At 70.7% G+C, this 451,646-nt stretch carries 422 protein-coding genes, 1 tRNA gene, 1 rRNA gene, 4 pseudogenes and 1 riboswitch (1 of these 429 running past the window's edge); of the genes and pseudogenes, 169 read left to right on the top strand and 259 right to left on the bottom strand.

All coding sequences use genetic code 11. The annotated features are described in order from the left end of the window. The 6 genes from glmS to coaA form a co-directional block, all read right to left on the bottom strand. Window positions 1–784, bottom strand: the start of a protein-coding gene (glmS, locus tag AERO9AM_RS03685) for a glutamine--fructose-6-phosphate transaminase (isomerizing) (RefSeq protein ID WP_159574944.1). 1,067 nt of this gene lie to the left of the window's left edge; the window shows 784 of its 1,851 coding nt (coding positions 1–784); the start codon lies at window positions 782–784; its stop codon lies off the left edge, out of view. Between the two features lie 89 nt (window positions 785–873). Then, complete coding sequence (locus AERO9AM_RS03680) at window positions 874–1,746, bottom strand: AraC family transcriptional regulator (protein ID WP_159574943.1); 873 nt, start codon at window positions 1,744–1,746, stop codon at window positions 874–876. A gap of 145 nt (window positions 1,747–1,891) precedes the next feature. Then, window positions 1,892–2,515, bottom strand: a complete 624-nt coding sequence (locus AERO9AM_RS03675; RefSeq protein WP_159574942.1) for a hypothetical protein — start codon at window positions 2,513–2,515, stop codon at window positions 1,892–1,894. A 180-nt stretch (window positions 2,516–2,695) separates the two neighbouring features. Further along, window positions 2,696–3,541 (bottom strand): AraC family transcriptional regulator, encoded by an 846-nt coding sequence (locus tag AERO9AM_RS03670; RefSeq protein WP_159574941.1) that lies wholly within the window; start codon window positions 3,539–3,541, stop codon window positions 2,696–2,698. A 107-nt stretch (window positions 3,542–3,648) separates the two neighbouring features. Next, a complete protein-coding gene (locus AERO9AM_RS03665; protein WP_159574940.1) occupies window positions 3,649–4,683 on the bottom strand; it encodes a MauE/DoxX family redox-associated membrane protein in 1,035 nt (344 codons plus the stop codon). Window positions 4,684–4,722: 39 nt separating this feature from the next. After that, window positions 4,723–5,688 (bottom strand): type I pantothenate kinase, encoded by a 966-nt coding sequence (gene coaA, locus AERO9AM_RS03660; RefSeq protein ID WP_159574939.1) that lies wholly within the window; start codon window positions 5,686–5,688, stop codon window positions 4,723–4,725. A gap of 269 nt (window positions 5,689–5,957) precedes the next feature. Here coaA and AERO9AM_RS03655 point away from each other — a divergent pair, with 269 nt between their 5' ends. The 4 genes from AERO9AM_RS03655 to AERO9AM_RS03640 all read left to right on the top strand — a co-directional run bounded on the left by AERO9AM_RS03655 (window position 5,958) and on the right by AERO9AM_RS03640 (window position 9,359). Beyond that, window positions 5,958–6,464, top strand: a complete 507-nt coding sequence (locus AERO9AM_RS03655) for a hypothetical protein (RefSeq protein ID WP_159574938.1) — start codon at window positions 5,958–5,960, stop codon at window positions 6,462–6,464. A gap of 146 nt (window positions 6,465–6,610) precedes the next feature. Next, window positions 6,611–7,552 carry a Ppx/GppA phosphatase family protein gene (locus AERO9AM_RS03650; RefSeq protein ID WP_159574937.1) on the top strand — a complete coding sequence of 314 codons (942 nt, stop codon included), beginning with the start codon at window positions 6,611–6,613 and terminating at the stop codon, window positions 7,550–7,552. A gap of 43 nt (window positions 7,553–7,595) precedes the next feature. Then, complete coding sequence (locus AERO9AM_RS03645; protein ID WP_328821147.1) at window positions 7,596–8,429, top strand: arsenate reductase/protein-tyrosine-phosphatase family protein; 834 nt, start codon at window positions 7,596–7,598, stop codon at window positions 8,427–8,429. Window positions 8,430–8,666: 237 nt separating this feature from the next. Continuing rightward, a complete protein-coding gene (locus AERO9AM_RS03640; protein ID WP_159574936.1) occupies window positions 8,667–9,359 on the top strand; it encodes a helix-turn-helix domain-containing protein in 693 nt (230 codons plus the stop codon). 72 nt (window positions 9,360–9,431) lie between these two features. Here the strand turns inward: AERO9AM_RS03640 and AERO9AM_RS03635 are convergent, their stop codons facing one another. The 3 genes from AERO9AM_RS03635 to AERO9AM_RS03625 form a co-directional block, all read right to left on the bottom strand. Further along, window positions 9,432–10,514 (bottom strand): PqqD family protein, encoded by a 1,083-nt coding sequence (locus tag AERO9AM_RS03635; protein WP_159574935.1) that lies wholly within the window; start codon window positions 10,512–10,514, stop codon window positions 9,432–9,434. After that, window positions 10,514–11,992: a polysaccharide biosynthesis tyrosine autokinase gene (locus tag AERO9AM_RS03630; RefSeq protein WP_159574934.1), complete on the bottom strand. Its 1,479-nt coding sequence runs from the start codon at window positions 11,990–11,992 to the stop codon at window positions 10,514–10,516. The genes AERO9AM_RS03635 and AERO9AM_RS03630 overlap by 1 nt, the downstream gene beginning before the upstream one ends. Before the next feature lie 136 nt (window positions 11,993–12,128). Then, on the bottom strand, window positions 12,129–12,791 hold the full coding sequence (locus tag AERO9AM_RS03625) for a hypothetical protein (protein WP_159574933.1): 663 nt from the start codon (window positions 12,789–12,791) through the stop codon (window positions 12,129–12,131). Between the two features lie 216 nt (window positions 12,792–13,007). On the opposite strand from AERO9AM_RS03625, the gene lepB reads away from it, so the two are divergent. Next, on the top strand, window positions 13,008–13,733 hold the full coding sequence (lepB, locus tag AERO9AM_RS03620; RefSeq protein ID WP_159574932.1) for a signal peptidase I: 726 nt from the start codon (window positions 13,008–13,010) through the stop codon (window positions 13,731–13,733). On the opposite strand, the gene AERO9AM_RS03615 is transcribed toward lepB, so the two are convergent. From AERO9AM_RS03615 to AERO9AM_RS03600, 4 genes are all read right to left on the bottom strand, one after another. Beyond that, window positions 13,711–14,766 carry a heparan-alpha-glucosaminide N-acetyltransferase domain-containing protein gene (locus tag AERO9AM_RS03615; RefSeq protein ID WP_159574931.1) on the bottom strand — a complete coding sequence of 352 codons (1,056 nt, stop codon included), beginning with the start codon at window positions 14,764–14,766 and terminating at the stop codon, window positions 13,711–13,713. The genes lepB and AERO9AM_RS03615 overlap by 23 nt on opposite strands. 157 nt (window positions 14,767–14,923) lie before the next feature. Then, complete coding sequence (locus tag AERO9AM_RS03610) at window positions 14,924–15,187, bottom strand: PqqD family protein (RefSeq protein ID WP_159574930.1); 264 nt, start codon at window positions 15,185–15,187, stop codon at window positions 14,924–14,926. Between the two features lie 59 nt (window positions 15,188–15,246). Then, on the bottom strand, window positions 15,247–16,002 hold the full coding sequence (locus AERO9AM_RS03605) for a hypothetical protein (RefSeq protein ID WP_159574929.1): 756 nt from the start codon (window positions 16,000–16,002) through the stop codon (window positions 15,247–15,249). 10 nt (window positions 16,003–16,012) lie between these two features. Next, on the bottom strand, window positions 16,013–16,486 hold the full coding sequence (locus AERO9AM_RS03600; RefSeq protein WP_201298571.1) for a hypothetical protein: 474 nt from the start codon (window positions 16,484–16,486) through the stop codon (window positions 16,013–16,015). A 375-nt stretch (window positions 16,487–16,861) separates the two neighbouring features. On the opposite strand from AERO9AM_RS03600, the gene AERO9AM_RS03595 reads away from it, so the two are divergent. Next, window positions 16,862–17,710, top strand: coding sequence for a helix-turn-helix domain-containing protein (locus AERO9AM_RS03595; protein WP_159574928.1), 849 nt, complete (start codon window positions 16,862–16,864; stop codon window positions 17,708–17,710). Between the two features lie 13 nt (window positions 17,711–17,723). On the opposite strand, the gene AERO9AM_RS03590 is transcribed toward AERO9AM_RS03595, so the two are convergent. Together AERO9AM_RS03590 and AERO9AM_RS03585 are read right to left on the bottom strand one after the other, a co-directional pair. After that, window positions 17,724–18,632 carry a hypothetical protein gene (locus AERO9AM_RS03590; RefSeq protein WP_159574927.1) on the bottom strand — a complete coding sequence of 303 codons (909 nt, stop codon included), beginning with the start codon at window positions 18,630–18,632 and terminating at the stop codon, window positions 17,724–17,726. Between the two features lie 83 nt (window positions 18,633–18,715). Then, on the bottom strand, window positions 18,716–19,501 hold the full coding sequence (locus tag AERO9AM_RS03585) for a hypothetical protein (protein ID WP_159574926.1): 786 nt from the start codon (window positions 19,499–19,501) through the stop codon (window positions 18,716–18,718). A gap of 645 nt (window positions 19,502–20,146) precedes the next feature. Between AERO9AM_RS03585 and AERO9AM_RS03580 the strand changes: the two genes are divergently transcribed. The 4 genes from AERO9AM_RS03580 (at window position 20,147) to AERO9AM_RS03565 (ending at window position 23,855) form a co-directional block, all read left to right on the top strand. Next, complete coding sequence (locus tag AERO9AM_RS03580) at window positions 20,147–22,387, top strand: pre-peptidase C-terminal domain-containing protein (protein WP_159574925.1); 2,241 nt, start codon at window positions 20,147–20,149, stop codon at window positions 22,385–22,387. A 33-nt stretch (window positions 22,388–22,420) separates the two neighbouring features. Further along, a complete protein-coding gene (locus AERO9AM_RS03575; protein WP_159574924.1) occupies window positions 22,421–22,897 on the top strand; it encodes a hypothetical protein in 477 nt (158 codons plus the stop codon). A 118-nt stretch (window positions 22,898–23,015) separates the two neighbouring features. Next, on the top strand, window positions 23,016–23,360 hold the full coding sequence (locus AERO9AM_RS03570; RefSeq protein ID WP_159574923.1) for a hypothetical protein: 345 nt from the start codon (window positions 23,016–23,018) through the stop codon (window positions 23,358–23,360). Window positions 23,361–23,447: 87 nt separating this feature from the next. Beyond that, complete coding sequence (locus AERO9AM_RS03565) at window positions 23,448–23,855, top strand: response regulator transcription factor (RefSeq protein WP_159574922.1); 408 nt, start codon at window positions 23,448–23,450, stop codon at window positions 23,853–23,855. A gap of 64 nt (window positions 23,856–23,919) precedes the next feature. On the opposite strand, the gene AERO9AM_RS03560 is transcribed toward AERO9AM_RS03565, so the two are convergent. The 5 genes from AERO9AM_RS03560 to AERO9AM_RS03540 all read right to left on the bottom strand — a co-directional run bounded on the left by AERO9AM_RS03560 (window position 23,920) and on the right by AERO9AM_RS03540 (window position 28,379). Beyond that, window positions 23,920–24,111, bottom strand: a complete 192-nt coding sequence (locus AERO9AM_RS03560; RefSeq protein WP_159574921.1) for a hypothetical protein — start codon at window positions 24,109–24,111, stop codon at window positions 23,920–23,922. Window positions 24,112–24,349: 238 nt separating this feature from the next. After that, window positions 24,350–25,849, bottom strand: a complete 1,500-nt coding sequence (locus tag AERO9AM_RS03555; protein ID WP_159574920.1) for a helix-turn-helix transcriptional regulator — start codon at window positions 25,847–25,849, stop codon at window positions 24,350–24,352. A 110-nt stretch (window positions 25,850–25,959) separates the two neighbouring features. Next, on the bottom strand, window positions 25,960–26,244 hold the full coding sequence (locus AERO9AM_RS03550) for a PqqD family protein (protein ID WP_159574919.1): 285 nt from the start codon (window positions 26,242–26,244) through the stop codon (window positions 25,960–25,962). Beyond that, window positions 26,241–27,206 (bottom strand): 2-nitropropane dioxygenase, encoded by a 966-nt coding sequence (locus tag AERO9AM_RS03545; RefSeq protein ID WP_159574918.1) that lies wholly within the window; start codon window positions 27,204–27,206, stop codon window positions 26,241–26,243. The genes AERO9AM_RS03550 and AERO9AM_RS03545 overlap by 4 nt, the downstream gene beginning before the upstream one ends. Window positions 27,207–27,269: 63 nt before the next feature. Next, complete coding sequence (locus AERO9AM_RS03540) at window positions 27,270–28,379, bottom strand: glycosyltransferase family 4 protein (RefSeq protein WP_159574917.1); 1,110 nt, start codon at window positions 28,377–28,379, stop codon at window positions 27,270–27,272. A 244-nt stretch (window positions 28,380–28,623) separates the two neighbouring features. On the opposite strand from AERO9AM_RS03540, the gene AERO9AM_RS03535 reads away from it, so the two are divergent. The 4 genes from AERO9AM_RS03535 (at window position 28,624) to AERO9AM_RS03520 (ending at window position 35,325) form a co-directional block, all read left to right on the top strand. After that, window positions 28,624–30,546: a glycosyltransferase gene (locus tag AERO9AM_RS03535; RefSeq protein ID WP_236602463.1), complete on the top strand. Its 1,923-nt coding sequence runs from the start codon at window positions 28,624–28,626 to the stop codon at window positions 30,544–30,546. Between the two features lie 74 nt (window positions 30,547–30,620). Beyond that, complete coding sequence (locus AERO9AM_RS03530; protein ID WP_236602462.1) at window positions 30,621–32,903, top strand: glycosyltransferase; 2,283 nt, start codon at window positions 30,621–30,623, stop codon at window positions 32,901–32,903. Then, window positions 32,900–34,084, top strand: coding sequence for a glycosyltransferase (locus AERO9AM_RS03525; RefSeq protein WP_159574914.1), 1,185 nt, complete (start codon window positions 32,900–32,902; stop codon window positions 34,082–34,084). The genes AERO9AM_RS03530 and AERO9AM_RS03525 overlap by 4 nt, the downstream gene beginning before the upstream one ends. Further along, window positions 34,081–35,325 (top strand): glycosyltransferase family 39 protein, encoded by a 1,245-nt coding sequence (locus tag AERO9AM_RS03520; RefSeq protein WP_159574913.1) that lies wholly within the window; start codon window positions 34,081–34,083, stop codon window positions 35,323–35,325. Before AERO9AM_RS03525 ends, AERO9AM_RS03520 begins: the two co-directional genes overlap by 4 nt. Before the next feature lie 90 nt (window positions 35,326–35,415). Here AERO9AM_RS03520 and AERO9AM_RS03515 read toward each other — a convergent pair whose 3' ends face one another. After that, on the bottom strand, window positions 35,416–36,468 hold the full coding sequence (locus AERO9AM_RS03515) for a MauE/DoxX family redox-associated membrane protein (protein WP_159574912.1): 1,053 nt from the start codon (window positions 36,466–36,468) through the stop codon (window positions 35,416–35,418). A gap of 83 nt (window positions 36,469–36,551) precedes the next feature. Then, on the bottom strand, window positions 36,552–37,109 hold the full coding sequence (locus AERO9AM_RS03510; protein WP_159574911.1) for a hypothetical protein: 558 nt from the start codon (window positions 37,107–37,109) through the stop codon (window positions 36,552–36,554). Between the two features lie 133 nt (window positions 37,110–37,242). On the opposite strand from AERO9AM_RS03510, the gene AERO9AM_RS03505 reads away from it, so the two are divergent. Beyond that, window positions 37,243–39,066, top strand: a complete 1,824-nt coding sequence (locus AERO9AM_RS03505; protein WP_159574910.1) for an ABC transporter ATP-binding protein — start codon at window positions 37,243–37,245, stop codon at window positions 39,064–39,066. 27 nt (window positions 39,067–39,093) lie between these two features. Here AERO9AM_RS03505 and AERO9AM_RS03500 read toward each other — a convergent pair whose 3' ends face one another. Next, on the bottom strand, window positions 39,094–40,434 hold the full coding sequence (locus tag AERO9AM_RS03500) for a polysaccharide pyruvyl transferase family protein (RefSeq protein ID WP_159574909.1): 1,341 nt from the start codon (window positions 40,432–40,434) through the stop codon (window positions 39,094–39,096). Between the two features lie 104 nt (window positions 40,435–40,538). Here AERO9AM_RS03500 and AERO9AM_RS03495 point away from each other — a divergent pair, with 104 nt between their 5' ends. Together AERO9AM_RS03495 and AERO9AM_RS03490 are read left to right on the top strand one after the other, a co-directional pair. After that, window positions 40,539–41,777, top strand: coding sequence for a glycosyltransferase (locus AERO9AM_RS03495; RefSeq protein WP_159574908.1), 1,239 nt, complete (start codon window positions 40,539–40,541; stop codon window positions 41,775–41,777). Window positions 41,778–41,867: 90 nt separating this feature from the next. After that, window positions 41,868–43,019 (top strand): glycosyltransferase family 4 protein, encoded by a 1,152-nt coding sequence (locus tag AERO9AM_RS03490; protein ID WP_159574907.1) that lies wholly within the window; start codon window positions 41,868–41,870, stop codon window positions 43,017–43,019. A 45-nt stretch (window positions 43,020–43,064) separates the two neighbouring features. On the opposite strand, the gene AERO9AM_RS03485 is transcribed toward AERO9AM_RS03490, so the two are convergent. Continuing rightward, window positions 43,065–44,027 (bottom strand): glycosyltransferase family 2 protein, encoded by a 963-nt coding sequence (locus tag AERO9AM_RS03485; protein ID WP_159574906.1) that lies wholly within the window; start codon window positions 44,025–44,027, stop codon window positions 43,065–43,067. Between the two features lie 131 nt (window positions 44,028–44,158). Between AERO9AM_RS03485 and AERO9AM_RS03480 the strand changes: the two genes are divergently transcribed. Both AERO9AM_RS03480 and AERO9AM_RS03475 read left to right on the top strand, forming a co-directional pair. Then, window positions 44,159–45,352, top strand: a complete 1,194-nt coding sequence (locus tag AERO9AM_RS03480) for a glycosyltransferase family 4 protein (protein WP_159574905.1) — start codon at window positions 44,159–44,161, stop codon at window positions 45,350–45,352. After that, window positions 45,349–46,410 (top strand): glycosyltransferase family 4 protein, encoded by a 1,062-nt coding sequence (locus tag AERO9AM_RS03475; protein ID WP_236602461.1) that lies wholly within the window; start codon window positions 45,349–45,351, stop codon window positions 46,408–46,410. Before AERO9AM_RS03480 ends, AERO9AM_RS03475 begins: the two co-directional genes overlap by 4 nt. 109 nt (window positions 46,411–46,519) lie before the next feature. Here the strand turns inward: AERO9AM_RS03475 and AERO9AM_RS03470 are convergent, their stop codons facing one another. Genes AERO9AM_RS03470 through AERO9AM_RS03455 form a run of 4 tightly spaced genes read right to left on the bottom strand, consistent with a single transcriptional unit; the run spans window position 46,520 to window position 51,768 of the window. Beyond that, on the bottom strand, window positions 46,520–47,407 hold the full coding sequence (locus AERO9AM_RS03470) for a polysaccharide pyruvyl transferase family protein (RefSeq protein WP_159574904.1): 888 nt from the start codon (window positions 47,405–47,407) through the stop codon (window positions 46,520–46,522). Continuing rightward, entirely contained in the window at window positions 47,404–48,555 is a 1,152-nt protein-coding gene (locus AERO9AM_RS03465) for a glycosyltransferase family 4 protein (protein WP_159574903.1), read from the bottom strand. The genes AERO9AM_RS03470 and AERO9AM_RS03465 overlap by 4 nt, the downstream gene beginning before the upstream one ends. Next, a complete protein-coding gene (locus AERO9AM_RS03460) occupies window positions 48,552–50,318 on the bottom strand; it encodes a polysaccharide biosynthesis tyrosine autokinase (RefSeq protein WP_159574902.1) in 1,767 nt (588 codons plus the stop codon). Before AERO9AM_RS03460 ends, AERO9AM_RS03465 begins: the two co-directional genes overlap by 4 nt. Window position 50,319: 1 nt before the next feature. After that, a complete protein-coding gene (locus AERO9AM_RS03455) occupies window positions 50,320–51,768 on the bottom strand; it encodes an O-antigen ligase family protein (RefSeq protein WP_159574901.1) in 1,449 nt (482 codons plus the stop codon). 547 nt (window positions 51,769–52,315) lie between these two features. Here AERO9AM_RS03455 and AERO9AM_RS17560 point away from each other — a divergent pair. Continuing rightward, window positions 52,316–54,100 carry a sigma-70 family RNA polymerase sigma factor gene (locus AERO9AM_RS17560; protein ID WP_159574900.1) on the top strand — a complete coding sequence of 595 codons (1,785 nt, stop codon included), beginning with the start codon at window positions 52,316–52,318 and terminating at the stop codon, window positions 54,098–54,100. A 161-nt stretch (window positions 54,101–54,261) separates the two neighbouring features. Here AERO9AM_RS17560 and AERO9AM_RS03445 read toward each other — a convergent pair whose 3' ends face one another. Beyond that, complete coding sequence (locus tag AERO9AM_RS03445; RefSeq protein WP_159574899.1) at window positions 54,262–54,609, bottom strand: nuclear transport factor 2 family protein; 348 nt, start codon at window positions 54,607–54,609, stop codon at window positions 54,262–54,264. Window positions 54,610–54,843: 234 nt separating this feature from the next. On the opposite strand from AERO9AM_RS03445, the gene AERO9AM_RS03440 reads away from it, so the two are divergent. After that, window positions 54,844–55,884, top strand: coding sequence for a thioester domain-containing protein (locus AERO9AM_RS03440; RefSeq protein ID WP_159574898.1), 1,041 nt, complete (start codon window positions 54,844–54,846; stop codon window positions 55,882–55,884). A 92-nt stretch (window positions 55,885–55,976) separates the two neighbouring features. Here the strand turns inward: AERO9AM_RS03440 and AERO9AM_RS03435 are convergent, their stop codons facing one another. Then, window positions 55,977–56,372 (bottom strand): hypothetical protein, encoded by a 396-nt coding sequence (locus AERO9AM_RS03435; protein ID WP_159574897.1) that lies wholly within the window; start codon window positions 56,370–56,372, stop codon window positions 55,977–55,979. A 278-nt stretch (window positions 56,373–56,650) separates the two neighbouring features. Here AERO9AM_RS03435 and AERO9AM_RS03430 point away from each other — a divergent pair, with 278 nt between their 5' ends. Further along, a complete protein-coding gene (locus AERO9AM_RS03430; RefSeq protein WP_159574896.1) occupies window positions 56,651–57,367 on the top strand; it encodes a hypothetical protein in 717 nt (238 codons plus the stop codon). Between the two features lie 126 nt (window positions 57,368–57,493). After that, entirely contained in the window at window positions 57,494–58,528 is a 1,035-nt protein-coding gene (locus AERO9AM_RS03425; protein ID WP_159574895.1) for an AraC family transcriptional regulator, read from the top strand. A gap of 359 nt (window positions 58,529–58,887) precedes the next feature. On the opposite strand, the gene AERO9AM_RS03420 is transcribed toward AERO9AM_RS03425, so the two are convergent. From AERO9AM_RS03420 to AERO9AM_RS03410, 3 genes are all read right to left on the bottom strand, one after another. Beyond that, on the bottom strand, window positions 58,888–59,484 hold the full coding sequence (locus tag AERO9AM_RS03420; protein WP_159574894.1) for a hypothetical protein: 597 nt from the start codon (window positions 59,482–59,484) through the stop codon (window positions 58,888–58,890). Between the two features lie 22 nt (window positions 59,485–59,506). Continuing rightward, window positions 59,507–60,460 carry a helix-turn-helix domain-containing protein gene (locus tag AERO9AM_RS03415; protein WP_159574893.1) on the bottom strand — a complete coding sequence of 318 codons (954 nt, stop codon included), beginning with the start codon at window positions 60,458–60,460 and terminating at the stop codon, window positions 59,507–59,509. Window positions 60,461–60,676: 216 nt separating this feature from the next. After that, window positions 60,677–61,882 carry a glycosyltransferase gene (locus tag AERO9AM_RS03410; RefSeq protein WP_159574892.1) on the bottom strand — a complete coding sequence of 402 codons (1,206 nt, stop codon included), beginning with the start codon at window positions 61,880–61,882 and terminating at the stop codon, window positions 60,677–60,679. A gap of 325 nt (window positions 61,883–62,207) precedes the next feature. Between AERO9AM_RS03410 and AERO9AM_RS03405 the strand changes: the two genes are divergently transcribed. From AERO9AM_RS03405 to AERO9AM_RS03395, 3 genes are all read left to right on the top strand, one after another. After that, window positions 62,208–63,689 carry a sugar transferase gene (locus AERO9AM_RS03405; RefSeq protein ID WP_236602460.1) on the top strand — a complete coding sequence of 494 codons (1,482 nt, stop codon included), beginning with the start codon at window positions 62,208–62,210 and terminating at the stop codon, window positions 63,687–63,689. A gap of 224 nt (window positions 63,690–63,913) precedes the next feature. Continuing rightward, a complete protein-coding gene (locus AERO9AM_RS03400; protein WP_159574890.1) occupies window positions 63,914–64,849 on the top strand; it encodes a glycosyltransferase family 2 protein in 936 nt (311 codons plus the stop codon). A 264-nt stretch (window positions 64,850–65,113) separates the two neighbouring features. After that, window positions 65,114–68,467, top strand: a complete 3,354-nt coding sequence (locus AERO9AM_RS03395) for a CBM96 family carbohydrate-binding protein (protein WP_159574889.1) — start codon at window positions 65,114–65,116, stop codon at window positions 68,465–68,467. Between the two features lie 35 nt (window positions 68,468–68,502). Here the strand turns inward: AERO9AM_RS03395 and AERO9AM_RS03390 are convergent, their stop codons facing one another. The 8 genes from AERO9AM_RS03390 to AERO9AM_RS03355 form a co-directional block, all read right to left on the bottom strand. After that, on the bottom strand, window positions 68,503–69,975 hold the full coding sequence (locus tag AERO9AM_RS03390; RefSeq protein WP_159574888.1) for an O-antigen ligase family protein: 1,473 nt from the start codon (window positions 69,973–69,975) through the stop codon (window positions 68,503–68,505). Continuing rightward, window positions 69,975–71,180, bottom strand: coding sequence for a lipopolysaccharide biosynthesis protein (locus AERO9AM_RS03385; RefSeq protein ID WP_159574887.1), 1,206 nt, complete (start codon window positions 71,178–71,180; stop codon window positions 69,975–69,977). The genes AERO9AM_RS03390 and AERO9AM_RS03385 overlap by 1 nt, the downstream gene beginning before the upstream one ends. A 14-nt stretch (window positions 71,181–71,194) precedes the next feature. After that, window positions 71,195–72,487: a rhamnosyltransferase WsaF family glycosyltransferase gene (locus AERO9AM_RS03380; RefSeq protein WP_159574886.1), complete on the bottom strand. Its 1,293-nt coding sequence runs from the start codon at window positions 72,485–72,487 to the stop codon at window positions 71,195–71,197. Further along, window positions 72,484–74,499, bottom strand: coding sequence for a glycosyltransferase (locus AERO9AM_RS03375; protein WP_159574885.1), 2,016 nt, complete (start codon window positions 74,497–74,499; stop codon window positions 72,484–72,486). The genes AERO9AM_RS03380 and AERO9AM_RS03375 overlap by 4 nt, the downstream gene beginning before the upstream one ends. Further along, window positions 74,496–75,503, bottom strand: a complete 1,008-nt coding sequence (locus AERO9AM_RS03370; protein ID WP_159574884.1) for a hypothetical protein — start codon at window positions 75,501–75,503, stop codon at window positions 74,496–74,498. The genes AERO9AM_RS03375 and AERO9AM_RS03370 overlap by 4 nt, the downstream gene beginning before the upstream one ends. Further along, window positions 75,500–76,606 (bottom strand): glycosyltransferase, encoded by a 1,107-nt coding sequence (locus AERO9AM_RS03365; protein ID WP_159574883.1) that lies wholly within the window; start codon window positions 76,604–76,606, stop codon window positions 75,500–75,502. Before AERO9AM_RS03365 ends, AERO9AM_RS03370 begins: the two co-directional genes overlap by 4 nt. Window positions 76,607–76,640: 34 nt before the next feature. Next, window positions 76,641–77,753, bottom strand: coding sequence for a nucleotidyltransferase family protein (locus tag AERO9AM_RS03360; RefSeq protein WP_159574882.1), 1,113 nt, complete (start codon window positions 77,751–77,753; stop codon window positions 76,641–76,643). Between the two features lie 96 nt (window positions 77,754–77,849). Then, the gene (locus AERO9AM_RS03355; protein WP_159574881.1) at window positions 77,850–79,160 is read right to left on the bottom strand and encodes a UDP-glucose dehydrogenase family protein; all 1,311 of its coding nucleotides are present in this window, start codon (window positions 79,158–79,160) and stop codon (window positions 77,850–77,852) included. A 360-nt stretch (window positions 79,161–79,520) separates the two neighbouring features. On the opposite strand from AERO9AM_RS03355, the gene rplM reads away from it, so the two are divergent. The 6 genes from rplM to AERO9AM_RS03325 all read left to right on the top strand — a co-directional run bounded on the left by rplM (window position 79,521) and on the right by AERO9AM_RS03325 (window position 85,797). Further along, window positions 79,521–79,967 (top strand): 50S ribosomal protein L13, encoded by a 447-nt coding sequence (rplM, locus tag AERO9AM_RS03350; RefSeq protein ID WP_159574880.1) that lies wholly within the window; start codon window positions 79,521–79,523, stop codon window positions 79,965–79,967. 26 nt (window positions 79,968–79,993) lie between these two features. Next, window positions 79,994–80,476 (top strand): 30S ribosomal protein S9, encoded by a 483-nt coding sequence (gene rpsI, locus AERO9AM_RS03345; RefSeq protein WP_159574879.1) that lies wholly within the window; start codon window positions 79,994–79,996, stop codon window positions 80,474–80,476. 16 nt (window positions 80,477–80,492) lie between these two features. Beyond that, complete coding sequence (glmM, locus tag AERO9AM_RS03340; RefSeq protein ID WP_159574878.1) at window positions 80,493–81,848, top strand: phosphoglucosamine mutase; 1,356 nt, start codon at window positions 80,493–80,495, stop codon at window positions 81,846–81,848. Then, the gene (locus AERO9AM_RS03335) at window positions 81,829–82,278 is read left to right on the top strand and encodes a VanZ family protein (protein ID WP_159574877.1); all 450 of its coding nucleotides are present in this window, start codon (window positions 81,829–81,831) and stop codon (window positions 82,276–82,278) included. The genes glmM and AERO9AM_RS03335 overlap by 20 nt, the downstream gene beginning before the upstream one ends. 356 nt (window positions 82,279–82,634) lie before the next feature. Next, a complete protein-coding gene (locus AERO9AM_RS03330) occupies window positions 82,635–83,798 on the top strand; it encodes a glycosyltransferase (RefSeq protein ID WP_159574876.1) in 1,164 nt (387 codons plus the stop codon). A 220-nt stretch (window positions 83,799–84,018) separates the two neighbouring features. Then, on the top strand, window positions 84,019–85,797 hold the full coding sequence (locus tag AERO9AM_RS03325) for a DUF4012 domain-containing protein (protein WP_159574875.1): 1,779 nt from the start codon (window positions 84,019–84,021) through the stop codon (window positions 85,795–85,797). A gap of 91 nt (window positions 85,798–85,888) precedes the next feature. On the opposite strand, the gene AERO9AM_RS03320 is transcribed toward AERO9AM_RS03325, so the two are convergent. Both AERO9AM_RS03320 and AERO9AM_RS03315 read right to left on the bottom strand, forming a co-directional pair. Then, on the bottom strand, window positions 85,889–87,256 hold the full coding sequence (locus AERO9AM_RS03320) for a hypothetical protein (protein WP_159574874.1): 1,368 nt from the start codon (window positions 87,254–87,256) through the stop codon (window positions 85,889–85,891). A gap of 158 nt (window positions 87,257–87,414) precedes the next feature. Further along, on the bottom strand, window positions 87,415–88,725 hold the full coding sequence (locus tag AERO9AM_RS03315; RefSeq protein WP_159574873.1) for a UDP-glucose dehydrogenase family protein: 1,311 nt from the start codon (window positions 88,723–88,725) through the stop codon (window positions 87,415–87,417). A 217-nt stretch (window positions 88,726–88,942) separates the two neighbouring features. On the opposite strand from AERO9AM_RS03315, the gene AERO9AM_RS03310 reads away from it, so the two are divergent. Further along, a complete protein-coding gene (locus AERO9AM_RS03310) occupies window positions 88,943–89,083 on the top strand; it encodes a hypothetical protein (protein WP_159574872.1) in 141 nt (46 codons plus the stop codon). On the opposite strand, the gene AERO9AM_RS03305 is transcribed toward AERO9AM_RS03310, so the two are convergent. Beyond that, complete coding sequence (locus AERO9AM_RS03305; protein WP_159574871.1) at window positions 89,047–89,715, bottom strand: endonuclease/exonuclease/phosphatase family protein; 669 nt, start codon at window positions 89,713–89,715, stop codon at window positions 89,047–89,049. The two genes, AERO9AM_RS03310 and AERO9AM_RS03305, sit on opposite strands and share 37 nt — an antisense overlap. A gap of 319 nt (window positions 89,716–90,034) precedes the next feature. Beyond that, on the bottom strand, window positions 90,035–90,916 hold the full coding sequence (truA, locus tag AERO9AM_RS03300; protein WP_159574870.1) for a tRNA pseudouridine(38-40) synthase TruA: 882 nt from the start codon (window positions 90,914–90,916) through the stop codon (window positions 90,035–90,037). Window positions 90,917–91,101: 185 nt separating this feature from the next. On the opposite strand from truA, the gene AERO9AM_RS03295 reads away from it, so the two are divergent. Further along, entirely contained in the window at window positions 91,102–92,679 is a 1,578-nt protein-coding gene (locus AERO9AM_RS03295) for an AMP-binding protein (RefSeq protein WP_159574869.1), read from the top strand. A 48-nt stretch (window positions 92,680–92,727) separates the two neighbouring features. On the opposite strand, the gene AERO9AM_RS03290 is transcribed toward AERO9AM_RS03295, so the two are convergent. Beyond that, the gene (locus tag AERO9AM_RS03290; protein ID WP_159574868.1) at window positions 92,728–93,192 is read right to left on the bottom strand and encodes a GtrA family protein; all 465 of its coding nucleotides are present in this window, start codon (window positions 93,190–93,192) and stop codon (window positions 92,728–92,730) included. A gap of 71 nt (window positions 93,193–93,263) precedes the next feature. Here AERO9AM_RS03290 and AERO9AM_RS03285 point away from each other — a divergent pair, with 71 nt between their 5' ends. Continuing rightward, complete coding sequence (locus AERO9AM_RS03285) at window positions 93,264–94,115, top strand: glycosyltransferase family 2 protein (protein ID WP_159574867.1); 852 nt, start codon at window positions 93,264–93,266, stop codon at window positions 94,113–94,115. Further along, a complete protein-coding gene (locus AERO9AM_RS03280) occupies window positions 94,112–95,785 on the top strand; it encodes a hypothetical protein (RefSeq protein ID WP_201298570.1) in 1,674 nt (557 codons plus the stop codon). The genes AERO9AM_RS03285 and AERO9AM_RS03280 overlap by 4 nt, the downstream gene beginning before the upstream one ends. A 238-nt stretch (window positions 95,786–96,023) precedes the next feature. Here AERO9AM_RS03280 and rplQ read toward each other — a convergent pair whose 3' ends face one another. From rplQ to AERO9AM_RS03245, 7 genes are all read right to left on the bottom strand, one after another. Continuing rightward, window positions 96,024–96,599: a 50S ribosomal protein L17 gene (gene rplQ / locus AERO9AM_RS03275; protein WP_159574866.1), complete on the bottom strand. Its 576-nt coding sequence runs from the start codon at window positions 96,597–96,599 to the stop codon at window positions 96,024–96,026. Between the two features lie 35 nt (window positions 96,600–96,634). Next, window positions 96,635–97,624, bottom strand: a complete 990-nt coding sequence (locus AERO9AM_RS03270) for a DNA-directed RNA polymerase subunit alpha (protein WP_159574865.1) — start codon at window positions 97,622–97,624, stop codon at window positions 96,635–96,637. 134 nt (window positions 97,625–97,758) lie between these two features. Then, window positions 97,759–98,157 carry a 30S ribosomal protein S11 gene (rpsK, locus tag AERO9AM_RS03265; protein WP_045249905.1) on the bottom strand — a complete coding sequence of 133 codons (399 nt, stop codon included), beginning with the start codon at window positions 98,155–98,157 and terminating at the stop codon, window positions 97,759–97,761. A gap of 27 nt (window positions 98,158–98,184) precedes the next feature. Further along, on the bottom strand, window positions 98,185–98,559 hold the full coding sequence (gene rpsM / locus AERO9AM_RS03260; protein ID WP_159574864.1) for a 30S ribosomal protein S13: 375 nt from the start codon (window positions 98,557–98,559) through the stop codon (window positions 98,185–98,187). A 183-nt stretch (window positions 98,560–98,742) separates the two neighbouring features. Then, window positions 98,743–98,859 carry a 50S ribosomal protein L36 gene (gene rpmJ / locus AERO9AM_RS03255; protein WP_005050492.1) on the bottom strand — a complete coding sequence of 39 codons (117 nt, stop codon included), beginning with the start codon at window positions 98,857–98,859 and terminating at the stop codon, window positions 98,743–98,745. A gap of 66 nt (window positions 98,860–98,925) precedes the next feature. Further along, window positions 98,926–99,147, bottom strand: a complete 222-nt coding sequence (infA, locus tag AERO9AM_RS03250) for a translation initiation factor IF-1 (RefSeq protein WP_005050493.1) — start codon at window positions 99,145–99,147, stop codon at window positions 98,926–98,928. Between the two features lie 142 nt (window positions 99,148–99,289). Continuing rightward, window positions 99,290–99,961, bottom strand: a complete 672-nt coding sequence (locus tag AERO9AM_RS03245; protein ID WP_159574863.1) for a DsbA family protein — start codon at window positions 99,959–99,961, stop codon at window positions 99,290–99,292. A 517-nt stretch (window positions 99,962–100,478) separates the two neighbouring features. Here AERO9AM_RS03245 and AERO9AM_RS03240 point away from each other — a divergent pair. Further along, entirely contained in the window at window positions 100,479–101,492 is a 1,014-nt protein-coding gene (locus tag AERO9AM_RS03240; RefSeq protein WP_159574862.1) for a hypothetical protein, read from the top strand. Between the two features lie 86 nt (window positions 101,493–101,578). Here AERO9AM_RS03240 and map read toward each other — a convergent pair whose 3' ends face one another. From map to AERO9AM_RS03055, 37 genes are all read right to left on the bottom strand, one after another. Then, entirely contained in the window at window positions 101,579–102,430 is an 852-nt protein-coding gene (gene map / locus AERO9AM_RS03235; protein ID WP_159574861.1) for a type I methionyl aminopeptidase, read from the bottom strand. A 1-nt stretch (window position 102,431) separates the two neighbouring features. After that, window positions 102,432–103,046 (bottom strand): adenylate kinase, encoded by a 615-nt coding sequence (locus AERO9AM_RS03230; RefSeq protein WP_159574860.1) that lies wholly within the window; start codon window positions 103,044–103,046, stop codon window positions 102,432–102,434. Further along, on the bottom strand, window positions 103,043–104,365 hold the full coding sequence (secY, locus tag AERO9AM_RS03225) for a preprotein translocase subunit SecY (RefSeq protein ID WP_159574859.1): 1,323 nt from the start codon (window positions 104,363–104,365) through the stop codon (window positions 103,043–103,045). The genes AERO9AM_RS03230 and secY overlap by 4 nt, the downstream gene beginning before the upstream one ends. 103 nt (window positions 104,366–104,468) lie before the next feature. Further along, on the bottom strand, window positions 104,469–104,990 hold the full coding sequence (rplO, locus tag AERO9AM_RS03220) for a 50S ribosomal protein L15 (protein ID WP_159574858.1): 522 nt from the start codon (window positions 104,988–104,990) through the stop codon (window positions 104,469–104,471). After that, on the bottom strand, window positions 104,990–105,175 hold the full coding sequence (gene rpmD, locus AERO9AM_RS03215; protein WP_045249910.1) for a 50S ribosomal protein L30: 186 nt from the start codon (window positions 105,173–105,175) through the stop codon (window positions 104,990–104,992). The genes rplO and rpmD overlap by 1 nt, the downstream gene beginning before the upstream one ends. Continuing rightward, window positions 105,175–105,864 (bottom strand): 30S ribosomal protein S5, encoded by a 690-nt coding sequence (rpsE, locus tag AERO9AM_RS03210; RefSeq protein ID WP_045249911.1) that lies wholly within the window; start codon window positions 105,862–105,864, stop codon window positions 105,175–105,177. Before rpsE ends, rpmD begins: the two co-directional genes overlap by 1 nt. Continuing rightward, window positions 105,861–106,220 (bottom strand): 50S ribosomal protein L18, encoded by a 360-nt coding sequence (gene rplR / locus AERO9AM_RS03205; RefSeq protein ID WP_159574857.1) that lies wholly within the window; start codon window positions 106,218–106,220, stop codon window positions 105,861–105,863. Before rplR ends, rpsE begins: the two co-directional genes overlap by 4 nt. A gap of 2 nt (window positions 106,221–106,222) precedes the next feature. Continuing rightward, window positions 106,223–106,759 carry a 50S ribosomal protein L6 gene (gene rplF / locus AERO9AM_RS03200; RefSeq protein ID WP_159574856.1) on the bottom strand — a complete coding sequence of 179 codons (537 nt, stop codon included), beginning with the start codon at window positions 106,757–106,759 and terminating at the stop codon, window positions 106,223–106,225. A 7-nt stretch (window positions 106,760–106,766) separates the two neighbouring features. Continuing rightward, window positions 106,767–107,165: a 30S ribosomal protein S8 gene (gene rpsH, locus AERO9AM_RS03195; protein WP_159574855.1), complete on the bottom strand. Its 399-nt coding sequence runs from the start codon at window positions 107,163–107,165 to the stop codon at window positions 106,767–106,769. A gap of 150 nt (window positions 107,166–107,315) precedes the next feature. Continuing rightward, window positions 107,316–107,906 carry a 50S ribosomal protein L5 gene (rplE, locus tag AERO9AM_RS03190; RefSeq protein WP_159574854.1) on the bottom strand — a complete coding sequence of 197 codons (591 nt, stop codon included), beginning with the start codon at window positions 107,904–107,906 and terminating at the stop codon, window positions 107,316–107,318. Then, complete coding sequence (gene rplX / locus AERO9AM_RS03185) at window positions 107,906–108,265, bottom strand: 50S ribosomal protein L24 (protein ID WP_159574853.1); 360 nt, start codon at window positions 108,263–108,265, stop codon at window positions 107,906–107,908. The genes rplE and rplX overlap by 1 nt, the downstream gene beginning before the upstream one ends. Before the next feature lie 3 nt (window positions 108,266–108,268). After that, entirely contained in the window at window positions 108,269–108,637 is a 369-nt protein-coding gene (gene rplN / locus AERO9AM_RS03180) for a 50S ribosomal protein L14 (protein ID WP_045249917.1), read from the bottom strand. Next, window positions 108,634–108,957, bottom strand: a complete 324-nt coding sequence (rpsQ, locus tag AERO9AM_RS03175; RefSeq protein ID WP_159574852.1) for a 30S ribosomal protein S17 — start codon at window positions 108,955–108,957, stop codon at window positions 108,634–108,636. Before rpsQ ends, rplN begins: the two co-directional genes overlap by 4 nt. Continuing rightward, window positions 108,957–109,271: a 50S ribosomal protein L29 gene (gene rpmC / locus AERO9AM_RS03170; RefSeq protein WP_045249918.1), complete on the bottom strand. Its 315-nt coding sequence runs from the start codon at window positions 109,269–109,271 to the stop codon at window positions 108,957–108,959. Before rpmC ends, rpsQ begins: the two co-directional genes overlap by 1 nt. Continuing rightward, window positions 109,271–109,690, bottom strand: a complete 420-nt coding sequence (gene rplP, locus AERO9AM_RS03165) for a 50S ribosomal protein L16 (RefSeq protein WP_159574851.1) — start codon at window positions 109,688–109,690, stop codon at window positions 109,271–109,273. The genes rpmC and rplP overlap by 1 nt, the downstream gene beginning before the upstream one ends. Then, the gene (gene rpsC / locus AERO9AM_RS03160; RefSeq protein WP_045249920.1) at window positions 109,690–110,442 is read right to left on the bottom strand and encodes a 30S ribosomal protein S3; all 753 of its coding nucleotides are present in this window, start codon (window positions 110,440–110,442) and stop codon (window positions 109,690–109,692) included. The genes rplP and rpsC overlap by 1 nt, the downstream gene beginning before the upstream one ends. Further along, the gene (gene rplV / locus AERO9AM_RS03155; protein WP_159574850.1) at window positions 110,442–110,822 is read right to left on the bottom strand and encodes a 50S ribosomal protein L22; all 381 of its coding nucleotides are present in this window, start codon (window positions 110,820–110,822) and stop codon (window positions 110,442–110,444) included. Before rplV ends, rpsC begins: the two co-directional genes overlap by 1 nt. Beyond that, window positions 110,822–111,103, bottom strand: a complete 282-nt coding sequence (gene rpsS / locus AERO9AM_RS03150) for a 30S ribosomal protein S19 (RefSeq protein WP_045249922.1) — start codon at window positions 111,101–111,103, stop codon at window positions 110,822–110,824. The genes rplV and rpsS overlap by 1 nt, the downstream gene beginning before the upstream one ends. 12 nt (window positions 111,104–111,115) lie before the next feature. Then, window positions 111,116–111,955: a 50S ribosomal protein L2 gene (rplB, locus tag AERO9AM_RS03145; RefSeq protein WP_159574849.1), complete on the bottom strand. Its 840-nt coding sequence runs from the start codon at window positions 111,953–111,955 to the stop codon at window positions 111,116–111,118. Between the two features lie 20 nt (window positions 111,956–111,975). Then, entirely contained in the window at window positions 111,976–112,293 is a 318-nt protein-coding gene (rplW, locus tag AERO9AM_RS03140) for a 50S ribosomal protein L23 (RefSeq protein ID WP_045249924.1), read from the bottom strand. Beyond that, complete coding sequence (rplD, locus tag AERO9AM_RS03135) at window positions 112,290–112,946, bottom strand: 50S ribosomal protein L4 (RefSeq protein ID WP_159574848.1); 657 nt, start codon at window positions 112,944–112,946, stop codon at window positions 112,290–112,292. Before rplD ends, rplW (AERO9AM_RS03140) begins: the two co-directional genes overlap by 4 nt. 5 nt (window positions 112,947–112,951) lie before the next feature. Continuing rightward, window positions 112,952–113,611, bottom strand: a complete 660-nt coding sequence (gene rplC, locus AERO9AM_RS03130) for a 50S ribosomal protein L3 (RefSeq protein ID WP_045249926.1) — start codon at window positions 113,609–113,611, stop codon at window positions 112,952–112,954. A gap of 10 nt (window positions 113,612–113,621) precedes the next feature. Next, window positions 113,622–113,930 (bottom strand): 30S ribosomal protein S10, encoded by a 309-nt coding sequence (rpsJ, locus tag AERO9AM_RS03125; protein WP_017201594.1) that lies wholly within the window; start codon window positions 113,928–113,930, stop codon window positions 113,622–113,624. A 644-nt stretch (window positions 113,931–114,574) separates the two neighbouring features. Beyond that, window positions 114,575–115,507, bottom strand: coding sequence for a helix-turn-helix domain-containing protein (locus tag AERO9AM_RS03120; RefSeq protein WP_159574847.1), 933 nt, complete (start codon window positions 115,505–115,507; stop codon window positions 114,575–114,577). A 241-nt stretch (window positions 115,508–115,748) separates the two neighbouring features. Next, on the bottom strand, window positions 115,749–115,973 hold the full coding sequence (locus tag AERO9AM_RS03115; RefSeq protein ID WP_159574846.1) for a hypothetical protein: 225 nt from the start codon (window positions 115,971–115,973) through the stop codon (window positions 115,749–115,751). Window positions 115,974–116,119: 146 nt separating this feature from the next. Beyond that, window positions 116,120–117,313, bottom strand: a complete 1,194-nt coding sequence (gene tuf, locus AERO9AM_RS03110; protein ID WP_159574845.1) for an elongation factor Tu — start codon at window positions 117,311–117,313, stop codon at window positions 116,120–116,122. 179 nt (window positions 117,314–117,492) lie between these two features. Then, window positions 117,493–119,607 carry an elongation factor G gene (gene fusA, locus AERO9AM_RS03105; protein ID WP_159574844.1) on the bottom strand — a complete coding sequence of 705 codons (2,115 nt, stop codon included), beginning with the start codon at window positions 119,605–119,607 and terminating at the stop codon, window positions 117,493–117,495. A gap of 101 nt (window positions 119,608–119,708) precedes the next feature. Continuing rightward, the gene (rpsG, locus tag AERO9AM_RS03100) at window positions 119,709–120,179 is read right to left on the bottom strand and encodes a 30S ribosomal protein S7 (protein ID WP_159574843.1); all 471 of its coding nucleotides are present in this window, start codon (window positions 120,177–120,179) and stop codon (window positions 119,709–119,711) included. Window positions 120,180–120,184: 5 nt separating this feature from the next. Beyond that, a complete protein-coding gene (rpsL, locus tag AERO9AM_RS03095; RefSeq protein WP_013584051.1) occupies window positions 120,185–120,553 on the bottom strand; it encodes a 30S ribosomal protein S12 in 369 nt (122 codons plus the stop codon). Between the two features lie 228 nt (window positions 120,554–120,781). Next, on the bottom strand, window positions 120,782–121,429 hold the full coding sequence (locus AERO9AM_RS03090; RefSeq protein WP_201298569.1) for a spermidine/putrescine ABC transporter substrate-binding protein: 648 nt from the start codon (window positions 121,427–121,429) through the stop codon (window positions 120,782–120,784). Window positions 121,430–121,627: 198 nt separating this feature from the next. Further along, on the bottom strand, window positions 121,628–122,053 hold the full coding sequence (locus tag AERO9AM_RS03085; RefSeq protein ID WP_236602459.1) for a hypothetical protein: 426 nt from the start codon (window positions 122,051–122,053) through the stop codon (window positions 121,628–121,630). A gap of 108 nt (window positions 122,054–122,161) precedes the next feature. Then, the gene (locus AERO9AM_RS03080) at window positions 122,162–123,253 is read right to left on the bottom strand and encodes an ABC transporter (RefSeq protein WP_159574842.1); all 1,092 of its coding nucleotides are present in this window, start codon (window positions 123,251–123,253) and stop codon (window positions 122,162–122,164) included. Between the two features lie 151 nt (window positions 123,254–123,404). Then, window positions 123,405–123,548 carry a hypothetical protein gene (locus tag AERO9AM_RS03075; protein WP_159574841.1) on the bottom strand — a complete coding sequence of 48 codons (144 nt, stop codon included), beginning with the start codon at window positions 123,546–123,548 and terminating at the stop codon, window positions 123,405–123,407. Window positions 123,549–123,745: 197 nt separating this feature from the next. Next, window positions 123,746–125,638: a glycoside hydrolase family 13 protein gene (locus tag AERO9AM_RS03070; RefSeq protein ID WP_159574840.1), complete on the bottom strand. Its 1,893-nt coding sequence runs from the start codon at window positions 125,636–125,638 to the stop codon at window positions 123,746–123,748. Between the two features lie 149 nt (window positions 125,639–125,787). Then, window positions 125,788–126,720 (bottom strand): sugar ABC transporter permease, encoded by a 933-nt coding sequence (locus AERO9AM_RS03065; RefSeq protein ID WP_159574839.1) that lies wholly within the window; start codon window positions 126,718–126,720, stop codon window positions 125,788–125,790. A gap of 1 nt (window position 126,721) precedes the next feature. Beyond that, window positions 126,722–128,338 carry an ABC transporter permease subunit gene (locus AERO9AM_RS03060; RefSeq protein ID WP_159574838.1) on the bottom strand — a complete coding sequence of 539 codons (1,617 nt, stop codon included), beginning with the start codon at window positions 128,336–128,338 and terminating at the stop codon, window positions 126,722–126,724. Between the two features lie 89 nt (window positions 128,339–128,427). Continuing rightward, window positions 128,428–129,666: a sugar ABC transporter substrate-binding protein gene (locus AERO9AM_RS03055; protein WP_159574837.1), complete on the bottom strand. Its 1,239-nt coding sequence runs from the start codon at window positions 129,664–129,666 to the stop codon at window positions 128,428–128,430. 325 nt (window positions 129,667–129,991) lie between these two features. Between AERO9AM_RS03055 and AERO9AM_RS03050 the strand changes: the two genes are divergently transcribed. From AERO9AM_RS03050 to AERO9AM_RS03030, 5 genes are all read left to right on the top strand, one after another. Continuing rightward, the gene (locus tag AERO9AM_RS03050; protein ID WP_159574836.1) at window positions 129,992–131,011 is read left to right on the top strand and encodes a LacI family DNA-binding transcriptional regulator; all 1,020 of its coding nucleotides are present in this window, start codon (window positions 129,992–129,994) and stop codon (window positions 131,009–131,011) included. A gap of 25 nt (window positions 131,012–131,036) precedes the next feature. Beyond that, entirely contained in the window at window positions 131,037–131,525 is a 489-nt protein-coding gene (locus AERO9AM_RS03045) for a YajQ family cyclic di-GMP-binding protein (RefSeq protein WP_159574835.1), read from the top strand. A 96-nt stretch (window positions 131,526–131,621) separates the two neighbouring features. Then, the gene (locus tag AERO9AM_RS03040) at window positions 131,622–132,017 is read left to right on the top strand and encodes a VOC family protein (protein WP_159574834.1); all 396 of its coding nucleotides are present in this window, start codon (window positions 131,622–131,624) and stop codon (window positions 132,015–132,017) included. Beyond that, the gene (locus tag AERO9AM_RS03035; RefSeq protein ID WP_159574833.1) at window positions 132,014–132,298 is read left to right on the top strand and encodes a DUF1905 domain-containing protein; all 285 of its coding nucleotides are present in this window, start codon (window positions 132,014–132,016) and stop codon (window positions 132,296–132,298) included. The genes AERO9AM_RS03040 and AERO9AM_RS03035 overlap by 4 nt, the downstream gene beginning before the upstream one ends. Before the next feature lie 170 nt (window positions 132,299–132,468). After that, window positions 132,469–133,122, top strand: coding sequence for a GntR family transcriptional regulator (locus tag AERO9AM_RS03030; protein ID WP_236602676.1), 654 nt, complete (start codon window positions 132,469–132,471; stop codon window positions 133,120–133,122). A 61-nt stretch (window positions 133,123–133,183) separates the two neighbouring features. On the opposite strand, the gene AERO9AM_RS03025 is transcribed toward AERO9AM_RS03030, so the two are convergent. Beyond that, the gene (locus AERO9AM_RS03025; RefSeq protein WP_159574831.1) at window positions 133,184–134,257 is read right to left on the bottom strand and encodes an alpha/beta hydrolase; all 1,074 of its coding nucleotides are present in this window, start codon (window positions 134,255–134,257) and stop codon (window positions 133,184–133,186) included. 124 nt (window positions 134,258–134,381) lie between these two features. Here AERO9AM_RS03025 and AERO9AM_RS03020 point away from each other — a divergent pair, with 124 nt between their 5' ends. Next, complete coding sequence (locus AERO9AM_RS03020; protein ID WP_159574830.1) at window positions 134,382–134,807, top strand: hypothetical protein; 426 nt, start codon at window positions 134,382–134,384, stop codon at window positions 134,805–134,807. 143 nt (window positions 134,808–134,950) lie between these two features. Then, window positions 134,951–136,021, top strand: coding sequence for a CobW family GTP-binding protein (locus tag AERO9AM_RS03015; protein ID WP_159574829.1), 1,071 nt, complete (start codon window positions 134,951–134,953; stop codon window positions 136,019–136,021). On the opposite strand, the gene AERO9AM_RS03010 is transcribed toward AERO9AM_RS03015, so the two are convergent. The 4 genes from AERO9AM_RS03010 to ykgO are packed head-to-tail and all read right to left on the bottom strand — an operon-like array spanning window position 135,992 to window position 139,188. Then, window positions 135,992–136,996, bottom strand: a complete 1,005-nt coding sequence (locus AERO9AM_RS03010; protein ID WP_159574828.1) for an arsenic resistance protein — start codon at window positions 136,994–136,996, stop codon at window positions 135,992–135,994. The two genes, AERO9AM_RS03015 and AERO9AM_RS03010, sit on opposite strands and share 30 nt — an antisense overlap. Then, entirely contained in the window at window positions 136,990–138,123 is a 1,134-nt protein-coding gene (locus tag AERO9AM_RS03005; protein ID WP_159574827.1) for an NAD(P)/FAD-dependent oxidoreductase, read from the bottom strand. The genes AERO9AM_RS03010 and AERO9AM_RS03005 overlap by 7 nt, the downstream gene beginning before the upstream one ends. Then, on the bottom strand, window positions 138,123–139,031 hold the full coding sequence (locus AERO9AM_RS03000) for a fructose bisphosphate aldolase (RefSeq protein WP_159574826.1): 909 nt from the start codon (window positions 139,029–139,031) through the stop codon (window positions 138,123–138,125). The genes AERO9AM_RS03005 and AERO9AM_RS03000 overlap by 1 nt, the downstream gene beginning before the upstream one ends. Window positions 139,032–139,065: 34 nt before the next feature. After that, window positions 139,066–139,188 carry a type B 50S ribosomal protein L36 gene (gene ykgO, locus AERO9AM_RS02995; RefSeq protein WP_056226526.1) on the bottom strand — a complete coding sequence of 41 codons (123 nt, stop codon included), beginning with the start codon at window positions 139,186–139,188 and terminating at the stop codon, window positions 139,066–139,068. Window positions 139,189–139,260: 72 nt separating this feature from the next. On the opposite strand from ykgO, the gene AERO9AM_RS02990 reads away from it, so the two are divergent. After that, window positions 139,261–140,292, top strand: coding sequence for a GTP-binding protein (locus tag AERO9AM_RS02990; protein WP_236602458.1), 1,032 nt, complete (start codon window positions 139,261–139,263; stop codon window positions 140,290–140,292). A 216-nt stretch (window positions 140,293–140,508) separates the two neighbouring features. Here AERO9AM_RS02990 and AERO9AM_RS02985 read toward each other — a convergent pair whose 3' ends face one another. Genes AERO9AM_RS02985 through AERO9AM_RS02970 form a run of 4 tightly spaced genes read right to left on the bottom strand, consistent with a single transcriptional unit; the run spans window position 140,509 to window position 144,363 of the window. Then, window positions 140,509–141,882, bottom strand: a complete 1,374-nt coding sequence (locus tag AERO9AM_RS02985; RefSeq protein WP_159574824.1) for an FAD-dependent oxidoreductase — start codon at window positions 141,880–141,882, stop codon at window positions 140,509–140,511. Window positions 141,883–141,902: 20 nt separating this feature from the next. Then, on the bottom strand, window positions 141,903–142,964 hold the full coding sequence (locus AERO9AM_RS02980; protein ID WP_159574823.1) for a polyprenyl synthetase family protein: 1,062 nt from the start codon (window positions 142,962–142,964) through the stop codon (window positions 141,903–141,905). A 44-nt stretch (window positions 142,965–143,008) separates the two neighbouring features. Next, window positions 143,009–143,731: a class I SAM-dependent methyltransferase gene (locus tag AERO9AM_RS02975; RefSeq protein ID WP_268892330.1), complete on the bottom strand. Its 723-nt coding sequence runs from the start codon at window positions 143,729–143,731 to the stop codon at window positions 143,009–143,011. Between the two features lie 41 nt (window positions 143,732–143,772). Further along, a complete protein-coding gene (locus AERO9AM_RS02970; protein ID WP_159574822.1) occupies window positions 143,773–144,363 on the bottom strand; it encodes a hypothetical protein in 591 nt (196 codons plus the stop codon). A gap of 74 nt (window positions 144,364–144,437) precedes the next feature. Between AERO9AM_RS02970 and AERO9AM_RS02965 the strand changes: the two genes are divergently transcribed. Continuing rightward, window positions 144,438–145,736, top strand: coding sequence for an isochorismate synthase (locus tag AERO9AM_RS02965; protein WP_159574821.1), 1,299 nt, complete (start codon window positions 144,438–144,440; stop codon window positions 145,734–145,736). Window positions 145,737–145,828: 92 nt separating this feature from the next. On the opposite strand, the gene AERO9AM_RS02960 is transcribed toward AERO9AM_RS02965, so the two are convergent. From AERO9AM_RS02960 to AERO9AM_RS02950, 3 genes are all read right to left on the bottom strand, one after another. Then, a complete protein-coding gene (locus AERO9AM_RS02960; protein ID WP_442923248.1) occupies window positions 145,829–146,686 on the bottom strand; it encodes a polyphosphate kinase 2 family protein in 858 nt (285 codons plus the stop codon). 142 nt (window positions 146,687–146,828) lie between these two features. Then, a complete protein-coding gene (menD, locus tag AERO9AM_RS02955; protein ID WP_159574819.1) occupies window positions 146,829–148,448 on the bottom strand; it encodes a 2-succinyl-5-enolpyruvyl-6-hydroxy-3-cyclohexene-1-carboxylic-acid synthase in 1,620 nt (539 codons plus the stop codon). Then, window positions 148,445–148,816, bottom strand: a complete 372-nt coding sequence (locus tag AERO9AM_RS02950) for a PLDc N-terminal domain-containing protein (RefSeq protein WP_159574818.1) — start codon at window positions 148,814–148,816, stop codon at window positions 148,445–148,447. The genes menD and AERO9AM_RS02950 overlap by 4 nt, the downstream gene beginning before the upstream one ends. A 132-nt stretch (window positions 148,817–148,948) precedes the next feature. Here AERO9AM_RS02950 and AERO9AM_RS02945 point away from each other — a divergent pair, with 132 nt between their 5' ends. Beyond that, window positions 148,949–149,254 (top strand): DUF4229 domain-containing protein, encoded by a 306-nt coding sequence (locus AERO9AM_RS02945; RefSeq protein WP_159574817.1) that lies wholly within the window; start codon window positions 148,949–148,951, stop codon window positions 149,252–149,254. A gap of 129 nt (window positions 149,255–149,383) precedes the next feature. Here AERO9AM_RS02945 and AERO9AM_RS02940 read toward each other — a convergent pair whose 3' ends face one another. From AERO9AM_RS02940 to AERO9AM_RS02930, 3 genes are all read right to left on the bottom strand, one after another. Continuing rightward, entirely contained in the window at window positions 149,384–150,031 is a 648-nt protein-coding gene (locus tag AERO9AM_RS02940; RefSeq protein WP_159574816.1) for a dihydrofolate reductase family protein, read from the bottom strand. A 64-nt stretch (window positions 150,032–150,095) separates the two neighbouring features. Further along, window positions 150,096–150,389: a DUF4287 domain-containing protein gene (locus AERO9AM_RS02935; RefSeq protein ID WP_159574815.1), complete on the bottom strand. Its 294-nt coding sequence runs from the start codon at window positions 150,387–150,389 to the stop codon at window positions 150,096–150,098. Window positions 150,390–150,411: 22 nt separating this feature from the next. Next, the gene (locus AERO9AM_RS02930; RefSeq protein ID WP_159574814.1) at window positions 150,412–150,768 is read right to left on the bottom strand and encodes a cupin domain-containing protein; all 357 of its coding nucleotides are present in this window, start codon (window positions 150,766–150,768) and stop codon (window positions 150,412–150,414) included. Window positions 150,769–150,835: 67 nt separating this feature from the next. On the opposite strand from AERO9AM_RS02930, the gene AERO9AM_RS02925 reads away from it, so the two are divergent. Continuing rightward, a complete protein-coding gene (locus AERO9AM_RS02925) occupies window positions 150,836–151,852 on the top strand; it encodes an ArsR/SmtB family transcription factor (protein WP_236602457.1) in 1,017 nt (338 codons plus the stop codon). A 177-nt stretch (window positions 151,853–152,029) separates the two neighbouring features. Here AERO9AM_RS02925 and helR read toward each other — a convergent pair whose 3' ends face one another. After that, a complete protein-coding gene (helR, locus tag AERO9AM_RS02920) occupies window positions 152,030–154,306 on the bottom strand; it encodes an RNA polymerase recycling motor ATPase HelR (protein WP_159574813.1) in 2,277 nt (758 codons plus the stop codon). A gap of 384 nt (window positions 154,307–154,690) precedes the next feature. Between helR and AERO9AM_RS02915 the strand changes: the two genes are divergently transcribed. Continuing rightward, window positions 154,691–155,998 (top strand): M18 family aminopeptidase, encoded by a 1,308-nt coding sequence (locus AERO9AM_RS02915; protein ID WP_159574812.1) that lies wholly within the window; start codon window positions 154,691–154,693, stop codon window positions 155,996–155,998. Window positions 155,999–156,018: 20 nt separating this feature from the next. Here AERO9AM_RS02915 and AERO9AM_RS02910 read toward each other — a convergent pair whose 3' ends face one another. Further along, window positions 156,019–157,392, bottom strand: a complete 1,374-nt coding sequence (locus tag AERO9AM_RS02910) for a pyridoxal phosphate-dependent decarboxylase family protein (protein ID WP_159574811.1) — start codon at window positions 157,390–157,392, stop codon at window positions 156,019–156,021. 170 nt (window positions 157,393–157,562) lie between these two features. Between AERO9AM_RS02910 and AERO9AM_RS02905 the strand changes: the two genes are divergently transcribed. Both AERO9AM_RS02905 and AERO9AM_RS02900 read left to right on the top strand, forming a co-directional pair. Continuing rightward, the gene (locus AERO9AM_RS02905) at window positions 157,563–159,023 is read left to right on the top strand and encodes a purine-cytosine permease family protein (protein WP_159574810.1); all 1,461 of its coding nucleotides are present in this window, start codon (window positions 157,563–157,565) and stop codon (window positions 159,021–159,023) included. Between the two features lie 98 nt (window positions 159,024–159,121). Continuing rightward, the gene (locus AERO9AM_RS02900) at window positions 159,122–159,655 is read left to right on the top strand and encodes a cysteine hydrolase family protein (protein WP_236602675.1); all 534 of its coding nucleotides are present in this window, start codon (window positions 159,122–159,124) and stop codon (window positions 159,653–159,655) included. 90 nt (window positions 159,656–159,745) lie between these two features. Here AERO9AM_RS02900 and AERO9AM_RS02895 read toward each other — a convergent pair whose 3' ends face one another. Further along, complete coding sequence (locus AERO9AM_RS02895; protein ID WP_159574808.1) at window positions 159,746–160,342, bottom strand: TetR/AcrR family transcriptional regulator; 597 nt, start codon at window positions 160,340–160,342, stop codon at window positions 159,746–159,748. Between the two features lie 69 nt (window positions 160,343–160,411). Here AERO9AM_RS02895 and AERO9AM_RS02890 point away from each other — a divergent pair, with 69 nt between their 5' ends. The 3 genes from AERO9AM_RS02890 (at window position 160,412) to AERO9AM_RS02880 (ending at window position 163,685) form a co-directional block, all read left to right on the top strand. Then, window positions 160,412–161,446 (top strand): agmatine deiminase family protein, encoded by a 1,035-nt coding sequence (locus tag AERO9AM_RS02890; protein ID WP_159574807.1) that lies wholly within the window; start codon window positions 160,412–160,414, stop codon window positions 161,444–161,446. 62 nt (window positions 161,447–161,508) lie between these two features. Beyond that, window positions 161,509–163,200: an amidase gene (locus AERO9AM_RS02885; RefSeq protein WP_159574806.1), complete on the top strand. Its 1,692-nt coding sequence runs from the start codon at window positions 161,509–161,511 to the stop codon at window positions 163,198–163,200. A 137-nt stretch (window positions 163,201–163,337) separates the two neighbouring features. Further along, on the top strand, window positions 163,338–163,685 hold the full coding sequence (locus AERO9AM_RS02880) for a hypothetical protein (RefSeq protein WP_159574805.1): 348 nt from the start codon (window positions 163,338–163,340) through the stop codon (window positions 163,683–163,685). 61 nt (window positions 163,686–163,746) lie between these two features. Here AERO9AM_RS02880 and AERO9AM_RS02875 read toward each other — a convergent pair whose 3' ends face one another. Next, entirely contained in the window at window positions 163,747–164,235 is a 489-nt protein-coding gene (locus AERO9AM_RS02875; protein WP_159574804.1) for an FBP domain-containing protein, read from the bottom strand. A 281-nt stretch (window positions 164,236–164,516) separates the two neighbouring features. Between AERO9AM_RS02875 and AERO9AM_RS02870 the strand changes: the two genes are divergently transcribed. After that, a complete protein-coding gene (locus AERO9AM_RS02870) occupies window positions 164,517–164,957 on the top strand; it encodes a hypothetical protein (protein ID WP_201298568.1) in 441 nt (146 codons plus the stop codon). Window positions 164,958–165,166: 209 nt separating this feature from the next. On the opposite strand, the gene rrf is transcribed toward AERO9AM_RS02870, so the two are convergent. From rrf to rplW (AERO9AM_RS02855), 3 genes and pseudogenes are all read right to left on the bottom strand, one after another. Beyond that, window positions 165,167–165,283 (bottom strand): 5S ribosomal RNA (rrf, locus tag AERO9AM_RS02865). Between the two features lie 67 nt (window positions 165,284–165,350). Beyond that, window positions 165,351–165,520 (bottom strand): annotated as a pseudogene (locus AERO9AM_RS02860) (50S ribosomal protein L2); the annotation flags it as partial. Between the two features lie 18 nt (window positions 165,521–165,538). Beyond that, window positions 165,539–165,822 (bottom strand): annotated as a pseudogene (gene rplW / locus AERO9AM_RS02855) (50S ribosomal protein L23); the annotation flags it as partial. A 1-nt stretch (window position 165,823) separates the two neighbouring features. Between rplW (AERO9AM_RS02855) and AERO9AM_RS17445 the strand changes: the two are divergent. Together AERO9AM_RS17445 and AERO9AM_RS02850 are read left to right on the top strand one after the other, a co-directional pair. Next, a partial coding sequence (locus tag AERO9AM_RS17445) for a hypothetical protein (protein WP_236602456.1) occupies window positions 165,824–166,027 on the top strand: 204 nt, incomplete at its 5' end. 466 nt (window positions 166,028–166,493) lie between these two features. Continuing rightward, complete coding sequence (locus tag AERO9AM_RS02850; RefSeq protein WP_159574802.1) at window positions 166,494–167,819, top strand: CoA transferase; 1,326 nt, start codon at window positions 166,494–166,496, stop codon at window positions 167,817–167,819. Here AERO9AM_RS02850 and AERO9AM_RS02845 read toward each other — a convergent pair. The 5 genes from AERO9AM_RS02845 to tyrS all read right to left on the bottom strand — a co-directional run bounded on the left by AERO9AM_RS02845 (window position 167,801) and on the right by tyrS (window position 172,414). Beyond that, window positions 167,801–168,580 (bottom strand): DUF4184 family protein, encoded by a 780-nt coding sequence (locus AERO9AM_RS02845; RefSeq protein WP_159574801.1) that lies wholly within the window; start codon window positions 168,578–168,580, stop codon window positions 167,801–167,803. The genes AERO9AM_RS02850 and AERO9AM_RS02845 overlap by 19 nt on opposite strands. A 26-nt stretch (window positions 168,581–168,606) precedes the next feature. Continuing rightward, window positions 168,607–169,410, bottom strand: a complete 804-nt coding sequence (locus tag AERO9AM_RS02840) for an amino acid ABC transporter ATP-binding protein (protein ID WP_159574800.1) — start codon at window positions 169,408–169,410, stop codon at window positions 168,607–168,609. Beyond that, entirely contained in the window at window positions 169,397–170,062 is a 666-nt protein-coding gene (locus AERO9AM_RS02835; protein ID WP_159574799.1) for an amino acid ABC transporter permease, read from the bottom strand. Before AERO9AM_RS02835 ends, AERO9AM_RS02840 begins: the two co-directional genes overlap by 14 nt. A gap of 6 nt (window positions 170,063–170,068) precedes the next feature. Continuing rightward, the gene (locus AERO9AM_RS02830) at window positions 170,069–170,893 is read right to left on the bottom strand and encodes an amino acid ABC transporter substrate-binding protein (RefSeq protein ID WP_159574798.1); all 825 of its coding nucleotides are present in this window, start codon (window positions 170,891–170,893) and stop codon (window positions 170,069–170,071) included. 219 nt (window positions 170,894–171,112) lie between these two features. Next, window positions 171,113–172,414 carry a tyrosine--tRNA ligase gene (tyrS, locus tag AERO9AM_RS02825; protein WP_159574797.1) on the bottom strand — a complete coding sequence of 434 codons (1,302 nt, stop codon included), beginning with the start codon at window positions 172,412–172,414 and terminating at the stop codon, window positions 171,113–171,115. Window positions 172,415–172,480: 66 nt separating this feature from the next. Here tyrS and AERO9AM_RS02820 point away from each other — a divergent pair, with 66 nt between their 5' ends. From AERO9AM_RS02820 to AERO9AM_RS02810, 3 genes are all read left to right on the top strand, one after another. Then, entirely contained in the window at window positions 172,481–173,086 is a 606-nt protein-coding gene (locus AERO9AM_RS02820) for a hypothetical protein (protein WP_159574796.1), read from the top strand. 82 nt (window positions 173,087–173,168) lie between these two features. Beyond that, window positions 173,169–173,888, top strand: a complete 720-nt coding sequence (locus tag AERO9AM_RS02815; RefSeq protein WP_159574795.1) for a YcnI family copper-binding membrane protein — start codon at window positions 173,169–173,171, stop codon at window positions 173,886–173,888. Next, a complete protein-coding gene (locus tag AERO9AM_RS02810) occupies window positions 173,885–174,463 on the top strand; it encodes a copper resistance CopC family protein (RefSeq protein WP_159574794.1) in 579 nt (192 codons plus the stop codon). The genes AERO9AM_RS02815 and AERO9AM_RS02810 overlap by 4 nt, the downstream gene beginning before the upstream one ends. Before the next feature lie 180 nt (window positions 174,464–174,643). On the opposite strand, the gene AERO9AM_RS02805 is transcribed toward AERO9AM_RS02810, so the two are convergent. The 3 genes from AERO9AM_RS02805 to AERO9AM_RS02795 form a co-directional block, all read right to left on the bottom strand. After that, window positions 174,644–174,865, bottom strand: coding sequence for a hypothetical protein (locus AERO9AM_RS02805; RefSeq protein WP_159574793.1), 222 nt, complete (start codon window positions 174,863–174,865; stop codon window positions 174,644–174,646). A gap of 123 nt (window positions 174,866–174,988) precedes the next feature. Then, the gene (locus AERO9AM_RS02800; protein ID WP_159574792.1) at window positions 174,989–175,804 is read right to left on the bottom strand and encodes a hypothetical protein; all 816 of its coding nucleotides are present in this window, start codon (window positions 175,802–175,804) and stop codon (window positions 174,989–174,991) included. A gap of 241 nt (window positions 175,805–176,045) precedes the next feature. Further along, the gene (locus AERO9AM_RS02795) at window positions 176,046–177,518 is read right to left on the bottom strand and encodes an APC family permease (RefSeq protein ID WP_236602455.1); all 1,473 of its coding nucleotides are present in this window, start codon (window positions 177,516–177,518) and stop codon (window positions 176,046–176,048) included. 255 nt (window positions 177,519–177,773) lie between these two features. Here AERO9AM_RS02795 and AERO9AM_RS02790 point away from each other — a divergent pair, with 255 nt between their 5' ends. Continuing rightward, window positions 177,774–178,325, top strand: a complete 552-nt coding sequence (locus AERO9AM_RS02790) for a hypothetical protein (protein ID WP_159574791.1) — start codon at window positions 177,774–177,776, stop codon at window positions 178,323–178,325. Between the two features lie 92 nt (window positions 178,326–178,417). Here the strand turns inward: AERO9AM_RS02790 and AERO9AM_RS02785 are convergent, their stop codons facing one another. The 17 genes from AERO9AM_RS02785 to AERO9AM_RS02705 form a co-directional block, all read right to left on the bottom strand. Next, complete coding sequence (locus AERO9AM_RS02785; RefSeq protein WP_159574790.1) at window positions 178,418–179,206, bottom strand: CPBP family intramembrane glutamic endopeptidase; 789 nt, start codon at window positions 179,204–179,206, stop codon at window positions 178,418–178,420. A 31-nt stretch (window positions 179,207–179,237) separates the two neighbouring features. Beyond that, complete coding sequence (locus AERO9AM_RS02780) at window positions 179,238–179,573, bottom strand: LysE family transporter (protein WP_159574789.1); 336 nt, start codon at window positions 179,571–179,573, stop codon at window positions 179,238–179,240. Between the two features lie 77 nt (window positions 179,574–179,650). Beyond that, window positions 179,651–180,856 carry a multiple monosaccharide ABC transporter permease gene (gene mmsB, locus AERO9AM_RS02775; protein ID WP_201298567.1) on the bottom strand — a complete coding sequence of 402 codons (1,206 nt, stop codon included), beginning with the start codon at window positions 180,854–180,856 and terminating at the stop codon, window positions 179,651–179,653. Next, on the bottom strand, window positions 180,853–182,394 hold the full coding sequence (gene mmsA / locus AERO9AM_RS02770; RefSeq protein ID WP_159574788.1) for a multiple monosaccharide ABC transporter ATP-binding protein: 1,542 nt from the start codon (window positions 182,392–182,394) through the stop codon (window positions 180,853–180,855). Before mmsA ends, mmsB (AERO9AM_RS02775) begins: the two co-directional genes overlap by 4 nt. Before the next feature lie 70 nt (window positions 182,395–182,464). Continuing rightward, window positions 182,465–183,586 (bottom strand): multiple monosaccharide ABC transporter substrate-binding protein, encoded by a 1,122-nt coding sequence (chvE, locus tag AERO9AM_RS02765; protein WP_201298566.1) that lies wholly within the window; start codon window positions 183,584–183,586, stop codon window positions 182,465–182,467. 362 nt (window positions 183,587–183,948) lie between these two features. Further along, window positions 183,949–184,995 (bottom strand): LacI family DNA-binding transcriptional regulator, encoded by a 1,047-nt coding sequence (locus AERO9AM_RS02760; RefSeq protein WP_236602454.1) that lies wholly within the window; start codon window positions 184,993–184,995, stop codon window positions 183,949–183,951. A gap of 120 nt (window positions 184,996–185,115) precedes the next feature. After that, a complete protein-coding gene (locus AERO9AM_RS02755) occupies window positions 185,116–187,053 on the bottom strand; it encodes a potassium transporter Kup (protein ID WP_159574787.1) in 1,938 nt (645 codons plus the stop codon). A gap of 222 nt (window positions 187,054–187,275) precedes the next feature. Next, window positions 187,276–190,116: an immune inhibitor A domain-containing protein gene (locus AERO9AM_RS02750; protein WP_159574786.1), complete on the bottom strand. Its 2,841-nt coding sequence runs from the start codon at window positions 190,114–190,116 to the stop codon at window positions 187,276–187,278. Between the two features lie 226 nt (window positions 190,117–190,342). Next, entirely contained in the window at window positions 190,343–190,645 is a 303-nt protein-coding gene (locus AERO9AM_RS02745; protein WP_159574785.1) for a DUF2188 domain-containing protein, read from the bottom strand. Then, window positions 190,645–190,980: a sugar ABC transporter ATPase gene (locus AERO9AM_RS02740; protein WP_159574784.1), complete on the bottom strand. Its 336-nt coding sequence runs from the start codon at window positions 190,978–190,980 to the stop codon at window positions 190,645–190,647. The genes AERO9AM_RS02745 and AERO9AM_RS02740 overlap by 1 nt, the downstream gene beginning before the upstream one ends. A gap of 221 nt (window positions 190,981–191,201) precedes the next feature. Continuing rightward, window positions 191,202–191,702, bottom strand: coding sequence for a hypothetical protein (locus AERO9AM_RS02735; protein ID WP_159574783.1), 501 nt, complete (start codon window positions 191,700–191,702; stop codon window positions 191,202–191,204). 150 nt (window positions 191,703–191,852) lie between these two features. After that, on the bottom strand, window positions 191,853–192,665 hold the full coding sequence (locus tag AERO9AM_RS02730) for a sugar nucleotide-binding protein (protein ID WP_159574782.1): 813 nt from the start codon (window positions 192,663–192,665) through the stop codon (window positions 191,853–191,855). A gap of 117 nt (window positions 192,666–192,782) precedes the next feature. Then, window positions 192,783–192,873: transfer RNA gene (locus tag AERO9AM_RS02725), tRNA-Ser, on the bottom strand. A 67-nt stretch (window positions 192,874–192,940) separates the two neighbouring features. Then, on the bottom strand, window positions 192,941–193,372 hold the full coding sequence (locus AERO9AM_RS02720) for a pyridoxamine 5'-phosphate oxidase family protein (RefSeq protein ID WP_159574781.1): 432 nt from the start codon (window positions 193,370–193,372) through the stop codon (window positions 192,941–192,943). A gap of 28 nt (window positions 193,373–193,400) precedes the next feature. Continuing rightward, a complete protein-coding gene (locus AERO9AM_RS02715) occupies window positions 193,401–194,453 on the bottom strand; it encodes a hypothetical protein (protein ID WP_159574780.1) in 1,053 nt (350 codons plus the stop codon). Window positions 194,454–194,524: 71 nt separating this feature from the next. After that, entirely contained in the window at window positions 194,525–195,022 is a 498-nt protein-coding gene (locus AERO9AM_RS02710) for a hypothetical protein (RefSeq protein WP_159574779.1), read from the bottom strand. An 85-nt stretch (window positions 195,023–195,107) separates the two neighbouring features. Further along, window positions 195,108–195,863, bottom strand: coding sequence for a DeoR/GlpR family DNA-binding transcription regulator (locus AERO9AM_RS02705; protein ID WP_159574778.1), 756 nt, complete (start codon window positions 195,861–195,863; stop codon window positions 195,108–195,110). 47 nt (window positions 195,864–195,910) lie between these two features. Here AERO9AM_RS02705 and AERO9AM_RS02700 point away from each other — a divergent pair, with 47 nt between their 5' ends. Continuing rightward, window positions 195,911–196,282 (top strand): DUF4406 domain-containing protein, encoded by a 372-nt coding sequence (locus AERO9AM_RS02700; RefSeq protein WP_201298565.1) that lies wholly within the window; start codon window positions 195,911–195,913, stop codon window positions 196,280–196,282. Between the two features lie 186 nt (window positions 196,283–196,468). Here AERO9AM_RS02700 and cydC read toward each other — a convergent pair whose 3' ends face one another. The 8 genes and pseudogenes from cydC to AERO9AM_RS02660 form a co-directional block, all read right to left on the bottom strand. Further along, complete coding sequence (gene cydC / locus AERO9AM_RS17670) at window positions 196,469–198,100, bottom strand: thiol reductant ABC exporter subunit CydC (protein ID WP_201298684.1); 1,632 nt, start codon at window positions 198,098–198,100, stop codon at window positions 196,469–196,471. Between the two features lie 201 nt (window positions 198,101–198,301). Further along, window positions 198,302–199,984: pseudogene (gene cydD / locus AERO9AM_RS17665) on the bottom strand (thiol reductant ABC exporter subunit CydD); the annotation flags it as partial. Between the two features lie 304 nt (window positions 199,985–200,288). After that, complete coding sequence (gene cydB / locus AERO9AM_RS02685; RefSeq protein ID WP_159574776.1) at window positions 200,289–201,314, bottom strand: cytochrome d ubiquinol oxidase subunit II; 1,026 nt, start codon at window positions 201,312–201,314, stop codon at window positions 200,289–200,291. 14 nt (window positions 201,315–201,328) lie between these two features. Further along, window positions 201,329–202,741 (bottom strand): cytochrome ubiquinol oxidase subunit I, encoded by a 1,413-nt coding sequence (locus AERO9AM_RS02680; protein WP_159574775.1) that lies wholly within the window; start codon window positions 202,739–202,741, stop codon window positions 201,329–201,331. Further along, the gene (locus AERO9AM_RS02675; RefSeq protein ID WP_159574774.1) at window positions 202,728–203,504 is read right to left on the bottom strand and encodes a helix-turn-helix transcriptional regulator; all 777 of its coding nucleotides are present in this window, start codon (window positions 203,502–203,504) and stop codon (window positions 202,728–202,730) included. The genes AERO9AM_RS02680 and AERO9AM_RS02675 overlap by 14 nt, the downstream gene beginning before the upstream one ends. Window positions 203,505–203,625: 121 nt before the next feature. Next, window positions 203,626–203,898: a DUF6457 domain-containing protein gene (locus tag AERO9AM_RS02670; protein ID WP_159574773.1), complete on the bottom strand. Its 273-nt coding sequence runs from the start codon at window positions 203,896–203,898 to the stop codon at window positions 203,626–203,628. After that, window positions 203,895–204,584 (bottom strand): molybdenum cofactor guanylyltransferase, encoded by a 690-nt coding sequence (gene mobA / locus AERO9AM_RS02665; RefSeq protein ID WP_159574772.1) that lies wholly within the window; start codon window positions 204,582–204,584, stop codon window positions 203,895–203,897. The genes AERO9AM_RS02670 and mobA overlap by 4 nt, the downstream gene beginning before the upstream one ends. 53 nt (window positions 204,585–204,637) lie before the next feature. After that, window positions 204,638–205,870 (bottom strand): molybdopterin molybdotransferase MoeA, encoded by a 1,233-nt coding sequence (locus AERO9AM_RS02660; RefSeq protein ID WP_159574771.1) that lies wholly within the window; start codon window positions 205,868–205,870, stop codon window positions 204,638–204,640. A 102-nt stretch (window positions 205,871–205,972) separates the two neighbouring features. Here AERO9AM_RS02660 and radA point away from each other — a divergent pair, with 102 nt between their 5' ends. Next, window positions 205,973–207,358 carry a DNA repair protein RadA gene (radA, locus tag AERO9AM_RS02655; RefSeq protein WP_159574770.1) on the top strand — a complete coding sequence of 462 codons (1,386 nt, stop codon included), beginning with the start codon at window positions 205,973–205,975 and terminating at the stop codon, window positions 207,356–207,358. 168 nt (window positions 207,359–207,526) lie between these two features. On the opposite strand, the gene AERO9AM_RS02650 is transcribed toward radA, so the two are convergent. From AERO9AM_RS02650 to AERO9AM_RS02640, 3 genes are all read right to left on the bottom strand, one after another. Beyond that, entirely contained in the window at window positions 207,527–207,937 is a 411-nt protein-coding gene (locus AERO9AM_RS02650) for a dehydrogenase (RefSeq protein WP_159574769.1), read from the bottom strand. A 293-nt stretch (window positions 207,938–208,230) separates the two neighbouring features. Next, the gene (locus AERO9AM_RS02645; protein WP_159574768.1) at window positions 208,231–208,899 is read right to left on the bottom strand and encodes a hypothetical protein; all 669 of its coding nucleotides are present in this window, start codon (window positions 208,897–208,899) and stop codon (window positions 208,231–208,233) included. Window positions 208,900–208,960: 61 nt separating this feature from the next. After that, a complete protein-coding gene (locus AERO9AM_RS02640; RefSeq protein ID WP_159574767.1) occupies window positions 208,961–209,461 on the bottom strand; it encodes an amino-acid N-acetyltransferase in 501 nt (166 codons plus the stop codon). 279 nt (window positions 209,462–209,740) lie between these two features. Here AERO9AM_RS02640 and AERO9AM_RS02635 point away from each other — a divergent pair, with 279 nt between their 5' ends. Beyond that, a complete protein-coding gene (locus AERO9AM_RS02635; protein ID WP_159574766.1) occupies window positions 209,741–210,034 on the top strand; it encodes a hypothetical protein in 294 nt (97 codons plus the stop codon). 539 nt (window positions 210,035–210,573) lie between these two features. On the opposite strand, the gene AERO9AM_RS02630 is transcribed toward AERO9AM_RS02635, so the two are convergent. Continuing rightward, entirely contained in the window at window positions 210,574–213,096 is a 2,523-nt protein-coding gene (locus AERO9AM_RS02630; RefSeq protein ID WP_159574765.1) for an ATP-dependent Clp protease ATP-binding subunit, read from the bottom strand. A gap of 315 nt (window positions 213,097–213,411) precedes the next feature. Here AERO9AM_RS02630 and AERO9AM_RS02625 point away from each other — a divergent pair, with 315 nt between their 5' ends. Both AERO9AM_RS02625 and AERO9AM_RS02620 read left to right on the top strand, forming a co-directional pair. Continuing rightward, window positions 213,412–214,053 carry a hypothetical protein gene (locus AERO9AM_RS02625; RefSeq protein ID WP_159574764.1) on the top strand — a complete coding sequence of 214 codons (642 nt, stop codon included), beginning with the start codon at window positions 213,412–213,414 and terminating at the stop codon, window positions 214,051–214,053. After that, window positions 214,050–214,289 carry a helix-turn-helix domain-containing protein gene (locus AERO9AM_RS02620; protein WP_159574763.1) on the top strand — a complete coding sequence of 80 codons (240 nt, stop codon included), beginning with the start codon at window positions 214,050–214,052 and terminating at the stop codon, window positions 214,287–214,289. Before AERO9AM_RS02625 ends, AERO9AM_RS02620 begins: the two co-directional genes overlap by 4 nt. Window positions 214,290–214,384: 95 nt before the next feature. Here AERO9AM_RS02620 and AERO9AM_RS02615 read toward each other — a convergent pair whose 3' ends face one another. Then, window positions 214,385–214,771, bottom strand: a complete 387-nt coding sequence (locus AERO9AM_RS02615; protein ID WP_159574762.1) for a YbjQ family protein — start codon at window positions 214,769–214,771, stop codon at window positions 214,385–214,387. A 106-nt stretch (window positions 214,772–214,877) separates the two neighbouring features. On the opposite strand from AERO9AM_RS02615, the gene AERO9AM_RS02610 reads away from it, so the two are divergent. Together AERO9AM_RS02610 and AERO9AM_RS02605 are read left to right on the top strand one after the other, a co-directional pair. Continuing rightward, window positions 214,878–216,137, top strand: coding sequence for an LCP family protein (locus tag AERO9AM_RS02610; RefSeq protein ID WP_236602453.1), 1,260 nt, complete (start codon window positions 214,878–214,880; stop codon window positions 216,135–216,137). A gap of 381 nt (window positions 216,138–216,518) precedes the next feature. Further along, on the top strand, window positions 216,519–217,955 hold the full coding sequence (locus tag AERO9AM_RS02605) for a dicarboxylate/amino acid:cation symporter (RefSeq protein WP_159574761.1): 1,437 nt from the start codon (window positions 216,519–216,521) through the stop codon (window positions 217,953–217,955). A gap of 177 nt (window positions 217,956–218,132) precedes the next feature. On the opposite strand, the gene AERO9AM_RS02600 is transcribed toward AERO9AM_RS02605, so the two are convergent. Beyond that, entirely contained in the window at window positions 218,133–218,456 is a 324-nt protein-coding gene (locus AERO9AM_RS02600) for a MerR family transcriptional regulator (RefSeq protein ID WP_159574760.1), read from the bottom strand. 144 nt (window positions 218,457–218,600) lie between these two features. Between AERO9AM_RS02600 and AERO9AM_RS02595 the strand changes: the two genes are divergently transcribed. Next, on the top strand, window positions 218,601–219,023 hold the full coding sequence (locus tag AERO9AM_RS02595; RefSeq protein ID WP_159574759.1) for an Hsp20/alpha crystallin family protein: 423 nt from the start codon (window positions 218,601–218,603) through the stop codon (window positions 219,021–219,023). Between the two features lie 33 nt (window positions 219,024–219,056). Next, entirely contained in the window at window positions 219,057–219,275 is a 219-nt protein-coding gene (locus AERO9AM_RS02590; RefSeq protein WP_159574758.1) for a DUF2795 domain-containing protein, read from the top strand. Between the two features lie 171 nt (window positions 219,276–219,446). Here AERO9AM_RS02590 and AERO9AM_RS02585 read toward each other — a convergent pair whose 3' ends face one another. Next, a complete protein-coding gene (locus AERO9AM_RS02585; RefSeq protein ID WP_159574757.1) occupies window positions 219,447–221,186 on the bottom strand; it encodes a cation:proton antiporter in 1,740 nt (579 codons plus the stop codon). A gap of 277 nt (window positions 221,187–221,463) precedes the next feature. After that, window positions 221,464–222,309 carry a phosphoribosyltransferase gene (locus AERO9AM_RS02580; protein WP_236602452.1) on the bottom strand — a complete coding sequence of 282 codons (846 nt, stop codon included), beginning with the start codon at window positions 222,307–222,309 and terminating at the stop codon, window positions 221,464–221,466. A gap of 212 nt (window positions 222,310–222,521) precedes the next feature. On the opposite strand from AERO9AM_RS02580, the gene AERO9AM_RS02575 reads away from it, so the two are divergent. Both AERO9AM_RS02575 and AERO9AM_RS02570 read left to right on the top strand, forming a co-directional pair. Beyond that, entirely contained in the window at window positions 222,522–223,565 is a 1,044-nt protein-coding gene (locus tag AERO9AM_RS02575) for an LLM class flavin-dependent oxidoreductase (RefSeq protein WP_159574756.1), read from the top strand. Window positions 223,566–223,939: 374 nt separating this feature from the next. Next, the gene (locus AERO9AM_RS02570; protein ID WP_159574755.1) at window positions 223,940–224,569 is read left to right on the top strand and encodes a nucleoside/nucleotide kinase family protein; all 630 of its coding nucleotides are present in this window, start codon (window positions 223,940–223,942) and stop codon (window positions 224,567–224,569) included. 150 nt (window positions 224,570–224,719) lie between these two features. Here AERO9AM_RS02570 and pheA read toward each other — a convergent pair whose 3' ends face one another. Beyond that, window positions 224,720–225,682 (bottom strand): prephenate dehydratase, encoded by a 963-nt coding sequence (gene pheA / locus AERO9AM_RS02565; protein WP_159577326.1) that lies wholly within the window; start codon window positions 225,680–225,682, stop codon window positions 224,720–224,722. Between the two features lie 164 nt (window positions 225,683–225,846). Here pheA and pgm point away from each other — a divergent pair, with 164 nt between their 5' ends. Further along, window positions 225,847–227,490, top strand: a complete 1,644-nt coding sequence (gene pgm / locus AERO9AM_RS02560; protein ID WP_159574754.1) for a phosphoglucomutase (alpha-D-glucose-1,6-bisphosphate-dependent) — start codon at window positions 225,847–225,849, stop codon at window positions 227,488–227,490. A 246-nt stretch (window positions 227,491–227,736) separates the two neighbouring features. Here the strand turns inward: pgm and AERO9AM_RS02555 are convergent, their stop codons facing one another. The 6 genes from AERO9AM_RS02555 to AERO9AM_RS02530 form a co-directional block, all read right to left on the bottom strand. Continuing rightward, on the bottom strand, window positions 227,737–228,801 hold the full coding sequence (locus AERO9AM_RS02555) for a LacI family DNA-binding transcriptional regulator (protein WP_159574753.1): 1,065 nt from the start codon (window positions 228,799–228,801) through the stop codon (window positions 227,737–227,739). Then, window positions 228,798–229,595, bottom strand: a complete 798-nt coding sequence (locus AERO9AM_RS02550; protein ID WP_159574752.1) for a sugar phosphate isomerase/epimerase family protein — start codon at window positions 229,593–229,595, stop codon at window positions 228,798–228,800. Before AERO9AM_RS02550 ends, AERO9AM_RS02555 begins: the two co-directional genes overlap by 4 nt. 123 nt (window positions 229,596–229,718) lie before the next feature. Beyond that, window positions 229,719–230,585 (bottom strand): sugar phosphate isomerase/epimerase family protein, encoded by an 867-nt coding sequence (locus tag AERO9AM_RS02545; RefSeq protein ID WP_159574751.1) that lies wholly within the window; start codon window positions 230,583–230,585, stop codon window positions 229,719–229,721. After that, window positions 230,582–231,775 (bottom strand): dihydrodipicolinate synthase family protein, encoded by a 1,194-nt coding sequence (locus tag AERO9AM_RS02540; RefSeq protein WP_159574750.1) that lies wholly within the window; start codon window positions 231,773–231,775, stop codon window positions 230,582–230,584. Before AERO9AM_RS02540 ends, AERO9AM_RS02545 begins: the two co-directional genes overlap by 4 nt. 7 nt (window positions 231,776–231,782) lie before the next feature. After that, window positions 231,783–232,925, bottom strand: coding sequence for a Gfo/Idh/MocA family protein (locus AERO9AM_RS02535; protein ID WP_159577325.1), 1,143 nt, complete (start codon window positions 232,923–232,925; stop codon window positions 231,783–231,785). A 347-nt stretch (window positions 232,926–233,272) separates the two neighbouring features. After that, complete coding sequence (locus AERO9AM_RS02530; protein WP_159577324.1) at window positions 233,273–234,229, bottom strand: LacI family DNA-binding transcriptional regulator; 957 nt, start codon at window positions 234,227–234,229, stop codon at window positions 233,273–233,275. 213 nt (window positions 234,230–234,442) lie between these two features. On the opposite strand from AERO9AM_RS02530, the gene galT reads away from it, so the two are divergent. From galT to galE, 3 genes are all read left to right on the top strand, one after another. Further along, window positions 234,443–235,705 carry a galactose-1-phosphate uridylyltransferase gene (gene galT / locus AERO9AM_RS02525; RefSeq protein ID WP_159577323.1) on the top strand — a complete coding sequence of 421 codons (1,263 nt, stop codon included), beginning with the start codon at window positions 234,443–234,445 and terminating at the stop codon, window positions 235,703–235,705. After that, window positions 235,702–236,940 carry a galactokinase gene (gene galK, locus AERO9AM_RS02520; protein WP_159574749.1) on the top strand — a complete coding sequence of 413 codons (1,239 nt, stop codon included), beginning with the start codon at window positions 235,702–235,704 and terminating at the stop codon, window positions 236,938–236,940. The genes galT and galK overlap by 4 nt, the downstream gene beginning before the upstream one ends. 226 nt (window positions 236,941–237,166) lie before the next feature. Continuing rightward, window positions 237,167–238,144 carry a UDP-glucose 4-epimerase GalE gene (gene galE / locus AERO9AM_RS02515; protein ID WP_159574748.1) on the top strand — a complete coding sequence of 326 codons (978 nt, stop codon included), beginning with the start codon at window positions 237,167–237,169 and terminating at the stop codon, window positions 238,142–238,144. Window positions 238,145–238,248: 104 nt separating this feature from the next. Here the strand turns inward: galE and AERO9AM_RS02510 are convergent, their stop codons facing one another. Both AERO9AM_RS02510 and AERO9AM_RS02505 read right to left on the bottom strand, forming a co-directional pair. Continuing rightward, on the bottom strand, window positions 238,249–239,883 hold the full coding sequence (locus AERO9AM_RS02510; RefSeq protein ID WP_159574747.1) for a carboxylesterase/lipase family protein: 1,635 nt from the start codon (window positions 239,881–239,883) through the stop codon (window positions 238,249–238,251). 52 nt (window positions 239,884–239,935) lie between these two features. Further along, window positions 239,936–241,243, bottom strand: coding sequence for an MFS transporter (locus AERO9AM_RS02505; RefSeq protein ID WP_159574746.1), 1,308 nt, complete (start codon window positions 241,241–241,243; stop codon window positions 239,936–239,938). 188 nt (window positions 241,244–241,431) lie between these two features. On the opposite strand from AERO9AM_RS02505, the gene AERO9AM_RS02500 reads away from it, so the two are divergent. Then, window positions 241,432–241,998, top strand: coding sequence for a TetR/AcrR family transcriptional regulator (locus AERO9AM_RS02500; RefSeq protein ID WP_159574745.1), 567 nt, complete (start codon window positions 241,432–241,434; stop codon window positions 241,996–241,998). Window positions 241,999–242,137: 139 nt separating this feature from the next. Continuing rightward, on the top strand, window positions 242,138–243,649 hold the full coding sequence (locus AERO9AM_RS02495) for a carboxylesterase/lipase family protein (RefSeq protein WP_236602449.1): 1,512 nt from the start codon (window positions 242,138–242,140) through the stop codon (window positions 243,647–243,649). Between the two features lie 151 nt (window positions 243,650–243,800). On the opposite strand, the gene AERO9AM_RS02490 is transcribed toward AERO9AM_RS02495, so the two are convergent. Then, on the bottom strand, window positions 243,801–247,292 hold the full coding sequence (locus AERO9AM_RS02490; RefSeq protein ID WP_159574743.1) for a bifunctional proline dehydrogenase/L-glutamate gamma-semialdehyde dehydrogenase: 3,492 nt from the start codon (window positions 247,290–247,292) through the stop codon (window positions 243,801–243,803). 269 nt (window positions 247,293–247,561) lie between these two features. Between AERO9AM_RS02490 and AERO9AM_RS02485 the strand changes: the two genes are divergently transcribed. Continuing rightward, the gene (locus AERO9AM_RS02485; RefSeq protein ID WP_159574742.1) at window positions 247,562–248,458 is read left to right on the top strand and encodes a LysR family transcriptional regulator; all 897 of its coding nucleotides are present in this window, start codon (window positions 247,562–247,564) and stop codon (window positions 248,456–248,458) included. 142 nt (window positions 248,459–248,600) lie between these two features. After that, window positions 248,601–250,343, top strand: coding sequence for a PHP domain-containing protein (locus tag AERO9AM_RS02480; RefSeq protein WP_159574741.1), 1,743 nt, complete (start codon window positions 248,601–248,603; stop codon window positions 250,341–250,343). Between the two features lie 194 nt (window positions 250,344–250,537). Here the strand turns inward: AERO9AM_RS02480 and AERO9AM_RS02475 are convergent, their stop codons facing one another. The 3 genes from AERO9AM_RS02475 to AERO9AM_RS02465 all read right to left on the bottom strand — a co-directional run bounded on the left by AERO9AM_RS02475 (window position 250,538) and on the right by AERO9AM_RS02465 (window position 253,675). Then, complete coding sequence (locus AERO9AM_RS02475) at window positions 250,538–251,467, bottom strand: DNA-methyltransferase (RefSeq protein ID WP_236602674.1); 930 nt, start codon at window positions 251,465–251,467, stop codon at window positions 250,538–250,540. A 191-nt stretch (window positions 251,468–251,658) separates the two neighbouring features. Next, window positions 251,659–252,708 (bottom strand): lipoate--protein ligase family protein, encoded by a 1,050-nt coding sequence (locus AERO9AM_RS02470; protein ID WP_159574739.1) that lies wholly within the window; start codon window positions 252,706–252,708, stop codon window positions 251,659–251,661. Between the two features lie 97 nt (window positions 252,709–252,805). Further along, window positions 252,806–253,675, bottom strand: a complete 870-nt coding sequence (locus AERO9AM_RS02465) for an alpha/beta fold hydrolase (protein WP_159574738.1) — start codon at window positions 253,673–253,675, stop codon at window positions 252,806–252,808. Between the two features lie 118 nt (window positions 253,676–253,793). Between AERO9AM_RS02465 and AERO9AM_RS02460 the strand changes: the two genes are divergently transcribed. From AERO9AM_RS02460 to AERO9AM_RS02435, 7 genes and pseudogenes are all read left to right on the top strand, one after another. Next, window positions 253,794–254,240: a MarR family winged helix-turn-helix transcriptional regulator gene (locus AERO9AM_RS02460; protein WP_159574737.1), complete on the top strand. Its 447-nt coding sequence runs from the start codon at window positions 253,794–253,796 to the stop codon at window positions 254,238–254,240. A 5-nt stretch (window positions 254,241–254,245) separates the two neighbouring features. Further along, window positions 254,246–255,619, top strand: coding sequence for an MFS transporter (locus tag AERO9AM_RS02455; protein WP_159577322.1), 1,374 nt, complete (start codon window positions 254,246–254,248; stop codon window positions 255,617–255,619). 80 nt (window positions 255,620–255,699) lie between these two features. Next, window positions 255,700–256,488, top strand: coding sequence for a hypothetical protein (locus AERO9AM_RS17660; RefSeq protein WP_442923247.1), 789 nt, complete (start codon window positions 255,700–255,702; stop codon window positions 256,486–256,488). Then, window positions 256,374–257,381, top strand: a pseudogene (locus tag AERO9AM_RS02450) (molybdopterin-dependent oxidoreductase); the annotation flags it as partial. The gene AERO9AM_RS17660 and the pseudogene AERO9AM_RS02450, both read left to right, overlap by 115 nt. A 77-nt stretch (window positions 257,382–257,458) precedes the next feature. Next, window positions 257,459–258,439 (top strand): ABC transporter ATP-binding protein, encoded by a 981-nt coding sequence (locus AERO9AM_RS02445; protein ID WP_201298564.1) that lies wholly within the window; start codon window positions 257,459–257,461, stop codon window positions 258,437–258,439. Next, window positions 258,436–260,052, top strand: a complete 1,617-nt coding sequence (locus tag AERO9AM_RS02440) for an ABC transporter permease (protein ID WP_159574736.1) — start codon at window positions 258,436–258,438, stop codon at window positions 260,050–260,052. The genes AERO9AM_RS02445 and AERO9AM_RS02440 overlap by 4 nt, the downstream gene beginning before the upstream one ends. A 7-nt stretch (window positions 260,053–260,059) precedes the next feature. Then, on the top strand, window positions 260,060–260,554 hold the full coding sequence (locus AERO9AM_RS02435; RefSeq protein ID WP_159574735.1) for a GbsR/MarR family transcriptional regulator: 495 nt from the start codon (window positions 260,060–260,062) through the stop codon (window positions 260,552–260,554). Between the two features lie 28 nt (window positions 260,555–260,582). Here the strand turns inward: AERO9AM_RS02435 and rocD are convergent, their stop codons facing one another. From rocD to AERO9AM_RS02410, 5 genes are all read right to left on the bottom strand, one after another. Continuing rightward, window positions 260,583–261,797, bottom strand: a complete 1,215-nt coding sequence (gene rocD / locus AERO9AM_RS02430; protein WP_159574734.1) for an ornithine--oxo-acid transaminase — start codon at window positions 261,795–261,797, stop codon at window positions 260,583–260,585. Next, on the bottom strand, window positions 261,794–262,672 hold the full coding sequence (ddaH, locus tag AERO9AM_RS02425) for a dimethylargininase (protein WP_159574733.1): 879 nt from the start codon (window positions 262,670–262,672) through the stop codon (window positions 261,794–261,796). The genes rocD and ddaH overlap by 4 nt, the downstream gene beginning before the upstream one ends. A gap of 151 nt (window positions 262,673–262,823) precedes the next feature. After that, window positions 262,824–266,690 carry a proline dehydrogenase family protein gene (locus AERO9AM_RS02420; RefSeq protein WP_159574732.1) on the bottom strand — a complete coding sequence of 1,289 codons (3,867 nt, stop codon included), beginning with the start codon at window positions 266,688–266,690 and terminating at the stop codon, window positions 262,824–262,826. Between the two features lie 258 nt (window positions 266,691–266,948). Further along, window positions 266,949–267,395: a hypothetical protein gene (locus tag AERO9AM_RS02415; RefSeq protein WP_159574731.1), complete on the bottom strand. Its 447-nt coding sequence runs from the start codon at window positions 267,393–267,395 to the stop codon at window positions 266,949–266,951. 130 nt (window positions 267,396–267,525) lie between these two features. Beyond that, the gene (locus AERO9AM_RS02410; protein WP_159574730.1) at window positions 267,526–268,089 is read right to left on the bottom strand and encodes an acyl-CoA thioesterase; all 564 of its coding nucleotides are present in this window, start codon (window positions 268,087–268,089) and stop codon (window positions 267,526–267,528) included. Window positions 268,090–268,230: 141 nt separating this feature from the next. On the opposite strand from AERO9AM_RS02410, the gene AERO9AM_RS02405 reads away from it, so the two are divergent. Next, complete coding sequence (locus AERO9AM_RS02405) at window positions 268,231–268,737, top strand: GNAT family N-acetyltransferase (RefSeq protein ID WP_159574729.1); 507 nt, start codon at window positions 268,231–268,233, stop codon at window positions 268,735–268,737. Window positions 268,738–268,881: 144 nt separating this feature from the next. Here the strand turns inward: AERO9AM_RS02405 and AERO9AM_RS02400 are convergent, their stop codons facing one another. From AERO9AM_RS02400 to AERO9AM_RS02390, 3 genes are all read right to left on the bottom strand, one after another. Further along, on the bottom strand, window positions 268,882–270,021 hold the full coding sequence (locus tag AERO9AM_RS02400; RefSeq protein WP_236602448.1) for a cytochrome b/b6 domain-containing protein: 1,140 nt from the start codon (window positions 270,019–270,021) through the stop codon (window positions 268,882–268,884). Between the two features lie 569 nt (window positions 270,022–270,590). Next, window positions 270,591–271,571 carry an electron transfer flavoprotein subunit alpha/FixB family protein gene (locus AERO9AM_RS02395; protein WP_159574727.1) on the bottom strand — a complete coding sequence of 327 codons (981 nt, stop codon included), beginning with the start codon at window positions 271,569–271,571 and terminating at the stop codon, window positions 270,591–270,593. A 2-nt stretch (window positions 271,572–271,573) separates the two neighbouring features. Next, window positions 271,574–272,350, bottom strand: coding sequence for an electron transfer flavoprotein subunit beta/FixA family protein (locus tag AERO9AM_RS02390; protein ID WP_159574726.1), 777 nt, complete (start codon window positions 272,348–272,350; stop codon window positions 271,574–271,576). A gap of 172 nt (window positions 272,351–272,522) precedes the next feature. On the opposite strand from AERO9AM_RS02390, the gene AERO9AM_RS02385 reads away from it, so the two are divergent. The 5 genes from AERO9AM_RS02385 to AERO9AM_RS02365 all read left to right on the top strand — a co-directional run bounded on the left by AERO9AM_RS02385 (window position 272,523) and on the right by AERO9AM_RS02365 (window position 274,955). Continuing rightward, window positions 272,523–273,059 (top strand): MarR family winged helix-turn-helix transcriptional regulator, encoded by a 537-nt coding sequence (locus AERO9AM_RS02385; RefSeq protein WP_159574725.1) that lies wholly within the window; start codon window positions 272,523–272,525, stop codon window positions 273,057–273,059. Next, window positions 273,059–273,511 carry an SRPBCC family protein gene (locus AERO9AM_RS02380; RefSeq protein ID WP_159574724.1) on the top strand — a complete coding sequence of 151 codons (453 nt, stop codon included), beginning with the start codon at window positions 273,059–273,061 and terminating at the stop codon, window positions 273,509–273,511. The genes AERO9AM_RS02385 and AERO9AM_RS02380 overlap by 1 nt, the downstream gene beginning before the upstream one ends. A 10-nt stretch (window positions 273,512–273,521) precedes the next feature. Beyond that, entirely contained in the window at window positions 273,522–273,962 is a 441-nt protein-coding gene (locus tag AERO9AM_RS02375) for a YdeI/OmpD-associated family protein (protein ID WP_159574723.1), read from the top strand. A gap of 85 nt (window positions 273,963–274,047) precedes the next feature. Next, on the top strand, window positions 274,048–274,494 hold the full coding sequence (locus AERO9AM_RS02370; protein WP_201298563.1) for a MarR family winged helix-turn-helix transcriptional regulator: 447 nt from the start codon (window positions 274,048–274,050) through the stop codon (window positions 274,492–274,494). Window positions 274,495–274,532: 38 nt separating this feature from the next. Further along, complete coding sequence (locus AERO9AM_RS02365) at window positions 274,533–274,955, top strand: organic hydroperoxide resistance protein (RefSeq protein WP_159577318.1); 423 nt, start codon at window positions 274,533–274,535, stop codon at window positions 274,953–274,955. 159 nt (window positions 274,956–275,114) lie between these two features. Here AERO9AM_RS02365 and AERO9AM_RS02360 read toward each other — a convergent pair whose 3' ends face one another. The 13 genes from AERO9AM_RS02360 to AERO9AM_RS02300 all read right to left on the bottom strand — a co-directional run bounded on the left by AERO9AM_RS02360 (window position 275,115) and on the right by AERO9AM_RS02300 (window position 291,339). Further along, window positions 275,115–275,651, bottom strand: a complete 537-nt coding sequence (locus AERO9AM_RS02360) for a putative immunity protein (RefSeq protein ID WP_159574722.1) — start codon at window positions 275,649–275,651, stop codon at window positions 275,115–275,117. Between the two features lie 5 nt (window positions 275,652–275,656). Continuing rightward, window positions 275,657–276,433: an enoyl-CoA hydratase-related protein gene (locus AERO9AM_RS02355; RefSeq protein ID WP_159574721.1), complete on the bottom strand. Its 777-nt coding sequence runs from the start codon at window positions 276,431–276,433 to the stop codon at window positions 275,657–275,659. 197 nt (window positions 276,434–276,630) lie between these two features. Continuing rightward, complete coding sequence (mmsB, locus tag AERO9AM_RS02350; protein WP_159574720.1) at window positions 276,631–277,515, bottom strand: 3-hydroxyisobutyrate dehydrogenase; 885 nt, start codon at window positions 277,513–277,515, stop codon at window positions 276,631–276,633. After that, a complete protein-coding gene (locus AERO9AM_RS02345; protein WP_159574719.1) occupies window positions 277,512–278,723 on the bottom strand; it encodes an acyl-CoA dehydrogenase family protein in 1,212 nt (403 codons plus the stop codon). Before AERO9AM_RS02345 ends, mmsB (AERO9AM_RS02350) begins: the two co-directional genes overlap by 4 nt. Before the next feature lie 79 nt (window positions 278,724–278,802). Beyond that, window positions 278,803–280,317 carry a CoA-acylating methylmalonate-semialdehyde dehydrogenase gene (locus AERO9AM_RS02340; protein ID WP_159574718.1) on the bottom strand — a complete coding sequence of 505 codons (1,515 nt, stop codon included), beginning with the start codon at window positions 280,315–280,317 and terminating at the stop codon, window positions 278,803–278,805. A 302-nt stretch (window positions 280,318–280,619) separates the two neighbouring features. After that, window positions 280,620–282,245, bottom strand: a complete 1,626-nt coding sequence (locus AERO9AM_RS02335) for a hypothetical protein (protein WP_201298562.1) — start codon at window positions 282,243–282,245, stop codon at window positions 280,620–280,622. Between the two features lie 81 nt (window positions 282,246–282,326). Continuing rightward, window positions 282,327–283,262 carry an aldose 1-epimerase family protein gene (locus AERO9AM_RS02330; protein ID WP_159574717.1) on the bottom strand — a complete coding sequence of 312 codons (936 nt, stop codon included), beginning with the start codon at window positions 283,260–283,262 and terminating at the stop codon, window positions 282,327–282,329. Between the two features lie 221 nt (window positions 283,263–283,483). Next, window positions 283,484–285,007: an L-arabinose isomerase gene (gene araA / locus AERO9AM_RS02325; RefSeq protein WP_159577317.1), complete on the bottom strand. Its 1,524-nt coding sequence runs from the start codon at window positions 285,005–285,007 to the stop codon at window positions 283,484–283,486. Between the two features lie 81 nt (window positions 285,008–285,088). After that, on the bottom strand, window positions 285,089–286,693 hold the full coding sequence (locus AERO9AM_RS02320; protein WP_159574716.1) for a xylulokinase: 1,605 nt from the start codon (window positions 286,691–286,693) through the stop codon (window positions 285,089–285,091). After that, complete coding sequence (locus AERO9AM_RS02315) at window positions 286,690–287,412, bottom strand: L-ribulose-5-phosphate 4-epimerase (protein ID WP_159574715.1); 723 nt, start codon at window positions 287,410–287,412, stop codon at window positions 286,690–286,692. Before AERO9AM_RS02315 ends, AERO9AM_RS02320 begins: the two co-directional genes overlap by 4 nt. A gap of 271 nt (window positions 287,413–287,683) precedes the next feature. After that, window positions 287,684–288,658: a hypothetical protein gene (locus tag AERO9AM_RS02310; RefSeq protein WP_159574714.1), complete on the bottom strand. Its 975-nt coding sequence runs from the start codon at window positions 288,656–288,658 to the stop codon at window positions 287,684–287,686. Window positions 288,659–288,796: 138 nt separating this feature from the next. Then, window positions 288,797–289,843 (bottom strand): LacI family DNA-binding transcriptional regulator, encoded by a 1,047-nt coding sequence (locus AERO9AM_RS02305; protein ID WP_159574713.1) that lies wholly within the window; start codon window positions 289,841–289,843, stop codon window positions 288,797–288,799. A gap of 248 nt (window positions 289,844–290,091) precedes the next feature. Beyond that, window positions 290,092–291,339: an FAD-binding protein gene (locus AERO9AM_RS02300; protein ID WP_159574712.1), complete on the bottom strand. Its 1,248-nt coding sequence runs from the start codon at window positions 291,337–291,339 to the stop codon at window positions 290,092–290,094. 101 nt (window positions 291,340–291,440) lie between these two features. Between AERO9AM_RS02300 and AERO9AM_RS02295 the strand changes: the two genes are divergently transcribed. From AERO9AM_RS02295 to AERO9AM_RS02245, 11 genes are all read left to right on the top strand, one after another. Continuing rightward, window positions 291,441–292,487: a LacI family DNA-binding transcriptional regulator gene (locus AERO9AM_RS02295; protein WP_159574711.1), complete on the top strand. Its 1,047-nt coding sequence runs from the start codon at window positions 291,441–291,443 to the stop codon at window positions 292,485–292,487. Between the two features lie 210 nt (window positions 292,488–292,697). Then, window positions 292,698–294,029 carry an extracellular solute-binding protein gene (locus tag AERO9AM_RS02290; protein WP_159574710.1) on the top strand — a complete coding sequence of 444 codons (1,332 nt, stop codon included), beginning with the start codon at window positions 292,698–292,700 and terminating at the stop codon, window positions 294,027–294,029. Continuing rightward, window positions 294,026–294,979, top strand: a complete 954-nt coding sequence (locus tag AERO9AM_RS02285) for a carbohydrate ABC transporter permease (RefSeq protein WP_159574709.1) — start codon at window positions 294,026–294,028, stop codon at window positions 294,977–294,979. Before AERO9AM_RS02290 ends, AERO9AM_RS02285 begins: the two co-directional genes overlap by 4 nt. Continuing rightward, entirely contained in the window at window positions 294,976–295,872 is an 897-nt protein-coding gene (locus tag AERO9AM_RS02280) for a carbohydrate ABC transporter permease (RefSeq protein ID WP_159574708.1), read from the top strand. Before AERO9AM_RS02285 ends, AERO9AM_RS02280 begins: the two co-directional genes overlap by 4 nt. Before the next feature lie 20 nt (window positions 295,873–295,892). Further along, complete coding sequence (arfA, locus tag AERO9AM_RS02275; RefSeq protein WP_159574707.1) at window positions 295,893–297,428, top strand: arabinosylfuranosidase ArfA; 1,536 nt, start codon at window positions 295,893–295,895, stop codon at window positions 297,426–297,428. Between the two features lie 252 nt (window positions 297,429–297,680). Further along, window positions 297,681–298,940 (top strand): ABC transporter substrate-binding protein, encoded by a 1,260-nt coding sequence (locus AERO9AM_RS02270; RefSeq protein ID WP_159574706.1) that lies wholly within the window; start codon window positions 297,681–297,683, stop codon window positions 298,938–298,940. Between the two features lie 52 nt (window positions 298,941–298,992). Further along, a complete protein-coding gene (locus AERO9AM_RS02265) occupies window positions 298,993–299,940 on the top strand; it encodes a carbohydrate ABC transporter permease (protein WP_201298561.1) in 948 nt (315 codons plus the stop codon). Next, window positions 299,940–300,836 carry a carbohydrate ABC transporter permease gene (locus AERO9AM_RS02260; RefSeq protein WP_159574705.1) on the top strand — a complete coding sequence of 299 codons (897 nt, stop codon included), beginning with the start codon at window positions 299,940–299,942 and terminating at the stop codon, window positions 300,834–300,836. Before AERO9AM_RS02265 ends, AERO9AM_RS02260 begins: the two co-directional genes overlap by 1 nt. Next, window positions 300,833–302,098 carry a family 1 glycosylhydrolase gene (locus tag AERO9AM_RS02255; RefSeq protein ID WP_159574704.1) on the top strand — a complete coding sequence of 422 codons (1,266 nt, stop codon included), beginning with the start codon at window positions 300,833–300,835 and terminating at the stop codon, window positions 302,096–302,098. The genes AERO9AM_RS02260 and AERO9AM_RS02255 overlap by 4 nt, the downstream gene beginning before the upstream one ends. 28 nt (window positions 302,099–302,126) lie before the next feature. Next, entirely contained in the window at window positions 302,127–303,638 is a 1,512-nt protein-coding gene (gene arfA, locus AERO9AM_RS02250; protein WP_159574703.1) for an arabinosylfuranosidase ArfA, read from the top strand. A 70-nt stretch (window positions 303,639–303,708) separates the two neighbouring features. Beyond that, entirely contained in the window at window positions 303,709–305,811 is a 2,103-nt protein-coding gene (locus AERO9AM_RS02245; RefSeq protein WP_159574702.1) for an RICIN domain-containing protein, read from the top strand. An 89-nt stretch (window positions 305,812–305,900) separates the two neighbouring features. Here the strand turns inward: AERO9AM_RS02245 and AERO9AM_RS02240 are convergent, their stop codons facing one another. From AERO9AM_RS02240 to AERO9AM_RS02205, 8 genes are all read right to left on the bottom strand, one after another. Further along, window positions 305,901–306,914 (bottom strand): LacI family DNA-binding transcriptional regulator, encoded by a 1,014-nt coding sequence (locus AERO9AM_RS02240; protein ID WP_159574701.1) that lies wholly within the window; start codon window positions 306,912–306,914, stop codon window positions 305,901–305,903. Window positions 306,915–307,045: 131 nt separating this feature from the next. Next, window positions 307,046–307,438: a nuclear transport factor 2 family protein gene (locus tag AERO9AM_RS02235; RefSeq protein ID WP_159574700.1), complete on the bottom strand. Its 393-nt coding sequence runs from the start codon at window positions 307,436–307,438 to the stop codon at window positions 307,046–307,048. A 35-nt stretch (window positions 307,439–307,473) separates the two neighbouring features. After that, window positions 307,474–308,634, bottom strand: coding sequence for an ROK family transcriptional regulator (locus tag AERO9AM_RS02230; protein ID WP_159574699.1), 1,161 nt, complete (start codon window positions 308,632–308,634; stop codon window positions 307,474–307,476). Between the two features lie 37 nt (window positions 308,635–308,671). After that, complete coding sequence (locus AERO9AM_RS02225) at window positions 308,672–310,240, bottom strand: glycoside hydrolase family 43 protein (RefSeq protein ID WP_159574698.1); 1,569 nt, start codon at window positions 310,238–310,240, stop codon at window positions 308,672–308,674. Then, the gene (locus AERO9AM_RS02220; protein WP_201298560.1) at window positions 310,237–312,678 is read right to left on the bottom strand and encodes a glycoside hydrolase family 3 N-terminal domain-containing protein; all 2,442 of its coding nucleotides are present in this window, start codon (window positions 312,676–312,678) and stop codon (window positions 310,237–310,239) included. Before AERO9AM_RS02220 ends, AERO9AM_RS02225 begins: the two co-directional genes overlap by 4 nt. A gap of 2 nt (window positions 312,679–312,680) precedes the next feature. Then, on the bottom strand, window positions 312,681–313,571 hold the full coding sequence (locus AERO9AM_RS02215; RefSeq protein ID WP_159574697.1) for a carbohydrate ABC transporter permease: 891 nt from the start codon (window positions 313,569–313,571) through the stop codon (window positions 312,681–312,683). Further along, on the bottom strand, window positions 313,568–314,557 hold the full coding sequence (locus tag AERO9AM_RS02210) for a carbohydrate ABC transporter permease (protein ID WP_236602673.1): 990 nt from the start codon (window positions 314,555–314,557) through the stop codon (window positions 313,568–313,570). Before AERO9AM_RS02210 ends, AERO9AM_RS02215 begins: the two co-directional genes overlap by 4 nt. Before the next feature lie 27 nt (window positions 314,558–314,584). Further along, window positions 314,585–315,877, bottom strand: a complete 1,293-nt coding sequence (locus AERO9AM_RS02205) for an extracellular solute-binding protein (RefSeq protein ID WP_159574695.1) — start codon at window positions 315,875–315,877, stop codon at window positions 314,585–314,587. A gap of 149 nt (window positions 315,878–316,026) precedes the next feature. Between AERO9AM_RS02205 and AERO9AM_RS02200 the strand changes: the two genes are divergently transcribed. The 5 genes from AERO9AM_RS02200 to AERO9AM_RS02180 all read left to right on the top strand — a co-directional run bounded on the left by AERO9AM_RS02200 (window position 316,027) and on the right by AERO9AM_RS02180 (window position 321,766). Beyond that, window positions 316,027–317,028: a LacI family DNA-binding transcriptional regulator gene (locus AERO9AM_RS02200; protein ID WP_159574694.1), complete on the top strand. Its 1,002-nt coding sequence runs from the start codon at window positions 316,027–316,029 to the stop codon at window positions 317,026–317,028. 258 nt (window positions 317,029–317,286) lie between these two features. Then, complete coding sequence (xylA, locus tag AERO9AM_RS02195; protein ID WP_159574693.1) at window positions 317,287–318,477, top strand: xylose isomerase; 1,191 nt, start codon at window positions 317,287–317,289, stop codon at window positions 318,475–318,477. A gap of 124 nt (window positions 318,478–318,601) precedes the next feature. Further along, a complete protein-coding gene (gene xylB / locus AERO9AM_RS02190) occupies window positions 318,602–319,936 on the top strand; it encodes a xylulokinase (RefSeq protein ID WP_201298559.1) in 1,335 nt (444 codons plus the stop codon). A 10-nt stretch (window positions 319,937–319,946) separates the two neighbouring features. Next, window positions 319,947–320,912, top strand: a complete 966-nt coding sequence (locus AERO9AM_RS02185) for an acetylxylan esterase (RefSeq protein WP_159574692.1) — start codon at window positions 319,947–319,949, stop codon at window positions 320,910–320,912. A 257-nt stretch (window positions 320,913–321,169) separates the two neighbouring features. Continuing rightward, window positions 321,170–321,766, top strand: coding sequence for an antibiotic biosynthesis monooxygenase (locus AERO9AM_RS02180; RefSeq protein WP_159574691.1), 597 nt, complete (start codon window positions 321,170–321,172; stop codon window positions 321,764–321,766). 176 nt (window positions 321,767–321,942) lie between these two features. On the opposite strand, the gene AERO9AM_RS02175 is transcribed toward AERO9AM_RS02180, so the two are convergent. The 5 genes from AERO9AM_RS02175 to AERO9AM_RS02155 all read right to left on the bottom strand — a co-directional run bounded on the left by AERO9AM_RS02175 (window position 321,943) and on the right by AERO9AM_RS02155 (window position 327,342). Beyond that, a complete protein-coding gene (locus AERO9AM_RS02175; protein ID WP_159574690.1) occupies window positions 321,943–323,076 on the bottom strand; it encodes a bifunctional 2-methylcitrate synthase/citrate synthase in 1,134 nt (377 codons plus the stop codon). A 43-nt stretch (window positions 323,077–323,119) separates the two neighbouring features. Then, window positions 323,120–324,019 (bottom strand): methylisocitrate lyase, encoded by a 900-nt coding sequence (prpB, locus tag AERO9AM_RS02170; protein ID WP_159574689.1) that lies wholly within the window; start codon window positions 324,017–324,019, stop codon window positions 323,120–323,122. Then, window positions 324,019–325,545 carry an MmgE/PrpD family protein gene (locus AERO9AM_RS02165; RefSeq protein ID WP_159574688.1) on the bottom strand — a complete coding sequence of 509 codons (1,527 nt, stop codon included), beginning with the start codon at window positions 325,543–325,545 and terminating at the stop codon, window positions 324,019–324,021. The genes prpB and AERO9AM_RS02165 overlap by 1 nt, the downstream gene beginning before the upstream one ends. Further along, window positions 325,542–326,264 (bottom strand): GntR family transcriptional regulator, encoded by a 723-nt coding sequence (locus tag AERO9AM_RS02160; RefSeq protein WP_159577313.1) that lies wholly within the window; start codon window positions 326,262–326,264, stop codon window positions 325,542–325,544. The genes AERO9AM_RS02165 and AERO9AM_RS02160 overlap by 4 nt, the downstream gene beginning before the upstream one ends. A gap of 97 nt (window positions 326,265–326,361) precedes the next feature. Beyond that, window positions 326,362–327,342 (bottom strand): EamA family transporter, encoded by a 981-nt coding sequence (locus tag AERO9AM_RS02155; protein WP_236602447.1) that lies wholly within the window; start codon window positions 327,340–327,342, stop codon window positions 326,362–326,364. 39 nt (window positions 327,343–327,381) lie between these two features. On the opposite strand from AERO9AM_RS02155, the gene AERO9AM_RS02150 reads away from it, so the two are divergent. From AERO9AM_RS02150 to AERO9AM_RS02115, 8 genes are all read left to right on the top strand, one after another. Further along, window positions 327,382–327,918 (top strand): CGNR zinc finger domain-containing protein, encoded by a 537-nt coding sequence (locus tag AERO9AM_RS02150; protein ID WP_159574687.1) that lies wholly within the window; start codon window positions 327,382–327,384, stop codon window positions 327,916–327,918. Between the two features lie 204 nt (window positions 327,919–328,122). Next, window positions 328,123–329,400 carry an ABC transporter substrate-binding protein gene (locus AERO9AM_RS02145; RefSeq protein WP_159574686.1) on the top strand — a complete coding sequence of 426 codons (1,278 nt, stop codon included), beginning with the start codon at window positions 328,123–328,125 and terminating at the stop codon, window positions 329,398–329,400. Window positions 329,401–329,498: 98 nt separating this feature from the next. After that, window positions 329,499–330,437, top strand: coding sequence for a carbohydrate ABC transporter permease (locus AERO9AM_RS02140; protein WP_159574685.1), 939 nt, complete (start codon window positions 329,499–329,501; stop codon window positions 330,435–330,437). Next, window positions 330,437–331,360 carry a carbohydrate ABC transporter permease gene (locus AERO9AM_RS02135; protein ID WP_159574684.1) on the top strand — a complete coding sequence of 308 codons (924 nt, stop codon included), beginning with the start codon at window positions 330,437–330,439 and terminating at the stop codon, window positions 331,358–331,360. The genes AERO9AM_RS02140 and AERO9AM_RS02135 overlap by 1 nt, the downstream gene beginning before the upstream one ends. A 2-nt stretch (window positions 331,361–331,362) precedes the next feature. Then, entirely contained in the window at window positions 331,363–333,306 is a 1,944-nt protein-coding gene (locus tag AERO9AM_RS02130; RefSeq protein ID WP_159574683.1) for a hypothetical protein, read from the top strand. Beyond that, on the top strand, window positions 333,303–334,085 hold the full coding sequence (locus AERO9AM_RS02125) for a ribonuclease activity regulator RraA (protein WP_159574682.1): 783 nt from the start codon (window positions 333,303–333,305) through the stop codon (window positions 334,083–334,085). Before AERO9AM_RS02130 ends, AERO9AM_RS02125 begins: the two co-directional genes overlap by 4 nt. Next, window positions 334,055–335,029, top strand: coding sequence for an aldo/keto reductase (locus AERO9AM_RS02120; RefSeq protein WP_159574681.1), 975 nt, complete (start codon window positions 334,055–334,057; stop codon window positions 335,027–335,029). The genes AERO9AM_RS02125 and AERO9AM_RS02120 overlap by 31 nt, the downstream gene beginning before the upstream one ends. After that, complete coding sequence (locus AERO9AM_RS02115) at window positions 335,029–335,856, top strand: amidohydrolase family protein (protein ID WP_159574680.1); 828 nt, start codon at window positions 335,029–335,031, stop codon at window positions 335,854–335,856. Before AERO9AM_RS02120 ends, AERO9AM_RS02115 begins: the two co-directional genes overlap by 1 nt. Window positions 335,857–335,928: 72 nt before the next feature. Here AERO9AM_RS02115 and AERO9AM_RS02110 read toward each other — a convergent pair whose 3' ends face one another. The 3 genes from AERO9AM_RS02110 to AERO9AM_RS02100 are packed head-to-tail and all read right to left on the bottom strand — an operon-like array spanning window position 335,929 to window position 341,265. Beyond that, on the bottom strand, window positions 335,929–336,582 hold the full coding sequence (locus tag AERO9AM_RS02110) for a GntR family transcriptional regulator (protein ID WP_159574679.1): 654 nt from the start codon (window positions 336,580–336,582) through the stop codon (window positions 335,929–335,931). 19 nt (window positions 336,583–336,601) lie between these two features. Then, on the bottom strand, window positions 336,602–337,207 hold the full coding sequence (locus AERO9AM_RS02105) for an SGNH/GDSL hydrolase family protein (protein WP_159574678.1): 606 nt from the start codon (window positions 337,205–337,207) through the stop codon (window positions 336,602–336,604). Continuing rightward, window positions 337,198–341,265 carry an Ig-like domain-containing protein gene (locus tag AERO9AM_RS02100; RefSeq protein ID WP_159574677.1) on the bottom strand — a complete coding sequence of 1,356 codons (4,068 nt, stop codon included), beginning with the start codon at window positions 341,263–341,265 and terminating at the stop codon, window positions 337,198–337,200. The genes AERO9AM_RS02105 and AERO9AM_RS02100 overlap by 10 nt, the downstream gene beginning before the upstream one ends. 421 nt (window positions 341,266–341,686) lie before the next feature. On the opposite strand from AERO9AM_RS02100, the gene AERO9AM_RS02095 reads away from it, so the two are divergent. The 7 genes from AERO9AM_RS02095 (at window position 341,687) to AERO9AM_RS02065 (ending at window position 350,030) form a co-directional block, all read left to right on the top strand. Beyond that, window positions 341,687–342,541 (top strand): carbohydrate ABC transporter permease, encoded by an 855-nt coding sequence (locus AERO9AM_RS02095; protein ID WP_159574676.1) that lies wholly within the window; start codon window positions 341,687–341,689, stop codon window positions 342,539–342,541. Further along, window positions 342,538–343,440, top strand: coding sequence for a carbohydrate ABC transporter permease (locus tag AERO9AM_RS02090; protein ID WP_159574675.1), 903 nt, complete (start codon window positions 342,538–342,540; stop codon window positions 343,438–343,440). The genes AERO9AM_RS02095 and AERO9AM_RS02090 overlap by 4 nt, the downstream gene beginning before the upstream one ends. Before the next feature lie 32 nt (window positions 343,441–343,472). Continuing rightward, window positions 343,473–344,786: an extracellular solute-binding protein gene (locus AERO9AM_RS02085; protein ID WP_159574674.1), complete on the top strand. Its 1,314-nt coding sequence runs from the start codon at window positions 343,473–343,475 to the stop codon at window positions 344,784–344,786. Window positions 344,787–344,794: 8 nt separating this feature from the next. Beyond that, entirely contained in the window at window positions 344,795–345,220 is a 426-nt protein-coding gene (locus tag AERO9AM_RS17555; protein WP_159574673.1) for a BNR-4 repeat-containing protein, read from the top strand. Continuing rightward, window positions 345,184–346,605: a BNR-4 repeat-containing protein gene (locus AERO9AM_RS02075; RefSeq protein ID WP_159574672.1), complete on the top strand. Its 1,422-nt coding sequence runs from the start codon at window positions 345,184–345,186 to the stop codon at window positions 346,603–346,605. Before AERO9AM_RS17555 ends, AERO9AM_RS02075 begins: the two co-directional genes overlap by 37 nt. 78 nt (window positions 346,606–346,683) lie before the next feature. Next, complete coding sequence (locus AERO9AM_RS02070) at window positions 346,684–348,948, top strand: FAD-dependent oxidoreductase (RefSeq protein ID WP_159574671.1); 2,265 nt, start codon at window positions 346,684–346,686, stop codon at window positions 348,946–348,948. A 71-nt stretch (window positions 348,949–349,019) separates the two neighbouring features. After that, on the top strand, window positions 349,020–350,030 hold the full coding sequence (locus AERO9AM_RS02065; RefSeq protein ID WP_201298558.1) for a LacI family DNA-binding transcriptional regulator: 1,011 nt from the start codon (window positions 349,020–349,022) through the stop codon (window positions 350,028–350,030). Between the two features lie 11 nt (window positions 350,031–350,041). Here AERO9AM_RS02065 and AERO9AM_RS02060 read toward each other — a convergent pair whose 3' ends face one another. Next, complete coding sequence (locus AERO9AM_RS02060; RefSeq protein WP_159574670.1) at window positions 350,042–350,824, bottom strand: DeoR/GlpR family DNA-binding transcription regulator; 783 nt, start codon at window positions 350,822–350,824, stop codon at window positions 350,042–350,044. A gap of 128 nt (window positions 350,825–350,952) precedes the next feature. Between AERO9AM_RS02060 and AERO9AM_RS02055 the strand changes: the two genes are divergently transcribed. The 8 genes from AERO9AM_RS02055 (at window position 350,953) to AERO9AM_RS02020 (ending at window position 358,341) form a co-directional block, all read left to right on the top strand. Continuing rightward, window positions 350,953–351,981 carry an acetylxylan esterase gene (locus AERO9AM_RS02055; RefSeq protein WP_201298557.1) on the top strand — a complete coding sequence of 343 codons (1,029 nt, stop codon included), beginning with the start codon at window positions 350,953–350,955 and terminating at the stop codon, window positions 351,979–351,981. 145 nt (window positions 351,982–352,126) lie between these two features. Next, window positions 352,127–352,705, top strand: coding sequence for a glucose-6-phosphate isomerase family protein (locus AERO9AM_RS02050; RefSeq protein ID WP_159574669.1), 579 nt, complete (start codon window positions 352,127–352,129; stop codon window positions 352,703–352,705). Between the two features lie 14 nt (window positions 352,706–352,719). After that, window positions 352,720–354,222 (top strand): xylulokinase, encoded by a 1,503-nt coding sequence (xylB, locus tag AERO9AM_RS02045; protein WP_159574668.1) that lies wholly within the window; start codon window positions 352,720–352,722, stop codon window positions 354,220–354,222. Beyond that, window positions 354,222–355,169 carry an NAD(P)-dependent oxidoreductase gene (locus tag AERO9AM_RS02040; protein WP_159574667.1) on the top strand — a complete coding sequence of 316 codons (948 nt, stop codon included), beginning with the start codon at window positions 354,222–354,224 and terminating at the stop codon, window positions 355,167–355,169. The genes xylB (AERO9AM_RS02045) and AERO9AM_RS02040 overlap by 1 nt, the downstream gene beginning before the upstream one ends. A 178-nt stretch (window positions 355,170–355,347) precedes the next feature. Next, complete coding sequence (locus AERO9AM_RS02035; protein WP_159574666.1) at window positions 355,348–356,289, top strand: shikimate dehydrogenase family protein; 942 nt, start codon at window positions 355,348–355,350, stop codon at window positions 356,287–356,289. After that, a complete protein-coding gene (locus AERO9AM_RS02030; RefSeq protein ID WP_159574665.1) occupies window positions 356,286–357,251 on the top strand; it encodes a phosphotriesterase family protein in 966 nt (321 codons plus the stop codon). Before AERO9AM_RS02035 ends, AERO9AM_RS02030 begins: the two co-directional genes overlap by 4 nt. Before the next feature lie 50 nt (window positions 357,252–357,301). After that, the gene (locus tag AERO9AM_RS02025; protein ID WP_159574664.1) at window positions 357,302–357,943 is read left to right on the top strand and encodes a bifunctional 4-hydroxy-2-oxoglutarate aldolase/2-dehydro-3-deoxy-phosphogluconate aldolase; all 642 of its coding nucleotides are present in this window, start codon (window positions 357,302–357,304) and stop codon (window positions 357,941–357,943) included. A gap of 101 nt (window positions 357,944–358,044) precedes the next feature. Beyond that, a complete protein-coding gene (locus AERO9AM_RS02020; RefSeq protein ID WP_159574663.1) occupies window positions 358,045–358,341 on the top strand; it encodes a putative quinol monooxygenase in 297 nt (98 codons plus the stop codon). A 79-nt stretch (window positions 358,342–358,420) separates the two neighbouring features. On the opposite strand, the gene AERO9AM_RS02015 is transcribed toward AERO9AM_RS02020, so the two are convergent. The 4 genes from AERO9AM_RS02015 to AERO9AM_RS02000 all read right to left on the bottom strand — a co-directional run bounded on the left by AERO9AM_RS02015 (window position 358,421) and on the right by AERO9AM_RS02000 (window position 363,137). After that, window positions 358,421–359,410 (bottom strand): ABC transporter substrate-binding protein, encoded by a 990-nt coding sequence (locus AERO9AM_RS02015; RefSeq protein WP_159574662.1) that lies wholly within the window; start codon window positions 359,408–359,410, stop codon window positions 358,421–358,423. A gap of 113 nt (window positions 359,411–359,523) precedes the next feature. Beyond that, window positions 359,524–360,552: an ABC transporter permease gene (locus tag AERO9AM_RS02010; protein ID WP_159574661.1), complete on the bottom strand. Its 1,029-nt coding sequence runs from the start codon at window positions 360,550–360,552 to the stop codon at window positions 359,524–359,526. After that, complete coding sequence (locus AERO9AM_RS02005; protein WP_159574660.1) at window positions 360,549–362,054, bottom strand: sugar ABC transporter ATP-binding protein; 1,506 nt, start codon at window positions 362,052–362,054, stop codon at window positions 360,549–360,551. The genes AERO9AM_RS02010 and AERO9AM_RS02005 overlap by 4 nt, the downstream gene beginning before the upstream one ends. Before the next feature lie 213 nt (window positions 362,055–362,267). Then, entirely contained in the window at window positions 362,268–363,137 is an 870-nt protein-coding gene (locus AERO9AM_RS02000; protein WP_159574659.1) for a sugar phosphate isomerase/epimerase family protein, read from the bottom strand. Between the two features lie 180 nt (window positions 363,138–363,317). Between AERO9AM_RS02000 and AERO9AM_RS01995 the strand changes: the two genes are divergently transcribed. Next, on the top strand, window positions 363,318–364,325 hold the full coding sequence (locus AERO9AM_RS01995) for a LacI family DNA-binding transcriptional regulator (RefSeq protein ID WP_159574658.1): 1,008 nt from the start codon (window positions 363,318–363,320) through the stop codon (window positions 364,323–364,325). Between the two features lie 69 nt (window positions 364,326–364,394). Here the strand turns inward: AERO9AM_RS01995 and AERO9AM_RS01990 are convergent, their stop codons facing one another. Beyond that, complete coding sequence (locus AERO9AM_RS01990; RefSeq protein WP_159574657.1) at window positions 364,395–365,066, bottom strand: transaldolase family protein; 672 nt, start codon at window positions 365,064–365,066, stop codon at window positions 364,395–364,397. Window positions 365,067–365,190: 124 nt separating this feature from the next. Here AERO9AM_RS01990 and AERO9AM_RS01985 point away from each other — a divergent pair, with 124 nt between their 5' ends. The 5 genes from AERO9AM_RS01985 (at window position 365,191) to AERO9AM_RS01965 (ending at window position 369,221) form a co-directional block, all read left to right on the top strand. Next, complete coding sequence (locus AERO9AM_RS01985; RefSeq protein WP_159574656.1) at window positions 365,191–366,159, top strand: ribokinase; 969 nt, start codon at window positions 365,191–365,193, stop codon at window positions 366,157–366,159. 21 nt (window positions 366,160–366,180) lie between these two features. Continuing rightward, the gene (gene rbsD, locus AERO9AM_RS01980) at window positions 366,181–366,585 is read left to right on the top strand and encodes a D-ribose pyranase (protein ID WP_159574655.1); all 405 of its coding nucleotides are present in this window, start codon (window positions 366,181–366,183) and stop codon (window positions 366,583–366,585) included. Beyond that, window positions 366,585–367,373 (top strand): GntR family transcriptional regulator, encoded by a 789-nt coding sequence (locus tag AERO9AM_RS01975; RefSeq protein ID WP_159574654.1) that lies wholly within the window; start codon window positions 366,585–366,587, stop codon window positions 367,371–367,373. Before rbsD ends, AERO9AM_RS01975 begins: the two co-directional genes overlap by 1 nt. Window positions 367,374–367,434: 61 nt before the next feature. Next, the gene (locus AERO9AM_RS01970) at window positions 367,435–368,502 is read left to right on the top strand and encodes a PLP-dependent cysteine synthase family protein (RefSeq protein WP_159574653.1); all 1,068 of its coding nucleotides are present in this window, start codon (window positions 367,435–367,437) and stop codon (window positions 368,500–368,502) included. Between the two features lie 209 nt (window positions 368,503–368,711). Further along, a complete protein-coding gene (locus AERO9AM_RS01965) occupies window positions 368,712–369,221 on the top strand; it encodes a glycine cleavage system protein R (protein ID WP_159574652.1) in 510 nt (169 codons plus the stop codon). Window positions 369,222–369,318: 97 nt separating this feature from the next. Here the strand turns inward: AERO9AM_RS01965 and AERO9AM_RS01960 are convergent, their stop codons facing one another. Continuing rightward, a complete protein-coding gene (locus AERO9AM_RS01960; protein WP_159574651.1) occupies window positions 369,319–370,332 on the bottom strand; it encodes an aldo/keto reductase family protein in 1,014 nt (337 codons plus the stop codon). Window positions 370,333–370,415: 83 nt separating this feature from the next. Continuing rightward, window positions 370,416–371,093, bottom strand: coding sequence for a FadR/GntR family transcriptional regulator (locus tag AERO9AM_RS01955; protein WP_159574650.1), 678 nt, complete (start codon window positions 371,091–371,093; stop codon window positions 370,416–370,418). A 167-nt stretch (window positions 371,094–371,260) separates the two neighbouring features. On the opposite strand from AERO9AM_RS01955, the gene AERO9AM_RS01950 reads away from it, so the two are divergent. Genes AERO9AM_RS01950 through AERO9AM_RS01935 form a run of 4 tightly spaced genes read left to right on the top strand, consistent with a single transcriptional unit; the run spans window position 371,261 to window position 375,712 of the window. Further along, window positions 371,261–372,478 carry an aminotransferase class V-fold PLP-dependent enzyme gene (locus AERO9AM_RS01950; protein ID WP_159574649.1) on the top strand — a complete coding sequence of 406 codons (1,218 nt, stop codon included), beginning with the start codon at window positions 371,261–371,263 and terminating at the stop codon, window positions 372,476–372,478. Between the two features lie 51 nt (window positions 372,479–372,529). After that, window positions 372,530–373,843 (top strand): ABC transporter substrate-binding protein, encoded by a 1,314-nt coding sequence (locus tag AERO9AM_RS01945; protein WP_236602446.1) that lies wholly within the window; start codon window positions 372,530–372,532, stop codon window positions 373,841–373,843. Between the two features lie 4 nt (window positions 373,844–373,847). Beyond that, the gene (locus AERO9AM_RS01940) at window positions 373,848–374,822 is read left to right on the top strand and encodes a carbohydrate ABC transporter permease (RefSeq protein ID WP_159574648.1); all 975 of its coding nucleotides are present in this window, start codon (window positions 373,848–373,850) and stop codon (window positions 374,820–374,822) included. Beyond that, window positions 374,819–375,712: a carbohydrate ABC transporter permease gene (locus tag AERO9AM_RS01935; RefSeq protein WP_159574647.1), complete on the top strand. Its 894-nt coding sequence runs from the start codon at window positions 374,819–374,821 to the stop codon at window positions 375,710–375,712. Before AERO9AM_RS01940 ends, AERO9AM_RS01935 begins: the two co-directional genes overlap by 4 nt. 57 nt (window positions 375,713–375,769) lie before the next feature. On the opposite strand, the gene AERO9AM_RS01930 is transcribed toward AERO9AM_RS01935, so the two are convergent. The 3 genes from AERO9AM_RS01930 to AERO9AM_RS01920 form a co-directional block, all read right to left on the bottom strand. Continuing rightward, window positions 375,770–377,629: a DUF4407 domain-containing protein gene (locus AERO9AM_RS01930; RefSeq protein WP_159574646.1), complete on the bottom strand. Its 1,860-nt coding sequence runs from the start codon at window positions 377,627–377,629 to the stop codon at window positions 375,770–375,772. A 172-nt stretch (window positions 377,630–377,801) separates the two neighbouring features. Next, window positions 377,802–381,440, bottom strand: coding sequence for an RICIN domain-containing protein (locus tag AERO9AM_RS01925; RefSeq protein ID WP_159574645.1), 3,639 nt, complete (start codon window positions 381,438–381,440; stop codon window positions 377,802–377,804). Between the two features lie 204 nt (window positions 381,441–381,644). Next, on the bottom strand, window positions 381,645–382,418 hold the full coding sequence (locus tag AERO9AM_RS01920; RefSeq protein ID WP_159574644.1) for a 3-hydroxybutyrate dehydrogenase: 774 nt from the start codon (window positions 382,416–382,418) through the stop codon (window positions 381,645–381,647). Window positions 382,419–382,482: 64 nt separating this feature from the next. Here AERO9AM_RS01920 and AERO9AM_RS01915 point away from each other — a divergent pair, with 64 nt between their 5' ends. After that, window positions 382,483–383,397 carry a LysR family transcriptional regulator gene (locus AERO9AM_RS01915; protein WP_159574643.1) on the top strand — a complete coding sequence of 305 codons (915 nt, stop codon included), beginning with the start codon at window positions 382,483–382,485 and terminating at the stop codon, window positions 383,395–383,397. 52 nt (window positions 383,398–383,449) lie between these two features. Beyond that, the gene (locus tag AERO9AM_RS01910) at window positions 383,450–383,926 is read left to right on the top strand and encodes a SixA phosphatase family protein (RefSeq protein ID WP_159574642.1); all 477 of its coding nucleotides are present in this window, start codon (window positions 383,450–383,452) and stop codon (window positions 383,924–383,926) included. A 340-nt stretch (window positions 383,927–384,266) separates the two neighbouring features. Here the strand turns inward: AERO9AM_RS01910 and rlmN are convergent, their stop codons facing one another. Next, window positions 384,267–385,517, bottom strand: a complete 1,251-nt coding sequence (gene rlmN / locus AERO9AM_RS01905; RefSeq protein WP_159574641.1) for a 23S rRNA (adenine(2503)-C(2))-methyltransferase RlmN — start codon at window positions 385,515–385,517, stop codon at window positions 384,267–384,269. 89 nt (window positions 385,518–385,606) lie between these two features. On the opposite strand from rlmN, the gene AERO9AM_RS17435 reads away from it, so the two are divergent. Further along, entirely contained in the window at window positions 385,607–386,176 is a 570-nt protein-coding gene (locus tag AERO9AM_RS17435; RefSeq protein ID WP_159574640.1) for a ribosomal protein L7/L12, read from the top strand. Window positions 386,177–386,291: 115 nt separating this feature from the next. Here the strand turns inward: AERO9AM_RS17435 and AERO9AM_RS01895 are convergent, their stop codons facing one another. Further along, complete coding sequence (locus AERO9AM_RS01895) at window positions 386,292–387,662, bottom strand: NAD(P)/FAD-dependent oxidoreductase (protein WP_159574639.1); 1,371 nt, start codon at window positions 387,660–387,662, stop codon at window positions 386,292–386,294. Window positions 387,663–387,769: 107 nt separating this feature from the next. On the opposite strand from AERO9AM_RS01895, the gene AERO9AM_RS01890 reads away from it, so the two are divergent. Further along, window positions 387,770–388,537: an ankyrin repeat domain-containing protein gene (locus AERO9AM_RS01890; RefSeq protein WP_159574638.1), complete on the top strand. Its 768-nt coding sequence runs from the start codon at window positions 387,770–387,772 to the stop codon at window positions 388,535–388,537. 52 nt (window positions 388,538–388,589) lie between these two features. On the opposite strand, the gene AERO9AM_RS01885 is transcribed toward AERO9AM_RS01890, so the two are convergent. Beyond that, window positions 388,590–389,432, bottom strand: a complete 843-nt coding sequence (locus AERO9AM_RS01885; protein WP_159574637.1) for an SDR family oxidoreductase — start codon at window positions 389,430–389,432, stop codon at window positions 388,590–388,592. A 125-nt stretch (window positions 389,433–389,557) separates the two neighbouring features. Further along, window positions 389,558–390,319, bottom strand: a complete 762-nt coding sequence (locus AERO9AM_RS01880; RefSeq protein WP_159574636.1) for an SDR family NAD(P)-dependent oxidoreductase — start codon at window positions 390,317–390,319, stop codon at window positions 389,558–389,560. A gap of 111 nt (window positions 390,320–390,430) precedes the next feature. Between AERO9AM_RS01880 and AERO9AM_RS01875 the strand changes: the two genes are divergently transcribed. Further along, complete coding sequence (locus AERO9AM_RS01875; protein WP_159574635.1) at window positions 390,431–390,796, top strand: DUF488 domain-containing protein; 366 nt, start codon at window positions 390,431–390,433, stop codon at window positions 390,794–390,796. Between the two features lie 29 nt (window positions 390,797–390,825). Further along, window positions 390,826–391,551, top strand: a complete 726-nt coding sequence (locus tag AERO9AM_RS01870; RefSeq protein ID WP_159574634.1) for an aminoglycoside 3'-phosphotransferase — start codon at window positions 390,826–390,828, stop codon at window positions 391,549–391,551. 46 nt (window positions 391,552–391,597) lie between these two features. Here the strand turns inward: AERO9AM_RS01870 and AERO9AM_RS01865 are convergent, their stop codons facing one another. Then, complete coding sequence (locus tag AERO9AM_RS01865) at window positions 391,598–392,011, bottom strand: CBS domain-containing protein (RefSeq protein ID WP_159574633.1); 414 nt, start codon at window positions 392,009–392,011, stop codon at window positions 391,598–391,600. Between the two features lie 62 nt (window positions 392,012–392,073). Then, on the bottom strand, window positions 392,074–392,334 hold the full coding sequence (locus tag AERO9AM_RS01860; RefSeq protein ID WP_159574632.1) for a DUF7218 family protein: 261 nt from the start codon (window positions 392,332–392,334) through the stop codon (window positions 392,074–392,076). Between the two features lie 150 nt (window positions 392,335–392,484). Here AERO9AM_RS01860 and AERO9AM_RS01855 point away from each other — a divergent pair, with 150 nt between their 5' ends. The 3 genes from AERO9AM_RS01855 (at window position 392,485) to AERO9AM_RS01845 (ending at window position 394,904) form a co-directional block, all read left to right on the top strand. After that, entirely contained in the window at window positions 392,485–393,873 is a 1,389-nt protein-coding gene (locus AERO9AM_RS01855) for an Nramp family divalent metal transporter (RefSeq protein ID WP_159574631.1), read from the top strand. Further along, window positions 393,870–394,400: a DUF6328 family protein gene (locus AERO9AM_RS01850; protein ID WP_159574630.1), complete on the top strand. Its 531-nt coding sequence runs from the start codon at window positions 393,870–393,872 to the stop codon at window positions 394,398–394,400. Before AERO9AM_RS01855 ends, AERO9AM_RS01850 begins: the two co-directional genes overlap by 4 nt. A gap of 63 nt (window positions 394,401–394,463) precedes the next feature. After that, the gene (locus AERO9AM_RS01845; RefSeq protein WP_159574629.1) at window positions 394,464–394,904 is read left to right on the top strand and encodes a hypothetical protein; all 441 of its coding nucleotides are present in this window, start codon (window positions 394,464–394,466) and stop codon (window positions 394,902–394,904) included. Window positions 394,905–394,923: 19 nt separating this feature from the next. Here the strand turns inward: AERO9AM_RS01845 and AERO9AM_RS01840 are convergent, their stop codons facing one another. Further along, window positions 394,924–395,262, bottom strand: a complete 339-nt coding sequence (locus AERO9AM_RS01840) for a DUF7882 family protein (RefSeq protein ID WP_159574628.1) — start codon at window positions 395,260–395,262, stop codon at window positions 394,924–394,926. Between the two features lie 197 nt (window positions 395,263–395,459). On the opposite strand from AERO9AM_RS01840, the gene AERO9AM_RS01835 reads away from it, so the two are divergent. Beyond that, complete coding sequence (locus AERO9AM_RS01835) at window positions 395,460–395,834, top strand: DUF7882 family protein (protein WP_159574627.1); 375 nt, start codon at window positions 395,460–395,462, stop codon at window positions 395,832–395,834. Here AERO9AM_RS01835 and AERO9AM_RS01830 read toward each other — a convergent pair. The 4 genes from AERO9AM_RS01830 to AERO9AM_RS01815 are packed head-to-tail and all read right to left on the bottom strand — an operon-like array spanning window position 395,777 to window position 399,248. Beyond that, window positions 395,777–395,947, bottom strand: coding sequence for a hypothetical protein (locus tag AERO9AM_RS01830; RefSeq protein ID WP_159574626.1), 171 nt, complete (start codon window positions 395,945–395,947; stop codon window positions 395,777–395,779). The two genes, AERO9AM_RS01835 and AERO9AM_RS01830, sit on opposite strands and share 58 nt — an antisense overlap. Before the next feature lie 15 nt (window positions 395,948–395,962). After that, window positions 395,963–396,886 (bottom strand): carbohydrate ABC transporter permease, encoded by a 924-nt coding sequence (locus tag AERO9AM_RS01825; RefSeq protein WP_159574625.1) that lies wholly within the window; start codon window positions 396,884–396,886, stop codon window positions 395,963–395,965. Continuing rightward, the gene (locus tag AERO9AM_RS01820) at window positions 396,880–397,866 is read right to left on the bottom strand and encodes a carbohydrate ABC transporter permease (protein ID WP_159574624.1); all 987 of its coding nucleotides are present in this window, start codon (window positions 397,864–397,866) and stop codon (window positions 396,880–396,882) included. Before AERO9AM_RS01820 ends, AERO9AM_RS01825 begins: the two co-directional genes overlap by 7 nt. Beyond that, a complete protein-coding gene (locus AERO9AM_RS01815; protein ID WP_159574623.1) occupies window positions 397,863–399,248 on the bottom strand; it encodes an ABC transporter substrate-binding protein in 1,386 nt (461 codons plus the stop codon). The genes AERO9AM_RS01820 and AERO9AM_RS01815 overlap by 4 nt, the downstream gene beginning before the upstream one ends. 174 nt (window positions 399,249–399,422) lie before the next feature. On the opposite strand from AERO9AM_RS01815, the gene AERO9AM_RS01810 reads away from it, so the two are divergent. Together AERO9AM_RS01810 and AERO9AM_RS01805 are read left to right on the top strand one after the other, a co-directional pair. Continuing rightward, complete coding sequence (locus AERO9AM_RS01810) at window positions 399,423–399,878, top strand: SRPBCC family protein (RefSeq protein WP_159574622.1); 456 nt, start codon at window positions 399,423–399,425, stop codon at window positions 399,876–399,878. Window positions 399,879–399,910: 32 nt separating this feature from the next. Further along, a complete protein-coding gene (locus AERO9AM_RS01805) occupies window positions 399,911–400,132 on the top strand; it encodes a hypothetical protein (protein ID WP_159574621.1) in 222 nt (73 codons plus the stop codon). Between the two features lie 33 nt (window positions 400,133–400,165). Here AERO9AM_RS01805 and AERO9AM_RS01800 read toward each other — a convergent pair whose 3' ends face one another. Beyond that, window positions 400,166–400,627 (bottom strand): Lrp/AsnC family transcriptional regulator, encoded by a 462-nt coding sequence (locus AERO9AM_RS01800; RefSeq protein WP_159574620.1) that lies wholly within the window; start codon window positions 400,625–400,627, stop codon window positions 400,166–400,168. A 93-nt stretch (window positions 400,628–400,720) separates the two neighbouring features. Here AERO9AM_RS01800 and AERO9AM_RS01795 point away from each other — a divergent pair, with 93 nt between their 5' ends. Beyond that, a complete protein-coding gene (locus tag AERO9AM_RS01795; protein ID WP_159574619.1) occupies window positions 400,721–401,164 on the top strand; it encodes a rhodanese-like domain-containing protein in 444 nt (147 codons plus the stop codon). A gap of 18 nt (window positions 401,165–401,182) precedes the next feature. Here AERO9AM_RS01795 and AERO9AM_RS01790 read toward each other — a convergent pair whose 3' ends face one another. Both AERO9AM_RS01790 and AERO9AM_RS01785 read right to left on the bottom strand, forming a co-directional pair. Next, window positions 401,183–401,719 carry an FHA domain-containing protein gene (locus AERO9AM_RS01790; protein WP_159574618.1) on the bottom strand — a complete coding sequence of 179 codons (537 nt, stop codon included), beginning with the start codon at window positions 401,717–401,719 and terminating at the stop codon, window positions 401,183–401,185. Window positions 401,720–401,780: 61 nt separating this feature from the next. After that, the gene (locus tag AERO9AM_RS01785; RefSeq protein WP_159574617.1) at window positions 401,781–402,653 is read right to left on the bottom strand and encodes an SDR family oxidoreductase; all 873 of its coding nucleotides are present in this window, start codon (window positions 402,651–402,653) and stop codon (window positions 401,781–401,783) included. Between the two features lie 189 nt (window positions 402,654–402,842). Between AERO9AM_RS01785 and AERO9AM_RS01780 the strand changes: the two genes are divergently transcribed. The 5 genes from AERO9AM_RS01780 to AERO9AM_RS01760 all read left to right on the top strand — a co-directional run bounded on the left by AERO9AM_RS01780 (window position 402,843) and on the right by AERO9AM_RS01760 (window position 405,299). Beyond that, window positions 402,843–403,049: a CsbD family protein gene (locus AERO9AM_RS01780; protein ID WP_159574616.1), complete on the top strand. Its 207-nt coding sequence runs from the start codon at window positions 402,843–402,845 to the stop codon at window positions 403,047–403,049. A gap of 120 nt (window positions 403,050–403,169) precedes the next feature. Continuing rightward, window positions 403,170–403,415 (top strand): hypothetical protein, encoded by a 246-nt coding sequence (locus AERO9AM_RS01775; protein WP_159574615.1) that lies wholly within the window; start codon window positions 403,170–403,172, stop codon window positions 403,413–403,415. A gap of 112 nt (window positions 403,416–403,527) precedes the next feature. After that, window positions 403,528–403,692 carry a hypothetical protein gene (locus tag AERO9AM_RS01770; protein WP_201298556.1) on the top strand — a complete coding sequence of 55 codons (165 nt, stop codon included), beginning with the start codon at window positions 403,528–403,530 and terminating at the stop codon, window positions 403,690–403,692. Between the two features lie 32 nt (window positions 403,693–403,724). Next, a complete protein-coding gene (locus tag AERO9AM_RS01765; RefSeq protein ID WP_159574614.1) occupies window positions 403,725–404,087 on the top strand; it encodes a hypothetical protein in 363 nt (120 codons plus the stop codon). 87 nt (window positions 404,088–404,174) lie between these two features. Next, a complete protein-coding gene (locus AERO9AM_RS01760) occupies window positions 404,175–405,299 on the top strand; it encodes a PQQ-dependent sugar dehydrogenase (RefSeq protein WP_159574613.1) in 1,125 nt (374 codons plus the stop codon). A 136-nt stretch (window positions 405,300–405,435) separates the two neighbouring features. Here the strand turns inward: AERO9AM_RS01760 and AERO9AM_RS01755 are convergent, their stop codons facing one another. Genes AERO9AM_RS01755 through AERO9AM_RS01745 form a run of 3 tightly spaced genes read right to left on the bottom strand, consistent with a single transcriptional unit; the run spans window position 405,436 to window position 408,156 of the window. After that, window positions 405,436–405,843 carry a (R)-mandelonitrile lyase gene (locus tag AERO9AM_RS01755; RefSeq protein WP_159574612.1) on the bottom strand — a complete coding sequence of 136 codons (408 nt, stop codon included), beginning with the start codon at window positions 405,841–405,843 and terminating at the stop codon, window positions 405,436–405,438. Between the two features lie 25 nt (window positions 405,844–405,868). After that, window positions 405,869–406,897 (bottom strand): zinc-dependent alcohol dehydrogenase family protein, encoded by a 1,029-nt coding sequence (locus AERO9AM_RS01750; RefSeq protein WP_159574611.1) that lies wholly within the window; start codon window positions 406,895–406,897, stop codon window positions 405,869–405,871. Between the two features lie 11 nt (window positions 406,898–406,908). After that, window positions 406,909–408,156 (bottom strand): multidrug effflux MFS transporter, encoded by a 1,248-nt coding sequence (locus AERO9AM_RS01745; RefSeq protein ID WP_159574610.1) that lies wholly within the window; start codon window positions 408,154–408,156, stop codon window positions 406,909–406,911. A 102-nt stretch (window positions 408,157–408,258) separates the two neighbouring features. Here AERO9AM_RS01745 and AERO9AM_RS01740 point away from each other — a divergent pair, with 102 nt between their 5' ends. After that, window positions 408,259–409,149, top strand: a complete 891-nt coding sequence (locus tag AERO9AM_RS01740) for a helix-turn-helix transcriptional regulator (RefSeq protein WP_159574609.1) — start codon at window positions 408,259–408,261, stop codon at window positions 409,147–409,149. 190 nt (window positions 409,150–409,339) lie between these two features. Here the strand turns inward: AERO9AM_RS01740 and AERO9AM_RS01735 are convergent, their stop codons facing one another. Then, window positions 409,340–410,134 (bottom strand): class I SAM-dependent methyltransferase, encoded by a 795-nt coding sequence (locus AERO9AM_RS01735; protein ID WP_159574608.1) that lies wholly within the window; start codon window positions 410,132–410,134, stop codon window positions 409,340–409,342. Window positions 410,135–410,271: 137 nt separating this feature from the next. Here AERO9AM_RS01735 and AERO9AM_RS01730 point away from each other — a divergent pair, with 137 nt between their 5' ends. After that, window positions 410,272–411,060, top strand: a complete 789-nt coding sequence (locus AERO9AM_RS01730; RefSeq protein WP_159574607.1) for a helix-turn-helix transcriptional regulator — start codon at window positions 410,272–410,274, stop codon at window positions 411,058–411,060. Between the two features lie 80 nt (window positions 411,061–411,140). On the opposite strand, the gene AERO9AM_RS01725 is transcribed toward AERO9AM_RS01730, so the two are convergent. Both AERO9AM_RS01725 and AERO9AM_RS01720 read right to left on the bottom strand, forming a co-directional pair. Beyond that, window positions 411,141–412,922 carry a glycoside hydrolase family 3 protein gene (locus AERO9AM_RS01725; RefSeq protein ID WP_159574606.1) on the bottom strand — a complete coding sequence of 594 codons (1,782 nt, stop codon included), beginning with the start codon at window positions 412,920–412,922 and terminating at the stop codon, window positions 411,141–411,143. A 17-nt stretch (window positions 412,923–412,939) separates the two neighbouring features. Then, window positions 412,940–414,250, bottom strand: a complete 1,311-nt coding sequence (locus tag AERO9AM_RS01720; protein ID WP_159574605.1) for an MFS transporter — start codon at window positions 414,248–414,250, stop codon at window positions 412,940–412,942. A 199-nt stretch (window positions 414,251–414,449) separates the two neighbouring features. Between AERO9AM_RS01720 and AERO9AM_RS01715 the strand changes: the two genes are divergently transcribed. Beyond that, window positions 414,450–415,064 (top strand): TetR/AcrR family transcriptional regulator, encoded by a 615-nt coding sequence (locus AERO9AM_RS01715; RefSeq protein WP_159574604.1) that lies wholly within the window; start codon window positions 414,450–414,452, stop codon window positions 415,062–415,064. A 164-nt stretch (window positions 415,065–415,228) separates the two neighbouring features. On the opposite strand, the gene AERO9AM_RS01710 is transcribed toward AERO9AM_RS01715, so the two are convergent. From AERO9AM_RS01710 to AERO9AM_RS01700, 3 genes are all read right to left on the bottom strand, one after another. After that, window positions 415,229–416,014: an energy-coupling factor transporter transmembrane component T family protein gene (locus tag AERO9AM_RS01710; RefSeq protein WP_442923246.1), complete on the bottom strand. Its 786-nt coding sequence runs from the start codon at window positions 416,012–416,014 to the stop codon at window positions 415,229–415,231. Between the two features lie 53 nt (window positions 416,015–416,067). Next, window positions 416,068–417,558 carry an ABC transporter ATP-binding protein gene (locus AERO9AM_RS01705; RefSeq protein ID WP_159574603.1) on the bottom strand — a complete coding sequence of 497 codons (1,491 nt, stop codon included), beginning with the start codon at window positions 417,556–417,558 and terminating at the stop codon, window positions 416,068–416,070. A 1-nt stretch (window position 417,559) separates the two neighbouring features. Continuing rightward, on the bottom strand, window positions 417,560–418,198 hold the full coding sequence (locus AERO9AM_RS01700; RefSeq protein ID WP_159577308.1) for an ECF transporter S component: 639 nt from the start codon (window positions 418,196–418,198) through the stop codon (window positions 417,560–417,562). Continuing rightward, window positions 418,194–418,303: riboswitch (TPP riboswitch) on the bottom strand. It overlaps the preceding gene by 5 nt. Window positions 418,304–418,447: 144 nt before the next feature. On the opposite strand from AERO9AM_RS01700, the gene AERO9AM_RS17620 reads away from it, so the two are divergent. Beyond that, window positions 418,448–418,981: a hypothetical protein gene (locus tag AERO9AM_RS17620; protein WP_159574602.1), complete on the top strand. Its 534-nt coding sequence runs from the start codon at window positions 418,448–418,450 to the stop codon at window positions 418,979–418,981. Window position 418,982: 1 nt separating this feature from the next. Then, complete coding sequence (locus AERO9AM_RS01690; protein WP_159574601.1) at window positions 418,983–420,347, top strand: D-alanyl-D-alanine carboxypeptidase family protein; 1,365 nt, start codon at window positions 418,983–418,985, stop codon at window positions 420,345–420,347. Between the two features lie 192 nt (window positions 420,348–420,539). On the opposite strand, the gene AERO9AM_RS01685 is transcribed toward AERO9AM_RS01690, so the two are convergent. The 4 genes from AERO9AM_RS01685 to AERO9AM_RS01670 all read right to left on the bottom strand — a co-directional run bounded on the left by AERO9AM_RS01685 (window position 420,540) and on the right by AERO9AM_RS01670 (window position 426,288). Continuing rightward, on the bottom strand, window positions 420,540–422,786 hold the full coding sequence (locus tag AERO9AM_RS01685) for an ABC transporter ATP-binding protein (RefSeq protein WP_159577307.1): 2,247 nt from the start codon (window positions 422,784–422,786) through the stop codon (window positions 420,540–420,542). A gap of 38 nt (window positions 422,787–422,824) precedes the next feature. Then, window positions 422,825–424,552, bottom strand: coding sequence for an ABC transporter ATP-binding protein (locus AERO9AM_RS01680; RefSeq protein WP_159574600.1), 1,728 nt, complete (start codon window positions 424,550–424,552; stop codon window positions 422,825–422,827). A gap of 201 nt (window positions 424,553–424,753) precedes the next feature. Continuing rightward, entirely contained in the window at window positions 424,754–425,017 is a 264-nt protein-coding gene (locus AERO9AM_RS01675; protein WP_159574599.1) for a hypothetical protein, read from the bottom strand. 128 nt (window positions 425,018–425,145) lie between these two features. Then, a complete protein-coding gene (locus tag AERO9AM_RS01670) occupies window positions 425,146–426,288 on the bottom strand; it encodes an enoyl-CoA hydratase/isomerase family protein (protein WP_159574598.1) in 1,143 nt (380 codons plus the stop codon). A gap of 110 nt (window positions 426,289–426,398) precedes the next feature. Here AERO9AM_RS01670 and AERO9AM_RS01665 point away from each other — a divergent pair, with 110 nt between their 5' ends. Continuing rightward, the gene (locus AERO9AM_RS01665; protein WP_201298553.1) at window positions 426,399–429,092 is read left to right on the top strand and encodes an ATP-binding cassette domain-containing protein; all 2,694 of its coding nucleotides are present in this window, start codon (window positions 426,399–426,401) and stop codon (window positions 429,090–429,092) included. Window positions 429,093–429,283: 191 nt separating this feature from the next. On the opposite strand, the gene AERO9AM_RS01660 is transcribed toward AERO9AM_RS01665, so the two are convergent. The 11 genes from AERO9AM_RS01660 to hemE all read right to left on the bottom strand — a co-directional run bounded on the left by AERO9AM_RS01660 (window position 429,284) and on the right by hemE (window position 439,169). Next, window positions 429,284–429,739 carry a hypothetical protein gene (locus tag AERO9AM_RS01660; RefSeq protein WP_159574597.1) on the bottom strand — a complete coding sequence of 152 codons (456 nt, stop codon included), beginning with the start codon at window positions 429,737–429,739 and terminating at the stop codon, window positions 429,284–429,286. A gap of 217 nt (window positions 429,740–429,956) precedes the next feature. Next, window positions 429,957–431,279 (bottom strand): glutamate-1-semialdehyde 2,1-aminomutase, encoded by a 1,323-nt coding sequence (hemL, locus tag AERO9AM_RS01655; protein ID WP_159574596.1) that lies wholly within the window; start codon window positions 431,277–431,279, stop codon window positions 429,957–429,959. Between the two features lie 115 nt (window positions 431,280–431,394). Continuing rightward, window positions 431,395–432,387, bottom strand: coding sequence for a porphobilinogen synthase (hemB, locus tag AERO9AM_RS01650; RefSeq protein WP_159577306.1), 993 nt, complete (start codon window positions 432,385–432,387; stop codon window positions 431,395–431,397). Between the two features lie 29 nt (window positions 432,388–432,416). Next, the gene (locus AERO9AM_RS01645) at window positions 432,417–433,211 is read right to left on the bottom strand and encodes a uroporphyrinogen-III synthase (protein WP_442923245.1); all 795 of its coding nucleotides are present in this window, start codon (window positions 433,209–433,211) and stop codon (window positions 432,417–432,419) included. Window positions 433,212–433,222: 11 nt separating this feature from the next. Further along, the gene (gene hemC / locus AERO9AM_RS01640) at window positions 433,223–434,269 is read right to left on the bottom strand and encodes a hydroxymethylbilane synthase (protein ID WP_201298552.1); all 1,047 of its coding nucleotides are present in this window, start codon (window positions 434,267–434,269) and stop codon (window positions 433,223–433,225) included. After that, window positions 434,266–434,970: a hydrogen peroxide-dependent heme synthase gene (hemQ, locus tag AERO9AM_RS01635; protein WP_201298551.1), complete on the bottom strand. Its 705-nt coding sequence runs from the start codon at window positions 434,968–434,970 to the stop codon at window positions 434,266–434,268. Before hemQ ends, hemC begins: the two co-directional genes overlap by 4 nt. Before the next feature lie 255 nt (window positions 434,971–435,225). Next, window positions 435,226–435,489, bottom strand: coding sequence for a hypothetical protein (locus AERO9AM_RS01630; protein ID WP_159574594.1), 264 nt, complete (start codon window positions 435,487–435,489; stop codon window positions 435,226–435,228). Further along, the gene (locus AERO9AM_RS01625) at window positions 435,479–435,883 is read right to left on the bottom strand and encodes a phage holin family protein (protein ID WP_159574593.1); all 405 of its coding nucleotides are present in this window, start codon (window positions 435,881–435,883) and stop codon (window positions 435,479–435,481) included. The genes AERO9AM_RS01630 and AERO9AM_RS01625 overlap by 11 nt, the downstream gene beginning before the upstream one ends. 1 nt (window position 435,884) lies before the next feature. Then, entirely contained in the window at window positions 435,885–436,298 is a 414-nt protein-coding gene (locus AERO9AM_RS01620; protein WP_159574592.1) for a hypothetical protein, read from the bottom strand. 205 nt (window positions 436,299–436,503) lie between these two features. After that, a complete protein-coding gene (locus AERO9AM_RS01615; RefSeq protein WP_236602445.1) occupies window positions 436,504–438,120 on the bottom strand; it encodes a protoporphyrinogen/coproporphyrinogen oxidase in 1,617 nt (538 codons plus the stop codon). After that, window positions 438,120–439,169, bottom strand: a complete 1,050-nt coding sequence (gene hemE, locus AERO9AM_RS01610) for a uroporphyrinogen decarboxylase (RefSeq protein WP_159574591.1) — start codon at window positions 439,167–439,169, stop codon at window positions 438,120–438,122. Before hemE ends, AERO9AM_RS01615 begins: the two co-directional genes overlap by 1 nt. A gap of 234 nt (window positions 439,170–439,403) precedes the next feature. Between hemE and AERO9AM_RS01605 the strand changes: the two genes are divergently transcribed. Together AERO9AM_RS01605 and arr are read left to right on the top strand one after the other, a co-directional pair. After that, on the top strand, window positions 439,404–440,744 hold the full coding sequence (locus tag AERO9AM_RS01605; protein WP_159574590.1) for a glutamyl-tRNA reductase: 1,341 nt from the start codon (window positions 439,404–439,406) through the stop codon (window positions 440,742–440,744). 257 nt (window positions 440,745–441,001) lie between these two features. After that, a complete protein-coding gene (gene arr / locus AERO9AM_RS01600) occupies window positions 441,002–441,412 on the top strand; it encodes an NAD(+)--rifampin ADP-ribosyltransferase (protein WP_159574589.1) in 411 nt (136 codons plus the stop codon). Between the two features lie 3 nt (window positions 441,413–441,415). On the opposite strand, the gene AERO9AM_RS01595 is transcribed toward arr, so the two are convergent. Next, window positions 441,416–442,387, bottom strand: coding sequence for a metalloregulator ArsR/SmtB family transcription factor (locus tag AERO9AM_RS01595; protein WP_236602444.1), 972 nt, complete (start codon window positions 442,385–442,387; stop codon window positions 441,416–441,418). A gap of 2 nt (window positions 442,388–442,389) precedes the next feature. Continuing rightward, window positions 442,390–442,860 (bottom strand): SRPBCC family protein, encoded by a 471-nt coding sequence (locus AERO9AM_RS01590; RefSeq protein WP_159574588.1) that lies wholly within the window; start codon window positions 442,858–442,860, stop codon window positions 442,390–442,392. 80 nt (window positions 442,861–442,940) lie between these two features. On the opposite strand from AERO9AM_RS01590, the gene AERO9AM_RS01585 reads away from it, so the two are divergent. Next, window positions 442,941–443,525, top strand: a complete 585-nt coding sequence (locus tag AERO9AM_RS01585; protein WP_159574587.1) for an HhH-GPD-type base excision DNA repair protein — start codon at window positions 442,941–442,943, stop codon at window positions 443,523–443,525. A 110-nt stretch (window positions 443,526–443,635) separates the two neighbouring features. Here AERO9AM_RS01585 and AERO9AM_RS01580 read toward each other — a convergent pair whose 3' ends face one another. The 5 genes from AERO9AM_RS01580 to AERO9AM_RS01560 are packed head-to-tail and all read right to left on the bottom strand — an operon-like array spanning window position 443,636 to window position 451,639. After that, window positions 443,636–445,189: a family 20 glycosylhydrolase gene (locus AERO9AM_RS01580; protein ID WP_159574586.1), complete on the bottom strand. Its 1,554-nt coding sequence runs from the start codon at window positions 445,187–445,189 to the stop codon at window positions 443,636–443,638. Beyond that, on the bottom strand, window positions 445,186–446,415 hold the full coding sequence (locus tag AERO9AM_RS01575; RefSeq protein ID WP_159574585.1) for an endo-beta-N-acetylglucosaminidase H: 1,230 nt from the start codon (window positions 446,413–446,415) through the stop codon (window positions 445,186–445,188). The genes AERO9AM_RS01580 and AERO9AM_RS01575 overlap by 4 nt, the downstream gene beginning before the upstream one ends. 57 nt (window positions 446,416–446,472) lie before the next feature. Further along, window positions 446,473–449,835 carry a glycoside hydrolase domain-containing protein gene (locus tag AERO9AM_RS01570; protein ID WP_159574584.1) on the bottom strand — a complete coding sequence of 1,121 codons (3,363 nt, stop codon included), beginning with the start codon at window positions 449,833–449,835 and terminating at the stop codon, window positions 446,473–446,475. Further along, window positions 449,832–450,752, bottom strand: a complete 921-nt coding sequence (locus AERO9AM_RS01565) for a carbohydrate ABC transporter permease (protein ID WP_159574583.1) — start codon at window positions 450,750–450,752, stop codon at window positions 449,832–449,834. The genes AERO9AM_RS01570 and AERO9AM_RS01565 overlap by 4 nt, the downstream gene beginning before the upstream one ends. Beyond that, window positions 450,749–451,639, bottom strand: coding sequence for a carbohydrate ABC transporter permease (locus AERO9AM_RS01560; protein WP_159574582.1), 891 nt, complete (start codon window positions 451,637–451,639; stop codon window positions 450,749–450,751). The genes AERO9AM_RS01565 and AERO9AM_RS01560 overlap by 4 nt, the downstream gene beginning before the upstream one ends. Window positions 451,640–451,646 lie beyond the last annotated feature (7 nt).

Raw genomic sequence — 451,646 nt, 5'->3', positions numbered from 1 at the left:
CGGCGACCTCCTTGGCCATGAAGCTCGGCCAGCCGCCCTTCTCGGCGCTGGCGGCGTCCCACGACACCTCGAACGGCTCGGGGGCCACCTCATTGCCGGCGAAATCGGTCACCTCGACCGACGACGGCGTGATCGCGACGATCTCGTCCTGGCCGATCGCCAGCGCGCGGCGGGTGTGCTCCACGAACGCAGCGACGTCGGATCCGAGGAAGTTCTCCCCCTCGCCGAGACCGATCACGAGCGGCGAGTTGCGGCGTGCCGCCACGACGAGCCCCGGCTCGTCCTGATGCACGGCCAGCAGCGTGAAAGCGCCCTCGAGGCGGTTGACGACCGTGCGGAACGCCTCGCGCAGGTCGCCCGTGCGGCGGTACTCACGACCGATCAGCGCTGCGGCGACCTCGGTGTCGGTCTCGCTCCGGAAGGTCACGCCGTCGGCCTCGAGCTCTGCCTTGAGCGGCGCGAAGTTCTCGATGATGCCGTTGTGGATCAGGGCGAGCCGATCGTCATCGGCGAGGTGCGGGTGCGCGTTCGCGTCGGTCGGCCCGCCGTGCGTGGCCCAGCGGGTGTGCCCGATGCCGGTCGTGCCGTCGGCGAGCGCGGCGTCGCTCAGCGAGTCGCGCAGCACCTGCAGCTTGCCGGCCTTCTTGCGCATGCCGAGGGATCCGGTCTCGTCGATCACGGCGATGCCGGCGGAGTCGTACCCGCGGTACTCCAGGCGGGCGAGCCCCGCGAGCAGGATGTCCTGACTGGGGCGCGGCCCCACGTATCCGACGATTCCACACATGTTTTCCAGGGTACGGGCCGAGTTTTGCGCGGGTTCCGAACGAACTCCAGCGGCGAGCTCCGAGGGCCGAGCCGAAGGGGCTGCCGCGCTCAGGCGCGCGCGCCATGGCGCACGGCGCGCGGCGACGGCAGCCCGGACAGGGCGAAGGCGCGGCGCATCCCTGCGGCGTCCGTGAACCCGGCGTGCTCCGCGATCTCGGCGATCCCGAGGGGCGCGTAGTCGGGGTCGCTCATGAGCTCGCGCGCGAGCTCGACGCGGATCCGGCGCAGCTCCTCGGCGGGCGCGCTGCCCTCGGCCGCGAACATCCGCTGCAGCTGCCGCACCGACAGGTGCATGTCCCGGGCGAGCTCGGCGACGCCGAAGTCCCGATCGCCGCGGCGGACGAGCATGAGCGACCGCGCCCGCTCGATCCCGGATCCCTTGCGCCCCTCGACGGCCACGCGCGGCGCGGCCTCGACGAGCACGCTGAACACCATCTCGGCGATGAGACGCTCCACGAGGTAGTCGGTGTAGACGGTCGGATCCGCGTGCTGCGTGAGCAGCGAAGTCAGGAAGGCCTGCAGACCCCGGCCGATGGTGCTCAAGGCGATCACCTCACCCGGTGCGCGCACCCCCGACTCGATCTCGGCGAGCGCATCCCACGGCACCCAGGCGCACATCGTCGTGCCGGCCGTCGCCGCGGCGACCGTGACCGTGCGATGAGGATGCAGGAAGCAGAGCGTCCCCACAGGCGCTTCGGCACGCGCACCGTCGCCGTCGACCACGCGGAGCGGGACGGCGGAGAGGAGCACCGCCGCGAACGCGTCGCCGCCGGCCGGCTGCGCGGACCAGCGCCACTCCGCAGCCGGATCCAGCGCGTGCTGCGTCGCCAGCACACTGCGGTAGCGCTGTGCGACGAGCGGGTTCTGGCGTCCCGCGCCGAGCAGCCGCATCACGGCCGCGACGTCCCTGCTGCTCCCCATGACGCGACCTCCCACAGGTCCCGCGGGTGCGGCTCCCCAGTCGCATGAGCCCGCGTGCGCCACACTCTACGCGTGAAATGCGCCACGCGGAACATCGCTTACACGACATGCCCGCGGGTGCGACCACGCGCCGCCGGACCGCAGCTCACAGCCCGGGGCCGGAGTGGGAATGGGCTGGCGTCGCCTTCGCATCGCCCGAGCACGGCGGCAGCGAGCCGAGCGGCGCCGTCACCGTTCCGTTCCTGGTGACGCCCGCGTCGACGTAGGCGAACGAGAGCGTGGCCGTGCCGTTGGCCGAGTCGTCGAACAACCCGGCATCCACGTAGAGCGCCACCTTCTTCTTCGCCGGCACGGTGTACGAGGACGTCAGGCGTCCGCCGACCGAGAACTTCGCGCCGCGCGCGAGGCGGTTGACGACCATGCTCCCCAGGACGACCGTGATCGGCGCAGACGTCGTGTTCTCGAAGGCGAAGGTGCCGTGGTAGTACTTCGGGTTCCCCGGGTGCTTGCAGAACGTGCCCGGCTGGTAGGTCGGGACGATGGCCGTGGGGGTTCCCGTGCCCGGAGTTCCCGTGCCGCCACCGGGGATCTGCTCACCCGGCGTGCCGGTCTCACCGCCGGGCGCGGTGGTCCCGGAGGCGTTCGCGAGCGGCGCCGCCGCGGCCATGGCGATCACGGGCAGGCTCCAGGCCGCACCGCGCACCACCGTGCGGCGCGTGATCGCGCGCGGCTCGTCTCCATGCGCCTCGTCGGTGTTCGTCTCGGACATGCGTGCCTCCCCGGGCATCGGCTGCGGTCGGCGCGCGGGCTCCCCGGCCCGGCGCACAAGACCCCGACTATGCCGATATTCCGGTTCTGGCGAGAGCGCCCGCGTCGCGAACATCACGAACGACGGCGCGTTTGTCACGTTCGCGCCGCGCCGGCGCGGTGGCGGTGGCGAACTCGTGCCTCAGACCGCCGCGTCGGCACGCAGGTGCCGCGGCGTCGGCAGGCCTATGGCGAGGAAGGCGCGCCGCATCCCGGCGACATCCCGGAAGCCCGCCCGTTCGGCGACCGCTTCCAGTCCCTCGACCCCGGTGTGGATGAGCCGGCGCGCGTGCTCCACACGGCGGGCGCGCAGCTCCGCCAGCGGCGTGGTGCCCTCCTTCGCGAACATGCGCTGCAGCTGCCGTCGTGACAGATGCAGCGCCTGAGCGAGCGCAGCCACGTCGAACTCGGGATCCGTCCATCGCATCCGCACGATCTCGCGGGCGCGGTCGATCGCGCGGGGCCGGCGGTCGGCCGGCTCGACGTTCACGAGCACGCCCTGGACCGCCCCCACGATGAGCCGCTCGGCGAGCACCCCCTCATCCACTCCCGCGGCATCGGCGAGCATGCCCAGGAGGAAGGCGTGCAGGCTGCGCGCGATGGCGCCGTCGGGGAGCAGCTGCCCCGACGTCGTGACGGCGGCTGCCGCGTCCGCGACGGTGTCGTGGCGCACCCAGGCGAGCGTCGCGGCGCCCGGTCGCTGCGCACTCACCTCGGCAGCGTGATGCGGATGCAGCAGGCACATCGCGCCGGCCGGGATCACGCGGGCGCGGCCGCCCTCGAGCCGGAGCCGCAGCGGCACATCGGCGAAGCACACCACGAGCAGCTCGTCGCCGCAGTGCTCCGGCGCCTGCCAGCGCCAGACATGCGCCGGTTGCACCCGATGCCGGCTGATCAGCGCGCCGCCGCATCGGAGAAGGGCGAGCGGAAGCTCGTGCCCGGACCCGAGCCGCCCCAGAGCAGCGCGCGAGTCGATGATGATCCCCATTGCAAGACATCCCCATGTCCTGCCCGGGAGCGCGATTTCCCCATCGCTTCGACTCGTCCGGGCTCAACCAGAATACCGGTTCGACCGGTTGCGGCCCGCGCCCGTCCTCACCGGGCCGGCGGGCGCTCTCCGTGGAGGCTCTCGTACACGTCGTCCACGAACTCGGCGATCGAGTTCGCCCCCATCACCGGTCCGCCGGCCAGCAGACCATCCGCGCCGAGCAGCAGGGCGGTCGGTGTGAACCACTGGTCGGCGAGCGACGCGCCGACATAGCGATGCGGATCGTGCAGGGTCTGCGGCTCCTGCGTGGACGCGAGCTTGCTGTTCTCCGGTGCACTCTGCAGCAGGAAGCGCACCGACACCTCGGGCAGCAGCGCGCGATAGGCGTCGATGCTCTCGATCACCGGCAGGCACGATCCGCAGGTCTCCGAGACCGCGAGAAGGAGCACCGGCTCCTCCCGGGAGAGGTCGCGCAGCGTCACCGTCGTGCCATCGGCCAGCTGCACCGGCACCGCGGGGGTTCGCGTGCGCAGGTAGTCCTCGAGATCGTCTTCGGATCCGGCGGCCGCCGTCGTGTCGAGCGCGGCCGTCGCCTGCCCCTCGTCGATGGGCGCGTGCTCCTGCACGAGCACGAATGTCACCGCGACGGCGGCGAGCGCCAGCACCCACGGCCAAGAGGTCGCGGCGAGCACCGCGACACCGCCGAACATCGGGAGTGCGCCGATCGTCAGGGCGGAGACCACCGCCAGCAGGGTCAGCCAGGCGTTGCGCAGCAGCGTGCGGCCGGTGATCGGGCGGCGCTCGCCGAAGCAGGCGCAGGACGCGTCGGGGGTCTGCTGCCGCGCGCGCCAGACCATCACCAGGTACGCGGCGAACAGCAGCACGGCGACGACCGCCGCGGCGATGCCGAGTGCGCCGCCGAGCAGCAGCAGGGCCGCAGCGAGCACGAGTTCGGCGACGGGGTGCAGGCGGATCAGCCACTCCCTGCGCAGGACCGCGGGGATCCCGAGCGCTTCCCAGCCCGCGGCGTCATCGGGCGTGCGCAGCTTCGCGACCCCGCTGACGACGAGCACGCCGACCAGGATGAGCGTGGACGACAGCGCCAGCGCGGGCAGAAGAAACACGTAGAGAGCGGTCCCCATCCGGCAAGTATCCCAGGCGCGCGAGCCGTCGGGATGCGATCAGAGCTTGCGCAGCAGCACCGACTCCACCGCGTGCGAGGCGCCCTTGTTCAGCACGAGGGTCGCGCGGTGCTTGGTCGGCATCACGTTCTCGATGAGGTTCGGCAGGTTGATCTCGTTCCAGTACCCCAGCGCCGTGGTGACGGCCTCCTCGTCGGTGAGGTGCGCGAACACGTTGAAGTACGAGGACGGGTTGGTGAACGCGCCCTGCCGCAGCGCCAGGAACCGGTCGACGTACCACTGCGCGATGTGGTCGAGCTCGGCGTCGACGTAGATGGAGAAATCGAAGAGGTCGCTCACGGCGACGTCGTTCGGTGCGGGCGGCGGCTGCAGCACGTTCAGCCCCTCCACGATCACGACGTCGGGCCGGCGCACGACGACGTGCGCATCGGGCACGATGTCGTAGCGGATGTGAGAGTAGAACGGCGCGCGCACCTCATCGGCGCCGCTCTTCACGCGCGTGAGGAACTCGATCAGAGCGCGTCGGTCGTACGACTCCGGAAAGCCCTTGCGATCCATGATCCCGCGGCGCTCGAGTTCGGCGTTCGGGTAGAGGAAGCCATCGGTGGTGACGAGCTCGACGCGCGGCGTGCCGGGCCAGCGGCTCATGAGCTCGCGCAGCAGACGTGCGATCGTCGACTTGCCGACGGCGACGGATCCGGCGACGCCGACGACGAACGGCGTGGTGTCGTCGTCCTCGCCCAGGAATTGGTTGGTCGCCTCGCCGAGGCGCTTGGTCGACGTGGCGTACAGGCTCAGCAGCCGGCTCAGCGGCAGGTAGACCTCCTGCACCTCGGCCAGATCGAGCCGGTCGCCGATGCCGCGGATCTCGACGATCTCGGTCTCGCTGAGCGGCTGATCGAGGCCCGCGGCCAGGCGCGCCCAATCAGCCCGGTCGATGCGTCGGTACGGCGACAGCGACGGCAGCGTCTGCGCCTCGAGGGGTTCGGAGCTCACGGGCTCCATCGTATCGGCGGTCCTTCCGCCGGCGGCGCCCGCGCTCCTGCGCCCGCGGCCGGGCCCCGAGCGTCGCCGCGTGGAGCACGCCGATCAGAAAGAGACCAAGTTCAATCACGCAGCGACCACGGAGCACTGCGCCTCACAGCAGACCGTCAGCCTGGCCAAGTAACCAGCGCGTCGCCGCGGATCCCTGGAGCCGCGACGTGCGCAACGTCACCGGTTTCGGCCGCCTCCCCAGGGCTGTCCGATTCCGTCCCCAACACCGGAGGTACGTCTTGGAAGACACCACACAGTCCACCCGCAGCGTCAGCCGCCGCACCCTCGTCAAGGGCGCCGCGTGGTCGGTCCCCGTGATCGCCGTCGCCGCTGCCAGCCCGCTCGCCGCCGCCTCGACCGCGACCAACGTCGGCGACTTCAGCCTGGCCGGCAGCTGTGGCGTCCTGGGCGTGCTCGGCCCTGGATTCACGCTCACCGCAGGCGCGGCTCCGCTGCCCGCGGGCACCGTCATCAACATCACGGGCTCGGGCATCGCGAACATCGGAGTGTTCTCCGTCACCGGCGGTACCGCATCCGTGAACGTCCTCTCGCCGACCTCGCGTCAGGTCACGCTGACGGCGCCGCTCGCCGCGGGCGCCACGCTCGACCTCCGCACGACGCTGTCGCTCAGCGTCGCCTTCACGCTGAACGCGTCGACCACGCTGCCCTCGGGCTACGTCGCCGGCAGCGGCGCGAAGCAGAGCGGCACGGTCACCTCGACCCTGGTGCTCTGCAGCGCCAGCTGATCGATTCGCCGTTGCCGACCTCGTCGGCCAAGGGGCCGGGTCTCGCACCCGGCCCCTTTCGGCACCCCCCGGGATTGCCCCTCCGCGCGCGCCTGACCGTCCCCGACGCGCGGAATCCGTTCGCACGCAGCGAGTATCCTTCCCCCGTGCGTCTCGGAGTGCTCGACATCGGATCCAACACCGTCCACCTGCTCGCCGCCGACGTGCATCCGGGCGGCAGACCGCTCGCGACCACGAGCGACCGCACGGTGCTGCGCCTGATGCGCTTCCTGACCCCGTCGGGGGCGATCAGCGAGGAGGGCGTGCAGGCCCTCCTCACCGCGGTCGTGCAGGCCCGCGCGATCGCCGAGCGGGAGCGGGTCGACGCCCTGCTCGCCACCGCGACGAGCGCGGTCCGCGAGGCCGCGAACGGCGCCGAGGTGATCGCGCGCGTGGAGGCGGCGCTCGGCCAGCCGCTGCAGGTTCTGGATGGCGAGACCGAGGCCCGGCTCACCTTCCTCGCCGTGCGGCGCTGGTTCGGCTGGGCGGCCGGGCAGATCCTGCTGTTCGACATCGGCGGCGGTTCGTTCGAGGTGGCCGCCGGCTCAGAGGAGCTTCCCGACATCGCGGTCTCGGTGCCGCTCGGCGCCGGCCGCTCGACGGTGATGTTCCTCCCCGACGATCCGCCGGGCGAGGAAGCGGTCGAGCGGCTGCGGGCGCACGCCGCCGATGTCTTCGCCCCGGTCGCGGCGCGCTTCTCGGCGCTTCCCCGCCCCGATCACGTGGTCGGCTCCTCCAAGGCGATCCGGTCGCTGGCGCGGCTCGTGGGCTACCCCGCGCCGGGCTGGTCCGGCTCGGAGCGGATGCTGCTGCCGCGCGCGGCGCTCGGATCCTGGATTCCGCGCCTTGCGCGCCTTCCTGCGTCGGCGAGGCAGGAGCTGCCCGGGATCACCCCCGACCGCACCTTCCAGATCGTCGCAGCAGCGGTCGTGCTGCACACCGCGATGACGGCGATGCGCGTGGAGGAGCTCGAGGTGTCGCCGTGGGCCCTCCGCGAGGGCGTGCTGCTGCGCTACATAGAGGATCGCGCGCACGACGCAGACCACTGAGACAGACCGCCGCGGGTGTTTCCCCATCCCCTACCCTGGTGTCATGAACGACGCGAGGGATCTGGGGTCACCGCGCGGCGAATCGCCGAGGCCGCTCACCCGACGGGAGCTGCGGCAGCGCCGCGAGGCAGCCGCCATCGCACAGGCGTCCGGAGCGCATCTCGACGCCGAGCCGGCACAAGGCGCTCCCGCGCAGACTCACGGTGCCCCGGAGCCGGTCGTCCCTCCGCCGGGCGGCGCCTCCTTCGGCTCGCTCGCCGGCATGTTCGCCGGCACGCCGGCGCAGGTCTCCGCGCAGCCCACGGTGCTGACCGTGTGCACAGGGAACATCTGCCGCTCGCCGCTCGCGGAATCGCTGCTGCGCGCCCGTCTCGCCGACCTCGACCTGCGTGTTCACAGCGCGGGCACGCACGCCCTGGTCGGGCACGCGATGACCGATCCCGCGCAACAGCTCGCGAGGGACCGCGGAGTGGATCCGGCCATCGCCGAGGCGCACCGTGCTCGCCTGCTGACGGAGGCGCTGCTCGACGACGCCGACCTCGTGCTCACGATGACATCGGAGCACCGCGACTACGCGTTGCAGCTGCTGCCGCGGCGGCTGCACCGTGTCTTCCCCGTGCGGGAGTTCGCGCGCCTCGCCGAGGGCCTCGACGACGCTCAGGTGCGAGCGGTCGCGGACCGCGCCGGTGATCGTCCGCGCGATCGCCTGGTGGCCGTCGTCGAGGCGGTCGCGAACCGTCGTGGCGGGTCCGCACCGAAGGACGAGGACGTGATCGATCCGTACCGCCGCTCGGCGGCGGTCTACGAGGAGTCGGCGGCGCAGCTCGCCCCGGCGCTCGTCGAAGTCGAGCGCGTGATCCGCGCAGCTCTGTTGTAGCGGGTTCGCGTCGTCCTCCCTCAGCCGTCATACTGGTCTGCAGGGGGCGGTAGTATGTCGGCCTGTCCACGTCCGAAAGGACCCCCTCATCCCGTGACCTCCCCTTCGACCAGCCGCTTGCTGGAGACCCACCTCGGGCTCAGATCGCACTCTGCAGGACTCGTCAGCGCACGTGCCTTCCGCTCGGTCCTGGTCACCGTGCATCGTCCTCAGGAGCAACGGTGGACATGGCGCGAGGTGGCCGAGGATCCCCACGTCGCCGTGCTGTTCGCGACCGGTGAGAACTCCGACGGATCCGCGCCTCCGGTCGCACGATTCGTCCCGCCTCACGCGGAGAGCATCGAGTGGAGTCGCTCGAGCGAGGTGATCGCGGTGTGGGTGCCGGTCGACACCCTCCGCGAGCTCATCCATGACACTCCGCTGCGACCGCTCATCCTCCAGCCGACGCCGATGGTGCTGGCGTTCCGCGCGTTCACACTGGCGATCGCCCGCAACGCGGAGGACACCACATCCATCTCGCGGTACGCGATCGAGCGTCTGCTCGCCGAGATGGTGTTCGGCGCCCTGCTGGAGGTGCTTGCGGGCGACCTCCCCGAGCGCGGTCAGGCTCCGCTGGCCGATCGCGCGCGTTCCACCATGCTGCTGCACCGGGAGGATCCGCAGTTCACGATCGCGGAGCTCGCCGGCGAGCTGCATGTGTCGTTGCGCCACCTGCAGAGGGCCTTCGCCAAGCTCGGCACCACCCCGGGGGACGCGCTGCGACGGCTGCGCGTCGAACTCGCAGAGTCCCTCCTGCGCAACCCCGACTACGAAGTGCTGACGATCGAGGAGATCGCCGCGCACTCCGGCTTCACGAGCGGCCTGCAGCTGCGCCGCGCGCTGCGGGCGGAAGGCCTGCCGTCGCCGACGAAGATCCGCCCCGTCCGCTGACGACCGAGGCCGGCGCTGTTCGCACGGGCTCACGACACGGTTCGCACGGGCTCACGGCGCTGTGCGCTGGGCTCAGCGCCGGCGCAGCACCCCGGCGTCGACGAGCTCCGACACCGCTGCCTCGACCAGGTCCCGCGGATCGCCGTGCTCGGGCACCCCGAACTCCGCGACGACGTCGGCGACGATTCCGTCGACGGAGCGGCCGGCACGCAGCGAGTCCCAGATCCTCGGCGCGATCCCGTCCAGCACATGCACCCACCGCTGCGCGAGCACGACGACGCGATCGCCGCACCGGATGGCATCGCGCACCTCGGAAAGGTCGAAGTCCGGGTTCTCCCCCGCGGCGATGGCGGGCTCCCAGGCTTCGTGCACGCGTGCGTGGTCCAGCAGCTGCGGCAGGATCGGCGGCACGGTGGACGCATCGGGATAGGTCAGCCGGACGACGCCTCCGAGGCGATCGCAGACCGCGGCCACGGTCTGCAACGGCGCCGGCAGCTCGGCGAGATAGCTCATCTGCGGGGCCAGCTCGGCGATCGCTTCGGGGAACGGCACCTGCTCGATGCTCGGCGCGGCGTGCTCCGCGTCGCGGGTGATCAGGACCAGGGCGGCCGCGGTCAGGGGCGCATCCGGCAGGGGCTGCAGGCTCGCCGCGGACGGAGAGACCTGTTCCTTCGGCCGGCCGTCGCGCACCACGGAGAGCGGCTTGCGATAGGGCTGCACGGTGAGCGCCGGATCGAAAGCGATCGTCTCGTCGGAGACGTAGCCGTAGGCGGATCCGAGCGCGCGGCTGAGCGTGGTCTTCCCGCGGCCGGACGGGCCGACGAAGGCCGCGACCCGGCCCTTCTCATCCGCGACACCGCAGGCGTGGAACATGAGCAGCTCGCCGCTGCGCGCGTTGAGTGCGGCGAGCGTGACCTGCATGGTGAGCGACTCTGCGAGGGCGTCCGGCTCGATGCCGGCCGAAACTGGGACCACCGCGGCCGGGTCGCTTGCGGCGTCGTACGGCAGGCGTGCGCCTTCCCAGGAGGCACGGATCGCGCTGACCGTGTCCGCGGCGATGCCGTCGGCGAAGGCCAGCCGGATCCGCACGCCGAGAGCGCTGACGTCGAGCGGAGCGTGCCGGGTCCCCTCCGGCGCGGTCGCGTCGGAGGTCATCACGCCGCCTCCGACTCTCCTCGCCGGCGGGGGCCGCCCTCGCGCACCGCACCCGATGGCAGCTCCTGCTCGTCGCTGCGGTAGTAGTCGCCGTGGTACTGGTAGCCGTAGTAGGCGGCGCCGCTGCCACGCCGCGGCACCTTGTTCAGCACGAGGCCGAGGGCACGGGCCCCGGCGCGCTCGAGGTTGCCGATGGCCTTGCCGAGCACCTCGTAGGTGGTCTTGCCGACCGTGCCGACGATGATCGCCCCATCGGCGCTGTGCGCGAGCACCGCGGCGTCCGTGACGGGGATCAGCGGCGGGGCGTCGACGATGACGATGGCTTCGCGCGCGATCGACTTCAGCAGTTCGCGCATGCGCGCGGATCCCAGCACCTCGCTGGGGTTCGGCGGCACCTTGCCCGCCGCGACCACCAGCAGCTGCCCGTTGCCGAAGCGCTGCGCGACCTCGGCGATCGTCGCACGCCCGGCGAGCACGTCGGAGATGCCGGCGCCCTTGGGCAGGCCGAACACGGTGTCGATCATGGGGCGGCGCAGGTCGCCGTCGATGAGCACGACGGGCTGACCGCTGGAAGCCAGCGTGACCGCGAGGTTCGAGGAGATCGTCGACTTGCCGTCGCCGGGCAGCGGACTGGTGACCACGATGATGCGCGGCGGGTTGTCGACATCCATGTACTGCAGGTTGGTGCGCAGCTCGCGCATGGCCTCGCCGATGCCGAACAGGTGCGCACTGTCGCTGCCGCGGCTGGTGCCGCCGTCGAACGGCAGCAGCCGGTTGTCCGCGGTGAACGTCTTCTCCTCCGGGATCGTGCCGACGACCGGCTTGCCGGTCTCGCGCTCCACCTGCTCGACCGAACGGATCCGGCGATCGAGGGTGTAGCGCAGCAGACCGTAGCCGACGGCGATCGCGAGGCCGATCAGCGCTCCGAGGGCGAGCGCGAGCTTGGTGTTCGGCGACGACGGCGCGTCCGGCAGACGCGCGGAGTCGATCGGGCTGAGGAAGACCGCACCCTTCTTGGCCGGGTCCGTGGTCTCGAGGCGGTTGACCTCTGCACCCATGGAGCGCACCCAGGCCTCGGCGATGTCGCGGGCCTTCTCGGGCGAGGACGCCTCGGCCGTGACCTTGAGCGTGGTGGTGTCGACGGTGTTGGCGACGCTCACCTGCTTCACGAGCTGATCCGCGCTGGTGTCGAGCCCCAGGTCCTTGATCACGCCGTCGGCCACCGCACGGGACTGGCCCAGTGCGACGTACGTCTTGACGCGCCCCGAGGTCAGCGAGTTTCCGAGCATCGCGGCGCTCAGGCTGCTGTCGCCGGTGTCGTTCGCGGTCGTCGCCTGGACGATCGCGGAGGCGTCGGCCGTGTAGACCTTCGGCTGCAGGAGCGTCCAGCCGAAAGCGACGGCGACGCCGAGGAGCGTGATGAGAACCATCCCGAGCCAGTGCGCCCGGAAGACCCGAAGATACTCACGCAGATCCATGTAGGCGGTTCCCCCTCGCTCGGCTCACCCTGCGAGGGCGACAGTCAACGGCCCTTCGATGCTACCGGAAGCGTCTTCCGGGACGCGACAGCACGGGCCGCCCGGGGCGGGAGCGACCCGTGCTGTCCAGGGGAGGTCAGGCCGGTGTGGCGGTGCCGGTGAAGTTGACCGTGCCGGCGCCGAGGGTGACGATGCCCGTGCCCACGCCGTGAAGATCCCAGTCGAAGCACAGGGAGCACGTGACCGAGCTTCCCGGCGCCCCGGCGCCGAGGTCGATCGTGAGGAAGACGTCCATGCAGATCTGGAGGTGCGTGGGGGCGGGCGTGTAGCCGAGCCCGCCTCCGTTGGGCATCGACACCCCGGTGAACGCGGGGATCGCGGTCAGGACGTCGACGAGACCCAGCGTTCCCGCGCCGACGAGATTCGTCAGGGTCTGCGTATAGGTCTTCACGGGAACGCCGTTTCCCGCACTCATCGTCAGGGCCGCGCTCGTGAAGGTGTAGGTGTACGCGGAGAGGAACCCGGTGTTGGAACACGCGGAGGTGTCGAGGCCGAACGCCGGCGCGAGCAGGATCGCCGCGGTGTTGCCGAGGACGACGGCCTGGGAGGTCCACGCCCCGATGATCGGAAGGCCCAAGACCTGGACGATGCCGGACGTGTAGCACGTCGGGCACGGCGGGTTCGTGCTCGCTGCGGCCAGCGGGGTCGCGACCGCGGCGGCGACGACGGGCACCGACCAGGCGGCGCCCTTCAGAACGGTGCGGCGGGCGACCCGCGCGGTGGTGTCGATCTCGGACATGCGTCCCCCCCAGCAGTGGCGTGTACGTTCGGAACGATCCGAGGCCCTTCGTTCACCGGCTCGTGACCGCACTCCGACACTGTCGACACGTCCCGGGTCCTCGCAGGTCCACGTCGTCAGAACGTGCAAACGCGTCGCCGAAACGATGAAAGCGCCGGATGAAGGATCCGGTCCCTCGTTCCGGTCTCTGCCCTCCGTCCAGGGCATGATGGACGCATGGCATCCGACACGGCGGCACCGGGCCCCGCGCCGAGGCGTCCGCTCTGGCGGCGGATCACCGGCAGCTTCCTCTTCCAGCTGTGCGCGGCGTTCGTCGTCTTCGGGCTCATCCTGTCGTTCGTCGCGAAGCCGTACTGGGTGCCGTCGGGATCCATGGAGCAGACCCTGGAGGTCGGCGACCGCGTGCTGGTGAACCGGCTGGCGTACACGGGAGGGGCCACCCCGCATACCGGCGACGTCGTCGTCTTCGATGCGGACGAGACGTGGGATGGCGGTGCCCGCGCACCGGAGAACCCGCTCAAGGCGGCACTGCGCTGGCTCGGCGAGGTGTCCGGCTTCGGCCCGTCGGGCCCGCACACACTGATCAAGCGGGTGATCGCGGGGCCCGGGCAGACCGTGAAGTGCTGTTCGGCGGACGGACGGCTGATCGTCGACGACAAGCCGCTGGACGAGCCCTACGTCTACCAGGACTTCGCGTTCCGGCCCGGCTCCCTGGACTGCACCACGACACCGGCGTCGACGCGCTGCCTCCCCGAAGTAACCGTGCCCAGCGGCTCCTACCTCGTGATGGGCGACCACCGCTCCAGCTCGTCCGACGGCGCGGTGCGATGCCGGGGGACGACGACACCGGACGCCGGCTGCTGGCGCTGGGCCCGCGCCGACGAGATCGTCGGCAGAGCTGTCGTGATCCTGTGGCCGATCAACCGGTGGTCGGGACTCTGACGGACGTGCCCCCGGGCCGCAGCAGCGGCTTCGGGCGGCCCGAGGCGGCGCCCATCAGCCATTCGACCGGGCCGGTGCCCACGAATCGCCACCACAGCACGGCGGCGACCAGCGGCAGCACGACGACGCTCGCCCAGCCCACGAGGTTGTTCTCGCTGGGATAGCCGGTCGCGCGCGCCCAGAGCGAGACGACGCCGACGTGCAGCAGGTAGAGGCTGAGAGCGAGCTGCCCCCAGATCCGCAGCGGCGCGAAGACCGCCCCGACGGCGCGTCGTTCCGTCCGCGTCGTCGCGATGAGCACGACGACGGCGTACATCGCGAACACGAGTCCGATGTCGTGCAGGGTGTCCGGGTAGCTGCCCGAAACGAAGGCGGGCAGGTGCAGCACCTTCTCCAGCAGCGGCTTCACGACGTACGCGACGGGCGCAGTGGCGAGCATCAGCCACATCGCGCGGTTGCGCTGCAGGCCGCCGCGCAACAGGAGCGCCCCAAGCAGGAAGAAGGGCAGCAGGTTCGACACGCGGTACGAGTGCCCGAGCACCGTCCAGTCCGCGAGGTGCCGCACGACGTCGTTCGACGTCAGGATCTCGGCGACATGGGCGCGGGCGAGCTCGTTGAGCGGGGCGCCGATCACGACGGCGGCGGCCAGGACGATCGCCAGCACCCGCGTCGGCAGCAGCAGCAACGGCGCTCCGATGAGAAGCAGCAGACCGAGCTGGCAGAGCACGATCACGACCCACGAGCCCCATGTCGCCATCCACAGCCCGAGCACGATGAGCAGCAGTCCGCGGATCGCCTGCTGCAACAGCGTGGTGCGGACGCGACGCGAGCCGTTCCACACGAGCTGCGCCGACATGCCCATCACCAGGGCGAACAGCGGTGAGGCCAGGTCGTTGATGTTGCCGAGGACGAATCGCGCGAGCCCGGGGATCTGCGGCAGGAACGGAGTGGCGTGAGCCAGCAGCATGGCCACGATCGCGATCCCGCGCAGGACGTCGGGCACCACCAGGCGCCCACCTCGGTTCACCGTCATGCAGCTCCCCCCGTCACGGTGTGCACGCTATCGCACTCCGGACGGCAGCGGTGGGGCAGACCGTCAAGTGCTGTGCCGCGGACGGAAGACAGGACGCCGGTCAGGATTGTGAAGATGCTGGCAACCGCGGTCGGCCGCGTCCACTCATGGACAGGGATCAGGAGCGCGAGGCGGCACCATCCTGCGCGATCAAGCCGAGCTCTTCCAGCGACGCCATCGCGGCGACGATGTCCGGAGCGCAGACGTCGCGAGGCACGCCGAACTCCTCGGTCGCCCGCCGGATCACGTCCCCGACTCGTGCCCTCGTGCCGATCGCATTCCAGATCCAGATCCCGGTTCCCGCCAGTGCGTGGGAGACTCCCGTCTCGATCGAGAACAGGATGAGCTCCTCATCCACCGTGCCTGAGCGGATCGACGCCACGCGTCGGACTGTGGTCGATTCTGTCCAGGCCATAGAGGGCTCCCGTGTGAGAGGACTTGTCAACGGAGACGCATGCAGTGGCGCTCAACGGCAGCCGCGCGCGCACGGAGCGACGTCTGTGGCATCCAGCGAAAGCGGAACACCGGCACACGCTGTGCGAGACGGACGATCTCGTCGAAATGCCAGGCACGGCCCGCGGGCGTATCGATGAGATCGCTGTTGTACGTGGCGCCGTGCATGAGCGCGTCGAAGCGCTCTTTTCCGCCGAGCGTCGAGAACTCGCTCGTCGTCGCGGGTCGAGGGTCGACGATGTAGATCGCGCGGAGCGGGCTGGGCTCCGCGACGAACAGGTGCGGGCGCTCGTAAGCGAACTTGTCTGCGCCGGGCAGGATCCGGTGCGCCTCGTCGGCGTCCCAGCCAAGCTCTCGTGCGCTGCCGCCCCACAGCGTGACCATCGCAGGCTCCGGCTCCAACTGAGGCGTTCCTGAGTCCGACCAGGTGAGAGCCGCGATGTCATCGGATACGTATCTCCATCCGCGCCCCGTCATGGCTGCGGCAATGCTCGACTTGCCTGCGCCAGGAGCGCCGACCAGACCGAGGGCGAATCCGGCGCGGACCACCGCGGAGACGTGAAGAGGCAGGACCTCCTGAAGCTGCAGGTGCAGCGCACGCCCGGAGCCGCGCAGCAGGCCGTCGACCTGCGCGGGGACCGCCCCGGGGGCGCGATCGACTCGCGCCCCCGAGGCCGGATCGACGATCAGCGTGCCGACGTCGGGAACGACGATCTCCCGCCGTCTGTCGATCGATACGTTCATCGCGGGTGACTCAGGCGCACGTTCCACAGTTCTGGGGGTTGTTCGCCCTGAACGGCCCCGAGTACTGTGCGGCGTAGATCGTCTCCGTCGTCCCGTCGCTCAGCGACACGGAGAAGATCGTGTTCTCCGCTTTGAGAGTGTCCAGTGCACAGGCGCCGCCGGGTGTCGAATAGTGCTGCTGGCTGCCGTTGGGCTTGAACTCGTAGTTGCCCTTGCTCCCCTTCAGCACGGCCTCCACCGTGCCCGTCGACCACTCCGTCGTCAGACTGACGCCGGTGACGTTCACTCCCGCGCTGGGAGTGAACGAGAACGTCCACGTGCCGTTATTGCAGCTGTAGAGCGCATTCGACATCTGCGCCTTCTGCGCCGTCGAGGCTGCGTGGGCCGGTACCGCTGCGGCAGCCGCGATGATCGGCACGCTCCAGGCAGCCCCCTTGACGATCGTGCGGCGGCTGATTCCCGCGGTATGGCGTTTCTCCGACATTTCCTTTCCCCTCTTCTTGCGTCAATGGGGTGGCGACGACGTGAGAGGTGGATCCACTCACGTCGAAGAACGCCACGACGGCGCTATCCCCAGTGCAGGAGCCTCGGGTCGGCTGATCGTCCTGCATCGGCAATCCTTCATTCGCCGATGCGGCGCGATCGAACCAGAATCGTGAATCGAGAGTCTGCGGAGCCTCGGCTTTACTTTTCGGTCAGACGTGCATCGGCGACGGTCTGGACTACCGGGTGCTGGCACGCATTCCATGGCATCCTTGTGGTCCCTCTCCCCTACCGCGATCAAGGAGCAGCGGCGCGAGCCCGACACGACATGCGCTCACACTTCGACCTCGACACCCACGATCCGGGCGCTCCCTCGGTGTTCGCCGAACTCGGCTGGGTGCTCGATGAGGCGTACGCGCCGTTTCGTGCGGGCGGCGATGTGCTCACGGGCAGCGGATTCGTGCTTGCCCGCATGTGGCACACCCCTTTGCGCGCTCACACCGAGGCGTCATGCATGACCGACGAGTGCTTCTCAGCCATGCTCGTCGTCGAGGGCAATGGTCAGCGCTCGATCGGTCAGGCTCAGGTTCCTTTCGAGCCCGGGGTTCTGATGATCCATGACGCTCGCCTGGAGACCGAGGTGGACGTGCCCGTGTCCGTCGCAGCGATACACCTCAGCCGCGCCTGGAACGCGATCCTTCCCAGCGGCGTACGCGCCGAGGACGTGCCGCTGTCCTTCCGTCCGCCCGCGCGCTTCCAAGCCGTCCTCGCCGCTATCGTGAACACGGCCTTCCAGGAGCGCATCGGAGAGTCGGACCTCGGCTACACCGCGTGGCTCGCGTCGATCGACGCCGCGATGTCAGCGTTGCTCAACAGCGCCTTGGACGATCTCCGTGTCGTCCGCAGCCCCGCGACGCTGTATGAACGGGCAGTGGCGCTCATTGAGCAGCAGTACTCGGATCCGGAGTTCACCGTCGCAGACCTCGCCGAGAGCCTGAGCGTCTCCAAGCCGTGGCTGCATCAAGCATTCGCCAATGAGGGGACGACGCCGAAACGCGTGCTGCAGCGTGTCCGCGTAGACCACGCGCTGCGTCTGCTGCCGCCTCTACCGACGCCGACGGAGATCGCCGACGCCGCAGCGGCATCGGGTTTCGCCACCGCGCGGGCACTGCGACGCTCGTTGCGCGCCGGCGAGCCGGACACCCCCGCGACGACCGCCGGCTGAGAGCACGCTCGCGTCACCACTCCCAGCGAATGCCGACCTCTCCGGGCCCGAAGTCACGCTGGCGCTGGTGCACGCCGGCGGTGTCGGTCAGATCCACCGGCCATTCGTGCTTGAGCCCGCGCTCCTCGAAGTACATCCAGCATTTGGCCGGCACCGATTCCGGGTCGAAGTTCACCCACACCAGCGCTTCCTCGAGCCGCTGCTCGGCGAGGATGGAGTAGTCATCCACCAGGCCGAGGTCGTACTCGTCGGAATGCGTGATCTCGACTTCCGTGAGCGCCGATTCACCGAGCCGCAGAGGGCGCGGAAACAGCAGCCGCACACGACGGACGTTCTTGGCGGGTTGCACCATCTCCTCAATGGTGCAACCCGCAATCGCCCGGAATTGGAACGCTTCCGCGCCTGATTCTTCATCGGTGCCGAGGAAGACGGTCACCCCGTCCGCACCGTCGCGATTGGCGACGAACAGCCGGCGGACGGTGTACTTGTCGACCTGGCGGTGGCGGCCCACATCGATGGTCACCTGGGTCGACACCCGGGAGACGTCGCTCTCTCCGAGGAATGTCGTCTCGTCCTTCGGTTCGATCACGGGAGGCGCCATGATCCGGTCGAATCGCTCGACATGACCGATCCGGCGGGCCGCAGAGCCCGGCACCAGACGGGCGAGCGCCCCCGGCGCCAGTCCGAGTATCGCTTCCACTGCCGGCAGCGCTTCGAGCGATGACGGGCGTTCGGGAAGGCGCTGACCCGACCTCCAGTACGACAACGTCGTCAACGAGATCGGGTGGCCCTTCGCCGTCAGACGGTCGCGGAGCTCAGTGAGTCCCACACCCGCGTGGGACAGGGCAGACGTGATCGCCGCCGCGAATGCGTTCACCTCTGCGCCGCCGCGCCGTGTTCCTGTGCCCATCGACTCATCCATCGGATCTCCCATTCCTGCGAACGATGGCCCCCCAGATTAGGGCCTCACGGCGAAGCTCGTGCTGCGGTTACGGCACGATCGGGTCAGGCACGTGCGGTCGCCGACGCAAGCCTTCGAGCAGCATGGGTGTTGCGATGTTCGATCCGGGCCGAACCACGCGATCCTGCCATGACGAACCGGTGCGAAGCGTCCATCCGGGAAGCACCCAGCGCGCTGAGCATCGAGGGCACCGAGGAAAAGCCGGTCATCCTCGCGAGCACTGCATCGTCGATGTCGGCCCCGCGCAGGTCGAGGAGTTCACCGACCGCGGCAAGACGGATGTGACGCAGGACGCCCAGCGGCGTGGTCCCCGCCGCACCGAATGCCCGAAACAGGCTCGACGCGGAGGCGAAGGCGCCCTCACCGATCTCAGCGATCGAGAGGTCCGCACGCTGGTAGTTGCGCTCCATGAAGACCAGCGCCCGCCGATAGAGTTCGGTGTTCGCAGCGGAAAGGCCTTCAGGGATCCAGCTGCCGCCGGACTGGCCGAGCAAACCGACCGCATGCTCGACGGCACGCCAGTAATCGGAGAACCCGTTCTGGCCCGGTTGCAACCCGCCCGCGATCCCCTGGTTGACGATCGCGGCAAAGCTGGCGATTGCGACTCTCGAGGGGCGCAGTATTCGATATCCGGCACCGCTGTCCGAAACCATGCCGAACGCCCTCGCGATGCGCCCGGTCCACAGGCCGGCCGCCGACATCACAGCCACCGGACTCGTGCTGAGGAGATCCAGGGTTCCCGCGCTCGCAAGAAGCAGGTCCCCTTCTCGCACCGGCGAGGATCGGAATCGGTCGCGGACCTCAGCTTCACCGTCGAGCACGAGGAGCATCCGCCAGCCTTCATTCCCGGGCGACGCAGGCCATCGCGCGCTCAACGCCGTGCTCCACGTGCGCGCGGCGAACGTCGTGCCATCGCCGACACGCTCCGTCAGCACCCGCGTCGCGCGGGTTCCCCTGAGATCCCATCCCACGGCCTCGGAAACGACGGCGTGCCGCTGAGTGTCATGCGCCTTCCCCAGCATCCCCAAGATTCCCCCTCTGCCCCACCGGGCGCCTCTGCGCACCTCCCCGGGCGCGCTCGTGTCACACACGCGTGAGCCCGCCTTTGCGCAGCGTTGGCCCCGGGTTGCCTGGCGTCTGGGACGCACCTGTGTGCGCGCCGGGCAACCCGGGAGCCGAAAAGCGGCTGGTTCAGCCGCCTTTGGACGGCACACTGGGACGTGCCGCACTTGGCCGGCACGCGGGGACGTGCCGCCGACGGTCGAGCTTCCCCAGCGTCGAACCGTCATTCTCAGTGTGCGGAGACCGATCACCATCCGCATCACCTCAACCGTGTGATCCTGCGGACGCAATGGGACGATTCACCCGATCAAGGTGATGTGGCCGCGGCACGCCCTCCATGACGATGAGTGAGGTCCAGGGGGATGGCCTTGCCCGCTCCTGGGCTCTCTGCCTCGGAACCACAGGAGACGCTCATGCTGTCACGCCCCCTGCTCGCTCGCGCCGCCACGATCTGCGCCGCGACCGTCGCCCTCCTGGGGTTCGCGTCGCCGGTTCATGCGGCATACGCACCAGACCCGAACGCCCCCGCGATCACGACGAAATCAGATCCGATCGGCGGAGGAATCGACACGCGTCCCGGGGCCAAGAAGACGGTCTGGCTCGTGTTCCAAGGCGGCGCTTTGACGGGCACCCCATGGAATGACGACCGCGACCCCGCGAGTCTGAAGGGCACCCCGATCGACTTCGACCAGGCCAAGGGCGATTCCGCAGCCTTGCGCAGCGAGGTCGCGGCACGGCTCGCCGAGCTGTTCTCACCGTTCGACGTGACGTTCACGACGACCCGGCCGAGCAAGGATGCGCTGAGCCGGGATTCCGCGACCGACGACACCTACGGAGATGTCGTCGTCATCACCTCTGAGTCGCTCGGCGCGACCGGACTCACGATGCACGACGCCGACGACGCCGACGGCATCGCCCATTCCGGCACCTTCGGCGATTCCTCGGACAACTACGTGTGGGTCACAAACGGCGGCATGGTGCCGAACAACGCCAAGCAGATCGCGGACGTCGCAGCACATGAGATCGGCCACACGCTCGGTCTCGCCCACCACGGCTACGACGACTCTGCGGCCGGGGGTCAGAAGGACGTCTACTTCACGCCCGACCGCGGCCTCTGGGCACCGGTGATGGGATCTGCCGACGACGTCGCGATGGTGCGGTGGTCGAACGGCGGCTATCCGAACGCCACCAACCCGACCCAGGACGATCTCGCCGTCATGACGGACGCCTCGGTCAACGACTCGCACACGAGCTATTTCTACCGTGACGACCACAGCCGCGCCGACCTCAGCGGCGGCTATTGCGGAACCGACGGCGTCGACGTCTACACGGTCTCCGGCGACTCCTGCGACGTCCCGGAGAGCCAGAGACGCTACGTCGACCAGCACACGTACTTCACCGGCCGTCTGCAGTACCAGCCCGACGCTGTCGGCGACACCGACGCCACCGCGACGACCCTCACCGCCGGCTCGCCGGTGGATGGGCTGATCGAGCGCAACGGCGACAAGGACGTCTACGCGGTCACGGCTCCAGCCACCGGGGTGCTCGACGTCAGCACTGCCGTGCGACAGCCTGAGTCGATGCTCGACGTGCTACTGACGGTGCGGGACGGCTCCGGCACCGTCATCAGCACATTCGACCCGGGCCTGAGCCAGACCGGAGGAGACCGCCGACAGGGCGTCACCGGGGAGAGCGCGTCGGGACGCGTCGCGCTGCCTGGCGCCGGCACCTACTACGTGCAGGTCGAAGGCACGGGGTTCGGCGACGTGAGCACGGTGACCCGCAAGGACACCTCGAACTACGCCGCCGCCTACGGTTCGATCGGCTCGTACACTCTGAGCGCGTCGTTCCTCGCACCGCAGCTCGGCGCGAAGACCGACGGACGCACGATCACCCTCAGCGCATCGCTGGGTGCCGACGCCCTGCCGGTCGACTACCGGCTGCCCGGCGGATCCTGGCAGGCGTATTCGACGCCATTCACGGTGGCCGGCGCGGGAGCCGCCGACGTGGACTGGCGGGCGACAGCGATGGGCGGCGCACTCGTCTCCACCTCCACCGTGCACCTGGCGGCCGTGGGCGGAGCCGCGCACGCGGATGCCCTCGGGTCGGCGAAGACCGTGCTGACGGGCGAGTCGGTGTCCGGGTTCGGCGTGAAAGTGACGAGTGTCGCGGGCGATGCCGTCCTCGGCGAGGACGTGGCCTTCGCGATCGTGGGCGGCCAGACGGCTGCCGGCGAGACGAGCGTGCATGTGCGCACCAATGCGGCGGGCATCGCTGTGGTACCGGCGGTGTCGTCGAGCACGCCAGGCAGCATCCGGATCACCGCAACGACTTCGCTCGGTACCGTGACGCTGCCGACGATCACCGTGAACGCCCCGGCAACCTCGATGGCGGGCGCCGTGCAGGCCACCTCGAGCGTCGTCAGCGGCAAGATCGTGCTCACGGTCATCGCCTGGAACCAATCGGGCGCGCCCGCATCCGTCCAGATCAAGACGAAGTATGGATCGAAGACGTTCACCGGTGTTCCCAGCGGTGACACCGTGACTGCGACGATCAAGACCTATGCGACGACCATTCCGGCTGGATCCGTGTCCGCGACGTTGACCGGTGCCGCGGGGACCGCGACCGTCACCGGAACGTACGACGCGCGCTGAACACCGATGACGCGAACGAAGGACTCTGAAGCCATGACATCGCCCCGCCTCGACGACACCATGCCGCGCCCCCGCGAGATCTCGCGCCGCAGAGTGATCCAAGCGACCGCCTGGTCGGTGCCGATCATCGCCGCAGCGGCCGCGCTCCCCCTCGCAGCCGCCTCCGGCACGATGGTCCTCTCCGTGACCAGCGGCGACGTGGCACCCGGAACCTTGAGCGTGCGTTTCGAGGGGGTCTCCCCGGGAGACGCTGTGCCGCTGGGCATCTCGGTGGCCGATGCGAGCGGCCCCGTCACCGACGGGCTGGTGTCTTCGCTGACGGGCGCCGGCGGGATCGCCGAGTGGAGCCCCGACAATGAAGGCACCGTCACTCCCTCTGGTCTCGGCACGAGCGTCGTGAACGGAGCCGCGACGCTGATTCTCAACGCGCTCGGCACGTACGGCACGTTCTCGGTCACAGTCGTGGTGGGGGCGCAGTCCTGGGTGCTCTCCATCACCATCGCCGCCTGAGATGCGCGGGCCCGCGCTCTTCGCCGTTCTCGCCATCCTGCTCGCGGCGGCCCTGACAACGACATCCTGCTCAGCAACGCCCTCCCGGGGCCACGCGGCAGGCGCGTCCTCCGCCACCGTGACCCCTGACAAGACCAGCACGGTGGTCGCCACACCCGCGCCGGGCGCGCCGACAGCTATCCGCGTCGACCTCCTCGGACCTGACACCCCGGTGACGCCTGGTCGCGACGGGATCCCGCTCGTGGTCCGGGTGACGGAGAACGACAAGCCGCTGACGAATGCGATGGTGACCTTCGAGGTGCAGGCGGGGCCTGCGGAGTTTGCCGACGGCTTCGAGGCCGCGCAGACGGATACGACCGGTGTCGCCACCGCCCTGTCTCTCACGGCGTCGCGTCCGGGGACGGTGCGGCTCCGGGTCGCCACGGGCGCGTACGTCGGAACGGTGACGGTGGAGGTGCGCTGACCGGTGAGCGCGACTCCGGGAGTGACGTGCACGGCCTTCACACCTCGCGACCCTTGTGTGAAGCGCGACGCCAATACTCTGCAAACCATGAACGTGGAGATCGCGAGAGGATCGCGTCAGGAGCCCCTGACTGAGCTCCTCCGTGATGCCCGAAAGCGGGTCGGCCGCGCGCGTGCCGCCATCGAGGAGGGACAGCTCACGGACGCACACGCTGCGCTCGCGGCACTCGAAGCGAACCTCGAGCGGACGGCTGTCGAGGTGAGCGACGACGACCAGCGCCTACGCGCCGCCGAACGCATAGGGCTGACGCCCGCTGAACTGCGGATCCTGAATCATCTGCACACGCATCTCACCCTCGCTCAGATCGCCGAGCGCCTCTTCGTGTCGCGTAACACGGTGAGCACGCAGACCGCGTCCGTCTACCGCAAGCTCGGCGTCAACACCCGTGCGGCAGCGGTTGATGAGGCGATCCATCGCGGCCTTCTGGCGGTGTGATGACGCGACGATGCCACGCCCACACCCCCGGAGTCCGATGCGCGACGCCGGTTGGGACGCGCCATCACGACGCGTCGGGGCGGTCCTCGTCATCCAGCTCGGCGGCGGCCAGGATCACCGGCAGGCGCCACGCGGCACCGAGCCGGAGCGCCGGCGGAGGGAAGCCCTCGTCGGACTGCTCGTCCTCGACCACCGGGTCGGACTCGTCGTCCCCCGCTCGCACCCGCTCATGGGCACGACGGTCGTCTCTGTTCATCTTCATAAGCAACGCAGGCTTCCCCTCAACAGATCCCCTCCCCAGGGGCTCACCCGTGCACGCCGACGGCGCGGCCGCACGTGATGACATCGGCGCCGGCGACTTTCGGGTCGTCGCCGACAAATCCCATTCAACGCTCGGAATCTGAGGAAACGGCTGGAGGCAGAAGAAATCACCCACGGCGTCACCCGCGCCGCTCGGCGCAGCAGCCACCGCGTCGCACCGTGCCGCGTCCGGATCAGAGGTAGCCGGCCTGCACCGCGCGACGCACGGCGTCGGCGGCAGCGGAGACCCCGAGCTTGCGATAGAGCGAGGCCTGATGGGTCTTCACCGTGTTCGGCGAGCGGAACAGGGCCTTCGCGATCTGCTCCCTCGTCTCGCCCTGTGCGAGGCGCACCAGCACCGCGAGTTCGCTCTCGGTCAGCGACGGGGAATCGAGAACGCCCCGGGGCGCTGTTCGCATCGCCTCCGGCAGCAGCTCGGGGATGTGCTCGGCGACCAGTTCCAGCACGCTCGGGGCGAGAATGCGCAGCACCGCGATCTCGTGCGGGCCCGACTGGCGGTTGAGCTCGCCGAGCTGGTCCAAGGCGCGCATCGCGGACACGCTGTCGCCGCTGAGGTAGTGGGCGAGCCCCAGCACGAGACGCCGCTGCCGTTCCGCCCGCTGCAGCCCCTTCGTCAACGGCCTCGCCGCGTTGAGGTCACGGATCGCCGTCTTCGGCGCGCCGGCGGCGATGCCGATCAGGCAGGCGACGATCAGCGCGGGCCAGCTGCGGTCCTGCACCTTCTTCATCTCCTGCTTGGCTCCGGGCACGTTGCCGCTGAGCAGGCACTCCAATGCGAGCAGCACGTGCGGCACGGACGAGTTGAGAGCAGTGCCCGTCGTGCCGACACCGGCGGCGATCAGCGATTCGAGGCGTTCCCGGACGTCGACTCGACGCCCGGCGAGCACGCCCTGCCGCTGCAGCCCCAGCAGATACAGCGGCCACAGCTCCCCCATCGGACCGTACGTGAGCTGCAGCAGCCGGGTGAAGGAGCCGGCAGGATCCTGGTCGTCCAGCAGGCATTCCGCGAGCGCCTGCTCCGGATCGAGTTCCGCTTCCATCCAGCTCGCGGTGCGGGGTGTGGACAGCGCCTCGGTGAGGTGCGCCCGACCGGCCACCGGATCGCCGTACAGAGCATGGATGATCGCTGAGCGCAGGTGCGCCTGGCGGAGGTAGAACCGCAGGGACGACGGCGTAGGGACGCGCAGCACCCGCCCGTACAGCCCCAGCGCCTCCTTGAAACGCCCGAGGAGCAGCGCGGTGACCGCCGCTTCGGTGAGGAACAGGCTCCGGACGCCGTTCGTGGGATCGAACACCGAGGGGATCGCGTCCGCGATCTCCGGCAGCTCGACCAGCACCTGGTACGCACGAGCGACATCGCCGTTCAGTCGTGCATGCCAGGCGTCCGTCACGACGAGCCAGCGGCGCAGACGGGAGGGCAGCTGCGGCGAACGCGAGAGCGCCCTGTCCTCGGTGAGCGACTCCGCCCCCTCGGGCGCGAGCATCCGCGCCACGAGCGCGACCTCGGCGCTCGCGCGGACGGCCTCGGCCGGCAGCCCGACGATGATCGCGGTCAGCTCGTCCACCGGCAGCGTGAACCAGGCCTCGACCGGACGGGTGGCGAGCAGCTGGACGACCGCGGCGTGGTCGCCTGCGGCCTCGGCATCGCGGATCCTTCGCGCGATATCCGTCATCTGACACCCATCCCCGTTACTGACCCCCGCGTCAAGAGCATACGATCACGACGATGGATCCTTGCTGCGAAAAGGCGGGGCCGGGGGATATCGCCGCGCGGGCTCTGCGCTCAGACGGGTGGGATGACCTCGCCCGGGGCCCGCTCGAGCAGCCCGCGCGCGACCAGTTCCGCGACGAAGCCGTCGACGGCGCCGACGATCGTCGCGCCGTCCTCGTCGACGCTGCTCGCGACCCGATCCGCCAGCGCGGCCTCCCCGTCCTCGCAGGCGGCGCGCCAGATCACCGCGGCCGTGCCGGCCAGCACCACGATGGGGCCCTCCGGCAGCCGGGCTGCGTACACGGCGGTGCCGTCGTCGATCACGCCGACGTCCGCGGCCGGCCGATAGCGGATCACGGTTCGCCCCGCTTCCGCCCCCGCGGCACCGCCTGTGCGGCGACGCCCGATTGGTCCTGCGCCCTCGTCGGCTCGGGCGCGCCGGTCACGGGCGCCCGTCGCTTCCGGCGCGTTCTCGCCGCATGGACGAGCTCGCCGATGCCCCGAGCGGACCGCGCCGCGAACTCGCGGACGATGTCGGCCGGCCGCGGACGCCGGCCGAGCTTGTGCGTGAGGCGCTCCGTGTTCACCAGGGGCGCTCTCAGCACCAACCGGATCCGGTCGCGCAGCGTCCGCGCGGCGCGCACCCGTGCGATCCAGTCCTGCGTACGGGTGCCGCCCTGCGACGCCACCTTCCACAGCAGGTACTCACGGCGGTGGGCGTAGCGTTCCAGCTCCCCGTGCGCGGCCGCGAACGCCACCCGCGCGTCCAGCCGGTCGACGAGGTCGAGACAGGCCTTGCGTCCGGCGGGATCGAGGGCGTCCCAGACCCGGGCGGCGGTGTCGCCCATTCCGGCGGCGCGTGCGGCGTTGAGCGTCAGAAGCACCGCCTGCGCGGTGAGCGCCGGCACGGCGCACGGCCGCCCGGCAGCAGCCGCCTCGGCGCGGTCCACCCAGAGCAGTTCGAACGCCCGCTCATCGGCGATCCCGATGCCCGGGAAGCGCCGATGCACGTCGAGGTGCCCCCAGTCGGGGTGGAAGTACGTCTGAGCGTGTTCGAACGAGGAGTTGTTGCGGAAGGTGCTGTAGATGCTCCAGCCGTGCCGGACCAGCGCGCGGTGCAGCGCGGGGACGGCCGCGGGATCCGCCATCACGTCGACGTCGGTGCCTTCGAAACGCGGGCCCAGCAGAGCCGGATCCGTCATGGTGCCCTTGATATGCAGCAGCCGCACGCCGATCCGGTCGGCGATCACCTGCACCCCGGCGCGCGACATCTCCAAGCGCACACCCGGCGGGATCTGATCGACGACCTCCGCTGACACGGCGCAAGCCTACGGCACCCTTCCGACGCGCCCAAGGTGCAGCTCGCCGCCCGGGCCGGAGGGTCAGCGCCGCTGCGCGATCACCCGGAGATACGCCGCCGCGTGCTGTTGGGCCACCACGTGGTCCGTGGCGAGCCCGGGGGTGCTCCGGGCGGCGTCGCCGAGCCGTGAGCGCAGGCCGGCGTCGGCGCCGAGCCGGCGGAGCGCTGCGGCGAGCGCGCCGACGTCGCGCGGCGCCACGACGAGCCCGTTCACGCCGTCCCGCACCCATTCGACCGGGCCGCCCTCGGCCGCGACCACGGTGGCCAGCCCCGCATCCAGGTACTCGAGCACGTTGAATCCGAGCGGTTCCGCGCGCAGGGAGGCCTGCACGCCCACATCCCAGCGCCGCAGCAGACGATCGACGTCCTCGACGTGCCCGAGCAGGTGCACCCGGTCGGCGATCCCGAGTGCGCGGGCCCGATCGCGCAGCTCCACGGCGAAGTCCGCGTGCCCGAACGGCGCTCCGCCCGCGAACTCCAGGATCTCGTCGCCCCCGGGGAACGCCTGCGCGAACGCCTCCAGGAGGAGCAGCTGGCCCTTCCACGGGTCGATGCGTGCCAGCATGCCGACTCGGAGCGGACCCGGTTCGCGGGCGCCGCGCGCGGCGCCGGTGAGGCCGGACGCCCCTGCGATCACCTCGCGCACCGCGTCCGGGCGCAGATAGGGTTCGGCGCTGGCCAGTGTGGCCTGCGAGTTCGCGATGACGCCGTCCGCGCGGGGCAGCACGATCCGCGTCATCATCCGCAGACCGAACCCGCCCAGAGTCTCCCGGTCGGTGATGTCGTGCAGGTGCACGAGGAAGCGCTTGCGCGAGCCGAACGCGGCGAGCGCGCCGTAGGCGGCCGCCCGCGTGCTGTTGGCGACGATCAGATCGGCTTGCCGGAACGAGGGGTGCCGTCGCGTCGCGACCGCCTGCGCGACCAGGCGCACCCCCAGGGAGAACGCGCTCATCGCTGACGCGCCGCTGGCGCCGTGGGGCTGGGCGACGCCGATCCGGTGGATCGGGATCGATGCGGGAAGCCCCGCGAAGGCGCCGTCCTCGGCCGGAACCGGCGGGAGCAACACACTCGCCCGCCACGGCGCATCCGCACGCAGCATGCGGGCGAGCCCGAGCTCGGCACCGCCCGCCACCGTCGTGTGCGCCAGGTGCGCGACCCTCGGTGCGGAGGCCGGCGGCAGCTCGGGATCGGACAGCAGATCTCTCCTATGATGAGTTCGGAGTTCGCTTCTCTGCGACACCGCCCGGGCTCTTCCACGGGCACGCGAGCCCGCGGGATCGCGTCAACTGACCCAACGATACAGGGGGGTGTCGATGCGGGTTCTCCGAATCTCCCACAGTGCGACGGTGCGGGCCTGGCGCGGGCGGGAGCAGGCTTTGCGGGATCGCGGGGTCGACGTCCGCCTGCTGACGGCGAACCGCAGCGACGCCGGCGGCGTGCCCGTCGAGCTCGAGACGGCACCGGGTGAGGACGTGCACGGCGTGCGCACCTGGGGAACGCACCCCGCGCTGTTCCTCTACGACCCGCGTCCGCTCTGGCGGGCGCTGGGCGAGCGCTGGGATGTGATCGACATCCATGAGGAGCCGTTCGCCCTCAGCACCGCCGAGACGCTCGTGCTGCGGGCGCTGCGCCGGCAGCGAGCCCCGTACACGCTCTACACCGCCCAGAACCTGCTCAAGCGATACCCCTTCCCCTTCGGCTGGATCGAGCGGCGATCGCTGCGCGGCGCGGCGGGCATCTCCGCCTGCAACGCGGAGGCTGCCGCGATCACCGAGCGCAAGGGCTTCCCGGGAAGAGCGCGGGTGATCCCCCTCGGCGTGGATCCGGTCGCTCCCGGATCCAGCCACCAGCAGGCGCGCCCCGCGCGGGAGCAGGACCGGATCCTCGTCGGGCTGCTCGGCCGGCTGGTGCCGGAGAAGGGCGTGCTGCTGCTCCTCGATGCGCTCGCCGCCGCGCCCTCGCTGCACGCCCGGATCGCCGGCACCGGCCCCCTCGCCGCCTCCCTCGTCGACGAAGCGGCGCGACGCGGCGTCGCCGACCGCGTGCAGTTCCTCGGCGGCATCGACCCCGACCGCGTGGCCGACTTCTACGCGTCGATCGACGTGCTCGCGGTGCCCTCGCTGCCCACCCGCCGGTGGACCGAGCAGTTCGGCCGCGTCGCCGTCGAGGCGATGGCCGCCGGCGTGCCGGTGGTGTCGAGCGACGCAGGCGCCCTCCCCGATGTGGTCGGCGGCGCGGGGATCGTCGTGCCGCGAGGCGACGCCCTGGCTCTCGTCGCCGCCGTGCAGGAGGCGGCCGGCCCGCGCCGCGCGGAGCTGGTCGCGCGGGGCCTGGCGCGCGCCGCGGAGTGCTCCTGGCCCGCGGTCGCCGCCGAGTACGAGCTCATGTACGCCGCGGCGCTCGCCCCGCGGCGCTCCGCGGGCCCATCCGCGGATGCGCGCACCCGCGACCTGGAGGTGGTGGTCGTGGCGTACGGCGCGCCCGACATGCTGCGTCGCGCCCTGGATCCGGTCCGGCACCTTCCCGTCACGGTCGTCGACAACTCCTCGCTGCCCGAGATCGCTGCCCTCTGCGCAGAACTCGGCGTGAGGTACCTGGATCCGGGGACGAACCTGGGCTTCGGCGCGGGAGTCAACCGCGCGCTCGCCGACCGGCTCCGCCCAGGGGCCGACGTGCTCCTGCTCAATCCGGACGCCGTGATCGGCGCGGACGGCATCGCCGCGCTGCACCGCGGGCTCGCGGGGGATCCCGCGCTCGCGAGCGTGGGCCCGGTGCAGCGCGACGAGCAGGGAGCGCCGGCACGGGCCGCCTGGGTGTTCCCCTCCCCCGGCCGGGCGTGGGTCGAGGCGGTCGGCCTGGGGCGGCTCGTCCGCGGGCCGCGCTTCGTGATCGGCTCGGTGCTGCTGCTGCGTGCGGAGGCGCTGGCGCAGGTGGGCGGCTTCGACGAGCGCTTCTTCCTGTACGCCGAGGAGACCGACTGGGCCTACCGCGCGCACCTGCTCGGATGGCGGCACGCGGTGGTGCCGGAGGCGGTGGCGACGCACGCCGGCGCGGGCACGAGCACGGATCCGGCCCGCCGCGAGCGGCATTTCCACGCGAGCCAGGAGCGGTACTACCGCAAGCACTTCGGGGCCGCGGGGTGGGCTCTCGCCCGCGCCGCGCAGCTGGTCGGTGCGACCGCGCGCGGGATCGTGCTTCCCGGCGACCGAGGTCGTGCGGCGGCGCGGCGGGCCGCGCTGTACCGCCGCGGTCCGGTGCGCGTCGAGCAGGAGGCGGATCCTCGCCCCCTGTCGGCCTGATGCGCACGCTACGCTGACGTCAGCGGCGCGGCGGGGCACACGCGCCGATGGGCCGGGCAGGGGATCACACCGTGATGAGGATCGTGCAGATCGCACCGAGCGTCGCACCCGGTGCCGGCATCTCGGGCGTGGCCTGGGAGCTCGAACGCGCGTTCCGGGCACAGGGGCACACCGTGGAGACGCTCACCTCACCGCAGCTCGTGCGCGTTCCGGCGCGCACCCAGCGGGCGGCGTGGCGGCGCCGGCTGTCGATGATCGGCACCCAGTTCCGGCTCGCCGTGCGTGGCAGCGCCCGGGCCCGGCGCTATCTCGCAGAGCGGCCCGACGCCGTCTCCCTGTGCCACGGCATGGTGCTGGCCGGCGACGTGTTCGTGAACCACGTGATCACGATCGCCGCGGTGCAGGCCCGAGGCCGCGCCCTCTGGCGGATCCTGCGCAACCCGATGGTCCCGTTCGCGTACGTCGTGGACCGGATCCGCTATCGCGGGCGCACGCATCGCGCGATCGTCGCGCTCACCTCCGCCGAGGTCGCAGCGCTGGAACACTGGTACGGCGCGGTGACCCCTCCGGTGCAGGTGATCCCGAACGGTGTCGACCTGGAGCGCTTCCGCCCGCCTACGGATGCGGAACGCACGGCGGCCCGCGCCGCGCTGCGGCTGGACGATGAGCACCGGGTCGCCCTCTTCGTCGGGCACGAGCTGCGCTGGAAGGGCGTTCCGCGGGCGATCGACGCGCTCGTGCACGCGCCGACGGTGATGTTGCTCGTGGTCGGCGGGGATACCCAGACCGTGCCGCTCATGCTGCGTCGCGCCGAGCGGGCGGGAGTCGCCGATCGCGTGCACTTCGCCGGGGTGAAGACCGACCTGTCGGAGATGTTCGCGGCAGCCGACATGTTCGTCTTCCCGACCCTGTACGAGCCCTACGGCATGGTGGTCTCCGAGGCGCTCGCCTCCGGGCTCCCGGTGATCGCTACCCGCCAGGGCTGCGCCGCAGACCTCATCGAGGACGGCGTGAACGGCTATCTCGTGGATCCGGATCCGAAGCGCATCGCCGAGCGACTGGAGCAGGTCGCCGCCACCGACGTCGCCGCCTGGCGGGACGCGTGCCGTCGCAGCGTCGAGCACCTGGGCTGGGACCGTGTCGCGCGCCGGTACCTCGAGCTGCTGGCGTCCGTGCGCCCGGATGCAGCCGAGGGCGATACGGCGGACGGGGATGCCCCGCTCCCGAAGGCTGCCCTCGCCGCGACGAACCCGGAGCCCGCCCACGGCGACGGCCCTCTCGACATCGTCCACGCCGTGTGCTCCGACGGGTTCGCCGGCGTGGAGCGGTTCATCGTGCGGCTCGCGGGCGCTCAGCACGCCGCAGGGGCGCGCGTGCGGGTGATCGGCGGGGATCCGCAGCGCATGTCCGCCGCCCTCGAAGGCAGCGGCGTGGGCTTCCTGCCCGCCCGCGGCAGCCTCGGCGTGCGCCGCGCGCTGCGCGCCGTGCGCGGTGACGCCGACGTGGTGAATGTGCACATGACCGCGGCGGAGGCCGCCGCGGCGCTCGCGTTCGGCCGCCGGCATCGCCCCGCGGTCGTGGCGACGCGCCATTTCGCGCAGCCACGGCGGCGCCGGGCGGCGGTGCACATGAACACCGTCGCGGCGCGCGTCGTGGACGCCGAGATCGCGATCAGCCGCGCGGTGGCCGCCGAGATCGGCGTGCCCTCGACCATCGTGCACTCCGGCTTGCCCGACACCGCTCCTCGCGGCCCGCGGCCGGAGCGGGAGCGGGTCGTCCTCGTCGCGCAGCGCCTCGAGGCGGAGAAGGCGACCGATGTCGCGATCGAGGCGTTCGCCGCTTCCGGGCTCGCCGCCGCCGGCTGGCAGCTGTGGATCGCCGGCGAGGGCGCACGGCGCACCGACCTCGAGGAGCTGGTCACCCGACGCGGGCTCGACGGCAGCACCCGGTTCCTCGGCTACCGGGCCGACGTGGCCGACCTGATGGCGCGGGCGGGGATCCTCGTCGCGCCGTGTCCGCGCGAGGGGCTGGGCCTGACCGTCTTGGAGGCGATGCAGGCGGGTCTGCCCGTGGTGGCCGCGGCGGCAGGCGGCCACCTCGACCTCCTCGGCGGCCTCGAGCCGGACGCGCTGTTCTCGCCGGGCGATGCCGAAGCCGCCGGCGCGAACCTGCGGCTGCTCGCTGCGGATCCGGATGCACGCGAGCGCCTCGCGACCGCCGCGCAGCACCGGCAGGGCGCCGAGTTCTCCCTCGATGCCCAGGTGGCGGGGACGGATGCGGTGTACCGCGCGGCGATCGCCCGGCACGCGGCATCGACCACTGGCGCAGACGACCGCGGCGGAGGCGAGCATCGATGAGCGACCTGATCGTTGTCTCCCTCGAGCGGTGGGACGAGGTGTGGCGGCGGAACCAGCATCTCGTCGCCGGACTGCTGCGCGAGGACCCGAACCTCCGAGTGCTGTTCGTGGAGCCGCCGGATGATCCGCTGTACGCCCTGCGGCGCGGGGCCCGCCCGGAGTTCGGCCACGGCGAGCGTCCGGTCGGCGAGCGGCTGCACACGCTTCGCCCGGTGAAGTGGCTGCCCCGCCGGCTCGATCCTGGAGCGGACGCGCGGATCGAACGGTCGATCGTCCGCGCCGCCGCCCGGCTCGGGATGACCGATCCGCTTCTGTGGATCAACGACCCGCGCGCGGCCGGCCTCGCCCGGCGCACCGGCTGGGCGGCGCTGTACGACCTCACCGACGACTGGCTCGCCGCCGAGCGGCCGGCCGCCGAGATGCGGCGCATCAGCGAGGGCGAGGAGTGGCTGCTGGCGCGCGCGGCGGCGGTGGTGGCCTGCTCCCCCGAGCTGGCCCGCCGCAAGGGCGGGCAGCGGCCGGATATCGCGGTGGTGCGCAACGGCGTCGACACCGCGGCCTACCGCTCCCCGCGCCCGCGCCCCGCGGACCTGCCTTCCGGCCCCGTCGCGTTGTACCTGGGCACGCTGCACCGCGACCGCCTCGACGTCGACCTGGTCGTGCGCACCGCGTCGTCGCTGAGGTCCTCCGCCGACGTCGCCGGCGCCGCGGGGGCCGGCGAGGGCGCGCGCACCGCCGCGTCGCTGGTGCTGGTCGGACCGAACGCGCTCGACGACGCCGACACCGCCCGGCTGCGCGACGCCGGCGCGCTCGTGCTCGGCGCCCGGCCGCGCGAGGCGGTGATCGGCTATCTGCAGCACGCCGACGTGCTGCTCGTCCCCCATGTGGTGAGCGCGTTCACGGAGAGCCTGGATCCGCTCAAGCTCTACGAGTACCAGGCCGTGCAGCGACCGGTGGTCTCGACCCCCGTCGCCGGCTTCCGGGAGGCCGCCGGAGGGCTCATCCGGATCGCCGCCGCCGAAGAGTTCACCGAGGCCGTGCACCGGGCGCTGACATCGGGCGCGACCGGATCCGACCCGCTGCCGGCTCCGCCGTCGGGTGCGCATCCGTCTGAGACGGCGGACTGGTCGCAGCGCGTCGCCGAGATGCGCGCGGTGCTCGACGGGGTGATGCGCGTGTGAGCCGGCACGACGGGTCCGAATGGTTCACGCGACAGCAGCCGGGCAGGCGCGGGCCGGACACCGTCGCCGTCGGCACCGTCGCGCTCTGCGTCGCCACCGCGATCCTCGGCGCGATCGCCGCCGTCGCGCTGCCCGCCGGCCTGCCCTACGACGAGCCCGCGCACTGGGCGAACACGGTGTACCTCGCCGAGCACCGCGCCCTTCCGGTCGTCGGCGATCCCGACGTCGGCTACGAGGCGCAGCAGGCCCCGGCGTACTACCTGGTGGCGGCGCTGCTCCTGACCCTGTTCGGATCCGGCGCCGCGGGGTTCTTCGCCGTGCGCCTGTTCGGCGTGCTGGGCGCGATCCTGATGACCTGGCTGGTCGCCCGGATCCTGCAGCGTGCGCTTCCCGACCGCCCCGCGGCGGTCGTCGCCGGCACCGCGTTCGTCGCCCTCAATCCGATGCTCGTCGTGATGTCGGCGTCGGTGCAGAACGACACCTGGTCGCTGGTCACGGGGTTCGCGGCACTGCGCGTCGCCCTTGACGTGCCGCGCGACCGGCCCTGGCTGCGCGGTGCGCTCATCGGCCTGCTCTCGGCCCTCGCGATCATGACGAAGATCACGACGGCGCCGCTCGTCGTCGCCCTGCTCGTGATGCTGCTCTTGCGGCGGCGCTGGCGGGAGGTGCTCCTCTCGGCGGTCGTCGTGGTGGCGGGGTGCGGATGGTGGGTGCTGCGCAACCTCGCCCTGTACGGCGACCTCACCGGTCAGGCGGGCGTCGATGCCGCCGGCTACCGTTTCGCTGCCGGGGCGACGACGCCGTTCGCGCTCGCCCGCGAGGCGCTCACGTACCTGACGCTGCCCGACGAGTACCTGCGGAACGTGTTCTCGGCGCCGTCCTGGGTCGACGCGCTCGCGGTGCTCGTCGGCGTGGTGCTGGTCGCCGGGGCGGTCGCCCTGGTCGCCGTCGGACGGCGATCGATCCGGGGCCTCCCGCTCGCACTGGTGGCCGTGGTCGGCGCGGTGAGCGTCGCGGCATGGCTGGCGCAGGTGTCGCTGGGCTGGCACGTCGCGTTCCGCACGGCCTACGGCGCACTGCCGCTGGCCGCGCTGGCGTTCGGATCGGCGACACTGTGGTTCCGTGGGCGGCGCACGCCGTGGGTGGCGTGCGCCGTGCTTGCGCTGCTCCTCGTGGTGCTGTGCGGGTGGACGGGTGTGCAGCTCGCCGGCGTCACCGACCGCACGATGCTGCAGCTCTGACGGCGCGGGCCACTGCCGGCTCGAGCGGCCGAGCCGCCCCTTTCGTCCATCCGAAGGCCGCAACCCGGTCGACGCTCACCGGAGGGTCGGTCACTCCGCCGCCGCGGCGGCGGGATCCGGCTCGGTCGGCGGGCGTTCCCCGTGCAGCGCCTCGAACACGTCGCCGATGAACTCCTCGATGGCCACGTCTCCGGTCACCGGGCCGCCGGCGAGCAGACCGTCGGCGCCGAGCAGCACGGCGGTCGGTGTGGACCACTCCTCGATCGAGCCGGCGACGTAGTCGCCGGGATCGTGCAAAGACTGCGGTTCCTCGCGCTCAGCCCAGCGACTCGTCGTCGGCTCCACCAGCAGCAGCCGCACGTCGACCTCGGGCAGGAGTGCGCGGTAGTGCATGCGGCGATCCCGGATCGTCTCGCAGTGCCCGCACATCGACGACAGCGCGAGCAGCAGGATCGGCTTCTTCGCCGCGAGCGCGCGGAGGTTCACCTCGGTGCCGTCGGCGAAGGTCACGGGAACCGCCGGCGTGCGGCGGCGCGCATAGTCGCCGTCGCCCTCCGGCACGGATCCGTCCGCGTCGGCCGAGCGCGCGCCGGCCGCACCCACCACGGGCACACCGGGCGCGGCGGAGGCAGTCCCCGGGTCGCGCCACAGCACGAGCGCCGTCGTGACGACGGCGACCGCCGCCGCGAGCAGCCAGGGCAGCTGCGCGACCCCGGCCGCGAGCGCACCACCCGCGAGCGGCGTGCCGGACGCACAGACCGCGGCGCCGATCGCGAGCAACGTCAGCCAGACGTTGCGCACCACGGTCGCGCGGGTGACGCGCGCCGGAGCCCCGAAGCACGTGCACGACGCTCCGCCGCGAGATGCGGCCCGGGCCACGAGCACCGTGTAGGCGAGCATCAGCGCCACGGCCGCGGCACCGGCGAGAACGCCGAGCCAGCCGCCGAGCGCTGCCACAGCGATGGCGAGGATTCCCTCCGCCCAGGGGTGCAACCGCAGCAGGGCCGTGCGGCGCAGGGCGCGAGGGACGCCCAGGTCCTCCCACTCCCGCAGGTCGCCGGGCGTGCGCAGCTTCGCCACCGCGCTGACCAGGAGCACTCCCGCGAGCAGCAGCGGCAGCATCACGGCGAACGGAATGGGCATGGTGCGATGCTATCCAGCGGTCGGGTGCCGAGGAATGACGAAGGCCCTGCCGAGGCAGGGCCTTCGTCGAGGTCCAAAGGGCGTCACTGCGCCGCGATGTAGCCCTTCTCCGTCGAGTTGAAGGTCGTGCAGGAACCGCCCTGGATGGGCGGCGCAGACGGAATGGTCGCGTTCGCGACCATCGGAGCTCCGCCGTTGACCGTGTAGGTGATGCTCAGCGAGCCGTTCGAGCTGTTCGTCGCGTTCTGCGTCAGCAGGGCTGCGGTGTAGGTGGTGTGCGCCGGCACGCTGAACGGGTTGGTCTGGCTGGAACCGTCGTTCAGGTTCACGACCAGGACAGACCCGAGGGACTGGCCGTTGAGCGTCGCGGAGATCACGTTGATCGTGATCGGCGAGCCGGTGGGGTTCGCGATCACGAGCCGGAAGGCGTAGCCCTTGTACAGGGACTGCGAGTTGCCCGGCAGCTTGCAGCCCGTGCCCGAGAGCGTGATCGGACACGGGTTCTCGGGATTGAAATCGTTGCAGGCGCTCGCGGCCACGTACGGCACGGTCGCGGCGACGGCCACAGCAGGCACGGCCCATGCCATGGCCTTGGTCACAGTGCGGCGGCTGACGCCCGCCGACAGGTCGTTCTCAGACATATGCAGTTCCCCAGTCGATGCAATGCGTTATGCGACCCCAGATGACGGCATAACGCGGATAGGAGCGATGTTAGCGTATGACCCGAGCATTCCGATACCGGTATTGCAATGATTTCGCGGGAGGACACGCGCGATGGCACGCGATGCAGCCCGCACGGCACCCCGGCTTTCGCTGCTGCGTCAGCTCGGGGTCCTGCTCCGCGTGACGGGCGCGCGTCCGCGCCAGTGGATCCTGACCACGGTGGCCGCCTCCGTCGTGCTCGCCCTGCTCGACATGGCCGGGGTCGCGGCGATGCTGCCTTTGATGGATCTGATCACGACGGGCAAGCCGCAGGGCGCCGTCCTGGAGTGGGTCGCGTCAACGGTCGGCAGCTCGTCGCTGTCCGTGCTGATCCCGGTCGTGGGCGGCTTCATCGCCCTCGTGTTCCTGATCAAGACAGCCGGGTCGCTGCTGTTCCGGTGGTGGCTGCTGGGGCGCACCACGCGGATCACGGCGCTCGCCGCGACCGAACTGATGAACCGCTACGTCCAGGCGCCGTACGCAGCGCACCGGGCGCGCACGTTGAGCCTCGTCTACCGCAACATCAACGATGCGACGACCCAGGCGGCCAGCGTCCTCATGGCCGTGGTCACGATGTGCTCCGACGCGCTCGTGCTGGTCGCGATCATGGCCGTTCTCGCGCTCGCTGCGCCGGGGGCGACCGTGTTCACGCTCATCCTGTTCGGCGGCATCGTCGGCGGGGTGCAGGTCGCCCTGCGCCGACGCCAGCTGCGCATCGGGGAGACGATCGCCCAGGCTGGCCTCGAGGCCTGGCAGGCGCTCATGCCGGGACTCGAGGGCTTCCGCGAGACCCGGCTGAGCTCGCGTGGCTCGGCGTTCGTCGACGACTTCCGCCAGTCCCGCCTGCGCAGCGCCCGCGCCGGACGCGAGCTGAGCTTCATGAGCGACGTCCCCCGCCACATCCTCGAGATCGCGTTCATCATCGCGATCGTGGGGATCTCGATCCTGATGTTCGCGTTCGGATCGGCCGCACAGGTCGTCCCGGTGCTCGGCCTGTTCGCGACAGCCGCCCTCCGGGCGCTGCCCACCCTCACCCGGGTCTCGGCGAACCTCGCCACGATGCGGGTCGGCAGCGTGGGCCTGAAGATCATGGTCGACGCCCTCGCCGAACTGGACCCGGCCGAGCTCTACGACGAGCGGCCCCGCAGCGACGAGCCGTACCGCGGCGACATCGTGCTCGACGACGTCACGTTCCGCTACCCGGACTCGGACGCGATGGTCCTGGACGGGCTGTCGCTCACTATCCAGGAGAACCGCACCGTCGCGTTCACCGGCGGCAGCGGAGCCGGCAAGACCACGGTCGTCGACCTGATCCTCGGCCTCTTCTCCCCCACATCGGGAGCGGTGCGCTGCGGCGGGCGGAGCATCTCGGAGGACCCGGCGACGTGGTACTCGGGCATCGGCGTCGTTCCTCAGGACGTGTATCTGCTGAGCGGCACGATCGCCCGCAACGTCGCCTTCGGGGTGGATCCGGCGGACATCGATCTGGCCCGCGTGCACAGCGCCCTGGCCCAGGCGCAGCTCGCCGACTTCGTCAGCAGCCTGCCCGACGGCGTCGACACCGTCGTCGGAGACCGCGGCACTCGCCTCTCGGGCGGACAGCGCCAGCGCATCGGCCTGGCCCGCGCGCTCTACCGGCGCCCGCGCGTGCTCGTGCTCGACGAGGCGACCAGCGCACTCGACAACGCCACCGAACACGAGATCGCTCAGACGCTGCAGTCGCTGCAGGGCACGATGACCATCATCATCGTCGCGCACCGGCTGTCGACCGTCCGGACCGTCGATCACCTCGTGCATCTGCGCGACGGCGGCATCGCGGCACAGGGCACGTTCGAGCAGGTGCGCGAACAGGATCCCGAGTTCGCGCGTCTCGTGCAGCTCGGCAGGCTGGAGTGACCCGGTCGCGGAGCTGAGCCGCCCGCCTCAGCCCGGCACGGCCTCAGACGCCTGCGATGACGCGAACGGGCGCCGCGCGAGCTCCCGCACCTGAGGCAGCGTCTCCCGGATCCGTTCGCGGAGAGCCGCATCCGCCAGCAGCACGGCGAGCGCACGATCGATCTCGTCGCCGATCCCGGGCGCTGGTTCGAGGGCGTACGCCTCCAGTCCGAACATGCGCGCCAGGCCCTCCACCTTGCCCCGCGTGCGCAGCACCACGGCCGGCGTGCCCTGGGACAGGGCGAGGATCGACAGATGCATGCGGCCCGTGATGACCGCACGTGCCCGCGCCGTGAGCCAGCGCACCTCGGCCGGGCGCAGCGCTCGCTCGATCAGCAGCACGCGGTGAGGGAACGCCGCCGCGGCCGCCGCGCGCCGGCACACGGCGAGGTCGTCGTCGCCGTCGCGCAGGCAGTGCGGCAGCAGCAGGACGCGCGTCGCGCCGCTCGTCAGGCGATCGATGAGCCCCACGAACTCGGGAACGATGTCGACGCGGCGTTCGACGAGCCCGCTGAGGTTGATGATGACCACCGGATCCCGATCGTGCTCGAGCCAGCTCGCGACATCCGCCGGCTCCTGCTCGCCGCCCGCCGAGAAGACCAGGTCGGCGGACGCGATCGTCGCAATGCCGGCGCGGGCGAGGCGATCGGCCGAGATCGGGTCGCGCGCGAACAGCCGCGCCTCTCGAGCCGCCCGCACCATGGCGCGCGTCGCGGCCGCGTCGACGTGCTCACCCCAGCTGAAGCCCAGCACCTGTGCGGGCGCCCCGAGCCGATGCGCGAGCCGGAGCATCTCCGCTCGGGTGACCGCCTCTGCACGGTTGTATCCGCCGTCCATGATGTCGGCGCCGATGACCGCGAACGACCGCGCCGCGCACAGCTCATCCGCAAGGGCGCGCACCTCGCTCCAGCGACCGCGCAGGGTTCCCGCGCTCAGCAGCGGCGCGCGCAGCACGCGCACCCGCGCCTCGTCGGGATCCGGTACGACGTAGGCGTCGGCGGAGCGCATCACCGCCACGACCTCTCCCCGCGTGTTCGCCAGGTACGCCTCGAACATGGCCTGATCGCCGATGTTGCCGCCGCCCGCGGGGAGCATCACGACGTGCCGCTCACGGGGAGCCGCGTGCGAGCGCGGCCTGCGGCCCGGGCCGGTACCGGCGCCGACGCCGAGGTACGCGCGCACGCGCAGACGCTCCCCCGCATGCGCGAGGCGCAGCCCGATATCGGAGTGCACCGCGCGGCGGGCATGCCCGTACAGGGCTCGCCGCAGGCGCATCATGCCGTCCGCCCGCGTCGCGGGCGGTGAACCACTGCGGTTCGAGATCGGCATGGGGTGCCTCCGTCGCGATGCTATTGCCTGGGATCCGGACGGTGGTATATCTGTGACGTGGTTCACCCGCCCTCGCCGGCGTTCGTCGGAACCGGACCGCGGCGATGAGGATCGTCAGCTTCTCCCTGGTCGTGCCCTACGTCGGGATCCCCCATGCAGGTGGCGAGTACTACCGTCGCCACCTGGCCGCGCTGCGCAGTCTCGGGCACGACGTCGTCACCGTCGCCCCCGAGACCGAGGTCAACCGCATCGGCCGCGCGCGGACGGAGGATCCGGGGCGCGTGCTCCTCGTGCCGTGTGAGGGCTGCCGCGGGCTGCGGATCGCCGACCGTGTCGCCGCGGTGCTCGTCCCGCACTGGCTCGCCCCGAGCAGCCGCAGGGCGCTGCGACGCAGCCCGGCCGTGCAGGACGCGCTGGGGACCGCCGAGTTCGTCGAGGCGCAGTGGGAGGAGATGGCGTTCCTGCTTCACGGGGTGAACCGCCCCACGGCCCTGATCGCCCACGACGTGCCGTTGCAGCGCGAACTGCGCTGGCTGCGTGCCGCACGGGCGCAGCGCGCACCTCGGAAGGTCGCATGGCGGGCGTGGCGCGTGTGCACCGTCGCGCTCACCCAACCCGCGTCCTTCCGCGGAGCCGACGTCGTCATCACGCTCAGCGACAAGGACGCCGCGCAGGTGCGCCGCGCATCGCGCCGACCGCGCGTCGTCGCGATCGATCCACCGTTGTGGGATCCGTCCGAGCACCCAGAGCCTCCGGTCGACGGATCCGCCTCGGCGCGCATCGGGCCGGTGGTGTTCGTCGCGGCGTTCGACCGACGCGAGAACGTGGAGGCGGCCGAGTGGCTGCTCGACGAGGTCTGGCCGACGGTTCTCAGGGCACTGCCCGAGACGGGTCTGGCACTGGTCGGCGCCCATCCGCCGGAGTCGCTGCAGCGCCGAGCGGCGCTGACCGCCGGGGTAGCCGTGAGAGGGTACGTCGACGACCTCGACGAGGTGTACCGCATGGCGTCGGCGGCCGTCGTGCCGCTGCACTCCGGGGCCGGCGTGAAGTTCAAGACGATCGACGCGCTGCTGCGCGGCCTTCCCGTCGTCTCGACCACGGTCGGCGCCGAGGGGATCACGGATGACGAAGGACGATTCCCCTACCCGGTCACCGACGATCCTCAGGCGTTCGCCGCCGCGGTGATCGCCGCGCTCCACGCCGTGCCCGCGGCGCATCCCGAGGTGACCCAGTGGGCGCGCACCCGGTATGGCACGCAGCGATACGCGCGCCGGCTCGTCGAGGCGATGCCCGCCCTCGGCGGGGATCCGCACACGGAGCCGTCTCGACACCCGACGCCGTGAAGCGCCTGCCGGTCGTCGACCGTCGCAGACCCCCACAGGGTGAGGCCTCCGCCCGGCGCCCTGCTGCACGCCCAGCCCTAAACTGACCGCATGGGCGAGCGCCGGGTCATCCACGCGATCACGCCCGGCGACCACTTCTCTCCACGCACCGGATCCGCGGTTCCGACGGTCGTGCACCTGCTCGCAGACGCCGCGGTCCGTGCCGGCGCCGCCCCGCACGGCGTGATCCTGGATCGCAGCACCATGACGCCGCGCTACGGCAACGTCGAGCTGATCGAGTACGACCGTGCCCCTGGCGTCACGCGCAGCGGTCGCTACCTCGACGCCATCGCGGGGCGGCTGGGCTTCGCCCGCCCCCGGCTGGCCCGGTGGTACTCCCCGGTCGCCGAGGCCGTGCGCGATCTGCCTCCCGCGGACGTTCTCGCCCACAACGCCCCGATCCTGCCGCAGCTGCTGCGCGGCACAGGACATCGCGTGTCGATCTACGCGCACAATCAGCTGTTCCGCACCTACGCACGTCGCGAGGCCGACCGCACCGTCGGCGGCGCCCATCTCGTGATCTGCGTGAGCGACGCGCTCGCCGAGGAGACCCGCGCCCTGCTGCCGCGCGCCCAGCGCGCGAAGGTCGTCGTGGCGGAGAACCCTGTCGACACCACGCGGTTCAGCCCGCCGGCCCGACGCGCCGAGGGGCCGCGTCCCCTGCGCGTGCTGTTCGTGGGACGGATGATCCCTTCGAAGGGGCCCGACGTCCTGGCCCGCGCGGCGCAGGCATTCGCGCCGGACGAGGCCGAGTTCGTGTTCGTCGGCAGTCACGGGTTCGATCGGCACGCGCACCCGAGCGCATACGAGCGCGAGGTGCGCGAGCTCGCCCGGACCAGCCGCGCGCGCGTGACGTTCCTGCCGTTCGCGGACCGCGACGCGCTGCCGGCGCTCTACCGCGACGCCGACGTGCTGGCGGTGCCGTCGGTGTGGGCCGAGCCCAGCGGCCTGATTCTGGGCGAGGGCATGGCCAGCGGCCTGCCGATCGTCGCCTCGCGCACGGGCGGCATTCCGAGTGTGGTGGGCGATGTGGCCGTGCTGGTGCCGCCGAACGATCCCGATGCGCTCGCAGCGGCGCTCCGCGAGCTCATCAGGGATCCGGCAGCCAGGGCCCGACGCGGCGAGGCCGGTGTCCGCCGCGCACGGCAGCGGGACCCGGACTGGGCATGGGCACGACTGCGCGCGCTGCTGGATGAGAGCTGACCCGGCACGCCGAGGGACTCGGCCTTGTGGTCGGAGCCGAGCGGTTCAGCGGCCCCAGCGTCGAAGAGGACGGACCAGCGCGAGGTGCGCCAGTGCGTCGAGCTGGCCGCGGCAGGCGTTCAGTGGGCGCCCTGCACGCAGTTCCCGCCCGGCGGCAGCCGACTTCGCCCGGAACTTGTGCCGCTGCATGCCCCGCCAGGCCGCCCGGAGAGCGCGCCGATCGGCCGCGGAGTTGTCGGAGGAGAAGTAGGTGCGCGACCACACGGCGCGGCTCTCGCGCACGTTCAGCGCCGTGTTCCCCGAGGCGTTCGCGCCATGACGCCGGTAGCCGACCAGGATCTCGTCCAGGGGCACGAGCGGACCGCGCCGCGAGAGACGCACCAGGGCGTCCCAGTCGTCGGCGACCCGGTACCTCGGGTCGAACCCGCCGATCGCGTCGACCGCCTCACGCCGCAGCAGGATCCCGCTGGGCGGATAGAGGTGATTCTCCAGGAACAGCTCGGGCAGCGTGGCGTCCTCGTCGGGGGCGAGAGGCACCACTCGACCGCCGCGCACGGCCTGGCGCTCCCGCATGAAGCGGGCGAACTCCCCCGCACCGATCGGGGCGGACGCGACGTCGATCCAGTCCGCGATCGCGTACGCGCCGACCGCGTCGGCACGCCTCTCCAGCAGGCCCAGCAGCCGTTCGTAGAGATCGGGCGCCACGAGGTCGTCGTGATCCATGAACACCACGAACTCGACGTCCGTGCCGAGCAGCGCGAGCCCGGTGTTGCGGGTGCGAGCGATCCCCTCGTTGGCCTTCTGCACCAGGGACAGCCTCGGATCCGGGAAGCCGGTGCGCACGATGTCGGCGCCCTTGTCGGACGATCCGTCGTCGAGCACGATCACCTGCAGCGCGGAGTGCGTCTGCCCGAGCACGGAACGGAGCGTCTCGGCGATGTGGCGGGCGCCGTTGTAGAGCGGGATGACGACCCCGATCGTCGCCTCGCCTGCTCGTCCCGCGGTCACGTGCGCTCCTGCCCGTCGCCGCGCCTGTGGGCGCGTCCCGACTCGATGATAGCCAGCAGCACGCGGCCGTCCTCTCGCCACCGCGCGCCGGTTCGGCGGGCATACTGGAACCGCACACGACGGGAGGCGATATGGCGCGAGCCCGGACCCCGCACGCCGCCCGTCAGGCGCCACCGTCCGCGGCATCGGGCGCGCAGCCGTCGCAGGGCGCGGTGCTCTGGCTGAGCGTCGAGGTGCCCGACCGGTTCGGGCAGGGCGGGCAGCGCCGCCAGTACCACCAGATCGCCGCGCTCCGGGAACGCGGGTGGCGGATCGTCGTCGTCAGCCCGGCGGGGCCGCAGGACGACGCCTCGATCGCGGAACTGACCGAGGTCGTCCGGCCTCGGCTGCACGTGAAGGGCAGGGCGGTCCCCGGCGCGGCACGACGGCTCGCGCGCAGGGTGCGCAGCGGGGGCTGGGATGCGATCGTGCTGTCGCATCAGGACTCGGTGTGGCTGCTGCCGGACGATCCCGGAGCACCGGTGCTGCTCGACGTGCACAACGCGATGAGCTCCTGGCTCCTCGCCCGTGGTCTTCCCGAGCAGGCCGATCAGCACCGGCGTCTGGAAGCGCGGGCGATCGCGCGCGCCGATGGCGTCATGACCTGCTCGGACGCCGAGCAGATCCGCCTGGTCGCCCAGCACCCGGATGTGGCGGCGCGCGCCTTCGCCGCGCCCTTGGGCATCGACCCTGCGGAATGGCCCGAGCGTGAGTACTCCCGCAGCGCTCCCCTGGTCGCGCTCTTCGGCGGCTGGGCGTGGGAGCCCAACCGGCGGGGGCTGGACTGGTTCCTCGGCGAGGTCTGGCCGCGGCTCGCGACCCTCGTCCCGGATGCGGAGTGCCGGATCGCCGGCACCGGCATGGACACGTCGTCGGTGCTTCCGGCCGGCGTCGCGTTCGTCGGGAAGGTGCCGAGCCTCGCCGACTTCACGGCGCAGGCCACCGTGATCGCGGTGCCCGTCATCGACGGGGTGGGGGCTGCCATGAAGTTCACCGAGGCGCTCGCGACCGGCGCCGCCGTGATCGCGACGCCGGACGCCGCGAGCGCCTTCCCCGACGCGCCGGCCCAGATCTCGGCGGACCCGGATGCCTGGGCCACCTGGATCGCCGCGCGCCTCACGCACCGGGCCACCGAGCCCGTGCCCGCGGCCGCCCGGGCGCGGGTGCTCGCCGAACGCACGTGGAGCGCGTGCGTCGCGCCGGTGGACGACTGGCTGCGGGCGCACACCGGTGCAGCGCGCGGCGCCGCCGACCGGGCGCGGGCGCACGGGCGGGAGAGCACGTGACCGCTCCGCGACTGTCCCTGGCGACCATCGCGACCGAGGTCCCGATGGGAGCGCAGGCGTACCAGCGCCAGATCGGCGAACGCGCGCAGGCCGCGCTCACGCACGAGGCGTCGGAGCCGTGGACCGTGCGGTCCCTCGTGTTCCGCTCGCTGCGGTCTCGGCTCGAAGGCAACCGCCGCCTTCCGCTGGGCCGGGTGGCGCGGGCGTCGGAGTCCGCGCGCGCCGCACTCGGACGCGCGCTCTTCGCGGGTGACGCCGTGTCCCACCGGATGGCGCTGGAGCTGCCGCCCTCCCCGCACGCCGACGTGATCACGTTGCACGATGTCGTTTCGTGGCGGTTCCCCGATGAATCGGCGCCGGTCGCCGCTGCGGCGGCCGAGGCGCGCCGAGCCGCGGCCGTGATCTGCGTGTCGGCGTTCACCGCGTCGGAGGCGGTGGATTTCCTCGGGGTCTCGGATCCCCATGTCGTGCCGAACGGAGTGGATCCGCGCTACTTCGACGCGGCGCCCCTCTCCACCGAGGCGCGCGCCGGCCTTGGGCTCGACCAGCCCTATCTGCTGCACGCGGGCGGAGCGGCACGACGCAAGAACCTCGAAGCCCTGGCGGCCGCATGGCCCCGGATCCACCGCGAGCGGCCCGGCATGGTCCTCGCTCTCGCCGGCCCGCCGCATCCCCGCCGCACCGAGCTGTTCGCCGGCCTGCCCGGGGTGCACCTGCTCGGACGACTGTCGGACGAGCTCATGCCGGGCCTCGTCGCGGCCGCCCGCGCGGTCGTCGTGCCCTCGCTGTACGAGGGGTTCGGACTGCCCGTGCTCGAGGCGATGGCGGCCCGTGTGCCCGTGATCGCCGCGAACACGAGCAGTCTCCCCGAGGTGGCGGGCGGTGCCGCCGTGATCGTCGAGCCCACGGCCGACGGCGTGACCGACGGCGTGCTGGCGGCCACCTCTGGCGACCCGGCCGTCGACCGGCTCGTCGCGGCCGGCCGGGCCCGCGCCGCGGAGTTCACCTGGGAGCGGTCCGCACAGGGACATGCCCGCGTGTGGAGCTCGCTGCGGTGAAGCAGGATCTCATCTGGTCGCCTTGCCGCGGCACCCGCGCGACAGCCGCGGCACCCGCGCGACAGCCGCGACAGCCGCGTGGGAGTGGCCGCGGCGTGGGTGCGACGCGTCAGAGCCGCAGCAGCCCGGCCGGGTAGCGGGGCAGCGCTCCGAGCACGCCGGGAAGACGCCGCAGCGCCGCCTCCAGCCCCTCGCACAGCTCCGCGATCCGTTCAGCGTCGGCCGGAGTCGCCCGGCGCACCACGGCGTCGGGCGTGCGCACATCCTCGAACGGCAAGAACCGGCTGCGGCCGGGAGTGACGGCCGCCTCGTAGTCGCGGAACTTGAAATCACCGCCGATGAGGGCGGGCTCACGCGTCGTCCAGACGGCAGGGATGCCGTATGCGTCCGCGGTGACCAGCCCGTGCAGCGACGTGGTCAGCACGGCGCCCGCCGCGGCGATCTCCCGGATGACGGTCGGCGCGGACCGATGCACGTTGACCGCTCGCGCACCGTCCCGTTCCGCGAACCCGGTGAGCTCCTGGTCGCCGCGGTGGTGCCCATGCGCGACCAGCACCACCCGGCCGTCGGAGCGGGGCCGGCTCAGGTGGCGCCCCACCAGCAGACCCGGGTCCCCATAGGCGACATCCCCCGCTCCGATCCGCTCGGCCGTGAGCGGTCCGCGCACGGCGAGGACGTGCGCGGCCGGCAGCGCGCGTTCGGCGTCGTCGATCGCGCCGGATCCCCAGATCGCGCCGTCGTAATGCTCGGGCAGGAACTGGATGATGCTGCCGACGCCTGTCAACCGCGCCCGGTCGGGCTCGCGGTGCACGGGAACGATGCCGTACCGCGGCAGCAGGAGCGGGGTCAGCGCGTCGCCGAAATTCGGATGCCCGTCCCACCAGAACGCGGGTACGACCAGGCCCCGCGAGCCCACCGACGGCGCCGCCTGCAGCAGTCGTCGCGCCTGGCGCAGCCGGCGCCGCAGCGGTCCCTCGTAGCTCCACGTCCGCGTCATCCGGCCGCCTCCGCCGTCGGGTAGAGCGGCAGGTACCGGTCCGCCACCCGCTCCCAGGTGAACTCGGCGACCCGATCCGCGCCCGCGCTCGCGAGCCGGGCGCGCAGCGGCGGATCGGTGAGCACGCGCCGGATCGCGGCCGCGAGCGCGTCAACGTCCTGAGGGTCGACGAGGATCCCGTCCTCGCCGTCTCGGACGAACTCAGCGGCACCGCCGCGGTTCGTCATCACCAGCGCGGTCTCCGCCCGCCATGCCTCGAGCGCGGCGATGCCGAACGCCTCGGAGCGGCTCGGCACCACGAGCGCCCAGGATCCGGCCAGCACCGCGGCCACTTCACCGGGTGAGCACCAGCCGAGGAAGTCCACGACGTGCCCGACCCCGAGCACGGCGGCCTGGTCCTGCAGCGCCGCCCGTTCCGGGCCGTCACCGGCGATCACGAGCCGCACGTCCGTGCCGGTGGAGCGCACGCGCGCGAAGGCCTCGAGCAGAAGGTCGAACCCCTTCATCCGGCCGAGCCGACCGACCGCGGCGAGATAGGCGCCCGCCGGGAGCCGCGCACGCACCCCCGGGTCCTGCGTCATGTCCCGGGTCACCCCGTTGGGCACGACCACGCCCCCGGTCAGTCCGAACCGCGCGCGCAGGTCGCTCAGAACGTGCTCCGAGGGCGCCGTGACTGCGACGGCCTCGGCGAGCGCGGAGCGGAGCCCGCGCCGCAGCAGCGCCGACTGGGCGAAGACGTTGTCGTCGTCTCCCGTGGTCTCGCCGTGCGAGGTGACGACGAGCGGTGTGCCGAATCGACGGTGCAGGGCGAGGGCGTACAGCCCGTTCGGTCCGAAGCAGTGCACGTGCAGCACGTCCGGGCGGAACCGCCGGAAAGCCCGCGCCCACTGCGCCCATGCTCCCGGTGCGCGCAGGCCGAACCGCACCAGCGACGCCACGCGCCGAGCCGGAAGAGGCGTCGGCAGATACCGCACGGGGAAGCCCTCGGGGGACTCGGCGTCCATCCGCTCCCCGCGGTCGACCGCCCACACCTCCACGGAGCTCCCGCGGGCCGTCAGGGCACGCGCCACCTCGGCGACGTGCGTCTCGACGCCCCCGACGTGCGGCGCGTACGACGACGTGATCAGCGCGACCCGCGGCGCAGTCACGACCGGCCGCGCTGACGGCGCGGAGCCGCCGGAGCGCCGTCCTCGACGAAGTCGCCCAGGAGGCTCTCGAAGTCGGTGCCCTGCTGTTCCGCGATGGCGGCCGGATCCGCCGCGTCCTCCGCCGGAGCCGCGGTTGCGCGAGCGGCGCGCGCGGCTCGCGCGGACGCCCGGCGCGGTTTCGTGGCGGCGCCGGCCGCCGTGGCCACCGGCACGTTCTGAGACGCCTCCTCCTGCGGCTGCACAGGCACCGGGACGACGGGTGCGACCAGCACCGGATCCGGGATCGGCGCCGAAGCCGCGCCCGTCCGCTGCGGCCCGACGGCCTTCGACTCGCCGGGGACGGAGGCTGTCTGGTCTGCACCGCCCTTCGGCTTCGTCTCGGCCCGTTCGCGGTAGTCGTAGGCGTAGCCCGCCTGACGCCCGGTCATCGAGACGCGGTTCAGCACCAGGCCGAGCACCCGACCTCGCGCCTTCTCGAGCGTGTTCAGCGCCTTGTCCACCACGTCGTAGGTGGTCTTGCCGACCGCGACGACGAGGAGCGCGCCGTCGGCCTGGTTGGTGAGCACCGCCCCGTCGGTGACCGCCAGAACGGGCGGCGCATCGATGATGACGGTCGCGTGCTTCGTGAGGTCCTTCACGAGCTGGTGCATGCGGGCGGACCCCAGCACTTCGCTCGGGTTCGGCGGAATCGTACCGGCGGTCAGCACGGCCAGATTCGGGATGTCCGGTGCGGTCTGCGCCACCTCGTGGAGCTTCGCCCTGCCGGCGAGCACGTCCGTCAGGCCGGCGCCGGCGACGAGGCCGAGCGTCGAGGCGACCGTGGGACGGCGCAGATCGCCGTCGACGAGCACCACGTTCGTGCCCGCCGCGGCGAGGGTCATCGCGAGGTTCGCCGCCACCGTCGACTTGCCTTCGCCGGGCAGGGCGCTGGTGACGACGATGGTGCGCGGCGGATGATCGACGTCCATGAACTGCAGGTTGGTGCGCAGCGCACGCAGCGACTCGCGCACCGCGAATTCCGTGCGGGAGGTGGCGTGAGGCTCGTCCTCACTGACGATCCGCCGTTCGCCGGCGACAGCGTCGACCTTCGGGATGCTCCCGACGAGGGGCACGCCCAGGCGCTGCTCGACATCGTCCGTGCCCCGCACCCGACGATCCGAGATGGCGCGGATCATGGCGAACGCGATGCCGCCGCCGAGGCCGAGCAGCCCGCCGATCAGCAGCGCCGTGGGCACGCTCGGGAAGATGGGCGCCTCCGGCAGCGCCGCGGTCTGGGCGATGTAGATCATGACCGGCGAGGTCCCCGGTTCGCGGTCGATGCCGTCCGTGTCGTCGATCACGGCGACGAGCCCCTTCATCCAGGCGTCCGCGAGTTGCTGCGCCGCTTTGGGCGAGGATGCGGTGGCAGCGATGTTGATGATGTTGGTGCCCTCGGGGTTGGTCACCGTGATCCGTTTCACGAGGGCCTCCGGGCTGTCGGAGAGCCCCAGCGTCTTCGCGGCATCCACGCCGACGCTGCGCCAGCCGGCCATCACCAGGTAGGTGGGCACCTTGGCGCGTGCGAACGTGTCCGTCGACTGCGCGAGCTGCTCCTGCGGGTCCGTCGGCTGCACCCGGCTCTTCACCAGGCCGCTCACCGACGCCTCGTAGACCGGCGTCTGGATCTTCGCCCACCCGTAGGCCGCACCGAGGCCGACCGCGGTCATGAGGATGATCGCGATCCAGTTGCGCCGCAGCGCCCGGAGGTAGTCCCGGATGTCCATGTCAGCCCTTCGGGGTCGATGAATGAGCAAGATCATACAAACGGCGTTCCCGCCGCTCTTCGGCTGTCGAGCGCCGGGCCGCGGCCCGGCGTTCGGACGGGCTCTGCCGCGCATCCTTCGGCGGCGCCCAGTACCGGCCTTCTCCCCGCGAGACCGCGAGTGCCTGCGCGCCCAGGCAGATGCCCGCGATGAGGAAGGGCACCGAGACCTGCGCGGCGACCCAGAACAGGTCGAACTGCGCCGCCGTGATGCGCAACACGACCGCCCCCAGCGCAACGGCGCCGTATCGGGGCGCGACCCGCCACAGTACGACGACGAACCCGCCCCACATGATCGCGAATCCGAGGAGTCCGACCACGCCGGCCGAGGCCGCCACCTCGAGCTCGGCCTGGGGAGGCTGGAAGTGGGCCCACGGGTGCACGTACCAGTACCGCAGGCCGTGTCCGAAGATGGGCGACAGCTTCCACAGCGCATAGACCTCGCGCATCCAGTCCAGACGCGCGTACGCGGAGTTGAACTCGTTGCCCGACGCGAACTGCTCGATCACGCTCTGCACGATGAGGACGACGGCGGGAACGGCGAGGATGGTGATGAACACGGCGTGACCGGCCGCTCCGCGGCGGACGATCAGGACGAACAGTGCGGCGAGCAGCCCCGCGATCGCCTGACGGGACTGGGTGAGCAGCAGCGCCGCGCCGAACGCGACCACGAGCGTCACGGTCCAGCGGCGGGCGAGCCCCAGCCAGTCGGGCCGCGCGTACGCCAGGAAGACACCGAGTGCCAGCGCACCCCCCGCGGCGTTCTTGTGCATCGGCCATGGCCACACGGGATACACGGCGTCGAGGCCGTGCCCCTGCAGAGCGTTGAGCGCGGCCGTCGCGAAGGTTCCTGCCGCGATGAGCGCCAGCATCGCCAGGAGCAGGATCGCGCTCAGCCGTGCGTAGCCCGCCCGGCCGAGCCCCCAGCCGACCACGAGCGCGCCCGAGATCAGCAGCCAGGCGTGGAACCACTCGACGGTGTTCTGCGGGTACGGGTTCGCGATCACCGTGAAGAGGGTGCTGAATTGATAGATGGCATTGAGCCAGAGCATCGCGCGCAGGGGCGGGCTGAATCGACGGCTTCCCAGCAGCACCACGGTCCCGAAGCCGGCGGCCAGCGCCGCATCGGAGACGGTCAGGTCTGCGCCGCCGAGCGCGAGCCGCTCGGTGACGAACGCGATCGGCGCCGCCATCAGGGCGATCGCCAGCGGCACCGACCAGGTGAGCACGACGCCCACGATGAGCGCGGCGAGCGCCGCAGCCGTCACCACGGATGCGGTGTTCGCGTGCTCCAGCAGGAGGTAGACCGCGCACGCCACGCCGGCGGCGATGAGCACCCACTGCCAGGTGACGGCCCACGCCGTGGGCAGGGCGCCACGAACGCGCGATACGACCCCCGCGACTCTGCCCATGTCCCCGGTCCTTTTTCCCCAGGGCGTCATTATCCCACGCCAGTATTCCGCGTGGGGTTCGGAATATCGGACCAGGACACCGGCAAGCGTGCGGTGGGAAAATCTCGATTCGTCACTTTTCGACGCTTCCGCACTCCTTCGGTATGAGCCGTTGTGTACCCCCCCCGCCCGGGCTGACGGACTCCGCGCATCCGCACCCGTCCGGCACCCAGTCCGTCACACCAGGAGCAGGGGCCGGATCCGCCGACGTCGGACCGTTCGCTTGGTTGCAGCCGTCGTGCAGAGCCTCGCCCTGCCCTATGCGCACCGGCTCCCGCCGTCGTGCGCGGAGGATCCGGTCTCCGAGGCGTTCCTCGCCTTTTCCAGCAGGTCACGACGATCGAGGTGCGCCCGCAGTTCGCGTTCCCGCCGACAGGCAGGTCCGAGCCCGCCCGGTGGTTTCCGATAGATTCAGCACTAGTCGCGCGCGTTCCCGCGCAGCATCGCCTTCGACTGGATCTCGCCAAGCCCGAGCAAGCCGGTCGCTCCTCGCTTCCGGGAGGGATCGTTGGATACTCGTTCCGACGCCGAACTGCTTGCCGCTCTGCGCGACGGCGACCGGTCCGCCTATGCCGCGCTCTGGGAACGGCATTCGGGTGCGGCGCACCGCTACGCCCACCGCCTCTCACCGGCCAGAGCGGAGGATCTGGTCTCCGAGTCGTTCCTCGCGATCTACCAGCAGGTGACGACGACCGACGCCGGACCCCAGTTCGCGTTCCGGTCGTACCTGAAGACAGTGATGCGCAACACGGCGATCCGCTGGTCCAAGGATGCCGACCAGCTCGCCTTCACGGATGAGATCGATGCGATCGACGAGCGCGATGCGCTGAGTCTCGCCGAGACCGACAGCGATGCGGCCGACGTTCTCGAGGCATTGCAGGCATTGCCCGAGCGCTGGCAACGGGTCCTCTGGCTCGCAGAGGTCGTCGAGGCAGGGCGTCCGGAGATCGCGCGTGAGCTGAGGATCAAGCCCAATGCGGTATCCGCTCTGCAGCGCCGGGCTCGGACGGGGCTGAAGTTCCAGTGGCTGAGCCGACAGATTCCTGATGTGCTGCGCGACGACACCACCCATGTCGCCCGCCTCTTCCCGCAGTACCTCACCGAGCCGCGTAACGCGGGCTTGATCGCGGAGGTCGATCTGCACCTCGCGGAGTGCGCAGACTGCCGCGTGCTTCTGGGCAGCCTCCGCGGTGGCGCAGCACGGCTTCAGGGCACCACGCTGGGTGTCCTTCTGGGCTCTGCGGGTATCGGTGCGGCGACGGCGTCGCTGTCGTCCGCGACCACGGCGACCGCCCTTGCCGTCGTCGCCGGCACCGGCGCTCTCACCTGGTTGATCGGCGGCGGGATAGCCGCGGTCACCGCCGGTGGTCTCATCATCGCGCCCCTCTTCACCGTCGGTCCGGCGGCGGCGGCACCGGAACCGACCCTGGTGCAGACGGCACCGGTGGCACCGGGGCCCGCAGCCCCTCCCGTGACCCGTGATCCGCTGGACCCCTCGTCGCCGATCGTGCCTGTGGGGACTCCTGGGCAGATCGATCCAGCCGACCAGGGCATCGCCGCCCGGTACACGCTCGAGTACCAGCCACGCCCCGACCCGGCCAAGGGCGTGCCGGATCCCGGCCCCGCTCCTGGGCAGTCGACCCCTGATCCGACGGGAACGTCCACACCGGCGCCGGGCACCCCCGGATCCTCACCCGGCATCGACAGCCCTGCGAGCACCGGATACCTCGCCCCGGTGATCACAGGGAAGACGACGCCGGGCAACAAGGTCGCCGTGCAGCTCGACTCGTCGCGGTACACGCCGACGGTCGGAGCGGACGGATCCTGGTCCTTCGACCCGCGCGGCCTCGAACTCCCGGCCGGCGACTACACGTACCAGGCATGGACCTACACCGACTCGGCCTCGTCTCCGGCGACCGAGGGCACGTTCACCATCCTCCCCATCGAGGTGCTCGGGTTCGAGAACGTCACGGGCTCCGAAGACCTCACCGTGACTCAGGCCAAGACCACGGGCCTCATCGTCGAGTTCCGTGGGCCTGCCAACGGGACGATCTACGTCACGACGATGGAGGGCAACACCGCATTCGTGGCACTCGATGACAACGGGTATGCCAAGCGTCGCCTGCTCGTCGACTCGTACGGCTGGTACTGGTTCACGATGCGCTATATCGACAAGGACGGCTACTGGGGGCCACTCTGGGAGCACAACCTCGACGTCTACGACCCCGCGGCACCGTACGACCCGATGGGGCCGGACCCGGCGGACATGACCTACCGGTTCGTGGTCCCGTAGTCGACAGCCACCGCCCGCCGCGAGACACGCTCAGAAAGCTCCGCAGCCTCTGCGCCAGTGCGCGCTGAGACGACGAGGGATCATGATGTGAGGGGTGTCTGACTGCTCCGCTGACGGTCACGCCGTTGTTGCCCGAGCTCCGCGGTCGGCGGACAGCCCGCTCATGCGGCGCGGATCGTCATCGACGAGATGAGCCCGTCCACGACGAGGAACTCGAACCGGCTCGGGCCGTTCGCGAAGGACGAGCGCCAGTCGCCGATGACGACGACGCGCTCCTGGCCCGACTCTGGTGCCATCGCACCCTCGTCGACGCCCGTGACCGTGAGCACTCCGCGCGCGCCGATGAGCTCCCGGCTGCTCCATGCGTCGATCTCCGCCCGACCGCGGTAGATCGACCCCCAGTCGTCCACGAAGCCGTTCGGCGCGAACGCGTCGAGGAAACCCTCCTCGTCCAGCGCGGCCAAGCGGCCCAGCGCGTTCTTCACCGTCGTGTTCTGCACCTCGGTCATCAGATTCCCTCCCCAGGATCCGGCGCGCGCGGGCATGCGGCGCCGTATGAAAAGGAGTCCACGGTGATCATTTGGTGACGGTCGGTTCTTCCAAGGGCCAGTGGATTCGTGTCCCGTCAGGACTCGGTCAAGGCTCCTGCTCCCTCGCGTCGCGTCACCTTCACGCGCGTGTTCACTCCTTCTCTCATGTGGACGGTGGCACTCCGGCCAGCGCCTGTAAAGGGGAGTATCAGCATGGGACAGCTCGACAACGAGCACGGGCCGAAGAAGGCCTTCACGCGACGCACGATCGTCAAGGGCGCAGCCTGGTCGCTGCCGGTCATCGCAGCGGCGACCGCGGTGCCGGCGTACGCCGCGTCGAACGGCGTCGTGATCACGCCCGGCACCCAGCCGGTGCCCACGGGCGTCTGCACGCCGATCGGCAGCATCGCCTTCACGATCACGAACAACGGGACGCCGGTCGCGAACCAGGCGATCATCGTGACGCTTCCGCCTGCGGCCCCCGCCGGGCAGTCGTCGTTCCACTGGGACGACAACACCACCGCGCCGAAGACGTTCGTCTCGGACGCGAACGGCGTCGTCGACCTCACGAACCACATCATCACCAGCTCGACCCCCGGCACCTACACGGTGCTCGGCCAGATCTCGCCGAACGGCGCGACCGCGAGCATCCCGGTCATGGTCTCGGGGCTGTGGATGGGCGCCAAGCAGCAGGGCTACGCCGGCACCGGGATCCACGGCGTCTACACCACCACGCCGGCGGACCCGGCCAGCCCGGGAACGCCGGACTACTACTCGTACTGCGTCGAGCACAACGTCTCGGCGAAGTCGAACATGGCGGCGACCGCCGGAGGCCTCGGCACTTATCTCGGCAGCAACTACTTGACCGGCAGCGCCGACATCTACAGCAAGGTGCTCTGGATCATCCAGAACAGCTACCCCGCGGTGACCCTCGCCGCATTGACCACCGCCGTCGCCGCGAACGCAGCAGCGGCGGGGCGTCCCTTCACGGCGCCGCTCAGCGCGAACGACGCGATCGAGGGCACACAGTACGCGATCTGGCGCTACACCGACCTGACCTTCGATGCGAACTGGAACTTCCAGACGCCCAACAGTGCGGCGGTGTATTGGTACCTCATCGACCAGATCAACGCGGGCATGCGCGGCACGCAGAGCGGCATCACCGGCCTGATCACCTCGGAGTCCACGACGGTCTGCGGTACTCCGACGGGCGGCAGCCACGCGCAGAGCCAGATACTGGTCGTCCCGGCCTGATCCGGCAGAAGTAGGAGAACGGCGCCGCTCTGGTGGGCAGAGCGGCGCCGTTCTGGTGCCTCTCGTCGTGCGAACTTCATGAGTGCTTCGGGTCAGGCCTTTCGGAAGTATGCATTGGACGCCGGCACCCACATGAGCACGACTGCCACGACGCCGAGCACGAGCGCGATGATCCCCATCCCGCTGGTACCGGTGAACAGCGACCCGAGCGAGAGCACCTCGAGCACGGTCAGCACGACGCGTGCCCAGTTGCGTCCGGCCTTCATCTTCCACAGGATCAGCAGCTGCACCAGTGCGAGGATCAGGGCGACGACGCCCGCGGTGATGAACACTGCACCGCCGGCCGTGGTGCCTTCAGCCGTCGCCGAGGAGTCGCTGGCCAGGAGCGCGATGCCGCTGAGGATCACGAGCACTCCGGCGACGAGATCCAGGATGAGACCGATCAAGAAGATCCAGAACGAGATCTTGACGGTGGTCGGGGTTTGCATGGTTCCTCCTCAGTCGTGGTCGTGCTGATCGCTGCCGCGTTTGTCCGCACCTTGGCAGGACAGAGAACCCCAAAGGCGGCACCACGCCGTCGGAGTGTCGGAGTGCGGCGTCGCACGGTGCAGATTGCGGCGGGGATGTTCCGGTATCCGCCAAATGGCGGGTGGACGCAGGTGCGGGGCGGTTCGTCGCCATCGGACCGGAATATCGTGACGGCCAGCCGGGAGCGTCCGACTCCGACGCTCCCGGCTCACCCCCGACTGGAGAAGAGGACACGTTCATGACGCAGGGTCACGGCATTGATATTCCGGAGTTCGTGGTTGACAACGCGAGCGAGCCGCGCGGCGTGAGCCGACGCACGCTCGTACGGGGCGCCGCATGGTCGGTGCCCGTGATCGCGGTAGCGGCCGCCACACCGCTGGCCGCGGCGAGTGTCGTCACGCCGTGCGCCGAGATCCCGGCGGAGTCGACCTGGATCACTCAGAGCCCGGTGAGCGGTGGCCTGACCGGTGCCGCCAACCTCAACGGGTGGGGCGGCACAGGCCTTCAGCCACAGCAGTCCAACGTGTTCGTCTCGCTGCGGGACAACGCGTCCACCACGTCGCCGGTGACCGTCCGGACGTCGACGACGATCACGATCGGCAAGCCGAACACCACCGTCACGTTCGTGCTCAACGGTCTCGCACAGCACGGCGGTCTGCAACAGCAGCCCGTTCCGACTCGCGCGAGCACGGTGCAGTTCGTCGACATCGCGATCGATGGGAACCTCGTGGCGAAGTTCAGCACGTACGCCGATCAGACTCCGGGTGCGACCCAGCTGCCGATCCGGACGGCGACGAACAGCTATCCGTGGGGCACGTACAACTTCAGCTACTTCTTCCCCACCGCCGGGACGCACACGCTCACCTATGACTTCCACCTGCCTGCGGCGACGCCGACCTCGCAGGACGACATCTTCCTCACGTCGCCCCGCGTTGCAAGCTGCTCGGCGACCTGAGCGTCGGCAAGGAAGGCCGGTGCCGTCACTTCAAGGAGACGGCACCGGCCTTCTCGCGTTCACACGTCACTTCTCGCTCTGTGCGCGCTCCTTCTGAATGACGCAGGGGTGAGATCGGAGACCGGAGTGACCAGTCGCGCTGTGCTGGAGGATCACCTCCTGCGCGACGTTCGGGATGACCACTTCTTGACGGTCGGGTCTGAGCTGGGCGAGCTGCGTGTGGTCTCGGGGCACCTGCGGCATTCGCATGTGTCCTCCGTCACGCTCGATACCCTGACGGTGAGCCGCATCGATGGCGGCCCCGTGAGCCTGACGTGGAAGCGGATCGACGCCCAAAGGCAGCAGCGCTACCTTTTCTGCTTCATCGCAGGCGGATCCACCGAGATCACCGACGACGCGCGCAGAAGTTCGATCCATGGTGCCGGACTGCATGTTGTCGTCCCCGGTCAGACAACGGTCGCCATCGAGATCGGCCGCAGGTCCCGTGCGGTCTTCTTCTCGTTCCACCGCTCCGACGTCGCCCCGCTGATGCTCGACGAAACGCTGTTGAGCGGAAGATCGGGCACCTCATCCCCCATCTACCAGGTAGCGTTCGGCTACCTGTGGGCTCTGGCTTCGTTGACGGATGCAGCCTCTAGCGCGCCAAAGGAAGCCCTCTCCGACCTCACCCGCCACACGGCTCGTTCCCTGATGCAGGCGTTCCACACCTCGAGCACCGGCGATCTCGACCTTCATGGGCGGGCGCGGCGACTTATCGACCGAGACCACGCTTATGCCGGCATCGGCATCCAACACATCGCCTCGGAACTGTGTGTCTCGCGTCGGACGCTGGAGCGAGTCTTCTCGGCAAGAGGAGAGAGCGTTGCTGAGGTGCTCCGCGTTGCGCGGATCAACCATGCGGTGGCCTTGATGCGATCCCGGCCGGATCTCCTGTTCGACGTGGTCGCCCGGGAAAGCGGCTTCGGGTCCGTTGCCAGCCTCCGCAGATCGGTCATGCTCGAGCACGGGCTGCAGCTGTCCCAGTTGAGGAAGCAACTCCAGCGCGAGCGAGAAAACGCCGGCGAACACATGCACGTTCGCCTGCGATCTCACCGACGGGCCGACCTCCAGTCACGCCACGGTGATGTTCGCGATGGGGCCCACACGCGCGCGTCACCATGACGCCGATCGCAGAAGCGGCGCGATTGATCGAGAACTCGCACCCGCCCCACGACGACGCCAGCAGCTGACGCGGCGCATCCACGCGAATAGTCCCCTGGATCTGGCGCAACACGCCGCCGCGCCTTCCCGAGGGAGGGACATCGTGAGCCAGTGGATGGCGCCGGCATAGGCGCAAGGACGAGGCCGTACCGGGCGTCGACCCGGTACGGCCGTCGCGTTCTCCCACCTTGGGAGGGAGGACGCAGGGGTTACGCAAGGGCCGGGGAGGAACCCTGCATCGCCCTGTAGAGAAGGAGTGCGGCAGACCGAGGATGTGACGCCGGCCGTGCGGTCTCACGGTTTCGCCACGCCTCGGGCCGTCAGGGGTGGCTGACTGCTCCGCTGACGGTCACGCCGTTGTTGATGTTGGCGGCGGCGACCGAGACGGTGCCCGCGACAGGATTCCTGGTCGTCGGAGTGCCCGTCCAAGCGCCGGAGAAGACCGCCGGGGGCAGGGAGAAGACGGTGTCGGCGCTGACCGACTGCGAGGGGCCCGCGAAGTCGATCTCCCACGTGCCGTCCGCGTCGGTCACGACCTGCGTGACGGTCCACGTCACGCCGCCGGCGACGATCGTCTCACCGGTCGCGAAGGGCTGACCGTCGGGCTTGGTGATCGCGAAGCTCGTCCACTGGCCGGAGCCGATGTACTTCCCGGTCAGCGCTCCGGTCTCCCACGGCCCGTTCTTGACGTTCGAGATCACCACGCCGCCGTTGAGCGTGCCCGTCGCCGTCTTGGCGTTGTCGTCCGCCGTGATCGAGCCGCCGACCTGGGCTGACAGCTGCGCCTGCGAGGCAGGACTGGTGGACGCTGCGTGTGCGGGTACCGCGATCGCGGCGGCGACCACCGGCAACGACCACGCCGCCCCCTTGACGATCGTGCGCCGTGGTACATCTCGGGTGAAACTGCTCTGCGTCATTGTCTTCGCTCTTCCTGATGCCTTAGATTCGGGACACCGCGGATGTGTCTGCCCGGGATTCGGGAGGCGTCGCGGCCTCAGCCATGTAAAGCGACTCCGGCGATGACAACCGGCGAAGCGGCCGATTGTGGCGATTGCGGTGTGAAATCGAGTCGCGCGGGGTATTTGTCTCGAGTCGCCCGCGGCTTCCCGTGGCACGATGCTGCCGGGGCGAGGCGAGGCCTTCCGCAGCCATCGCCCGCGCCAGGCTCGACCCGTTGCTGAGACCGACCTGCTCGGCGATCGACGACACGCTCAGACGCGCCGCAGCAGGATCCCGCAACAACGCCACCGCCTTGAGCACCCGCATGCGCCGTATCTCCTGCCGGATCGTTCGCCCCAACGCGGCGAAATCGCGCTCGAGCTGACGCAGGGAGACGTTGACGTCGTCTGCGATCGCCTGGGCCGACAGGGCGGGGTCTGAGTACCGCTTCTCGATGAGGGACAACGCCCTATCGAGCGAGGATGAGGCCTGGACCTTCTCGGCCGCGCTCGACGTTATCGCCGCATCGACCAGGGCGACCAGGGCCGACTCGAGGTGCGCACGGGCACGCTGAGGAACGGCATGACGGCCGGCGAGCAGCGCGCGCACGAAGTCGTTCGCCGGACGAACCACCGTCGAGCTCTCGATGAGCAGCAAGGCGCGGTGCGGTATCGGCGTTGCCGAGAGCGCGACGCTCGGAGCATCGATCACCGTGCTCTGTGCACCGTCTGCCGCCGAGATCCTCGCCAACGACGGGCCGGTCACCACAACGCCCTGCCCGCCGACGGCGGTGATCCGACGCCCTTCGAGGGACACATCGACGACGCCGTCATGGCTCACGAAGAACACCACACGGCCCCGCCCGACCGCGATCGAGCGGACCGACCGGCGCCCGTGCCGATGCACGGCAACGGTCACAGCCCCGAGATCGCACGCCTCCAGCGAACCGGTCAAGGACGATCCCCATGCACTTCTCGTACCGAGGTCACATGCCGGTGCTGCGCTCCCAGATTCATCCCCACGTAGGAGAACGGGTCAGTCCGGACGGAAAAGTGACGTCAGCGGGTTGAGCCCCGCTCCTGACAGGGGAACGCTGAGCTCCTCCCCGCCATCCGTGCTCCCCACGGCGGTCCGGCCGCGCGGGGCGTCAGGATTGGGGACCTGACCTCGTCACTGGGGCGGCGGGACGGACCGCATCGGGTCTCTGGTGCGCACGCCCAGCGCGTCGACCAGAGCGCGCATCCGCGCCGTACCCGCCGCCGGCGAGTACTCGGCGAACCAGCGCTCGAAGAGCGCCCCGCGATGCGTGCTGTCGGACCCGGCCGTCAGGTCGGCGATACGCTCGGCGAGCGCGATGGGATCCCCGGCGGGAACGATCTCACCCCGTGGACCCACGACCTCGGGCAGCGCTCCGGCATCGCTCACGATCACCGGCATGCGCGCGGCCATCGCCTCGGCCGCGGCGAGCCCGAACGACTCCTCGACGACCGAGGGCACCACGAGCAGATCGATGGCGGTGAACAGGTCATCGGCGTCGATCCAGCCGGTGCGGTGCGTCAGGTGCGCAACGGGGCCGAGGGCGTCCTCCATCGCCGCCAGATCCTCCTCCGGCACCGACATGGGTTCGCCGCCGAGCACCAGCCGGTATCGGCCGGGCATGCACTCTTCAAGGTGTTCGACGGCTTCCGCGAGGACGTGCACACCGCTGTCGAGACCGAGCGATCCGAGGAATCCGATGCGGATCCGGCCGTCCTTGTCGGGCACCGGGTCCGCTCGGCGGACCCGATCGGTCCAGTCCGGCAGCACCAGAGCGTCGGGCACGGCGTCGAGCATGGCGCATGAGGGCACGAGTGTGGTCACCGCGCCGCGTCGAACGAGCCGCACCAGAAGGCTGCGCCAGCCGTGGGGGCGCCGATGCAGATGCACCAGCCGATCGGTGCGCGCCAGCGTGGCGGCCGACGACACGAGTCCGTTGCACCACAGCAGGCCCGCAGGGCGCGTGCGGTCCCACCGCCGAAGCGCGTACATCCACTCGAGCCGATTGCGAGCGGGCAGAGCGATCACCGGGAGCCCCGCGCGCACGGCCTCGACCAGCACCGGCGACGGCGCCGGCACGACAGCGGTGACGTCGACGCCGATGTCGTGCAGAACGGCCGTGATCCGCAGCAGCATCAGTTCGCTGCCGCCGAGGACCGTGCGGTCTGCCGCGACGTAGATGCGACGGACGCCATCCGAACGGCCCGCCTGCCATCCGCCGGCGGGCACCGTATGCTCCGCGCGGGCGAGGAGCCCTGCTTTCCAGGCGTCAGGCTCCGCACGATCATCGATCGCGTCCCATGATTCGACCGCGCGCAGCGGTCGAGCGGCGTCGCTCACCCCGTGCCTCCCCTGGCACCCCAGGCGCCTCCCACAGGCGCCGCGACCTCCCACAGGCCGCTACGGGCAGACTACGTCAGGAGGCACGGACCCGGTAGGGACCGGTCGCGAAATGCTCGCCGCACGCCACCGCGCACGATGGAAGACCACGCGGCGTCAGCGAGCGTTGCGCGACCCGACCCCGGCCAAAAGACGACAGAATCCCTCGCCGCATTTTCCTGGGAATTTGCCTGCCGTATGCTGTCAACACCACTCCGTGACCTGCTCGCACGGGCCACCGGCGGCTTGGGGGCCGAGGGGTCTTTTGCTGATGCTGGGGGAAACAATGGTGGCTGCGACGGCGGATATTGCGAACGCTGCAACTGCGGGCAACGCCGTCCGTTCTGTTTCAACTCGGAGCTGGCGTCAGAGCATCTCCACGAACCTGCTGATCAGCGACCTCCTCGTGGTCGCGGCGACGGTCTTCGTCACGCAGTACTTCTGGCTCGGCCTCGGAGCGCGACTCAGTGAGGATCTTCCGTACTGGCTGGTCTCCGGTGCCATCACCGCTTTGTGGACGTGGACGCTCGGACTCAACGACTCCCGCAGTCATCGCATCCTCGGCACCGGCTGGACCGAGTACTTGCGGGTCATCGGCGGCAGCTTCCGGTTGTTCGGCTTCATCGCCATCGTGGCGTACCTGGCGAAGGTGGACCTCGCCCGCGGGTACTTCCTCCTCACTCTCCCGATCGGTCTGGCCGCTCTGCTGCTGTCCCGGGCAGTGTGGCGTCGTTGGCTGCTGCACCGCCGGGCTGTCGGCGCGTACTCCGCGCACGCGCTGCTCGTCGGGTCCCGGGCCTCTGTCGCGAATCTCGCGCACGAGTTGAAGAGCGCGCCCGGCGCCGGCTTCACGCCGGTCGGCGCCTGTGTGCCGTCCACCGACGGCGAGGCCTTCCTCCTCGGCACCGAGGTGCCGATCGTCGGCACCTTCAGCACGGTCATCGACGCGATGCACAAGCACGGCGCCGACACCGTCGTCATCGCTTCGGCCGACGACCTCTCCGCGACCGAGGTCAAGCGCATCTCGTGGGGGCTCGAAGCCGGACGGCAGCACCTCGTGCTGGCACCGGGAATCATGGACATCGCCGGCCCCCGCATGCATGTGCGGCCCGTCGCCGGACTGCCTCTCATCCACGTCGAGACGCCGACGTTCAGCCAGGGTCAGCGCTTCACGAAGCGTGCTGTCGATCTCGTCGCCAGCGGCATCGGCATCGTCGTGTTGAGCCCGCTGCTGCTCGTGCTGGCGCTGATCGTGCGCCTCACCTCCCCCGGGCCCGCTCTGTTCTATCAGGAGCGCGTGGGGCGCAACGGCAAGCATTTCCGCATGCTCAAGTTCCGCTCGATGGTTCAGGGCGCCGAGGATCAGCTCGAAATGCTTCGGGCCCGTCAGGCAGAGCTGGGCAACGAGGTGCTGTTCAAGATGCGCGACGATCCCAGGATCACGAAGGTCGGCCGCGTCATGCGGAAGTTCAGCCTCGACGAGCTGCCGCAGCTGTTCAACGTCTTCGCCGGAAACATGTCTCTCATCGGTCCGCGCCCGCCGCTCCCCGCGGAAGTGGAGAAGTACGCGGAGCACGTGCACCGTCGCTTCCTGATGAAGCCCGGCATCACGGGCCCGTGGCAGGTCGGCGGGCGCTCCACGCTGTCATGGGAGGAGTCGGTCCGTCTCGATCTCTCCTATGTGGAAAACTGGTCGTTGGCCAATGACATGCTGATCCTGTTCAAGACGGTGAAGGTGGTGCTCGCGCCGGGAGAGACCGCAGCTTGACCGGCTGACATCTCGGCGTCGAATATGCGCCTGAGCCTCGGTCCGCCATGCACCTCTGCCCATCTCGTCACCTGAGGAAAGGCTTCTGTGGAGGCACTACTGTCACTCGCGTTTTTCAATCGCATCGCCGAAGCCCTCCACATCACCGAAGGACAGTGATGCCGCCTCGCTCGAACTCACAGACCGACAGCCGTGGCCGTCACGACGTCCAGAGGCGCCGTTCCATGACAAGCCCGACCATCGCCATTCTCCTCGCGACATATCGACGTGAAAGGCTGCTGTTCCAGACCCTGCGGTCGCTGAACGAACTCCGTTCAGGGCACGCATTCGAGGTCATCGTGGTCGACAACGATGCCGCCGGGCATTCGGCACGGGCGGTCAACGAGCACCGGGGTGAATTCGACTTTCCCGTTCGCGGGGTCTGCGAGCCTCGACCCGGCATTGCGGCGGCACGAAATCGTGGTCTGGACGAGTCCAAGGACTACGACATCGTCTGCTTCATCGACGACGACGAAGTCGTCGATTCGGAGTGGCTCGACGAGATCATTCGTCCGATTCTGAATGCGCAGGCCGACGCCGTCTCCGGCCCGGTGCGCTCGGACTACGAGGTTCGGATTCCCCGCTGGGCAGAACTCGGCGACTTCTTCTCGTCGCCGCGGATAGCAGACGGTACGCGCGTGAAGGAAGCAGCGACGAACAACCTGGCGATCCGCCGAAGCGCCCTCGACGCTAGCACTGCCCCTCGTTTCGATGATCGTTTCAGCGAGTCCGGGGGCTCCGACATCTTTCTTTCCAGTCAATTCACAAGCGCCGGCAACGTCATCGTCTGGGCGAGCGAGGCCTGGGTATCGGAGACAGTACCCTCTTCCCGGTGCACGGCGCAGTGGATCCGCACACGTGCGATCCGCGGCGGAAACACCCACGGTCGCGTAGCCCTCCTCCGGCCCGATCGTGGCGCAGGCCGCCCGGGCTCTTCCATTCGCCGACTATCGATCGTCTTCGCTGGCGCGCTACGTATTGCCGGCGGAACGCTTGGGATGGTGACCGGGCTCAACCCCAATCGGTCGCGTCGAGCCGCGCGCGGGTATCGCACCATGCTCCGAGGAATCGGCTATCTTCGTGCCGTCGTCGGCAACGATGTCCTCGAGTACAAGCGTTAGCGATCGGATGCCTGAGCCCAGGTTTCGTCCGGGCGGTCTCTCGCTCTGGAGGGCGCAGCCATGCTGGTCGGGTTCGATCGAGACGGCCCATCTGCGCGTCCGCTGAAGACATGCGACCCTTTGGGCAGATCGCTCGATAAGGCTCTGCATCACCGATATACTGGCGATCATCGAGGCCGATTTACTTCCCGCCCCGTGACGCGCCGCTGTCCGTCGACATCCCGACGCGACGGCCGTGGCTTCCGCTGAAGCAAGGGAAAGCTGATGAAGTTCTTGGTGATCTTCCTGGCCAGTTCCTTCGTCCTCGGCGCTCTCGCCTGGCAAGGCGCACCCCGCCCAGCTGAAGCGGTCCCTGTCAGCACACGCGCAATGGCGCTGCCGACGTTCGATGCCACCGTGCATCCACGACTCCTCGGGAGCCGCACGTCGTTCGATGATCTGGCTGCGAGGGCTTCCAAAGATGCGCGCTCCGCCGATCTCTGGAAGCGCACGCAGGCCAAGGCATCGGCACTGCTGAACACGGCCCCCATCGGACTTCCCGCTTCGGGAGACGTGTATTCCGCCGCCCAGACGATCAACGACAGGACGACGACCCTGTCGATCGCGCTGCAAGTCACGGGCGACAAGACATACGCTTCGCGCCTCTGGCAGGAGTGGTCACCGGTCGTCCAGCGTACAGGCTGGAGCAGCGGGAATGACCTGGCGAATGCGACATTGGCGGAGGCTGCTGCAATCGCGTACGACAGCGCGCTGACGTACTGGGATCCTGCCAGCACGAGCGCACTCTCCGACGCGATCATCCGCGAATCCTTGACCCCGGCGATGAACGCCTATCAAGCGAAGAGCGCCTGGACGCTCCAAGCAGGCAACTACAACATCGTCACGAACTCCGGATACGCCCTCGCTTCCCTCGCCGTCTCCGACCGAGCCTCACAACTCGCGGGAGACGTCTACACATCGGCGATGAGCAGCCTGAAGCAAGGCATGTCGGCCCTGTCAGGGGACGGCGGATTCTCCGAGGGATACCAGTACTGGACTTATGCGATGCAGCACCTGGTGATGCTGGGGCGAGCGCTGCGCTATTCAACCGGCTCGGATCAGGGGGTCTTCTCGTTCCCCGGCATGGCGAATACCGGGAAGTTCGGTGTGAACATGCAGGGGCCGACGGGTCAGGTCTTCGATTTCGGCGATTCGAAGCCGGTCACGGGTGGGGTGCCGGCTCTGTTCGTGCTGGCGGACGAGTATTCGCAGCCCGTTCTGCGTCAATGGGCCTACGAACAGGCGCAGCTCCAGTCCACCAACCAGTTCGCCTTCCTCTGGTACAGATCGGGGCAGCCCGAGACTTCGCTCGCAAAGTCAACCCAGCCCCTCGATGCGCGATTCGCGGGGAACAGCGTGGCCACGCTCCGCTCGTCGTGGTCGGATCCCGACGCACTCTTCGTCGCGACGAAGACGGCCAATCCGAACAACAACGGGCATCCTCAGCTCGACGCCGGCACCTTCGTCCTAGACGCTCTCGGTCAACGGTGGGCCACCGAGCTCGGTCCCGATGACTACAGTCTTCCCGGCTACTTCGACGGCGGTGTCAATGGAGCACGATGGACGTACTACCGCAACCGTGCGGAGGGTCATAACACGGTCGTCTTGAGTGACGCAAAGGGCGGCCCCGACCAGCCTCCGGGAGCCGTTTCGACCTTTGCGCAATCGGGGTCGTCTCCCTCCGGGGGCTACGTCGTCTCCTATCTGACCGGAAGCGCGACGAACGGGGCGACGACGTGGAAACGCGGAGTCGCGCTCATCAACGGTCGCACCGAAGCCGTCGTCGAAGACGAGATCATCTCACCGTCCCCGATCGACGCGATCTGGTCGATGCACACTCAGGCAACCGTCGACATCAGCGCAGACGGGAAGAGCGCAGTGCTGACGCGCAATGGCCGACAGCTGCTGGCCCGAATCGTCTCGCCCGGCAACGTGACCTTTTCGCAGACCTCGTCCACGCCGCGATGGTCGTCGCCGAATCCCGCAGGACAAGCGACGAACGACGGCATCCGGAACCTCGTCATCCTGGCGCCGTCCATCACCCGCCTCATGCTCACCGTGCAATTCACCCCGTTGCATGAGGGAGTCGCGCGCCCGGGTGTTGCGCCCGCGCAACCCACGAGTGCCTGGGCGACGACGAACGGCGGTTCCGTTGCAGGGATCGCCGTCGACGGTTCGAATCTCTCAGACTTCCGTTCCGACACTCCTGTCTACACGCGTCCCGTTGTCGCCGGTGCCGTCCCGGTCGTCGCGGCAACGGCGACCTCGGGCTCCTCCGTCAGCGTGGTCCAGGCGACAGGGGTGCCCGGAGTCGCAACAGTCACGGCCACGGCCGGCGATGGCACGAGTGCGAGCTACAGGATCTACTTCACCGTCGCCCCTCTCGCTGTGGCAAATGCCACGGCCAGCGCCTCGACGACACTGGCCCCCCTGACCAAGGACGGTGATGTCGCGACCAAGTGGGTCGCGTCGGGCAATCAGAGCCTGCAATATCAGCTTCCGGACGGAAGCCAGGTCGCCACCGTGCAGATCTACTGGGCCGATCCCGTCCCTCCGGGTGCGACCTTCGCCATCGCCGTCTCCGACGACGCAGTGTCGTGGAACACGACGTACTCGTCCAGCATCTCGAGTTCAGGCTGGAGCACATACGCAATGACCCCGGTCAAGGGGAGATTCATAAGACTGCTGACAGACGTCCAGAACAACCCGTCGACCTACGCCGGAGTGTCTGAGGTTCGCTTCTTCGCCCAGCCCGGCGCGAAGTCGAGCGGTGTGCCTCTCAGCTTGGGCAAGGCCACGGTTCAGCTGTCCGCGCCGACAGCGCGCGTGGGCGACACCGTTCAGGCCACCGTCTCTGTCACGGCCCCCGACGGGACACCGGTGGCCCCCGGAGGACTGAGCGTCGCGTGGTGGTCCGCCGATCCGACGATCGCGACCGTGACGTCCGGCGGCGTTGTGACGGTCAAAGCCGCCGGATCGATTCGCATCGGCGCCGTCGTGACCGCGCCGACGCGCGAGTATCTCAGTGCGGGAGCTGCTCTCACGACGACCAACCCCTGGCTCAATACGCTCAAAGCCACCGCGGACACCTACGTCAGCAACGCGACGAACCAGGCCACCACCAACTTCGGGACCAGCGCAGGACTGTTCGTCAAGATGCACCCGGTCTACACGACGGTCAACCGCGAGGCGTACATTCGCTTCGACGCGTCACGACTGGTCGGGAAGACGGTCGTCTCCGCCAAGCTGCGCTTCGTCGCCAACACGACCGATTCCGGTGGCACCGACACCGTTCTCGCCCTGCAGGCCATTGCCGGACCCTGGGATGAGATGTCAGTCAGCTACGCCACGAAGCCGCCTCTCGGGTCCGTGGCAGGCAACGCCGCGATCAACAGCACCGCGTCAGAGTACGTCGTCGACCTGACCGGCCTTGTCCGTGATGCTCTGACCAGTTCGGGTGGCATCGTGAACGTCGCCTTCACCGAGCCGAGCACCAGCGCCTCCCTGCTCGCATTGATCTATGGGAAAGACAGCAGCAGGCCGCCGACTCTGGAGATCACAACGGCCTACGTGCCTTGACGATGAGCCAGGCGCTCAGATCTCCGAAGCCGTTCTCAGGCCCTCACCTCGGCAAAGTCCGACTCGGCGACCGTCTCAGCTTCCGCGGATCGTGCATCGAGGGGTATTCCTACCAGACCCAGCAGAGAGAAGAAGAGAATCGGGGGGCCCAGCCAACGAAGTTCATCGAAGATGAAGAACATCAGGCACAGGGAGATGAATGCAAGACGCGCACCTCCCCGAAGCCGGAATGCGCCGACAAGCGACAAGACCACGAGCGCGAACGCCCCGGTGATCCCGATCGTCGCGAGAGTCGTCAGGAACTGATTGTCGACGACCTGGAATCCGTCTTGCTGAAGGAGTCCGCGGTTGAACAGCTCGAGTTCGGACCCGACGCCCGAACCGAAGAGCACTTCAGAAGAGGATCGTAGATTGGCGAGCTGCCCCACATACGTCCAGAAGTCCGCCCGGTGCGAGTACGAGCCCGACTCGCTGAAGCGATCCCATTGTCCCGCGATCAGCGAGAAGGCCCTTTGGTCCAGAAGTGCGAACGACAAGACAGCGACCAACGCGATAGCCAGGAACATCTTGGCCACTACGCTCGCCCGCTCGGAGACCAAGGCGAAGATGAGGCACACCGCGCCGATGGCCCACGCACTTCGCGAACCCGAAAGATACGCCCCGAGTGCGAGAACGGCCTCGCCCGCGATCAGAACCCAAAGGGATGAGCGCGGTCTGCGAAAAGCAAGGATGAGCATGGCCACGACGAGCAGCATCCCCAGGAGAATCGGGTGGCCGAGCATGCCCTGTGCTCGAATCAACTCCGTGTTGATGGGATGCGGCAGCTCGGCGCCGTTCGTCGTCGCCGGTCCGAACGGAGGAATGGCGATCTTGGCCACCTCCAACACCGCCAGGACCGCCTGAGCAACACCGAGCAGAATGACTCCGTCGAGGAAGAGGCGGGCACCGCCCGCTCTCAATCGCAAGCAGACGAGTAGCGCCAACAGCGAAGGAAGAACGAACCTGACGAAGACATACGTGAGGTTCGCCGACTCGTTGGCTGCCGACGAGAAGTACTCCAGAGCGAGAAACAGTATGGCCGCCGCGACGACCGCGATGAACGCCGGCGAACGGTGGCGACGCGGGAGTTTGGCTCCCGAGAAGCTGAGCAGCAGCGCAAGAAGCAGTCCGGCCGAGACGACGAGCGCAGCCTGGAACTGATTGCCGTTGGTCGTGTTGTTCGGCCCCGCCGCCAGGCCCACGGAGACGGCGAGGAACAGCATCCCGCCGGAACGGAGTTCTCCGCGAAGGCCCACGAGCACGATCAGCGCGGACACTCCTGCTGCGATCCAGAACACCAGCATTCCGACATCGAGCGTCATGGCGCCTACGCAGCCCAACCAAAGGGCAACAGCCGCGAACCAGAGCACCCGCTTCGAGCGCGCGGCGGATGACACCTCGTGGTCAGGCGCTCGTTCGAATCGATGAGAGGTCCGGTCGGGCCCCGAAAGGATCGGTGCGGCGCGCATCACGCAATCCTAAGCTTTTGGTGGCGACGAAGTGCGAGTACCTGAACGAGAGCGCCAGTCACCTCAGCGCTGACGACACCGGCGACACCGCCGGCCGCCCCGAACCAGAACCCGAGACCGAGCACGGCGCAGATGCCGACGGCGCACGCAGCAGCACTGGATGGAAGCAGCCATTTCGCGCGGCCGTATGCGACCAGCGAAAGGCCTAGACCACGTGAGACGCAGATCACTGCGATCATCAGACCCGACATCCAGGCGAGCGCCGGGTCGACGTGGACGGTGCTCGAGAACACGAACGATGCGACATACGGCACCAGGATCGCGTAGGTGATGCCGACGATCAGGCCCATGCTCACGTTCAAGGCCAGCTGCCGACGGTTTCTGTGATCGAGGGCCTCGGGAGTACCTGCGGAGCCGAGCCAACTCTGCAAACGATTCGGCACTGCGGCAAGAACACTCAGAGACATCCGTGCGAGGCGATCGATCGCGGTGAACAGTGGTACGGCTCCCGGCGATACAAGAGCCATCAGCGTCACCGGAAGCGCGGTGAAGCCCGCGGTTATCGAACGCCCGCCGGTGACCACCGCCTGGTCTCTGAGCGCTTGCACTATCTGGTGTCTGTCCGCACGTGCATCCTTGTGGAACCCACCGAAGTCGATCATGCCCGCGCAGAGGGAAATCAGTGCCGCAGCTATCAACGCGATGCCATAGATCGCAAGACTCCCGCCCAGGCTGATGAGCGCGGCCGCGCCCACCGAAAGGATGAGCTTAGGGATCCCCTCGAACAGGAGCATCCGACTAGGCCGATTCGCTCCGATCCACGCCCACCCCAGCGAAAGACCGGCCATCGCAGAACCGACCCCGATGACGGCGGCTTCGAGCTTGAAGCCGGGCGACAACATCATCACGATCAGCACGGACACCGGCAGCAGCACCGCCATGGCGACAAGCCGACTGGCCGACGCAAGACGCACGTAGCGCGCCCTCTCCGATCCTGACAGCGCGGCGATCCTCTGCGGGCCGACGACCGCCCATCCCAGTTCGCCCACCACACTCGCGGCCGTGCCCACTGACTGCGCGATGCCCATCGCGCCCAGGCCGGACTCGCCGAACACCCGAGTGACCGAAGGAAAGACCAGCAACGGGGTGACGGCACTGAGCACCGGCGCCACGAGATAGAGCGAGAAGTTGCCGGCGCGCTTCATTCGCCGATTCTGTTTCACGATGGGCGCATCCCTACACGCTGCGACGCCATCAGCATGACGTTCTCGAGCGGCTGTCCGAGCTTGGAGACGATGTCCTTGTCCGGCGCTGGCCGGCCGTCCTCGCGCACGCGCCTCAACGCAGCGACGATCGCTCCCGCGAGCTCGTCGACACGCGGTTCCCGCGCGTAGATGAGTGGACTCAGCGTGTTCCGGATGCCGCCGAACTCATTCGTCACGGCGTAACAGCCGCGCACGACAGCGTCGAAGGGCGGATGCGACGGGTGCGGGCTGTGCTGCAGCGAGAGGAGCACATCCGAATCAGCGATGAGCCGGAAGTAGTCGTCCCACGACAAGCGGCCCACGGGCCGGAGCACGAGCGCTTCGGTCAGTGCAATCGGCGCGTGCGCTTCACCTGCGGATACGAACTCGACCTCGACGTCCCATTGCTCGACTTCCTGCGCAACTCTCTGCAGGACGGCTACGCCAAGACCGAAGAGGTTGCGCGGTTTGCTCGGACGTCCGTAGAAGGCGACGCGGAGAGCCTTCTCCGGCCTGCGGTCGGCCGGAGTCCCCTGCGGCACGTGCACTCCCGGCCGGAACACTTCTTCGTCCGGGACCTCCAGCTTCTCTGCGCTTTCGAGATACCGCGCCAATGGCATGGAGTTGATCACAGAGTGGAACCCGGCGTGGTACGTGGCTCGGGCCAAGGCATAGTCGGTCGACCAGGGAGTGAAGCCGGGCTCGTAATCTTGAATGAGGTAGACGACGTTCTGGACCTGAAGTGCGCCAGTCAGACCAGCCGCCGTGCCGACCGCATGGGCCGTTGTCCAGTGCGTGGGGACCCAGATGTCGGCTTCGTTGACCTCGAGACCGACCAGCGCTTCCCGCCCGACCAATTCGAGGGCGTTCATGGGATCCAGTCCGGCCCGTCGCCGTACCTCCGTTTCGAGGATCCTGCGACCTTTGGCGTCCATCTCGTTGCCCAGGCTCACGACGCGCAAGGGGGCTTTTCGCTCATTCGCGAGGAATCCCGAAGCCCGCAGCGCCGTATCTATGCCTGCGAACAGTGCAGAGGACCGCAGCTCGGGTAGCACAAGATTGACGCGCACCGGAGCGCGCTCCGTGACTGCCACGGCACACAGCATCACGCCTGACCAATGCAGTTGCGCCTCGACCGCCATCCGCAGCCGGGACTCTTCTGTCGGAGCCCCCGCAATGATCCCTGTCACGAGCTTCCGCCGCCGCGTAGAATCCTGCAGCTGAGCAAGCATCTTCGCTGCGCGGTACTGAATCTGCTTGACATTCACTTCCGCGCCTCCTCGCTCAGGCGAGTCCCGAACTCCACGTATCGCTTCCGCACATACTCCTCGAGGCGCTCAGCGACATTTCCGGCTGTCGGCGTCGGGGGACGCCGCATCGCATCGTTCAGAAAGGCCGCCAGCGAAGCGGGGTCTTCCGGATCGACGGTGACGAGAAGGTCACCGACGATCGCGGAGATCTCATCAAGGGCAGGCGAGGTTCTGGTCACGACGGTCTTGCCGCTTGCCAGACCTTGCCAGACCTTGTTGGCAATGACCGTCTCGGCCTTCCGCGAGCGCCCGAACACGCCGAGCACGACATCAGCATCCGCGATGAGCCCAGCCAGCGATTCCTCCGGGACAGGATCGAGGAAGGTCACATTCGGAATGCGCTCTTGGGCGACGCGCCGCTCGATCCCGTCGCGCAGCTGTCCCGCACCCAGGAGGACCACCTCGACTCGTTCTGCGGAATCCACGAGCTTCACAGCGTCGAGAACGTAGTCGACGCCGTGCAACGGCAAGTAGCCGCCGTAATACAAGACCTTGAGCCGCGGCCTGGACGCGACCTCCCTCGCACTCGCGGCACCGGCCCAGCCGGGGGCTCCCACGGGGAGCGTGAGCAGCGAGGACTCGGGCGTGCCATACCGTTCCGTCAAGTCGTTGGCCCTGGCATCCGTGTCGGTGATGACGAGGTCGCCCGCGCGCGCGGCGATCCGATCGGTAAGGTCCAAGAGTCTTGCCCGCATCGACGTCGGTGCATGCAGTTTCCAATCGCCGACGCGAGTCTCGTGCAATCCCACGAACCAGTCGGTGATCAGCAGTGCGCGCGCCCGCCACGCCAAGTATCTGGCGACCAGCGCGTACTTGTTCTGGAACTCGGCCAGGATGAGCACGTCCGCGCCGCCGCGGAGCGCCGCGCGTCCATCGCGCAACAGCACCCGGGCCTTGCGCAGGGCGCCCGGGTTCTTGTCGATCGGCACCACACTCACCCGTGCGCCGAGCTCGCGCTCGAGGTAGTCGCGGATCCGAGCGTTCCGCGGATAATCGAGTGACTCGACTCCCAGGTACACGACTTTCAGCGGCGCTCCGCCGCTGGCCGACACGGCTCCACCAGGGAGCACCGTGCTGGTCCCGCGAACGAAACGCCTGATGCGCCGTGCCGAATCCCATCCCGGCTTGCTCCGCCGCTCGATGGTGTGCACGGCGCCGATGACAGCCAGATCCCGGACTGCCGAAATCACGCGCGAGCCCGGCCGCAGCACGCCCAGGCGGTACTTCAGGAGGAACCGATTCCGCACACCCAGGAGGTCGGGAAGCACCCGCCCTCGCTGATAGCCGCGCACGGCCCGCACATGCGAGAACCCTTCGATGTGCACCAGGCGGGACGGCACCCCCAGAGCGCGTGCCCGCACGCCGAGTTCTGCGTCTTCGCGGTAGGCCAGGAACGCGTCGTCGAAGAACCATCCGCTTCGGCGCACGATGCGCTCGTGGGCGCTTCGCGTGACGAACAGGCATGCGCCGGTGAGGCCCTCCACGTCGTCGATACGGCCCGGCGTGATCAGAAACGGCTCACCCATCGCCCGGTCGAAGTGTCGCGCGTCGCGGGTCCACTCGATGCCGAGGCTGTCGACCTTCGCGGTGTCCGCACGTCTCAAAGCCGGTCCGTAAAGGCCTTCTGCGCCGTCCGAAGACACCGCCGCAACCAGCGCAGTCAGCGCACCCGGCTCGATACGCGCATCGGGGTTGAGGACGAGGCACGCATCCGCACCTGCACGGAAGCTCTCTGCCAGAAGCCGGTTGTGCCCCGTCGAGAATCCGAGGTTGTCGAATCTCTCGCTGACGACGGCGTCGACACCCGCCTCCGCGAGAAGCTCCCGAGTTCGACGATGCACCTCAGAATCCCCGGAGACAAGAAGGCGCAACCGGTCGAACTCGGTCCGAACCGCCGCGATCGCCTGGAACGTGCGACCCAATTCCTCGAAGTCCGGCCGGAACACAACGATCGAGATGTCGACGGTCACGCGTGGATCCCCTCGAGGAGACGTTGGATGGTCAGCGCCCTCGCAGCCCAGGAATTCGCCTGGATGAAATCCTGGCGCTCGATCTCGGACATCGAGGTGGACTCGATCCAGTCCGTGATGAAAGAGTAGCTCGCCCCGAAGTCGACCAGGAACGCGTGGTCGATCGGCAGGTGCGCGGGCCACAGCATCCGAGGGCACATCACGCGGATACCGAGACCGATCAACCGATACACGTGCATCAGGTCCTGACTGAGGGCGTAGTCGCTCACCGTATGCGGGATCAGTGCGACCGTACGCGCACCCGACAGCCGAGCGAGGTGAGCGTCGTCGATCCACTCAGAGACCGTGAGGCGCGAGCCGTAGTCAGCCCGCAAGGACGCGACGACGGCCCGCAGAGACCTGCTCGACCCGGCGCCGGCGATCACGATCTCGTCGAACCGGGTGGAACGAGCGACGTCCAGGATGAGCCGCGCATCCGTTCCTCCGTCGAAGAAGCTGCCGAGCATGACGAGCCGCAGCCGCGAGTCCCCCTCGGGCCGGATATCGGCCACGCTCTGGTCGACTCCATTCGGCACGACGATGGCGTTCGGCGCACTCACTCGTGCCGCCATGTACGGGCTGTTTACCGTGACCACCACGTCCTCGCCGAGCCGAGCTGCTCGCCGATAGGATCGCGCGGCACGCCACCGGTGCACCCGGTTGACGTCCGGAGCGATCGACCAGTCATCGCAGAAGTCCACCCACGAAGCGCCTGGAGTGACAGAAGGGTCGAACACAGGAGACAGCACTGCGGTCGACCTGTCGCTCGCCTCGATTCTCGGAACTCGTCGGCCTGTATCGATGCGTGCATCAGCGCCTTCTGAGCGCCCGTGGAAGTAGTAGCGCGCCTTCGGGTCGATGACTCCCGCGGCGCGGAGTCCAGCAACCAGGCGCGCAGCGCGGGAATTCGAGGCGATCCCTGGCCGGATGGCCCCTGCCACGGAGTCGATCGGTCGTGAGGTCATGGTCTGCCTTCAATAGCGAGCCGCAGCACGCGCTCGTACTCCGCGTTCACGCCATCCCAGGTGTATTGCGCCGCCCCCCGCCGCTTGGCGGCGTCGGCCAGGCGTTCCTGCTCCGCCGGATCGCTCAGCAGCTTCAGGATCCGACCCGCGATCGCCTCCGGCTTCGGCTCGACCAAGTGGCCCGCATGCTCTCCGAGCACTTCCCGGTTGAACACCGTGTCGCGCGCGACGATGGGGGCGCCGAGCGCCATCGCCTGAACGAGCGCGGGGTTGGTACCGCCGACACTGTGACCGTGGAAATACGCCCCCGCGTGCTGCCACAGAGCGAAGAGACGGCGATCGTCCTTCACGTGCCCCAGCCAGTGCACGGAACGGTGCCGCTCGGAGAGGCGCTGAGCCGCTTGGTCGAGTTCACCGCCATAGCCGGAGGAGCCGACGATGACCACATGAGTGCTCTCCGCGAGCCGGTCCACCGCCTGGAAGAACTCCGGAATGGTGTTTTCCGGCACGAAGCGTGCGACCACAAGGACGTAGCCGCGCGTGCTCAGGCCGGGCTCGACGGGCAGGTCGTCGTGCGGCGAGCCACCGTAAGGGATGAAGGATCCGTCTCGCCCGAATTCTTCTTCCCAGCGCCGACCGATCGCGAGCGAATCGAAGACGAGAAAGTCGGAATACCGTGCGGTCAGCCGCGCCCCGGTCTTGAAGACGGCGCGCGCAGCCTTCCCCCACTTGTCTCGCTCCCATTCCATCCCGTCAACGTTCGTCACCGTGGGGATGCCTCGCGCACGAAGCAGCGGCAGCCAGTACCCGTTTGCGACATTCATCACGAGCGCGACATCCGGCTTGTGCCGCATCGCATCGATCGTTGCCCCGAGGCCGTAGGAGAGGGTGGAGAGCGATTTCGATTCGATTCCGAAAGTCGACCGGGTAGCGACCCGCGGGTCACGACCTGGATCATCCTCCACTGTGGCGCCTTTGCGGCCATAGACGGTGACGTCCCAGCCCGCATCGGCGAGATAGGGCGCAAGTTGACGGATCGCCGTTTCGAATCCGCCGTAATAGCTCGGGTATCCCCGAGTACCGATCACGACTGCAGAAGGCATGCGTTCATTCCTGTTCGAAGAGCTGGATGACGGCTCAGTGACGTGCGAAGAGCTGCTTGAGGCCGAGCGCGAGGCGGCGCAGATGCGCGACAAGGGCGTTGTCCTCAGGATGCCCCTGCCTGCTCGCGGAGAGCTTTGCTGTCCGGCCGCTGGGCCAGAGCACTCGCCAAACGGCGATCGGCCGTCTGCGCCATGGCAGACTCCGAATCACAGCGATGTGATACTGCGCAACGCTTGACGCTCGCCTTCGCTTCCAGTCCTCCGGCGCCTCCGGCGCGTAGTCAGGCAGAACGATCCCCGGGACGGCTTGCGCGAACTCCGGACCCAGCACGGGCAGCGATTTCCACTTCTCGGCGAGAGCCAGCGCGCCAGTCCCACCAAGACGCAATGCACGTTGGCTCTCCACGTGCGACAGCTCCGTGACCGTCACCTTGGGATCGGGACGCAAGCAGTGCAGGGCGTAGATCACCGCGTTGGCCTCCACGGAGGGTACCGGACATGAGACACCGGCGAACGTCATGTACTGACGTTCGCTGAGCAATGCACGAAACGCGTCCAACGGCTCAACACCGATGCCTGGAAAGCGATAGTGCACATCGATCTCGCACCCCCAGTCGGCGGGTTCGAGCGTCATGGAGTGGTACATCTCTTCCGCAAAATCGAAGGGAATCACGTCCCACCCCCATGCGCGCAGAGATTCGGCGATTCGGTGTTGTCCTCCTGGTGCGACCCACAGGTCGACGTCGCCCGAATGGGGCTGCGTACGTAGACCTTGCCGATGGAGCACAGGCCCCTTGATGAAGATGCCCTCGACATCCGCTCTCCGCATCACTTCCGTGACGAGGGCGTACACGAGCTCGTGCAACGCAGAGGTGAGCCAGGGCTGGCGCAGGTCTCCGAAGCGTGCCTCATGGTGCACGTCGTTGGACGCGAGCCCGAGGTCCGCCATTTCTTCGAGAATCTCGATGTCTGAGTCTTCGAGGTCCGCTTCATCGAGCGGTCCGTCCTCCGCGAGTCGCCGCCACAGGGCCGCCCCGTGGCCGAACAGCGAACGCAGAGGTGCCGGAACAGTCGGGACGACGAGGACCTCCGCGCCAGGGATCGGCGGGTCATCGGCAACGTCGAGCGCCCCATAGGCGACGGCCACCCATTTCGTCATCCTTTGTCTCCGGTCCAGTCCAACGCGAGCTTCTCCGTCACGCGTGCGTCAATACGATCGCGCGAGGCGGGATCTGGCAGCCGTTCATGGCCTCCCCATCCCGTGATAACTCCAGCCTGCCTCGCGCCACGCGGATGCGTTGAGGCAGTTGCGCCCATCGACGACCACGCGCCCCCGCGCGAGAGATGCCGCATGCTCCGGGGAGAGTTCTCGACGGTACTCGTCCCATTCCGTGACGATGACGACCGCATCGGCACCCGTGAGCGCCTCATCGCGGGCCTCCGCATAGGTGAGCTGCGGGTGCGATCGCCGCGCGTTCTCGACCGCCTGCGGGTCGGTCACAACCACCTCAGCACCGAGCCCATGCAGCCGCACAGCGACATCCAGCGCCGGCGAGTCTCGTACGTCGTCGCTGTGCGGCTTGAATGCCGCGCCCAGGACGGCGACCTTCCTGCCGAAGACCGACCCGCCGAGTCCATCGATCACGAGCTGCACCGCACGCTCGCGCCGGCGCAGGTTGATGGCGTCGACCTCGCGGAGGAAGGCGACGGATTCACCCCGGCCGAGTTCCTCTGCGCGCGCCGAGAACGCGCGGATGTCCTTGGGGAGACAGCCGCCGCCGAATCCGATCCCTGCTCCGAGGAACCGCCGGCCGATGCGGACGTCGTGACCGATCGCGTCAGCGAGCTGGGTCACGTCGGCGCCGGTCACTTCGGCGATCTCGGCCATGGCGTTGATGAACGAGATCTTGGTGGCGAGGAACGCGTTCGCAGACACCTTGACGAGTTCGGCTGTGGCGTAATCGGTGACGATGAAGGGCGTTCCCTTGGCCACCGCCGGGTGATACACCGCGCGGAGGATGTCGGCGGCGCGTTCGCCCTCCTCCCCCGAGGGGACACCCACGACCAGCCGATCGGGGTCGATGGTGTCCTGCACGGCCCACCCTTCACGCAGGAACTCGGGGTTCCACGCCAGGGTGGCACCGGCGTCGCTGACGGTGCTCGCAAGGGCCGCAGCGGTTCCCACGGGCACCGTCGACTTTCCCGCGACGATGTCGCCGGGCTGCAGATAAGCCGCCAGGGCGTCGAAGGCCGCATTCACATAGGTCAGGTCCGCGGCGTATCCGTCGGCCTGCTGAGGTGTGCCCACCCCGACGAAGTGCACCTCGGCGCCACGCGCCGCTGCCATGTCGGTCGTGAAGGTGAGCCGGCCAGACGCGACACCCTCGGTCAGGATCTCCGCCAGCCCGGGCTCGAAGAACGGTGCCTTCCCCTGGGAAAGAGCCTCGACCTTCCGCTCGTCCACGTCGATGCCGACCACGTCGTGCCCGATCGACGCCATCGCCGCCGCGTGAACGGCACCGAGATAGCCGCAGCCGATGACAGATATCCGCATAGTGTGCCTCTCCCATTGAGAACTGACGTGGTTGAGGGAGCAAGGCGCCCTATGCCCTACATTCTGTCGCACGCGAGAGCCGCCCCTCGCCCCGCGTCGCTCTGTGCGCGCCGTTTAGGCGCAGGTCGAACGACGCGGTCGCGGCCGATCCGCGAGTTTGGGAGTTCCCGCGCCGATGCCGTAAGCTTGTCCTTTGGTGTGCGATCACTGCTGGTCGCGCATGCGAACGTGAGCCCTCCACTGGCGTGTTCACCTCATCCGCTCCCCCGGGCCCTTCGACAGGCTCGGGGACCGGAGAGGAGAACCACCCCGGAGTGGGATTCACGAACCTCTCCGTTCGATCAAGAAAGCAGCACTATTGTGACGCGCACTTACACCCCCAAGGCGGGCCAGGTCCAGCGTGACTGGGTCGTCATCGACGCCACCGACGTCGTGCTCGGCCGTCTCGCCTCGCACGCCGCCGCGCTCCTGCGTGGCAAGCACAAGGCGACCTTCGCCAACCACATCGACTCGGGCGACTTCGTCATCATCGTGAACGCCGACAAGGTCGCGCTCACGGGCCAGAAGCTCGAGAAGAAGATCGCCTACCGCCACTCCGGTCACCCGGGCGGGCTCAAGGCCGTCGCCTACTCCGAGCTGCTCGAGAAGAACCCGGTCCGCGCCGTCGAGAAGGCGATCCGCGGCATGCTCCCGAAGAACAGCCTGGGCCGCCAGCAGCTGGCGAAGCTCAAGGTCTACACCGGCTCCGAGCACCCGCACGCCGCTCAGCAGCCGAAGACGTACACCCTCGACCAGGTCGCCCAGTAAGCGCCGTTACGAATAAGGACATACTCGTGGCTGACATCGACACCACCGAATTCCCGCAGAACTTCTCGACCGAGACCCCTGAGGCCGCCGCCGTCGAGACCGCTCCGCGTCCCGTTCTCAACGTCCCCGGCGCGGCCGTGGGCCGCCGCAAGCAGGCCATCGCCCGCGTGCGCCTCGTCCCGGGCTCCGGCACCATCACGGTGAACGGCCGCACCATCGAGGACTACTTCCCGAACAAGCTGCACCAGCAGCTGATCAACGACCCGTTCACGGTGCTGAACCTCGCCGGTGCGTACGACGTCATCGCGCGCATCTCCGGCGGTGGCCCCTCGGGCCAGGCCGGCGCCCTGCGCCTGGGCATCGCCCGTGCGCTGAACGAGATCGACGCCGAGAACAACCGCCCGACCCTGAAGAAGGCCGGCTTCCTCTCGCGCGACGCTCGCGTGAAGGAGCGCAAGAAGGCTGGTCTCAAGAAGGCCCGCAAGGCTCCTCAGTACTCGAAGCGCTAAACCCCAACAGTCCTCTATGGCTCTGTTCGGTACGGACGGGGTGCGGGGGCTGGCCAACGGCCCCCTCACCGCCGATATCGCGCTCACCCTGGCCCAGGCGACTGCCGTCGTCCTGGGCCAGGGCCGTATTGCCGAGGCCCGCAAGGCCGCCGGCAAGCGTCTCACCGCCGTGGTCGCCCGCGACCCGCGGATCTCGGGACACTTCCTCAGCGCCGCGGTCGAGGCGGGCCTCGCCTCCTCCGGCGTCGACGTGCTCGACGCGGGAACGCTGCCGACCCCGGCCGCGGCGTTCCTCATCGCCGACATCGACGCCGACTTCGGCGTGATGATCTCGGCCTCGCACAACCCCGCGCCCGACAACGGCATCAAGATCTTCGCCCGCGGCGGCGTGAAGCTGCCCGACGTCGTCGAGGAGCGCATCGAGGCCGCGATGGCCGGCGAGAAGCTGCGCCCCACCGGCGCCGACGTGGGCCGCGTGCGCCGGTTCTCCGACGCCGAAGACCGCTATGTCATGCACTTGCTGACGTCGCTTCCGCACCGGCTGGACGGGATCCACGTCGTGCTCGACTGCGCGAACGGGGCGGCATCCGGCGCTTCGCCCGAGGCGTTCCGCAACGCCGGTGCCAAGGTGACCGTGATCGGGGCGGATCCCGACGGCATCAACATCAACGACGGGGTCGGATCCACGCATCTCGACAAGCTGGCCGCCGAGGTCGTGCGCGTCGGAGCCGACGTGGGCATCGCTCACGACGGCGACGCCGACCGCTGCCTCGCGGTCGATGCCGACGGCAAGACCGTCGACGGCGATCAGATCATGGCGATCCTCGCCGTGGCCATGAAGCAGCGCGGCCGTCTCGCCCAGGACACCCTGGTCGCGACCGTGATGAGCAACCTCGGGCTGCACGTCGCGATGAAGGAGCACGGCATCACCGTGCTGCAGACGGCCGTCGGCGACCGCTACGTGCTCGAGGAGATGAACGCGGGTGGCTACTCCCTCGGTGGTGAGCAGTCCGGCCACGTCATCATGAGCGACTTCGCCACCACCGGCGACGGCGTGCTGACCGGCCTGCACCTGGTCGCCGAGATGGCGCGTCAGAAGAAGACGCTGGCCGAGCTCGCCTCGATCATGACCGTGTACCCGCAGAAGCTCGTGAACGTCAAGGGCGTCGACCGCACCAAGACCGACGACGAGCACGTGCAGCAGGCCGTGCGCGCGGTGGAGGCCGAGCTCGGCGACACCGGCCGGGTGCTGCTGCGCCCCTCCGGCACCGAGCAGCTCGTGCGCGTGATGGTCGAGGCCGCCGACGAGGCGTCCGCCCACGAGTACGCGCACCAGCTCGCCGAGGTCGTGCGTGAGCGACTCGCGCTCTGACCACCCCTCCACGGCAGCGCCCGGTCAGCCTCGGCTGCGCTGGGCGCTGCCGTGGCTGATCGTCTACGCCGTTGCGCTGCTCCTGATCGCGTTCTGGCCGCAGCACGTCGACAAGGGCATGGGCTGGTTCTTGAAGGCGCTCACGCACCACATCCCTCTCCTCACATACGACCGCATCGAGTTCGGATCCAACATCGTGCTGTTCGTGCCGCTCGGGATCCTGCTCGCGATCCTGATGCCGCGTCGGCGCTATCTGGTCATGCCGATCGGCTTCGTGGTATCCCTCGCCATCGAGTCGGCCCAGGGTGTGCTGCTCGCCGGACGCACCGCCAGCCTCGCCGACCTCATAGCCAACACCGCCGGTGCCTGTATCGGGCTGTTCGCTGTCGAAGTCATCGATTGGGTCGCCCGCCGACGCCAGGCGAGCTGACCGAATTCCCCGGAACTCCGGGGTTTTGAGTGCCTCGGACCCCGCTCGCGGAATATTGCTCGGCACGATCGTGCATTCCCGGGGTACGATGAACGAGTTCACACCCACTGGGAGGGTGTGAGGATCGACCGGCATCGTCGTACCCGAAACGTCGACGTCGACTCGATCCAGTTCTCGATGTATGGGGCATCGTGAATTTCTGGGGCAGGGGATGGCGTTGCAGCCGCCCCCGAAAAAGCAGCTGGGGAGCTGGGGACTTTGTCTGGGACTTTTGTCGCTGGGGCGACTCTGATTTCTGCCGCGTGCGCGCGGAACGCTTGCGAGGCCGGCCTCGCCCTCACTTGGGGGGCCGAGGCATGACCGGCCTCATTGTGCACGAGTGGATCGAGCCGACCGGCGGCGCCGAACTCGTGCTCGACGGGTTCGCCCGTTCGTTCCCCGACGCGGACATGCATTGCTTGTGGAACGACGCACCGGCGCGTTATTCGCACCGTCCGGTCGGTGAGACCTGGCTCGCCCGCACGCCCTTGCGACGGCACAAGGCGTTCGCGCCGCCGTTCGCGGCTGCGGCGTGGCGAGGACTGTCCTCGCGCACGCAGTACGACTGGCTGCTCGCCAGCTCGCACTTGTTCGCGCATCACGCACATGTCCGCAATCAGGACGTGCCGAAGTACGTCTACGTGCACACGCCGGCCCGCTACATCTGGAGCCCGGAGCTCGACGGACGCGGCGACAACCCGTTGGTGCGTGCCGTGTCGCCGCTGTTCCGCAGCCTCGACCACCGACGCGCCCAGGAGCCGATGGCCCTGGCAGCGAACAGCCGCTTCGTCCGTGATCGCATCGCCCGCACATGGGAACGCGATTCGGTCGTCATCCACCCGCCGGTGCATGTCGAGCAGATCATGGCCCAGGCCGACTGGCGCAACGCCGTCGTCGATGACGACGAGCTCCGTGTCATCGACGCTCTTCCCGAGAACTTCATCCTCGGCGCCTCACGGTTCATTCCGTACAAGCGGCTCGACCGCGTGATCGCCGCGGCCGAGCTGGTCGGTCTGCCCGTCGTGATCGCCGGGCACGGTCCTGAGACCGAATCTCTGCGCGCCCTCGCGGCGACAGCGAAGGTCCCCGCGTATGTGATCGTCGAGCCGTCGACCGCGATGATGTACGCACTCTTCCAACGCGCGTCTGTGCTCGCGTTCCCGCCGATCGAGGACTTCGGGATCGTGCCGGTCGAAGCGCAGGCGGCCGGCACGCCGGTCGTCGTCGGCCCGATCGGCGGCCAGCTCGAAACCATCCGCGACGGCGTGAGCGGAATCGTGGCCGAGTCCGACAACCCGCGGGACTTCGCGGTCGCCATCCGCGCAGCCCTGGCGCTGCCTGCGTTCGACCCGCGGAGCGTCGTGGGGAAGTTCAGCGACGCCGACTTCGACTCCCGTATCCGAGCGTTCGTGGGCATCGCCCCGGTTTCCGCTCCCACCGTGCTGCGTCGATCGGCAGAAGTACGGCGCTCCGCCGCCTGACGGTGCCAGGCCCCGCCGTGTGCATCCTGGTGCGGCGGCGGGGCATAGCCACAGCCCCGTTCCATAGACTCAGACCGTGAACTCCCGACGCGAAGCCCGCGAAGCTCGCCAGGCCGCCGAAGCCGCTTCCGTTCCAGAGCGGAACGACATGGCCGCTGCTGTCCCCCCGCAGGGCAGCAGCGAACGGCCTGCGAGACATGGCAAGAAGAAGCGTCGGCCCGTGCTGAAGAGTCCCTGGTTCTGGGTGCCGGTGTCGCTGCTGATCGTGCTCATCGTCGTCGGCGTCGTCGGCGGCCTCACCGCGAAGCGGCTCTACGACCAGGCGATGGTCGCGAAGGACGACCTCGAGAAGGCGATCCCGCTCGTCGATCAGGTGCAGAAGAGCATGCTCGCCGGAGACACGGCCGGCGCGCAGACGACGGTCGCGCAGATCGCCTCGCTGACCAACGACGCCGCCGAGAAGACCAGCACCGATCTCTGGCGCAACGCCGAGTGGGTTCCCGTCGCCGGCCCCAACCTCAAGGCGGTGCGCATCACCGCGGACTCGGTGAACGGCCTCGTGCGCGACGCTCTGCGCCCCCTCACCGCTCTTGATCTGAAGGCGCTGCTGCCCAAGGACGGAGGCATCGACGTCGCCAACCTGAAGGCGCTGGCGGGCGACATCGACACCGCCAACACGCGCATGGAGCTGGTGCAGCGGAACCTGAAGACGATCGACCGTTCTGCCCTCGTCCCGCAGGTCGCTGCCGGCGTCGCCAGGCTCGACGATGCGATCGCGAAGATCGAGCCCGTGCTGACCCCGGTGCACAACGCCCTGACGATCCTGCCGAAGGCGCTCGGGGCCGAGGGTCCGCAGCACTACCTGCTCCTGTTCCAGAACAACGCCGAGTCGCGCGGCACGGGCGGCAACCCCGCCGCCATCGCGATGCTGACGGCCGAGAACGGCAAGATCTCCTTGACGCAGCAGGCCAATTCCACCGACTTCAGCAACGGCCAGCCGGATCCGGTCATCGCGCTGAATCCCGAGACCGAGGCGCTGTACGGCAACAAGATCGGCCGCTACGTGCAGGACTCCACGCTCTCCCCCGACTTCAGCGAGACCGCCCAGATCGTGCGCGCCTGGTGGGCCAAGACCTACGGAACTCCGGTGGACGCGGTCGCGTCGATCGATCCGGTCGCGCTCAGCTACCTGTTGCGGGCCATCGGGCCCGTGGCGATGCCCGAACCCTTCGGCGAAACACTCACGGCCGACAACGCGGTGCCGCTTCTGCTCAACGAGGTCTACGCGAAGTACCAAGACCCGACAGTGCAGGATGCGTTCTTCGCCGCCGCTGCCAAGACCGTCTTCGACGCGCTCGTCACCACGCACGCCGACCCCAAGGCGCTGCTGGCAGCGCTGACGCAGGCCGCGAACGAGGGCCGTCTGATGTACTCCCCGAGTGACGAGGCGCAGGCGAAGATGCTCGCCGGCACCCCCGTGGGCGGCAACATGCCGGCCGACAACGCGAAGACCACCGACCTCGGCGTCTACATCGACGACATCACGGCGAGCAAGCTCGACTACTACATGCGGATGAGCATCGCCGCCTCGAGCACGCAGTGCCAGAATCCCGGCGCACCGGCGTTCTCCAGCACCGTCACGCTGCACAACACGCTGGATCCCGCGGCGGTGCCCGACCTTCCTGCATACGTCGACCCGGGATTGTTCTTCCCCAAGGGTCACGCCGCCACCGACGTCTACCTCTACGGGCCCGTCGGATCCACGCTCACCGGCATCACCGTCGACGGTCAGCCGGTCGGCGCTTCCGGACAGCCCCACCTCGGCCGCACCGCGGTGAAGGTCAACGTGCTCATGGCCCCCGGCCAGACCGCGACCATCGTGGCGACGTTCAGCGCGCCGGCCGGCACCTACGGCCCGCTCGAGGTTCGCCACACCCCGATGGTGAAGGAGACGCCGGTCACGCTCGACGCCCCGGGCTGCACGCCGGCGAAGCGCTGAGCCCCGGCGTCCGGACCAGGGCCGGTGCTGGCCGGCACGATTCGTCGCCCTCGGATCGACGCGTCGGCCTCGGTCGGCCGCGTGCTGAGCGTCAGAGCGTGGGCGGCGTCGTCGAATCGACGACGACCGGCGGGTCCGTCACAGCGGGCGGCTGCGTGGACTCCGCAGGCGGGGTCGAGGTCGGCTCGCTCGTGGTTCCACCGCCGGTGCTCGTGCCCGTGTCATCGCTGCCGCCGGAGCCGCCGCTGCCGTCCGTGGTGCCGGAGTCGCGGGAGTCCGCCTCCGCCACGGCACGTTCCTGATCGGCGATGAGCGCAGCGAGCGCGCTGCGCCATGCGTCCAGCGCGGCGAACGGCGTCGGCCCGAAGGGATCCGAGGCGGCGACCGCGGCAGCGGCCTCGGTCACGGCTGTGCGGAAGGGCTCCGCGGCGTCGGGGTTGTCGGCGAGCGCGGCCTCGGCGTAGGCAGGGAACGACTGGCGGAACGCGATGATCGCGTTGCGGAACGCCGTGGTCGCGGCCGTGAGCGAGGCCTGTCCGGCAGCGACCTCGCGCTGCCGCTGGTCGAGCACCGCGTTCGAGGCGGACGAGCCGGCGGGCTTGGGGACCTTGATCGCCGCGAGCGCTGCGACATACGCCTGACGTGCGGCGTCCGCAGCGAGCCGAGCCGGCTCGTCGCTGGATCCGGCCATCGCCGCGAGCGGAGCAGTGAACGAGTCCGCCCGCGTCCGAGCGGCGGAGATGGCCGCGTCCAGCTCTGTGATCGAGTCGTCGACCTTCGCGACCCGCGCCGGATCCACCGTCGGCGCCGCGGAGGCCGCCAGGGCGACGGGTGGCGTCGGCGTCGCCAGCGCCCACCCGACGCCGATCGCCGTGACGACGAGCCCCGCGGCCATCGCGATCGCCTGCGCACGTCCGAGCCCGTACCGCGGTGCGGCGTGCAGTGGCTCGGGCCGGGCCGGAACGGGCGCCGGGAACGAGTGAGTGTACGGATGCGCCTCGGCGGCCGCGTCGTCGAACAGGTGCGCTTCGGCGGTGTCGATGGGCGCGGTCGGCGACTGCGCGTGCAGATCGAGCGTGTCGACGGGACCCGAGGGGTCGGTCGGCGCCGGGAGGGTGGCGGCCGGTGCGGTGCCGGAGGTGGGCATCGGGGCGGGCGCCGCGCTCCCGCCGGTCGGCGCGGACGCCGTGCTCCCGCTGTCCCCAGCGGTGCCCGCGGCGTTCGCTGCCAGCGCCTTCTCGGCCGCAGTGATCGCCGCCTCGGCGGTCGAGGCATCTGCACCCACCGCACCGAAGAGCTCGCCGACGTAGTCGTGGCGCAGGTCTTCGGCGGTCTCGCGCTCATCGTGCACGAACAGCGACGACAGGTCGAACGCGCGCACGTCGGCGCCGTCCAGGTGGTCGCCGTGTGCAACCCCTGTCGTGTCTGCCCTATCCATGGGCAGGTCCTCGTCGGGCATCCGCTCCCGCCTTCCCCGGTCGACGCAGTACCCGACTCTATCGAGAAGCGGATCCGTTCCCGGGATCCTGGTCGCGACTCGTCCGCCACAGGGCGCGAGGCGTCGGCTCCTCCTGGGCCGCCTCCCCGACGCAGGACACAGCGATGCCCGGGATGCGCCTACGGCCGCCCCATGCCCCGGTACGTCCAGCCCGCCGCCCGCCATTCCTCCGGATCCAGGCAGTTGCGGCCGTCGACGATGATCCGGCCCCGGGTGAGAGCGGAGGCGTGCTCCGGCGTCAACTCGCGGCGGTACAGATCCCACTCCGTCACCAGCACGACCGCATCCGCGCCCTTCAGGGCCTTGTCGCGGTCCGCGACGTACTTCAGCTGCGGGTGCACGGCGGCGGCATTGCGCAGCGCCTCCGGATCCGTCACCCGCACCTTCGCGCCCATGCCGCGCAGCCGGATCGCGACCTCCAGCGCCGGCGAGTCACGCACGTCGTCGCTGTGCGGCTTGAACGCCGCGCCGAGCATCGTGATGCGCTTGCCCACGACGCTGCCGCCGAACGCGTCCACGACGAGCCGCACCGCGTGCTCGCGCCGGCGCAGGTTGATCGCGTCGACCTCGCGGAGGAACCCGACCGACGCTCCGCGGCCCAGCTCCTCTGCCCGCGCGGCGAAGGCGCGGATGTCCTTGGGCAGGCAGCCGCCGCCGAACCCGATCCCGGCGCCGAGGAAGCGCCGCCCGATCCGCTCGTCGTACCCGATCGCGTCGGCGAGCCGCGTGACGTCGGCGCCGGCGGCCTCGGCGATCTCCGCCATCGCGTTGATGAACGAGATCTTCGTGGCGAGGAACGCGTTCGCCGCTCCCTTCACGAGCTCGGCGGTGGCCAGGTCGGTGACCAGGAACGGGCTCCCCCCGGCGATCGCATCGGCGTACGCCTCCCGCAGCACCGCGACGGCCCGGTCGCCCTCCGCACCGGCGGCCGCGCCGACCACGAGGCGGTCCGGGTGCAGAGTGTCGCGCACGGCCCAGCCCTCGCGGAGGAACTCCGGGTTCCACACCAGGGTCGCCCCCACGGCCGCCACGCGCTCGGCGAGGCCCGCGGCGGTGCCCACGGGAACGGTCGACTTGCCCGCCACCACGTCGCCCGGGCGCAGGTGCGGGAGCAGCGCGTTGACCGCGGCATGCACGTAGCGCAGGTCGGCGGCCGATCCGTCGGGCTGCTGCGGGGTGCCGACGGCCAGGAAGTGCAGCTCGGCGCCACGGGCGTCCGCGATGTCGGCGCTGAACGTCAGGCTGCCGCTTGCGACGCCCTGGGCCAGCAGCGCGTCCAGGTCGGGCTCGAAGAACGGCGCCCGACCCGCGGCGAGCGCGGAGATCCGTTCGGGGTCCGTGTCGATACCCACCACGTCGTGGCCGATCGACGCCATCGCCGCCGCGTGCACGGCGCCGAGATACCCGCAGCCGATCACAGACATCCGCATGAGGACACCACACCGCGCCCGTCTCACCGGCGTGCGTCGGGCAGGCGTCTCTCCGGCGACCAGCCGGTGAACGGTTGGCGTGACACCCGGGTCGGATGCGGGATCCCCGGCCGTCCGATGCCTGTATCCCGGCCCCTGGCCCTTGGCCCTATGGTTCAGGTCGCGAAAACTGCGCTTCCCGTTGGCGGGAACAGCCGAAAATGCGACCTGAACACGGGTGCGGGCGGCGCCGGGCTACGTCGGGGTCGGCGGGGTCGGCTACGTCGGGGTCGGCGGGGTCGGCTACGTCGGGGTCGGCTACGTCGCGGCGGGCGGCGCGGGCTACGTCGGGGTGGCCGTCACCAGGATCGGCATGTGATCCGACTCCCCCTGCGGCAGCGTGCGCACCGACTCCACCACGAACCCGGATGCTGCGGCGAAGTCGTAGAAACCGCGGAACACCCGGTACCGCGTGTACGTGTGCTGGTCGCTCATCACGAGCTCGTAGCCGACGTCGCGCATGTGCTCGCTGAGCCGCTCCTTGAACACCGGGTAGTTGAAGTCGCCGACGATGAGCTGCGGCAGCCCCCAGCCGAGCTCCGAGAGCTCCGACAGCGCGGCGCGGATCTGATCCCGTCGCAGAGCGTTGCGGGCCGTGAGCGGTGCCGCGTGCAGCGAGGCGACGAGGAAGTCGCGCCCGGCGTCGATGTCGCGCAGCCGCACACCCAGCAGTCGTTCGTGCGCGGGGCGCAGCACGTGGTCGTGCAGCGACTTCTTCACCGAGACGGCCGCCATGTCGACGAGGCGGAACCGGTTCTCGCGGTAGTAGATCGCGAGACCCAGCCGATTGCGCTGCGTGGTGTGCGCGAGCACCAGATCCCCGGTGCGCTCCGGCAGCGACGCCGTGTCGCCCTCCTGCAGGCACAGCACATCCGGGTCGTGCGCGTCGACGAGGTCGTCGAGCTCATGCGCCGCCCGGTGCTTGCGCAGGTTGTAGGAGATGATCCGCACGCCACCACGGTACTCGCGCGCGCCGTCGCCTTCCTGAGCAGAAGCCGGAGTTCATCGGATGTTGGGATGCGGATCCGGGTCCGGGCACGCGAGGTCCCTTCGACAGGCTCAGGGACCAGCGGCGGATCCGGATCCGGGCGCACGCGAGGTCCCTTCGACAGGCTCAGCGACCAGGGGCGGATCCGGATCCGGGCACGCGCGGTCCCTTCGACAGGCTCAGGGACCACCGGCGGATCCGATCCACGGTCGCTGAGCTTGTCGAAGCGCCCGGGCACGCGAGGTCCCTTCGACAGGCTCAGCGACCACCGGCGGATCCGGGTCAGTCGTCGTCGTTGTCGCGGCGGTTGCGGGTCTGCTCGGCGCGCGCGGCCAGCAGCTCGTCCGCCGGGTAGCCCACCTCGGTGAGCGTGAGCCCGCGCGCGGCGAGCACCTTGAACGCACTGGTGCGGGTGAGCTCGTCGCGCAGCCGCACCAGGTCGCCGACCTCGAGGCGCCCCTCCCCCACGGCCGCGCAGGCGCCCACGAGCGCGCGCACCATGCTGTGGCAGAACGCGTCGGCCTTCACCTCGGCGACGAGCACGCCGGCCGGATCCCGCGTCCACCGGTAGTCCAGCAGTGTGCGGATCGTCGTGCCCTCCTCGCGCGGCTTGCAGTACGCGGCGAAGTCGTGCAGGCCGATCAGCGTCCGGGCGGCGGCGTCCATCGCACTCTCGTCGAGCGCCGCTCGGATGGTCGTGGTGTCGTGCCGCAGCAGCGGGTCGTATCCGGCGCGGGCGTCCGCGAGCCGGTACCGGTAGCGGCGCCACACCGCCGAGAACCGGGCGTCGAAGCCCTCCGGCGCGAGCGAACTGCGCGAGACCGTGACATCCGGGTACTGTCCCAGCACGCCGCGGATCCGGGATGCGAGCGAGCCGGCGGGATCCATCGCCGCCCTGCCGTTGCGCGTGACGACCCGCGCCCACTGCCGGTCGTCCAGGTCGACGTGCGCGACCTGCCCGGTGGCGTGCACGCCCGCGTCGGTGCGTCCGGCGACGACGAGCCGCGGCCCCGCGTGCGGGTCGCCGGGCTCTGCGCCGGCGCCCGGGCCGACGATCCGCGCGAGGGCCTCCTCGAGCGTGCCCTGCACAGTGCGCAGCCCCGGCTGCTTCGCCCAGCCCCGGAAATGAGTGCCGTCATAGGCAATGTCGAGACGGATGCGCACGGATCCAGGGTAGCGAGTGCAGGAGTGTGGTGCGGTGCGGCAGAATGTGGCTCCGGGACGGTTCCGGCACCGGTGCGGATCCGGATCCGCCCTGGGACTCAGTCTCAATATGTGCGACACTGAATCGCAGGAAGCCAGCGTCGGCGCCCGAGCCGGCGGCGAGGACCGAGATCGAAGGAGATCCCATGGTCAGCAGCACGTTCCCGGATGTCGAGATCCCCGCGGTCTCCATCCACGAATACCTCTTCGGCGGCATATCCGAGGACGACCTGGACCGGGTCGCGCTCATCGACGGGATGTCCGGAGCGGAGACGACGTACCGCCAGCTCGTCGGCCAGATCGACCTCTTCGCCGGCGCTCTCGCCGCGCGCGGGATCGGCGTGGGCGACGCCGTGGGCCTGCTCTGCCCGAACGTGCCTGCGTTCGCGACGGTGTTCCACGGGATCCTGCGCGCCGGCGCCACGGCAACCACGATCAACGCGCTGTACACGGCCGACGAGATCGCGAACCAGCTGAGGGACGCCTCCGCAGCCTGGCTCATCACGGTCAGCCCGCTGCTGCCGCAGGCTCGGGCCGCCGCGGAGCAGCTCGGCCTTCCCGCCGACCATCTCATCGTCCTCGACGGCGCGGAGGGGCACCCGTCGTTGCGCGACCTGCTCGCCGAGGGCCGCCCCGCGCCGGAGGTGTCGTTCGATCCCGCCACGCACGTCGCGGTGCTGCCGTACTCGTCCGGCACCACCGGCCGCCCCAAGGGCGTCATGCTCACGCACCGCAACCTCATCGCGAACGTCGCGCAGAGCACGATCTCGATCGACCTGAACGATGACGACCGGGTCCTCGCCGTGCTGCCGTTCTTCCACATCTACGGCATGACCGTGCTGCTGAACCTCGCGGTACGGCTGCGCGCCACGCTCGTCACGATGCCCAAGTTCGACCTCGTCGAGTTCCTGCGCATCATCGCGGAGCACCGCACCACGTGGCTGTTCATCGCGCCGCCGATCGCGGTCGCCCTCGCCAAGCACCCGCTGGTCGGGCAGTACGACATGAGCTCCGTCAAGGTGGTGTTCTCCGGCGCCGCACCGCTGGACGGCGCGCTCGCCCACGCGGTCGCCGAACGCCTCGACTGCGCCGTGCGGCAGGGCTACGGGATGACCGAGACCAGCCCGGTGACCCACACCATCCCGCTCGAGCGCGACGACATCGACCTCTCCTCCGTGGGCCTGCTCATCCCGAACACGGAGGCGCGTCTGATCGCCGAGGACGGATCCGACGTCGCCGTGCCCGCCGAGGGCCCGAGCGAACCCGGCGAGCTGCTGATCCGCGGCCCGCAGGTGATGAAGGGCTACCTGAACCGCCCCGACGCGACCGCCGAGATGCTCGACGCCCACGGCTGGCTGCACACCGGCGACGTCGCCACGGTGACGGCCGAGGGCGTGTTCCGGATCGTGGACCGCCTCAAGGAGCTCATCAAGTACAAGGGCTACCAGGTCGCGCCGGCCGTGCTCGAGGCGGTGCTCCTGGAGCATCCGGCGATCGCCGACGCGGCGGTGATCGGTGCACCCGACGAGGACGGCCAGGAGGTGCCGAAGGCGTTCGTGGTGCTGCAGTCCGGTGCGTCCCTGGACGAGGACGGCGTGAAGGCCCACGTCGCGGCGCACGTCGCCCCGCACGAGAAGGTGCGCCTGGTCGAGTTCATCGACGTGATCCCGAAGTCGGCGTCGGGCAAGATCCTCCGCAAGGACCTGCGCGCCCGCGCGAGCTGAGCGGATCGGATCCGTTCGCCGCGTCGCGCGAGCAGGAGCGGGCGGCCCTCAGGCCGAGACGTCGCTCGGCGCGGCCTTCGGCGCGTGCCGGAACACGACGTAGTGGTACAGCAGGAAGCGCACGACCACGATCACCGCGATGCTTCCGAGGTTCACGATGTTGACGAGCGCCGGCCCCGGCGCATGCCCGGTGAGCACCTCGACCGCCTCGGCACCGAGCCACACCAGGCCCGCGCCGAGCAGGGTGCAGACCAGGTTCACGCCGAGGAAGAGCACGATCTCGGCCACGCGTCCGCGGCGGTCGCGGTGCCGGAACGCCCACTCGCGATTGCCGAAGTAGGCGTTGATCAGGGCGACCAGGGAGGCGCCGACCTTCGCGACGACGAGGTCCCACCCGAAGGCGTAGACGAAGAGGTTGAAGGCGCCGACCTCGATGAGGGTGCTGATACCGCCGACGATCAGGAAGCGGGTGCCGACTCCCGCCAGACGGCGCAACCGGGAGCGGCGATCCATAGCCCTACTAGAATACCCGGGGGAAGGCGCGGCGCTTTCCGCCTCCTCATCCGCCGACATCTGAGGTTCGAGTGCAGTACGCCCATCTGGCCGTCGTGATGCCGGCTTACAACGAAGCCGAGGGCATCGGCGGGTTCATCGACGAGATCCGCTCGGCCCTCGTTCCGCTCGCGGAGCGGGTGACCTTCGTCGTCGCCGACGACCGCTCCACCGACGGCACCGCCGCCGCGCTCTCGGGGATCGCGGACGTCGACGTGCAGACCCAGCCGGTGAACCGGGGCCACGGCCCCACCGCCCTTGCCGCGTACCGCGCCGGCCTCGCCCTCTCCCCCGATGCCGTGGTGCACGTCGACGGCGACGGGCAGTTCCTCGGCTCAGAGATCGCGGCAGCCGCGCAGGCCCTCGGCAACACCGGTGCCGACGTGGTGCACGGCGTGCGCCATTCGCGCACCGACGCCTGGTACCGGCGCGCGCTCACCGCCTGCGTGCGGCTGCTCATCGCGACCTTCGTCGGGCGGGGCGTGCCCGACGTGAACACGCCCCTGCGCGTGTACCGCCCGGAGGCGCTCCAGCTGCTGGTCAACGCGGTGCCCTCCGACGCGCTCGTGCCGCACGTGCATTTCTCGCTCGCCGAGGTGCGGGCCGGACTCACCGTGCGGTATCTGCGGGTGCGCTCCATCCCGCGCCGCGGCGCCTCGAGCACCGGCACCATGTGGGGCCGGGTTGCGCGCCCCTCGCTGCCGCCGCGCAAGCTCGTGCGGTTCGCCCTCGATGCGCTGCGCGAGGTGTGGGACTGGTCCTTGCGCCCCGGCGCGCCCCTGCGGGCGCTCTCGTTCGCCCGCACCGACGAGCCGCACGCCGGCGGATCCGGATCGGGTCGTGCGTCCGCCTCCTCAGCTGCCGACGGATCCGGATCCGCATGATGCACCGCCTCGCCGGAGCCGCTTTCTGGATCCTGCTCGTGCTGCTCGTCGTCGCGAACGCGATCGTGATGTGGCACAGCCTGACCGTGCTGCGGTTCTGGGAGGACGAGGCGTTCAACCTCACCGTGCCGCGGAACCTGCTGGCCGGTCTCGGCTACACGAGCGACGGCACGCTGTCCGGTTCGACGCTCACGCCGTTCGATCCGCGCATCTCCACCGGTCCCGTGGTGCTGCTGCCGGTCGCCGGGGTGCTGGCGCTGGGCGCGGATCCGGTGATCGGCGCCCGGCTCGTGCCGCTCGCCTACTGGGTGCTGCTGCTCATCGGCTGCGCGGTGCTCGGGCGACGCGTGGCCGGCCGCTTCGGGGCCCTGGTCGCGGTCGCGCTGCCCCTCGCATTCAACACCGCCGAGAGCGTGTCGCCGATCCAGGGCCCGGCGGACCTGCTCGGGGAGACCGCCGCGGCCGCGTTCATCGTGTGGGCGCTGATCGCGCTGCCGCGCCGCGCGTGGCTCGCGGGCCTCCTCCTCGGGCTGGCGGTGCAGGCGAAGCTCATCGCCCTGCTCGCGCTGCCGGCGTTCGCGGTGGCGCTGTTCCTGCTGACGCCCGCGGCGCCGTTCCGGCAGCGCTTCGCCGTCGCGCTGCGCCGCGCCTGGGCGCCCCTCGTGCTGGCAGCCGCGCCGACCCTGCTGCTGGAGCTCGTCGCCCTAGTGTCCCTGGGCGTAGCCGGATACGTGCGCCATGTGCGCGCCCTGGGGGGCTTCCTGCTGAGCGGCGGCCAGCACTACGCGCCGACCACGGTGCCGCAGAAGCTGGGCACGCTCGCAGGGTCGTGGTTCGTGCCGTGGTGGCTGATGACCGCCGCAGTCGTGCTGGCGGTGGTCGCTGTGGCCTGGGCAGCCGTCCCCGTCCGGCCCCTGAGCCCGTCGGCCCGCTCCCTGAGCCGCTCGGTTCAGTCCCTGGAGCCGTCGGCCCGGCCCCTGGAGCCGTCGGTTCGGTCCCTGGAGCCGTCGGCCCGGCCCCTGGAGCCGTCGGTCCGGTCCCTGAGCCCGTCGAAGGGCCCGGATCCCGCCGACGCTGCGCCTTCGCCCGCTCCCCAGACGCAGCGCTGGTGGGAGCGCGATCCGCAGCTGCTCGCGCTCGGATTCGGATCCGCCGTGGGCCTGCTCGCGTTCGTCGGCTGGTGGGCGCAGGCCGCCCAGCTGCCGCTGTGGGTGCGGCACCCGGCGGTCGGGGTGTTCGCGTTCTCCCCCGTGCTCGCCGCGATCTCGGTGCGCGCCGTGACGGCTCTCTGGCGCCGGCGCACGCCGCCGGCCGGACGCGGACCCGTGCGCGCCTACGCGGTCGTCGCGGCGGCGGTCTTGGGCGTCGTAGTGGCTGCGGGAGCCTTCGGCGACACCGCGCGCGCGCTGCGGCCGACGACAGCCGAGACCCTCGCCGAGCAGCGGGCCGCCGTCGCGCCGCTCGCCGAGTGGATGCGCGATCACGACGTGCGGTGGCTGGCGGCGAAGCCCTGGGGCGGGCCGGTCTCGGCCGTGGTGCTGACCGGCGCCCACGTGGGGCTGTTCGACGCCCCCGCCATGCAGCACACCCCGATCCTCACCTTCGGATCCTGTGAGACCGGATCCCCCCTCGCCGCATCCTCAGGCATCGTGATCTGCCCGGCTCCCTGACGCGCCGACCCTGCGCCCGCTGGCGCTCGCGTACGCGTCGACGGCGCTCGCGCCTGACCACGCCGCGGACGCGTGAAACTCCACTTTCTGCATGAGACCTACCCGCTGCTGGTGCGTCTCATGCTGAAAACGGAGTCTCGCCCTTGGGGCCCGTGGAGGGTAGACCGCACGCCCCCCGGGGAACGACGAAGCCCGCCGCCCCGCAAGGGGGACGACGGGCTTCGAACGAGCGAGGGCCTTACTCGGCCTTCTTCTCCGCGGCGTCCTCGGCCGGAGCCTCGGCGTCGGCCGGAGCCTCAGCGGCCTCAGCGGCGGGAGCCTCGACGGTCTCCTCGACGACCTCGGTCTCGGCGGGGGTCTCGACGACCTCCTCCTCCACGACCTCGGCGGCCGGAGCAGCCTTCTCCGCCTTCTTGGCGGCGGGCTTCGCAGCAGCCTTCTTGACCTTCGGCGCGACCGGCTCGAGCACGAGCTCGATCACGGCCATGGGGGCGTTGTCGCCCTTGCGGTTGCCGACCTTGGTGATGCGGGTGTAGCCGCCCTCACGCTCGGCGACGAGCGGCGCGATCTCGGCGAACAGCACGTGCGTCGCCTCCTTGTTGCGCAGCACGGACAGCACGCGACGACGCGCGTGCAGGTCGCCGCGCTTGCCGAAGGTGACGAGGCGCTCAGCCAGCGGACGCAGGCGCTTGGCCTTGGTCTCGGTGGTCTTGATCGACTTGTGCACGAACAGCTGGGCAGCCAGGTTCGCAAGCAGCAGACGCTCGTGGGCGGGGCCGCCTCCGAGGCGGGGACCCTTGGTGGGCTTGGGCATAGTTCTCTAGCTCCTGGATCGGAAAGGTTCGGGTATCAGAAGGACTCGTCTTCGGAGCCGCCGTAGAAGTGGGCGCCGTCGAAACCGGGCACCGAATCCTTCAGCGACAGGCCGAGCGAGACGAGCTTGTCGCGCACCTCGTCCACCGACTTCTGTCCGAAATTGCGGATGTTCATGAGCTGCGTCTCCGAGAGGGCGACGAGCTCCGAAACCGTGTTGATGCCTTCGCGCTTGAGGCAGTTGTACGAGCGGACCGACAGGTCGAGGTCCTCGATCGGCATCGACAGCTCGTTGGAGAGCACGGCCTCGACCGGCGCGGGGCCGATCTCGATGCCCTCGGCCTCGACGTTCAGCTCGCGGGCGAGACCGAACAGCTCGGTCAGCGTGCGACCGGCCGAGGCGACGGCGTCGCGCGGGAGGATCGAGTTCTTGGTCTCGACGTCCAGCACGAGCTTGTCGAAGTCGGTGCGCTCGCCGGCGCGGGTGGCGTCGACGCGGTAGCTGACCTTGAGCACGGGCGAGTAGATCGAGTCGATCGGGATCTGGCCCGCCTCGGCGTACTCGCTGCGGTTCTGCGCCGCCGACACGTAGCCACGGCCGCGCTCGATGGTGAGCTCGAGCTCGAACTTGGCGGTGTCGTTGAGGGTCGCGATGACCAGCTCGGGGTTGTGCACCTCGACGCCAGCCGGAGCGGAGATGTCCGCCGCGGTGACCTCACCGGCGCCCGTCTTGCGCAGGTAGGCGGTGATGGGCTCGTCGCGCTCCGAGGAGACGACCAGCTGCTTGATGTTGAGGATGATCTCGGTGACATCCTCCTTCACACCGGGGATGGTGCTGAACTCGTGGAGGACGCCGTCGATGCGGACGCTCGTCACGGCCGCGCCGGGGATCGACGAGAGCAGGCTGCGGCGCAGCGCGTTGCCGATCGTGTAGCCGAAACCGGGCTCGAGCGGCTCGATGACGAACCGGCTGCGGTTCTCGGAGATCTTTTCCTCGGTGAGAGTGGGACGCTGTGCGATGAGCACTGTGTGTTCCTTTCGATCACGTGCCCGCTATATGACACGTGTGGGTGAGGTCTTGAGTTGTGAAGAAGTTCGCGCAGAGGCGTGCTCCGGTCCCTGAGCTCGTCGAAGGGCCCGAAGCACGCCTCGAAGCGATGTCAGACGCGGCGGCGCTTCGGCGGGCGGCAGCCGTTGTGCGCCTGCGGCGTCACATCCTGGATCGAACCCACCTCGAGGCCGGCGGCCTGCAGCGAGCGGATCGCGGTCTCGCGGCCGGAGCCCGGACCCTTCACGAAGACGTCGACCTTCTTGACGCCGTGCTCCTGCGCCTGGCGGGCAGCGGACTCCGCGGCCATGCCGGCGGCGTACGGCGTCGACTTGCGCGAGCCCTTGAAGCCCACGCCACCGGACGAGGCCCAGCTGATGACAGCGCCGGACGGGTCGGTGATCGAGACGATGGTGTTGTTGAACGTCGACTTGATGTGGGCCTGGCCCAGCGCGATGTTCTTCTTCTCCTTGCGGCGCGGCTTGCGCGCGGCGGCCTTGGGTGCAGCCATGAAAGTGTTCTCCTAATCCCTGGCCGCTTAGCGGGCCTTCTTCTTGCCGGCGACGGTGCGCTTCGGGCCCTTGCGGGTGCGCGCGTTGGTCTTGGTGCGCTGACCGCGGACCGGCAGGCCACGGCGGTGACGGAGACCCTCGTAGGAGCCGATCTCGACCTTGCGGCGGATGTCGGCGGCGACCTCACGACGGAGGTCACCCTCCACCTTGTAGGTGCCTTCGATGTAGTCGCGGAGGGCGACGAGCTGGTCGTCGGTGAGGTCCTTGACGCGGATCGACTCGTCGATCTCGGTGGCCTTGAGGATCTCGACCGAGCGGGTACGGCCGATGCCGTAGATGTACGTGAGGGCGATCACCACGCGCTTGTCGCGCGGGATGTCGACGCCGGCAAGACGTGCCATGCGGTAACTCCTGGAGTGTTGTGGAGGTGTGGAGCAGGATCGGTGCCCGGGCCTCCGCCCGAGGTGTCCCCCTGCCCGGTCCGATGCGCCCGTCGAGGGGCCCCGGTCCGTGCAGGGTTCTGATCCTGCCGTAGTCGTATTGAGTTGTGAGATCGCGAGAGCTTCGGGCCGGAGCCCGAAGGCTCAACCCTGGCGCTGCTTGTGGCGCGGGTTGCTCTTGCAGATCACCATGACGCGGCCGTGGCGACGGATCACCTTGCAGTGGTCGCAGATCGGCTTGACGCTGGGGTTGACCTTCATGTTGTTTCCTTATCGCTGTCTTCACCGGGCAGGCGCGAGCGCCTGGGGTGTTACTTCTCGACCGGCCTAGCGGTAGCGGTAGACGATGCGGCCGCGCGTGAGGTCGTAGGGCGAGAGCTCCACGACGACGCGATCCTCGGGGATGATGCGGATGTAGTTCTGCCGCATCTTGCCGGAGATCGTTGCAAGGACCTTGTGCCCGTTCGTGAGCTCAACGCGGAACATCGCGTTGGGCAGCGCCTCGGACACGACGCCCTCGATCTCGATGACACCGTCTTTCTTAGCCATAGCCTCGCTGACGCTTGTGCAGACCGGTCGATCTGCGGTGGGTGGGTGGTGTGGTGGATGCGGATCCGGACACGCCGGATCAAGGCGCAAAGCACCAAAGATCTATGGTAGTCCGGATCCGCGGATCCGCAAAATGCGGGAGTTACTTCTGGTCGACGATCTTCTGCAGCTTCGCGACGTCGGCCTGCTTGCTGGTGTCGAGGCGCTCGCCGTTGATCTCGATGGTCGGCGTCCCCTGAATCTTGTGCGCGGTGGCCTGCGCCGTCGGGAACTTGAAGAACGTGTTCGCCTTGATGGTGGCCTCGGCCTTGTCGGCGCCGACCTGCTTGGCGTAGTCGATCAGCTGCTGGTCGGTGAGTCCCGGAGTGTTCTCGGTCGGCTGGTTCTCGAACAGGATGTTGAGGTAGTCGAGGAACTTGTCCGGGTTCTCCTGCGCCACGGCGTACGCCGCAGCGGCGGCGCGCGACGAGTAGTTGGTGCCCTGCGAGTAGCGGTCCAGGATCGCGATCGGGTGGTACTCGAGCGTGATCTTGTCCTCCTTCGCGAGCGACTGCAGGGTGGAGCCGTACTCGGTCTCGAACTGTTTGCAGATCGGACATTGGAAGTCGACATACAGCGCGACCTTCTCCTTGCCCGTGCCCGTGGTCACGGCCCCGGTCTCGGAGTTGATGATCGAGCTCTTGGGCGCCGGACCCGCGTCCGTGGCCTTGTTGTTCAGCCAGACGACGACGCCGACCAGTGCGATGAGCACGGCGACGACGGCGGCGGTGATTCCGATGGCGAACCCGTTGGTCCTGCCCTTGGCAGCGGCCATGTGTGTGTCTCCTTGTCCGGACCCGCCCGACGGATCCGCTCAGCTATGTCCTCCCATTGTGCCGTGCGCAGCCTTTGAGGCCCGTGGGAGACGTTTGCGCCGTGCCGTGAGCGCCTTCGGCAGGATCGTCAGGGCGTTGTGCACCGGGGTCAGCACGGGCTCGATCTTCGCGATCGCATCGTCGAGCCTGGCGACGCCGGCAGCGACCTGCGGACCGGGGACGCCCGTTCTGCCCGGCCGGCGTCACGCACTCTGGTCACATGCCGCTTGCGCTTGCCGACCGCGCCACGCTGGTCTCCCCCATACCCCTGGTGACGCGGGCCGAGGCGCGTGCTCGCGGCTCCCTCCGGCGAGAAACCAGATCCAGCATGAGACCTACCCGCAGAACGTGGGTCTCATGCTGGATTCGGTTTCTCGCGGTGGCGGCTCCGCCCTACACAGTGTGCCGGCGTGCCACGTTGTGCACCGAAACCGGGGACGCCCGTTCTGCCCGGCCGGCGTCACGCACTCTGGTCACATGCCGCTTGCGCTTGCCGACCGCGCCACGCTGGTCTCCCCCATACCCCTGGTGACGCGGGCCGAGGCGCGTGCTCGCGGGATTGAGCTCGACACCTCGGCGTATCGGCGGATCCGCGCCGGGGTCTATGCGCCGACGAAGCCCTACGCGGAGCTTGCACCTTGGGACCTCTACGCCGCGCGGGTGCACGCCTTCGCGCGGACCCATCCGGACGCCGTGCTGTGCCTGGAGTCCGCGGCGGTCGCTCATGGGCTGCCGCGTTTCGGCGAGGCGCGGGACATCCACGTCTTCGACCCCGGCCGCGCGCATTCACGGCGCTTCGGCGACGTCTGCGTGCACACCAGCACGGATCCCCGGACCGTCGAGCGCCGAGGCTCGCTGTTGGTCACGTCGTTGCTTGACACCACGGTGGATCTGGCGCGGGTCCTACCGCCTGCGCAGGCGCTCGCCGTCGTCGACGCCGCGATCTCGTCACGGCAGGGCGGCACGCAGCGGATCGAGATTCTGCGCTCGCACGCAGCGGCGCAGGCCACCTCGCGTGGTTCTGCCCAATTGCGCCGGCTGTGGGAGCAGGCCGACGGTCGCTCGGAGTCGCCGGCCGAGAGCGTCAGCCGTGCCGTAATCTCCTGGTGCGGTTACGAGGTCCCGGAGCTGCAGCCCGAGTTCCGTTACGAGGGAGTCGTCGACCGAGTCGACTTCCTGTTTCGCTCGGTCGGCGCCGTGGGTGAATCGGACGGTTGGGGGAAATACGAGCTGAGGGACCCGGAGACGGCTGCCGAGCATCTGCGCGAGGAGAAGCGGCGAGAAGATCGGCTTCGACGGCATGGCCACCCGTTCGCCAGATGGGAACTCGCCGACGCGTGGAGAATCGACCCGCTGTGCCGCGCCCTGGGTGCCGCCGGCGTGCCCCTCGTGCGTCCCCGCGAGACCGCAATGCTCGCAACCTTGCACCGCCGCCCTCGCGAGGTCTCTCGCCTTCGCTCCGTCGCCCGCGAGAAACCAGATCCAGCATGAGACCTACGCACAGAAGACGGGTTTCATGCTGGATCTGGTTTCTCGCGAAGTTCAGGTCCGACCGATGCGGCGCCCGACGGAGCGCGCTACGCGATCGACGCTGGCGTGATCCCGAACGGGGCGAGGCCCGCCGCACCGCCGTCCGCGGCCGTGAGCACCCAGATGCCGTCGTCGTGCAGCGCGACGCTGTGCTCCCAGTGCGAGCCGTCCGAGCCGTCGGTCGTGGTGACGGTCCAGTCGTCGTCCTCGACGTAGGTGCGCTCCGAGCCCGCGGTGACCATGGGCTCGATCGCCAGCACCAGGCCGGGACGCACCTCGGCACCGCGGTCGGACGTGCGGTAGTTGAACAGGCTGGGTGCCTCGTGCATCTTGCGGCCGATGCCGTGGCCGACGTACTCGCGCAGGATCCCGTACGGTTTGCCGGAGACCGGCGAGGGACCTGCGGCGAGGATGTGGTCCTCGATGGCCGCGCTGATGTCGCCGAGGTGCGTAGCGGTCGCCATCGCGGCGATGCCGGCCCACATGGATCCCTCGGTCACGTCCGACAGCGTCTCGCGGATGCCCGCGAGGGCGGCGTCGTCGGAACCCGGGACGATGACGGTGATGGCGCTGTCGCCGTTCCAGCCGCGGTACTGCGCCCCGCAGTCGATCGAGACGATGTCGCCCGGCTGCAGCACGCGGGATCCGGGGATCCCGTGCACGACCTGGTCGTTCACGGAGATGCAGGTGGTGTGCCGGTATCCGCGCACGAGCTTGAAGTTCGACTCGGCGCCGCGATCGGTGATCACACGGTCGGCGATGGCGTCGAGCTCGCCCGTGGTGATCCCGGGGCGTACCGCATCACGCACCGTGGCCAGCGCGGCGGCGGTGATGAGCCCTGGCTCGACCATCGCCTCCAGCTGGGCGCGGCTCTTGTAGATGGAGCGGCGGAACGCCACGTCAGACCGCAGCCGTGCGCACGAGGCCACGGGCGCTCAGCGCCGCGAAGATGCGCTCGGTGATCTCGTCCAGGCTGCCGACGCCGTCGATCCGGTCGACGATGCCGCGGGCGCCGTAGACCTCGAGGATCGGCGCCGTCTGCGCCTCGTAGATGTCCAGGCGCTTCTCGATGGCATCCGGGGTGTCGTCGCCGCGCCCCTGCTCCGCCGCACGCACGGTGATGCGGGCGATGCTCTCCTCGCGCGGCACGTCGAGGAGGATGACGGCGTCGAGCCCGACCCCCTGCTCTCCCAGGAACGCGTCGAGGTCCTCGACCTGCGCCGCGTTGCGCGGGTAGCCGTCGAGCAGGAAGCCCGCCTCCGCGTCGGGCTGCGAGAGCCGGTCGCGCACCAGCGCACCGGTGAGCTCGTCGGAGACCAGATCGCCGGCGTCGAGGATGGCCGTGACCTGCTTGCCGAGGGGCGTGCCCTCCTTGATGTTGGCGCGGAAGATGTCGCCCGTGGAGACCACGGGGATGCCGTAGGCCTCGGCGATCCGCGCTCCCTGCGTGCCCTTGCCGGAACCCTGCGGGCCCACGATCAGCAGGCGTGCGGTGGAGGTGGCGGATGCCGTCATCGGAGAAGCCCTTCGTAGTGTCGCTGCTGCAGCTGCGCGTCGATCTGCTTGACCGTCTCCAGACCGACACCGACGATGATCAGGATCGAGGCGCCGCCGAACGGGAAGTTCTGGTTCGCGCCGACCGTGGCCAGGGCGATCAGCGGGATGAGCGCGATGATGCCGAGGTACAGGGATCCCGGCAGGGTGATGCGGGTGAGCACGTAGTCGAGGTACTCGGCCGTGGGCCGTCCCGCGCGGATGCCGGGGATGAAGCCGCCGTATTTCTTCATGTTGTCCGCGACCTCGGTCGGGTTGAACGTGATCGCGACGTAGAAGTAGGTGAACCCGATGATCAGCAGGAAGTACACGGCCATGTACAGCGGGTGGTCGCCCTTCACGAAGTACGTGAGGATCCAGGTCGCCCAGGCCGGCGCGGGCTTGCCGTTCTGCGGGATGTTGAACTGCGCCACCAGCATCGGGATGTACAGCAGCGACGAGGCGAAGATGACCGGGATCACGCCCGCCATGTTCACCTTGATCGGGATGTAGGTGTTCGTGCCGCCGTAGGTGCGACGGCCGACCATGCGCTTGGCGTACTGCACCGGGATGCGACGCTGGGACTGCTCGATGAAGACGACCAGCGTCATCACGACGATGCCGATGAGGAGCACGAGCAGGAAGACCTCGAAGCCCTTCGTCTGCCAGATCGCCCACATGGCGCCGGGGAAGGTCGCGGCGATCGAGGTGAAGATGAGCAGCGACATGCCGTTGCCGATGCCCTTCTCGGTGACGAGCTCGGCGAACCACATGATGAGGCCGGTGCCGGCGGTCAGCGTGACGATGAGCAGCAGCTGCGCCCACCACACGTCGTTGGTGAGCAGCTGGTTGCAGGCGGCGACGCCGGTCTGGCCGAACAGCTGACCGGTGCGGGCGACGGTGACGAGCGTCGTGGACTGCAGCAGTGCGAGGGCGATCGTCACGTAGCGGGTGTACTGCGTGAGCTTGGCCTGGCCGGCCTGGCCCTCCTTGTGCAGAGCCTCGAAGTGCGGGATGACGACGCGCAGCAGCTGCGTGATGATCGAGGCCGTGATGTACGGCATGACGCCGAGCGCGAAGATCGACAGCTTCAGCAGCGCGCCGCCGGAGAAGAGGTTGACGAGCCCGAGCAGACCCTCGGTGCCGCTGTTCTGAGCGAGGCACTCGGAGACGTTGGGGAAGCTCACGAACGGAGCGGGCACGGTGGATCCGAGGCGGTAGATCGCGATGATCGCGATCGTGAAGCCGATCTTGCGTCGAAGATCCGGCGTGCGGAAGATCCGCGCGATGGCGCTGAACAAAAGCTTGCCTTCCTGAACAGGGATGATGCCCGACGAGGGACAGTCAATTACCCAGGGTAACGCAAGAGGGGCCGGAGAAATCTCCGGCCCCTCTCGACGCGTGTTACTTGACGGATCCGCCGGCGGCGACGATCTTCTGCTCCGCGGAGCTGGAGACCTTGTCGACCGACACGGTCAGCGCCACGGCGATGTCGCCGTTGCCCAGGACCTTGACCTTCTCGTTCTTGCGGACCGCACCCTTGGCGACCAGGTCGGCGACGGTCACGTCGCCACCGGCCGGGTAGAGCTCGGCGAGCTTGTCCAGGTTCACGACCTGGTACTCCACGCGGAACGGGTTCTTGAAGCCGCGCAGCTTCGGGGTGCGCATGTGCAGCGGCATCTGCCCACCCTCGAAACCGACCCGGACGGTGTTGCGGGCCTTGGTGCCCTTGGTGCCGCGACCGGCGGTCTTGCCCTTGGAGCCCTCACCGCGACCCACGCGGGTCTTGGCGGTGTTGGCGCCGGGGACCGGACGCAGGTGGTGCACCTTCAGGACGCCGGGACGGGAGACCGTGGTCTCCTCGGCCTTCTTGGCGGCCGGCTTCTTGGCTGCGGTCTTGGTGGCCGCTTCCTTCTTCTCAGCCATTAGTCGATCTCCTCAACCTTGACGAGGTGAGCGACCGCGCGGACGTAGCCGCGGGTCTGGGCGTCGTCGGGACGGACGACCGAGTCGCCGATCCGCTTGAGGCCGAGCGAACGCAGCGTGTCACGCTGGTTCTGCTTCTCGCTCACCTTGGACTTGACCTGCGTGACCTTCAGACGCGCAGCCATCAGGCACCTGCCTTCTGCGCAGCGATGGCGTCAGCCTCTGCGCGGACGAGACGCGCCGGGGCGACCTGGTCGAACTCGAGGCCACGACGCGCGGCGACCGCACGGGGCTCCTCGAGCTGCTTCAGGGCCTCCACGGTCGCGTGCACGATGTTGATCGTGTTCGACGAGCCGAGCGACTTGGACAGCACGTCGTGGATACCGGCGCACTCGAGCACGGCGCGGACCGGACCACCGGCGATAACACCGGTACCGGCGGCAGCCGGACGCAGCAGCACGACGCCGGCAGCGGCCTCGCCCTGCACCGGGTGCGGGATGGTGCTCGCGGAGCGCGGCACGCGGAAGAAGTTGCGCTTGGCCTCCTCGACACCCTTCGAGATGGCGAGGGGGACCTCGCGGGCCTTGCCGTAGCCGACGCCCACGAGACCGTTGCCGTCACCCACCACGACGAGCGCGGTGAAGCTGAAGCGACGGCCGCCCTTGACGACCTTCGACACGCGGTTGATGGTCACCACGCGCTCGAGGAACTGGTTGTCCCCACGGTCGCGGGAGTTGCGGTCACGACCGCCCTGGCCGCGGTCGCGGCCACCACGGCCCCCGCGGCGCTCGTCGCGCTGCGGGGCCTCGGAACCGGCCGCGTTCTCGGCTGCAGGAGCCGTCTCGGTCACTTCGTTCTCCTTGATGTCACTCACAGTGCCAGACCCCCTTCACGGGCGCCCTCGGCGATGGCCGCGACGCGACCGGCGTACCGGTTGCCACCGCGGTCGAACACGGCCTCCGAGACACCGGCGGCCTTCGCGCGCTCGGCGACGAGCTCGCCAACCTTGCGGGCCTTGGCGGTCTTGTCACCGTCGAACGCGCGCAGGTCGGTCTCGAGGGTGGAGGCGCTGGCCACGGTGTGGCCCTTGCTGTCGTCGACCAGCTGCACGAAGACGTGGCGGGCCGAACGGGTGACGACCAGGCGCGGACGCACCTCGGTGCCCTGGATCTTCTTGCGAAGGCGGGCGTGACGACGCGAACGTGCGTCGGACTTCGACTTCACAGCCATGGTTACTTACCAGCCTTTCCGGCCTTGCGACGCACGACCTCGCCGGCGTAGCGCACACCCTTGCCCTTGTACGGCTCGGGCTTGCGGATCTTGCGGATGTTCGCAGCCGCCTCGCCGACGGCCTGCTTGCTGATGCCGCTGACGGTGAGCTTGTTGGTGCCCTCGACCGTCAGGGTGATGCCGGCGGGCGGGTCGACCAGGACCGGGTGCGAGAAGCCGAGGGCGAACTCGACCGAGCTGCCCTTCTGCTGGACGCGGTAACCGGTGCCGACGACCTCGAGGCCCTTGGAGTAGCCCTGGGTCACGCCGATGATGTCGTTGTTGATGAGGGTGCGGGTCAGACCGTGCAGCGAACGCGAGGCGCGCTCGTCGTCCGGGCGGGTGACGAGAACCTGGTTCTCCTCGACCGACACCTCGATGGGGGAAGCCACGGTGAGCGAGAGCTCGCCCTTCGGGCCCTTCACCGTCACCTCGCGGCCGTCGACCGTAACGGTCACACCCGCGGGGATCTCGATGGGAAGTCGTCCAATACGCGACATTTTCAGATCACCACACGTAGGCGAGAACTTCTCCGCCCACGCCCTTCTGCTCTGCCTGGCGGTCCGTGAGGAGCCCCGAGGAGGTGGACAGGATCGCGACGCCGAGGCCGCCGAGGACCTTGGGAAGCTCGGTCGACTTCGCGTACACGCGGAGACCGGGCTTGGAGACGCGCTTGATGCCGGCGATCGACCGCTCGCGGTTCGGGCCGTACTTCAGCGAGATGGTGAGGTTCTTGCCGACACGAGCGTCGGTGACCTCCCAGCCGGCGATGTAGCCCTCCTGCTGGAGGATCTCGGCGATGTGGGTCTTCAGCTTGCTCGACGGCAGCGTCACGGAGTCGTGGTGCGCCGAGTTCGCGTTGCGCAGACGGGTCAGCAGATCTGCGACCGGGTCTGTCATCGTCATAGTTTTCTTCTTTCGTTCATGAGGTTCCGGCTGCCGTTACAGGGCAGACGGCCTGCGATGAGCACGCAATTTTCAATTGTACGTCACGCGGGACACGCCCGAAGACCGGATCCCAGGAGGATTCCCGGGATCCGGTCTTCAGAACCTGACTTACGCCTGGACGTCGTTCGACTTGAACGGGAAGCCGAGGTGGCGCAGGAGCGCACGGCCCTCGTCGTCGTTCTTCGCTGTGGTGACGACAGTGATATCGAAACCGCGGACGCGGTCGATCTTGTCCTGGTCGATCTCGTGGAACACGCTCTGCTCCGTGAGACCGAAGGTGTAGTTGCCGTTGCCGTCGAACTGCTTGTCCGAGAGACCGCGGAAGTCGCGGATACGGGGCAGCGCGAGGTTCACGAGGCGGTCCACGAACTCCCAAGCGCGGTCACCGCGGAGGGTGACGTGGGCGCCGATGGGCTGACCCTCGCGCAGCTTGAACTGCGCGATGGACTTGCGGGCCTTCGTGACGATCGGCTTCTGGCCGGTGATCTTGGTGAGGTCGTCGACCGCACCCTCGATCACCTTGGAGTCGCGCGCCGCCTCACCGACACCGGTGTTGACGACGACCTTGACCAGGCCGGGGATCTGCATGACGTTCTCGTAGCCGAACTCGTCCTGCAGAGCCTTCTTGATCTCGTTGTTGTACTTCGCCTTCAGGCGGGGCTGCACCTTGACAGCGCCCGCGGCGTCAGCAGCCGCCATCAGAGGTCCTTACCGCTCTTCTTCGCGTAGCGCACGCGGACCGTGCGCTTCACGCCGTCCTTGACCTGCTCCTCGACGCGGTGACCGACACGGGTCGGCTTCTTCGTCTCGGGGTCGACCAGGGCGACGTTCGAGATGTGGATGGGGGCCTCGATGGTCTCGATGCCGCCCGTCTTGGTGCCGCGCTGCGTCTGTCCGACACGGGTGTGCTTGGTGGCGTAGTTCACGCCTTCCACGATCACGCGGTTCGACTCGGGAAGGACCTCGAGGACCTTGCCCTGCTTGCCACGGTCGCCGCCCTTGTCCTGCTTGCGGCCGGAGATGACCTGGACCAGGTCACCCTTCTTGATGTTCGCCATGAGTTACAGCACCTCCGGGGCGAGCGAGACGATCTTCATGAACTTCTTGTCACGAAGCTCACGGCCGACCGGGCCGAAGATGCGGGTGCCGCGGGGCTCCCCGTCGTTCTTCAGGATCACGGCGGCGTTCTCGTCGAACTTGATGTACGAGCCGTCGGGACGGCGGGTCTGCTTCACGGTGCGGACGATGACGGCCTTGACGACATCACCCTTCTTGACGTTCCCACCGGGGATCGCGTCCTTGACCGTGGCGACGATGATGTCGCCCAGGCCCGCGTAGCGGCGGCTGGAGCCGCCGAGCACGCGGATGGTGAGCAGCTCCTTGGCGCCGGTGTTGTCGGCGACCTTGAGTCGGGACTCGGTCTGGATCACTTTGCCTTCTCCAGGATCTCCACCAGACGCCAGCGCTTGGTGGCGCTCAGCGGGCGGGTCTCGTTGATGAGAACGAGGTCGCCGATGCCGGCGGTGTTGTTCTCGTCGTGCGCCTTGACCTTGGTCGTACGGCGGATGACCTTGCCGTACAGCGGGTGCTTCACGCGGTCCTCGACCTCGACGACGATGGTCTTGTCCATCTTGTCGCTGACGACGTAGCCGCGGCGCGACTTGCGGTAGCCACGGGCGTCGGCGTCGCGCACATCGTGCGCGGCGTGCTCGACGACCGCCTCGGCGGCAGCAGCCTTCTTCTCAGCCATTACTCGGCCTCCTCCTTCGGCGCCTCAGCCTCGTCGGCCTTCTTCGCCTTTGCCTTGGACGCCTTCTTGGCCGGAGCCTCGACCGGAGCCGGCGTCGCACGGATGCCGAGCTCGCGCTCACGGATCACGGTGTAGAGGCGCGCGATGTCGCGCTTGACGGCGCGAATGCGGCCGTGGCTCTCCAGCTGGCCGGTGGCCGACTGGAAACGGAGGTTGAACAGCTCCTCCTTGGCCTTGCGCAGCTCCTCGACGAGGCGCTGGTCTTCGAACGTGTCGAGCTCGGTCACACCGAGCTCCTTGGTGCCGATCGCCATTACGCGTCGCCCTCCTCGCGCTTGATGATGCGTGCCTTGAGCGGCAGCTTGTGAATTGCCCGCTGCAGCGCCTCACGGGCGAGCTGCTCGTTGACACCGGCGACCTCGAAGAGGACGCGGCCGGGCTTGACGTTGGCGACCCACCACTCGGGGGAACCCTTACCGGAACCCATGCGGGTCTCGGCCGGCTTCTTCGTGAGCGGACGGTCGGGGTAGATGTTGATCCACACCTTTCCACCACGCTTGATGTGACGGGTCATCGCGATACGAGCGGACTCGATCTGACGGTTGGTCACGTAAGCGGGGGTGAGGGCCTGGATGCCGAACTCGCCGAAGGAGACCTTCGTGCCGCCGGTGGCCTGGCCATCACGCTTGGGGTGGTGCTGCTTGCGGTACTTGACCTTGCGAGGGATAAGCATCAGGCAGACGCTCCTTCTGCGACGGGAGCCTCGTTGCGCGGACCACGGCGACGGTCGCCACGGTCGTCACGACGGGACTTCGGTGCGTTGGCCTGCTCGCGAGCAAGCTCCTTGTTGGTGAGGTCGCCCTTGTAGATCCAGACCTTCACGCCGATGCGGCCGAAGGTGGTCTTCGCCTCGTAGAAGCCGTAGTCGATGTTCGCGCGCAGCGTGTGCAGCGGCACACGACCCTCGCGGTAGAACTCCGACCGGCTCATCTCCGCGCCGCCGAGGCGGCCCGAGACCTGGATCCGGATGCCCTTGGCGCCGGCGCGCTGGGCGCCCTGGAGGCCCTTGCGCATGGCGCGGCGGAAGGCGACGCGAGCAGAGAGCTGCTCGGCGATGCCCTGGGCGACGAGCTGAGCGTCGGCCTCGGGGTTCTTCACCTCGAGGATGTTCAGCTGGATCTGCTTGCCCGTGAGCTTCTCGAGGTCGCCGCGGATGCGCTCCGCCTCGGCGCCGCGGCGGCCGATGACGATGCCCGGACGAGCGGTGTGGATGTCCACACGCACGCGGTCGCGGGTGCGCTCGATCTCGATGTTGCTCACGCCGGCGCGGTCGAGCTGCGTTTGCAGGAGCTTGCGGATCTTGATGTCCTCGGCGACGTAGTCGGCGTAGCGCTGACCCGGCTTGGTCGAGTCAGAGAACCACCGGGACACGTGGTCCGTGGTGATGCCGAGGCGGAAGCCGTACGGGTTTACCTTCTGTCCCATTACTTGCTCGCCTTCTCGTTCTTGGCGACCTCAGGGGTGGCCAGCACGACCGTGATGTGGCTCGTGCGCTTCTTGATCTGGAACGCGCGGCCCTGGGCGCGGGGCTGGAAACGCTTCAGCGTCGTCCCCTCGTCCACGAAGGCGTTCTTGACGTACAGGTCCTGCTCGTCGAGGAACTCGCCGTCGCGGTCGGCCTTCACCTGAGCGTTGGCGATCGCGGAGTGCACGAGCTTGTAGATCGGCTCGGAGGCGCTCTGCTGCGCGAACTTCAGGATGGCGAGGGCCTCCTGCGCCTGCTTGCCCTTGATGAGGGCGACGACACGACGAGCCTTCTGCGGGGTCACGCGGATGTGCTTCACGCGTGCGATGGATTCGACCATTAGCGGCGCCGCCCCTTCTTGTCGTCCTTCTCGTGGCCGCGGAAGGTGCGGGTGGGCGCGAACTCGCCCAGCTTGTGACCGACCATGGTCTCGGACACGAACACGGGGATGTGCTTGCGTCCGTCGTGCACGGCGATGGTGTGTCCCAGCATGGCGGGGATGATCATCGACCGGCGCGACCAGGTCTTGATGACGTTCTTCGTGCCGGCTTCGTTCTGACCGATCACCTTGCGAAGCAGGTGCTCGTCGACGAAGGGGCCCTTCTTGAGACTGCGAGGCATCTTCTCTTACTCCTACTTGCGCTTCTTGCCAGCGTTACGGCGACGCACGATGTACTTGTCGCTTTCCTTGTTGGCGTGACGGGTGCGTCCCTCAGCCTGGCCCCAAGGGGTGACGGGGTGACGTCCACCGGACGTCTTGCCCTCACCACCACCGTGCGGGTGGTCCACCGGGTTCATCGCGACACCGCGGACGGTCGGGCGCACGCCCTTCCAGCGCTTGCGGCCGGCCTTGCCCCAGTTGATGTTCGACTGCTCGGCGTTGCCGACCTCGCCGATCGTCGCACGGCAGCGCGCGTCGACGTTGCGGATCTCGCCCGAGGGCATGCGCAGCTGCGCGTAGGGGCCGTCCTTCGCGACCAGACGCACGGAGGCGCCGGCCGAGCGGGCGATCTTCGCGCCGCCGCCGGGGCGGAGCTCGATCGCGTGGATGACGGTACCCGTCGGGATGTTCTTCAGCGGGAGGTTGTTGCCCGGCTTGATGTCCGCGGCAGCACCCGACTCGACCACGTCGCCCTGCTTCAGCTTGTTCGGCGCGAGGATGTAGCGCTTCTCGCCGTCGAAGTAGTGCAGCAGCGCGATGCGCGCGGTGCGGTTGGGGTCGTACTCGATGTGAGCGACCTTGGCGTTGACGCCGTCCTTGTCATTGCGACGGAAGTCGATGACGCGGTACTGACGCTTGTGGCCACCACCGATGTGACGGGTCGTGATGCGGCCCTGGTTGTTGCGGCCACCGGTCTTGCTGAGCGGACGCAGCAGCGACTTCTCCGGCGTCGATCGGGTGATCTCGGCGAAGTCGGCCACCGACGAGCCGCGGCGACCCGGGGTCGTGGGCTTGTACTTGCGAATAGCCATGTTCTGTCCTTATCCCCCGGTCAGTTCACTGCCGTGAAGATGTCGATGGTGCCCGACTTCAGGGCGACGATGGCGCGCTTGGTGTCCTTGCGCTTGCCCGTGCCGAAGCGGGTGCGACGAGCCTTGCCGACGCGGTTGATCGTGTTGACGCTGGCGACCTTGACATCGAAGATCTTCTCGATCGCGAGCTTGATCTCGGTCTTGGAGGCGCGGGGGTCCACCAGGAAGGTGTACTTGCCCTCGTCGATCAGGCCGTAGCTCTTCTCGGAGACGACCGGCTTCAGGATGATGTCGCGCGGGTCCTTGTTGGCAGCCGCGGCGAGGATGTTGTCGCTCATGCGGAGACCTCCTCGGTTGCGCCGGACTTCAGCGCGACGAACGCGTCGAAGGCCGCCTTGGTGAAGACGATGTCGTCGGAGTTGACCACGTCGTAGGCGTTGAGCTGGTCGAAGTACAGCACGTGCACGTCGGCCAGGTTGCGGACGCTCAGGGCGTTGGTGTCGTCGCCGCGGTCGATGACCACGAGGACCTTCTTGCCCGGGAGAGCGTTCAGGTAGGCGGCGGCCGTCTTGGTGGACGGCTTGCCCTCGACGCCGAAGGACTCGACGACGTGCAGGCGCTCACCGCGGAAGCGGTCGCTCAGCGCGCCCGCGAGGGCGGCGGCGATCATCTTCTTGGGGGTGCGCTGCGAGTAGTCGCGCGGCTTCGGGCCGTGGACGATGCCACCACCGGTCATGTGCGGCGCGCGGATGGAGCCCTGACGGGCGTTACCCGTGCCCTTCTGCTTGAAGGGCTTGCGACCGGCACCGGAGACCTCACCGCGACGCTTGGTCGAGTGGGTGCCCTGGCGAGCCGCGGCGAGCTGCGCGACGACGACCTGGTGGATCAGCGGAACGTTGGTCTTGGCGTCGAAGATCGCGGCGGGGGCGTCGACCGTACCGGTCTTCTTGCCGCCGGCGAACACGTCGAGCGTCAGAGTGGTGTCAGCCATGGGACTCAGGCACCCTTCACTGCGTTGCGGACGTAGACGATGCGACCGCGCGCACCGGGGACGGCGCCCTTGACGAGCAGCAGACCCTTCTCGGCGTCGACGGCGTGCACCGTGAGGTTGAGGACGGTCACGCGCTCGCCACCCATGCGACCGGCCATGCGCATGCCCTTGAAGACACGGCTCGGGGTCGACGAAGCACCGATGGAACCGGGCTTGCGGTGGTTGCGGTGCGCACCGTGCGAGGCGGAGACGCCCTTGAAGTTGTGGCGCTTCATGACACCCGCGAAGCCCTTGCCCTTGCTGGTGCCGACGACGTCGACCAGCTGGCCGGCCTCGAAGGTGCCCTCAACGGTGAGCTCCTGGCCGAGCGTGTAGTCGCCGGCGTCCGCGGTGCGGATCTCGGTGACGTGGCGGCGCGGGGTGACCCCGGCGGCCTCGAAGTGCTTGGCGAGGGGCTGCGTGACCTTGCGCGGGTCGATCTGACCGGCCGCGATCTGGACAGCGTTGTAGCCGTCCTTCTCGGGGGTGCGGATCTGGGTGACCACGTTCGGGGCTAGCTCGATCACGGTGACCGGGATCAGCTTGCCGTTCTCGTTCCAGACCTGGGTCATGCCGAGCTTGGTGCCGAGCAGGCCCTTGGAAATCTTTGCGTTGATGTCGACCATCGTGATCCCCTTACAGCTTGATCTCGATGTTGACGTCGGCAGGAAGGTCGAGGCGCATGAGCGAGTCGACGGCCTTCGGCGTCGGGTCGACGATGTCGATCAGACGCTTGTGGGTGCGCATCTCGAAGTGCTCGCGGCTGTCCTTGTACTTGTGGGGCGACCGGATGACGCACACGACGTTCTTCTCGGTCGGAAGCGGCACCGGGCCGACGACGGTCGCGCCCGCACGGGTCACGGTGTCGACGATCTTGCGGGCCGACGTGTCGATGACCTCGTGGTCATACGACTTCAGGCGAATGCGGATCTTCTGTCCCGCCATTGTCTGCTCTCTCTCATTAAGCGTCTTACCTGCCCGGATCGGGTGATCCGGGGGCATTGGACGCGCGACGGCGCGTTCTGCGCCTTCGCACTCCTCCTCCTGACCCGTGTCGCGGAGCCGAGGATCCGGTTTCCGAGCCTGTCGAAGGGGCGCACCACTGTTCTGCTGTCAGCCCGGAGCCTCGCGACTCGCGGAAGCCGACCCCCGCACATGACGGGGCCTCGGTGAAGAGGTGTCGGTTGTCTGTTCTGCTGCCCGCGGCCCAGATCCCTGCGCCCGCTTCCCTGGATCTCTCCGCGGAAGGGCGCCGTCTGTGCACTGCCCTGGCAGTGACCCGGCGCGCATCGGGACGCACGCCGGAATGTGGAACCTCAATAGTCTACGTGCAGCCCGGGCGTGTCGCAAACTCGGGCGTGTCGCCGACGGCGTGTCCGGCGTGTCGCGGCTTCCGCGCGCTCGACGCGGCGTGGACGCGGTCGCGCGGGGACGGAAGAGGGGCGGAGCATCGGATGAATGCCCCGCCCCTCTGCGGGAGGCCGCTCGCACCCAGGAACAGCTGCGGTCCGGCGGCGGCGCGCCTCTTCGTTACGACGTGACACCGGCTTCCGCCGATGTCCGGCACCCCAGCGCGTCGTGTCCCGCACTCATGACAGCGCATCGAGGACGCGCCCGCCCCGGAGTTCGGGGAGAGACGACGCATTCAGCCGGAGAGGCGTCGCTCTCGGCACGAGGTCCGTCCCGACGCGCGCATCCGCGCCGTCATCCACCTGCGGCAGCATGCCCATGCGGATCGTCGACGGCGACGGCAGGCCCTCGCGCAGCATCGCCCGCGCCAGTGGAGAGCCGCCGGAGAAGCCGACGCGGTGCGCGATCTCGTCGATGCTCATCGCCCCGGTCGGATCCTCGCTGAGCAGCCGCACCGCCGCGTCGAGGCGGGCACGGCGCACCTCGCGCGCGATCGTCGTGCCCTGCGCCTGGAACTGACGCTCGAGCTGGCGCACCGAGAGATTCACCGCCTCCGCGATCCGTCGGGAGCTGAGCCGCGGGTCGCCGTGCAGGCGCATGATCACCGCCAGCGCCTGGCGCAGCGGACCCGGCGCCTCCTTCGCCGACTCCACGGCGAGCAGACGCGACACCATGTCCTTCAGCAGCAGCTCGATGTGCGGATGCGGCATCCCGAGCACCTCGCGGTCCACCGCGGTGACCACTTCCGCCGCGAACGCGATCACGCCGCTGAGCAGAGCGTCCGCGCCTGCTGCGCGTCGCACGCCGGGAGCCGCCTGATCCGACGGCACGGTGATCGAGATCAGGTCGCTCGGACGCAGCACCGCCGCCATCGCCGTGCAGTCCGACATCAGCAGCGCACCGTGCTGCGTCACCTCGAACGGCGTCACCGCGCCCCGCACCGCCACGCGGCCGCGGCGGACTCCGTGCACCGCCAGCACGCCCTTGCCCGCCGACAGCGAGAGCACCCCGCCGGTCGCCCTCGTCAGCCGGATGCGGACGGCGCCGAACTCCCGCTCGACGATGTGCGCGGCGGGGTGCGCCGAAACGGTCGCAGGCGCTTCGCCCGTCATCGTCCGCCCCCGGCGGACCGCACTTGCACGTACACGGATCTGCTCCCCAGCAGCATTCGGGTCACCGCTCGTCCTCCCACAGGACAGTCGCAGTCTAGCGAGCGCGACGGACGATATCGAGCAGTGCGGCTTGATATCGGCCGTCTCCCGGGCACGACGAACGGCGTCGCCCGGGCACGACGAAGGGCGGAGAGCCGAAGCCCTCCGCCCTTCGCAAGACGTCAGTGCTGCGCGGAGCGCGTCACTCGGTGCCGACCTGCTTGTCCAGGTTGTCGCGCACGCCGTCGATCTGCTCCGCAGCGCCGGGGGCGACCTTCTTGGCGAGGTCCGCCGCGCCGCCCAGAACGGTGTCGCTGATCCCCTCGGCCTGCTCGCTGTGCAGCAGCTCCTCGACCTTCTCCTTGTTCTCCTCGAAGAACTCCTTGCCCTTGTTGACCGCGTCGTTGATGGCGTCTCCGAGACCCATGGGGCTCCCTCCCTAGATCGAGCCGGCTGTCGGCCCGCACGTGGCAATTCTGCCCGCCGGATGCAGCGCCGACAAGACCCGATCCGACACGGAACGACACAGGGGCCGGACCCGAAGGCCCGACCCCTGCGCGCAGAAGCAGGTGCTTACTTGATGACCTTGGTCACCGTGCCGGCGCCGACGGTGCGGCCACCCTCACGGATCGCGAAGCCGAGGCCCTCTTCCATGGCGATCGGCTGGATGAGGTCGACCTTCATGTCCGTGGTGTCACCGGGCATGACCATCTCGGTGCCCTCGGGCAGCGTGATGACGCCGGTCACGTCCGTGGTACGGAAGTAGAACTGCGGACGGTAGTTCGTGTAGAAGGGGTTGTGGCGGCCACCCTCGTCCTTGGACAGGATGTACGCGGTGCCCTCGAACTCGGTGTGCGGGGTGATCGAACCCGGCTTCACCACGACCTGGCCGCGCTCGACGTCCTCGCGCTTGGTGCCGCGGAGGAGAAGACCGCAGTTCTCGCCGGCCCACGCCTCGTCGAGCTGCTTGTGGAACATCTCGATACCGGTGACCGTGGTCTTCTGCGTCGGGCGGATGCCGACGATCTCGACCTCGGAGTTGATCGCGAGGGTACCGCGCTCGGCGCGACCCGTGACGACCGTGCCACGACCGGTGATGGTGAAGACGTCCTCGATCGGCATCAGGAACGGCTTGTCCTTGTCGCGCACCGGGTCCGGGATGGACTCGTCAACGGCCTCCATGAGCTCGACGATCGACTGAACCCACTTCTCGTCGCCCTCGAGAGCCTTCAGGCCCGAGACGCGCACGACGGGGGCGTTGTCACCGTCGAAGTCCTGCGACGACAGCAGCTCGCGGACCTCGAGCTCGACGAGCTCCAGGATCTCCTCGTCGTCGACCATGTCGCTCTTGTTCAGTGCGACGAGCAGGTACGGCACGCCGACCTGCTTGGCGAGCAGCACGTGCTCGCGGGTCTGGGCCATCGGGCCGTCGGTGGCGGCGACCACGAGGATCGCGCCGTCCATCTGCGCCGCACCGGTGATCATGTTCTTGATGTAGTCGGCGTGACCGGGCGCGTCGACGTGAGCGTAGTGACGCTTCGGGGTCTCGTACTCGACGTGCGAGATGTTGATCGTGATACCGCGCTGACGCTCCTCGGGAGCGGAGTCGATCGACGCGAAGTCGCGCTGCACGTTGGTGGCCGACGGGTACTTGTCGGCGAGCACCTTCGAGATCGCGGCGGTGAGCGTGGTCTTGCCGTGGTCGACGTGACCGATCGTTCCGATGTTCACGTGCGGCTTGGTCCGCTCGAACTTGGCCTTAGCCACTGGGTCCTCCTCAGGACGTCATGTAGGGGCACCGGGCACTGGATTGTGACCGCTTTCCTACGGGTTCAGATTCTCAGTTTAGTAGAGAGGCGATGTGAAGTTGTCTGAGTGCCTGGGCGGATCCGGGACCCTGGGATCCCCTCGTCGGGCAGGGACCGGATCCGCCAGGCTCCTAGGGCTTACTCGCCCTTGGTCTTCTGGATGATCTCGTCGGCGACGGCCTTCGGGACCTCGGCGTAGCTGTCGAACTCCATCGAGTACACGGCGCGGCCCGAGGTCTTCGAGCGCAGGTCGCCGATGTAGCCGAACATCTCGGACAGCGGGACCGACGCGCGCACGACCTTGACGCCCTGGGCGTCCTCCATCGACTGGATCTGGCCACGACGCGAGTTCAGGTCGCCGATGACGTCGCCCATGTACTCCTCCGGAGTACGGACCTCGACGGCCATCAGCGGCTCGAGCAGCACCGGGTTCGCGCGCTTGACGGCCTCCTTGAAGCCCATCGAGCCCGCGATCTTGAACGCCATCTCCGAGGAGTCGACGTCGTGCGACGCGCCGTCGATCAGGATCGCCTTGACGCCGACCATCGGGTAGCCCGCGAGGGCACCGGTGGCCATGGCGTCCTGGAAGCCCTGGTTCGTCGGCTCGATGTACTCGCGCGGGATGCGCCCACCGGTGACCTGGTTGACGAACTCGTAGCTCTGCTCCGCGGTCACCTCGAGGGGCTCGAGCGTGAACTGGATCTTCGCGAACTGGCCCGATCCACCCGTCTGCTTCTTGTGGGTGTAGTCGTGCTTCTCGACGGCCTTCTTGATCGTCTCGCGGTAGGCCACCTGCGGCTTGCCGACGTTCGCCTCGACCTTGAACTCGCGCTTCATGCGGTCCACGAGGATGTCCAGGTGCAGCTCGCCCATGCCCTTGATGGTCGTCTGACCGGTCTCGGGGTTGAGCTCCGTGCGGAACGTCGGGTCCTCTTCGGCGAGCTTCTGGATCGCGGTGCCCAGCTTCTCCTGGTCGGCCTTGGTCTTCGGCTCGATGGCGACCTCGATGACCGGCTCCGGGAACGTCATCGACTCGAGGACGACCGGCGCGTCGATCGCAGCCAGGGTGTCACCGGTGGTGGTGTCCTTCAGGCCGATCACGGCGTAGATGTTGCCGGCGGTCAGCTTGTCGACCGGGTTCTCCTTGTTGGCGTGCATCTGGAAGATCTTCCCGATGCGCTCCTTCTTGCCCTTGGTCGAGTTGATGACCTGGGCGCCCGACTCGAGCTCGCCCGAGTACACGCGCACGTAGGTGAGACGACCGAAGAACGGGTGCACGGCGACCTTGAAGGCCAGGGCGGCGAAGGGATCCTTGGCGTCGGGGTGACGCTCGATGATCTTCTCCTCGTCCTTCGGGTCGTGCGCCTCGATGGCCGGGATGTCCAGCGGCGACGGCAGGAAGTCGACGACCGCGTCCAGCATCGGCTGCACACCGCGGTTCTTGAACGCCGAGCCGCACAGCACCGGGTAGATCTCGCTGGCGATGACCATCTTGCGGATGGCGCCCTTGATCTCGGCGACGGTCAGCTCCTCGCCGCCGAAGTACTTCTCCAGCAGCACGTCGTCGGACTCGGCGACGGTCTCGAGCAGCGCGTGACGGTACTCCTCGGCCTTGTCCTTGAGGTCGGCCGGGATCTCCTGCACCTCGTACGAGGCGCCCATGGTCACGTCACCCTTGGCGTCGCCGGGCCACACCAGCGCGCGCATCTCGATGAGGTCGACCACGCCGACGAAGTCGTTCTCGGCGCCGATCGGCAGCTGCAGCACGAGGGGCTTGGCGCCGAGGCGGTTCACGATGGTGTCGACGGTGTAGTAGAAGTCCGCGCCGAGCTTGTCCATCTTGTTGACGAAGCAGATGCGGGGGACGTTGTACTTGTCGGCCTGGCGCCACACGGTCTCGGACTGGGGCTCCACGCCCTCCTTGCCGTCGAACACGGCGACCGCGCCGTCGAGGACGCGGAGCGAGCGCTCCACCTCGACCGTGAAGTCCACGTGACCGGGGGTGTCGATGATGTTGATCTGGTTCTTGTTCCAGAAGCAGGTCACGGCGGCCGACGTGATCGTGATGCCGCGCTCCTTCTCCTGCTCCATCCAGTCGGTCGTCGACGCACCGTCGTGGGTCTCGCCGAGCTTGTGGTTCACACCCGTGTAGAACAGGATGCGCTCGGTCGTCGTGGTCTTACCGGCATCGATGTGCGCCATGATGCCGATGTTGCGGACCTTGCTCAGGTCGGTGAGCACTTCTTGTGCCACGGGGGTGTCCTTATCTTCTTGCTGTCGTTATGCGACGAAGGAAAGTGTGGGGTGCCGGAGCCGGATCCCGTGCGGGATCCGGCTCCGGCCCGACTGGCTGATTACCAGCGGTAGTGCGCGAAGGCGCGGTTCGACTCGGCCATCTTGTGAGTGTCCTCGCGGCGCTTGACCGCGGCACCCAGGCCGTTCGAGGCGTCCAGGATCTCGTTCTGGAGGCGCTCGGTCATGGTCTTCTCACGGCGGCTCTTGGCGTAGCCGACGAGCCAGCGGAGGGCGAGGGTGTTCGCGCGGTGCGGCTTCACCTCGACCGGGACCTGGTAGGTCGAGCCACCGACACGGCGGCTCTTGACCTCGAGGGTCGGGCGGATGTTGTCGAGCGCCTTCTTCAGGGTCGCGACGGCATCCTGGCCGCTCTTCGCCTCGACGCCGCGGAGGGCGCCGTAGACGATGGCCTCAGCGAGCGACTTCTTGCCGTCGATGAGGATCTTGTTGACCAGCTGGCTGACGATCGGAGCGCCGTAGACCGGGTCGTTGACGACGGGGCGCTTGGGGGCGGGGCCCTTACGAGGCATCTAACTCAACCCTTCTTCGCGCCGTAGCGGGAACGAGCCTGCTTACGGTTCTTGACGGCCTGGGTGTCCAGGGCGCCACGGACGATCTTGTAGCGGACACCGGGGAGGTCCTTGACACGACCACCGCGCACGAGCACCAGCGAGTGCTCCTGCAGGTTGTGGCCCTCACCGGGGATGTACGCGGTGACCTCGGTGCCGTTGCGGAGCTTCACACGAGCGACCTTGCGCATCGCCGAGTTCGGCTTCTTCGGGGTGGTGGTGTACACACGGGTGCACACGCCGGCCTGCTGCGGGTTCGACTTCAGAGCGGGAGCCTTGGTCTTGGAGACCTTCGGCGAACGACCCTTGCGAACCAACTGCTGAATAGTTGGCACTGCTTCTCCTTGTTGTGCTGCACGGTGACAGCGTGATGGGTTTCACATCAGACCCGCCCGCACGCCGAGAACGGCGTTCGTGTGAATGGTGGGTATGCCGTGGGGGCGGAGCCGGCGAGTGCCGGTGCCCGATACGCGCGCGTCAAGACACACGCATACCCGCTCTATGGTAATGCGCGGTAACACGCCGGTCAAATGGAGGGCACGCGGCGCGCCGGGGCGCGGGGATCAGAACGTGTCGGGGTCGAAGGGCGAGTCCAGCGCCTCGGTGAGCTCGGCGAGCAGCGCCTCGATCTGGGGCTCGACGTACTCGCTGATCGCCGCCTGCACGCGCAGCCGGTGCCGCAGGAGCAGGCCGCAGATCTCGCGGCCCACCACGTTCGCGTAGTCGTCGGCCAGCGCCACCTCGCGACGCAGCGCCGCCTTCGCCTCATCGCTGAGCGGCGGCAGTGGCGGCAGCTCCCCCGCGTCCTCGTCGGCCATGCCGGCGAGCGTGAACAGGAACGGCGCGCCCGGCACCGGATCCGGGTCCAGCGGCATGCCCTCGTACTCGGGCTCGAGGTCCTCCGTCGGCCGGTACGCGCGGGCGCGGTTGCGCGCCGCCTGCTGGTCGAGCTCGCTCTGCAGCATCGGAAGGTTGCGCGCCGTGTACTCGGCGACCGCGTGGTCGACGATGGTCTTGATCCGGGTGGACAGCCCGTGCTGCACGCCGTGCGGGACGTTCGCGCCGATGCCCGCCGCGGACAGCACCGGGGATCCCATGCAGCGCCGGCATGGAGCGACCCGCCCGCGGTGCGTCGCGGGCTCCCACCGCGGCACCCAGCGCAGCCAGGCCTCGACGGCCTGGTCCACCTGCGTCTCCAACGAGCGCTCCACACATCCAGCGTACGGCGCGGACACGCCCGGGCGGCAGCGGCGCGCGAGATCGCGGCGCCGGCCCGGGCTGCCTGCGGAGGCGCATGGGCGGCGCCGGGACCGGGTCTATCGACCCCGAGGAGGCGGATCGGCCCGGATCCTCCTCATCTCGGCGCGTTCACCGGATCCCGGCACCGCGCCCGCGTGCGCGGCATGAGGTCAGGGCCGCTCGTCGTCGCCCTTCTCCCAGGGCCAGTGCGGCGCCTGCGCGGCCGTGCGGCGCAGGGCGATCGCCACCCACGCCGCGATCAGCGCCGCGACCACGATCACCGCGCTCGCCCCGCCGAGCACCAGCTGGCCGGCCGCGGCGGTGGCGTCGACGGCGCCGGCGCCCTCCGCGACCGCGGCGCCCCACACTCCGCCGAGGTGGCCGAGCGCGGCGCCGAGGGCGAGGAACACCGTCGCCACGAACGACGGCCGCCGGTCGGCGAGCACCGCCCACAGCGCGAGCGCGAACACGAGCACCGCGAGCACCATGCCCACGGCGCCGGGGATCTGCCCCAGCCGCGGCACCGAGATGATGTCGTGCTCGGCGAACAGGCTCAGCAAACCCAGGCCCATGATGGTGAGCGCGAAGAACGACACGACGCCGATGACCCAGGCGAGGACAGGCCGAACCCCCGCGGGCCGAGGCTCGCGGGGGTTCGGCGTGATGTCGTTCGTGATGATCTCCTGCCCTGACGGGCCCGGCTGCTACGGCAGCTGCGGACCGGCCTCGAGGACGCGCTCGTACTCGCGCTGCGCCTCCTCGTTCTGCGCGGTGCGACGGGCGCCCGTGCGCGCGGCCCAGGCGCCGAACCAGATCGTGAGCTCGCGGCCGAAGATGAACGCGGCGATCGCGAGCGGCGAGAGCAGCTGGGCGTTGGCGAGGCCGGCGATCTCGGATCCGCCCAGCTTCCAGAACTCCACGGATCCGATCGCGCCGAGCACGTGCCCGCCGTACGCGAAGGCGCCGACGATGATGCCGAAGACGACCCAGAAGCCCCAGCGACCGCGGTTGATGATGCCGCCGAGCAGCCAGAACCCGACCGCGAACGCGGCCACGGGAACCCAGAGACCGGCGCTGCGCAGGTGATCGAGCAGCACCGGGACGACGCTGTCCGCCGTGGTGAAGTTGCCCTCGATCGCCGCGATCCCGAGAGCGGTGCCCAGGTACAGGATCGCGAACGCGATCGCCGCCAGCAGGCCGATGCCGAAGATCGCGCCGCGGTTGCCGCGCTCGCGCGGCGGCTCCGGAGCCTGCACGAAGATCGGGGGCGCCTCGACGACGGCGGTCGGCGCGGCCACGGCGGCGGGCGGCGGGGCGAGCACCTGGGTGCGGGCGTCGTCGGCGGTCTCGGGGCGCGTGGTCGCGTTCTCGAGCACGGTGGTCTCGGCGGTGGCCCCCGCGGGCGGCGGGGTGAAGGTGCCGCCGAAGGTGCCGGGGTACGCCGCCTCGGCCTCCTCGAACGCGGCGAGATCGGGATCCGCGTCCGGCCTGCGGTCGGCGGCGGAGGTCTGCGGCGCGGCGTCCGTCGCGGGTGCGGTGGCGTCGGCGGCGGCGCGTTCGGCCTCGGCGAGGCTCGCGTTCGCGCTCTGCGCCACGGCGGCGTGATCGGGGGCAACGGTCTCCGCGTCGGCCTGCGACGTCGGCGCGTCCTCCGCGGCGGCAGCGGACGTGTCCTGCGCGGCCCGCTCGGCGTCCGGCGTCCCGGCGGCGCCCTGGGCGTCCTGCTCGGGCGCGGCGGCCACGGCGTCGTCGACGTCGTGCGCCTGCGCCGGCTTCGAAACCTCGTGGTCACTCATGGGGCTCCTCCATAGGGATGCGGTGCTCCGAGGTTAACTCCGGCGCGCGACGGGACGGCGAAGGCGTGCCGGAAACCCAGGAACCGGCCGTCGCCGCGCTGCACCACCGGGCGTCGCGCTGCGCTGCCGGCTGCCGGATCGCCCGCGCGGATCAGTGTCCGAGGAGGTCGCCGAAGTACTTCAGCATCACGGGCCCCATCGGCGCCGCGAGGTACACCAGGCCCGCGACGACGCCCGCGCAGACCACGCCGGCGAACCACGCCAGGGGCGTGCTGCGTCCACCGATCCGAGCCATGCTCCGAGCCTACGAGCGCACCCCGGCTCCGCCGGGAGGGCACGCGGCAGGAAGCGCACCCGGGAGGGCACGCGGCGGGAGGCGCACACGGGAGCGCACCCCGAGGGCGCCCCGAGAAAGGCGCACCCCAAGGCGCGCACGCGTCGCGAAGGGCGTACGCCCGAGAGCGTGCGCCCTTCCGAAACGCGCGGGAGGGCTCAGCGCGCGTCCGGCGTCGCCACCCCCGGCAGCGCCCAGGCGGCGAACGCGGGGCCTGACGCGGCCAGCGCGACAGCGCCGTCCGAAGCGACCGCGAGCGTCGCGTCGCCGAACAGCGCCTCCGCCCGGGCGGCCCCCGTGAGGGCCCCGGCCGGGAGCGCGAGATCGGCGTCGCCGCGCGTCGCGAGCACGAGCACCGACTCCTGCGCCGACTCCCGCACGAAGACCACGCTCGCGTCGTCCACGTGCAGCCAGCGCAGGCCGCCGGTGCCGAGCACAGGGTGCGCACGGCGCAGCCCCACGAGGTCGCGGTACAGCGCGATGCGCTCCGCCGTCTCCGGCTGCCCCTCCGTGCCCCACGGGATCGGGGTGCGGCTGGACTCGCCGTCGACGCCGGTGAGGCCGAACTCATCGCCGGCGAACACGACGGGCACCCCGGGAAGCGTCATCGACAGGCCCACGGCGACGGGCACCGTGCCGGGCGCCGCGTTCGTCGCGAACCGCGCCGTGTCGTGGGTATCCAGCGGCTGCATGTTGCCGAGCCGCACCCGCCACGGGATGCCGCCGGTGAACCGGGTGATCGAGTCCACGAAGTCGCGCGCGGTGTAGCGCGGGATCCCGCCGATCTGCATCCCGAAGAACCAGCTCTCGGTGCGCTCCTCCCCCTCCGCGTCGAGGTACGGCGCGCCGGTCGGCTCGCTGAGCCACGCCCACACCGGGCGCGTGAACGACGGGTACGTCATGGCGCCGTCCCACCCGTCGCCCTGCAGGTCGCTCGTGGCGTCGTTGGTGGACTCGCCGAGCAGGATCGCCTCCGGGTTGATCCCCCGCACGGTGTCGCGCAGCAGCCGGCGCACGTCGGCGTTCAGGTCGATCGCCCCCAGGCGCCCGGTCATGTTCGCCACGTCCACGCGCCAGCCGTCGGCGCCGTACGGGGGCTTGAGCCAGTGCGCCACGGCGGAGTCCTCCCCCGTGATGAACCGCTTGCGCAGCTCCTCGCTCGCCCAGTCGAACTTGGGCAGGCTCTCGGCGCCCATCCAGCACTCGTATTCCGTGTTGTCCTCATCGGTGAAGTAGTAGAACTCCTCCTCCGGAGCGCCGGGGTGTCCGTAGGCCGCGCGGAACCACTCGTGGCGGTCGCCGGAGTGGTTGCTGGTGAGGTCGCCGATCACCTTGATGCCGCGGGCGTGCGCCTCCGCGATGAGCCGCGCGTACGCCTCGTCGCCGCCCAGCAGCGGATCGATGCGGTCGAAGCTCGAGGCGTCGTAGCGGTGATTGGACGCGGCCGGGAACACCGGCGTCAGGTAGAGCAGATTCACGCCGAGCTCGACGAGGTGGTCGAGGTGCTCGATGACGCCGGGCAGGTCGCCGCCGTAGAACTGCAGCGCACGGCCGGGCATCACCGGATCCACCGGGGTGTCCCAGTCGGCGGGGATCGCCCAGTCCGGCGTCGGGTGCTCGTCGGCCTGCGCGGAGCGGGCGAACCGGTCGGGGAAGACCTGGTACATCACGGACTCGTGCAGCCACGCCGGCGGTGCGGGTTCGGCGACGAGCGCGAAGTCCTCGGCGTCGAGGGTCTCCAGGCGGTGGATCCCGGTCTGGTTCAGCCACTCGATGCCGCCGTCCTCGTGCTGCAGCAGGAAGCGGTAGCCGTGGCGGGGGTTGCGCACCGTGACCGGCGCCTCCCACCAGTCCCAGCCGTCGGCGGCGCCGATGCGGACGGCATCGGTCCACTCCGGCTCGTGGTCGGGGTTGGAGCGGGTGCGCACCGCGGCGAGCGGACCGTAGCCCGCGGGCACGCGCAGGCGCACCCGGACGACGTCGCCGAGCGCGGGCGCGTCGTCCGAGACGTACAGCGGGGATCCGTCGTGGTGCGGAAGGAGAGCGGTCATGTCAGGGCCTTTCTGTGGATGCGGCGGCAGCCCGCCGATGGTCGACGTGGTTGCACAGCCGGGTGCCGTGACAGAGCCCTTGAGTTGTTCTTCGATTGTGGCGGATCCGCCGGGCCGCTGCATCTGCGGCGCGGCGGGAGCAGTGCGCGCTACTTGACGCTTCCGGCGGTGAGCCCGCCGACGATGTACTTCTGCAGCGAGAGGAACAGCACCATCGGCAGGATCGCCGCGAGCACGGCGCCGGCCGCGAACACGGCGTAGTTCTTCGCGTCGGTGGACACGTACTGGAACAGGCCCACGGCGAGCGTCTGCTTCTCGGGCGAGATCAGCACCGTGGAGGCGATGAGGAAGTCGCCGGTGATGCCGATGAAGGCGAGCAGGCCCACGACGGCGAGGATTGGCGCGACCAGACGCAGGATGATCGTGAAGAAGATCCGCGCGTGGCCCGCGCCGTCGATCTTGGCGGCCTCGTCGATCGAGGCGGGGATGGTGTTGAAGAACCCGTACATGAGGAACGTGTTCGCCCCCAGCGCGCCGCCGAGGTAGACGAGGATCAGGCCGATCTGCGAGTTGAGGCCGAGCGCCGGGAAGATGTCGCCGATCGCCGACATCAGCAGGAAGATCGCGACGATCGCCAGCAGCTGCGGGAACATCTGCACGAGCAGGAGGGTCATCAGGCCGACGCGGCGCCCGCGGAAGCGCATCCGGGAGAAGGCGTATGCGGCGAGCGCGCACAGGAACACGCTGCACACCGATGCGAGCACGCCGATGAAGATCGTGTTCAGGAACCACGCCCCGTAGGGGCGGGAGGGATCCTGGAACAGCTGCACGTAGTTCTCCAGGCTCACCTTGGAGAACAGCCCGTTGGTGCTGAGCAGCGTGCCGCCGGGGTTCAGCGACGCGGACAGCACGTACACCAGCGGGAAGCCCGCGAACACGAGCATCACGATGCCGATGATGTGCCGCCAGCCGGTCTCCCGGAACCACCGCCCGAACGGGCGGCGCGGGTGCGGCGCGGGAACGGAGAGCAGGGCGGCGGTCGCCGTGGAGGCGCCGGACGAGGTCGATGCGATGTCGGTCATGTCAGTTCAGATCCTCCAGCACCTTGGTCTGCCGGAACCCGATGAGCGAGATCACGGCGACGAGCACGAAGATGATGATCGAGAAGGCGCTGGCGAGGCCGTAGTCGCGCTCCGAGCCGACGAAGGCGACCTTGTAGACCATCGAGATGAGCAGATCCGTGGATCCGACGTTGATGCCCGCGTCGGAGAACTGCGGGCCGCCGTTGGTGAGGAGGTAGATGAGCCCGAAGTTGTTGAAGTTGAACGCGAACGATGCGATCAGCAGCGGCGCGACGGCGACGAGCAGCAGCGGGAACTTGATGAGCCGGAACGTCTGCCACACGCTCGCCCCGTCCACCCGCGCGGCCTCGACGACGTCGTCGGGCAGCGACTGCAGGGCGCCCGTCGTGACGAGGAACATGTAGGGGAAGCCCAGCCACAGGTTCGCGATGAGGATGGCGATCTTGGCGAGCCATGGATCCGTGAGCCACGGGATGGACGCGCCGCCGAGGACCACCTGGTTGATGAAGCCGAAGTCCTTGTTGAACAGTCCCGCCCACACCAGCGCGGACAGGAACGCCGGGAAGGCGTACGGGAGGATCATGACCACGCGGTAGTACTTGCGGCTGCGCATCTTCGGGTCGTTGAACACGATCGCGAGGAACAGACCGAGGATGAAGGTCGTCGCGACCGAGAGGATCGCGAACGCGAACGTCCACAGCAGCACGGCGAAGAACGGCCCGCGGATGGACTGGTCCGAGAAGGCGCGGACGAAGTTGTCGCCGCCGACCCACACCTGCCAGCCGGGCAGCAGCGTCTTGCCGTCCTCCGCGGTGAACGCGCCGCGACCGGTGTCGCTGTACACGACGCCCGTCTTGGTGTCGGTCATCGTGTCGGCCTTCGGATCCCACTTCAGCGTCGACGTGAACAGGTAGGCGTTCGATCCGTCCGTGGTCTTCAGGTAGCCCTTGTTGACGTCCTCCGAGATCGGCACCGCAAGCTTGGCGATGTCGTCCTGGTGGGCGATGATGCCGGCGAAGTCGAGGGTGGTGTAACCAGGGGCCCCGGAGAGGGTGATGCCCGGCACGCTCTCCAGCGGCTGCTCGGCGCCGCCGAGCTCGGGCTTGCCGGTGTCCGGGTCCGCGGTGAGCAGGAAGAACCGCCCGTCCTTCTCGAGGATCTTCACCGGGAAGGTCGGCGAGTCGTCGACCCGGGTCTGCGACTGCAGCAGCAGCGCCTGGACCGCGTCCTCCTTGGTGGAGTTGTGGCCGGATCCGTAGTTGGTGAAGGCCACGTATCCGGAGTACAGCACGACGAAGATCTGGAAGATCAGCAGGAACACGAGGCCCGGCGTCAAGTACTTCGCCGGCAGCAGGCCGGGGACGAGGTAGACGACGTTGATCGCGATGACCCCTGCCGCGACGAGCACCGCCGGGATCCACTGCGCGCTCGCGGCGAGCGCGATGATCGCGTACAGCGCGAGCGCGTCGATCACCGCGAGAGCGACGATCTTGACGACCCACACCTTCCAGCCCGCCGCAGCGGCTTCGGCGTACGCGGCCGCGCGCCGCTGGCGGCGGCTGCGGGTCCTGTCCTCGGCGGACACGACCGTCTTCTCCTGCACGGCAGGACCCGTCATCTCGACCCCTTCACAACGTCGTCAGCGGGAGGAGGTGCGGGGAGGACGCGACGGCGCGCGCCTCCCCGCACCGGGGTTTCACGAGCGGCTCAGCCGATCTTCGTCTGGATCGCCTGCGCCATGGTGGTCCAGGTGCTGACCGGGTCGGCGCCCTTGATGATGGCAACCTCGGACTTGCCCCAGTCGTCCCACACGGAGCCCATCTCGGGCACCGACGGCATCGGCACGGAGTTCGCGCCGACCTTGGCGAAGCCGGCCACGGCGGGGTCGGACTGCGCGGCCTTGAACGACTCGGTCAGTGCCGGCGGACGCCCGCCTGCCTTGTACAGAGCGGTCTGCACCGCCGGGGTGGCGAGGTAGTTCACCAGGAACTCGTTCGCGGCGAGGCTGTTCTTGGACTTCGCGTTCACGAAGAACGCCTGCACGCCGGCGAACGGACGGGCCTCCTGGCCGCCGGCGCTCGGGATGGCGTCCACGGAGACCTTGATGCCCGCCTTCTCAGCGTCGGGCAGGTTCCACGGGCCGCTGATGAAGTAGGGGGCCTCGCCCGCGTTGAACGCGGCCTTGGCGAGGTCGCCGGTCAGGCCGGGGTTGAAGATGCCCGCGGCACCCTGCGCGCCGAGCCAGGTGGCGAACTTCTGTCCGGCCTCGTCCCCGATGGTGAGCTTCTTGGCGTCGTAGCTGCCGTCCGCGTTCTGCGCGAAGACCTGGCCGCCGAACGACGTCTCGAACGGGTAGGTGTGGTACGCGTCACCCGTGGCGGCGTCGAAGCCGATCAGGAACGGATACTTGGTGCCCGCCGCCTTGCCCTTCGCGATCATCTCGTCGTAGGTGGCCGGCGTGGAGTCGGCGAGGGCGGTGTTGCGCAGGATCGCGATGTTCTCGATCGCGTAGGGCAGGCCGTAGACCTTGCTGTCGTAGGTGACCGCGGAGATCGCGACCTTCTCGAACTGGGAGGCCTTGTCGCCGAGCTCGACGGGGGCGACGAGACCGTCCTTCACGAAGGAGCCGATCCAGTCGTGGGCGCCGATCGTGACGTCGGGACCCTTGCCGGTGGGGACCTGGGCGGTGAAGTCGTCGCGGATCTTCCCGAAGTCCTTGACGACCAGGTTGATCTTGATGCCCTTGTCCTTCTGGAAGTCGGCGGCGACCTGCTTCATGGCGGCCGCGCGGTTCGAGTCGACCCAGACCGTCAGCGAGCCCGCACTCTTTCCGCTGCCGGACGTGGAACCTGCGGAACCCGCGCTGCCGCCGCAGCCGGTCAGCGCCAGTGCGCCGGCCACGAGGATCGCGCCGAAGCCGACGATGCTCTTCCTGTTCACCTTCATCGGTGTACCTCTCTCGGTGCTGTTGAAGCGCGGATCTACGACGATCGGCGTCCCGCCCGGATGCGGCGCGCTTCGCCTGCGCATTGCAAGCGTTTACAGTATGCGATGAACTGAGCCCCTGCGCAACGCCCGCTTCGGCGACGATCTCCGCGCATCGATCCATAGACTCCGGAAAATCGCGGAACTTCCGCCCAGAGCTCGGGCTTGCAGTTGTCGCAAACGTTTACAACAATGTTGCGAACCGAGCGTCATCTGCATGCCCGGCGTCCCCGTTCGGCGCTTCGGCCCGATACCCTTCCCTGATCCGATCCCCCCAGGAGGCAGCGTGGCTGACATCGCCGATGTGGCGCGGCTCGCCGGCGTTTCCACCGCGACGGTGTCACGCGCGCTCAACGGCAAGACCGCGTCGGCGGCCACCCGCGAGAAGGTCCTTGCCGCGGCGGCGGAGCTCGGGTACGTCATCTCGTCGAACGCCTCCGGGCTCGCCTCGGGCCGCACCCGCCACGTCGGCTTCATGGTGCCGTTCATCGACCGCTGGTTCTTCACCGACCTCCTCACCGGCATCGAGTCGGTGCTGCTCAGCCAGGGGTACGACGTGACCCTGTACGACCTGCAGGGCAACGACTCCCAGCGCGATCAGGTCTTCGGCAGCTCGCTGCGCCGAGCCAGCATCGACGGCCTGATCGCCGCGAGCATCGAGCTCACCGGCGACGAGATCCGCGCCCTGCGCGCGCTCGGCAAGCCGGTGGTCACCGTCGGCGGGTACATCGAGGGCGCCACGGCGGTCGACGTCGACAACGCGCGGATGGCGACGCTCGCCACCGAGCACCTGATCTCGCTCGGGCACACGCGGATCGCGTACGTCGGCGCGGGGCGCACGATCGCCAGCGCCTTCCAGCTCGGCGACGCCCGCTACGACGGCTGGCTGTCCGCGATGCGCGCGGCGGGGCTCGACGGGGAGCAGTCGGGGTTCTGGGAGGCCGACTTCGACATCCCGTCCGGGTACGCGGCGGCGAAGGCCCTGCTCGCGCACGACCGCCCCACGGCGATCTTCGCCGCGAGCGACGAGATCGGGATCGGCTGCATCCTCGCCGCCCGCGACCTCGGGCTGCGCGTGCCCGACGACCTCTCCGTCGTCGGCATCGACGACCACAAGCTCTCCGCGTTCTTCGGACTGACCACGCTCGCACAGGATCCCGCCGGTCAGGGCCGCCTCGCCGCGCACCTGATGCTCGCGCAGCTCGACAACCCGGGAGCCGCGCCCGAGCACCGCACCCTCACGCCGCGGTTCGTGGTGCGCTCCTCCACGGCGCGTCCGGGCGGCGCGGTGCACGGAACCGCCTGACGTCGTCGCTCGTTACACTGCCTGTATGGCTGACAGCTCATTCGACATCGTGTCCAAGGTGGATCGCCAGGAGGCCGACAACGCCCTCAACCAGGCCCGCAAGGAGATCGAGCAGCGCTACGACTTCAAGGGCGTTGGCGCGTCGATCGCCTGGAGCGGCGACAAGATCGTGATCCTCGCGAACTCGGACGAGCGTGCGCGTGCGGTGCTGGACGTGTTCCAGTCCAAGCTCATCAAGCGCGGCATCTCGCTGAAGAGCCTCGATTCCGGCGAGCCCACCGCGAGCGGCAAGGAGTTCCGCCTCGAGTCGACCCTCAAGGAGGGCATCAGCTCGGAGAACGCGAAGAAGATCAGCAAGATCATCCGCGACGAGGGCCCTAAGTCGGTGAAGTCGCAGATCCAGGGCGATGAGCTGCGCGTGCAGTCCAAGAGCCGCGACGACCTGCAGGCCGTGATCGCCCTGCTCAAGGGATCCGACCTCGACCTGGATCTGCAGTTCATCAACTTCCGCTGACGCCGGCCGGAGATCTCTCCGGCAGAACTGTCGATCGCACGTCCCCTCGATCGTCACCTCCATGAACGGAACCGACGACCTCCGAAGGGACACATCATGGACGGCTCCCCCATCACCGGCATCCGCGCGGTGAGCATCCCCGTGAACGACCAGGACGACGCTCTGCGCTTCTACCGCGGGCTGGGCTTCGACGTGCTGCGGGACATGCCGACGCCCGGCGGCGGGCGCTGGATCGAGCTCGCGCCGGGCAGCGCTGACGTCGTCCTCACTCTGGAGCCGGCGGATCCGAGCGTGCACCGCGGGGCGATCGGGATCCGGTTCGCGTCGGACGACGTCGAGGCCGCGCACGCCGCCATGCTCGCGGCGGGGGTCGACGCCGACGAGATCCTGCGCTGGCCGGGGGTGCCCCCGATGTTCGCCTGGCGCGACCCGGACGGCAACGAGTTCTCCGTCACCGGGCGGACGCCGGCGGCCGACGGGGCGGGATCATGAGCGCCGTCGGCCTGCTGGACATCGCCTTCACCGCCACCCTGGGGCGCGTGCGCGAGGGCGATACGTGGATCTGCGTGCAACTGCCGGACTCGGCGCGGATCTTCGGCACCCGGGGCCTGGTCAAGGTCTCGGGAACCGTCGACGGCCACCCGTTCGACGGTGCGTTCATGGCGCTCGGCGACGGCACCCACAAGCTTCCCGTGTCGGCCGCCGTCCGCCGGGCGATCGGCCGGGACGAGGGCGACGAGGTGACGGTGCACCTCACGCAGCGCCGCAGCTGATCCCTCGGGCGTCGCGGGCCGGCAAAGCCCCGCGGCGCCCTTCCGCGTCGCAGGAAAGCTCCTCCGATGTCGCAGAACACCTGTTCGAGACGCCGCTCCGCACCGATATTTGGGTTTGACCGGTCTGGGTGGGATAGTGCTGTTCTGGGGATACTACTTTGGGGGTAGTGATGGACGAACGCGGTCCGCAATCCGGCGTGGGCCGAGCGCTGCTGGGAGCGCCGAAACAGCTTCTCGCCGACGAGGTGTATCAGAGAGTCGGGGCGTCGATCATCGACGGCACCCTGCCTCCCGGCCACCGGATCAGGGATGCAGAACTGGCCGAGAAATTCGGCGTCTCGAGGATGCCGATCCGCGAGGCGCTGCAGCGCCTGGAACGGGTCGGGCTGGTGGAGATGCATCCGAGCCGGTACACGCAGGTCACCGAGGTGCCGCCGCAGCTCACCGAGAAGACCCTCGAGTACGCGGGGTACCTCGGCGGCGCGGTCGCGGCGATCGCCGTGCCCCGGCTGGCCGGCGCGGAGCGTGAGGAGGCGGCCGCGCTGGCGCGCGCGCTCGACGACGGCCTCGACGATCCCGCGGTGCTCGCCGCGCGCCGCGCCGATCTCCTGCTCTATCTGTCCCGGCACTCGGACAACGAGATCCTCGACGCGGTCCTCGATCAGACGAGCATGCCCCTGTCGCGCAACCTCCGCCCGTGGGCGGTCGACGATGCGGAGCGCACGCGCATGCGGGAGCTCCACGCCGCGCTCGCCGACGCGATCCTCGCCGGCGACGGCCACACGGCGGAGCATCTCGTGCGCAAGCTGCATCACGTCGACTGAGGCGCGCGCCCTCCGGCCGGCGGTTGAACCGATCCCGGACGCCGAATGCTGCCGGCCGCCGTCAGCCCGCCGTCGGTGCCGCCGTGGTCGGCGACGCGGTGGTGCGCGCGGCCCGATCCGCGGCCGCCCAGCCGTCGACCCAGCGGCCCAGCCGGGCGTACGCCTCCTCCCGGGCTTCATGCCGCGAGAGGAACACGTCGTGCAGCGCGCCGTCGATCCACTCGACCGTGACCGAGCGGCCGAGCTTGAGCGCGGCGCGGGCGATGTCGTCGACGACGAGCACGCTGTCCGCGCGCGTCAGATCCTCCGACCACGTCGTGGGGTAGGCGCTGTGCGCCGAGAGCAGCACGCACACCGGCGCGGCGATGTCGATGCCCGCGGCGATGGTCGCGTGGCCGGCGAGGATCGCGTGCAGCCACCCGGCGTGGACCGCCATCGTCTGCGCGGGCCGCCAGTCGAGGTTCACCTCCATCGGATCCTCGGGATCGGCGACCTCGTTCTGCGCGCGGGTGTAGAAGCCGAGATCCACCTGCGGCGCACGGTCGAGCGGGCGCCGCTTTGCCTGCAGCCCCACGAGCGGTGCGATGGTCTCGCGTGTGAACCGCGGCAGCTGGAACTCCAGCCAGGGGCTGTTCAGGATCACCGCCGACGCCGTCCCGGGGTGTCGCGCCGCCCACAGGCTCAGGGTCAGGCCACCCGTCGAATGGCCCAGCAGCACCAGGCGCCGTGGCCCGTGCCCGGACGGCGCGGCCTGCATCGCGGCGAGCGCGGCAGCGATGTCCTCGTCGTACTCGGCGAGGTCCGAGATGTATCCCGGCGTCTGCCACGCGCGCAGGCTGCGCCCGTACTTGCGCAGGTCGAGGGCGAAGAAGCGGGCACCTCGGGCGGTCCAGAACCGGGCGAGCCGCTTCTGGAAGAAGTAGTCCGACCAGCCGTGCACGTAGAGCACGTCGGTGTCGGCGAGCTGACGACGGTCGCCGAACAGGCGCTGCCACGGAGTGCGCTCGGGCAGCGCGCGCACCAGGGTCGCGACGACCTCGCCCTCGTCGTCGGATCCCAGCGGCAGGGTCAGCTGGGCGAACTCGTCGCCGAGCACGTCGGGCATCCACCCCTGCGGATCCGGTGCGTCGGTCATGACCACAGCGTATCCACGTCGCCGGGCAGGAAGACGCAGGGCAGCACGCTCCTCGAGCCCGCGAATCCCCCTGCCGGAGGTGCGGTCGGTCCCCTACGCTGGGGCCCATATCCGAGGAGGACCCATGTACCGACGACTCCCCCGCTCCGCGATCGTGCTGGTCGCCCTTCTCGTCCCCGCCGGCATCGGTCTCGCCGGCTGCTCCGGCGGCGGCGCCGCGACCGCGCCGTCCGCCTCGGCATCGGCGAGCACGGGCACCCAGCAGCTGCCGCCGATCATGGCCGACCTGAAGACCGTCGACGGGACCACCGTCTCCGTCCCGCTCGACAACGTCATCGTGCTGACCGGTGACAGCACCGACTACAAGAGCTGGACCGCTGCCATCGAGGATCCGACCATCGTGTCGTTCACGCCGGGCAAGGACGACGGCTCCGCGCAGTTCAATCCCGGACTCTCGCCGCTCACCACGGGCAGGACGAAGGTCGCGCTCAGCAACAGCGTTTCCGGCGCGCACGTCGCCTTCACGGTCGAGGTGACGCCGAAGAAGTGATCTCGCCCGAGTGAGCCGGCGAGGTCGATGCCCGCAACAGTGGACCCACTCCTGTTGCGAACGATTATCGTTATCCGAACGCGTTTCCCTCCCGTGACCCCATCCGCGCCCGGGCGGGATGACCAGGAGGCGAACGGAGACAGATGAGCGAACCCGACTCCTCGCTGACAACGGCACGGCTCTCGGCGGACGCCCGGGTTCCGGTGATCGTCGTGGCGGGCCACCTCGGCGCAGGCAAGACCTCGCTGCTCAACCACCTGCTGCGAGCGCCCGGTGCACGGCTGGGCGTGGTCGTGAACGACTTCGGCACCATCAACGTGGACGCGGCGCTCGTGACGGGGCAGATCGACGAGGCCGCGGCGATCTCCGGCGGCTGTCTGTGCTGCCTGCCCGATGCGGGAGGTCTCGACGACGCGCTGGAGAAGCTCAGCCACCCCCGGCTCCGGCTGGACGCCATCGTCGTGGAGGCCAGTGGTGCCGCCGACCCGATCGCGCTGGCGCGGCTGATCCGCTTCAGCGGCGCCGAGCGGGTGCGCCCCGGAGGGGTCATCGAGGTGATCGACGCGGTGGAGCACTTCCGCACGGTGGACACCTGGCCGGAGCCGCCGCTGCGTCACGTCGCGTCCACGCTCGTGGTGATCGGCAAGTCGGACCTCCTCCCGCCGGAGACGCGCACGCAGACGATCGGGCGGATCCGCGAACGGGTGCTCGCGCGCAATCCGCACGCGCAGATCGCGGTCGCGAGCGGGGGACGGATCGATCCCGCTCTCGCGTTCGACATCGCCTCGGACGAGGAGCCCGCGGACGAGCTGCCGATCGCGCGACTGCTGCGCGAGGACGCGCACGGGCGCAGCCATCACGGCGCGCACGAGCACGCGCAGGCCGCCTCGGTGCCGATGAGCGCGCCCGTCTCGCCCGGCGCACTCGTGGATCTGCTCGAGGATCCGCCTGCAGGCGCGTACCGGATCAAGGGGCGCGTGCGGGTGCGCGACGCGAACCGCGAGCGCGGTTATCTCGTCAACCTGGTGGGCCGGATGATCCATGTCGCCGCGCTGCCCGAGCCGCCGGACGAGGGCGAACTGGTCGCCATCGGGCTGCACCTGGATCCCGTCGCGGCCCGGACGCGCCTGGAGGAGGTCGCCGCCGTGCCCTCCGAGCGCCCGGACGCCGCCGGGCTGCGTCGGCTACGGCGTTATCGCCGGCTCAGCGACTGAGATCGGCAAGGACCGCGCTGCCCGGTGCCGCAGCAGCTGCGTGACGACCGTGAGATGCGGGAACTCGGCGAGCATGCCCAGGACGATCGCGGCATGCACGATCGGCTGATCGGGCAGGGCGACCATGGTGACCGCGAGCATCAGCGGGGCGTTGCGCGCCGAGGTCGTCATGGTGAGCAGGGCGTGCACCGGGGAGCGGAGACGGAACAGCCGCGACACGCCCTCGCCGAGCACGAAGACAACCGCGAAGAACAGGAACACGACGCCCAGCACACCGGCGAAGGCACCCGGATCCGCGAGGATCGTGCCGATGTTCCCGGCGAAGATCGCCACGATCACCGCGGCGATGATGCCGGGGACGGCCCTGTCGACCGCGCCGACGATGCCCGCGCGCACGGTCATGGGCAGCACGAGCCGCATCAGCAGACGCATCCCGAGACCGAGGACGGCCGGCAGCGCGAACCAGGTCAGCAGCGTCGGGAGCGCCGTCGCCCCCGCCGCGAGCATCCCGTCGCCGCGGCCGTGCGCGAACAGGCCCAGCCAGAGCGGGTACAGCAGCAGCTGCAGTGTCATCTGCACCGGGATCAAGGCGGCGCCGATCGTGGTGTCGCCACCGGCCAGGCGCGTGAAGCCGAGGAACCAGTCCGTGCACGGCGCGAGACAGTACAGGAGCGCGCCGAGTCGCAGCGCCTCGCTCGGCAGCAGCGCGGTGAGCGCGTACGCGACGGCCGGGATCGCGAGGAAGTTCATCCCCAGCGCGAGCAGCACCGCGCGCGGCGCGCGGCGCAGCGCCGCCAGCCCGCCCAGGCGCAGGGTGAAGAACAGGCTCCCCACGAGCAGCAGGATCAGCGGATCCGCGAACCGGGCGAGATGCTGCCCGGTGGCGGGCGCGAACGCGCCGAGCAGGCTTCCCGCGAGGATCGCGCCGACGAGCAGCGCCGTGATGGCGCCGGCGCGCAGCGGTGCCGTCAACACGCGCACTCCACCCCGCAGCAGGAGAGGTCATCGGTGAGCATGCCCGCCGCCCGCCAGGCCTCCAGCGCACCGACGTCCTTCCCTGCCCGCTCGCCGATCACCCGGGCGATGTGGGCGAAGCGCTGGCGGAACTTGTAGATGAAGCAGAACTTCAGGCCGCCGTGCCGGATCGCGGGTCCCGCGAGGAACAGGCCCTGGGCGACCGTCGACTGGTCATCCTCATCGAGCTCGGGCCAGCCGTCCGGGCGCCGGTCGAACAGGTCGCCGACCGCTCCGAGGCCCGGCCCGTAACCGGTCGCGGCGATCGGCCGCGAGTCGGCGCGCACCCGGGTGCCGTCGTCCAGGCCGACCCGCCATGCGGCGCCGTCGCGCTTGATGCCGGTGGCGTGCGCTCCGGTGAGTGTGAGCCGTCCTGTGCGCTGCGCCGCCCGCAGCCGGATCCGGGACCGCGGCGCGAGCCGGAACGACGGATCCGAGCCGCTGCCCGCATCCCAGGGCGCGGCGCCGTCGACGACGGTGACCTCGGCCCCGCGCTCGACGTGGTGGCAAGCCAGGTCCAGTCCTGATTCGTAGCCGCCGATCACGACGACGCGCCCCGCGCGCGGCGCCCACGCCTCGGCCGCGCGCGCGGGATCGCAGAGTCCGCCCCCGGCCAGCCGCGGCGGCAGCGGATCGTGGAACTCCCCGCCGGCCCACACGATCGTTCGGGCGAGGACGGGCCCCCGCGACGACTGCGCTTCGAACCCTTCCGCGTGGCGGGCCACCGCCGTGACCTCGGTCTCATCGAGCACCGGGACGCGGAAGTGCTTCGCCACGCTGCGCAGGTATCTGGCGTACTGCGCTCCGTCCGGATAGTCCACTCCGAGACTGAACGCCGGGGAGGTCTCCGGGCGTACCGCGTTCAGATCGGTCGCACCGAAGCCGTTGCCGGTGAACGACGGGGTGAGGAAGGCCTGCTCGGCCGGCCAGTCCAGGAAGGTCTGGCCGATGCGGCCGCGCTCGAGCACGCCGAATGTGAGGTCCTCCACCGCGGCCAGAGCGAGGGCGGTGCCGATCCCGGCGGGCCCGGCGCCGATCACGAGCGCGTCGAGGACCCTCGGAACCGGCGAGGGCGTTCCGAAGGTCATCAGGCCACCGACGCCCGGTGGATCGAGGCGATCGATGAATCCAGCGTCCGGTCGAACTCCTCTTCGACCTGCTGCGCGGCGAGCCCGTCGAGCAGGGCGCGGCTGAAGCTCGCGATGAGCCCGGGATTGCGGGCGAGCCGCGCATTCGCCTCCGCACGGGGGTAGCCGCCCGAGAGCGCCACGACCCGGGCCACGCGGGGGTGGGCCATGAGCCCGGTGTAGAAACCGTCCACGGTCGGGATCGTGACCTTGACCGCCACCTTCCCGTCGCCGGGCAGGGCGTCGAGCCCGCGGATCAGCTGCGCCAGGAGCTGCTCCTCCGCCTCCGCCTTGTCCGGCGCGGAGATGTCGATCTCCGGTTCCAGGATCGGCAGGAGGCCCGCGGCCAGGACGTGCTCGGCGATCCGGAGCTGCTGAGTGACGACCAGCTCGATGCCGGCTGGATCGGCGGCACGGATGAACGAGCGCTCCTTCGTGCCGAAGATCCGGCGTTCGGCGGCCCAGGCAAGGAGCGCGTCGAGGTCGGGGATCTCCCGCATCGGCTGCACGCCGTCGCGCTCCTCATCCAGCCCGACGTCGATCTTCAGGAACGGCAGGATGCCCTTGACATCCCAGAGGTAGTCGACGACGCCGCGCCCCTCGATCCGCCGATCGACGGTTCCGGCGAACAGGATCGCACCCAGGATCCGGTCGCTCGTGAACGCCGGACTGGCGATGACGCGCGTCCTCGCGGCGTGGATGAGGTCGGCCATCTCCTCCTCACCGGCGTATTCCGATGCGGTGATGCCGTATCGGCTCAGCGCCGCCGGAGTGCTCCCCCCGCTCTGGTCTAGGGCGGCGAGGAATCCGGATCCGGTCTCGAAGCGGTGCAGCGCCTCGAGGCGGGTCGTGGCGAAGGTGTCGGACATGGTGTCTCCCGGGGTCGTGGCGTGCGCGGTCTGTTCAGCCCTGGCGGCCCTTGAAACGGGGGTTGAGCTTGTTGATGACGAAGACCTTGCCGCGACGGCGCACGACCTGCGCACCGGGCTGCTTCTTCAACGACTTGATCGAGGCGCGAACCTTCATGGCTGAACTCCTTACTGAGAATGATTATCATTACGGATGATACCGGCAACCCGCAGGACTGAAGGACGACGAGTGGAATCGATAGGCGTGATCGCCGTGGTCGGCGTATGCAGACCGGAACGGCAGGGGTATGCGCGACGACTGGCGGCGTCGACCGGCCGCCCTCTGCTGCCCGCCTCCCGAGTAGCCGGATCACCGGACCCCGCGCACGAGGCGGTCATCCTCGCATCCTGGAAGGACCCGGCGACGGGCGCAGTGCTGGAGGTGCCCGACGAGGTGCCGGTGACGGAGCTGATCGGCGCGTTCGCCGATCAGGAGGCACGCGCCCGGCTGCTCGGCCTGGTGTGCGTGGCCGACGCGGCGCACCTGCTCGACGACCTGCTCCGGGATGACCACGTCGCCCTGCGCGACGCCGAGAGCGGGGTGGCCGCACGACTCGAGGCGAGCGCCCAGCTGGCCGTGACGCAGCTCGAATACGCCTCGACGATCGTCCTGGTGAACTGGGCCGCGCTTCCGCCCGAAGAGCTCGCCGTCGCGATGGCGCTGGTCAACCATCTGAGTCCCCGGGCGCGGTTGCGGCTGCATCGCGAGGGGACCTCGCATCTCGAGTTCGACGAGCCGTATTCCGTGGAGCAGGATCGCGCGGGGTGGATCTGCCTTCTCAACGGCGACTTCGATCCGCACATGACCGACCGGCGGGTGAGCGCCGTGCGCTACGAGCAGATCCGTCCGCTGCACCCGGGCCGGCTGCAGCACCTGCTCGATGAGCGGATCGAGCCCGGCGAGTTCGGGCTCGTGGTCCGGTCCGCAGGATTCTGCCGGCTCGCCACCCGCCCCGGGGTCGTCGGGCAGTGGGAGCACGTCGGCCGCGTCATCTCCCTGAGTCCGATCGCCGCCGACGCCGCCCTCGCCGATGACGACGAACTGCTCGCAGTCGGACAGGATCTGGCGTTCATCGGGATCGATCTCGACCACACGCGACTGGCCTCCGCGCTGGACGAGGCCGCGCTCAGCGATGACGAGATCGCGGCAGGGCCGAGCTCCTGGGCCGGCTACGCGGATCCGTTCCCGGCGTGGACGACGGCGACCGACCGGCACGAATGAGCCTCACCCCGGCAGCGGCGCCGGGTGGCAGAGGGTCCCGGCGCCGCTGGGGGCGCCGGGACGACGAAGGGGGATGCGCCGCTCGGACGGCGCGTCCCCCTTCTCACGGCCTCTCGGAGCGGGACTCAGTGCTCGTCGTCGTGGTCGCCGTGCAGGGCGTGGCGGTGCGTGCCGGCGACCTCGCCCCGTGCGACCGCGCGCCGCGGATCCGGCTCGTCACTCCGCGCGGGAGATGCGCACCATATCCTCGCGCGGGACCACCTTGATGCGGGCCCGCTCCTCGGCGGCACCCAGAGAGATCTCGTGCTCGTCCAGGCGGTGCCAGCCATCGAGGTCGGTCCACCGCACGCCGCGCTCGGCGAGCAGCGCCGGGACCGCCTCTTCGGACGGGTCCTCCGGCTGCCACCAGGATCCCTGGTCGTTGATGAGGTGGCGCACCGTCTCCATCGCGTCCGACTTCGTGTGGCCGATGAGGCCGACGGGGCCGCGCTTGATCCAGCCGGTCGCGTAGATGCCGGGCACCCGCTGGTTCGAGTCCTTCGCGAGCACCTGCCCCTCGCGGTTCGGGATCACGCCGTGCTTCTTGTCGAAGGGCACACCGGGAAGCGGGGAGCCGAAGTAGCCGACCGCGCGGTAGAGGGCCTGGATGGGCACCTCGCGCAGCTCGCCGGTGCCCACCGCGCCGCCGGTGCCGTCGGGCTTCGTGCGCTCGTAGACGAGGGCGGCGACCCGGCCGTTCTCGTCGGTGCGGATCTCGACGGGACGCGCCCAGAAGTGCAGGTGCAGGCGGCGCGACGCGGAGCCGCCGGCGTTGTTGACGGAGTCGCGCTTGCGCCACGACTGCAGCACGCGGTCGATGACCATGACCTGCTTGTTGCTCGCGATCGCGTCGCGGGACGCGTCGTCGTAGTCGAAGTCCTCGTCGTAGACGACCATGTCGACGTCGCGCAACTCGCCGAGCTCGCGCAGCTCGAGCGGGGTGAACTTCACCTGCGCGGGCCCGCGGCGTCCGAACACGTGCACATCGGTGACGGCGCTGCTCTTCAAGCCCTCGTAGACGTTGGCCGGCACCTCGGTGACGAGCAGGTCCTCGGCGTGCTTGGCGAGCATGCGGGACACGTCCAGCGCCACGTTGCCGTTGCCGATCACGGCGACCGACTGCGCGTCCAGCGGCCACTCCCGCGGCACGTCGGGGTGCCCGTCGAACCAGCTCACGTAGTCGGCGGCGCCGTAGGATCCGATCGCGTCGATGCCGGGGATGTCCAGATCCGTGTCGCGGCGGGCACCGGTCGCGAAGATCACCGCGTTGTAGTGGCGCTTCAGGTCGTCGAGGGTGATGTCGGTGCCGAAGTTCACGTTGCCGAAGAGGCGGATGTCGCCGCGGTCCAGCACATCGCGCAGGGCGGTGATGATGCCCTTGATGCGCGGGTGATCCGGAGCGACCCCGTAGCGGACCAGGCCGTAGGGCGCGGGGAGCTGCTCGAACAGGTCGATCGACACGTCGAAGCGGCGCTCGGCCTTGAGCAGGAGGTCGGCTGCGTAGATGCCGGCGGGGCCGGCACCGACGATGGCAAGCCTGAGCTTGGTCATGGTGTTCCTTTCGGCAGCGGTCAGCTGCTGCGGTCCGCGAGCGTCTCCGCGAACCGGGTCAGCGCCTCGCGCACGGCGCCCTTGGGCAGCACGGCGAGCTCGTCGATCGCGCCCCGGGTCCAGCTGCGGGCCAGCTCGAGCGTCTTGCGGGTGACGTCGTGATCGCGCAGGCGGGCGAGGGCGTCGTCGAGGATCGCGGGATCCTCGCCCGCGGCGATCCGCCGCACGCCGGCGTCGATCTCGGCGGCGAGAGCGACCGACTCCGGATCCGTCTCGACGCCCAGCAGCAGCGAGGGCATGGTCGGCACCCCGGCGCGGAGGTCGGTGCCCGGCACCTTGCCGGTGTCCTCGGGCTTCGCCGACAGATCGATCACGTCGTCCAGCAGCTGGAACGCGACGCCGACCTTCTCGCCGTAGACGCGCAGCGGCTCCTCGAACTCGGCGGGAGCACCGGAGAAGATGGCGCCGGCCTGGGTCGCGGCAGCGATGAGGGATCCGGTCTTGTCCGCGAGCACCTGGATGTAGAAGTCGATCGGATCGTCGCCGGGCTGCGGGCCCACGGTCTCGTGCATCTGCCCGAGCACGAGGCGCTCGAAGGTGTCCGCCTGCAGCCGGATCGCGCGATCCCCGTGGCCGCTCATGAGCTTGAGCGCCCGGGAGAACAGGATGTCCCCGGTGAGGATCGCCACATTGTTGCCCCACACCGCGTGGGCGGCGGGGACGCCGCGACGACGATCGGCGCCGTCCATGACGTCGTCGTGGTACAGCGAGCCGAGGTGGGTGAGCTCCAGGGCCTTGGCGATGTCGATCACGGCGGGCAGGTTGCCGTCGCCGAGCTGCGCGGTGAGCAGCGCCAGCACGGGGCGCACCCGCTTGCCGCCGGCCTCGTACAGGTAGCGGCTGGTCGCGTCGGCGAGCGAGTCCGCGACGTGCAGGTCCTCGGCGAGGCCTTCTTCGACCAGGTCGAGCCCCGCTTCGACCTCGCGGGCGAGCTTGCGCGCGGCGGGGCCGACGAAGACGCGGTCGCTGAAGCCGAGACGGCTCGCGAGGCGCGAACCCGTGGCGGCGGAGCTCGAAGTCACGGAATCCAGCCTACCCGCGATCACCGGGTGGTTGAGCGCGCCGGTCAGGCCCGCGGCTTGCGGGCGCGGTGCAGGGCGACCATGCCGAAGGACAGGTTTCGCCAGGCGACGTCGATCCAGCCCGCCTCGCGCAGCCAGGCGGCGAGGGTGCGCTGGTCCGGCCACTCCCGGATCGACTCGTTGAGGTAGTCGTACGCCTCGCCGTTGGTCCCGGCGATGCGCGCAACCCGCGGCAGCACCTGTGCGTTGTAGAGCCGGTAGAAGGCGCGCACGAGCTTGGCCGGCGGCGTGGAGAACTCGTTGATCACGACGCGGCCTCCGGGCTTGGTCACCCGGTACAGCTCGGCGATCGCCTTCTTCGGATCCTGCACGTTCCGCAGGCTGTACGACATCGTGACGGCGTCGAAGGAGTCGTCCTCGAAGGGGAGGTTCGTGGCGTCGGCCTCGACGAAGCTGAGGTTCGGCAGGTGTCCGTGCCGGCGCTTGCCCTCGGCCAGCATGCCGGGCGAGAAGTCGGCGGCGACGACGTCGGCGCCGCTGCGCGCGAGAGAGGCCGATGACGACGCGGTGCCCGCACCGAGATCGAGGATCCGCTCGCCCTTCTTCGGCGCGACGGCCCGCGTCGTCGCGGCCCGCCAGAGCGCGTCGTTGCCGACCGTCATCACGGTGTTGGTGCGGTCGTAGCCGGCCGCGACCTGGTCGAACATGCCGCTGACGCGGGACGGATCCTTGCCGAGGTCGGCGCGGTTGGGCTCAGACGGGGTCACCCGTCCAGCCTACGCGCGTGCGGCCCGCGTCCTGCCTCAGGTCAGAACGGACGACGCGCAGGCAGCGGGAGCTCGGCGAGCCGGTCGAGCCACACGTCTGCGGTGGCGTCGTCGAACGGCGGCACCTGCGCGCGCACCCGCTGCTCGAGGTCGGCGGCGAGCGCCTCGAGGTGCCGCTGCACGTCGGCGGGATAGCCGTAGTGCAGACGATGCTCCTCCCACTCGTCCTCGTCGTCGATCCAGGTGCCGCGCTCCCCCTCCACGCGGACCACGTCGAGATCCATGTCGATGCCCGCGAACAGCACCGGCACGTCGTCCGCGTCGGCGGCGTCGTCAATGGAGACCGCACGCACATCCCAGGCGAGGTCGATGTAGATGCGCATCCCCTTCGGATGGTCGCGGTTGACGGTCAGCGCATAGTCGCCGCTCGGCGGGACGAGGGTGACGTTGGGCGCGGCCGCCGTGAAAGTGCGCCCCGGGCGCTCGCTCCCCCAGCCCGCGGGCTGGCCGACCCAGTCGCCCCACCGGTCGGATCCGAGGTACACGCACTCGTGGCGCCAGTGCGGGGATCCGTCCCACTTGCGCCACTGGAAGACGATCTCGGTTCCGGCTGCGGGACGTGCGGGGGTCACGGTCACACTCTATGCGGGTGGGGTGCCCCCTGGCGTGGGCGGGGCGGGCTGCGGACACGCAATAGGCTGGATCCGTGAGTGCCGGCCTGGTCGTTCAGACGCGAGAGTTCGACCTCGCCGACGACCTGCTCGCCTATGCGGATCCCGCGGATCCCCGTGCGTGGCTGCGCCGCGGCGACGGGATCGTCGCGGTCGGCGCCGACATCGCCCGGGTCGTGCGCGTCGGCACCGGCTCCGAGCCGCGCACCGCGGCGCTCAGCCGCGCCTGGGACGGAATCCGCGCCGATGCCCTCGTCGACGATCCGCTGCGCCTGTCCGGCACCGGCCTCGTGGCATTCGCGGCGCTCGTGTTCGACGAGCAATCGGCGGCCGACAGCGTGCTGATCGTGCCGCGCACCGTGATCGGCCGGCACGGCGGCCGCACGTGGATCACCCGCATCCTCGACGCCGACAGCGCGTCCGGCGCCTCCGCCGGGGACGCCGCCGCGACGACCGCTCACGTCGCCGACCCCGCGCCCACCGCCTTCGGACCGCACTGGGCGGGCACCCTGGGCCCCGGCGCGCAGACGGCGCAGGGCTACCAGGCGTCGGTGCGGGCAGCGCTGTCCGCGATCGCCGACGCACGGTACGGCAAGGTCGTGCTCGCGCGCGATCTCGTCGGCACCGTGCCGGCCGGGTCCGACCTGCGCCGGCTGGTGCGGGCGCTCAGCACGGAGTACCCCGACACGTGGGCGTTCGCCGTCGACGGCCTCATCGGGGCGAGCCCGGAGACCCTCGTCACGGTGCAGGACGGCGTGGTGACGGCCCGGGTGCTTGCCGGCACGACCGCGCGCGGCGCCGACGCCGTGACCGACGCCCGTGCCGCGGCGGCCCTGGCCGACAGCCCCAAGGACAACGACGAGCACGCGTTCGCGGTGCGCAGCGTGGTCGCCGCGCTCGCTCCGCACACCACGGCGCTCGACGCGGACGACGGCCCGTTCATCCTGGAGCTGCCGAACCTGTTCCACCTCGCCACCGACGTGCGGGCGCAGCTCAGCGACGGCGCCTCGGCGCTCGACCTGGCGGCGGCGCTGCACCCCACGGCAGCGGTGGCGGGCACTCCGACCGAGGCGGCGGTGGCGGCCATCCGCGAGCTGGAGCCGTTCGACCGCGGGCGCTACGCCGGCCCGGTCGGCTGGATCGACGCGGCGGGCAACGGCGAGTGGGCGATCGCACTGCGCTGCGCCCAGTTCGAGGTGAGCGGCTCCGGATCCGACCGGCCGATCGCCCTGACCGCGTATGCCGGTGCGGGCATCGTGGCCGGTAGCGACCCCGAGGCGGAGCTGCTGGAGACGCGGGTCAAGTTCCGCCCCATCGTCGACGCGCTCGCCTGACCCGAGACCGCATCCTCCGTTTCAGAGCGCGCGAATTGCCGGATCCGGCCCTGGAATGCAGCCATGTGCGCGCGTCGAAACGGAGAGAGCCCTCAGCTCGCGGCGAGGCGCTTCTTCTCCGCCTCGACGTCGAAGTCGGCGACCGGCCACTGCGGATCGATGTCCTCGAGCGCAGCCAGGAGCAGCTCCTGCACGGCCAGGCGCGCGTACCACTTGCGGTTCGCCGGGATCACGTACCAGGGCGCCTCATCCGTCGAGGTGCGCGCGAAGGCGGTGTCGTACGCCGCCATGTAGTCGTCCCAGAGCAGGCGCTCGTCGGTGTCGCCCGGGTTGAACTTCCAGTGCTTCTCGGGTCGCTCCAGCCGCTCCATGAGGCGCGCCTTCTGCTCATCGCGGGAGATGTGCAGCATGACCTTGATGATGCGGGTGCCGGCGGCGGCCACGCGCCGCTCGAAGTCGACGATGGCGTCATAGCGCCGCTCGATCTCCTCGGCGGGCGCGAGCGAGCGCACCCGGGCGATGAGCACGTCCTCGTAGTGCGAGCGGTCGAACACGCCGATCTTGCCGTCGCCCGGCAGGCGCTTCTCGATCCGCCACAGGAAGTCGTGCTGGAGCTCCTCGGCCGTCGGCGCCTTGAACGCGGCGAGCTCGACGCCCTGCGGATCCACGCCGCCCACCACGTGCCGGACGATCCCGCCTTTGCCCGCGGAGTCCATCGCCTGCAGCACGAGCAGCACGCTGGCCTGCGCCTCCCCGACCGCGGAGCGCGCGAACAGCCGCTCCTGCAGCTCGCCGAGCGCCGCCAGGCCGGTGGCGAGCGACGCCGCACCGTCCGACTTGCCGCCCTCGTACCCGGGGGTGGAGTCGGGATCCACGCCGGCGAGCCCGGCGGAGGTGACACGGAGGACATCGGCGGCCGGTGCGGTCCATCCGGCGGAGTGCTGGCTCATGGTCCCCATGATGGCGGATCCGGCCGGGCGATGTACGAAACTCCGTCAGAACCCGCCCGTGTTCTGCGAAGGCGCCGGACGGCGGCCGGAATCGACGGAGTTGCGGCCCCGCTGCGTCCGGCCCGGGCGGCCGGGCTCCGGCTCAGCGCGCGAGCGGCACTTCGATGAGCTGCGGGCCGGTGACCTCCGCCGCGAGCGCCTGCTCCAGCTCGGCGACGGTGCCTGCGCGGACGTACGTCCATCCGTACGCGGCGGCGAGGGGTTTCAGCGCGACGGACTGCGGCGTGTAGAAGGCCCGGTCCAGGTCGGCCGCCGGGGCGGTGCCCGCCACCTCGAGCCCGTCGAAGATCGTGCCGCCGCCGTCGTTGCCGACGATGACCTGGATCCGCGGAGCCGGCTCGTCCGCGGGCAGCAGCAGGGATCCGACGTCGTGCAGGAAGGAGAGGTCGCCGAGGACGACCCGGGCGGTGCCGGGCTCTCCCCCGGCCTGCGCGGCGAGCGCGATGCCGACGCCCGTGGCGATCGTGCCGTCGATCCCGGCGAGCCCCCGGTTCGCATGCACCCGCACGTCGCCGCCGTCGAGGAGCTGGTCCGCCACGCGCACGATCCGCGACGACCCGAACAGCAGGCGGTCATCCGCCGTGCTCGCCGCCCACACGGCCCGGACCAGGACGGCGCGGTCCACCGGACCGTCCGTGGCGCGCCCCCCGTCCGCCGCCCCGGCCGTCGAACCGTCCCCGGCGGGCGCGGTCCACGCCGCCAGCCACTCCGCGTCCACGGGCCCGGGCTCGACCTCGATCGTCCGCGCGTCCACGGCGGCGCCGGACGGGTTCAGGCGCTCCCCGCCGCGGCGCACGGCCACGATCTCCAGGTCTGTGCGGCGCAGCAGGGCCGCGATCTCGCGGCTGAGCGTGGGGTGCCCGAGCACGACGACCCGCTGGATCCGGCCGGCGAGCGCGGCGTCGTGCAGGCGCTCCCGGTACGCGGGCACGAGATGCGGTCCGACGCGGGCGCCGCTCACGACCTCGGCGATCAACGGCCAGCCGCCCTCGCGCGCGATCCGCGCGGCGTCGGGGCCGGCATCGGCGCCCGCCACCACGAGGGTGCGGAGGCCAGCTCCCACCCGCACCGGTTCCCCGGGGGCGGGCTGCGGCAGCGGTCCGCGGGTGGCGCGCAGCGGATCCGGGAGCGCGCCGGAGAGCGGCTCGCGGAACGGCAGGTTCAGGTGCACGGGGCCGGCGACGCCGTCGAGCCCCTCCCCGGCGGCGCCGACCGCGGCCGCCACGGCGTCGGCGGCGAGCGCGCCGAACACTTTCGGATCCGCGTCTCCCGGCACGGCCGCGTCCACGCTCAGCCGCGCCCACGGGCGGTACATCCCGGGCTGGATCGTCGCCTGGTTCGCCCCCACGCCGCGCAGCTCGGGCGGGCGGTCGGCGGTGAGCAGGATCAGCGGCACACCGGCGTGGAACGCCTCCATCGCCGCCGGAAGATATCCGGCCGTCGCGGTGCCGGAGGTGCAGATCAGGGCCGCAGGGGCGCCGGACTCGCGGCTGAGGCCGAGGGCGGTGAAACCTGCGACGCGCTCGTCGATGCGCACATGAACGCGGACCGAACCGGAGCGCGCCAGGGCGATCGCGGCGAGCGCGAGCGCCTGCGACCGCGAGCCCGGCGAGAGCACGATGTCGCGGACGCCGTGCTCGACGAGCCCGGTCAGCAGCCGTACGGCGGCGTCGGTGGCGGGCGAGTGCGCGGGCGCCGTCACGGGCGCGAGCCGGGGGAATCGGTGTCGCCGCGGTCGTCCAGCCGGGACAGCTCGTCCTCGAGCTCCCTGATCAGCCGCTCCTGCTCGGCGGGGCTGATGCGCCGCGCCGGACGGCTCGCCCCCGTGCGATCGGGATCCACGTCGTCCAACGGCAGATAGCGCTCGTCCTCGGCATCGTGACCACGGCGGGTGCGTCCGATCACGAACCAGAGCACTCCGCCGATCACGGGGATCACCACCACGATCGCGATCCACACGCCCTTGGGCACGCCGCGGTGCCGGCTCGCCGGCTGCACGACGCAGTCGACGATGCTGAACACCCAGAAGACCGCGGCCAGGAAACCGCCGATCACGAGGAAACGTGCCACGCTTCCAGTCTAAGTCGTGCGCTCTCACGGGGATCCGTCAGCCACGATCGCACGGCTCCTGCCCACCCGATCGGGACCGACGGCATAGGTCCCTCACAGCGCGCCCAGAACGGCTCCTCCTAGACTGAAACCGTGAAACTTCCTCCCCTGCTCGTGTACTCGGTGCTGCGCCTGCTGGCGTTCCTCGTGCCGCTGGGGATCCTGTGGTTCTTCTTCCCCATCTTCCGCGAGTTCTGGTGGCTCGCCGCGCTGTTCGCCGCTCTCATCGGCATCAGCATCTCGCTGCTGTTCCTGCGCAACCCGCTCTCCGAGGCGTCGCGCGCGATCTACGAGAAGCGCGCCGCGAAGACCGGGTCCGCACCGTCCGATGAGGACGTCGAGGACGCGCAGGGCCCCGCCGGCGGAGACGACGCCGACGGCACCCGCGACGCCGCCTGAGTCCCATCGCGCACCGCGAGACCCCGTTCTCCGCACGAGACTCGCTGCCGGGCGCGGAGTCTCATGCAGACCTGTCTCATGCAGACATGGGAGTCTCGCGGGAGAACGCGGCTCCGCCGCGCCGCGACCTCAGCCGCGGGCGAACGTCACGTGCACGACGCCGCTCTCGGCGACCTCGCTGGTGACCGTATACCCCTCCTCCAGCCCGCGCAGCTCGGCCCAGAGATTCTTGCCGCGGCCGAGAAGGATGGGCGTGATGCCCACGTGGAGCCGGTCGATGAGGCCTGCCGCGAGGAACTCGCGGACCGTGTCGACGCCGCCGCCGATGCGGACGTCCGCACCGCCGGCCGCCTCGGTCGCGAGCGCCAGGGCCTCGGCCGGAGTGGCGTCGAGGAAACGGAACTCCGTGCCGTTGGCGAACGAGATCGGATCCCGGTCCGCGCTGTGCGTGAGAACGAAGACGGGGCAGTGGAACGGCGGCTCCTCGCCCCACCAGCCGCGCCAGTCCGGGTCGTCCGGGAAGTCGTGCAGGCCGAACATGCCCGCGCCCATGATCTCGGCGCCGATGTTCTCGAAGTACGCGGCGCCGTGGCGGTCGTCGACGCCGGTCGTGCCGCCGCCGGACCGGTCTCCGAGCACCCGTTCGCGGAACGTGCGGGTCGCGGTGTAGGCCGCGACGAGGCGGCCCCAGTCCTCGCCGAAGGGGTTCTCCGGCGTCTGGTCGGTGGTCGACGCGTAGCCGTCGAGGGAGATGTTGAGGTCGGCGCGAACGGCCATGGAGCAGCTCCTTGCGGGTCGGGGACGATGGATCGAGGGATGACGTGCGGCGGAGCCGACGCTGTCAGGAGCGGTGCGGATCGGAGTCCTTGCCGTCGAGCCAGAGCGTATCGGTGGCGTCGCGATGCGCGCCATCCGTTCCGACGTGCTTCGTGCTGATCGTCGGCCCCTTGGTGATGATGTGCACGATGGCCATGCCGTGCCCGCGGCCGAGATCGTATTCGGTCTTCAGCCACTCGAGGATCGGCGTCGCCTTGGTGCCGGGCCCGAAGCCCTGCGCGGCGGCGAGGTCGACGAGCTGGCGGGGCGTGAGCCCGGTCTTGGTCTCGACGGCGTCGAGATATGCCTGGAAGGACATGTTCTGCTCCTCGGGGTGGTGGTCACTCGACCACGGTCTGGATGATGACGGCGGAGGCGTGGATCCCGATCAGGCGCATGGTCCCGGATCCGACGTTCTCGAACCGATGGGGGACGAAGGCGGGGCCGGTGACCGTGTCGCCCGCGGTCGCCGTGATGAGGCGATCGCCCACCGTGAACGCCACCTCGCCCTCCAGCACGACCCAGGTCTCCGGGTAGGGATGCCAGTGCAGCAGCGATCCCTGGCCGGGCTGGTTGTCGACGTAGAAGTAGGAGACGCCGGATCCGTGCGCGGCGCCTTCGAAGCGGCGGCCGTTTCCGGTGCCGAGGCGGATGTCCTCAGGGGCGATCACCGTGACCTCCGGTGCGATGGTGTTCATGTCGTGGTCCTCTCGGTGGGGTGATCCCACTCTCGCGAGCGCGCGGTCGGGTCCGTAGAGTTTCGATGTGGATCGAAACATGGAGGGCGTGGAGTGGGAGCACCACCGGGTGGACTTCCGGCTCAGCCCCGGCGACATCCAGGCCGTGCGGTTCGGCATCTCCCCCGGCCACGAGCTGGCCCATGCGGTGCGCGTGCTGCTGCGTCCCGAGCAGTACCCGCTGGCCTGGGGCTGGCTCAAGAGCGTCCGTGACCGGCTGCCCCGCGACGCCTTCGGCGTGCTCGCGCACGTGATCGGCGCGGACGGCTACATGCCGGATTTCCTCACGTCGACCCCGCGCTGGGACCTCGGGCCCGACGACGAGCTCGCGGCGCTGCGTGAGGCGCCCCTCGAGGGCATGCGCGTGGACCTCGACAAGATGGTCGTGCGCTCCTCGGGTCGGCGACAGGACGCGCTGCGCCGCATGCAGGAGCACCCCGCGCGGGCGCGCTCGGTCATCGCCGACGCCTGGGCCGAGGTGTGGGAGTCCGCGATGGCCCCGGTCTGGCCGCAGCTCGAGCGGATCCTGCGCTCCGACATCGCCGTGCGCTCGCGCACCGTCGCGACCGAGGGCCTCGCCGCCATGGCCTCCGGCATCCACTCTCAGGTGAGCTGGGGCGACGGCTCGGTGCGCGTGCGTCTGCGCCGGCACAGCGAGGACGTGGACTGCCGGGGCAGCGGCCTGGTGCTCGTGCCCTCGGTGATGTCGTCGTGGGGCTGCATGGTGATCACCGAGCCGCCCGCGCAGCCCACGCTGTTCTACCCCGCCCGCGGCGTGACGGCGGGATGGGCGGGCGACGGCGGCGACCCCGCCCGGGCCCTGGAGGCGCTGATCGGCGCGGTGCGCGCGGGGATCCTGCTCTCCGCACACGTGCCGCGCACCACCTCCCGCGTGGCGGAGGAGGCGGGGATCGCCCTGTCCACCGCCTCCCACCACCTCAGCGTGCTGCGCGATGCCGGCCTGGTGGTCAGCACCCGCGACGGCGCCCGGATGATGCACCTGCGCACCCCGCTCGGCGAGGCGCTGGTGGGCGCCACGCTCTGACGCGGGCTTTCGTCTCGTGGTTCCTGCGCGAGCGCGGCGCCCTTCGTCTCCTGGTTCCTGCGCGAGCGCAGCGCCCTTCGTCTCGTCGCTGCGCTCCTCGCTCAGGGACCGGGACGCTCCTCGCTCAGGGACCGACCGCTCCCGGTTTCTGAGCGAGCGCAGCGAGACGAAGGACGTTCAGCGGACCTCCGACGTCAGCACGACGAGCTCCTGGGTCGCGCGGGTCATGGACACGTAGCGGTCCACGGCCCCCTCGATGCCGTCGCCGAAGCGCTCCGGATCCACGAGCACGACGAGGTCGAACTCGAGCCCCTTCGCCGTCACCGGGGTGCGCAGCCGCACCCGCTGACCCGCCCTGCCCTGGGTATCCGGATACGGACGGTCGTCGCCGATCACGCAGGCGATCCCCTCCTCGTGCCGGGCGAGCCAGTCGGCGAGGATCCGATCGCGGTCTGCAGGGGTCCCGTATCGCACCGGGATGCCGCTGGAGCGCACCGAGACGGGCACGTTGGCATCGGGCAGCGCGGCGCGGATCACGGGCTCGGCGACCGCCATGACCTCCTCAGGTGTGCGGTAGTTGATGCGCAGCGACGCGTGCTCGATGCGTCGCAGGCCCACTCGCCCGAGCCGGTCGGCCCAGGTCTCGCCGAAGCCGCGCCTGGCCTGCGCACGGTCGCCGACGATCGTCAGGCTGTGCGAGGGCACCCGACGCAGCAGCATCGCCCATTCCGCATCGCTGAGCTCCTGCGCCTCGTCCACGATCACGTGCGCGAACGGGCCCGCCAGCACGTCCGGATCCTTGCGCGGAAGCGCATCCTCGTCGAGGAGCATCTCGCGCACCCCCGCACTGTCGTCGCCGAAGAAGAACCCGGTGATCGCGCTCTCCTTGTCGTCGTCGGCGGCGAGCAGCTCGTCGAGCACCCGCTCGCGGTACTCGCGCTCCTCCGCGGTGACCGCCTCTCGCCGCCGGCGCTGGCGGGAGCCCTCCGGGTCGCCGATGAGGGCACGCGCCGCGTCGAGGATCGGCAGGTCCTGCCGGGTCCACGCGCGCGGATCCGCCCCGTCCTCCGAAGAGCGCCGCAGCGCGGCCCGCTCCTGATCGCCGAGCCACGGCGCGCAGATGCGCAGATAGGCGGGGGTCGCCCACAGGTCGGCGACGACGCCGGCCGGATCCAGCACCGGCCAGGCGGCCACGAAGGCGCGCTGCAGCACCGTGCTCTGCCGCAGCGCCCGGTCGAGCTGCCGCGGGGGCACGTCCTCGTCGGCGTTCTCCTCCACGAGCACACCGATCAGCGCCTCCCACACCTCGTCGCGGGCGTCGTTGTGCGGCGTGCCGGGCGCAGGGGCGTCGAACGCCTCGGTCCACGCGGAGGGCTCGACGATCACGTCGCGCCACGGCGTCTCGACGAGCAGCGGCTCGACCGGCGCGTGCTCGTGATAGCGCACGGCGGCGGTGACCGCATCGAGCAGGCGCGCACCCGACTTCAGCGCGAGGGCGAGCGGATCCCGCTCCTCCGGCATGCGGTCGCCAGCGCGTCCCTCCCGCACGAGGTCGGGCAGGGTGCACACCTGCACGCTGTCCTCGCCGAGGCTCGGCAGGACGTCCTCCACGTACGCCAGATAGGGCCGGTGCGGGCCGACGAACAGGATCCCGCCGTGGCTGAGCCGCTGCTCGGCGTGCATGAGGTAAGCGGCGCGATGCAGCGCGACGACGGTCTTCCCGGTTCCGGGACCGCCGTCGACGACGAGCGCATCTCGCGACGAGGCGCGGATGATCGCGTCCTGGTCGGCCTGGATGGTGCCGAGCACATCCCGCATCCGCGGTGAGCGCGAGGCTCCGAGGCTTGCGATGAACGCGGACTGGTCGTCGAGCGCGGCGGTGTCGTCGAGCCCCGCCTGCGCGTACGCGGCGGCGTCGAACACCTCATCCCAGTAGTCGGTGATCCGGCGCTCGTTCCCCGGACCCGACGACCAGCGGTAACGGCGCCGGCTCACCAGGCCTGCAGGATCCGCGTGGGTCGCCGCGAAGAACGGCTCTGCCGCGGGCGCGCGCCAGTCGACGAGCAGCCGGCGCCCGGTCGCATCCGACAGGCCGATGCGGCCGATGTACACCGTCTCCGTGCCGGTCGCCGTCGCGACCACCATGCGGCCGAGGCACAGGTCCACCCCGAACCGCCGCAGCAGCTGCAGGCGGGAGGTCGAGCGGTGGATCTCCAGGTCGCGGTCCAGCGCCTCCTGCCCGAGGCGGGCGTGGACCGAGCGCAGACGGGTGAGCCGCTCCTCGAGGGCGGCGATCTCCTCGGCGAGGCGATCGCGCACGGCGGCGAGGTGGGCGTCGTCTGCGGCGATGAGCGCGGGGGCGGCCTTGCGGGCGAGAGCGGGCGGGAGTGCGAACACCGACGCGCGGGGCGCAGCCGTCGACGGGGCGGCGGCATCGGCCGGACCGGCCGACATGCCGGTCTCGGCGCTGATCTGGGAGTGGGCTTCAGAGCGGGTTTCGGAGTGGGCTTGAGAGTGGGTTTCGGGGCGGATTTCAGGGCGCACAGATCCTCCGGTTCCTGGGCGAAGCCACCCAGTCTGCCCCGGCAGGGGGGCCTTGCCGCAAGCCCCACCCCCTCCGGTATCCTGGAAGTGCAGGGAGCGGTCCGCCAGGACCCGCTCCCTTCGCCATGCCACCCCCGTTCAGGTCGCACTTTCGGCGCCAAAACGGCCGTCGGAAGAGCAGAAATCGCGACCTGAGCGCCGGGGAGGGCCGTCTCGGGTCATGGGCCGCGCGGCTACGATCGAAGGTGCTGCTGCACCGCCTGGACGGTCGCGCCTCGCCTCGGAAGGATCCTGATGTCCCACGCCGCCTCCGCCCGCTCCCACGCCGCCTCCGCCCGCGCCCACGTCGAGGACCTCGCCGACTTCGTCGCCGCCTCACCGTCCAGCTACCACGCGGCCGAGGAGGTCGCCCGGCGCCTCGAGGAGCAGGGCTTCACGCGCCTGGACGAGTCCGAAGCCTGGCCGGCGCAGCCGGGAGGCCGGTTCGTCATCGTGCGCGACGGCGCCGCGATCGCCTGGATCGTGCCTGCCGGAGCGACCGCCACGACGCCCGTGAACGTGCTCGGCGCCCACACCGACTCCCCCGGCTTCAAGCTCAAGCCGCGCCCGACCACCGGATCCCGCGGCTGGCTGCAGGCGGGCGTCGAGGTGTACGGCGGCCCGCTGCTGAACTCGTGGCTCGACCGCGAACTGCGCCTGGGCGGCCGGCTCGCGCTGGCCGATGGACGCGTCGTGCTCGCCGCGACCGGACCGCTGCTGCGGCTGCCGCAGCTCGCGATCCACCTCGACCGCGGCGTCAACAACGGCCTCGCCCTGGACAAGCAGGTCGAGACGCAGCCCGTCTGGGGTCTCGGCGACCCCGAATCGGCCGACATCCTCGGCGAGCTGGCGGGCGCCGCCGGCGTGGATCCGCTCGAGATCCGCGGCTTCGACGTGGTCATCGCCGACAGCGCGCGGGGTGCGGTGTTCGGCAAGGACGACGCCTTCTTCGCGAGCGGCCGCCTCGACGACCTCGCCTCCGTGCACGCCGGCGTCGTGGCGCTCGGCGAGGTCGCCGCGCACGGCGACCCGCAGGCGATCGCCGTGCTCGCCGCCTTCGACCACGAGGAGCTGGGATCCGGTTCCCGCTCCGGCGCGGCCGGCCCCATCCTGGAGGACGTGCTCGAGCGCATCTACGCGGGCCTCAACGCCGACGCGGTCGACGTGCACCGTGCGTACGCCGCGTCGTGGTGCCTGTCCAGCGACGTCGGGCACTCGGTGCACCCGAACTACGCCGGCAGGCACGACCCGGTGGTGCAGCCCGTGCTCGGATCCGGTCCGATCCTCAAGATCAACGCCAACCAGCGCTACGCCACCGACGCCGTGGGCGCGGCCGCCTGGCACCGCTGGTGCGACGCCGCGGGCGTGGTGACGCAGGAGTTCGTGTCGAACAACGACGTGCCCTGCGGCTCCACGATCGGCCCGATCACCGCCACCCGGCTCGGGATCCGCACGGTCGACGTGGGGATCCCGATCCTGTCGATGCACTCCGCCCGCGAGCTCGCCGGCGTGAGCGACCTGCACGACCTCACGGCCGTGGCGAGGGCGTTCTTCGCCGGCTGAGCCCAGCCGGACGCGAACGATCAGCGCATCGTGTCGAGGATCCCGACGAGGTCCTCGAATGTGGTGAGCGGGTTGAGGATCGCGAACCGCGTGTTCACCCGGCCGGCGTGCGAGCTCGGCACCACCAGGGCGCGCTGCGTCTCGAGCAGTTCGTCCGACCAGCGGTCGTAGTCGGCGCGCTCCCAGCCCTCGCGCTCGAACACGACCACCGAGAGCTGCGGATCGCGCACGAGCCGCAGCTCCGGACGCGAGGAGATCTCGTCCGCGATCCGGCGGGTCAGCGCCAGGGTCTCGCTGACGGCGGCGCGGTAAGCGTCCACACCGTAGGTGGCCAGCGAGAACCACAACGGCAGCCCGCGGGGGCGCCGGGTGAGCTGGATCGAGTAGTCTGAGGGGCTGAACTCGTCCGTGTCGGTGAGGGTGTCCAGGTACTCGGCGTGCTGGGTGTGCGCACGGCGACCGGTCTCCGGGTCGCGGTACAGCAGCGCGCAGCAGTCGAACGGCGCGAACAGCCACTTGTGCGGATCCACGACGAGCGAGTCGGCGCGCTCGACGCCGGAGAACCAGTCCCGCGCCTCGGGTGCGAGCATCGCGGTGAGCCCGTAGGCGCCGTCGACGTGCAGCCAGAAGTCGAACTCGTCCTTGAGCGCGGCGATGCCGGCGATGTCGTCGAGGATGCCGAAGTTCGTGGATCCGGCCGTCGCGACGACCGCGAACGCGGCGTCGCCGTGCTCCTCGAGCGCGGCGCGCACGGCGTCCGCACGCAGCACGCCGTCGTCCCCCGCGGGGACGGCCACGACGTCGACGTCCATGATCTTCGCGGCGGACTTGTTCGAGGAGTGCGCCTCCAGGCTGCAGATGAGCTTCCAGCGCGGCGGCAGCTCGCGGCCGGCGGCGAGCAGCCGCTCCTTCGCGGTCTCACGCGCCGCGGCGAGCGCGGACAGGTTGCCGATCGTGCCGCCCTGCACGAACACGCCGCCGGCGGTGGCGGGCAGCCCGAACTCGGCGGCGAGGAAGGCGAGCACCTCGTTCTCGGCGTGCACGGCGCCGGCTCCCTCGAGCCAGCTTCCGCCGTAGAGGCCGGAGGCGGAGACGACGAGGTCGAACGCCATGGCGGCCACGGTGGGCGCGTTCGGGATGAACGACAGGTAGTTCGGGTGGCTCGTGGTGAGGCAGGCCGGGGCCAGGATGTGCTCGAACACGCTCAGCGCGCGCTGCGCGCCGAGGCCCTGGTCGGTGATGGTCGTGCCGACGAGACGGCGCAGCTCCGCTTCGGGCTGCGGCTTGTCCAGCGGCACATCGGTGGCGAGCATCCGCCGACGGGAGTAGTCGAGCACGGCGTCGACGATCGCGGCGGATTCGGGCGAGGCGGCATGCATGCGCGCGGCGTCCATGAAGGATCCTTCCGACCCGGAAGCCTACGGGCGCCCGGCGACGAGCAGAATGCCGCGCCGGATCAACGGGTCGGCGATATCGTACCGGACCACTGCTTCCGCGACCAAGGGCGTCCGCAGTGCCAGGATGGGAGCAATCCGCGACGACCGCGGCTTCACCCGGAGGCAGCATGTCACCCGAAAGCAGCACCGCAGCTCCCGCGCTGATCGAGCGCAACGGGATCGAGATCATCCCCGAGTCCGAGCGCACGGCACGCCCCCGCGACCTGTTCTGGCCCTGGTTCGCAGCCAACGTCTCGGTGTTCGGGATGTCGTACGGATCCTTCCTGCTCGGCTTCGGGATCTCGCTCTGGCAGGCGACGGTCGTCGCCATCATCGGCATCGTGGTGTCGTTCGCCCTCTGCGGGCTCATCGCGATCGCGGGCAAGCGCGGATCCGCACCGACGATGGTGCTCTCCCGCGCCGCGTTCGGCGTGCGGGGGCAGAAGATCCCCGGCATCGTCTCGTGGCTGACCTCGATCGGCTGGGAGACGTCGCTGACGATCACCGCCGTCCTCGCCACCACGACGGTGCTGCACGCGCTGGGGTGGGTGGACGCCGGCGGCGACGTCGCGGTGCACCTCATCGCCACGGTGCTCGTCGCCGCACTCATCGTGGGCGCCTCGGTGCTCGGCTACCACACGATCATGAGGCTGCAGTCGGTGCTCACCTGGCTCACCGGCGCGTTCACGGTGCTGTTCCTCATCCTCACCGTGAACAGCATCGACTGGACGAAGGCGTTCGCGCGCCCCGACGGCACCCTCGCGCAGACGATCGGCGCCCTCGTCATGGTCATGACCGGCTTCGGGCTCGGCTGGATCAACATCGCCGCCGACTGGTCCCGCTATCAGAAGCGCACCGCCTCCGACACGCAGATCGTGGCCTGGAACACGATCGGCGGATCCGTCGCCCCCATCGTCCTGGTCTTCTTCGGTCTCCTGCTCGCCGGCTCGGACGACAAGCTGAGCGCGGCGGTCGCCGCCGACCCGATCGGCGCGCTCGCGACGCTGCTGCCGGCCTGGGCGCTGTTCCCGTTCCTCATCGTGGCGATCCTCACCCTCGTCTCCGGCGCCGTGCTGGGCATCTACTCCTCGGGGCTGACGCTGCTGAGCCTCGGGATCCGGATCCCCCGGCCCGCGGCCGCGGCCGTCGACGGCGTGATCCTCACGATCGGCACCATCGTGGTCGTGTTCTTCGCGCAGGACTTCCTCGGGCCGTTCCAGTCCTTCCTCATCACTCTCGGCGTGCCGATGGCGGCGTGGGCCGGGATCCTCATCGCCGACATCCTGCGCCGCAGGAAGGACTACGACGAGGCGGCGCTGTTCGACGCTCGCGGCCGCTACGGCGCGTGGGACGGCGTCTCGATCCTCACGCTCGTCGTCGCGTCGGTGATCGGCTGGGGCTTCGTGATCAACACGTTCGCCGAGGCAGCCCCGTGGAACAACTGGCAGGGATACCTCCTCGGCCTCATCGGCGGCAAGGACGGCGAATGGGCCTACGCCAACCTCGGCGTGTTCTTCGCGCTCGTGCTCGGCTTCGTCGTGACCTGGTTCGCCCGCGCGGGCAGGATCCGGCGGCAGGAACAGGCGTGACCGGCTCCCCGCTCCCTGAGCCCGTCGAAGGACCGTCAGGCGGCCTCCGCGCAGCCCGATCCCTGAGCGAGCGGAGCGAGACGAAGGCTCCGTGGGTGGTGGTCATCGACCCGCAGAACATCTTCGCGGCGGCCGACTCGGCGTGGGGATCCCCGATGTTCCCCGCGGCTCTGGAGAACATCCGGCGCCTGGCCGATGCGGCCGACGGGCGCGTGCTCATCACCCGCTGGCTGCCCACCGCCGATCGGAGCACCTCGTGGGGGGACTACTTCGCGGCCTGGCCGTTCGCCGACCGTCCCGCCGATGACCCGCTCTACGACCTCGTGCCCGGGGTGCGGGAGCTGTCGGCGCACCCGACGCTCGACCTCCCCACCTTCGGCAAATGGGGCGCCGAGCTCGAGCGGCGGATCGGATCCGCGCCCGTCGTGCTGACCGGGGTCTCCACCGACTGCTGCGTGATCTCGACGGCACTGGCCGCGGCCGATGCGGGCGCGCGGGTGACGGTCGCCGCCGACGCCTGCGCGGGGTCGACGCCGGAGAACCACGCCGCCGCGCTCGCAGTCATGGGGCTCTACCCGCCGCAGCTCAAGGTGTCGGACACCGCGACGGCGCTCCAGCTCCTGCGCCCCTGAGCCCTCAGGTCGCACTTTCGGCGCGAAAACGGTCGCCGGAAGAGCCGATATCGCGACCTGAGCGCATCGACTCCTGCGAACGTTCGGCCCTCAGCCGAGGACGGCGGCGACGGTGCGGCGCGCGAGGCCGGCCCGGTCCTCGGGCGCCCACTTCACGAGCGAGTGCGCGTTCATGCCGTCCACCGTGGCGAGCAGCAGCCAGGCGGCACCCTCGGCGTGCGCGGCGGAGATCTCACCCGCGGCCACGCCCTCGGCCACGACGGCCTCGAGGTCCTGCTGCCAGCGGTCCATCTCGGTGCGCACCCGCGCGGCGAGCTCGTCGTTGCGCGCACCGGCTGCCCACGCCTGCACCCAGATCAGGGTCACGTCGTCGCGGTCGCCGTCCAGGAGCATCTCCACGATGCGGGTGATGCGCTCCCGCAGGCCCTGGGCCACCCTGCCGGCGGCCATGACCTCCTCGCGTTCGGCCCCCACGATCGTGCCGAACACGTCGGCCACGAACGCGTCCATGCTGGGCCGGTAGTGCGCCACCAGCGCCGGGGTCACCCCGGCCGCGGCCGCGACGGTGCGCACCGTGAGTCCCGCGATCCCGTTCTGCCGGGCGAGCGCGACGGCCGCGTCGAGGATCGCCCGCTCACGCTGCTCCGGCGGCATCCGCTTCGGACGAGGGCTTGACGAGGTGCTCATGAGGCTATACCGTATCGCTAGTTGGTCGCTTGTTCAATAAGCGCCGCGAACCCGATCCGAGGAGCACCGATGCCCTGGCAGATGCCCAGCGAGACCGCCCGCCACGACCGCGTCTGGATGGCGTTCCCCGCCGAAGGAGAGACCCTCGGCGACACCGACGCGCTGCGCGAGGAGGGCTATGCGACCTGGACCGCGGTGGCGCACGCCGTGTCGGAGTTCACGCCGGTGACGATGCTGGTGGATCCGGCCGAGCTGAACCGCGCCCGCCGCATGCTCTCCTCGGACATCACGATCCTCGAGGCCCCGGTCGACGAGTTCTGGATGCGCGACTCGGGCCCCACCTTCGTCGTGGACGCCGAGCGGCCCGGCGTGCTCGGAGCCGTGGACTGGGTGTTCAACGGCTGGGGCGCGAACTCCTGGGCGTCGTGGACGAAGTCCGGCGAGCACGCGCGCATCATCGCTTCCGAGGTCGGCGCCGAGCTGGTCAGTTCCGCCCTGGTCAACGAGGGCGGCGGCATCCACGTCGACGGCGAAGGCACGGTCCTGCTCACCGAGACCGTGCAGCTCGACCCCCGCCGCAACCCGTATCTCGACCGGCAGCGCGTCGAGGCCGAGATGCTGCGCACGATCGGCGCGACGAAGGCGGTGTGGCTGCCCCGCGGCCTCACCCGCGACTACGACGAGTTCGGCACCAACGGCCACGTCGACATCGTCGCCGCGATCACCTCCCCCGGCCGGATCCTCCTGCACGCGCAGCAGGATCCCGCCCACCCCGATTTCGAGGTGTCTGCCGCCCTGCGCGAGCACCTGGCTGGGCAGACGGACGCCGCGGGGCGCACCTTTGAGATCGTCGACCTGCCGGCGCCGTCCACCCTGCGGGACGAGGAGGGCTTCGTCGACTGGAGCTACGTCAACCACCTGGTCACCAACGACGGCGTCATCGCCTGCGGATTCGACGACGATGTCGCGGACGCCCGTGCCCGCGACATCCTCGCCGACGCCTATCCGGGGCGCCGCGTCGTCACCGTCGACGCCCGCCCGCTGTTCGACCGCGGCGGCGGCATCCACTGCATCACCCAGCAGCAGCCCACGCTGGCCCGCTGAGCGCGCCCGTCCCACCCGGCCGCCGAGGCCCTCGTACCGCCTGACCTTCGAAGGATCCGCCCATGTTCGACGTCGTCGAGACCCCCATCGCCCGCCTGCGCGCGGCCCTCGAGGCCGGCGAGACCACGGCCGTCGAGCTCGTCGAGGCCTACCTCGCCCGCATCGACGCCTACGACGGCCCCGGAACGGAGACCGCGCTGAACGCGGTCGTCGTGCGCAACCCCGAGGCGCGCGCGGAAGCCGAGGCCTCGGATGCCCGCCGGGCCCGCGGCGAGACCCTGGGGCCCCTCGACGGCATCCCGTACACGGCGAAGGACAGCTACCTCGTGCGCGGGCTGACGGCGGCCGCCGGCTCCCCCGCCTTCGCCGAGCTCGTCGCCCAGCGCGACGCGTTCACCATCGAGCGGCTGCGGGCGGGCGGCGCGATCTGCCTCGGCCTCACGAACATGCCGCCCATGGCGAACGGCGGCATGCAGCGCGGGGTCTACGGCCGCGCGGAGAGCCCCTACAACGCGGACTGGCTCACGAGCGCGTTCGGATCCGGCTCGTCGAATGGATCCGGCACGGCGACCGCCGCGTCCTTCGCGGCCTTCGGGCTGGGCGAGGAGACCTGGTCCAGCGGACGGGCGCCCGCATCCCACAACGCGCTCGTCGCCTACTGCCCCAGCCGCGGCGTCATCTCGGTCCGCGGCAACTGGCCGCTGGTCCCGACGCAGGACATCGTCGTGCCGCACGCCCGCACCATCGCGGATCTGCTCGAGATCCTCGACGTCGTCGTCGCGGACGACGACACCACGCGCGGCGACTTCTGGCGGGCGCAACCGTGGGTGCCGCTGCCGCGGGCGTCCGAGGTGCGGCCCGAGTCGTATGTCGCCCTGCCGCCGGCGGATCTCCGCGGCAAGCGCTTCGGCGTCCCCCGGATGTACATCAACGCGGACCCGGAGGCCGGCACCGGCACCGGGATCGGCGGCCCGACCGGGCAGCGCATCGAGACCCGCCCGTCGATCATGGACCTGTGGCGCGACGCGCGCGCCGCCCTCGAAGCCGCCGGCGCCGAGGTGGTCGAGGTCGACTTCCCCGCCGTCACCAACTACGAGGGGGATCGCGCCGGCGCCCCGACCATCGCGACCCGAGGCATCGTTCCCGCCGATTTCCTGCGCAGCGAGGTCATCGAGCTGTGCGCGTGGGGGTGGGACGACTTCCTCCAGGCGAACGGCGATCCCGCGCTCCACACGCTGGCGCAGGTCGACGGCGCGCAGATCTTCCCCGCGCCGCCGGGCGCACTGCCCGACCGCTACACCGGCTTCGACGACGACATCAACGAGCTGCCCGACCTGTTCCGGGCGCACCCGGTCACCGACATGACGGCCATCCCGCACATGGAAGAGGGCCTGCGCGGCCTCGAGGAGACGCGCCGCATCGACTTCGAGGAGTGGATGGACCGACTCGGCCTGGATGCCGTGATCCACCCGACCATGGCGGACATCGGCCCTGCGGACATGGACGTCAACCCCGTCTCGGCCGACCAGGGCTGGCGCAACGGGGTCTGGGTCGCCAACGGCAACATCGTGCCGCGGCACCTCGGCATCCCCTCTGTGACGGTGCCGATGGGCACGCTGGCGGACATCGGCATGCCCGTGGGGCTGACGATCTCCGGCCGCGCCTACGACGACACCCGGCTGCTGCAGCTCGCCGCCGCCTTCGAGGCGACCGGAGACCGTCGCACCACACCGCCGCGCACACCGCGCCTCTGATCTGCGCCGGCGCCGACTCAGCGGCTCCGTGGGCTCAGGCCCGCGGAGCCGCTTGTGTGTCGGCACATTTCACGGTCGTTTCGCCGGCGACACGCCCGGACGTAGCCTGATCGGACCGATCCTGTGAGGAGACCACCGTGACCACGCCCCGCGCTCAGCTCTCGCCCGTTCCGGCGCGACAGGCTGCGGCGTGCATGTGCCACCACGGCGACGTCTGCTCCTCCTTCGCCCCGGGGCACGCGCTGCATCTCATCCAGGCGCGTCTCGCCGCCGCGACGACCGCCGGGTGGACCGACGCGCTGGTGAGCGATGTCGACCGTTCGGCCGGCATCGTCGAGGTCGTCACCCTCGACGGCGAGGCGCTATCGCTGTGGAACGCGGGGGGCGCCGCCCTCGAGGTCGAGCTCGGACAGCCCGTCGCCGTGCACACCCGCTGGGACGTGCTCGCGATCGGTGCGCTGCGCTACAACGTCGCGCGCGCCTGACGCTCCGAACGGCAGGCCGCGCCTCGGACCGGGCGGCGATCACGCCACCCGCTCCGAGAGTTCAGGCCTCGAGCTCGCGGAGGAAGCCCTGCACGTGCTCCTGCAGTCGCAGGATCCGCAGCTGCCGGGCGGCCTCGCGGTCGAAGCCCTCATAGGCGAGCGGCGGCAGCCGGCGGACGTTGGCGGAGCAGCCGAAGTTCGCGCAGATCAGCACGCCGAGGGTGTTGCCGTTGCGGCCTGAGGCGCCCGCCTTGCGCGCCGCGAAGAACTGCACGTCGTTGCGCAGCGTGACGTCCTCGCACCACGAGCACTGGGCGCGTGCCAGCGTGCGCTGCTCCGTCTGCTGCAGCAGAACCGACATCGGGGTGTCGTCGTCACGGTGCGCCACGATGTACGACCGCCGGGGCAGCTTGGGATCGGGCCAGCCCAGGTAGTCCAGGACGGAGAAGTCCAGGTCTGCGAAGCCGGGCGGCAGGGTGAGGGAGGATGCCTCCTTGCGGGAGGCGTTGCGGAAGGACGCGCGAATGGCGCGCTCGTCGATGGGAAGCATGTCGTGCTCTCTGTGCGATGTCGTGTCGTCCGCCGGACAGCGGAGAAGGCGACTGCCGATGGCAGCCGGAGAAGAACCCGCGGAATGCTCACGCGGGCGCGACGAACGGGCCGACGAGATGACTCGTCGGCGGGGGCGTCAGCCTCTGTCACCGGCGCGGAACGCGCCGGCTACCTCCTTCGACGCCACATGGACGTCACGAACGAACAGCATGCTCCGATCCTACGACACCTCGGTCCTCCGAGAGCGCTGCGGGGCGCCCGTCGGGTCAGGCCTGCATCATGGAGTCGCGCATCGCCATGCAGGCGTCCATGCATGCCTTGCACGCCGCGGCGCACATCCGGCACACGTCGCTGTGGGCTTCGTGCTGCATGCACATGTCCATGCAGAGCTGGCACATCGCCATGCACGCGTCCAGCATCGACATCATCACGGCCGGCGTCATACCCTGCATGCGCATCATCGACCGCATCATCGTGTTGCACATGTCCGCGCAGTTCATGCACGCGGGCGAGCAGTCCATCATCTGGGTCGAACACACGGTACAGGCCTGCTCGCACGCCGAACACGCGTCCATGCATGCCTGCATGAGCGACATGTCCATGGCCTGCATGCCGGGCATCATGTCCATGCTCTTCATCGAATCCATCATCATCGCGTCCATCGCGAGCTCCTTCGGTTCACCGGGAGGCGGGCGATCAACCCGTCTGACGACAGGGTAGACCCGTCGTGCGTCCGCGTCGATGCCGAATCCTGACGCGCGGCTGTGCTGCGCGGGCGCGCGCCGGCACGCGAATCCCGCCGCGCAGCGGCGGAGGTCGCGGGGCCGTGCGCGCACGAAAAAGGCCGCCCGGAGGGCGGCCTGGATCGTGTCTTGCGGCAGAAATGCAGAAAGGCCACCCTGCGTTGGGTGGCCTTTCTGTTAAAGGAAGTCCGGCGGTGTCCTACTCTCCCACAGGGTCCCCCCTGCAGTACCATCGGCGCTGTGAGGCTTAGCTTCCGGGTTCGGAATGTGACCGGGCGTTTCCCTCACGCTATGGCCGCCGAAACACTATTGACGTGTCTCAAACAAACCCACGTGCGTGGTGTTGTTGTTTGGTTTTCGACCGTACGTNCCACCACCGATGTGACGCGTGGTGATACGGCCGGAGCTGTTGCGACCACCGGTCTTCGGCAGCGGACGAAGCAGTGACTTCTCCGGAGTCGAACGGGTGATCTCAGCGAAGTCGGCGACCGACGAGCCGCGACGACCGGGGGTCGTCGGCTTGTAGTTACGAATAGCCATGATTTATCCCTCTGGTCCTCAGCCGACAGCCGTGAAGATGTCGATCGAACCGGACTTGAGCGTCACGATGGCGCGCTTGGTGTCCTTGCGCTTGCCGAGACCGAACTTGGTGCGACGGGTCTTGCCCGGGCGGTTCAGCGTGTTGATGCTCGCGACCTTGACGTTGAAGATCTTCTCGATGGCGAGCTTGATCTCGGTCTTGTTCGAGCGGGGGTCCACGATGAACGTGTACTTGCCCTGGTCGATGAGCGCGTAGCTCTTCTCCGAGACGACCGGCGAGATGACGACGTCGCGCGGGTCCTNCTCTCCGTAAAAAAGAAATGCATACACACCGGGGAAAAACCGGCACGCAGCGAGTTTGAAACTGACCAAAGAGATGACATCATTGCTGACTTCATCCGAATGCCAACCCCAAAAAGAGGCTGGTCTTTGATCCAAAGGAATTTCTCAACCAGCCCTAAGACTGGACGAGGAATAAATTGGCATTTGACAAGTGCACGCTGTTGAGTTCTCAAGGATCGGATGCTCCTGCGTTCCGGCCTCTCGGCCTTCCCTTCAGGGCAACTTCTCTATCTTATCCGTGTCGCTCAGGCTGTCAAATCGACACGCCGTGAGGTTCTGAACCGGATCCGTTCCCTCGTTTCCGAGGCAACTTCTCTAGCTTAGCCCTCCCGGCCAGTCTGTCAAATCGACGGTCCTGGCGGACGGTCACCCTCCCAAGCGCACGCGCTCGAGCCCCGCCGCGAGGAGAACTCGCGAAGAGGAACCGGCTTCCGAGGAAGAAGGTGGGTGGTTGTTCGCCGCTTGGGGAGTCAGGCCTTCCGGCCCTTCGCTCTACCGCTTGGGGCGAACAGGTAATAACTTACGCGGATCCCCGGGTCCCGGCAAATCCGGGCCGACGCTCGGGCGTGTCGTCGCGGGATACCGCCGCTCTCCGCTGCCCTCCGCCTCTCTTCCCGCCTACGATGCGGACATGAGCGAGGCAACCGCGCAGTCTGCCCTGGCCGGCTTCCGGGCCGCCCTCGGCGAGCCGTCCCCCGGTGCCGAGAGCACCACGGTCCCTGCTGTGCCGCTGCCGGCGCGTCTTCCCGTCGGCCCGCTCGCGTGGGCCGCCGTCCAGACAGCCTCGCTCGCCCTCGGTGCCCTCGCCGGCGCCGCCCTGGTCGCCCTGGACCCCGCGCGCATCGCCGCCGCCTACCGCAGCGACCGTCACCTGCTCATCGACGGGTCCGCGCCAGCGGTGTGGTCGCCGCTGTCCGGCTTCTGGCGCACCGCCGACGGCTGGGTGCGCACGCACGGCAACTATCCCGCCCACGCGTCCGCGCTCGTGCGCGCACTCTCCCTTCACGAGCCCACGGCGTCCGCTCTCCATGCCCGCCTCGCCGAGCGCAGCACGGCCTCGGTCGTCGCCGCTGTCGCCGAGCAGGGCGGACTGTGCGTTGCGGTCCGCGCGGAGCGCCCCGCCGAGGACGCGGCGCTGCGTGTGGATCCGGTGATCCGGTGGCGGCGGGGATACGGGCCGGCGAAGCGGCCGCTGCCCGGACCGACCGCCGCTGCGCCGCTCGCGGGGATCCGGGTCCTCGACCTCACCCGCGTGATCGCCGGCCCCGTCTGCACGCGGACGCTCGCGCTCGCGGGCGCCGACGTGCTGCGGATCGACCCGCCGCGGCTCGCGGAGTTCGGCTGGCAGCACCTCGACACGGGTCACGGCAAGCGATCCGCGCTGTTGGACGCCGCCGCGCAGCGCGACCGGCTCGACGCCCTGCTCGCCGATGCCGACGTCGTGGTGCTCGGCTATCGGCCGGCCGGGCTGGAACGGCTCGGCCTGTCGCCCGCTCGGCTGCTGGCAGCCTTCCCGCATCTCGTCGTCGCGCAGCTCTCCGCGTGGGGCGCGCCCGAACGGCGGGGCTTCGACAGCCTGGTGCAGGCGGCCTCGGGCATCGCGCTCATCGAGCGGGAGGAGAACAGCACACCGGGGGCGCTCCCGGCGCAGGCGCTCGACCACACGGCCGGCTACCTCCTCGCCGCCGCCATCGCCACGGCGCTGCGACGTCGCGCGGACGAGGGCGGCGGCTGGATCGTGGAGACCTCGCTGCGCCGGGTCGCCGCAGAGCTGCTCGCACTCCCCCGCAACGAGGAACCGTCCAGCGACGCACCCCCGGCGGATCCCGAGACGCAGACCTTCGACGTCGACGGCGTCGAGGTGCGCACCGTCGTCCCCGCGGTCGCCTGGGCGGGCGGGCCGACCCGGTTCGCTCCCCCGCGCCCATGGGGCGGGGATCAGGCAGTCTGGCGCTGACCGCGGCGGATCCGCAGCACGACCACGAGCACGAGCGTGAGCAGCGCCCAGACCCCGCAGGCGGCGGGCAGCGTGCGGTAGGCGAGGTGCTGTGCCGTGAAGTCCGCGGTGAGGGGACCGTACACGGCGAGGCCGATCACCACCGCGACCACGAGGGCCGCCGGCAGCGAGAGCCACCACGCAGCCCGCAGACCGAGCGGCGCCGGATCGACGGCGCCCGGCCTGCGCCTGCGCAGCCAGAGCGCACCGGCGATCGCGAGCACGACGAGTCCGGCGATGCTCGAACCGTGCTGCAGCCACTTGTATCCGCGCAGCGGGCCCCAGTGCGCCTCGAGCGCCGGGATCAGAGAGAGACCGGCTCGCCCCTCGTGCGTGAACGCGTCCCACAGGATGTGCGAGAGCACTCCCAGCGCGAGGGCGACCACGAGCAGCAGCGTCCGGGCGGGTGTGCCGAACGTCTCCCGCAGGGCTGCTCGGGCGCCGCGATCCCATTCCTCGGGCAGCCGGGAACCCAGGTGACGCGGCGCGAGCATGCGGGTCGCGGGGCGCAGCAGGATCCGCCAGGTCAGCAGCAGCGCCAGGGCGAGGAGCACGGTCACCGGCAGCCATCGGAGGTCGTGCGTCACCGCGTAGTCGACCACCAGTCCCCGGGTGAACAACGGCAGATCCGGCGTCATCGCACCCACCGCGATCGCCGCCGGCACCAGCGGAGTGCGCAGGAACGGCAGAGCGACGACGGCGTGGCTGGGGGTGAACGGCATGTCCCGACGCTACCGCGCGAGCACCGTCACTCGAACGGTCGGAGGATCCGATCCAGGAAGCGCCGGGTGCGCTCGTGCACCGGCGCGGTGAAGACCTGCGATGGAACGCCTCGCTCCACGACGACCCCGCCGTCCATGAACAGGATCTCGTCGGCAACCTGCCGCGCGAAGGCGAGCTCGTGCGTGACGATGACCATCGTCCATCCTTCGGCGACGAGCTCCGAGATGACGCTGAGCACCTCGCCGACGAGCTCGGGATCCAGGGCGCTGGTCGGCTCGTCGAAAAGCAGAAGGTCCGGCTTCAACGCTAACGCGCGTACGATCCCCACGCGCTGCTGCTGGCCTCCGGACAGCTGGAACGGGTAGGCGTCGCGCTTGTCGGCGAGGCCCACACGGTCGAGCAGGGCCAGGGCCTCCTCCTGCGCGCGCTGCTTCGGCACGCGCTGCACCTGCACCGGGCCTTCCATCACGTTCTGCAGCACGGTCATGTGCGGGAACAGATTGTGGTGCTGGAAGACCATGGCGGACCGATCGCGCAGCTTGCGCCGCGACCGGTCCGCGGAGCGCCGATCGCCGAGGTTCGCGAAGTCGACGACCGGACCGCCGTCGAAGGCGAGCACCCCCGCATCGGGGGTCTCCAGCCCGTTCAGCGACCGCAGCACCGTCGTCTTGCCCGAGCCGCTCGGCCCGATGAGCGCCACGACCTCGCCGCGCCGCACCTCCAGGTCGAAGCCCTTGAGCACCTCGTGGGCGCCGAACGCCTTCGTCAGACCCGTCGCACGCAGCAGCGGCGCGGATGCGTAAGGCGTGGGTGCATCAATGGGCGACATAGCGATCCAGCCTCTTCTCCACGATCCCCTGCGCGCCAGAGAGCACGAGGCAGAACACCCAGTACACGAGTGCCGCCTCCAGGTACAGCAGCATGACCTCCTGGGTGGCCGCGGAGATGCGCTGAGCGACGCGGAACAGCTCGGTGACCAGGATCAGCGACGCCAGCGAGGTGTCCTTGACGAGCGAGATGAACGTGTTGGACAGCGGCGGCACCGAGACGCGCGCCGCCTGCGGAAGGATGATCCGGCGCAGGGTCTGCCCGCGCGACATTCCGATCGTGTAGCCGGCCTCCCACTGCCCGGCCGGCACGGAGAGGATCGCGGCGCGGATGATCTCCGCCGCATAGCCGCCGACGTTGAGCGAGAAGGCGGCGATCGCGGAAGGCCACGGGTCGATGACGATCCCGACGGCGCCGAGGCCGTAGAAGATCACGAAGAGCTGCACCAGCAGCGGCGTGCCCCGGATCACCGACACGTAGCCGCGGGCGATGGCGGCGAGGGGGCGCGACGCGGACAGGCGCATCAACGCGATGATCAGCGCGATCACCAGGCCGATCGCGAAGGAGGCGAGGGCCAGCGGAATCGTTCCGCTGATCCCGCCCCACACGATCGGCCAGAGCGAGTCCAGGAAGAGGTGCAGCCCGTCGGGCATGGCGTGCTACTTCGAGACGTCTTCGCCGAAGTACTTCTTGCCGAGCTTGGCGAGAGTCCCGTCGGACGCGAGCTTCGCCAGCGCCTTGTCGACCGCCTTCACGAGCGCTTCCTTCTTCTTCGTGAACGCGAAGGCGCTCTGCGCCGGATCCGTCTCCGCGGCCACGGCCAGCTTCGCGTCCGGGTGCTGCTTCACGTAGTCGAGGTAGGTGAGCTTGTCGTTGACCGTCGCCTGCACGCGGCCCTGCTCGAGGAGCGCGACGGCCTGCGCCCAGCCCTCCACGGCCTCGACGTTGGCGCCTGCGTCCTGGGCGAGCTTGTAGAAGTTGCTCGTCAGCGACTGCGCGGTGGTCTTGCCTTTGAGGTCCGCGAAGCTCTTGATCGAGGTGTCGCCCTTCTTCACGACCACGACGCTCGGCGAGACCGTGTAGGGCGTGGAGAACAGGTACTTCGCCTGGCGCTCGGGGTTGATCGAGACCTGGTTGCCGATGACGTCGAAGCGGCCGGCCTCGAGACCGGCGAAGATGCCGTCCCACTGCGTCTCCTGGAACTCGACCTTGAGGCCGAGCTCCTTCCCGACCGCGCGCGCGACGTCGACGTCGTAGCCCACGAGCTCGCCGGCTCCGCCGTTCTCGTGATAGGTGAACGGGCTGTAGGTGCCCTCCGTGGCGACGGTGAGAGTGCCGGGCTTGACGAGCCCGTAGGACGCGCTGTCTCCCGCGGCGGTCTCGGACGGCTTCGAGGACGCGCCTCCGGAGCAGGCGGCCAGCGTGACGACGAGGGCGGACGCGGCGAGGCCGACGGCGATCCGGGCGAAGCGACGGTGGGACATGGAGGACTCCGTTCAGAGTGGACGTGCATGCGGGATTCGGGCTCCCGCATGTCCGAGTGGATCATGCCATGCCGGAGCCCGCGAACTGCGTTTCGCCGTGTGTCGCAGGCAGACGGCCGCAGGTCGCGATCCGGGCGCTTCGACGGGCTCAGCGACCGGAGGGTTCGGATCCGGGCGCTTCGACGGGGCTTGGCGACCGGGGGGGCCTGGGTCCGGCGGTCAGGCGGGGAGCAGCCCCGCGAGGGTCTTCTTGCCGCGGCGCAGCACCGAGACGCCGCCGGGCAGGCCCAGCGGCACCGTCGCCTCGTCGGACTCCACCCGCTCGCCGTCGACGGAGACGCCGCCCTGCGCGATGGCACGACGCGCCTCCGAGGCGCTGGAGACGAGGCCGGTCGCGACGAGCGCGTCGACCACCGAGGATCCGGCGGCGACGGCCGCGTTCGGCAGCTCCTCCAGCGCGGTGCGCAGCGTCGCGGCGTCGAGCGCGGACAGGTCGCCCTGCCCGAACAGCGCCTCCGACGCCGCGATCACGGCGGAGGCCGCCTCGATGCCGTGCACGGTGGCGACGACCTCGAGCGCGAGGCGCTTCTGCGCGGCGCGGCGGAACGGCTCCGCCTCGACCAGCGCCGCGTACTCCTCGATCTCGGCGCGGGTGAGGAACGTGAAGACCTTGAGCCGGTCGACCACGTCGGCGTCCGCCGTGCCGAGCCAGAACTGGTACATCCGGTACGGGCTGCACATCTCGGCGTCGAGCCAGATCGCGTTGCCCTCGCTCTTGCCGAACTTGGTGCCGTCGCTGTTCGTGATCAGCGGCGTTCCGATCGCGTGCACGGACACTCCCTCGACGCGGTGGATGAGGTCCGTGCCGCTGGTGAGGTTGCCCCACTGGTCGGATCCGCCCGTCTGCAGCACGCAGCCGTATTGGCGGTACAGCTCGAGGAAGTCCAGGCCCTGGAGGATCTGGTAGCTGAACTCCGTGTAGCTGATGCCCGCCTCGGAGTTCAGCCGCGCCGCGACCGCGTCCTTCTTCAGCATCGTGCCGACGCGGTAGTGCTTGCCGATCTCGCGGAGGAAGTCGATCGCGGAAAGCGGCGCCGTCCAGTCGAGGTTGTTCACGATCCGGGCGGCGTTCTCGCCCTCGAAGCTGAGGTAGCGCTCCACCTGGGCGCGCAGACGTCCGACCCACTCCTGGACCGTCTCTCGGGTGTTCAGCGTGCGCTCAGCGGTGGGCCGCGGGTCGCCGATCAGGCCGGTGGAGCCGCCGACGAGACCGAGCGGCTTGTGCCCCGCGAGCTGGATGCGGCGCAGGGTCAGCAGCTGCACGAGGTTGCCCAGATGCAGGCTCGGTGCGGTCGGGTCGAAGCCGCAGTAATACGTGATCGCGGGTCCTGCGAGAAGGGCGCGCAGCGCCTCCGGATCCGTGGACACGTGGACGAGTCCGCGCCAGACCAGTTCGTCCCACACGTTCTCGAAGGTGGGGTCGATGGCCGGTGCCGCGGTCGTCAGGGATGGGTTCGACACCGGATCAGGGTATCAGCGCGGATAGGCCCGCTCGGCCCGCCGGAAGCGTCCGGCTAGGCTGGAGGCGTGTTGGGAACGCGCGCGGGTCGCACGGTCCGGGGCCTCATCGCCGCCCTGGTCGCGACGTTCGTGGCCGCCGTCTCGCACTCCACGGCCGACGGGGTTCCCGCACCGCTGATCGGGATCCTGCTGGCGCTGCTATTCGCCGCTCCGGTGTGCATCGCGCTGGCCGGCCGGCGGCTGAGCTGGATCCGCCTGTCGATCGCCGTCGGGCTGAGCCAGGTCGCCTTCCATGGTCTGCTGCTGATCGGCGTCGGGTCCGGATCGGGATCCGTCACGCCGGGAATCGGTGCGCACCTCCACGGCACGGAACTCGCGGGAGCCCTCGGCTCGACCGCGGTGGACGCGGGCCATGCCCTGCACCTGCAGCCGGCGATGTGGGTCGCGCACGCGATCGCCGCGGTTCTCACCGTGCTGGCGCTGGGCCGCGGCGAGCACGCGCTGCGCGCGCTCCTCGCGCTCACCGGCTGGAATCTCGTCGCACGGCTGCTCACCGCGTCGCCGACGCCCGCGCACCGCGTCCCCTCCGCACGGGGCGTCGTCGTCCCGGTGCTGCGATCGCACCACGTGCTGACCGTCGTGTCGAGGAGGGGTCCGCCGCTCGCGGCGTGAACTCCCCTCCTCCCGCACCGCGCACGGGCGCCGTTCTCCGCGCCCCGGTGCACCCACACGACCTTAGAAAGACACTCGAACCATGCGCAACACCCCTCTCTCCCGCGTGCTCGCGGGACTCGCCGCCGGCTCTCTCCTCGCTCTCGCGGCGCCGCTCGCCGCATCCGCCCACGTGACCGCGACGCCGAACCAGGCAGAGGCCGGATCCTGGACGTACGTCACCTTCCGGGTGCCGAACGAGTCGGCCACCGCGAGCACGGTCAAGCTCGACATCCACCTGCCGGCCGACACCCCGTTCACGAGCGTCAGTTACCAGCCCACCGCGGGCTGGACCGGCACCGCGACGAAGACCGCTCTCGCGAAGCCGGTGAAGGTCGAGGGCAACACCATCACCGAGGCCACGACCGAGGTCAGCTTCACCGCCGACGCGGGCGGCGGGGTCGCACCCGGCCAGTTCCAGACGTTCACGCTGTCGCTCGGCCCGGTACCGGACACCGGGCACATCGTGATCCCGGCGACGCAGACCTACTCCGACGGCAAGGTGGTCGAGTGGTCGGCCACCCCCGAGCAGGTGAAGAAGGACGACACCCTCGAGCCCGCCCCTGTTCTGTGGGTGAACGACGCTCCCCCGGCCGACCACCACGGCGGCGCCGCCGCGACCGCCGCTCCGCACCCGGCGGCGACGGCCGGCGACACCCAGGGCGGGCTTGCCCTGGGCCTGAGCATCGCCGCGCTCGTGGTCGCGGCCGGCGGTGCGCTGCTCGGCGGCTTCGCCCTGGGACGCCGGAAGGCCGGCGCATGAGAGCGCGACACCGGCTCTCGGCGTTCGCGGCGGCTCTCGGGGTCGGGGCGGTCCTCGCGACGGCCGGGGCCGCGGCGGCGAGCGCGCACGACACCCTCGACGGCACGACTCCCGCCCAGGGGTCGACCGTGACGGCTCTCTCGGCGGTGTCGCTCACGTTCAGCGCCGACCCGCTCGGCACCGACGGAGCGGCCGTGATCCAGGTGATCGGCCCGGACAAGAGGTACTACGAGACGGCGTGCCCGGATCTGAACGGTCCCGTGGTGTCGTCCCCGGTCGCCCTGGGCTCCGCGGGCAGCTATGAGGTGCTGTGGCGCGTGGTGTCGTCGGACGGGCACCCGATCTCGGGCAGCTACACGTTCTCGTACGCCCCGGGCGGCTCGGCGACTCCGGCGGCCGCCGGATCCGCGAAGCCGGTCTGCGGCCCCGCCGCCACCGCCGAGACCGAGGCTCCCACGGCTGGCGCGTCGGCGGATGCGGGCCTGTGGGTCGGGCTTGGAATCGGCGCCGTCGTGCTCGTGGGCGTCGGTGCGGGCGCATGGGCGCTCGCCCGCGGGCGCAAGAGCGAGGGCTGAGTCCCCGCGCGATGCCACGGGCGCCCTTCGTCCCGCGGAGCGGCCCCTGAGCGAGCCGAAAGCGAGACGAAGGGCGCCCAGGGCAGGCGGGGCGGAGGGCGCTGTGGTCGTCGCGGGGCGGGCGCCGACGCCCACGGGATCCGATGCGACGGCCTCCGGAACGGGTGCGACGGAGCGAGTTCAGCCCAGCGAGCGCAGCCGCGCGTCGAGTTCGGCGAGGCGCTCCGGCTCGATGGATCCGAGCCGGGCGGCGCCGTCGGACAGGGTGATGCCCCGCGCAAGGAACACCAGCGAATGGTTCGAGACACCGGGCACGAGCTCGTCGAGCACGGCGCGCGCCTGCGGATCGTCGAGGATCTCGCCGAGCGTGCTTTCCAGCGAGAACCGGGGCTTCTCGGTCATGACTCCTCCTGCGGGCGTTCGAAGGGAGCGGGCGCGAGAGAGCACGCCCGCCTCCGACAAGGATCCCGCCCGACATGTTCGCCTGGCAACCGGATGCGGATCTGCGGCATTGCCGGGGCGCACTCAGGCCGTGGTGTGCGTCGCCCACCAGAGCAGGAGCGCTCCGCCGAGCGCGACCACCCAGCTGACGAGGCTGCCCACGAGGAAGTACTCTGCGCGACCGCCGTTCGCGCCGTCGCGGGAGATCTCCGGGAAACGCACGATGCCCTTCGCCGCCAGCATCGCCGCGAGCAGCGGGTACGCGGTGAAGAGCGTCAGCAGCAGCACGATCACGCGCTCGAGCGGCCCGATCAGCCGGCCGCCGCGGAACCCCGTATCGGCCGTCGGCACATGCAGCGACGGCGTCGGCGCCGTCGGGATGCCCGGGTCGAGGGCGGGCGCCGGGACCAGCCCGTGCACGGCCTCCGCCGGCGGCCCTTGTCCCGGCTCCACATCGGCGGGCAGCTCCGCCTTCTCGCTGACCAGAGCGGCGCGCACGATGACATTCCCCGTCTCCAGCAGCACCGCGAACACGCCCACCGCCAGCACGGCGAGATCGAACCCGACCCGGCCGATCGGCGTCGGAAGCGGTGCGCCGGAGAGAAGCCCTGCCGATGCGCGCCGGGGAAGGAGCGCGACCCCTGCCACTGCGACCAGCGCAAGCACCACGGCCGGCCAGAACGACAGCCGCGGACGCCCTTCGAGAGGCAGCAGCCACGCCCAGACGGCGGCCATCACGATGCCCACCGCGGCGTACACGTAGGCACCGCCGAGCGCCCCCACGACGAGCAGCAGGACGGCAGCGATCCCGGCTCCGACCCAGAACGCGCGGCCACGCAGGAACCCGCGCAGCACGTCCGTCAGTCCGACGGCGAGAAGCACGAACCCCGCGAGGATCATGCGCGCCTCCCTGCCGCCGAGGGCCAGGGCGCGCTGGTCCGACCGTTCATCTGCATGGCGCCATCCTCCCCCGTTGCCCCGACAATCGCGAGCGTCCCACCCGGCTCGTCGCCAGCCGGGCCGGGGGCGGCGCCGCCCGGACCGATCTGCGGCCGTCCTCCCGCGGCGCACGACCGGCGCCCGCGGAGACGACAGGACCGGGGCAGGCGCGCGCCCACCCCGGTCCCGATCCCGTCCTGCGTCAGGCGGAGAAGTCCTCCGGCACCTCCAGCGGGCGCCGCGAGAAGTACGCATCCTTCGCCTTGCGGTAGAACAGGGCGAGCGGCACGATGCCGATCGCGATGAGGCCGAGGCCGAGGATGTTCACGACGGGCTCGTTGTTCGGGATCGCCGCGAAGAAGATGTACAGCATGAACACGGCACCCGCGAACGGCCACAGGCCGATAAGCAGGAAGTTCTTCACGGACCGGAAGATCACCTTGCGGAAGCCGATGATCAGGGCGAAGCCCGCGAGCGAGTAGTAGAACGCGATCTGCAGGCCGATCGACGAGATCGCCCAGCCGAGGATCTGGCCCACGCTGTCGCCGAAGATGTTCGCGAGCACGAACAGCAGCAGCGAGACGACCACGACCACCAGGGTCGCGAAGACGGGCGTCTTCCACCTGCGGTTGATCCGTCCGAACGCGAACGGGATGGTGCGGTCGCGTCCCATCGCGAACAGGGTGCGGCTCACCTGCACGAGCGTGGTCTCCAGCGTCGCGATCGTGGAAAGCGCCACGGCGACGATGAGGATCTTGCCGCCGATGCCCGGCATGATGGCGTCGCCGAGCACGCTCAGCACGTTGCCGCTGTTCTCCTCGATCGTCTTGCCCGGGAGCATGACGAGGGTCGTGGTCGTGTAGATCTCGAACAGGATGAACACGATGACGATGCCGATGATGCCGGCGAGTCCCGTGGTCTTGTGCGCGTTCTTGGTCTCCTCGCCGAGGTTGGCCGTGACGTCCCAGCCCCAGTAGTAGAAAGCTGCGATCAGGGCCGCCGCGACGAAGACGCCCGCGCCGGTGAGGTGACCGAAGCCGAACCAGTCCCAGGAGAAGGCCTCGCCGTGGTGGTACGTGGTGATCGCGCGCGGGATCGCGATGATCGCGAACACCACGAGGATCCCGACCTCGATGATCGACATGATCCACTGCGCGCGCTCCGTGGTGTGTACGCCGAAGATCACTGCGGCCGCCATCACCAAGAACCACAGGGCTCCCACGACCGTGACGAGCAGCGTGTTCTCGTTGGCGACCTTGTCTCCGGCGAACAGCGCGACCGTCATCTGGCCGGCCGGGAGGGCCCCCGCCACCATGAAGATCGTGGCCGAGATCACGACCGCCCAGCCGGCGAGGAAGCCGAGAATCGGGTGGAGCCCGCGTGCCACCCAGGAGAACGACGCGCCTGCGTGCGTGTCGACCCTGGCGAGGTATCCGAAGGCGAAGGCGATGCCGAGCATTGGGATGCCGCACCACAGCAGTGCGGCCGGAGCGCCGACACCGGCGGCTCCGATCAGAAGGGCCGTGCTGGCCGCGATGGAATAGGCGGGCGCGCTGCCCGCCACGGCCATCAGCGCCGAACCGGCCTTGGACACTCCGCCGGCCTGCAGCGCGTGCTCCTGGTAGTCGATCGCACGCTGCAGAGACGTGTCCGTCTCGAGTGGATTCCGGGTCACTCTATGTCCCCTGTCTCATCGTCGGGTGTGGGGGATGACAGAGGGACGTTAGCACCCCGGGCATCCTTGCACCTAGAGGATCAGATCTCGATTTCGCGGATGTTCCCTGAAGCTATGCACCCGCTGAGAGTTTCGCGCTTTCGCGGAGGATTCCGGAACGAATCGAACGAAGCGCACCCGGATCCGTGGCGATTCCCCTGAAACGGTACGATATGCGCACGCCCCACGGCTGCGCTGAGACGGTACGGTTCAGGGGTGAAGTCCGACGAACGGTGGAGCCTGTCTGTCAGCGCTCCGCCACGGCCGATGCTCGATGAAGATGCGATCGATAGTCACCGGCTGCCGGACGGAGCCGGATTTCCACCATCGTATGTCTCGTTCGTGCGCTCCTTCGGCTGGGGCAGACTGTTTGGCCTCTGGCTGATCTACACGCCGGTCCTCCAGGGATTCGGCGACGGAGTGGTGGCCCGAGGCGGGCGTCTGACGGCGAGCCTGCATGAGGACTTCGATGACGGTCGCGCTCAGGGATACGGGTGGAAGATCGAGCCGGACGGGTCGTGGGAGCTCGCGCGACGGCTGGTGATCTTTGCGATGAGCGAGAACGGCGACTACCTTGCCTGGGACACCGGCGGACGTGACCAAGATGGCGAGCTGCCGATCTACCACACGGCTCGGTTCAACTCGCTGACCTACGCGGGTCGTGATCTGCATGCCGCCCTCGAGTGGCTTCGAGGACGCGATGGTGAGTCGAACGCTCGCTCCATCGATTTTGAGCCCCTTGCTCCCGCGGCACTGCATCATTCCTGAGCGCGGCCGGGGGCCCGTGCACCACGGATGACGTCGTCTCGAAGCCGGTCCCCACGTCGGCCTGGCGAGACTCCCCGTGTCATCTCCTCTCTCTAGCCCTGCTCGCGGTGGCGGCCGCGGCGCACGGCGAGTGCGGTCAGGGTGACGCCCCAGAGGACCTCGAAGATCATCACGGCGCTCTGGTACCAGACGGGAGCCGCCCCCGGCGAGAGCACTTGCGTCCAGTCCCCGAGCCCGTGCAGGAGCGCGAGGGGCCAGACCGATCCGACCAGAAGGCGGGCTCCGGCGAAGCAGACGCCGAAGGTCGTCGCGCTGAGCACCTGCCACCAGGTCTCGTCGACGCTCTTGCCGAAGAACAGGCCGTTTCCGAGGTGCCAGAGACCGAACACCACAGCAGTGACGATCATTCCGCTCCAGGGCCATCGCGGACCCAGGGCGCCGAGCGCGAATCCCCGCGCGGCCGTCTCTTCGGAGATCCCGACCGCCAGCATCATGGCCGCGACGCCGATGAGGGTCCCCGCAGATCCCGCGATCCCCGGGATGCCCTGCCGGCCGATCCAGATGTAGGAAAGCTGGACGGCCAGAACGGGAGCGAGCCAGCCCAGTGCGGCGAGGTGTCCACCGCTCCAGCCCGCGATCCGCCGCAACGGCGCCGTTCCCCACCAGCCGGCGCGATGCACGAGCGCTGCGGCAAGCCAGGCCGCAGCGAGGCTGAGGCCGTTCGTGAGGGTCGCGCCGAGCTGCGGGAACCAGCCTGGTCGCAGCGCGGGCATCGGCAGTGACCCGAACGTGTATGTCGTCACCCACCAGGCGATCATCACGAGAAGCGCACCGCTCCAGGTCCGCACCCCGGAGGTGCCGATCGGTGTGCCTCTGGTCACCACGCGCGCAACGATACCCCGGCGCGGTGCCTCAGCGGACGTCGACGGCCAGGCGTGCGCCGAACAGCATCAGGACGCCGCCGGTGATGCGGTCCATCCAGCGGATCACACGGGCGGAACGCAGCCGCGGCGCCAGCCGGTCCGCGCCGAAGATGAGCGCACCGAGCCAGGCGGCGCCGAGCGCGCAGTGCACGAGCGCGAGCAGCAGCCCCAGCGTGCCGACCTGGATCCCGAGCAGCGCGGCGACGCCGTACGGGCGTCCGCGCGTCACCGTGCCTCGGACCACCAGCGCCGTGTCGAGACCCGGGATGATCGTGAGCAGACCCACGACGAGCGCGAACGAGAGCAGTGCCTGGCCGAGGGTCATAGGACGACCGTAGCGCCTGCGCACGCACGCGCCCGGCCCCGGTCCGCCGACGGCGACCGGGGCCGGGCGCGATCGGTTCAACGGCCGGAGCGGCGCTTGTTGAACACGTCGAACGCGACGGCGGCGAGCAGCACCAGGCCCTTGATGAGCGCCTGGAACTCGGTGCCGACGCCGAGGATCGACATGCCGTTGTTCAGGATGCCGATGATCAGACCGCCGATGATCGCGCCGGTGATCTTGCCGATGCCGCCGGTGACCGCCGCACCGCCGATGAACACGGCCGCGATGGCGTCGAGCTCGAACCCGTCGCCGTTGCGGGGGCTGGCGAGGTTCAGCTGCGAGGTGAACACGAGCCCCGCGAGCGCGGACAGCACGCCCATGTTGACGAACAGGGTGAAGGTCACCCGCTGGGTCTTCACACCCGACAGGCTCGCCGCGAGCGGGTTGCCGCCGATCGCGTAGATGTGCCGGCCCCATACGCTGCGGGCCATGATCGCCGAGTACACGACGGTCAGCACGCCGAGGATCACCAGGGCGATCGGGGTGCCGTTGTAGCTGGCGAGCAGGTAGGCGACGAGCGCGATGAGCAGGCTGGTGAACGCGAGCTTCGCGATGAACCACCACAGCGGCTCGTCCTCGACGGCGAACTTGCGGCGGGTCATGCGCCCGCGGATCCCGAAGCCGATCATCCCGAGCACGACGAGCACCGCAAGGATGACCGTGAGCGGCTCGACCACCGTCTGCCCGCCGCCGAGATCCGGGAGGAACCCGGCGCCGATCGCCCGGAACCCGTCGGGGAAGGGGGAGATCGCCGTGTTCTGCAGTGTGATCTCGGTGAGCCCGCGGAAGGTGAGCATGCCCGCGAGCGTGACGATGAACGCCGGGATCTTGAAGTAGGCGATCCAGAAGCCCTGCCAGGCTCCGATCAGCGCGCCCAGCACGAGGCACAGCACGACGGCGACCGGCCAGGGCACGCCCATCTTGGTGATCAGCACGCCCGCGGCCGCGCCGATGAACGCCACCACGGATCCGACCGACAGGTCGATGTGGCCGGCGATGATCACCATCACCATGCCGATCGCGAGGATCAGGATGTAGCTGTTCTGGATGATCAGGTTCGACACGTTGATCGGGGCGAGGGTGATCCCGCCGGTCGTGATCTGGAAGAAGATCACGATCACGATGAGCGCGATGAACAGCCCGATCTGACGCAGCTGGCTGGTGAGGAACTCGAACGCGCCGCGCATCGAGTTCGTCGTCGGGGTGATGGATGAGCCGCTCATGCGGAGCCCACCTCCTTCTCCTGGGTCATGTAACGCATGAGGTTCTCGGCCGTCGCCTCCGCTCGCGGAACGTCCGCGGTGATGCGCCCCTCGGCCAGGGTGTAGATGCGGTCGCAGAGACCGATCAGCTCGGGAAGCTCGCTGGAGATGACGATGACGCCCTTGCCCTCGCTCGCGAGCTTGTTGATGATGCCGTAGATCTCGTACTTCGCCCCCACGTCGATGCCGCGGGTGGGCTCGTCGAGGATGAGCACGTCGGGGGACGTGTTCATCCACTTCGAGAGCACGACCTTCTGCTGATTGCCGCCGGAGAGCTTGCCGACGATCGCTTCGACCGAGCTGGTCTTGATGTTCATGCTCTTCCGGTACGACTCCGCGACGATGCGCTCCCGGCTCTCGTTGACCCATCCGATCTTCGCGATCCGGTCGAGGGCGGCGACGGTGATGTTCCGCTCGACGTCGTCGATGAGGTTCAGCCCGTATCGCTTGCGGTCCTCGGTGGCGTAGGCGATGCCGTGCCCGATGGCCTCGGAGACGGTCTTCGTGGAGATCTCGGATCCGCGCTTGTAGACCCTGCCGGAGATGTTCACGCCGTAGCTGCGCCCGAACACGCTCATCGCGAGCTCGGTGCGCCCCGCGCCCATGATCCCGGCGATGCCGACGATCTCCCCCTCGCGCACGAAGAGGTTCGCGCCGTCCACGACCTTGCGCTCATGATCGAGCGGGTGGTGCACCGTCCAGTCCTCGATCCGCAGCAGCTCGCCGCCGATCTTCGGCGTGCGGTCCGGGAACCGGCTGGCCAGATCGCGGCCGACCATGCCCCGGATGATCCGGTCCTCGCTGACGTCGTCCGTGCGCATCTCGAGGGTCTCGATGTTGCGGCCGTCGCGGATGACGGTGACCTCGTCGGCGATCGCACGGATCTCGTTGAGCTTGTGGCTGATGATGATCGAGGTGATGCCCTCGTCGCGCAGGCTCCGGATGAGCTCGAGCATGTGCGCCGAGTCGTCGTCGTTGAGCGCCGCGGTGGGCTCGTCCAGGATCAGCAGCCGCACGCTCTTGGAGAGCGCCTTCGCGATCTCCACCAGCTGCTGCTTGCCCACCCCGATGTCCGCGATCTTCGTCGCCGGGTTCTCGTCCAATCCGACGCTGCGCAGCAGCCGCGCCGCCTCCTGGTTGGTGGAGTTCCAGTCGATCCAGCCGCGGGACTGGCGCTCGTTGCCGAGGAAGATGTTCTCCGCGATCGACAGGTACGGGCTCAGGGCCAGCTCCTGATGGATGATCACGATTCCGGCATGCTCGGACTCGTTGATGCTCTTGAACGCGACCGGCTCGCCGTCCAGCAGGATCTCTCCTTCGTAGGATCCGTGCGGGTAGACGCCCGAGAGCACCTTCATCAGCGTGGACTTCCCGGCCCCGTTCTCGCCGCAGATCGCGTGCACGTGGCCGCGCTGCACGGTGATCGACACGTCCTGCAGCGCCTTCACGCCCGGGAACGTCTTGGTGATCCCGCGCATCTCGAGGATGTTGTCGCTCATCTCGCTCTCCTTTCGTCAGAGGAGGGTGGCTGCGGGAGCGTCCGCAGCCACCCTGTGTCGAGGGAGTGCCTTACTTGAGCTGGTCCTCGGTGTAGTAGCCGGTGTCGATGACGGCTTCCTTGTAGTTGTCCTTCGTGACGACCACGGGCTGGAACAGGAACGTCGGCACGACCTTTGTCTTGTTGTCGTAGGACTTGGTGTCGTTGACCTCCGGCTTCTTGCCGTTGAGCAGGTCGTCGGTCATCTTCACGGCCTCGCCCGCGAGCTTGCGGGTGTCCTTGTAGATGGTCGAGTACTGCTGTCCCGCGATGATCGACTTCACCGACGGGATCTCCGCGTCCTGGCCCGTGATGATCGGGAGCTTGTCGGTGGCGTAGCCGGCGCCGGTGAGGGCCGAGATGATGCCGATCGAGAGGCCGTCGTACGGCGAGAGCACGCCGTTCACCGTCTGCCCGTTCGAGTAGGTCGAGGCGATGAGGTCCTGCATGCGCTTCTTGGCGACGTCGGCCTGCCAGCCCTGCGTGGCGACCTGCGTGAAGCCGGTCTGGCCGCTGCCCACCTTCAGCACGCCCTTGTCGAGGTAGGGCTTGAGCGTGTCCATCGCGCCGTTGAAGAAGAACGTGGCGTTGTTGTCGTCCGGGCTGCCGGCGAACAGCTCGATGTTGAACGGCCCCGCCGCGCCGGTGTCCTTGCCGCTCTTGTCCAGCACGCCCAGGCCCTCCAGGAGGCTCGTCGCCTGCTGCACGCCGACCTTGTAGTTGTCGAACGTCGTGTAGTAGTCGACGTTCTTGTTGCCGTTGATGAGTCGGTCGTAGGCGATGACCTTGACGCCCTTGGACGCGGCCTGGTCGAGCTGGCTGGACAGCGCCGTCCCGTCCACCGAGGCGATGACGAGCACCTTCGCTCCCTTGGTGAGCATGTTGGAGATCTGCTGCACCTGGGTGGGGATGTCGTCGTCGGCGTACTCGAGGTCGACCTTGTAGCCGAGCTTCTCGAGCCCTTCCTTGACGGCGTCGCCGTCGTGGATCCAGCGGGTGGAGGTCTTCGTCGGCATGGCGACGCCGACGAGCGCGCCCTTGTTGGCACCGGGCTCGGCGGTCGAGGATCCGCCTCCGCGGGTGCCCGCGCACGCGGTCACGGTCAGGGCGAGGGCCACGGCAGCGGCGCCGAGAGCCAGTCGGGAGAACTTCATGTGATTCCTTTCGTCGAACGCGCCGCCGTGGCGCGCTCAGGACAGCAGCGGGCGCGCCGATGGCACGATCGGGTCGCCCGTTCCGGGCCCTCGCCCCGAGGACGCGGGGCGCGGGTGAGGGTGGCGCGCGCATCGCTGCGCCCGCCGGTTCGTGGTGCTGTTCGCGGGAGGCCGGTGGCCGCCGACCTCCTGCTCGGTGACGAGGAGGATCGGAATCCGACCTCTTCGTCGCCCGCGGCTGTGACCGATCACACCCGCACGAGCGATCTTCTGGCGAACCGGTCACATTTGTCAAGAGCCGGATCCGAGATGACACATCCGCGAGTTCCGCTCGCGAGCCTGCGCCCGATCCCGGGAAGCAATCAGAACGCGCGCGGAGCCGCCGTAGACGAGCGCACGATCAGCTGCGGGACCAGGGGTTCCTGCGCCAACTCCTCGCCCTGCAGCTGAGCGAGCAGCATGCGGATCGTGCGCCGCCCGAGCTCGCCGAAGTCCTGTCGCACGGTCGTCAGCGGCGGGAAGAAGTGCGCGGCGTCGGGGATGTCGTCGAACCCGACGACGCTGATGTCCTCGGGCACGCGCACGCCGAGCTCGCGGCACGCGTGCAGGAAACCGAGGGCCATCGAGTCGTTGCCCGCGAAGACCGCGGTGAAGTCCGGCATGCGCAGCAGGCTCCGCCCCGCCTCGTAGCCGAACTGCGACGTCCAGTCCCCCAGCAACGGCGCGCGCACGCGCAGGTCCCTGGCGTCGAGCTCGCGCAGATAGCCGACCATGCGCGCCTCCGCCTCGGTCCAGTCCTGCGGGCCGGCGAGATGCACGATGAACTCGTGCCCGAGGTCGGCGAGGTGTCCCACGGCGGCCCTGGCGCCGGCGATCTGATCCATCGCCATCGAGTGCCGCTCCCCGCTCGGACCGAGGGCCACGATGGGGACGTCCACGCTCATGTCGCCTACTTCGGTGAGCACCTGCTGCTGCGGCGCGATCACGATGATCGCCTCGACGGCGTGGCTGAGCAGATCGTCGATGCTCGCACGCACGGCCGTCGGGTCGCTCGAGCGCAGGTTCGCGATGGAAAGCCGGTAGCCCGCGTCACGGGCCGCGAACTCGATCGCGGTGATGGCCGTGGCCGGGCCGTACAGCACGCTCTGCGCCGTGAGCACGCCGATCGTGCGCGAACGGTTCGTCGACAGCGCCCGCGCGACGGGGTTGGGGCGGTAGCCGAGGCGGTCGATCACCGACTGCACGTGCTCGCGGGTCGTCTCGCGGATCCGGTCGCTCCCGTTCAGCACCCGCGAGACGGTCTGGTACGAGACCCCGGCCTCGCGCGCCACGTCCCGGATGTTCAGGGCGCGAGGCGGCTCGCTGTCCACAGCCACGCGCACCTCCGTCCGCATCTCGGTCGAGCTCATCGATTCAAGCTCATTATGGGGGAGGCTGCGCGCGCCCCGGGCGGCGCCGCCGCTCTCGCGGCTCTCGGGTGCGCGGTCGACGCGCGCCGCACCCGAGCGGATCCGCTCTCCTCGCGGCTCCTACAGCTCGATCTGCGAGCCCATCACGATCACGCGGTCGCGCGGCAGCCCGAAGTGGTCGCTCGCGTCGGTGGTGATGTGCGATGCCGCGAGGAACAGGCGCTTCCGCCACCGCGCCATGCCGCCTCTGCGGCCCTCGCGCAGCTCGATCTTGGACAGGAAGTAGGTGGCGTTGTCGAGATCCAGCCATCCCTGCGTCTTGTGCGGAGGGATCGTGCGCAGAGCACGCGGGATGTCCGGGTTCTCGGCGTAGCCGAACCTCGTCGAGATGTAGAGGATCCCATCGGTAGGATCCCCGAGATCGTCGACCGTGCAGCGCTTCGACTGCGGCACCCGGGGGATGTTCTGGATGTCCACGGACAGGATGATCACCCGGGCGTGACGCACGTGGTTGTGCTCGACGTTGGCGCGCAGCGCGAGCGGCGTCGTGGTTCCGCCCGGGTTGAGGAAGATCGCGGTGCCGGGCACGCGGTCGATGAGGTCCGGGTGCGTGCGCAGGTTGCTCACGAACTCCGTCAGCGAACCCTCCGCCTCGGTGCGACGCGCGGTGATCAGCGCGCGTCCGCGCTGCCACGTCGTCATGACGATGAAGGCGGCGAGGCCGATCGCCAGCGGCAGCCAGGCGCCGTGCACGAACTTGGTGGCGTTGGCGGCGAGGAACAGCAGGTCGATCGCGAGCAATCCCCCCGCACCGATCGCGAGGATCCATCCCGGCGTCTTCCAGCGTCGCCGGGCGAGATAGAAGAACAGCAGGGTGGTGATCGTGATCGTGCCGATGACCGCCATCCCGTAGGCGAAGGCGAGCGACGCGGAGCTGCGGAAGACGAACACCAGGGTGATCACCGACACCATGAGCAGCCAGTTGATCCAGGGCACGTAGATCTGGCCGTGCGTCTCGGACGAGGTGTGCGTCACCCGCAGCCGCGGCAGATACCCCAGCCCCGACGCCTGCGCCGCGACCGAGAACGCACCGGAGATCACCGCCTGCGACGCGATCACGGTCGCCGCCGTGGCCAGGACGACCAGGGCGATGCGGCTCCACTCGGGCGCGAGCAGGAAGAACGGCGCCGACATGTTCGCCTTGTCCTCCAGGAGCAGCGCGCCCTGCCCGAGGTACGTCAGCGCGAGCGCCGGGAACACGAGGAACAGCCACCCGATCGAGATCGGCTTGCGACCGAAGTGGCCCATGTCCGCGTAGAGCGCCTCGGCGCCGGTGACCGAGAGGACCACCGCGGCGAGCGCGAAGAAGGCGATGTGGAAATGGCTGATCATGAAGCTGATCGCATAGGTCGGCAGCAGCGCGAGCAGGATCCGGGGATCGTGCAGGATGCCGCCGATACCCAGCACGCCGACGACCACGAACCAGAACGCCATGATCGGCCCGAAGAGCCGGCCGACCACGGAGCTTCCGAGCTTCTGGATGAGGAAGAGGATCAGGAGGATCGTGGCCGTGATCGGGACCACCCACTCGTCGAGATCGGGATTGATCGTCTTCAGACCCTCGACCGCGGAGAGCACGGAGATCGCCGGGGTGATCATGCTGTCGCCGAGGAACAGCGCGGCTCCCAGCACGGCGAGACCCGACAGGATCGCGACCGTGCGGGTGCGGCCCTTCGGGGCCCAGCGGCGCAGCAGCGTGAGCAGGGCCATGATGCCGCCCTCGCCGTCGTTGTCCATCCGCATCGCCAGCAGCACGTAGGTGACCGTGACGATGAGGATCACCGACCACACGATGAGCGAGACGACTCCGTAGAGGTTGTCCGTCGTGAGCGGGACCGGGTGCGGGTCGTCCGGGTTGAACACGGTCTGGAGCGCGTAGATCGGGCTCGTGCCGATGTCCCCGAACACCACCCCGAGGGCGCCGATCACGAGCGCGATCCGGAGCGGGCTGCGAGTCGCGGCGGGAGCCTTCTTGTCGATCACTGCCTGGCTGTTCACAGACGAAGCCTAGGGCCCGGATCCGCGCGGACAGGCGCTCCTCACGGAATCCTCACGCGGTGCGCTGCGCATCTCCTCACGCGATCCTGACGCGCACGGTCGGGCCTGACGCGCGCGGTCGGGCCTGACACGCATGGCCGGGCCTGACGCGCACGGCCGGGCGCGGAACGCCGAAGCGCCGGCCTCCGACCAGAGTCGGAAGGCCGGCGCTCCGGTTCCCGATCAGCCCTTGCGGGGCGCGGTCACCTCGATGAGGGCCGCCGTGTTGTTCTGCAGCGACTTCTTCACGGTGATGACCGTGCCGAAGCCGACGCCGGCGTCGGCGGGGTTGCCGGTGCCGAGGGTGGTGAACCCGAGGTCCAGCCCGTACACGTCGGTCGCCGGGGTGCCGTCGGGGTTCACGACGCGCGTCGTGTACGGCGCGTTGCCGACCGAGGGCACGACGGTGGAGGCGTCGCGCAGGCGGTTGAACAGCTGACCGTCGCGCAGCTCGAGCCCGGCCACCCAGCCCTTGTCGTCGGTGAACGAGCTCACCGGCGCCTGGGCGGCGACGTCCGTGCAGTACTCGGTGAAGGAGGCATCGGCGATGCACTCCCGGAACGGGTACGTCGGCGTCAGGCCGAACGCGGCGTTGGACGTCTGCGCGCGGCTCGGCAGGTTGTGCAGCGTGGTGCCGTCGTGCGCCGCCGCGTCACCGGTGCGGCGCAGCGGGTCGAAGTGGCTGTCCACGAGGAGCAGTCCGCCCTTGGCGCCGTAACTGGGCAGGCTGGTCAGGTTGGCCGTGACCTGGTTCGAGCTGCCGTACGTGGTGTCGCGGTACCAGATCAGCGCGCCCGGGGCGTTGTAGGCCTGCTTCTCGACCTTCCAGCCGTCGTCGCTGTACACGCTGTTGTAGGCGTACTTGAGGCCGTTGTCGAAGCCGTCGAAGTTTCGCCACTCGACCAGGTAGTACTGCGCCTTGACCTGGGTGCCGCTGTCGCGGATCCAGCCGGCTCCGCTGGTGTCGGTCCAGGTGCCGTCCTGCGCCGTCCAGCCGTTGTCGCCGCCTTCCACGTCGTCGCTCCACACGACCGCGCCGGAGCCGTCGGCCAGGGCGAAGTCGTCGGAGAACCAGCCGCGCTCCTCGAAGGCGGCGTCGGTCGCCTGGCGCAGGCGGATCTGGATGCTCTGACCCTGGTACGCCGACAGGTCGACGTGGTCGTGACGCCAGCCGCCCGAGGATCCGGTCAGCCCGTACTTCTTGCCGCCGAAGTCGGCCATGCGTCCGTTCGGGTCGCTGTAGCCGTCATCCGTGGAGACCAGGGCGCCCGACTCGTCGTAGACCTTCTGCTCGGTCCAGGTGGATCCGCCGTCGGTCGAGACCTCGACGAAGCCGTAGTCCCAGTCCTCCTCGATGACGTAGTTGTTCCACATCGAGAAGGTCGCGCCGGCCGGCACACTGTCGATCGTGCGGGTCAGCGTGGTGTCCGCCCAGCTCTGATCCGCGCTGGAGTACCACATCTCGGATCCGCTGTGCGGCTCGGCGAGCGTGATCACCTTGTCCGGCAGGTTGACCTTGATGCCGTCCTGCGTCCCCTTCGCGGGACGCGAGGTCTGACCGACCTTGATGGTCTGGGTGTCGTCGCCGGGGTTCACGACCTTCGGGTCGACCCAGCCGAGCACCCACTTGTCCCAGATGCCCATGTGCGTGGGCTGGGACTGGAAGATCGGGCCGGAGTGCGAGCCGGAGCTCATCAGATCCCAGAAGTCGACGTCGGAGTTGCCGACGTTCGAGGTGTCGTACAGGTCGGGCAGGCCGAGGTCGTGGCCGTACTCGTGCGCGAACACGCCGACGCCGGAGTTCTCCGGCTGGACGATGTAGTTCTGCAGCTTCAGGTCGGTGCCGGGGATCGGCGCGCCGCCCGCGACATCGGACGAGTGCGCCCAGATCGCGTAGGTGCCCTCCTTGCCGCCGCCGCCGGACTTGTCTGCACCGGCGTGCACCAGCACCACGTGGTCGATGATGCCGTCGGGCTCGTTGACGTCGCCGTCGCCGTCCTGGTCGCCCTGGTCCTCGATGTCGTAGTCGGCCCACGGGAAGGACGGGTCGGCCTGGGCGAGCGCCGCGACGGCGTCGATCGGCAGCTGGCCGGGGCCGAGCGGGTTGTCCGGGTGGCCCTGCATGTCCTGCATCGGGCCGGCCTCGTACTCGCCCGTCTCGGGGTTGAGGTGGCAGACGGTCGCGCCGTAGTACGCCTCGGAGTGCGGCACCTGCACCCACGCCGTCGCCTCGCCGGTGACGGTGTACGCGCCGCGCGACATCTCCTCGTACATGTTCTTCATGGTGTTGCCGGAGATGTCGAACCCTGGCTTGCCGTCGACACCCGTGAGATCGGTGCGCACGCGCTGCGTGACGCCCTCCTTCGAGAAGAGCATCTTGTTGTAGAAGTCGCTCGAGAAGTCCGGCACCCACATCGTGTTGTTGTCCTTGTGGGCGGCCGTCGCAGGATCCGGGATGTTGTTGTGGAGAGTCGGGCCCTGCACGTCGCCGGGCTTGCAGTCCGTGGCGCCGAACGAGGTCGGCACCTGCAGATCCGAGAAGTCCTCGGTGCCGTTGAACTCGACCAGGATGGTCAGCAGCTTCGCCTGCTGCGTGCTCTTGGACTGCTTGAGGTTCTTCGGGCTCTTGCCCGTCTTCACCGCCTTCGCCTCGGTCTTCGCGAGCTGCCGCGCCGCGACCGGGTTGCCCTGGGCGTGCTTCTCGTCGTTCTGCTTGGCGCGCTCGAAGGCTGCGCCGCTGACCGCGCTGCGGACGTTGCCGTTCGCATCCGCGACGGCCTCGTCGTCGCTGGCGTCGTTGATGCCCTCCACGTCGGGCGCGACGTAATTGATGTACTGGTCGGAGTGACCGGAGCCGCGGGCTTCGGAACTCGCGGCCGTGCTCGTCGCAGGGCTCGATGGCGTGCTCGACGACGCGGCGACAGCCGGGACGGCCCCGAAAGTCGCCACCCCCGCCGCAGCAAGCACGAACGCCGATGTCGTCGCTGCGACACGTCGTCGTGCGCGGGCGCTCTTCTCTGACATTGATTCTCCCTCCAGGCATCACCGCGGGGGTTTCCCGCGACAGTGCGGATGTCATGCACCGGTCAGGCGCACAAGACTCAGGATTACCGTGAAACCCCTATGCAGGGGAACAGAATCGCCTGAGAAAGTGAAAGTTCTGTCGCGTACGGCACAGGAGCCGTGACGCGAGAACGCCATCCGGATCGTGTCCGGATGGCGTTCTCATCGCACCTCGATGGGCGAGGCTTCAGTCCTGCCGCGGGGAGCCGTTCCCGTCCGGCGCGTCGCGCGTCTGCTCGAGCGGTTCCTCGGTCGGGACGGCGTCATCGACGACCGCCACGTCCTCGTCGGGGGCGCCGCCGTCGACGATGGTGCCGGTCGGCTCGCTGTCGAGGAGCACGTGCTCGAGACCGCGGTCGGCGGCCAGCGCGCGCCCCTCCTCAACGGCCTCATCGCGACTGCTGTAGCTCGTCGAGAGCTCGGGGGCGCCCTCGACCTCGTTGACCCACTGGCCGTTCTTGGACCGGGTCACCACCCGCCGCCCCGCCATCATTGGTCCTCGGGCGCGAGGTCGCCGTCGCCGTCCTCGCCGAGCTCGGCGATGAGCGGGTCGTCGCCCTGGCTCTCGGGCTGCAGCCCGCTCCTCGGCTGATCCTCCGCCGGCACATCGTCATCCGGCGCAGGGATCTCATCGGGGTCCGCTCCGGTCGCCGTCGCCGGATCCAGGTCGTCGTCCCCGACGCCGGCGTCCTGCGCGTTCGTCCGCTCCCACTCCGCCTCAGCGGGATCGTCGCGGGGATCCGCCTCGGCCGTGGCGTCGCGGTCGCGCAGCGGCCGCACCGCGTCCGCGCTGTTCCCCGTCGGTGTCTCCGGTGTCGATGCCATGTCCCGAGCCTCCTCCTCAGCGATCTGCGGCCCGTGCGGCCGCGTCCTCGCGTGCCGCCAGTGTGACGCCGGGAAGGTCCCGGCCGCAGGGGCTTGATACCGCACCGCCACATCGCTATCGTCCCGGCGTCGCGGCGTCTGGCTCTGCCCGGGACGAGCAAGGGGCACCGCTCCGGGAATCCGGTGCGGTGCCCCTGCGGAGCTTCGGCGTGCGGCGGGGCTCAGCCCTTGGCGCAGACGTCCTGCAGCTTCTTGGCCTGGTCCATCAGCTTCGTGCTGGCGTCCTGGACCTTCGTCGAGACGTCCTTCATCTTGTTCTGCGCCTCGGTCAGCTTGTCCATCGTGGCCGGGTCGGTCGCGTCGAGGTTCTTCAGGTCGGGCATCTCGAAGCCGTCGAAGACCGTGACGAAGTTCTTGTACTCGGCGGAGAACGCCTCGAGGGGCTTCTTGACGGACTCGTTCGTGATCTTCTTGTCCGCGGCGTCGAGGCCTTCGAGGACCGGGGCGAACAGCCCGGCGAAGTCGACCTTCTCCCCCGCGGTCGCCTTCTGCATCGCCGAATTGACGTCGCTCGAGATGCTCGAGGTGGCCTTGTTCATCTCCGTGTTCGCGACCTTGCACGCGTCGGCGACGCTCTGCCCGCCGGAGCAGGCGGTCATCGTCGCGGTCAGGACGATCGCTGCGGCCACGCCGCCGATCCGGGTCAGGGTTGCCTTGTTCATCTGAGCTCTCCGGTCTCTCCATGGAAAAGGCTGCCGGTCCGGGAGGGCGCGACAGCCGTGATTGCTCTTCCACCCTATTCCGAGCAGATCCATAGATTCCGCCGCGCAGAGGGGATCCTTCCCGATTGTGATCGCACCGAGATATCGCAGCTACGCCCCGTTCACCAGCAGTTCGGCGTAGCCCTCCCGGAACGACGGGTAGCCGAGCGCGCCGACGACCGCGGACATCAGTGCACCGTCGAGCACGATGCCGCCGTGGCTCTCCGGCTCGACGCGCGGCGGCTTCTCGACGCCGAGCCGGTCGGCGACGAACGCCACGACCTCGCCCATCGGCACCGGTGCGCGGTCGACCGCGTGGACGAGCGCCGGCGGATCCTCGGCGCGGAGCATCGCGTCGAGGAGCCGGACGAGGTCGTGTTCGTGGATGCGGTTCGTGCGGCGGGAGTAGTCGACGGGCGCGCCGCTGCGAACCCGGCGGATCACCGAGTCCCGGCCCAGGCCGTAGATGCCGGCCGGGCGGACGATGTGCGCGCTCAGCAGCTGCGCCGCGAGCTCTTCGCCGTGCAGCAGCGCTCGCGCGCGGGGGCCGACCGGAGCGGGCGCGTCCGATTCGGTCAGCGGCCGAGGCCCCGGTCGCCCCTCGAACACCCTGGTCGATGAGACGAACACCACGCGCGAGGGCGGCGAGGGCAGCGCTTCGGCGAGGTGGGTGAGCGCCGTCGCATAGAGGTCTTCGGCGCCGTCCGCACCCGGGGGCAGGGTGATGACGACGGAGTCGCAGTCGGGCAGGGCCCGCGGCGGGGCGAGCCGCAGATCCGCGGCGATCGGCACGAAGCCGGCGGGCAGCGCGTCCGGTGAGCGCCGGATCGCGAGGACGTCGTGACCGTCGGCGAGTAGCCCTTCGCCGAGCCGGATCCCGAGCTTCCCGCAGCCGACGAGCAGTGTGCGCCCAGGCGATCTCACGGCGCGCGCGGAGCCCTTCGCGTCCACGTGCACTCCGCTCTTTCCCGCCTGCGGCGCGGTCCGGTCGCCCCGACTCGCGCAGATACGAAGAAACCCCCGATCGCTCGGGGGTTCCTCTGGCGGTGACGGTGGGATTTGAACCCACGGTAGGGGGTTACCCTACACAACTTTTCGAGAGTTGCACCTTCGGCCGCTCGGACACGTCACCGCGGACAAGCTTACGCGACGCCGGGATCGATCGCGAATCGAGCGGATCCGGTCGGGCGCGTCGTGGATCAGTCGGCCCGCACGCGGAAGCGCCGCCCCATGACCTCGCGCGGATCGATCCGGATGTAGTTGTACTTCGCCGTGGGGTTGGCGCTGACGAGGTCATGCACGCCCGAGGCGACGATCTCGTCGTCGGTGTCGAGCCGCACGGCCGTGCCGCGGATGACGACGCTCCACGCGATGCCGTCCGCGATCGCATCCACCTCGAAGGCCACCCGGGCATCGCGCGCCATGTCGACGAGCTTCGCCCCAGGAGCCGAGCGCAGATAGATCCGCTCGTCGTGCACCAGGTAGTTGATCGGGAAGATGTCCGGCGCTCCGTCCTTGCCCAGCACCGCCAGACGCCCCACGGTCTGGGAGGAGAGCGCCGCCCAGCACTCCTGGAGCCGCAGTCCCTCGACCTCCGCGGAGAGCGGCCGGCCGATCGGATCCTCGTTCATGTCCCTCGTCCCTTCGTTCCTTGCCCCGTCACCAGGCCGCGGCGACCTCGGCGTGCGTGCGGAGGATGGCCTCCGTGGATCCGGCGGGCGCGCGGCCGATGCCGCACTCCGTCGCGACGCCGAACTCCCCGACGTGCGCCGAGGCGGCGGCGATGCGGCGCGCGGTGCCGGCGGGGCCGTCCTCGCGGTGCACGAGACCGAGGTACAGCTCGGTGCCCTCCCCCAGCGCGAGCGCATCGAGCGGCGCGAAGTACGCGTCGTCGTCGCGTTCGATCGGCACGGGCAGGTGCAGCCAGGTGAGCGGGCGGTGCACCGCGGCGATGACGGCGTTCGCGTAGCGGACGAGCGTTCCCGCATCGGCCGGCTCGATGAAGTGCCGCTCGGCGGCGTCGCCGTAGCAGAGGTGCACGCCGGCCTCGACGTCGGCAGGCACCGCGTCGATGAGCGCGACGAGCCGGGAGACGAGGCCGTCGAACGGGTCGCCCGGCCACCACGCCTCCATGACCTTCCCGTACCCGGCGGCGCGCTCGATGATGCCGATCTCGCTCGCCACGTCCCATTGGATCGCGAGGTCGGCGTGCGGGATCGCGGCGAGGATCTCGTCGAGCTCGCGCAGCATCGCAGCCGTGTACACGGGCTCGATCGCCGCGCGGTCGTCGCCGGAGAAGAACGACGCGATCACGGCGAGCGGCGTGGGCAGCGACACCTGGAAGCGCACGCCCTCGGCGATCACGCCCTCGTCGCGGAGCCGCCGGAAGATCTCGTACGACTCCCGCGCCGCGGCGGCGTAGCCGAGCGGAGGCAGCGCGATGGTCGCCGCGTCCACGCCCTCGGCGATCCGCAGGGGCCGGGCGTCCAGGCCCGCGCCGAACGGGATCCGCTCCGCGCCGACCCGCTCGATCCCCTCGGCCTGGCCGAGCACGTCCGGCTGGAACATGATCCAGTGGAACCGGATCCCGACTTCGCCGTCGGGGATGCGCTTGAGGCGCGGTCCGAGGATCTCCGCCGCGGTGCGCATCGTCGTCTCGGCGTCGTCGTAGTTCACGCTGCCGACGAGCAGCGCTCCGCGGGGGTTCGTCATGCTGAAAGCGTAGGGCGGTTCCCGAGCGTCCGTGCCCGGGTTTATGCGACCGACGCTGCTCGTGGCCGCGCTCAGGCGCGCGGGCGGCCGGCACCGGCGAACACGACCGTCGCCAGGGTCGCCCCGACGAGCAGCAGGATCCCGCCCGATCCCGGATGCGCCGACACGTTCCGCATGCCGACCCCCATCAGCACCAGCACGGCGAGTGCGCCGAGCACCCCGAGCACGCCGAGCAGCAGCCCGATCCCGCGCACCGTCCGGGGCATCCGTCGCATGCCTACGGCGAACAGCAGCGTGAGGACGAGCAGCGCCACCACGATCAGGAGCCCGATGAACCCTGCCCGGATGATCGGCCCCTGCGAACCCTCGCCCTCGAGAATCGCTGGATCCACGGCCGCGGCGTAGGCGGAGATCGGCCCCGACATCCCCTCCCCGAGAGGCACCTGCAGGAACGGCGCCCACTCGCCGGCGATGGTCAGCACGAGCGCGGGCGCTCCGAGCAGCAGCCACAGAACCCGGCGCCGCCGCGAGCCGGTCCGTGACGGCGCCGCGGGGGTCCGATCCGTCATGGCCGCCTCCGTTCGTCGCGGTCAGCTTATGCACGACCCCTCGGAGACCGAGGCAGACGCCGCGAGGTGTCGCTGATCGGGTCCGTCAGTCCGCCGCAATGAGCCGGACTCCGGCCTCCGTGAGCGCGCGGACGGTCGGGTCGTCGGCAGGCACGTCGGTCACGACCCCGGCGACCTCGTCCAGCGTCAGGACCCCGAACCGCGATGCCGCGCCGAGCTTCTCCTCGCTCGCCAGCACGAACGTCTCGGCGGCCCGAGCGGCGAGCGCGCGCTTCATGGCGGCCTCGTCCGGATCACCCGTGGTGAGCCCGGCCGTCGGATGCACGCCCGTGACGCCGAGCAGGAAGAGGTCGGCGCTGATCCGCTGCGCGGCCTCCATCGCCGCCGCACCGCAGGCGACGGCGGAGTGCTTGAACAGCTGTCCGCCGATGAGGAACACGTCCGCCGCGTGGTCGAGCAGGGCTGCGGCGATCGTCGGGCTGTGCGTGATGACCGTGCACGGCCTCTCGAGGGGCAGGGCCGCGACCACGGCGAGGGTCGTCGTGCCGCCGTCCAGGATGACGGTCGCCCCGGGCTCGATGAGTGCGGCGGCGGCGCGCGCCACCCGCTCCTTGCTCGCCGGCGAGACCGCGCCCCGACGACCGTAGTCGACGACGGCGGGTGACGCGGGGAGGGCGCCGCCGTAGACCCGCACCGCGAGGCCCGCCGCGTCGAGCTCACGCAGATCCCGGCGGATGCTGTCCTCGGACAGGCCGAGTTCTGCCGCGATCTCCTTGGCCACGAGACGTCCGTCGCGGTGGAGCCGCTCGAGCAGCATCTCCTTGCGGGCCGCAGCAAGCATTCCGATTCCTTCCGATTCATGCACGTTTCTGCTGTATTGTACCCGATATGACGAAACCACTGATGATCCTCATCGCCGGCCCCTACGCTTCGGGCACCGGAGGCGACCCCGGACTCATGGCGAAGAACCTCGCCCGGCTCGAAGAAGCCGCGTGGCCCATCTTCCGCGCCGGCCACATCCCGATGATCGGCGAGTGGGTCGCTCTGCCCGTGCTGTCGAGCGCGGGCGCGACGGGTCCCGGCGATCCGCTCGCCGCCGACGTGATGTACCCGACCGCAGAACGACTGCTGCAGCACTGCGACGCCGTGCTGCGCCTGCCCGGCGAATCCCGCGGGGCGGACCAGGACGTCGCGATCGCCGAGGGCCGCGGCATCCCCGTCTACCGGCGCCTCGACGAGGTGCCCGGCATCGCGGCCTGACGCCCGGGATCCGGCCCGCGGGTTCGCTCCCCGCGCCGGGTCCCTCCGCCGGTGTGCCGCCCTCCCCCGGCGCACGGCCTCCCCGGCGCACCGGGCTCCCCGGCGCACAGGCCCTCCAGCGCCCCGGGCTCCCCCGGCGCGCGGGCCCTCCCCGGGACGCGCACCCGCGCGTCGGGCGAGGCGGCTCTAGCCCGCGACGGGCAGGATCCGACCCGCGTCGAGCCGCACCGTGCGATCAACCGTGCCGGAGGGCGGCGCCACGTGCGAGACCAGGATCACCGTCTGTCCTTCGGTGGCGCCGAGGAGGTCGCGCAGCAGCGCGTCGGAGGCGTCGGGATCCACCCCTGCGGTCGGCTCGTCGAGCACGAGCACGGGGAAGCCGCGCAGCACCGCCCGGGCGAGTGCGATGCGCTGCGCCTGGCCGCCCGACACGAGGGCACCCCGCTCGCCCACCCGGGCGTCCAGCCCGCCCCGCTCGCGCACCCACGCGCCGAGCCCGACGCGGTCGAGCACCGCGAGCAGCTCCGCATCGGTCGCGGTCTCGCGCGCGAAGAGCAGGTTCTGGCGGATGTCCTCGTCGAAGAGCATCGGATCCTGCTCGCACAGCCCCACGTGGCGGCGCAGCTCGGGTCCGGCGATGCGCGCCGCGTCCTGCTCGCCGATCCGGTAGGAGCCCTCGCTGCGCAGGAAGCCGACGAGTACCGCCGCGAGCGTCGACTTCCCCGCACCGCTGGATCCGGTGACGAGGATCCGCTCCCCCGGCGCGACGTCGAGGTCGAGGCCCTGCAGCGCGGGCCCCGACGCCCCCGGCCACGTCGCCGTCACGCCACGCAACCGCACAGCTCCGTCGTGGATCCGTCCCTCGCCGTCATCGTCGCGCACCTCGGGCGGCACCGCGGCGGGCAGCACCGCGTGGATCCGCTCGGCGCTCGCGCGCACCCCGCGCCAGGCCGAGGCCGCCTGCGGCACCGCGGAGAACACGTCGAACACGGCCATCGGCAGCAGCACGGCGACGGCGAACCACGGCGCGTCCACGGCGCCGCCGGGCTGCCCCGGGACCGCGAGGGCGAGGGCCGCGATCGACGCCGCACCCGCGGCCAGCGAGACCACGGCGGACGACAGGGCCTGCGCGGCAGCGGCGCGCGTGACGGTGCGCCGGAGGGCGTCGTCGGCGGCACGGATCCGCTGGCGCGCCGCAGGTTCGGCGCCGTAGGCCTGCAGCACGTCGAGGGCGGTGAACTCGTCGACGAGGGCGCCGGCGAGGTCCGCCCGGTCGCGGCTCAGCGTGCCCTCCGCGCGGGCGCCGACGACGCCGCCCAGCACCACGGCGCCGACGACGGCGATCACGAGGCAGACGGCGAGGGCGAGGGCGGCCGTCGGGGCGATGAGCGCCAGCACGCCGATCGACACGACCGCGACCACGCCGCCGGTGAGCAGCGGCTGCACCACGCGCAGGGGCAGGTTCTGCAGGTTCTCCACGTCGTCGACGAGGGCGGCGAGCACGGCGCCGCGGTCGGTGGATCCGAGCCCCGCCGGAGCGAGCGGCGTGAGCCGGCGGACCACGGCGGCACGCAGGTCGGCGAGACGCCCGAGCGCGGCGTCGTGTCCGGCGAGACGCTCGAGGTACCGGGTGACCGCACGGGTCACCGCGAAGAACCGCACCCCGACGATGGCGACCGACAGGGGCACCAGGTTGTCCACGAGCGACGCGGTGACGATGAGCCAGCCGCTCACGAGCAGCAGGCCCACGGCCGCCGCGGCCGACGCGATGCCCGCCAGCACGGCCGGGGCGAACCGGCGCGCCCGCGGCATCGCCATCCGCAGGATCCCCCTAGCCGAGGAGGGAAGGTCGGGAATCGGGTCATCCCCTCGTTCAGGTCGCACTTTCTGCTCTTCCGGACGTGCGGGAAGAGCAGAAAGTGCGACCTGAACGGGGGTGGATCCGGTTTCATGGGCCGCGGGCGCCCCAACGGCGGCGGCCGGGAGCACCGGGCCCGGATCGCCGATCCGCACCACCTGGTCCGCGATCGCACGGGCGGTAGGCCGGTGCGACACCAGCAGCACCGTCGCTCCGTCGTCGGCGACGCGGCGGATCGTCCGCCAGAGGCGCTCCTCGGTGGCCGCATCGAGGGCGCTGGACGGCTCGTCGAGCGCGAGCACACGTGCCCCGGATCCGAGCCGGTACAGCGCGCGGGCCACCGCGACGCGCTGCGCCTGCCCACCGGACAACCCCGCGCCCTGCACGCCGAGCTCCTGCTCCGGGTCAAGATCCGCCGCCGCAGCATCGGCGAGGGCGGCGCGCACGCCGGCGACGTCGGGCGCGGGGTCGCCGAGGGCGACGTTCGCGGCGACCGTCCCGCGGATCAGCCCGGGGCGCTGGCCGGCCCAGGCGAGCCACGACGCCGGATCCGGATCCGCGCCGCCCGCCCCCCGGAGGCCGTCGCCCGTCCCCTCGACCCCGTCGCCTGCCTCCCGGACGCCGTCGCCTGCCCGGTCGACGCGGATCGCCCCGTCGTAGCCCGCGGCGCCCCGCAGCGCGGCGAGCAGACTGGACTTGCCGGATCCGCTGCGCCCTTCGATCAGCGTGACGGTCCCCGGCTCGGCGGTGAACGAAACCGGCGGCAGCGCCCTCTCCCCGTGCCGCACCGAGACCTCGTCGACGGCCAGCCGGATCCATCCTGTTTCGAAGCGCGCAAATGGCTGCATCTCGGGCGAAGTTGCAGCCATTTGCGCGCTTCGAACGGGGGAAGGAGCCGCCGGATCCGCGTCGAGGATCTCGAAGACGTCCTCGGTCGCGGCCACGCCCTCCGCCGCGGCGTGGAACTGCACGCCCACCTGGCGCAACGGCAGGAACGCCTCGGGCGCGAGGAGGAGCACGAACAGCCCGACGCCGAGGCCCAGCTCGCCGTTCAGCAGCCGCAGACCGACCGACACTGCGATGATCGCGACGGCCAGCGACGACAGCAGCTCCAGGGCGAAGCCGGACAGGAACGAGTACCGCAGCACGCGCATGGTCTCGCGGCGGTACTGCTCCGCGGTCTCCCGCATGCGGGCGGCGGCGCGGCGCTCCCGCCCGAACAAGCGCAGGGTCGCCAGCCCCTGCACGGTGTCGGCGAACCGCGCCGCCAGCGTCTGCAGCACGGCGAGCTGCCGGCGCTGCACGCCGCGGGTCGCGAGCCCGATGAGCACGAGGAACAGCGGGATCAGCGGCAGGGTGACGGTCGCCGCGAGGCCGCTCGGCCAGTCCTGCCACCACATCACGGCCACGAGCACCGGCGTCGCGATCGCGGTGAGCACGAGCTGCGGGATGTAGCGGGCGAAGTACGGATCCAGCGCATCCAGCCCGTGCCCCGCGGTCACGGCGAGCGCGGCGCGGTTGCGGCTGCCCAGCCAGCCAGGGCCGCGACGGGCGATCGCGTCGATCAGCGCGGCCCGGAGCTCGCGCCCCGTCTGTGCGGCAGCCCGGGCGCCCCACGCCTCGGAGACCCACAGCAGCACGGCACGCACGAGCACCACGAGCGCGAGCCACGGCAGCTGCGGGAGCGGGGAGCGCCCATCGGCGACCGCGGTGATCCCCGCCGCGAGCAGCCCGGCGAACGCGAGGGTGACCGCGGTCTGGACGAGGGCGATGCCGGCGGACACCGCGAGGTACGCACGGGCGGCGGGCGCCCAGCGCAGCAGCCGCGGATCGATCGGCTTCATCGGATCACCGCGCACATCGTGGACCGTGAAGGGAGCACCGCGCCCTTCGTCTCGCTGCGCTCGCTCAGGGACCGAGCAAGGCCACGTCCCTTCGACAGGCTCAGAGACCGAGAAACCGTCGGGCTCAGGGACCGAGCCGGGCCACGTCCCTTCGACAGGCTCAGGCACCGACAACCCGACGGGCTCAGGGACCGAGCAAGGCCACGTCCCTTCGACAGGCTCAGGGACCGACAACGCGACGAACTCAAGGACCGGCGGCGAACCGGTCCCTGAGCGAGCCGAAGGCGAGACGAACGGCGGAGCGTCATGCGTGCGCGGGCGCGGCCTCGATCGTCGACCGGCGCACGCGCTTGCGGAACACCCAGTACGTCCACGCCTGGTAGGCGAGCACGATCGGCATCGCGATCAGCGCGGTCCAGCTCATGATCTGCAGCGTGAGCGGCGTGCTCGACGCGTTCTGGATGGTCAGCGAGTTCGCCGGGTCCATGGTCGACGGCAGCACGTTCGGGAACAGCGCCGAGAACAGCATGAGCACGGCCGTGAGGATCGTCACCACCCCGGCGGCGAACGCCCAGCCGTCCCGACTCCGCAGCGACAGGATGATCGACGCGATGAGGAACACCGCCGCCACGGCGCCGAGGACGATCACCGCGCCCAGCAGCGAGGGCCGTCCCGCGGCGATCACGATCGTCCACACCACGGTTCCCGCCGCGGCGAGCACCGTCGGAAGGGCCGCCGTGCGGGCCACGCGCCGGGCGCGCTCGTGCACCACGCCGTCGGTCTTCAGCGCGACGAAGTACAGCCCGTGCAGGAAGAACAGCAGCAGCGTGGTGACGCCGACCAGCAGCCCGTACGGGTTCAGCAGGTCGAACACCGTCCCCCGGAAGATGTGCCGCTCGTCGAGCGCCACGCCCTGCACGATGTTGCCGAAGGCGACACCCCACAGCAGCGCGGGCACGGCGGATCCGATCACGATCATCGTGTCGAAGCGACGGCGCCAGCGCGGGTCGTCCTTCTGGTGGCGGTACTCGAACGAGACGCCGCGCAGGATGAGGGCGAGCAGGATCAGCAGCAGCGGCAGGTAGAAGCCGCTGAACAGGGATGCGTACCACTCCGGGAACGACGCGAACAGGCAGGCGCCCGCCACGATCACCCAGGTCTCGTTGAGGTCCCAGACGGGGCCGATGGTGTTGATCACCTGGCGGCGGGACACGTCGTCCTTGCCGAGGAACGGCAGCGACATGCCTACGCCGAAGTCGAAGCCGTCGAGGACGAAGTAGCCCACGAAGAACAGGGCGACGATCCAGAACCAGAGCGTGGCGAGATCCATGTCCGTCTCCTTCCTCAGTACACGACCGACGGGACCGGTGCGTCCTCGTCATGCTTCTCGGTGGTGTCGGGCCCCTTCTGGGCGGCCCGGACGATGAGCCCGACCTCGACGACCGCGAGAGAGGCGTAGATGAGCGTGAAGGCGATGAGCGAGATGAGCACCTCGACACCGCTCACCCCCGGCGAGACGCCGTTCTTGGTCGTCATGAGACTGAACACGATCCAGGGCTGCCGGCCCATCTCCGTGAACACCCAGCCGACGATGTTGGCGCCGAGCGCGAGCGGGAACGACCAGATCGCGATCTTCCACATCCACGGCGCCGGCGGCTTCTTGGCGCTCTTGCGCGTGATCCACAGGCCGACGAGGGCGATGAAGGCGTGCAGCAGGCCGAGGCCGATCATCCAGCGGAACGCCCAGTACGTGATCCACAGCACAGGGGTGAACTCGGTGAGCCCCGTCGAGGCGAACTGCTGCGCGTACTGCGCGTTGAGGTCGTTGATGCCCTCGACGCAGCCGTTCAGCTCGTGCGTCGACAGGAACGCGAGCAGATACGGCACGCGCAGCGACCAGATCTCCCCGGTGCCGTCGGGCGTGCCGATGGAGAACAGGGAGAACGAGGCGTCCGCCCCGCAGCTGGAGTTGAACATCGCCTCGGCGGCGGCCATCTTCATCGGCTGGGTGCTCACCATCGCGAGCCCCAGCTGGTCGCCGGAGAGGACGACGCCGGCCGTCGCGACGAGCATGCCCCACAGGCCGAACTTCAGCGCCGGCCGCAGCGTGTCGACGTGCTGCCCGCGGGAGATGTGCCAGGCCGAGACCGAGATCACGACACCGGTGGCGAACATGAGCGCGCCGAAGATCGTGTGCGGGAACGCGGCGAGCGCGACCTTGTTGGTCAGCAGCGCCCAGAAGTCGGTGAGCTCTGCGCGGTTCGTCGCGGCGTTGTAGGTGTAACCGACCGGGTTCTGCATGAAGGCGTTCGCGGCGATGATGCAGTACGCCGACAGGATCGTCCCGATCGCGGTGCCCCAGATCGTGGCCAGGTGTACCTTCTTGGGGAGCTTGTCCCAGCCGAAGATCCACAGCCCGATGAAGGTCGCCTCGAGGAAGAACGCGAGCAGACCCTCGAACGCGAGCGGGGCGCCGAACACGTCGCCGACGAAGCGCGAGTAGTCCGACCAGTTCATGCCGAACTGGAACTCCTGCACGATGCCGGTGACCACGCCCATGGCGAAGTTGATGAGGAAGATCTTCGCGAAGAACCGGGTGAGGTGCAGGTACTCGATCTTCCCGGTGCGCACCCACGCCGTCTGGAAGATCGCGGTCACCGTCGCCATGCCGATCGTGAGCGGCACGAAGAGGTAGTGGTAGACGGTCGTCAGCCCGAACTGCCATCGGGAGAGGACGAGGGGATCAAGCCAGTCCATGCGCGACGCCTCCTGCGTTCATGTCGGATCCTGCGTTCGTGTCAGATCCTGCCGTGGATCCAGCCGTGCCGGATCCAGCCGTCAGGTCGGATCCAGCCGTGCCGGATCCAGCCGTGCTCGATCCGGCCGTGCTCGATCCTGCCGTGCCCGATCCGACGCGGAGAAGCTCGACGGTGCACTCCTCCGGCCGCTCGGTCGTGCGCACGCAGCCCGCAGCGAGCGGGCCGCCAGCCTGCGCCAGCACACCCTGCATGAGGCCGAGGTGCACCTGGCACAGCACCGGCCGGTGCTCGGGGCGGGCGGCCGCGTGCGGGCACGGGGTCAGCTCGACCGTGAGGCGCTCCTCGTCGATCACCGGCTCGAAGCCGCTCTCCTCGAGATGCTCGACGAGGGCGTCGAGCTGGTATGTGGCGCTCTGCCCGAGTACGGACGGGTCGGTGCGCAGCATACGGCGCAGCAGGTCGCCGCGCCGTGCGGCGTCGCCCGCCTTCTGCTTCGCGACGGGGCTGGTCGCCCCGGGCGCGCCCGTGGCCGCGCTGTACAGCACGCGGGGCCGCCCCCGGGTCGTGCGGTGTTCGGTGGCCTGGACGACGTAACCGCCCTCGATCAGGCGCTGCAGGTGCTCGCGTACGGTGTTCGGGTGCAGCCCGGTGGCCTCGCACAGCTCGCCGATCGTGCGCTGGGACCTCGACTGCACGAGATGCAGGATCCGCACTCGCGAGAAGCTGGAGATCGGCCCGCAGACGGGCCCGGCGCTGGCCATGGCTCCATACTGGCATCGGCGGTGCACGCCGATGCGTCGCAGGGCCGTGAATAATGCCCGTCGTGATAGGAGCTTCGGATCGCGACCATGCGGATCGCGGATCCTCGTCCCGCGACGTCGTCTAGTCGGCCCGGTGGGCCTGCGCGAGCTCGGAGATCACCGACACGACGGCGCGCACATCGCCGGGGCTGCCGCCCGCACGGCCGGCGACGAGCCCGGCCACGAACGCGCTGAACGGCGCGGCGGGGCGGGCGACGCCGTTCGCGACATCGCGGGCGAGGTCGAGGATCAGGGCGATCGGCAGGTCCTCCTCGGCCAGGCCGAATCGTTCGCGCAGTTCGGCCGCCCAGCCGTCGAGAGCCTCCGGGGGCAGGGTGCGATCGTTCTCGGTCATGAGGACTCCTCTGATCGTGGGGCGGATCCGGCGACCTCGGCGCGGGCGCGTTCCAGGTCGTCGGGGGTGTCGATGTCGGCCGTGGTCCCATCCTCGTCCGGGACCCAGCGGATCGGAAGCCCGCCGAGCAGCGCCCGGCACGAGGCGCCGTCGACACGGTCGAGCGCGGCGAGGGCGTCCCGCACGGCGGCGGCCCGGTAACGCCCGGCGAGCCATTGCGGCTGCCCGTCGGCGCGGAACGCGACGGCGTCGACGGGATCCGCGGTGAGATCCGCTTCCGCGAGGCGTGCGATCACGGCCTCCGGGCGGGCGAGGTCCCCGGCGAGGAGCAGGAACTCCGCCACGCCGGCGAGCTCGGGGCGTGCCAGGGCCGCCGCGAGCGCCGCGACCGGTCCGCCGAACGGCGGCTCCTCGCGCACCCACGACAGCACCTCCCCCTCAGGCCCGGCGTCGGACGCCCCGCGCTCCGGGGCGTCCCCCACCGCGACGACCGGCGTGATCCCCCGCTCGGCGAGTGCGGCCCGCGTGCGGTCCCACGGCGTGGAGCCGCCGAGCGCGAGCAGGTGCTTCGCCGCGCCGCCCATCCGGCGGGCGCGGCCGCCTACGAGCACGACCGCGGCCACGGACGCGGGTGCCGGCGAGCCCGCGGATCCGGGTGCAGGCTCGCGCGCGGGTGCGGACGCCATGCCCGAGGACTCAGGTCCCGGGAGACCCACGGATCCGGATCCGGCCATGACGCTCAGTCCAGCTCCATCACGTCGACGAGGTCGCCCACCCGCACCTCGTCGACCTCGGCCAGCACCACGGCGAACGCCGTCGCCGCGCCGAGCCCCACGCTCAGGTGCGAACCGGATCCGCCGCGCGTCGCCGGCACGACCGCGCCGTCCACGATCGCGGCGGGCAGGTACTGGCGCCGCCCCGGGGGCGTGCGCCAGGCGGCGCCGGCCGGCACGCGCCGCAGCGGCCGGAACACCTCGGTGCGCCCCTGCAGCCGCAGCAGTGCCGGGCGCACGAAGACCTCGAACGAGACGGCGGCACTGACCGGGTTTCCGGGGAGGCCGAACAGCAGCACGCCCTCCGGCGTCACCCCGAAGCCCTGAGGCTTGCCCGGCTGCATCGCCACGGGCCCGAACTCCATCGTGCCGGCGAGGCTCTGCCGCACCGGCTCGTAGGCGCCCGCGCTCACCCCGCCCGAGAAGATCACGACGTCGGCGCCGAGCCGCGCGGCCCGCGCGACGACCTCCGCGGGACCGTCGCCCTCGTCCCGCACGACGGTGCGCAGCACGACCTCCGCACCGGCCTCGGCGGCGAGCCCCGACAGCAGCAGCGAGTTCGACTCCGGGATCTGACCGCGCTCCAGCGTCGTGCCCGGCGGCACCAGCTCGGATCCGGTCGAGACGACCACCACGCGCGGGCGGGGCGCGACCGGCACCTCGGCGACGCCGACCGACGCGAGCGCAGACAACTGCCGCGGGCCGAGCAGCGTGCCCGCCGGGAGCACCACCGCGCCCGCGGCCGCGTCCCCGCCGGCTCGCCGCACGTGCACGCCCTCGGCCTGCGGAGCGCGCCGCACCACAGCGGTCTGCAGGGAGTCGGCCAGCCCGCCGGCCGTGTCCTCGAAGGGCACCACGGTGTCCGCCTCGGTCGGCAGCGCGGCGCCCGTCATGATGCGCACGGCGCAGCCCGGTACGACAGCCGGGTCGTCGGGGCTGCCCGCAGGAAGATCCGCGGTGACGCGCAGGGTGACCGGGGCGTCCTCGGTCGCATCGGCGACGTCCGCGAACCGCACCGCGAAGCCGTCCATGGCGGAGTTGTCGAACGCCGGCACGGGGTTCGAGGCGCGCGCGTCCTCGGCGAGCACCCGCCCGCCCGCCTCGGCGACCGGCACCGTCTCCGCGGCGCGCTGACGCACTGCGGCGAGCACCCGCTCCTGCTGCTCCTCGACCGTGCGGTACGTGCTGCCGTGCCCCATGCGCGCTCCCTCGTCTGTGCTTCCGAGGCTACCGGCCGGCGCGGCGACGCAACGAGGACGGTCGCCGCCGCCGCTGTCCGCGGCCCCGGCTAGCCTTGCTCCATGGCCTCCCGGAAACCCTCCGCCCCTGCGTACGTGTGCACCGAGTGCGGCTGGACGACGGCGAAGTGGGTGGGGCGGTGCGGTGAGTGCCAGCAGTGGGGCACGGTCGTAGAGCAGGCGGCGCAGACCGGCATCGTGCGTCGGGTCGAGGCGACGGCTCCCGCGGCGGGGCGGCAGGCGCGCCCGATCACGGCGCTCACGTCCAAGGAGTCGCCGCGGCGTTCCAGCGGTGTGGGCGAGTTCGACCGCGTGCTGGGCGGCGGCATCGTGCCGGGCGCGGCGATCCTGCTCAGCGGCGAGCCGGGCGTGGGCAAGTCGACGCTGCTGCTCGAAGTGGCCGCGGCCGCCGCCCGCGCCGGACGGCGGGTGCTGTACGCGAGCGGCGAGGAGTCCACCGCGCAGGTGCGGCTGCGCGCCGAGCGCACCGGCGCGCTGCACGACGAGCTGTACCTGGCCGCCGAGACGGATCTCGGCACCATCCTCGGCCACATCGACGAGGTCTCCCCCGAGCTCGTGATCGTCGACTCGGTGCAGACGGTCGCGTCCGCGCTGTCCGACGGAGCCGCCGGGCAGCCCGCGCAGGTGCGCGAGGTCGCCGCGGCTCTCATCCGGGTGGCGAAGGAGCGCGATCTGCCGATCGTCATCGTCGGCCACGTCACCAAGGACGGCCAGGTCGCCGGACCCCGGATCCTGGAGCACCTCGTCGACGTCGTCTGCCACTTCGAGGGCGATCGGCAGACGTCGCTGCGTTTCATCCGGGCGCTGAAGAACCGGTTCGGGCCGACCGACGAGGTGGGCTGCTTCGAGATGACCGGATCCGGGATCGCGGAGGTGCCGGATCCGTCGGGACTGTTCCTCTCCCGCGGCGCGCCGGATCCTGGCACCTGCGTGGCGATCGCCCTCGAGGGCCGCCGGGCGATGCCGGTGGAGGTGCAGGCGCTCACGATCGCGACGCAGGCGCCGAACCCGCGTCGCATCGTGAACGGCGTCGATTCCTCGCGGGTGGCGATGGTGCTGGCGGTGCTGGAGCGGCGACTGAACATCAAGACCAGCGACAAGGACGTGTACGTGTCGACCGTCGGCGGGGTGCGGTTCACCGAGCCGGCGGCCGACCTGGCGATCGCCCTCGCGGTGGCCGGAGTCGTGCTGAACCGCGCGATCCCGCGCACGCTCGCGGCGATCGGCGAACTGAGCCTCGCCGGCGAGGTGCGCCCGGTGTCCCAGGCGGCTCAGCGCCGGGCCGAAGCCGCGCGCCTGGGCTACCGGCATGTGATCGATGACGGCTCACCGAAGCTCGAGGACGCGCTCCACAAGGTGCGCAAGCTCTTCCTCGCTCCTCCACGCCCGTTCCCCGTCGACCGCCTCGACGACGTTCCCGCGTTCTGACTCGGATCCCCGTCCGAGCCCGGCCACGCTCTCGCCTGGTCCGGCACCGCACGCGCCGGGCCGCGACTCCTGGCACGCCCGGCCCCGCCGCGTACGTGAGACTCCGCGTTCCGCCTGCGACTCACGCCTTGCGCGGGAGCCTCGGCCGAGAAGTGGAGTCGCGGAAGGTCACGCTTCCAGGGCGCGCAGCAGCTCGGCCGGCGGGGCCTGCATCGGATGCGGGCCCGCGATGTCCAGGAAGACCGTCGTGATCACCTCGCGGTGCGCGGTGAGGAACGAGCGCAGCCACGCGGGCGAGTAGATGCCGACGCCGGGAGGAAGGTTGGCGGGCTTGTTCTTCGCATCGCTGAACAGCAGCAGCGCGACGTCACCCGTGGCCGGATCCCGGTAGGTCCACACCTCGCCGCCGTCGAGCGGATTGTCCCGGGCGCCAGGGCGGATGAGCGGCACGACCGTGTTGCCGTTGCGCAGAGCGAGGGCGACGGCGGCCATGTCCTGCTTCTCGAGCGCCTGAGCGAGGGCCTCGGAACGGAAGTCCGAGGCGGCAGGAGCCTTCTTCTTCGACTTCTTCGCGGCCATCGTTCCAGCTTACGAGACGGCCGCGACCGCGCCGACCGGGAGTGCTGCGCCCGGAAACGAGAGGAGGACCCCTTCGTCCATCGCTTGGGGACAGATGACGAAGAGGTCCTCGCGTCTTCGAGGACGGACGACGATGCGCTGGGGACGCTGAGATGTCGAGCCACTGGGGATGGCGACCCGTCACGATGTCGAAGACTTCCTCTATGGTATCCCAGACGGCCGTCAGGATCGACCGTTTCTCATCAGTTCTGCAGGTTTCCCGCGCCCCGCGCGCGTCGCCGGCACCGGGAGAGTCAGTTGAGCAGGAACTGCTGCGGGTTGGTGCTCGTGAACCCGCCGATCTCCACGGTCAGCCGGTAGGCCGCGCCACCACCCGGTGCTCGCTGCCGGTCCGTCGCCTCGCAGGTGTCGACGCTGGATCGCGTCCGGTCCCACACCACCGGCGTCGAGCTGGTGATCGTCGCGCCCGCCTTGATGGTCTGGATCGCGTCGCTCGGGGTCTGCTGACAGTCGGTGGAGCGCCACCAGGTGTCGCTGCCGCTGGTGATCGTGAACACCTGCGTGGACGTGCCGACGTTCATCGTGCAGTCCTTGGCGCTGCTGTTGGTCAGTGAGATGGACAGCTGCGGGTTCTCGTCGGCCGAGTAGGTGTCGTGGTCGGTGACCGCCGTCACCTGCACCTGGCCCGCGGTGCACGGCACGGGGCCTGCGTCGGGCGTGCTCGTGGGCGTGGGTGTCGCGCTGGGATCCGCGCTCGCGTCGGCGGTCGGATCCGGGGTGGCGGGCGGCGTGCCGGCCTTCGGCGCGGAGGTCGACGGGCTCGGCGTCGGCGCCGGTCCGGATCCGCCGCGGGCCACCAGCGCCCACACGAGCGCGCTCAGCAGCGCCAGCACGACGATGACGATCCCGAGCGCCACGATCCGGCGTCGACGATAGACGGCGGCGGACTGGCGAGGGGTCATGCTTCCAGGTTATGCGGCGCGCCCTGCCGGATCCTGGACGGCACCCCGCGCGACGGCAGGGTCACAGGTGCTTGAGCATCCGGGTGTTGCCCAGCGTGTTCGGCTTCACGTGCGCGAGGTCGAGGAACTCCGCGACGCCCTCGTCGCCGCTGCGCAGCAGCTGGGTGTACACGTCCGGATCCACGACCTGCTCGCCGATCGGCGCGAAGCCGCGGCGCTCGAAGAAGGCGACCTCGAACGTCAGGCAGAACAGCCGGCTGAGGCCGAGGATCTTGGCGTGCGCCTCGAGCTGATCCACGATCGCCCGGCCGACGCCGTGATGCTTCCACTCGTCCTTCACGAGCAGGGTGCGCACCTCTCCGAGGTCCTCCCACATCACGTGCAGGGCGCCGCAGCCGATGAGCTCGCCGTCGGCCTCGGCGACCACGAACTCCTGCACGGCGCCGTAGAGCACGGCGATGTCCTTACCGAGCAGGATCCGTCGCTCCACGAGCGGCTCCAGCAGCGTGTAGATGCCCTGGACGTCACCGGCCCTCGCGGGCCGGACGAGGTAGTCGCTCATCCCCCCAGCCTACGGCGTGCGGCCGTTCCGGAGTGGTGGCGGGCCGCGTCGTCGACTGCTCGCGGTTCGCGGCACGGCCGGGGTTCTGCTATCGTGAGGGGTTGCGCGCCTGGCCCGCCGACGTCTCTTCGGCGCCGCGCCACCCCGGTCCCTGAAGATCTCGAGGACCGCCCGCCCCGGAGTGACATCCGCGATCCGCACCGATGCGTGGTCGCGCGTCCGGGCCGGAACCCGTTTTCCCGGCTGCCCTGCGGCCGGAGCACCTGAAGAAGCATCACCATGAACATCACCTGGAAACAGGCCGATCACGACGTGTACGTCGCGACCACCGACGGCGAGTACGCCGGCTTCGTGGCCGTCGACGGCACCGGCCACGTCCTGCACGATCGGCACAGCCGCCGCCTCGGCAGCTATCCGTCCCTCTCCGCCGCGCGTAGCGCGCTGGAGTCCCTCGGCGCGTCCCGCGGCGCGTTGGAGCCTTTCGGCACGTCTGCCGGATCCGGGGCGACGGCACGTCGCCCGCGCCGTTCCGCCCGCGACCGGCGCCGCCCGTCCGCCTCGCGGAGCCGCTGAGGCCGATACCGTTCCTGAGCGAGCGCAGCGCCCCTCGGTCCCTGAGCGAGCGCAGCGTCCCTCGGTCCCTGAGCGCGACCGGCGTCCGCCTCGCGGAGCCGCTGAGCCCCGGACTCTGAGCGAGCGCAGCGCCCCTCGGCCCCTGAGCGCGACCGGCGTCCGCCGGTCCCTGAGTCGTTGGGCCCGCTGCGTCCGAAAGATGGATTTCGTCGCTCCGGCGCTCGCGCGAGCGACGTTTTCCATCTTCGGGATCCACTCCTAGGCCTCGCGGGATGAATGACGTCGCCCCGAGGACGCCGCGAGCGACGTTTTCCCTCTCACCGGCCCCGCCGGGAGCGAGCACGGCCCGGCCCCGCCCACCCGCGGGCGCCTGGGGCGAGCGCAGCGAGACGAAGCCCCCTGACACGCGAGAGGGGCGAGTGCCGAAGCACCCGCCCCTCTCTGCGAAGCCGGATCCGAACCGAAGCCGGATCCGATCCGAAGCCGGACCCGAACCGAAGCCGGATCCGAACCGAATGTCGATCCGGATCAGGATCCGATCAGGCTCCTGCCGCCAGGTCCGGCGTGGTCGGGATGGTTCCGGCGGTGTTCACGCCGACCGAGACCTTCTCCCCGCGCGGACCGGTGGTGAAGACGAACTTCCCGTCCACGGCATCCACGTGCACGTGGTCGCCCGGGTTGAGCTCGCCGTGCAGGATCTTCTCCGACAGCTGGTCCTCGACCTCGCGCTGCATCGCACGGCGCAGCGGCCGGGCGCCGAGCGTCGGGTCGAAGCCCAGCTCGATGAGGCGGTCCTTCGCGGCGTCCGTCAGCTCCACCGTCATGTCGCGGTCGAGCAGGCGGTCGCTCAGGCGCTTCGTGAACAGGCCCACGATCTGACGCAGCTCGTCCTTGTTCAGCTGCGGGAACACGATGACGTCGTCGAGACGGTTCAGGAACTCGGGCTTGAAGTTGCGCTTGAGCTCCTCGTCGACCTTGCCCTTCATCCGCTCGTAGGTGCTCTGCGCGTTGCCCTCGATTTGGAAGCCGACCGGACCACCGGCGATCGCCGACGAACCGAGGTTCGTCGTCATGATGATCACGGTGTTCTTGAAGTCGATCACGCGGCCCTGGCCGTCGGTGAGACGACCCTCCTCGAGGATCTGCAGCAGCGAGTTGAAGATGTCCGGGTGGGCCTTCTCGATCTCGTCGAAGAGCACCACGGAGAACGGCTTGCGGCGCACCTTCTCGGTGAGCTGGCCGCCCTCCTCGAAGCCGACGAACCCGGGAGGGGCACCGAACAGCCGCGAGACGGTGTGCTTCTCGCCGAACTCCGACATGTCGAGGGAGATCAGGGCGCCCTCGTCGTCGAACAGGAACTCGGCGAGCGCCTTGGCGAGCTCGGTCTTTCCGACGCCCGTGGGGCCGGCGAAGATGAACGAGCCCGAGGGGCGCTTCGGGTCCTTGAGGCCGGCGCGCTGACGACGGATCGTCTTGGACAGGGCGGCGATCGCCTCCTCCTGGCCGATGACGCGCTGGTGCAGCGCCTTCTCCATGAAGACGAGACGGCTGGACTCCTCCTCGGTGAGTTTGAACACCGGGATGCCCGTGGCCTGGGCCAGCACCTCGGCGATCAGGCCCTCGTCGACGACCGCGTTGGTCGCAACGTCGCCCGAGCGCCACTGCTTCTCCAGGCGCAGCCGCTCGGCGAGCAGCTCCTTCTCCTGGTCGCGCAGGGCGGCGGCCTTCTCGAAGTCCTGCTCCTCGGAGGCCTGCTCCTTCTCCTCGCGCACCTTCGCGATCTTGTCGTCGAACTCGCGCAGCTCCGGCGGCGACGACAGGATCGACAGGCGCAGGCGGGCGCCGGCCTCGTCGATCAGGTCGATGGCCTTGTCCGGAAGGAACCGATCCGACACGTAGCGGTCGGCGAGGTTCGCCGCGGCGACGAGGGCGCCGTCGGTGATCTGCACCTTGTGGTGCGCCTCGTAGCGGTCGCGCAGGCCCTTCAGGATGTTGATCGCGTGGGGCAGGCTCGGCTCGTTGACCTGGATCGGCTGGAAGCGGCGCTCGAGGGCCGCGTCCTTCTCGAAGTGCTTGCGGTACTCGTCGAGCGTGGTGGCGCCGATCGTCTGCAGCTCACCGCGGGCGAGCAGCGGCTTCAGGATCGACGCGGCGTCGATCGCGCCCTCGGCGGCGCCCGCACCCACGAGGGTGTGGATCTCGTCGATGAAGACGATGATGTCGCCGCGCGTGCGGATCTCCTTGGTGACCTTCTTCAGGCGCTCCTCGAAGTCTCCGCGGTAGCGGGATCCGGCGATGAGGGATCCGAGGTCGAGCGAGTAGAGCTGCTTGTCCTTCAGCGTCTCGGGCACGTCGCCCTTCACGATCGCCTGAGCCAGGCCCTCGACGACGGCGGTCTTGCCGACGCCGGGCTCGCCGATCAGCACCGGGTTGTTCTTGGAGCGGCGGGACAGGATCTGCATGACCCGCTCGATCTCCTTCTCGCGCCCGATCACCGGGTCGAGCTTGCCTTCGCGCGCGGCCTGGGTGAGGTTGCGCCCGAACTGGTCGAGCACCTGCGACCCCTGCGCGGCCTGCTGGGCGTTGTCGTGCGCGGCGCCGGAGACGGCGGCGGGCTCGCGCCCCGGGGATCCGGAGAGCATCTGGATGACCTGCTGGCGCACCTTGTTCAGGTCGGCGCCGAGCTTGACCAGCACCTGGGCGGCGACGCCCTCGCCCTCGCGGATGAGGCCGAGGAGGATGTGCTCGGTGCCGATGTAGTTGTGGCCGAGCTGCAGCGCTTCGCGCAGGCTCAGCTCGAGCACCTTCTTCGCGCGCGGCGTGAAGGGGATGTGGCCGGTCGGCTGCTGCTGGCCCTGGCCGATGATGTCCTGCACCTGCTCGCGCACGGACTCGAGGGAGATGCCCAGCGACTCCAGTGCCTTTGCCGCGGCTCCCTCGCCCTCGTGGATGAGGCCGAGGAGGATGTGCTCGGTGCCGATGTAGTTGTGGTTGAGCATCTTCGCCTCTTCCTGGGCGAGGACGACGACACGACGGGCTCGGTCTGTGAATCTCTCGAACATGTCACTCCTTGTTCGTTGCCCGTGGTGCGGGCGATGGCACAGTTCGTGCCGGATACATCGAGAGTAACGACCGCACGAGAGCCGGACGCCGTTGTTCGCCGTGGGCTGACCCCTGCGACGGATCGTGACGGACCGGGCCCCTGAGCCGGTCGAAAGGACCGCTCCGGGCCCTGAGCCCGTCCAAGGGTAGGGACCCATGGCACGTTCCGGTCGCGGAGCTTGTCGAAGGGTGCGGATCCCTCCACCTTGACGCCCTTATCGACTGTCGTTATGTTAACGAACATCGATAACAACGATCCTCGATAAGGAGCGGTCATGACGATCCACGACACGACGACAGGGCCGAGGCGTCGGCGACTCGGCGAGGGCTTCGTCCTCGGCCTCATCGCCACGGGAGCCGTCAGCGTGGCGATCGCCGCGGTCATCGCGATCGTGCTGCGGGCGATCGACCTGTTCGGCCCCGCGGTCACGATCCCGCTCCCCTTGCACGACGGGGGTTCCGTGCCCGAGCTCGACGACGTGCCGGAGGTGCTCGCATCGAGCTATTCCGCCGCCTCAGTGACGGTCGGCGGCCTGCCCGCGGGCGCGCGCTGGCTGCTGGTCCTCGAGGGCGCTCTGCCGGCGCTCGCCACCGTCGGGGTCTGCGTCGTGGCGTGGTGGCTCGGCGTCTCGCTGATCCGGGCGCGCCCGTTCCGGCGGTCGATGTCGACGGCGATCGGTGTCGCGGCGATCCTCGTTTTGGCGGCGGGGCTGCTGGGCCAGCTGTCGGGAGCGCTCGGGCGCTCGATCGCCGTCGATCACCTGGCGGCGGGCGATCCCGGGGTGCACAAGATCCTGTGGCCGTTCCTTGCGGAGATCGGCCTCGCACCGGTCGGCTGGGGGTTCGCGCTCGCCCTCATCGCGACCGCCTTCCAGCTGGGCTCGCGCCTGCAGAAGGACACGGAGGGGCTGGTGTGACACCGGCGGCTGCAGACGAGGACGGCGCCGGGATCCACTGCCGCCTCGACGAACTCCTCGCCGCCCGCGGGATGACCCTCACGCAGCTGAGCGAGATGGTCGGCGTGAGCATCGTGAACCTGTCCGTGCTGAAGAACGACCGGGCGCGCGCGATCCGGTACTCCACGTTGCGCGCGATCTGCACCGCGCTCGACTGCGAGGTCGGCGATCTCCTCGTGCTCGCGCCGACCGACTGACAGCCGCCTCTCGCACCGTTCTCAGGCCGGATGGAACGTCCGGGGCCGGAAAGGCACCGAAGCCGGCCGGTCGCGACGTTCCCGCCTGAGAACGGTCAGGCCGCAGGCGGAGCCGGCGGGGCGGGCTGCGCCGGTGCCGGCGGGGCCGCCTGCGCGGTGGGCGCGGCGATCGGCTCGATCAGCACCGCGGTGCCGTAGGCGCACATCTCGCTGAAGCTGCCGAGGGATCCGGAGTCGAAGCGCATGGCGATCACGGCGTTGGCCCCGCGCTGCACGGCTTCGGCCCACATCCGGTTCATCACCTCGTAGCGGCTCTCGTACATGAGCTTCGTGAACTCGGGGATCTCGCCGCCGCCGAGGGCCCGGAATCCGGCGGTGAACCCCTGCCCGAAGTTCGTCGATCGCACGGTGAGGCCCATCACCTCGCCGAGCACCTGGGTCACGCGGTAGCCGGGAACGTCATTGGTCGTCACCATGAACATGCGCTCATCGTGACACGGCGCGTGGATCCGGCGCATCTCTCTTCCCGGAATCCGCACAGGTGGGCGCGAGAGGCTCGAAGTCCGCCGACAGAAACGGATCCGGACGATGACGATGACCCCGCAGCACGCCGCCCGGCGCCGCATGTACCGACGACGCCGCTGGATCGTGGGGATCGTCGCGGTCATCGTGCTCGCGCTCATCGCTGCGGCGGCGTTCGCCGTGATCACGTACGTGGATGCGAACAACGGGATCCGCCGCTCGTCCATCGCCGGAGTGACCGGCCCGAAGCAGAACACGGGCGAATCGAACATCCTGATCATGGGGCTGGACAGCCGCGTGGATGTGAACGGCAAGCCGTTCCCGCAGGCGATCTACGACCAGATCCACGCGGAGGACGCGTCGGTCGGCGGGTACAACACCAACGTGCTGATGCTCATCCACATCCCCGCGAACGGCGGCAAGGCCGTGGGCATCTCGATCCCGCGCGACGACTACGTGGACTTCCCGGATGCGCCGGGCGGCGTCGAGAAGGGCAAGATCAAGGAGGCGTACGGCGATGCCATGAACGCGTCGCTGCAAGGGCTCTCCGACAAGGGTGTGCCGGAGGCGGACGCGTATCAGCAGGCGCGGACGGCCGCTCGGCAGAGCACGATCAAGACGGTGTCGGAATTCCTCGGCGGGGTGCGGATCGATCATTTCGTCGAGGTGACGATGGCCGCGTTCTACGAGGTGGCCGAGGCGGTGCAGCCGATCACGGTGTGCTTGAACCACGCGACCGCCGACACGTTCTCGGGCGCCGACTTCCCCGCCGGCGTGCAGCAGCTGAACGCAGCGCAGTCGATGGCGTTCGTGCGGCAGCGTCGCGACACCACGTCGAGCGATTTCGAGCTGACGGATCTGGATCGGACGCGTCGTCAGCAGGCGTTCATCGTGTCGCTGGCGGTGAAGCTCAGGCAGGCGTCGACGTTCACCGACTTCGGCAAGCTGCAGAAGCTCATCGATGTGGCGAAGAAGGATGTCGCCATGGACGACGATCTGGATCTGCTGTCGTTCGCTCAGCAGGCGCAGAGTCTGGCCGGCGGCAACATCTCGTTCGTGACGCTGCCGATCGATCACTTCGACACGGTCGACGGTCAGGACGTGAACATCGTCGACGTGGATGCGATCCGCGCGCAGGTGCACGATCTGCTGAACCCGCCGACGGCGACGCCGACTGCTTCTCCGACGCCGTCGGCTTCCGGATCCGGTTCGCCGTCTTCGGGTTCTGGGTCTTCCGGGTCGTCCGGTTCAACGCCGGCGCCGCACCCGGTCTACACGGATTCGTCGACGCCGCTGCAGTCGGGGAATGTCCCCTGCGTGAACTGAGCCCTCCGGCACCCTGAGCCTCCCAGCCCCTGAGCCCGTCGAAGGGACCGTGCCCGGCCGCCGCGCACTCCGGTCCCTGAGCCCGTCGAAGGGCCGTCGCGCATCGCTCCCGGCGTGCACCGCACCTTGCCTCGCACGGCCGCCGTGAGAGGCGGCGCGCGAGCCGACATCGGGGCGGCGCGTTCGTAACGATGCCAGCGCCCTTCGTCTCGCCTGCGGCTCACTCAGGGACCCACGGATCGTCATCCTTCGTCATAGCCGCGAATGGAATACCAGCGGACTCATAGCGTTGAAGACATCCGGCGCTACGGCGCCCATCGTCCCGGCGCGCACCGCGCCGATCCTCCCCGGCGCACCCCAGCGCACCGACTTGGAGTCCTCATGAGCACCACCACCACCGCACGGCGCCCGAAGGCGCCGGACACGCGCGGACCCGTCCGCAAGCTGCTGACGTCGTTCGGCTTCCAGATCATCGCCGCACTCGTGCTCGGCATCGCCGCGGGCCTCATCGGCCGCCAGCTCGGCGCCACGCACGACAACCACACGGTGCTGTCCGACACGCTCGACAAGATCGGCGGCTCGTACGTCACGCTGCTGCGCGCAGCAGTGGTGCCCCTCATCTTCACCGCGATCGTCGCGAGCATCTCCAACCTGCGCCGCGTGCAGAACGCCGCGCGCCTCGCCGGCCAGACCCTGCTCTGGTTCGCGATCACCGCGTTCATCGCCGTGTCCATCGGCATCGTGCTCGGCATCACCATCCAGCCGGGCGCGCACGCGGGCACCGACCTCGCCAAGGGCGCCCCGCCCACCGTCGGCACCTGGTGGAACTTCCTCCTCGGCCTCATCCCGCAGAACTTCCTGGGCCTCGCGGTGAACACCACCGCCGGCCCTGCCGAGGGCACGTTCGTCTCCGGCGTGAGCTTCAACATCCTGCAGGTCATCGTCGTCGCGGTCGCCGTCGGCATCGCGGCGCTCAAGGCGGGCCGTAAGGCCGAGCCGTTCCTCGCCTTCACCGAATCGCTGCTCAAGGTCATCCAGCGCGTGCTGTGGTGGATCATCCGCATCGCCCCGATCGGCACGTTCGGCCTGATCGGATCCGCCGTCATCAACTACGGCTGGGACAAGCTCACCTCGCTCGCCTGGTTCACCGGCGCCATCTACCTCGGCCTGGCCCTGGTGCTGTTCGTGGTCTACCCGATCCTCGTGAAGACCCACGGCCTCTCCATCAAGCAGTACTTCTCCGGTGTGTGGCCCGCCGTGCAGCTCGCGTTCGTGAGCCGCAGCTCGATCGGCACGCTGCCCCTCACCGAGCGCGTCACCGAGCGCAACCTCGGTGTGCCCCGCGGCTACGCCTCGTTCGCGGTGCCGCTCGGCGCCACCACCAAGATGGACGGCTGCGCCGCGATCTACCCGGCGCTCGCCGCGATCTTCGTCGCGCAGTTCTTCCACATCGACCTGAGCATCATGCAGTACGCGCTGATCATCATCGTCTCGGTGGTCGGATCCGCCGCGACCGCCGGCACCACCGGTGCGATCGTGATGCTGACCCTCACCCTGTCGACCCTGGGCCTGCCGCTCGAGGGCGTCGGCCTGCTGCTCGCCATCGACCCGATCCTCGACATGGGCCGCACCGCGGTCAACGTCGCGGGCCAGGCCCTGGTGCCGACGATCGTCGCCAAGCGCGAGGGGATCCTCGATCTCGACCTCTACAACGCGCCCCGCAACGGTCTGCCGTTCGCCGAGGACATCGAGGACGAGGCACCCGAGGCCGCGGAGTCGGCCGCCGACGAGGCTGCGGTCGGGTCCGCGGCGCGCTGACGCTCCTCTCCTATACGAGGCCCTCGGATCTGTCGGGATCCGGGGGCCTCGTGTTGTATATGGCTGCCGGCGACGCCCGTCCCTTCGACAGGCTCAGGGGCCGGGCTTGGCCCCTCGTTCGGTCCCTTCGACAGGCTCAGGGACCGAGGCGGGGCGGATCCGCCTGGCCCTGAAGCCTCAGGCCTGCTCGGACGCGCGGCGGCGCAGTTCGGCGCTCTCCGCGCGCTCGGCCGCGAGCTCGTCCCGCAGGCCGGCGTTCTCGTCCTCCAGGGCGAGCACCCTCCCGATCCCCGCGATGTTCATGCCCTCGTCCCGCAGGCGGGCGACACGCTGCAGGCGGGCGACATCGTCGTCGCTGTACCGGCGCGTGCCCCCGTCGCTGCGGGCCGGGGTCAGCAGGCCCTTCTGCTCGAGCAGCCGCAGGCTCGCCGCGTTCATGTCCGCGAGCTCCGCAGCCACGGCGATGCCGTACACGGGGGTCGTGGAATCGCGCTCTGCCATGCGGGGTCTCCTCAGCACTTGCAACTTTCCAAACACTGGTCTATAACAAATCTACACCTTCAGATGCAGATCCTGCATCCTCGTGCAGCTCCTGCATCCTCACAGACCGCACGCCCTCACGGGCCGCACAGGAAAGGAGTAGACATGACCCTCGGTTTCGATCCTCTCAGCCAGCTCGATCGCTTCGCAGCAAGCGTGTTCGACTCGCCGCGCGCGCTCCGGCGGATGCCCGTGGACCTGTACCGCGACGGCGACCGGTACGTGCTGCACGCCGACATGCCGGGCGTCGACCCGGGCTCCATCGACGTCGATGTCGACGGCGGGCAGCTCTCGATCCGCGCCCAGCGCACCATGGGCGGACAGGACAATGTCCGCTGGTTCACGCGCGAGCGCGACGCGGGCTCGTACCTCCGGCAGTTCGCCCTCGGTGACGGCGTCGACCTCGACGGGATCAATGCCTCATACGACAACGGCGTCCTCACGGTGATCATCCCGGTGAGCGAGCGCGCCAAGCCGCGCCGCATCGCGGTGCAGTCTCTGGACCAGCAGCAGCAGATCGACGCCTGACCGCGATCTGCCCACCACGAGAGGAGAAGAGAGATGGTGCTTCCATCCACACTCGACCGGTTCCTCGCGGGCATGGAGTACCCGGCGTCGCGGGACGACCTGATGCGTGAGGCCCTGCACGACGGCCTCGCCCTCGCCGACCGCGACCTGCTCAGCACCCTGCCCGACGGCACCTACAGCGCCCGCTGGCACGTGCGCCACGCGCTGTCCCGCGCCGGGAGCGCGTTCGAGCGCGTCCCCGCGATGGCCTGAGCGCGTCCCCGCGATGGCCTGAGCGCATACGGCATGCGACCCTCGGATCCTTCCGGATCCGGGGGTCTCCTGCTGTCCCCGGATGACTTCAGGTCGCGATTTCTGCGCTTCCCGGCGTCGTTTGGCGCCGAAAGTGCGACCTGAAGGACGGGGATGGATCCGGATCCGGCGTCAGCGCTCGGCGGGGCCCGTCGCTACCCGGGTGTCGAGGGCGAGCTCCTCGGCGTCCATCGCGTGGACCAGCTCGCGCATGACCTCCTCGTTCAACGTGCCCGCGTCGCGCTCGGTGATGAGCACGTCGCGACGCACCTGCAGCCACCCCTTCGACAGGCCGACGAGCTCCTCGCGGCTCGGGCGCGGCATGCTGTCCTCGTCGCGCTGCCCGTTCTCGGTATCACGCTCCACCCGGGTGAACCGCTGCGCGAAGCGGTCGAACCAGCCCAGCGACGCCGCCCCGTGCTGCTGCTCCCACGCGGCGCGCCTCTCGTCGAGGAAGACCTTGCCGGCCTCGCGCGTGCGGGCGCGCACCTGCGCCAGCTGACGGCGATCCTCCTCCTCTTCGTCGGTGACGTCGGCCACGCCGAGCCCCTTGATGAGCAGCGGCAGCGTCAGCCCTTGCAGCAGCAGCGTGCCCACCGTCACCAGGAACGCGACCACGACGATCGCATGCGACGCCTCGCTGTCGAGCCCGGCGAGGTCGGCCGCGGCGAGCGCGGTGGCCAGGGTCACCACGCCGCGCATCCCGGCCCACGAGATCACCGCGTTGTCGCGCCAGGTCAGCTGCGACTCCCGGAAGCGCTCGCGCAGCTCCGCCTCCGTCGCGCGGCGACCGGGCCGCCCCAGCCGCCGCTGCTTCTCGGCGACCGCGTCGACGCGCTTCTGGAGTTCCCCCGACGCCAGCGCCTTCTCGAACTGGCGCAGCCGCAGCCGCGACCAGAACGCGCCCCACGCCGACGCCGGGTACACGAACATCGGCCGCACCAGCAGCACCACGATGAACACCGCCGCGGCGAGCCAGAGGACGCCGCCCACCTGCGTCGCGCCGAGCTCGGCGAGCACCGGCGGCAGCTGCAGCCCGATGTATGCGAAGACGAACGACTCCAGCAGGAAGTCGGCCGACGACCAGATCGGCGCCTCCTGCATCCGGGTCGCGTAGCTCGTGCGCGGCGCGTTGTAGCCGACGACCAGCCCCATCGCGACGACCGCGAGCACACCGGATCCCTCCAGGTGCTCCGTGATCGCGTACACGCCGAACGGGGCGAGCAGCCCGAACGTGCCGATCACGACCGGATCCGAGATCCGCATGCGCAGCTGGTGCATGCCGAGACCGGCGACCACGCCGATGCCGACCCCCGCGACCACGGCGACGACGAAGTCCTTCAGGCCGCTGCCCACCGTCACGGTGGTGCCGGCGAGGATCAGCGCGAACACCCGGTACAGGGTCAGCGAAGTCGCGTCGTTGATGAGGCTCTCCCCCGACAGCACCGTCATCACCCGGCGGGGCAGCCCGAGTCGGCGCCCGATCGCGGCGGCGGACACCGCGTCGGGCGGCGCCACGATCGCGCCGAGCAGCAGCGCGCCGGGAAGGGTCAGAGACGGCATGATCAGCCACGCCACCAGCCCGACCGCGGCGGTCGTGACGATCACCAGGCCCACCCCGAGCCGACGGATCTGCGGCAGACTGCGCCGGAAGCTCACGACCGACACGTCGAGCGACGCGGAGTACAGCAGCGGCGGCAGCACGAACGTCAGCAGCACGTGCCCGTCGATGCGCAGGTTCGGCACCGCGGGGATGAACGACACCGCGAGCGCCACGACCGTGACGAGCAGCGGCGCCGGCCAGCCGCGCCAGCGGGCGACAGCCGCGACGATGACGGATCCGACCAGCACGTAGAAGATCTCGGCGTCCATGGCGCCAGGCTACCGGGGCGGCTCTGTCGCACCGCTGTCGCGGTGCTGTCGCCGGCGTCGCTGTCGAGCCGTCGGGTCGCTGTCGCGCGGTCGGGGTCGCGGTCGCGCGGCTCCGGCGGGGTCGCTGTCGAGCGCTCCGGTTCCTGAGCGAGCGCAGCGAGACGAAGGGCGGTTCCTGAGCGAGCGCAGCGAGACGGAGGACGGTTCCTGAGCGAGCGCAGCGAGACGAAGGGCGCTCGACGACGTGGGGGCGGCGAGGATCCGGATGGCCTCCGGCTCAGCCGCCGGTCTCCGCGGCGAGGATCCGGATGACCTCCTCGTCGGAGGTCTGGCGGAAATCGAGGTAGTGCATGCCGACAGCCATGAAGTCGTCGGGGGCCGCGAGACTCACCACGGCATCGGCGTCGGGTTCCGGTCCGGCGCGCAGCGCGGCGAGCGCATCGGGTGCGGCGACCGGCACCGCCACCACGACCCGCGCGGCGCCCCGGGCGCGCGCGATCGCGCAGGCCGCGCGCACGGTCGCCCCCGTCGCGATGCCGTCGTCGACGATGAGCGCCGTGCGTCCCGTCAGCGGCACCGGAGGGCGCCCGCCGCGGAACAGCAGCGCCCGGCGCTCCACCTCGGCGCGCTCGCGGCGCTCCCCCGCGCGCACCGCCTCCTCGTCGACCCGGGCGACGCGCACCACCTCGGGGTTGCGGACGGTCGCGCCCTCCTCGCCGACGGCGCCCATCGCGACCTCCGGCTGCCAGGGCACGCCGACCTTGCGCACCACGAGCACGTCGAGCGGAGCGCCGAGCACCTGCGCCACCTCGGCCGCGACGGGCACCCCACCGCGGGGCAGGCCGAGCACGACCGGATCCGGTGCGGCAGCGCCCGGCGTCGGGGCGCGTGGGCGTGCGCCTGCGCCCGGCGTCGGGGCGCCCGGGCGCGCGCCTGCCGCGGCATCGGCACCGGGGCCCGCACCCTTCCCCCTGGGGTCCGCGGCCACCGGGCTCGCATCCGCGCTGCCCCTCCCGCTGGGATCCGCGGCCACCACCGCGTTCGCACCCTTCCCCGTCGGGTCCGCGGCCAGCCGCATCCCGAGCCGGCGCCCGGCGTCGGCGCGATCCACGAAGCGGTCCATGCCTCCGGCCTACGCCGGTGGCGCGGACGGGTCAAGGGTCACCGGCGTGCGCAATTCAGGCTGGGCGACTCCGTCCCGACCGGACCAGCGACTTCCAGCGTTGCAGAGTCGCGCGCAGCCTGATTTGTGCCGGGACGGAACCGATCTGGATCAGGAATGCCGCGGGACTCGGATCCGGAATGCCCCGGGATCCGGTCGCGTTGCCCTGAGGGATGTCTTCTCTCGCGCTCTCCGTCCTCGACCTCGTCCCGGTGCGCACCGGGCAGACCAGCGCTCAGGCGGTGTCGGCGTCGCTCGCCCTCGCCGCGCGCGCCGACGAGCTGGGCTACCGGCGGTACTGGTTCGCCGAGCACCACAACATGCCGGCCGTGGCCTCGACCGCCCCGCCGGTGCTCATCGCTGCAGCCGCTGCGCGCACGCAGCGCATCCGCGTGGGATCCGGCGGCGTCATGCTGCCCAACCACGCGCCGCTCATCGTCGCGGAGCAGTTCGCCGCGCTGGAGGCGATCGCCCCGGGCCGCATCGACCTCGGCATCGGCCGCGCCCCGGGCAGCGACCCCGTGATCACCCAGCTGCTGCGCGCCTCCGGCACGGCCGGCGACGTGGAGCGCTTCCCCGACCACGTGCAGGACATCGCGCTCATGCTGCAGCCCGACGGCGCCACCGTGCAGTTCACGTCGGGCGGCGAGTACGCGGTGCGCTCGACGCCCGCCGCCACCGGCGCGCCCGAGGTGTGGCTGCTCGGATCCAGCGACTACTCGGCGCAGCTCGCCGCGTCGCTCGGCCTCCCCTACGTCTTCGCGAACCACTTCTCCGGCCACGGCCTCGACCGCGCCCTGTCCCTGTACCGCGACGGCTTCCGCCCCACCGAGGCGCACCCCGAGCCGCGAACCTTCCTCACCGCGAACGTCGTCGCCGCGCCCACCGCCGAGGAGGCCGCCGAGCGCGCCATCCCGCAGCTGCGGATGATGGCGCGGCTGCGGCTGAACCGTCCGCTCACCGCGCTCGAGACCGTGGAGCAGGCACGGGCCGCCCTGGCCGCGAGCCCGGACCCGCAGGAGGAGCAGATCCACGCCGCCGCCCTCGCGAACTGGTTCGTCGGCGACGCCGCCTCCGTGCGCGCGTCGCTGGAGGCCTTCGCCGAGCAGCACGGCGTCGACGAGATCATGATCTCCCCCGTCGCAGGATCCTTCTCCGCCGAGGATCCGCACCGCACGCCCGGCCGCATCCAGACGCTGGAGCTGCTCGCCGACTGAGGCAGGCGCGGCCGCGGGCGGAGAGCGCGCGACCGGGGACACGGCGCAGCGCTTTGTGAGCCCGACCGGGACGAGATGAATAGGGGCGCCAGGATCCGGCTGCCGACGGCGTTTCCCGCTCACGGGTCCGTCCGTATCCCCTCAGAGATGGAAAACGACGCTGCGGCGGGGCTGCGAGCAGCGTTTTCCATCCCGCGGGCCTATCCGGATCCCCTCAGAGACGGAAAACGACGCTGCGGCCGTGCTGCGAGCAGCGTTTTCCCTCTCGCGGGGTGGGCGAAGCCCCTCCCGGCGCCAGCGCCCGATGGAGAGGCCGCCCGCACCTCGCACCCCGCGCGCCGCCACACCCGGCCGCACCCCGCTAGAGTGCGAGCGTGCCAGAGCTCGACCCCGCCCTCGTCGCCCGTGCGGCCGTGCTGGCCGGACGGGCGGACCGGGTCGTGCTCGGCATCGCCGGCGAGCCCGGAGCCGGCAAGACCACGCTGACCACCGCCCTGCTCGCTGCGCTCACCGCCCGGGGCGTGCCGGCGGCGTGGCTGCCCATGGACGGATTCCACCTCGGCGACGCCAACCTCGATGCCCTCGGCCTGCGGCAGCGCAAGGGCGCGGTCGAGACCTTCGACGGGTGGGGCTACCTGGCGACGCTGCGGCGCGTGCTCAGCGAGGTGGACCATCCGGTCTACGTGCCCGGGTTCGAGCGCACGATCGAGCAGCCGATCGCCGCCGACCGGGTGATCCCGCCCGGTCCCGCGCTCGTGCTCACCGAGGGCAACTACCTGCTCGACGAGACCGCGCCGTGGCCGCTCGTGCGCGACGTCGCCGCGGAGATCTGGTACGCCGACGTCCCGCAGGACCTGCGGATCCGGCGGCTGGTGGCCCGGCACGTCGCGTTCGGCAAGTCGCCCGCCGAGGCCGAGGCCTGGGTGGCGTACGTCGACGAGCCGAATGCGCGGCGGATCCGCGCGCGCCGCGACCACGCCGATCTCATCGTCCCCGTGGGCTGACGGCGACGGCGTCCCACGGCCCCGAACCCGGGTTCAGGTCGCGATCTCTGCTTCAAAACCGGCGTCTTGCCGCAGAAATTGCGACCTGAACGCGCGGACGCCAGAACACCCGAACGCCAGAACGCCAGAACGCCAGAACGCAGCGGATCCCTAGGCCTCGGGCTCGCCGGCGATGAGACCCCGCAGCCAGTCGCGCGCCTCGACGAACACGTCGTCCGCGTAGCGCTCGGGGTACTTCACGATGCGGCGGTCGGCCCGGGGGTACGAGCCGAGATAGACGACGCGCGGGCTGAACCGGCGGATCCCGAGCAGCGCATCGGCCATGCGCTCGTCCTGGATGTGCCCGTCCGCGTCGAGCACGAAGCGGTACCGGCCCAGCTCGTCGCCGATCGGGCGGGACTGCAGCAGCGACAGGTTGATGCCGCGGGTGGAGAACTGCTCCAGCAGCTCGAGCAGCGCACCGGCGTGGTCCTCGGGCAGTTCGACGATGAGCGATGTCTTGTCGGCGCCCGTCGGCGGCGCGGGCGCCACGGTGCGGGCCACGAGCACGAAGCGGGTGACGGCGTTGTCGTTGTCGCCGATGCCGTCGGCGAGCAGCTCCAGCTCGTGGTGCTGGACGATGCCGGGCGCAGCGATCGCGGCGTCGGCGGGCAGGGATCCGTCCAGGATCCCGAGGGCCGAGGCGACGTTGCTCGCGGCGGGCACGTGCTGGTGCCGCGGGAGGTGCTCGCCCAGCCAGCCGTAGCATTGTGCGTACGCGACCGGATGTGCGGCGATCACGGTCACGTCCTCGATGCGCGTCCCGGGAGCGGCGACGAGCACGAAGTCCACCTTCACGAGGTACTCGCCGACGATCCGCAGCCCGGGCAGCGTCGCCAGCGCGTCGAGGGTGGTGGTCACCCCGCCCTCGACGGAGTTCTCGATCGCGATCATCGCCGCGTCGCTGCGCCCCTCCAGCACGTCCGCGAGCGCCTCGCCGACGTTGTGCACCGGGCGCCAGTTCTGACCGCGTGCCTCCGGGACCTGGTCCAGCGCAGCCTCGGTGAAGGTGCCCGCGGGACCCAGATAGCTGTAGGTGCGGCGGGCGGGGGCGGCATCGGTCACGGCGTTCAGCCTAGTCCGCGCCGTCGGACGCGCCGGCGTCCGTGACCTGCGGGGTCCGTTCGGCGGGATCCGGCACAGGAGCCGCACGGATCCAGGACGGGAGCGGATCCGCGTCGGCACAGGCGCACGGAAATCAAGATGCGAACCTCGTCCCGACGCGGCAGACTGTCGGCATGACGAGCCGTGCCGGCCTCCCCGCGGAGGAAAGCGACCTGATCGACGTCGACGAGCTGATCGCCGCCTACTACGACCGGATCCCCGATCCGGCGGTGTCCACGGAGAGAGTCGTGTTCGGCACGAGCGGACATCGCGGTTCGTCGCTGAGCGGCAGCTTCAACGAGCAGCACATCCTCGCCACGACGCAGGCGATCGTCGACTACCGCACGGCGCAGGGCATCACGGGCCCGCTGTTCCTCGGCCGCGACACGCACGCGCTGAGCCGTCCGGCGGAGCGCAGCGCGATCGAGGTGCTCGTGGCGAACGGCATCGATGTGCTCGTCGACTCCCGCGACGCGTGGGTGCCGACCCCCGCGCTCAGCCACGCGATCCTCACCTACAACCGCGACCGCAGCGACGACGAGCCCGGACGCGCCGACGGCATCGTGGTCACCCCGTCGCACAACCCGCCCCGCGACGGCGGGTTCAAGTACAACCCGCCGCACGGCGGCCCCGCCGACACCGACGCGACCGGCTGGATCGCGAACCGTGCGAACGAGCTCATCGAGCAGGGCCTCGAGGGCGTGAAGCGCACCCGCTTCGCCGACATCGACGCCGGCAGCCTCGGCACCTACGACTTCCGCGACGCCTACGTGCGCGACCTGCCGTCGATCATCGACGTGGAGGCGATCAAGAAGGCCGGCGTCCGCATCGGCGCGGATCCGCTCGGCGGGGCCTCGGTGGAGTACTGGGCGCTCATCGGCGAGATGCACGGTCTCGACCTCACCGTCGTGAACCCCGAGGTCGACCCGACCTGGCGCTTCATGACGCTGGACTGGGACGAGAAGATCCGGATGGATCCGTCGTCGCCGTCGGCGATGGCCTCGCTGGTCGCCAAGAAGGGCGACTACGACGTGCTCACCGGCAACGACGCCGACGCCGACCGGCACGGCATCGTCACCCCCGACGCCGGGCTGATGAATCCCAACCACTATCTGGCCGTCGCGATCGACTACCTCTTCTCGCACCGCGAGGGCTGGGACCGCAATGCGGCCATCGGCAAGACCCTGGTCTCGTCGATGATCATCGACCGCGTGGCGGAGTCGCTGGGCCGGCGCCTGCTCGAGGTGCCCGTCGGGTTCAAGTGGTTCGTGCCGGGCCTGCTCGACGGCTCGGTCGCGTTCGGCGGCGAGGAGTCGGCCGGGGCGTCGTTCCTGCGCAAGGACGGATCCGTGTGGTCGACCGACAAGGACGGGATCCTGCTCTGCCTGCTGGCCGCGGAGATCATCGCCGTGACCGGCAAGACGCCGTCCGAGCGCTACCGCGAGCTCGAGGAGGCGTTCGGCGCCTCCGCCTACCAGCGCGTCGACGCTCCCGCCACGCCGGAGCAGAAGTCGGCGCTGTCGAAGCTGTCGCCGGAGTCGGTGTCGGCGACCGAGCTCGCGGGCGAGCCGATCACCGCGAAGCTCTCGCACGCGCCCGGCAACGGCGCGGCGATCGGCGGCCTCAAGGTGCAGACCGAGCACGCCTGGTTCGCCGCGCGCCCCTCGGGCACGGAGGACGTGTACAAGCTCTACGCGGAGTCGCTGCTCGGCGCGGAGCACCTCGCCCGGGTGCAGGAGGAGGCCCGCTCGGTCGTCAGCGCCGCGCTCGGCGGCTGACGCGCGTCTCACCACGCGGTTCCTGAGCGCGCCTGGTCTCGCCGCCCGGTTCCTGACTCGCCAGTCCCTGAGCGAGGAGCGCAGCGACGAGACGAAGGGCGTTTCGATCGCCCCCGGCGCGCGGTTCCTGAGCGCCCTTCGTCTCGCCACGCGGTTCCTGAGCGAGCGCAGCGAGACCAAGGACGCTCAGGGACCATCAGCGACGCGGTTAGGCGATGCCGGGCGAAGACGTCGCAGCGACGCCGGCTAGGCGATGCGCGGGGTGCTGCCGCGCACGATCACCTCGACCGGCAGCGGCGCCTGGGTCCAGTCCTCGTCGACGACGGCGCGGAACGCCTGGTATCCGGCGTCGTTGAGCGGCACCCGCACGGTCGTCAGCGCGGGGCTCACATCGCCGCTCGCGGAGACGTCGTCGAACCCGCACACCGCGATGTCCGCGCCGACCTCGCGGCCCGCCCCGCGGATCGCCGACATCGCGCCGAGGGCCACCACATCGCTCATCCCGAACACGAGCGTGCCGGGCTCGACGCCCTCGGCCAGCGCCGCCGCCATCGCCGCGGCCCCCGACTCCCTGCGGAAGTCGCCGCGATGGATCCGGTCCAGGCGCCCCCCGCCCGAAGCGAACCCGCGGGCGAAGCCGTTGAGGCGGTCGTCGGAAGTGCGCACGCCCTCCGCAGCGCCGATGCCGATCGCCCTGCGGTAGCCGAGCGCGGCCATGCGCCGGCCGAGTTCCTCCGCCCCGCCCGCGTTGTCGATCACGATCGCGCGCGTGCCGCTGCCCCCGGGGCGCTCCCCGAACGCGACCACGCGTCCGCCGTAGCGCTCGAACGCCGCCAGCTCGGCGTCGGCGGCGTCCGCCGCGCCCTCCTCGGCGCCGCGGTCCGCCCGGGATGCGGCGAGGATGATGCCCTGCGGCCGCTGCCCGCGCAGGGCGCGCAGGATCCGGTTCTCGCGCTCCGGATCCCGCTCGGTGATGGAGATCGTCACGACCAGGCCGCGCTCGTCGGCGCCGCGGGCGACACCTGCCGCGATCTGGCCGAAGTAGGGGTCGGCGATGTCCGCCACGAGGAGCGCGATGATCGGGGAATGCCCGCGGGCGGTCGCCTGCGCCGACATGTTGGGCGTGTATCCGAGCGATTCGGCGACCCGCTCGACCCGCTCCCGGTAGGCCTCGGCGACCTTGCGCTCCGAGCCGTTCAGCACGCGCGAGGCCGTGGCGAGCGAGACACCGGCCTCGCGTGCGACGTCCTGCAGCGTCACGGCATGAGGGGCGCCGGATCCGGTGCGCAGGGAAGGGCTTTCCGGTGTCATGCCCCGAGCATAGTTCCCGCGGGGGCGCCGGGGAGACCCCGCCGGTCGAGGTAAGTCCGCAGGGCGGCGGCCTCGGCGGCGAGGGCTGACGGCTCGTCCCCGGGCACGAACTCGAGGAGCGCATCGCGCGGAGGCACCGGGGCGGCGAGCGCGGCCGCGGCGAACGCCCGCCACAGCCCGTCGCGCGCGGTGAGCGTGAGGCGCTCCGCGGCGGGCCACCACGAGAACACGTGCACCGCGGAGACGCGGTCGGCGAGCCGCCGGTACTCGGCTACGGCGACGTCGTCGGAGGCGCCGACCGTGGGCTGCCAGTACGTGGAAAGGTGCGGGCTGCCGACCTCGTCCAGCACGCGCAGCGTCTGCTCCGCGTCGTCGGCGAGGGTGCCGCCGTGGAACTCGAGCGCGAGCGAGACCCCGCGCGCGCCGGCCTGGTCGGCGGCGGCCGCCAGCGCGTCGATCGTCGCCGCACGCTCCTGCGCCGTCGCGTCGGCGGATCCGATCCGCCCCGCCCAGACCCGGATCCGGTCGGCGCCGAGGGCCTCCGCCGCGTCGAGCACGGGGGCGATCTCCTCCCCCGCGTCGCCGCGGAAGTACGAGCCGTAGGAGGCGACGGCGAGGCCGGCGTCGGCGGTGATGCGCGCGACCTCGGCCGCGCGCGCCGTGTCCCCTGCGGGCGCGTGCACGTCGCCGCCCCACTCGATCGCCTCGAGTCCGGCGTCGGCGGCGAGCGCCGCGATCGCCGCCGGATCCAGCTGCCGGAAGGTCACGGAGCACAGTCCAGGTCGGATGCTCATGGGGTCAGCCTTTCATGCGTTCTGGCGGGGCGACGAGGGAGCGCCGTCGCTCTTCGACAGTCCCGGTGCGTCCTTCGTCTCGCTGCGCTCGCTCAGGAACCGCGAAGCGCAGCGGAGCAGGCGTCAGGCCAGGTGCGGCGAGACCGCCGCTGCGAAGGTCTCGGCGGTGCGGCGCACGACCTCGGCCGGATCCTGGGCCCAGATGTCCGCGTTGAAGATCTCCACCTCGAAGTCGCGGTCGTAGCCGGCCGCGACGACCGCCCGGGTGAGGGATCCGAAGTCGATGACGCCATCGCCCGGGTAGTGCCGGCTGAGCAGCACGTCTGCGGGCAGCGGCGTCTTCCAGTCGCACACCTGGTAGGTCGCGATGCGGCCCTCGCGCCCGGCGCGGGCGATCTGCTCGAGCACCTGGGGATCCCACCAGATGTGGAAGGTGTCGACGGCCGCGCCGACCACGGCGGGGTCGAAGTCGGCGGCGATGTCGAGCGCCTGGCCCAGCGTCGAGACCACGGCCCGGTCCGACGCGTACATCGGATGCAGCGGCTCGATCGCGAGTGTGACGCCCGCCGCCTGCGCGTCGGCGGACAGCGCGCCGATCGCGTCGCGCACCCGCTCCCGTGCGCCGATGAGGTCGCGCGACCCCTCGGGTAGCCCGCCGGCGACGAGCACGAGCACGGCCGTGGAGCCCTCGGCGCCGGCGGCGGCGAGCGTCGCCGTCTCCTCGATCGCGCGCCGGTTGTCGTCGAGTGCGGCGGCGCGCTCCGCTCCCTCGGGCAGGGTGAAGAACCCGCCGCGGCAGTGCGTCGTGAACCGCAGGCCGGAATCCGCCAGCATGCGCGCGGCCGCATCGAGACCGACCTCGTTCACGGGCTCGCGCCACAGCCCGATGGCCTGCACGCCGGCTTCGGCGGTCACGCGGAGCGCGGTGGCCAGGTCGGCGTACTTGATCGTGGCCTGGTTGATGGACAGGTGCGGATCCACGGCGGTCATGCGTCCACCCCGTTCAGTCGCAGCATGCCGTGCCAGCGCTCACGCGCGAGCTCCGGATCCTCCAGCGCGAGCGACGCGTTCGCGAGCTCGACGATGCGGCTGAGATGCGGCAGGCTGCGCGCGGAGTGCAGCCCGCCGACCATCTGGAACGCGGGCTGGTGGCCGTTCAGCCACGCCAGGAAGGCGACGCCGGTCTTGTAGTAGAACGTGGGCGCGGCGAACACCTGACGGCTGAGCTCCTCGGTCGGCCCGAGGATCTCGAGGTACCGCGCCGGATCCCCGGCGTCGAGCGCCTGGATCGCGGCCGAAGCGACCGGAGTGATCGCGGCGAACGCGCCGAGCAGCGCGTCGGAGTGGCCGCGACGCGGCGATTCAGGTCCTTCGTGAGCCTCAGGGACCGGATCCCCGATCAGGCCGACGTAGTTGAAGTCGTCGCCGGTGAACATGCGCACGCCCTCGGGGAGCTGCTCGCGCACCGCGATCTCGGACTCGGCGTTCAGCAGGCTCATCTTCACGCCGGCGACCTTGCCCGGGTTCTCGGCGATGATCCGCAGCAGCGTGGCCGAGGCTTCGCGCCAGTCGGAGGATCCGAAGTAGCCCTCCAGCTGCGGGTCGAACGCCGTGCCGAGCCAGTGCAGAACGACAGGGGTCGTCGCCTGCTGCAGCACAGCCGCGTACACGCGGAGGTAGTCGGTGCGCGACTCCGCCACCCGGGCGAGATGGCGCGAGGCCATCAGCACCGGCCCGGCGCCCTGCTCCTCGGTGAAGTGCAGCTGCTCGACGTAGGCGTCGATCACCTGCGACAGCGGGATCCGCTCCTCGTCGACGTGGTCGGTGTTGACGCCGACGACGACGGATCCGCCCTCCTCCCGTGCGACCTCGGCGCTGCGGGCGATGAGCTCGCGGGTCGCTGCTGCATCGAGGCCCATGTTGCGCTGCGCGGTGTCCATGGCGTCGGCGACGCCCAGGCCCCAGGAGTAGACGTTGCGGCGGAACGCGAGCGTGGCGTCCCAGTCGATGTCGGCGGGCTGCCCCGGGGTGTTGTCGGCGTGCACCTTCGGCACCACGTGCGCGGCGGCGTAGGCGACGCGGCTCTGCAGCGGCGCGGAGGGGCGTGTATACGCACCGGAGTCGTTGAGCGCGACATCGGAGGTCGCGCCGTCGACGGCGAGGAGGCGGATCGTCGTCATAGCGGCCTCAGTCCGCGTTCGCCGCGGCCAGGCTCAGCGCGGGCAGCGCGATCTTGCGCCCCTCGGCGGAGGACTGCAGGCCGGCTTCGGCGAGCTGCACCCCGCGGGCCCCGGCAAGCAGGTCGAAGGCGTAGTCGGTGCCCAGCACGTAGGAGGTCAGGTACTCCTCCCACTGCTGCCGGAAGCCGTTGAGGAACACGTCGTTCGTGGGGACCTCGGCCCAGTCGGCGTCGTAGTCGTGCTCGTCGGCCAGGTCGGGGTTCCACACCGGCTTCGGGGTGGCGTTGCGGTGCTGGATCTTGGCGCCGAACAGGCCCACGGCAGCGGATCCGTGGGTGCCGTCGACCTGGAACTCGACGAGCTCGTCGCGGTTCACGCGCACCGTCCACGACGAGTTGATCTCGGCGATGATGCCGCCGTCGAGTTCGAAGATGCCGTAGGCGGCGTCCTCGGCCGTCGCCGTGTAGCGCTCGCCCTTCTCGTCCCAGCGCTCCGGGATGTGCGTGGCGGCCTGGGCGTACACGCTCTTCACCTCGCCGAACAGGTTCTCCAGCACGTAGTTCCAGTGCGGGAACATGTCGCTGATGATGCCGCCGCCGTCCTCGGCGCGGTAGTTCCAGCTGGGGCGCTGCGCCGGCTGCCAGTCGCCCTCGAACACCCAGTAGCCGAACTCTCCCCGCACCGACAGGATCCGTCCGAAGAAGCCGGAGTCGACGAGCCGCTTCAGCTTCTGCAGGCCGGGCAGGTAGAGCTTGTCGTGCACGACGCCGGTCTTGACGCCGGCCTCGCGCGCGAGCCGGGCGAGCTCGAGTGCCTCCTCCAGGGACTCGGCCGTGGGCTTCTCGGTGTAGATCGCCTTGCCGGCGGCGATGGCCTTGCGGATCGCGGTCGCACGCGCCTTGGTCACGAGGAAGTCTGCATAGATCTCCCACTGCGGATCCGCGAGCGCGGCGTCGAGGTCGGTGGTGTAGTCGGCGATGCCGTGCTTGGCGGCGAGCTCCGCGAGCTTCTGCTCGCTGCGACCGACGAGGAGCGGCTTGACGGTGACGCGGGAGCCGTCGGGCAGCTCGATGCCGGCCTGGTCGCGAATCGCGAGGATCGAGCGCACCAGGTGCTGGCGGTAGCCCATGCGCCCGGAGACGCCGTTCATGATGATGCCGATCTCGCGGGTGGTGCTCTCCGCCACGATGGTTCCTCCGTCTCGTGCGCTCCGTCGGCCCGCTCTTCAGGCCCCAGGTGGGTAAGCGCTTTCCTCTTGGGTCATGGTGACACAGGAATGCGCTTTCCGCAAGGGTGGCCCGGCTGGCCGCCCCGGGGCACGCCTGCCACGGACGTCGCTCCCGGCCGCCCCGGGGGCCGCCTGCCACGGAGGTCACCCCCGGCCAATCGGGGACCCCCTGTCGCTCAGGTCGCAATATCTGCGCCAAAAGAGCGGCAGGAAGAGCAGAAAGTGCGACCTGAAGGGAAGCCGCGGATCCGGACGCGGGGCGAACGGGGCTAAGCGCTCGCGCGCGCGACCAGAGTCGGCACGAGCAGCGCCGGATCCGACACGTCCTGGCCCTCGACGCGGTCGATGAGGATCCGCACGGCACGCTCGCCCAGGGCGGCGAAGTCCTGCCGGATCGTCGTCAGCGGCGGACGGAACTGCGCGGCGTCCGCGATGTCGTCGAACCCGAGTACCGCCACATCCTCGGGGATGCGGCGCCCGGCGTCGGCAAAGGCGCGCAGCACCCCGAGCGCCATCTGGTCGTTCGCGGCGAAGACCGCCGTGACATCGGGGTCCGCGGCGAGCGCACCGCCCAGGGCGTGTCCGGAGCCGGCGCTCCAGTCCCCGCGCAGCGGCGCCGGGATCCGTGCACCGCGCGCCGCCAGCTCCTCACGCCAGCCGCGCTCGCGCTCCGCCGCGGCGAACGAGTCGGCCGGGCCGGCCAGATGGTGCACGGTCGCCGCGCCGCGGTCGAGCAGGTGCGCGGTCGCGATGCGGGCGCCCGCGGCGTGATCGGTTCCGATGACGGTGAACCGGGGATCGGCCGGAGCGTCCACGACGACGAGCGCGAGGCCCGCCGGATCCGCGTCGCGCGCCAGGGCGGACGCCTCGTTCAGCACGATGGCACCGTCGACGCCCTGGTCGTGGAGCCGGTCGAAGGCGTCGCCGATGCGGCCGGCCGCCCCGAGCGTCACCACGGCGAGCGCGTAGCCGCGCGCCTCCGCCGACTGAGCGACGGCCTGCAGCAGTGCGGAGTTGCCGACCGTGGCGAGCGTCTGCGCCACCACGCCGATCGTCATCGACCGCCCGGTGCGCAGGGCGCGTGCGGCACGGTGCGGGCGGTAACCGAGCTCGGCCATCGCCGCCTCGACCCGTTCCCGCGTGGCCGGATCCACTCGCGGGCTGTCGTTCACGACCCGGGACACGGTCTGGCCGGAGACCCCGGCGCGCGCGGCGACCGTCGCCATCGACACCCGGCCGCTGGGCTTGGGTCCGCGACGGGAGCGACCTGCGGGAGCGTGGGGGGCGCCCTCGGGAACGCCATCGGCGATCCGGCGCAGCTCCTCGAGCTCGTCGTCGTGCTTCGCCATCGCCCCGCCTCTCCCCTGCCGGTCCCGAGCGTACCGTTCTCAGGAGTGTTGACGCTATCACGCGCCATGCCCTATCGTGTTTACGTGAACATGGATCCTTCTCCTGAGTTCGGTGCGCCCGGATCGACCGCCGCCTCCGGCAACGACGGCGCACCCACCGGGTCTCCGGCGGCTGACGCCGTCCTCGCGGTGACCACGCTCGGCGCCGGCGTCGTGAAGCGCTCCACGCGCCTCGCCGACGGACGCGATCTCGTCTACTACGACGACCCTGGCACCGCCCTCGGCCCCCAGCGGAGCGTCGACGCCCGGATCCTGGATCCGCGTCCCGAGACGGCGACCATGCGGCAGGACGTGCTCACCGGCGACTGGATCACCTTCGCCACCAAGCGCCAGACCCGCGTGATGATGCCGAGCGCGGACGCGGATCCGCTCGCGCCGCAGTCGGCGACGAACCCGTCCGAGGTGCCGTCGCGCTACGACGTGGCCGTGTTCGAGAACCGCTCCCCGTCGTTCGGGCCCGCCCTCGCCGCAGCCGTGGGGACCGCTCCGGAGGCGGCCGACCCGCCGCGGGGCCTCGACGACCTCGAGACGCTCGGGCTCGGACGCACCCGCACCAGCGTCGGCCGGTGCGAGGTCGTCTGCTTCAGCCCCGAGCACTCCGGCTCGTTCGGCACCCAGTCGGTCACCCGCGCCCGCACGGTGATCGAGGCCTGGGCCGACCGCACGGCGGCCCTCTCCGCACTGCCCGGCATCGAGCAGGTGTTCCCGTTCGAGAACCGCGGCGAGGCGATCGGGGTGACCCTGCCCCACCCGCACGGCCAGATCTACGCGTACCCCTACGTCACCCCGCGCACGCAGCGGCTGCGCGAGAGCATCGCGCGCGCCGGCGACGACCTGTTCGCCCGCATCCTCGACGCCGAGCAGGGATCCGAGCGCGTCGTGCTGCAGGGCGAGCACTGGACCGCGTTCGTGCCGTTCGCGGCGCGCTGGCCGCTGGAGGTGCAGCTGCTCCCGCACCGCCACGTGCCCGACTTCGCCGCCCTGGACGACGCCGAGCGTGACGAGCTCGCGCCGCTCTACCTCCGTCTGCTGCGCGGAGTCGACGCGCTCTACGACTCCCCCACGCCCTACATCGCGGCCTGGCACCAGGCCCCCGTGCACGTCGGGCGCGACACGATCCGCATGCGACTGGAGCTCACCAGCCCCCGCCGCGCCGCGGACAAGCTGAAGTTCCTCGCCGGATCCGAGGCCGCCATGTCAGCGTGGACCGCCGAGATCCTGCCCGAGGATGCGGCCGCGCGCCTGCGCGACGCGATCGCCTCCGTCCCCGAGCCCGCCGAGGAGACCCGATGACCGGCCCCACCGCCACCCGCACCCCCGCCGGCGAGGCCGTCGCCGGCGCCACGGACCTGTTCCACGCCCTCACCGGATCCGAGCCCGAGGGCGTCTGGTCCGCGCCCGGGCGCGCGAACCTCATCGGCGAGCACACCGACTACAACGACGGCTTCGTGCTGCCGTTCGCGATCCAGCACCGCACCGCCGCCGCCGCCCGGCTGCGCGGCGATGGCCGGATCCGCGTCGCGTCCACGTTCGCGCCCGAGCCGGTCGAGGTCGCGCTCGCCGACCTGGATGCGCTGTTCCGCGCCGGGGGTCGAGGGACCGGTGCGCCCTCGGCGCCCACGGTTCCGGAGTGGGCGGCGTACCCCCTCGGCGTGGCCTGGGCGCTGCGCGCGCTGATTCCGGACTGGGCCGGCGGCACACTGCCCGGCGTGGACATCGCGATCGCGTCGGATGTGCCCGTGGGCGCCGGGCTGTCGTCGTCCGCCGCGATCGAGGGAGCCGCGGCGTCCGCGCTGAACGAGCTCTGGGGTCTGGGCCTGGATCCGGTCACGCTCGCCCAGGTCGGCCGTCGCGCCGAGAACGAGGCGGTGGGCGCCCCGACGGGGATCATGGACCAGATGGCGTCGATGCTCGGACACGCCGACGCTGCGGTGTTCCTGGACTGCCGTTCGCTGGAGACCCGCTCGATCCCGCTCGGGTTCGCCGAGGCCGGGCTCGAGGTGCTCGTGATCGACACCGGCGTGAAGCACGCGCACTCCACCGGCGGCTACGGCGAGCGCCGCGCCTCGTGCGAGCGCGGCGCCGCCGCGCTGGGCGTCGCCGCGCTGCGTGATGTGACCCCGGCCGACCTGCCGCGCGCCACCGAGCTGCTCGACGACGTCGACTTCCGCCGTGTGCGCCACGTGGTGACCGAGGATCAGCGCGTGCTCGACACGGTCGCCGCCCTCGCCGCGGACGGACCGCGCGCGATCGGCGATCTCCTGGTCGCGTCGCACGCCTCGATGCGGGACGACTTCGAGATCTCGATCCCGGAGCTCGACACGGCCGTCGACACCGCGCTCGCGCACGGGGCGGTCGGCGCACGGATGACCGGCGGCGGCTTCGGCGGAGCGGCGATCGCCCTCGTCGACCACGATCGCGTCGCCGCGGTGTCCGACGCCGTGCGCGCGGCCTTCTCCGCGGCCGGCTTCGCGGAGCCGCACCTGTTCACGGTCGTCCCCTCCGACGGCCCGCGACGCGACGTCTGACCGACCTCCCCGTGTTTCGAAGAGCGCAAAGGGCCGTATCCGGCGCCCGAGTGCAGCCATTTGCGCTCTTCGAATCCGGATCCGCCCCGGCGTTCCCACAGGGAACGCACTGAGAGAATTGACCGGCGGCACGCCCTGAGGACGCACCGCCCGCACCGAAGACGGAACGCCCGAACCCACGGCAGACCGCACGAGCATCGGCGGAATTCCCGAACGAAGGAGACCCATGTCCTGGCTTGTCACCGGCGGCGCCGGCTACATCGGATCGCACGTCGTGCGCGCACTGTCGGAGTCCGGCCTCACCCCGGTCGTGCTGGACGACCTCTCCAGCGGCGTGGCGTCGTTCGTGCCCGAGGGCGTGGCGTTCGTGCAGGGCAGCATCCTCGACCGCGACCTCGTGGAGCGCACGCTGCGGGAGCACGCCGTAGCGGGCGTCATCCACGTCGCCGGGTTCAAGTACGCGGGCGTCTCGGTGCAGCGGCCGCTGCACACCTACGCCCAGAACGTCGAGGGCACCCGGGTCATCCTCGAGGCGATGGCCGCCGCGGGCGTCGCGAACATCGTGTTCTCCTCGAGCGCCGCCGTCTTCGGCACCCCCGATGTGCCGCTCGTGGTGGAGGACACCGAGAAGCGGCCGGCGAGCCCCTACGGCGAGTCGAAGCTCATCGGCGAGTGGCTGCTGCGCGACCAGGCCGTCGCGACGGCCGGATCCGACACGCCTCTCGTGCACACCTCGCTGCGCTACTTCAACGTCGTCGGATCCGCGGATCCGACGGTGTACGACGTGAGCCCGCACAACCTGTTCCCGATCGTGTTCGAGAAGCTGCTCGCGGGCGAGACCCCGCGGATCAACGGCGACGACTACGCCACCCCGGACGGCACCAACGTGCGCGACTACGTGCACGTCGGCGACATCGCGCTGGCTCACGTCGCCGCGGCGCAGCGCATGATCGCGGGCGAGCCGATCGAGCCCGCCTACAACCTCGGATCCGGCGACGGCCTCTCGGTGCGCCAGATCATGGACGCCATGGCGCGCGTCACCGGCATCGACTTCACTCCCGAGGTCGGCCCGCGCCGACCCGGCGACCCCGACCGGATCGTCGCGACCGGAGAGCTGGCCGCGCGCGACCTGGACTGGAAGATGCGCCACACCGTCGACGAGATGGTGCGCTCCGGCTGGGAGGCCCGCCGCAACGCCGGCTGAGCCGGGACCTCGTCCTTCGTCTCGCCTTCGGCTCGCTCAGGAACCGGGACCTCGTCCTTCGGGTCGCTCAGGGACCGGCGACGAGACGAAGGACGCCGTCATCCTCACAGGAGCGGTCGCACCGACGCGTAGGCGTCGCGCTGATCGTGCGAGGGCGTGTCGAACACCCGGGCGACGCCGTCGCGGTCGTACCGCGGCCAGCCCGGATCCCGGCCCGCGATGAAGGCGACCGCAGCGGCGTGCACCTCGTCCGCGAGCGCCTGCGGAGGGTTGGCCCCGGCGAGCGGCTCGATCGCCGGTCCGTCCAGGCAGTCGAAGAAGAACGGCACGTCGAGGCAGTGCTCGGCGAAGCCGAAGGCTCCGGACGGCCAGGAGAAGCGGTAGACCCAGGTCGGCGCGGTGCCGCGGTCGGCGGTGATGCGCAGGATCGCACGGCGGAACATCCTGTCGGTGAGCACCCGCCCGGCCAGGCGCGCCTTGCCCTTCGCCACGACGTCGGCGTTCGCGGCGAGGTAGGCCTTCCGCGCGGCCTTCGCCACGCCCAACTTGCCCAGCAGCAGGTTTGTCGGCACCCAGCGCAGCGCCTTCGCGGCGTCGCCCATCGCCATCGTGAACTCGTCGTCGGTGGCTCCGAGCACGAGCGGCTTGTCGGATCCGATTCCCGCGCGCAATGACTCGGGAGTGGGCCGCCGGATGAGGTCGCCGTCGACGACCGGGCCGAGCGGCAGGCCGTTCTCGACGATGTCGCCCATGTCGCCGCCCTCGAAGGCGGTCGCCTTCTTCTGCAGTGCGAGCACGCGGTCCTCGTCCAGCATCGCCCAGCCGGCGCGGGTGGGAGCGACGCCCGCCGCCTCCGCCAGCGATCGGCCGAACGCCTCCGCGCGCTCGGCCGGCACATCGGCGAGGGCGCCGGAGATCGCGTACACGCCATGGAACAGATGCTGCGCCTGCTCCATGCCGAGCAGGGTCAGCACCGCGCCACCACCCGCCGACTGTCCGGCGATGGTCACCCGAGCGGGGTCGCCGCCGAACGCCGCGATGTTCTGCTGCACCCACTCGAGCGCCAGCAGCCAGTCGCGCACGCCGCGGTTCGACGGGGCGTCCTGGATCCAGCCGAAGCCGTCGAAGCCCAGCCGGTACGAGATCGTGACCGTCACGACCCCGTCACGGGTGAAGTTGCGACCGTCGTACCAGGGGCTGGCCGGCGATCCGGCGAAGTAGCCGCCCCCGTGGATGTACACGAGCACGGGCATGCCGGTCGCTGAGCCGGTCGAAGCGCCCGCGTCGAGATCGGATCCGGGCCCTTCGACGAGCTCAGGGACCGGACCGACGAGCACCGGCATGCCGGTCGCTGAGCCGGTCGAAGCGCCCGGTCCCGCGGGGATCGCGGGCGTGTACACGTTGACGTTCAGCGTGGCGTCGCCTTCGATGCTGGGCTCGGGGATGAGCGTCACACCGGGATCGCCGCGCTGCGCGGTCGCCCCGAACTCGGCGGCGTCGAGCACGCCCTGCCACGGCGCCTTGGGCACGGGTGCGGCGAACCGCAGCTCGCCCACCGGGGCCTCGGCGAACGGGATCCCGAGGAACGCCGCGGAGCGCAGGTGCCCGCGAGGGCCGGATCCGGGCGCGGTGGTGTCGCGCCAGCGCCCGCGCACCCGGCCGGCGCGCGTCTGCACCTCGGGGTGCGTCAGGGCATCGGCCGCCGTGTCGTGCAGGACGGTGGTCTGAGTGTTCTCCATCGGGAGTCCTTTCGTGGCGGAGGGTGCGCGGAGCGGATCGCGGGGGGTAGCGCTACTTGACGCCCTTGATCGGGGCGATGGCGACCGCGCCGAGCACCGCGAACACGATCGCGAAGACGAACAGCACCGGATAGCCGCCGAAGGATCCGATGATGACGGCCGCGATCGGCGCGCTCAGCGCCTGCGGGATGTTGGTCGCGACGTTGAGGATGCCGAGGTCCTTGCCCGCCGAAGTGCCCTCGTCCGGCAGCACCTCGGTCATCAGCGCGGCGTCCACCGACATGTACAGGCCGAAGCCGACGCCGTTGACGATGCTCATCAGGATCATCCCGGTTATGGTCGGCATGATCAGCGGGAAGGCGAGGCCCGCCGCCATGATCACGGTGGCGACGTAGATGAACGCCTTGCGGCGACCGACCCGGTCACTCCACCACCCGGAGAGCGCGATCGCGATGAGCGTGGGCACGAACGCCACGAGCGTCAGGGTCATCACCGCGCCCTGCGCCTCCTGCAGCGGGAGCTTGATGTAGTCGGTGAGGATGTAGAGCTGGTACGCCGAGACGACGAAATAGCCGAGGATCAGCAGGAAGCGCCCGGTGAACGCCCAGAAGAAGTCGGGGTTCCGGCGCGGGTCGATCCAGAACCCGCGGAAGAACGCACCCCAGCGGAACGGCTCGACGACCGCGTGCTTCGACGACCAGTCCTTGTTCAGCAGCGCGAAGAGGACCGTGACCACGATCACGGCAATGCCGAAGACCGCATAGCCCAGGCCCAGCTGCGCGCCGAGGCCGACGGCGAGCATGACGCCGACCGTCATGCCGAGCTGCGTGCCGAGGCCGATCATGGCGCTCGCGCCGCCCCGCTTGGCGCGCGGGAACCGGTCGGCCGTGATGGTGGTGAGCGGCGACTGCAGGAAGTTCAGGGCGACCTGGATCACCACCCAGAACACGGTGATCCAGATCAGGTCCTGCAGCGAGCCCATGCCGAGCAGCAGGACGCCGCCGACCAGGGCGCCGAGCACCATCCACGGGATGCGCCGGCCGAACCGCGAGCGGGTGCGGTCGCTGAGCGCGCCCGCGATCGGCTGCGCGAACAGTGTGAAGACGAACGACGTCGTGGTGACGATCGCGAGGTTCGCGACCTTGTTCTTCTCGTCGAGCAGCAGGATCTGCGTCGGCAGCAGGATCGCGATGAGTCCGCCGTAGGTCGCGAACAGGGTCATCGAGGCGACGAGCAGGCTGGGCAGCAGACGCTTGGTGGCGGGCGGGCTGGCCGCCGGCTCCCCGGCGGCGGGAGCGGCGGTGCGGATGACGCCCGTCGGCGCGATCTCAGCGGCGGGATCCTGCGGGGTGATGGTCATGACGGCTCCTCATTGAGCGGATCGGGAACGGAGGGGGCGGTGAGCAGATCGCGGCGGATCCGAATACCGAACGGTGTTTGGAATCTGAATCGGGACGATTGTGGCACCGAAAACCGAACAACGCAAGGGTTTCGCGTGAAGAACCCGATCGGCGTTCGCGTTTCCTCGGCGGCGGATACCCTGGCTCCATGGCCAAACGAGGCGCGTACGCGAAAGGCGTCGTCAAGCGGGAGGAGATCCTCGAGGCAGCCCTCGAGATCGTGGGCAGGCTCGGCTACCGCAACGCCTCCGTGCGCGAGATCGCCGATGCCGTGGGGCTGAGCCCCGCCGGCCTGCTGCACTACTTCGGCACCAAGGAGCAGCTCTTCGTCGAGATCCTGCGCGCCCGCGATCGGCACGACATCGAGACCGAGGACGACGGCGACTTCTTCACCACGTTCCTCGCGGTGATGCGGCACAACCGCGACGTCCCCGGGCTCGTCCAGCTCTACACCCAGCTGCAGGCCGAGGTCGGCGACCCCGACCACCCCGCCCGCGCGTACTTCCTGGAACGCACTGAGACGGTGCACGCCGCGGCCCGCGCCACTATCCTCGCGCAGCAGCAGGACGGGCTCATCCGCGCCGATCTGGATCCCGAGTGGATCATCCGCGCCGGGCACGCCCTCGCCGACGGGCTGCAGAACGCGTGGATGCTGGATCCGACCATCGACATGGCCGCCGACGTCGAGCAGTTCTTCGCCCTGCTGCGGCCCTGAGTCGCCCCCTTCGTCTTGTCGCTGCGCTCCTCGCTCAGGGACCGGGTTCGGGTGTCCCGCGATGGCCGGTCCCTGTACGAGCGCAGCGAGACGAAGGCCGCGGCGGGCACCCCGCAGGGCGGCCGGATACGCTGAACGGGTGACCGCCGATCCACCGACCGCCGACGCGCCCGTCGCCCAGACCGACGCGGGCGCGGTGCGCGGATTCTGGCGGGGCGAGCCGGGAACGCCGGGGGCGTCCGCGGCATTCCTCGGGATCCCCTTCGCGGCGGCGCCCGTCGGCGAGCGCCGCTTCGCGGCACCCCAGCCGCCCGCACCCTGGGCCGGCGTGCGCGACGCGACGGCCTACGGACCCACGGCGCAGCGCGGCGACAAGGGCGAGACGCTGATCCCCGAGCCCAGCATCCCCGGATCCGCGACGCTGAACGTGAACGTCTTCACCCCGGCGCTGCCGGACCCTGAGCGCATCGAAGAGCCCGGACTGCCCGTCCTGGTGTGGATCCACGGCGGCGGCTACGTCGACGGCTCCCCGGCGAGCCCCTGGTACGACGGCGCCGCGTTCAACCGCGACGGCGTGGTCACGGTGACGATCTCCTACCGCCTCGGCTTCGACGGCTTCGGACTCATGGACGGCGCGCCCGCGAACCGCGGCGTGCTGGACTGGATCGCGGGGCTCGAGTGGGTGCAGCGCAACATCGCCGCGTTCGGGGGCGACCCCCGCCGCGTCACGATCGCCGGGCAGTCGGCCGGCGGCGGCGCCGTGCTCACGCTCCTCGGCCTCGAGCGCGCCCAGCACCTGTTCCACGCGGCGATGGCGTTCTCCCCCGCGCTCGCCGACATCGACCCCGACCTCGCGCGCCGGCGCACCCGTGCCCTGGGCGAGCTGCTCGAGTGCGCTCCCGACGCGGACGGCTTCCGCACCGTGCCCGAGCGCACCCTGCAGCGCGCCCAGCCGAAGGCCGCCCTGCTCGGCGCGACCCGGTTGCGCGCGCTGCTGGCACCGCTCGTCGACGGCCTGCCCTGGGGCCCCGTCATCGACGGCGACGTCCTGCCGCGCCCGGCCGTGCAGGCGCTGCGCGACGGGGTCGGATCCGACAAGCCGCTGCTGATCGGCGCCACCGATGACGAGTTCACCATGACGCTCGACCGGGCGCCGCGGGCGCTGCGGTTCGTGCCGGCCGCGCTCGCCCTGCTGCTCCTCAGCCGCGACCGCGCGATGCGGCGCTCCTATCTCTCCGCGAACCGCGCGCAGCGCCGCCGCGGCACCCCGGCGCTGCTCGGCCGGTTCGTGAGCGACCGGGTCTTCCGCGCTCTCGTGGTGCGCACGGCGCAGGCGCGCGGCGACGCCCCCACCTGGGCGTACCGCTTCGCCTGGGTGTCGCCGACGAAGGGGTGGTCGTGCCACTGCCTCGACGTGCCGTTCTGGTTCGACGTGCTCGACGACCCGTTCGTGGAGCGCCTCGCCGGGCCCACGCCCCCGCAGCACCTCGCCACCGAGATGCACGCCACCGCCGTGCGGTTCGTCGCCGAGGGCGACCCCGGCTGGCCGCAGTGGCGGACGGATCCCGGGCTCAGCCGGGTCTTCGGGGCCGGCCCTGCGGAGCCCACCGTGTCGAACACGGCCTACGACGGCGCGCTGCCGCTCGCCTGACCGTCCGGCGCCCTTCGTCTCGTCGCTGGTCCCTGAGCGAGCGAAGCGAGACGAAGGGCTCGCTCAGGGACCGGAACCGGTGTGCCCCGGCGGACGACGAACCCGCCGCCCATGGGAGCCGGGCGGCGGGTTCGGGTTCGGGGGGATCCGGTCAGTCGATCGGATCCAGCATCGGGATCTCGTGGCGGTGCGGGGTGCCGAAGCGGTGCGCGGTAACCGAGACCGCCTGCTCGCGCAGGAAGGGGAGGATCTCCACACGGCCCGCCGCGACGACCGGGTTGGCGTACAGCGCGAGGCTGGGGGATCCGTCCACGGCCTCGGCCGTCGACGCCGGGCCGGCGCCGATCAGGCGCACCCGGCCCCCGCGCGCGGCGAGGCGCTGCGCGTGCGCGGCCCAGGCGGCGGCGTCCTCGGTGGCCACCGCCACGTCCTGGGTGCCCAGCCACGTGGCCACGGCACCGGGCAGCGGCGCGAGCGTCGAGACCGTGACGCGCGCGCGGGCACGGCGTCCGGCGGCGACCACGCGCACGAGCTCCGCGATGCGCGCGCCCTCGAAGCGCACCGTGACCGGGACGGCCTGGTAGCGCAGCGCGTTCTGCTCGGTGACCAGCCCGGTGGCGTCCCGGACGACGCCGAACTCGTCGGCCCACGCGTCCATGTCGGTGGCCAGCGCGCCGCGCAGCCAGGCGATGTCGTCGTCGGCGGTGCCGGACGCGGCGAGCGCTCCGACCGCGGAGGTCGCGAGCGCGTCGAGCTCTCGGGTCGTGGACACGGGCGCGTCGACCCACTCCGACAGGCCGACGAGGTAGTTCGGGCCTCCGGCCTTGGAACCGGCGCCGACCGCGGCCTTCTTCCAGCCGCCGAACGGCTGCCGCTGCACGATCGCACCGGTGGTGCCGCGGTTGACGTAGACGTTGCCCGCCTGGATCGAGGCGAGCCACTGCTGGATCTCGTCCTCGTCGAGGGAGTGCAGGCCGCTCGTCAGGCCGTAGTCGATGTCGTTGACGATGTCGATCGCCTCGGCGAGGGATCCGGCCGTCATGATGCCGAGCACGGGGCCGAAGTACTCGACACGGTGGAACTCGGATCCGCGCTTCACGCCGTCGCGGATGCCGGGGCGCCACAGCTGCCCGGCGTCGTCGAGCTTCTCCGGCTTCAGCAGCCAGCTCTCCCCCGGGTGCAGCGTGGTGAGCGCGCTCAGCAGCTTGCCCTCGGCGGGGCCGATGAGCGGGCCGATGCGGTTCGAGCCGTCCTCGGGCGAGCCCACGTCGTAGGCGCGCACGGCGTCGACGAGCTGGCGGCGGAACCGCTCCGAGGTCGCCGCCGAGCCCACGAGCACCACGAGCGACGCGGCCGAGCACTTCTGCCCGGCGTGCCCGAAGGCGGCGTAGGCGACGTCCTTCGCGGCGAGGTCGAGGTCGGCCGACGGCGTCACGATGATCGCGTTCTTGCCGCTCGTCTCGGCGAGCAGCGGCAGGTCCTTGCGGAAGCCGCGGAACAGCTCGGCGGTCTCGTAGCCGCCGGTGAGGATCACGCGCCCCACGGCCGTGTCGCTCACGAGCTTCGCGCCGAGGTCGTTGCGGGCGGGCCCGTCGAACTGCACGTACTGCAGCACCTCGCGCGGCACGCCGGCCTCCCACAGCGCCTCCACCATGACGGCGCCGGAGCGGCGGGCCTGGCGGGCGGGCTTGATGATCACCGGGGATCCGGTCGCGAGCGCCGACAGCGTGGATCCGGCCGGGATCGCGACGGGGAAGTTCCACGGCGGGGTCACCACGGTGAGCCCCACGGGCTGCATGACGGCGCCGTCGACGTGCGCGAGCTTGCGGGCGCTCTCCGCGTAGTAGTGCGCGAAGTCGATCGCCTCGGAGACCTCGGGGTCGCCCTGCTCGATGACCTTGCCGGCCTCGGATCCCATGACCTCGAGCAGCTCGGCGCGGCGGGCCTCGAGCACGTCCCCGGCCTTGTGCAGGATCGCGGCCCGCCCTTCGGCGCCCAGTGCGCGCCAGGCCTCGCCCGCCGCGACCGCGGTGGCGATGGCCGCGTCGACCTGCTCCGGCGTGGTGAACGTGTTCGCCGCGACGGTGTCGTTCCCGAGCGTGGAGCCGGCCATGCGGGCACGGATCGCGTCGCCCCAGGCGCGGTTCGCGGCCAGCGACGGATCGGTGTCCGGAGTGTTCTCGAACACGTAGCCGGCGGGGTCGGTCGCGGGCGCCGGAGCGGTCCGGTCCTGCACGCGGTTCGGGCCGGGAACCTCGGTCGGCACCGTGCGGACGGAGGCGAGGAAACGCTCCTTCTCGCGCTCGAACAGCTTCGGATCCGCGTCGAGGTCGAAGACCGCCGACATGAAGTTCTCCTGCGACGCCCCCTCCTCCAGCCGGCGGATGAGGTACGCGATCGCGACGTCGAACTCGTCCGGGTGCACGACCGGTGTGTAGAGCAGGAGGGATCCGACGGTGCGCTTGACGACCTGCGCCTGCGCGGAGGCCATGCCGAGCAGCATCTCGAACTCGACGCCCTCGGTGACGCCGCGCTTCTGCGCGAGCAGCCAGGCCAGAGCGATGTCGAAGAGGTTGTGGCCCGCCACGCCGATCCGCAGGTTGCCGATGTGCTCGGGGCGCAGCGCGTACTCGAGCACGGCCTTGTAGGAGGCGTCCGACTCCTGCTTGGTCGACCAGGTCGCCAGCGGCCAGCCGTGCGACTCGGCGTCGACGGTCTCCATGGGCAGGTTCGCGCCCTTGACGACGCGCACCTTAATCGGCGCGCCGCCGTCGGCCACGCGCTGGGCGGCCCACTCCTGCAGCCGGATCATGGCGCCGAGGGCGTCGGGCAGGTACGCCTGGAGCACGATGCCGGCCTCCAGGCCCTTGAACTCGGGGCGGTCGAGGATCGAGGTGAAGACCGCGATCGTGAGGTCGAGGTCCTTGTACTCCTCCATGTCCAGGTTGATGAACTTCGGGGATCCGTCCGGCATCCCCTTGAGGGCGATCCGGTACAGCGGCAGCAGCGCCTCGGCGGCGTCGGCGACCGCGGCGTCGAACGCCCACGGGCTGTGCGGGGCGACGGTGGACGACACCTTGATCGAGACGTAGTCGACATCGTCGCGCTCGAGCAGACGGCGGGTGCCCTCGAGACGACGCTTCGCCTCCTCGCGGCCGAGGATCGCCTCGCCGAGCAGGTTGATGTTGAGCTTCACGCCCTGCGTCTCGCGGATGTGCGCGATGGCCTTGCCGAGCTTCTCGTCGCGCGCGTCGACGATGAGGTGCCGCACCATCTGGCGCAGCACGGCGCGGGCGGCGGGCACGACGACGCCCGGGACCATGCCGGCGGTCGCGCCGCCCAGGCCGATCGCGGCCTTCATCGGCGCAGGCAGGAACCCGGGGGTCAGCGGCACGAGCTCCTTGAGCTTGGCCGCGGCGACCTTCAGATCCTCGGGGCGGACGACGCCGTCGACGAAGCCGACCGTGAAGTCGAGGCCGTTCGGGTCGCGCAGCACGCCGGCGAGGCGCTGGCCCGCCGCGTCGACGGGAACCTCGCGGCTCTCCACGAGCCAGGTCTTCACGAGCGCGACGGCGTCGTCGGCGAGGGCGGAGAGATCGTCGATGCCGGCGGCGGCGCCGGCAGCGGTTTCGGTGGCGGTCATGGTTCCTCGTGGGGTTCGGGATCGCGCACGCGCGCGGGGGCTGCTCCCAGGATGGATCCGATCTCCCTGCAGGAAAAGCGACGTTTTATGACGGATAATGTTCGCTATATTCGACGCTTTCACCACCCGTCGCCACCCTGACCGCGAGACGGCAACTGAACGACGAGACTGCACCCGAGAGCCGCAGTCTCGTCGCGGAGGTGCCGTCTCACCGTCAGGTGGCGCCGGCAAGGGGGCGCCGACAACGGTGCACGGAGAGAGGAGCACCCATGTTCGAGCTGCGCCGGCTGCGGCTGCTGCATGAGTTCGCCCTGCGCGGCACGGTGGCCGAGGTGGCGCGGTCGCTGTCGTACAGCCCGTCCACCGTGTCGCAGCAGCTCGCGCTCCTCGAACGCGAGGCCGGGGTCGCGCTGCTGGAGCCCGATGGACGCCGGATCCGGCTGACCCCCGAGGGCCGAGTGCTCGCCGCGCACGCCGCCCGCGCTCTGGAGCTCGACGAGCAGGCACGGCAGGCCCTGACCCAGGCGCCGGCCGAGGCGGTGCGGATCAGCGCCATGCCGACCGCCGCCGAGACGATCGTGCCGGCCGCCCTGACCGCCCTCGCGGTGACCCACCCGCACCTGCGCGTCGAGATGACCGAAGCACCGCCCGAGGAGGGCCTGTTCGAGCTCACCGCCCGGCGCTTCGACCTCGTGATCGCCGAGCAGTACCCCGGCCACACCCGTGAGCGACACCCCGGCAGCGTGCACGAGCTCATCGGCGAGGACCGGATCCGCCTCGTCCTGCCGCCCGGGGAGCCCGCGCTCTCGCTCGACCGGCTGCGGGACCGTCCGTGGGTCATGGAGCCGACCGGATCCGCGGCACGGCAGTGGGCGGTGCAGCAGTGCCGGGCGGCCGGGTTCGAGCCCGATGTGCGCTTCGAGGCCGCCGACCTCACCGCGCACGTGCGCCTCATCGAGGCGGGCCACGCCGTCGGCATGCTGCCCGACCTCATCTGGGGCGACGCCCCTGCCGGCGTCACCCTGGCGGAGCTTCCCGGATCCCCCGTGCGCGAGGTGTTCACGGCCGTGCGGGAGTCGGCGCGCGGCTCCGAGGCGATCGGCGCCGTCCGCGCCGCACTGGCGGAGGCGTTCGCGCAGCACCGACGGCCGGGGCGGGGTCGCTGAACCCGAGGTCCCGAGCCGCGCCGGCCGGCCCGGGTGCGCGCGGCAGCGCCCACCGGCTACGGACGGGACATCGGATGTTTCCCCGCCGTCCATCTCGGATGTTTATGGTCCCGAGCGTCCCCGACTCCGAAGGAAGCGCCCGATGCACGCCCATGACGCCCCGCACTCCCACGCCCTCGACGCCGACGCCGAGCTCCGCGCCCTCGGGTTCTCCCGCCGCGACATCCTCCGCACCGCGGGAATCGCCCTCGCCGCGGGCGGCCTGTCCGCCTTCGGCGGGGCGGGCGCGGCGATGGCGCGCACGGCGTCCTCGCGGCCGACCGCCGACCCGCAGCTGTCCTGGCTCGTGGGCGACCACCACGTGCACACGCAGTTCAGCCACGACGCGAAGTACCGGATGGCGCAGCAGCTCGACGCCGCTCAGCACTACGGGGTCGACTGGCTCGCGTTCACCGAGCACAGCAACTTCGCCCACGCCGAGCGCGGACTGCCGACGGCCCGCGAACTCATCCAGCAAGAGCGCGACGCTCGCGGCATGCTGATCTTCCAGGGCCTGGAGTGGTACATCCCCGCTGCCGAGCATGCGTCCGTGCTCATCACGCCGGGTTCCGACGACATCCGGATCCTCCGCGCATTCGAACTCGCCTGGGACGGCAAGCTCAACGCGTGGGACAAGCCGCAGACCGACGCCGAGGCCGCCGAGTTCGCCCGCCGAGCCGCCGAAGCGGTCGCCTGGCTGGGCGCACAGAAGGCAGCCGGCACGATCGGCGACGCCGTGGTGCTCGCGAACCACCCCATGCGTCTCGGCATCGACTCCCCGCATGAGCTGCGCATCTGGCGCGACGCGGATCCGGACATCTTCATCGGCATGGAGGGGGCGCCGGGCGCCCAGGGTTCTGCGATCAGCCAGAACGCCCGACCCGGCGACCAGCGCGGTGAGTACGTGAACGCCCCGCGTCCGGACAGCTGGGCGGGCTACCCCGCCGACGCCTACCGGCCGTACGGCGGTTTCGACTGGGCGACCGCCACCGTCGGCGGGCTCTGGGACGCGCTGCTCGCCGAGGGTCTGCCCTTCTGGATCACGTCCAACTCCGACAACCACCTCACGGTGAAGGACACCTGGCGGATCGGCGACTACCCCAGCGGCGAGCCGTACGCCAGCCTGCCGAGCGAGTTCGACCGCTGGGCGGTGCGCGGAATGCGGCCGGATCCGGTCGACACCGGCCTGCCCCAGGGCGGCAGCGACTTCTGGCCCGGTCAGTTCTCGCGACTGCACACCGGCGTCACCACGCGGTCCTACGCCGGGGTGCTCGAGGCGATGCGTCGGGGCCGCATGTGGGTCGACCACGGCCACCTCCTGAACGGGCTCGACGTCCGTGTCGGGGCCACGATGCCCGGCAAGGGCAACGGCCGCGGCAACGGCAATGGCGGCGGCTGGGGCAATGCGGCCGGCACGACGGTCACGCTCGGCGGCCGGCTCACGGCGAAGCGCGGGCAGGACGTGGTCGTCACGATCACCGTGACCGCGACGGACTACGAGAACGCGGCCGGGATCCTGCCGCAGCTCGCGCACGTCGACGTGATCGCGGGCCCCGTCACCGGCTCCACGGCCGACGCCGACGCGATGCGGGCCCCCGGGACGCGCGTGGTGCGGCAGTTCGACACCACGGGCCGTCGTGGCACGTTCACCCTGACGCACGTGTTCGAGCAGGTCGACCAGCCGTTCTACCTGCGGCTGCGGGGCAGCGACGGCAATCGGCACGGCGCCGGCTACTACGGCGCCTCCGTCGACCCGGCCGGCCCCCAGCGTCACGGCGACGGCGAGGGCGACCCGTGGACCGACACGTGGTTCTACGCCAACCCGGTGTTCGTCGACGTGCGCTGACACAGCGTCGGCGGGCGGTGCGCCCCCGCGCCGCCCGGCCCCTTTGCCTCCAGCCGCCGCACCCCACGCTCAGGTCGCAGAAAGTGCGCCAACCAGCGCCGGGAACCGCAGAAATCGCGACCTGAACGGCGGCGACATCACCGACCGACTCCGCGGCGTCGGGCGGTGCGTCTCGCGCCGCCCGACGCGGTAGCTCAGCCCTCGCGCACGGTCGCGTGCGGGAGCCGCTGCCGCATCACGCGTACGGCCTCGGGGCTGACGTCGACGAGCAGGGCGTCGCGGCCGAGCGCCGCGGCGACGGCGCCCGTCGTGCCGGATCCGGCGAAGAGGTCGAGCACCCGGTCGCCGGGGCGGCTGGACGCCTGCACGATCCGGCGCAGGATCCCCTCGGGCTTCTGCGTCGGGTAACCGGTCTTCTCACGCCCCGTGGTGGGCACGATCGTGTGCCACCACACATCGGTGGGGAGCTTGCCGCGCTCGCGCTTGGCGGCGCTGACCAGGCTCGGCGCCATGTAGGGCTCGCGCTCGACGTCGTCGACGTTGAACACGTGCCCGCCGGGGGTCTTCACGTAGACGAGGATCGTGTCGTGCTTCGTGGGCCAGCGGGTGCGCGGCTTCGCTCCGTAGTCGTAGGCCCAGATGATCTCGTTCAGGAAGCAGTCGCGGCCGAACACGGCGTCGAGCATGACCTTGGCGTAGTGCGCCTCGCGGTAGTCGAGGTGCAGGTACAGCGTGCCGTCGTCGGCGAGCAGCCGCCAGGCCTCCTCCAGCCGTGGCATGAGGAAGTCGCCGTAGTCGTCGAAGCGGTCGTCGTAGGCGTGCAGCAGCTCACGCACCCGCTCGTAGCGGTGCCCGTGGAAGCCGTGGTTGATCTCGCGCGCCCCGGTCGCCGCCTTCCCGACGGCACTGTTCAGGCTGGAGTCGCTCGCGTCGGCCGATTCCGGCCCAGATCCGGCCCCGGCCCGGTCAGCCTGAATCGTGCCGGCAGGCCTGTCGGCACGACGGCTGGAGACGGCATGCCGCTCCTGCGTGCGGCCGGTGTTGAACGGCGGATCCAGGTAGACGAGGGTGAAGGATGCGTCGGGCAGGGTGCGGGCGACGTCGAGCGCCTCCCCGTGCACGATCTCGACGGCGCCGAGCGCCGGCTGGGTCGAAGCAGCCGTGCGGGCCGTGGTCGCTTCGACAGGCTCAGCGACCGGGGAACCCGCCGCGGGCGCTTCGACAGGCTCAGCGACCGGGGAACCCGCCGTGGTCGCTTCGACAGGCTCAGCGACCGGGGGACCCGCGGGCGCGGCGACCGGCTCCGACGAGCCGCTCACGGAACCCTGTGCAGCCACGCCTCGGTGCCGAACTTGGTGCGCACCAGCTCCTCGGCCGCCGCGTACTCGTCGTCCGCGATCGTGCCGTTCTCCGCGCTCGTGAGCGACCGGAAGGTGTCCTTGAAGCGCTCGATGATCTCGGCGCGGCTGAGGCCGGTCTGGCTGCGCAGCGGATCCACGCGCTTGGCTGCCGAGGCGGTGCCCTTGTCGCTGAGCTTCTCGCGGCCGATCCGCAGCACCTCGGTCATCATCTGGCCGTCGATGTCGTAGGAGAGCGTGGCGTGGTGCAACACCCCGCCGTTGGCGAGCCGCTTCTGTGCGGCGCCGCCGATCTTGCCGCTCGGGCCGGCAATGTCGTTGAGCGGCTGGTAGGTGGCGTCGATCCCGAGCGAGCGCAGCGCCTGCAGCACCCAGTCGTCGAGGAACGCGTAGGAGTCTGCGAAGGTCATGCCCTGCACGAGCGACGCGGGCACGTACAGCGAGTAGGTGATGATCTGGCCCGCGGCCATCATCATCGCTCCGCCGCCGGAGATCCGCCGGACGACGTCGAACCCGTGCTTGGCGGCACCGGCCGGATCCACCTCGTTGCGGTAGGACTGGAAGGATCCGATCACGACCGCCGACTCGTCCCACTCCCAGATCCGCAGGGTGGGACGGCGCCGCCCCTCGCCGACCCGGGTGGTGAGCACCTCGTCGAGGGCGAGGTTCATGCGCGGGGAGACCGCCTTCTCGTGCAGGATCTCCCAGTCGAAATCGCGCCAGCCGGGCGCGGTCACGAGGGCCCGGCGCACGGCGGTGCCGACCGCCTCGGGGGTGAGTCCCAGGAGCTGGGCGCCCTCGGGGAGCGCCGCGCGCACGGCGGCGGCGATGGCGGCGGCGTCGGTCTCGACGGGGAGGCCGGTCACCGCGGCGTTGATGTCGTCGAGTGCGTCGTCCGGCTCGAGGAAGAAGTCGCCCGCGAGCCGGAAATCGGCGATCGCACCGTCGGTCACCTCGAAGTCGACGACGACCAGCTTGCCGCCAGGAACCTTGTACTCACCGTGCACCGCTCCAGCCTACGCGGCAGCGTGCGCGCACGGATCCGCAGGCCGGCCCCTGTGCACGTATCCGCACGGCGGTGCGCGCCGGGATCCGCCCGCCCGCTCAGACGCGCGCGGGGACGTGCTTGTCGAGCCAGGCGAGCAGGTCCGCCCGCACCTCGGACTGCTGCAGCTCGTTGAAGATCTCGTGGCGCGCGTCCGGATACACCAGCGTCGTGACGTCGCTGAGGCCGGAGCGGTTGCGGTAGTCGTCGGCCAGGCGGTGCACGCTGCGCGGTCCGCCGACCGGGTCGTCGCGCCCGACCATGAGCAGCACCGGCACGTCCCTCGGGTAGTCCTTGCCCGGGCGGCCGTACAGGCGCGCGGCCTCGATCGGACCGAAGAGCTTGAGCAGCGGCACCTCGGTGGTGAGCGGGTCGGCGCGGAAGTCGGCCCACACCGCGGGATCGCGGGACAGCCACTCCAGTCCGTGAGCGTCCGGCCCCTTCCAGCGGGCGTTCAACGGCAGGGAGTTCAGGTCGCGCGGCGTGCGGTGCGCGGTCCCCGTGAGGATCACCGCGTCGTACGCGTCGGGGTGGGCATCGAGCACCATCTGCGACAGGAACGATCCCCAGGAGTGCCCCAGCAGCACGAGCGGGAGCCCGGGGTTCTCCGTGCGGATCAGCTCGGTGAGCTGCCACTCGTCGGCGACGACCGCGCGCAGTCCCCCGGGGCCGAGCCTGCCGAGCCGGGACGCGTCGCCGTGCTGCTTCATGCCGGTCCGGCCGTGACCGCGGTGATCGTCCGCGTACACGATGAAGCCGGCGGCGGTGAGATCGGCGATCAGCGCGCCGTAGCGCCCCGCGTGCTCCCCCACGCCGTGCAGCAGCTGCACGACGCCTCTCGGGGTCACGCCGTCGGGGACCGGATGCACGTCGTAGACGATCGCGATGCCGTGTGCGTCGGTGAACTCGGCGGTGCGGGACTCAGCCATGCCCCCGAGTCTACGGATCCGGCGCCGCGCCCGCGGTTCGGCGTCGGCGGATGACGTGCGTGCGGCGTGGGCGGATCCGGATCCGATTCTCCAGAAACTTAGTTAGGCTATCTAAGCGATGGATGACGAGAGACTGCACGAGACCGCGACCGAACTGCGCCTCGCCACGTTCCGTCTCGCCCGCCGCCTGCGCTCGGTGCGCGCCGTGGACAGCCGCAACATCGCGATGAGCGACGCCCAGCTCGGCGCGCTGGCGGCACTGCGCGCGCACGGGAGGCACTCCCTCACCGCCCTCGCCGATCGCGAGCGCGTGACCGCCCCCACGATGAGCTCGCTCGTGACAGGGCTCGAGGAGCAGGGCTACGTCACTCGGATCCCGGACGACCAGGACCGGCGCCGCGTGCACGTCGAGATCACCCCGGCCGGCGAGCAAGTGGTGGCGGAGACCTTCGAGCGTCGCACCCGCCTGCTCATGGCCGAGATCACCGAGCTCGACTTCACCGTCGACGAGCTGGACCTGCTGCACCGGGCGAGCATCCTGATGCGGAAGCTGGCCGAGCTGTGAGCCAGATGTTCCGCTCTTTCTCGGCGTTCAACTACCGGATCTGGTTCTTCGGCGCGATCATCTCGAACATCGGCGGCTGGATGCAGTCCACCGCGCAGGACTGGGTGGTGCTGACCGAGCTCACCCACAACGACGCCACCGCGATGGGCGCCACGATGGCGCTGCAGTTCGGCCCTCCCCTGGTGCTGGTCGGGCTCACCGGCCGCGTCGCCGACCGGTTCGACCGGAGGCGGATCCTGCTCGTCACGCAGTCGACGCTCATGGTGCTCGCGCTGTGCGTCGCCGTGCTGCTGCTCACGCACGTGATGACGCTCCCGCTGATGCTGGCCTTCGCGGCCTGCTTCGGCATCGCGAACGCGTTCGATGCCCCTGCGCGGCAGGCCTTCGTGTCCGACATGGTCTCGATGGAGAACGCGTCGAACGCCGTCGCCCTGAACTCGGCCTCCTTCAACATGGCCCGGCTGATCGGGCCCGCGGTCGGCGGGCTCGCGATCGTCGCGCTCGGATCCGGGTGGGTGTTCGTCGCGAACGCGGCGACGTTCCTCGCGATGATCGTGGCGCTGCTGCTCATCCGCACCCGCGAGCTCATCCCGCGTCCGAAGAACCGGCGGGCGGGCGGGCTCCTCGTGGGCCTGCGCTACGTGCGCAGCCGGCCGGATCTGATGGTCGTGTTCGTCATGGTGTTCCTCATCGGCGCGTTCGGCATGAACTTCCCGATCTTCGCCTCCACGATGGCGCTGGAGTTCCACCGGCAGGCGGACGGCTACGGCGTGCTCAGCTCTGTGCTCGCGATCGGATCCCTCACCGGCGCCCTGCTGGCCGCGCGACGCGACCGCGCGCGCGTGCGCGTGCTCATGCTCGCCGCGGGCGGGTTCGGGGTCGCGTCGCTCATCTCGGCGCAGATGCCGACCTACGTCGCCTACGCGATCACCCTGGTCTTCGTCGGCTTCTCCACCGTCACGATGCTCACCACCGCGAACGGCTACGTGCAGACCACGACGGATCCTGCCCTGCGCGGGCGGGTGCTCGCGCTGTACATGGCGGTCGTGATGGGCGCGACCCCGATCGGCGCTCCGATCGCCGGCCGGGTGGCCGACGCCTTCGGACCGCGCGCCGCGATCACGGTCGGCGCGGCGGCGGGCCTGCTCGCCTTCGCCATCGGTGCGGGCTGGATGATGTACTCCGGCCGCCTGCACCGCCGTGAGAACGCGCGCTTCCTGCTCACCCTCGACGAGACCCGCCCCCTGCGCGTCGTGGATGCGATGGAGCGCGCCGCCACACCGCCGATCACCAGCGCGACCACGCCGATCCGCACGGAGGAGGCGACGTCGCCGCGCGACACCCTGCCGGAGCGCCGCCGCGGCGCGGATGACGAGTGAACCGGATCCGATTCCGCGAACTTCTTACGAATCCGTGATCTCCGCGCCGCCCGCCCCCGCGCGGTTCCTACGCTGAGGTCATGATCGGATCCGCGTGGCGCGGCAGGGCGCGAGCGGCCGCCGCAGGGCTCGCCGCCGCGCTGCTCGGCATCGGTGCGGGCGAGCTCGTCGCGACGCTGGTGGCGCCGCAGTCCAGCCCGTTCGCGGTCGTCGGCGGCGTGCTCATCGACGCCGCGCCGGCGTGGGCGAAGGACACCGCGATCGCCCTGTTCGGCACGGGGGACAAGGCGGCGCTGCTCACCGGGATCGCCGTGGTGCTCGTCGTCGTCGCGGGCGCGCTCGGCGTGTGCGAACGGCGCTGGCGCCGTGTCGGCGTCGCCGGTCTCGTGGTGCTCGGCGCGGCGGTCGCCCTGCTGGCGCCGCTGCGCGCCGGCGCCGTGGCGCTCTCGTGGCTGCCCGCGCTCGTGGCCGGCGTCGTCGCCGCGCCACGCGGATCCGATCATGACCTCAGCGTAGGAACCGCGCGGGGGCGGGCGGCGCGGAGATCACGGATTCGTAAGAAGTTCGCGGAATCCTCCCCGACCGCGAGACTGCACCTGCGCGACGAGACAGCCGTCCTCTGCTGCAGTCTCGTCGCGCAGATGCAGTCTCACCGTCCGTCGACGCCGCTCCATCGACCGAGCCGGACGGACCGTCCCGCCGGCGCTTCCTCGCGTGGACCGGCGCGACGGCCGCCCTCGGGATCCTCGCGACCGTCGCGGCCACCGCCGGGCGGGCCGGATCCGTCGCGGTCACCACGGTGCGCAGCGCCCTGCGTCTGCCGAAGCCGGCCGTGCCCGCGGCGCCGATCCCCGCCGGCGCGGCGCTGAAGGTCGACGGGCTCAGCCCGCTGATCACCCCCAACGCAGACTTCTACCGCATCGACACGGCGCTCGTCGTGCCCCAGGTGGATCCGACGCGCTGGCGGCTGCGGATCCACGGCCTGGTCGCGCACGAGGTCACGCTCACCTGGGACGAGCTGCTCGCGCTCCCCCTCGTGGAGGCCCCTGCCACGCTGTCCTGCGTGTCGAACGAGGTCGGCGGCGACCTCATCGGCAACGCGATGTGGCTCGGGTATCCGATCCGCGAGCTGCTCGCGAAGGCGCGGCCCGCGGCCGACGCCGACATGGTGCTCTCCACCTCCGCCGACGGGTTCACCGCGGGCACTCCTCTCGACGCGCTCACCGACGACCGCAACGCGCTGCTCGCGATCGGCATGAACGGCGAGCCGCTCCCGGTCGAGCACGGCTTCCCCGTGCGCATGGTGGTGCCGGGGCTGTACGGCTACGTCTCGGCGACGAAGTGGGTCACCGACCTCGAGGTCACCCGGTTCGACCGCGCCACGGCCTACTGGACCTCGCGCGGCTGGTCCGCCCGGGGCCCGATCAAGCTGGAGTCGCGCATCGACGTGCCCCGCTCCGGCCGCACGGTCCCCGCCGGCGACACCGTCATCGCCGGCATCGCCTGGCAGCCGCACGTCGGCGTCTCCGCAGTCGAGGTGCAGGTCGACGGCGGGCCGTGGCAGCGCGCCGAGCTCGCGCCCGCGATCTCCGCCGACACCTGGGTGCAGTGGCGGCTGCACTGGCGTGCGACAGCGGGACAGCACACGATCCGCTGCCGCGCGACGAGTGCCGACGGCACCGTGCAGACCGCCGACACCGCTCCCCCGGCACCCGACGGCGCGACGGGCTGGCACACGATCGCCGTCACCGTCGGATCCTGACCCTGGACGTGATCCTCACGGAATCCATGCGCTTCACTTCCTTCACGAATTTGTGAATTCGGCGTAGCATCGCCGCCATGAACACGATCATCCGCACCGACGGCCTGACCAAGCACTACGGCCGCGTGCATGCGCTCGACGGACTGGACCTCAGCGTCGACGAGGGCCAGGTGCACGGCTTCCTCGGCCCGAACGGGGCCGGCAAGTCCACCACCATCCGGATCCTGCTGGGCCTCGCCCGCAAGACCGGCGGATCCGCGACGGTCTTCGGGCAGGACCCCTGGCGCGACGCCGTGCAGATCCACCGCCGTGTGGCCTACGTGCCGGGCGACGTCAGCGTCTGGCCGAACCTGTCCGGCGGCGAGGCCATCGACTTCCTGGCGCGGCTGCGCGGTGCGAGGACCAAGGATCCCGGCTACCGCGCCGAGCGGGAGCGGCTGATGACGGCGTTCCAGTTCGACCCCCGCAAGAAGGGCCGCGCGTATTCCAAGGGCAACCGGCAGAAGGTCGCGCTCATCGCGGCGTTCGCCGTGCCCGCGGATCTGTACATCCTCGACGAGCCGACGAGCGGACTGGATCCGCTCATGGAGGTCGTCTTCCGCGACGAGGTGCAGCGGATCCGCCGCGGCGGAGCGACCGTGCTGCTCTCCAGCCACATCCTCTCCGAGGTGGAGCTGCTGTGCGATCGGGTGAGCATCATCCGGGCCGGACGCATCGTCGAATCGGGCACGCTCCAGGAGCTGCGCCACCTCACCCGCACCGAGGTGTCGTTCGAGGCGACGGACGCCTCCGCCCTCGCCGGGATCCCCGGCGCGCACGACGGCGTCCTGGACGACGGGCGGGCACGGTTCACCGTCGACAGCGACGCCGTCTCCGCGGTGCTGCCGGTGCTCGCCCAGCGCAGCGTGGCCGGGCTGCGCATCGAGCCGCCCTCCCTCGAGGAGCTGTTCCTGCGGCACTACGGCGACGACCTCGCCGCGCTCCGGGCCGCCGAGGACGACGACTCGACAGGTGCGGGCACCCGCGCGTCCCGCCGGGTCGCCGCGAGGGAGTCATGATGCTGGCCACCCTGCTGCGGCAGCGCCTGCGCCGCGACTGGCTGCAGCTGCTGCTCTGGATCCTCGCGACCGTGCTCATGGCGTATTCGGGCTTCGCGGGCGTCACCCAGTCGTACGCGACCGTCAAGGACCGCGTCGAGGTGCTCGCCGCGGTGATGGCGAACCCCGTCATCATGATGTTCCGCGGCCTCCCGTCGGGGGCCTCCGAAGGGCAGTTCCTCTCCTTCGAGGTCCTGCCATGGCTGACGATGCTGGCTGCACTCATGAGCACGTTCCTCGCTGTGCGGCACACCCGCGGCGACGAGGAGGCGGGCCGCACCGAGCTCGTCGCCGCGACCGCGGTGGGTCGCGCCCTGCCGACGATCGCGACGATCATCCACGGCATCGCGGCGAACCTCGTGCTCGGGGTGCTGGTGGCGCTCGCGCTGATCGGCTCGAAGCTCGACGCCACCGGATCCTGGCTCATGGGCGCCACCTCGGCGACGACCGGGATCGCGTTCCTCGGCATCGGCCTCATCGCCGCGCAGCTCATGCGCACCTCGCGCGGGGCGAACGCGCTCACTGTGTGGATCCTGGTCGGCACGTTCCTGATCAACGGGATCGGCAACGTCGCGGGAACCCCGAGCGACGACCTCACCCGCATCAGCAGCTCCGGCCTGGTGTGGGTGTCGCCGTTCGGCTGGGCGGAGCAGGCGCGCCCCTACGACACGGATGACGGCTGGCCGGCGCTGCTCGGCGTCGCCTTCGGCCTGATCCTCGCGATCGCGGCGGTGGCGCTGCAGTCCGCGCGCGACATCGGCGAGGGCTTCATCCCGGCGCGGCCCGCCCGCATCCACGCCCGGCCCGCGCTGTCGAGCCCGCACGCACTGGTGTGGCGGCTGACCAACGGCGCCATCGTCGGCTGGGCCGTCGGCGGCGCGCTCACCGGACTGCTCGCGACGAAGCTCTCCGGCCTGGCGGGCGAGATCTCCGGACAGAACCCGGCGGTGCAGCAGATCCTCGACAAGATCGGCAAGGCGGGCAATCTCGAGGAGACCGTGGTCTCGGTGTTCTTCACGATGCTGGGGATCCTCGCCGCCTGCGCGGCCGTGCAGATCGTCGTGCGCGCCCGGCAGGAGGAGGCGCACGGCACGGCGGAGAACGTGCTGGCGCTCCCGGTCGGGCGGGTGCGCTGGCTCGCCGACTACCTGCTCGTGGCGACGTTCGCGATCGCGATCATCGTGGCCGCGGCGATGCTCGCGGCCTTCGCCGGGCTCGCCGGCAATGCGCACGCGTCGTCGCTCGCCCAGGTGGTCGCCGTCGTCGGGCTCGGTCAGGGACTGGCCGCCTGCGTGTTCACGGTGCTCACGGGGCTCGTGTTCGTGCTGCTGCCCCGCGGCACGATCGGGATCGCCTGGGCCCTTGTGCTCCTCGCCACGGTGTTCGGGCTCTTCGGACCCCTGTTCGGGCTGCCGGAATGGACCACGCGGTTCTCGCCGTTCTCGGTCACCCCGATCGTCTCGAACGGCGACACCGACCTGCGCGGCGCCCTGTGGCTGGTGCTCGTGGTCGTGGCGGGGGCCGCCGCGTCGCTGGCCCTCATGCGCCGCCGTGAGCTGCAGCCCGCGGGATGATGGAGTCATGAGCGCGCAGGAACCGGATCCGCCCGTGCACCACGGCGTGGACGCGGCGGAGGAGGCCGCGGCGATGATCACCGCCGTCGGCTTCCCCCGCATGCCCGGCCGCGTGCTGATGGCGCTCATCGCCGCCCCCGCTGAGGGATACAGCGCGGCGGAGCTCGCCGACCGGCTCGGCGTGAGCGCCGCAGCCGTCTCGGGCGCCGTGCGCTACCTGCAGACGATCCAGGTCATCCGCCGCATCTCGCGGCCGGATCGCCGCCGCGACCACTACGTCATCATCCCCGACACCTGGTACGGACTGATGACGAACAACGGTCCGATCTACGAGCGTCTCGCCGCCCACATCGAGGCGATCGGGGCGGAGCACGACGAGGACCACGCGGCGCGCGACCGCGCCTCGGAGATGGCGGAGTTCTTCCGGTTCATGGCGCGCCGGATGCCCGAGCTCGTGGACGAGTGGGAGTCGTACCGCGCGGAGCGCCGCCTGACCGAGTGAGGCCGGCGCTTCCCTGGGGACTCGCGGCTCAGCCCTCGAGCACGAGGCGGAGCTGCTCCAGCGCCCAGTCCAGCTCGGTCGCGCGCACCACGATGGGCGGCGCGATGCGGATGGTCTGACCGTGCGTGTCCTTCACGAGCACGCCGCGGTCGAGGAGCCTCTCCGCGATGTCGCGGCCGGTCCCCCGCGACGGGTCGATGTCGACGCCCGCCCACAGGCCGGCGGAGCGCACCGCGGTGACCCCGTGCCCGATGAGCGCGTCGAGGCCCGCGCGCAGGTGCGCGCCGAGCGCCTTCGCGCGCTCCTGGAACTCCCCCGAGGCCAGCATCTCGACCGCCCGCAGCCCGACCGCTGCCGCAAGCGGGTTGCCGCCGAACGTGGATCCGTGCTCGCCGGGGCGGATCACGCCCAGCACGTCCTCGTTGCCGACGACCGCGGAGACGGGCAGGATCCCGCCGCCGAGCGCCTTCCCGAGCAGGTACAGGTCGGGAACGACGCCCTCACGGTCGCACGCGAAGGTCTCGCCCACGCGGCCGAGGCCCGACTGGATCTCGTCGGCGACGAACAGCACGTTGCGCTCGTCGCAGATCTCGCGGATCCGGCGCAGATACCCGTCGGGCGGGATGATCACGCCGCCCTCGCCCTGGATCGGCTCGATGAGCACGGCGACGGTGTCGTCGGTGATCGCGGCCGCGATGGCCTCGGCGTCGCCATAGGGCACGGCATCGAAGCCGGGTGTGAACGGCCCGAAGCCGTCGCGTGCGGACTCGTCGTCGCTGAAGCCGACGATCGTCGTGGTGCGGCCGTGGAAGTTGCCGTGCGCCACGATGATGCGGGCCGCGTCCGGGCGCACGCCCTTGACGCGGTACCCCCAGGCACGGGCGACCTTGATGCCGGTCTCGACCGCCTCGGCGCCGGTGTTCATCGGCAGAACCAGATCCTTGCCGCACAGCTCTGCGAGCGCTGCGGCGAACGGCTCCAGGCGGTCGCTGCGGAACGCACGGCTGGTGAGCGCCACGCGGCCCAGTTGCTCCTCGAGCGCGGCGACGAGCGCAGGGTGGCGGTGGCCGAAGTTCACGGCCGAGTACGCCGCGAGCAGATCGAGGTACCGCTTGCCCTCGACGTCGGTCACCCAGGCGCCCTCGCCGCGGGCGATCGTCACGTCGAGCGGCGCGTAGTTGCGCGCGACGTGCGGTTCAGCCCCCGCCTTCGTCGCGTCGGTCACGAGTTCGGCGGCCGTCACTTGGCACCGCGCAGTTCCAGCGTGCAGCACTTGATGCCGCCGCCACCGAGGAGCAGCTCGCTGAGGTCGACCGTGATCGGGTTGTAGCCGCGCTCGCGCAGCTGCTTCTCGAAGCCCTTGGCGCGCGGCGAGATGATCACGTTGTAGCCGTCGCTCGCCGAGTTCAGACCGAACACGGCGCCATCCTCGTCCGAGACGAGGATCGCGTCGGGGAAGCGCTCCTCGAGGATCGCGCGGCTGGCGTCGTCGAACGCGTGCGGCAGGTAGGCGATGTTCGCCGTGGCGGGGCCGCCGTTCTCCTCGCCGACGACGGGATCGAGCACCGTCAGCGCCGTGTCGAGGTGGTAGAAGCGCGGGTCGACGAGCTTGAGCGTCACGACCTCGCGACCGAAGACCTCGCTCACCTCGCGGTGGCTGTCGCCCGCGGAGCGGAAGCCGGTGCCGGCGAGGATCACATCGCCCGCCAGCAGGAAGTCGCCCTCTCCCTCGTTGATCTCCTCGGGCAGCACGGTGTCGAAGCCGTGCGTGCGGAACCACTCGGCGAACGCGGGAGCCTCGCCCTGACGCTGTTCGTAGTAGAACGACGGCACGTAGGCGCGGCCGTCGATCACGAAGCCGCCGTTGGCGGTGTAGACCATGTCGGGGTAGCCGGGGAGCGGCTCGATGAGCTCGACCTCGTGGCCCAGCTCGAGGTAGAGGTCGTACAGCTTCTGCCACTGCGCGACAGCCTTCGCCGTGTCGGTCGGGTTCGCCGGCTCCATCCACGGGTTGATGCTGTAGTTCACCGTGAAGTGCTCCGGCTTGCACATCAGGTACCGGCGGTGGTGCGCGGTGCGGGCCGGGGTGGTCGTGGTGGCGGTGTCGGGCGTCGACATGAGGCTCCTCGGAATCCTGGATGCGGCGGACGCTGTCCTCAGGCCCGGCGGTCCTTCGATCCGCTGTGCGGAGAAGATGCGACACGGGCACGCCGTCGTCCATTCTCGCACCCGAGTCTGAGCGTGGCCAGCTCGGTGCGTTCTCGGTCTCTCAGATCACCCCGGCACTCCAGTCGTCGGGGTTGCCGTAGCGGTGCGCGGTGATCGCGATCGCCTGCTCGTGCAGGAACGGCAGCAGCTCGATGCGCCCGGCGGTGGTCACCTCGCCGGCGAAGATCGCCAGATCCGGATCGCCCTGCACCGCCTGGGCGAGCGCCGCGTGCAGTGCGGCGACGTCCTCCGCGGCCCCCACGATGCGCACCCGCTCGGGGCGCTGCGGGGCCTCGGCGTCCCCGTCATGATCCCCGCCGGCCTGCGCGTCGGAGTCCCGCACCCGCTGCCACGGGAGCGGGCCGGACGCGCCCGCCGGCTCGGCCGCCCGGGGCGCGGTGAACCGCTGGATCCACTCCTCGTCGCTCTCCACGAAGACGGTGACCCCGGCCTCGCCCAGCACGCGCCGCACCGCGGCCGGCAGCCCCACCGGGGAGGAGAGCGTGAACGCGCCGCCGCTGCGGATCGCCGCGATCGCCACCCGCAGCAGAACGCGCAGGGGCGCCTCGCCGGTCGCGCGCACGGCGACCGGCACCGGGCGGTAGCGGAACAGGTTGCGCTCCACGCCCAGGCGCGACACGTCGCGCACCCGCCCGAACTCGCGGTCCCAGGCGAGGGCGTCCGACAGCGCCGCGCGCCGCAGCCACTCGAACGCCGTGTAGTCCAGCGACGGCTGGGCCGCCTCGATCAGCGCGGTGATGCGCGAGTCGAGACCGCGCAGGTGCAGGGTGCTCGATCCGGCGCCGCCGGTGTCGCGCCACGAGCCCAGCCCGATGAGATGGTTCGGGCCGCCGGCCTTGGCGCCGCCCCCGACCGCGGAGCGCTTCCACCCGCCGAACGGCTGGCGCTGCACGATCGCGCCGGTGATGCTGCGGTTCACGTACAGGTTCCCCGCCTGCACGCGGTCGAGCCAGAGGGCGAGGTCGTCGGGATCCTGCGTGTGCAGCCCCGCGGTCAGGCCGTACTCGACGGCGTTCTGGAGCTCGACCGCGCGCGCCAGCGTGGGGGCGTGCATGATGCCGAGCACAGGCCCGAAGAACTCCTCGCGGTGGAAACGCGATCCCGGCTGCACGCCGAGGCGGATCCCCGGAGTCCACAGTCTGCCGTCGGATCCGGGGATCTCCCGCGGCTTCAGCAGCCACTTCTCGTCGGCGTCGAGTTCGGTGAGCGCCCAGCGCAGCTTGCCCTGCGGCGGCTCGATCACGGGGCCGACCTCGGCGAGCGGATCCTCGGGCCAGCCCACGTGCAGGGTGCGGGTGGCGTCGAGAAGCTGCCGCGCGAACCGCTTGGAGCGCCCGACCGGCCCCACCAGGATGGCCAGCGACGCTGCCGAGCACTTCTGCCCGGCGTGGGCGAACGCGCTCTTGACGAGGTCTGCGACGGCGAGGTCCAGGTCGGCGGAGGGCGCGATCACGATCGCGTTCTTGCCGCTGGTCTCGGCGTGCAGCGGCAGGTCGTGCCGCCAGCTGCGGAACAGGGCCGCGGTCTCGAAGGATCCGGTGAGGATCACGCGGTCCACATCGGGGTGGGCGATGAGCTCCCGGCCCAGCTCGCCCTCGGCGATGTCGATGAATGCCAGCAGATCCCGCGGGATCCCCGCGTCCCACAGCGCCGCGGCGATCACCGCCGCCGACCGCCGCGCCTGCGGGGCCGGCTTGAACACGACACCGGATCCCGCGGCGAGCGCGGCCAGCACCCCTCCGGCGGGGATGGACAGCGGGAAGTTCCACGGCGGTGCCACGACGGTGAGCCGCGACGGCACGAAGGCCGCCCCGGGCACGGCGTCGAGCTCCCTGGCCCGCGCCGCGTAATACCGGGCGAAGTCGACGGCCTCGCTCACCTCGACGTCACCCTCGGAGAGCACCTTGCCCGTCTCCGCGGCGGCGACCTCGATGAGCTCCGCACGGCGCGACTCGAGCACGGCGGCGACGCGGAGCAGCACCTCGCCGCGCTCGGCAGCCGGGCGGCTGCCCCAGGCCAGAGCCGCCGCGCGCACCCGGGCGATGATGCGGTCGAGCTCGGCCGGGTCGGTGACCTGAGCGCTCTGGACGAGGCCCGCCCCCGCGGCGCTGCCGGGGATGCGCGCGATGATGCCCCGCGCCCATTCCCGGTTCGCCGGGAGTGCGGGGTCGGTGTCGGGGGTGTTGCGGAAGCCGGGAGCGCCGGTGGCGACGGTCGAGTCGTCCTCCCGTGCGGCGAAGACTGCGGTCTCGACGAACGTGTCGCCGGGGTCGGCCGACTCGGCGATCCCCAGCACGGCCTGCGTGAGCGCCGCCGCCTCGGTGTCGGGATCCGTGGTGAGCGCGGCGGACTCGTGCACCGGGGCCAGCCGGTCCTGCTTGCGCCGCGGACCTGTTGGCAGCGCCGGATCGGCCGAGCGCTCCAGGGAGAGCGCGAACCGGTTGATCTCGCGGTCCAGCGCGTCCGGATCCTCATGCAACCGGAAGGCCGACGAGAGGAAGTTCTCCTTCGACGCGTTCTCCTCGAGCCGGCGCACGAGATAGCTGATCGCCACGTCGAACTCGCTCGGCTTCACGACCGGCACGTACAGGAGGACGTGACCGACCTCCCGGCTCACCGCCTCGACCTGCCCCTGCGCCATGCCGAGCAGCATCTCGAACTCGATCGGCGGGGACGCCGCAGTTCCGGTCCCTGAGCCTGTCGAAGGGACAGCAGGGTCTCCGGGCCGTTCGACGAGCTCAGGGTCCGGGGACGTCGGCTCAGAGACCGGAGGCGCCAGCTCCGGGGCCGGATCCGGCCGCACGCCGCGGTCGCCGGCGAGCAGCCAGGCGTACGCGATGTCGAAGAGGTTGTGTCCGGCGATGCCGATGCGCACCGCGCGCACGGCCTCCGGGGTGAGGGCCGCGTCCAGGCAGCGCAGATAGTTGGCGTCCGTGTCGATCTTGGTGTCGTAGGGCGCGGGCGTCCAGCCATGCAGTGCCGCCTCCACCCGCTCCATGGCGAGGTTGGCGCCCTTGACCAGGCGCACCTTGATCGGGGCGCCGCCGTGGTCGACGCGGTCCTTCGCCCAGGCGGTGAGCTCGCGCAGCGCGGGCAGCGCATCGGGCAGGTAGGTCTGCAGCACGATCCCCGCTTCGAGGTGCTTCAGCCGCGGATCCTCCAGGATCCGGGTGAACACCGCGATGGTCAGGTCGAGGTCCCGGTACTCCTCCATGTCGAGGTTGATGAAGGTCTGCGCACTCTTCGGGCTCGTCGACGACCACAGATCCCCCGCGGCCGACAGGTACAGCGGCATCAGCCTCTCGGCGACCCGTTCGACGACCTCGTCGAAGGCCCACATCGAGATCCTGCTCATCACGGACGACACCTTGACCGACACGTAGTCGACGTCGTCACGGCGGATCAGCTCGTGGATCCCGTCCAGCCGGCGCTGCGCCTCCTCCTCGCCGAGCACCGCCTCGCCGAGCAGGTTGAGGTTGAGCCGGGCGCCCCCGGCGCGCAGCTTCGCGATCGCCGGGCCCAGCTTGGCGGCGCGCGCGTCGGCGATGAGGTGACCGACAAGCTCGCGCAGCACGGTGCGGGCGATGGGGACCGTCGGCGCGGGCAGCCCCGGCGCCACCAGGCCGCCGGCGCGCACCGCGGCCCGCAGGTACCAGGGCAGGAATCCCGGCACGAGCGGCGCCACGCGGTGCAGCCCCGAGGCCGCCGCCCCCAGGCTCTCTGGACGCATCACGTCGTCCACGAATCCCAGCGTGAACGGCAGTCCGTGCGGATCCCGCAGCACTCCGGACAGGCGCTCCGCGGCTGGATCGGCATGCGCCTCTGCGGCCTCGTCGATCCAGCGCTGGGCGAGGGCCACGGCCCGGCGGGCGCGCTCGGTCTGCGCGGCGTTCAGCCACTGCGGCATGTGCTGCGGTCCTCCCTCCTCGCGCTGTCGGGTCGGGCGCGCGAGTGCTCACCTCCAGCATGGCGCTCCCCGGACCGCGGAAAGGGGCGGCACGCCCGCCTGGGCGCCCTGAATATGCTGTACGCGTGGGGGAACGGGACCAGCCGCAGGACGCGGCGGGACTACCCCGGCGATGACGCTCGAAGACGGGTGGCCCATCGAGTTGTTTCGACGGGCCACCGGCTTCACGTCCTCGCCGTTACCGCGAGGTTCACCTGTCTAGAAGCGTCCGCGCGCGCTGGCATCGCCTCTCTCGTAGAGATACGCGCAGTCCTCGATGGCCTGCGCGATCCTGTTGGCTTTGCTGACGGCCGCTGACGAATTCCCCTGCCGGATATACGTCTGGAGGTCAGTCACCGCCTGCGCGAAGAGCGTGTTCGCCGAACCGGTGAAAATCGCTCGCCCACACGCCGTGCCGGCACTCGCATAGCTGCTCGCGCTGCTGAAATTGCGAGAACCTGCCGCGTAGGCAGCGCTTCTGAAATTCTGAGCGCAGGCCCTCCACGCGTTCGTGTCGACCCTGATCGAAGCGGCTCTTGCAATTCCAACGGCAGCATGCGGAGCCGCCTCCGCGGCCACTGCGGGCGCCCCAGCGAGCAGCAGGCCCGCGATTGCGGGCACCACCATGATGGTGGCTCTCGTGATGCCCTTCTTCGTCTTACTCATTCGTACCCTCCTTGTCTTCGTCCTCATTGCGAGGACGTCTCGGAACGGTACCAAGCGAGCGCCGACATTCCTTCCTGCTTCCGGCCGGGAGAAACCGAGGCGGCTTCTGGTCACCGCCCTGTTCCCGGCCTCAGTCGTCCCAGACGCTGGGCGCGGGAGCCTTGGTCGGAGGCAGCGCGGAGGCCGCCGCCCAGTCGTGGATCCAGTCCTCGACGCCGGGGACGTCCTCGGGGCGGCCCAGGGCCCCGAAGAACTCCTCGTGGGAGACGGTTCCGCCGGTGCGTCGCAGCATCCGGGCCCGCACGATCACCTTCGCGTACACCTCGCCGTCGACCACGGCGCGGTGCTCCAGGAACAGCGCCTTCTCGTCGTGACCGATGAAGCGCGACTCGACGTCGAAGCGCTGCCAGAGTTCGAGCGACTTGCGGAACGTGATCGTCTCGCTCGACACCACCGCGTACCACCCGCGCTGCTTCATGGCGTCGAACAGTCCCGTCCGGATCAGCAGATCCCATCGGCCCAGATCGAAGAGCGACAGATACCGGCCGTTGTTCATGTGCCGGAGGATGTCGATGTCGGTCGGCAGCGTCGTGAGGTGGATGCGGCCGACCGCGGTCGGCGCGAGGCTCTGGCCACGACGGACGCGGCGGCGGGCGGACAGGATGACGAGGAGGGTGCGCCAGATCACGTTCACACGGGGAGCGTAGTGAATCCGGCACGGATCCCGGGAAACGTTTGTCGGATCCGCACAGTCCCGCCAGGGCCGGAAACCGCCTCGAAACAGAGCGCCACCCTCGATTTCGCGTCAGCGCACCGCGCGCGTAGAGTCACGATCATGAGCGCCGAAGCCCTTCCCAACGTCACCGTCCGGCCCGTTCGCGATGTGGATGCCGAAGCGCTCGGCCGCGTGCACGCGAAGTGCTGGCACGAGACCTACGACCACCTGATCAGCACGGCGACGCTCGAAGCGGTGTCGCCGAAGCGCCTCGCGGAGCTGTGGACGCACTGGGCGTCGCAGGGCCCCGAGTACCGCATGAGTGCGGCTCTCGTCGACGGTGAGATCGTCGGATTCGTCGGATCCGGACCTGCCCGCGACGAGAACCCGCCGGCCGAGCGCGAACTGTTCTTCATCTACCTGCTGGACGCCTGGCACGGAACCGGCATCGGCCAGCGCCTGTTCGACGCCGCGGTGGCCGCCGACGAGCACTGCTACCTCTGGGTCGCCGAGGACAACCCCCGCGCGCACCGCTTCTACGCCCGCAACGGGTTCACGCTGGACGGTGCATCGCAGCAGGAGCCGTTCCTCGGCGAGACGATCAAGGAAGTCCGCTTCGTCCGCTGACGACTGCCCTCTTCACGCCTCTGCATCGAGGCCCCTCCGGAGCATCCGCGCCCCCCTCTGGGATGCGGCCCTGCGAGGGGGCCTCGATGCTGCGAGGGGGCGTCGACGCGGACCGACCCGGCATCCACCGCCAGGGTGCCGAGGTCAGCGCCCGGAGACCTGCCCGAACAGCTTCGCGATCGGGGCGAGCACGAGCGGACGCGCGGCGATCCAGCCGCCCGCGATCACCGCGAGCGACAGCAGGAACACCCAGAACCCGGTCCAGGTCACCGCGTCCTGCGCGGCGAACATGTGGTTCAGGTTGCGCAGCATCCCCGTCAACAGCACGAGAGCGACGTGCACCACGATGAACGCCACGAAGAAGAGCATCGTCGGGAAGTGCACGGCGCGGGCGAGCTCGATCGGGTACGCCTTCGACAGCCCCTCGGCCTTCTTCGGCCACAGCCCCGACATGCGGAAGCCTGTGGCGATGGCGACCGGCGCGGCGAGGAACACGACGGTGAAGTAGGCGAGCTGCTGCAGGCTGTTGTAGTTCACCCAGCCGTTCTCGGTGGGCCAGTCGAACGAGACGTACTGCAGCGCCGCCGAGAGGGCGTTCGGGAACACCTCCCAGCTCGTCGGCACGAGCCGCATCCACTGCCCGGTGACGAACAGCAGCACGATGAAGATCACGCCGTTGAGGATCCAGAGCAGATCGAGCGCCTGGTGGAACCAGAGCGTGAGGCTGATCTTGCCCTTCGGGTTTCCGCGCGGCGTCCAGAACGCGGTCGGGCGCTTCTCCGTGCGCACCCGCAGCCCCGACCGGATGATCAGGGTCATCAGGAACACGTTGAAGAAGTGCTGCCAGCCGACCCACGCGGGAAGCCCCACCGGGGCGCCCGCAGGCAGGTGGTACTCCCCCGGATACGTCGCGAGGAAGTCCTGCATGAACGGAAGACTGAGGAACGCGCGCACGATCGCGATCGCCGCGCCCGCGAGCACGGCGAGGCCCGCCGCCGCGAACAGCCCGCTCAGCGCCTGCGGCCAGGTCGGCCGGAGCTTCGAGGGCGCCGCCTCGGCCGTTACGTGACGCGGAGCGGATCCGTTCCACACCGTGCGGGTGAACGGCAGCGGCGTCGACACGTCGGGGCGGCGCGCGACAGCGGTCGCCGGGCTCGCCGCTTCGGTCGCGGAGCGTGTCGAAGCGCCCGAGGCCACGGCCGAAGCCGCAGCAGGCGTCGGCTCGGGTCGCGGCTCGGTCCCTTCGACGAGCTCAGGGGCCGGTTCGGCTGCTCGCGTCGTCACCGTGCCGGCGGGGGGCCACGGCTCACCGCCCGCGACGCGAGGAAGGCCGCGCCGCAGCGGGGATCCGGACGCGACTGCGGAGCCGCCCCCGGTCGCTGAGCTTGCTGAAGCACCAGAGGCTATGGCCGGAGCCGCGGCGGGCGTCGGCTCGGGTTGCCACTGTGTCCCTTCGACACGCTCAGGGACCGGGATGGGCATCTCGGTCGGAGAGCTCGCACCAGCCGCCGCACCGGCGGGGGGCCAGGGCTCTCCACCCGCGACCCGCGGCAGGCCGCGGCGCAGCGCGGATCCGATGGCTGGCGCGGCGGGAGCATCGCGAGCAGTGTCCACTGGCGCCGAGATGCTCTTCGCTCCTTCTCCGACGCTCGGAGCGACGGTTTCCATCCCGGGCGCCGAGGCCAGCACCGGGGAGATGGATTCCGCTGCTGCGGGAACGCCCGGAGCGACGTTTTCCATCTCGACGGCGCGCTCCTCGCCAGGAGCTGCCTCGCCGAACGCGACCTCGACGGCCGGGGGCCACGGCTCGCCGCCGCGGGTGCGCGGCAGTCCCCTGCGCAAGGTCGTCATGGCTACTTCTTCCGCGCGCGCAGCTGCTCGATCACCTGCGGCACGACCGTGAACAGATCGCCCACGATGCCGAAGTCCGCGACGTCGAAGATCGGCGACTCGGGATCCTTGTTGATCGCGACGATCGTCTTCGCGGTCTGCATGCCGGCGCGGTGCTGGATCGCGCCGGAGATGCCGAGCGCGATGTAGAGCTGCGGCGAGACGGAGACGCCGGTCTGCCCGACCTGGTGCGCGTAGGGGATGTACCCCGCGTCCACGGCCGCCCGGGAGGCGCCGACCGCGCCGCCCAGCTCGTCGGCGAGCTCCTCGACGAGCGCGAAGTTCTCCTTGGACCCGAGTCCGCGCCCGCCCGAGACGACGACCTTGGCGCCGCGCAGCTCGGGGCGGGACGACGTCGCCTCGACGGCCTCGATCGCCTCACCCGTCGCCGCCGGTGCGCCCGAGGGCTCCACGGCGAGCGCTTCCACGCGGGCATCGGCGACGGCCTCGGCCCTGGCGTCGATCGCCCCCTGGCGCACCGTGATGACGGGAGCGCCGAAGGTGGGCGCCGAGTCGGTGAGGAACGCCCCGCCGTAGACCGAGTGGTGCGCCACCACGCCCTCGTCGTCGCGGGAGACGCCGATCGCGTCGACGGACAGCGCCAGGTGCTCGCGCACGGCGAGCCGCCCCGCGGCGTCGCGCCCGGCGATCGAGTTCGCCACGAGCACGGCATCCGGGCGCACCGCGCGGTACGCCGCCTGCAGTGCGTCGACGACGGGCACGGTCACCGCGCTGCCGTCGATGTCGGCGGTCAGCACGACCTCCGCGCCGGCGGCGACGGCCGCGTCCACGGCGGCCTGAGCGGTCCCGGCGGGGGCGGCCACCAGGGCCACCGGGGCGCCGAGCTGTGCGGCGGCGCCGAGCAGGCCCGCGGTCGAGGGCGACGCGGCGCCGGAGGGCGACACGTCGACGAGGACGAGGATCGCGTTGTCGGGGTACGCCATGGTCACACCAGCCTGTTCTGCACCAGGAACTCGACGAGCTGCGCGGCCGCGTCTCCCTCGTCGGTGATCTTCACGCCCGCCGCGCGCGGCGGCTTCTCCGCCACCGCCGTGAGGATGGTCTGCGGCGCTTCGGCCGGGTCCGCGCTCACGCCGAGGTCGGCGAGGGAGAGCACCTCCAGCGGCTTCTTCTTGGCGGCCATGATGCCCTTGAAGTTCGGGAAGCGGGCATCGGGCAGCGCCTCCGTGATCGAGATCACCGCGGGCAGCGGAACCGTCACCTGCTGGGATCCGAAATCGGTCGCCCGCGTCGCGGTGACAGCGTCGGCGCCGATCGTGACGGCGCTCAGCGCGGTGGCCTGCGCGAACCGGAGGTGCTCCGCGAGCATCGCGGGGATCACGCCGCCGGAGCCGTCGGTCGAGAGGTTGCCCGTGATCACGAGGTCGGGCTCGCCGCGCCGGATCGCCGCTGCGAGCACCGCGGCCGTGAGCCCGAGGTCGGCGCCCCGCAGCGCGTCGTCGACGACGTGCACGGCCGATCCGGCGCCGATCGCGAGAGCCCGTCGGATCGATGCGGTCGCCGACTCGGGCGCCATGGTCAGCGCCACCACCTCGGTGCCGGGGTTCGCGTCGGCGTAGCTCAGCGCCACCTCGAGCGCGCGTTCGGTGATCTCGTCGAGCACCACCTCGCCCGCGCCGCGGTCGGCCAGACCCGTCTCCAGGTCGAGCTTGCGGTCCCCGTACGTGTCGGGCACCTCTTTCACCAGGACGTAGATCTTCATCGAACCTCCGTTGCGCTTGTGATGAGTCTAGCGGGCATCGTCGGTGACATTCGATCTCATGACCGATGACATCCAGTCTCATCGGCTCGGATCCGAAGCACCCTTTCGCGACCGCGCGCAGCACCTCCGCGAGGCAACGGGGAACCGGCGCCGACCCCGGTAACGTAGGGGCATGGCCCGCCCGCACCCGCTGCCCATCGACCCGCTCGCCGAGGCGAAGCGGCAGTGGCTGGCGCACGGCTGGACCGAGGCCGCCGACGGCATGTCGCTCGTCACGTCGGTGATGCGCGCGCAGCAATTGCTGCTGGCTCGCGTCGATGCGGCGCTGCGGCCGTTCACGCTGTCGTTCGCCCGGTACGAGGTGCTGCGCCTGCTCGCGTTCAGCCGCACCGGCACCCTCCCGCTGTCCAGCGTCGTGGCGCGCCTGCAGGTGCACGCGACCAGCGTCTCCAGCACCGCGGACCGGCTCGTGCGCGACGGCCTCATCGCCCGGCACCGCGATCCCCACGACGGACGCGCCGCCCTGCTCGAGCTCACCGAGACCGGGCGCGACCTGGTCGAGCGCGCGACCGCAGCGCTCAACGACGAGGTGTTCGCCGATCCGGGCATCTCCGCGCAGGACACCGCGGACCTGGTGGCGATCGTGGCGCGCATGCGCAAGGCGGCGGGCGACTTCGCCGACCCTCGCCCGCAGCCGGATCCGCTCTGATGGGGTCGTTCGTCCTCGAGCGGACGATCGCCGCACCCGTGGAGCGGGTGTTCGCGCTCTCCCTCGACGTCGGCGTGCACGTCGCGTCGATGTCGGCGCACGCCGAGCGCATCGTCGGCGGGGTCGACGCGGGGCTCATGGCGGAGGGCGACACGGTGACCTGGTCGGCCCGGCACTTCGGGATCCGGTTCCGGATGACGTCCCTGGTGTTCGACATCGATGCACCGCACGCCTTCTCCGATCGCCAGATCCGCGGCCCGTTCGCCGCCTTCCGGCACCAGCACACGTTCACGCCCGCACCCGGTGGCACCCTGATGCGCGACGAGATCGACTTCCGGTCGCCGCTCGGCCCGCTCGGACGACTCGTCGACGCGCTCGTGATGCGGCAGCACCTCATCCGGCTCATCGAGCAGCGCAACGACACCCTCGCCCGCCAGGCGGAGCAGCCGTAGGCTGGCCGGCATGAGCGAGCTCCGGATCCGCACCACCCTCGAGCCCATGGGCCCTGCTGGAGCCATCGTGCTCACCGACGCCCAGGTCGCCGAACTGAGCAGCAGGAAGGCGTTCCCGGTCGCGGTCACGATCCGCGAGAAGACGGCACGACTGCGTCTGGCGCGGATGGGCGGGAAGAACCTCATCGGGTTCAGCAAGGCCAACCGCGCCGCGGTGGGGCTCGAGCTCGGCGACGAGTTCGACGCCGTGATCACGGCCGACACTGCGGAGCGCACCGTGGACGTCCCCGACGAGCTCGCGACCGCCCTCGCCGACGCCGGGCTGACCGCGGCCTACGAGGCGCTGAACTACACGCGGCGCAAGGAGATCGCGCGCTCCGTCGCCGATGCCAAGCAGGAGGCGACCCGCGAGCGCCGCATTGAGAAGGCGCTGGACGAGCTCCGCGGCTGAGGCCGCACCGCCACCGCGCATCGCATCGGCGCACTCGCATCTCGCTTAAGTTGTGCACAACTCACTTGTGTGCAATGCTTTCTGCATGGCCGCAACCGACGAGATGGTGTGCTTCGCGCTCTACGCCGCGACGCGCGCGACGACCCAGGCGTATCGGACGCTGCTCGCCCCCTGGGGCCTCACCTACCCGCAGTACCTGGTGCTGGTGACGCTATGGCTCGACGGCGAGCAGACCGTGTCATCGCTCGGCGAGCGCCTGCAGCTCGACTCGGGCACGCTGTCGCCGCTGCTGCGGCGCATGGAGCAGAGCGACCTGATCGTGCGCGAACGGCGCTCCCCCGATGAGCGCGTCGTCTCGATCGCGCTGACCGATCGCGGCCGCCGCCTCCGCGACGAACTCCGCGACATCCCCCGGCAGATCGCCGAGGGGTTCGCGCTCCCCGACCGCACCAGCGCCGAAGACCTCATCCGCCGGCTGCACGACATCTCCTCCTCCATGCACGCGGTCGCCGCACGCGTGGCCGAGGACTGAATCGTCGCATCCGCACCTCGATCAGAAGGAGATCACCCATTGACGTCCTCTACACCGCCGAAGCCATCGCGACGGGAGCCGGCCGCAACGGACGCGTCGTGACCACCGACCGCCGGGTCGACCTCGACCTCGCCATCCCTCGGGAGATGGGCGGATCCGGCAACGGCGCGAACCCCGAGCAGCTCTTCGCCGCGGGGTACAGCGCCTGCTTCCACTCGGCGCTGCAGTCGGTGGCCCGCGCACAGAAGGTCTCCATCGCCGACTCCTCCGTCGCCGGCCGCGTGCAGATCGGCCCGAACGGTCAGGGCGGCTACCAGCTCGCGGTGCGCCTCGACGTCGTCATCCCCGGGCTCGAGCAGGCGCAAGCGCAGGCGCTCGCCGACGCCGCGCACCAGGTGTGCCCCTACTCGAATGCGACCCGCGGCAACATCGAGGTGACGGTGGTCGTCTCCGAGGACTGATCCGAGTCCCGTAGCCAGGTCCACGCGCCCCCTCTCCGTCGGAAAACGAAGAGGGGCGCGCGCATGCACCGGCGTGTCGCCCGGTGCGGCGTGACGCGCCCCGACACGCCAAGAGCGTCTCCGTTTTCCGACACAGGGCGGAGAGGAAGCGGATCCTGTTCAGTCGCCTTCGTAGACGTACGCGTCGAACCGCGCCGGGATGTTCATCCGCTGCCACGCGAGCTCCTCGTCGCGGCGGGAGCGGTCGCCGGGGAACGCGCGCGCCGTGTGCCGCGGCACCTGGCGACTGTGCCCGGCGAGATGAGCGACGGCGACGGCCTGCCCGCACACGCGGGCAGCGGCCACGGCGCTGGGATCCCGCGCCTGCCGGGCCGCCTCGTGGCAGGCGAACGCCTTCTCGCGAACGGCGTCGATGTCCAGTTCGCCGCGCAGGAACGCCTCCGCCGCGGCGAGCGCCTCGCGCGGACGGTCGTCGTCGGGCCGCTCCGCCTGGAACAGCGGCAGCAGCCGCTCGGCGCAGGCGATGGTCCAGCCGACCAGCTCGCGCCGGTCGTCCTCGCTGAGGCGCAGGTCGGTGACGTCCGGCAGCGCGCCGTCGGCGAACAGCGGCACCACGTTCGACGCCTCACCGAACGCGTCGAGGGATGCGCTCTGGCGCGGATCCGGAGAGGATCCGAGTGCGCGGATGTCGGCCATATCGGTCACCGATTCACGAACTGGGGCGGACGCTTCTCACGGAAGGCGGCCATGCCCTCCTTCTGATCGACGGTGTCGAACAGCGAGGCGAAGGCCTCCCGCTCGATGTCGAGCCCGGCCGCGAGCGGGGTCTCCATGGCCGCGTCGAGGGCGGCCTTGGCGGCGAGGATCGACGGCAGCGACTTCGACGCGATCGTCTCGGCCAGCGCCGACGCCTCGGTCAGCAGCTCCGCCGCGGGCACGACCCGTGAGACCAGACCCGCCCGCTCGGCCTCCTCGGCGCCCATGATGCGGCCGGACAGCACGAGCTCGGCGGCCTTGTAGTAGCCGACCGCTCGGATCAGGCGCTGCGTGCCGCCCATGCCCGGGATCACGCCGAGGTTCACCTCCGGCTGCCCGAACTTCGCGGTGTCCGCGGCCAGGATGATGTCGCACATCATGGCGAGCTCGCACCCGCCGCCCAGGGCGAAGCCCGACACGGCGGCGATCACGGGCGTGCGCACCGCGGCGAATTCGCGCCAGATGCCGAAGTGGTCGGTCTCCACCATCTCGGCGGCCGACATCGACTCCATCTCCTTGATGTCGGCCCCCGCGGCGAACGCCTTCTCCGAGCCGGTCACCACGATCGCGCCGACGCCCTCATCCGCATCGAACGCGGTGGCGGCCGCGGTGACCTCCTCGGCGATCTGCGAGTTCAGCGCGTTCAGCGCCTGCGGACGGTTCAGGGTGATCCAGCCGACTCGTCCGCGCTGTTCCGTGAGGATCGTCTCGTACTCGGCCATGTCCATCCCTTCGCCGCTTCTTCGTGGCGCTTCCAGTATCCCCGATGACGGTGAACGGACGGTGTCCGCGCCGCCCGTCCCTCTGCCCGGCACGGACCGCGAGACTGCAACCACGCGACGAGACTGCTGCACTCTGCTGCTGTCTCGTCGCCCAGGTGCAGTCTCGCGGATCGAGGGGCGCCCGGATCCGCCACAGATCAGGACGCGTCGCGGATGTCGGTGATGATGCCGGAGAAATCGCGGGCGGCGCCCGGCCCGGCGGCGAACGCCGCGTAGATCTCCTGCGCGAGGCGCCCCATCCGCGCCTCGGTGCCCGTGCCCTCGATCGCCTGCAGCGCGAGTCCCAGGTCCTTCGCCATCAGCGCACCCGCGAAACCGGGCTTGTAGTCGCGGTTCGCCGGGCTCGTCGGCACCGGACCGGGCACGGGACAGTTCGTCGTGAGCGCCCAGCACTGGCCGGACGCCTGCGACACCACGTCGAACAGCGCCTGGTGCTCGAGCCCCAGCCGCTCGCCGAGCACGAACGCCTCGGCGACCGCGATCTGTGAGACGCCCAGGATCATGTTGTTGCACACCTTGGCGGCCTGCCCGAGCCCGGGTCCGCCGCAGTGCACGATGCGCTTGCCCATCACCTCCAGCAGGGGCAGCGCCTCGGCGAAGTCCTCGTCGGATCCGCCCACCATGAAGGCGAGCGTGCCGTTCTCCGCGCCCACGACGCCGCCCGACACCGGCGCGTCGATGTTGCGGTGGCCCGCCTCGATCGCGAGAGCGTGCGCGGTGCGGGCCTCATCGACGGCGATCGTGGAGCTCTCGATGAACAGCGTGCCGGGTTCCGCGGCGGCCAGCAGACCGTCCTGATACGCCGCGATCACGTGCTTGCCGGCCGGGAACATCGTGATGACGACCTCGGCGCCCGCGACCGCATCCACCCCGAACTGGGCGACGGGGACGCCCGCGTCCGAGGCGGCATCGACCGCGGCCGGGACCACGTCGAAGCCGACGACGTCGTGCCCCGCCGCGAGCAGGTTCTTCGCCATGGGAAGGCCCATGTGGCCGAGGCCGAGGAAGGCGATGCGCGTCATGATGCGCTCCGCGCCTCGACCGGCGCCGAGGATCGCATGGACGCGGATCCGGCAGGACGCAGCATCTCGCGCCCGACGATGAGTCGCATGATCTCGTTCGTCCCTTCCAGGATCTGATGCACCCGCAGATCACGGACGACCCTCTCGATCCCGTAGTCCTGAAGGTACCCGTAGCCGCCGTGCAGCTGAAGGGCCCGGTTGGCGACGTCGAATCCGGCGTCGGTCGCGAAGCGCTTGGCCATCGCGCAGCGCATCGTGGCGTCCGGGGCCTTGTCGTCGACGGCCTGCGCGCCGTCGCGCACCATGAGCCGCGCGGCCTGCAGGTCGGTGCGCATGTCGGCGACCGCGAACAGGATCGACTGCTTCTCGGCGAGCGGCTCGCCGAACGCCTCGCGCTCGTGCACGTACTGCACGGCCCGGTCCAGCGCCCACTGCGCGCCGCCGAGCGAGCAGGCGGCGATGTTCAGCCGGCCCCCGTTGAGCGCGCTCATCGCGATCGCGAAGCCCTGCCCCTCGGATCCGAGCATGCTCGTCGCAGGAACGCGCACGCCGTCCAGGATCACCTGGCGGGTGGGCTGCGCGTGCCAGCCCATCTTCTTCTCCGGCGCCCCGAAGCTCAGCCCCGGGGCATCGCCGGGCACGAGGAACGCAGAGATGCCGTGCGGGCCGGGCCCGCCCGAGCGGGCCATCACGATGTAGACCGCCGCTTCGCCGGCGCCGGAGATGAACTGCTTCACGCCGGTGAGCACGTACTCGTCGCCGTCGCGGGTCGCGCTCGTCGCGAGGGCTGCGGCGTCGGATCCGGCTCCCGGTTCGGTGAGGCAGTAGCTGCCGACCCCCTCCATCCCGATCAGCTCGGGCAGCCAGCGCTCGTGCTGGGCCTGCGTGCCGTAGGTGTCGATCATCCAGGTGACCATGTTGTGGATGGAGATGTACGCGGCGATCGTGGGGTCGCCCTTGGCGAGCTCCTCGAAGATCGCGACGGTGTCGACGCGCGGCAGGCCCGTGCCGCCGGACTCCTCGCGCACGTAGATGCCGCCGAGGCCGAGCTCGCCGGCACGGCGCAGCGTGTCGCGGGGGAAGATGTGCTTCTCATCGCGCTCGGCCGCGAACGGGGCGAGCTCGGTCTCCGCGAACTCGCGCACGGCGCCGAGGACGGCGGCGCGCTCCTCGGCGGTCATCGTGATCGGGGTGGTGACGGTGGTCATCGTCTGCTCCTTGTGGGGGCTGTTCGGCCTTGGGCCTGTCGAAGGGATGGGTCGCGTCGACAGGCCCAGCGACCAGTGGTCAGTGCATCGTGGGGATGACGAAGCTGGCGCCCTCGCGGACACCCGCCGCGGGCCAGCGGCTCGTCACGGTCTTGGTCTTCGTGTAGAAGCGGAAGGCGTCGGCGCCGTGCTGGTTCAGGTCGCCGAATCCGCTGCGCTTCCAGCCGCCGAAGGTGTAGTACGCGATCGGCACGGGGATCGGCACGTTCACGCCCACCATGCCCACGTTCACGCGGGCCACGAAGTCGCGCGCGGCGTCGCCGTCGCGGGTGAAGATGCCCACGCCGTTGCCGTACTCATGCTCGGACGCCATCCGCAGCGCCTCTTCGTAGTCCGCCGCGCGGGCGATCACGAGCACCGGCCCGAAGATCTCCTCGCGGTAGATCGACATGTCCGTGGTCACGCGGTCGAACAGGGTCGGGCCGAGGTAGAAGCCCTCCTCGTGGCCGGGGACGGAGAACCCCCGCCCGTCGACGACCAGCTCGGCGCCGGCGTCGATCCCCTGCTGGATGTAGCCGGTGACACGCTCGACGGCGGCGGCGTTCACCAGCGGGCCGTAGTCGATCCCCGGCTCGCGCGGCGGGCCGACTTTCAGCTTCGAGATCCGCTCCACGAGCTTCTCGGTGAGCGCGTCGGCGGTCTCCTCGCCCACCGGCACGGCGACCGAGATCGCCATGCAGCGCTCCCCCGCCGAGCCGTAGCCGGCGCCGATGAGCGCATCCGCCGCCTGATCCAGGTCGGCGTCTGGCATCACGACGAGGTGGTTCTTGGCGCCGCCGAAGCACTGCGCGCGCTTTCCGTGCGCGGTCGCCGTCGTGTAGATGTACTCCGCGATCGGAGTGGATCCGACGAAGCCGATCGCCCGCACCCGCTCATCGGTGAGCAGCACGTCGACGGCCTCCCTGTCGCCGTGCACGACGTTGAGGATCCCGGCCGGAAGCCCCGCCCTCAGGAACAGCTCGGCGATCCGCACCGGCACGGACGGGTCGCGCTCGCTCGGCTTGAGGATGAATGCGTTGCCTGCCGCGATCGCCGGGCCCATCTGCCACAGCGGGATCATCGCGGGGAAGTTGAACGGCGTGATGCCGGCGACCACGCCCAGGGGCTGGCGCAGCGAGTACACGTCGATGCCCGTGCCGACCCCCGTGGAGTACTCCCCCTTCAGCAGGTGCGGAGCGCCGATGCAGAACTCGATCACCTCGACCCCGCGCTGGATGTCGCCCTTGGCGTCGTCGAGCGTCTTGCCGTGCTCACTGGAGAGCAGCGCCGCCAGTTCCTCGGTCTCGTCGCGGAGCAGCTCCAGGAACCGCATGAGCACGCGGGCGCGCTTCTGCGGATTCGTCGCCGCCCACTCGGGCTGCGCGGCCTCGGCGTCGGCGATCGCCGCCCGCACCTCGTGCGCACCGGCCAACGGGACACGCGCCTGCACGGCTCCGGTCGACGGATCGAACACGTCGCCCCAGCGCCCTCCGTTCGCCTCCGGGCTGCCGGGGATCGCGGATCCTCCGATGAAGTGGGTGATGTCGCGGACCATCGTGTGCTCCTGGTTCTGCGTCGTCGTCGACGCTGGATCCAGATTACATGGCCGTCCATGTAGTTAGTAGGGCATCCATGTAATTCATCGAGATCTGACGGCGAGTTCACCTGCCCGTCACCTTGGGCACGTACAACGGATGCTGCGCAGGACGCAGACGCTGACCGGATCGGGGGCTCGTCTTCCCGCGCACGATGGGATCCGCCCGGCCGTCTCGCCGGGCGTCCAGCGGTCACGAACCGCCAGGACCCCCGCCGAATCGGGTCGGCGGGGGTCCTCTCGTTCACGGCGCTCGGCCGGGGCTACTCCCAGGTGACCTGCGGATTCGACGCGCCGAAGTCGACCGTCGGGGTGTCGAGGGAGCCGCCGAACGTGACCGTGTAGGTCTGCCCGTCGCTGCCCTGGAGCTCCATGTCGACCGAGACGTAGTCGTAGGCCGACACCACCGTCGGCGAGGAGCCGTTGCTCTCCGGCTCCAGGGAGTCGAGTGTCGCGTTCCCGTCGGCGGTGAGCGTGCGCGTGACGGTGCCCTCCACAGCCGTCGCACCGGAGAGGTCGATTCCGGTGATGTCCATGCCGCACGGGGTCGAGAGCGTCTTCATGGCGACGCAGGCCTCGACCGCGGAGCGCACCAGCGAGCGGAACTCGGACACGCCCGCGTCGTTGAGCTCGGCGTGCATGTCGTAGAGCGCTGCGGCGTCGTCTTCGGTCGCGATCGTGAACGTCGAGTCACCGTCGATCGAGAAGTACTTGGAGTCCATCTCGACCCGATAGGTGCCGGGGAACACGTAGGGGTTGCCGATCTCCGCGACGGGCACGCCGTTGAACGTGGCGTCGAGGCCCTGGAGAGAGCCCATCGCGACCGGGATCACGCCGTTCGTGATCTTCCAGGCGTCCTTGACCTTGTACACGTCGTACGACCGGGTGACCGTACGGTCGCCGACGCGGAAGGTCGCCTCGACGGAGCTCGTGTACTTGCCGTCGCCGCCCTTCTTCACGGAGATGTGACTGACGCCGCCGAGCGTGCCGGACTCCTTGAGCACCGCGTCGGTGAGCAGCTTCTTGTCGGGCACGCCCTCCAGGTAGCCGAGCGCGGTCTTCGCGTCGCCCTTGGAGACGGCCGTCAGATAGGCCTTCACCGTGTCGGCTGCAGAGACCGAGGAGCGGGTGATCGCCGGCACCACGAGCAGGGCGACGACGAGGATCATGGCGAGCAGCACCACCACGCCACCGCCGACGAGGCCCCAGATGAGGCCCTTCGAGGTCTTCTTCGGCGGCTGTCCGCCGTACCCCTGGCCGGGCTGCACCCCGTAGGGCTGGCCCGGAACCGGCTGGCCGGGCTGGGCGCCGTAGGGCTGGCCGGGCTGGGCTCCGTAGGGCTGGCCGGGCTGGGCTCCGTAGGGCTGCCCCGGGTACGTCTGGCCCGCGCCGGTGGGCTGCCCGGGGTACGCCTGCCCCGGGTACTGCTGGCCCGGGTACTGCTGCGCGGGCTGGCCCGGCTGAGCTCCGTACGGCGCGCCGGGGTACGGCTGAGCGGGCTGCCCCGGGTACGCCGGCCCCGGGTACGCCGGCCCCGGGTACGCCGGCCCCGGGTCCGTCTGTCCCGGGTGCGCCTGGCCCGGGTGCGCCTCGGGCGGCGGGAACGCCTGCGTGGGATAGGCCTCGGTCGGGTTCTCCGGCGCCGTGGCGGGCGCGCCCTCCCCTACGGCTTCAGGAACGGCAGCAGCTTCTGCGGCAGGCTCCGCAGCGGCAGGCTCCGCAGCCGCAGCCTCCTCGCCGGCGCCGGCCTGCGGCGTCGCTTCGGCCGGCACCTGTGCGTCCGCGGACGGAACCTGCGGAGCTTCGGGCTGCGGCGGCGTCTGCTCGTGCGATGCGGATCCGAAATCGAGTTCATGCCCGCCCTGCAGCGGTTCCCCCTCAGTTGCCATGGGATACACGATACTCAGCGCGGCGAGGCGGCTCGATGGGCAGAGGTGCCCATCGAGCGGAGCCGCCGTCGCCTCGTCGCCTCACCGCTGGAGGGACTGGATGCGCCAGGAGGCGCGGTGCGCGGAGCCTGGGGACAGCACCACGAGTCCAGCGCCCGAGTTGAACGCGTCGGGCGCGCAGGTCATCGGCTCGACCGCGAGCCCGATCCGGTGCATCGCGGCGTCGGCGGGCGTGTCGGCGGTGTGGATCTGCACCCACGGGCAGGACGCGTCCCAGTGCAGGGCGACGCCGCGGCCTTCGCCGTCGCGCACCTCGACGGTCGTGACGCCGTCGAGGCTCGCCAGGGCGGTGAACGCGTGGTCGATGAAGGTGTCGCCGATGGGCCGCGTTGCACGGAAGTCCCACTCCGGATGCGCGTCGACCGGTTCGAGCGCGACCGGGCTCAGCCGGTCGGGGCTGACCGTCAGCACGGCCGATGCGGGTAGCAGGAGCGTCCACCCGTCCGCGGGAGCGGAGTCGTCGCCGGCGGACCCTGCCACCAGGTACGGATGCGGGCCGGTGCCCCAGGGGGCGGCATCGGCACCGAGGTTGCGCCCGGTCACGGTCTGCATGAGACCGTCCGAGGCCAGACGGTACTCCACGACGACCTCGACGCGGAACGGGTACCCGCTCTGCGGCTCGATGGTCGTCGCGAGCACCACACGATCCGGCTCCACGATGCGGTCCTCGAACGCGCTCCAGGCGACCAGCCCGTGCAGCGCCTGACCCCGCTCCGGCTCGGTGAGCGGCAGCTGATGCTCGACGCCGGCGAAGCGATAGCGTCCGTCCACGATGCGGTTCGGCCACGGCGCGAGCGTGGCTCCGCGGTAGTTCGGCCGCACTTCGTCCGCCGCGAACGGCACGACGAGATCGCGTCCCTCGAACCTCAGCGCCCGCAGCGTCGCGCCCACCGAGGCGATGTCGGCCTCGTAGCCGTGCGCGGCGATCCGGAACTGCCGGCCGGAGCGCGGGAGCATGGTCTCCGAGGCTGCATCCGCCGAGGCGTCGGCAGCGCGCGGCGTCCCTTCGACGGGCTCAGGGACCGGCAGCGCCTCGGTCGCGACGAGCGTCCCTTCGACAGGCTCAGGGACCGGAAGTGCAGGCTCAGGGACCGGAAGTGCAGACTCAGGGACCGGGAGCGCAGGCTCGGGGACCGGGAGCGCAGGCTCGGAGACAGGAAGTGCCGGATCCGTCATCGTCACAGCCCCTGGGCCAGGCGGTAGTACGCCTGGTTCCAGCGCACCTGCTGCTGGAACGCCGGCAGCGTGGTGCTCTCGTCGATCACGAGCAGCTCGACCTCGGCCATCTCCGCGAAGTCGCGGAACGCCTCGATCCCCAGGGCCGTGGACATCACGGTGTGGTGCGCGGCGCCCGCGGTCAGCCAGGCGGCCGCCGACGTGGTGAAGTCGGGCTGCGGCTTCCACACCGCGCGGCCGACCGGCAGCTTCGGCAGGGCGGCGCGCGGGGCGACGTTCTCCACGACGTTCGCGGTGAGGCGGAAGCGGTCGCGCATGTCGCTGAGCGCGACGACGACGGCGGATCCCGGATCCGCGGTGAACACCAGCCGCACCGGGTCGTCCTTGCCGCCGATGCCGAGCGGGTGGATCTCCAGCGTCGGCTTCTGCGTGGTCAGCGACGGAGAGACCTCGAGCATGTGCGCACCCAGGATGAGCTCGTCCCCTGGCGTGAGGTCGTAGGTGTAGTCCTCCATGAGGCTCGCGCCGCCGGGCAGGCCCGCGCCCATGACGTTCGCGATGCGCACGAGCACCGCGGTCTTCCAGTCGCCCTCGGCGCCGAAGCCGTACCCCTCGGCCATGAGCCGCTGCACGGCGAGGCCCGGGAGCTGCTTCAGGGCGCCCAGGTCCTCGAACGACGTGGTGAAGGCGCTGAACCCGCCCTCCTCGAGGAACGAGCGCAGACCCAGCTCGATCGCCGCGCCGTCGCGCAGCGCCTGGTGCCGCTCGCCGCCCTTGCGCAGCTCGGGCACGACGTCGTAGAGCTCCTCGTACTCGGCGACGAGCGCGTCGATGTCGGCCTCGCCCGCTGCGGCGACCGCCTCGGCGAGCTCGTTCACGCCCCACGTGTTCACCTGCACGCCGAAGCGCAGCTCGGCCTCGGTCTTGTCGCCCTCGGTGACGGCGACGTAGCGCATGTTGTCGCCGAAGCGGGCGAGCTTCAGGTCGCGGCTCGCGGCGAGGCCGGCTGCCGCCCGCTGCCAGGTGCCGAGCTCGCGCTGCACGCGCGGGTCGGACGCGTGGCCGACGATCGTCTTCCGCGGCACCCCGAGCCGCGTCTGGATGTAGCCGAACTCGCGGTCGCCGTGCGCGGCCTGGTTCAAGTTCATGAAGTCGAAGTCGATGTCCGCCCAGGGCAGCTCGACGTTGGCCTGCGTGTGCAGGTGCGCGAGCGGCTTCTGCAGCGCGTCGAGGCCCGCGATCCACATCTTCGCGGGGCTGAAGGTGTGCATCCAGGCGATCAGGCCGATCACGCGGTCGTCGGCGTTGGCCTCGAGCGCGGTGCGCCGGATCGCGGCGGAGTCGGTGAGCACTGGCTTCCAGACGATGCGCACCGGGACATCCCCGGCAGCATCCAGGATCCCGGCGATCTGCTGCGACTGCTCGGCGACCTGCGCGAGCGTCTCGGGGCCGTACAGGTGCTGGCTTCCGGTGAGGAACCAGACCTCGTAGCCGTCGAGGGAGGTGGTGAGCGGGGTGCGGGTCATCGAGGTTCTTCCGTTCATGGGACGCGGATCATCGGATCCGCATGATCATCGATCGTGTCGTGAGTGGTCGTCGTGGGTGGTTCAGAGGGCGCCCACCGCGGCGGCCTCGATGGCGAGGCCCGCCCGGTAGCGGTCGAGGTAGGCGGCGAACCCGGCGACGTCGACCGGATCCGGATCCGCGACGGCGATGTCCGCCGACGCGAACACCTGCCGGTCGAGGTAGTCGCCGAGGCTCACGGCGTCGGCGTGGGCGAGGTACGACGCGAGCACGGCGATCCCCCACGCTCCTCCCTCGGATGCGGCCTCGCCGACGGCGACCGGAGCGCCCAGGGCTCCGGCGAGGAACCGCTGGGCCACCCCCGCCGTGCGGAACATGCCCCCGTGCGCGAACATGCGGTCGAGCCGCACGCCCTCGTCGGCGAGCGTGCGCATGCCGAGCGCGAGCGTGCCGAACACGCCGTAGAGCTGCGCGCGCATGAAGTTCGCGAGGGTGAAGGCGCTGCCGGGCGTGCGCACGACAAGCGGTCGCCCCTCGGTGAGGCCGGCGATCGGCTCCCCCGCGAGGTGGTTGTAGGCGAGCAGGCCGCCGGCGTCCGCCTCGCCGGAGAGCGCCTCGCGGAACAGCGCCTCGAAGGCGGCGTCGTCGCTCACGGGGGCGCCGGCCGCTGCGGCGAAGCGCGTGAACAGCCCCGCCCAGGCGGCGAGCTCGCTGGCGCCGTTGTTGCAGTGCACCATGGCGACGGCGTCGCCGGACGGCGTGGTGACGAGGTCGATCTCGTGGTGCACCCCGGACAGCGGCCGCTCCAGCACGACCATGGCGAAGATGCTCGTGCCGGCGCTGACGTTGCCGGTGCGCGGGGCGACCGCATTCGTGGCGACCATGCCCGTGCCGGCATCGCCCTCGGGCGGGCACAGCGGGATGCCGGGGGCGAGGGATCCGGACGGGTCCAGCAGCAGCGCGCCCTCGGCGGTGAGCGCGCCGGCGTCGGCTCCCGCCGGCCGCACCTCGGGCAGCAGCTCGACGAGCGGGGCGGACAGCCGGTCCCCGGCGAGCGCGTCGTAGGCGGCGACCATGGTGGCGTCGTAATCGCCGGTCGCCGCGTCGATCGGGAACATGCCGGATGCGTCGCCGACGCCGAGCACCCGCCGACCGGTCAGGCGCTCATGCACGTAGCCGGCGAGGGTGTTCACGCTCGCGATCTGCGGCACGTGCGCTTCGCCGTCGACGACGGCCTGGTGCAGGTGCGCGATCGACCAGCGCAGCGGGATGTTGACGCCGAGCAGGTCGGTGAGCTCGGCCGCGGCGACCGGCGTGTTGGTGTTGCGCCAGGTGCGGAACGGCACGAGCAGCTCGCCGGCCGCGTCGAAGGCGAGATAGCCGTGCATCATGGCGGAGATCCCGAGCGCGCCGAACGTCGTCGGCCGCACGCCGTAGCGGTCGTGGGCATCGGCGACGAGCGCGGCGTACGCCTCCTGCAACCCGGCCCAGACCTCATCGAGCCCGTAGGTCCACAGCCCGTCCTCGAGCCGGTTCTCCCAGGCGGAGGATCCGGTCGCCAGCACGACGGCGGGATCGGATCCGATCAGGCACGCCTTGATCCGCGTGGATCCGAGTTCGATCCCGAGGCTCGTGCGTCCTGCCAGGATGTCCTCGCGGGCGGACCCTGAGCTGCGTCGCGGGGTCATCGGCGGGCATCCGTGCTCTGGCCGTACACGTTCTGGTAACGGTCGAAGAGGCTGTCGATCGCGTCCTGCGGCAGCGGGATGAGCGGCCCGGCTTCGCGCGCATGGTGCACCGTGCGCGCGACGTCCTCGACCATGACGGCGGCCTTGACCGCGTCCTTCGCGTCCACGCCGATCGTGAACGGTCCGTGGTTCTGCATGAGCACCGCACGGCTGCGGTGCCCACGCAGAGTCTGTACGATCCCGCGGCCGATCGAGTCGTCGCCGATGATCGCGAACGGGCCGACCGGGATCGGTCCGCCGAACTCGTCGGCCATCGCGGTGATCACGCAGGGGATCTCCTCGCCGCGCGCCGCCCAGGCCACGGCATAGGTGGAGTGGGTGTGCACGACGCCGCCGACCTCGGGCATGTGCCGGTAGACGTAGGCGTGCGCGGCGGTGTCGCTCGACGGGCTGCGGTCGCTGCCCGGGGTGCCGGGGATCGCGGTGCCGTCGAGGTCGCAGAGGATCATGTTCTCCGGCGCCAGGTCGTCGTAGTTCACGCCGGAGGGCTTGATGACGAACAGGTCCTGACTCGGGTCGTCGCCGACACGGACCCGCCCCGATACGTTGCCGCCGGTCCACACCACCAGCCCGTAGCGGACCAGCTCGGCGTGCAGCCGGGCGACGTCGGCGCGCACGGCGGCGATGGCCTGCTCGACCTCGGGGGCGAAGGTGGTCATGCGGATCCTCTCGTGGCGCCCGAGGCTCGTCCTGGGCGACTGTGACCGGTCACGGTCATTGTGACACCCCACAGGCGGATGCGTCAAGACCGCGGCGTCGGGGCGCTGGCATCGGCGGGGCGCTGGAGTCGGCGGGCGCTGGGGTCGGCTCTTCGTCGGTTCAGGTCGCAATAACTGCGGTTCCCGCTTCCGAGGAAGAGCAGAAATTGCGACCTGAAGCCCGACGAACCGCCGAAACGGGGCCACGGACGGTGCGACGAGACCCGTCGAATCAGCGGCTGAGCGCCAGGCGGATCCGCCGGACCAGCACCTCAGGCGACCTCAGCGACTCCGCCGTCACGTCGATGATGATCCATCCGGCGGCGCGCAGTCGCGCCGCCCGTTCGACGTCCGCACCCCAGGAGTCGGCGTGCTGCCGCCCGTGATACTCCACCGCGACCCTCTGTGCGAAGAACACCATGTCCCAGCAGCCGAGGAACCCGCCGTCCTCATCGAAGAGGTCGACGTTGAGCGCCGGCTCGGGGAGCCCGGAACTCACCAGCAGATATCTCAGCTCCGACTCGCGGGGCGACCAGGCGTCCTCGCGGATCCAGCTGATCGCTTCCCGAAGCCGCGCGGCGCCGATCCTGCGCCCTGCCGACATCGCAGCGCTCAGTTCGCTGACCGTCGCGAACGGCGCGCGACCCACATCACGGCGCCCCGCCCCAGCCCGCCAGGCCCGGCAGAAGTAGTCGCCGAGCGCGATGAGCGCCGACACCGAATGCGCCCCCGATTGCGCCCAGGTCGACGGAGCGGTCGGGACGGCGAGGCCGGCGTGCGCCGTGACGGCGACCAGACGCGGGTCGCCGCGGTGATGCACCACCCCGGCCGTCCGCACCAGCGGCCCGCCGCCCAGCGTGCTCACGTGCAGGGCGAGGTCGTCGCCGCGCGCGATCCCGCCGTCGCTCGTCCGCTCGAGGGGAAGGGGCGCCCCGTAGATCGCGGCCGCCGTGTCGTGGCTGAAGTACTGCCCCGGCCGGAGGCGCGGCGCATAGAGCAGCGCCCGCTCCACGCGCGCACCGCGCTGGGCGGCGTAAGGATCCTCGTCGCTCAGGAGCCCCGTCGAGGTGGGACGTGCGCGCACTCCCGAGAACGGCCGAGTCAGGTCGGCGCTGCGCAGCCGCCCCGGCTTGATGTCGGCCGCCCGAGCATCACGGATCGTGAAGCTCGGCCCCAGATCATCGGGGAGGGGGATACGGCGCGGCATCCCTCCACCGTGGCAGTTCCGGCGGGCCCGTGCGGGTTGTCCACAGAAACTCGTCCACCGCCGCCTTCAGGTCGCAATTTCGGCTCCAACGGCGGTCGGGAACAGCCGAAAATGCGACCTGAGCGTCGGGAGGGGCACTCAGGCCGAGGGCGGGACCACCGAGTCGCGCGGGATCAGCACGGGAGCGATCGGATCCGCCACCGCTGCGATCGCGGCGGCATCCGCCTCAGCCGCGGTGGCCGCGGACGACGAGCCGGATCCGCTCTCGGCGATGACGCGCGCGACCGCGCGCCGTGCGAGCTCCTCGAAGTCCTGCCGCACAGTGGTCAGCGGCGGCCAGGCGTAGGCGGCCTCGGGCACATCGTCGAAGCCGACGATGCTGATCCGCTCGGGCACCGCGACGCCGGCGGCACGCAGGCCGCCGATCAGCCCGAGCGCCATCTGGTCGTTCGCGGCGAACACCGCGGTCGCGCCCGACGCGATCACGGCGGATGCCGCCTCGTGCGCGGAGCGCGGGCTCCAGTCGCCGTCGAACACCGCTCCGGCGGGCAGGCCCCGACCGGCGAGCTCCTCCGCGAACCCGGCCGCCCGGGCCTCCGCCTCGAGCCAGTCCGCGGGACCGGCGAGGTGCGCGATCCGCTCGTGGCCGGCATCCGCCAGCGTCGCGACCGCCAGGCGCGCGCCGGCCCGCTGGTCCACGGTGAAGTCCGCGCGCTCGGCGGCGTGCAGGATCACCGTGGGGATCCCGATGCGCAGGGCGTCCAGGACGTCCAGGGTTCGCGCGTGCGGCGCGAACACGATCAGCCCATCCACGGACTGCGCCCTCAGGTGCTCGATCGCCGCGGTCACCGACTCCTCGTCGCCGGAGTCCGCGAACGCCGCCGTGATCCAGTAGCCGGCCGCGCGTGCGGAGGCCTCGATCGCGGCCATGCTGCGCGACGGTCCGTACTGCAGCGCGTCCGACGCGAGCACGCCGATCGTGCGGGTGCGGTGCGTGCCGAGCGCGCGCGCCGCGTTGTTCATGCGGTAGCCGAGCTCCTCCATCGCCGCCACGACGCGGGCGTGCGTGCTGGGCGCCACATCCGGATGATCGTTGAGCACGCGCGACACCGTCTGCCGTGAGACGCCCGCGCGTGCCGCGACATCGCGCACCCCGACGGCGCGCTGCGGCTTCGACTCACTCACGCCTGTGAGTGTACGGGCCCGGCGCCCCGCCCTGCCGACGGGCCGGCACACGGTGTCATGGATCCGGTCGCCGGCATGGATCCGGTCGCCGGAACACCGGATCGCCCGATCGCCCGTCGGTTCAGGTCGCACTTTCTGCGCAAAACCACCTGCCGGAAGAGCAGAAATTGCGACCTGAACGGATCCACCGGACCCACCGGACCCACCGCACCCACCGGACCCGAGAGCGTCCGCCGGCCCGAGCGGCGTCAGAGCCCGAGCCGCTCCAGGTAGGCGTTGCGGAAGCGGCCCGCGGGATCCATGCGGCCCACGAGAGCGGCGAAGTCGTCCCAGCGCGGATAGCGGCGGCGGAGCTCGGCCGGATCCAGCGTCGAGACCTTGCCCCAATGCGGGCGGGCGGTGTCGGGCAGCGCCGCCTCGATCGCCGGCAGCAGCGCTTCGACGGCCGGCTGATCGCGGCGCCAGGTGAAGTGCAGACCGACCGCGGGCTCTCCGTAGGACGAGCTCAGCCACAGGTCGTCGGCGGCGACGGTGCGGATCTCGTTCACGAGAAGCAGCGGCGCGATCCGGTCGGACAGTCGGCGCACGGCCTCGATCGCGCGCACCGCGTCGCGCCGCGGCACCAGGTACTCGCTCTGCAGCTCCTCCCCCGCCGACGGCGTGAACGCGAACCGGAAGTGCGGCAGCCGCTCGTGCCACGGCCCGGCCTCGCCCAGCTGCCGGGTGCACGCCTCCGCCGGAGCACCGAGGATCGGATGCCGCGCGACCGTGGCCGGGGTGGTGCCGAGCCGTGCCAGCAGCGCCTCATCGAGAGCGGCGCCGTCGGCGCGGTTCTTGATCCACAGCTGGTCGGCGCGGTCGCGGTCGGTCCAGCGGCTGAAGACGCTCACGCTGGTGCCGAGCGCGGTGACCCGGTCGAACTCGGCGAGGAGCGCATCCCACGCCGGCCCCTCGTGCACGGTCTGCGCGACGTCGTACGTCGGCTCCACGTCGAGCTCCAGCTCGACCATGAGCCCGAGCGCGCCGAGCGAGACCACGGCCCCGGCGAAGTCCGGGTCGCCGCGGCGCAGTGTGCGCTCGCCGTCGGGCCCCGCGAGGGTGACCGCGCGGACCGCCGTGGCGAGCGAACCGATCGCGTCGCCGGATCCGTGCGTGCCGGTGGAGACGGCGCCGGCCACCGAGATGTGCGGCAGCGAGGCGAGGTTCGACAGAGCGAGCCCGCGGCGGTGCAGTTCCGCGCCGAGCTCGCCGTAGCGGATCCCGCCGGACACGCGCACCGCGTCGGGCGCCGTCTGCTCCACGACGGCGGGCATCGCGCCGAGGTCGATGAGGGTGCCCGTGGTGTCGGCGATGGTGCTGAAGCTGTGCCGGGATCCGAGCGGGCGCAGCGGGCCCGGTGTCGCGAGTGCGCGATCCAGTTCGTCGCGGGTGCGCGGGCGCACCACCGCCGCCGCGCGGTACGACACGTTCCCGGCCCAGTTCGTCTCGATGCCCATCGCCACATCCTAGGGCTCAATGCCCCTGATGCCACTTCCGCGTTACATCGATAGAACCCGCGCGGCCGAGGCCGCTTGGCCCGCGGGCATAGGCTGAGCGCATGGGAGGCAGCACGCGCGCGACCATGCGCGACGTCGCATCGCTGGCCGGCGTCTCGGCGAAGACCGTGTCGAACGTCGTCACCGGCGCCGCCTTCGTGCGCGAGGACACCCGGGAGCGCGTCGAGCAGGCGATGCGCAAGCTCGACTTCGTCCCCAATCTGAGCGCACGGAGCCTGCGGAACGGGCGCTCCGGCGTGATCGCCCTCGCGCTCCCCTACCTGGCGACCTCGTTCTCCGCGGAGCTGCTCGACCACATCGTGCAGGCCGCGCGCGTCAAAGGGCTCGCGGTGCAGGTCGAGCAGACCGGATCCGAGCCGCGTCGCGAACGCGAGTTGCTCTCCCGCGCCCGTGCGCACCTGGTCGACGGCCTGATCCTGAACCCGATCCGGCTGGAGGACAGCGCCCTCACCGACGCCGACCGCCAGCTGCCCGTGGTGCTCATCGGCGAGGTCGAGCACCAGCTCGCCGACCACGTCGGCATCGACAGCGTCACGGGAGCCGCGGAGATGACCCGGCACGTGATCGCCCGGGGCGCCCGCCGGATCGCGGTCGTCGGCGGTGACGACCAGCACGCGATCGCGACCGCCACGAGCCGGCTGCGACTGCAGGGCGTCCGCCAGGCGCTCGCCGAGGCGGGGCTCCCCGCGGATGCCCGGCTCACGGCGAACCACGCCGACTGGACCATGAGCGGCGGCGCGGCGGCGATGACCGAGCTGCTTGATCGCGGCATCCCGTTCGACGCCGTCATCGGCTTCACCGACACCCTCGCCGCGGGCGCCCTGCACGTGCTGCAGGAGCGCGGGATCCGCGTCCCGGACGACGTGCTGGTGACGGGCTTCGACGACGTGGAGCTCTCGCGCTTCACCGGGCCTGCACTGTCGACCGTGCAGATCGACCGCGCCCAGTTCGCCGCTGCCGCGGTGGACCTGCTCGTCGAGCGGATCGCGGATCCGACCGGCACGCCCCGTTCCGTCACCGTGCCGCACCAGCTCCTCATCCGCGACAGCACTTCCGCCTCGCCGCGCGGCTGGAGCCCGGAGCACTGACCAGCGGGATCCCCCGGCTCAGGTCGCACTTTCGGCGGCAAACCTCGCCAGGAACCGCAGATTTCGCGACCTGAACGGATCCGGACCGTCCCTGGGGAAGGCCGCCCGGGCGACACGGGCCCGTGACCGGTCTCGGAAGGGGTGTTGCGCCGTTCATTTCATCGATGTAATGATGTCGGGGTTCCCCCGATCGTCCACGAAGGAGTGACGATGACCCCACCTCTCGATCTGAACCGGCGGCAGTTCCTCGGCGCCGCCGGACTCGCCGCCGGCGCGGCGCTGCTCGCCGGCTGCGCACCCGCCGCGGCCGCCACCGGGCCGCGCACGCTGCAGTTCTGGCATCTGCTGTCCGGCGGCGACGGCGTCACCATGTCGGGCCTGCTCGACGCGGCGAACGGCAAGCAGTCCACCTACAAGATCCGCCCCACGGTGCTCGCCTGGGGCACGCCCTACTACACGAAGCTCGCCATGGCCGCGGCCGGCGGCCGGGCGCCCGACGTCGCGATCATGCACGCCACGCGCGTGCTGGGCTGGGCGCCGGGCGGCCTGCTGGACACCTGGGACACGACGCGGCTGGCGGATCTCGGCGTGGACGGGTCGACGTTCCCGGACCCGATCTGGAAGAAGGGCGAGGTCGACGGGAAGCGCCTGAGCATCGCGCTCGACGCGCACCCCTTCGTGCTCATGTACAACACCGACATCTGCCGCAAGGCCGGCGTGCTCGACGCCGACGGCCGGCTGAAGGAGGCGACGAGCCCCGACGAGTTCCTCGCCATGGTCGACGCGGTCGCCGGCGTGACCGGCGGACACGGCCTCTCCTACGGATACCTCGGCGACGGCGCCCAGATGTGGCGCCTGTTCTACACGTTCTACTCGCAGCACGGCATCGAGATGGAGATGCCGCAGGGCGGTCCTGCGGTGATCGACAAGGATGCGGCCGTCGCGTCGCTGGAGTTCATGCAGAAGCTCCTCGACGGCAAGCGCGCGGCGAAGCAGGCCGATTACGGCACGGCCGTGGCGGAGTTCGCCGGCGGCAAGAGCGGCATGTTCCTCAGCGGCGTGTGGGAGCTGCGCACGATGCAGGCCGCGAAGATCCCCCTCGACATCGCGATGATCCCGCCCGTGTTCGGCACCCGCACCGCCTACGCCGACTCGCACTCGTTCGTGCTGCCGCATCAGTCGCACCCGGATGCCGCGAGCCGCGACCTCGTCTACCGCTTCGTGGCCGACCTGCTCAAGGGGTCCTACGGCTGGGCGGAGGCGGGGCACATCCCCGCGTACCTGCCGGTCACGGAGGCGCCGAAGTACGCGGACCTGCTGCCCCAGGCGCACTACGCGGAAGCCGCGAAATTCGTCCGCTACGACCCGCCCGCGTGGTTCACCGGATCCGGATCCAACTTCCAGGGCCAGTTCGGCGCCGCCGCGCAGCCCGCCCTTCTCGGCGGAGGCAGCGCCGCCGACGCCGTGTCCCGCTTCGAGGACGCCGTGAAGCGCTTCCTCTCCCAACCCAACCCCGCCGACCCGGAAGGAGCACGGAGATGACCACGACGGCTCCCACCACCACGACCATCGTCACCGGGCGCGCGGCGACCCGGGCCACCCGTCGGCACGCCGGCGGCGGCCAGCGCGGCGAGCAGCTGATCGGCTGGGCGTTCCTCGCGCCGTTCCTGATCGCGTTCGCCCTGTTCCTCGTCTGGCCCATCCTGCACGGCCTGTATCTGAGCTTCACCGATCAGTCCCTCACCGGATCCGGCGGCGGCTTCGTCGGCGTCGCGAACTACGTCGAGGCCCTCGGCGATCCCGTGATGTGGGGCGCGTTCGGCAACACGGTGTGGTTCACCCTGCTGTCGACGATCCCGCTCGTCGTGATCGCGCTGCTCATGGCGGTGCTCGTCGACCGGGGTCTTCCTGGCCAGTGGCTGTGGCGACTGTCGTTCTTCATGCCGTATCTGCTGGCCTCCACGGTCATCTCGCAGATCTGGATCTGGATCTTCAACCCGCAGATCGGCGCGGCGAACAACGTGCTGAAGGCCTTCGGTCTGGAGCCGATCGCCTGGCTGCAGGATCCGAAGGTCAACATGCTCGCGATCGTCATCGCCACGGTGTGGTGGACGGTGGGCTTCAACTTCCTGCTCTACCTCGCGGCGCTGCAGAACATCCCGCAGCAGCAGTACGAGGCGGCGTCACTGGACGGAGCCGGCGGCTGGCGGCAGTTCTGGTCGATCACGCTCCCCCAGCTGGGCCCTGCCACGACGCTCATCGCGCTGCTGCAGATCCTCGCGTCGCTCAAGCTGTTCGACCAGGCGTACCAGATGCTCGGCGGCCTCTCCAGCGACACCACCCGCTCGATCGTGCAGTACATCTACGAGACCGGCTTCGTCGGCTACCGCTTCGGCTATTCCGCCGCGATCTCCTACGTGTTCTTCGCGATCATCATCATCCTCGGCGTCGCGCAGGCGCTGATCACCCGTCGGCGGAAGGACGCCCGATGACCACTGCGACCCGCACCCTCGTCGCCCCGGGCGCCGCGCGCACCCGCACCCGCCGGCCGATCGGCCGCCGCTTCACCGTCCTGACCGTGCTCGCGTTCGCGGTGCTGCTGATCCTCGCGATCGGCTGGCTGCTGCCGTTCCTGTGGGCGGTCGCGACGGCGTTCAAGACCGAGACCGACGCCGCCTCCGGCGACCCCGGCTGGATCGGCGCGAGCGGCCCGACCGTGCAGGCGTTCTCCGCGATCCTCGCGCAGGGCAACGTGTACCTGTGGGCGTGGAACAGCCTGTGGACCGCGACCGCCGTGACCGTCCTCACGTTGACGATCTCGGCCCTGGCCGCCTACGCGTTCTCCCGGCTCGACTTCCGCGGGCGGAGGTGGCTGTTCGTCGTCATCATCGCCGCGATCGTGGTGCCACCGCAGGTGCTGATCATCCCGCTGTTCTACGAGATGCTCGCCTTCAACCTCGTCGACACGCACTGGGGCCTCATCCTGCCGCAGGTCGTGGCGCCGGCGATGGTGTTCATCCTGAAGCGGTTCTTCGACGCGATCCCGATCGAGCTCGAGGATGCGGCACGCGTCGACGGGGCCAGCAGGCTGCGGGTGTTCTGGTCGATCGTGCTGCCGCTCAGCCGCCCCATCCTCGCCTCGGTCGCGATCTTCGTGTTCATCGGCGCATGGAACAACTTCCTGTGGCCGTTCCTCGTGATCAACGACACCAGCCTGATGACGCTGCCGGTCGGCCTGCAGACCGTCATCAGCGCCTACGGCGTGCAGTACGCGCAGGTCATGGCCCAGGCCGTGCTGGCCGCGCTGCCGCTGATCATCGTGTTCCTCATCTTCCAGAAGCAGATCGTCAAGGGAGTCGCGACCAGCGGCTTCGGCGGTCAGTGACCCGACCCGAAAGGATCCCCATGGCCCACGCCCGCATCACCATCGCCCGCGACTTCACGATCGCCGAGGTCCCCCGCCGCCTGTTCGGCCAGTTCGTCGAGCACATGGGCCGCTGCGTGTACACCGGCATCTACGAGCCCGGGCATCCGGCGGCGGACGCGCGCGGGTTCCGCACCGATGTGCTCGAGCTCGTGCGCGAGCTGGGCCCGACGGTGGTCCGCTACCCCGGAGGCAACTTCGTCTCGGGCTATCGCTGGGAGGACGGCGTCGGCCCCGTCGCCGACCGCCCGGTGCGCATGGACGGCGCCTGGCACACCATCGAGACGAACGCGTTCGGCCTGCACGAGTTCATGGAGTGGTCCCGCGAGGCCGAGGTCGAGGTCATGGAGGCCATCAACCTCGGCACCCGCGGCGTCGAGGAGGCGCGTTCGCTCGTCGAGTACGCGAACCATCCCGGCGGCACGTACTGGTCGGACCTGCGCCGTCGCAACGGCGCCGAGGATCCGTTCGGCATCAAGCTGTGGTGCCTCGGCAACGAGCTGGACGGCCCGTGGCAGATCGGCCACAAGACCGCGCACGAGTACGGCCGGCTCGCGCAGGAGACCGCGAAGGCGATGCGGCTCGTGGACCCTGAGATCGAGCTGGTCGCGGTCGGATCCTCGAACCGGCAGATGCCCACCTTCGGCACCTGGGAGCACACCGTGCTCACGCACGCCTACGACCAGGTGGACTACATCTCGATGCACGCGTACTACCGGGAGCAGAGCGGAGATGCGGCGTCGTTCCTCGCCGAGGCCGTCGACATGGACGCGTTCATCGATGGCGTCGTCTCCACGATCGACGCGGTCAAGGCGGCCGGCAAGCACTCGAAGCAGGTGAACATCTCCTTCGACGAGTGGAACGTGTGGGACTTCGATCGGTTCAACGACGTCGAGGAGGGCGAGGTGGCCGCTGCCGGCTGGCGCGAGCATCCCCGCCTCATCGAGGACACGTACAACGTCACCGATGCCGTGGTGGTGGGCACGTTCCTGCACAGCCTGCTGCGGCACGGCGACCGGGTGAAGATCGCGAACCAGGCGCAGCTCGTCAACGTCATCGCGCCGATCCGCTCCGAGGAGGGCGGGCCCGCCTGGCGGCAGACGACGTTCTGGCCGTTCGCCCGGATGGCCCGGATGGCGCAGGGCCGGATCATGCGGCTTGCGGCCTCGTCCTCGAAGGGCGCGACGGAGAAGTACGGCGACGTGGACGAGGTGGATGCCGTCGCGACGTGGGACGAGGCGTCGGGCCGGCTCGCCCTGTTCATCGCGAACCGCTCGCTGGACTCGGAGGCGACCGTCGACCTCGATCTGCAGGGCCTGCGCGCGACGGCGGTCCGCTCGGCGGAGGTGCTCACGGTGCCGGAGGGCGGCGACCGGTTCACCGCGAACCTCGAGGAGACGCCGGACGCGGTCGGCCTGCGGTCGCTCGACGGCGTCGCCCTCGATGACGGCGCGGTGCGCCTGACCCTGCCTGCGCTGTCGTGGTCGGCGGTGGAGTTCGACGTGACGGTGGCGTAGGCGCACGGCCCCCGGACGAATACGGCCGCTCCCTTCACGGGGGCGGCCGTCTTCGTGCTTCCGGTCGGGGCGGGCTCTCCCCGCCGAGGGCGCTCGGGCGACACCCCGGGCGTCCGCGGAACCCTTTGCCGAAGCCGGGAGCCCCGAGCGTTGACGTACTCGATCGGCGTGTCTATACTCGGTTTACAACGTTGAAGTACAACGTTGTAAACCCGACCGATCAGAGGCGATCGGAATCACGAGAGGCATTCAATGAAGAAACTGCTTGCGGCCGCCGTGGCCGCCGCCGGCGTCACCGCGGCGCTGACCGGATGCTCCGGGTCCACCGGGGCCGATTCCTCCGGACCGGTGACGCTCACCTTCTGGCACGGATACACCGAAGCCGACGGCAAGGTGCTCGACCAGATCGTCCAGGACTTCAACAAGTCGCAGAAGGGCATCACGATCAAGACCGAGACCAAGACCTGGGCGGTCATCGGCGACACTCTGCTGCCTGCGCTTTCCGCCAAGACGGGTCCGGACATCGTCGCCCTGCCCGCGGAGAACCTGCCGGTCTACGCGGAGAAGGGAGCCTTCGCCAAGCTCGACGACTTCTACGCCAGCGACGCCGTCACGGGCGCCTCGCTCAACAAGAGCGCGGTCGAGATGGAGAAGATCGACGGCTCGTACTTCGGAATCCCCACGGGCTTCGTGCCGCTCTCGGTCATCTACAACAAGGCACTCTTCGACAAGGCGGGCATCACGTCCTTCCCGAAGTCGTGGGAGGAATGGGTCGCCGACGCGAAGAAGCTCACCATCGACGCCGACGGCGACGGCACGCCCGAGCAGTACGGCCTCGCGCTCCCCGATCACGCCACCGTCGCGAACGGCGTGTGGCCCACGCTGTTCTACGGCAACGGCGGCGGGATCGTGGATGGCGGCAAATCGGTGCTCGACTCGAGCGCGAACGCCGAGACGCTCTCCTACTGGGCGACCGCGGTGAAGGACGGCAAGATCTCTCCGACCGGCCTCGATGGCGTCGCCGCCGACAAGCTGTTCTCGTCCGGCAAGGCGGCCATGGAGATCGGCGGCCCCTGGATGGCGTCCGTGGCCACGGAGAACAAGATCGACTACGGCATCGCCGGCGTCCCCGCGGGTCCGAAGTCCGACGCCGTGTCGGCGATCGGCATCTCCGCCGCCGTGACGGCGCAGGCGGACTCCGCGAAGAAGGCAGCAGCCGAGAAGTTCTTCGCCTACTTCTTCACGAAGGACGTGGCGACCAAGTGGTCGCTGGGATCCGGCTGGCCGCCGCTGCGCAGCGACATCCCTGCCTCGGCCGTCTCGTCGAACCCCGTGGTCGCATCCCTCACCGAGCTCGCAGGCACAGCCCGCCCGCTTCTGCCCGGCGTGGCCGACAGCACGGACGTGCTCGCCGCGGTCGACGAAGCCACGCAGAAGTCTCTGACCGGCGGCGACCCCGCAGCCCTCCTCAAGTCCGCCTCCGCACAGGTGGCTCAGACGCTCGGCAAATGACCCACCCGGACGGCCGTCCGCCGCGACGGCCGTCCGGCCCACGAAAGCGATCATGACCTCTCCCACCCTCCCCGTCGCACCCCGACGCGCATACCGACCCCCGGCTCCGCTCGGCGGCCGCCCCCGGACTGCGCGGCGCAGCCCGATCGCACTCCTCTTCCTGCTCCCCGCCCTCGTCGTCCTCATCGCGTTCGTCGGCTGGCCGATGCTCTCGGCGCTGCGTCTCTCGTTCACGAACGCCAGCGGCTTCGGAGTCGAGGAGTGGGTCGGCCTCGAGAACTACGCGCGTGTCTTCACGGATCCGCGGATCCTGTCGACACTGGGCAACACTGCGCTCTACGCCGTGCTGTTCACTCCGACGGCGCTGGTCGCCGCGCTCCTGCTCGCCCTGCTCCTCGGCAACAGGCGGCTCCTCGGCCGCGGGTTCTTCCGCACCGCCTTCTTCCTCCCGTTCATCGTCTCCCTGGCAGTTGCGGCGTTCGCATGGACGTACCTGCTGGATCCGCAGGTCGGTCTGCTCAACTACTGGCTGCGCTCGATCGGCGTCCAGCTCGGAAACGTCCTTCAGGATCCCGCCCTCGCGATGCCCGCCGTCGTGCTCGTGGCGATCTGGAAGAGCTTCGGGTTCTACATGGTGATCTTCATCGCCGGCCTGCAGGAGATCCCGGAATCGCTCTACGAGGCCGCCAAGATCGACGGCGCAGGCGCATGGCGACGGTTCACGAACGTGACCCTTCCGCAGCTCAGCAACACCCTCGCGTTCGTCGTGACGTTCGCCATGATCGCCGCGCTCCAGGCCTTCGACCAGATCTACGTGATGACCGGGGGAGGCCCCTACCGCTCGACGCAGACGGTCGTGATGGAGATCTACCAGGAGGGCTTCAAGAAGCTCGACCTCGGCGGCGCGACCGCGCTGTCCTACGTGCTCCTCGCGGCGACCCTGATCCTCAGCCTGGTGCAGTTCCGCTTCTTCGGGCGCCGAGAGAAGGACAACCTCTGATGACCGCCCCCACCGCATCCGCATCCCGCGTCGCCCCCGCAACCGCAGCGCTGACACGTGCTCCCCGCCGCCGGGTGGGCCGTATCGCCAAGCGCTGGCTGCTGTTCCTGTCCGTGCTGGTGCTCGCGGCGCTCGTTCTCCTGCCGGTGCTGATCATCGTCTTCACCGCGTTCAAGCCGGCCGCGGAGATCAACGCCTACCCGCCGACGCTGCTCCCCGAGGCGTGGACACTCGACAACTTCGCCCGGATCTTCCGCGACCTGCCGTTCGGCCGTCTGTTCCTGAACAGCCTGCTCTTCGCAGGCGGGGTGACCCTGCTCGCACTCGTCTTCGACGCGCTCGCCGCCTACGCGCTCGCACGTCTCGACTTCCGCGGCAACCGGGTGCTGCTGGTCGTGATCGTGGCGAGTCTGATGATCCCGTTCCAGGCGACGCTCATCCCGGTCTACCAGCTGGTCGCCCAACTGGGCTGGGTGAACACTTTCGCCGGGCTCATCATCCCGCGCGCCGCCGATGCCTTCGGGATCTTCTTCCTGCGCCAGTTCTTCGTCTCGCTGCCGCGCGATCTCGACAATGCGGCCCGCATCGACGGCGCCGGCGAGTTCCGGATCTTCCTGAGCATCGTGCTGCCGAACGCCGTTCCGGCGATGCTGACGCTCGCCATCTTCACGTTCGTGAACAACTGGAACGACCTGCTGTGGCCCCTGGTGTTCACGACATCCCCCGAGATGGGGACCATCACCTCGGGACTCACTCTCCTCACCGGCCCGAGCGGGATCATCCCCTACGGCACGATGATGGCCGGCGCGCTCATCGCCGTGCTCCCGCTGGCCGTCATGTTCCTCATCATGCAGAGGCGCTTCATCGAGAGCGTCGCGACGACAGGACTCAAATGACGACGACGCAACCGCGCCGCTGGTTCCAGGACGGGCGCTTCCATCTCGGCCTTGGCATCGAGGACACGTTCGTGCCGCAGAGCCGCCCCGGTGAGCGTGCGATCGACGAATACGAGCTCACCGAGCACTATGAGCGCTTCGCGGAGGACTTCGCGCTCGCCGCGGGCGTCGGAGCGTCGGTGCTGCGCTGGGGCGTCCCCTGGTATCGGATCGCCCCCGCCGAAGGCGAGTGGGACTGGTCCTGGACGGATCGTGCGATCGAGGCGCTGCTCGCGCAGGGGCTGCGCCCCATCGTCGATCTGCTGCACTACGGCACGCCGCTCTGGCTCGACGGCCAGTTCGCCAATCCCGAGTATCCGCGCCACGTCGAGGAGTACGCGCGACGGTTCGCCGAGCGCTACGGAGATCGGGTGTTCGACTACACGCCCGTCAACGAGCCGGTGATCCACGCCCTGTTCTGCGGCGAATACGGATACTGGCCGCCGTATCTGCGCGGAGCCGAGGGGTTCGCCCAGATCGCGGCGAACCTCGCGCGCGGCTTCGTGCGCACCCAGAGGGCCGTGGCCGATACCATCGGCGATCGCGCGACGTTCGTGCACGTGGACGCCGCGATGAACTTCGTCGGCGACGACGAGGCTCCGGAGCATCGCGCCGAGGCGGAGCGCCTGCGTCACCAGGTGCACCTCGTCGAGGATCTCGTGACCGGGCGCGTCGACCAGGATCATCCCCTCCGAGGCCGGCTCTCGCCGGCCGTGACGGATGCCGAACTCGACTGGTTCCGCGGGCACGCGGTGCAGCCCGATGTCATGGGCGTCAACTACTACCCGCGCCATTCGACCGAGCTCTTCGAGGCGGGGGTGCACCACGGCGGCGGCTTCGCCGATCCTCGCCCCAGCGTCGACCGCGGCGTGCTCGGGCTGCGCGAAGCGCTCGAGACCTTCGCCCGGCGCTATCAGGTCCCCGTGATGGTCACCGAGACCTGTGTGACGGGAACCGTCGAGGAGCGCATCGCCTGGCTCGAAGACTCCCTGGGACTCGTCGCTCGCATGCGGGCGGAGGGCGCCGACGTCGTCGGCTACATCTGGTGGCCGCTCTTCGACATGTACGAGTGGACCTGGCGCCACTCCGATGCGCCTCGAGCCGACCACCTGTTGACCATGGGCCTGCACGATCTCGTCGAGTCGCCCGCAGGACTCCTGCGTGTGCCCAACCCGGTCGCCGACCGATTCCGCCGCTTCGCCGCCGACGCGGCCTCGTTCTGACCCTCTCACCCCTCTCACGGAAGCACGCATGAACAAGGCAAGCCTCTCCCTCCGTCCCTCCGCCGTGATCGGCGCCGTGGCTCCCCGCCTCTACGGATCCTTCGTGGAACACCTCGGCCGCGCCGTGTACGACGGCATCTACGAGCCCGGCCACCCGAGTGCGGACGCCGACGGATTCCGCACGGATGTGATCGAGCTGGTGAAGGAGCTCGGCGTCTCCGCCATCCGGTACCCGGGCGGCAACTTCGTCTCCGGCTTCAAATGGGAGGACTCGGTCGGCCCACGCGCGGAGCGCCCACGCCGCCTCGACCTCGCGTGGCACTCGACCGAGACGAACGAGATCGGCCTGCACGAGTTCCAGAGCTGGCTCGACAAGGTCGGCAGCGAGCTGATGCTCGCGGTCAACCTGGGTACCCGCGGCACCGCCGAGGCCCTCGAGCTCCTCGAGTACGCCAACCACCGCAGCGGAACCGCGCTCGCCGAGCAGCGCATCGCCAACGGCCGCACGCAGCCGTTCGACGTGCGCATGTGGTGCCTCGGCAACGAGATGGACGGCCCGTGGCAGGTCGGTCACAGCACCGCAGACGCCTACGGGACGCTCGCGGCCAAGACCGCCCAGGCCATGAAGATGGTCGATCCGGATCTCGAGCTCGTGGTGTGCGGATCGTCCAGTTCGTCGATGCCCACTTTCGGCGAATGGGAGAGGGTCACCCTCACCCACGCCTACGACGACGTCGACTACATCTCGTGCCACGCCTATTACGAGAACACCGGCGATCTGGGCAGCTTCCTCGCCTCGGGCGTCGACATGGACCACTTCATCCGCAGCGTCGTGGCCACCGCGGACCACGTGAAGGCCGTGAAGGGCAGCGAGAAGAGCATCGACATCTCGTTCGACGAGTGGAACATCTGGTACAACACCCGGTTCGAGCAGGTCGATCGGATCGCCGGCGTCGACAACTGGCCGATCGCGCCGCGGCTGCTCGAGGACGTGTATACGGTGTCGGACGCGGTCGTGTTCGGCAGCCTCCTCATCACCCTGCTCAAGCACGCCGACCGGGTCACGAGCGCCTCGCTCGCCCAGCTCGTGAACGTGATCGCGCCGATCATGACCGAGCCCGGAGGTCCCGCCTGGCGGCAGACGACGTTCTTCCCTTTCGCCGCCACCTCGGCGCACGGTCGCGGCGTCGCGCTCGACGTCGACGTCACGAGCGGCACGTACACGACGGAGAGGTTCGGGGAGGTCGCCCTCGTCGACGCGGTCGCCACGCACGATGCGCGAGCGGGCCGGTTCGCGGTCTACGCCGTGAACCGCGCCATGGACGCGCCCACGGAGCTCGCGATCGACCTGTCGGAGCTCGGCGACGCGTCCGCGCTCGAGGTGAGCGCCCGAGTGCTCGCCGACGCCGACCTCGACGCGGCGAACACGCTCGACGACCCCGATCGCGTCACGCTGACCGCATTGCCGTTCACCCGGGAGGACTCGATCCTGCGGCTCACGCTTCCGGCCGTGTCCTGGACCGAGATCCTGATCGGCTGAGCCCGCCCCTGCGGGTCATCGTCGTGCCCGCCCGCGCCCGCGGCCGGGTCATCTGGAGAGAGGAAAGAGCATGAGCATCTCCCCCCTCGGGGACTGGTCCCGCGCGCGACGAGGACGCATCGCGTTGATCGCGGCGAGCGCCGCCCTCATCGTCGGTGCGCTCACCGCCGCACCCGCACAGGCGGTGACGACGGGGAACGGGTCTCTCGTATACGCGCCGGCCGCGGGAACCTCCTTCAACCCGGAAGGAGGTCGCGCAGCCGGCACCACCTACGCGAAGAACGTCGTGCTGAAGAACAGCGGGAGCGCGAACGGCACGCAGATCGTGACGTTCGACCAGCTGGTGCTGGTCGGAGGCAAGCAGGTCTATCCGATCTACCGCAGCACCGATGACGGCGCCACGTGGACCCACGTGACGGACGTCGCGCCCAGCGCGACGTTCCCGACGCTGACGAGGACGGCGCAGCCGTTCCTCTACGAGGTCCCGCAGACGACCGGGTCGCTCGCCGCAGGCACGCTGCTGCTCGCGGGCATGATCATGCCCGAAGACCGGTCGAGCAGTCGCCTCGTCGTGTACAAGAGCACCGATCACGGTCTCTCCTGGTCTTACCTCAGCACGATCGACTCGGGTGGTCCCGCCGTCTACGACCCCTCGCCGTCGTCCACGACCAGCACGGTGTGGGAGCCGTCACTCATCGTCGACGGGCAGGGCGGTCTCGCCGCCTACTTCTCGGACGAGCGGCAGAAGTCCAGCGGCGTCCTGCAGGCCGTCTCGTACCGTCGCTCGACCGACGGCGGCCAGACCTGGGGAGCCCTCGTCAACGTCTCCGCGCCGACGAATCAGTCGGATCGCCCCGGCATGATCACCGTCACCAAGCTGCCGGATGGCCGCTACCTCGCCACCTACGAGGTCGTGAACCGCCCCTCGCAGACGAAGAACACGGCTCCCGTGTACTTCAAGACCTCGCCGGACGGACTGAACTGGTCTCCGACGACGAGCATCGGCACGCAGATCGCGCTCGCGAACGGCCGAGGGATCGGATCCTCGCCCTATGTCAAGTGGGTGCCTGCGGGAGGCCCGAAGGGCATGGTCGTCGTGGCGTCGAAATGGTCTCTCGATGCGACGGGGACCATCGACGGCGGCCAGAACTTCTACGTCAACTACAACCTGGGCGACGGCCCCTGGGAGCGGCTTCCGATGGCGGTCACCTACGACGGCCCCGATGCCGAGGGAGGCACGTTCAGCGGGTTCGCGCAGAGCATCGACTCCTCGGTCGACGGGCGCACGCTCTATCAGGCGACGAACGTGGAGAACCCCGCGACCACCTACAACGACATCCGTGTGGGATCCATCCCGCTCGATGCGCAGCAGTACGAGGCGGAGAAGGCCGCGCGCACCTCGGACACGTCGCTCGTGACCGACCCCGACGCCTCGAACGGCGGCAAGGTCGGCAACATCAACAACGCCGGCAGCACCGTGACCTTCACCGTGCACGTGCCGAACGCGGGCTCGTACGTCATGAACGTGCGCTACGACAACGGCACCGGCGCGGCATCGACGCACGGGGTGCGCGTGAACGGCGGATCGTCGGCCACGCTGAACTACCCGCCGACCGTCAACTGGGGCCGGTACGGATGGGCGCAGATGTCCGTCACGCTGAACGCCGGCGCCAACACCATCGCGTTCGCCAAGGGCACCTCGTACGCCGAGCTCGATGCGATCCAGCTCGCACAGGCCGGCGGACTGGACCCGCAGTTCCGGATCGCGAGCCGCACCAGCGGCAAATACCTCGAGATCGCCAGCGCGCTGACGACCGACGGGGCAGGGGCGGGCCAGTGGGGCGACACCGGCAACGCCACGCAGGTCTGGAATGTGCGCACGGTGGCCAACGGGCTCCAGCTCCTCAACGCCAACAGCGGCAAGCTGCTCGAGATCCCCGGCGCGCAGACCGCGGACGGCGTCCGCGCCGCGCAATGGGGCCCGACCGGGAACGCCACGCAGGTCTGGACGCCGAACACGTCGGGCGGCTACTGGACACTGACCAACGCCAATTCCAGAAAGCCGCTGGAGATCGCGGGAGGATCCACTGCGGACGGCGCCTTCGCGCAGCAGCGGACGGCTGACGGATCGGCTCAGCAGCAGTGGCGCCTGCTCCGCGAGGGCATCCAGTAGCAGGTGGACCTGAGGTGGGCGGCGTGCGTTCGCCGTCGCCCACCTCACGTTGCGCTCGGGCCGGTCTCGAGTTCCGCGGGCCTCACGGGTCAGCGTGCGGCGGGCGCGGACTCCCGCTCGAGGATGCGGAAGTCGGCGAGCAGCGTGCGCGGGGGGACGTCGACCTCGCCGCCGATCCGCTCGAGCAGCGTCTTCACCGCCGTCTTCGCGATCCAATCCCGGCCGGGGTCGACCGTGGTCAACGACGGGATGGAGTACTCCGCCTCGTCGAGTCCGTCGAAGCCGATCACGGCGACGTCCTCAGGCACGCGCCGCCCCGCCTCCTGGAGCACGCGCATGGCGCCGAGCGCGAGCGTGTCGTTGAGGCCGAACACCGCATCGAGTTCGACGCCGCGGGCGAGCAGCTCACGCATCGACAGCGCACCGTTCGCCCGGTGCCAGAAGGTCGTGTAGCCGATCAGGTCCTCGTCGAAGGGGATGCCGGCCTCTTCCAGCGCCTCCCGGTAGCCCTGCAGACGGAGCGCAGCGGATCCGATGATCTCGCCCTCGTGCGCACCGACCACGGCGATCCTGCGCCGGCCGGAGGCGAGCAGGTATGCGGTCGCCGCGCGGGCGGCCTCGACGTTGCGCATGGTGACGTGGTCGGTGGGCCCGTCGAAGATGCGCTCGCCGAGCAGCACCAGCGGATACGGCACCGCGAGGGCGGCAGCGTCCTCCTGCCCCATTCCGAGCGGGCTGAAGATGAGCCCGTCGGTGAGCTTGAGCCGCGGGCTGCGCAGCAGCTCCCGCTCGCGACCCGGATCCGCGCCGGTCTGCTCCACGAGCACCGAGACCCCGGACGCCTCCGCCGCCGCGATCACGGAGGCGGCGAGCTCGGCGAAGTACGCCAGCCCCAGATCGGGCAGGGCCAGGGCGATGGCGCCGGTGCGCCCGGAACGAAGACTGCGGGCGGTGAGGTTCGGCGTGTATCCGAGCTCCGCGATCGCGTCCTCCACGCGCTGCTTCGTCGCCGGACGGATGTGCGGGTAGTCGTTGATGACGTTGGACACCGTCTTGATGGACACGCCGGCCACCCGCGCCACGTCATGCAGCGTCACCGCCATGCGCACCCCCTGTCCACGGCGAGTCTACAACGTTGCAGACGCTTGCTTGCCACTGCCATCACCATAGCGTCGTCGCGCACCGCGGCTTCCTCGGCCGGACACCCTGGATGACGGGTGCTGGACCGTCCCCCTCAGGCGCTCTGCACGCCGCTGTCGGCGGCCGCGTCCGTCGCGCGGTACGTCCCGGCGCCGCGACGGACGAGCCCGTCCTCGCCGAGATGCAGGACCTCGGCGACCAGCCCGCCGACGTGATTGCGGTAGTGGATGACGATGACGCCGACCCCGGCGTACACGTCGACGACCTCGAACCGCAGATCCGGAATGCGCTCGAGACCGACCGCCCAGTAGGCGCGGATCGCTTCCTTGCCGCGCAGGATGCCGCCGCTCTCGGGGAGCAGCTGAGCGGCGATCGGCGAGGAGAACTCCGCGTCGTCGGCGAAGTGCGAGAGCACCGCGTCGAGGTCGTGAGCATTCCAGGCATCGACCCATTGCTGTACGAACTGATGCGCCTGTGCGAGATCCACGTTCTCCACGCTAGTGCCCGCGACGCGGGCCCGACTCAGCCGAGCGGATCCGCGAGCAGCCGCTCGAAGGCCGCGTCCGCGGCGCCGATCAGCAGCCGGTCCGCGCCGAGAGCGGCGGCGGAGATCTGCAGACCCTCGGCCGATGGGGCGAGCGCGCGACGCCGCACCTCGTCGTCGAAGGCCTCCGGATCCAGGTCCCGCAGGATCGCGAGGAAGCCGCCCAGCACGATCATCGCTGGGTTGAGCACGTTCACCGCGTTGCCGAGCGTGGCGGTGAGGATGCGGCGCTGCCGCGCGACCTCGGCGGCCGCCGCCGTCGCGCCGGAGCCGGCCAGCGTCGCCCGCAGCTCCTCGTCGTCCGGTGCGCCGAGACCCGTGGCCTGCACGAGGCGCGCACGGTTCACCTCGTCCTCCAGCACGCCGCCCTCCGCGCGCCGGTCCGCCGCGTCCGCGACGCTCGCGGCGGTCTGGCCCCACTCCCCCGCGTAGCCGCCGACACCGCCGATGAGCGTGCCGTGCAGGATGAGGCCGCCGCCGATGCCGCTCGCGCCGCCGTTCAGATACACCACGTCCTCGTGCTCCCTGGCCGCCCCGAACAGCCGCTCGGCACGGGCACCGAACGAGGCGTCGTTGCCCACGACGACGGCCACGCCCAGAGCGGCGCGGAGCGGCCCCGCGATGTCGGCGTCGCGCCACAGCAGGTGCGGGGCGAACCGCACCAGGCCGTCCGACGCGCGCACGAGGCCGGGCACGGCGACGCCGACGCCCTCGAGGCGGCACTCGCGCAGCGCACCGTCGCGCCACCCGCCCACGACGCCGGCGACGATCTCGACGACGTCTGCGACCTCCGGCTGCTCGACCGGGATCCGCACGCGCTCCCGCACCGCACCGCCCAGCGAGACCGCGCCGATCTCGACGGCGTCGATCTCGGGGTTGACGCCGATCGCGACCACATCGGGGCTCGGCACGACGACCGGCGACGGACGCCCGACCCGCCGCGTCGGGTCGGGCTCGTGCTCCTCGACGAGCCCCGCCTCCACCAGACGCCCGACCAGATCGGACACGGTGGAGCGGTTCAGCCCGGTCTCCCCGGTGATGACGGCGCGCGACCGCGGACCTGCGTGGTGCACGAGGCGCAGGACCTCGGCGAGATTGGTGCGCCGCACCCCTTCGACGGTCGTGGCGCGTTGGTTCATGCGTCGTCTCGCTTCCTGCACGCGGTGGGACTCCAGGCTATCGATCACCGCTCCCCGCGCGCGCAGGCGCGTACTCGAATCGCGTGACGCGCACCTCGCCCCGCGGCTCCGCGCCCGCGCTCGTCGCGCAGACCCCGATCCACAGTCCGAGGAACCCGCCCGTCGACGAGGCGTCCAGCTCGCGCCCGTCGGCGCCGATCACCTCGACGTCTCCGCTGCGCAGCGCGTAGTCGAACCCGCGGCCCCGCAGTGCCAGCTCCACCTCGTCCGCCTCGGGCAGCGCACCGACGTCCCGTCGCTCCGTCTCCCCGCCGTGGCAGCGGTCGGACGAGAGACGCAGTCCGTCCGGCGTGCGGGTGACGGCGACCGCGACGTGGTCCTGCTCCGACTGCCGCAGCACGAGGCCCGCGCTCTCGCCCTCGGCGAGACCGCGCACGTCCAGCACGCAGCGCACGTCGACGTCCGCGTGCTGCTGGCGCACCCCGAGGAACGCCGGCGACGACGCGTCGTGCAGGGTCTCCGCGCGCACAGGCATCCGCCACACATCGCCCTCCGCCACCGCGACCTCCCCGGGCAGCACGCGCAGAGCCGTCCACCGGGGATCGGACGGGGAGACGACCCCCGCCACGCGGTCGTCGGGCTGCCAGGATCCGGGCGGCGCGGGATCGGTCGCCCAGGGGGTCGGCACCGTCGCGGGCAGCCTCCCCTCCCCCGGCGCGAACACGGGCCAGCCGTCCTCCCACACCACCGGGCAGAGGAAGGTCTCCCGGCCGAGCGGGTAGTGCCGGCCGTCCGCCGCGCGCATCGCGAGCATCACGGCGGACCAGGATCCGTCCGGCGCCTGCACCAGGTCGGCGTGGCCGGCGCCGATCACGGGGCTTCTCCGCCCCAGATGGCGGTGCGTGAACACCGGGTTCGCCCGGTTGCCGACGTACGGGCCGGTGATCTCGTCGGCGCGCGCCACGCTCACCGCGTGGTGGAACTCGGTGCCGCCCTCGGCCGCGAGCAGCAGCCAGCCGTCGTCGACCCGGTACAGGTGCGGACCCTCGGCCCACACCGCGCCGCGCACGGCGCCGCGCCAGATCACGTGTTCGTCACCGATGAGGGCCCGCTGCTCCGGCGAGTACTCGCGCACCCAGACCTCGGTCTGGTCGTGCCACTCGGGCTCGGCGGCGAGGCGGGTGCCGTGCACCCAGACGCGCCCCTCGTCGTCGAAGGCGATCGACGGATCGATGCCGACGGCGTCGAGCATCACGGGATCGCTCCACGGCCCCGCCGGGTCGGTCGCCGTCACGAGGAAGTTCCCGCCTCGGGACGGATCCTCCCGGTCGACGAGCGTGCAGGCGACCCAGAACAGTCCCCGCCCGTGCCGGATCGTCGGCGCGTAGAGGCCGCCGGAGGATCCGATCCCGTCGAAGTCCAGCATCCCGGGGCGGTCGATCACGTGCCCGACGGTCTCCCAGCGCACCAGATCCCGCGAGCGCAGCACCGGCAGACCCGGCAGGTACTCGAAGGTCGAGGTGACCAGGTAGTACCACTCGCCCACCCGGCAGATCGACGGATCCGGATGGCAGCCGGGAAGGATCGGGTTCGCAGCCTGGATCACGCGATCGACACCGCCACCTGCCGGGCGTCCGCCGCGCCGACCTCGTGCACGTCGCCGATCAGCCGCACCGGCTGCGGAGCCGTGGCCGCGCCGGGGAGCACCCGGCGCGCCTGCGTCCGCTCGTTGGAGATCGCGCCTCCGGTGACATCGCCGGCCTCGGCGCTCTCTGTCCCCGGGGCGGGCGCCGAGACCTCGGCGTGCGCCGCCGCCCAGACGCGCACCTCGCCGGACTCGACGACCCGGGTCAGGGTGCGGTCGCTGAACGCGAACCGCGCAGCCGGCACGTCGAAGCGCACCGTGCGACGCTCACCGGGGTCGAGCTCCACGCGGGCGTAGCCGAGCAGCTGCGCCACCGGGCGGGTGACGCTCGCGACGACGTCACGTCCGTACAGCTGCACCACCTCGGCGCCGCGCCGCGCCCCGGTGTTCGCGACGGTCACGGTCGCCGTGAAGGCGCCGTCGGTGCGGGCCTCGACCGAGACCGCGAACTCCTCGTAGGCGAAGCTCGTGTACGACAGCCCGAACCCAAACGGCCGCAGCGGCGTCGGATCCGCCGAGGTCACCTCGGACGGACCGCCGAGGATCGGATGCAGATAGCTGTACGGCTGCGCCCCCGAGGACCTCGGCAGGCTCAGCGGCAGCCGTCCGGACGGCGAGACCGCACCGGTGATCACGTCGGCGATCGCGGTGCCGCCCTCCTCGCCGGGGAAGAAGGCCTGCAGCACGGCGCCGGGGCGCGCCGCGCCGTCGTCGAGCGCCCAGCCGATGGCGTAGGGCCGGCCGGAGAGCACGACCATGACGACCGGCGTTCCCGTCGCCACGACGCGCTCGACCAGCTCGCGCTGCACGCCGGGGAGGTCGAGGGACTCCGCGTCGTTGCCCTCGCCCACGGTGCCCCGGCCGAAGAGACCGGCCTGGTCGCCGACCACGACGATCGCGACATCGGCGTCCGCGGCGGCGCGCTCCGCCTCGGCGAAGCCCGAGGTGTCGCCGCCCTCGACGTCGGCGCCGCGCACGTGCACGAGCTCCGCCTCGGGCACGGCGGCGGCGAGCGCCTCACGCACCGTCGGGATGGCGATGCCCGTCTCGAACTCGGGGTGGTGCGCGAGCACGTGGTTCGCGAAGGAGTAGCAGCCCTGCAGGGCGTCGGAGCGGTCGGCGTTCGGACCGATCAGCGCGATGCGCCGCGCGGATGCCGCCAGGGGCAGTACGCCGTCGTTCGACAGCAGGACGAGCGACTCCGCCGCCAGGCGACGGGCGACGTCTCGGTGCCGAGGCGTATCGAGGTCGATCTCCGCGGGGGGCTCGCCGTCGAAGGCGCCGGGATCGAGGAGCCCGAGCTGCTCCTTCTGCGTCAGCACGCGGATCACGGCGCGGTCGAGGTACGCCTCGGCGAGCGCGCCGCCGCGCACCCGCTCCAGAAGCGGTTCGAGGTAGGCGTCGCCCGACGGCAGCTCGACGTCGATCCCGGCGCGCAGCGCGAGCGCGGCGGCTTCGCCCCGGTCGGCGGCGACGGCGTGCATGACCTCGAGGAAGGCCACGGCGAAGTAGTCGGCGACGACGACCCCGTCGAAGCCGAGCCGCTCCCGGAGCAGATCGGTGAGCAGCGCGGGATCCGACGCCACGGGCACGCCGTCGATCTCGGCGTAGCTGTTCATTACACTGCGCACGCCGCCGTCGCGGATCGCCATCTCGAACGGCGGCAGGAACACGTCGGCCACCTCGCGCGGCCCGGCGTGCACCGGAGCGTGGTTGCGGCCGGCGCCCGAGCCGGAGTACCCGAGGAAGTGCTTCAGGGTGGCGTGCACCCCTGCCGACTGCAGGCCTTGGACGTACGCGGTGCCGATGGTGCCGACGAGATACGGATCCTCGCCGATGCACTCGTCGACGCGCCCCCAGCGCGGGTCGCGCACGACGTCCAGCACCGGCGCCAGCCCCTGGTGGATGCCGAGACCGCGCATCGACTCCCCGATGAGCGCACCCATCTCGGCGACCAGCTCGGGGTCGAACGAGGCGCCCCACGCCAGCGGCGTCGGGAAGGTCGCGGCCTTCCACGCGGCGAGTCCGGTCAGGCACTCCTCGTGCACGAGCGCGGGGATGCCGAGCCGCGTCTCGCGCTTCAGCCGCCGCTGCTCGGACCAGAGCCACGCCGCGCGCTCCGCCGGCTCGACGGGCCGGGTGCCGTACACGCGGGTGTAGTGGCCGATGCCGTCGCGGGTGACCTCGGCGAGCGTGTCGTGTCGACCCGCCGCCGCCATCTCGTTCTGCAGCGGAGCCACGACCTCGCCGCCCTGGTCGAGCCAGTATCCGACGAGCTGCGCAGCCTTCTCCTCGAGGGTCATCCGGGCGAGCAGCTCGCCGACCCGCTCACTGGCGATCGGGAAGGCGGGCAGCTCCGCGCCCGCGGCGACGGTCTCCAGGGACGTGTCCGAAGTCATGCTCAGCCCTTCACCGCGCCGGTCAGGCCGCCCACGATGCGGCGTTCGAAGAGGCTGAAGAAGATGAGCGCGGGCAGCATCGACAGCGAGGTGTAGGCGAGCACGCGGGCGGTGTCGACCGAGTACTGCGAGGAGAAGTTCTGCACGCCGAGCGGCAGGGTGAACAGGCTCGGGTCGTTGAGGATGAACAGCGGCAGCATGTAGCCGTTCCAGGACCCGACGAACGCGAGGATGCCGACCGTGATGACGCCCGGCAGGCTGAGCGGGATCACCATCCGCCAGAAGAAGCCGAGGCGGGAGGCGCCGTCGATCGCCGCCGCCTCCTCGAGCTCCTTCGGGATCGCGCGCAGGAACGGCACGAGGATGACGATCGTGCCGGGAAGGGCGAAGGCGATCTGCGGCACGATGATCCCGGCGAGGCTGTTCACCAGGCCGAGGTTGCGGATCAGCAGGTACAGCGGGGTGATCGCGACCGTGACGGGGAACATCAGCCCCGCCGCGAACAGCGCGTACATGACCGGCTTGGCGGCGAACTCGTACCGGGCGAGCACGTACGCCGCCATGACGCCGAGCAGCACCGCGCCGAGGGTCGTGCCGATCGCGACGATGGTCGAGTTGACCAGGGCGGTCCAGAACTCGGATCCGGCGAGCACGTCGGAGTAGTTGCCGAACTGCCACGGTGCCGGGAAGCCGGACGGATCCTTGGTGATCTGCGAGTTGGTGCGGAAGCCGCCGATGATGATGTAGAGCACCGGCGTGATGCAGATCGTCACGAGCACGATCGCGATCAGGTACAGCCCGGGGCTGCCCCAGGGGGCCTTGGGCGAGCGGCGGGCGCCCTTGCGGTCGCGCGGCTGCACGATCGCCGTGGTGCGGAGGGTGTCGGTGGTCATCTGCGGCCCTTTCGGCTGTCGCCCGTGAGGGCGCCCTCGGTGTCGCGCCGCAGCACGAACCGCTGATAGATCAGCGCGACGACGAGGGTGATCAGGAACAGCATCACGGCGACCGCGTTGCCGTAGCCGTAGCTGCCGGCGAGATGCCCGTTCTGGTACATGTAGGTCGCCATCGTCGAGGTGCCGGCCGTGGCCGCGATGTACTGGCCCCAGATGATGTTGACCAGGTCGAAGAGCTGCAGCGCGCCGATGATCGACAGGAAGGCCCAGATCCGGATCGTCGGCCCGAGCAGCGGCACCGTGATGTGCCACTGGATCTTCCAGAACCCGGCGCCGTCGATGGCCGCCGCCTCGTACAGCTCCTCGGGGATCGACTGCATCCCGGCGAGCATGAGGATGACCGCGAAGCCGATGTACTTCCAGGTGATGATGATCATCAGCGTCCACAGGGCGAGCTTCGGATCCGCGAGCCAGGAGTGCTTGAGGAACCCGAGGCCGAGCTTTCCCAGCAGCGAGTTCACGGCGCCGGCATCCTGCATCATCAGGCTCCAGCCGGTTCCGACGATGACCTCGGAGATGACGTAGGGCACGAAGATCAGCACCCGGATCAGCGAACGCCCGCGGAACTTCTGGTTCAGCAGCAGCGCGAACAGGATCGCGATCGGCCCCTGCAGCACGAGCGAGAGCACGACGATCAGGAAGTTGTGCGCCACCGCATCGCGGAACGTGTGGTCCTGCCACATGTGGAGGTAGTTGTCGAAGCCGACGAACTGCGTCGGCCAGCCGAACCCGTTCCACTTGAAGAACCCGTAGACGGACGCCATCACCACAGGGAGGATGACGAATCCGACGAACATCAGCAGGGCGGGTCCGGACAGCAGCGCGATCTCCCCGCGCTTGCGCCAGTCGGCGCGGGCCCGCCGCACCGGAGCCGGGGAGGTCCCCGTCCCGGTGCGGCGGCCGCTCTCCGGCACGACCCCGGCCATCGCCTGGGTGCCAGTCATCTCTGTTACTCAGCCCCTCGCCGCAGCGTCGGTGATCTTCTGGATGAGGGTCTTCGGGTCGCCCTGCCCTGCGAGCATCTCGACCACGCCGGTGTTCAGCGCGTTGCCGACGTTCTGTCCCAGGGCGGTGTCGAGCCAGAGCGCGACGTACGGCGCGTCGCTGTAGGCCGCCATCAGGGGCTTCAGCGATGCGTTGTCGACGGCGCCCTTGGCGTCCTGGTTGGCCGGGATGGTCTGGAAGGCGACCGCGTACTTCTCCTGCCATTCCTTTGACGAGACGAAGTTGAGGAACTTCTCGCAGGATGACGGCGACTTCTCGGAGCACGAGTAGCCGTCGAGGCCGCCCATCATCGCGCCGGCCTCGCCCTTGCCGCCGGAGACCTCCGGGAACGGGAACCAGTCCAGATCCGCGAGCGGCTTCTGGTCGGGAGTCAGGCTGGCGATCACGCCCGGATCCCACGCGCCCATGAGCTCCATCGCCGCCTTGTGGTTCGCGACCAGGCCGGCCGAGGAGTTGGCGCCCTGCTGGGCCGACGTGGTGAGGAAGCCCTCGTTGAAGGGCTCGACCTGCGCGAACTTCTGCAGGTTGTTCGCCGCGGTCAGCCAGCAGCCGTCCTTGAAGTCCTTCTTCGTGGCGAGGTTGGTGATGAGGTCCTTGCCGCACGCGCGCACCGCGAAGAAGTAGTACCAGTGCGCCGCCGGCCAGGCGTCCTTCGCCCCCAGCGCGATCGGCGCGATGCCGGCCGCCTTGAGCTTGGTGATGTCGGCCTCGAGGTCGTCCAGGGTCTTCGGGGTCTCGGTGATGCCGGCCTGCGCGAACAGATCCTTGCTGTAGAAGATGCCACCCGGCAGCACCGCGGTGGGAACGCCGTAGATCTTGCCGTCGACCGTGAAGGCGCTGAAGGCCGCGTCGCCGACCCCCTTCTTGACCTCGGGGTCGATCTTGTCCGTCAGATCCTTGACCTTGCCGGCGGCCACGACGTCGGCGAGCTTGCTTCCGCCGCGCGCCATGAAGATGTCGGGCATGTCACCCGAGTTGACGGCGGTCTGCAGCTTGCCGTCCATGTCCTCGTTCTGGATCGAGGTGACCTTGATCGTCACGTCGGGGTTGGCCTTGTGGAACGCCTCGGCCGCGTCCGTCCAGAACTTCTTGCCGTCGCCCGTGGTCGAGTTCTGCCACAGGGTCAGCGTCTGCTTACCGCCCTCGTTGCCGCTGCCGGAGCCTCCGGAGCAGCCGGTGAGGGTGATCGCCCCCACGGCCGCGAGCGCCACGGCGGCGGTCAGCACCTTGCGGATCTTCATGCTGTGTTTCTCCTCATCGTCGAGTTCCAGCACCGCGGCCGACAATTTGTTGTCAGCTACAGCGAATGTGCCGTGGACCTACTCTGACACCGGGATCCGGCGCATGTCAAACGATATCGATAACGTTTTCCATCGGTAAGTTGGGATCCATGAGCCGACGCATCACCATTCACGACGTCGCCCAGGCCGCGGGCGTCTCGGTGGCGACCGTCTCGAAGGCGATCAACGGCCGCGACGGCGTCTCCCCCGCGACGCTGGAGCACGTGCAGGAGGTCGTCGCGCGCCTGGGCTATGAGAGCTCGCTCGTGGCGACGTCCATGCGACGGCGCCGGACGGACGTCATCGGCGTGCTGGTCGCGGAGTTCGAGCCCTTCGCCGTCCAACTGCTCCAGGGCGTCTCCTCCGCACTGCACGGCACCCGGTTCGACGTGCTCGCGTACGCGGGCAGCGTCTCCGCGGGAGAGCACCTCGGATGGGAGCGTCGCTCGCTGTCCCGGCTCGGCGGCACGCTCATCGACGGCGCCATCCTGGTCACCCCGACCACGATGCCGACCGAGACCCCGGTGCCGTTCGTGGCCATCGACCCGTCCGCAGGCACGGACGAGGGCCCGGCGACGGTCAGCGTGCGCAACGAGGAGGGCGGGTTCGCGGCGACCGAGCACCTCATCGCGCTGGGGCACCGCCGGATCGCGCATGTGCGCGGGCGCACCGACCTCGCCTCGGCGCACCAGCGCGAACACGGCTACCGACGCGCCCTCGAGGCGGCGGGGATCCCCGTGGATCCGACCCTCATCGTCGACGGCGGCTATCGCGCCGCCGCCACGACGGCAGGCGCACACGCCCTTCTCGAGCTGCCCGATGCGCCCACCGCGGTGTTCGCCGCCAACGACCTGTCCGCCATGGAGATGATCCGCGTCGCCGGGGAGCGCGGGCTGCGCGTCCCGGAGGACCTGTCCGTGGTGGGCTTCGACGATGTGCCAGAGGCGACCGCGCACACGCCGCAGCTCACCACGGTGCGCCAGCCTCTCGCCGCCATGGGCGCCGAGGCGGTGCGCCTGCTGCTGGCGATGCTCGGCGGCGAGCCGAACGAGCAGGTGCGGATGCCGGCCGAGCTCATCGTGCGCGGCTCGACCGCCACCCCTGCGCGCTGACGCTTCGCCCGGTCCCGCTCCCGCCTTCGCCGACCGTCCGGCCCCGCCTCCACAGGCCGCGAGACTGCAACGACGCGACGAGACTGCAACAGCCGACCGCAGTCTCGTCGCACAGATGCAGTCTCGCGGTCGGACGGGTTGCGGGAGCGCGTTGCAGGAGCGCGTTGCAGGAGTTGCGGGAGCGCGTTGCGGGTGACCGGATCCTCTGATATGTTCTCATCTACAACTTTTCATCGAGGACGCTGAAGGCGGATCATCATGGCACTCACCCCCACGCACGAGGACAAGTTCTCGTTCGGACTCTGGACCGTCGGATACAACGGCGCCGACCCGTTCGGCGGACCGACCCGGCCGGCGCTCGACGTGGTGCACGTCGTCGAGAAGCTCGCCGAGCTGGGCGCTTACGGCCTGACCTTCCACGACGACGACCTGTTCGCGTTCGGATCCACCGAGGCCGCGCGGCAGACCCAGATCGACCGCCTCAAGGACGCGCTGGCCGACACCGGCCTCGTCGTGCCCATGGTCACCACGAACCTGTTCAGCGCGCCCGTCTTCAAGGACGGCGGCTTCACCTCGAACGACCGGGCCGTGCGTCGCTACGCGCTGCGCAAGGTGCTGCGTCAGCTCGACCTCGGCGCAGAGCTGGGCGCCAAGACCTTCGTCATGTGGGGCGGCCGCGAAGGCGCCGAGTACGACTCCGCGAAGGACATCCGCGCGGCACTGGAGCGCTACCGCGAGGCGGTGAACCTGCTCGGCGACTACGTCACCGACAAGGGCTACGACATCCGCTTCGCGATCGAGCCGAAGCCGAACGAGCCCCGCGGCGACATCCTGCTGCCGACCCTCGGGCACGCGCTCGCGTTCATCGACTCGCTCGAGCGCCCCGAGCTCGTCGGCCTGAACCCCGAGGTCGGCCACGAGCAGATGGCCGGGCTCAACTTCGCCGCCGGCATCGCGCAGGCGCTGTACCACGGCAAGCTCTTCCACATCGACCTGAACGGCCAGCGCGGCATCAAGTACGACCAGGATCTGGTGTTCGGTCACGGCGACCTGCACAACGCGTTCGCGCTCGTCGACCTGCTCGAGAACGGCGGCCCCGGCGGCGTCCCCGCCTACGACGGCCCGCGCCACTTCGACTACAAGCCCTCCCGCACCGAGGACGAGAACGGCGTCTGGGACTCGGCGAGCGCGAACATGCGCACCTACCTGCTGCTCAAGGAGCGCGCCGCGGCCTTCCGCGCGGACCCCGAGGTGCAGGAGGCGCTGGCGGCCGCCCGCGTCGACGAGCTGTCCACCCCGACCCTCGCGCAGGGCGAGAGCTACGACGACTTCCTCGCCGACCGCTCGGCGTACGAGGACTTCGACGCGAACGCCTACTTCGGCGGCAAGGGCTTCGGCTTCGTGCGCCTGCAGCAGCTGGCCACCGAGCACCTGCTCGGCGCCCGCTGAGTCCACCGTTATCGCCGGCGCCCCCTCCGAGCGTCGAGGCCCCGTCTCAGCTGCGCATCGCTGAGGGGGCCTCGACGCTGCGGAGGGGCGCCGACACATCCCACCGAAGCGAAAGGAAGGCGACATGCCGCTCGTGCTGGGCGTGGACTCGTCCACGCAGTCATGCAAGGTCGTCGTCGTCGACACGGCGACCGGATCCGTCGTCCGCACCGGACGGGCGGCGCATCCGGTCGGCACGGCGGTCGACCCGGAGGCGTGGTGGCAGGCACTCAACGCGGCGATCGCCGACGCGGGCGGTCTGGACGATGTGGCGGCGTGGTCGATCGGCGGCCAGCAGCACGGTCTGGTCGCCCTCGACGCGTCGGGATCCGTCATCCGCGATGCGCTGCTGTGGAACGACACCCGCTCGGCCGGGGCTGCGGACGACCTCATCGCCGAGTTCGGCGCTCAGGATCTCGCCGCCCGCACGGGCCTCGTTCCGGTCGCGTCGTTCACCATCACGAAGCTGCGCTGGCTGCGCGACGCCGAGCCGGACAACGCCAGTCGCGTGGCCGCCGTCGCGCTGCCGCACGACTGGCTCACCTGGCGGCTGCGCGGCTACGGACCGACCGGGGCGTCGCCGCTCGGCCCCGTGCTGGAGGAGCTCGTCACCGACCGCTCCGATGCGAGCGGCACCGGCTACTGGAGCCCCGTCGACGGCGCCTACGACCGCGCCCTGCTGGTCGCCGCGCTCGGCCACGACGCCGTGCTGCCGCGGGTGCTCGGCCCGGCCGAGTGGGTCGCGGATGCGGCCGGGCGCCGGGTCGCGCCGGGGGCCGGGGACAACGCCGCCGCCGCGCTCGGCCTGGGCGCGCAGCCCGGCGACGTGGTCGTGTCGATCGGCACCTCCGGCACCGTGTGCGCGGTCAGCCGCACCCCGATCGCGGATCCCTCCGGCACGGTCGCGGGCTTCGCGGACGCCACGGGGAACTTCCTGCCGCTCGTCGCCACGCTGAACGCGGCCCGTGTGCTGGACGTCACCGCGGCCCTGCTGGCGGTCGGGCACGACGAGCTCAGCGACCTCGCCCTGCAGGCACCGTCCGGCGCCGACGGGCTCACCCTGCTGCCGTACTTCGAGGGCGAGCGCACCCCGAACCTCCCCGACGCCACCGCGTCGCTGACCGGCATGACGCTCGCCTCGACCACGCGCGCGAACCTCGCCCGCGCCGCCGTCGAGGGGATGCTGCGCGGACTCGGCGCGGGGCTCGACGCCCTCCGCGGCCTGGGGATCCCGCTGGAGCGCGCGCTGCTCATCGGCGGAGGCGCGCAGTCCGAGGCGGTGCGGCGGATCGCGCCGGAGATCCTCGGCGTGCCGGTCGAGGTGCCCGAGCCCGGCGAGTACGTGGCGCTCGGCGCCGCCCGGCAGGCCGCCGCCGCGGCGACCCCGTCGCTCCGGCTCCTCGGCGCGGATCGACCCTAGGCTGTCGGGCATGCCGCTGACCGACCTCCCCCTCGCCGACCTCCGCGCCTACCGCCCCGAGATCGCCGACCCCGCCGACTTCGATGCGTTCTGGCGCGACACGCTGGCCGCATCCCGCGGGCTCGCCGCCGCTCCCGCGCTCTCCCCGGCATCGACCCCGATCGGCGAGCTCATCGTCGAGGATCTCGAGTTCTCCGGGTTCGGCGGGGAGCGGGTCCGCGGCTGGGTCACCCGGCCGCGCCGCGAGGGGCGTCTGCCGGTCGTCGTCGAGTACCTCGGCTACGGCGGAGGCCGCGGCATCCCCGGCGAGCGCCTGCAGTGGGCGGCCTCGGGCTACGCGCACGTGCTCATGGACACGCGCGGCCAGGGCGCCGGCTGGGGGTCGGGAGGCGCCACGCCGGATCCGCACGGATCGGACGGAGCGACGCCCGGCTTCATGACCCGCGGCATCGCGCGCCCCGAGGACTACTACTACCGCCGGGTGTTCACCGACGCGGTGCTGCTCGTCGACGCCGTGCAGGGCTTCGCCTTCGCCGACCCCGCGCGGATCGCGGTGACCGGCGGCAGTCAGGGCGGCGGCATCAGCCTCGCCGCCGCGGCCCTGCACCCCGGCGTCGCCGCCGTCATGCCCGACGTGCCGTTCCTGTGCGACTTCCGCCGGTCGGTGCTGCTGACCCCGGAGCATCCGTTCCGCGAGATCGAGCGCTACCTCTCGGTGCACCGCGACCGCGTCGAGCAGGTCTTCCAGACGCTGTCGTACTTCGACGGCGTGAACTTCGCCCGCCGGATCCTGCAACCTGCACTCTTCTCGGTGGGGCTCATGGACGACATCGTGCTGCCGTCGAGCGTCTTCGCCGCATACAACCACCTCGCGACCGACGACGCGACGATCGAGGTCTACGAGTTCAACGGGCACGAGGGCGGCGGCTTCGCCCAGTGGCTGCGGCAGACCGCCTGGCTCGCCGAGCGCTTCTGACCGCCCTCCTGCCGTTCAGGTCGCAGTTTCTGCGCCAAGATCCCGGTTTTGGAGCAGAAATTGCGACCTGAACCGGGAAGGGCGACTGAACCGGGGACTGCGGCCGAACCGGGAACTGCGACCTAACCGGGACGGGGCGGGACGGGACGGGGCGAACCGGGCGAGGGACGGGGCGACCGGTCGGCAACATCCGGGAAACACGGGGTGCGTACACTCGGGGACGCCACAAGCACGCAATTCCCCCGAAGGACCCACCCATGTCCGGTACGCCGTCATCCGCGCCCATCACCGTGTCGATCCGCCGCGAGGTCGACCCCACCCGCATCGCCGAGGCCACGGCCTGGGTGCAGACCGGGGTGAACCTCGCCAGCGCTCACCCGGGCTTCCTCGGATCCGGCTGGGTGCGCGACGGCGAGGACTCGCATCACTGGCACATGCTCTACCGCTTCGCCGATGAGCAGGCGCTCGACGCGTGGGAGGCGTCGAGCGAGCGCGCCTGGTGGCTGTCGATGGGCGAACCCTTCGTGCGCAGCGCCCACGTGCGTCGCCGCACGGGCATCGAGGGATGGTTCGACGAGCCGTCCACCGAGACGATCTCCCTGCCGACGACGACCGGCACGACCACGGTCATGGTGGCGCCGTCGCCGCCGCGCTGGAAGCAGGCCGTGTCGATCTGGCTGGGGTTCTTCCCCGTGAACCTCGTCTTCACCTACCTGATGAGCCCCGTGCCGGGCTGGAACGGCCTGCCGATCTGGCTGCGGGTGCTCGCGACCACCGTCGTGCTCACCCCGATCATGACCTACTGGGTGCTCCCCTTCGTGACGCGCTCGCTGCGCCGCTGGCTCAGCCGCTGACCGGCCGGTCGTCGCCGGATCGCCCGTTGTCGGATCCTTCCCGTTCAGGTCGCATTTTCGGCGCCAAGATCCCGGGTTTTGGAGCCGAAAGTGCGACCTGAGCAAGGGTGGATCACGTCGCCGGCCGAGACGCGAAACGGGGCGACCCCGCAGGGTCTCGGTTTCGGCTCGGACCGTCAGACCTGGACGTGGCGCTCGGCGGGCCCGTCGTACGCGGACAGCGGGCGGATCAGCGCGTTGGATGCGGCCTGCTCCATGACGTGCGCGGTCCAGCCCGTGACGCGCGAGGCCACGAACAGCGGCGTGAAGGTCAGCGTGTCGAAGCCGATGAGGTTGTACGCCGGCCCCGACGGGTAGTCGAGGTTGGGGTGGATCCCCTTGCGCGCCACGAACTCGTCGGCGAGCGTCGTGTAGAGCTCCTCGACGTCGGGGCGGTCGTAGTGCTCCACGAGCGTGTCCAACGCGGCCTTCATGGTGGGCACCCGCGAGTCGCCGTTCTTGTACACCCGGTGCCCGAAGCCCATGATCTTGCGCTTCTCCGCGAGCGCGGTGTCCAGCCACGCGTTCACGTTCGACGCCTCGCCGATCTCGTCGAAGATGTGCAGCACGGCCTCGTTGGCGCCGCCGTGCAGCGGTCCCTTGAGCGCCCCGATCGCGCCCACCACCGCCGAGTACAGGTCGCTCAGGGTCGAGGTGATCACGCGCGCCGTGAACGTGGAGGCGTTGAAGGAGTGCTCCGCGTAGAGGATCATGGAGCGGTTGAACGCGTCGACGACCACCGGATCCGGCTCGGTGCCGAACGTCATCCAGAGGAAGTTCGCGGAGTAGTCCAGGTCGTCGCGCGGCGGTACGAGCTCCTCGCCGCGACGGCGGCGCTGACCGTAGGCGACCATCGCCGGCAGCGCCGCGAACAGGCGGATGCTGCGCTCGAGGTTCTGCTCCGGCGTGCCGCTCGCGTCGAGGACGGATCCGGATCCCGCCGCATCCGAGGCGCCGACCAGGCTGACCGCCGTGCGGATCTCGTCCATCGGGTGCGCCTCGACGGGCACGAGGTCGATCGCGGCCTTGACATTCTCGGCGAGCGCTCGGTGCTGCCGTTCGGTGGCGCGCAGCTCGGCCAGCTGCTCCGCGGTGGGCAGCTCGCCGTTCCAGAGCAGGTAGGCGACGGCCTCGAAGGGCTGGGTCGCCGCGAGCTCCTGCACCGGGTAACCGCGGTAGAGCAGGCTGTTCGTCTCGGGGTTGACCTTCGAGATCGCCGTCGTGTCGACGACGACGCCCGCGAGGCCCTTCTTGATGTCGGGGTCGCTCATGATGCTGCTCCTTCGCAATGCCTGGGGGTCGCTGTTCGACCAGTCACTTGTCGATGGTGAAGTTGAAGACGTTCGTGTCGAAGTGGTTGTAGGACTCGTAGTCGATGAGGTCGTACAGGTCGGCCCGGTGCTGCATCTCGCCGAGCTTGGGGGTCAGGTGCCCCTCCTCGTTCAGCGTATCCAGCGCGCGTCCGGTCGCACCCATCGCGATCCGCAGCATCGAGACCGGCCAGATCACGATGCTCACGCCCGCATCCTTCAGCTGCTGCGTCATGAACAGCTCGCTCTTGCCGAACTCGGTCATGTTGGCGAGGATCGGCACGTCGAGCTCCGCGGCCATCCGCTCGAACTCGTCAAGCGTGCGCATCGCCTCGGGGAAGATCGCGTCCGCCCCGGCGTCCACGAGCGCCTTGGCCCGGTCGACGGCCGCATCCATGCCCTCCACGGCGCGGATGTCGGTGCGCGCCATGATGAGGAAGTTCGGATCCCGCCGGGCGTCCACGGCGGCGCGGATCCGCTTGGTCGCGGTCGACTCGTCCACCACCGCCTTGCCGTCGAGGTGGCCGCAGCGCTTCGGGTTGATCTGGTCCTCGATGTGCGTGCCGGCCAGGCCCGCGTCCTCCAGGGTCTGGATCGTGCGGGCAACGTTCATCGGCTCGCCGAAGCCGGTGTCGGCGTCGATGATCGCGGGCAGCTCGGTCATCCGGGCGATCTGCTGCCCGCGCCCGGCGACCTCGGTGAGCGTGGTGAGGCCGATGTCGGGGAGCCCCAGATCGGCGGACAGCACGGCGCCGGAGATGTAGACCCCGTCGAAGCCCTTGCGCTCGATGAGCCGGGCGCTCAGCGGGTTGAACGCGCCGGGGAAGCGCAGCAGCTCGCCCGCCGCGAGCCGCTCGCGCAAGATTCGCCGCTTCTCGGCGGCGGGCGTGGTGGAGTACAGCATCAGAACAGCCCCTTCGGAGCCGGGGCGGCCGCGAGCACGCCCGGCTTCGCGACGATCGACAGCTGCGCGACCTCGTCGGCGGTGAGCTCGGGCAGGCGCTGCGCGAGTTCGAGGAAGCGGTCGATCTCAGCGGGCTCGAGCACGGGCTCCGCGAGGATCCGGAACTTGCGGATGTAGTCCTCGCGCGCGAACGGACGTGCCCCGAGCGGGTGGGCGTCGGCCACGGCAATCTCGTCGGTCACGGTCTCGCCGTTGGTGAGGCGGATCTCCACGCGTCCGCCGAACGCCTTCTCCGCCGGGTCGATCGAGTGGTAGCGGCGGGTCCACTCCTCATCCTCCGCCGTGGTGATCTTCCGCCAGAGGGCCACGGTGTCCTCGCGCTGCGCGCGCTCGGGCGCGTAGGAGTCGACGTGGTGCCAGGTGCCGTCCTGCAGCGCCACCGCGAAGATGTACGGGATCGAGTGGTCCAGCGTCTCCCGCGAGGCGTGCGGGTCGTACTTCTGCGGGTCGTTCGCGCCGGATCCGATCACGTAGTGCGTGTGGTGGCTGGTGTGGATGACGATCGACTCCACGTTCGCCGGGTCGGCCAGCTCGGGGCGCTCGTTGTGCAGCTTGCGGGCGAGGTCGATCCACGCCTGCGCCTGGTACTCCGCCGAGTGCTCCTTCGTGTACGTGTCGAGGATCGCGCGCTTCGGCTCGCCGTCCGCGGGCAGCGGCACCTCGTACGCCGCGTCGGGCCCGTCCAGCATCCAGGCGATCACGCCGTCCTCGCCCTCGTAGATCGGGCTCGGCGAGGTCTCGCCGCGCATCGCCCGGTCGACGGCCTCGACCGCCATCTTCCCGGCGAACGCGGGAGCGTGCGCCTTCCAGGTGGAGATCTCGCCCTTGCGGCTCTGCCGGGTGGCCGTGGTGGTGTGCAGCGCCTGGCCGACGGCCTGGTAGATCGTCTCGACGTTCAGCCCGAGCAGCGTGCCGATGCCGGCCGCGGCCGACGGGCCGAGGTGCGCGACGTGGTCGATCTTGTGCGCATGCAGGCTGATCGCCTTGACCAGGTCGACCTGGATCTCGTACCCCGTGGCGATGCCCCGCACCAGCGCCCGTCCGTCCGCGCCGACGTGCTGCGCGACCGCGAGGATCGGCGGGATGTTGTCGCCCGGGTGCGAGTACTCGGCGGCCAGGAACGTGTCGTGGTAGTCGAGCTCGCGCACCGCCACGCCGTTCGCCCAGGCCGCCCACTCCGGGCTGGTGCGGCGCTCGATCGCGCAGCCGAAGACGGTGGATCCGGATCCGTTGACCGAGACGGGGTGGTCGAGCGCCTGCTGGCGGGCGGCGCTCACGGGGGCGCGGGTGAGCGAGGCGGCTGCGACGGCGGCGTTGTCGATGACCCGGTTGATGATCATGTCGACGACGTCCGCGTCGACCTCCACGGGGTCGGCGGCGACCTCCGCGATGCGCCAGGCGAGCTGCCCCTCGCGGGCGAGCTGCTCGTCGCTGCGGTGCACGCGGAGGTGGTGGATGACGGTCATGCTCCGGCCTTCTTTCCTTCGGTCGTGGGGGTTCCTTCGTCGCGCTGTGCATCGCCCGAACCCGTCGGAGGGCGCCCGGCACCGGGGTGGCCGAGCGAGTCGAGGATGCTCGCGAGCGCGTTGTGCAGGTGGACGTGCGTGGCGTGCGCGGCGAGGTCGGCGTCGCCGGCGCCGATCGCCTCGGCGATGAGCCGGTGCTCGCCGGCGCTCGCGGCGAGGCGGTCGGGCTTGTCCTTCGCCATGCGGCGCACGCGCACGAGGTGCGTGCGGACGGTGCGCAGCGCGGCCGTGAGGTAGTCGTTCGCCACGGCGGCGTCGAGCGCCTCGTCGAAACGGGCGATGAGGGCGTAGTAGCGCGCCCGCCCGTCCTCGTCGTCGAGCGCGCGAGCGGCGTCGTCGAAGCGTCCGGCGAGCGCGGTGAACTCCGTCCTGTCGGGAGCCGCGGCCGCGGCGCGCGCGGTGGTCTCCTCGAGCGCCCGGCGCAGCACGAACAGGTCGCGGATGTCGGCGGCGTCGATCGCCGCGACCACGGTGACGCGCGGCGACACCTGCTCCACGAGACCGTCCGCGGTGAGCCGGCGCAGCGCCTCGCGCAGCGGCGTGCGGCTGACGCCGAGCCGCTCCGCCTGCTCCACCTCGCCGAGGACGGTGCCGGCGGCGAGGGATCCGGACTGGATCTCCTCCAGCAGGGCGCGATAGGCGAACTCCCCCGCGCGCATGCCTTCGGCGATGATGGTCACGCCGTCAGTGTATACACAATTTCCCTCGACGGCGCCGCGGGATCCGAATCCGCCCTGCCTTCGTATACATTGCGCGTCAGCGCAGCGCCTCTGCCGGCTCGGGTACCGCGTCCGGATCCACCTCGTCGACGACCGGCTCGCCGAGCTTGACGAGCACGACGCCGACCAGCACGAGCGCTCCCCCGAACGCCTGCAGCAGATCCGGCAGCTGCCCCAGGAACAGCCAGCCGAACAGCAGCGCCGCGATCACCTCGGACAGCGCCACGAACGACGCCACGCGCGAACCCAGCAGGCGGGTCGACACGATGCCGAGCACGTAGGCCAGGGCGGTCGCGATCACGCCGACGGCGAGCACGGGCACGAACCACGGCAGTGTGCCGAAGCGGTACGCGACGTCGTGGGTGTTCCACGCCATCGGCAGCACCCCGATCGCGCCGGCGATGCTCAGGCCGGTCGCGCCGATCAGCAGGCCGAGCCCGGCCAGGGCGATCGGCGGCAGCCCGGTGTCGCCGCGCCCGGACAGCAGGAAGTAGGTGGCCGCGCCGACCATCGCGCCGAGCGCCCACAGGATCCCGATCGGGTCGACCCGCGATCCGGTGAAGATCTCCAGCATGAGCACCAGGCCCACGAACGCGATCACGGCGCCGACGATGCCGCGGGCGCCGGGCCGCTCTCCGCGCCGCAGCCAGAGCCAGAGCACCACCGCGATCGGCGCCGTGTACTCGATGAGCAGCGCGATGCCGACGTCCAGCACGGCGACGGCCTGGAAGAAGCACAGCTGGGCCGCGGTGACGGCGAGCAACCCGTAGCCGAGGATCATCCCGGCGTTCCTGCGCACCGCGCCCCAGCGTCCGCGCAGGGCGAGCAGCGTCGGCACGAGCAGCACCAGAGCCGCGACCCACATGCGCGCGGTCACGGCGGCGCCGGGGCTCCACCCGGCATCCATGAGCCCGCGCGCCCAGGCCCCGCTCATCCCGAAGGAGAGGGCGGCCCCGATCGCGAAGACGAGGCCGGAACGTCCGCCGGCCGTACGCGCGTCATTCGCCATAGTGCTCATGACATGTGACGCTACTCGCGCCGCCTGTAAGATGTCAACATGATCTTCACCGATGACACCGAGGAGTCGCTGCGGGCCGCCGTCTGGCTCGTCAACTCGGCCGAGGATCCCGACGGCCTCATCACCACGGACGATGAGGAGGCCTTCCTGAGCCAGTTCGGCTACACCGGCCGGATCGACCGCGACGAGGCCGAGGTGGCGGGGCTGCGCGACCTGCGACCGCGCCTTCGCGCAATGCTGCTCGCCCCGCGCGACGACATGGCCGTCGCCGCCAATGCCGCCCTGGCCGACATCCCGCTGGCGCTCCGCCTCACCCGCCATGGCGACACGGACTGGCACCTGCACGCGGTGGCGGACGACCGCCCCCTGCCCGAGCGCGTGCTCGCCGAGACGGCGATGGCGCTCATCGACGTGATCCGCGCCGAGGAGGGCTCGCGCATCTCGGTGTGCGCCGACGAGACCTGCGAGGCGATCGCGCTCGACCTGTCGCGCAACCGCTCCAAGCGCTACTGCTCCACGGCCTGCGCCAACCGCAACGCCGTCGCCGCATATCGCGCACGTCGCGCCGAGGCCTGATCCGGACCGCACGCCCCGAGGTTCGGCCGGCTCGCGCATCAGACACGACCGCCCCGGAAGGCCCCGCGCAGCGACAGGTGCCGAGGCGGCGCGCAGGACGCTGCGGGAAAACGCTTGCCAAATGTCGGTGCAGCTCTTCACAAACGATTATCGATTAGTGTATCGTCGCCGGTGTCCCACCACCCGCATCAGGAAGGATCAACGATGATCAAGGGCCGCCTCATCCCCGCCGCCGGCATCGCCACCGTCGCCGCCGTCGCGCTCGCCGGCTGCAGCGGCGCCGCCGCGCCCTCGAGCTCGGACGCGTCCGGCACCGAGAAGGTGTCGCTGCACATGCTCGTGAACGTCACCCCGAACCTCACCGAGGAGTACTGGAACTCCCTCGTCAAGCCCTTCGAGAAGAAGAACCCGAACATCGACGTCGTCATCCAGAACCCGGGCGCGGAGGGCGTCGCCGCGGCGGTCCCGCGTCTGCTCGCGTCGGGCGACGCCCCCGACGTGGTGCAGTCGCTCGTGCCCACGAGCGAGCTCGCCCCCGAGCTGGTCGACCTCTCCAAGTACGCGTGGGCGAAGAAGAGCCCGCTCGCCGACCAGTACTCGATCGACGGCAAGAACTACATGGCGGGCATCGGCGTCCAGCTGCAGAGCCTCATCTTCTACAACAAGAAGGCGTTCGCCGACGCCGGCATCTCCGCCCCGCCCAAGACGGTCGACGAGCTCACCGAGGACCTCGGCAAGATCAAGGCCGCCGGCTGGGACGTGCCGGTGCAGACGGGCGGCGACTGGATGACCAGCCACACGCTCCAAGTGCTCGGGCTGCCGACGATCGTGTCGAAGGATCCGAAATTCTTCCAGAACATCTCCAGCGGCAAGACCACGTTCAGCAAGGCGTACGGACCGGCGGTCGAGACCTACGCCGAGTGGGTGTCCAAGGGATACATCCCCAAGGAGGCTCTGGGCATCAAGTACCCGGATGCCGAGCAGGCCTTCCTCAGCGGCAAGAGCGCGATCTACCCGATGGGCAGCTGGTTCGTCGGCACGCAGGCGAAGGCCGCCGACTCGGCGGAGATCGGGGTGTTCCGCGCGCCGGCGGAGAAGAGCTCGGAGACGCCCGCGATGGGGGCGAACATCGCGAGCCCGTACTCCATCCTGAACACCAGCAAGCACCAGGACGCCGCGGCGAAGCTCATCGAGTACCTCACGACCGACAAGGAGGCCGTGGTCTCCCAGCTCAAGGTCGACGGCAACTACCGCGACGGCTACACCTACGAGATGACCCCGCTCGGCGAGGAGCTGCAGAAGATCGTCTCCGACACGAAGGCGTCGTCGTACACCCCGACCGGCGGCGGCTACGGCGAGCGCACCATGCCGACCGGCTACTCCGGTGAGATCAACACGCAGACCCAGGCGCTGCTGGGCGGTGCGCCTGCGGCCGACGTGCTCAAGAGCATGGACGACTGGTTCGCCGCCAACGCGAACTGACACCGGGAAGCGATGAGATCGTGACGATGACACGTTCATCCGGGGGCGGGACGGCCACGGCCGCCCGCCCCCGGGCCACCGCACCCGAGGAGGAGCCCATGAGCAGCGCTGCACGCACCCCCGCGACCGCCCCGGCGCACCGACAGGTGAGCACGGCACGCCGTCTGCAGCGCGCCCTGCCCGGGTTCCTCATGAGCGCCCCGGCGGTGGCCGTGTTCATCGCCATGTTCGTGATCCCGATGATCCTGGCCTGCGTGCTGAGCTTCACCAACTGGAACGGCTACAGCCTGCGCTTCACCTTCATCGGCTGGGAGAACTACGTCCACGCGTTCCGCAACCCGCGCTCCGCGCAGGCGGCGCTGTTCACCGGGGTGATCGCGATCACCGGAACGATCCTGTGCAACGGCGTCGGGCTCGCGATCGCCGCGCTGATCTCGGGATCCGGTCGCGCGAACGCGCTCCTGCGCACCGTGTTCTTCTATCCCTACGTGATCAGCGGCCTGATCATCGGCTTCCTGTGGTCGGCGATGCTCGCTCCGCAGGGCGCGGTCAACGGCGTCCTCGGGGCGATCGGCCTCGGCCCGCTGCCGTTCCTCACCGATCCCGCCTTCGCCAAGGCGAGCGTCATCCTCACGATCGTGTGGTCGCACTTCGGCTTCAACATGATCCTGTTCCTCGCCGGCATCAAGTCGGTGCCGGCGGAGTACTACGAGGCCGCGACGGTCGACGGCGCAGGGCGCGGCGAGCAGTTCCGCAGCATCACGTTCCCGCTCATCGCACCGGTGTTCACGGTCAACCTGGTGCTGACGCTCGTCGGCCTGCTCAAGGCGTACGACGTCGTGCTGGCCCTCACCGACGGCGGGCCGGCAGGATCCACGCAGACGATCGTGTACCAGATCCTCAAGGACTCCTTCGCGCGCTCGGCCCTGGGCATGGGCGCCGCGCAGTCCGTCATCCTGCTCATCGTCACCGCGGCGGTGGGCCTGGCGGTCACCCTCGTGCGCCGCCGCGCAGAGCAGAAGGTCGTGGACGACTGATGAGCACCGCCACCAGCCTCAACCCCGCCGTGCGCCCGCAGGGTTCTCGGCAGCGGACCGGATCCCGTCGCTCCGGCGGCCGCACGAGGGCGCCGCTCGTCGCCCGACTCGCCCGCTGGATCGTGCTGACCGTGGTCGCGGTCGTCATGGTCGTGCCGCTGTACACGATGGTGATCAACGCGTTCAAGCCGCAGAAGGAGATCATCGAGAACCCGCTGCTGATCACGCCGCAGAGCTTCACGCCGGAGTTCCTCTGGGCCGCCATCACGAGCAGCAAGTTCAACGTGATCGCCGCGTACGGCGTGACCCTGCTGTTCGTGGCGCTCGTCAACCTGTGCTGCATCCTGCTGTCGGCGCCGGTCGCCTACGTGATCGCCCGCGGCCGCTCGAAGTGGCACATGGGCCTGCTGCTGCTGTTCGTCTCGGGTCTTTTCATCCCCGGGCAGGTCACCCTGATCCCCGTGGTGTTCGTGCTGCGCGTGCTCGGGCTCATCAACACCATCCCGGGGTTCATCCTGTTCGAGACGGCAGCCACGCTTCCGGTGACGATCTTCCTGTTCTCCGCCTATCTGCGTTCGGTTCCCCGCGACATCGACGAGGCCGCGGCGCTCGACGGCGCCGGCCGGATCCGCGCGTTCTGGACCTGCATCTTCCCGATCATGCGGCCCGTCGTCGCCACCGTCGTCGTGCTGAACTCGATCGGCGTGTGGAACGACTTCGTGAGCCCGCAGATCATCCTCGGACCGAGCTCGGGCATCTACACGGTGACGACCGGCGTGTACGCGGCGGTCGGCGAGTTCTCCACGGACTACACCCAGGTGTTCCCCACACTGCTGCTCGCCATCGCTCCCGCCCTGATCTTCTTCGTCCTCATGCAGAAGCACATCATCGGCGGGCTCGCCGCCGGAGCCACGAAGGGCTGACGATGACGGATCCGATCACCACGCCGCTGCGCGCCATCCCCGCCTGGGCCGTGCTGCAGCGCCGCCTGTTCGACGAGGTCGAGGCCGCGCGGCGGCTGTTCGCGGAGCGCTACACGCTGCCCGACGGCCGGCTCCGCGGCGTCGCGGAGTTCGAGGACCGCGACGGCGTGGACGACCTCTACGAGCCGTTCTTCAACTGGCCGGCGTTCTACGCGCTGGGCGGCGACGACGCAGCGCTCGCCGACGCCAAGCGCTGCTGGGAGGGCGTGACGGCCCAGCTCGCCGAGGCGGGCATGCTCACCGACGAGTACGAGAACGGCTACGACTGGTTCCATCAGGGCGAGTCGGTGCTGCTGTTCGCCGGCATCAGGGCCGCGGACCCCGGCGACGCCGCGTTCGCCGAGCGCGCGCGCCGGTTCGCCGCACTGTTCACCGACCCCGCGCACGGCAACTACGACGCCGAGCGCAACATCATCCGCGCGCCGCACAACGGCGCGCTGGGCGCCAGAGAGGGTCTCGAGGATCCGCAGCCGGAGGGCACCCCGCTCGCCGGACGAGTTCGCCCCTACTCCGCCGACCGCGCCGAGATGCGCCCCTACGGGCTGCCCGTCCACGGCCTCGACGGGATCGCCGTGTGGGAGGACCTCGCGGACCCGGAGAAGGCGCAGCGCATGGCGGACGAGATGCAGCGCCGCGCGGCGGGCGACGTGCCGGTGAACCTCGCCGCGACCTCGCTGCCCGCCCTGCGCTGGCTCGACGACGGCGACGAGGAGTCCGCCGCGTGGATCCGTCGCTACGTCGAGGGCTGGCTCGCCCGCGCCCGTGCGAACGGCGGCGTCGTGCCCGACAACGTCGGCCCGGACGGGACGGTGGGCGCACTGCAGGACGGCCGCTGGTGGGGCGGCCACTACGGGTGGGCCTGGCCGCACGGCTTCCACTCCGTCGCCATGAGCGCCCTGATCGGCGCGATCAACCACTCCCTCGTCACCGGGCGCGACGACGCCCTCGACCTGGTGCGCCCCGCGCTCGACACCGTGCTGGCGCACGCCGAGATCGGATCCGTCGAGGAGTCCACCTACAGCCTGCGCGGCGGCTGGCGCGCCCGTCTCGGAGCCGCCGCGGCGACCCCCGGTGTGCTGGTGCCGTACCGCCACGGCATCGACGGCTGGTTCGACTTCGGCCCGCTGCAGCTGGACGTGCCGGTGTGGCTGTGGTGGTGGAGCCGCAGCGGCCAGGATCGCGCGCTGCTCGACCGCGCGCGGGCGGGCCTGCCCCAGGGCACCGACCTCGTGGCGCCGTTCCGCGACAAGGAGGAGGCCGGCCACGAGGCCGGGTGGATCGCGTATCTGAGCGGCGAGCTTCCGGAGTACCCGGAGCGGGCGCTCGAGATGGCGCTCGGCCAGGTGTCGCGCCGCGTGGCGATGATGCTCGGCGACGACGCGGATCCCGACGCCGCGCACCTGCACTTCTGGCAGCGCGTGAACCCCGTGGTGACCGAGGTGCTCACGCAGCTCGTCGGCGGCGCGCCACAGATGCTCTACAACGGCGGCCTGCCCTTCACGGCGCTGCGCTACGAGGATGTCGAGCGCGGCCGCCCCGGCCTCCCCCGCGACGTGGCCGCGCTCGTGCACACCGTCCACGACGCCGGGCTCGGCGTGCGCCTGGTCAACACGTCCGTCGTGCACACCCGCACGGTGCGGATCCGCGGCGGCCGCTTCGGCGCGGACCGCATCGTGCGCGTGTCCGCGACCGCCGAGACCCCGGGAACCTTCCCCGGCCCGTCCGGCTCGTACCGCGCCCCGGAGAACCCGCCGCGCACCGTCACCTGGGACTGCGACGACGACGTCGTCGTCGAGCTGCCCCCGGCGCACGGCGCCGACCTCGACCTGACCATCGCCCGCGGGGCCGGAACGCCCCGCCTGCACCCCTCCGGAGGAGCCGCATGAGCACCGACCTGATCCGCCCCGACTTCGCCCTGCCCGTCCGCGGGGCGGCGTACGCCCGTCCCGGTCGTGAACTGCTCGACGACTTCGAAGGCATCTCCTCCGCCACCGCGTGCGCCAAGCTGCACGGTCTCGGCATCCGTCGCAGCTACATCGACGGACCGGAGCCGCTCACGGCGGGCAGCCGCGTGGTCGGATCCGCCCTGACCCTGCAGTTCATGCCGCAGCGCGAGGACATGGCCTCCGGACAGGGGCAGGAGTACGCGGAGCGGCACACCGCGCTCTGGCACGTTCTGGAGGCCGTGCAGCCGGGCGACGTGCTCGTGATCCAGGCGTACGGCAGCCGCTTCTCCGGCTGCATCGGCGACATCCTCGCGCGCTACTTCGCGCGCAAGGGCGGTGCCGGGATCGTCGTGGACGGCCGCATCCGCGACGCCGGCCGGATCCGCGAGCTGGGGATCCCGGTGTGGTCCACCGGCACGACGCCGCACTACGCCTCGCAGTCGGAGCTCGTGCCCTGGGCCTACGATGTGCCGGTGGCCGTCGGCGGCGCGCTGTGCATGCCGGGCGACCTGGTCGTGGCAGACGACGACGGCCCGGTGGTGGTGCCGCAGGCGATGGCGCCCCAGGTGATCGACTCCGCGCGCGATCATGAGGAGTGGGAGGTGTTCAGCCGCGCACGCCTCGACGACGGCGCCCGGCTGAGCGACTACTACCCGCTCACCCCCGACACCCGCGAGGAGTACGAGGCATGGCGTTCCGTGCAGAGCTCCGTCCGCTGAATCCCGGCCCGGCCGGGGGCGTCCCGCTGCGGGAAGACCTCGGCCTCGGCTGCGCGCCGATCGGCAACCTCTACACGCCGGTCGCGGACGACGACGCGGTGGCGACGGTGCGCGCGGCGCTCGACGCCGGGGTCCGCTACTTCGACACGGCCCCGCACTACGGCGCCGGCGAGAGCGAGCGCCGGCTCGGGCTCGCCCTTCAGGGCGTGCCGCGCGACGACTACGTGGTCGCCACGAAGGTGGGCCGCAGGATCGTCGACGCGTCCGGGGATCCCGTCCCCGGGTCGGCGACCGGTCACGACACGATCGCGGACCTGAGCCGCGACGGAGTGCTCCGCAGCCTCGAGGCGAGCCTGGCGCGCCTGCGCACCGACCGGATCGACCTGCTGCATCTGCACGACCCGCTCGACGTCGACGCGGGACTCGCCGGAGCGATGGCCGCACTCGTCGAGCTGCGCGATCAGGGCGTGGTGCGCGCGATCGGCGTCGGCATGGGCAAGCTCCCCCCGCTGATCCGCTTCACCGCGGAGGCGCCGGTCGACGTGATCATGGAGGCGGGCCGGCTCACGCTGCTCGACCGCACCGCAGAGGACGAGCTCATGCCCCTCGCCGCCGACCGCGGGGTCGGCATCATCGCCGCCGGCGTGTACAACACCGGGATCCTCGTCGCCCCGCAGACCGCGCCGTACTACGAGTACAAGCCCGCGCCGCCCGCCCTCGTCGACCGGGCCCTGGCCCTGCAGGAGGCGTGCCGCGCCCACGGCGTCGAACTGGCCGACGCGGCCGCCCGGTTCCCGCTGCGGCGCGGCGCGGAGGGCGTCGTCATCGGCGCGCGCACCCCCGCGGAGGTGGCGGCCTTCGTCCGCGGGCGCGATGTCCCGATCCCCGAGGCCCTGTGGCCCGAGCTCGACCGGCTCGGGCAGGATGGGACCGCCGCGGCCTGATGCGGATCATCGACGCGCACGTGCACCTCTGGGACGTCGGCGTCGTCCCGCTGCCGTGGTTCCGTGAGGACCTGGGGCTCCCCCGCCGCGCCCTGGCGGAGACCCTCGGCGCGCTGCTGAGCGCATCGGGCGTCTCGGCCGCGGTCGCCGTGCAGGCCGCCGACTCCGTGGCCGAGGCCGAGTGGCTGACCGGGATCGCCGTCGCGCATCCGCTCGTGCGCCGCGCCGTGCTGCAGTACGAGCCCGCGCCGGACCTGCCCCTCGGGCGCACGGCCGCGATGCTCGCGCCCGCCGCGCGCCACCCCGGCGCTCCCGCCGTCGCCGGCCTCCGTGCGGCCGTCCCGCAGTTCGCGGCGGACCTGTCCGATGTCGCCGGGCTCGACGCCCTCGCCACGGCGGCCGGGGAGGCCGGTCTCGTGCTGGAGCTCCTGCTGCGTCCGGAGCAGCTCCCCGGTGCCGCCGCGCTCGCGCACCGCCACCCCGCCACGACGTTCGTCGTGTGCCATCTGGGGCTCGGGACGGCGGATCCGGGCGCCGCGTGGTTCCGCGATCTCGCCGTCGTCGCGGCGGAGCCGAACGCGCACGCCAAGACCTCGGGTCTCGTCCACCCCGGACGCGGTCCGGCGGAGCTCGGGCGCCTCCTCGCCGCGGCCGTCGACGCGTTCGGCCCGGACCGTCTCCTGCACGGCAGCGACTGGCCGATCTCGGCGAGGCACACGCCCTACGCCGAGCTCACGGCGCGGATCGCGGACGCGCTGCCGCCGCTCTCCTCCGCCGACGCCGCGGCGCTCTGGTCCGGCACGGCCACCCGGCTGTACCGACTCTGACGCTCCCGCGCCGGCAGCCGAACGCTCCGACGGCGCGCCCCCGCGGGGCGCAGGGCCGCCGGGGCGCGGCGGTCAGTCGTTCAGCAGGGTGCCGGCTGCGTGGGCGCGGAACAGCGCGGAGGCCGCCTCGGCGTCGCCGCCGTCGAGCACGTCCAGCAGCCCCTTGTGCCAGTCGGCGACCTCGTGCCAATCGCCGGTGAAGGCCGGGTCGCCGAGCACGTGCATGACGCGCAGGCTCGGCTCCAGCAGATCCCACATGCGCGGCAGGTACACGTTGCCGCTGGCCTCGATCACGGTGCGGTGGAACACGAAGTCCAGCTCGCGGAAGCGCGACAGGTCGGCGACCTCGGCGGCCTCGTGCATCGCGGCGATGAGTGCGGCGAGCGTGCCGCGCCGCTCCTCGTCCAGCGCCCCGCAGGCCAGCCGGCCCGCGAGCGCCTCCAGCTCGACCCGGGCGACCTTGGCCTGCGCCGCCTCCTCCGGCGAGTAGCTCGCGACGAAGCTGCCGAGGTGCCGCACCTGCGACACCAGGCCCTCGTGCGTGAGCCGCTTCAGCGCGTCGCGCACGGGCGCCTGGCTCACCTGCAGCTGGCGCGCCAGCTGCGACTCCACGAGCTGCTCCCCCGGGGCCAGGGTGGAGTCTTTGATCATCCCCTTGATCATCGAGTAGATCTGATCCGACAGCAGCCCCCGCTGCAGGGTCGTCGAGGCCAGCGCATCCGTCATGCTGCTCATTCTAGATCCATTATCGACTATCGCTAATGCCCCACGCGGCTGTCCAGGCGTCCGCGATGAGACGGGATCCGGCCGGCGTCGGATGCACCCCGTCGGGCGCGAGCTCGGCCGGATCGCGCCCCTCGGCCGCAGCGGTGAGCACGTCGTGCAGCGGCACGCGCGCCGCGCCGAACTCCGCGGCGAGCCGGGCGACGGCCGCCCGCTTCTCCGCGAGCTCGTCCAGCCAGCCCTCCTGCTCCGCCCGCACCGGGAGCAGGTACGGCTCCATGAGGATGAGCCTCGGGGCGTGCGCCTCGGCCGTTCGCCGGAGCAGCCCGCGGTACGTCTGCTCGAACACCGCCGTGGGCGTGGGGTCGTCGCTGTCGAAGCGCCGCCAGACCTCGTTGACCCCGACGTAGACGGTGAGCAGCTCCGGAGCGGTCGGCATGAGCTCCTCATCCCACCGCGCGGCGAGGTCGGCCACCCGGTCACCGGCGATGCCGAGGTTGCGCACGATCGCGCCGCCCGCCATCAGCTCCGGCGCCAGCAGCGACACGTAGCCGTCCCCGAAGGAATACGGATCCGTCCTGTCGCGGCCCGCGTCCGTGATCGAGTCTCCGATGAACGTCACCCGCATCGGGGCACCTCCTCTTCGTCCTGCTTGACCTTGGGTCGCACCGAGATGTCCAGCGTGGTCGACTGCCCCTCGTAGGCGATCGTGAGCGTCTGGCGCGGGTGGACCTTGCTGCTGTCGAATCCGCTCACCATATCCTCCGCGACCTGCGCGGTCGTGAGGCTGCCGTCGCTCCAGCGCACGCCCAGCACCATGCCGGTGACGTCGATCGGATCGCCGACCGCGTAGCGGGTCTTCGGATCCGCCTCGGCCGCCCAGCAGATGCCCGTGATGACCGGCGTCGGCCGCACGGTGAGGGTGTTCGTCTTGGCGTAGTGGTACAGGTTGAAGAAGCCGTCCGCTCCGATGCGCAGGTTCTGGCGGGCGTCGAGCGTGTTCCACACGGTCTTGCCGTCGACCCGCAGCACCAGGCGGGTGCCCGCGTCCTCCTTGAGGGCGCCGACCTCGATCCGGTGCGTGCTGTTCGGCGCGATGACGGTGTTCGGGATCACGTCGAGCATCGTCTGACCCGGCGTCCAGCTCTGGAACTCGAAGGTGTCCTGCTTGATGAGGAACAGGTAGCCCGTGTTCGAGTTCTGCCACGCCGGGATCCCGGTCTGGTCCGATCGCACCTGGAACCCGTACCAGCCGCCGTCGAAGGCGCCGAAGTCGGCGTCGAACTGCAGGAGCGTGTCACCGAAGCGCTCGGCCTTGTAGCCGTGCACGCCCTGGCCGGTGATCGAGACGCCGGCATCGGTCACCGAGATGACGCTGGAGGCGCTCCAGTTCGCCGCGTCCTTGAGCTGCGCGTCCAGCCGCGTCGTCGGATAGACCGCGTCCACGACCGTCACCGCGACCGAGGCCGTGGCGCTGGGCTCCGCGACCGACGCGGCCGTGATCGTCGTCGAGCCCGGCCCGACCGCGGTGATGCGGCCGGCCGCGTCGACCGTCGCGATCGACGGGTCGGCGCTGCTCCAGGCCACGCGCAGGTCGCTCGCGTCCTCCGGAGCGATCTTGGCGGTCACCGTGCGGCGCTCCCCGACGTTCATCGCGGCGGAGGCGACGTCGACGGTCAGCCCCGTCACCGGCACCGCGGAGATCGAGAAGCCGATGTCGTCGAAGTCGAGCGACGGGTACCCCTCCACGTAGAAGCCGACCCGTCCGGCGGCACCGCGGGCGGGGTCCGCACCGTCGATCACGAGCGCGCCGCCGACGGAGACGCGGATCCGGCCGTCCTGGACCGCCACCCGCACGTGCGAGGTCTTCCCGCCGGGCAGCGCCTGATCGGCCGGGAGCACCTTCTCGGCGACGACCTTCCAGGCGTCGTCGAAGATCGTCCAGGTCGGGCCCGCGGCGGCGTTGCGGTACCGGATGTATCCGCCGCCCTTGCCGTTGCGGTCGTAGATCACGAAGCCGGACCCGGCCGGTGCGGCTCCGGCGGGCGTGGTCACGTCGACGTCCAGGACGAAGGAGGTGAAGTCCCTGGGCAGCTGCGCATTGGCGCCCTTCACGATCCGGTACACGTGATCGCCCGTGCCGTCATCGACGATCTTGCGGTTCGGGTCGGTCGGCCAGCCGTTCGCGCCCGATTCGAAGTCGGTGAAGTGCAGTACGCCGTCGCCCTCGTCCACGGTCACCGCGATGGTCGCCGTGAGCGACGGGTTCGCGACGGACGTCGCCGTGACGGTCGTGTTCCCCGGAGCGGCCCCGGTGATCGTGCCGTCGGCGCGCACGGTCGCGATCGTGGTATCGGCGGAGGCGTAGGTCACCGCGGCGTCGGCGGCGTTCCAGGGCAGCGGCACGGCCGCCGCGCGCACGTCGTGCCCGACGTCGACGCGCACCGCGTCGGTCTGGAATGCGATCCCCTCGAGCGCGACCCGCTCCGGGGACTGCGACTGCCCGACCCTCCCCTGCAGCCCGATCTTGTCGAAGGCGATGTCCTGGAACCCCGGGATCTGCGTGAACACCGCCGCGTCCGGCTTGAGCCGGTAGTCGCCGTGCGCGGCGTCGACGAAGCCGGGGTCGGAGGCGGCGACCATGTTGGTGTCGTAGTTCAGCAGGTTCTTGCCGTCCTTGGCGCCCTGGGCGTTCAGCCCAGAAGGCGTGCGGTGCGGGTTCCACACCACGTTGTGCGCGAACGTGCTGTGGTCGGGGTAGTAGTGGTTGTCCTCGAAGAAGTGCCCGAGCTCGGGGTACTTCTCCAGATACGGAGTGCCGACGAAGTCGTTGTTGTCGGCGAAGACCTGCTTCCACGCGGGCATGTAGTCTCGGTCGACCACGTTGCCCTCCTGGTCGCCCATCCACTGCTCGTAGTTGTCGTAGGGCACGAGGTTGTCGATGAAGATGTTGTTGCGCGCCTCGATGTAGTCGGCGGAGCCGCTCTTGATCCCCGAGTTGCCCATGTTCACGAAGATGTTCTTCGTGATCTCCAGATCCCAGGTGAAGTTGTCGGCGTAGATGCCCTCCACGCCGGCCATGCCGACGCCGATGTCGTGGAAGTAGTTCTCCCGGAAGACGTGGCCGCGCTGCTGGGGCGTCTTGCCCGAGTTCATGTAGATCGCCCCGAGGTCGTGGAACTGCTTGCAGACGTCGTAGACCTCGTTGCGCTCGAACAGGTGGTCGTTGCCGTACACGATGATGCCCGGGTGCGGCGCGTCGTGGATCTTGTTGTTCTTCGCGATGTTCCCGACGCCGTCGAACATCACACCCGGGTTGTAGGCCTTGTGGTAGTACGCGAAGTCGGCGATCTCGGAGTTCTCCACGCGGTTGCGGCCGGGCGCGAGCGTCGTCTTGTCGCCGCCCTGCAGCACCACGCCGATGCCGCCGATGTGCGTGAGCCGGCTGTCGGTCACCGCGTGGTCGACGCCGCCGCGGTTCACCGGGATGCCGTCGTAGGTGTAGCGGCCGGGCGAGTTGATGAGCACGCCGCCGTCGGAGAAGTTGCGGATGTCGCTGTGCGACACGGTCACGTGCGACCCGCCGAGGATCACGGCGGCCGTGGCGCGCCCGTACTCGAGGACGAGGTCGTCGAAGGTCACGTACGAGGCGCCGTCGGTGCGCAGCATCGGATCCTTCAGCGTGGTGACCGTGATGTCTCCGCGACCGGCGGCGAAGGCCGCGTTGGGCATGAGGTACAGCACGCCCTTGTCCCGGTCGATGTAGTACTCGCCGGGCGCGTCCAGCTCCTCGAGCAGGTTCTGCGCGAAGTGGAAGTCGGGGAACCAGCTCTTCAGCAGTCCGCTCATCTCCCCGTAGCGGAGCGTGATCGTCTTCTTCTCGGTGTCGATCGCCTGGATCTTGTTGTACGACCACTCCCAGCTGTAGCCGAAGATCCCGTCCAGCCACACGTCCGTGGCCTGGGTCCAGTACTTCGGCCGGTCGTAGCCGTAGGTGAAGGTGCCGCCGCGATCCTGCAGGTCGGCGTCCTTCCTGGTGGGGCCGGGGTCGACGATGTCGCCCATCTGCACCGTGGGCTTGACGGCGTCGGCGTTCGGCCAGCGCGCGAGCGTCATCCCCTGTCCCTCGATGTAGAGCTCCATCGGCGGGGTGGTGCTGACGTCGTTCGCCTTCCAGTAGCCGTGCCGGCTGAGCTGCCCGTAGTCGGTGATGCCCAGGGCGCGCAGGTCGATCTGCTGCACCTTGTCGCGCGCCGACGCCTCGACGATGCGGTCGCGCACGGCCGCATCCGTCACACCGGTGAAGGCGTCCCGGGGCAGCGTCCTGCCGCCGCTGAGCGTCGCGCGCTCGCCCGGATAGGAGCGATAGGTGATCGGCGCATCCGCGGTGCCGGAGTCCTGCGCGTCGAGCTGGAACGACGCGTCGCGCTGATACGTGCCCTGGCGGAGGTAGACGGTGGTGCCTCCGGCGGGCAGGGATCCGGACGCCTTGAGCGTGCGGATCCGGTCGCGCGCGCCCTCGAGGGTCGCGAGCGGGGCATCGATCGCGCCGCTGGCGGTGTCGTCCCCGCCCGGCGCGATGTACAGGGCGCCGTCTGCGGCGGCGGCCGCGGCGGCCGTGCCGCCGGTGACGAGGGCGGTGCCGAGCAGGGCGGCGAGGGCGAGGGTGGTCAGTGCACGCTTCATCGCGTCTCCGATGTCTGGGGGCGGTACCGGTCTGGGAGGGACTGCCGTCGCTCCGCGCCAGGATCCGGCCCGCCGGTCGTGGCATCTTCGCGACGTTCAGGACCTTAGCGCAATCGATAATCGACGATCAAGCATCGATCTGAATCGTCTGAGCGCATCCGGCGCGGAATCGTCCGTCAGCGCGACACATCGCCACAGAAAATCACAGACTTCACAACTGAGTTACCACTTTTGCTCGTTACCTTATCGTGACCATTCCATGTTGACGTGAACAAGCAGGGGCGGAAATACTGAGGAAACCGAGCAGCGGCACCCGAACCGCCGCCCATCTCTCTCCCGGCCAAGGATGTCCTCGATGACAGAAGCAACCATTTCTTCACACTCTGCATCACGCGCAAAGCCTCGTCGCCTCAGCGATGGGATGTTCGCGTTCCTGCTCACGGTCCCCGGCCTCGCGCTGCTTCTCGCCGTCGTGGTCTATCCGCTGATCACGGCCCTGGTGACCGCGTTCTTCAAGCAGAGCCTCGTCACGCCGGGCCGCGAGTTCGTCGGAGTGCAGAACATCGTCGACGTGCTGCAGGGAGACTTCCTGCGCCTGCTCGGGCAGACGCTCGTGTTCACCGTGGGCACGACGCTCGCACCGTTCGTGATCGGATTCGGCCTGGCCCTGGCCCTCAGCACGAAGATCCGCGGCACCAAGGTGCTGCGCGGCGTCATGCTCATCCCGTGGCTCATCCCGGGCGTCGTCGTGTCGTTCCTGTGGATGTGGATCTTCAACGCCAACTACGGCGTGATGAACGCGCTGCTCGAGGGCGTCGGGCTCATCGACAAGCCGCAGGCGTGGCTCGCGCATCCCGCGACCGCCATGATCGCGGTCATCGTCGCGAAGACGTGGCAGTCGTTCCCCTGGATGATGGTCATGCTGCTGGCCGGCCTGCAGACCGTGCCGCACGAGCTGCACGAGGCGGCCGAGATCGACGGCGCCGGCACGATCCGCCGCTTCTTCTCCATCACCGTGCCGCAGATGCGGGGCATCATCGGCCTCGTCCTGCTCCTGGAGTTCATCTGGAACTTCCAGCACTTCGACATCATCTACGTGCTCACCGGCGGCGGCCCCGCCGGCGCCACCCAGACGTTCGCCACCGCCGTCTACGAGACCGCGTTCACGGGATTCGATCTCGGGCACGCGGGCGCCATCGGCCTGCTCTGGATGATCCTGCTCCTCGGCCTCGTCGTCGTCTACGTCCGCTTCTCGGAGAGAGGGGAGAAGCGATGACCGCCGTCCTCGAGCAGCACGCTCCTGCCGCCGCGCCCACCGCCCCCGCGCCCCGCCGTCGCCGCGGCCGCAGCGACCGCCGCGCCGTCACGGTCAGCGCCTGGATCGCGATCGTCGTCTTCGGCGGGTTCGCCCTGCTGCCGGTGTACTGGCTGCTCGCGACGTCGCTCACGCCCCGCGGGCAGGTGTTCTCCTATCCGCCGAAGCCGTTCCCGGCCGAGATCACGTTCGACGCCTACGCCGCCCTCGCCGCGAACCCCGCGCTGTTCGGCTACCTGCGCAACAGCGTCGTGGTGTCGGTGATCACCACGGTGCTCTCGGTGATCGTGTCCGCGTACATGGGCTATGCCTTCTCGAAATTCCGCTACCGCGGCCGGCGCAGCCTGATGTACTTCGTGCTGGCGTCGCAGATGTTCCCCCAGGCACTGCTGCTGATCACCCTGTACGCCGTGTTCTCCGCGTACGGCCTGCTGAACACGTACACGGCGCTCGTGCTGTCGTTCACGACCTTCACGCTCCCGTTGTGCGTGTGGATGCTCAAGGGCTTCTTCGACACCATCCCGGACGAGCTCATCGAGGCCGCCCGGATGGACGGCGCCTCGCGTCTGCGGATCATCCATTCCGTCGTGATGCCTCTGGCCGCGCCCGGGCTCGTCGCCGCAGGGCTGTTCGCGTTCGTCCGCGGCTGGAACGACTTCATCTTCGCCCTCACCCTCGCCGGTCCCGACAAGCAGACCCTGCCGCCGGGGCTCGTGAACACGTTCATCGGAGAGGCCGCCACCGCCTGGCCCGAACTGATGGCCGCCTCCCTGGTGGTGTCCCTCCCGGTCGCCATCGCCTTCATCGCCCTGCAGCGGTACCTCGTCGGCGGCCTCACCGCCGGCGCCGTCAAGGGCTGACCGACCCGCCCCCTCGAAGAAGAGAGAAACGCATGTCCTCCACCCCGATCTCACGCCGCCAGCTGCTCTCCCTCGCCGGGCTCGGCGCAGCCGGCATCGCACTCGCCGGCTGCATGCCGAGCGGCGGCGCCGCGGCCGGCCCGAGCGCGGCCCCGTCGGGCCTCGCCGCCGGATCCTTCACCCCCGCCGACTTCTCCTTCGCAAGCTGGTCGCTCACGGAAGAGGCCGCCGCGCCGGCGATCAAGGCGCTGCTGGACGGCTACAAGGCCACGCACAAGGTCTCCATCACCGAGGTCTCGTTCCCCTACAACGAGTACTTCAAGCAGCTCATGCTGCAGGTGCGCGGCGGGCAGTTCACCGGCGCCGCCCATGTGGACGTGGCATGGCTCGCCTCGCTCGCCGCCCTCGGCAAGCTGCAGGACGTGTCCGGGCTGACGAAGGGGCGCGGCTACACCGAGGCCGCCCTCAAGGCGGCGCAGTTCGACGGCGTGCAGTACGGGTTCCCGTGGACGATCGGCGCGATCGGCCTGGTCACGAACTCCGAGCTGCTCGCCAAGGCGGGCGTCGACGAGTTCCCCGTCACCGTCGACGACTACGAGGCGGCGCTGAAGAAGCTCAAGGCGCTCGGCAACGGGCTGATCCCCTATGCGGCCTCGACCAAGGCGGCGCAGCTCAAGGACATCCTGATCTGGATGCAGACCTTCGGCAGCCCCCTCGTCAAGGACGGCAAGGTCACGATCGGCGACGACGAGAGCGTCGAGGCCGTGACCTGGTACAAGGCGCTGTACGACCAGGGCCTCATCGCGGCGGACGTCGATCGCTTCGACGCCCGCTCGCTGTTCGCCCAGGGCCGCACCGCGATCTACGACGATGCCCCGGTCGGGCGCGCGGCCGTCACCAAGGACTCCCCGGACAAGGACCTGGCGAGCAAGCTGGTCGCGCAGTCGCGTCCGGTGCTGAAGAAGGGCGACACGCCGCGCGCCCTCGTCTGGGGCGGAGCGGTCGTGATCGTCGGCGACGACAAGGGCACCCGCACGGCGGCCGACTTCGGCCAGTGGTCGACGAGCGACCTCGACGCCGTGCTCGGCGACTACAAGATGCGGGGCCTGCCGCCGGTCACGAAAGAGGCGCAGTCGTCGCCCACCGTGACCGCCGACACGTTCGGCAAGCAGTTCGCCGACCGGATCACGAAGACGGCCACCACCAACCCGTTCTGGGTGTACCCGCAGTACGCACAGGTCGAGACGGCCGTCGCCGAGCGGGTGCAGGCGGTGCTGATCGGCCAGCAGAGCCCGAAGGACGCGATGGCGCAGGCGGGCGAGGCAGCCCAGAAGCTGATCGGCTGAGGCTCGCGATGACTCTGCGCACCTGGGGCGGCATCGCGGCCGCTGCCGTCGTGGCTCTCTCCGTGCTCGCCGCTCCCGCGGCGGTCGCCGATCCGTCCTCCCCGTCCCTGGAGACCGTGCCCGTCACCGTCGACGCCTCGAACCAGTCCGGCTGGTGGAACCCGCTCGCCGTGGTCGGCGACACCACGTACTTCGCGTACAACGTCACGGCCACGACCGGCCGGCACCAGGTGCATCTGGCGGCCCGCGCCGCCGACGGCACCTGGACGACCGGATGCCTGCGCACGACCGCGGGCGCCTGCGCGGACTTCCTCGACGACAACGGGCACAATCAGCCTTCGATCGTCGTGGACGGATCCGGCCGGATCCACGCGTTCGTCTCGATGCACCACGAGCCATGGCACTACTTCCGCTCGACGGTCGCGGCGACGTGACCTCGCTCGTCGACGTGAGCGCCGAGATGCCCGACCAGGGCGCCGCGATCTCCTATCCGGTCACCGCGCCCGGCGCGAACGGCGACGCCTGGCTCATGGTGCGCGTCGGAGCCGACCCGCAGGGGCGCCGCGACGGCGTGCTGTACCACTACTCGCTCGCCACCGGCACGTGGACCAGGGAGACCATGATCGCGTCCGCCGTGGGCTACTCGTTCTACGCCGACGACCTCACCGTCGACGACAGCGGCCGCGTGCACATCCTCTGGGAGTGGGGCCCGTGGCCCGCCGGCCCCTATCGCCACCTCGGCTCGTACGTCGTCTACGACCCGGCGACCAAGGTCTTCCGCGACGTCGCCGGCACGACGCTCACCGCGCCCGTGCGGCCGACGGATCCGGGCGCGACGGTGTGGCGGACGTTCGCGCCCGGAGAGACCGTGAACACCGTCTCTCCGGATGCGCCCGCGGTGCAGACGGCGAAGATGGCCGTCGCCGACGGACAGCTCGTCGGCGTCTCGTATCGCTACGCGCAGCAGGGCTCCACGGCGTTCGACGTGCACTGGGCGACGTGGAGCGGCGCGGGCTGGACGGACCAGACGCTGATCGACACCCACGCCCTCGGCGGCGGGATCGACACCATCGCCGCCGTGGACGCCACCCGCTCCGGCTCCGAGACCCGCGTCTACGCCGTCCTGTCGATGCCGGACTGCGGCACGGCCCGCAGCCAGGTCGTGATGCTGTCCTCGACGGGGTCGGCATGGTCGGCGACGGCGATCGGCGCCCCGGTGTCCGGCCAGCAGCGCCTGCGTGCCGCCACCGCCGCCGACGGCAGCGACGTGCTTTACCTCTCCGCGCCGGAGAAAGGCACGCTGACCTACGCTCGCGTGCCGCGCACCGGCACCCCGTCGTCGTCCGCGACCGTGGCGGACGTCGTGGCCGGGATCCGCGGCGACTCCGGCGGCGTGAACCTCGCCCGCACCGGCACGGCGACGGCGTCCTCCCAGCTGCGCACCGACACCGGCCCGGAGCGCGCGATCGACGGCGTCTGCACCGACGCGAGCCGGTGGATCTCCGCGACCGGCGACGCGCACCCGACCTTCACGGTCACCTGGGCGCAGGCGCAGCCCCTCGAGCTCGTACGGGTGCGCAGCGGCTACTCCGTTGGCGACCCCGCGCTGTCCGTGCTCAGGGACTTCGCCGTCGAGGCGCGCACCGCGGCGGGCTGGACCCAGATCGGATCGTTCACCGGGAACACCGCCGGCACCGTCACCGCGAACGCCGGCGGCGTCGTCGCCGACGCGGTGCGCCTGGTGATCCAGACCCCCTCCGCGTCGACCACGAACGTGGCGCGCGTCTACGAGGTCGAGGCCATCGCCGTGGCGCCCTGACCCCGAGCGCGGGCGCCGCCCACCGGCGCCCGCGCTCCCCCTCCCCTACGCGAACCAGACCCTTCAGGAGCACAACCCATGCGCACGCAGACCGTCGATGCCGACATCGTCGTCGTCGGAGGAGGACTCGCCGGCGTCAGCGCGGCGGTGGCCGCGGCCCGGCTCGGACGCCGCGTGGCGCTGATCAACAACCGCCCCGTGCTGGGCGGCAACTCGTCGTCGGAGGTGCGGGTGTGGGTGTGCGGTGCGACCGCGCACGGCAACCAGCGCTGGGCGCGCGAGACCGGGATCATCGGCGAGCTGTACCGGGAGAACCAGTACCGCAACCCCGACGGCAACCCCGTCTACTGGGACGACGTGGTGCTCGACGCCGTGCGCCGGGAGCCCGGCATCGACCTCTTCCTGAACACGGAGGTGATCGAGGCGAGCGCCGAGGGCCCCGACGACGCCCGGCGGGTGCGCTCCGTGACCGGCTGGACGCTCGGATCCGAGATCCGCACGACCTTCACCGCGCCGATCTTCCTGGACTGCACCGGAGACGGTCTCGTCGGCGCGCTCGTGGGCGCGCGGCACCGCCTAGGCAAGGAGGGCCGGGACGAGTTCGGCGAGGAGTGGGCGCCCGAGGAGCCGGAGCGCGAGTTCCTCGGATCGACCCTGCTCTTCTACACGAAGGACGTCGGGCATCCGGTGAAGTACGTCGCCCCGGAATCCGCGAAGGACATCACGACGACCCCCATCCCGTCGTCGCGCATCATCCGCTCCGGCGACAGCGGCGCGCACTACTGGTGGATCGAGTGGGGCGGGCGCCTCGACATCGTCCACGACAACGAGCGGATCCGGGACGAGCTGCGCTCGGTGATCCTGGGGATCTGGGATCACATCAAGAACTCCGGCGAGTTCGACGCCGACAACCTCACCCTGGAGTGGATCGGGAACCTGCCCGGCAAGCGCGAGTACCGGCGCTTCATCGGCGACCACACGCTCACCCAGAACGACGTGCTCGGCCAGACCTCCTTCGACGACGGCGTGGCTTTCGGCGGCTGGTCGATCGACCTGCACCCCGCTGACGGCATGTACGCCACCGGCGCCGGGGCTCTGCAGCGCTTCAGCGAGGGCGTCTTCGAGATCCCGTTCCGCTCGCTGTACTCGGTGAACGTGGAGAACCTGCTCATGGCAGGGCGCAACGTGTCCGCGACGCACATCGCGTTCGGCGCCGCGCGGGTGATGGCGACCTGCGCAGCGATGGGCGAGGCTGCCGGCACGGCCGCGGCGATGTGCGTCGAGCACGCCCTCACGCCGCGCGAGCTGCACGCCACCCGCCGCGGCGAGCTGCGGCAGCTGCTGCTGCGCGCCGATGCGAGCCTCATCGGAGTGGCGAACGAGGATCCGGAGGATCTCGCGCGCACCGCCGCGGTCACAGCGTCCTCCACCCGCTCGGTCATCGCGGCGGAGACGATGGATCCCCAGGAGCACCCCCTCGTCGACGATCTCGGGCTCGTGGTCCCGGCCCACCCGCGGCTGGACGCGGTGCAGCTGCTGCTCGCCGCGGACGAGGAGACCGAGCTCGCCGTCGAGGTGCACTCCACGGGACGCAAGCAGAACGTGATCCCTGCGCGGCTCGAGCACGCCACGACGGTGCGGGTGCCGGCGGGGGGACCCGGCTGGATCCGGGTGGAGACGCCGTTCGCCCCGGCCACGCCCGAGAACGCCGTGGTGGTGCTGCGCGCGAACCCGGCCGTGCGGGTCCACCTCACGCCGCAGGGCGTCCCGCTCGCGCCGGGCGTGCTCACGCTCGTGCACCGGCCCGACAACGACGACCAGAACGTGCAGATCAGCCAGGACGAGCTGCTCGTGCAGTGGCCGACGAAGCCGCTGCGCGGGCGCGCGGTCGTGTTCCGCGCCGAGCCGGAGAGCGAGGCGCTGGCGCCCGCCCGCGCCGTGTCGGGCTTCAACCGCCCGTTCGGCGGCCCGAACATGTGGGCGTCCGCACCGCTCTCGCCCGGCGAGCCGGCCTGGCTGCGGCTGGACTGGCCGGATCCGGTGACCGCGCGCGAGGTGCGCCTCGTCTTCGACGACGACGTCGACCTCGAGCTGAACACGCTGCACCACCACCGCAGCCCGGACGAGATCCTGCCGCAGCTCGTGCGCGACTACCGCGTCGAGGTGCTGCGGGCCGGATCCGACGACTGGACGCTCATCGCCGAGGAGACGGCGAACCGGCACCGGCTGCGCGTGCACGCGATCCCCGAAGGGACCGGTCCCTTCGTCGCGGCACGGCTCGTGGTGACGTCCACGAACGGCGCGCCGGAGGCCCGCGTGATCGCGTTCCGGGTGCAGTCGTGACCGACGGCGCTAACGTGAGGGGCGCCGGGCGATCGCTCCCGGCGCGACGCACGACCGCGAGGAGGCCCGTCATGCGCCCCACCGATCCGCACCGGACCGATGCGCAGCGTGCCGTTCCGGTGATCCGGGCTCCGCGCACCGGGCTCGTCGCGCTCGCGGTGCCCGACCTCGAGGAACCGTACTTCGCGGAGCTGACGTCGCTGCTCGTGCGCCGCGCCGATGAGCGCGGGCTCGCCGTGCTCATCGTGCAGACCGAGGGCGACCACGCCCGAGAGATCGCCGTGGCCGACGGCGTGGGCCTGCCCCCGATCGACGGTCTCATCCACATCCCCCGGTCGCTGACGGTCGGCGACCTCACCCGGCGCACGGCCCCGGGCCCCCTGGTCCTGCTCGGCGAGCACATCCAGGCGAGCCCGTTCACGCACGTCACGATCGACAACCGCGCCGCCGCCCGCCTCGCCACGGAGCACCTGCTCGGCCTCGGCCGCCGCAGGATCGCGTTCATCGGGCGCCGCGACGCGCGCCCCTCCGACGCCGCCGATCGCCGCCACGCCGGGTACATGGAGGGCATGCAGGCAGCCGGGGTGCGCGTGGATCCGGCAGCCGTCGCGCAGGTGTCCGCGTTCTCGGCCGAGGAGGGCGAACGGGCGACGGCCGAGATGCTGGGCATGATCGGCGACCTCGACGGCATCGTCTGCGCGAACGACTCGGTGGCGCTCGGCGCGCTGGCCGCACTGCACGCCGCGGGGCGCACCGTGCCCGACGACGTCGCCGTGACCGGCATCGACGACATCCGCGCGGCGCGCTTCGCGATCCCGGCCCTCACCACGGTCGCCCCCGATCACGAGCAGCTCGTGAACGCCGCGTTCACGGAGCTGGAGCGTCAGCTGACCGCTCCGCCCGGTGCGGACCTGCCCGTGCGGCACGTCACCGTCGGCTTCCGGCTGATCGAGCGCCGGAGCACGGTCGGGGGATCCGAGCCGGGCCGTCGACGCGCACGCACCGGCTCGGGTGCGCATGCCGAACCGGACGCGCGCCCAGGCTCCGGCTCGCAGTCCGGCTCCGGCTCCCGCCGAGGATGACCTCCGCGCGCTCAGCCCTCGCCGAGGTCTGCGATGAGCAGCTCCCCCACGTGCTCGGCGAGCTGCACCCGTGCGCTCTCCTCGAGCCGGGCGTCGATCACCAGGCGGTCGATCTCGTCCAGGTCGGCGATGGTCGTGAGTCCCACGGTTCCCCAGCGCCCATGGTCGGCGAGCACGACGACCTCGCGCCCTGCGGCCATGAAAGCCCGATCCGTCTCCGCCTCGAGCAGGTTCATCGTCGTCATCCCGGCCTGCACGTCCAGGCCGTGCACGTCGAGGAACACGACGTCGCAGTGCAGCTGCTCGAGCGCGCGGACGGCCACGGGACCCACCATCGCCTGCGCCGGCGTGCGGACTCCGCCCGTCAGCACGACGGTCTGGGTGTAGGGCTCGTCGGCGCGCTCCGGCCCGGCGAACAGCTCCGACACGGGCAGGGAGTTGGTCACCACGGTCAGCTCGGGCACCCCGGCGAGCGCCTCGGCGAGCGCGAGCGAGATCGTCCCGCCCGAGATCCCGATGGCCATGCCCGGCTCGACGAGACCCGCGGCGAGCGCCGCCACGGCCCGGTGCTCCGCGCTGACCGTTCCTGCCGCCGCACGCAGCGATCCGGCGAGCGGCGCGGCCCTGACCCCGCCGCGCACCTTGCGCACGGCGCCCTCGTCGGCCAGCAGGTCGATGTCACGGCGGATCGTCATCGGGCTCACGCCCAGGATCCCGGCCAGTTCGGGGATCGTCGCAGTGCCGCGCTCGCGGACGTGCGCGAGGATGCGCTCACGACGCTCCGATACCAGCACCTGCGCTCCTTCCGATCGCGGCTCCAGTCTGCCATGCGCCCGCCCCGCGGTCCGGCGCCCCGTCGAGCAGGCACCGGCGGCCGTCGCGTGCGGTCGCCTGCCGTGGCACCGCCCGAGAGGACCCGCCCATGACGATCCCGGCCCCGTATCGCGACTGGTTCCCCGAAGCGCAGCTCGACGGCACCTACGGCTTCGATCCGCCCGCGCTGCGACGCGTGGAGCCCGTGCCCGTGCCGGACGGCTTCACCGAGCGCTGGCGGGCCTGGCGCGCGGACGCGGAACGCATCGACGTCTCACCGGAGCGCACCCCGCTCGGCGCGCAGGACGGTCGTCGGCTGTCGATCGTGGAGCACACCGGCGCCGACGGCACCCGGCTGCGTGCGTGGCTTGCGGAGCCGCTCGGCGGCCCCGCAAGGATCGGCATCGTGCACGGGCACGGCTACGGCGGGCGGGCGGCACCCGACTTCGCCCGGGTGCCCGACGACGCGGCGGTGATCTTCCCCGTGGCACGCGGTCTCGGCGCGCTCAACACCGGCGTGGGCGCCCCCTCGACGCGGGACGACCACGTCGTCGCCGGACTCGAGGATCCCGACCGGTCCGTGCTGGGGCTGTGCGCGCGCGACCTGTGGCTCGCCGCCGATGCGCTGTGCACGCTCGCCGGCCCGCTGCCTCTCGCGTACGTCGGCGAGAGCTTCGGCGGCGGGATCGGCGCACTGGCGCTGCCCTGGGACGACCGCTACATCGCGGCGACGCTCGTCGTGCCGAGCTTCGGGCAGCACGACGAACGGCTCGCCGTGCGATGCCTGGGCAGCGGCGAGGCCCTGCGCCGACACGTGCAGGCCCACCCTGCGGCCCGCGACGTGCTGCGGCTGTTCGACGCCTCCACCGCGATGCTGCTGAACCGGATCCCGGTGCGCGTGGAAGCGGCCCTCTGGGATGCGAACGTCCCGCCACAGGGCCAGTTCGCGATCGCGAACGCCGTGGCCCGGTCCGCGGGCGTGCTCGAGCTCGCCGTGCTGCCGGCCGGCCACGCCGCGTACCCCGGGCGCGAGCAGCTGACGCGCGCGTTCGAGGACGCAGGGCGGGCGCACCTGGACCGGGCGCGCAGTCGGGATCGGCAGGAGCGTTCTCGGGATGCGGATCTCGCGCAGCGCTGACGCGGATGCCTCGCCGCTCACCCCGCGCGCCCGGCGCGACCGATGCGGGCCGGGGCCGGCAGAACGCTGGACACCAACCTGTAATAACAGGTATGCTCCAACTTGTAATGACAGGAGGCGCGCCGCGCCCGGCCCGGAGGTAACGATGCCCGCGTTCCGCACCCCACCGATCGCGCCGTTCGCGATCGCCTTCGACGCAGAGAGACTGACGCTCGCACCCGAGGGGCCGACGCTCACCCGTCGCATGTCCGATCTGGAGGGGCTGTTCCTCGATGAGCAGGCGTGGCGCGAGGCCGCCGAGGGCGAGAATCCCGTCGTCTACACCGTGACCAGCTCCCCTGTCCCCGAGATCGATCGCGAACTGCCGCAGTCGATCACCACGATCATGCCCGGCGCCACCGCCGGCGAGCTGTGGATGACGAAGGGGCACCAGCACCCCGACCATCAGGGCGAGATCTACCTCGCGCTGAAAGGCACCGGCGGCCTCCTCATGTTCGACGGCGAGCGCACCGAGTGGCTCGACATGCAGCCCGGCACGATCGGGTACATCCCTCCGGGCTGGGCGCACCGTTCCGTGAACACGGGCGACGAGCCGTACGCCTTTCTCGCCGTCTACCCTGGCGGAGCCGGTCACGACTACGGCTGGGTGCTCGAGCACGGCATGGGGTCCCGCGCGCATCGCACGGCGGAGGGCGTGGAGCTGCGCCCCTACGCCGGCGCCTGACCGGAGACCGCGCCATGCTCATCGCACACGACCTCGGCACCACGGGGAACAAGGCGTCCCTGCACCACGATGACGGGCGCCTCGTCGCCGCCGTCACCGTGGCCTATCCGGCGCACTTCGCCGACGGGGGCGTCGCCGAGCAGAACCCCGAGGACTGGTGGAACGCCGTCGTCGCCGCCACCCGCGACCTGCTCGCCCGCACCGGCACCACGCCGTCCGACGTGGCGGGCGTCGTGGTCAGCGGCCAGATGATGGGCGCCGTGCTGCTCGATGGCGAGGGCGCGCCGGTCCGTCCCGCGATCATCTGGGCCGACACCCGCTCCGGCGCGCAGCAGCGCGAGCTCGAGTCCGCTCTCGGCAGGGAACACGCGTACCGGATCCTCGGGCACCGCCTGAACCCCACCTACTCCGTGGAGAAGGTCATGTGGGTGCGCGACAACGAACCCGAGAACTGGGAACGCGTGCGTCGGGTGTGCGTCGCGAAGGACTTCATCGTGCTGCGTCTGACCGGGCGACTCGCCACGGACCGCTCCGATGCGAGCGGCACCAACGCCTACGACCAGATCGCGGGCGCATGGTCGGGTGAGGTGCTCGCCGCCGCCCGCCTGGATCCCGCCCTGTTCCCGGAGATCCTCGAGTCGACATCCATTGTGGGCACGCTCACCCCGGACGCGGCCGTCGCGCTCGGCCTGCCCGCATCGACCCGCGTCGTGACAGGTGGCGGCGACGGTCCGCTGGCCGCCGTCGGATCCGGTGTCGTCGCACCCGAGGATGGTGCGTACGTGTGCCTGGGGACGTCTTCGTGGATCTCCTTCGCCGCCGACGCACCGCTGCACGACCCGGGCATGCGCACCATGACGTTCGACAATGTGGTGCCGCGCAGCTTCGTGCCCACCGCGACCATGCAGGCCGGCGGCGCCTCGGTGCAGTGGATCGCCGAGGCGCTCAGCCCGGATCCGTCACGTCCCGAGACCGCGCGCCTCACGGCCGACGCCGGAGGCGACCTCGACACCGAAGGGCTGTACTTCCTGCCCTATCTGCTCGGCGAGCGCTCGCCCCTGTGGGATCCGCACGCGCGCGGCGCCTTCGTCGGCATCGGCCGTCACCACCGCCGGGAGCACCTCGTGCGGGCGGTGCTCGAGGGCGTGGCCTACAACCTCCTCACCTGCATCGATGCGTTCCGCGCGTCCGGCGCCGTGATCGACCGCATCGACGCGGTCGGCGGCGGAGCGCAGAGCGACGCCTGGCTGGCCGTGCTGGCGGACGTCTGGGGCGTGCCCGTGCGCCGGCGCACGATCGTGGAGGAGGCCAACAGCCTGGGCGCCGCCGTCACCGGTGCGGTCGGGCTGGGCCTTGCCGAGTTCTCCGTCGCCCGGAGCCTCAGCGAGGTCACCGCCGAGTTCCTTCCGGATCCGGCCCGGCACGCCGAGCACCTGCGACGGCACCGTCGATTCACGGAGGCGTACACGGCGCTCGCCCCCTGGTTCGCCGGTCGCACCCCGGACGGGGCGGCCTGATGGGCGTGATCCTCGCCACCAGCCGTTCGTTCTCCGACGGCGACCTCGACCTCGTCTCCCGCGCCGAGTCAGCGGGCCACGTCGTGGTGCGCGGACCCGCGCACCACGACCTCGCCGAGCTGCGCCCCCTGCTGCGCGACGCGGACGCGTGGATCGCCGGCACCGGCCCGGTCACCGCCGAGCACCTGGCCGCCGCACCTCGGCTCGCGGTGATCGCACGCTACGGCGTCGGCACCGAAGCCGTCGACCTCGCCGCCGCACGCAGCCGCGGCATCCCGGTCACCAACACCCCCGGCGCCAACGCGGATGCCGTCGCCGACCACGCCGTGGGTCTCATGCTCGCGGCCCTGCGCGGCATCGCCGACGGCGACCGCCGCGTGCGTGCGGGCGACTGGGCCGTGCGCCGCGGGCGCGAGCTCGGCGCCGCGACCGTCGGGATCGTCGGCTTCGGCCGCATCGGCCAGGGCGTCGCGAAGCGGTTGAGCGGATTCGGATCCCGGATCCTCGCCTCGGATCCGTTCCTGCCCGACGATGCCGTGCGCGCTGCCGGCGCCGAGCCCGCCACCCTCGACGCCCTGTTCCGCACCGCCGACGTGATCACGCTGCACGCCCCCGGCGGACAGCGCCTCGTCGACGCGGAACGGCTCGCGACGATCCGCCCCGGCGCCGTGATCGTCAACACCGCCCGCCCCGACCTCGTGGACGAGGCGGCCCTCGCCACGGCCCTGCGCACGGGCGGGCTCGCCGCCTACGCTGCGGACACCCTGGACGGCGACACCGCGGCGAGCGCGAGCCCCCTCCTCGCCGCAGACCTCGGCGACCGGGTCACGGTGACCCCGCATCTCGGGGCGCAGACCACCCAGGCCGTCGACAACATGGGCCGGATGGCTCTCGACAACGCCCTCGCCGTCCTGCGCGGCGAGGGCCCGATCCACCCGGTCCGCTGACCCGCGCCGGAGGCCCGCGTGATCGCGTTCCGGGTGCAGTCGTGACCGACGGCGCTAACGTGAGGGGCGCCGGGCGATCGCTCCCGGCGCGACGCACGACCGCGAGGAGGCCCGTCATGCGCCCCACCGATCCGCACCGGACCGATGCGCAGCGTGCCGTTCCGGTGATCCGGGNGCCGTGACCCCCGCCGCCGACCGCATGGGCTTCGTCGGCGTGACCACCGGATCCTCCTCGATCATGACCGTGTTCCCGCTGTGGGCCGACGTGCTCGGGCTGCCCACGCGCACCCTCGTCGGCCACGACCTGCCCATGGATGCCGCGCCCGACCAGTACCGCGAGCTCGTCGAGCAGATCCGCGACGACCCGCATCACCGCGGCGCGCTGGTGACCACGCACAAGATGAACGTGTTCGCGGCGGCCTCCGATCTCTTCGACGAGCTCGATCCGTTCGCGGTGTCCTGCTCGGAGATCTCCAGCATCTCCAAGCGCCCCGGCCCGGACGGCACGGATCGGCTGATCGGTCGCGCGAAGGATCCGCTCACCGTGGATCTCGCCCTGCGCGAGATCATCCCCGACGACTACTTCGCCCGCACCGGCGCGGAGGTCGTCATCCTCGGCGCCGGCGGCTCCGGCACGGCGCTGAGCTGGGCGCTGGCCGAGCGCGCCGACGCACCGGCGCTGATCACGGTCACGGCCCGCAGCGAGGACAAGCTCGACCACCTGCGTGAGGTGCACCGCCAGCACGGCACTCCCGAGGGCCTGATCCGATACGTGCGCACCGCCGCACCGGAGGAGGCCGACGCGATCGTCGCCGCAGCCCCGGCCGGGTCCGTGATCGTGAACGCCACCGGGCTCGGCAAGGACCGCCCCGGATCCCCGCTGACCGACGCCGTCGTGTTCCCGGAGCGGGCGGTGGCGTGGGAGTTCAACTACCGCGGATCTCTCGAGTTCCTGCACCAGGCCGAGGCACAGCAGCGATCGCGCGGGCTGACCGTCGTGGACGGCTGGCGCTACTTCATCCACGGCTGGACGCAGGTCGTCGCCGACGTGTTCGAGCTCGACCTCGACGGCCCCACCGTCGAGCGGCTCGCCGAGGCGGCGGAGTCGGTGCGGCGATGAGCACAGGCGGCGTCATCCGCACGGTGCTCGGCGATGTCGACGCCGCCGGCTGGGGACCGACCGATTACCACGAGCACCTCTTCCAGGTCACGCCCCTGCTGCCCGGCGACGAGCTCGACGACGAACGCGCCTCGACGCGAGAGGCCGAGCTGCTGCGGGACAGCGGGTTCGCGGCGATGATCGACGCAACCCCGTCCGGACTCGGCCGCGACCCGGCCGGCGTGGCGCGGATCGCCGAGGCCACCGGTGTGCGCATCGTGGCGACCGCGGGCCGCCATCGCGAGGCGCACTACGAGCCAGGACACCCCGCCCACGCCGACGACGCCGCGACGCTGAAACGGCGCTTCATCGCCGAGATCGCGTACGGCCAGCCCCGCGACGATGCGGATCCGGACGGCCCCCGCGCGCTCTCCCCGGACGGCTCTCCGGTGCGCGCAGGGATCCTCAAGGGCGGCGCCGACTACTGGCGGATCAGTGCGTTCGAGCGCGTCACACTGCTCGCCCTGGCCGCCGCGCACCGCGCCACCGGGGCGGCGGTCATGGTGCACCTGGAGTTCTGCACCGCCGCGCACGAGGTGCTCGACCTGCTCGCAGCGGAGGGCGTCGCGTCCGACCGGGTCGTGCTCGCGCACGCGGACCGTGACCCGGATCCGGGGCTCCACGTGGCACTCGCCCAGCGCGGCGCCTACCTCGGCTACGACGGGTTCGCGCGGCCGCGCACCCGCAGCGACGCCGAGTTGCTCGCACTCACCGCCGCGGTCGTCGCCGCCGGCGCGGGCGACCGGGTGCTCCTCGGCGGCGACGTCGCCCGCCGCACCCGCTACATCGCCTACGGCGGGATGCCGGGCCTCGCCTACCTCGGGGACCGCTACCTGCCCCGCCTGCGCGCCGAGATCGGCGACGCCGCCGTCGACACGATGCTCGTGGCCAATCCGGCGCGCCTGCTGACCCTGTCGCGCTGACAGCGCGCATCCCGACCCGACCCGACCCGACCCGACCCGAGGAGGATCCCATGTCCGACCGTCTCGCCCGCGCCCGCGCCACCGGAGTGCTCGCCGTGCTCCGCGCCCCCTCGGCCGACGCGGCGCTGCACGCCGCCGACGCCCTCATCCGCGGCGGCGTCACGGGCATCGAGGTGACCTATTCGACCCCGGATGCGCCCGCCGTGATCCGCGAGCTGATCGCGCGACACGGCGACGGCGTCTACGTCGGCGCAGGCACCGTGACCACGACCGCGGAGGCCGAGGCGGCGGCGGACGCGGGTGCGGCCTTCCTGGTGAGCCCCGGCACGCTCCCCGATCTCGCCGCGGCGATGCGCGCGACCGGGGCCGTCGTGATGACCGGCGCGCTCACCCCGACCGAGGTGATGACGGCGCTGCGGCTCGACGTCGACGTGGTGAAGCTCTTCCCCGCCTCCCTCGGAGGCCCCGCGTATCTGGGCGCGCTGCGCGGCCCGTTCCCGCAGGCCCCGCTCATGCCCACCGGCGGGGTGACGCCGGACAACCTCGCCGACTGGTTCCGGGCCGGCGCGGTTGCGGTCGGCGCCGGCGGCGACCTGGCCAACGGCGCCTCGATCGCCGCGGGCGACTGGGACGACCTCGAAGCGCGGGCTCGGCGCTTCGCCTCGGCACTGGCCGCCTCCCGCGCCGGCTGATCCGGCTTCCCGCCCGATCTCGCCCTGCCCGTGGCGATCGGGCAGGTCGTCGCCGCAGCGGCCCCGGCACCACCCGGGGTCCCGTTCGAAGGAGAGAACCCATGACCGACCCCACGATCCTGCACGCCACGTTCACCGCCCGCCCCGGTCAGGCCGAGCGGGTCGCCGCTCTGCTCGCCGGCTTCGCCGAGGAAGTGCGCCGCGAGGAGGGCTGCGTCGTCTTCGACGCCACCCGCCTCGTCGACGACACCGACCGGTTCTTCGTGTACGAGGTCTACCGCGACGAGGCGGCGTTCCAGACGCACCTCGTCAACCCCGCGGGCGGCCCGTTCAACGCCGCGCTGCAGGAGCTCATCGTCGAGCCCTCCTCTCAGCTCACCTTCCTGCGCCGGATCTGAGGCCCCACATCAGATGTGAGCGAGGCGGACACGAGAACGGCCCCCTCTCGGGAGAGGGGGCCGTTCCGCATCCGTCAGATCACTGGTAGAGCACCGCGGCGATCTTCGGGTCGTCGATGTTGCTCTTGTCGTACCAGTAGGAACCGGTGTCGTAGAACTCGTCGATCTTCTCGCCCTTCGCAGCGGCGACCGCCGACTGGACCGTGCGCTTGCCGATGCCGATCGGGTCCTGAGTGATGGCCCCGGCCATCGTGCCGTCCTTGATGGCGTTGATCTGCGCGGCGCCGGAGTCGAAACCGACGATCGTGATCTTGCCCTTGGCGAGGCCCAGCTCGTTGACCGCGTCGACGATGCCGATCGCCGAGCCCTCGTTGGTGCCGTACAGTCCCTTGAGGTTCGGGTGGGCGGCGATCATGGCCTTGGCGATGTCGGCCGACTTCAGGTGGTCGCCGTCGCCGTACTGGATGTCGACGATCTTGATGTCGGGGTAGTCCTTCTTGATCTTGTCGACGAAGCCGTCGCGCCGCTCCACGCCCGTCGAGTTGATCTGCGAGTGCCCGACGATCGCGACCTCGCCCTTCTTGCCGATCAGCTCGGCCATGTGCTCCGCGGCCAGCGCGCCCGCCTTCTTGCTGTCGGTCGCTGCGAGGCTCAGGCCTGCGTCGCCGTTGCAGGGGGCGTCGAAGTAGACCACGGGGATCTTCTTCTCCTTGGCCTGCTGCAGCGGCGCCACGCACGCCTCGGGGTCGAGCGCGGCGTACCCGATGGCGGCCGGGCTCTTGTCGATCGCGGTCTGCAGCATCTGCAGCTGCTGGTCGATGTCGGTCTCCGCCGGCGGTCCGTCGAAGGTGACGTCGACGCCGAGCTTCTGACCCTCCTCGTCGGCGCCCTTCTTCACGGCCTGCCAGAACTGGTGCTGGAAGCCCTTGGAGACGAGCGCGATCGTCATCTTGCCGCTGCCGCCCCCGGACGACGAGCCGCCGGTGGATCCGCTGCTCGAGCACCCGGCGATCGCGATCGCCGTGGCGGCCAGGACGGCCGCGAAAGCGGTCTTCTTGCCGAATTTCATGAGAACTCCGTTGTTTGTGGACATTCGGGTGAGGGGTTTTGCGGATCGCTCCGCGGTTCGGCCGGGGCCGAGCAGTCCGACCGGACGGGTGAGCATCCGACCGGACCGACGCATCAGGTCCGCTGCCGGTTGCGCAGCGAGTCGAAGAACACCGCGATGAGGATCACGATGCCGACGACGACGTTCTGCCACTCCGGCTGGATGGACAGGATCCGCAGGCCGTTGACGAGCACGCTCATGATGAGCGCACCGATCACGGTCCCGAGGATCGATCCGCGGCCGCCGAGCAGCGAGGTCCCGCCGATGATGACGGCGGCGATGGCCTGCAGCTCGTAGCCGGTGCCGATCTGGGGCTGGGCGGAGCCGAGACGGGAGGCGATGACCACGCCCGCGACGCCGGTGAAGGCTCCCGCGAACATGTAGATGAAGATCGTCCAGCGCCGGGTGTTCACGCCGCTGAGCCGGGTGGCCTCCTCGTTGGAGCCGATCGCGAACGTGTAGCGGCCGAGGAGGGTCTTCGACAGCACGATCGCGGCGAACACCGCAAGGCTCGCCGTGATGAGCACGCCGTTGGGCAGGCCAGGGATGAGGGTGCCGAGGGCGATCTTCTGGAACCCCGGCGCCTTGGTGAAGTAGATCGGGCGGACGCCCGACACGATCAGCGCCAGGCCGCCGGCGACCATCATCATCGCCAGCGTGGCGATGAAGGGAGGCAGTCGCAGGAACGTCACGTTCAGGCCGTTGATGAGGCCCATCAGCACACCGGTCAGGATGCCGCCGATCACCCCGAGCCAGACCGGGAGCCCCAGGTTCTGCACGAACACGCCGACCATGACCGCGCACAGGGCCATACCCGTGCCGATCGACAGGTCGATGCCTCCCGTGATGATGACGAAGGTGGTGCCGAGGGCCAGGATGCCGATGACCGCGGTGGACAGCAGGATCCCGGAAAGGTTGGACCACTCGAAGAAGTGACCGCTGGCGAGCGAGAAGAACACCACCAGCACGATGAGCGTGCCGAATGCCAGGGACTGCTGCAGCTGACGCTTGAGCGCCGCGCCGAGGTCGCGCTTGTCGGTGTTCTCGTTCACGGCCTGCTGGATGACGCTGGTCGTGGATCCGGAGGGTTCGGGGGCGCTCATCGGTTCTCCTCCCCGTGGGCTGCGAGGTGCATGATCTTCTCCTGGGTTGCTTCCTCGTTGCGCAGCGTCCCCTTGATCCGGCCGTTCGCGAACACGACGATGCGGTTCGCGACGCGGAGGATCTCCGGGAGCTCCGACGAGATGACGATGATGGACTTTCCGGCGTCCGCGAGCTGCTGCATGAGCCGGTAGATCTCCTCCTTCGCGCCGATGTCGATCCCTCGGGTCGGCTCGTCGAAGATGAGGATGTCGCAGTCGCGCATCAGCCACCGGGCGATGACGACCTTCTGCTGGTTGCCTCCCGAGAGGAGCTTGACGACCTGGTTGACGGAGGGCGTCTTCACCCGCAGCTGCTGGACGTACTGCTTCGTCTGGTTCTTCGCCCTGCGGTCCCCCATCCACCCCAGCGCGTTCGTGTAGGAGCTGAGCGAGGCGAGCACGGTGTTGAACGTGACGTCCTGGTCGAGCATGAGCCCGAGGAGCTTGCGGTCCTCGGACAGGTAGCCCACGCCGTGCTTGACGGCGTCCTCGGGCTGGCGGATCCGGGCGTTGCGGCCCGCGATGCGGATCGTGCCGCCGTCCCTGTGGTCGGCGCCGATCACCGCCCGCGCGGTCTCGGTGCGCCCGGCTCCCATCAGCCCGGCGAAGCCCAGGATCTCACCTCGGCGCAGTTCGAAGGAGACGTCCGAGAGCAGGCTCTTCGTGCTGAGCCCCTCGACGTCGAGCACGACCGGCGCCGCGCTGAAGTCCTTGACCGCGGGCCGGGTGGACTCGTCGACGTGGCGACCGACCATCATCTCGATGACCTTGGCGATGTCGATCTCGGCCTTGTCGAGCGAGCCGATGTAGGCGCCGTCGCGCAACACGGTGACCCGGTCCGCGAGCCGGCGCAGCTCGTCCATGCGGTGCGAGATGTAGACAATGCCGGTGCCCTTGGCCTTGAGCTGCTCGATGAGCTGGAACAGCGTCTCGACCTCGGCGTCGGTGAGCGCAGATGTCGGCTCGTCCATGATGAGCACCTTGGCGTTGAACGAGAGCGCCTTGGCGATCTCGACCATCTGCTGCTCCGCGACGGTGAGGTCGCCGACGCGGCGCTTCGCGTCGAGGTCGATGCCGAGTCGCTTCAGCAACTCGGCGGCCTGCTCGTTCAGGCGCCGTTCCGACAGGAACGGCCCGGTGCGCGGCTCGCGACCGACGTAGATGTTCTGCGCGACCGTGAGGTCGGGCATCATGTTGAGCTCCTGGTGGATGATCGTGATCCCCAGATGCTGCGCCTGCAGCGGGCTGGTCAGCTCGACCTCCCGCCCCTCGAACGTGATCGTGCCCTCGTCCTTGGCGTAGATGCCCGAGAGGATCTTCATGAGGGTCGACTTGCCCGCGCCGTTCTCACCGACGAGGACGAGCACCTCGCCCGCGCGCACCTCCAGGTTCACGCCCTTGAGCGCCTGCACGCCGGGGAACCCCTTGCTGATGCCCTCCACCACGAGGATGGGGTCGCTCATCACTCACCTGCTTCCTTGAAGGTCGGATCCGAAACGTGTGAAATCCTTTTCAAACGTCGGATCAATCTTGACGACCGTTGACGGTCGTTGCAAGTTGTATCTAAATGTATCTACCGGCACGCGAGTCCGCGACAACCTGTAATAACAGGTTGATCACGGTTCGGTATCGGCCGGAGGACACCGCTCACCGCGCACCTCCCGGGTCCCGCCGCCTCAGTGCAGCCGGAGGGAGTCGATCGCGAGGAGCTTCCCGCGGATGAAGGCGTTCGCATGCGCACCCAACTCGTCGCCGTCCGCCCAGAGGTTGCGCCAGATCCCCAGCATGCGACTGAGATCCGGGGCGACGACCGCCGAGGAGAACGACTCGAACACGATCGGGCCGTCGTAGCCGACGCGTCCGAGTGCCGCGAAGAACGTGTCGAAGTCCACGGACCCCGTGCCGAGATAGCCGCGGTGGCTCTCGCCGATATGCACGTACTGCAGGTGCGGCGCCGCATCGAGGACGGGCGCGAACATGCCGGACTCCTCGATGTTCATGTGGTACGTGTCGAGATGGATCCCGAGATTCGGCCGGTCGATCTCCTCGAGATAGGCGAGCGCCTGGCGGGCCGTGTTCAGCACATTGGTCTCGTACCGGTTGACGACCTCCAGGGAGACGCGGATCCCCCGATCGGCCGCATGATCGGCGACACGTGAGATCGCGCGTCGACTGTTCTCCAGTCCTCGTGCCGTGACCGGCTGCATGTACTTCTTCATGGCGCTGTACAGCACGCCGCAGAAGTGCACGCCCCCCATCTCCGCGACCACGTCGACCGCGCGCAGCAGCAGTGCTTCGCCCGCCGCGACGACCACAGGGTCCTCGCTCGTCACGTCGGTGGCCTCACCGAGCCCGAGCGACGCGGTGACCGCAAGACCGTGCTCGGCGACCGCGGACGCCGCGACAGCCGCATCGAAGACGAACGGGTCCATCAGCGGGTACTCGATCAGATCGAAGCCGGCGGCGCGTGTACGGGCGGCCGCGGAGCGGATGCCGGACGCATCGAACTCCCCGGTCCAGACGAGGGCGTGACATCCGATGTTCATGAGGGAGCTCCCTTGCTCGTTCGCGCATTTGGCACGTTGCAATCGCAACATCGGACACCATAGGGCGCGGTTTTGCAACGTGTCAATAGCCGTCGTTCCGGGAAATCCGAACGCACGGAACGCGTCCCGCTGTGGGCTAGTCTGAGCGGGTCCGCTTCAGCACCCGGGGAGTCCACCGCAATGTCCGCCAGCGTCAAGGACGTCGCCGCTCTCGCCGGCGTGTCCGCCTCGACGGTGTCGAACTACCTGAACCACCCGCACGTGCTGAGCCCCGCCACCAGCGAGCGCGTCCGCGCCGCGATCGAACGACTCGGGTTCGTGCCGAACGAATCCGCCCGCCAGCTGCGCGCGGGCGCAGGGAAGGCGATCGCGCTGATCCTCCTGGACGCCTGGCTGCCGTACTTCAACGAGCTCTCCCGCGGCGTGGAGGATGTGCTGCGCGCCGGCGGCTGGTCGCTGTTCTTCAGCAACAGCGCGCGCGACGAGTCGATCCAGGCCCGCAATCTCGAGATGTTCGAGGCCCATCGGGTTCAGGGCATCGTGATCTACCCGCTCGGGGACGTCGTGCCGGCGCTCGAGCGCCTGGCGGACAAGGGCGTCCGGTCGGTCGTGGTCGGACCGGCGACAGCGTCCGACCGAGTCGGATCCGTGCGCTTCGATGACCGTGCGGGCGGGCGACTCGCGGGCGCCCACCTGCGCGAGATCGGGCGCCGACGCATCGCGTTCCTCGGCGACCCCGGCACGGTGAGCCAGACGGCGGACCGCCTCGCCGGCCTCCTGGAGGCCGCCGGACCGGCGGTGTCGACGGTGCGCGCCGGTGGTCTCACGATCGAAGCAGGCATCGCCGCGGGGCAGGAGATCGTGGCCCGCGCACCTCGGGAGCGCCCGGATGCGGTCTTCGCCGCCAACGACATGCTCGCGATCGGCGCGCTCACCGCCTTCCTGCGCGCCGGCGTGCGGGTCCCCGAGGACATCGCGATCGTCGGATTCGACGACGTCGACCAGGCGCACCAGGCCGTGGTCCCGCTCACGACGATCCGCCAACCCGGGTACGAGATCGGCGCCGCTGCGGCGCGCTCGCTGCTGGAGCAGCTCGCGAACCCCGCCGCTCCCCCGCCATCGGTGACTCCGTTCGCCCCCGCGCTCGTGGTGCGCGAGTCGACCGTCGGGCCCGCGCCGGCGCTGTGACGAAGCGCGGCCGCGGCGCCCGCGAGTCCACGTGCCGGCGAGCCACCGGAGCCCACGGAGAAAGTCGGCTCAGCCGCCGATGCGCCGCATCGCCGCCTCGAACTCTGCGGCCGATGAGGCGCTCACCTCGTGCCGCAGCATCTCATCGAGCACGTCCGGCGCGGCCGTGAACAGACCGATGCCGGCCAGGCGCATGGCGACGACGTCGTCGGGCGTGCGCAGGCTGGCGAGCAGCACGTTCGTGCCACTCCCCGCACACACCGCCTGCATGGCGGGGATCATCGCATCGGCATCCATGCCCGCATCCCGCATCCTTCCCAGGTAGGGCGCGATGTACGCCACGCCGATGCTCGCGGCGGCGAGCGCCTGTGCCACCGAGTACACCGCGGTCAGCAGCACGGGCGTGCCGCCGGCGACGACCGCCGCGGCAGCTGCGAAACCGTCCGGCGTGGCGGGGATCTTGACGGCGACGCGCTCCCCCAGCCCGGCGATCCGCTCGGCGCAGGCGCGCAGTTCGGCGGCGTCCTCTCCCCAGGCCTGGAAGAACACCTCGCGCGCGCCCTCCTCCACCCAGCGCCGGTACAGCTCCGGCAGGTCGGCGGCGCGATGACCGTGTCTTTCGAGGATCGTCGGGTTGGTGGTCACCCCGTGCACCAGGCCGGAGCGCAGCAGGGCGCCGACGCGCTCCGTGTCGGCGCTGTCGACATACAGGCGCGGGGCTCCCACGGCGTGAGCGGACATGAGCGGGATCTCCCTCCGGCAACCTGTCGTTACAGGTCGCGATTCGGATAATGTAATGACAGGGCTCCGTCCACGTCAAAGGCGACGGAGCGCACTCCCTCGTCCGATCGGAGGACACGTGCCCATGGCCGAGACCCAGGATCGCTCCGGCGTCGTCATCGTCGGGAGCGTGACGGCGGACGTCACGACCTTCTCGCAGCGGCTCCCCGCGCGCGGCGAGACCATCCTCGGCGAGCAGTTCACGCTGCTGCTCGGCGGGAAGGGCGCCAATCAGGCGGTCGCCGCCGGCCTCGCCGGAGCGCGCACGAGCTTCGTCGGCTGCGTCGGCGACGACCTCTTCCACGACCTGATCGTGGACGGGCTCTCCGCCGCGGGCGTCGACCTGGCGCACCTGCGCACGGTTCCCGGCCCCACCGGCATCGCCCACATCCGCGTGGACGCCTCGGCGCAGAACGACATCGTGATGGTCCCGCTCGCCAACGCCTTCCTCGACGAGGCACAGGTCGACGCCGCGCTCGAGGCGCTCGCCCCGTCCACCTCGGTGCTGCTCACCCAGCTCGAGACCCCGTCGGCGCTCACCAGGCACATCGCCGCGCGAGGCCGGGAGCTCGGCATGACCGTCGTGCTGGACCCCGCCCCGGCCGCTCCGCTGGACGCCGAGGTGTGGCGCAACGTCGACATCGTCACCCCGAACGAGACCGAGGCGAGCCTGCTGTCCGGCATCGCCGTGACCGACCCCGCCTCGGCCGAGCAGGCCGGACGCTGGTTCCTCGACCAGGGCGTCGGCGCAGCCGTGATCACCCTCGCGGAGCGTGGATCCGTCGTGGTCACGCCCGAGGGATCCGAGCTCGTCGAGCCCATCCCGGTCGAGGCCGTGGACACGACGGCGGCGGGCGACGCCTATGCCGGCTACCTCGGCGCGGCGCTCGCGGAGGGCCGGAACCTCGCGGAGGCCACGGGCATCGCCGCGGCAGCCGGAGCCCTCGCCGTCACCCGCCAGGGCGCGTCGCCGAGCATCCCCTCCCGCGCCGAGGTCGACGCACTCCGCGCCGAACACCCCGAGAGCCGCGCACTCCGCGCCGCCGTCTCCTGAGCCGTCCGAGAAGGATCCGCCATGCGAAAGACCGCCACCACGATCAATCCCGCCCTGTCCCGCGTGATCAGCGAGACAGGCCACACCGACCTCATCGTCGTGACCGACGCCGGCCTGCCGATCCCTCCGGGATCCGAACGGATCGACCTCGCCTACCGCCCCGGGGCGCCCGCGTTCCTCGACGTGCTCGACACCGTGCTGGCCGAACTCGTCGTCGAAGGCGCGACCGTCTCCGCCGAGGTCGCCGACGCGAGCCCCGAGATCCTGGCCGCCCTCCGCGAGCGGTTCGCCGGGCAGGGCTTCGAGATCGAGCTCGTCCCGCACGCCGAGTTCAAGAGGCGCACGGCATCCGCCAGGGCGTTCGTGCGCTCGGGCGAGTTCACGCCCTACGCCAACGTCATCCTGCACGCCGGGGTGGCATACTGATGTCCGCGGCACTCGACGACGCGATCGACCGCCGCTCTGCGGCTCCGATGTACGACCAGCTGCGCCGACTGATCATCGACGGCATCGCGCGAGACGGGCTGCAGCCCGGCGACCCGCTGCCCGGCGAGCACCGACTGTGCGAGCAGTACGGGATCTCGCGCACCGTCGTGCGCCAGGCTCTGGCGCAGCTCGAGCACGAGGGGATCGTGGAACGGGTGAAGGGCAAGGGCACGTTCGTCGCGCGCCCTCGCACCAGCGAATCGCTCGTCCACACGCTCATCGGACTGTACGACGACGTCGCACGCCGCGGTGGACATGTGCACAGCGATGTGCGCCGTCATGAGGTCGTCTCCGCGGATGAGGAGGTCGCGGACGCGCTCGCCGTCCCCGTCGGCAGCCCGGTCGTCCTGCTGGAGCGCCTGCGCCTCGTCGACGGCGAGCCGTGGTCGCTGTCGACGACCTGGATGCCGGAGGAGGTCGGCCGGGTCACGCTCGGTGCCGACCTCGGCGACATCTCGCTGTACGGGCTGCTCGAGCAGCACGGCATCCGTGCGACCCATGGCGTGCGGTCGGCCGAAGCGACCGTCGCGACGCACGATCAGGCCCTGCTCCTCGGCGTCAGCGCCGGATCCGCGCTGTTGCGGCTGCGCAGCGTGAGCCGGGGCGCCGACGACCGCCCGATCGAGTTCTTCATCGCACTCCACCGCGGCGACCGGTCGCGCTTCGAGTTCTCGCTCGGCGAGGAGCACTCGCAGGCACGTCTGGTGAGCCTGCCCCCGGGCGCCTGATCCGAGTCAGCCCGCGGACGACCGAGCCGTCGCCCGTTCCCCCTCCGGCTACCCTCGAGACATGACCTCCGACTGGACCGGATCCGCCATCGCCCTGCTCGAGGCGGATGCGAACCGCAGCGCCGACACGCATCTGCACGTCTTCCCGCTGCCCGCCGAGTGGGGCATCGACCTCTACCTCAAGGACGAGTCGGTGCACCCGACCGGATCGCTGAAGCACCGGCTCGCCCGTTCGCTGATCCTGTACGGGCTGGTCAACGGCTGCATCGGGGAGGACACCACGCTGGTGGAGGCGTCCAGCGGCTCGACCGCTGTGTCCGAGGCCTACTTCGCGCGGATGCTCGGCCTGTCGTTCGTGACCGTCGTGCCCCGCACGACGAGCCAGGAGAAGATCGACCTCATCGAGTTCTACGGCGGACGCTGCCACTTCGTGGACAGGGCCGAGGACATGTACGCGGAGGCGGAGCGCCTGGCGTCCGAGTGCAACGGGCACTACCTCGACCAGTTCACGTTCGCGGAGCGCGCGACCGACTGGCGGGGCAACAACAACATCGCCGAGAGCGTGTTCAGCCAGCTCTCGCGCGAGCGCCATCCGATCCCGGCCTGGATCGTCGTCGGCGCGGGCACCGGCGGCACGAGCGCCACCTTCGGACGGTACGTGCGCTACCGTCGCCACCCCACCCGCATCGCCGTCGTGGATCCGGAGGGCTCCGCGTTCTACGGCGGCTGGCGCGACGACGACCGCACGCACACCACCGGCACCCCGAGCCGCATCGAAGGCATCGGGCGGCCCCGCGTGGAACCGTCGTTCGTCATCGGCGTCATCGACGAGATGATCCCCGTGCCCGATGCCGCGTCGATCGCCGCGATCCGGCTGCTCAAGCAGCGCACCCTGCACTGGGCGGGCGGCTCCACCGGCACCAACCTCGTCGGCGCCTTCCAGCTGATCGCCCGGATGCTGCGCGACGGCGAGCGCGGCAGCGTCGTCACCCTCATCTGCGACGGCGGCGCCCGCTACCTCGACACGTACTACTCCGACGACTGGGTCGCCGGCCGCGGCTGGGACCTCGCGCCGCACCGGGAGCGGATGGAGCGCTTCCTCACCACCGGCGAGTGGGCCGAGGACTGAGCCCGCCCTCGGTAGGCGCCCTCTCGTGCGGCGCCCCCTCGTGCGGCGCCCCCTCACCGCGAGACTGCAACCACGCGACGAGACTGCAACAGAGTGCTGCAGTCTCGTCGTGCCGTTGCAGTCTCGCGGAATCTGGCGCGTCCGACGGGGGGCGCGGCGACCAGGGATCCGGGCGTGACCGCGCGGATCCTCGTCGCTACGCTGACGACATGACCACGCTCATCCTCACCGTCGTCGGATCCGACCGTCCCGGCCTCGTCGCCACCGTCGCGCACATCGTCGACGAGCACGGCGGCAACTGGGAGAACAGCCGCCTGGCCGAGCTCGCCGGCACGTTCGCCGGCGTCATCCAGGTGTCGGTGCCCGTCGACCGCGTCGAGGAGCTGCGCGCGTCGCTGAGCGGCCTCGAGGGTCTGCTCACCATCGCGGTGCATCCCGGATCCGGTTCCGAGCCGGCCGAGACGCCGCAGGAGCTGACGATCCGCGTGCTCGGCAACGACCAGCCGGGGATCGTGCGCGAGATCTCGTCGGTGCTGAACGCGAGCGCGCTGAGCATCGAGAGCATGACCACGGAGACCCGGGACGCCGCGATGGCCGGCGGGCGGCTCTTCGAGGCGTCGATCCTCGCCCGTGTGCCGGCCGACGCGGACCCGGAGGCCCTGCGCAGCGCTCTGGAGCGGATCGCGCACGACCTCCAGGTCGACATCACCGTCGGCTGAGGCACGGGTCCTTCGTCTCGTCGCTGCGCTCGCTCAGGAACCGGACAACCGGTCCCTGAGCGAGGAGCGCAGCGACGAGACGAAGGGCGCGGGCTCGTCAGACCAGGCGCTCCTTGGGCGACACGTCGTAGGTGTCGGCGGGATCGTCGTTCACGACTCCCGCGAGCGCCTCGTCGATCGCTGCCAGGGTGTCCGCATCGAGCACCACGCCCGAGGCCTTGACGGTGTCGGCGAGCTGCTCAGGACGGGAGGCGCCCACGAGCGCCGCGGCCACGTTCTTGTTCTGCAGCACCCACGCGATCGCGAGCTGGGGCATCGTGAGCCCCGCCTGCGCGGCGATGGGCTTGAGCCGCTGCACCGCGGTGAGGATGTCGTCCTGCAGCAGACGCTGGATGAAGTGCGCACCCGAGTGCGGATCCGTCGCGCGGGACCCCTCGGGCACCGGCTGGCCGGGCAGGTACTTGCCGCTCAGCACGCCCTGCGCCATCGGCGACCAGACGATCTGCGAGATCCCGAGCTCCTCCGACGCCGGGATGACCTTGCCCTCGATGACCCGGTGCAGCATCGAGTACTGCGGCTGGTTCGAGATGAGCTGCACGCCGAGCTGCTTCGCCAGGGCGTGCCCCTCGCGGAGCTGCTCGGCGGTCCACTCGGAGACGCCGATGTAGAGCGCCTTGCCCTGCCGCACGACATCGGCGAACGCCTGGAACGTCTCCTCGAGCGGCGTCTCGTAGTCGAACCGGTGCGCCTGGTAGAGGTCGACGTAGTCGGTGCCGAGGCGCTTGAGGGATCCGTTGATCGACTCGAGGATGTGCTTGCGGCTGAGCCCGGTGTCGTTCGGGCCCTTCGGGCCGGTCGGGAAGTAGACCTTGGTGAAGATCTCCAGGCTCTCCCTGCGCTGGCCTTCGAGCGCCTTGCCCAGCACGACCTCGGCGGCCGTGTTCGCGTAGGTGTCGGCCGTGTCGAACGTCGTGATGCCGGCGTCGAGTGCAGCGTGCACCGTCTTGACGGCGGCTGCGTCGTCGACCTGCGAGGCGTGCGTGACCCAGTTGCCGTAGGTGATCTCGGAGACCTTCAGACCGCTGTTACCCAGGTATCGGTAGTTGACCATGGCTCCAGCGTAGGCGTGTCCGGTCACAGCCCGGGCCGGATCCGCCCCAGGAGGTCACACGACCCGGGCCCGCCCTGCGACGTTCACTCCGACATCTGCTTGCGCAGCCAGAACTCGGTCTGGGCGACGTGCCCTGCGGCCGCCGCCGACGCCGCGGCCGGATCGCGGGCGATGAGGCCGCGGACGATCGCCCGGTGCCCGGCGTCCGAGAGGACCTTGAGCTGCGCCGCATCGTCGTCGTCGAAGATCCGGTACTGGCGGGTGCGCGAGCGCAGCACCTCGAGCAGGCTGGTGAGCGCCGCGTTCCCGGCGAGCTCGGCGATCCGCATGTGGAACTCGTGGTCCAGGCGCGAGGCCTCGTCGTGGTCGGAGCATTCCGCGATCCGCTCGACCAGGTCGGTCAGCCCGGCCAGCAGGGCGTCGTCGCCGCGGGCCGCCGCGATCGACGCCGCGTGCGCTTCGAGGGGACGCCGGATCTCGACGAGCTCCAGGATCGCGTCCAGGGGCAGCACGTCCACGGTGAGCGAGAGTCCGCGGATCAGATCGGCCGGGCGCAGGCTGCTGACATAGCTGCCGGATCCGTGTCGCGTCTCCAGCACGCCGAGGGCGGAGAGCGTGCGGATGGCCTCCCGCACCGATCCGCGCGAGACGCCGAGCTGCTCGCCGAGCTCGCCTTCGCTCGGCAGCTTGTCGCCCGGCTTCAGCTCGCCGTCGGCGATGAGGGCCCGCAGTCCGTGCAGGGCGGTCTCCCGAGCGCTCATCCTTCTCCTTCGATCCGTTCCCCTTGAGTGTGCCGGTTCGCATCTTCAGAGGATAGTTGTTCTACGACTTACGGAAACAAGATCGTAACAGTGGCATTTTCTGGGCTTTCATGCCAAAGTTGTGCGACAAGTTGCCTGACTCCCGACCGTGAGGATCCACGCCGACCATGCCCGACGCCGAAACGACCGTCCGCACCTCCCCCGTGCGCCTGGCCACCTTCGAGCGCGCACGCGATGCGTGGCCGCTGGATCCGGCGATCGTGCACCTGAACCATGGATCCTTCGGCGCCGTCCCGCGCGAGGTCGTCGCCCTCCAGGACGAGCTGCGCCGTGAGGCCGACCTCAGCCCCATCGGCTGGTTCCCGCGGATCGCGGAGAAGGTCGAGGCGGCGCGTGCCGCGACGGCGCCCTTCGTCGGCGCGGATCCGGCCGACACCGCCTTCGTGCCCAACGCCTCGGCCGCGGCGACCGTCGTCTACAACGCGCTGCAGCTGACCGGTGACGACGAGATCCTCGTCACCGACCACGGCTACGGCGCCGTCACGATGGGCGCTGCCCGCCTCGCGCGGCGCTTCGGCGCCCGACTGCGCACCGTCGCCCTCGGACTCGTCGACGACGCCGAGGCGGTCCTCGCGCGCTTCGCCGAGGAGATCGGCCCGCGCACCCGCGTCATCGTGGTCGATCAGATCACCTCCTCCACCGCACGGCGCTTCCCCACCGCGGAGATCACGGCCCTCGCGCACGCCCGCGGCGTGCGCGTGCTCGTCGACGGAGCGCACGCGCCCGGCCTCATCGCCGATGCCGCGACGGTCGGCGGTGGCGACTGGTGGTTCGGCAACCTGCACAAGTGGCCGTGCGCGCCCCGGGGCTCGGCCCTGCTCGTCACCCGCGCGTCCGACCGCGACGAGCTGTGGCCCCTGATCGACTCCTGGGCGGCTGCGGATCCGTTCCCCGGCCGCTTCGACACCCAGGGCACCATCGACGCCACCACGTACCTCGCCTCTCCCGCCGCGATCGACTTCATCGAGCACGAGCACGGGTGGGAGCGCACCCGGCGCACGATGACCGAACTCGCCGACGCCGGTGCACGCGTCATCGCGGACGCCTTCGAGGCGGCCTCGGACGAGCCGGCGCTCGTGGACCAGCCCATGCCGGTGCCGTCGATGCGGCTGATCCGGCTGCCGCACGGGATCGGCCGTTCACGTGAGGAGGCCGACGCCCTGCGCATGCGCCTGTTCGACGAGGTGGGCGTGGAGACGGCGTTCACGAGCTTCGCCGGCGCCGGCTACTTCCGCCTGTCCGTGCACCTCTACACCGAGATGGCCGATTTCGAGGCATTCGTGGAGCGCTGCGTTCCCCGGATCCTCGAGCTCGCGCGGACCTGAGCGGCCCGCGCCCGAGACCGAACCTGCAAGACCCCAACGAAAGGACGTTCCATGGTGAAGCGCACCCGACTCGCCTCGATCGCCGGCGTGGGCATCGTCGCCCTCCTGGCCCTCACCGCGTGTTCCGGCGGAGCATCGGGCGGAGGTGGATCCGCGGGCGGCAAGGTCACCCTCCAGATGGTGGAGAGCCTGACCAATCCCGATCGCACCAAGCTCATCCGCGGGCTGCTCGACGACTTCCAGAAGGCCAACCCCGACATCACGGTCAAGCTGGTGTCGCCGCCCACCGAGCAGGCCGACACCACCATCCAGCAGATGCTGCAGTCCGGCAAGGGCATCGACGTGCTCGAGACCCGCGACATCACGGTCGGGCCGTTCTCCAACAACCACTGGCTCTACGACATGTCCAAGGACCTGAAGAGCTGGGACGGCTGGGGCGAGCTCACCGACAACGCGAAGAAGGCGGCCGACTCCGACGGCAAGACCTGGTTCGTGCCCTACGGCTTCTACGGGCTCTCGCTCTTCTACCGCACCGACCTGGTCGAGCAGGCGGGCTTCGACGGTCCGCCGAAGTCGTGGGAGGACCTTCTCGAGCAGGCGTCGAAGATCCAGGATCCGGCGAAGAACCAGTACGGCTACGCCTTCCGGGGCGGCAAGAACGCGAACTCGAACGTCGTCGCCGCCATCGAGGCGTACACGATCGACGACCTGGACACCTCGAACGCGTTCCTGCTCAAGGACGGCAAGACGATCTTCTCCTCGCCGGACGCGCAGAAGGCGGTCGACGACTACTTCGCGCTGTTCAAGAAGGCCTCGCCGCCGTCGGCCGTCTCCTGGGGCTACCCGGAGATGGTCGCCGGATTCACGAACGGCACGACGGCGTTCCTGCTGCAGGATCCCGAGGTCATCGCGACCGTGTCGGCATCGAGCCTGAAGAAGGACCAGTGGAACACGGCCCCGCTGCTCGTCGGCCCCAGCGGCAAGGCCGCGCAGCCTCTCGCCGTGGCCGGCTGGGGCATCGCCCAGTCGAGCAAGCACAAGGACGCGGCGGTCAAGCTCGTCGAGTACCTCTCCTCCGCCAAGCCCGCGACGACGTTCGCGCAGAAGAACAGCCTCGTGCCGATCATCGCCGCGGCCGCGAAGGATCCGTTCTACTCGACCGGCCCGTGGACGAGCTACGTCACGATGACCGAGCACCCCGACACCTACGTCAACGTGCAGCAGCCGCGCGGCGTCGCCTGGTGGACCGAGTGGATCCAGAAGTCCGACCAGGACGTCCAGAGCGTGCTCCTGGGCAACATGACGACCAAGGAGCTGCTGAAGTCATGGGACGAGTACTGGACCGCGAAGTACAAGAAGGGCTGATGTCGTGACCTCGACCTCCGCCGCCGAGCGCCCGGCCGGTCCCACCGGCCGGGCCGCTCGGTCCGAGAATCGCGCCACGCCGCCGACGGCGGGGCGGCGGCGCACCTTCCGCGCACGCCACGCACTGACGATCCTCGCGTTCCTCGCCCCCGCGATCGTCTTCGTGTGCTGGTTCACCTATCTCCCGATGCTGCAGGGCGCGCGCATGGCGTTCCTCGACTACAAGCTGTGGGATCTGACCTCGACGCCGTTCGTCGGGCTCGACAACTTCGCCAAGGTCCTCTCCGATCCGGTCTTCCCGACCGTCGCGGGCAACACCCTTCTCTGGGTCGTCGGGTCTCTCGTGCCGCAGTTCGTGCTGGGATTCCTGATCGCGCTCGCCCTGCGGCAGCGCTTCCGGTTCCGCGGGGTCTACCAGGCGCTCGTCTTCTTCCCGTGGGCTGTCTCGGGGTTCCTGATCGGCATGCTGTTCCGCTGGATGTTCAACGCGGAGTTCGGCGTCATCAACGACCTGCTCATGAAGGCGCATCTCATCTCCGCGCCGCTGCCGTGGCTGGCTGATCCGAAGCTCGCGATGTTCGCCGTGATCGTCGCGAACGTCTGGTACGGCGTCACCTTCTTCGCGATCATGATCCTCGCCGCGCTCCAGTCCGTGCCGGACGAGGTGCTCGAGGCCGCCAGCCTCGACGGCGCCGGCAAGGCGCGGCAGCTGTTCTCGATCGTGATCCCGTACATCGCCACGACGCTGTTCCTCACGGTGCTCCTGCGCGTCATCTGGATCTTCAACTTCCCGGACATCATCTGGGCGATGACGGGCGGCGGGCCGGCGAACCGCACGCACATCATCACGACCTGGATGATCAACTTCACCCAGCAGGGCGACTACGGCACCGCCAGCGCGATCGGCCTCATCGTCGTCGCGGTGCTGTTCGTGTTCTGCGCGTTCTACCTGTTCGCGATGAGGAGGGCCACCCGATGACCGCGACGATGACCCTGACGACCGGGCGCTCTCACGCGTCGCGGCCGGTGCGGCGCTCTCGGTCGCGGATCACGGCGGGCGGAGTGGTCAAGGCCGTCGCGCTCGCGCTGTGGCTGATCATCACGCTCTTCCCGCTGTACTGGATCGTGCTGACGTCGTTCAAGTCGCCGCAGACCGTGAACCGCTATCCGATCGAGTACTGGCCCTCCGAGCCGTCGATCGAGAACTACACGCGGCTCTTCTCCGACGCGAACTTCGGCGTCTTCCTGGGCAACTCCGCTCTGGTCTCGCTCGTCGCCGGCGCCACCTCGACGCTGATCGCGCTGCTCAGCTCCTACGTGATCGCACGCTTCGAGTTCCGCGGCAAGGGCGCGGTGCTGATCGCTTTCCTGCTGACCCAGATGATCCCGGCCTTCATCGCCCTCGGCCCGCTGTACACGATGATGACCGATCTCGGCCTCGTCGACGGCAAGTTCGGCCTGATCCTCGTCTACGTCGCCGTCTGCATCCCGTTCTCTACCGTGATGCTGCGGGGGTTCTTCGAGAACGTGCCCGACGCGCTCGAGGAGTCGGCGATGATCGACGGCTGCTCCCGGCTGGGGGCGCTGTTCCGGATCCTGGTCCCGGTCATGACCCCGGGGATCATCGCGGCGTTCATCTTCAACTTCGTGAACTGCTGGAACGAGCTGTTCCTCTCGGTCGTGCTCATGCAGTCGGAGGAGAACCGCACGGTGCCCGCGGCGCTGAACGCCTTCATCTCCACGTTCAACGTGGACTGGGGATCGATGTCGGCAGCGGCGGTGCTCACGATCCTGCCCACCATGGTGCTGTTCGCGATCGCGAGCCGCTGGATCGTGGCCGGTCTCACGGCAGGCGCGGTGAAGGAGTAGCGCGGATGCACGACGGCGCCCCTTCCGGTCGTTCGGAAGGGGCGCCGTCGTCTCGGCTCAGACCCGGGCGGCTTCTGCCGGGGAGGCGTGCCCGACGGGTGCGGTCGGGTGCGCGGAACCCGGCGCGGGATGCGCCGAGGCGACGCCCGGATGCGCGGGCACGGGCCACGACGGCGCACCCGACGGCGCGGACGGTGCACCGGGAACGTGCGACCGCGTGCCGTCGTCGGAGGCCGCGGGCGCCGTGGACAGGCCTGCGTCCGGCGCAGGCGCGGATTCCGCGACGGATGCCGCCGCCACCTCGGCCTCGTGCGCGTCTGCGAAAGCGCGATCCTTCGCCTCCTCGGCGATGATCGCGGCGCGGTCGCGGTAGCCCTTCGAGGTGACGCGGTCGAGCTCGACCTGCTTGGCGATCGCCTCGGCCTTCTCGTACAGCGACGGGTCGCCCCAGCTGGTGAGCACCTTCACGATCACCGGCAGCAGCTCGATCATGAAGAACAGCGCGGCGATGAGCCAGTGCGCGAAGCCGAGCACGGGCTCCTTGGCGGAGAGGCGGTCCAGCGCGGAGATCTGACTGAGCAGGCCCACCGCGCCGGCGTTCGTCCCGGCGACCTCCGCCGCGCGGGCGTTGTAGGCGTCGAGCGCGGTCCTGTACGCCTGCTCGGCGGCGGGGAGCTGGTCCTTCGCCTGCTGCCGGTTCTGCGCCTCGGAGGCCGAGGTCGCCGACTTCGACGAGGCGTCGGCCGATTCGAGGTCGGTATTGGCCTGGCGCAGCTGCGCGGCGAGCGCGTCGTAGGTCTGCTGCGCCTGGTCGAGCTGCGACTTCGCCGCGTCCGAGCTCGCGCCGTCACCCTGCACACCGGTGCAGCCGGGCACCGTGCCGGCGCCCTCCCCCGTCAGTTCGCACTGGTAGAGAGCGCGCGCCTGATCGATGACCTTCTGCTGGTCGGCCATCTGCGCGGTGATCTTGGTGACCGTGTCCTGCGCCGCCTTCTGCGAGGCGGAGTCGCTCGAGGTGCCCTTCACGATTCCGGTGGATGCCTGGTTCTGCAGGTCGGCGAGGCGCTGGGATGCGGCGTCCAGCGCCTTCTTCTCGGGGCCGCTGGTGACGGCCTTCTGGTCGCTCTGGGCCTGCACGAGGTTCGTGGCGGTGACCTCGCGGGCGATGTCGTTGTGGAACGCCTGCAGCACGATGGGCTCGGCCACGACGAATCCGATGATGGCCGCCATCAGCACACGCGGGATCGCGAGCCCGAGCAGCCGCCAGACGCTGCGCGTGGAGCGCATGGTGGACGTGAGGAAGCGGTCGAGGTTGAAGATCAGCAGCGCCCACACCACGGCGAGCGGAACCGCGATCCATACCAGCACCTGCACGCCCGTGGTGAGCGCGAACAGCATCGAGAGCGCCGAGACGAGCGCCGTGCCCGCGAGCACGAAGAACATCTGCACGAACCGGGGCTGCTCGCTCGGCACGCGGTCGAGGATCGCGCCGTCGGCGCCGCCCAGGATCGCCAGCCGGCGCCAGAACCACCCTTGCGGCCGCGGCGCGCGCGGCGGCCTGGGCTGCTTGCGGGGCTTCACGGGCTTCGGTGCGGCGACGGGCGCCTCGGACGCGGGCTCCGCGACGACCGGAGCGGGCTCCGCTGCGGGCTCCGCGACGACCGGAGCGGGCTCGACGGCGGGCTCCGGGGCGGCCGGGCGCGTCGGCACGACGGGCTCGATCGGGGTCGTCGCGGCCGCGGGCTCGGACGCCGCCTGGGCCGGATCCGAGCCGGTCGGGGTGTAGTCGCGCACGAAGATGAACGGGTCCTCGGCCGTCGGGTCGGCGGGGTCGGAGGGGTCGGTCTGTCCGTCGACGTCGAAGGCGATCCGGCCCTGGGAATCCATGCGGCCGGGTCGATGAGCGGAATAGGACATCCCCCCACAGTACGAAAAGCCGCCTGGGGAACCGATGGGCGAACCCTGGACAGGAGCCCAGCGGATCCGAGGCGCCGGCTATGCCGCCTCACGACGGGAAGCCCTGCACGACGCCCGAGCCGAAGGGGCGGGAGATCCGTTCTCCGGATCCCCCGCCCCTCGTGCGTCGAGGTCAGTTCGCGCTCGCGGCCCACCGCTGGCTCGTGGCCCCGGTGTCGGCGCGCTGCACCACCTTCCCGTCCGCATCCGCGGTCAGGCTGAGCCCCGAGTTCTTGTTCGAGAGCTTCACCGCCCCGTTCGCGTCCTTGGACAGGATCCAGGTCTGGTTGTCCGTGCCGCCGCAGGGATACTGGCCGACCAGCGCGCCTTCGGACTTCGACGACGAGAACACGTCGACGCAGTAGCCGCTCGCCGCGTTCTTCACCGTGTACTCGCTGCCGCCGAGGCGCGTGACGACCCACTTCTGGCTCGCATCGCCCGCGGCCGCCGGAGCCACCGTCAGCTGCGTCGCGTTGCTGCCGGGCGCGGTGAGCAGGCCCGCGCCTGAGCCGACCGCGAGCGCGTACTGTCCATCGGCGAGCGGCGGCGGCACGACGACCTGCGTGCCGACCGTCAGCGCGAACACGTGCACCGCCGCGTTGCCGGGCAGCGTCACCGCGATGACCTGCTTGTCCGGATCGACCGCCACGGTGTTCGTGTAGAGGCGGTACTCCGTGGTCGGGTAGGCGGGCCCGGTCGGGGTGTTCTTGCCCTTGGTGACGACCGCGATCTTCGCGCCGTACGCGTTGGCCGCCAGGCAGCACCAGTTCGGCATGCCGAGGGTTCCGGTGCTCGTGGATCCGTCTGCGTAATGCACGGTCACGGCGTCGGTCGCCGACCCGCTCGTACCCGTGCCGAGCACCGCCAGCGCGTTGCCCTGCCCGGTCACCGGCACGGTGCGCGCGCCGCCCGCGACGTTGTCCGGCGTACCGGGTGCGACATCGGGCATCGCGAACGAGAACCCGTTCGCCGTGACGGCCGAGCCTCGGCCGGCACCCGCCGCCGCCAGCCGCTCGGCGATGAAGCTGGACCCGCCTCCGTCGATGTTCGCGGCACCGGGCGCGGACTGCGCACTGATGCCGGTGTTGTTGAAGGCCGCCGCCAGGCTCGCGAACGCGACCGTGGTCTGGGCCTGCGCACCGGCCGTCCAGGCCGCCGACCGCACCGTGTAGCCGACCTGCGCGGAGATCGTCTGCGCACCCGGCGCGGCCGACTCGGGCACCGCGATCGTGAACGGCACGGTGAACGTCGCCCCGTCCGGCACCAGGGTGCTGGTCGTCGCGTCCGTCGCGGTCGCCGTCCAACCCTCCGGGAGCGCGAGCGCGGTGGCGGTGATCTTCAGGTCGGCGCCGGTGCGGTTCGTGGCCGTCACGGTCGCCTTCGTCGTGCCGCCCGCGAGGCTCAGCGCATCCGTGGTGACCGTCGCGTCCACTGCGCGGTTCTCCGGGTGCACGCCGCCCACGGCGGTCGAGCCCGTGATCTCCACGGCGTGCTCGGATCCGGTGGACAGGGTGCCGGTCTGCACCGTGAGCACGCCGGCCGAGGCGTCGTAGACGTAACCCGCGCCCTTGTCGAGCGCGGCGGCGGAGTCGGCCGCCGTCAGCTTGGCACCCTCGACGCGCACGGTCGAGGGCGCCGTGTCGGTGTGCACCGACAGCCGGTAGCTGCGCGCGCCGGGCTTGCCCGGGTAGTCCCCGGCGAGTGCGCCGAGGGAGACCCGGATCCGTCCGCTGCCCTCGTCGGGCGCCGTCACGGCGAGCTTCTGGGTGGCGTTCTTCCCGTCCTCGGCGGCCTGCGACCTGCCGTCGTCCTCGTACAGCGTGAACGACGACGCGCCCTTCGGGTAGACGTCGACGTCGAGGCGCCCGGCCTTCTTGCCCGCGGCCCAGTCGAGCGTGCCCTGCGGGAACATCGGCACGACCGCGCCGGCCTTGACGAACAACGGCAGGCGGTTCAGCGGTGCGGCGTACCCGTCGACCGTGGTCGGGCCGGTGAAGGTGCGTCCGCTCCAGTAGTCCACCCAGGTGCCCGCAGGCAGGTAGATGCCGTCGCGCACGGTCGTGTCCGAATAGACCGGGGCGACGAGGAAGCTGTCGCCGGCGAGGAACTCGTACTTCGCCTGGTCGCCCCAGGTGGCGGGGTCGTCGGGGTAGTCGACGTACAGCGGCCGGGTCGAGCCGAGGCCGGTCTCGTGCGCCTGCGCCTGGTAGGTGTACAGGTACGGCAGCAGGCGCTCGTGCAGCATCAGGTAGTCGCGGTTGATGCTCGTGTACGGCTCGCCGTAGCGGTACGGCTGCTTGTCGGATCCGGCCCAGCCGCTCATCGCATAGGTCGTGGGAAGGAACATCTTCCACTGCAGATCGCGCGTGTAGGTGTCGGCGCTGCCGCCGAAGATGCCGTCGATGTCGCCCGTCGAGTTCGGCTGGCCCGACATCGTCGTGCCTGCATAGGTCGGGATCTGCCAGCGGATGTAGTCCCAGCTGCCGGACTGGTCACCGCTCCACACGGCACCGCAGCGCTGGGTTCCCGCCCAGCCCTCGATCGTGAGCACCGTCGACCGGTCGGAGGTGTTGTCCTCGATGCCGTTCTTCGCCTTCTCGCACGCGGACAGGGCGAACCGGTAGCCCGGACCGACCCAGGCCACGTCGGTCTTGCGGACGCGGACGCCGGCCTGCACCTCCTCCTGCTGGTTCGTGAGGTCGCTCTGCGTCCACAGCCCCAGCTCCGAGCCGTGATCCTGCAGCATCTCGTGCACCTGCGGCAGCTGCTCGTAGCCGCATCCGTAGCCGTCGTTGACGAGCATCCAACCGAGCGGCAGGTCGTTCTGACGGTAGCCGTCCGCGATCGCCGTGGCGCCGGGCAGCGTGTGACGTTCGCCCCGATTGGCGTTGTGCAGATAGCAGTCGGCGTCGCCGATCTCCATGCTGTACATCGGCAGCATCGCAGGACGTCCGGTCAGCTTCGTGTAGTCGTCGAGCACCGCGCGGGTGTCCCCGACGAAGTAGTACGCGTCGAAGCGCTGCTCCCCGTGCGTCGTGGTCACCGGATCCCCGAAGCTGTAACTCCCCGCCGCGAACGTGTCGCGCAGCACGCCGTAGCCGTTGCTGGACAGGTAGAACGGGGCGGCGTTCGGATTGCCGCCGTCGTTCCAGTTGTAGTCGCGGGAGATGGAGATGGTCTGGTCGCGGTGCGAGAAGCGGCCGTTCTGCATGCCGCCGCCGAAGAACTGCTCGGTGGCGCCGCGGGTCAGGTGCTGCGTCGTCCCGGATCCGTTCCAGCTCAGCGGGGCCGTCTCCGCCCAGAGCGTCCTGCCCGCTGAGTCCTTCAGGCTCATGGTCAGCGGCGAGCGCGCGACCGTCAGCGTCGCCTTCGACGTCGCGATGCTCCAGCCGTCCGTGGTCGCGCTGAGTGTGCTTCCGGCGTGTCCACCGAGATCGCCGACGACGATCTTCGCCGCGGGGTCGCCCGGCTTGCTGGGCACGTCGTTCGCCGGATCCGTGAACGTGCCGTCCGGCGCGAGCTCGACGCGGACCGCGTCGGCGCTCTCGAAGGTCACGCGCAGGCGCGCCGTGCCCGCCGTGAAGGTGTAGGCGTCGCCGTCCTGCTGCACCGCGGTGGCCTCGCCGAGGGTCTGATCACCGGCCGCGTTCGCCGGAGCCGCGGGGAGCGCGATCAACGCACCGAGGACGCAGGCAGCGGCGGTGAGCGCCCCCCACCATCGTCGCGGCGACGGGTGTTCGGAAGTGGGAAGGGTGGACCTCGTCGTCGTCATCACTGACCTCTCGGTGGGGCGACGACGCCGGCGTCATCGCAGCGAGTGATTGAACCTGCTCGATTCGAGCTGGTTAACGACAGTATCAATCACTGATTCCTTCGACAAGACCTCCCGGCGACCCGGTCACGGTCGAACAGAACCGTGCGCGCGAATCCGGGAAGAGGGCGATGGCGGGCGGAGCCGGGGACGGCGGACGGAGCGTCAGCGCGCGCTCCACCCGCCGTCCATCGTGTACGACGAGCCCGTGACGGATCCGGCCATGGGCCCGCACAGCCAGAGCGCCAGATCGGCCACCTCCTCCGGCTCGAGCAGTCGCTTGATCGCCGACTCGGCGAGCATGACCTTCTCGATGACCTCGGATTCGGGGATGCCGTGGGTGCGCGCCTGGTCCGCGATCTGCTTCTGCACGAGCGGCGTGTTCACGTAGCCCGGGTTGAGGCAGTTGCTCGTCACGCCGCGCGGGCCGCCCTCGAGCGCGGTGACCTTGGACAACCCCTCCAGCGCGTGCTTGGCGGTCACGTAGGCGGACTTGTACTCGCTCGCGCGCAGGCCGTGCACCGAACTGATGTTGACGATCCTCCCCCAGCGCCGCTGGTACATCCCCGGCAGGACGGCGCGGGTCAGCAGGAACGGCGCGGTCACCATGATGTCGAGCATGCGGCGGAACGTCGCCGGGTCGAAGTCCACGATCGGGGCGACGGTCTGGATCCCCGCGTTGTTCAGCAGGATGTCGGCATCGAAGCTGCGTGCGGCAAGGGCGTCCAGGTCGCCGAGGTCGAGCGCGAGACTCTCCCCGCCGATCTCGATGGCGACGGCCTCCGCCGCCTCCGCGTCACGGTCGATCACCACGACGTGAGCGCCGCCGCCTGCGAGGGCCCTGGCGCACGCGGCGCCGATCCCGCTTCCGCCGCCGGTGACCAGGGCGGTGCGCCCCGTCAGATCCGTGGTGTTGCCGAGGCCTCGCTGTTCCGCCATGCTCAGCACGGTACTTCACGCAAGCGCACGCCGGAAAGGACTCCGGCTATGCAAAACTGCACAGATGGACGCGCACTTCCCCGCACCGCCGCTGAGCGCCGACGACCTGCTCGTGCTCCTCGCCGTGGCGCGCAGCGGCCGGTTCACCACCGCCGGTCAGCAGCTCGGGCTCAACCACACGACGGTGGCCCGGCGCATCGCGGCCCTCGAGACGCAGCTCGGCGGGCGCGTGCTCTCCCGCGAGGGCGCGGGCTGGGAGCTCACCCCGCTCGGGTCGCGCGCCCTCGCGGCCGCCGAGGGCGTGGAGCGCGCACTCGGCCGCCTGGACGACCGTGACGGAGGACGCATCGGCGGCCTCATCCGGCTGTCGGCGACCGACGGCTTCAGCGGGTTCGTCGCGGCCCCCGCAATGGCGGCGCTGCGCCGCGTCCACCCCGACGTGTCGCTGGAGATCATCACCTCCACCCGGCAGGCGTCGCAGCAGCGCACGGGCGCCGACCTTGAGGTCGTGGTGGGGCGGCCGCAGGTGCGTCGCGCCAGGGCCATCCACCTGGCCGACTACGCCCTGGGCCTGTACGCGAGCCGCGACTGGCTGGAGCGGAATCCCGCCCCGCAGGATCCCGAGGAGCTGGCCGGGCAGCCGCTCGTCTACTTCATCGAATCGATGCTGCACGTCGACTCCCTCGACGACGCCCGCCGGGCGGTGCCGGGGATGGTCGACTCGGTCGCGAGCACCAACGTGTACGTGCACGTCGACGCGACCCGGGGCGGCGCCGGATACGGTCTGCTGCCTGCCTTCCTCGCCGACCAGCACGACGACCTCGTGCGTGTGCTCCCCGACCGCATCGACGAGCGGCTGCCGTACTGGCTCATCGCGCGGCCCGAGGCCCTGAACCAGCCGGCGATCGCGGCGTTCCTGGAGGCGCTGCAGGCACGGCTGGGCGAGGTGCGCCCGCGGCTGCTCGGGCAGCGGTCGTGACCGTGCGCGGGAGCGCGTGCGCGAGCGCCGTCCCGGTGGCACTCTGGTGATCATGAAGACGCTGCTCCTGGGCCGGCACGCCAAGTCCGATTGGGACGTCGTGGGCCTGCGCGACCACGAACGGCCGCTGAACGCGCGCGGACTCCGCGACGCCCCCGCGATGGCCCTGCGCCTGCGCGACGAGGGGGTCGCGCTGCAGCGGGTCGTGTCGAGCACCGCCGTCCGAGCGCGCCGCACGGCGGAGGCGTACGCCGTGGCGTTCGGGCTCTCGGTGATCCAGGAGCCGGAGCTCTACGGGGCGACGGCCTCGACGATCCTGCAGGTCGCGAGCGGCCTGCCCGACGAGATCGGGATCGCCATGCTCGTGGGTCACAACCCCGGCATGACCGACGCGGTCGCCGAGCTCACCGGCTCGTACGTCGAGTTCCCGACCTGCGCGGTCGCCGAATGCGCGGTCGACGTGGACTCCTGGACGGAGCTGATCGAGGGATCCGGGCGGCTGCGCCTCCTGCGCACCCCGCACGACTGAGAACCGGTCACTGAGCTCGACGGATCCACCGACCGCTGAGCTCGTCGGATCTGACGGACCGGTCGCTGAGCTCGTCGAAGCGCCCCGACGCACGCGCGGTCCCTTCGACAGGCTCAGGGACAGGGAGGCGCGGGACCCAACCGGTCGCTGAGCTCGTCGAATCAACGGACCGGACGCTGAGCTCGTCGAAGCGCCCCGACGCACGCGCGGTCCCTTCGACAGGCTCAGGGACCCGGAGGCGCGGGCCCCCTCGCTCCCCACGCCGCTCTCCAGCCAGCGCTCCGCGCTGCCCGGAGCCTCCGCGGCGCGTGGGCCCGGCTCAGGGACCGGGAGGCGCGGCTCAGGCCATCGCGGCCGCGGCGGCCTCGTCCTCGGTCGTGGCGACCAGCTGGCCGCACGCGCCGTCGATCTCCTTGCCGCGGGTGTCGCGCAGGGTGGTCGGGATCCCGGCGTCGTTCAGGCGCCGGACGAACTCGTCCTGCACGTGCTTCTCCGACGCGGTCCAGATGGATCCGGGCGTCGGGTTCAGCGGGATCGGATTCACGTGCACCCAGCCGCGCCCGCGGGCGTTGAGCTTCTCCGCGAGCAGGTCGGCGCGCCAGGCGTGGTCGTTCATGTCCTTGATGAGCGCGTACTCGATCGAGACGCGGCGTCCGGTCTTCTCGAAGTAGCCGCGGGCCGCGTCGAGCGCCTCGTCGACCTTCCACCGCGAGTTCACCGGGATGAGCTCGTCGCGGAGCTGGTCGTCCGGCGCGTGCAGCGACAGCGCGAACGTGACGGGGATGTCCTCATCCGCGAGCTTGTTGATCGCCGGCACCAGGCCCACCGTCGACACGGTGATGCCGCGGGCGCTCATCCCGAGCCCCTCGGGCTGCGGGGCGATCATGACGCGCACCGCGTCCATGACCCGCTTGTAGTTCGCGAGCGGCTCGCCCATGCCCATGAACACGATGTTGCTCACACGCTCCATGGAGTGGTCGCCGGCCTTCTTGCCGCCGAGTCCACCCTCGGCGATGAGGCGGTTGGCGCGCACGATCTGCTCGACGATCTCGGCGGTCGACATGTTGCGGGTGAGACCCGCCTGCCCGGTCGCGCAGAAGGGGCAGTTCATGCCGCAGCCGGCCTGGCTCGACACGCACAGCGTGATGCGGCCGGGGTAGCGCATGAGCACCGATTCGACGAGCGCGCCGTCGTGCAGGCGCCAGAGGAACTTGATGGTGTCGCCGCGGTCGGTCTCCAGTCGCCGCACCTCGGTGAGCAGCGGCGGCAGCATGCCGGCGACGAGCTCGTCGCGCTGGCCGGCCGGCAGATCGGTCATGTGCGCCGGATCCGAGGTGTAGTGCGTGAAGTAGTGCGTGGCGAGCTGCTTGGCGCGGAAGCCGGGCAGACCGAGCTCCTTCACCTTCTCGATGCGCTCGGCAGGCGTGAGGTCGGCGAGGTGCACCGGGGGCTTGCCGCGGCGCGGGCTGGCGAACTGCAGCAGCGGGCGCCCCTCGGCGTCCTTCTTCTGCGTCCATCCTTCGGTGGCGGGGCGCACCTGGGCGCGCTTCGAGGGGGCGCCGGAGCGCACGGACGCAGGAGTGTCGGACATGTCTTCCAGGGTAGGGCCTCGCGGTTGCGAAGGTCCTGGGCGCCTTGCCTGCGGCGGACCCGGGCGCGACGACCCCGTACGCTGGCGGCATGGAGCTGTGGATCTGGATCCTCCTGGTCGCGGTGATCGTCGTCCTGGGCGTCGTGATCGTCGCGACCCTGCGCGCGGTCCGCCCGAAGGCGCCGGAGCCGCTCGACACCGCCTTCGCGCCGCCGTCACGGGCATCCGCAAGGGTCCAGCCGCCGCGGAGCCCGGCCCCGACCCCGTCGGATCCGCTGAGCCCGGCCGTCATCGCCGAGATCGATGCGCTGGTCGCGCACGAGCAGAAGATCTCCGCGATCAAGGTGCTGCGCGAGCACTCCGGCCTCTCTCTGCGCGAGGCCAAGGACCAGATCGACGCGTGGGTGCCGTCGGCATCCGGCACGTCAGAGGCCGTGCCGGTGTCGCTCGTCGGCTCCACGTCCCGGCCCGCGGGCGCACCCACGTACGCCCAGGGGATGCCCGCCGCGGATGCGCTCACGCACCTCTCCCCCGCCGAGCGCGCGGAGATCGACCGGCTGGTGGCCGCGGAACAGAAGATCCTCGCGATCAAGGCGCTGCGCCAGGCGACCGGCCTCAGCCTCAAGGATGCGAAGGACGCCATCGAATCCTGGCGCTGACGCGGGATCCATTTCGTTTCGCGACCGGAGGGGATCCAGCCCCCGTCCGCGACGGACGGGCACCGGCGCGTCATCCGGTCCCGTGCACATCCGCTCGCGTGCGGAGAGCCGCGGTTCAGTGCCGCCCGGTGATGACGTCGGCGACGCGCGCGATCGGCGAGGTCGTCGCCCTGCCGGCCGCCTCGGCCCGATCCGCCATGCCGTACGCGGCATACAGGCCCGTCGTCGCGATCCAGCGCAGCGGTTCGGGCTCCCACCGACGCACCCGGTGGTTCACCCACGGCAGGCTCACGAGCTCTGTGTCGCGCTCCAGGATGAGGTCGGTGATCGTGCGGCCGGCGAGGTTCGTCGCCGTCACGCCGGTGCCCACGTATCCGCCGCCCCAGGCGATGCCTGTGCGCCGGTCCAGCCCGACGGTGGCCGCCCAGTCGCGGGGGACGCCGAGCACGCCCGACCACGTGTGCGCGATCTCGGCGCCCGCGGTCGCGGGGAAGAATCGATGCAGGATGCCCTGCAGCGTGCGCACGGTGGACGCCGGCGTCTGTCCGTCGGTGTCGGTGCGGGAGCCGTAGCGGTAGGGCTTGCCGCGGCCGCCGATCGCGATCCGGTCGTCGGCGGTGCGCTGGGCGTACATGTACACGTGCGCGAAGTCGCCGAGCACCTCGGCCGCGCTCCAGTGCAGCTCGTCCCACACGGCGGCCGGCAGCGGCTCGGTCGCGATGAGCGACGAGTTCATCGGCAGCCACAACCGGTGCAGCCCCGCAAGGTTCGCGGTGAAACCCTCCGTGGCGCGCACGATGTGCTCGGCGGTGACGGTGCCGTGATCCGTGTGCAGCCGGTGCGGCGCGATCTCGTGCACGGTGGTGCGCTCGTAGATCTCCACGCCGAGCCGCTCCACGACGTGGGCGAGCCCTGCGACGAGCTTCGCGGGCTGGATCCGGGCGGCGTGCGGATGCCACACCGCGGCCCTGGTGCCGCGCACGTCGATCTTCGCCGTGGCCTCCGCCGCCTCGAGCAGGGCGACGTCGGTGTATCGCCAGGACTGCTCGGCCGCGGCGAACGCCCGCAGCCGCGCCTCCTGGGCCGGCGTCCGGGCGACGGTGAACTCCCCGCCCTTGGCGATGTCGGCGTCGATGCCCTCCGTCGCGGCGACGCGGATCACCTCGTCGACGGTGTCGTTGAGCGCACGCTGGAACCGTTCAGCCGCGTCGCGTCCGTGCGTGGGCTCGTACTGCTCCCGCCCACCGGTGACCGAGTTCGTGAGCCAGCCGCCGTTGCGGCCGGATGCGCCGTAGCCGGCGTGCCGCTGCTCGACGATCGCGATCCGCAGCGCGGGTTGCGCCTGCTTCAGGTAGTACGCCGACCACAGTCCGGTGTAGCCGGCGCCGACGATCGCCACATCGACCGTGAGGTCTCCGGGCAGCTCCGGGCGCGGCTCCGGAGCGCCGAGCTGATGCCACCAGTGCGAGACGTCGCCGTTGCGCATGCGGGTTCCTTCGTCGGGTCGCGTTCGGCGTCCTCGCCGGATCCGCTCGATTCTACGGATCCGACCGCTCAGCGGGTTCCCGGATCCCAAGTGGTATACCATTCTGCATGACGTTCCTCCCGCTGACCCGGACGCGCGCCATCGGCGTAGCGGCGGCGGCGCTCACCGCGGCGCTGCTGCTCGCCGGGTGCAGCTCCACGGCACCCGCGGCCACTCCGACCGTCACCGGCACGTCGCCCGCGATCGCGAACCCCTCCTCCACCGCACCGAGAACCGAGGCCGAGATGACCGCCCTGAACTCCCGCCTGTTCGCCGCCGCGTCGGACGGCGACGCCGCCGCCGTCCGCGCCGCCATCGCCGAAGGCGCCGACCTCGAGGCGCGCGGCGCGGGCGGGATGACGCCGCTCATCGCCGCCACCAAGGGCAACCGGGTCGAGGCCGCGCTCGCGCTCATCGACGCCGGCGCCGACGTGAACGCCAAGGACGACATCGTCGACTCGGCCTACCTGTACGCGGGAGCGCGCGGGCACGATGAGATCCTGCGGGCGACGCTCGCGCACGGCGCAGACCTGCGCAGCACGAACCGCTACGGCGGCACCGCACTCATCCCCGCCTCCGAGCGCGGGCACCTCAGCACCGTGCAGATCCTGCTCGCCGCGGGCGTGGATCCGAACCACATCAACAACCTGCACTGGACCGCCCTGCACGAGGCGATCGTGCTCGGCGACGGCTCGCGGACCTACGTCGACATCGTGCGCACGCTCATCGCGGGCGGCGCCGACATCACGATCCGCGACGGCGACGGCGTGCTGCCGCGCGACCTCGCCGCAGCCCGCGGCTACCGCGCGATCGTCGCCGAGATCGACAAGGCTTGAGGACGGCCCGGTTCCTGAGCGAGCGGTCGGACGCTGAGCCTGGACCGGTTCCTCAGTCCAGGAAGATGTCCGGGAACAACTGGTCGTCCGGGGTGCCGGGCACGGCCGCGTATCCGGAGAAGTCGGTGACGCCGTCGGCCTCGAGCACGTCCTCCACGATGAGCGTCTGCCCGGTGTACTCGCGCGCCGGTTTGGTGAGCACGGCGTAGGCGGCGTCGGCGTAGATCTCCGGCGTGCGGCTGACCTTCATCATGCGGTCGCCACCGAGCGCGAACTGCACCGCGGCCGTGGCGATCGTGGTGCGCGGCCACAGGGTGTTCGCGGCGATGCCGTCGGTCGCGAACTCCGCCGCGAGCCCGAGCGTCGCCATCGTCATGCCGTACTTCGCGAGCGTGTAGCCGGTGTGCGCGCCGAGCCAGCGGGGCGTGATGTTCAGCGGCGGCGACAGCGAGAGGATGTGCGGGTTCGGCGCCTCCTTGAGCACGGGCACCGCCGCGCGCGAGAGCATGAACGTACCGCGGACATTGACGTCCTGCATGAGGTCGTACTTCTTCGCGGCGAGGTCGAGGGATCCGGACAGGTCGATCACGCTGGCGTTGTTGACGACGATGTCGATGCCGCCGAACTCGCCCTGGGTCTTCAGGACCGCGTCGATCACGCTCTCGTCGTCGCGCACGTCGCCCACGATCGGGAGCGCCTTGCCGCCGGCGGCGCGGATCTGCTCCGCCGCGGAGTGCACGGTGCCCTCGAGCTTGGGGTGCGGGGTGTCCGTCTTCGCGAGCAGCGCGATGTTGGCGCCGTCTGCAGCGGCGCGCAGGGCGATCGCGAGGCCGATGCCGCGGCTGCCGCCCGACATCAGCATGGTCTTGCCCGCGAGGGGCTTGTTCTCGGTCATGTCTTCCTCGGATTCGTGGTGTTCGTCTCTGCGCCGGCGGCTCCCCCACCTCCGTTGAGGTCGCACTTTCTGCTCCAACCCGCGGCGGGAACAGCAGATTCTGCGACCTGAACGAGAGGAGCGGCTTACTTCGGCGCCATCCGGATCGCGCCGTCGAGGCGGATCGTCTCGCCGTTGAGGTAGCCGTTCTCGACGATCTGCTGCACCAGCGACGCGTACTCGTCGGGGCGGCCGAGGCGCGCCGGGTAGGGCACCTGCTCGCCCAGGGAGTCCTGCGCGGCCTGCGGCAGCCCGGCGAGCATCGGGGTCTCCATGATGCCGGGAGCGATCGTGCACACGCGGATCGCGTGGCGGGCGAGCTCGCGGGCGATCGGCAGGGTCATCGCGTGCACGCCGCCCTTCGAGGCCGAGTACGCGGGCTGGCCGATCTGGCCGTCGAATGCGGCGACGCTCGCGGTGTTCACGATGACGCCTCGATCGCCGCTCTCGGTCGGGTCGTTCTTCGCGATGACGGCGGAGGCCTGGGCGATGACGGTGAACGTGCCGATGAGGTTGATCCGGATGATCCGCTCGAACGCCGCCACATCGGCGGGGTTGCCGTCGCGGTCCAGCACCTTGGCGGGCGGGGCGATGCCCGCGCAGTTGACGACGATGCGCAGCGGTGCCGCATCCTGCGCGGCGGCGACGGCCGCGGCCACCTCCTCGACGCTCGTGACATCGGCCGGCGCGAACACACCGCCGAGCTCGGCCGCGACCTCGGCGCCCTGCGAGCTCGCCAGATCGACGATCGTGACGGTCGCCCCGGCGGCCGCCAAGCGGCGCGCGGTGGCGAGGCCGAGTCCCGAGGCACCGCCCGTGACGAGTGCTCCGGATCCCTGGATCTGCATGTCTGTTCTCCTTCGAACCTGCAACTGAGTCTCAGCTTACGTGAGTCTGGGTCTCACCCCCGACCGGGATCCGCGCTCGCGCGGACGGTGAATCGGGTGTTTGCTGAGCACATGGATCTGCGTCGCAAACGAGCCTACGACCCCGCCGCCCCCGACGACGGCTTCCGGGTGCTGGTGGACCGGCTGTGGCCGCGCGGCATCTCCAAGGAGCGCGCGGAGATCGACCTCTGGGCCAAGGACACGGCGCCCTCGCCGCAGCTGCGCACCGAGTGGCACCACGCGCCGCCGGCCCAGTGGCAGGCGTACGCGGACCGCTACCGCGACGAGCTCGCGCACGAGTCGGCGCCTGCCCTCGCCGCGCTCGCGGACACCCTCCGCCCGCACCCGGTGGTCACCCTGGTGTATGCCGCGCACGACCCCGTGCACAGCCACGCGGTCGTGCTCGAGCAGGCGCTGCGCACCGCGCTCGACGGCTGAGCCGGACACCGGGAGGGCAGGATGGATCCATGACCATCCCCACCGCCTCGATGCCCGTGCCCCACCGGGTGAGGAGCCTGGCGGGATCCGCCGCGCTCACTCCGGTGTGGGAGAACGCGATCGGCGGTCTCACCTTCCGCACCGACGACGGCCGCATCATCAAATGGGGGCCGCGCAACCTCGAGGCCTCGATGGCCGCCGAGGCGGAGCGGATGCGCTGGGCCGCGGCGTGGACGGCGGTCCCGGAGGTGCTCGACCACGGCGAGACCGCCGACGAGGAGTACCTCATCACGGCGGCGCTGCCGGGGCGCTCCGCGGTGGATCCGTACTGGATCGCCCGCCCCGAGACCGCGGTGCGCGCGCTCGGCGCGGCACTGCGCGCCCTGCACGACGCCCTGCCCGTCGCGGAATGCCGCTGGAGCTGGCAGGTGGCGGACCGGCTCGAGAACGCGGCACGGCGCGGCGTCGTCGTCCCGACGCGGCTGCACGACGCACCCCCGATCGACCGCCTCGTGGTCTGCCACGGCGACGCGTGCGCTCCGAACACCCTGCTCGACGACGAGGGGCGCCCTGTCGCGCACGTCGACCTCGCCGCGCTCGGCGTCGCCGATCGCTGGGCCGACATCGCCGTCGCCGCGATGAGCACGGGCTGGAATTACGGCCCCGGGTACGAGGACCTGCTCATCGAGGCGTACGACGTGGAGCCGGACCGCGAGCGCCTCGCCTACTACCGCGACCTCTGGAACGCGACCTGACGGATCCGCCCGATCGCGTTCCGGCCCGTCGCGCCCGGCGCTCGCGTCACTGCGAGATCTGGGCGACGGTCTCCCCGGTCGCCGACGGCGCGGCGCTCAGCGAGATGTCGCCCTGGCTGATGATGCCGACGAGCTCGTGGTCCTCGATGACGGGCACCCTGCGGATCTGCTGCTCCTGCATGACCCGGAGCACCTCGCTGATGTCGGCGTCCGCGGCGACGTAGGTCGGCTTCCCCTCGGCGAGCTCTCCGGCCGTGACGGCGCTCGGATCGTCGCCGGCGGCGAGGCACCGGACCACGATGTCGCGGTCGGTGAGCATGCCGACGAGCTTGCCCTCGGGGCCGCAGATGGGCAGCGAGCCCACATCCATGGTCGCCATCATCCGGGCGGCGTCGACGAGGGTCTGGTCGTGACGGACGCACTGCGGCGCGGGCGTCATGATGTCCTGAGCGGTGGTCATGCTGATTCTCCTTCTCGCGTTCTCGTTCTCCTGAACCGAATCGGCGGATCCGGCGTGTGCCCTCAGTGATCGCGCAGCAGGTGGATGAGCTCCTGCTTCCTCTTGTCGGAATAGCCGTGCAGGCCGAGCTCCTTGGCGCGGTGCTTCAGCTCCTCGACGGTCCAGTCGTCGTACGAGCCGGACTCGCCGCCGCGTCGGCCGACGGTGCCTCGGCCCTCCTTGGCAGCGGCGTTCGAGATGCGGGCCGCCTTCTGCTTGGAGTTCCCCTCGTCGCGCAGCTTCTCGTAGAGCTCGGGGTCCTTGAGCTCTGGTTGACGGGGCATGCCGATCTCCTTCCTCTCGTGAGCACGCCACGCTACGGAGGCGTCTTCGGGGCTGCGACGGGGTTGACAAACGCGGGCACCCCTTTGCCACGTCGCGCCGCGCGCGTCAAGACGGTGGTGGAGCGCGGCGTCGCGGGCCAGCCTGACGCCATGGAAGACCCCACTGCGACAGAGCGCCCGCCCGCGGACCGCCCGGACGACGCCGGCACCAGCGGCCACGACGAGAACGCCGAGAACGCCGACGAGGCCGGGAAGCCGGGGCGCATCTCACGGGTGCTGCGGAGCCTCGGACCGGGCATCGTCACGGGCGCGGCCGATGACGACCCCTCGGGCATCGCGACCTATGCGCAGGCGGGCGCGAAGTACGGCTCGGCCCTGCTGTGGACCGTGCCGCTCACCCTGCCGCTGATGATCGTGGTGCAGGAGGCGTGCGAGCGGATGACCCTCGCCACGGGCGACTCGTTCGGCGCCCTCATCCGCAAGCGCTTCCGCCGCGGCACGCGCACCTGGGTCACCGTGCTGGTGGCGGCGCTGCTGGTCTCGAACACCGTGAACGCCGCCGCGGATCTCGTCGCGATCGGCCAGGGCATGCAGCTGCTGCACGCCGGACCCGCGCCGCTGTGGTCGCTCATCCTGGGCATCGTCATCGGCTTCGTCGTGGTGCGCGGATCGTTCGAGTGGATCGCGCGGATCTTCAAGTGGCTCTGCCTCGTGCTCTTCGCCTATGTGGCCGTCCTCGCCGTGGCGCATGTCGACTGGGGGGCCGTCGGCGCAGGCCTTCTCGGCACCGGGTTCCGCTGGGACACGGGGTATCTCGCCCTCGTCGCGGCGGTGCTGGGCACCACGATCAGCCCCTACATGTTCTTCTGGCAGAGCGAGGAGCGCGAGGAGATGCTGCGCAAGGGCGCCAAGGGCGACGATCCGCCCCGGCTCGACGAGCGCCCGCCCGCCAAGGCGCGTCGCATGCTGCTCCTCGGCCGCCTCGACGTCATCACGGGGATGCTGTTCTCGGTGGCGATCATGTTCGCCATCATCGTCGGCTCGGCGGCCACGCTGGGAGCGCATCACAAGACGGTGACCTCGGCGGCGGAGGCCGCCAAGGCGCTGCAGCCCATCGCCGGCGACTACGCCTCGATCCTCTTCGCGCTGGGGTTCATCGGATCCGGCATGCTCGCCGTGCCGGTGCTCGCCGCCTCGGGGTCGGCGGGGTTCGCCGCGCTCCTCGACAAGCCGTGGAGCCTGGACCGCCCTCCGCACAAGGCGAAGACGTTCTACGCGCTCCTGCTGGTGAGCCTCGTCGCGGCCATCGTGCTGGCGCTCATCGGGGTGGATCCGATCAGCCTTCTCGTGGTCGCGGCCGTCATCAACGCCATCGCGGCGGGGCCTTTCGTGATCGTGCTGATGCTCGTCACCGGCAGCCGGCAGCTCATGGGCGAGCACCGCAACGGGCCCCTCGCACGCACGCTCGGCTGGGCGACCGCGGTCATCATGTGCATCGCGGGCGCGTTCGGCATCTACGCGCTGGTGACGGGATCATGATCCGCCCGCGCGTCACCGCCCTGGCGGGAGCGTCGCAGGAGGACGTCTCGCGGCGCTGGGAGCAGATCCTGCAAGAGCTGCGGGTCACGCAGACCGGCACCCAGATCATCTCGGGCTTCCTGCTCTCCGTGGCGTTCCAGCAGATGTTCACGAAGCTCCCCGGGCACGCCAGGGCGATCTACCTCGTGCTCGTGGTGCTCGCGTGCGTGGCGACGCTGCTGGGCCTGCTCCCGGTCGTGCAGCACCGCAAGCGGCCGGAGCGCGACCCCGACCGTCGGCTCGTCGCGACGTGCTCGCGGATCCTCATCGCCCTGCTGCTGCTGGTCACCCTGCTCGCCATCGGCGTGGCGGTGTTCATCTTCGACGTGGTGCTCGGCGGCATCGCCGCCCTCGTCGCGGGGGTGGTCGCGCTGATCGCGGGGATCCTCATCTGGGTGCTCCCGGCGCATGCGCACGTCTGGCGTTCGAAGCACGGGCGCGAGACGGCCGTCACGGAACGCGCCCCGTTGTCAAGGTCCTCGCGGTGATGGCGACGATCACGGATCCTGGCGCGAGCGCGTTGAGACGGACGACACGAGGGAGGACAGATCATGAGCGAGATCTACGACGAGGGGCTGCTGCCCTCGAACGTGCACCACGCGCGGCCCGAGAAGCCGGACCGCCCCGATGAGGAGGCGGACCGCGAACGCGTCGAGGAGGGCACCGAGGACACCGAGCCTCAGGAGGATCCGCGCCGGCAGGATGCGAGGACGGAGCCTCCGGCCGATGCACGACGCGGGGGCCAGGGCGGTACGGACGACCCGTACGCCACCGAGGGCGACGACCCCTATGCCGAGCCCGCCGAGCCCGCCCAGCCGGCCACGACCGCCCCGAAGCCCGAGCGCTCCAGCGATGACTCGGAAGCGGGCGGAGCAGGCGAAGGCGGAGCAGGCGAAGGCGGAACGGGCGAAGGCGGAACGGACGCGACGGGCGCCGTGGGAACCGGCGCCTCGGGCACCGGGACGGCCGGAACGGCGGAGCCGCCGGACTGACCGCCCCGGAGCCCGCGGGTCACTGGATGTGGCCGCTGTCGTCGAACTGCATCTCGTCGACCTGGGCGGGCTCGGGGATCAGACGCAGCCCGGCAGGCGTGTTCGCGAGCTGGCTGAGCGCCTCGATCCACACCCGGTTGAGCGGCGGGCGGCGGCCTCCGTGGTACGTGAACACCATGTTGCAGCCGGGGTGCACCCACACCGAGGTGCGGCCGTGGCCGATGCTGGGGTCGTCCTTCCAGGTGAAGTAGAACGGCTCACCACGGCGGAGCTTGTTGGCGACGACCATCTGCAGATGTGCGAGTGCCCGATCGTCGAGATCGACGTGCGTCTGCCCCTCATAACTGAATCTGCCCATTGTCGTTCTCTGTCTCCTCACTCACCCACGCACCGGCCGCGATCCCCGCCTTCTATCTTGGTCCGGCCGCCGTCGGCCCGACAGCCCCTCGACGGCCTCCACGCCCCCGTGCTATGCGCGCGCGGAGGCGCGATCCGAGCGAGAATATGAGAACCCCAGATGGGAAACGAGAACCGCAGACGCGACAGGAGGTCGTGGTGGGAGTCATCTATTACGGCGGCGCAGAGTCGCCCATCCACATCGAGGACGGCGTGCTCGCGCACCTCAAGATCGTGATCGCCACGAAGCTGCGCCGGAACGAGAGCTTCACCCTCTCCTTCCAGCACGGCGAAGGCGAGCCCAGGGGCCGCACCACGATCTGGCTGCACCCGTCGATCCCGCTCCGCTTCGTCTTCGATGAGCCCGTCGCGCCGGAGCTGGACGCGGCGCTGATCCGCGATCTCGCCGCGTCGGCGAACACCTCCGGGGGCATCGCGCTCAAGCCCGAGCACGTGCTCCGCGGCAAGACCTCCGCTCAGAGGTCGTCGGGCGACTCCGACTCGTCGAGCGGCGGCACGTCGGCCGGGTCCTGATCCGGCAACCCGTCCCGGCGCTCGTCGTCCACGAAGGCTTCGCGCTCATCGGCGGGCCGGAGATCCGCATCCGGGTCGGCCGGACGCTCGTCGTCGAGGTTGTTCATGCTCATGTCGGATCCTTCCTTCTAGCCTTTCAGACCGCCCGCGCTGAGCCCCTGCACGATCTGCCGCTGCGCCACGGCGAAGAGGACGAGCAGCGGCACGGTGGTGATGACGCTGGCGGTCACGATGATCTCCCAATGCCATTCTCCGCCGAATCCGAACGCGTCGATAAGGGCCTTCAACCCCCGCGGGATCGTGTACGTCGAGGAATCGCGCAGGTAGATGAGCCCGCGCATGAGATCGGTCCACGCCGCCTGCACCTCGAAGACGGCGGTGACTGCGAGGGCCGGGCGCGCCAGCGGCAGCACGATGCGCCAGAACACCGTGAGATGGCCGGCGCCGTCCACACGCGCGGCGTCGAAGTAGTCGCGCGGGATCCCGAGCAGGAACTGCCGCAGCAGGAAGATGTAGAACGCGCTGCCGAAGAGGTTCTGCGCCCATAGCGGCACGAGGGTGCCGACGGCGCCCACGGCGTTCCAGATCAGGAAGGTCGGGATCATCGTGACCGCGCCGGGAAGCATCATGGTCGCCAGGACCAGGCCGAACAGCACGTTTCGCCCGGGGAACCGGTAGTAGGCGAAGGCCCACGCGACCATCGCGCTGCTCAACGTCACAGTCGTCGCGGCGAGCACCGTCACGATTACCGTGTTGAGCAGCCACAGCCCGACCGGCGCCTCCTGCCAGACGCGCACGTAGTTGTCCAGCGTGAGCGTGCGCGGGATGAGCCGGTTGTCGAACACGTCGCCGCGCGGCTTCAGCGAGGCGCTGATCAGCCAGAGGAACGGGTAGATGAAGACGACCGCGAGCACGGTGAGCGCGGTCAGCGTGAGGACGCGCCCGACGAGGCGGCGCAGGCGCGGCCGTCGCGCCCCCGGCGCCAGGCTCGTGGCGGCGGGCTCCGACGGGGTCTCCGGCCCCACCCGGGGTGCGGCTGTCGTGCTCACCATGACTCGCGCCCCTCGTAATGCACCAACCGCCGCGACAGCACGACCTGCACCACGGTGACCGCCATGATGAGCAGGAACAGCAGCCAGGCCATGGCGGAGGCGTATCCCATGTCCAGGAACTGGAACGCCTGCTGGAAGAGGTAGATGACGTAGAACAGCGCCGCGTCGTTGCCGTAGGTGGTGTTGCCCGCGCCGAAGAACGCGGCGTAGGCCTCGTCGAACGTCTGCAGGCCCGCGATCGTGCTGACCACGATGACGAAGAACAGCGCCGGGCTGATCATCGGCACGACCACCCCGAACGTGCGGCGCCAGAACCCGGCGCCGTCGACGGCCGCGGCGTCGAGCACCTCCTGCGGCACCGCCTGCAGTGCGGCGAGCAGGATGACGACCGAGGCCGCCACGCTCCACAGGCTCATCAGCACGAGCCCCGGTTTGACCCACGCCGGATCCGTCGTCCACGCGGGTCCCTGGATCCCGAACCAGGACAGCACCCCGTTGATGACGCCCTTCTGCCCGTTGAACAGCAGCAGGAAGAGCACCCCGACGGCGACCGGCGGTGTCATCTTCGGCAGGAAGAACGCGGTGCGGAAGAAGCCCGCGCTCCGGCCCGCGCGGTTCAGCAGCAGCGCCAGCGCGAGCGCGGTGAGCACGTGCAGCGGCACCATGAGCGCCGTGTAGACGAACGTGTTGCCCAGCGAGGTCAGCACCTTCGGATCCGCCACCAGCTGCGCGTAGTTCGCCCCGCCGACGAACGACGGATCCTGGATGACGTCGTAGTCGGTGAACGAGAGCACCACGCTGTACAGCAGCGGCCAGGCGGTGAACACGCAGAACCCGACCAGCCAGGGGGACAGGAACAGGAACGCCGCAGCGGTGTCGCGGCGCCGGCCGCGGCCACGGCGGCCACGGCTTTCGCGCGACGTGCGGCGTCCGGCGGATCGTGGCGGCGCCGCGACGCGCGCGGAGGCACCCGTGGTCACTTCTTCTTCTCCAGCGCCGCCCAGCCCTTGTCGAGGGCCTGCTGCGCCTGCTTCTGGGCCGCGGCGAGCGCGTCCTTCGGCGACTTCTGGCCGTTCAGGACGGCGTTGACGGCGTCGTTCATCGCGGCCGTGAACTCCGCGTCCGCCGGGTTCGCCGGGAGCGAGAAGGTGTGCTGGTCCGCCGTGTACATCGCGGAGATCGCCGACGCCCAGGGCTCGGCCGCCCCCTCGGTCATGGGCTTGATCTTCTCGTCGACGGCGCGGTTGCCGGTCAGCACGCCGGTGAAGGCCTTGCCGTCCTTCGTCCTGGCGTCCGCACGCGCCTTCGCCGCGTCCATCCACGCCTGCGTCGAGGTCATGATGCGGGCGAAGCGGCACGCGGCCTGAGGATTCGCGCTCTTGGCGGGAATGGCCCAGGCGGATCCGGAGGCGAAGGCGATCGGGCCGCCCTTGCGCTCGTGCACCGTGTCGAAGGCCATCGGGGCGTCCGGCGAGACTTCGTTGAGCACGTTCACGTACCACTGCTCCATCGGCATCGCGCCGAGCGTGCCGGTCGCGAACTGGTTGCCGGCCCCGAAGAAGTCGGCCGAGTCACGGAACGCCTTGACCGCGCCGAACCCGCCCTCGTCCTTGTAGATCGAGGCCGCCCAGGTGAGGGCTTCGACCACCTTCGGATCGTCGAGCTGGGCCTTGCGGCCGTCCGCCGAGATCAGGTCGGCGCCGTTGGCCTTCGCCCACAGCGGCAGGAACTCGGGGAGCTTGGTGTCGACGCCGATCACGGACAGCCCGGATCCGGCGTGCGCGGTGAGCGCCGTGGCCGCCTTGCTCATCGCCTCCCAGTCGCTGCCGTTCACGTCGGAGAGCTTCTTGCCCGCCTTGTCGAGCAGGGAGCGGTTGGCCATCACGATCTGCACCGAGTCGAACTCCGGGATCCCGTACACGTGCCCGTCCAGGGTGACCTGCGCGAGCGCGGAGGGGATGAAGTCGTCCTTCGGGATCTTCTCCCCGTCGACACACGCGTCCAGTGGCAGGATCGCACCACGGGCCGCGAGGGATCCGACCTGGTTCCGGCTCACGTAGATGAGGGACGGCGGCTTCCCGGCCGCGACGGACGAGAGGAACTGCTGAAGGTCGAAGTCGCCCTCAGCCGCTTTGACGGTCACGCCGCCGAGGCCCTTCTTGGCGTCGTCCATGCGCGTCGTCGCGATCTCGTCGACCCCGGAGAACCCCATGATCGTGAGGTCGCCGTGCAGCGCCTCATCCCGCGAGTACTTCACGTCGGCGCCTGAGCCGCCGCCCGTTCCGACGGCGCAGCCGCTCGCGATCATCGCCAGCGCCAGCACCGCGACGGCACCTGCCTTCCGCCCTGCCCGAGCTCTCATGATCCGTCCTTCCATTGGGGTGTGCACCGCACGATGGCAGGACTGCGGGCCGCCGGACAGGGGGTTGATCTGAGAAGCGCTTCGGGCTAGACCTGGGGACTGGCGATGATACGTCGCCCCGCCGCCGACCGGAACCCCTGCGCGCGAAGCGGCGTCGGCGCCTAGCGTGGCGCCATGAAGAGCATCATGATCAGCACGATGGATGCCGCGGTGGAGATCGCGAAGCCGGCGGACGAGGTGTACCGCCGCTGGACCGACTTCGAGGATCTCCCCGCTCTTCTGCCCAGCGTCGAGCGCGTCGAGCGCGTGGACGACGACGTCACGCACTGGGATGCCCGGGTCGGCGGGCTGCGCCGCTCCTTCTACGCCACGACCGTGGAGGACGTCCCGAACCAGCAGATCAGCTGGACGAGCGACGCCGGCAAGCAGCACAACGGCATCGTGATGTTCACGCCCCTGGGCCCTGATCGCACCCGCCTGGAGCTGCGCCTGGTGTGGGTTCCGGAGTCCTTCCTGGAGCGCACCGGCGCCCGGCTCGGCATCGATCGGCAGATCGCGGAGCGCGACCTGCTGGAGTTCAAGCATCGCGTCGAGGACGGCCAGGAGTCCGAGCCACCGGTCCCGCTGTGAACGGCCCGGTCCCGCCACGAGAGGAGCACACCATGTCCCAGCCAGAGATCCCGATGCTGCCGGAGATCCACCAGTGGTGGCCGCGGCTGTCCGCGCGATCCAAGCAGCTGCTCGAGGACGCGGACGAGGGCGTCGTGCCCGACGAGGTCCGCGAGGAGATCGAGCGGATCACGGATGCGACCGTCGATCCGTCCGCGCGGCTCAGCGACGGCGACCGCCGGTTCATCCGCACTCAGCAGGAGATGGTCGACTAGCGGGTGCCGCGACGTTGCGGACGCCCCGAGCGCTCAACCGGGCGGGAGCAAGGGGCGCGGCGGGAGCGGTGACGAGTAGACCACGCTCGTGGTGACGCTGCCGAGCGTGCCGATCCGGCCGCTGATCTGCTCGAGGTGCTTCATGCCGGTCGCGACGACCTTCATGATGAAGCAGTCGTCGCCGGTGACGTGGTGCGCCTCGACGACCTCCGGGATCCCGGCGAGCAGCGTGTGCAGCGGCTCGTAGACGCTGCTGGGATAGCGCAGCCTCAGGTAGGCGAGGATCGTGAAGCCGAGCCGTTCGGGGTCGATCTGTGCCGCGTAGCCGCTGATGACCCCGGCCTCCTCGAGCCGGCGCACCCGCTCCGCGGCAGCGCTGTGGCTCATGTTGATGCCGCGGGCGAGGTCCGCGATGCTCTGCCGGCCGTTGGTCTGCAGGGCCTTCAGGATCGCGGTGTCGACCTTGTCGGGCTCGAACGGGAGATTCACGGCCATGAGGAAAGACTGCCATCAAATCCACGCCGATCCGCTCCGTCTGCCGTGGATCGGGCCTTCAGATCCGGCTGGTGCGTGAATAGCGTTTCAGCCATGACGATCACCGCGCTCCCCACGGACCTGCTCATCTCCCACTTCGCCGGCAAGCTGTCCTTCGAGACCGACGCTTCCGACGTGCACGCCGACCAGGAGAGCGGCGCCGCGTTCGTGCTCGTCGACTCCCGCGGCCAGGCCGCGTGGAGTCAGGGGCGGATAGTGGGCGCGATGCACATGCCGACGGCGGAGATCGCTGACCGCGCACCGCGCGAGATCCCGCTGCATGTGCCGGTCGTGACGTACTGCTGGGGTCCCGGCTGCAACGGCTCCACCCGCGCCGCCCTGGAGTTCGCGAAGCTCGGATATCGGGTCAAGGAGATGATCGGCGGTTTCGAGTACTGGGCCAGGGAAGGCTATCCGGTGGAGGACGACCACGGTCCGGTCCTCCGCGCCAAGGACCCGCTGACCGCGCCGCTGGACGCGATCACCTGCGACTGCTGACGACGACCGGCCGTTCGACTACGGCTGGCCCGCGTCCGGGTCGGCGTGGCCTTCTCCGTCCACCGCCTCGCCCTGCTCCTCGCGCGACGCGGCACGGGCACCGGGCGACTGCTCCCGGTAATCGGGGCGCGGCGGCTGGATCGTCTGGTCGGAGTACTCGCCGCCCAGCCGCCCGCCGAAGGGCCGGCCGTGATCGGCGAACTCGTCGCGCATGAACACGAGGCGCCACGGTCCCAGCGTGAACCGGGCCCCGGTGCGCAGGATCTCGTCGCTGCGGAGCTCCTCATCCTGCGCCTTCTCGAGGTTCGCGCTCGTCTCGCCCTCTCCGTGCATGGAGAGCACGTACTCGTCGTTCGAGTCGTGCCGGATCGAGGCGTGCACCGGATCCGTGCCGGGAAGACGGAGATCGCAGTCCTGCGCCGAGCCGATCCGCGCCCCGTCGTCGGGGATCTCGAACACGAGGCGGCTGTCCTGCGACGAGACCAGCAGGCGCGGGTGCCCCGCGCCCCATCCCGCGTGCGTCGTCGGTCCGGTCTGCTCCTGGGTGTCGTTCATGTCGTCTTCCTTCCGTGGATCGCCGAGACGGGTGCGTGGATCGCCGGGGGCCGGCGCGGGCTCAGAGATGCCGTCCTCCCGTGACGGGGATGATGCCGCCGGAGACGTACGACGCCTCCTCCGAGGCGAGGTACACGTAGGCGCCGGCGAGTTCGGCGGGCTGTCCGGCTCGCCCCAGCGGGGTGTCCTCCCCGAACGTGGGCAGCTTCTTCGGCCACCCCGTCGCAGGGATCAGCGGCGTCCAGATCGGGCCGGGTGCGACGCCGTTCACCCGGATGCCGTGCGGGCCCTGCTGCTCGGCGAGCATCTGCACGAACGCGACGAGTGCCGCCTTCGTCAGCGCATAGTCGAACAGCCCGGGCGACGGGTCGTACCCCTGGATGGAAGTGGTCACGATGATGGACGCGCCGGCGGGCAGGTGCGGCAGGGCGGACCGGGCGAGCCAGAACGGCGCATAGAGGTTGGTGCGCATCACGCGGTCGAACTCCGGCGTGGGGATCTCGTCGACCTCGCCGCGGCTGCGCTGGTACCCGGCGTTCAGCACGAGGATGTCGAGCCCGTCGAGGCTCTCCGCGGCGTCGGCGATCACCTCCTGGCATTGCTGCTCCTCGGTGAGGTCGCCCGGAAGCAGGACGGCCTGGCGTCCCGCTTTGCGGATCCACTCGGCGGTCTCCTCCGCGTCCTCCTGCTCCTCGGGCAGATAGCTGAGAGCGACATCCGCTCCCTCGCGAGCGAAGGCGATGGCCACCGCCCGTCCGATCCCGGAGTCGCCCCCGGTGATCAGTGCACGGCGCCCGGGCAGCCGGCCGGATCCGACATAGCTGTCCTCGCCGTGGTCGGGCCGCGGATGCGTCTCGTCCAGCAGACCCGGCTGGTTGTTGCCCGGCTCGAGTGGATCCTGGAGCGGGGCGTACTTCGTTCGTGGATCGGTCATGGTGCGCGAATCGATGGTCCTGTGGCTCATGCCCGGCACGTTAAGCGCGCGGGCGGCGCTCTACGAGGGGGTTGACGCCCGCGCGGGCGATGCGTAGGGGGGACGGAGGACACGTGCCCGGATCCTGTCAACCCGTTCGCACGGCGGACAGGGGGGTGCGAGCGTCGCCCAGGAGAGGAGAGGAGCGACATGGCACTGCGTGATGAGGCCCGGCACCGGGTGGAGGAGCTGTCCGGCAGGACCAAGCGCGAGATCGGCAGGGTGCTCGGCGATGAGGATCTGGAGGCCCGTGGCGCCGATGAGGAGGAGCGGGCGAAGCGGGAGCGCGCGATCGACAAGGCACTCGAAGCGGCGGATCAGGCGGCCGACGACGAGGAGGACGAGATGGGCGGCTGAGCGGTCCGTCGCCCCGGTGCGTGCAGCGGTAACCCCCGGCGGGGAGCGCTGTCAAGTGGCGTGACTCCGGCGGCCTGCCGGTCCAGGCTGGGCGCAACAGATGGGAACGACATGTCGACGATGACAAGCCCCCGATTCGAGATGCGCCGCCTGACCGAGAGCGAGTGGCTGATCCTGGACGACCGGTTCGACCGCACGGATGCACGGCACACCGTCGCGTGCGTGAGCCGGGTCTCAGCCGATCAGGTCGAGGTGGTCTGGCTCCGGCCCGTCACGGCCCGACGCCGCTATGCGACGGTCGCCGATGTGCTGGAAGCGGTGCGCAGCGCCCCGTCTTCGGCCGATCTGGCGGGCGAGCCCGCCTGATCGGGGCCCTTGCCACCGCGAGACCCCCGCCGTCAAGCCCCTGGGCGAGCGAGGCGGCTGCCGCCTACGGTGAATCGTCGGTCGCACCCGCGGCCCGTGGAAGGAGTCCGTCATGAACATCCTCTTCATCATCATCATCGTCGTCGCCATCATCCTGGCCATCACGGGTGGCCTCGTGCAGTCCCTGAACTTCCTGCTCTGGGTGGGACTCGTGCTGCTCGTCCTCGCCGTGATCGCGTGGCTGATCCGCTCCATCACCGGGAGCCGCACGCCCTGACCGGCATCCGATGAGAGCGGAAGGAGCCGCCGATGACCGTGAAGCTCAACGAGAAGGCTCTGCACCACGCGCAATCGCTCGTGCGGGACAAGCACGTGGTGCACGATCAGCGGGACGACTGGAGCGAGCACGCGCCCAGCGCCGATGACGGCAATGAGTACATCGATGCGCACGGCATGGACGAGTACGCGCTCTGGTTCCTCGGTGAGGACACCGACGAGAACGAGGGCACGAAGGGCCGCCATCTCTTCCCGTACGGCGACTTCACCGACGTGCACCGCTGCGCCGTGATCTCCGGCGAGAGCCGCGCCGGCCAGTATCACCACCGCAGCATCGAGGACGCGCTGAAGCATCTTCTCGCGCTGATCGACGATGACCAGGGCGAGAAGGCCTGACGCCCCCGCGGCATGATCGCCTCCCGACCACCTCTGGCGAGAACCCTGTTCGGCAGGGATTCTGGAGAGGGAAGTCGGGAGGCGATCATGTGCTGCACCCGGATCCTCGGATCCCTACCCACCGCACTCGGTGCGGTCCTCGTCCTTCTGGCCCTGGCGGCCTGCACGCCGTCGTCCCCGGACACCACCACGGCCCCGACGCGCACCGCGGCCGACCAGACCTCGCCGTCACCCGCGCAGACCGTTCCAGCCACGCTCGCCGCCGGCCTGAACGCTCCGTGGTCCATCGCCCCCGTGGGGTCCGGCGCCCTCATCTCCGAGCGCGGGGACGGGCGCGTGCGGGAGTGGACCCCCGACGGCGGCCTCCGCGATGCGGGCACCGTGCCGGGCGTGGTCTCCGGAGGCGAGGCGGGTCTGAACGGCATCGCGGTGCGCGCCGATGACGGCGCACGCTGGCTGTACGCCTATCACGCCACCCGCGACGACAACCGCGTCGTGCGGATGCGTCTGGAGGGCTCCCCCGGCGCGCTGCGACTGGATCCCGCCACCACCGAGGTCATCTTCGCCGGGATCCCTCGGGCGCAGAACCACGACGGCGGCCGCATCGCCTTCGGGCCGGACGGGATGCTGTACGTGGGCACGGGTGACGCCGGCGACCGCGACCGCGCCCGGGACCGCGACTACCTCGGCGGGAAGATCCTCCGGCTCACCCCCGAGGGAGCACCGGCGCCCGGGAACCCGTTCGGCACCGCGGTGTACAGCCTCGGCCACCGAAACGTGCAGGGCCTCGCCTGGGACAGCCACGGGGTGCTGTGGGCGAGCGAGTTCGGGCAGGACACCTGGGACGAGCTGAACCGGATCCAGCCGGGCGGCGACTACGGCTGGCCGGACCACGAGGGCCGGGCGAGCGCGCCCGACGCCGTCGACCCGGTCGCGGTGTGGCGCCCCGCCGACGCCAGCCCGAGCGGCATCGCGATCGTGTCGGACGTGGCGTACATCGCGGCCCTGCGGGGCGAGCGCCTCTGGACGGTCGACCTCGCCGCGGCGGATCCGGCACCGCGCGCGGTCTACGCCGGGGAGTTCGGTCGGCTGCGCGACGTCGTGGCCGCCCCGGGCGGCGGGCTGTGGGTGCTCACGAACAACACCGACGGCCGGGGCGCGCCCCGCGACGGCGACGACCGGTTGCTGTGGCTGCCTGCGGAGCAGGGCTGAATCGCCGGGCGGGCTGCTCCCGGCCGGACACCGACGCCCCGGAGATGCTTTTCGCTGCTCCAGAGCGCCCCGCAGCGACGTTTTCCATTTCCGACGACGAGGGGCGGCACGTCACCGACGAAGCGCCCGCCGCTGGTCAGGAGCGCACCGCTGCGTACTCGGCGTCTGTCACGTGCTCCTTCCACACGGTCGTCGTCGCCGGATCGTCTCCGGCCTCGAGCATGGCGAGGTGCTCCATGAAACAGTCCGCGGTGGCGCCGTGCCAGTGCTCCTCCCCCGGCGGCGTGTACAGCGTCTGTCCCGGACGCACCTCGACCACCACGCCGTCGCGAGTGCCGACGAGGGCGACGCCGCTGACGACGCGCAGGTACTGCCCCCGGGCGTGGGAGTGCCATGCGGTGCGCGCGCCTGGGGCGAAGCGTACGAGAGCGACGGTCATCCGCTGATCCGCGGTATGCGGCGCCGCGATGCGCTCGAGCCAGACGTCGCCGTGGAACTGCTCCGGCGGGTTCTTGACGGTGGGACTGGTGGGTTCGATCTGCACGGCGGATCCTCCTTCGGTTCGTCGATCAGTCGGTGGTGAGCAGCACCTTGGTGGCACGCCGTTCGTCCATGGCGCGGTAGCCCTCCGCAGCGTCCTCGATCGAGAGCGTGAGGTCGAAGACGGCGCCGGGATCGATCCGGCGCTCCCAGATCAGCGCGATGAGCTCAGGCAGGAACCGGCGGACCGGCGCGGGACCGCCGTGCACGTGCACGCTCGAGAAGAACAGCTCCGACCCGTCGAGCGCTACGTCGTGCGAGACCCCGACGAACCCGATGTGACCGCCGGGTCGGGTGGCGCGGATCGCCTGGTCCATCGCCTCCTGGGTGCCGACGGCCTCGATCGTGGAGTGCGCGCCGAGCCCTTCCGTGAGCTCCTTGATGCGCGCGACCCCGGCCTCACCGCGCTCCTCGACGATGTCGGTGGCGCCGAAGCTCCGGGCGAGCGCCTGGCGGTCGGCATGGCGCGACATCACGATGATCCGCTCCGCACCGAACTGCTTCGCCGCGAGCACGCCGAGCAGGCCGACCGCACCATCGCCGACTACGGCGACCGTCTTGCCCGCTCCTGCCTCGGCGGCCACCGCGGCGAACCATCCGGTGCCGAGCACGTCGGAGGCGGCGAGCAGCGAGGGCACGAGGTCCGCCGGCGGCTCTCCCGGCGTCACGACGAGCGTGCCGTCAGCCAGCGGGATACGGGCGTACTGCGCCTGCGTGCCGATCGAGCCCATCATCACCTGGTGGACGCAGCGGGACTGATAGCCCGCCGCGCAGATCTCGCAGGTGTTGTCGCTGGCGACGAAGGATCCGACGACATGATCACCCGGGCGGATCCGCGTCACCTCCTCGCCGACGCTCTCGACGACGCCGATGTACTCGTGTCCCATCCGCTGCCCTCCGGCATGGATCGGCTCGGCACCCCGGTAGGGCCACAGATCGGATCCGCAGATGCAGGTGGCGGTGACGCGGATGATCGCGTCGGCCGGTTCGACGATGACGGGCATCTCGAGTTCCTCGGTCCGGACATCGCCGGCGGCGTGCAGGACGACTCCACGCATGGTGTTCTCCTTCAGAGGTTGGGGATGGGGATAGCACCGCTGTGGTCGTAGCGGCGGCGCGGACGGACGAGAGCGGCGAAGGCGACCGCGGCCAGGACGGTCGAGACGACGGTGACCACGCCGAGGGGCAGGATGCTGGCCGCCCCGGCGATCCCGACGAGGGGTGCGGCGACGCCGCCGAAGCCGAAGCGCACCATGCCGAGCAGCGACGAGGCCGTGCCCGCGATCTGGGGGTACTCGACGAGCGCGAGGGCCGTCGCAGGCGGGGAGGCGACCGCGACCCCGCTCGCGAGCGCGAACAGCGACGCGATCACGACCCAGAGCGGCATCGGGGCGATCCCGGCAGTCAGCAGCCCGAGGGCGCCGAGACCGGCGATCGCGATCCCGACCGAGAGGATGCCGCGCACGCTCCAGCGCTCGGCGGCCCGGCCCGCGAGGTAGCCGAAGACCATGTAGCCCGCCGAGTTCGCGCCGAACGCGATGGCGTAGCCGAGCGGCGAGAGGCCGTAGATGTCCTGCAGCACGTAGGTCGCACCGGCCAGATAGGCGAACAGCGCCGCGTAGAGGAAGCCCTGGTTGAGCACCGCGCCGAGGAAGACCCGGTCGGTGAGCAGCGTGCGGTAGTCGTGCAGGGTGCGGCCGAGGCCGCCCGTCGTGCGGAGTTCGCGCGGCAGCGTCTCGCGGAACACGACCAGGGTGATCGCGAGGATCGCGGCGCCGATCCCGGCGAGGAACAGGAACAGCCCGCGCCAGTCGGCGACCGCGTTCAGGATGCCGCCGAGCAGCGGCCCGACGATGGCGGCGAAACCACCGATCACGGTCAGCCGACCGTAGAAGCGGATCAGCGCCCCTCCCGAGTAGACGTCGCGGCCCGCGGCCTGCGCGATCACGATCCCGACGCCGCCGGTCAGCCCCTGCACCAGCCGGGCGGCGATCAGCAGGCCGATCGTGGGCGAAGCCGCACAGAGCACGGAGGTCGCGACGTACGCGACGATGCCGATCAACAGGATCCCGCGCCGCCCGAACCGGTCGGAGAGCGGGCCAGCCACCAGTTGCCCCAGGGCCAACCCGATCAGGCACGCCGTGACGGTGAGCTGCGCGACCGAGGTCGCCGCGTCCAACTCACGGGTGAGCGCGGGCAGCGCCGGGAGGTAGAGATCCATCGAGATCGGGCCGAACACCGTGAGCAGGAGCAGGAGCGGCGGCAGCAGCCGAGAGGCCGTTGCGGGTGCGGCGCGGGTGGTGTCGGGAGCGGTCATGGCTTCCACTGTCCTCGCCGGTACGTGGGCGCGGGAGTCCCTGACGAGAGGTGTACCGAAAGGGCACCCCAGGCGGCGCCGGATCGGCATAGCCTGCTGTGCATGGACAACAGGGCCGAGGTGCGCGAGTTCCTGATGACGCGTCGCGCGCGGGTCTCTCCGGACGCGGCCGGGATCCCGGCGGGCCCGAATCGACGGGTCGCCGGGCTGCGGCGCAGTGAGGTCGCGGCGCTCGCGGGCGTGAGCGTGGAGTATTACGCGAAGCTCGAGCGCGGCGCGATCGCCGGCGCTTCGGCCGCGGTGCTCGATGCGCTCGCCGCCGCCCTGCAGCTCGACGACGCCGAGCGGGCCCACCTGCTCGATCTGGCCCGTGCCGCCGACGGCATCCCCGCCAGTGGGCGGGCGCGTCGGCGCGTAGCCCGGCCTGGGCCGCTGCGGCCGAGCCTGCAATGGGCGCTGTCGTCGATCACCGACGGCGTCGCATTCGTCCGCGACCCGCGCCAGAACCTGCTCGCGACCAACACTCTCGGACGCGCCTTCTACGCGCCCGTGATCGGCGACGGCGGGCGCACGCCCAATCTCGCCCGCTTCCAGTTCCTGGATCCGGCGTCGCGCGACTTCTATCCCGACTGGGATCTGTTCGCGCACATGTGCGTCGGGGTGATGCGTGCCGAGGCCGGGCGGGATCCGCACGACACGGCACTGCAGGAGCTCGTCGGCGAGCTGTCGACCCGCAGCGAGGTGTTCCGCCGACTGTGGGCCGCGCACGACGTGCGCCGTCACGGCGCGGGAACGAAGCGTTTCCACCATCCGATCGTGGGCGAGGTGACGCTCGCGTACGAGGAGCTCGCCCTCACCGCCGAGCCCGGCAACGTGATGCTCGTCTACACCGCCGAACCCGGATCCCCTTCGGCCGAGCGTCTCCGGCTGCTGGCGTCCTGGGCGGCGACGCACGACGACGAGCGCTCCGCCGCCGCTGCGGCTGACGACTGACCCGGCGCCGGGGGCGGGGGCTGACCCGTATCTGCCCGGAGATGCTTTTCGCTGCTCCAGAGCGCCTTGCAGCGAGGTTTTCCATCTTCGGCGACGACGCGCGCCGCGCTGAAGATGCTTTTCGCCGCTCCGATCCCGTCCGGAGCGACGTTTTCCATCTTCCCGGCCGACGAACAACCCCGGATCCGGCTCAGCCCACCCCGCACAGGATCTCGCCGTGCAGCAGCGAGATCCAGCCGTCGTCCGACGCGGCCCACTCGCGCCAGCCGTCGCTGATGCGCTGCAGGTCGGCGGGCGTCGCGGCGCCGGACTCCAGCAGCTGGGGTGCGATCGCGGAGTTGAGGATCCGGTCCGCCCACATGCCGCCCCACCACGCGCGGTCCTCCGCGGTCGCGTAGCACCAGGTGCTCGAGGTCGCGACGACGTCGGTGAGACCTGCCGCGTGCGCCCAGGCCAGCAGCCGCCGCCCGGCGTCGGGCTCGCCGCCGTTCGCGTGGGCGGCGCGGTAGTAGAGATCGAGCCAGTCGTCCAGCGCCGGCACGGCGGGCCACCACCGGAAGCCGCCGTAGTCGCTGTCGCGCACGGCGATGATCCCGCCCGGCTTCGTCACCCGGGCGAGCTCGCGCAGCGCCCGCACGGGATCCGCGACATGCTGCAGCACCTGGTGCGCGTGCGTCACGTCGAAGCTGTCGTCCGGGAAATCGAGGGCGTGCACGTCGGCGACGCGGAACTCGATGTTGCTCAGGCCCCGGTCCGCGGCGGTGGTGCGGCTCAACTGCAGTTCGGCCTCGCCGATCTCGGTCGCCACGACCTCGGACACGAGCTCGGCGAGGTCCGCGGTGATCGTGCCCGGTCCGGCGCCGACGTCGAGCAGACGGTCGGTCGCGCGCAGGTGCGGCAGCAGGTACGCGGCCGAGTTCTGCGCGGTGCGCCAGCGGTGCGATCGCAGCACCGAATCGTGGTGTCCGTGCGTGTAGGCGGCCATCGGTTCTCCTCCGGGTCGGGTGTTCCCCCCCAGCGTTCCGGTTCGATCCAGGGCGCGGGAAGACCGTAGTCTTCCTAGGAGCGCCGCACCCTCCCCCGCGGCGCGGATCCCGTCCTGCTGAGCACCGGAGGCTGTGGATGTCGAACGCACTCGGCGACTTCCTGCGCGCCCGGCGCACCGACGCCCGTCTGCAGGCCGGGGCGGCGCGGTCGGGCGGCCGGCGCCGCACCACGGGCCTGCGCCGCGAGGAGGTCGCGACCGCCGCCGGCATCAGCGCCGACTACTACACGCGCCTGGAGCAGGGCCGGGAGGCGCACCCCAGCGACGCCGTGCTCGACGCCCTGGCGCGCGCCCTGCAGCTCGACCGGGACGCCGCCGATCACCTGCGGCGCCTGCGCGACGCCCATCCCGGCACGCCCCGGCCCGAGGCCGCGGTCAGCCCGGCGGAGGACGAGGCTCTCGTGGCCCGGATGACGATGCTGGTCGACGCGGTGCGGCCGAATCCGGCGTACGTGCTGGACCGGCTCAGCACGGTCGTCGCCGCGAACCCCGAGGGACTCGCCCTGCACGAGGGCCTCGCCGACCTCCCGCCGGCGCAGCGCAACACCTGCCGGTCGCTGCTGCTCGACCCCCGCGCCCGGGAGACCTTCGTGGAGTGGGAGGAGCTGGCCCGCGGCGCGGTCGCGCACCTGCGCGCGGCCAACGTGGACGACCTGCAGGATCCGCAGCTCGTCGCCCTCGTCGAGGAGCTGAGCGCTGCCAGCCCGCTGTTCCGCACCTGGTGGAGCGGCCACCTCGTGCAGCGGCGGCGTGGCGACATCACGCACGTGCGCAGCGCCGACGGCACGGTCACCGCGCGGCGCTACGAGGTGATGCACCTGCCCGAGGACGGCGTGCGGATGACGCTCTGGCTGCCTGCATCCTGAGCCCGAACGCACCCCCTCCGGAGACGGCGTTCGTGGTGCCGGGCGCCCCGAGATCTCGGGGCGCCCGGGGAATGAGGGCGTCAGTACCGCAGGCCGTGGCCGAACCGGAACGTCGGGTTCTCGGTGTCGAACGCGACATCGGTGCGGCTCGCGGCGACAGCCGCATCCGAGCGCGGCAGATCGAACGGGAGCGAGCCCTGCGGACCGCGCTCACCGAACAGCACCCGCAGCACGGCCTCGTCCGACGCTCCGTAGTCGGCGAGCGCGGCGCGCGCCGACTCCTCCAGGCCGCCGAGCACGGCGGGACGGTCGAGGTAGATGTCGATCACCGTGGGAACGGCCTCGGCGATCGCCGTCAGTCGCGCATGCTCCTCGGCCGGGAACTCCAGGGAGCCGGAGTGGAAGAGGTCGCTGAACCCGCCGCGGTCCCGGTCCTCGTAGGGAGCCTTGATCCGCAGGATCGCGACGTCCGCCTCCTCCGGGGCGGCGACGACCTCGGCGTAACGCGCGAGCACCTCGGCGGCCACGCCCTCGGCGTAGACCTTCACGCCGCGCGTCAGCGGCAGGATCGGGGATCCGCCGTCGACCGACGTGCTCGTGAGCAGGGTGAGCGAGTCGCTCTGCGCGTCCAGGCCCTCCTGGACGAAGTCGGCACGACCGACGACGGCGGCCGCGTGCTCCTCGTCGACGAACGGGTTCTCGAACAGTCCCAGCCGGAACTTCTCGCGCAGCAGGCGTCGCACCGACACGTCCAGGCGCGCCTCCGAGACCTCGCCCCGTTGGACGAGCCCGAGGAGCTCCTCGGTGCAGAGCTCGCCGCCGAACTGGTCGATCCCCGCGTCGAGTGCCTTGACCATGCGCTCCGGCCGGGTGAGGTGCTCGACGCCCCACGCGCGAGCGGGCATGTCGGCACCGAACACCACGACGTCGGTCAGCAGGCCCCAGTCGGTGCAGACGATCCCGTCGAAGCCGAGCCGGTCGCGCAGCAGATCCGTGAGCACGTCCTTGTTGAATCCGAAGCCGACCTCCTCCCAGTCGGTGCCGATCGGCTGACCGTAGTACGGCATCATCTGGGTCGCGCCGGCGCCGATCGCCGCGATGAAGGGGCGCAGATGGTACTCCTGCTGACCACCCGGGTAGACCTGCTCCTTGCCCCATTCGAAATGCGGATCCTCGCCGTCGAGCTGAGGACCGCCGCCCGGGAAGTGCTTGACCATGGTCGCCACGGACTCGGGGCCGAGCTCGGCGCCCTGGAATCCGCGGATGTAGCCCACGACGAGGCGCGACGTGAGGTCCGCGTCCTCGCCGAACGTGCCCGCGATCCGCGACCAGCGCGGCTCGGTGGCCAGATCGATCTGCGGGTGCAGCGCGACGCGCAGCCCGACCGCGATGTACTCCTGCCGCGCGATGTCGGCGAAGCGCTCGAGGCGCTCGGGGGATCCGAGGGCGGCGAAGCCCAGCGTCTCCGGCCACTGCGAGAAGGGCCCCGCCATGAGGGAGGTGAGGGGGTTGTCGCTGAACGAGTGCCGCGGGTCGGTCGAGAGCGTGATCGGGATCCCGAGCGGGGTGTCCAGCGCCATGCGCTGCAGGGCGTTGTGCCACGCGGCGAACTCGCGTCCGCCCGGAGCCGCGCCGAGCAGGTTGAAGTGACTCATCCGGCGCTTGCGCACCATGGAGGCGAGGGAGGGCAGGCCGAACGTCGGGTTGCTCTCCTCGAAGTCGGCGAAGGCCGCCATGGTGTGGAACAGCATCCCCACCTTGTCGGCGAGCTCCATACGGCCGAGCAGATCCTCGACCCGCGCGTCGATCGGCAGGGAGGCGTCGCGGTAGGGCAGCACGGCCTCGTTCACGGTGTCCGTCATCTCATCTTCTCCTGGGGTTACTTGACCGACTTGATGAACCAGACGCTGACCGCGCCGAGCACGCTCAGCACGATCGCGATCGGAAAGAGCGCACCGTATCCGAATGCCAGCACGATCGCGCCGGCGACACCGGGGGCGAACGTCTGCGGCAGCGTCGCGGCGATGTTCACGACGCCGAGGTCCTTGGCGAAGTTCTTCGCGGACGGCAGCACCTGGCTCATCAGTGCGGTGTCGACCGCCTGGAACATGCCGAATCCGAAGCCGCTGATCACGGTCATGATCATCCACGACATGTAGGAGGGAGCGATCATCGGGAACACCAGCGCGACCGCCATGAGCAGGGAGGATCCGAAGACGAACGGCTTGCGCCGACCGACCTTGTCGGAGAGCGGCCCGGAGATCACCGTGGCGACGAGGATTCCGACGAGACTGAGTATGCCGAGCAACGGGATCACGGAGAACGGGTCCTTCACCCCGAGGTAGTTCTTCAGGATCAGCAGCTGGAACCCGGTGACGGCGAAGTATCCGGTGTAGAGCAGCAGGCGGCCCGTGAACGCCCAGAAGAAGTCGGGGTGCTTGATCGGGCTGACCCAGAACGTGCGCAGGAACTCGCCGAAGCTGAACGGCTCGTTCCGGAAGTTGAGGCTGGAGTGGTCCGGGTTCGCGAGGACGAACCCGAGCAGCACGACGACCGCGAACACCGCGAAGATGATGTAGCCGAGCGTGATCGCGTGCGCGAGCTGGGATCCGATGATCTGGCCGCCGAGCGCGCCGAACATGAGTCCGATGCCGGAGAGAGCGGCGAACGTGCCGCGGCGCGCGACCGGAACCCGGTCCGGGAGGATCGCGGAGAGAGGACCCTGCGCGAAGTTGTAGGCGACCTGGATCAGCGTCCACGCGACGATGATGCCCGCGAGGCTGTTCATGAACCCGAGGGCGATGAGCGCGGCGCCGCCCACGATCGCGCCCGCGATGATCCACGGGGCGCGGCGGCCGAACCGCGAACGGGTGCGGTCGGACAGCTGTCCGGCGGCGGGCTGGGCGATCATCGCGCCGAGGGCACCGATCGTGGACACGATCGCGATGTTCGCGACCTGGGTCTTCTCGTCGGGGAACATCGCGATGAGCTGCGCCTGCAGCAGGATGCCGGGGACCGCGCCCCAGATCACGAAGATCGCGAAGTTCGCCGGGATGATCCATGCCAGCAGGCGTCGAACGCCCTTGACCGGAGCGGGTGGGTCGTCCTCGCCGGAGGCGGTGGCCACGAACGTGGTCTCCGTGATGGGCGGACGCAGCTCTTCGGGCGTGTCGGATGATGTCGACGTCATTGTCAGTCCTTGGGGGCGAGCGGTGGGTTCGGGTCGAGCCGACGAAGGCGCTCGACGCGCCCTCGGAACCGGCTGTTCGCACGCTAGCATGAAAACCGGCACAAGTGTAGGTTTTTGCCCTGAGCGGCATTCCGGCCGTGGATCCCACCGCGGTCGCGATCCCCTCCGGCGCCCTGGGGACGCATACGATGGGACACCGATGACGACCGAACGCGGATACACGACGGGCAGGGCCCGGCGGGAGCGGATCATCGCCGCCGCGACCGCGCTGTTCGGGCGCGTCGGCTTCAACAGCGCCACGATGCTCGAGATCGCGCAGGTCTGCGAGATCTCGCGCGCCGGCCTCGCGCACCACTTCCCCACCAAGGAATCGCTGATGGAGGCGGTACTGGAGACCAGGGACCGCGAGGACCGCGAGCGGTTCCGGCGCAATGGCTCGCAGGGGCCGGACGGCATCGGCGTGCTGCGCGGCATGGTGGACCTCGCCCGGCACAACACGGAGGTCGGCGGCATCATCGCCCTGTACGCCGTGCTGTCAGCTGAGGCGGCGGATCCCTCGCACCCCGCGCACGAGTACTTCGTCCGCCGCTATCAGCGGATCCGCTCCGGCACCGCGAAGGCCCTGCGCGACGCCCGCGAGGCCGGCTATCTCGCTGCGAACGTGGACGAGGAGCGCGCCGCGGCCGAGCTCACCGCACTCATGGACGGGCTGCAACTGCAATGGCTGCTGGATCCCACCTCGGTTGACATGGCCGAGACCGTGCGCCGCCGCATCCAGGAGCTGCTCGTGGTGCCCCTCGACCCCGCCCGCTGATCCCTCCAGCCCTGTCCCTTATCCACATCTCCGAGCCCACGAGACTAGCGCTCATCTCGTATGCCGTCTTCTGCTTGAAAAAAAAAAAGAGTGAAGACAGCCCCCCTGAACCAGCGGAGCGAGCACGCCCCGCCCCCCTGAACGAGCGGCGCGAGACGAAGGGGCTAAGACCAGACGAACCCGAAGGTGCCCGCCAACACGGCTGCCGCGATCGACAGCGCCATGATGGCCGCACCCCCGGCGAGCGCGACCGCGTCCCTGCCGCTCAGCCGAGACGGGCGCGCCCAGGTGCGCGGGATGGCGGATCCGAATCCGCGCGCCTCCATCGCGAGGGCGAGCTTGGTCCCGCGGCGCACGGCGAAGACGAGCAGCACGAACGACATCGTGAAGAACCGGCGCAGCACCCCGCGGTCGCCCACTCCCCGCGCCCGGCGCGCGAGCGACATCGTGCGCCAGTCGTCGAGGAACAGCCCCAGCATGCGGGTGCCCGCGAGCACGCCGAGCACGAACCGGCTGGGCAGGTGCGCGACCTGGGCGAGGGCATCCGCGAGCGCGGTCGGATCCATGCGGGCGAACAGCAGGATGGTCGGAAGGCCGAGCGCCACGACGCGGATCGACACCGCGATCGCGAGCTGGATCGACGCCTCGCTGATGTGGGCGACCCCGACGCTGAAGAAGACGTGCCCGCCCGGCGCCGCGTAGAGCAGCATGCTCACGCCCGCGACCGGAGCCACGGCGAGCAGCAGCGCCAGCCGGCGCAGCACGGTTCCCAGGCGCAGGCCGGTGAGCGGGAGGCACAGCAGCTGCAGCCCGATCGCGACGAGTCCGCTCGTGACATCGATCGACGCGAACAGCGGGATCGACAACAGCAGCGAGAGGCCGACCCGCGTGACCGGGTTCACGCCGTCGACCCAGGCCGGCGAGGCCGGATCCGGTTCCGAAGCGCGCAATCGGCTGCTTCCGGCCGACATATCGAGCGTTCTGCGCTCTTCGAACCCGGTGCTCATGCCGTCAGCTCCGCGGATCCGGCCACGGCGGGCACCAGTTCGATGCGGTGCCCGCCGAGGTGACGGATCACCTCGGCGTCGTGGGTCACCGCTACGACCGCGGTGCCCCGGGCGATCTCCTCCTGCAGCAGACCCACGATGCCGATCCAGCCCAGGCGGTCCTGGCCGAAGGTGGGCTCGTCCAGCACCACGACGGCGGGAGCGGCGGCGAGCACCGTCGCCACCGACAGCCGCCGCTTCTGCCCGCCCGACAACGTGAACGGGTTCGCCGCGGCGAGCGCGGTCAGGCCGAGCCGCTCGAGCAGCGCGTCCACCACGGCGTCGACCCGGGCGGCGTCCCGCCCGAGCGCGCGGGGACCGACGGCGAGCTCGTCCCGCACGGTCTGCGTGAGGAACTGGTGCTCGGGATCCTGGAACACCGTCCCGATGCGGGTGAGCAGCTCGCGCGACGTCCAGCGGACCGGATCCAGCCCGCGCCGCCCGCGCAGCCGTTCGGCCGCCTCCACCGCGCCGTGCAGCGGATCCAGGAGGCCGGCGAGCGTGAGCGCGAGCGTGGACTTCCCGGCGCCGTTGGGGCCGACGATCACGGTCGCCGAGGCGTCCGGCACCGAGAGGTCGAGCCCGGTCTGCACGGCCGTGCGGCGGTCGCGCGTGATCGCGAGGTCGCGGGTGGTGAGGACGGCACCCTCGTGATCGGCGGAGAGTTCGTCGACCGGTGGCAGCACGGGCAGGTCGACGGGATGCCCGGGAACCCACACGCCGGCATCCGCGAGAGCATCGCCGTGCACGCCGAAGACCTCGTCCGGGGTGCCATCGGCGAGCAGGCCGCCGTCGGCGCTGACCACGATCACGCGGGTCATCAGGTCGGCCCAGACCGCGGTGCGGTGCTCGATGACCACGAGCGTGGCGCCCGTCGCCTCGACGGCCCGTTCGACGGCGGCGCGGACCTCGCGCACCCCGTCCGGATCCAGGTTGGCGGTCGGCTCGTCGAGCAGCAGCAGGCCCGGGCGCATCGCGAGGGCGCCGGCGAGGGCGAGCCGCTGCTTCTGACCGCCCGACAGCGCGGCCGTGCGGTGGTCCAGGGGCACCTCGAGGCCGACCGCGTCGAGCGCCTCGCGCACGCGCTCCGGGATCCGCTCTGCGGGGACGCCGAGGTTCTCGCAGCCGAACGCGACGTCGTCGCCGACCCGGCTCAGCACGACGCCGGCATCCGGATCCTGCAGCACGAGGCCGATCCGGCCGCGACGGCTCTCCGGAGTGGCGCCGTCGACGAGGAGCGTGCCCGTGCGCTCCCCCTCTTCGGCGTCGCCGAGCAGACCCGCCATCCCGGTCAGCAGCGTGGACTTTCCGGCGCCGGATGCGCCGAGCAGCAGCACGCGCTCCCCCGGCTCGATCGTGAACGACACCGCGCTGACGGCGGGCAGGCGGCGGCCGGCATAGCACCAGCCCCACCCGTCCGCGACGACGCGGGCCGCACCCGCGGTCATGTCAGACCTCGCGGCGCAGCTCGCGTCCGGCGGCGAAGCGGCTGAGCGCGCCCGTCGCGGCGAGCGCACGCACCAGCAGCCAGCCGAGCACGCCGGCCAGCACGGCACCCGAGACGACGAGGGTGCCGAGGTAGATCCCGTTGAAGACGGCCGACTTCAGGATGTTCGGCGAGCTGCCGTAGAAGAGCTCGAACAGCCAGGCCCCGGCCGCGGCGCCGACGCCGGCGAGAGCCGCGACCGGCAGCGAGAACCGGCGGTACAGGAAGAGGGCGAAGACGAGCTCGGCGCCGAGACCCTGGGCGATGCCCTCGAGCACCGTCGAGACGCCCCAGATGTTGCCGATCAGCATCGAGACGATCGCCGCCACGACCTCCACCACGAGGGCCGCACCGGGCTTGCGGATGACGAGTCCGCCGACCACGCCGCCCAGCAGCCAGATCCCGACGGCGATGCCGCCGAGCCCCGGGGTGAGCCCGTCGGCCGCGGTGAACCAGGCGTACCCGATCGTGTTCCAGACCCAGAAGACCAGGCCGATCACGACGCCCAGCACAGCGGCGACGACGATGTCGACGACCCGCCAGGTGAGCCTTGGTGCGACCGCCCCGCTGTTCGCGTTATGTGCGGTTGCCGTTGAATGCATCATGGAAACTCCTCCCTGCGCCGGCATGATCCGGATCAGGTTCGACGGTCGAAGCGCGATTCGCTCCCTCTCAGCCCGGCTCGCCGGACTCCCGTGGTGATCCGCCCATTTTAGCCCTGCCAGGGGTGCACCGCGACCGTGCGTCGCCGAGATGACGCCGCATGCGCCGCGGGCGCGCACTGCCGCTCGGCCCGTGAGCGGGCGCTCGGGATACGGCCGAACCGCCGGACCGCCCGATACGGTAGGAGGGTGAACGAAGACGACGGCCCGGCGGCCGCTCCGGGCGTGCCGGAGCGCGTCGACGCGCCGGTCGACGCGCTCGGCGGCGAGGCCGGACCGGCCGTCGCCACGCTCGATGCGCCAGAGGCCTCCGACGCGGATGTCGCGACCGTCGTCGACGCCACCCCTGACGGCGCGGACCCGGACGCGGCGTCGGACGCGACCGCCGAGGACGCCATCCCCGACACGGCGCCCAAGAATGGCGCCCCGGACGACGCAGACACGGACACGGCGCCGGACGCGACGCCCGAGGGCGCCATCGGATCGGCGGGGCTCTTCCCGGCATCGAAGCCTGCCGCGGAGCCGGGCCCCCTGTTCCCGCGGCAGGACAGCCCGGTCGAGCATCCGCTGTTCCCGGCGCCGTTCGGTCCGAGGAACGCGGTCACCGCACCCGGCTCGATGCGGGCGGAGAGGTCGTCGACGGCGGTGAGTACGCCGAAGCGCTTCGTCGCATGCGAGAACTCGAGCACTTGTCCGTCGGGCGAGCTGCGCCGCGAGGTCTGACATGACCGCGGGTGCGGCCCGCGTCGTCGCGGACGGGTGGGGCTGGTGCTATGCCGGCCGCCGCCTGCCCGCCGTCAGCGCGGTGTCGTTCACGATCGAGCCGGCGGCGGCGCGCGCGCTGCTCGACGACGCACCACGGCGCAGCCTCGCCCGGCCCGCCGTGCTGCTGCCGCCCGCGGGCCTGCTGGTCGTCGCCCTCGCGTACGGCGCCACCACCGCGCTCTGGCCGCTCAACGCCGTCCAGCCCGTGACCACCGCCGCCGTGTTCCAGCCGGCAGCCGCACCGGCCGCCGCCGTCGCGTGGCCCAGCACGGGCAGCGCCGCGGTGAGCGTGCAGGGCATCGGCACCGTGGCCTCCGCGGAGCAGCAGGTGCCCATGGCGAGCATCACGAAGCTCGTGACCGTGCTCACCGCCCTCGAAAAGCTGCCCCTGAAGCCGGGCGAGCAGGGTCCCTCGTTCGCGTTCACGCAGGCCGACAGCGATGACTACTGGAACTACCTGCGGCAGGATCAGTCGGCGCTGGACGTCCCCGTGGACGGATCCCTCACGCAGTATCAGCTGTTCGAGGGGATCCTGCTGGGCTCGGCGAACAACTACGCCGACCGTCTCGCGCGCGAGGTGTGGGGTTCGGACGAGAACTACGCCGCCGCTGCGAACCAGTGGCTGAGCCAGCACGACCTGGGCGAGATCCGGGTGGTGACCCCGTCCGGGTTCGACTTCGGAAACGTGGCCACCCCGCGTGCGCTCATCAAGCTCGGCGAGATCGCGGAGAAGAATCCGGTGATCGCCGGGATCGTGAAGCAGAAGAGCGTGGAGCTGCCGGGCGCCGGCACCGTGGAGAACACGAACGGCCTGATCAACGACGCCGGGATCGTCGGCATCAAGACCGGCACGATCGGCGACGGCGACGCCACACGCTACAACCTGCTCTCCGCCAAGGACGTGGCCGATGGGGACACCACGGTGCGGATCTATGTCGCCGCCCTCGGCCAGGACAGCGACGAGGGCCGGGTGGACGCGTCGCGCACGCTCTACGCGGACGTCGAGGCGGCGCTGAAGAACCAGCCGCAGACGGTGCCCGAGGGCGCCATCCTCGGCACGGTCGACACCGCCTGGGGCGAGACGTCGCAGATCGTCGCCGGCGCGGACGGCCGCGTGACGCTGTGGAACGGCGCCTCCGCCTCGGCCACGACGAAGTTCGCGATCGGCGAGAACTGGAAGGCCGGCGCCAAGGCCGGGACTCTCGCCCTCAAAGGCCCCCTGGACGCGACCACCGTGCCGCTCGAGCTGCGCACCGCGCTCAAGGGCCCGAGCCTGTGGTGGCGGCTGACCCATCCCCTGGAGCTGTTCGGCCTGGCCAGATAGGACTCGGATCCCTCCGGCGCCGAGAGGCCTGCCCGGTTCAGGTCGCATTTTCTGCGGCAAGAACCGCCGGGAAGCGCAGAAAGTGCGACTGAGCGGCATCGATCCAGGCACCTCGCGCCCACTGGACGGCACAACGACGAAGCGCCGCCGCCCTGGATTCAGGACGACGGCGCTCGGTCGTGGGACCGCGGGTCAGACCTTGTCGTCGCCGGACTCGGCCGCCGGGGCGTCCGGCGCCTCCGCCGACTCGGCGATGCGCTCGGCGACGGCGACCGGAGCAGAGCCGGCACCGGGGACCGCAGCCGCACCGGCCGCTGCCCCTTCGGCGAGGTCGGGGCCCGACGCGCCCTCGACCGGAACCGTGACGGTCCCGGTGACCAGCGCAGCCTCCGCGTCGGCGTCGCTCGCGGCCTGCTCGAACTGCGACTGGTACAGCCGCCAGTACGCGCCCTCGGCCGCGATGAGCTCCTCGTGCGTGCCCTTCTCCACGATGTCGCCGTGCTCCATCACCAGGATCAGGTCGGCGTCGCGGATCGTGGACAGGCGGTGCGCGATCACGAACGACGTGCGACCGTGCCGCAGCGCCGCCATGGCGTGCTGCAGCAGCAGCTCCGTGCGGGTGTCGACGGCCGACGTGGCCTCGTCCAGGATGAGGATCGACGGCTGAGCGACGAACGCGCGGGCAATCGTGATCAGCTGGCGCTCACCGGCGGACACGTTCGACGCGTCCTCGTCGAGGGTCGTCTCGTAGCCCTCCGGAAGCGCGTGCACGAACCGGTCGACATAGGTCGCCTTGGCCGCCTCGATGATCTCCTCGTCGGTGGCCGTCGACTTGCCGTACCGGATGTTCTCCCGGATGGTGCCGGCGAACAGCCACGGATCCTGCAGCACCATGCCGGTGCGCGCGCGCAGGTCCTCACGGGTCATCTCGGCGATGTCCTGTCCATCCAGGAGGATCCGGCCGCCGCTGAGCTCGTAGAACCGCATGATGAGGTTCACCAGCGTGGTCTTACCGGCACCCGTCGGGCCGACGATCGCGACCGTCTGGCCCGGCTCCACCCGGAACGACAGATCCGTGATCAGCGGGCGGTCCTCGGTGTACGAGAACGCGACGTGCTGGAACTCGATGACGCCCTGGCCGTCGCTGACGGTGGGTGCGTCCTCGGCATCAGGATCCTGCTCCTCCGCGTCCAGCAGCTCGAAGACCCGCTCGGCCGAGGCGGTGCCCGACTGCACGACCGCCGCCATGCCGCCCAGCTCGCTGAGCGGCTGGCTGAACTGCTGCGAGTACTGGATGAACGCCTGCACGTCACCGAGTCGGATCTGACCGCTGGCGACCATGAGTCCGCCGAGGACGGCCAGGCCCACGTAGGTCAGGCTGCCGACGAACGTCATCGCGGGCATGATGATGCCGGACAGGAACTGCGCCTTGAACGCGGCCTGGTACAGCTCCTCGTTCTCGCTCTGGAACTTCTCCAGCGCATCCTTTTCGCGGCCGAACACCTTGACGAGCGCGTGACCCGAGAAGGCCTCCTCGACGCGGGCGTTCAGGCGGCCGACCTTCTTCCACTGGATCCCGAACGCCTTCTGCGAGCGCGGGCCGACGACACCGAAGATCACGCCCATCAGGGGCAATGCGACGAGCGCCACGAGCGCCAGCTGCCACGAGATCGAGAACATCATGATCAGCACGCCGATCACGGTGAGCACCGACGTGAGGGCCCCGGACAGCGACTGCTGCATCGTCTGCGTGATGTTGTCGATGTCGTTGGTGACGCGCGAGATCAGCTCACCGCGCTGCACCTTGTCGAAGTACGACAGCGGCAGGCGGTTGATCTTCGCCTCGACCTGCTCGCGCAGACGCCACATCGTGCGCACCATGATCACGTTGATCACGTAGCCCTGGATCCAGCTCAGCAGTGCGGAGCCGACATAGATCGCCAGCACCGCGGTGATGACCCAGCGCAACTGCTCGAAGTGGATGCCGTCGCCGACCCGGAAGTCGCCGAAGGCGGCCACCATGTCGGCGAACTGGTTCTGGCCGGCCTGGCGCAGCGTCTCGACCACCTGGCTCTTCGGCGTGCCCTCCGGGAACCCGGGGAAGTCGCCGTTGGGCTGCCCGAGCGTCTTGGAGATCACGCCCTCGTAGATGATGTTCGTGGCGTTGCCGAGCACCTTGGGCGCGGCGACCGAGAGCACGACGCCGATGGCGCCGAACACCGAGACCAGCACGAACCACACGGCGCTCGGCTTGAGCAGCCCGATCATGCGCTTGAAGCTGGGCCCGAACTGGTTCGCCTTGCCCGGTGCGGGGCCGTCGAACATGCCGCCGCCCTGCAGGCGCGCCTTCTCGGCGCGCTCGTGCTCCTCGCGCTCCTCGTCGGTCATCTCGGCGGTCGCCGTCGCGGCGCCGGCGTACTTGGCGCGGCGCGCCTCCATGCGGGCAGCGCGCGCCGCCTTCTTGTCCACGTTGTCGCTCATGCGTCCACCCCCAGCTGCGACTCGACGATCTCCCGATAGGTCTCGCTGGTCTCGAGCAGCTGCTCGTGCGTGCCGACGGCGACCATGGTGCCGCCCTCGAGCACGACGATGCGGTCGGCGTCGGTGATGGTCGACACGCGCTGCGCGACGACGATCTTCGTCACGTGCGGCAGCTCGCGCCACAGCGCCTGGCGCAGCCGCGCGTCGGTGGTGAGGTCGAGCGCCGAGAACGAGTCGTCGAACACGAGGATCTCCGGCTGGTGCACGATCGCACGGGCGATCGCCAGGCGCTGACGCTGTCCGCCGGACACGTTCGTACCGCCCTGCGCGATCGGCGAGTCGAGCCCCTTCGGCATCTCCGAGACGAAGTCCTTCGCCTGGGCGATCTCCAGCGCGGCCCACAGCTCGTCGTCCGTCGCGTCCTCCCGGCCGAAACGCAGGTTGGAGGCGACGGTGCCGCTGAACAGGAACGGCCGCTGCGGCACGAGCCCGATGCTCTGCCACAGCGCGTCGACGTCGGCCTCCCGCACGTCCGTGCCGCCGACGGACACGGCGCCGCCGGTCACGTCGAACAGGCGAGGGATGAGCGAGACGAGCGTCGTCTTGCCCGCACCGGTGGATCCGACGATCGCGACGGTCTCGCCGGGCTCCGCGCCGAAGCTGATGCCGGTCAGCACCGGCGACTCCGCGCCCGGGTAGGTGAACTCGACGTCGTCGAACGCGACCGCCCCCGGGGCCGGGAAGCGGACCACGCCGTCGACCGGCCGCGCCATCGTCTGCTCCGCGTCGAGCACCTCGCCCACGCGCTCGGCGGAGACCGCCGCACGCGGGATCATCATGGCCATGAAGCTGGACATGATCACGCCCATCATGATCTGGCCGATGTACTGCATGAACGCGAACAGCGTGCCGACCTCGACGTTTCCGTTGTCGACCTCGATGCCGCCGAACCAGATCACGCCCACGATGGTGACGTTGAGGATCAGCATGAACAGCGGGAACAGCAGCACGAACAGGGATCCGACGTTGCGGCCGACGACCATGATGTCGGTGTTCGCGCCGCGGAAGCGCTCCTCCTCGATGCGCTCGCGCACGAACGCCCGCACCACGCGGACGCCCGTGAGCTGCTCGCGCATGATGCGGTTGACGTTGTCGAGCTTGCCCTGGTAGCTGCGGAACAGCGGGACCATGCGGCCGATGATGATGCCGGCGACGATCAGCAGCACGGGCACCGAGACCGCGATGAGCCAGCTCAGCTGCAGGTTCGTCTGCACCGCCATGACGATGCCGCCGATGGCGAGCAGCGGAGCCGTGACGAACATCGTGGAGCCCATCATCGCCAGCATCTGCACCTGCTGCACGTCGTTCGTGTTGCGGGTGATCAGGGATCCGGCGCCGAACTGCGACACCTCGCGCTCGGAGAAGCCGCTGACGCGGGAGAACACGTCGGCGCGGATGTCGCGGCCGGCGCCCATCGCGGCGCGCGCCGCGAAGTAGGTGGCGATGATCGAGGCGACGATCTGGCCGAGCGACACGGCGAGCATCAGGACGCCGTGCGACCAGATGAACCCGGTGTCGGCGCGCGCGACGCCCTTGTCGATGATGTCGGCGTTGAGCCGTGGCAGGTACAGCGAGGCGAGCGCGCTGGCGAACTGGAACACCAGCACGCCGAGCAGCAGCCACTTGTACCGCGACAGGTAGCGGAACAGGATCTTTCCGAGCACAGGCGCACTTTCCTTGTGGGAGCGGACTTCCCGGAGGGAAGAAGAGGGATGAGCCGAAAATCGGCCACGACACACCCTGCCACGCGGCTCGGACATTCACATCCCCCATGAGGAGGATCCGCGACGATCTTCGCTGAGGGCGAACGAATCCCTGCTCGGGTGCTATTTCCGGATCCGGGCGAAGAACTGGCGGTTTCGGCCTCAGCGCCCGAGGATGAGGTGCGGCCGCGGGCCTTCGAGGCGAGCGATCGCGATCTTGACCTCGGTGAGCTCGGCTTCGACGCCGTCGAAACGCGCGGACACGCCGTCGAAACGCGCGGACACGCCGTCGAAACGCGCGGACAGCTTGTCCTCAACCCTGTCGATCCTGCGCACGACCCAGGCGAACCCCGCGAAAAGGCCGATCCCGAGTGTGACGAGCACGGCGGACGCCGCGATCACGACTCCCACGAGTTCCACCGACATGTGCACTCCCCCATTCTGCGCGCATCGTGGTCGCGCCGCCAGCAACGATAGGAGCCCGCGGTCGTGCCGCGGTGACGGTCCCAGGATCCGTGTACAACTCGCCGGACCGGGTGGCGATGCGGACCGGATCAGCCCCAGAGCGGAACCGGCGGCACGTAGTCGCGGGCGGCGTCCGCGGCGTCCGGGGCGAGGTCCGCGAGGGTCTGCGGATCCCACCTCGGATTGCGGTCCTTGTCGACGAGCTGCGCGCGGATCCCCTCGACGAGATCCGGGTGGTGGTGCACGAACCACAGCACCCGGCGGTACTCGCCGGCCAGCGCCTCCCGCACCGAGCCCATCGCGCGGGCCTCGCGGACGGCGTCGAGCGTCACCACGAGCGCCGTGGGCGCCAGGGAGTCGAGGAGGTCGGCGATGGCAGCGGGCGTGGGCGCCGAGCCGACCCCTTCGCGCCCCACGCCCCCCTCCGGGGCGCGTGGGCCCGGCTCCGGGGCCGGCGTCGCCCGCAGCCGGGCGATGATCTCCGGCACGGTTCCGGCGGCGAACGCCTCGTCGATCCAGGCCCGCGCGGCCGCGAGCGGCGAGGGGTCCGGCGTCTCGTCGAACAGCATCACGATCTCGCTCGGCCCAGTGGGATCCGCCCGATGCGCGAGGGCGTCGCGGAGCGCGTCGAGGCGCTCTGACGGCACGAAGAAGTCGGCGAACCCGGCGTAGAGCGCGTCGGAGCCGTCCATCGTGCCGGCGGTCAGCGCCAGGTACTCGCCGAGGCGGCCGGGCGCGTGGGCGAGCAGCCAGGTGCCGCCGACGTCGGGCGTGAATCCGATGCGCACCTCGGGCATCGCGAGCTGCGAGCGCTCCGTGACGACGCGGATCGCGGCGTGACCGGCGACGCCGATGCCGCCGCCCATGGTGATGCCGTCGGCGATCGCGACGATCGGCTTGGGGTACTCCGCGATGGCCGCGTTCATCGCGTACTCCTCGCGGAAGAACTCCACGGTGTCTTCGCTGTGGCCGGCGAGGATCTGCTCCCGCAGCGCGCGCACGTCACCGCCGGCGCACAGGCCGCGCTCCCCCGCGCCGTCGATGAGGACGATCTCCACATCACTGTCGTCGCGCCAGGCGTCGAGGGCCGCGTGCACGGCGCGGATCATCCCGACGTTGAGCGCGTTCAGGGCGCGCGGCCGGTTCAGCGTGATCCGGCCCAGCGCCCCCTCGGTGCGCACGAGCACCTCGGGTTCGACGGCGGCGGACGGGGCGTCTTCGACAGTGCTCACGGATGCCACGTTACCCCGCGCAATCAGCCGGAATGGCCCGGATCAACCTGCGTTTTCACTCCCCATCCGGCAGGATAGAGGGGTACTGCTGTATCTATGAGAGGCCGCGGATGACCGACGGACAAGTGCTCGAGTTCTCGCATGCGACGAAGCGCTTCGGCGTACTCACCGCCGTCGACGACCTCTCCGCCCGCATCGAGCCGGGTGCGGTGACCGCGTTCCTCGGACCGAACGGCGCCGGCAAGACGACCTCGCTGCGGATGCTGCTCGGGCAGATCCGCCCCTCCTCCGGCACCGCGACCATCGGCGGCGTGCCGCACTCCGAACTGCGCCACCCGCTGCGCACCATCGGATCCGTGCTCGAGGAGGCGGTCTACCGCCCTCGGCGCACCGCGCCCCGCCAGCTGACCATCGCCGCGAAGGCGAACGGCATCCCGCTCTCCCGCGTGGACGAGGTGCTCGCCCTCGTCGGGCTCCAGAACGAGACCGAGACCCGCATCGGCGCCTACTCCCTCGGCATGCGGCAGCGCCTGAGCGTGGCCGGCGCCCTCCTCGGCGACCCGGGCGCGCTCGTGCTCGACGAGCCGGCGAACGGCCTCGACCCCGAGGGCATCCGCTGGATGCGCCTGCTCATGCGCCGTCTGGCCGACGAGGGCCGCACGGTGCTGGTGTCCTCGCACGTGCTGAGCGAGATCGAGCAGATCGCGGACAACGTGCTCGTGCTCTCCAAGGGCCGCCTGGTGTACGCCGACAGCATCGGCAAGCTGTCGGATCCGACCACGGGCTCCGTCATCGTCGATGCCGAGGACCGCGCCGCCCTCACGGCCGCTCTGCGCGATGCCGGACTGAGCTTCGACGTGCTGCGCTCGGGCCTCACTGTGCACAACACGGACGCGGCCGCCGTGGGTGCGATCGCCGCCACGGCCGGGCTCGCACTCACCACGCTGCAGCAGCGCGGACCGAGCCTCGAGGAGGTCTTCCTCGATCTGGTGCACGGCCGCCGCGACCCGCTCACCGGGTCGATCCCCGTGCTGACCGCGGCCGACGCGGGCGCCGCGGACGGCTCTGACGGGGGCGCTGCTTCCGAGGGCTCTGCCGACGTTTCCGACGGGGGCGCCGCTTCCGAAGGCTCGACCGTCGGCGGCGGCGCGGACGGAGCCCCTTCCGCCCAGGGCGCCGACGAGCCCGCTACCGCCGAGGGTGACGCACCCGCGGCCGGGCTGTTCGGCACTGCTACCGCCGCACCGGTGGTCGCCGCCGCGGGCGCCGGGGTCGCAGGCCTGTTCGGGTCGGCCCCGGCCGATGCCGGCACCGTCGCGATCCCGACCACGCGCCGTGAGGCGGCCGAGTTCGCCGCCGCGCAGAGCGCCCAGGACGCGGAGCGCGCCGAGGCCGAGGGAACGGGCGAAGGCGCCGCTGAGGGTGAGGACTCCGCCGGCGACGCGATCGCCGCGGAAAGCGCCGCCGGCGAGGAGGCTGCCGCGGGCGAGGGCGCGGATTCCGAAGGTGACTCGGAGGCGCCGGTGGACGAGGGGCCCGAGGGTTCCGCCACCGAGGCGTCCGAGACGCCTGCGGATGAGGTCTCCGAGGCGCCGGCGGGCGAGGCACCCGAGGGTGCCGCCGACCAGGCGGGCGAGCGATCCTCCGACGAGGCCGGGGCCTCGGACGAGATCAGCGAGCGCTCCTCCGACGAGGCCGAGAGCGCTGCCGGCGCGACGGCCGCGGGGCCCGATGTCGAAGGCGCGCAGCCCGAGTCGGACGACTCAGACGAGTCGCACGGATCCGAGAGCGACGAGACCGGTGGCGACGACACCGGCGAGATCGAGGAGGCTGACGCGGACGACCGCGGCGCCGAGCCGACGGACGAGAACAGCGCGATCGCGGCGGGGGTCGCGCTCACCGCTCCGATCGTGGCCGACTACACGCCCGGCGAGCCGCACGCCGACGCCGCCGAGGCTGAGGGTGCCGACGATCAGCAGGACGGCTCCGGCGAGGGTCCCGACGCTCCGCTCGCGCACGCCGCCGAGGGAACGGACGAGCAGGGCGTTGCGCTCGGCTCCTTCGAGACCGCCGCGCTGACCATCCCGTCCGCCGCGACCCCGGTGTCGTTCGACGAGCTCATCACGGGCGTGCCGTCCGCTGTGCAGCCGAATGGCGAGACGGAGGGCGAGGACGGCGAGAGCGACGCCGCGCCGGGCGACCAGGTGCAGGACGATGCCGCGCAGGGCGACCAGGCGCAGGGCGACGAGGCGCCGCGCGACGCCGTCGACGACGGCGGGCGGGACGACGCCCCGACCGCCGCGACCACGGTGATCACCACCCCGCCCGCCGAGGACGAGTTCGTCACGCCCGAGCCGACCACAGAGACCACCGAGATCGCGGGCATCGAGATCTTCGCAGCGCTCGAGGAGGGGCGCACCCAGGAGATCCAGGTCGTCCTCGGCGACACCCCCGCGGAGGACGATGACCTCGAGGACGACGTGACGCAGGGCGAGATCCACCACGACGAGGATCCGCGTGCCGCCGCCGTCAGTGCGTCGCTGGCCGCGGCCGCGCGGGCGTTCTTCACCGACGAGGCTCCCTCGTACACCCCCGGGCCCACCCGCGATGAGGACGCCGAGGAACAGCCGAGCGCAGAGCAGCACGGTGACGAGCAGCACGGTGACGAGCAGCACGGCGACGACGGGCACGGTGACGACGGGCACGGCGACGAGCGGCGCGACGGCGATCGTCACGACGGCGACGAGCACCATCACGGCGAGCACCACGACGGCGACCAGCACCACGAGCACCACGGGGGCTGACCCGGGACCAGCGTGCGCAGCGGCGATCGTCTGAGGACGGTCGCCGCTTCGGCGTTCTCCGGGCGGCCGGGGTCGGCACCCCGCGGACCGCGCGCACGCGGGCAGGGGCCGCACGCACGCGGGGCGCGGCGCACCGTACCCAGGCGGCCACGCACGACGAGAGCGCGCCACGCGGCGCGCCCGACGCGGGCTCAGGCCGGGCGGACCGCGGGCTTGCGCTTGCGGGCCGGAGGCGCCGGTTCGACGACGGGGATCGCGCCCGTGGCGGCGATATCGGTGACCTCGGCGAGCTCGCTCGTCGCGTCGAGGCGCAGCGCCTGCGCCAGCGCCAGACCGTGCCGGGTGGTGAGGATCAGCCGCTGGAACTCCGCACCCTCGAGATCGATCACCACACTCGGCTTGTGCCGCCGGATCAGAACGAAGTCATTGCCGTTCGCGGACTTCCAGGTGCCCGCCGCCAGAACGAGCGGCACATGGGTACCGGGGCTGCCTACGCCGCGCAACCAGGTCCAGGCGTCATCCGTGAGCTGCACCTTGACGATCGCCTCGCGGTCGATGTGCAGGTTGTCGCGGCGGAACGAGACGGCGCGCTCGAGCGGAGACAGCTCCACCTCGAGGCGGGTCCGGTCCAGCAGCAACGTCACCATTCCTCCAGTCTGCCAGCGTCGTCCCGGATTCGCCCGCGAGGCATCTCACAGGACGGCAACGATCGCCTGGTGAGGATCCGCAATGTCCAGGACCGCGTCCACAACTCAGGCCGAGTCGTATCGGTCGGCACCGACGGTGCCGGAATCTGCGTCTCCGGTACCTTCCGGCCTGAATCGTGCCCGGCGGCCCGCTGCACCAGCCCGGCAGAGGCGTCTGTCAGGCGGTCGCGCCGGCCGCGGCCTCGGCGGCCACCGGGAGCGCCGCCTCGATCGCAGCGAGCTCGGCGTCGCCGTGCGCCGCGGTGAGGAACCACGCCTCGAACACGCTGGGCGGCAGTGCCACACCCTGCTCGCGCATGGCGTGGAAGAACGGGGCGTAGCGGAACGCCTGCTGCGCCTGCGCCTCGGCGTAGTCGCGCGGCGCCGCCTCGGCGAACGCCACCCCGAACAGGTTGCCGGCGCGGGGCACCGCGTGCACGACGCCCGCCGCGGTGAGCGCGCTGTCGAGCGCCGCGGACAGGCGCGCGGCCGCGGCGTCGATCCCGGCGTACACCTCGGGCGTCGCGAGCCGCAGGGTCGCCAGGCCCGCGGCGACCGAGAGCGGGTTCCCGCTCAGGGTGCCGGCCTGGTAGACGGGCCCGGTCGGCGCGAGCTGGTCCATGACCTCGGCGCGGCCGCCCAGGGCCGCGAGCGGCATCCCGCCGCCCACGACCTTGCCGAACGTGATGATGTCGGGCAGGTACTGCTCGCCGGCCTGCTGCTGCAGACCCCAGAAGCCCGCGGAGTGCACGCGGAAACCGGTGAGCACCTCGTCCAGGATCATGAGGGCGCCGTGCGCGTGCGCGCTCTCCGCGATGAGGCGGTTGAAGCCCGGCTCCGGGGCGACCACGCCCATGTTCGCCGCGGAGGCCTCGACGATCACCGCCGCGATGCGGTCGCCGTGCTCGGCGAACACCGCCTCGAGCGCCTCCGGGGAGTTGTAGTCGATGACGAGCGTCTGCGCCGCGATCGGCGCCGGGACGCCCGCGGATCCGGGCAGGGCGAGCGTGGCGACGCCGGATCCGGCCGCGGCCAGCAGCCCATCGGAGTGGCCGTGGTAGTGCCCCGCGAACTTGACCAGGAGGTCGCGCCCGGTCACGCCGCGGGCGAGCCGGATCGCCGTCATGGTGGCCTCGGTACCGGTGGAGACGAGCCGCACGCGCTCGACGGGGCGCTGATCGCCGTGCCGCACGCGGTCGGCGATGAGCGCGGCGAGCTCGACCTCGCCCTCGGTCGGCGCTCCGAACGACAGGCCGCGGGTCGCCGCCTCCTGCACCGCGGCGACGACCTCGGGGTGAGCGTGCCCGAGCAGGGCCGGCCCCCAGGAGGCGACGAGGTCGAGGTAGCGGTTGCCCGCGGCGTCGGTGACCGCGGCGCCCTCGGCGCTCGCCAGGAACCGCGGCGTGCCGCCGACCGAGCCGTAGGCGCGCACGGGCGAGTTCACCCCGCCGGGGATCACGGCACGGGCGGCGTCGAACAGGTCGTCATTGCGGTCGGTCATGGATCCATTCTTCCTAGGGAGCCTGTGCCGCTCCTCATCGTTTCAGAGCGCGCAATCGGCTCCATCCGGGCCCCGGATCCAACCATTTGCGCGCTTCGAAAGCACGACGGCCGGCTCAGCCGCGGGCGATCCAGCGGGCGGCCTCGGTCGCCCAGTAGGTCAGCACGGCGTCGGCTCCGGCGCGGCGGATCGACAGCAGCGACTCCAGGATCGTGCGCTCCCGGTCGAGCCAGCCGTTGCGGGCGGCGGCCTCGATCATCGCGTACTCGCCGGAGACCTGGTACGCCCACACCGGCACGTGGACGGCGTCGCGCACCTCGCGCAGCACGTCCAGGAACGCCATCGCCGGCTTCACCATGACGACGTCGGCGCCCTCGGCCTCGTCCAGCAGCGCCTCGCGCACGCCCTCGCGCCGGTTGCCCGGGTCGATCTGATAGGCGCGGCGGTCGCCGGTCAGCTGGGAGTCGACGGCCTCGCGGAAGGGGCCGTAGAAGGCGCTCGCGAACTTCGCGGCGTAGCCGAGCAGCAGCACGTCCTGGAAGCCCTCGGCGTCCAGCGCGCGGCGCACCACGGAGACCTGGCCGTCCATCATGCCCGACAGGCCGAGCAGCTGGGATCCGGCACGCGCCTGGGCGAGTGCCATGGCGACGTACCGCTCCAGGGTGGCGTCGTTGTCGACCGAGCCGTCGGCGGCCAGCACGCCGCAGTGACCGTGATCGGTGAACTCGTCCAGACACAGGTCGGTCTGCACGACGAGCGCGTCGCCCACCTCTGCGGCGACCGCGGCGGTCGCGACGTTCAGGATCCCGTCGGGGTCATCCGCCCCGGATCCGATCGCGTCGTGCACGGCGGGCACGCCGAACAGCATGATCCCGGTGACGCCCGCCTCGGCCGCCTCCACGGCGGCGCGGCGCAGCGAGTCGACCGTGTGATGCTGCACGCCGGGCATGGATCCGATCGGCGTGGGCTCGGTGATCCCCTCGCGCACGAAGGCGGGGAGCACGAGGTGCCGCGGGAGCACGTCCGTCTCGCGGGCGAGCGAGCGCACCGCGGCCGACTGGCGCAGCCGGCGGGGACGGACGTCGGGGTAGCCGGCCGACGCGCCCAGCCCGGCTGCCGCCGGGCGGAGTCCGCCGGTCACGGCGCGAACTCGTCTGCCGCGTGCGGAAGGGTGAAGTGCGAGACCGCGTCGATGAGCGCGTCCACGGTCTGCGCGTCGGCGACGACCGTGATCGGCAGGCCCGCCTTCTTCGCGTCCTTCGCGGTGCGCGGACCGATCGCCGCGAGCAGCGTCGTGTCCGGGATGTCCGGGAACTGCTCGCGCACCTGCTGTGCCACGGAGCCGCTGGTGACGAGGATCGCGTTGATGCGCCCGTTCTGCACGTCGCGCATGATCCGCTCGGTGACCGGCACACCCACCGTGCGGTAGGCCACCACGCTGGACACGTGATGCCCGGCCTTCTTGAGCGACTTGGTCAGCAGGGGCTTCGCGATCTCGCTGCGCAGGGTCAGGATCCGCTTGGGCTCCGGCTCGAGGGCGATGAGCTGCCTGGCCATCCCCTCGGCGGAGTTGTCGTCCTCCGGCACCAGGTCGACGTGGTAGCCCACCGCCATCAGGGCGGCGGCCGTGGTCTCGCCGACGGCGGCGATCTTGGTGGACGCGGGGATCTCGGCGCGGTGCGCGAAGAGCACGTCCACGGTGGTGGCGCTGGTGACGGTGAGCCAGTCGAACTCGCCGGCCCCGAGCTTCACGAGCGCGTCGTCGAGCGCCGCCTGGTCATTGGTGGGCGCGAAGTTGATCAGCGGCGCGACAACGGGCACCGCTCCCTGGGCCCGCAGGCTCGCGGCGACGCCGTCGCCCCAGGGACCGCCGCGCGGTACGAGCACGCGCCAGCCGGTGAGCGGCTTGGCCTCTTGCTTCGATTCAGTCATCATCATCGGGTTCAGGGGCGCGGAAGAAGGTCCGCTGCTCCGCGTTCGAGCAGCCGACGGGCAACAGACAACCCGATCTCACGAGCTGCGGAGATCGGGTCTGCACCATCGGCAGAGTCCGCACCGTTGCCCCTGCCGTCCCGATGAATATACTCCTCGGCCAGGCCCGCCGCCTCAACGCTTCCTGGACGCAGGGCCTCGGTGACGTCGATGCCGATGCGCCAGCCGTCGTGCGGTGCGTACACGACGGCGCGCACCCGCAGGTCGCCGCCGGACAGCTCGGCATGCGCGGCCATCGGCGCCTGGCACCCCGAGTCCAGTCCCTCCAGCACGGCCCGCTCCGCGGTCACCGCGATGCGCGTCGCCTCGTCGTCGAGCGCGGCCAGCGCCGCCCTCAGTTCGGCCGGCGCATCGGCCGTGGTCTCCACGGCCAGCGCGCCCTGCCCCGGCGCGGTGGGCCACTCGGCGAGGCCGAGAGGCTCTGCCCTGAGGTCGCCGAGCACACCGCTCTCCTCATGGGCGTCGCCCAGCCGGTACAGGCCGGCGGCGGCGAGGATCACCGCGTCGAGCTCGCCCTTCGCCACCCGCTGCACGCGGGAGTCGACGTTGCCGCGCAGGTCCACGGTGTGCAGGTGCGGGTTGCGCACGTGCACCTGGGCGATGCGGCGCGGCGAGCCGGTGCCGATCGCGGATCCGCTCTTCAGCTCGTGCAGCGGCGTCCCGTCGCGAGTGATCGCGACGTCCCGAGCGTCGGCGCGGGCAGGGGTGGCCGCGATGACGAGCCCCTCGGGCACGGCGGTGGGGAGGTCCTTCAGGGAGTGCACCAGGAAATCGCACTCGCCGCGCAGCAGCGCCTCGCGGAGCGCGGTGGCGAACACCCCGCGGCCCCCGATCTCGCTGAGCGATGCGCGGTTCGTGTCGCCCTCGCTCGTGATGGGGACGAGTTCGACGCGGCGGCCGGAGACCTCCTCCAGGGCCCGGGCCACCTGCCCGGACTGCGCCTGGGCGAGCGCGCTGCGGCGGGTGCCGAGACGGATCGTGCCGGCGGCAGAGGTCACTGCAGCACCTCGGCGACCTCATCGAGGCGCAGCCGGCGGCCGGTGTAGAACGGCACCTCCTCCTTCACGTACCGACGTGCATCGGTGTAGCGGAGGTCGCGCATGAGGTCGACCAGCTCGGTGGGGTCGTCGGCCTCGAGCGGCAGCAGCCATTCGTAGTCGCCCAGCGCGAACGCGGCGACGGTGTTGGCGATGACCCCGCGGAACGCGGCGCCCTTGCGTCCGTGCTCCGCCAGCATGCGGCGGCGCTCGTCCTCCTCGATGAGGTACCACTCCGGGGTGCGCACGAACGGGTACAGGCACAGCCAGCCCTTGGGTTCGACGCCGCGGAGGAATCCGGGCACGTGCGCGCGGTTGAACTCGGCGTCGCGGTGCACGCCCATCACGTTCCAGGTGGGCAGGAGGGTGCGCAGCAGCTCGGTGCGGCGCAGACGCCGCAGCGCCTTCTGCAGCTCCTCCGGGCTCGGGCCGTGCAGCCAGACCATGAGGTCGGCGTCGGCCTTCAGGCCGGACACGTCGTAGAAGCCGCGGACGCTGATGCCGCCGTCCTCGATGTGGCGGACGATGTCCTCCAGCTCGGTGGAGTCGGTCTCGAGAACGGGTGCGGCGGGGTCGCGACGCCAGACAGCCCACAGGGTGTAGCCCTGCGGCGAGGCGTCGGAGTCGGCGGCGAGCACGGGTGTTTCTGCAGCTTCAGCCATGGCTACCAGTCTGCCCCCTCCGCCTATGCGGCAGGAGCGGATGACGGATCCGGGCGGGATCCGCGCGCGACGATCCCGGATCCGCGCGCGACGATCAGCACTCCGCGCGACGATCAGCACACGGTGCGACGATCGGCACAGGATCGCGCAGGACCCCTGTGCACAGCGTCACGGGATGTGCAGATCGTCGCGCGGAGAGCGGGGCGGACCCGCTATCGGGTCAGCGCGCGGAGCGCAGCCTGGACCGCCGTCGGGTCAGCGCGCGATGCTGCGGGCGATCGCCCAGACGAGTCCGCCGACCACCGCGGCGACGCCGACGGCCGCCGCGACGGCTCCGACCGGGTTGCGCTGCGCGAACGTGCGCGCCCTGCCACCGGCCTTCTGCAGCTGACGCGGCACGTTGGTCTTGTCCTCGATGGCGAGCAGGGCCGCCTTCAGCTCGGCGCGCGCCGAGGCGACGGGGTCGACGATGCCTGCGGGCACCGCGGTGCGCGGGATGTTCACGGGATCAACGGCCATCGCCGGCCTCCTTCACGATGCGAACGTCGGTGGCCACGGCCTGCGCGGGGTTCTCCCGGCGCAGCACCTTGCGGAACTTCAGGATCCCGAGCAATGCGAACACGAGCACCGCGAGCAGCAGGATCCCGAACGTGATGATCGCGGAGAGCCAGACCGGGAACCAGGACGAGAGCCCGGCGATCGCGAACACCAGCACGACCGGCACGGCCCAGAACAGGAAGAACAGCGCCACGAGGAACCAGACGCTGCCGATCCCGGCGTCCTTCGAGGTGCGCGCGACCCAGGTCTTCGCCGCGTCGATCTCCGCCTTGACGAGGTTGGTGACGAGTTCGGGCAGATCGCCGAGCAGAGTCAGCAGGCTGTCGTCGGCCCGGTCCCGGTAGTCCTTGACCATGTCAGGCCCCTGCGGCGGGCTTCTTCGGCGCGCTCTTGCGAGCGGTCGAACGCGGCTTCCCCTCGGCCGCGGCCACCGTCGCCTCCGCGGCGGCGACGGTCTCCTCCGCGGCCTGCTTGACCTCGGCTGCCACCGTCTTGCCGCTGGCGATCGTCGAGTCCACGCGCTGGCCGGGCGTGCCGTCGGAGGTCGCGGCCTTGACGATCTTGACCGCGCCGGTCCACAGCGCCTGCGGCACGGCCGCGGCCTGCGACTTCGCGAAGTCCTGCACCTTGTGCACCTGCGCCTGCACCGGGTCGAGGTGCCACACCTTGAGCCACTGCTTCTTGATCTGCTCGTACCGCTCCCGCCCTGCACGGGTGCCCAGCACATAGCCGACGCCGAGTCCGACGACGAGTCCGATCTTCCCCTTCATGGGGTCCCCTCACGTTGTGGTCGGTCTTTCCGGACCTCCAGCGTAACCCTGTATGCCGTTCTCGGCATCTATCCCGCGATTTCCGGCGCCGCCCGCTCCAGATCCGCGTCTCACCGTCCCGGATCCGGGCTTCCGGTCGCGAAATCTGCGCTTCCCGGCACCGGTTGGAGCCGAAATCGCGACCTGAACACGTGCTGGGGTGGGCTCAGCCCCAGAGCAGCGCGTGCCGGATCCGCTCCGCCTCGGTGCGCGCGTGCGGGACGACCTGCGCGAGCCCGGTGCCGCTCAGCCACGCCCCGGTCGCGGCGATGCCGGGCACCGCGGCGATGGCCGCAGCCGCAGCCGCCCTCCGCTCGGCGGCCCCGAGCACCGCGGAGGGCTGCGCCTGGACGAAGCGGGAGCGGTGGCTGCCGCGCAACTGCTCCGGGCGCAGCGCGACGCCGAGCAGCGCGGACGCCTCGGCCAGCGCGAGCGCCGCCGCGGCCTCGTCGTCGAGCCCAGCGGTCGCCGGCTCCTCACCCTGGGATCCGAACGACACCCGCACGACGTGCCGGGATCCGGCCCGTTCCCGCAGCCACGCCCACTTCGCGGTGCTGTGCGTGAGGGCCTTGGCGGTGTGGGTCCCGGGAACGGTCAGCACACCGGATCCGCGGGGGGCGGCGTCGAGCTCCGGGGCGTCGAGCACGAGGGTGACGATCTCGATGCGCGGAGAGGATCCGGCCGCCACGGAGGCGAGCTCCGGCACGTGCGGCGCGAGCAGGCGACGGGCTGTGGCCTCGTCGGCGGCGACGATCACGGCATCGAAGCGTGCGGGCTCCTCGGATCCGGCGTTCGAGCGCGCGTCGTCCCGGTCATCGTCGTTCTCGATCGGCGTCGCCGACGGGTCGAGGTGCACGCACCATCCCTCGCCGTCGCGGTCGAGGCGCTCGACCGGGGCGGCCGTGCGCAGCTCGGATCCGAGCAGCTCGATGCGCGCGATGAGCGCGTCCACGAGCCCCGCCATGCCGCCGTCGATCCCCTGCACCGCCGCCCCCGGGGCGCGCCCTGATCCGCCGGTGAGCTCGGCGACGGCACCGGAGAGCGAGCCGGCACGGGTCAGCGCTGCATTCAGCGCTGGCGCGGCGACGTCGACGTCGATGTCGTCGGGGTGCGCCGAGTAGACGCCGGTGCTGACGGGCGCCACGAGGCGGTCGAGCACGCGGGCGCCCATGCGCTTGCGCACGAGCCGGCCGAGGCTGTGGTCGTGTCCGATCGTGAGCGGCGGCCGCAGCCGGTCGACCCATGCGCGCCAGGTGCCGCGCCAGCCGATGACCCGGCGCACGTCCTCCGCGAAGGGGTTGGCGGGGATGCCGAGCAGCCCGCCCTTGGGCAGCGGCGCCGCGCCGCCAGGGATGCCCGCGACCCACGCGCCGCCGGGCTCGGGCGACACCACGCGGCCGCCGAGGCCGAGGTCCTCGATGAGCGCGCGCACGTGGCCGCCGCGCACCGCGAAGCTCTCCGCCCCGGCGTCGAACACGAGCCCGTCGGCTTCGCCCGCCTGCACGGCGCCACCGGCGCGGCCCTGCGCCTCGAACACGGTCGCATGCGCGCCGATCGCCGCGATGGACTCGGCCGCGACGAGGCCGGCGATGCCCCCGCCGATCACGGCGACCCGCAGCCGTGCGGCGCGCTCGGCCAGCTCGGGGGCGGGCGCACCGGCCCGGGAGGGCATGTCCCCGTCGGGCTCGGCGGGCGCGCCGCCCAGGGAGGGCTCGCCGGACACCGCCATCGAGTCGCCGGGCACCGCGCGCGCGTCGCCGGGCACCTCACGCGGGTCGGTCATCACAGCGCCCCGACGGGCTCGGCGCGCACGGCGTGAACGAGCTCCACGATGCGGGTGAGCACGGCGGGATCCGTCTCCGGCGGCACGCCGTGCCCGAGGTTCAGGATGTGCGCGCGCGCCGCCGTGCCGCGTTGCAGCACGTCGCGCACGTGCGCCTCCAGCACGGCCCACGGCGCCGTCAGCAGCGCCGGGTCGATGTTGCCCTGCACGGTGACGTCGCGGCCGAGCAGCGCCGCAGCCTCGTCCAGCGGCAGGCGCCAGTCGACACCGACCGCGTCGGCGCGCCCGCCCAGGCGCATGTCGGCGAGGAAAGGCCCTGTGCCGACGCCGAAGTGGATCACCGGAGCGCCGATGCCCTCCACCGCGGCCGCCGAGTGCGGCGCGACGAAGGTGCGGTAGTCGGCGGGGCTGAGAGATCCCGCCCACGAGTCGAACAGCTGCACGGCGCTCGCCCCGGCCGCACGCTGCGCCGCGAGGAAGGTCTGCGACACCCGGGCGAGCCAGCCCGCGAGCCGGTTCCACGACTCCGGATCCGTGTGCATCATCGCCCGCGCGCGGAGGTGCTCCTTCGACGGGCCTCCCTCGACGAGGTACGCCGCGAGGGTGAACGGCGCGCCGGCGAAGCCGATCAGCGGCGTGCGGTCGCCGAGTTCGGCGACGACGAGCCGCACGGCCTCCTCGATCTGCGTCGTGTCGAGCGATGCGGGATCGATCGCCGTGATCCGGGCGACGTCGGCCGCCGTGCGCACCGGGTCGGCGAACACCGGGCCGCGACCGGGCTCGATCTCGACCTCGACGCCGGCGAGGCGCAGCGGCACCACGATGTCGCTGAAGAAGATGCCGGCGTCGACGCCGTGCCGGCGCACCGGCTGCAGCGTGATCTCCGCCGCCAGGTCGGGGGTGAGGCACGCGTCCAACATGCGGGTGCCCACGCGCAGGTCGCGGTACTCGGGCAGCGAGCGCCCTGCCTGCCGCATGAACCACACCGGGGTCGTCTCCGGGCGGGTTCCGGCAAGGGCGCGCAGCAGCGGGGCGTCGTCGAGGGGCATGGATCCATTCTCCCCGACGCCTGCTTAGCGGCGGATGGACGCGGATCCGGTCCTGCCTTCGAGGCGCTGCTGGTCGGAAAACGGGGGCGGGGTCGCGTGTCGCGCATGCCGACGTCGCCCGCGTCGGGCGACACGCCGTGACCCCCCGCCGTTTTCCGACGACGCTCCCTCCGTGCCTGTCGTCCCGGGACCGCTTCCAGGATCCGCAAAGCCCACGGCGCGTAAACTCACAGGGTGCTGCTCTGCGTCACGGCCAATCACAAGACGGCCCCCTTCGACCTCCTCGAACGACTCAGTCGCACCCCGGATGACCTGGCCGGATCCCTCGCCGAGGGGTCCAAGGGCGCCGTCGTGCTCGCGACCTGCAACCGCTTCGAGGCCTATGTCGACGTCGAGGGCACGGCGGACGAGCACGACGTGGCCCGGATCCTGAGCACCGTCTCGGACCGCAGCGGGATCCCCGCCGACACCCTCACCGCGTCGTCGTCGGTGCACTCCGGCCCGCGCGTCGTGGAGCACCTGTTCGCCGTGGCGTCGGGCCTGGAGTCGGTCGTCTCAGGCGAGGGCGAGATCGCCGGTCAGGTGCGCCGGGCGCTCACCTCCGCCCGCAAGCACGGCACGACCTCCCCCGAACTGGAGCGGCTGTTCCAGCGCGCCAGCGAGGCGCAGCGCAAGGTCAAGAACGACACGGCCCTCGGCCGCGCCGGGCGCTCGCTCGTCCGCCTCGCTCTCGAGCTCGCCGACAGCCGCATCGCCGACTGGAGCGCCGCCCGCGTTCTGCTCGTCGGCACCGGCGCCTACGCCGCGGTGACCCTGGCGACGCTGCGCGAGCGCGGTGCGACCGACATCAGCGTGCACTCCCCCTCGGGGCGCGGCGCTGCCTTCGCCGCCAAGCACGGGATCCGCGCGCTGCCGAAGGCCGAGTACGCCCGCGCCGCGGCGCACGCCACGATCGTCATCACGTGCACCAGCGCCGAGCATCCGGTGCTCGACGCCGCGATCCTGCGCGCGGGTCGCGGCCCCGCCCTCGCAGCACTGCCCCCCGAGGCCACCGCTGCCGAGTGCCCGGTTCCCGGTCATGGCTCTGCCGGATCCGCGCCGTCGCAGCTCATCGTGGACCTCGGCATGCCGCGCAATGTCTCCCCCGACGTCGCCGAGGTGGAGGGCGTGGCCCTGCTCGACCTCGAGACCATCCGTCTGCACGCGCCGCTCGAGGAGCTCCAGGCCACCGACGCCGCACGGTCGATCGTGCGCGCCGCGGCCGCGACGTTCCACGAGGTGGGCGCCCGCGAGAGCGTCACCCCGGCCGTCGTCGCCCTCCGCGGCCACATCTTCGACCTGCTGGAGGCGGAGATCGAGCGCGCGCGGCGCCGCGGCGACGAGGACGGCCGCGTGGAGCAGGCGATGCGCCACCTCGCGGGCGTGCTGCTGCACACGCCCACGAGCCGCGCGCACGAGCTCGCCGCCCAGGGACGCGGAGCCGAGTTCATCGCGGCCGTCGAGACGCTGTACGGGCTGACCGCTGAGCCTGCGGCACAGCGCGACTCCGCGCAGGACGACGCCGCCACGGCCTGATCAGGCCCTCGGCGCTGGGCCAGCGCCGGTGGCCGCAGCGGGGAGATGGATCTCGCTGCTCCCGGACGGCTCGGAGCGACGTTTTTCCTCTTCAGCGCCCTGCCCGCGGATCGGGGAGATGGATCCCGTCGCTCCGGAGCCACTTGGAGCGACGTTTTCCCTCTGGCCGACGGCCGCGCAACGCGCAACCAGGCCTATGGCGCACCGGGCGCGCCGCCCCCGGCCCGCACCGCACCCCGCCCGGTTAGCCTGGGACGGTGAGCGACGTGACAGACGAGGGACCGTTCTTCCACGGCACCAAGGCGGATCTGCAGCCGGGCGATCTCCTCACGGCGGGGTTCCGCTCGAACTACCGCCCCGAGATCGTGATGAACCACATCTACTTCACCGCCCTGCGCGACGGCGCCGGCCTCGCCGCCGAGCTCGCCGCGGGCGACGGCGAGCCGCGGGTGTATCTCGTCGAGCCGACCGGTCCGTTCGAGGACGACCCCAACGTCACCGACAAGAAGTTCCCCGGCAATCCGACCCGCTCCTACCGCAGCACCGAGCCGTTGCGGGTGGTGGCCGAGGTACACGACTGGCCCCGCCTGAGCCCCGAGGCGCTGCAGGCCTGGCGCGACCGGCTCGCCGCCGTCCTCGCCGACGAGCGCGGCGAGATCATCAACTGACTGTCAGCCCTCGGATCCGCTGGCGAAGAGCGCCGTGAGGCCGGAGAGCAGCTGCGTCCATCCGGGTTCGAGCCCCGCGACCGCTGCCGCAGCACCCGGACGGATGCCGTCGACGTCGATCCGCAGCGCGACCGTCGTCACAGCGTCGTCGCCGTCCAGCTCGACCGTGTGTACGGCGTCGAACAGCGCCTTCCCTGTCTCCTCGAGCGGCGCGAGCGCGAACACCAGGCGCCGGCCCGGCTCGACCTCGAGCACGCGCCCCTGAGAGCGGTAGGTCGCCCCGCCGGGCTCGCCGAGGGCGAACCGGATGGGCGCACCGGACTCCGGCGCGATCGCGAGCTCCCGCACCTCGAAGTGCGACGGCGCCCACCACCGCGCGGCCTGGTGCTGATCCGTCCAGGCCTGCCACACGGCGTCGATGGATGCGGGGACCTCCGCGCGGAGGGTCAGCGTGCGAGCGCGATCGGGATCCGCGTCCTCACGGGCGATGGCCTGCTCGTAGGCGGCCAGTGCGTCGTCGTCGGAGTGCGCCCGGGCCCACGTGCCCAGGTGCGCGGACAGCGCCGCGAACGCCGCGCGGTCCAGCCGGGCGACACGGCGCCGCCCCAGCTTGTGCACCGTGATCAGGCCGGCCGCCTCGAGCGCCTGCAGGTGCTTGGTCGTCTGCGGCTGCAGCGCGCCGATCGCCTCCGCGACCCCGCCGACGGTGCTCGCGTCCTGCGCGAGCACTTCGAGGATGCGGTAGCGGGTCGGTTCCCCCATCGCCGCGAAGGCGCGCTGCGGGTCGGGGGATCCGGCCCGGCGGCTCGCAGCGGGCGCCGGATCCGCCCCGGCCGCGGGCCTGCCCTCGCGCTCCACCCCGGCAGCGGACGCCGGATCCGACCCGGCGACGGACCCGGCCGCAGGCTCCAGCCCAGCGGCGGGCCCGGCCGCAGGCTCCGGCGGCCCCGCGGCTTCGGACGACGATCGGGCCACGGTCACTCCGCAGCGACGAGGGCGGCGAGGTTCTCGAGCTCGTTCGCCCGGCCGGCGAGCAGGCGCTGCGTCCACACCTCGTCGTGCAGCGGCTCGACGTGCATGACGATGCGGGTGCCGCCGTCGTCGGTCGGATGCAGCTCGATCTCGGTGAGCTGCTCGTACTCGTCGTGGCCCGGCACGAAGTCGATGATCGAGACGTAGCCGAGCCGGTCCGGCTCCTCGATCTCGGTGAAGCGCTTGCGCGACGGCGTGGACAGCGGCATCCCGTTCTGCTCCATGAAAGCCACCTGCTCCGGCGCGACGGCCGTCATGGTGTACTCGAGCGCGCCCCCGGGACGCAGGTCGAGAGTGGTCACGTCGGTGCGGAAGCCGTCCGGCGCCCACCAGCGCGAGATGCCCTCGGGAGTGGTCCAGAGCTCCCAGACGCGCTCGGGAGTGGCGGAGACGGTGCGTTCGATGATCTCGTTCATGGGTCCATGATGCATTCGTCTAGACGAATATGTCAAGCACTTCTTCTTCGCGGATCCTGCCGCGATGGGAGACTGGATCCATGGCCCTTCACATCACCGGAGACACCGCCGCCGACGCCCTGCTCACCGAGAACCCGCTCGCCCTGCTCGTGGGGATGCTGCTGGACCAGCAGGTCGCCATGGAGACCGCGTTCGCCGGCCCGCTCAAGATCGAGCAGCGCACCGGCGCGACCGACGCGGCGACGATCGCGTCCTACGACCCGGACGAGTTCCTCGCGGCGTTCAAGCAGTCGCCGTCGGTGCACCGCTTCCCCGGTTCGATGGCGGCGCGCGTGCAGACGCTGTGCCAGACGCTCGTGGACGACTGGGGCGGCGATGCCGCGAACCTGTGGACCCGTCCTTCGACAGGCTCGGAGACCGGGCCGGACGGACCCGAGGTCCTGCGCCGACTGAAGACGCTCCCGGGCTTCGGCGAGCAGAAGGCGAAGATCTTCCTCGCCCTGCTGGGCAAGCAGTACGGCTTCACCGGAGAGGGCTGGCGGGAGGCCTCGGCACCCTATGGTGAAGCCGGATCCTTCCGCTCGGTCGCCGACATCGTCTCGCCGGAGTCGCTCGCGAAGGTCCGCGAGCACAAGCGCGCGATGAAGGCCGCCGCCAAGGGCTGATCGGGTCACCGGATCCGACAGCTCGCGATTCAGGCGGGATTCCGCGGAAGCGCCTCGAATCGCGCTGCCGAGGCGCTTCTCATCATCCACCTGAATACGATCACGGCAGTTCAGGCCCGGACTTCCCCGATCGCGGCGTCCAGCTGCTCGAATTCGGTGAGGGACAGTGCGGATCCGGCGTTCCACGCCCGCTCCGCCATCGCCCGCAGCGGCGCTCGGATGCCCGTGGCGACCTCGGCGGGGGTCTGCGCCTCGGGGCGGTCGGACCAGACCGCGAACGAGACGCCCAGCAGCCAGTCCGGGTACGGCCGCGGGAACTGCTGCGGCACCGTGCTCTGGCCCGCGGGGCCCCAGAGCGCGGGGAACATCCCCGGATGCCAGTCCGCCTCCCAGATCCGCGCGGCGGTCGGGTATCGGTAGCCGGCGTTCTCGCCGAGGACGTAGTAGAACAGGGCGTCGTTGACGTTGACGATCCGGTGCCCCGCGGCGAGCGCATCGGCGACCGGGCGCATGTGCGCGTGCCAGTTCGTCCACCACGTCAGCACGATCTCCGGATCCAGGAGCTCGACCTCGCTGCGCAGCAGGCCGTCGTTCCAGGCGCGCGCCTCGAGGCCGCGGTCGCGCAGATGGGCCGCGACGCGGTTCGCGAAGGCGGTGAGAAGGTCGAAGCCGGTCCCCGCGGGCCCGTACCGCTCCCGCGCGGCGGCCGCGAGCCCGGGGAACTCCCGCATGCGGTCGAAGTCGACGAACTCGTCTCCGCCGAGGTTCCAGCGGGCGCTGCGCGGGAACACGGCGCTCAGATCGTCGATGAGCGCGAGCGCGAAGCGGATCGGTTCTTCGCGGGTGATGTCGAGCGCGTGGTCGGTGGGGAGGCCGGGCACCTCCGGCAGGCACTGCTCGGGGTGCGCGGTCAGCACGTGCCGCAGATGCCCGGGCATGTCCAGGGACGGGACGAGATCGATGTGCAGATCGTGCGCGGCGGCCACGATCTCTGCCGCCTCGGTGCGCCCGATGTGCTCGGCGGAGACGATCTCGGGGAAGGCTTCGGACTCGAGCCGGAACCCCTCGTTCTCGGAGAAGTGCCACTGGAAGACGTTGACGCCGACATCGGCCGCCGCGTGCAGCTGCTGCAGGATCCAGTCCGCCGGGTAGTGCTTGCGGCCCGTGTCGAGATGCAGGCCGCGCTTGGCGACGGCGGGCGTGGACCGCACGTGCCCGCGCGGCACGGCGCCCTGCGCGCGCAGGTTGTGCAGCAGCTGCCGGGTCGCCCGGAACACGCCCGCTGGGGACGCGGCCGTGATCGTGACGTCGTCGGCGATGTGGATCCGGAACGACTCGTCGGGATGGGGGCCCTTCGTCTCGCTGCGCAGTTCCCGAGCGTCCTTCGTCTCGCTGCGCTCGCTCAGGGACCGAGGGGCACTCAGGAACCGGGGAGCGCCCAGCGGCGTGAGCTTCAGACGCAGAGCGGGATCCGCGGCGGCGTGCGCCGGCCCGATGCCCAGGTCCGCCAGTTCGACCTCGATCCGGGCCGCCTCTCGACGCAGCGCCGTGGTGCCCGCCACGACCCGCACCCGCTGCGGTGCCCAGCTCCCGCCGGACGAGCGGAACGACGTGGGCTGCGGGATCGCCCGCCAGCCCCCGTCGTTCCGCTCCGGATGGGTCACGAGCAGGCGGGGACCGTGTACGGCAGCTCGATCGTGCTAGTGCGCCCGTCCGCCGCGGTCACCCGCAGCGTCGCCGTGCCGTCCAGCGCTGTGCCCGCGGCCGGCTGCTGCACGACCGTGCGGCTCGCCCCGGGTTCGACCGCCGCGAAACCGCGGGATCCGGCCTGCGACTGCGCCTCGATCCCGAGCGGGAAAGACTCGTCGTTGCGCGCGGTCAGCGTGAGCTTGATCCGACCGCCGGCGCAGGTGGCGGCGGCCGCGCCCTTCACGTCGAACCAGGGGGCGCGGTAGGCGGTGTCGTGCCCCGTCAGCGGGCGGGTGATGCCGGAGAGGAACGCGGAGTGGTCACCGGCGGTGAGGTTGTACGTCACGAAGACCCCGAAGCCCTCGTCCACCGTGCGCTGCGCGTACTCCGCCGCGAGATCCTGCTGCGACGGCTGAGTGAGATCGATCGCGGCGGCGCCGGCACGGTCGGGAGCGATGCCGGGGATCTGCGGCGGCTCCCAGGCGCCGTAGTACGGGTTCCACGCGTAGTCCAGCAGCGATCCCGCCTGCACACCGTCGTACACGGTGCGCTCGGCCGACGGGCCGATGTTGTAGAGCGTGAGGAGCTTGTCGGGGCCGAGCTTAGCGCGCAGCGCCGTGACCAGCTGCACGAACGAGGCATCATTGGGCTGGCCCGTGCCGTTCTTGCCGTACTCGGCCCACTCGTCATCGAAGTCGACGCCGTCCAGGCCGTACTGCTGCACGACCTGCGCGACCTGGTCCGCGAATGCGCTCGCCGCCGCCTGCGACGGGAAGTTCGCGAATCCGGCCCCTTCGTGGTTGCCCAGGATCGACAGCAGCACCTTGGTGCCGCGCTGCTGCAGCGGGCGGATCTGGTGCTCCGCGTCCTGCAGGGTCTGCGTGACGCGGTCGTTGAGGAACAGGTATGCCTCGCCCTTCGCCTGGTCGTAGTTGATGTTCGCGGCGAAGATCATCGCCATGTCGAACGCGGGCCGCTGGGAGCCTTCGAGCGTGTAGTCGGCGACGTTCGCCATGTCGTTGCTGTTCACCTCGACGTACACGACCCGCTTCGGATCCGTGTCGGCGGGGGCGGGCGGAATCGGCTTGCCGGACTGCGCGCTCGATGCGGCGGCGGGCACGGCGGCCAGCACTGCTGCGGCGAGGATCGCGCCGACGGCGGTGCCGGCGGCAGCGCGCCGGAGGGATCGGGGAATGCTCATGGTCTTTCTCCGTCTCTGCTTCGTTGCATGGGGTGGGAGGATCCAGGCCGGCACGGATCAGCGCGCTGGACCCGGATCCTCCCGGGCGTCGAACTCGAGGTCGCCGAGGTCGAACAGCTCGATCTGCCGCAGCACCACCGGCCGGGTCGCGCGCACGCGCAGCATCCCGGCGGTCACGGGGGCGGCGAACGTGAAGGGCACCGTGCGGTCGGCGGGAAGGTCCTCGCGATGCGTGGTCGCGACCGGGACCCAGGTCTCGCCGTCGGCGCTGCACTCCCACACCAGCGCCTCGGCGGCCGTCGCCGCGACGGCGGTCAAGGTGGCGTCGGTGACCGTGGTCGGCGCGGCGAAGCGCCAGCCGGCGACCTCGCCCGCCGCGAGCGGGACTGCGGCATCGGCGTCGTCGGCGAAGAGGGCCGCGACATCGCCGGATCCGAACGGCGCGCCCGGTGATCCGGCGCGCTCGGCGCCCGGGACCTCGACGGGCCCGGTGAGGTCGGCGCGCCAGCCGCGAGCGCCGGAAAGGGTCGCCGCGGTGGAAAGGGCGGGCGCCCACAGCGGCGACGCCGCGGCACGCGCCGGGTCGGCGGTCAGCACGAGGTCGAGCACCGCGTCGGCGCCCCGATCCAGCACCCGGACATCGAGCAGCGGCTGCGCCAGCGGGGCGCCATCGAGGCGCGCATCGACGAGCAGCGCGGCCTCCGGGGTCTCCCTCCGGGTGCGGATCCGCAGCGTCCGCCCGTCGGCGCGGCGCACCGCGACGTCGTCGAGCAGCGGCGCCCCGATGCGCAGCACACCCGCGCCGAGTTCGAGGGGGTACAGGCCGAGCGCGGCCCACAGCCACCACGCGCTCATCTCGCCGTTGTCCTCGTCGCCGGGGAATCCCTGCGCGATCATCGCGCCCGTGAAGAGCCGGCGCGCGAGCGCGTGCACGGTCGCGCCGGCGCGCCACGGCTCGTCGCCGAACACGTGCATCCACGGGATGTGATGCGCCGGCTGGTTGGAGATCGCGCACATCCCCGACCGCAGCGCCCTGGCCTCGCGCTGCTCGTGGATCACGGTGCCGTACGCGCCGCCGAACGCCGGTTCCGCGGTCTCGGGTTCGGCGAACAGCTGGTTCAGGTGCGCGCGCAGGCCGGCCGGGCCACCGTGCAGCGCGGCGAGTCCGGCGCCGTCGTGCACCGCGCTGACCGACATCCCCCATGCGTTGGTCTCGACGTAGTCGCCGCCCCACACCCGCGGGTCGAACGACGCGGTGGAGAAGGATCCGGTCGCGTCGCGCCCACGGAAGAACCCCGATTCGGGGTCGAAGAGGGCGCGGTACGAGAGAGCGCGGTTGCGGAACGCGCGGGAGAAGGCGCGCCAGCGTGCGCGCGCCGAGGCGTCGGCAGCGGGATCCGCGGCGAGCTCATCGGCCAGCTGCGCGATGCCAGCGTCGCTGATCGCGTTCTCGATGCTCCAGCTCATCCCCTCCTGCACGGACGAAGGGATCCAGCCCAGGAAGCGTCCTGCACCGATCCCCTTTCGCCCCTGCCGCGGATCCGCGGACGGCTCGGAGGCGTTGCGCCAGGCGCTCTCGAACGCGTCGGCCGCGGCGAACGGCACGCCGCGGACGGCGGCGTCGGCGAAGATCTGGTCGCTGGAGGTGCCGACCATGCAGTCGACGTACCCGGGCGCGCTCCAGCGCGCCATCCAGCCGCCGTCCCGCCACTGCCGCAGCAGGCCGTCGAGCATCGCGCCGGTGGCGGCCGGATCCAGCATGCCCAGCATCGGCCAGGCCGTGCGGTACGTGTCCCAGTATCCGTTCGTGACGAAGGCCTCACCGTCGCGCACGACCGCTCCGGTCTCGTCCTCGCCGTGCGGTGCTGCCGGCGCGGTCGCGTCGGCGTAGCGCGGCAGGGGGCGCTCGGCGGTGCCGGTGTTCTCGTCCACCCGGCACGGATACAGGTGCAGCCGGTACAGGGCCGAAGCGATCCGCGCCGCATCCTCCTCGTGCGCGAGGGCACGGCCCGGATGCGCATCGGCGGGCAGCGGCGGGATCTGCACCGCACCGAGCAGCTCGTCCCAGCGCGCCTGCAGAGCATCGCGGAGCCGGTCGAACGACACCTCTGCCGGCAGTTCGAGCGCGAGCGTGCGCTCGGCCTGCACGACCGAGAGGTATGAGAGGGCGATGCGAACCTCGACCGTGCCCCGGCCGGCGACGTAGCCCGCGACCCGCTCGTGGCCTGCGTCGGCGAGTGCGCCGTGCGGGACGGATCCGTCCGCACCGGGCTCCGCCACGATCCGTCCGGCGAAGTAGGTGCGCGGCGGGTTCCCCCAGGCCGGATCACCCTCGGGCACCCAGCCCGTGAAGGCGCCACCGTCGGCGGAGAAGGTCAGCCGGCCCTCAGGGCCGACCTGGTCGAGCACGAACCCTACGGCCGCGCCGGGCTCCGCGGCCGTCACCCGGAACGCGCCGCCGTGATCGGTCGCGGTGACCTCCACGGTCAGACCGCCGGTGAGCTCGACGGCGTACAGGTACGGGCGCGCCCGCTCGGTGCCCGGCAGGATCCCTCGCCGCCGAGCCGCGCGATCGGAGTGCGGCTCGCCGATGAACGGCATCAGCTGCAGCACGCCGTGGTCGCCGATCCAGGGGCTCGGCTGGTGCGAGAACTGCACGGCCTCGAGGCGGCGGAGCCCCTCTCCGACTGAGGGGCTGCCGACCGAGGGGGCGCCGACCGAGGGGATGCCATCCGAGGCGACGTCGTCGTGCAGGAACGGCCGGTATGGCCAGCGCACATCGCCCGCGTCGGTGGCAGGGGTGAGGAAGCAGAAGCCGTGCGGGGCCGCCGTGATCGGGATGGTGTTGCCACGGGAGAACTGCGGTCCCGCGTGACTGCCGCGGCGGGTGTCCACGCGGTCGGACGGCGCCGATGCCGCCCCCTCATGCACGGCGTCGTACTCGAGCCGCACCTGGAGGTACCCGGCCGCGGGTGCGCCGGTCCGCGCCGCCTCGGCGCCCAGCACGACCTCGATCTGCGCGGTGCTGCCGGCCCACGCGCCGAGTGCGACGGAGTTCGCGTTCCACTGCTCCGGCATCGACCACGCGGCACGGAACTGGGCGTCGGGACCGAGCGCGAAGCCGTATCGGTCGCGCATGCTCGCGTCCTCGCCGATCCGGGTACCGTCGGACAGCAGCACATCCACCGTCACCGCGAGCGACGCGTGCGGGGCCGCCGTCGCTCCCGGGCCGTCGGCGTAGAACGCCCAGTGCAGCACCGTGCCGCACCCGAGCAGGTGCTCGCCGGGCAGCGCCATCCGCTGCACGCCATCCGCGGGATCGAACCGGTACGAATGGACGATCGTGTCGCCCCAGACCCCGGCGCGCGGACGGGAGGAGGGCGGCGCCTCGGGCCCGTCGGCGACGCTGAGCGGCGTCATCCCTTGACCCCGCCCTCCTGCACTCCTCGGAAGAAGTGCTTCTGCATGACCGAGAACAGCAGCAGGATCGGCACGAGCGCGATCATCGTGCCTGCCGCGATGAGCCGGGGATCCACGGAGAAGTTGCCGTTCAGGTAGGCCATGCCGACGGTCAGCGTGTACTTCTGCGGGTCGCTCAGCACGAGCAGCGGCCAGAGGTAGTCGTCCCATGCGCCGATGAACGTGAAGATCGCCACCACGCTCGCCATGCCGCGGACGTTCGGCCACACGATGTGTCGGATCCGCTGCCAGGTGGTCGCGCCGTCCACCGTCGCCGCGTCGATGACGTCGCCCGGGATCATCCGGCACGCCGTCGCGATGAGCAGCACGTTCATGGCGCCGACCGCGCCCGGCAGGAAGACGCCCCAGAGCGTGTCCGCGAGGCCGAGCGAGGTGATCGTGGTCAGGTTGCTCGTGACCGTCACCTCACCCGGGAAGAGCATCGTGGACAGCAGTATCGCCATCACGATCCGCTTGCCGCGGAACTTCATGAGAGCGAGCGCGTAGCCGGCGCACAGCGAGAACAGCACGTTCGTGACGACCTGGCCGGTGGCGATGAGCAGCGAGTTCCACGCGTACGCGTAGACCGGGACGATGTCGGTGACCTTGCGGTAGTTGTCCACGGTCGGCTGCGCCGGGATGAGGTTCGGCGGGAACGTGTAGATGTCCTCGGTCAGCCCCTTGAACGACGTGGACAGCTGCCACACGAAGGGCCCGATCACGATGAGCAGCATCACGACGAGCAGCACGTAGCGGAGGATCAGCCCGCCCAGGGTCGGCTTGGTGAAATCTCCGGAGCCGCGGCGCCGGAACGGCCGGTCCTTGCGTGCGACCTCGACGACGGTCTGCTCTCGCAGGTTCGGTGCGGTCGTGGTCATACCAGCGCCCCCTTGGCCTTCTTCTCCCGGTTCATCCAGGCGATCGCGATGAGCGGCAGGAGCGTGAGGAAGAACAGCGCGACGCTGATCGCGGCTGCGTAGCCGAGGTTGCCGTTCAGCCCGGATCCGACCTGGCGGATCAGCATCACGATCGACATGTCGTAGCCGCCGGGCCCGCCGCGCCCCTTGGAGAGCACGTCGAGCTCGGTGAACACGCGCATCGCCGAGACCGCGATGAGCACCGAGATGAGCAGCATGGCCCCGCGGACGCTCGGGATCGTCACGCTGACGAAACGGCGGAGGGCGCCGGCGCCATCGAGCATCGCCGCCTCGTGCAGGTCCTTGCCGACGTTGCCGAGCGCCGCGAGGTAGACGACCATGTAGTACCCGAGGCCCTTCCACACGGTCAGCAGGATCGCGCAGGCCAGCAGCCACCACCGGTCGACGAGAAAGGCGATCGGCTTGTCCGCGATCCCCATGAACTGCAGGGCCTGGTTGATGATGCCCTTGCTGTCGAAGAGCCAGCTCCACATCAGGGCGACGACGACGGCGGAGGCGATGACCGGGAAGTAGTAGGTGGTGCGGAAGAACGAGATCCCCGGGATGTTCTTCTCCACCAGCAGGGCGAGAAGCAGCGGCAGGATCGTGAGCAGCGGCACGCACGCCACCACGAAGACGGCGCACGTGATCAGCGCGTAGCTGAACCGCTCGTCCGTGAACAGCCGCTCGTAGTTGGCGAGGCCCACAGGCTCCGCCGGGCGCAGCGGTCGCGCGTTCGTGAAGCTGAGGATGACGGTGTTGATGAACGGCCACACCGAGAACGCCAGCACCCAGAGAAGGGCGGGTCCCACGAGCAGCCACGGCGTGAACCACCGATGGGATCTCACGAGTGCC

The sequence above is a fragment of the Microbacterium sp. 8M genome (assembly GCF_902506375.1).
GTDB lineage: Bacteria > Actinomycetota > Actinomycetes > Actinomycetales > Microbacteriaceae > Microbacterium.
Note: the sequence above shows the minus strand (reverse complement) of the source record. Positions and strands in the feature narration are given on the sequence as shown.

Bases quoted from the DNA above. Each gene is read 5' to 3' on its own strand.
- AERO9AM_RS02240 (WP_159574701.1), bottom strand. From the start codon at position 306,914: ATGGCGGTGACGCTGCATGACGTGGCGCGGGTGGCCGGCGTGTCCATC.
- AERO9AM_RS02485 (WP_159574742.1), top strand. From the start codon at position 247,562: ATGTTCGAGCTGCGCCGGCTGCGGCTGCTGCATGAGTTCGCCCTGCGC.
- AERO9AM_RS02160 (WP_159577313.1), bottom strand. From the start codon at position 326,264: ATGCGCGCGGGGGAGTTCGCCTATCGCGCCCTGCTGGAGGAGATCCAG.
- AERO9AM_RS01630 (WP_159574594.1), bottom strand. From the start codon at position 435,489: ATGGCCGTTGATCCCGTGAACATCCCGCGCACCGCGGTGCCCGCAGGC.
- AERO9AM_RS03500 (WP_159574909.1), bottom strand. From the start codon at position 40,434: ATGCCGATCTCGAACCGCAGTGGTTCACCGCCCGCGACGCGGGCGGAC.
- AERO9AM_RS03120 (WP_159574847.1), bottom strand. From the start codon at position 115,507: ATGACGGGCGAAGCGCCTGCGACCGTTTCGGCGCACCCCGCCGCGCAC.
- AERO9AM_RS02745 (WP_159574785.1), bottom strand. From the start codon at position 190,645: ATGGCGGGGCGGCGGGTGGTGACCCGGTCCAAGAACGGCCAGTGGGTC.
- AERO9AM_RS17435 (WP_159574640.1), top strand. From the start codon at position 385,607: ATGGAGCTGTGGATCTGGATCCTCCTGGTCGCGGTGATCGTCGTCCTG.
- rpsK (WP_045249905.1), bottom strand. From the start codon at position 98,157: ATGGCTGCACCCAAGGCCGCCGCGCGCAAGCCGCGCCGCAAGGAGAAG.
- AERO9AM_RS01725 (WP_159574606.1), bottom strand. From the start codon at position 412,922: ATGACGGACACCGTGAACGAGGCCGTGCTGCCCTACCGCGACGCCTCC.
- AERO9AM_RS03560 (WP_159574921.1), bottom strand. From the start codon at position 24,111: ATGAACAGAGACGACCGTCGTGCCCATGAGCGGGTGCGAGCGGGGGAC.
- AERO9AM_RS03060 (WP_159574838.1), bottom strand. From the start codon at position 128,338: ATGACGGGTCCTGCCGTGCAGGAGAAGACGGTCGTGTCCGCCGAGGAC.
- AERO9AM_RS17660 (WP_442923247.1), top strand. From the start codon at position 255,700: ATGATCGGATCCGCGTGGCGCGGCAGGGCGCGAGCGGCCGCCGCAGGG.
- AERO9AM_RS02040 (WP_159574667.1), top strand. From the start codon at position 354,222: ATGGGCGTGATCCTCGCCACCAGCCGTTCGTTCTCCGACGGCGACCTC.
- AERO9AM_RS01620 (WP_159574592.1), bottom strand. From the start codon at position 436,298: ATGAAGGGGAAGATCGGACTCGTCGTCGGACTCGGCGTCGGCTATGTG.
- AERO9AM_RS03065 (WP_159574839.1), bottom strand. From the start codon at position 126,720: ATGACCGACATCGCATCGACCTCGTCCGGCGCCTCCACGGCGACCGCC.
- xylB (WP_201298559.1), top strand. From the start codon at position 318,602: ATGCCGCTCGTGCTGGGCGTGGACTCGTCCACGCAGTCATGCAAGGTC.
- AERO9AM_RS02700 (WP_201298565.1), top strand. From the start codon at position 195,911: ATGACGAAACCACTGATGATCCTCATCGCCGGCCCCTACGCTTCGGGC.
- AERO9AM_RS02265 (WP_201298561.1), top strand. From the start codon at position 298,993: ATGACCTCTCCCACCCTCCCCGTCGCACCCCGACGCGCATACCGACCC.
- rplV (WP_159574850.1), bottom strand. From the start codon at position 110,822: ATGGTCGAATCCATCGCACGCGTGAAGCACATCCGCGTGACCCCGCAG.
- AERO9AM_RS01870 (WP_159574634.1), top strand. From the start codon at position 390,826: ATGACCATCCCCACCGCCTCGATGCCCGTGCCCCACCGGGTGAGGAGC.
- rpsG (WP_159574843.1), bottom strand. From the start codon at position 120,179: ATGCCTCGTAAGGGCCCCGCCCCCAAGCGCCCCGTCGTCAACGACCCG.
- AERO9AM_RS02645 (WP_159574768.1), bottom strand. From the start codon at position 208,899: ATGACCCCTCGCCAGTCCGCCGCCGTCTATCGTCGACGCCGGATCGTG.
- AERO9AM_RS02000 (WP_159574659.1), bottom strand. From the start codon at position 363,137: ATGAACATCGGATGTCACGCCCTCGTCTGGACCGGGGAGTTCGATGCG.
- AERO9AM_RS02085 (WP_159574674.1), top strand. From the start codon at position 343,473: ATGTCCTCCACCCCGATCTCACGCCGCCAGCTGCTCTCCCTCGCCGGG.
- AERO9AM_RS03630 (WP_159574934.1), bottom strand. From the start codon at position 11,992: ATGGATCTGCGTGAGTATCTTCGGGTCTTCCGGGCGCACTGGCTCGGG.
- AERO9AM_RS02370 (WP_201298563.1), top strand. From the start codon at position 274,048: ATGGCCGCAACCGACGAGATGGTGTGCTTCGCGCTCTACGCCGCGACG.
- infA (WP_005050493.1), bottom strand. From the start codon at position 99,147: ATGGCTAAGAAAGACGGTGTCATCGAGATCGAGGGCGTCGTGTCCGAG.
- rpmC (WP_045249918.1), bottom strand. From the start codon at position 109,271: ATGGCGATCGGCACCAAGGAGCTCGGTGTGACCGAGCTCGACACGTTC.
- rplF (WP_159574856.1), bottom strand. From the start codon at position 106,759: ATGTCGCGTATTGGACGACTTCCCATCGAGATCCCCGCGGGTGTGACC.
- arfA (WP_159574707.1), top strand. From the start codon at position 295,893: ATGGCCCACGCCCGCATCACCATCGCCCGCGACTTCACGATCGCCGAG.
- AERO9AM_RS02390 (WP_159574726.1), bottom strand. From the start codon at position 272,350: ATGAAGATCTACGTCCTGGTGAAAGAGGTGCCCGACACGTACGGGGAC.
- AERO9AM_RS03440 (WP_159574898.1), top strand. From the start codon at position 54,844: ATGGGACAGCTCGACAACGAGCACGGGCCGAAGAAGGCCTTCACGCGA.
- AERO9AM_RS03590 (WP_159574927.1), bottom strand. From the start codon at position 18,632: ATGGATGAGTCGATGGGCACAGGAACACGGCGCGGCGGCGCAGAGGTG.
- rplP (WP_159574851.1), bottom strand. From the start codon at position 109,690: ATGCTTATCCCTCGCAAGGTCAAGTACCGCAAGCAGCACCACCCCAAG.
- AERO9AM_RS03045 (WP_159574835.1), top strand. From the start codon at position 131,037: ATGGCTGACAGCTCATTCGACATCGTGTCCAAGGTGGATCGCCAGGAG.
- AERO9AM_RS02050 (WP_159574669.1), top strand. From the start codon at position 352,127: ATGCCCGCGTTCCGCACCCCACCGATCGCGCCGTTCGCGATCGCCTTC.
- AERO9AM_RS02215 (WP_159574697.1), bottom strand. From the start codon at position 313,571: ATGACCACCGACACCCTCCGCACCACGGCGATCGTGCAGCCGCGCGAC.
- rpmJ (WP_005050492.1), bottom strand. From the start codon at position 98,859: ATGAAGGTCAACCCCAGCGTCAAGCCGATCTGCGACCACTGCAAGGTG.
- AERO9AM_RS02600 (WP_159574760.1), bottom strand. From the start codon at position 218,456: ATGGCAGAGCGCGATTCCACGACCCCCGTGTACGGCATCGCCGTGGCT.
- AERO9AM_RS03365 (WP_159574883.1), bottom strand. From the start codon at position 76,606: ATGCCTTCTGCAGTCGTGATCGGTACTCGGGGATACCCGAGCTATTAC.
- AERO9AM_RS02640 (WP_159574767.1), bottom strand. From the start codon at position 209,461: ATGAGCGACTACCTCGTCCGGCCCGCGAGGGCCGGTGACGTCCAGGGC.
- AERO9AM_RS02930 (WP_159574814.1), bottom strand. From the start codon at position 150,768: ATGAACACCATCGCACCGGAGGTCACGGTGATCGCCCCTGAGGACATC.
- rpmD (WP_045249910.1), bottom strand. From the start codon at position 105,175: ATGGCTGCGCGTCTGAAGGTCACGCAGGTCAAGTCCAAGGTGAGCGAG.
- AERO9AM_RS02615 (WP_159574762.1), bottom strand. From the start codon at position 214,771: ATGTTCATGGTGACGACCAATGACGTTCCCGGCTACCGCGTGACCCAG.
- prpB (WP_159574689.1), bottom strand. From the start codon at position 324,019: ATGCTGTACTCCACCACGCCCGCCGCCGAGAAGCGGCGAATCTTGCGC.
- rpsC (WP_045249920.1), bottom strand. From the start codon at position 110,442: ATGGGACAGAAGGTAAACCCGTACGGCTTCCGCCTCGGCATCACCACG.
- AERO9AM_RS01745 (WP_159574610.1), bottom strand. From the start codon at position 408,156: ATGACCGCTCCCGACACCACCCGCGCCGCACCCGCAACGGCCTCTCGG.
- AERO9AM_RS02440 (WP_159574736.1), top strand. From the start codon at position 258,436: ATGATGCTGGCCACCCTGCTGCGGCAGCGCCTGCGCCGCGACTGGCTG.
- AERO9AM_RS01660 (WP_159574597.1), bottom strand. From the start codon at position 429,739: ATGGTGACGTTGCTGCTGGACCGGACCCGCCTCGAGGTGGAGCTGTCT.
- AERO9AM_RS03395 (WP_159574889.1), top strand. From the start codon at position 65,114: ATGAAGTTCTTGGTGATCTTCCTGGCCAGTTCCTTCGTCCTCGGCGCT.
- AERO9AM_RS02635 (WP_159574766.1), top strand. From the start codon at position 209,741: ATGAACATCACCTGGAAACAGGCCGATCACGACGTGTACGTCGCGACC.
- AERO9AM_RS02320 (WP_159574716.1), bottom strand. From the start codon at position 286,693: ATGACCCCGCGACGCAGCTCAGGGTCCGCCCGCGAGGACATCCTGGCA.
- AERO9AM_RS02125 (WP_159574682.1), top strand. From the start codon at position 333,303: ATGAGCACCGACCTGATCCGCCCCGACTTCGCCCTGCCCGTCCGCGGG.
- AERO9AM_RS02960 (WP_442923248.1), bottom strand. From the start codon at position 146,686: ATGAGCCAGCACTCCGCCGGATGGACCGCACCGGCCGCCGATGTCCTC.
- AERO9AM_RS02830 (WP_159574798.1), bottom strand. From the start codon at position 170,893: ATGTCCCACCGTCGCTTCGCCCGGATCGCCGTCGGCCTCGCCGCGTCC.
- AERO9AM_RS03320 (WP_159574874.1), bottom strand. From the start codon at position 87,256: ATGCCCGACGAGGACCTGCCCATGGATAGGGCAGACACGACAGGGGTT.
- glmM (WP_159574878.1), top strand. From the start codon at position 80,493: ATGGCTCTGTTCGGTACGGACGGGGTGCGGGGGCTGGCCAACGGCCCC.
- AERO9AM_RS03625 (WP_159574933.1), bottom strand. From the start codon at position 12,791: ATGTCCGAGATCGACACCACCGCGCGGGTCGCCCGCCGCACCGTTCTG.
- AERO9AM_RS02360 (WP_159574722.1), bottom strand. From the start codon at position 275,651: ATGGCCGACATCCGCGCACTCGGATCCTCTCCGGATCCGCGCCAGAGC.
- AERO9AM_RS02070 (WP_159574671.1), top strand. From the start codon at position 346,684: ATGCGCACGCAGACCGTCGATGCCGACATCGTCGTCGTCGGAGGAGGA.
- AERO9AM_RS03055 (WP_159574837.1), bottom strand. From the start codon at position 129,666: ATGAAGGTGAACAGGAAGAGCATCGTCGGCTTCGGCGCGATCCTCGTG.
- AERO9AM_RS01925 (WP_159574645.1), bottom strand. From the start codon at position 381,440: ATGACGACGACGAGGTCCACCCTTCCCACTTCCGAACACCCGTCGCCG.
- radA (WP_159574770.1), top strand. From the start codon at position 205,973: ATGGCCTCCCGGAAACCCTCCGCCCCTGCGTACGTGTGCACCGAGTGC.
- AERO9AM_RS03525 (WP_159574914.1), top strand. From the start codon at position 32,900: ATGAGCGACCTGATCGTTGTCTCCCTCGAGCGGTGGGACGAGGTGTGG.
- AERO9AM_RS02720 (WP_159574781.1), bottom strand. From the start codon at position 193,372: ATGAACGAGGATCCGATCGGCCGGCCGCTCTCCGCGGAGGTCGAGGGA.
- AERO9AM_RS01885 (WP_159574637.1), bottom strand. From the start codon at position 389,432: ATGACCGAGAACAAGCCCCTCGCGGGCAAGACCATGCTGATGTCGGGC.
- AERO9AM_RS01990 (WP_159574657.1), bottom strand. From the start codon at position 365,066: ATGTCCGCTCACGCCGTGGGAGCCCCGCGCCTGTATGTCGACAGCGCC.
- AERO9AM_RS01910 (WP_159574642.1), top strand. From the start codon at position 383,450: ATGAAGACGCTGCTCCTGGGCCGGCACGCCAAGTCCGATTGGGACGTC.
- rpsJ (WP_017201594.1), bottom strand. From the start codon at position 113,930: ATGGCGGGACAGAAGATCCGCATTCGCCTGAAGTCGTATGACCACGAG.
- AERO9AM_RS02455 (WP_159577322.1), top strand. From the start codon at position 254,246: ATGTTCCGCTCTTTCTCGGCGTTCAACTACCGGATCTGGTTCTTCGGC.
- AERO9AM_RS01740 (WP_159574609.1), top strand. From the start codon at position 408,259: ATGGACAACAGGGCCGAGGTGCGCGAGTTCCTGATGACGCGTCGCGCG.
- AERO9AM_RS03670 (WP_159574941.1), bottom strand. From the start codon at position 3,541: ATGGGGATCATCATCGACTCGCGCGCTGCTCTGGGGCGGCTCGGGTCC.
- AERO9AM_RS02155 (WP_236602447.1), bottom strand. From the start codon at position 327,342: ATGAGCACTATGGCGAATGACGCGCGTACGGCCGGCGGACGTTCCGGC.
- AERO9AM_RS03665 (WP_159574940.1), bottom strand. From the start codon at position 4,683: ATGGGGACCGCTCTCTACGTGTTTCTTCTGCCCGCGCTGGCGCTGTCG.
- AERO9AM_RS02175 (WP_159574690.1), bottom strand. From the start codon at position 323,076: ATGAGCGACCCCGACATCAAGAAGGGCCTCGCGGGCGTCGTCGTCGAC.
- rlmN (WP_159574641.1), bottom strand. From the start codon at position 385,517: ATGTCCGACACTCCTGCGTCCGTGCGCTCCGGCGCCCCCTCGAAGCGC.
- AERO9AM_RS01930 (WP_159574646.1), bottom strand. From the start codon at position 377,629: ATGTCCTATTCCGCTCATCGACCCGGCCGCATGGATTCCCAGGGCCGG.
- AERO9AM_RS03290 (WP_159574868.1), bottom strand. From the start codon at position 93,192: ATGGATCGCCGCTCCCGGTTGCGCCGTCTGGCGGGAGTCGGCACCCGC.
- AERO9AM_RS02670 (WP_159574773.1), bottom strand. From the start codon at position 203,898: ATGACCGAGAACGATCGCACCCTGCCCCCGGAGGCTCTCGACGGCTGG.
- rplB (WP_159574849.1), bottom strand. From the start codon at position 111,955: ATGGCTATTCGCAAGTACAAGCCCACGACCCCGGGTCGCCGCGGCTCG.
- AERO9AM_RS02540 (WP_159574750.1), bottom strand. From the start codon at position 231,775: ATGACGACGATCCGCCTCCTCGCCGTCGACGGCGCGACCTCCGATGTC.
- AERO9AM_RS03080 (WP_159574842.1), bottom strand. From the start codon at position 123,253: ATGAGTGACCACGAGGTTTCGAAGCCGGCGCAGGCGCACGACGTCGAC.
- AERO9AM_RS03530 (WP_236602462.1), top strand. From the start codon at position 30,621: ATGAGGATCGTGCAGATCGCACCGAGCGTCGCACCCGGTGCCGGCATC.
- AERO9AM_RS03575 (WP_159574924.1), top strand. From the start codon at position 22,421: ATGACATCGCCCCGCCTCGACGACACCATGCCGCGCCCCCGCGAGATC.
- AERO9AM_RS03580 (WP_159574925.1), top strand. From the start codon at position 20,147: ATGCTGTCACGCCCCCTGCTCGCTCGCGCCGCCACGATCTGCGCCGCG.
- rplQ (WP_159574866.1), bottom strand. From the start codon at position 96,599: ATGCCCAAGCCCACCAAGGGTCCCCGCCTCGGAGGCGGCCCCGCCCAC.
- AERO9AM_RS01705 (WP_159574603.1), bottom strand. From the start codon at position 417,558: ATGACCGCGGGTGCGGCCCGCGTCGTCGCGGACGGGTGGGGCTGGTGC.
- AERO9AM_RS02140 (WP_159574685.1), top strand. From the start codon at position 329,499: ATGAGCAGCGCTGCACGCACCCCCGCGACCGCCCCGGCGCACCGACAG.
- AERO9AM_RS02280 (WP_159574708.1), top strand. From the start codon at position 294,976: ATGACCACTGCGACCCGCACCCTCGTCGCCCCGGGCGCCGCGCGCACC.
- AERO9AM_RS02505 (WP_159574746.1), bottom strand. From the start codon at position 241,243: ATGACCATCACCCCGCAGGATCCCGCCGCTGAGATCGCGCCGACGGGC.
- AERO9AM_RS03645 (WP_328821147.1), top strand. From the start codon at position 7,596: ATGAACGACGCGAGGGATCTGGGGTCACCGCGCGGCGAATCGCCGAGG.
- AERO9AM_RS01825 (WP_159574625.1), bottom strand. From the start codon at position 396,886: ATGGTGAGCACGACAGCCGCACCCCGGGTGGGGCCGGAGACCCCGTCG.
- AERO9AM_RS02535 (WP_159577325.1), bottom strand. From the start codon at position 232,925: ATGAACGGCGTCTCCGGGCGCATGGGCTACCGCCAGCACCTGGTGCGC.
- cydB (WP_159574776.1), bottom strand. From the start codon at position 201,314: ATGGATCTCGCCACGCTCTGGTTCTGGATCGTCGCCCTGTTCTTCGTG.
- AERO9AM_RS02650 (WP_159574769.1), bottom strand. From the start codon at position 207,937: ATGGCCGCGAAGAAGTCGAAGAAGAAGGCTCCTGCCGCCTCGGACTTC.
- AERO9AM_RS01830 (WP_159574626.1), bottom strand. From the start codon at position 395,947: ATGAGCATGAACAACCTCGACGACGAGCGTCCGGCCGACCCGGATGCG.
- AERO9AM_RS03675 (WP_159574942.1), bottom strand. From the start codon at position 2,515: ATGTCCGAGACGAACACCGACGAGGCGCATGGAGACGAGCCGCGCGCG.
- AERO9AM_RS03030 (WP_236602676.1), top strand. From the start codon at position 132,469: ATGGACGAACGCGGTCCGCAATCCGGCGTGGGCCGAGCGCTGCTGGGA.
- AERO9AM_RS02460 (WP_159574737.1), top strand. From the start codon at position 253,794: ATGGATGACGAGAGACTGCACGAGACCGCGACCGAACTGCGCCTCGCC.
- AERO9AM_RS02120 (WP_159574681.1), top strand. From the start codon at position 334,055: ATGGCGTTCCGTGCAGAGCTCCGTCCGCTGAATCCCGGCCCGGCCGGG.
- AERO9AM_RS01625 (WP_159574593.1), bottom strand. From the start codon at position 435,883: ATGGTCAAGGACTACCGGGACCGGGCCGACGACAGCCTGCTGACTCTG.
- AERO9AM_RS03020 (WP_159574830.1), top strand. From the start codon at position 134,382: ATGTACCGACGACTCCCCCGCTCCGCGATCGTGCTGGTCGCCCTTCTC.
- AERO9AM_RS02985 (WP_159574824.1), bottom strand. From the start codon at position 141,882: ATGACCAAGCTCAGGCTTGCCATCGTCGGTGCCGGCCCCGCCGGCATC.
- rplE (WP_159574854.1), bottom strand. From the start codon at position 107,906: ATGGCGGCTGCTGACGCCGCGGGCGCTGTCAAGGTGCAGCCCCGCCTG.
- AERO9AM_RS02675 (WP_159574774.1), bottom strand. From the start codon at position 203,504: ATGGCCAGCGCCGGGCCCGTCTGCGGGCCGATCTCCAGCTTCTCGCGA.
- AERO9AM_RS01840 (WP_159574628.1), bottom strand. From the start codon at position 395,262: ATGGGCAGATTCAGTTATGAGGGGCAGACGCACGTCGATCTCGACGAT.
- AERO9AM_RS02210 (WP_236602673.1), bottom strand. From the start codon at position 314,557: ATGGCCGGGGTCGTGCCGGAGAGCGGCCGCCGCACCGGGACGGGGACC.
- AERO9AM_RS03430 (WP_159574896.1), top strand. From the start codon at position 56,651: ATGACGCAGGGTCACGGCATTGATATTCCGGAGTTCGTGGTTGACAAC.
- AERO9AM_RS02135 (WP_159574684.1), top strand. From the start codon at position 330,437: ATGAGCACCGCCACCAGCCTCAACCCCGCCGTGCGCCCGCAGGGTTCT.
- AERO9AM_RS02205 (WP_159574695.1), bottom strand. From the start codon at position 315,877: ATGAAGATCCGCAAGGTGCTGACCGCCGCCGTGGCGCTCGCGGCCGTG.
- AERO9AM_RS02005 (WP_159574660.1), bottom strand. From the start codon at position 362,054: ATGAGCGACCCCATCCTCGTGGTGGAGGGCATCAGCAAGGGGTTCCCC.
- AERO9AM_RS03445 (WP_159574899.1), bottom strand. From the start codon at position 54,609: ATGACCGAGGTGCAGAACACGACGGTGAAGAACGCGCTGGGCCGCTTG.
- AERO9AM_RS03075 (WP_159574841.1), bottom strand. From the start codon at position 123,548: ATGGCTCGGATCGGTGGACGCAGCACGCCCCTGGCGTGGTTCGCCGGC.
- AERO9AM_RS03555 (WP_159574920.1), bottom strand. From the start codon at position 25,849: ATGACGGATATCGCGCGAAGGATCCGCGATGCCGAGGCCGCAGGCGAC.
- AERO9AM_RS03330 (WP_159574876.1), top strand. From the start codon at position 82,635: ATGACCGGCCTCATTGTGCACGAGTGGATCGAGCCGACCGGCGGCGCC.
- rplO (WP_159574858.1), bottom strand. From the start codon at position 104,990: ATGGCTGAGAAGAAGGAAGCGGCCACCAAGACCGCAGCCAAGAAGCCG.
- AERO9AM_RS02200 (WP_159574694.1), top strand. From the start codon at position 316,027: ATGAGCCGACGCATCACCATTCACGACGTCGCCCAGGCCGCGGGCGTC.
- AERO9AM_RS01800 (WP_159574620.1), bottom strand. From the start codon at position 400,627: ATGGCCGTGAATCTCCCGTTCGAGCCCGACAAGGTCGACACCGCGATC.
- AERO9AM_RS02760 (WP_236602454.1), bottom strand. From the start codon at position 184,995: ATGAGCTCGACCGAGATGCGGACGGAGGTGCGCGTGGCTGTGGACAGC.
- AERO9AM_RS02940 (WP_159574816.1), bottom strand. From the start codon at position 150,031: ATGGCCGTTCGCGCCGACCTCAACATCTCCCTCGACGGCTACGCGTCG.
- AERO9AM_RS03565 (WP_159574922.1), top strand. From the start codon at position 23,448: ATGAACGTGGAGATCGCGAGAGGATCGCGTCAGGAGCCCCTGACTGAG.
- AERO9AM_RS02435 (WP_159574735.1), top strand. From the start codon at position 260,060: ATGAGCGCGCAGGAACCGGATCCGCCCGTGCACCACGGCGTGGACGCG.
- AERO9AM_RS02625 (WP_159574764.1), top strand. From the start codon at position 213,412: ATGACGATCCACGACACGACGACAGGGCCGAGGCGTCGGCGACTCGGC.
- AERO9AM_RS02230 (WP_159574699.1), bottom strand. From the start codon at position 308,634: ATGAACCAACGCGCCACGACCGTCGAAGGGGTGCGGCGCACCAATCTC.
- AERO9AM_RS02025 (WP_159574664.1), top strand. From the start codon at position 357,302: ATGTCCGACCGTCTCGCCCGCGCCCGCGCCACCGGAGTGCTCGCCGTG.
- AERO9AM_RS01665 (WP_201298553.1), top strand. From the start codon at position 426,399: ATGACCGACGGACAAGTGCTCGAGTTCTCGCATGCGACGAAGCGCTTC.
- AERO9AM_RS02875 (WP_159574804.1), bottom strand. From the start codon at position 164,235: ATGCTTCCCATCGACGAGCGCGCCATTCGCGCGTCCTTCCGCAACGCC.
- AERO9AM_RS02490 (WP_159574743.1), bottom strand. From the start codon at position 247,292: ATGACCGCCACCGAAACCGCTGCCGGCGCCGCCGCCGGCATCGACGAT.
- AERO9AM_RS02445 (WP_201298564.1), top strand. From the start codon at position 257,459: ATGAACACGATCATCCGCACCGACGGCCTGACCAAGCACTACGGCCGC.
- AERO9AM_RS01865 (WP_159574633.1), bottom strand. From the start codon at position 392,011: ATGACCACCGCTCAGGACATCATGACGCCCGCGCCGCAGTGCGTCCGT.
- AERO9AM_RS01720 (WP_159574605.1), bottom strand. From the start codon at position 414,250: ATGACGTCGACATCATCCGACACGCCCGAAGAGCTGCGTCCGCCCATC.
- AERO9AM_RS03680 (WP_159574943.1), bottom strand. From the start codon at position 1,746: ATGGGGAGCAGCAGGGACGTCGCGGCCGTGATGCGGCTGCTCGGCGCG.
- AERO9AM_RS02300 (WP_159574712.1), bottom strand. From the start codon at position 291,339: ATGGGCATCGAGACGAACTGGGCCGGGAACGTGTCGTACCGCGCGGCG.
- AERO9AM_RS02780 (WP_159574789.1), bottom strand. From the start codon at position 179,573: ATGACCCTCGGCCAGGCACTGCTCTCGTTCGCGCTCGTCGTGGGTCTG.
- AERO9AM_RS01715 (WP_159574604.1), top strand. From the start codon at position 414,450: ATGACGACCGAACGCGGATACACGACGGGCAGGGCCCGGCGGGAGCGG.
- AERO9AM_RS02115 (WP_159574680.1), top strand. From the start codon at position 335,029: ATGCGGATCATCGACGCGCACGTGCACCTCTGGGACGTCGGCGTCGTC.
- AERO9AM_RS01795 (WP_159574619.1), top strand. From the start codon at position 400,721: ATGACGATCACCGCGCTCCCCACGGACCTGCTCATCTCCCACTTCGCC.
- AERO9AM_RS03295 (WP_159574869.1), top strand. From the start codon at position 91,102: ATGGTCAGCAGCACGTTCCCGGATGTCGAGATCCCCGCGGTCTCCATC.
- AERO9AM_RS03400 (WP_159574890.1), top strand. From the start codon at position 63,914: ATGACAAGCCCGACCATCGCCATTCTCCTCGCGACATATCGACGTGAA.
- AERO9AM_RS01565 (WP_159574583.1), bottom strand. From the start codon at position 450,752: ATGACCACGACCGCACCGAACCTGCGAGAGCAGACCGTCGTCGAGGTC.
- AERO9AM_RS01775 (WP_159574615.1), top strand. From the start codon at position 403,170: ATGACAAGCCCCCGATTCGAGATGCGCCGCCTGACCGAGAGCGAGTGG.
- AERO9AM_RS03315 (WP_159574873.1), bottom strand. From the start codon at position 88,725: ATGCGGATGTCTGTGATCGGCTGCGGGTATCTCGGCGCCGTGCACGCG.
- AERO9AM_RS01960 (WP_159574651.1), bottom strand. From the start codon at position 370,332: ATGGTCAACTACCGATACCTGGGTAACAGCGGTCTGAAGGTCTCCGAG.
- AERO9AM_RS01750 (WP_159574611.1), bottom strand. From the start codon at position 406,897: ATGCGTGGAGTCGTCCTGCACGCCGCCGGCGATGTCCGGACCGAGGAA.
- AERO9AM_RS01760 (WP_159574613.1), top strand. From the start codon at position 404,175: ATGTGCTGCACCCGGATCCTCGGATCCCTACCCACCGCACTCGGTGCG.
- rbsD (WP_159574655.1), top strand. From the start codon at position 366,181: ATGCGAAAGACCGCCACCACGATCAATCCCGCCCTGTCCCGCGTGATC.
- AERO9AM_RS02840 (WP_159574800.1), bottom strand. From the start codon at position 169,410: ATGTCGCCCATTGATGCACCCACGCCTTACGCATCCGCGCCGCTGCTG.
- AERO9AM_RS03480 (WP_159574905.1), top strand. From the start codon at position 44,159: ATGGCGCGAGCCCGGACCCCGCACGCCGCCCGTCAGGCGCCACCGTCC.
- AERO9AM_RS03585 (WP_159574926.1), bottom strand. From the start codon at position 19,501: ATGCTCCTCGTGCTCGACGGTGAAGCTGAGGTCCGCGACCGATTCCGA.
- AERO9AM_RS02710 (WP_159574779.1), bottom strand. From the start codon at position 195,022: ATGACGGATCGGACCCCCGCGGCGCCGTCACGGACCGGCTCGCGGCGG.
- rplR (WP_159574857.1), bottom strand. From the start codon at position 106,220: ATGGCTGTGAAGTCGAAGTCCGACGCACGTTCGCGTCGTCACGCCCGC.
- AERO9AM_RS01770 (WP_201298556.1), top strand. From the start codon at position 403,528: ATGAACATCCTCTTCATCATCATCATCGTCGTCGCCATCATCCTGGCC.
- AERO9AM_RS02750 (WP_159574786.1), bottom strand. From the start codon at position 190,116: ATGTCAGAGAAGAGCGCCCGCGCACGACGACGTGTCGCAGCGACGACA.
- AERO9AM_RS02055 (WP_201298557.1), top strand. From the start codon at position 350,953: ATGACGATCCCGGCCCCGTATCGCGACTGGTTCCCCGAAGCGCAGCTC.
- hemE (WP_159574591.1), bottom strand. From the start codon at position 439,169: ATGCCCCTCGACGACGCCCCGCTGCTGCGCGCCCTTGCCGGAACCCGC.
- AERO9AM_RS02610 (WP_236602453.1), top strand. From the start codon at position 214,878: ATGACGATGACCCCGCAGCACGCCGCCCGGCGCCGCATGTACCGACGA.
- AERO9AM_RS03405 (WP_236602460.1), top strand. From the start codon at position 62,208: ATGGTGGCTGCGACGGCGGATATTGCGAACGCTGCAACTGCGGGCAAC.
- AERO9AM_RS02480 (WP_159574741.1), top strand. From the start codon at position 248,601: ATGCACGCCCATGACGCCCCGCACTCCCACGCCCTCGACGCCGACGCC.
- AERO9AM_RS02935 (WP_159574815.1), bottom strand. From the start codon at position 150,389: ATGTCCTTCCAGGCATATCTCGACGCCGTCGAGACCAAGACCGGGCTC.
- xylA (WP_159574693.1), top strand. From the start codon at position 317,287: ATGGCACTCACCCCCACGCACGAGGACAAGTTCTCGTTCGGACTCTGG.
- AERO9AM_RS02065 (WP_201298558.1), top strand. From the start codon at position 349,020: ATGCGCCCCACCGATCCGCACCGGACCGATGCGCAGCGTGCCGTTCCG.
- AERO9AM_RS02100 (WP_159574677.1), bottom strand. From the start codon at position 341,265: ATGAAGCGTGCACTGACCACCCTCGCCCTCGCCGCCCTGCTCGGCACC.
- AERO9AM_RS01645 (WP_442923245.1), bottom strand. From the start codon at position 433,211: ATGACTGAATCGAAGCAAGAGGCCAAGCCGCTCACCGGCTGGCGCGTG.
- AERO9AM_RS01965 (WP_159574652.1), top strand. From the start codon at position 368,712: ATGACCACGCTCATCCTCACCGTCGTCGGATCCGACCGTCCCGGCCTC.
- AERO9AM_RS02395 (WP_159574727.1), bottom strand. From the start codon at position 271,571: ATGGCGTACCCCGACAACGCGATCCTCGTCCTCGTCGACGTGTCGCCC.
- AERO9AM_RS01935 (WP_159574647.1), top strand. From the start codon at position 374,819: ATGACCGCGACGATGACCCTGACGACCGGGCGCTCTCACGCGTCGCGG.
- AERO9AM_RS02715 (WP_159574780.1), bottom strand. From the start codon at position 194,453: ATGACGAACCCCCGCGGAGCGCTGCTCGTCGGCAGCGTGAACTACGAC.
- AERO9AM_RS03510 (WP_159574911.1), bottom strand. From the start codon at position 37,109: ATGTCTGAGAACGACCTGTCGGCGGGCGTCAGCCGCCGCACTGTGACC.
- AERO9AM_RS02905 (WP_159574810.1), top strand. From the start codon at position 157,563: ATGTCACCCGAAAGCAGCACCGCAGCTCCCGCGCTGATCGAGCGCAAC.
- AERO9AM_RS03435 (WP_159574897.1), bottom strand. From the start codon at position 56,372: ATGCAAACCCCGACCACCGTCAAGATCTCGTTCTGGATCTTCTTGATC.
- AERO9AM_RS02870 (WP_201298568.1), top strand. From the start codon at position 164,517: ATGGAGTCGCGCATCGCCATGCAGGCGTCCATGCATGCCTTGCACGCC.
- AERO9AM_RS17555 (WP_159574673.1), top strand. From the start codon at position 344,795: ATGACTCTGCGCACCTGGGGCGGCATCGCGGCCGCTGCCGTCGTGGCT.
- AERO9AM_RS02510 (WP_159574747.1), bottom strand. From the start codon at position 239,883: ATGGAGAACACTCAGACCACCGTCCTGCACGACACGGCGGCCGATGCC.
- AERO9AM_RS01970 (WP_159574653.1), top strand. From the start codon at position 367,435: ATGACCTCCGACTGGACCGGATCCGCCATCGCCCTGCTCGAGGCGGAT.
- AERO9AM_RS01815 (WP_159574623.1), bottom strand. From the start codon at position 399,248: ATGAGAGCTCGGGCAGGGCGGAAGGCAGGTGCCGTCGCGGTGCTGGCG.
- AERO9AM_RS02465 (WP_159574738.1), bottom strand. From the start codon at position 253,675: ATGGCTGAGTCCCGCACCGCCGAGTTCACCGACGCACACGGCATCGCG.
- AERO9AM_RS03230 (WP_159574860.1), bottom strand. From the start codon at position 103,046: ATGACGGCATCCGCCACCTCCACCGCACGCCTGCTGATCGTGGGCCCG.
- AERO9AM_RS02075 (WP_159574672.1), top strand. From the start codon at position 345,184: ATGGCACTACTTCCGCTCGACGGTCGCGGCGACGTGACCTCGCTCGTC.
- AERO9AM_RS03515 (WP_159574912.1), bottom strand. From the start codon at position 36,468: ATGCCCATTCCGTTCGCCGTGATGCTGCCGCTGCTGCTCGCGGGAGTG.
- AERO9AM_RS03355 (WP_159574881.1), bottom strand. From the start codon at position 79,160: ATGCGGATATCTGTCATCGGCTGCGGCTATCTCGGTGCCGTTCACGCG.
- rpsM (WP_159574864.1), bottom strand. From the start codon at position 98,559: ATGGCACGTCTTGCCGGCGTCGACATCCCGCGCGACAAGCGCGTGGTG.
- AERO9AM_RS02130 (WP_159574683.1), top strand. From the start codon at position 331,363: ATGACGGATCCGATCACCACGCCGCTGCGCGCCATCCCCGCCTGGGCC.
- AERO9AM_RS03390 (WP_159574888.1), bottom strand. From the start codon at position 69,975: ATGCGCGCCGCACCGATCCTTTCGGGGCCCGACCGGACCTCTCATCGA.
- coaA (WP_159574939.1), bottom strand. From the start codon at position 5,688: ATGGAGCCCGTGAGCTCCGAACCCCTCGAGGCGCAGACGCTGCCGTCG.
- AERO9AM_RS01615 (WP_236602445.1), bottom strand. From the start codon at position 438,120: ATGACCGACCCGCGTGAGGTGCCCGGCGACGCGCGCGCGGTGCCCGGC.
- AERO9AM_RS01685 (WP_159577307.1), bottom strand. From the start codon at position 422,786: ATGGAGGCGCGCCGCGCCAAGTACGCCGGCGCCGCGACGGCGACCGCC.
- AERO9AM_RS01765 (WP_159574614.1), top strand. From the start codon at position 403,725: ATGACCGTGAAGCTCAACGAGAAGGCTCTGCACCACGCGCAATCGCTC.
- AERO9AM_RS02340 (WP_159574718.1), bottom strand. From the start codon at position 280,317: ATGGTCCGCGACATCACCCACTTCATCGGAGGATCCGCGATCCCCGGC.
- AERO9AM_RS03495 (WP_159574908.1), top strand. From the start codon at position 40,539: ATGAGGATCGTCAGCTTCTCCCTGGTCGTGCCCTACGTCGGGATCCCC.
- AERO9AM_RS01855 (WP_159574631.1), top strand. From the start codon at position 392,485: ATGGAAGACCCCACTGCGACAGAGCGCCCGCCCGCGGACCGCCCGGAC.
- AERO9AM_RS02420 (WP_159574732.1), bottom strand. From the start codon at position 266,690: ATGCCGCAGTGGCTGAACGCCGCGCAGACCGAGCGCGCCCGCCGGGCC.
- AERO9AM_RS03635 (WP_159574935.1), bottom strand. From the start codon at position 10,514: ATGACCTCCGACGCGACCGCGCCGGAGGGGACCCGGCACGCTCCGCTC.
- AERO9AM_RS02310 (WP_159574714.1), bottom strand. From the start codon at position 288,658: ATGCCGCGCCGTATCCCCCTCCCCGATGATCTGGGGCCGAGCTTCACG.
- rpsQ (WP_159574852.1), bottom strand. From the start codon at position 108,957: ATGGCTGAGAAGAAGGCTGCTGCCGCCGAGGCGGTCGTCGAGCACGCC.
- AERO9AM_RS02815 (WP_159574795.1), top strand. From the start codon at position 173,169: ATGCGCAACACCCCTCTCTCCCGCGTGCTCGCGGGACTCGCCGCCGGC.
- AERO9AM_RS01975 (WP_159574654.1), top strand. From the start codon at position 366,585: ATGTCCGCGGCACTCGACGACGCGATCGACCGCCGCTCTGCGGCTCCG.
- AERO9AM_RS02185 (WP_159574692.1), top strand. From the start codon at position 319,947: ATGCCGCTGACCGACCTCCCCCTCGCCGACCTCCGCGCCTACCGCCCC.
- AERO9AM_RS02375 (WP_159574723.1), top strand. From the start codon at position 273,522: ATGAGCGAGCTCCGGATCCGCACCACCCTCGAGCCCATGGGCCCTGCT.
- AERO9AM_RS02585 (WP_159574757.1), bottom strand. From the start codon at position 221,186: ATGGACGCCGAGATCTTCTACGTGCTGGTCGGATCCGTCATCGTCGCG.
- lepB (WP_159574932.1), top strand. From the start codon at position 13,008: ATGGCATCCGACACGGCGGCACCGGGCCCCGCGCCGAGGCGTCCGCTC.
- AERO9AM_RS03015 (WP_159574829.1), top strand. From the start codon at position 134,951: ATGAGCGAACCCGACTCCTCGCTGACAACGGCACGGCTCTCGGCGGAC.
- mobA (WP_159574772.1), bottom strand. From the start codon at position 204,584: ATGGCGTCCGCACCCGCGCGCGAGCCTGCACCCGGATCCGCGGGCTCG.
- hemQ (WP_201298551.1), bottom strand. From the start codon at position 434,970: ATGGCTGAAGCTGCAGAAACACCCGTGCTCGCCGCCGACTCCGACGCC.
- AERO9AM_RS03280 (WP_201298570.1), top strand. From the start codon at position 94,112: ATGATGCACCGCCTCGCCGGAGCCGCTTTCTGGATCCTGCTCGTGCTG.
- AERO9AM_RS02355 (WP_159574721.1), bottom strand. From the start codon at position 276,433: ATGGCCGAGTACGAGACGATCCTCACGGAACAGCGCGGACGAGTCGGC.
- AERO9AM_RS01880 (WP_159574636.1), bottom strand. From the start codon at position 390,319: ATGCAGATCCAGGGATCCGGAGCACTCGTCACGGGCGGTGCCTCGGGA.
- AERO9AM_RS01985 (WP_159574656.1), top strand. From the start codon at position 365,191: ATGGCCGAGACCCAGGATCGCTCCGGCGTCGTCATCGTCGGGAGCGTG.
- AERO9AM_RS02575 (WP_159574756.1), top strand. From the start codon at position 222,522: ATGTCTTCTCTCGCGCTCTCCGTCCTCGACCTCGTCCCGGTGCGCACC.
- AERO9AM_RS02500 (WP_159574745.1), top strand. From the start codon at position 241,432: ATGGCCAAACGAGGCGCGTACGCGAAAGGCGTCGTCAAGCGGGAGGAG.
- AERO9AM_RS02890 (WP_159574807.1), top strand. From the start codon at position 160,412: ATGCCCTGGCAGATGCCCAGCGAGACCGCCCGCCACGACCGCGTCTGG.
- AERO9AM_RS02285 (WP_159574709.1), top strand. From the start codon at position 294,026: ATGACCACGACGGCTCCCACCACCACGACCATCGTCACCGGGCGCGCG.
- ddaH (WP_159574733.1), bottom strand. From the start codon at position 262,672: ATGTCGACGCCCGACACCGCCACCACGACCACCCCGGCCCGCACCGCG.
- AERO9AM_RS02385 (WP_159574725.1), top strand. From the start codon at position 272,523: ATGGCCCGCCCGCACCCGCTGCCCATCGACCCGCTCGCCGAGGCGAAG.
- rpsS (WP_045249922.1), bottom strand. From the start codon at position 111,103: ATGCCTCGCAGTCTCAAGAAGGGCCCCTTCGTCGACGAGCACCTGCTT.
- ykgO (WP_056226526.1), bottom strand. From the start codon at position 139,188: ATGAAGGTTCGCGCCTCGATCAAGTCGTTGAAGAAGCAGCCCGGTGCG.
- AERO9AM_RS02800 (WP_159574792.1), bottom strand. From the start codon at position 175,804: ATGATCCTCGCGGGGTTCGTGCTTCTCGCCGTCGGACTGACGGACGTG.
- AERO9AM_RS02835 (WP_159574799.1), bottom strand. From the start codon at position 170,062: ATGCCCGACGGGCTGCACCTCTTCCTGGACTCGCTCTGGCCGATCGTG.
- AERO9AM_RS02530 (WP_159577324.1), bottom strand. From the start codon at position 234,229: ATGGCGACGGTCGCCGCGCGCGCCGGGGTCTCCGGCCAGACCGTGTCC.
- AERO9AM_RS02630 (WP_159574765.1), bottom strand. From the start codon at position 213,096: ATGTTCGAGAGATTCACAGACCGAGCCCGTCGTGTCGTCGTCCTCGCC.
- rplX (WP_159574853.1), bottom strand. From the start codon at position 108,265: ATGGCGAACATCAAGAAGGGTGACCTGGTCCAGGTCATCTCCGGCCGC.
- hemL (WP_159574596.1), bottom strand. From the start codon at position 431,279: ATGACCGACCGCAATGACGACCTGTTCGACGCCGCCCGTGCCGTGATC.
- galK (WP_159574749.1), top strand. From the start codon at position 235,702: ATGACCGGCCCCACCGCCACCCGCACCCCCGCCGGCGAGGCCGTCGCC.
- galT (WP_159577323.1), top strand. From the start codon at position 234,443: ATGGATCCTTCTCCTGAGTTCGGTGCGCCCGGATCGACCGCCGCCTCC.
- AERO9AM_RS02270 (WP_159574706.1), top strand. From the start codon at position 297,681: ATGAAGAAACTGCTTGCGGCCGCCGTGGCCGCCGCCGGCGTCACCGCG.
- AERO9AM_RS02590 (WP_159574758.1), top strand. From the start codon at position 219,057: ATGGTGCTTCCATCCACACTCGACCGGTTCCTCGCGGGCATGGAGTAC.
- AERO9AM_RS01875 (WP_159574635.1), top strand. From the start codon at position 390,431: ATGGATCTGCGTCGCAAACGAGCCTACGACCCCGCCGCCCCCGACGAC.
- rplC (WP_045249926.1), bottom strand. From the start codon at position 113,611: ATGGTCGACATCAACGCAAAGATTTCCAAGGGCCTGCTCGGCACCAAG.
- AERO9AM_RS01585 (WP_159574587.1), top strand. From the start codon at position 442,941: ATGGCCCTTCACATCACCGGAGACACCGCCGCCGACGCCCTGCTCACC.
- AERO9AM_RS02020 (WP_159574663.1), top strand. From the start codon at position 358,045: ATGACCGACCCCACGATCCTGCACGCCACGTTCACCGCCCGCCCCGGT.
- galE (WP_159574748.1), top strand. From the start codon at position 237,167: ATGTCCTGGCTTGTCACCGGCGGCGCCGGCTACATCGGATCGCACGTC.
- AERO9AM_RS02605 (WP_159574761.1), top strand. From the start codon at position 216,519: ATGAGCACCACCACCACCGCACGGCGCCCGAAGGCGCCGGACACGCGC.
- arfA (WP_159574703.1), top strand. From the start codon at position 302,127: ATGAACAAGGCAAGCCTCTCCCTCCGTCCCTCCGCCGTGATCGGCGCC.
- AERO9AM_RS03000 (WP_159574826.1), bottom strand. From the start codon at position 139,031: ATGTCCGACACCTTCGCCACGACCCGCCTCGAGGCGCTGCACCGCTTC.
- AERO9AM_RS02220 (WP_201298560.1), bottom strand. From the start codon at position 312,678: ATGACTTCGGACACGTCCCTGGAGACCGTCGCCGCGGGCGCGGAGCTG.
- AERO9AM_RS02110 (WP_159574679.1), bottom strand. From the start codon at position 336,582: ATGACGGATGCGCTGGCCTCGACGACCCTGCAGCGGGGGCTGCTGTCG.
- AERO9AM_RS02015 (WP_159574662.1), bottom strand. From the start codon at position 359,410: ATGAAATTCGGCAAGAAGACCGCTTTCGCGGCCGTCCTGGCCGCCACG.
- AERO9AM_RS01850 (WP_159574630.1), top strand. From the start codon at position 393,870: ATGATCCGCCCGCGCGTCACCGCCCTGGCGGGAGCGTCGCAGGAGGAC.
- AERO9AM_RS03040 (WP_159574834.1), top strand. From the start codon at position 131,622: ATGGACGGCTCCCCCATCACCGGCATCCGCGCGGTGAGCATCCCCGTG.
- AERO9AM_RS01730 (WP_159574607.1), top strand. From the start codon at position 410,272: ATGTCGAACGCACTCGGCGACTTCCTGCGCGCCCGGCGCACCGACGCC.
- AERO9AM_RS03115 (WP_159574846.1), bottom strand. From the start codon at position 115,973: ATGGGTCTCGGAGACGCCATCAACGACGCGGTCAACAAGGGCAAGGAG.
- AERO9AM_RS03505 (WP_159574910.1), top strand. From the start codon at position 37,243: ATGGCACGCGATGCAGCCCGCACGGCACCCCGGCTTTCGCTGCTGCGT.
- AERO9AM_RS02290 (WP_159574710.1), top strand. From the start codon at position 292,698: ATGACCCCACCTCTCGATCTGAACCGGCGGCAGTTCCTCGGCGCCGCC.
- AERO9AM_RS01805 (WP_159574621.1), top strand. From the start codon at position 399,911: ATGTCCCAGCCAGAGATCCCGATGCTGCCGGAGATCCACCAGTGGTGG.
- chvE (WP_201298566.1), bottom strand. From the start codon at position 183,586: ATGAAGTTCTCCCGACTGGCTCTCGGCGCCGCTGCCGTGGCCCTCGCC.
- AERO9AM_RS02735 (WP_159574783.1), bottom strand. From the start codon at position 191,702: ATGAACAAGGCAACCCTGACCCGGATCGGCGGCGTGGCCGCAGCGATC.
- AERO9AM_RS02315 (WP_159574715.1), bottom strand. From the start codon at position 287,412: ATGACCACCTTCGCCCCCGAGGTCGAGCAGGCCATCGCCGCCGTGCGC.
- cydC (WP_201298684.1), bottom strand. From the start codon at position 198,100: ATGGCGATGCCGCGGGCGCGCCGGTTCGCCCCGGCCGTGCTGGCGGGC.
- AERO9AM_RS01890 (WP_159574638.1), top strand. From the start codon at position 387,770: ATGACGTTCCTCCCGCTGACCCGGACGCGCGCCATCGGCGTAGCGGCG.
- AERO9AM_RS02105 (WP_159574678.1), bottom strand. From the start codon at position 337,207: ATGCGGGTGACGTTCATCGGAGACTCGATCACGGACGCGGGCCGCGAC.
- AERO9AM_RS01810 (WP_159574622.1), top strand. From the start codon at position 399,423: ATGAAGAGCATCATGATCAGCACGATGGATGCCGCGGTGGAGATCGCG.
- AERO9AM_RS02095 (WP_159574676.1), top strand. From the start codon at position 341,687: ATGTTCGCGTTCCTGCTCACGGTCCCCGGCCTCGCGCTGCTTCTCGCC.
- AERO9AM_RS02545 (WP_159574751.1), bottom strand. From the start codon at position 230,585: ATGACCGCCGTGGATCCGCACCTGTCCATCAACCAGGCCACGATCAAG.
- AERO9AM_RS03460 (WP_159574902.1), bottom strand. From the start codon at position 50,318: ATGGACATCCGGGACTACCTCCGGGCGCTGCGGCGCAACTGGATCGCG.
- AERO9AM_RS02090 (WP_159574675.1), top strand. From the start codon at position 342,538: ATGACCGCCGTCCTCGAGCAGCACGCTCCTGCCGCCGCGCCCACCGCC.
- mmsB (WP_201298567.1), bottom strand. From the start codon at position 180,856: ATGAGCGGCTCATCCATCACCCCGACGACGAACTCGATGCGCGGCGCG.
- AERO9AM_RS03070 (WP_159574840.1), bottom strand. From the start codon at position 125,638: ATGACCGCTCTCCTTCCGCACCACGACGGATCCCCGCTGTACGTCTCG.
- AERO9AM_RS02555 (WP_159574753.1), bottom strand. From the start codon at position 228,801: ATGACACCGGAAAGCCCTTCCCTGCGCACCGGATCCGGCGCCCCTCAT.
- AERO9AM_RS03600 (WP_201298571.1), bottom strand. From the start codon at position 16,486: ATGTCGGAGAAACGCCATACCGCGGGAATCAGCCGCCGCACGATCGTC.
- AERO9AM_RS02335 (WP_201298562.1), bottom strand. From the start codon at position 282,245: ATGGCAACTGAGGGGGAACCGCTGCAGGGCGGGCATGAACTCGATTTC.
- AERO9AM_RS03240 (WP_159574862.1), top strand. From the start codon at position 100,479: ATGCCGCTTGCGCTTGCCGACCGCGCCACGCTGGTCTCCCCCATACCC.
- AERO9AM_RS01950 (WP_159574649.1), top strand. From the start codon at position 371,261: ATGCCCGACGCCGAAACGACCGTCCGCACCTCCCCCGTGCGCCTGGCC.
- AERO9AM_RS03615 (WP_159574931.1), bottom strand. From the start codon at position 14,766: ATGACGGTGAACCGAGGTGGGCGCCTGGTGGTGCCCGACGTCCTGCGC.
- AERO9AM_RS03370 (WP_159574884.1), bottom strand. From the start codon at position 75,503: ATGACCTCACGACCGATCGACTCCGTGGCAGGGGCCATCCGGCCAGGG.
- AERO9AM_RS02405 (WP_159574729.1), top strand. From the start codon at position 268,231: ATGAGCGCCGAAGCCCTTCCCAACGTCACCGTCCGGCCCGTTCGCGAT.
- AERO9AM_RS02810 (WP_159574794.1), top strand. From the start codon at position 173,885: ATGAGAGCGCGACACCGGCTCTCGGCGTTCGCGGCGGCTCTCGGGGTC.
- AERO9AM_RS03005 (WP_159574827.1), bottom strand. From the start codon at position 138,123: ATGACCTTCGGAACGCCCTCGCCGGTTCCGAGGGTCCTCGACGCGCTC.
- AERO9AM_RS02805 (WP_159574793.1), bottom strand. From the start codon at position 174,865: ATGACCGAGAAGCCCCGGTTCTCGCTGGAAAGCACGCTCGGCGAGATC.
- AERO9AM_RS01590 (WP_159574588.1), bottom strand. From the start codon at position 442,860: ATGAACGAGATCATCGAACGCACCGTCTCCGCCACTCCCGAGCGCGTC.
- AERO9AM_RS02260 (WP_159574705.1), top strand. From the start codon at position 299,940: ATGACCGCCCCCACCGCATCCGCATCCCGCGTCGCCCCCGCAACCGCA.
- AERO9AM_RS01860 (WP_159574632.1), bottom strand. From the start codon at position 392,334: ATGCCCCGTCAACCAGAGCTCAAGGACCCCGAGCTCTACGAGAAGCTG.
- AERO9AM_RS02010 (WP_159574661.1), bottom strand. From the start codon at position 360,552: ATGAGCGCCCCCGAACCCTCCGGATCCACGACCAGCGTCATCCAGCAG.
- AERO9AM_RS01945 (WP_236602446.1), top strand. From the start codon at position 372,530: ATGGTGAAGCGCACCCGACTCGCCTCGATCGCCGGCGTGGGCATCGTC.
- AERO9AM_RS01895 (WP_159574639.1), bottom strand. From the start codon at position 387,662: ATGCGCAACGGCGACGTCTCGCACTGGTGGCATCAGCTCGGCGCTCCG.
- AERO9AM_RS03385 (WP_159574887.1), bottom strand. From the start codon at position 71,180: ATGAAGCGCGCCGGCAACTTCTCGCTCTATCTCGTGGCGCCGGTGCTC.
- AERO9AM_RS02595 (WP_159574759.1), top strand. From the start codon at position 218,601: ATGACCCTCGGTTTCGATCCTCTCAGCCAGCTCGATCGCTTCGCAGCA.
- AERO9AM_RS01915 (WP_159574643.1), top strand. From the start codon at position 382,483: ATGGACGCGCACTTCCCCGCACCGCCGCTGAGCGCCGACGACCTGCTC.
- AERO9AM_RS01735 (WP_159574608.1), bottom strand. From the start codon at position 410,134: ATGGCCGCCTACACGCACGGACACCACGATTCGGTGCTGCGATCGCAC.
- rplW (WP_045249924.1), bottom strand. From the start codon at position 112,293: ATGAGCGACAACATCCTCGCCGCGGCTGCCAACAAGGACCCGCGCGAC.
- AERO9AM_RS01690 (WP_159574601.1), top strand. From the start codon at position 418,983: ATGACCGCGGGTGCGGCCCGCGTCGTCGCGGACGGGTGGGGCTGGTGC.
- AERO9AM_RS02845 (WP_159574801.1), bottom strand. From the start codon at position 168,580: ATGCCGTTCACCCCCAGCCACGCCGTCGTCGCTCTGCCGTTCCTGCGC.
- AERO9AM_RS01700 (WP_159577308.1), bottom strand. From the start codon at position 418,198: ATGCATTCAACGGCAACCGCACATAACGCGAACAGCGGGGCGGTCGCA.
- mmsB (WP_159574720.1), bottom strand. From the start codon at position 277,515: ATGACGCGCATCGCCTTCCTCGGCCTCGGCCACATGGGCCTTCCCATG.
- AERO9AM_RS02915 (WP_159574812.1), top strand. From the start codon at position 154,691: ATGTCCCACGCCGCCTCCGCCCGCTCCCACGCCGCCTCCGCCCGCGCC.
- AERO9AM_RS01995 (WP_159574658.1), top strand. From the start codon at position 363,318: ATGTCCGCCAGCGTCAAGGACGTCGCCGCTCTCGCCGGCGTGTCCGCC.
- AERO9AM_RS03420 (WP_159574894.1), bottom strand. From the start codon at position 59,484: ATGACGCAGAGCAGTTTCACCCGAGATGTACCACGGCGCACGATCGTC.
- AERO9AM_RS02885 (WP_159574806.1), top strand. From the start codon at position 161,509: ATGTTCGACGTCGTCGAGACCCCCATCGCCCGCCTGCGCGCGGCCCTC.
- AERO9AM_RS02330 (WP_159574717.1), bottom strand. From the start codon at position 283,262: ATGCTCCCGCGCTCCGGCCGGCAGTTCCGGATCGCCGCGCACGGCTAC.
- AERO9AM_RS01675 (WP_159574599.1), bottom strand. From the start codon at position 425,017: ATGTCGGTGGAACTCGTGGGAGTCGTGATCGCGGCGTCCGCCGTGCTC.
- AERO9AM_RS03035 (WP_159574833.1), top strand. From the start codon at position 132,014: ATGAGCGCCGTCGGCCTGCTGGACATCGCCTTCACCGCCACCCTGGGG.
- AERO9AM_RS03025 (WP_159574831.1), bottom strand. From the start codon at position 134,257: ATGACCGACGCACCGGATCCGCAGGGGTGGATGCCCGACGTGCTCGGC.
- AERO9AM_RS01845 (WP_159574629.1), top strand. From the start codon at position 394,464: ATGAGCGAGATCTACGACGAGGGGCTGCTGCCCTCGAACGTGCACCAC.
- araA (WP_159577317.1), bottom strand. From the start codon at position 285,007: ATGACCCGCACCCCGCTCACCACCTCCCTCGACGGCTACGAGGTCTGG.
- AERO9AM_RS02895 (WP_159574808.1), bottom strand. From the start codon at position 160,342: ATGAGCACCTCGTCAAGCCCTCGTCCGAAGCGGATGCCGCCGGAGCAG.
- AERO9AM_RS02180 (WP_159574691.1), top strand. From the start codon at position 321,170: ATGTCCGGTACGCCGTCATCCGCGCCCATCACCGTGTCGATCCGCCGC.
- AERO9AM_RS02030 (WP_159574665.1), top strand. From the start codon at position 356,286: ATGAGCACAGGCGGCGTCATCCGCACGGTGCTCGGCGATGTCGACGCC.
- AERO9AM_RS02680 (WP_159574775.1), bottom strand. From the start codon at position 202,741: ATGGACTGGCTTGATCCCCTCGTCCTCTCCCGATGGCAGTTCGGGCTG.
- AERO9AM_RS03470 (WP_159574904.1), bottom strand. From the start codon at position 47,407: ATGACGCGGACGTGGAGCTACGAGGGACCGCTGCGGCGCCGGCTGCGC.
- AERO9AM_RS02380 (WP_159574724.1), top strand. From the start codon at position 273,059: ATGGGGTCGTTCGTCCTCGAGCGGACGATCGCCGCACCCGTGGAGCGG.
- AERO9AM_RS01570 (WP_159574584.1), bottom strand. From the start codon at position 449,835: ATGACGCCGCTCAGCGTCGCCGACGGGCCCGAGGCGCCGCCCTCCTCC.
- AERO9AM_RS02660 (WP_159574771.1), bottom strand. From the start codon at position 205,870: ATGGGGCACGGCAGCACGTACCGCACGGTCGAGGAGCAGCAGGAGCGG.
- AERO9AM_RS02705 (WP_159574778.1), bottom strand. From the start codon at position 195,863: ATGCTTGCTGCGGCCCGCAAGGAGATGCTGCTCGAGCGGCTCCACCGC.
- AERO9AM_RS02165 (WP_159574688.1), bottom strand. From the start codon at position 325,545: ATGACCGTCATCCACCACCTCCGCGTGCACCGCAGCGACGAGCAGCTC.
- AERO9AM_RS03605 (WP_159574929.1), bottom strand. From the start codon at position 16,002: ATGAACGTATCGATCGACAGACGGCGGGAGATCGTCGTTCCCGACGTC.
- AERO9AM_RS03490 (WP_159574907.1), top strand. From the start codon at position 41,868: ATGGGCGAGCGCCGGGTCATCCACGCGATCACGCCCGGCGACCACTTC.
- rplD (WP_159574848.1), bottom strand. From the start codon at position 112,946: ATGGCTGACACCACTCTGACGCTCGACGTGTTCGCCGGCGGCAAGAAG.
- AERO9AM_RS03245 (WP_159574863.1), bottom strand. From the start codon at position 99,961: ATGGCCGCTGCCAAGGGCAGGACCAACGGGTTCGCCATCGGAATCACC.
- AERO9AM_RS02245 (WP_159574702.1), top strand. From the start codon at position 303,709: ATGAGCATCTCCCCCCTCGGGGACTGGTCCCGCGCGCGACGAGGACGC.
- AERO9AM_RS03455 (WP_159574901.1), bottom strand. From the start codon at position 51,768: ATGGGCAGAGTCGCGGGGGTCGTATCGCGCGTTCGTGGCGCCCTGCCC.
- AERO9AM_RS02850 (WP_159574802.1), top strand. From the start codon at position 166,494: ATGAGCGAGGCAACCGCGCAGTCTGCCCTGGCCGGCTTCCGGGCCGCC.
- AERO9AM_RS01785 (WP_159574617.1), bottom strand. From the start codon at position 402,653: ATGACCGATCCACGAACGAAGTACGCCCCGCTCCAGGATCCACTCGAG.
- AERO9AM_RS02150 (WP_159574687.1), top strand. From the start codon at position 327,382: ATGATCTTCACCGATGACACCGAGGAGTCGCTGCGGGCCGCCGTCTGG.
- AERO9AM_RS01790 (WP_159574618.1), bottom strand. From the start codon at position 401,719: ATGAACGACACCCAGGAGCAGACCGGACCGACGACGCACGCGGGATGG.
- AERO9AM_RS02145 (WP_159574686.1), top strand. From the start codon at position 328,123: ATGATCAAGGGCCGCCTCATCCCCGCCGCCGGCATCGCCACCGTCGCC.
- AERO9AM_RS01920 (WP_159574644.1), bottom strand. From the start codon at position 382,418: ATGGCGGAACAGCGAGGCCTCGGCAACACCACGGATCTGACGGGGCGC.
- AERO9AM_RS02550 (WP_159574752.1), bottom strand. From the start codon at position 229,595: ATGAGCATCCGACCTGGACTGTGCTCCGTGACCTTCCGGCAGCTGGAT.
- AERO9AM_RS02415 (WP_159574731.1), bottom strand. From the start codon at position 267,395: ATGAGTAAGACGAAGAAGGGCATCACGAGAGCCACCATCATGGTGGTG.
- AERO9AM_RS02740 (WP_159574784.1), bottom strand. From the start codon at position 190,980: ATGGCATCGACACCGGAGACACCGACGGGGAACAGCGCGGACGCGGTG.
- AERO9AM_RS02580 (WP_236602452.1), bottom strand. From the start codon at position 222,309: ATGGACCGCTTCGTGGATCGCGCCGACGCCGGGCGCCGGCTCGGGATG.
- xylB (WP_159574668.1), top strand. From the start codon at position 352,720: ATGCTCATCGCACACGACCTCGGCACCACGGGGAACAAGGCGTCCCTG.
- AERO9AM_RS01780 (WP_159574616.1), top strand. From the start codon at position 402,843: ATGGCACTGCGTGATGAGGCCCGGCACCGGGTGGAGGAGCTGTCCGGC.
- mmsA (WP_159574788.1), bottom strand. From the start codon at position 182,394: ATGAGCGACAACATCCTCGAGATGCGCGGGATCACCAAGACGTTCCCG.
- pgm (WP_159574754.1), top strand. From the start codon at position 225,847: ATGACGAGCCGTGCCGGCCTCCCCGCGGAGGAAAGCGACCTGATCGAC.
- AERO9AM_RS02255 (WP_159574704.1), top strand. From the start codon at position 300,833: ATGACGACGACGCAACCGCGCCGCTGGTTCCAGGACGGGCGCTTCCAT.
- AERO9AM_RS02910 (WP_159574811.1), bottom strand. From the start codon at position 157,392: ATGGACGCCGCGCGCATGCATGCCGCCTCGCCCGAATCCGCCGCGATC.
- AERO9AM_RS01955 (WP_159574650.1), bottom strand. From the start codon at position 371,093: ATGAGCGCTCGGGAGACCGCCCTGCACGGACTGCGGGCCCTCATCGCC.
- AERO9AM_RS01575 (WP_159574585.1), bottom strand. From the start codon at position 446,415: ATGAGCATTCCCCGATCCCTCCGGCGCGCTGCCGCCGGCACCGCCGTC.
- AERO9AM_RS02345 (WP_159574719.1), bottom strand. From the start codon at position 278,723: ATGACCACCGTCACCACCCCGATCACGATGACCGCCGAGGAGCGCGCC.
- AERO9AM_RS02295 (WP_159574711.1), top strand. From the start codon at position 291,441: ATGGGAGGCAGCACGCGCGCGACCATGCGCGACGTCGCATCGCTGGCC.
- helR (WP_159574813.1), bottom strand. From the start codon at position 154,306: ATGTCGGCCGGTCCGGCCGATGCCGCCGCCCCGTCGACGGCTGCGCCC.
- rpsH (WP_159574855.1), bottom strand. From the start codon at position 107,165: ATGACGATGACAGACCCGGTCGCAGATCTGCTGACCCGTCTGCGCAAC.